Source organism: Streptomyces sp. NBC_00872, from assembly GCF_045161915.1.
GTDB lineage: Bacteria > Actinomycetota > Actinomycetes > Streptomycetales > Streptomycetaceae > Streptomyces.
In genome coordinates this window covers 6382619-6843991 of record NZ_CP108806.1, presented here as the reverse complement: position 1 = coordinate 6843991, position 461373 = coordinate 6382619, and the positions used below count along the sequence as shown (strand labels likewise).

The 461373-nt window shown below is 70.8% G+C and carries 373 protein-coding genes, 1 tRNA gene, 1 other RNA gene, 6 pseudogenes and 2 riboswitches (2 of these 383 only partly in view); of the genes and pseudogenes, 176 read left to right on the top strand and 205 right to left on the bottom strand.

Annotated features, from left to right (window positions below):
* The 4 genes from OG214_RS29205 to OG214_RS29190 all read right to left on the bottom strand — a co-directional run.
* On the bottom strand, nucleotides 1-1360 hold the 5' portion of the coding sequence (locus OG214_RS29205; RefSeq protein WP_405986412.1) for a TerD family protein. Its footprint begins 704 nt before the window's first position; the window shows 1360 of its 2064 coding nt (coding positions 1-1360); it begins with the start codon at nucleotides 1358-1360; its stop codon lies beyond the left edge, outside the window.
* A gap of 245 nt (nucleotides 1361-1605) precedes the next feature.
* Entirely contained in the window at nucleotides 1606-2172 is a 567-nt protein-coding gene (locus OG214_RS29200; RefSeq protein WP_365902554.1) for a TerD family protein, read from the bottom strand.
* Nucleotides 2173-2357: 185 nt separating this feature from the next.
* Entirely contained in the window at nucleotides 2358-4493 is a 2136-nt protein-coding gene (uvrB, locus tag OG214_RS29195) for an excinuclease ABC subunit UvrB (RefSeq protein WP_405986411.1), read from the bottom strand.
* 62 nt (nucleotides 4494-4555) lie between these two features.
* Nucleotides 4556-5548 carry an MHYT domain-containing protein gene (locus tag OG214_RS29190; protein ID WP_405986410.1) on the bottom strand — a complete coding sequence of 331 codons (993 nt, stop codon included), beginning with the start codon at nucleotides 5546-5548 and terminating at the stop codon, nucleotides 4556-4558.
* A 352-nt stretch (nucleotides 5549-5900) separates the two neighbouring features.
* On the opposite strand from OG214_RS29190, the gene OG214_RS29185 reads away from it, so the two are divergent.
* The 5 genes from OG214_RS29185 to OG214_RS29165 all read left to right on the top strand — a co-directional run bounded on the left by OG214_RS29185 (nucleotide 5901) and on the right by OG214_RS29165 (nucleotide 11048).
* Nucleotides 5901-6803 (top strand): glycerophosphodiester phosphodiesterase, encoded by a 903-nt coding sequence (locus OG214_RS29185; protein WP_405987650.1) that lies wholly within the window; start codon nucleotides 5901-5903, stop codon nucleotides 6801-6803.
* A 101-nt stretch (nucleotides 6804-6904) separates the two neighbouring features.
* Complete coding sequence (locus OG214_RS29180; protein WP_363080095.1) at nucleotides 6905-7450, top strand: methylated-DNA--[protein]-cysteine S-methyltransferase; 546 nt, start codon at nucleotides 6905-6907, stop codon at nucleotides 7448-7450.
* A 300-nt stretch (nucleotides 7451-7750) separates the two neighbouring features.
* Complete coding sequence (gene fdhA / locus OG214_RS29175) at nucleotides 7751-8980, top strand: formaldehyde dehydrogenase, glutathione-independent (RefSeq protein WP_363080097.1); 1230 nt, start codon at nucleotides 7751-7753, stop codon at nucleotides 8978-8980.
* 167 nt (nucleotides 8981-9147) lie between these two features.
* Nucleotides 9148-10056 carry a pseudouridine-5'-phosphate glycosidase gene (locus tag OG214_RS29170; RefSeq protein WP_405986409.1) on the top strand — a complete coding sequence of 303 codons (909 nt, stop codon included), beginning with the start codon at nucleotides 9148-9150 and terminating at the stop codon, nucleotides 10054-10056.
* 59 nt (nucleotides 10057-10115) lie between these two features.
* Entirely contained in the window at nucleotides 10116-11048 is a 933-nt protein-coding gene (locus tag OG214_RS29165) for a carbohydrate kinase family protein (protein ID WP_405987649.1), read from the top strand.
* 111 nt (nucleotides 11049-11159) lie between these two features.
* Here OG214_RS29165 and OG214_RS29160 read toward each other — a convergent pair whose 3' ends face one another.
* The 3 genes from OG214_RS29160 to OG214_RS29150 form a co-directional block, all read right to left on the bottom strand.
* Nucleotides 11160-11798 (bottom strand): uridine kinase, encoded by a 639-nt coding sequence (locus tag OG214_RS29160; RefSeq protein ID WP_405986408.1) that lies wholly within the window; start codon nucleotides 11796-11798, stop codon nucleotides 11160-11162.
* Between the two features lie 155 nt (nucleotides 11799-11953).
* Nucleotides 11954-14440, bottom strand: a complete 2487-nt coding sequence (locus OG214_RS29155; RefSeq protein WP_405986407.1) for a SpoIIE family protein phosphatase — start codon at nucleotides 14438-14440, stop codon at nucleotides 11954-11956.
* Between the two features lie 168 nt (nucleotides 14441-14608).
* Nucleotides 14609-15265, bottom strand: coding sequence for a winged helix-turn-helix transcriptional regulator (locus OG214_RS29150; protein ID WP_405986406.1), 657 nt, complete (start codon nucleotides 15263-15265; stop codon nucleotides 14609-14611).
* An 86-nt stretch (nucleotides 15266-15351) separates the two neighbouring features.
* On the opposite strand from OG214_RS29150, the gene OG214_RS29145 reads away from it, so the two are divergent.
* The gene (locus OG214_RS29145; RefSeq protein ID WP_093594987.1) at nucleotides 15352-16563 is read left to right on the top strand and encodes a pyridoxal phosphate-dependent aminotransferase; all 1212 of its coding nucleotides are present in this window, start codon (nucleotides 15352-15354) and stop codon (nucleotides 16561-16563) included.
* A 498-nt stretch (nucleotides 16564-17061) separates the two neighbouring features.
* Here the strand turns inward: OG214_RS29145 and OG214_RS29140 are convergent, their stop codons facing one another.
* Entirely contained in the window at nucleotides 17062-17796 is a 735-nt protein-coding gene (locus OG214_RS29140) for a hypothetical protein (protein ID WP_363080104.1), read from the bottom strand.
* A 349-nt stretch (nucleotides 17797-18145) separates the two neighbouring features.
* Between OG214_RS29140 and OG214_RS29135 the strand changes: the two genes are divergently transcribed.
* Together OG214_RS29135 and OG214_RS29130 are read left to right on the top strand one after the other, a co-directional pair.
* Nucleotides 18146-19276, top strand: coding sequence for a S1 family peptidase (locus tag OG214_RS29135; protein ID WP_382859507.1), 1131 nt, complete (start codon nucleotides 18146-18148; stop codon nucleotides 19274-19276).
* 370 nt (nucleotides 19277-19646) lie between these two features.
* Nucleotides 19647-21302, top strand: coding sequence for a translation initiation factor 2 (locus OG214_RS29130; RefSeq protein WP_405986405.1), 1656 nt, complete (start codon nucleotides 19647-19649; stop codon nucleotides 21300-21302).
* 58 nt (nucleotides 21303-21360) lie between these two features.
* Here the strand turns inward: OG214_RS29130 and OG214_RS29125 are convergent, their stop codons facing one another.
* The 5 genes from OG214_RS29125 to OG214_RS29105 form a co-directional block, all read right to left on the bottom strand.
* On the bottom strand, nucleotides 21361-23493 hold the full coding sequence (locus tag OG214_RS29125; protein ID WP_405986404.1) for an NB-ARC domain-containing protein: 2133 nt from the start codon (nucleotides 23491-23493) through the stop codon (nucleotides 21361-21363).
* A 4-nt stretch (nucleotides 23494-23497) separates the two neighbouring features.
* Nucleotides 23498-23923 (bottom strand): hypothetical protein, encoded by a 426-nt coding sequence (locus tag OG214_RS29120; RefSeq protein ID WP_405986403.1) that lies wholly within the window; start codon nucleotides 23921-23923, stop codon nucleotides 23498-23500.
* A 47-nt stretch (nucleotides 23924-23970) separates the two neighbouring features.
* Entirely contained in the window at nucleotides 23971-25344 is a 1374-nt protein-coding gene (locus OG214_RS29115) for an SWIM zinc finger family protein (RefSeq protein ID WP_363080109.1), read from the bottom strand.
* Nucleotides 25341-28328, bottom strand: a complete 2988-nt coding sequence (locus tag OG214_RS29110; protein ID WP_405986402.1) for a DEAD/DEAH box helicase — start codon at nucleotides 28326-28328, stop codon at nucleotides 25341-25343. The genes OG214_RS29115 and OG214_RS29110 overlap by 4 nt, the downstream gene beginning before the upstream one ends.
* Before the next feature lie 144 nt (nucleotides 28329-28472).
* Nucleotides 28473-29528: an SPFH domain-containing protein gene (locus tag OG214_RS29105; protein ID WP_405986401.1), complete on the bottom strand. Its 1056-nt coding sequence runs from the start codon at nucleotides 29526-29528 to the stop codon at nucleotides 28473-28475.
* A 292-nt stretch (nucleotides 29529-29820) separates the two neighbouring features.
* Here OG214_RS29105 and OG214_RS29100 point away from each other — a divergent pair, with 292 nt between their 5' ends.
* Nucleotides 29821-30165 carry a hypothetical protein gene (locus tag OG214_RS29100; RefSeq protein WP_363080113.1) on the top strand — a complete coding sequence of 115 codons (345 nt, stop codon included), beginning with the start codon at nucleotides 29821-29823 and terminating at the stop codon, nucleotides 30163-30165.
* A gap of 17 nt (nucleotides 30166-30182) precedes the next feature.
* Here the strand turns inward: OG214_RS29100 and OG214_RS29095 are convergent, their stop codons facing one another.
* The gene (locus OG214_RS29095) at nucleotides 30183-30887 is read right to left on the bottom strand and encodes a class I SAM-dependent methyltransferase (RefSeq protein ID WP_405986400.1); all 705 of its coding nucleotides are present in this window, start codon (nucleotides 30885-30887) and stop codon (nucleotides 30183-30185) included.
* A 154-nt stretch (nucleotides 30888-31041) separates the two neighbouring features.
* Here OG214_RS29095 and OG214_RS29090 point away from each other — a divergent pair, with 154 nt between their 5' ends.
* Entirely contained in the window at nucleotides 31042-31416 is a 375-nt protein-coding gene (locus tag OG214_RS29090) for a DUF6343 family protein (RefSeq protein ID WP_405986399.1), read from the top strand.
* 103 nt (nucleotides 31417-31519) lie between these two features.
* Here OG214_RS29090 and OG214_RS29085 read toward each other — a convergent pair whose 3' ends face one another.
* From OG214_RS29085 to OG214_RS29070, 4 genes are all read right to left on the bottom strand, one after another.
* Nucleotides 31520-31924, bottom strand: a complete 405-nt coding sequence (locus OG214_RS29085) for a tetratricopeptide repeat protein (protein WP_363080116.1) — start codon at nucleotides 31922-31924, stop codon at nucleotides 31520-31522.
* A gap of 84 nt (nucleotides 31925-32008) precedes the next feature.
* Nucleotides 32009-32614: a dephospho-CoA kinase gene (coaE, locus tag OG214_RS29080; RefSeq protein WP_405986398.1), complete on the bottom strand. Its 606-nt coding sequence runs from the start codon at nucleotides 32612-32614 to the stop codon at nucleotides 32009-32011.
* A gap of 166 nt (nucleotides 32615-32780) precedes the next feature.
* On the bottom strand, nucleotides 32781-33728 hold the full coding sequence (locus OG214_RS29075) for a PAC2 family protein (RefSeq protein WP_363080118.1): 948 nt from the start codon (nucleotides 33726-33728) through the stop codon (nucleotides 32781-32783).
* Nucleotides 33729-33975: 247 nt separating this feature from the next.
* Complete coding sequence (locus OG214_RS29070; protein WP_405987648.1) at nucleotides 33976-35499, bottom strand: flavin monoamine oxidase family protein; 1524 nt, start codon at nucleotides 35497-35499, stop codon at nucleotides 33976-33978.
* Nucleotides 35500-35914: 415 nt separating this feature from the next.
* Here OG214_RS29070 and OG214_RS29065 point away from each other — a divergent pair, with 415 nt between their 5' ends.
* Nucleotides 35915-36898, top strand: coding sequence for a sheath polysaccharide-degrading enzyme (locus OG214_RS29065; RefSeq protein WP_405986397.1), 984 nt, complete (start codon nucleotides 35915-35917; stop codon nucleotides 36896-36898).
* A gap of 152 nt (nucleotides 36899-37050) precedes the next feature.
* Here OG214_RS29065 and rpsA read toward each other — a convergent pair whose 3' ends face one another.
* Nucleotides 37051-38556, bottom strand: a complete 1506-nt coding sequence (gene rpsA / locus OG214_RS29060) for a 30S ribosomal protein S1 (RefSeq protein WP_363080120.1) — start codon at nucleotides 38554-38556, stop codon at nucleotides 37051-37053.
* 354 nt (nucleotides 38557-38910) lie between these two features.
* On the opposite strand from rpsA, the gene OG214_RS29055 reads away from it, so the two are divergent.
* Together OG214_RS29055 and OG214_RS29050 are read left to right on the top strand one after the other, a co-directional pair.
* Nucleotides 38911-39780, top strand: coding sequence for a class I SAM-dependent methyltransferase (locus OG214_RS29055; protein ID WP_382859433.1), 870 nt, complete (start codon nucleotides 38911-38913; stop codon nucleotides 39778-39780).
* 90 nt (nucleotides 39781-39870) lie between these two features.
* A complete protein-coding gene (locus tag OG214_RS29050) occupies nucleotides 39871-42594 on the top strand; it encodes an ATP-dependent RNA helicase (protein ID WP_405986396.1) in 2724 nt (907 codons plus the stop codon).
* A gap of 111 nt (nucleotides 42595-42705) precedes the next feature.
* Here the strand turns inward: OG214_RS29050 and OG214_RS29045 are convergent, their stop codons facing one another.
* Both OG214_RS29045 and polA read right to left on the bottom strand, forming a co-directional pair.
* Complete coding sequence (locus OG214_RS29045; RefSeq protein WP_405986395.1) at nucleotides 42706-44382, bottom strand: lytic murein transglycosylase; 1677 nt, start codon at nucleotides 44380-44382, stop codon at nucleotides 42706-42708.
* Between the two features lie 370 nt (nucleotides 44383-44752).
* Nucleotides 44753-47461 (bottom strand): DNA polymerase I, encoded by a 2709-nt coding sequence (gene polA, locus OG214_RS29040; protein ID WP_363084482.1) that lies wholly within the window; start codon nucleotides 47459-47461, stop codon nucleotides 44753-44755.
* 157 nt (nucleotides 47462-47618) lie between these two features.
* On the opposite strand from polA, the gene OG214_RS29035 reads away from it, so the two are divergent.
* The 7 genes from OG214_RS29035 (at nucleotide 47619) to OG214_RS29005 (ending at nucleotide 57065) form a co-directional block, all read left to right on the top strand.
* The gene (locus OG214_RS29035; RefSeq protein WP_405986394.1) at nucleotides 47619-49913 is read left to right on the top strand and encodes an FdhF/YdeP family oxidoreductase; all 2295 of its coding nucleotides are present in this window, start codon (nucleotides 47619-47621) and stop codon (nucleotides 49911-49913) included.
* A 205-nt stretch (nucleotides 49914-50118) separates the two neighbouring features.
* A complete protein-coding gene (locus OG214_RS29030) occupies nucleotides 50119-50583 on the top strand; it encodes a hotdog fold thioesterase (protein ID WP_363084484.1) in 465 nt (154 codons plus the stop codon).
* 756 nt (nucleotides 50584-51339) lie between these two features.
* Nucleotides 51340-52569, top strand: coding sequence for a branched-chain amino acid ABC transporter substrate-binding protein (locus OG214_RS29025; protein WP_363084485.1), 1230 nt, complete (start codon nucleotides 51340-51342; stop codon nucleotides 52567-52569).
* Between the two features lie 94 nt (nucleotides 52570-52663).
* Nucleotides 52664-53593 (top strand): branched-chain amino acid ABC transporter permease, encoded by a 930-nt coding sequence (locus OG214_RS29020; protein WP_363082689.1) that lies wholly within the window; start codon nucleotides 52664-52666, stop codon nucleotides 53591-53593.
* Nucleotides 53594-53598: 5 nt separating this feature from the next.
* Nucleotides 53599-55443 (top strand): branched-chain amino acid ABC transporter permease, encoded by a 1845-nt coding sequence (locus OG214_RS29015; protein ID WP_405986393.1) that lies wholly within the window; start codon nucleotides 53599-53601, stop codon nucleotides 55441-55443.
* A gap of 3 nt (nucleotides 55444-55446) precedes the next feature.
* Nucleotides 55447-56352 (top strand): ABC transporter ATP-binding protein, encoded by a 906-nt coding sequence (locus tag OG214_RS29010; RefSeq protein ID WP_363082691.1) that lies wholly within the window; start codon nucleotides 55447-55449, stop codon nucleotides 56350-56352.
* Nucleotides 56349-57065 (top strand): ABC transporter ATP-binding protein, encoded by a 717-nt coding sequence (locus tag OG214_RS29005; RefSeq protein WP_363082692.1) that lies wholly within the window; start codon nucleotides 56349-56351, stop codon nucleotides 57063-57065. Before OG214_RS29010 ends, OG214_RS29005 begins: the two co-directional genes overlap by 4 nt.
* Nucleotides 57066-57184: 119 nt before the next feature.
* Here OG214_RS29005 and OG214_RS29000 read toward each other — a convergent pair whose 3' ends face one another.
* A complete protein-coding gene (locus tag OG214_RS29000; protein WP_066954595.1) occupies nucleotides 57185-57838 on the bottom strand; it encodes an ANTAR domain-containing response regulator in 654 nt (217 codons plus the stop codon).
* A 93-nt stretch (nucleotides 57839-57931) separates the two neighbouring features.
* On the opposite strand from OG214_RS29000, the gene OG214_RS28995 reads away from it, so the two are divergent.
* A tRNA-Leu gene (locus tag OG214_RS28995) sits at nucleotides 57932-58014 on the top strand.
* An 84-nt stretch (nucleotides 58015-58098) separates the two neighbouring features.
* Here OG214_RS28995 and pyk read toward each other — a convergent pair.
* Together pyk and OG214_RS28985 are read right to left on the bottom strand one after the other, a co-directional pair.
* Nucleotides 58099-59532, bottom strand: coding sequence for a pyruvate kinase (pyk, locus tag OG214_RS28990; protein WP_363082693.1), 1434 nt, complete (start codon nucleotides 59530-59532; stop codon nucleotides 58099-58101).
* Between the two features lie 138 nt (nucleotides 59533-59670).
* Nucleotides 59671-60387 carry an SIMPL domain-containing protein gene (locus OG214_RS28985; protein ID WP_363082694.1) on the bottom strand — a complete coding sequence of 239 codons (717 nt, stop codon included), beginning with the start codon at nucleotides 60385-60387 and terminating at the stop codon, nucleotides 59671-59673.
* 214 nt (nucleotides 60388-60601) lie between these two features.
* Between OG214_RS28985 and OG214_RS28980 the strand changes: the two genes are divergently transcribed.
* A complete protein-coding gene (locus OG214_RS28980) occupies nucleotides 60602-62395 on the top strand; it encodes a bifunctional metallophosphatase/5'-nucleotidase (RefSeq protein WP_405986392.1) in 1794 nt (597 codons plus the stop codon).
* Between the two features lie 122 nt (nucleotides 62396-62517).
* Here OG214_RS28980 and OG214_RS28975 read toward each other — a convergent pair whose 3' ends face one another.
* From OG214_RS28975 to OG214_RS28960, 4 genes are all read right to left on the bottom strand, one after another.
* A complete protein-coding gene (locus OG214_RS28975) occupies nucleotides 62518-63927 on the bottom strand; it encodes a lysine N(6)-hydroxylase/L-ornithine N(5)-oxygenase family protein (RefSeq protein WP_405986391.1) in 1410 nt (469 codons plus the stop codon).
* A gap of 316 nt (nucleotides 63928-64243) precedes the next feature.
* Nucleotides 64244-66754, bottom strand: coding sequence for an aminopeptidase N (gene pepN, locus OG214_RS28970; protein WP_363082697.1), 2511 nt, complete (start codon nucleotides 66752-66754; stop codon nucleotides 64244-64246).
* A 183-nt stretch (nucleotides 66755-66937) separates the two neighbouring features.
* Complete coding sequence (locus OG214_RS28965; protein WP_405986390.1) at nucleotides 66938-67345, bottom strand: chorismate mutase; 408 nt, start codon at nucleotides 67343-67345, stop codon at nucleotides 66938-66940.
* Nucleotides 67346-67550: 205 nt separating this feature from the next.
* Nucleotides 67551-68360: a serine protease gene (locus OG214_RS28960; protein ID WP_363082699.1), complete on the bottom strand. Its 810-nt coding sequence runs from the start codon at nucleotides 68358-68360 to the stop codon at nucleotides 67551-67553.
* A gap of 478 nt (nucleotides 68361-68838) precedes the next feature.
* On the opposite strand from OG214_RS28960, the gene OG214_RS28955 reads away from it, so the two are divergent.
* A complete protein-coding gene (locus OG214_RS28955; RefSeq protein ID WP_363082700.1) occupies nucleotides 68839-69792 on the top strand; it encodes a hypothetical protein in 954 nt (317 codons plus the stop codon).
* A 26-nt stretch (nucleotides 69793-69818) separates the two neighbouring features.
* The gene (locus OG214_RS28950) at nucleotides 69819-71318 is read left to right on the top strand and encodes an ankyrin repeat domain-containing protein (protein ID WP_405986389.1); all 1500 of its coding nucleotides are present in this window, start codon (nucleotides 69819-69821) and stop codon (nucleotides 71316-71318) included.
* Nucleotides 71319-71423: 105 nt separating this feature from the next.
* Here the strand turns inward: OG214_RS28950 and OG214_RS28945 are convergent, their stop codons facing one another.
* The 9 genes and pseudogenes from OG214_RS28945 to OG214_RS28905 form a co-directional block, all read right to left on the bottom strand.
* Nucleotides 71424-71810: a barstar family protein gene (locus OG214_RS28945; protein ID WP_382859488.1), complete on the bottom strand. Its 387-nt coding sequence runs from the start codon at nucleotides 71808-71810 to the stop codon at nucleotides 71424-71426.
* A 21-nt stretch (nucleotides 71811-71831) separates the two neighbouring features.
* Complete coding sequence (locus OG214_RS28940; RefSeq protein ID WP_365902415.1) at nucleotides 71832-72221, bottom strand: ribonuclease domain-containing protein; 390 nt, start codon at nucleotides 72219-72221, stop codon at nucleotides 71832-71834.
* A gap of 261 nt (nucleotides 72222-72482) precedes the next feature.
* On the bottom strand, nucleotides 72483-74021 hold the full coding sequence (locus OG214_RS28935; protein ID WP_363080488.1) for a DEAD/DEAH box helicase: 1539 nt from the start codon (nucleotides 74019-74021) through the stop codon (nucleotides 72483-72485).
* 91 nt (nucleotides 74022-74112) lie between these two features.
* Nucleotides 74113-74316: a cold-shock protein gene (locus tag OG214_RS28930; RefSeq protein ID WP_015607926.1), complete on the bottom strand. Its 204-nt coding sequence runs from the start codon at nucleotides 74314-74316 to the stop codon at nucleotides 74113-74115.
* Between the two features lie 195 nt (nucleotides 74317-74511).
* Nucleotides 74512-74947, bottom strand: a pseudogene (locus OG214_RS28925) (pyridoxamine 5'-phosphate oxidase family protein).
* Between the two features lie 50 nt (nucleotides 74948-74997).
* Entirely contained in the window at nucleotides 74998-75720 is a 723-nt protein-coding gene (locus tag OG214_RS28920; RefSeq protein WP_405986388.1) for a vWA domain-containing protein, read from the bottom strand.
* A 318-nt stretch (nucleotides 75721-76038) separates the two neighbouring features.
* Nucleotides 76039-77499: a glutamate synthase subunit beta gene (locus OG214_RS28915; protein WP_405986387.1), complete on the bottom strand. Its 1461-nt coding sequence runs from the start codon at nucleotides 77497-77499 to the stop codon at nucleotides 76039-76041.
* Nucleotides 77492-82051: a glutamate synthase large subunit gene (gene gltB / locus OG214_RS28910; protein ID WP_405986386.1), complete on the bottom strand. Its 4560-nt coding sequence runs from the start codon at nucleotides 82049-82051 to the stop codon at nucleotides 77492-77494. Before gltB ends, OG214_RS28915 begins: the two co-directional genes overlap by 8 nt.
* 606 nt (nucleotides 82052-82657) lie before the next feature.
* Nucleotides 82658-83386 carry a VIT1/CCC1 transporter family protein gene (locus tag OG214_RS28905; RefSeq protein WP_363080493.1) on the bottom strand — a complete coding sequence of 243 codons (729 nt, stop codon included), beginning with the start codon at nucleotides 83384-83386 and terminating at the stop codon, nucleotides 82658-82660.
* A 252-nt stretch (nucleotides 83387-83638) separates the two neighbouring features.
* On the opposite strand from OG214_RS28905, the gene OG214_RS28900 reads away from it, so the two are divergent.
* From OG214_RS28900 to OG214_RS28870, 7 genes are read left to right on the top strand one after another with little or no spacing between them, the layout of a single operon-like run.
* Nucleotides 83639-84685, top strand: a complete 1047-nt coding sequence (locus OG214_RS28900) for an ADP-ribosylglycohydrolase family protein (RefSeq protein ID WP_363080524.1) — start codon at nucleotides 83639-83641, stop codon at nucleotides 84683-84685.
* On the top strand, nucleotides 84682-86052 hold the full coding sequence (locus tag OG214_RS28895) for an ADP-ribosylglycohydrolase family protein (protein ID WP_405986385.1): 1371 nt from the start codon (nucleotides 84682-84684) through the stop codon (nucleotides 86050-86052). Before OG214_RS28900 ends, OG214_RS28895 begins: the two co-directional genes overlap by 4 nt.
* A 4-nt stretch (nucleotides 86053-86056) precedes the next feature.
* Nucleotides 86057-87316, top strand: a complete 1260-nt coding sequence (locus OG214_RS28890) for an ADP-ribosylglycohydrolase family protein (RefSeq protein WP_405987647.1) — start codon at nucleotides 86057-86059, stop codon at nucleotides 87314-87316.
* Nucleotides 87313-88743, top strand: a complete 1431-nt coding sequence (locus tag OG214_RS28885) for an ADP-ribosylglycohydrolase family protein (protein WP_405986384.1) — start codon at nucleotides 87313-87315, stop codon at nucleotides 88741-88743. Before OG214_RS28890 ends, OG214_RS28885 begins: the two co-directional genes overlap by 4 nt.
* Complete coding sequence (gene rbsK / locus OG214_RS28880; RefSeq protein WP_363080496.1) at nucleotides 88740-89621, top strand: ribokinase; 882 nt, start codon at nucleotides 88740-88742, stop codon at nucleotides 89619-89621. Before OG214_RS28885 ends, rbsK begins: the two co-directional genes overlap by 4 nt.
* A complete protein-coding gene (locus OG214_RS28875) occupies nucleotides 89622-90926 on the top strand; it encodes a CaiB/BaiF CoA transferase family protein (RefSeq protein WP_405986383.1) in 1305 nt (434 codons plus the stop codon).
* Nucleotides 90923-91732 carry an aldolase/citrate lyase family protein gene (locus tag OG214_RS28870; RefSeq protein ID WP_363080498.1) on the top strand — a complete coding sequence of 270 codons (810 nt, stop codon included), beginning with the start codon at nucleotides 90923-90925 and terminating at the stop codon, nucleotides 91730-91732. The genes OG214_RS28875 and OG214_RS28870 overlap by 4 nt, the downstream gene beginning before the upstream one ends.
* Nucleotides 91733-91829: 97 nt before the next feature.
* Here OG214_RS28870 and lgt read toward each other — a convergent pair whose 3' ends face one another.
* The 11 genes and pseudogenes from lgt to hisI form a co-directional block, all read right to left on the bottom strand.
* Nucleotides 91830-92768: a prolipoprotein diacylglyceryl transferase gene (gene lgt, locus OG214_RS28865; protein ID WP_405986382.1), complete on the bottom strand. Its 939-nt coding sequence runs from the start codon at nucleotides 92766-92768 to the stop codon at nucleotides 91830-91832.
* A gap of 237 nt (nucleotides 92769-93005) precedes the next feature.
* Nucleotides 93006-93848 (bottom strand): annotated as a pseudogene (locus tag OG214_RS28860) (DsbA family protein); the annotation flags it as partial.
* Nucleotides 93849-93924: 76 nt separating this feature from the next.
* The gene (gene trpA / locus OG214_RS28855) at nucleotides 93925-94737 is read right to left on the bottom strand and encodes a tryptophan synthase subunit alpha (protein ID WP_405986381.1); all 813 of its coding nucleotides are present in this window, start codon (nucleotides 94735-94737) and stop codon (nucleotides 93925-93927) included.
* Nucleotides 94734-95972, bottom strand: a complete 1239-nt coding sequence (gene trpB / locus OG214_RS28850) for a tryptophan synthase subunit beta (RefSeq protein ID WP_363080501.1) — start codon at nucleotides 95970-95972, stop codon at nucleotides 94734-94736. Before trpB ends, trpA begins: the two co-directional genes overlap by 4 nt.
* A gap of 213 nt (nucleotides 95973-96185) precedes the next feature.
* The gene (gene trpM, locus OG214_RS28845) at nucleotides 96186-96353 is read right to left on the bottom strand and encodes a tryptophan biosynthesis modulator TrpM (RefSeq protein WP_382865249.1); all 168 of its coding nucleotides are present in this window, start codon (nucleotides 96351-96353) and stop codon (nucleotides 96186-96188) included.
* A 7-nt stretch (nucleotides 96354-96360) separates the two neighbouring features.
* Nucleotides 96361-97170, bottom strand: a complete 810-nt coding sequence (trpC, locus tag OG214_RS28840) for an indole-3-glycerol phosphate synthase TrpC (RefSeq protein WP_363080502.1) — start codon at nucleotides 97168-97170, stop codon at nucleotides 96361-96363.
* A gap of 123 nt (nucleotides 97171-97293) precedes the next feature.
* Entirely contained in the window at nucleotides 97294-97767 is a 474-nt protein-coding gene (locus OG214_RS28835) for a DUF2752 domain-containing protein (protein ID WP_405987646.1), read from the bottom strand.
* Between the two features lie 150 nt (nucleotides 97768-97917).
* The gene (locus OG214_RS28830) at nucleotides 97918-98247 is read right to left on the bottom strand and encodes an HGxxPAAW family protein (RefSeq protein WP_363080505.1); all 330 of its coding nucleotides are present in this window, start codon (nucleotides 98245-98247) and stop codon (nucleotides 97918-97920) included.
* A gap of 123 nt (nucleotides 98248-98370) precedes the next feature.
* Nucleotides 98371-99078, bottom strand: coding sequence for a TIGR02234 family membrane protein (locus OG214_RS28825; protein WP_382865244.1), 708 nt, complete (start codon nucleotides 99076-99078; stop codon nucleotides 98371-98373).
* Between the two features lie 14 nt (nucleotides 99079-99092).
* A complete protein-coding gene (locus OG214_RS28820) occupies nucleotides 99093-100595 on the bottom strand; it encodes an anthranilate synthase component I (protein ID WP_363080508.1) in 1503 nt (500 codons plus the stop codon).
* A 37-nt stretch (nucleotides 100596-100632) separates the two neighbouring features.
* Nucleotides 100633-101064, bottom strand: a complete 432-nt coding sequence (gene hisI, locus OG214_RS28815) for a phosphoribosyl-AMP cyclohydrolase (RefSeq protein ID WP_405986380.1) — start codon at nucleotides 101062-101064, stop codon at nucleotides 100633-100635.
* An 85-nt stretch (nucleotides 101065-101149) separates the two neighbouring features.
* Between hisI and OG214_RS28810 the strand changes: the two genes are divergently transcribed.
* A complete protein-coding gene (locus tag OG214_RS28810; protein WP_363080510.1) occupies nucleotides 101150-101782 on the top strand; it encodes a TIGR03085 family metal-binding protein in 633 nt (210 codons plus the stop codon).
* A 22-nt stretch (nucleotides 101783-101804) separates the two neighbouring features.
* Here the strand turns inward: OG214_RS28810 and OG214_RS28805 are convergent, their stop codons facing one another.
* From OG214_RS28805 to hisD, 9 genes are all read right to left on the bottom strand, one after another.
* A complete protein-coding gene (locus OG214_RS28805; RefSeq protein WP_405986379.1) occupies nucleotides 101805-102773 on the bottom strand; it encodes an alpha/beta hydrolase in 969 nt (322 codons plus the stop codon).
* Between the two features lie 246 nt (nucleotides 102774-103019).
* Nucleotides 103020-103775, bottom strand: coding sequence for an imidazole glycerol phosphate synthase subunit HisF (gene hisF, locus OG214_RS28800; protein ID WP_363080512.1), 756 nt, complete (start codon nucleotides 103773-103775; stop codon nucleotides 103020-103022).
* Entirely contained in the window at nucleotides 103772-104176 is a 405-nt protein-coding gene (locus tag OG214_RS28795) for a RidA family protein (RefSeq protein WP_383039962.1), read from the bottom strand. Before OG214_RS28795 ends, hisF begins: the two co-directional genes overlap by 4 nt.
* Complete coding sequence (gene priA / locus OG214_RS28790) at nucleotides 104173-104898, bottom strand: bifunctional 1-(5-phosphoribosyl)-5-((5-phosphoribosylamino)methylideneamino)imidazole-4-carboxamide isomerase/phosphoribosylanthranilate isomerase PriA (protein WP_405987645.1); 726 nt, start codon at nucleotides 104896-104898, stop codon at nucleotides 104173-104175. The genes OG214_RS28795 and priA overlap by 4 nt, the downstream gene beginning before the upstream one ends.
* A gap of 17 nt (nucleotides 104899-104915) precedes the next feature.
* On the bottom strand, nucleotides 104916-105569 hold the full coding sequence (gene hisH, locus OG214_RS28785; RefSeq protein WP_363080514.1) for an imidazole glycerol phosphate synthase subunit HisH: 654 nt from the start codon (nucleotides 105567-105569) through the stop codon (nucleotides 104916-104918).
* Nucleotides 105566-105733, bottom strand: coding sequence for a hypothetical protein (locus OG214_RS28780; protein ID WP_169922667.1), 168 nt, complete (start codon nucleotides 105731-105733; stop codon nucleotides 105566-105568). The genes hisH and OG214_RS28780 overlap by 4 nt, the downstream gene beginning before the upstream one ends.
* A complete protein-coding gene (gene hisB, locus OG214_RS28775; RefSeq protein WP_363080515.1) occupies nucleotides 105730-106323 on the bottom strand; it encodes an imidazoleglycerol-phosphate dehydratase HisB in 594 nt (197 codons plus the stop codon). Before hisB ends, OG214_RS28780 begins: the two co-directional genes overlap by 4 nt.
* Nucleotides 106320-107438: a histidinol-phosphate transaminase gene (locus OG214_RS28770; RefSeq protein WP_363080517.1), complete on the bottom strand. Its 1119-nt coding sequence runs from the start codon at nucleotides 107436-107438 to the stop codon at nucleotides 106320-106322. The genes hisB and OG214_RS28770 overlap by 4 nt, the downstream gene beginning before the upstream one ends.
* Nucleotides 107435-108757, bottom strand: coding sequence for a histidinol dehydrogenase (gene hisD / locus OG214_RS28765; protein ID WP_365902391.1), 1323 nt, complete (start codon nucleotides 108755-108757; stop codon nucleotides 107435-107437). The genes OG214_RS28770 and hisD overlap by 4 nt, the downstream gene beginning before the upstream one ends.
* Before the next feature lie 194 nt (nucleotides 108758-108951).
* On the opposite strand from hisD, the gene OG214_RS28760 reads away from it, so the two are divergent.
* The 4 genes from OG214_RS28760 (at nucleotide 108952) to ybaK (ending at nucleotide 112975) form a co-directional block, all read left to right on the top strand.
* On the top strand, nucleotides 108952-110553 hold the full coding sequence (locus OG214_RS28760; protein WP_405986378.1) for an oxidoreductase: 1602 nt from the start codon (nucleotides 108952-108954) through the stop codon (nucleotides 110551-110553).
* A 117-nt stretch (nucleotides 110554-110670) separates the two neighbouring features.
* A complete protein-coding gene (locus tag OG214_RS28755; protein ID WP_405986377.1) occupies nucleotides 110671-111699 on the top strand; it encodes a hypothetical protein in 1029 nt (342 codons plus the stop codon).
* A 5-nt stretch (nucleotides 111700-111704) separates the two neighbouring features.
* Complete coding sequence (locus OG214_RS28750) at nucleotides 111705-112445, top strand: LON peptidase substrate-binding domain-containing protein (RefSeq protein WP_405986376.1); 741 nt, start codon at nucleotides 111705-111707, stop codon at nucleotides 112443-112445.
* Nucleotides 112446-112462: 17 nt separating this feature from the next.
* Nucleotides 112463-112975: a Cys-tRNA(Pro) deacylase gene (ybaK, locus tag OG214_RS28745; protein WP_382865207.1), complete on the top strand. Its 513-nt coding sequence runs from the start codon at nucleotides 112463-112465 to the stop codon at nucleotides 112973-112975.
* A gap of 604 nt (nucleotides 112976-113579) precedes the next feature.
* Here ybaK and OG214_RS28740 read toward each other — a convergent pair.
* The 4 genes from OG214_RS28740 to OG214_RS28725 all read right to left on the bottom strand — a co-directional run bounded on the left by OG214_RS28740 (nucleotide 113580) and on the right by OG214_RS28725 (nucleotide 117705).
* Complete coding sequence (locus OG214_RS28740; RefSeq protein ID WP_405986375.1) at nucleotides 113580-114269, bottom strand: hypothetical protein; 690 nt, start codon at nucleotides 114267-114269, stop codon at nucleotides 113580-113582.
* Nucleotides 114270-114303: 34 nt separating this feature from the next.
* Nucleotides 114304-115137: an ABC transporter permease gene (locus tag OG214_RS28735; RefSeq protein WP_405986374.1), complete on the bottom strand. Its 834-nt coding sequence runs from the start codon at nucleotides 115135-115137 to the stop codon at nucleotides 114304-114306.
* Between the two features lie 40 nt (nucleotides 115138-115177).
* Nucleotides 115178-116149: an ABC transporter ATP-binding protein gene (locus OG214_RS28730; RefSeq protein ID WP_405987644.1), complete on the bottom strand. Its 972-nt coding sequence runs from the start codon at nucleotides 116147-116149 to the stop codon at nucleotides 115178-115180.
* 290 nt (nucleotides 116150-116439) lie between these two features.
* Nucleotides 116440-117705 carry an NYN domain-containing protein gene (locus OG214_RS28725; protein ID WP_363084335.1) on the bottom strand — a complete coding sequence of 422 codons (1266 nt, stop codon included), beginning with the start codon at nucleotides 117703-117705 and terminating at the stop codon, nucleotides 116440-116442.
* Nucleotides 117706-117941: 236 nt separating this feature from the next.
* Between OG214_RS28725 and OG214_RS28720 the strand changes: the two genes are divergently transcribed.
* A complete protein-coding gene (locus OG214_RS28720) occupies nucleotides 117942-118130 on the top strand; it encodes a hypothetical protein (RefSeq protein ID WP_363084336.1) in 189 nt (62 codons plus the stop codon).
* Nucleotides 118131-118263: 133 nt separating this feature from the next.
* Here OG214_RS28720 and dnaE read toward each other — a convergent pair.
* Nucleotides 118264-121802: pseudogene (gene dnaE, locus OG214_RS28715) on the bottom strand (DNA polymerase III subunit alpha).
* A 258-nt stretch (nucleotides 121803-122060) separates the two neighbouring features.
* Here dnaE and OG214_RS28710 point away from each other — a divergent pair.
* The 4 genes from OG214_RS28710 (at nucleotide 122061) to OG214_RS28695 (ending at nucleotide 126949) form a co-directional block, all read left to right on the top strand.
* Nucleotides 122061-123401: a DUF2252 domain-containing protein gene (locus OG214_RS28710; protein WP_405986373.1), complete on the top strand. Its 1341-nt coding sequence runs from the start codon at nucleotides 122061-122063 to the stop codon at nucleotides 123399-123401.
* A gap of 137 nt (nucleotides 123402-123538) precedes the next feature.
* A complete protein-coding gene (locus OG214_RS28705; RefSeq protein ID WP_365902381.1) occupies nucleotides 123539-124222 on the top strand; it encodes a hypothetical protein in 684 nt (227 codons plus the stop codon).
* Nucleotides 124223-124296: 74 nt separating this feature from the next.
* Nucleotides 124297-125112 (top strand): DsbA family protein, encoded by an 816-nt coding sequence (locus tag OG214_RS28700; RefSeq protein WP_363084340.1) that lies wholly within the window; start codon nucleotides 124297-124299, stop codon nucleotides 125110-125112.
* Nucleotides 125113-125311: 199 nt separating this feature from the next.
* Nucleotides 125312-126949 carry an alkaline phosphatase D family protein gene (locus OG214_RS28695; RefSeq protein ID WP_405986372.1) on the top strand — a complete coding sequence of 546 codons (1638 nt, stop codon included), beginning with the start codon at nucleotides 125312-125314 and terminating at the stop codon, nucleotides 126947-126949.
* 34 nt (nucleotides 126950-126983) lie between these two features.
* On the opposite strand, the gene OG214_RS28690 is transcribed toward OG214_RS28695, so the two are convergent.
* Nucleotides 126984-127553 (bottom strand): dienelactone hydrolase family protein, encoded by a 570-nt coding sequence (locus OG214_RS28690; RefSeq protein WP_383039990.1) that lies wholly within the window; start codon nucleotides 127551-127553, stop codon nucleotides 126984-126986.
* Nucleotides 127554-127596: 43 nt separating this feature from the next.
* On the opposite strand from OG214_RS28690, the gene OG214_RS28685 reads away from it, so the two are divergent.
* Complete coding sequence (locus tag OG214_RS28685) at nucleotides 127597-128766, top strand: mechanosensitive ion channel family protein (RefSeq protein WP_405987643.1); 1170 nt, start codon at nucleotides 127597-127599, stop codon at nucleotides 128764-128766.
* Nucleotides 128767-128898: 132 nt separating this feature from the next.
* Here OG214_RS28685 and OG214_RS28680 read toward each other — a convergent pair whose 3' ends face one another.
* The 5 genes from OG214_RS28680 to OG214_RS28660 form a co-directional block, all read right to left on the bottom strand.
* Entirely contained in the window at nucleotides 128899-130485 is a 1587-nt protein-coding gene (locus tag OG214_RS28680) for a Na+/H+ antiporter (protein ID WP_363084818.1), read from the bottom strand.
* 129 nt (nucleotides 130486-130614) lie between these two features.
* The gene (locus OG214_RS28675) at nucleotides 130615-131178 is read right to left on the bottom strand and encodes a GNAT family N-acetyltransferase (RefSeq protein ID WP_405986371.1); all 564 of its coding nucleotides are present in this window, start codon (nucleotides 131176-131178) and stop codon (nucleotides 130615-130617) included.
* The gene (locus OG214_RS28670) at nucleotides 131175-132116 is read right to left on the bottom strand and encodes an RluA family pseudouridine synthase (RefSeq protein ID WP_405986370.1); all 942 of its coding nucleotides are present in this window, start codon (nucleotides 132114-132116) and stop codon (nucleotides 131175-131177) included. Before OG214_RS28670 ends, OG214_RS28675 begins: the two co-directional genes overlap by 4 nt.
* A gap of 17 nt (nucleotides 132117-132133) precedes the next feature.
* Nucleotides 132134-132703 carry a signal peptidase II gene (lspA, locus tag OG214_RS28665; RefSeq protein ID WP_363084815.1) on the bottom strand — a complete coding sequence of 190 codons (570 nt, stop codon included), beginning with the start codon at nucleotides 132701-132703 and terminating at the stop codon, nucleotides 132134-132136.
* A 59-nt stretch (nucleotides 132704-132762) separates the two neighbouring features.
* Nucleotides 132763-133344 carry a TraR/DksA family transcriptional regulator gene (locus OG214_RS28660; RefSeq protein ID WP_405986369.1) on the bottom strand — a complete coding sequence of 194 codons (582 nt, stop codon included), beginning with the start codon at nucleotides 133342-133344 and terminating at the stop codon, nucleotides 132763-132765.
* On the opposite strand from OG214_RS28660, the gene OG214_RS28655 reads away from it, so the two are divergent.
* On the top strand, nucleotides 133337-133846 hold the full coding sequence (locus OG214_RS28655; protein WP_405986368.1) for a hypothetical protein: 510 nt from the start codon (nucleotides 133337-133339) through the stop codon (nucleotides 133844-133846). The genes OG214_RS28660 and OG214_RS28655 overlap by 8 nt on opposite strands.
* A 408-nt stretch (nucleotides 133847-134254) precedes the next feature.
* Nucleotides 134255-137404 carry an isoleucine--tRNA ligase gene (gene ileS, locus OG214_RS28650; protein WP_405987642.1) on the top strand — a complete coding sequence of 1050 codons (3150 nt, stop codon included), beginning with the start codon at nucleotides 134255-134257 and terminating at the stop codon, nucleotides 137402-137404.
* Between the two features lie 195 nt (nucleotides 137405-137599).
* Here ileS and OG214_RS28645 read toward each other — a convergent pair whose 3' ends face one another.
* From OG214_RS28645 to rsmH, 16 genes are all read right to left on the bottom strand, one after another.
* Entirely contained in the window at nucleotides 137600-138832 is a 1233-nt protein-coding gene (locus tag OG214_RS28645; RefSeq protein ID WP_363084866.1) for a DivIVA domain-containing protein, read from the bottom strand.
* Nucleotides 138833-138881: 49 nt separating this feature from the next.
* Nucleotides 138882-139178, bottom strand: coding sequence for a YggT family protein (locus OG214_RS28640; protein ID WP_046507963.1), 297 nt, complete (start codon nucleotides 139176-139178; stop codon nucleotides 138882-138884).
* 91 nt (nucleotides 139179-139269) lie between these two features.
* On the bottom strand, nucleotides 139270-139905 hold the full coding sequence (locus OG214_RS28635; RefSeq protein WP_066952252.1) for a cell division protein SepF: 636 nt from the start codon (nucleotides 139903-139905) through the stop codon (nucleotides 139270-139272).
* Between the two features lie 124 nt (nucleotides 139906-140029).
* On the bottom strand, nucleotides 140030-140749 hold the full coding sequence (locus OG214_RS28630) for a YggS family pyridoxal phosphate-dependent enzyme (RefSeq protein WP_363084865.1): 720 nt from the start codon (nucleotides 140747-140749) through the stop codon (nucleotides 140030-140032).
* A gap of 6 nt (nucleotides 140750-140755) precedes the next feature.
* On the bottom strand, nucleotides 140756-141484 hold the full coding sequence (gene pgeF / locus OG214_RS28625) for a peptidoglycan editing factor PgeF (RefSeq protein WP_363084864.1): 729 nt from the start codon (nucleotides 141482-141484) through the stop codon (nucleotides 140756-140758).
* Entirely contained in the window at nucleotides 141481-142689 is a 1209-nt protein-coding gene (ftsZ, locus tag OG214_RS28620) for a cell division protein FtsZ (protein WP_363084863.1), read from the bottom strand. Before ftsZ ends, pgeF begins: the two co-directional genes overlap by 4 nt.
* Nucleotides 142690-142965: 276 nt before the next feature.
* Entirely contained in the window at nucleotides 142966-143757 is a 792-nt protein-coding gene (locus tag OG214_RS28615) for a cell division protein FtsQ/DivIB (protein WP_405986367.1), read from the bottom strand.
* Between the two features lie 14 nt (nucleotides 143758-143771).
* Nucleotides 143772-144866, bottom strand: a complete 1095-nt coding sequence (gene murG, locus OG214_RS28610; protein ID WP_363084861.1) for an undecaprenyldiphospho-muramoylpentapeptide beta-N-acetylglucosaminyltransferase — start codon at nucleotides 144864-144866, stop codon at nucleotides 143772-143774.
* 6 nt (nucleotides 144867-144872) lie between these two features.
* Nucleotides 144873-146225 (bottom strand): putative lipid II flippase FtsW, encoded by a 1353-nt coding sequence (gene ftsW / locus OG214_RS28605; RefSeq protein ID WP_405987641.1) that lies wholly within the window; start codon nucleotides 146223-146225, stop codon nucleotides 144873-144875.
* A gap of 464 nt (nucleotides 146226-146689) precedes the next feature.
* Nucleotides 146690-148099, bottom strand: a complete 1410-nt coding sequence (gene murD, locus OG214_RS28600; RefSeq protein WP_383040009.1) for a UDP-N-acetylmuramoyl-L-alanine--D-glutamate ligase — start codon at nucleotides 148097-148099, stop codon at nucleotides 146690-146692.
* Entirely contained in the window at nucleotides 148096-149166 is a 1071-nt protein-coding gene (mraY, locus tag OG214_RS28595; RefSeq protein WP_363083383.1) for a phospho-N-acetylmuramoyl-pentapeptide-transferase, read from the bottom strand. The genes murD and mraY overlap by 4 nt, the downstream gene beginning before the upstream one ends.
* Nucleotides 149163-150593 carry a UDP-N-acetylmuramoyl-tripeptide--D-alanyl-D-alanine ligase gene (gene murF / locus OG214_RS28590; RefSeq protein WP_363083384.1) on the bottom strand — a complete coding sequence of 477 codons (1431 nt, stop codon included), beginning with the start codon at nucleotides 150591-150593 and terminating at the stop codon, nucleotides 149163-149165. Before murF ends, mraY begins: the two co-directional genes overlap by 4 nt.
* Nucleotides 150594-150597: 4 nt before the next feature.
* Nucleotides 150598-152265, bottom strand: a complete 1668-nt coding sequence (locus OG214_RS28585) for a UDP-N-acetylmuramoyl-L-alanyl-D-glutamate--2,6-diaminopimelate ligase (protein ID WP_405986366.1) — start codon at nucleotides 152263-152265, stop codon at nucleotides 150598-150600.
* Nucleotides 152266-152432: 167 nt separating this feature from the next.
* Nucleotides 152433-154457, bottom strand: coding sequence for a penicillin-binding transpeptidase domain-containing protein (locus OG214_RS28580; protein ID WP_363083386.1), 2025 nt, complete (start codon nucleotides 154455-154457; stop codon nucleotides 152433-152435).
* A gap of 4 nt (nucleotides 154458-154461) precedes the next feature.
* Nucleotides 154462-155112 (bottom strand): septum formation initiator family protein, encoded by a 651-nt coding sequence (locus OG214_RS28575; protein ID WP_363083387.1) that lies wholly within the window; start codon nucleotides 155110-155112, stop codon nucleotides 154462-154464.
* Nucleotides 155109-156065 carry a 16S rRNA (cytosine(1402)-N(4))-methyltransferase RsmH gene (gene rsmH / locus OG214_RS28570; protein WP_405986365.1) on the bottom strand — a complete coding sequence of 319 codons (957 nt, stop codon included), beginning with the start codon at nucleotides 156063-156065 and terminating at the stop codon, nucleotides 155109-155111. The genes OG214_RS28575 and rsmH overlap by 4 nt, the downstream gene beginning before the upstream one ends.
* Before the next feature lie 421 nt (nucleotides 156066-156486).
* Between rsmH and OG214_RS28565 the strand changes: the two genes are divergently transcribed.
* The 4 genes from OG214_RS28565 to OG214_RS28550 all read left to right on the top strand — a co-directional run bounded on the left by OG214_RS28565 (nucleotide 156487) and on the right by OG214_RS28550 (nucleotide 162145).
* Complete coding sequence (locus OG214_RS28565; protein WP_383040025.1) at nucleotides 156487-157113, top strand: beta-class carbonic anhydrase; 627 nt, start codon at nucleotides 156487-156489, stop codon at nucleotides 157111-157113.
* Nucleotides 157114-157335: 222 nt separating this feature from the next.
* Complete coding sequence (locus OG214_RS28560; RefSeq protein ID WP_363083390.1) at nucleotides 157336-158394, top strand: MoxR family ATPase; 1059 nt, start codon at nucleotides 157336-157338, stop codon at nucleotides 158392-158394.
* The gene (locus OG214_RS28555; RefSeq protein ID WP_363083391.1) at nucleotides 158394-159749 is read left to right on the top strand and encodes a DUF58 domain-containing protein; all 1356 of its coding nucleotides are present in this window, start codon (nucleotides 158394-158396) and stop codon (nucleotides 159747-159749) included. The genes OG214_RS28560 and OG214_RS28555 overlap by 1 nt, the downstream gene beginning before the upstream one ends.
* Nucleotides 159746-162145 (top strand): DUF3488 and DUF4129 domain-containing transglutaminase family protein, encoded by a 2400-nt coding sequence (locus tag OG214_RS28550; protein ID WP_405986364.1) that lies wholly within the window; start codon nucleotides 159746-159748, stop codon nucleotides 162143-162145. The genes OG214_RS28555 and OG214_RS28550 overlap by 4 nt, the downstream gene beginning before the upstream one ends.
* Before the next feature lie 173 nt (nucleotides 162146-162318).
* Here OG214_RS28550 and OG214_RS28545 read toward each other — a convergent pair whose 3' ends face one another.
* The 3 genes from OG214_RS28545 to OG214_RS28535 form a co-directional block, all read right to left on the bottom strand.
* Entirely contained in the window at nucleotides 162319-162717 is a 399-nt protein-coding gene (locus tag OG214_RS28545; protein ID WP_365902360.1) for a DUF3040 domain-containing protein, read from the bottom strand.
* A gap of 421 nt (nucleotides 162718-163138) precedes the next feature.
* Nucleotides 163139-163924 carry a methyltransferase gene (locus tag OG214_RS28540; protein WP_383040033.1) on the bottom strand — a complete coding sequence of 262 codons (786 nt, stop codon included), beginning with the start codon at nucleotides 163922-163924 and terminating at the stop codon, nucleotides 163139-163141.
* 112 nt (nucleotides 163925-164036) lie between these two features.
* On the bottom strand, nucleotides 164037-164576 hold the full coding sequence (locus tag OG214_RS28535; RefSeq protein ID WP_363085371.1) for an SAV_6107 family HEPN domain-containing protein: 540 nt from the start codon (nucleotides 164574-164576) through the stop codon (nucleotides 164037-164039).
* 507 nt (nucleotides 164577-165083) lie between these two features.
* On the opposite strand from OG214_RS28535, the gene OG214_RS28530 reads away from it, so the two are divergent.
* Together OG214_RS28530 and OG214_RS28525 are read left to right on the top strand one after the other, a co-directional pair.
* The gene (locus OG214_RS28530) at nucleotides 165084-165701 is read left to right on the top strand and encodes a DUF4126 domain-containing protein (protein WP_405986363.1); all 618 of its coding nucleotides are present in this window, start codon (nucleotides 165084-165086) and stop codon (nucleotides 165699-165701) included.
* Nucleotides 165702-165732: 31 nt separating this feature from the next.
* Complete coding sequence (locus OG214_RS28525) at nucleotides 165733-167241, top strand: phytoene desaturase family protein (RefSeq protein WP_405986362.1); 1509 nt, start codon at nucleotides 165733-165735, stop codon at nucleotides 167239-167241.
* Nucleotides 167242-167297: 56 nt separating this feature from the next.
* Here OG214_RS28525 and OG214_RS28520 read toward each other — a convergent pair whose 3' ends face one another.
* The 5 genes from OG214_RS28520 to OG214_RS28500 all read right to left on the bottom strand — a co-directional run bounded on the left by OG214_RS28520 (nucleotide 167298) and on the right by OG214_RS28500 (nucleotide 171948).
* Entirely contained in the window at nucleotides 167298-168299 is a 1002-nt protein-coding gene (locus OG214_RS28520; protein ID WP_405986361.1) for a hypothetical protein, read from the bottom strand.
* A 51-nt stretch (nucleotides 168300-168350) separates the two neighbouring features.
* Nucleotides 168351-169268 (bottom strand): methylenetetrahydrofolate reductase [NAD(P)H], encoded by a 918-nt coding sequence (gene metF, locus OG214_RS28515; protein ID WP_363085367.1) that lies wholly within the window; start codon nucleotides 169266-169268, stop codon nucleotides 168351-168353.
* A 70-nt stretch (nucleotides 169269-169338) separates the two neighbouring features.
* A complete protein-coding gene (thiE, locus tag OG214_RS28510) occupies nucleotides 169339-169989 on the bottom strand; it encodes a thiamine phosphate synthase (protein WP_363085373.1) in 651 nt (216 codons plus the stop codon).
* A gap of 105 nt (nucleotides 169990-170094) precedes the next feature.
* Nucleotides 170095-170460, bottom strand: a complete 366-nt coding sequence (locus tag OG214_RS28505; RefSeq protein ID WP_382850085.1) for an Rv2175c family DNA-binding protein — start codon at nucleotides 170458-170460, stop codon at nucleotides 170095-170097.
* A 264-nt stretch (nucleotides 170461-170724) separates the two neighbouring features.
* Nucleotides 170725-171948, bottom strand: coding sequence for an FAD-dependent oxidoreductase (locus OG214_RS28500; RefSeq protein WP_363083757.1), 1224 nt, complete (start codon nucleotides 171946-171948; stop codon nucleotides 170725-170727).
* 131 nt (nucleotides 171949-172079) lie between these two features.
* A riboswitch (TPP riboswitch) is annotated at nucleotides 172080-172193 on the top strand.
* On the opposite strand from OG214_RS28500, the gene thiO reads away from it, so the two are divergent.
* From thiO to OG214_RS28475, 5 genes are all read left to right on the top strand, one after another.
* Nucleotides 172191-173384: a glycine oxidase ThiO gene (gene thiO, locus OG214_RS28495; RefSeq protein WP_405986360.1), complete on the top strand. Its 1194-nt coding sequence runs from the start codon at nucleotides 172191-172193 to the stop codon at nucleotides 173382-173384. (Overlaps the previous riboswitch by 3 nt.)
* A complete protein-coding gene (gene thiS, locus OG214_RS28490; protein ID WP_363083755.1) occupies nucleotides 173381-173599 on the top strand; it encodes a sulfur carrier protein ThiS in 219 nt (72 codons plus the stop codon). The genes thiO and thiS overlap by 4 nt, the downstream gene beginning before the upstream one ends.
* Before the next feature lie 6 nt (nucleotides 173600-173605).
* The gene (locus tag OG214_RS28485; protein WP_405986359.1) at nucleotides 173606-174412 is read left to right on the top strand and encodes a thiazole synthase; all 807 of its coding nucleotides are present in this window, start codon (nucleotides 173606-173608) and stop codon (nucleotides 174410-174412) included.
* Between the two features lie 499 nt (nucleotides 174413-174911).
* Complete coding sequence (gene pknB, locus OG214_RS28480) at nucleotides 174912-176792, top strand: Stk1 family PASTA domain-containing Ser/Thr kinase (RefSeq protein WP_405986358.1); 1881 nt, start codon at nucleotides 174912-174914, stop codon at nucleotides 176790-176792.
* Nucleotides 176793-176798: 6 nt separating this feature from the next.
* The gene (locus OG214_RS28475; RefSeq protein ID WP_405986357.1) at nucleotides 176799-177653 is read left to right on the top strand and encodes a deoxyribonuclease IV; all 855 of its coding nucleotides are present in this window, start codon (nucleotides 176799-176801) and stop codon (nucleotides 177651-177653) included.
* Between the two features lie 33 nt (nucleotides 177654-177686).
* Here the strand turns inward: OG214_RS28475 and OG214_RS28470 are convergent, their stop codons facing one another.
* Nucleotides 177687-178319, bottom strand: a complete 633-nt coding sequence (locus tag OG214_RS28470) for a sulfite oxidase-like oxidoreductase (protein WP_363083750.1) — start codon at nucleotides 178317-178319, stop codon at nucleotides 177687-177689.
* A gap of 154 nt (nucleotides 178320-178473) precedes the next feature.
* Here OG214_RS28470 and bfr point away from each other — a divergent pair, with 154 nt between their 5' ends.
* Nucleotides 178474-179004 (top strand): bacterioferritin, encoded by a 531-nt coding sequence (gene bfr / locus OG214_RS28465; protein WP_405986356.1) that lies wholly within the window; start codon nucleotides 178474-178476, stop codon nucleotides 179002-179004.
* Here bfr and OG214_RS28460 read toward each other — a convergent pair.
* Together OG214_RS28460 and OG214_RS28455 are read right to left on the bottom strand one after the other, a co-directional pair.
* On the bottom strand, nucleotides 179001-179306 hold the full coding sequence (locus tag OG214_RS28460) for a bacterioferritin-associated ferredoxin (RefSeq protein WP_405986355.1): 306 nt from the start codon (nucleotides 179304-179306) through the stop codon (nucleotides 179001-179003). The genes bfr and OG214_RS28460 overlap by 4 nt on opposite strands.
* A gap of 179 nt (nucleotides 179307-179485) precedes the next feature.
* Nucleotides 179486-180838 carry a class II 3-deoxy-7-phosphoheptulonate synthase gene (locus OG214_RS28455; RefSeq protein ID WP_363083747.1) on the bottom strand — a complete coding sequence of 451 codons (1353 nt, stop codon included), beginning with the start codon at nucleotides 180836-180838 and terminating at the stop codon, nucleotides 179486-179488.
* 50 nt (nucleotides 180839-180888) lie between these two features.
* Here OG214_RS28455 and OG214_RS28450 point away from each other — a divergent pair, with 50 nt between their 5' ends.
* Nucleotides 180889-181002, top strand: a complete 114-nt coding sequence (locus OG214_RS28450; RefSeq protein WP_405986354.1) for a trp operon leader peptide — start codon at nucleotides 180889-180891, stop codon at nucleotides 181000-181002.
* Nucleotides 181003-181119: 117 nt separating this feature from the next.
* Entirely contained in the window at nucleotides 181120-183081 is a 1962-nt protein-coding gene (locus OG214_RS28445) for an anthranilate synthase family protein (protein WP_405986353.1), read from the top strand.
* A gap of 389 nt (nucleotides 183082-183470) precedes the next feature.
* On the opposite strand, the gene OG214_RS28440 is transcribed toward OG214_RS28445, so the two are convergent.
* The 4 genes from OG214_RS28440 to OG214_RS28425 form a co-directional block, all read right to left on the bottom strand.
* Nucleotides 183471-184499 carry a 6-phosphofructokinase gene (locus OG214_RS28440; RefSeq protein ID WP_363080082.1) on the bottom strand — a complete coding sequence of 343 codons (1029 nt, stop codon included), beginning with the start codon at nucleotides 184497-184499 and terminating at the stop codon, nucleotides 183471-183473.
* Nucleotides 184500-184644: 145 nt separating this feature from the next.
* Entirely contained in the window at nucleotides 184645-185325 is a 681-nt protein-coding gene (locus tag OG214_RS28435; RefSeq protein ID WP_363080081.1) for a response regulator transcription factor, read from the bottom strand.
* Nucleotides 185322-186470, bottom strand: coding sequence for a MacS family sensor histidine kinase (macS, locus tag OG214_RS28430; RefSeq protein ID WP_363080080.1), 1149 nt, complete (start codon nucleotides 186468-186470; stop codon nucleotides 185322-185324). The genes OG214_RS28435 and macS overlap by 4 nt, the downstream gene beginning before the upstream one ends.
* 100 nt (nucleotides 186471-186570) lie before the next feature.
* Entirely contained in the window at nucleotides 186571-187284 is a 714-nt protein-coding gene (locus tag OG214_RS28425; RefSeq protein WP_383040076.1) for a lysophospholipid acyltransferase family protein, read from the bottom strand.
* Nucleotides 187285-187434: 150 nt separating this feature from the next.
* Between OG214_RS28425 and OG214_RS28420 the strand changes: the two genes are divergently transcribed.
* Together OG214_RS28420 and OG214_RS28415 are read left to right on the top strand one after the other, a co-directional pair.
* Complete coding sequence (locus OG214_RS28420) at nucleotides 187435-188214, top strand: alpha/beta hydrolase (RefSeq protein ID WP_382850047.1); 780 nt, start codon at nucleotides 187435-187437, stop codon at nucleotides 188212-188214.
* On the top strand, nucleotides 188207-188800 hold the full coding sequence (locus tag OG214_RS28415; RefSeq protein WP_405986352.1) for a hypothetical protein: 594 nt from the start codon (nucleotides 188207-188209) through the stop codon (nucleotides 188798-188800). The genes OG214_RS28420 and OG214_RS28415 overlap by 8 nt, the downstream gene beginning before the upstream one ends.
* Nucleotides 188801-189147: 347 nt before the next feature.
* On the opposite strand, the gene OG214_RS28410 is transcribed toward OG214_RS28415, so the two are convergent.
* The 6 genes from OG214_RS28410 to OG214_RS28385 all read right to left on the bottom strand — a co-directional run bounded on the left by OG214_RS28410 (nucleotide 189148) and on the right by OG214_RS28385 (nucleotide 194111).
* On the bottom strand, nucleotides 189148-189897 hold the full coding sequence (locus OG214_RS28410) for an endonuclease/exonuclease/phosphatase family protein (RefSeq protein ID WP_405986351.1): 750 nt from the start codon (nucleotides 189895-189897) through the stop codon (nucleotides 189148-189150).
* A gap of 116 nt (nucleotides 189898-190013) precedes the next feature.
* Nucleotides 190014-190955, bottom strand: a complete 942-nt coding sequence (locus OG214_RS28405) for an ROK family glucokinase (RefSeq protein ID WP_363080075.1) — start codon at nucleotides 190953-190955, stop codon at nucleotides 190014-190016.
* Nucleotides 190956-191020: 65 nt separating this feature from the next.
* Nucleotides 191021-191521: a DUF5304 domain-containing protein gene (locus OG214_RS28400; RefSeq protein WP_405986350.1), complete on the bottom strand. Its 501-nt coding sequence runs from the start codon at nucleotides 191519-191521 to the stop codon at nucleotides 191021-191023.
* 90 nt (nucleotides 191522-191611) lie between these two features.
* The gene (locus OG214_RS28395; protein WP_405986349.1) at nucleotides 191612-192832 is read right to left on the bottom strand and encodes an ArsA family ATPase; all 1221 of its coding nucleotides are present in this window, start codon (nucleotides 192830-192832) and stop codon (nucleotides 191612-191614) included.
* 5 nt (nucleotides 192833-192837) lie between these two features.
* A complete protein-coding gene (locus OG214_RS28390; RefSeq protein ID WP_363080070.1) occupies nucleotides 192838-193287 on the bottom strand; it encodes an SRPBCC family protein in 450 nt (149 codons plus the stop codon).
* Between the two features lie 56 nt (nucleotides 193288-193343).
* Complete coding sequence (locus tag OG214_RS28385) at nucleotides 193344-194111, bottom strand: metallophosphoesterase (protein ID WP_405987640.1); 768 nt, start codon at nucleotides 194109-194111, stop codon at nucleotides 193344-193346.
* 291 nt (nucleotides 194112-194402) lie between these two features.
* On the opposite strand from OG214_RS28385, the gene OG214_RS28380 reads away from it, so the two are divergent.
* A complete protein-coding gene (locus OG214_RS28380; protein WP_405986348.1) occupies nucleotides 194403-196199 on the top strand; it encodes an AMP-dependent synthetase/ligase in 1797 nt (598 codons plus the stop codon).
* A gap of 239 nt (nucleotides 196200-196438) precedes the next feature.
* Here the strand turns inward: OG214_RS28380 and OG214_RS28375 are convergent, their stop codons facing one another.
* A complete protein-coding gene (locus OG214_RS28375) occupies nucleotides 196439-197593 on the bottom strand; it encodes a glycosyltransferase family 4 protein (RefSeq protein ID WP_405986347.1) in 1155 nt (384 codons plus the stop codon).
* Nucleotides 197594-197719: 126 nt separating this feature from the next.
* On the opposite strand from OG214_RS28375, the gene OG214_RS28370 reads away from it, so the two are divergent.
* Nucleotides 197720-198979: a glycosyltransferase 87 family protein gene (locus OG214_RS28370; RefSeq protein ID WP_405986346.1), complete on the top strand. Its 1260-nt coding sequence runs from the start codon at nucleotides 197720-197722 to the stop codon at nucleotides 198977-198979.
* Here OG214_RS28370 and OG214_RS28365 read toward each other — a convergent pair.
* From OG214_RS28365 to OG214_RS28345, 5 genes are all read right to left on the bottom strand, one after another.
* Nucleotides 198936-200192 (bottom strand): hypothetical protein, encoded by a 1257-nt coding sequence (locus OG214_RS28365; protein WP_405986345.1) that lies wholly within the window; start codon nucleotides 200190-200192, stop codon nucleotides 198936-198938. The two genes, OG214_RS28370 and OG214_RS28365, sit on opposite strands and share 44 nt — an antisense overlap.
* Before the next feature lie 41 nt (nucleotides 200193-200233).
* Nucleotides 200234-201268 (bottom strand): NlpC/P60 family protein, encoded by a 1035-nt coding sequence (locus OG214_RS28360; RefSeq protein ID WP_405986344.1) that lies wholly within the window; start codon nucleotides 201266-201268, stop codon nucleotides 200234-200236.
* A 289-nt stretch (nucleotides 201269-201557) separates the two neighbouring features.
* A complete protein-coding gene (locus OG214_RS28355; protein WP_363080065.1) occupies nucleotides 201558-202580 on the bottom strand; it encodes an NlpC/P60 family protein in 1023 nt (340 codons plus the stop codon).
* Nucleotides 202581-202901: 321 nt separating this feature from the next.
* On the bottom strand, nucleotides 202902-204266 hold the full coding sequence (locus tag OG214_RS28350) for an NYN domain-containing protein (RefSeq protein ID WP_363080083.1): 1365 nt from the start codon (nucleotides 204264-204266) through the stop codon (nucleotides 202902-202904).
* Between the two features lie 33 nt (nucleotides 204267-204299).
* Nucleotides 204300-204542, bottom strand: a complete 243-nt coding sequence (locus OG214_RS28345; protein ID WP_093594168.1) for a hypothetical protein — start codon at nucleotides 204540-204542, stop codon at nucleotides 204300-204302.
* Between the two features lie 151 nt (nucleotides 204543-204693).
* Between OG214_RS28345 and OG214_RS28340 the strand changes: the two genes are divergently transcribed.
* Both OG214_RS28340 and OG214_RS28335 read left to right on the top strand, forming a co-directional pair.
* Nucleotides 204694-205404, top strand: coding sequence for a rhomboid family intramembrane serine protease (locus OG214_RS28340; protein WP_363080064.1), 711 nt, complete (start codon nucleotides 204694-204696; stop codon nucleotides 205402-205404).
* On the top strand, nucleotides 205401-205682 hold the full coding sequence (locus OG214_RS28335) for an Lrp/AsnC ligand binding domain-containing protein (RefSeq protein WP_363080063.1): 282 nt from the start codon (nucleotides 205401-205403) through the stop codon (nucleotides 205680-205682). Before OG214_RS28340 ends, OG214_RS28335 begins: the two co-directional genes overlap by 4 nt.
* A gap of 21 nt (nucleotides 205683-205703) precedes the next feature.
* Here OG214_RS28335 and OG214_RS28330 read toward each other — a convergent pair whose 3' ends face one another.
* From OG214_RS28330 to OG214_RS28305, 6 genes are all read right to left on the bottom strand, one after another.
* Nucleotides 205704-207113 carry an aminotransferase class V-fold PLP-dependent enzyme gene (locus OG214_RS28330; protein ID WP_405986343.1) on the bottom strand — a complete coding sequence of 470 codons (1410 nt, stop codon included), beginning with the start codon at nucleotides 207111-207113 and terminating at the stop codon, nucleotides 205704-205706.
* A 222-nt stretch (nucleotides 207114-207335) separates the two neighbouring features.
* Nucleotides 207336-207453: riboswitch (SAM riboswitch) on the bottom strand.
* Between the two features lie 142 nt (nucleotides 207454-207595).
* Complete coding sequence (gene trpD, locus OG214_RS28325) at nucleotides 207596-208666, bottom strand: anthranilate phosphoribosyltransferase (protein WP_405986342.1); 1071 nt, start codon at nucleotides 208664-208666, stop codon at nucleotides 207596-207598.
* A 186-nt stretch (nucleotides 208667-208852) separates the two neighbouring features.
* Complete coding sequence (locus OG214_RS28320; RefSeq protein WP_405986341.1) at nucleotides 208853-210520, bottom strand: cytochrome bc complex cytochrome b subunit; 1668 nt, start codon at nucleotides 210518-210520, stop codon at nucleotides 208853-208855.
* Entirely contained in the window at nucleotides 210517-211572 is a 1056-nt protein-coding gene (locus tag OG214_RS28315) for a Rieske 2Fe-2S domain-containing protein (protein WP_365903906.1), read from the bottom strand. Before OG214_RS28315 ends, OG214_RS28320 begins: the two co-directional genes overlap by 4 nt.
* The gene (locus OG214_RS28310; protein WP_363080057.1) at nucleotides 211569-212378 is read right to left on the bottom strand and encodes a c-type cytochrome; all 810 of its coding nucleotides are present in this window, start codon (nucleotides 212376-212378) and stop codon (nucleotides 211569-211571) included. The genes OG214_RS28315 and OG214_RS28310 overlap by 4 nt, the downstream gene beginning before the upstream one ends.
* A gap of 71 nt (nucleotides 212379-212449) precedes the next feature.
* Nucleotides 212450-213070, bottom strand: a complete 621-nt coding sequence (locus OG214_RS28305) for a heme-copper oxidase subunit III (protein ID WP_363080056.1) — start codon at nucleotides 213068-213070, stop codon at nucleotides 212450-212452.
* Nucleotides 213071-213265: 195 nt separating this feature from the next.
* Between OG214_RS28305 and OG214_RS28300 the strand changes: the two genes are divergently transcribed.
* Complete coding sequence (locus OG214_RS28300; protein ID WP_363080055.1) at nucleotides 213266-213667, top strand: hypothetical protein; 402 nt, start codon at nucleotides 213266-213268, stop codon at nucleotides 213665-213667.
* 109 nt (nucleotides 213668-213776) lie between these two features.
* Here OG214_RS28300 and OG214_RS28295 read toward each other — a convergent pair whose 3' ends face one another.
* The 4 genes from OG214_RS28295 to coxB all read right to left on the bottom strand — a co-directional run bounded on the left by OG214_RS28295 (nucleotide 213777) and on the right by coxB (nucleotide 218236).
* On the bottom strand, nucleotides 213777-215027 hold the full coding sequence (locus tag OG214_RS28295; RefSeq protein WP_363080054.1) for an Ig-like domain-containing protein: 1251 nt from the start codon (nucleotides 215025-215027) through the stop codon (nucleotides 213777-213779).
* Between the two features lie 112 nt (nucleotides 215028-215139).
* Complete coding sequence (locus OG214_RS28290) at nucleotides 215140-215538, bottom strand: cytochrome c oxidase subunit 4 (RefSeq protein ID WP_363080053.1); 399 nt, start codon at nucleotides 215536-215538, stop codon at nucleotides 215140-215142.
* The gene (gene ctaD / locus OG214_RS28285) at nucleotides 215535-217277 is read right to left on the bottom strand and encodes a cytochrome c oxidase subunit I (protein WP_363080052.1); all 1743 of its coding nucleotides are present in this window, start codon (nucleotides 217275-217277) and stop codon (nucleotides 215535-215537) included. The genes OG214_RS28290 and ctaD overlap by 4 nt, the downstream gene beginning before the upstream one ends.
* Complete coding sequence (gene coxB, locus OG214_RS28280; RefSeq protein ID WP_363080051.1) at nucleotides 217274-218236, bottom strand: cytochrome c oxidase subunit II; 963 nt, start codon at nucleotides 218234-218236, stop codon at nucleotides 217274-217276. The genes ctaD and coxB overlap by 4 nt, the downstream gene beginning before the upstream one ends.
* A 334-nt stretch (nucleotides 218237-218570) precedes the next feature.
* On the opposite strand from coxB, the gene OG214_RS28275 reads away from it, so the two are divergent.
* The gene (locus OG214_RS28275) at nucleotides 218571-219965 is read left to right on the top strand and encodes a cysteine desulfurase/sulfurtransferase TusA family protein (protein WP_405986340.1); all 1395 of its coding nucleotides are present in this window, start codon (nucleotides 218571-218573) and stop codon (nucleotides 219963-219965) included.
* Nucleotides 219966-220053: 88 nt separating this feature from the next.
* Here OG214_RS28275 and OG214_RS28270 read toward each other — a convergent pair whose 3' ends face one another.
* A complete protein-coding gene (locus OG214_RS28270) occupies nucleotides 220054-221058 on the bottom strand; it encodes a carbohydrate kinase family protein (protein ID WP_383040124.1) in 1005 nt (334 codons plus the stop codon).
* Nucleotides 221059-221285: 227 nt separating this feature from the next.
* On the opposite strand from OG214_RS28270, the gene OG214_RS28265 reads away from it, so the two are divergent.
* On the top strand, nucleotides 221286-222743 hold the full coding sequence (locus OG214_RS28265) for a hypothetical protein (RefSeq protein WP_405986339.1): 1458 nt from the start codon (nucleotides 221286-221288) through the stop codon (nucleotides 222741-222743).
* Nucleotides 222744-222861: 118 nt separating this feature from the next.
* Here the strand turns inward: OG214_RS28265 and OG214_RS28260 are convergent, their stop codons facing one another.
* The gene (locus OG214_RS28260; RefSeq protein ID WP_066943649.1) at nucleotides 222862-223218 is read right to left on the bottom strand and encodes an iron-sulfur cluster assembly accessory protein; all 357 of its coding nucleotides are present in this window, start codon (nucleotides 223216-223218) and stop codon (nucleotides 222862-222864) included.
* A 283-nt stretch (nucleotides 223219-223501) separates the two neighbouring features.
* Here OG214_RS28260 and nadA point away from each other — a divergent pair, with 283 nt between their 5' ends.
* Nucleotides 223502-224689: a quinolinate synthase NadA gene (nadA, locus tag OG214_RS28255; RefSeq protein ID WP_363080047.1), complete on the top strand. Its 1188-nt coding sequence runs from the start codon at nucleotides 223502-223504 to the stop codon at nucleotides 224687-224689.
* A 94-nt stretch (nucleotides 224690-224783) separates the two neighbouring features.
* Here the strand turns inward: nadA and OG214_RS28250 are convergent, their stop codons facing one another.
* From OG214_RS28250 to OG214_RS28225, 6 genes are all read right to left on the bottom strand, one after another.
* On the bottom strand, nucleotides 224784-225104 hold the full coding sequence (locus tag OG214_RS28250) for a DUF6191 domain-containing protein (protein WP_382849987.1): 321 nt from the start codon (nucleotides 225102-225104) through the stop codon (nucleotides 224784-224786).
* Between the two features lie 114 nt (nucleotides 225105-225218).
* On the bottom strand, nucleotides 225219-228368 hold the full coding sequence (locus OG214_RS28245; protein WP_405986338.1) for an efflux RND transporter permease subunit: 3150 nt from the start codon (nucleotides 228366-228368) through the stop codon (nucleotides 225219-225221).
* A gap of 250 nt (nucleotides 228369-228618) precedes the next feature.
* Entirely contained in the window at nucleotides 228619-229305 is a 687-nt protein-coding gene (locus tag OG214_RS28240; RefSeq protein ID WP_382849981.1) for a response regulator, read from the bottom strand.
* Nucleotides 229302-230558 carry a sensor histidine kinase gene (locus OG214_RS28235; protein ID WP_405986337.1) on the bottom strand — a complete coding sequence of 419 codons (1257 nt, stop codon included), beginning with the start codon at nucleotides 230556-230558 and terminating at the stop codon, nucleotides 229302-229304. Before OG214_RS28235 ends, OG214_RS28240 begins: the two co-directional genes overlap by 4 nt.
* Nucleotides 230559-230822: 264 nt before the next feature.
* Nucleotides 230823-231110: a PspA-associated protein PspAA gene (gene pspAA, locus OG214_RS28230; protein WP_363080042.1), complete on the bottom strand. Its 288-nt coding sequence runs from the start codon at nucleotides 231108-231110 to the stop codon at nucleotides 230823-230825.
* 58 nt (nucleotides 231111-231168) lie between these two features.
* Complete coding sequence (locus OG214_RS28225; RefSeq protein WP_363080041.1) at nucleotides 231169-231957, bottom strand: PspA/IM30 family protein; 789 nt, start codon at nucleotides 231955-231957, stop codon at nucleotides 231169-231171.
* Between the two features lie 292 nt (nucleotides 231958-232249).
* Here OG214_RS28225 and OG214_RS28220 point away from each other — a divergent pair, with 292 nt between their 5' ends.
* From OG214_RS28220 to OG214_RS28205, 4 genes are all read left to right on the top strand, one after another.
* Nucleotides 232250-232846 carry a DUF3043 domain-containing protein gene (locus OG214_RS28220; RefSeq protein ID WP_365903890.1) on the top strand — a complete coding sequence of 199 codons (597 nt, stop codon included), beginning with the start codon at nucleotides 232250-232252 and terminating at the stop codon, nucleotides 232844-232846.
* A 50-nt stretch (nucleotides 232847-232896) separates the two neighbouring features.
* A complete protein-coding gene (locus OG214_RS28215) occupies nucleotides 232897-233640 on the top strand; it encodes a class I SAM-dependent methyltransferase (protein ID WP_405987639.1) in 744 nt (247 codons plus the stop codon).
* 45 nt (nucleotides 233641-233685) lie between these two features.
* Nucleotides 233686-235572 (top strand): ABC transporter ATP-binding protein, encoded by a 1887-nt coding sequence (locus OG214_RS28210; protein WP_405986336.1) that lies wholly within the window; start codon nucleotides 233686-233688, stop codon nucleotides 235570-235572.
* A gap of 157 nt (nucleotides 235573-235729) precedes the next feature.
* Complete coding sequence (locus OG214_RS28205) at nucleotides 235730-236836, top strand: S1C family serine protease (RefSeq protein ID WP_405986335.1); 1107 nt, start codon at nucleotides 235730-235732, stop codon at nucleotides 236834-236836.
* Nucleotides 236837-236985: 149 nt separating this feature from the next.
* Here the strand turns inward: OG214_RS28205 and OG214_RS28200 are convergent, their stop codons facing one another.
* Complete coding sequence (locus OG214_RS28200; protein WP_363084692.1) at nucleotides 236986-237195, bottom strand: hypothetical protein; 210 nt, start codon at nucleotides 237193-237195, stop codon at nucleotides 236986-236988.
* A gap of 93 nt (nucleotides 237196-237288) precedes the next feature.
* On the opposite strand from OG214_RS28200, the gene OG214_RS28195 reads away from it, so the two are divergent.
* From OG214_RS28195 to aceE, 9 genes are all read left to right on the top strand, one after another.
* The gene (locus tag OG214_RS28195; RefSeq protein WP_405986334.1) at nucleotides 237289-238497 is read left to right on the top strand and encodes a bifunctional adenosylcobinamide kinase/adenosylcobinamide-phosphate guanylyltransferase; all 1209 of its coding nucleotides are present in this window, start codon (nucleotides 237289-237291) and stop codon (nucleotides 238495-238497) included.
* Nucleotides 238498-238734: 237 nt separating this feature from the next.
* Nucleotides 238735-239814 (top strand): nicotinate-nucleotide--dimethylbenzimidazole phosphoribosyltransferase, encoded by a 1080-nt coding sequence (gene cobT, locus OG214_RS28190; protein WP_405987638.1) that lies wholly within the window; start codon nucleotides 238735-238737, stop codon nucleotides 239812-239814.
* Between the two features lie 86 nt (nucleotides 239815-239900).
* Entirely contained in the window at nucleotides 239901-241676 is a 1776-nt protein-coding gene (locus tag OG214_RS28185) for a phosphatidylglycerol lysyltransferase domain-containing protein (protein ID WP_383040147.1), read from the top strand.
* Between the two features lie 24 nt (nucleotides 241677-241700).
* On the top strand, nucleotides 241701-242630 hold the full coding sequence (locus OG214_RS28180) for an adenosylcobinamide-GDP ribazoletransferase (protein WP_405986333.1): 930 nt from the start codon (nucleotides 241701-241703) through the stop codon (nucleotides 242628-242630).
* 161 nt (nucleotides 242631-242791) lie between these two features.
* Entirely contained in the window at nucleotides 242792-244306 is a 1515-nt protein-coding gene (locus OG214_RS28175; protein ID WP_365903884.1) for a leucyl aminopeptidase, read from the top strand.
* Nucleotides 244307-244644: 338 nt separating this feature from the next.
* Nucleotides 244645-246033: a dihydrolipoyl dehydrogenase gene (gene lpdA, locus OG214_RS28170; protein WP_363081839.1), complete on the top strand. Its 1389-nt coding sequence runs from the start codon at nucleotides 244645-244647 to the stop codon at nucleotides 246031-246033.
* A 54-nt stretch (nucleotides 246034-246087) separates the two neighbouring features.
* On the top strand, nucleotides 246088-247935 hold the full coding sequence (gene sucB, locus OG214_RS28165; protein ID WP_405986332.1) for a 2-oxoglutarate dehydrogenase, E2 component, dihydrolipoamide succinyltransferase: 1848 nt from the start codon (nucleotides 246088-246090) through the stop codon (nucleotides 247933-247935).
* Between the two features lie 199 nt (nucleotides 247936-248134).
* Nucleotides 248135-248758 (top strand): GntR family transcriptional regulator, encoded by a 624-nt coding sequence (locus OG214_RS28160; protein ID WP_363081841.1) that lies wholly within the window; start codon nucleotides 248135-248137, stop codon nucleotides 248756-248758.
* A 216-nt stretch (nucleotides 248759-248974) separates the two neighbouring features.
* The gene (aceE, locus tag OG214_RS28155; RefSeq protein WP_405986331.1) at nucleotides 248975-251644 is read left to right on the top strand and encodes a pyruvate dehydrogenase (acetyl-transferring), homodimeric type; all 2670 of its coding nucleotides are present in this window, start codon (nucleotides 248975-248977) and stop codon (nucleotides 251642-251644) included.
* 286 nt (nucleotides 251645-251930) lie between these two features.
* Here aceE and OG214_RS28150 read toward each other — a convergent pair whose 3' ends face one another.
* Nucleotides 251931-252332 (bottom strand): DUF6221 family protein, encoded by a 402-nt coding sequence (locus tag OG214_RS28150; RefSeq protein WP_363081843.1) that lies wholly within the window; start codon nucleotides 252330-252332, stop codon nucleotides 251931-251933.
* A 228-nt stretch (nucleotides 252333-252560) separates the two neighbouring features.
* Here OG214_RS28150 and OG214_RS28145 point away from each other — a divergent pair, with 228 nt between their 5' ends.
* On the top strand, nucleotides 252561-253526 hold the full coding sequence (locus tag OG214_RS28145) for a helix-turn-helix transcriptional regulator (RefSeq protein ID WP_382849949.1): 966 nt from the start codon (nucleotides 252561-252563) through the stop codon (nucleotides 253524-253526).
* A 185-nt stretch (nucleotides 253527-253711) separates the two neighbouring features.
* Nucleotides 253712-254224: pseudogene (locus OG214_RS28140) on the top strand (DUF4240 domain-containing protein); the annotation flags it as partial.
* A gap of 249 nt (nucleotides 254225-254473) precedes the next feature.
* On the opposite strand, the gene OG214_RS28135 reads toward OG214_RS28140, so the two are convergent.
* Nucleotides 254474-255007 (bottom strand): GNAT family N-acetyltransferase, encoded by a 534-nt coding sequence (locus tag OG214_RS28135; RefSeq protein WP_405986330.1) that lies wholly within the window; start codon nucleotides 255005-255007, stop codon nucleotides 254474-254476.
* 34 nt (nucleotides 255008-255041) lie between these two features.
* On the opposite strand from OG214_RS28135, the gene OG214_RS28130 reads away from it, so the two are divergent.
* Together OG214_RS28130 and OG214_RS28125 are read left to right on the top strand one after the other, a co-directional pair.
* Nucleotides 255042-255935, top strand: a complete 894-nt coding sequence (locus OG214_RS28130) for a TIGR01777 family oxidoreductase (RefSeq protein ID WP_363081846.1) — start codon at nucleotides 255042-255044, stop codon at nucleotides 255933-255935.
* A 232-nt stretch (nucleotides 255936-256167) separates the two neighbouring features.
* Nucleotides 256168-257493 carry an NAD(P)/FAD-dependent oxidoreductase gene (locus OG214_RS28125; RefSeq protein ID WP_405986329.1) on the top strand — a complete coding sequence of 442 codons (1326 nt, stop codon included), beginning with the start codon at nucleotides 256168-256170 and terminating at the stop codon, nucleotides 257491-257493.
* A 279-nt stretch (nucleotides 257494-257772) separates the two neighbouring features.
* Here OG214_RS28125 and OG214_RS28120 read toward each other — a convergent pair whose 3' ends face one another.
* A complete protein-coding gene (locus tag OG214_RS28120; protein WP_405986328.1) occupies nucleotides 257773-259401 on the bottom strand; it encodes a regulator in 1629 nt (542 codons plus the stop codon).
* Nucleotides 259402-259799: 398 nt separating this feature from the next.
* Here OG214_RS28120 and lipB point away from each other — a divergent pair, with 398 nt between their 5' ends.
* The 4 genes from lipB to OG214_RS28100 all read left to right on the top strand — a co-directional run bounded on the left by lipB (nucleotide 259800) and on the right by OG214_RS28100 (nucleotide 263224).
* Nucleotides 259800-260597 carry a lipoyl(octanoyl) transferase LipB gene (lipB, locus tag OG214_RS28115; RefSeq protein WP_405986327.1) on the top strand — a complete coding sequence of 266 codons (798 nt, stop codon included), beginning with the start codon at nucleotides 259800-259802 and terminating at the stop codon, nucleotides 260595-260597.
* A 215-nt stretch (nucleotides 260598-260812) separates the two neighbouring features.
* Complete coding sequence (locus OG214_RS28110; RefSeq protein WP_363081850.1) at nucleotides 260813-261793, top strand: lipoyl synthase; 981 nt, start codon at nucleotides 260813-260815, stop codon at nucleotides 261791-261793.
* Nucleotides 261794-262288: 495 nt separating this feature from the next.
* Nucleotides 262289-262516, top strand: a complete 228-nt coding sequence (locus OG214_RS28105) for a hypothetical protein (protein ID WP_363081854.1) — start codon at nucleotides 262289-262291, stop codon at nucleotides 262514-262516.
* Nucleotides 262517-262525: 9 nt separating this feature from the next.
* The gene (locus tag OG214_RS28100) at nucleotides 262526-263224 is read left to right on the top strand and encodes a DUF4191 domain-containing protein (RefSeq protein ID WP_363081851.1); all 699 of its coding nucleotides are present in this window, start codon (nucleotides 262526-262528) and stop codon (nucleotides 263222-263224) included.
* A gap of 196 nt (nucleotides 263225-263420) precedes the next feature.
* Here the strand turns inward: OG214_RS28100 and OG214_RS28095 are convergent, their stop codons facing one another.
* Nucleotides 263421-263888, bottom strand: coding sequence for an RDD family protein (locus OG214_RS28095; protein ID WP_405986326.1), 468 nt, complete (start codon nucleotides 263886-263888; stop codon nucleotides 263421-263423).
* Nucleotides 263889-264109: 221 nt separating this feature from the next.
* Here OG214_RS28095 and glnA (OG214_RS28090) point away from each other — a divergent pair, with 221 nt between their 5' ends.
* The 4 genes from glnA (OG214_RS28090) to OG214_RS28075 all read left to right on the top strand — a co-directional run bounded on the left by glnA (OG214_RS28090) (nucleotide 264110) and on the right by OG214_RS28075 (nucleotide 268328).
* Nucleotides 264110-265519, top strand: coding sequence for a type I glutamate--ammonia ligase (glnA, locus tag OG214_RS28090; RefSeq protein ID WP_363081088.1), 1410 nt, complete (start codon nucleotides 264110-264112; stop codon nucleotides 265517-265519).
* A gap of 417 nt (nucleotides 265520-265936) precedes the next feature.
* Nucleotides 265937-266755 carry a class I SAM-dependent methyltransferase gene (locus OG214_RS28085; protein ID WP_405986325.1) on the top strand — a complete coding sequence of 273 codons (819 nt, stop codon included), beginning with the start codon at nucleotides 265937-265939 and terminating at the stop codon, nucleotides 266753-266755.
* A 299-nt stretch (nucleotides 266756-267054) separates the two neighbouring features.
* Nucleotides 267055-267456 (top strand): hypothetical protein, encoded by a 402-nt coding sequence (locus OG214_RS28080; protein ID WP_363081085.1) that lies wholly within the window; start codon nucleotides 267055-267057, stop codon nucleotides 267454-267456.
* The gene (locus OG214_RS28075; RefSeq protein ID WP_405986324.1) at nucleotides 267456-268328 is read left to right on the top strand and encodes an MIP/aquaporin family protein; all 873 of its coding nucleotides are present in this window, start codon (nucleotides 267456-267458) and stop codon (nucleotides 268326-268328) included. The genes OG214_RS28080 and OG214_RS28075 overlap by 1 nt, the downstream gene beginning before the upstream one ends.
* Before the next feature lie 234 nt (nucleotides 268329-268562).
* On the opposite strand, the gene OG214_RS28070 is transcribed toward OG214_RS28075, so the two are convergent.
* On the bottom strand, nucleotides 268563-269486 hold the full coding sequence (locus OG214_RS28070; RefSeq protein ID WP_405986323.1) for a polysaccharide deacetylase family protein: 924 nt from the start codon (nucleotides 269484-269486) through the stop codon (nucleotides 268563-268565).
* Nucleotides 269487-269605: 119 nt separating this feature from the next.
* On the opposite strand from OG214_RS28070, the gene OG214_RS28065 reads away from it, so the two are divergent.
* The 3 genes from OG214_RS28065 to OG214_RS28055 all read left to right on the top strand — a co-directional run bounded on the left by OG214_RS28065 (nucleotide 269606) and on the right by OG214_RS28055 (nucleotide 273050).
* Complete coding sequence (locus OG214_RS28065; protein ID WP_405986322.1) at nucleotides 269606-270070, top strand: MerR family transcriptional regulator; 465 nt, start codon at nucleotides 269606-269608, stop codon at nucleotides 270068-270070.
* 181 nt (nucleotides 270071-270251) lie between these two features.
* Entirely contained in the window at nucleotides 270252-271136 is an 885-nt protein-coding gene (locus OG214_RS28060; RefSeq protein ID WP_405986321.1) for a prohibitin family protein, read from the top strand.
* 153 nt (nucleotides 271137-271289) lie between these two features.
* On the top strand, nucleotides 271290-273050 hold the full coding sequence (locus OG214_RS28055) for an SMI1/KNR4 family protein (protein WP_405986320.1): 1761 nt from the start codon (nucleotides 271290-271292) through the stop codon (nucleotides 273048-273050).
* A 173-nt stretch (nucleotides 273051-273223) separates the two neighbouring features.
* On the opposite strand, the gene OG214_RS28050 is transcribed toward OG214_RS28055, so the two are convergent.
* Nucleotides 273224-273499: a hypothetical protein gene (locus tag OG214_RS28050; RefSeq protein WP_363081079.1), complete on the bottom strand. Its 276-nt coding sequence runs from the start codon at nucleotides 273497-273499 to the stop codon at nucleotides 273224-273226.
* Between the two features lie 199 nt (nucleotides 273500-273698).
* On the opposite strand from OG214_RS28050, the gene OG214_RS28045 reads away from it, so the two are divergent.
* On the top strand, nucleotides 273699-275210 hold the full coding sequence (locus OG214_RS28045) for a hypothetical protein (protein WP_405986319.1): 1512 nt from the start codon (nucleotides 273699-273701) through the stop codon (nucleotides 275208-275210).
* Nucleotides 275211-275397: 187 nt separating this feature from the next.
* Nucleotides 275398-276147 (top strand): hypothetical protein, encoded by a 750-nt coding sequence (locus OG214_RS28040; RefSeq protein ID WP_405986318.1) that lies wholly within the window; start codon nucleotides 275398-275400, stop codon nucleotides 276145-276147.
* 72 nt (nucleotides 276148-276219) lie between these two features.
* Here the strand turns inward: OG214_RS28040 and OG214_RS28035 are convergent, their stop codons facing one another.
* Nucleotides 276220-277140 (bottom strand): Gfo/Idh/MocA family protein, encoded by a 921-nt coding sequence (locus tag OG214_RS28035; RefSeq protein WP_405986317.1) that lies wholly within the window; start codon nucleotides 277138-277140, stop codon nucleotides 276220-276222.
* A 224-nt stretch (nucleotides 277141-277364) separates the two neighbouring features.
* Between OG214_RS28035 and OG214_RS28030 the strand changes: the two genes are divergently transcribed.
* The 4 genes from OG214_RS28030 (at nucleotide 277365) to OG214_RS28015 (ending at nucleotide 282575) form a co-directional block, all read left to right on the top strand.
* Complete coding sequence (locus tag OG214_RS28030) at nucleotides 277365-279005, top strand: hypothetical protein (protein ID WP_405986316.1); 1641 nt, start codon at nucleotides 277365-277367, stop codon at nucleotides 279003-279005.
* Nucleotides 279002-280231: an ARPP-2 domain-containing protein gene (locus OG214_RS28025; RefSeq protein ID WP_405986315.1), complete on the top strand. Its 1230-nt coding sequence runs from the start codon at nucleotides 279002-279004 to the stop codon at nucleotides 280229-280231. Before OG214_RS28030 ends, OG214_RS28025 begins: the two co-directional genes overlap by 4 nt.
* 143 nt (nucleotides 280232-280374) lie before the next feature.
* Nucleotides 280375-281394, top strand: a complete 1020-nt coding sequence (glnII, locus tag OG214_RS28020; protein WP_365903854.1) for a glutamine synthetase — start codon at nucleotides 280375-280377, stop codon at nucleotides 281392-281394.
* A gap of 527 nt (nucleotides 281395-281921) precedes the next feature.
* On the top strand, nucleotides 281922-282575 hold the full coding sequence (locus OG214_RS28015; RefSeq protein WP_382849892.1) for a winged helix-turn-helix domain-containing protein: 654 nt from the start codon (nucleotides 281922-281924) through the stop codon (nucleotides 282573-282575).
* Between the two features lie 83 nt (nucleotides 282576-282658).
* On the opposite strand, the gene OG214_RS28010 is transcribed toward OG214_RS28015, so the two are convergent.
* Nucleotides 282659-284194 (bottom strand): PepSY-associated TM helix domain-containing protein, encoded by a 1536-nt coding sequence (locus tag OG214_RS28010; RefSeq protein WP_405986314.1) that lies wholly within the window; start codon nucleotides 284192-284194, stop codon nucleotides 282659-282661.
* 57 nt (nucleotides 284195-284251) lie between these two features.
* Nucleotides 284252-285082 carry a hypothetical protein gene (locus OG214_RS28005; protein WP_405986313.1) on the bottom strand — a complete coding sequence of 277 codons (831 nt, stop codon included), beginning with the start codon at nucleotides 285080-285082 and terminating at the stop codon, nucleotides 284252-284254.
* Nucleotides 285083-285197: 115 nt separating this feature from the next.
* Here OG214_RS28005 and OG214_RS28000 point away from each other — a divergent pair, with 115 nt between their 5' ends.
* Entirely contained in the window at nucleotides 285198-286187 is a 990-nt protein-coding gene (locus OG214_RS28000; RefSeq protein WP_405986312.1) for an NAD-dependent epimerase/dehydratase family protein, read from the top strand.
* A gap of 165 nt (nucleotides 286188-286352) precedes the next feature.
* Here OG214_RS28000 and OG214_RS27995 read toward each other — a convergent pair whose 3' ends face one another.
* Together OG214_RS27995 and OG214_RS27990 are read right to left on the bottom strand one after the other, a co-directional pair.
* A complete protein-coding gene (locus tag OG214_RS27995) occupies nucleotides 286353-286775 on the bottom strand; it encodes a DUF4259 domain-containing protein (protein WP_363081067.1) in 423 nt (140 codons plus the stop codon).
* Between the two features lie 165 nt (nucleotides 286776-286940).
* On the bottom strand, nucleotides 286941-289232 hold the full coding sequence (locus tag OG214_RS27990; RefSeq protein WP_405986311.1) for an MMPL family transporter: 2292 nt from the start codon (nucleotides 289230-289232) through the stop codon (nucleotides 286941-286943).
* Nucleotides 289233-289489: 257 nt separating this feature from the next.
* On the opposite strand from OG214_RS27990, the gene OG214_RS27985 reads away from it, so the two are divergent.
* The 3 genes from OG214_RS27985 (at nucleotide 289490) to OG214_RS27975 (ending at nucleotide 293132) form a co-directional block, all read left to right on the top strand.
* Complete coding sequence (locus OG214_RS27985) at nucleotides 289490-290752, top strand: sensor domain-containing protein (RefSeq protein ID WP_405986310.1); 1263 nt, start codon at nucleotides 289490-289492, stop codon at nucleotides 290750-290752.
* Nucleotides 290737-291387: a response regulator transcription factor gene (locus OG214_RS27980; RefSeq protein ID WP_363081064.1), complete on the top strand. Its 651-nt coding sequence runs from the start codon at nucleotides 290737-290739 to the stop codon at nucleotides 291385-291387. Before OG214_RS27985 ends, OG214_RS27980 begins: the two co-directional genes overlap by 16 nt.
* Before the next feature lie 170 nt (nucleotides 291388-291557).
* Nucleotides 291558-293132 (top strand): DUF1996 domain-containing protein, encoded by a 1575-nt coding sequence (locus OG214_RS27975; RefSeq protein WP_405986309.1) that lies wholly within the window; start codon nucleotides 291558-291560, stop codon nucleotides 293130-293132.
* Between the two features lie 103 nt (nucleotides 293133-293235).
* On the opposite strand, the gene OG214_RS27970 is transcribed toward OG214_RS27975, so the two are convergent.
* Entirely contained in the window at nucleotides 293236-293781 is a 546-nt protein-coding gene (locus tag OG214_RS27970; RefSeq protein WP_405986308.1) for a hypothetical protein, read from the bottom strand.
* 199 nt (nucleotides 293782-293980) lie between these two features.
* Between OG214_RS27970 and OG214_RS27965 the strand changes: the two genes are divergently transcribed.
* Nucleotides 293981-295981 carry a hypothetical protein gene (locus tag OG214_RS27965; RefSeq protein WP_405986307.1) on the top strand — a complete coding sequence of 667 codons (2001 nt, stop codon included), beginning with the start codon at nucleotides 293981-293983 and terminating at the stop codon, nucleotides 295979-295981.
* A 101-nt stretch (nucleotides 295982-296082) separates the two neighbouring features.
* On the opposite strand, the gene fabV is transcribed toward OG214_RS27965, so the two are convergent.
* The gene (fabV, locus tag OG214_RS27960) at nucleotides 296083-297288 is read right to left on the bottom strand and encodes an enoyl-[acyl-carrier-protein] reductase FabV (RefSeq protein WP_405986306.1); all 1206 of its coding nucleotides are present in this window, start codon (nucleotides 297286-297288) and stop codon (nucleotides 296083-296085) included.
* 310 nt (nucleotides 297289-297598) lie between these two features.
* Entirely contained in the window at nucleotides 297599-297910 is a 312-nt protein-coding gene (locus tag OG214_RS27955) for a hypothetical protein (RefSeq protein ID WP_363080289.1), read from the bottom strand.
* A 52-nt stretch (nucleotides 297911-297962) separates the two neighbouring features.
* On the opposite strand from OG214_RS27955, the gene OG214_RS27950 reads away from it, so the two are divergent.
* Entirely contained in the window at nucleotides 297963-298658 is a 696-nt protein-coding gene (locus tag OG214_RS27950) for a TetR/AcrR family transcriptional regulator (protein WP_405986305.1), read from the top strand.
* 109 nt (nucleotides 298659-298767) lie between these two features.
* Here OG214_RS27950 and OG214_RS27945 read toward each other — a convergent pair whose 3' ends face one another.
* From OG214_RS27945 to OG214_RS27895, 11 genes and pseudogenes are all read right to left on the bottom strand, one after another.
* Nucleotides 298768-299439, bottom strand: coding sequence for a DUF4230 domain-containing protein (locus OG214_RS27945; RefSeq protein WP_405986304.1), 672 nt, complete (start codon nucleotides 299437-299439; stop codon nucleotides 298768-298770).
* Nucleotides 299440-299531: 92 nt separating this feature from the next.
* Nucleotides 299532-301844, bottom strand: a complete 2313-nt coding sequence (locus OG214_RS27940; protein ID WP_405986303.1) for an ATP-binding protein — start codon at nucleotides 301842-301844, stop codon at nucleotides 299532-299534.
* Nucleotides 301845-302010: 166 nt separating this feature from the next.
* Nucleotides 302011-303531: pseudogene (locus tag OG214_RS27935) on the bottom strand (alpha-1,6-glucosidase domain-containing protein); the annotation flags it as partial.
* Nucleotides 303532-303636: 105 nt separating this feature from the next.
* Nucleotides 303637-305421, bottom strand: a complete 1785-nt coding sequence (gene ltrA / locus OG214_RS27930) for a group II intron reverse transcriptase/maturase (RefSeq protein ID WP_405986302.1) — start codon at nucleotides 305419-305421, stop codon at nucleotides 303637-303639.
* Nucleotides 305422-306021: 600 nt separating this feature from the next.
* Nucleotides 306022-309900 (bottom strand): annotated as a pseudogene (locus OG214_RS27925) (alpha-amylase family glycosyl hydrolase); the annotation flags it as partial.
* A gap of 268 nt (nucleotides 309901-310168) precedes the next feature.
* Nucleotides 310169-311872, bottom strand: coding sequence for a carbohydrate-binding module family 20 domain-containing protein (locus OG214_RS27920; RefSeq protein WP_405986301.1), 1704 nt, complete (start codon nucleotides 311870-311872; stop codon nucleotides 310169-310171).
* 137 nt (nucleotides 311873-312009) lie between these two features.
* Nucleotides 312010-313134: a LacI family DNA-binding transcriptional regulator gene (locus OG214_RS27915; RefSeq protein ID WP_405987637.1), complete on the bottom strand. Its 1125-nt coding sequence runs from the start codon at nucleotides 313132-313134 to the stop codon at nucleotides 312010-312012.
* Between the two features lie 269 nt (nucleotides 313135-313403).
* On the bottom strand, nucleotides 313404-315086 hold the full coding sequence (locus OG214_RS27910; RefSeq protein WP_405986300.1) for a glycoside hydrolase family 13 protein: 1683 nt from the start codon (nucleotides 315084-315086) through the stop codon (nucleotides 313404-313406).
* Nucleotides 315087-315185: 99 nt separating this feature from the next.
* The gene (locus tag OG214_RS27905) at nucleotides 315186-316088 is read right to left on the bottom strand and encodes a sugar ABC transporter permease (RefSeq protein ID WP_405986299.1); all 903 of its coding nucleotides are present in this window, start codon (nucleotides 316086-316088) and stop codon (nucleotides 315186-315188) included.
* The gene (locus OG214_RS27900; protein WP_363080279.1) at nucleotides 316082-317095 is read right to left on the bottom strand and encodes a sugar ABC transporter permease; all 1014 of its coding nucleotides are present in this window, start codon (nucleotides 317093-317095) and stop codon (nucleotides 316082-316084) included. The genes OG214_RS27905 and OG214_RS27900 overlap by 7 nt, the downstream gene beginning before the upstream one ends.
* Before the next feature lie 295 nt (nucleotides 317096-317390).
* The gene (locus tag OG214_RS27895) at nucleotides 317391-318668 is read right to left on the bottom strand and encodes an extracellular solute-binding protein (RefSeq protein WP_405986298.1); all 1278 of its coding nucleotides are present in this window, start codon (nucleotides 318666-318668) and stop codon (nucleotides 317391-317393) included.
* Between the two features lie 327 nt (nucleotides 318669-318995).
* Here OG214_RS27895 and OG214_RS27890 point away from each other — a divergent pair, with 327 nt between their 5' ends.
* Nucleotides 318996-320051: a LacI family DNA-binding transcriptional regulator gene (locus OG214_RS27890; protein WP_363080277.1), complete on the top strand. Its 1056-nt coding sequence runs from the start codon at nucleotides 318996-318998 to the stop codon at nucleotides 320049-320051.
* A gap of 132 nt (nucleotides 320052-320183) precedes the next feature.
* Nucleotides 320184-321188: a phosphatase PAP2 family protein gene (locus tag OG214_RS27885; protein WP_405986297.1), complete on the top strand. Its 1005-nt coding sequence runs from the start codon at nucleotides 320184-320186 to the stop codon at nucleotides 321186-321188.
* 89 nt (nucleotides 321189-321277) lie between these two features.
* Here OG214_RS27885 and OG214_RS27880 read toward each other — a convergent pair whose 3' ends face one another.
* On the bottom strand, nucleotides 321278-324280 hold the full coding sequence (locus tag OG214_RS27880) for a bifunctional [glutamine synthetase] adenylyltransferase/[glutamine synthetase]-adenylyl-L-tyrosine phosphorylase (RefSeq protein ID WP_405986296.1): 3003 nt from the start codon (nucleotides 324278-324280) through the stop codon (nucleotides 321278-321280).
* 197 nt (nucleotides 324281-324477) lie between these two features.
* The gene (lepB, locus tag OG214_RS27875; protein WP_405986295.1) at nucleotides 324478-325161 is read right to left on the bottom strand and encodes a signal peptidase I; all 684 of its coding nucleotides are present in this window, start codon (nucleotides 325159-325161) and stop codon (nucleotides 324478-324480) included.
* Between the two features lie 367 nt (nucleotides 325162-325528).
* Here lepB and OG214_RS27870 point away from each other — a divergent pair, with 367 nt between their 5' ends.
* The gene (locus tag OG214_RS27870) at nucleotides 325529-330592 is read left to right on the top strand and encodes a LamG-like jellyroll fold domain-containing protein (protein WP_405986294.1); all 5064 of its coding nucleotides are present in this window, start codon (nucleotides 325529-325531) and stop codon (nucleotides 330590-330592) included.
* Between the two features lie 18 nt (nucleotides 330593-330610).
* Nucleotides 330611-331270 carry a hypothetical protein gene (locus OG214_RS27865; protein WP_405986293.1) on the top strand — a complete coding sequence of 220 codons (660 nt, stop codon included), beginning with the start codon at nucleotides 330611-330613 and terminating at the stop codon, nucleotides 331268-331270.
* A 203-nt stretch (nucleotides 331271-331473) separates the two neighbouring features.
* Here the strand turns inward: OG214_RS27865 and glnA (OG214_RS27860) are convergent, their stop codons facing one another.
* On the bottom strand, nucleotides 331474-332835 hold the full coding sequence (gene glnA, locus OG214_RS27860) for a type I glutamate--ammonia ligase (protein ID WP_363080272.1): 1362 nt from the start codon (nucleotides 332833-332835) through the stop codon (nucleotides 331474-331476).
* A 300-nt stretch (nucleotides 332836-333135) separates the two neighbouring features.
* Nucleotides 333136-333735, bottom strand: a complete 600-nt coding sequence (locus OG214_RS27855; RefSeq protein WP_405986292.1) for a MarR family winged helix-turn-helix transcriptional regulator — start codon at nucleotides 333733-333735, stop codon at nucleotides 333136-333138.
* Nucleotides 333736-333900: 165 nt separating this feature from the next.
* On the opposite strand from OG214_RS27855, the gene OG214_RS27850 reads away from it, so the two are divergent.
* The 5 genes from OG214_RS27850 (at nucleotide 333901) to OG214_RS27830 (ending at nucleotide 338404) form a co-directional block, all read left to right on the top strand.
* Nucleotides 333901-334266 carry a hypothetical protein gene (locus OG214_RS27850; protein ID WP_383033153.1) on the top strand — a complete coding sequence of 122 codons (366 nt, stop codon included), beginning with the start codon at nucleotides 333901-333903 and terminating at the stop codon, nucleotides 334264-334266.
* Between the two features lie 136 nt (nucleotides 334267-334402).
* Entirely contained in the window at nucleotides 334403-335050 is a 648-nt protein-coding gene (locus tag OG214_RS27845; RefSeq protein ID WP_363080269.1) for a DUF3105 domain-containing protein, read from the top strand.
* A complete protein-coding gene (locus OG214_RS27840) occupies nucleotides 335047-335817 on the top strand; it encodes a DUF305 domain-containing protein (RefSeq protein WP_405986291.1) in 771 nt (256 codons plus the stop codon). The genes OG214_RS27845 and OG214_RS27840 overlap by 4 nt, the downstream gene beginning before the upstream one ends.
* A 254-nt stretch (nucleotides 335818-336071) precedes the next feature.
* Nucleotides 336072-336518, top strand: a complete 447-nt coding sequence (locus OG214_RS27835; RefSeq protein ID WP_363080267.1) for a CBS domain-containing protein — start codon at nucleotides 336072-336074, stop codon at nucleotides 336516-336518.
* 122 nt (nucleotides 336519-336640) lie between these two features.
* Complete coding sequence (locus OG214_RS27830; RefSeq protein ID WP_405986290.1) at nucleotides 336641-338404, top strand: NAD+ synthase; 1764 nt, start codon at nucleotides 336641-336643, stop codon at nucleotides 338402-338404.
* Between the two features lie 141 nt (nucleotides 338405-338545).
* Here OG214_RS27830 and OG214_RS27825 read toward each other — a convergent pair whose 3' ends face one another.
* From OG214_RS27825 to OG214_RS27810, 4 genes are all read right to left on the bottom strand, one after another.
* Nucleotides 338546-339769 carry an MFS transporter gene (locus OG214_RS27825; protein WP_363080265.1) on the bottom strand — a complete coding sequence of 408 codons (1224 nt, stop codon included), beginning with the start codon at nucleotides 339767-339769 and terminating at the stop codon, nucleotides 338546-338548.
* A gap of 119 nt (nucleotides 339770-339888) precedes the next feature.
* Nucleotides 339889-340914, bottom strand: coding sequence for an endonuclease/exonuclease/phosphatase family protein (locus OG214_RS27820; protein WP_363080264.1), 1026 nt, complete (start codon nucleotides 340912-340914; stop codon nucleotides 339889-339891).
* A 418-nt stretch (nucleotides 340915-341332) separates the two neighbouring features.
* Nucleotides 341333-341950 (bottom strand): TetR/AcrR family transcriptional regulator, encoded by a 618-nt coding sequence (locus OG214_RS27815; RefSeq protein WP_405986289.1) that lies wholly within the window; start codon nucleotides 341948-341950, stop codon nucleotides 341333-341335.
* Between the two features lie 229 nt (nucleotides 341951-342179).
* Complete coding sequence (locus OG214_RS27810) at nucleotides 342180-343796, bottom strand: MFS transporter (protein WP_405986288.1); 1617 nt, start codon at nucleotides 343794-343796, stop codon at nucleotides 342180-342182.
* Between the two features lie 266 nt (nucleotides 343797-344062).
* Here OG214_RS27810 and panB point away from each other — a divergent pair, with 266 nt between their 5' ends.
* From panB to OG214_RS27795, 3 genes are all read left to right on the top strand, one after another.
* Nucleotides 344063-344983 carry a 3-methyl-2-oxobutanoate hydroxymethyltransferase gene (gene panB, locus OG214_RS27805; protein WP_363083237.1) on the top strand — a complete coding sequence of 307 codons (921 nt, stop codon included), beginning with the start codon at nucleotides 344063-344065 and terminating at the stop codon, nucleotides 344981-344983.
* A 359-nt stretch (nucleotides 344984-345342) separates the two neighbouring features.
* Nucleotides 345343-346368, top strand: coding sequence for an ATP-binding cassette domain-containing protein (locus OG214_RS27800; RefSeq protein WP_363083236.1), 1026 nt, complete (start codon nucleotides 345343-345345; stop codon nucleotides 346366-346368).
* Nucleotides 346365-347219 (top strand): ABC transporter permease, encoded by an 855-nt coding sequence (locus tag OG214_RS27795; protein ID WP_363083235.1) that lies wholly within the window; start codon nucleotides 346365-346367, stop codon nucleotides 347217-347219. Before OG214_RS27800 ends, OG214_RS27795 begins: the two co-directional genes overlap by 4 nt.
* Nucleotides 347220-347315: 96 nt before the next feature.
* On the opposite strand, the gene OG214_RS27790 is transcribed toward OG214_RS27795, so the two are convergent.
* Complete coding sequence (locus OG214_RS27790; RefSeq protein WP_405986287.1) at nucleotides 347316-351065, bottom strand: BTAD domain-containing putative transcriptional regulator; 3750 nt, start codon at nucleotides 351063-351065, stop codon at nucleotides 347316-347318.
* Nucleotides 351066-351323: 258 nt separating this feature from the next.
* On the opposite strand from OG214_RS27790, the gene OG214_RS27785 reads away from it, so the two are divergent.
* A complete protein-coding gene (locus OG214_RS27785) occupies nucleotides 351324-352130 on the top strand; it encodes a site-2 protease family protein (protein ID WP_363083233.1) in 807 nt (268 codons plus the stop codon).
* Here OG214_RS27785 and OG214_RS27780 read toward each other — a convergent pair.
* On the bottom strand, nucleotides 352120-352344 hold the full coding sequence (locus OG214_RS27780) for a hypothetical protein (RefSeq protein ID WP_405986286.1): 225 nt from the start codon (nucleotides 352342-352344) through the stop codon (nucleotides 352120-352122). The two genes, OG214_RS27785 and OG214_RS27780, sit on opposite strands and share 11 nt — an antisense overlap.
* A gap of 213 nt (nucleotides 352345-352557) precedes the next feature.
* A complete protein-coding gene (gene npdG / locus OG214_RS27775; RefSeq protein WP_363080812.1) occupies nucleotides 352558-353304 on the bottom strand; it encodes an NADPH-dependent F420 reductase in 747 nt (248 codons plus the stop codon).
* Between the two features lie 93 nt (nucleotides 353305-353397).
* On the opposite strand from npdG, the gene OG214_RS27770 reads away from it, so the two are divergent.
* Nucleotides 353398-354009 carry a hypothetical protein gene (locus OG214_RS27770; RefSeq protein ID WP_405986285.1) on the top strand — a complete coding sequence of 204 codons (612 nt, stop codon included), beginning with the start codon at nucleotides 353398-353400 and terminating at the stop codon, nucleotides 354007-354009.
* Between the two features lie 65 nt (nucleotides 354010-354074).
* A complete protein-coding gene (locus OG214_RS27765) occupies nucleotides 354075-355406 on the top strand; it encodes an MFS transporter (RefSeq protein ID WP_363080814.1) in 1332 nt (443 codons plus the stop codon).
* A 268-nt stretch (nucleotides 355407-355674) separates the two neighbouring features.
* Here OG214_RS27765 and OG214_RS27760 read toward each other — a convergent pair whose 3' ends face one another.
* Nucleotides 355675-355902: a hypothetical protein gene (locus tag OG214_RS27760; RefSeq protein WP_363080815.1), complete on the bottom strand. Its 228-nt coding sequence runs from the start codon at nucleotides 355900-355902 to the stop codon at nucleotides 355675-355677.
* Between the two features lie 59 nt (nucleotides 355903-355961).
* Here OG214_RS27760 and map point away from each other — a divergent pair, with 59 nt between their 5' ends.
* The 3 genes from map (at nucleotide 355962) to OG214_RS27745 (ending at nucleotide 358235) form a co-directional block, all read left to right on the top strand.
* Nucleotides 355962-356819 (top strand): type I methionyl aminopeptidase, encoded by an 858-nt coding sequence (gene map / locus OG214_RS27755; RefSeq protein WP_363080816.1) that lies wholly within the window; start codon nucleotides 355962-355964, stop codon nucleotides 356817-356819.
* Between the two features lie 161 nt (nucleotides 356820-356980).
* Nucleotides 356981-357646, top strand: a complete 666-nt coding sequence (locus tag OG214_RS27750; RefSeq protein WP_405986284.1) for a heme oxygenase (biliverdin-producing) — start codon at nucleotides 356981-356983, stop codon at nucleotides 357644-357646.
* 457 nt (nucleotides 357647-358103) lie between these two features.
* A complete protein-coding gene (locus tag OG214_RS27745; RefSeq protein WP_405986283.1) occupies nucleotides 358104-358235 on the top strand; it encodes a hypothetical protein in 132 nt (43 codons plus the stop codon).
* 73 nt (nucleotides 358236-358308) lie between these two features.
* Here the strand turns inward: OG214_RS27745 and OG214_RS27740 are convergent, their stop codons facing one another.
* The 3 genes from OG214_RS27740 to OG214_RS27730 form a co-directional block, all read right to left on the bottom strand.
* Nucleotides 358309-358962: a PhzF family phenazine biosynthesis protein gene (locus OG214_RS27740; protein ID WP_405986282.1), complete on the bottom strand. Its 654-nt coding sequence runs from the start codon at nucleotides 358960-358962 to the stop codon at nucleotides 358309-358311.
* A gap of 152 nt (nucleotides 358963-359114) precedes the next feature.
* Nucleotides 359115-360728 carry an HtaA domain-containing protein gene (locus OG214_RS27735; protein WP_405986281.1) on the bottom strand — a complete coding sequence of 538 codons (1614 nt, stop codon included), beginning with the start codon at nucleotides 360726-360728 and terminating at the stop codon, nucleotides 359115-359117.
* A 146-nt stretch (nucleotides 360729-360874) separates the two neighbouring features.
* Complete coding sequence (locus OG214_RS27730) at nucleotides 360875-362344, bottom strand: HtaA domain-containing protein (RefSeq protein ID WP_405986280.1); 1470 nt, start codon at nucleotides 362342-362344, stop codon at nucleotides 360875-360877.
* Nucleotides 362345-362527: 183 nt separating this feature from the next.
* On the opposite strand from OG214_RS27730, the gene OG214_RS27725 reads away from it, so the two are divergent.
* From OG214_RS27725 to OG214_RS27695, 7 genes are all read left to right on the top strand, one after another.
* Nucleotides 362528-363619: a hemin ABC transporter substrate-binding protein gene (locus tag OG214_RS27725; protein ID WP_405986279.1), complete on the top strand. Its 1092-nt coding sequence runs from the start codon at nucleotides 362528-362530 to the stop codon at nucleotides 363617-363619.
* A gap of 157 nt (nucleotides 363620-363776) precedes the next feature.
* Complete coding sequence (locus tag OG214_RS27720) at nucleotides 363777-364835, top strand: FecCD family ABC transporter permease (protein ID WP_405987636.1); 1059 nt, start codon at nucleotides 363777-363779, stop codon at nucleotides 364833-364835.
* Between the two features lie 127 nt (nucleotides 364836-364962).
* Nucleotides 364963-365835, top strand: coding sequence for a heme ABC transporter ATP-binding protein (locus OG214_RS27715; RefSeq protein WP_405986278.1), 873 nt, complete (start codon nucleotides 364963-364965; stop codon nucleotides 365833-365835).
* 233 nt (nucleotides 365836-366068) lie between these two features.
* Nucleotides 366069-367211, top strand: coding sequence for an iron uptake system protein EfeO (gene efeO, locus OG214_RS27710; RefSeq protein WP_405986277.1), 1143 nt, complete (start codon nucleotides 366069-366071; stop codon nucleotides 367209-367211).
* Nucleotides 367212-367221: 10 nt separating this feature from the next.
* Nucleotides 367222-368535 carry an iron uptake transporter deferrochelatase/peroxidase subunit gene (gene efeB, locus OG214_RS27705; protein WP_405986276.1) on the top strand — a complete coding sequence of 438 codons (1314 nt, stop codon included), beginning with the start codon at nucleotides 367222-367224 and terminating at the stop codon, nucleotides 368533-368535.
* A 21-nt stretch (nucleotides 368536-368556) separates the two neighbouring features.
* Entirely contained in the window at nucleotides 368557-369531 is a 975-nt protein-coding gene (gene efeU / locus OG214_RS27700; RefSeq protein ID WP_405986275.1) for an iron uptake transporter permease EfeU, read from the top strand.
* Nucleotides 369452-370396 carry a hypothetical protein gene (locus tag OG214_RS27695; RefSeq protein WP_363080845.1) on the top strand — a complete coding sequence of 315 codons (945 nt, stop codon included), beginning with the start codon at nucleotides 369452-369454 and terminating at the stop codon, nucleotides 370394-370396. The genes efeU and OG214_RS27695 overlap by 80 nt, the downstream gene beginning before the upstream one ends.
* A gap of 131 nt (nucleotides 370397-370527) precedes the next feature.
* Here the strand turns inward: OG214_RS27695 and OG214_RS27690 are convergent, their stop codons facing one another.
* Both OG214_RS27690 and OG214_RS27685 read right to left on the bottom strand, forming a co-directional pair.
* A complete protein-coding gene (locus tag OG214_RS27690) occupies nucleotides 370528-371280 on the bottom strand; it encodes a bifunctional DNA primase/polymerase (RefSeq protein ID WP_363080827.1) in 753 nt (250 codons plus the stop codon).
* A 325-nt stretch (nucleotides 371281-371605) separates the two neighbouring features.
* Complete coding sequence (locus OG214_RS27685) at nucleotides 371606-372238, bottom strand: TetR/AcrR family transcriptional regulator (RefSeq protein WP_405986274.1); 633 nt, start codon at nucleotides 372236-372238, stop codon at nucleotides 371606-371608.
* Between the two features lie 248 nt (nucleotides 372239-372486).
* Between OG214_RS27685 and ddaH the strand changes: the two genes are divergently transcribed.
* On the top strand, nucleotides 372487-373302 hold the full coding sequence (gene ddaH, locus OG214_RS27680) for a dimethylargininase (protein ID WP_405986273.1): 816 nt from the start codon (nucleotides 372487-372489) through the stop codon (nucleotides 373300-373302).
* On the opposite strand, the gene OG214_RS27675 is transcribed toward ddaH, so the two are convergent.
* Nucleotides 373291-374505: a small ribosomal subunit Rsm22 family protein gene (locus OG214_RS27675; RefSeq protein WP_405986272.1), complete on the bottom strand. Its 1215-nt coding sequence runs from the start codon at nucleotides 374503-374505 to the stop codon at nucleotides 373291-373293. The genes ddaH and OG214_RS27675 overlap by 12 nt on opposite strands.
* 208 nt (nucleotides 374506-374713) lie before the next feature.
* Here OG214_RS27675 and OG214_RS27670 point away from each other — a divergent pair, with 208 nt between their 5' ends.
* A complete protein-coding gene (locus OG214_RS27670) occupies nucleotides 374714-376030 on the top strand; it encodes a hypothetical protein (RefSeq protein ID WP_405986271.1) in 1317 nt (438 codons plus the stop codon).
* Between the two features lie 54 nt (nucleotides 376031-376084).
* On the opposite strand, the gene OG214_RS27665 is transcribed toward OG214_RS27670, so the two are convergent.
* Nucleotides 376085-377521: a Bcr/CflA family multidrug efflux MFS transporter gene (locus OG214_RS27665; protein WP_405986270.1), complete on the bottom strand. Its 1437-nt coding sequence runs from the start codon at nucleotides 377519-377521 to the stop codon at nucleotides 376085-376087.
* A gap of 148 nt (nucleotides 377522-377669) precedes the next feature.
* Here OG214_RS27665 and OG214_RS27660 point away from each other — a divergent pair, with 148 nt between their 5' ends.
* Nucleotides 377670-378629 (top strand): Gfo/Idh/MocA family protein, encoded by a 960-nt coding sequence (locus OG214_RS27660; protein WP_405987635.1) that lies wholly within the window; start codon nucleotides 377670-377672, stop codon nucleotides 378627-378629.
* A 423-nt stretch (nucleotides 378630-379052) separates the two neighbouring features.
* Here the strand turns inward: OG214_RS27660 and OG214_RS27655 are convergent, their stop codons facing one another.
* Nucleotides 379053-380798 (bottom strand): alkaline phosphatase D family protein, encoded by a 1746-nt coding sequence (locus tag OG214_RS27655; protein WP_405986269.1) that lies wholly within the window; start codon nucleotides 380796-380798, stop codon nucleotides 379053-379055.
* Between the two features lie 144 nt (nucleotides 380799-380942).
* Between OG214_RS27655 and OG214_RS27650 the strand changes: the two genes are divergently transcribed.
* The 3 genes from OG214_RS27650 (at nucleotide 380943) to OG214_RS27640 (ending at nucleotide 382970) form a co-directional block, all read left to right on the top strand.
* Complete coding sequence (locus OG214_RS27650; RefSeq protein WP_405986268.1) at nucleotides 380943-381773, top strand: SDR family oxidoreductase; 831 nt, start codon at nucleotides 380943-380945, stop codon at nucleotides 381771-381773.
* 176 nt (nucleotides 381774-381949) lie between these two features.
* Entirely contained in the window at nucleotides 381950-382798 is an 849-nt protein-coding gene (locus tag OG214_RS27645) for a helix-turn-helix transcriptional regulator (RefSeq protein WP_363080840.1), read from the top strand.
* Nucleotides 382758-382970, top strand: a complete 213-nt coding sequence (locus OG214_RS27640) for a DUF397 domain-containing protein (RefSeq protein WP_405986267.1) — start codon at nucleotides 382758-382760, stop codon at nucleotides 382968-382970. The genes OG214_RS27645 and OG214_RS27640 overlap by 41 nt, the downstream gene beginning before the upstream one ends.
* 85 nt (nucleotides 382971-383055) lie before the next feature.
* Here the strand turns inward: OG214_RS27640 and OG214_RS27635 are convergent, their stop codons facing one another.
* The 3 genes from OG214_RS27635 to OG214_RS27625 all read right to left on the bottom strand — a co-directional run bounded on the left by OG214_RS27635 (nucleotide 383056) and on the right by OG214_RS27625 (nucleotide 385513).
* Entirely contained in the window at nucleotides 383056-384051 is a 996-nt protein-coding gene (locus OG214_RS27635) for an aldo/keto reductase (protein ID WP_405986266.1), read from the bottom strand.
* A gap of 121 nt (nucleotides 384052-384172) precedes the next feature.
* Nucleotides 384173-384619, bottom strand: a complete 447-nt coding sequence (locus OG214_RS27630; protein WP_405986265.1) for an SRPBCC family protein — start codon at nucleotides 384617-384619, stop codon at nucleotides 384173-384175.
* A gap of 135 nt (nucleotides 384620-384754) precedes the next feature.
* Nucleotides 384755-385513 (bottom strand): DeoR/GlpR family DNA-binding transcription regulator, encoded by a 759-nt coding sequence (locus OG214_RS27625; RefSeq protein ID WP_363086141.1) that lies wholly within the window; start codon nucleotides 385511-385513, stop codon nucleotides 384755-384757.
* A 121-nt stretch (nucleotides 385514-385634) separates the two neighbouring features.
* Between OG214_RS27625 and OG214_RS27620 the strand changes: the two genes are divergently transcribed.
* Nucleotides 385635-386987, top strand: a complete 1353-nt coding sequence (locus OG214_RS27620) for an MFS transporter (RefSeq protein ID WP_405986264.1) — start codon at nucleotides 385635-385637, stop codon at nucleotides 386985-386987.
* A gap of 96 nt (nucleotides 386988-387083) precedes the next feature.
* Here OG214_RS27620 and OG214_RS27615 read toward each other — a convergent pair whose 3' ends face one another.
* Together OG214_RS27615 and OG214_RS27610 are read right to left on the bottom strand one after the other, a co-directional pair.
* Nucleotides 387084-387416 carry a hypothetical protein gene (locus OG214_RS27615; RefSeq protein WP_405986263.1) on the bottom strand — a complete coding sequence of 111 codons (333 nt, stop codon included), beginning with the start codon at nucleotides 387414-387416 and terminating at the stop codon, nucleotides 387084-387086.
* Between the two features lie 8 nt (nucleotides 387417-387424).
* The gene (locus OG214_RS27610) at nucleotides 387425-391090 is read right to left on the bottom strand and encodes an ALF repeat-containing protein (RefSeq protein ID WP_405986262.1); all 3666 of its coding nucleotides are present in this window, start codon (nucleotides 391088-391090) and stop codon (nucleotides 387425-387427) included.
* Between the two features lie 348 nt (nucleotides 391091-391438).
* Here OG214_RS27610 and OG214_RS27605 point away from each other — a divergent pair, with 348 nt between their 5' ends.
* Both OG214_RS27605 and OG214_RS27600 read left to right on the top strand, forming a co-directional pair.
* Nucleotides 391439-391969, top strand: coding sequence for a hypothetical protein (locus OG214_RS27605; protein ID WP_363085085.1), 531 nt, complete (start codon nucleotides 391439-391441; stop codon nucleotides 391967-391969).
* Nucleotides 391970-392006: 37 nt separating this feature from the next.
* On the top strand, nucleotides 392007-394175 hold the full coding sequence (locus OG214_RS27600; RefSeq protein WP_405986261.1) for a S1 family peptidase: 2169 nt from the start codon (nucleotides 392007-392009) through the stop codon (nucleotides 394173-394175).
* A 157-nt stretch (nucleotides 394176-394332) separates the two neighbouring features.
* Here OG214_RS27600 and OG214_RS27595 read toward each other — a convergent pair whose 3' ends face one another.
* From OG214_RS27595 to OG214_RS27580, 4 genes are all read right to left on the bottom strand, one after another.
* Nucleotides 394333-396480: an FUSC family protein gene (locus OG214_RS27595; RefSeq protein ID WP_405986260.1), complete on the bottom strand. Its 2148-nt coding sequence runs from the start codon at nucleotides 396478-396480 to the stop codon at nucleotides 394333-394335.
* 72 nt (nucleotides 396481-396552) lie between these two features.
* Nucleotides 396553-398112 (bottom strand): hypothetical protein, encoded by a 1560-nt coding sequence (locus tag OG214_RS27590; RefSeq protein ID WP_405986259.1) that lies wholly within the window; start codon nucleotides 398110-398112, stop codon nucleotides 396553-396555.
* Nucleotides 398109-398630: a hypothetical protein gene (locus OG214_RS27585; RefSeq protein WP_405986258.1), complete on the bottom strand. Its 522-nt coding sequence runs from the start codon at nucleotides 398628-398630 to the stop codon at nucleotides 398109-398111. The genes OG214_RS27590 and OG214_RS27585 overlap by 4 nt, the downstream gene beginning before the upstream one ends.
* Before the next feature lie 43 nt (nucleotides 398631-398673).
* The gene (locus OG214_RS27580; RefSeq protein WP_405986257.1) at nucleotides 398674-398937 is read right to left on the bottom strand and encodes a tyrosine-type recombinase/integrase; all 264 of its coding nucleotides are present in this window, start codon (nucleotides 398935-398937) and stop codon (nucleotides 398674-398676) included.
* Here OG214_RS27580 and OG214_RS27575 point away from each other — a divergent pair.
* A complete protein-coding gene (locus tag OG214_RS27575) occupies nucleotides 398905-399267 on the top strand; it encodes a hypothetical protein (RefSeq protein ID WP_405986256.1) in 363 nt (120 codons plus the stop codon). The two genes, OG214_RS27580 and OG214_RS27575, sit on opposite strands and share 33 nt — an antisense overlap.
* 72 nt (nucleotides 399268-399339) lie before the next feature.
* On the opposite strand, the gene OG214_RS27570 is transcribed toward OG214_RS27575, so the two are convergent.
* Nucleotides 399340-399918 (bottom strand): HD domain-containing protein, encoded by a 579-nt coding sequence (locus OG214_RS27570; protein WP_363084713.1) that lies wholly within the window; start codon nucleotides 399916-399918, stop codon nucleotides 399340-399342.
* Between the two features lie 1366 nt (nucleotides 399919-401284).
* Here OG214_RS27570 and OG214_RS27565 point away from each other — a divergent pair.
* From OG214_RS27565 to OG214_RS27540, 6 genes are all read left to right on the top strand, one after another.
* The gene (locus OG214_RS27565) at nucleotides 401285-401734 is read left to right on the top strand and encodes an ATP-binding protein (RefSeq protein ID WP_405987634.1); all 450 of its coding nucleotides are present in this window, start codon (nucleotides 401285-401287) and stop codon (nucleotides 401732-401734) included.
* A 61-nt stretch (nucleotides 401735-401795) separates the two neighbouring features.
* The gene (locus OG214_RS27560) at nucleotides 401796-402344 is read left to right on the top strand and encodes an NUDIX hydrolase (RefSeq protein WP_405986255.1); all 549 of its coding nucleotides are present in this window, start codon (nucleotides 401796-401798) and stop codon (nucleotides 402342-402344) included.
* A 782-nt stretch (nucleotides 402345-403126) separates the two neighbouring features.
* Nucleotides 403127-403264, top strand: coding sequence for a hypothetical protein (locus OG214_RS27555; RefSeq protein WP_405986254.1), 138 nt, complete (start codon nucleotides 403127-403129; stop codon nucleotides 403262-403264).
* Between the two features lie 14 nt (nucleotides 403265-403278).
* Entirely contained in the window at nucleotides 403279-404478 is a 1200-nt protein-coding gene (locus OG214_RS27550; protein WP_405986253.1) for a cupin domain-containing protein, read from the top strand.
* Nucleotides 404475-405374 carry an aldo/keto reductase gene (locus OG214_RS27545; protein ID WP_363084708.1) on the top strand — a complete coding sequence of 300 codons (900 nt, stop codon included), beginning with the start codon at nucleotides 404475-404477 and terminating at the stop codon, nucleotides 405372-405374. The genes OG214_RS27550 and OG214_RS27545 overlap by 4 nt, the downstream gene beginning before the upstream one ends.
* Nucleotides 405358-406176 (top strand): hypothetical protein, encoded by an 819-nt coding sequence (locus OG214_RS27540; protein WP_405986252.1) that lies wholly within the window; start codon nucleotides 405358-405360, stop codon nucleotides 406174-406176. The genes OG214_RS27545 and OG214_RS27540 overlap by 17 nt, the downstream gene beginning before the upstream one ends.
* A 1074-nt stretch (nucleotides 406177-407250) precedes the next feature.
* Here OG214_RS27540 and rnpB read toward each other — a convergent pair.
* An RNA gene (gene rnpB, locus OG214_RS27535) (RNase P RNA component class A) lies at nucleotides 407251-407654 on the bottom strand.
* Nucleotides 407655-407762: 108 nt separating this feature from the next.
* On the opposite strand from rnpB, the gene OG214_RS27530 reads away from it, so the two are divergent.
* The 4 genes from OG214_RS27530 (at nucleotide 407763) to eda (ending at nucleotide 411130) form a co-directional block, all read left to right on the top strand.
* Nucleotides 407763-408557, top strand: coding sequence for a MerR family transcriptional regulator (locus OG214_RS27530; protein WP_405986251.1), 795 nt, complete (start codon nucleotides 407763-407765; stop codon nucleotides 408555-408557).
* On the top strand, nucleotides 408554-409186 hold the full coding sequence (locus tag OG214_RS27525; RefSeq protein ID WP_405986250.1) for a hypothetical protein: 633 nt from the start codon (nucleotides 408554-408556) through the stop codon (nucleotides 409184-409186). The genes OG214_RS27530 and OG214_RS27525 overlap by 4 nt, the downstream gene beginning before the upstream one ends.
* Before the next feature lie 134 nt (nucleotides 409187-409320).
* Nucleotides 409321-410127 carry a peroxide stress protein YaaA gene (gene yaaA / locus OG214_RS27520; RefSeq protein WP_405986249.1) on the top strand — a complete coding sequence of 269 codons (807 nt, stop codon included), beginning with the start codon at nucleotides 409321-409323 and terminating at the stop codon, nucleotides 410125-410127.
* A gap of 379 nt (nucleotides 410128-410506) precedes the next feature.
* The gene (gene eda, locus OG214_RS27515; RefSeq protein WP_383033194.1) at nucleotides 410507-411130 is read left to right on the top strand and encodes a bifunctional 4-hydroxy-2-oxoglutarate aldolase/2-dehydro-3-deoxy-phosphogluconate aldolase; all 624 of its coding nucleotides are present in this window, start codon (nucleotides 410507-410509) and stop codon (nucleotides 411128-411130) included.
* A gap of 112 nt (nucleotides 411131-411242) precedes the next feature.
* On the opposite strand, the gene OG214_RS27510 is transcribed toward eda, so the two are convergent.
* The 4 genes from OG214_RS27510 to OG214_RS27495 form a co-directional block, all read right to left on the bottom strand.
* Nucleotides 411243-412745, bottom strand: a complete 1503-nt coding sequence (locus OG214_RS27510; protein WP_405986248.1) for a bifunctional RNase H/acid phosphatase — start codon at nucleotides 412743-412745, stop codon at nucleotides 411243-411245.
* The gene (locus OG214_RS27505; RefSeq protein WP_363082969.1) at nucleotides 412745-413488 is read right to left on the bottom strand and encodes a C4-type zinc ribbon domain-containing protein; all 744 of its coding nucleotides are present in this window, start codon (nucleotides 413486-413488) and stop codon (nucleotides 412745-412747) included. Before OG214_RS27505 ends, OG214_RS27510 begins: the two co-directional genes overlap by 1 nt.
* Complete coding sequence (locus OG214_RS27500) at nucleotides 413485-414324, bottom strand: Nif3-like dinuclear metal center hexameric protein (protein ID WP_382850214.1); 840 nt, start codon at nucleotides 414322-414324, stop codon at nucleotides 413485-413487. Before OG214_RS27500 ends, OG214_RS27505 begins: the two co-directional genes overlap by 4 nt.
* Before the next feature lie 208 nt (nucleotides 414325-414532).
* Nucleotides 414533-415573: an ABC transporter substrate-binding protein gene (locus OG214_RS27495; protein ID WP_405986247.1), complete on the bottom strand. Its 1041-nt coding sequence runs from the start codon at nucleotides 415571-415573 to the stop codon at nucleotides 414533-414535.
* 262 nt (nucleotides 415574-415835) lie between these two features.
* Here OG214_RS27495 and OG214_RS27490 point away from each other — a divergent pair, with 262 nt between their 5' ends.
* From OG214_RS27490 to OG214_RS27475, 4 genes are all read left to right on the top strand, one after another.
* Complete coding sequence (locus OG214_RS27490; RefSeq protein WP_405986246.1) at nucleotides 415836-417179, top strand: hypothetical protein; 1344 nt, start codon at nucleotides 415836-415838, stop codon at nucleotides 417177-417179.
* A 151-nt stretch (nucleotides 417180-417330) separates the two neighbouring features.
* A complete protein-coding gene (locus OG214_RS27485; protein WP_363082964.1) occupies nucleotides 417331-417510 on the top strand; it encodes a hypothetical protein in 180 nt (59 codons plus the stop codon).
* Between the two features lie 229 nt (nucleotides 417511-417739).
* Entirely contained in the window at nucleotides 417740-418990 is a 1251-nt protein-coding gene (locus OG214_RS27480; RefSeq protein WP_405986245.1) for a sensor histidine kinase, read from the top strand.
* 128 nt (nucleotides 418991-419118) lie between these two features.
* Nucleotides 419119-419760, top strand: coding sequence for a response regulator (locus OG214_RS27475; protein ID WP_405986244.1), 642 nt, complete (start codon nucleotides 419119-419121; stop codon nucleotides 419758-419760).
* Between the two features lie 48 nt (nucleotides 419761-419808).
* On the opposite strand, the gene OG214_RS27470 is transcribed toward OG214_RS27475, so the two are convergent.
* The gene (locus OG214_RS27470) at nucleotides 419809-421278 is read right to left on the bottom strand and encodes an MFS transporter (RefSeq protein WP_405986243.1); all 1470 of its coding nucleotides are present in this window, start codon (nucleotides 421276-421278) and stop codon (nucleotides 419809-419811) included.
* A gap of 283 nt (nucleotides 421279-421561) precedes the next feature.
* Between OG214_RS27470 and OG214_RS27465 the strand changes: the two genes are divergently transcribed.
* From OG214_RS27465 to OG214_RS27450, 4 genes are all read left to right on the top strand, one after another.
* Nucleotides 421562-423400, top strand: a complete 1839-nt coding sequence (locus tag OG214_RS27465; RefSeq protein WP_405986242.1) for an MFS transporter — start codon at nucleotides 421562-421564, stop codon at nucleotides 423398-423400.
* Between the two features lie 192 nt (nucleotides 423401-423592).
* Nucleotides 423593-424243: a class I SAM-dependent methyltransferase gene (locus tag OG214_RS27460; RefSeq protein WP_405986241.1), complete on the top strand. Its 651-nt coding sequence runs from the start codon at nucleotides 423593-423595 to the stop codon at nucleotides 424241-424243.
* Nucleotides 424244-424265: 22 nt separating this feature from the next.
* Nucleotides 424266-425333 carry an N-acetylmuramoyl-L-alanine amidase gene (locus OG214_RS27455; protein WP_405986240.1) on the top strand — a complete coding sequence of 356 codons (1068 nt, stop codon included), beginning with the start codon at nucleotides 424266-424268 and terminating at the stop codon, nucleotides 425331-425333.
* Nucleotides 425334-425618: 285 nt separating this feature from the next.
* The gene (locus OG214_RS27450) at nucleotides 425619-426476 is read left to right on the top strand and encodes a DUF5336 domain-containing protein (RefSeq protein WP_405986239.1); all 858 of its coding nucleotides are present in this window, start codon (nucleotides 425619-425621) and stop codon (nucleotides 426474-426476) included.
* 134 nt (nucleotides 426477-426610) lie between these two features.
* Here OG214_RS27450 and OG214_RS27445 read toward each other — a convergent pair whose 3' ends face one another.
* Nucleotides 426611-427474: a maleylpyruvate isomerase N-terminal domain-containing protein gene (locus OG214_RS27445; protein WP_405986238.1), complete on the bottom strand. Its 864-nt coding sequence runs from the start codon at nucleotides 427472-427474 to the stop codon at nucleotides 426611-426613.
* A gap of 117 nt (nucleotides 427475-427591) precedes the next feature.
* Complete coding sequence (locus OG214_RS27440) at nucleotides 427592-428173, bottom strand: hypothetical protein (RefSeq protein ID WP_405986237.1); 582 nt, start codon at nucleotides 428171-428173, stop codon at nucleotides 427592-427594.
* Between the two features lie 109 nt (nucleotides 428174-428282).
* Here OG214_RS27440 and OG214_RS27435 point away from each other — a divergent pair, with 109 nt between their 5' ends.
* Complete coding sequence (locus tag OG214_RS27435) at nucleotides 428283-428576, top strand: hypothetical protein (RefSeq protein WP_363085053.1); 294 nt, start codon at nucleotides 428283-428285, stop codon at nucleotides 428574-428576.
* Between the two features lie 47 nt (nucleotides 428577-428623).
* On the opposite strand, the gene OG214_RS27430 is transcribed toward OG214_RS27435, so the two are convergent.
* The 3 genes from OG214_RS27430 to OG214_RS27420 all read right to left on the bottom strand — a co-directional run bounded on the left by OG214_RS27430 (nucleotide 428624) and on the right by OG214_RS27420 (nucleotide 432155).
* Nucleotides 428624-429823 (bottom strand): prenyltransferase, encoded by a 1200-nt coding sequence (locus tag OG214_RS27430; RefSeq protein ID WP_405987633.1) that lies wholly within the window; start codon nucleotides 429821-429823, stop codon nucleotides 428624-428626.
* Nucleotides 429824-429825: 2 nt separating this feature from the next.
* Entirely contained in the window at nucleotides 429826-430596 is a 771-nt protein-coding gene (locus tag OG214_RS27425) for a class I SAM-dependent methyltransferase (RefSeq protein ID WP_405986236.1), read from the bottom strand.
* 161 nt (nucleotides 430597-430757) lie between these two features.
* A complete protein-coding gene (locus OG214_RS27420; RefSeq protein WP_405986235.1) occupies nucleotides 430758-432155 on the bottom strand; it encodes a glycosyltransferase family 4 protein in 1398 nt (465 codons plus the stop codon).
* 381 nt (nucleotides 432156-432536) lie between these two features.
* Here OG214_RS27420 and OG214_RS27415 point away from each other — a divergent pair, with 381 nt between their 5' ends.
* A complete protein-coding gene (locus OG214_RS27415) occupies nucleotides 432537-433265 on the top strand; it encodes a TetR family transcriptional regulator (RefSeq protein WP_363085049.1) in 729 nt (242 codons plus the stop codon).
* A 175-nt stretch (nucleotides 433266-433440) separates the two neighbouring features.
* Complete coding sequence (locus tag OG214_RS27410) at nucleotides 433441-434340, top strand: oxidoreductase (RefSeq protein ID WP_405987632.1); 900 nt, start codon at nucleotides 433441-433443, stop codon at nucleotides 434338-434340.
* A 159-nt stretch (nucleotides 434341-434499) separates the two neighbouring features.
* Here OG214_RS27410 and OG214_RS27405 read toward each other — a convergent pair whose 3' ends face one another.
* Nucleotides 434500-436953, bottom strand: coding sequence for a lamin tail domain-containing protein (locus tag OG214_RS27405; RefSeq protein WP_405986234.1), 2454 nt, complete (start codon nucleotides 436951-436953; stop codon nucleotides 434500-434502).
* A gap of 792 nt (nucleotides 436954-437745) precedes the next feature.
* On the opposite strand from OG214_RS27405, the gene OG214_RS27400 reads away from it, so the two are divergent.
* Both OG214_RS27400 and OG214_RS27395 read left to right on the top strand, forming a co-directional pair.
* A complete protein-coding gene (locus OG214_RS27400) occupies nucleotides 437746-439149 on the top strand; it encodes a prenyltransferase/squalene oxidase repeat-containing protein (protein ID WP_405986233.1) in 1404 nt (467 codons plus the stop codon).
* The gene (locus tag OG214_RS27395; RefSeq protein WP_405986232.1) at nucleotides 439146-439853 is read left to right on the top strand and encodes an SCO2322 family protein; all 708 of its coding nucleotides are present in this window, start codon (nucleotides 439146-439148) and stop codon (nucleotides 439851-439853) included. Before OG214_RS27400 ends, OG214_RS27395 begins: the two co-directional genes overlap by 4 nt.
* Nucleotides 439854-439953: 100 nt before the next feature.
* Here OG214_RS27395 and OG214_RS27390 read toward each other — a convergent pair whose 3' ends face one another.
* Nucleotides 439954-442050 (bottom strand): bifunctional glycosyltransferase 87/phosphatase PAP2 family protein, encoded by a 2097-nt coding sequence (locus tag OG214_RS27390; protein WP_405986231.1) that lies wholly within the window; start codon nucleotides 442048-442050, stop codon nucleotides 439954-439956.
* Between the two features lie 447 nt (nucleotides 442051-442497).
* Here OG214_RS27390 and OG214_RS27385 point away from each other — a divergent pair, with 447 nt between their 5' ends.
* A complete protein-coding gene (locus tag OG214_RS27385; protein WP_363079495.1) occupies nucleotides 442498-443166 on the top strand; it encodes an O-methyltransferase in 669 nt (222 codons plus the stop codon).
* A gap of 109 nt (nucleotides 443167-443275) precedes the next feature.
* On the opposite strand, the gene OG214_RS27380 is transcribed toward OG214_RS27385, so the two are convergent.
* The 3 genes from OG214_RS27380 to OG214_RS27370 form a co-directional block, all read right to left on the bottom strand.
* Nucleotides 443276-444055, bottom strand: coding sequence for a hypothetical protein (locus OG214_RS27380; RefSeq protein ID WP_405986230.1), 780 nt, complete (start codon nucleotides 444053-444055; stop codon nucleotides 443276-443278).
* Nucleotides 444055-444696, bottom strand: a complete 642-nt coding sequence (locus OG214_RS27375) for a hypothetical protein (protein ID WP_405986229.1) — start codon at nucleotides 444694-444696, stop codon at nucleotides 444055-444057. Before OG214_RS27375 ends, OG214_RS27380 begins: the two co-directional genes overlap by 1 nt.
* 117 nt (nucleotides 444697-444813) lie before the next feature.
* Entirely contained in the window at nucleotides 444814-446862 is a 2049-nt protein-coding gene (locus tag OG214_RS27370) for a DHA2 family efflux MFS transporter permease subunit (RefSeq protein ID WP_405986228.1), read from the bottom strand.
* 619 nt (nucleotides 446863-447481) lie between these two features.
* On the opposite strand from OG214_RS27370, the gene OG214_RS27365 reads away from it, so the two are divergent.
* Together OG214_RS27365 and OG214_RS27360 are read left to right on the top strand one after the other, a co-directional pair.
* Nucleotides 447482-448345: a peptidoglycan-binding domain-containing protein gene (locus OG214_RS27365; protein WP_363079499.1), complete on the top strand. Its 864-nt coding sequence runs from the start codon at nucleotides 447482-447484 to the stop codon at nucleotides 448343-448345.
* 116 nt (nucleotides 448346-448461) lie between these two features.
* Nucleotides 448462-449151 carry an HAD-IA family hydrolase gene (locus OG214_RS27360; protein WP_363079500.1) on the top strand — a complete coding sequence of 230 codons (690 nt, stop codon included), beginning with the start codon at nucleotides 448462-448464 and terminating at the stop codon, nucleotides 449149-449151.
* A 213-nt stretch (nucleotides 449152-449364) separates the two neighbouring features.
* Here OG214_RS27360 and OG214_RS27355 read toward each other — a convergent pair whose 3' ends face one another.
* Complete coding sequence (locus tag OG214_RS27355) at nucleotides 449365-450102, bottom strand: ABC transporter permease (RefSeq protein ID WP_363079501.1); 738 nt, start codon at nucleotides 450100-450102, stop codon at nucleotides 449365-449367.
* A 502-nt stretch (nucleotides 450103-450604) separates the two neighbouring features.
* Between OG214_RS27355 and OG214_RS27350 the strand changes: the two genes are divergently transcribed.
* The 3 genes from OG214_RS27350 (at nucleotide 450605) to hemC (ending at nucleotide 454309) form a co-directional block, all read left to right on the top strand.
* The gene (locus tag OG214_RS27350; protein WP_363079502.1) at nucleotides 450605-451258 is read left to right on the top strand and encodes an HNH endonuclease family protein; all 654 of its coding nucleotides are present in this window, start codon (nucleotides 450605-450607) and stop codon (nucleotides 451256-451258) included.
* Between the two features lie 192 nt (nucleotides 451259-451450).
* Entirely contained in the window at nucleotides 451451-453214 is a 1764-nt protein-coding gene (locus tag OG214_RS27345; RefSeq protein WP_405986227.1) for an alkaline phosphatase D family protein, read from the top strand.
* A 156-nt stretch (nucleotides 453215-453370) separates the two neighbouring features.
* Nucleotides 453371-454309 carry a hydroxymethylbilane synthase gene (hemC, locus tag OG214_RS27340; RefSeq protein WP_363079504.1) on the top strand — a complete coding sequence of 313 codons (939 nt, stop codon included), beginning with the start codon at nucleotides 453371-453373 and terminating at the stop codon, nucleotides 454307-454309.
* Here the strand turns inward: hemC and OG214_RS27335 are convergent.
* Nucleotides 454302-455276, bottom strand: a complete 975-nt coding sequence (locus tag OG214_RS27335; RefSeq protein WP_363079505.1) for a hypothetical protein — start codon at nucleotides 455274-455276, stop codon at nucleotides 454302-454304. The two genes, hemC and OG214_RS27335, sit on opposite strands and share 8 nt — an antisense overlap.
* Nucleotides 455277-455653: 377 nt before the next feature.
* Between OG214_RS27335 and OG214_RS27330 the strand changes: the two genes are divergently transcribed.
* From OG214_RS27330 to OG214_RS27315, 4 genes are all read left to right on the top strand, one after another.
* Entirely contained in the window at nucleotides 455654-457009 is a 1356-nt protein-coding gene (locus tag OG214_RS27330; RefSeq protein WP_405986226.1) for a tetratricopeptide repeat protein, read from the top strand.
* A gap of 260 nt (nucleotides 457010-457269) precedes the next feature.
* A complete protein-coding gene (locus OG214_RS27325) occupies nucleotides 457270-459348 on the top strand; it encodes an FAD/NAD(P)-binding protein (RefSeq protein WP_405986225.1) in 2079 nt (692 codons plus the stop codon).
* A 66-nt stretch (nucleotides 459349-459414) separates the two neighbouring features.
* Nucleotides 459415-459870 carry a DoxX family protein gene (locus OG214_RS27320; RefSeq protein ID WP_363079509.1) on the top strand — a complete coding sequence of 152 codons (456 nt, stop codon included), beginning with the start codon at nucleotides 459415-459417 and terminating at the stop codon, nucleotides 459868-459870.
* Nucleotides 459871-460175: 305 nt separating this feature from the next.
* The gene (locus OG214_RS27315; RefSeq protein WP_363079510.1) at nucleotides 460176-460838 is read left to right on the top strand and encodes a VTT domain-containing protein; all 663 of its coding nucleotides are present in this window, start codon (nucleotides 460176-460178) and stop codon (nucleotides 460836-460838) included.
* 54 nt (nucleotides 460839-460892) lie between these two features.
* Here OG214_RS27315 and OG214_RS27310 read toward each other — a convergent pair whose 3' ends face one another.
* Both OG214_RS27310 and OG214_RS27305 read right to left on the bottom strand, forming a co-directional pair.
* Nucleotides 460893-461189, bottom strand: a complete 297-nt coding sequence (locus tag OG214_RS27310) for a DUF2277 domain-containing protein (protein WP_405986224.1) — start codon at nucleotides 461187-461189, stop codon at nucleotides 460893-460895.
* Nucleotides 461190-461276: 87 nt separating this feature from the next.
* Nucleotides 461277-461373, bottom strand: partial view of a LacI family DNA-binding transcriptional regulator gene (locus tag OG214_RS27305; protein WP_363079512.1) — the 3' portion only. It continues 920 nt past the right edge of the window; the window shows 97 of its 1017 coding nt (coding positions 921-1017); the start codon falls outside the window, past its right edge; it ends in the stop codon at nucleotides 461277-461279.

The following is a 461373-nucleotide window of genomic DNA, read 5'->3' as shown; positions in this document are numbered from 1 at the left end:
GCAGATCCGGACGCTCGGGGAGATGGACGTCGCCCAGGCGCAGCGCCATCGGGATCTCCATCGGAACGCGGTACGCGTGCCAGACGGGGTTGTCCCAGCGGGCGTACGCGGCCGGCAGGGCCGGTTCGACGACCTCGGACTCCGCGACGAGCTGGGCGAGATCGCGGTCGAGGGCCTCACGGGCCTGGGCGGCGAGCTGGTCGTGCTTGGCGCGGGCCGCCTCCCGTGCCGCCTCACCCGCCCCGCCGATGCGGTTACGGGGGTCGGACAGGACGCGGTCCAGCTCCTGGTCGAGCCGGGACTCGGCGAAGTCGATCGCGCTGCGGTACGCGGCGACCGCGCGGGCCAGATCCTCGAACATGCCCCAGACCTGGTTGTAGAGCCGCTCGTCCAGGGACCAGCCCGTGGCGTCACCGGCGACCGGGCGGGGCTGCCGGCCCGGCTCGGCGGGCGGCGCGGCCGGGGGCGGTGTGGGAGGCGCGGAGGTACGGCGCCCGGGATGCGTGTAGTTGACCGCGCCCCCGGAACCGCCCGCTCCGCCGGAAGCCGCCGCCGCGCCGGAAGGCGTCCCGCCGGAAGGCGTCGCGCCGGGTGTGCCGCCCTGCGGGGCGCCGGCGCCCGCCGACGGCGTCACCGGGTCGGACGCCGGCTGCGGCGCGGAAGCCAGCGGCTGCGGGACGGTGGAGCCGCCCTGGGCGGCCGGTCCCGACTGGGCGGCCGTACCGGATGTGGCCGAGGAGGACAGCCCCTCGTGCCTGACCCGTACGCCGTCCTGCGCACCGGGCAGCGGGATCTGCACCGTGCTCGCCAGATGGCGGGCGACCGTCTCCTGGATACCGCTGACGAAGGCACGGGCCTGCGGCAGGCCGTGGTCGCCGAGCAGTTCGGCGAGGCCTCCCGCGTATCCCTGGCCGACGGCACGGACCTTCCAGGCGCCCTGGCGGCGGTAGAGCTCCAGGGCGACGACGGCGGACTCGGAGTCCAGACCGGTGAGGGTGAAGCTGGCGACTTCCGTACCGTCCGTGGAGGTGACGGCGGCGAAGGGAGCCGCGGTGGCGCCGAACCGGTCCGGTCCGCCGACGCCCTCGGGCAGGGCGAGCAGCACATGCACGAGATGCGCCTGCTCGGGCACGGCCTCCAGATCGATATGGAAGCGCAGCCCCGAGGCGGCCTGCCGGGACACCTCTATGCCGGGGAGCGTGGGCGAGCCGGGGTGGGCGATCCACTCGGTGCCGCGCACCGTGCCCTGTGCGTCACCGAGCGTGGCGCAGGCCATGACCGGCGCGGCGGCCGTCACCCGGATCTCCAGGCGGGTGTGGGGCAAGGGGTGGTTCTGCCCCCGGACCAGCTCGGCCGTCATCGCCTCTGTCCCCTCGTCGGTTACGCGTCGTCGTTCGCTGTGGATTCAGCCGGCTGTGGATCAGCCAGGAGTCCGGCCATGGGTGGTCGGGTGGTGCGGTACGGGTCCACGGCAGCCGCGCAGCTCCCGGCGACCTGACTTCCGGGAGCTGCGCGTGCCGGCGAAACGCCGTGTCGTACAGATGCGCACAGATGTGTGCGCCGTGGTGCTGGAGCTGTCCTGGGTACGGAAAACGCGCCTGGGTACTAGAGATGCGGCAGGATCGCCGGCATCAGGTCCTGGAACGTACGGCCGTTGGCCGGGTTGCCCAGGGCCGTCATCTGCCAGCCCGCGCCCGCGCGGTGCACCTTCGCCATGATCTGCGCGGTGTACTGGCCACCGCCGTCCAGCGTGTAGCGCGCCAGCTCCTGGCCGTTGGTCTCGTCGACGATGCGGCAGAAGGCGTTCTGCACCTCCTGGAACGTCTGGCCGGTGAACGAGTTCACCGTGAAGACGATCTGGTCGATATGGACCGGGATCCGCTGGAGGTCGACCAGGATCGCCTCGTCGTCGCCGCCCTGTCCCGCGCCGCCGACCAGATTGTCACCGGTGTGCCGCACCGAGCCGTCGTCGCTGACGAGATGACGGAAGAAGACCACGTCGACCGGCTGCTTGTCGGCGAAGAGCACCGCCGACGCGTCCAGGTCGATCTCACGCGTGCGGGAGCCGAACAGACCCCGGCGCGGCGCGGCCTGCCAGCCGAGCCCCATACGCACCGCGGTCAGCGTGCCGCCGCCCTTCTTCTCCAGGCTGATGGCCTGTCCCTTGGTCAGATTGACGCCAGGGCCCCCGGGCGCACTGCCCTTGGATACGTCCACCACGCGCTGTCCCCTCTCGAATGGTTCCCCCGCAACCGTCCGTATGCGGTTGCGCAGCACCCTACGCAGTCGCGCGGGCGGTGCAGGAGGCTTGGACCGTTTTTGTGTCGGTCTTGCAACACACCAGGTGTTCCGGGGTGTCAGGCCAGCCCCGCCTCCCTCATCTGCCGCAATTCCTTCTTCAGTTCGCTCACTTCGTCGCGCAGCCGCGCCGCCACCTCGAACTGGAGCTCGGCCGCGGCGGCCCGCATACGGTCGGTCATCTCCTCGATGATTCCGGCCAGTTCGGCGGCGGGGCGGTCGGAGAGCACCGCGGTCTTCGCGCCGGCACCGCCCTTGGCCGCCTTGCCGGCCTTCGTACCGAGTGTGGGCACGGCGGTCCTGGCCGACCTGCCGTCCTTCGACTGCCGGTAGCCCGTGCCGAGCAGCGCCTCGGTGTCGACCTCCTCGCGCGCGATGGTCGCGACGATGTCGTTGATCTTCTTGCGCAGCGGCTGGGGATCGATACCGCGCTCGGTGTTGTACGCGATCTGCTTCTCCCGGCGGCGGTTGGTCTCGTCGATGGCCTTCTCCATCGCCGGGGTGATCTTGTCCGCGTACATATGGACCTGACCGGAGACATTGCGCGCGGCCCGGCCGATGGTCTGGATCAGCGAGGTGCCGGAGCGCAGGAAGCCCTCCTTGTCGGCGTCGAGGATCGCCACCAGCGAGACCTCGGGAAGGTCGAGGCCCTCACGGAGCAGGTTGATGCCGACCAGGACGTCGTACTCCCCCGAGCGCAGCTCGCGCAGCAGCTCCACCCGGCGCAGGGTGTCCACGTCGCTGTGCAGATACCGCACCTGGATGCCCAGCTCCAGGAAGTAGTCCGTGAGGTCCTCGGACATCTTCTTGGTGAGCGTGGTCACCAGGACCCGCTCGTCCTTCGCGGTCCGCTCGCGGATCTCGTGCACCAGGTCGTCGATCTGGCCCTCGGTGGGCTTGACGACGACCTCCGGGTCGATCAGCCCGGTGGGACGGATGATCTGCTCCACGAACCCGTCGGAACGGGACAGCTCGTAGGTGCCGGGCGTGGCGGAGAGATAGACGGTCTGGTCGATCCGCTTCTGGAACTCCTCCCACTTCAGCGGGCGGTTGTCGAGCGCGGACGGCAGCCGGAAACCGTGGTCGACGAGGGTCCGCTTACGGGACGCGTCGCCCTCGTACATCGCGCCGATCTGCGGGACCGTGACATGCGACTCGTCGATGACCAGCAGGAAGTCCTCGGGGAAGTAGTCGAGGAGGGTGTTGGGCGCCGTGCCGGGCGCGCGGTCGTCGAAGTGCATCGAGTAGTTCTCGATCCCGGAGCAGGAACCGATCTGCCGCATCATCTCGATGTCGTACGTCGTGCGCATCCGCAGCCGCTGGGACTCCAGGAGCTTGCCCTGCTTGTCCAGCGTGGCCAGACGCTCCTCCAGCTCCCGCTCGATGCCGTTGACCGCCTTCTCCATACGCTCGGGGCCGGCGACATAGTGGCTCGCGGGGAAGACGTACAGCTCCCGGTCGTCGGTGATGACCTCGCCGGTGAGCGGGTGCAGCGTGGAGAGCGCCTCGATCTCGTCGCCGAACATCTCGATACGGACGGCGAGCTCCTCGTAGACCGGGAAGATCTCGATGGTGTCGCCCCGGACGCGGAAGGTGCCGCGCGCGAACGCCACATCGTTGCGCGTGTACTGCATGTCCACGAAGCGGCGCAGGAGCTGGTCCCGGTCGATCTCGTCGCCGACCTTCAGCGGCACCATCCGGTCCACGTACTCCTGGGGCGTACCGAGACCGTAGATGCAGGAGACCGAGGCGACCACGATCACATCGCGGCGGGTCAGCAGTGAGTTCGTCGCGGAGTGGCGCAGCCGCTCGACCTCCTCGTTGATCGAGGAGTCCTTCTCGATGTAGGTGTCCGACTGCGGGACATACGCCTCGGGCTGGTAGTAGTCGTAGTACGAGACGAAGTACTCGACGGCGTTGTTGGGCAGCAGCTCGCGGAACTCGTTGGCGAGCTGGGCGGCGAGCGTCTTGTTCGGCGCCATCACCAGGGTGGGGCGCTGAAGCCTCTCGATCATCCAGGCGGTCGTCGCCGACTTTCCCGTGCCGGTGGCGCCGAGCAGGACGACATCCTTCTCACCGGCGCGGACACGCCGCTCGAGATCGGCGATGGCCGTCGGCTGGTCGCCGCTGGGCTGGTAGGGACTGACGACCTCGAAGGGCGCCACCGTACGTTCGATGCTGGAAACGGGCCGCATGGAACCACCGTACGACCACCCACTGACAGCCGGGCGCCGGGCGACACCGGATCACCCGCCGCTCACCAGTCGTGCAGGTCCTGCGGGCCGCTGCGCGGCGCTCTGGCGGCCGTACGGTCGGCCGCCTCACGGCTGTCCCGGTCCGTGCGCGGCCGGGTCCGCTGCGATGGCACCCCGCCCAGCCCCCGGGACCCGCACAGTCCGCGTACGGAGCCCGGGGGCCGGGCGGTCCGGGCGGTCCGGCCGGATCGGAGGCGGCCCCAGCGCCGGCCCCGGTCCGGGTCCCGGTCACGGTCCCGATGCCGGTCGCGGTCCGCGTCCCGACCGCCCGTCACCAGCAGCGGGTCGAAGAACAGCGCCACCCCCGCCAGCAGCAGGAAGACCGCGGGGCCGATCAGCATCGGCACGAGCAGCTCGGTGGCCGGGGCGCCGCCCGGGGCGGCGGTGGTCCCGTCGAGATGGACCTCGACCCCGGCCATGGCGGTGAAGTGCATTCCGGTCGACGCGACGCCCAGCACCAGACTGGCCGCCAGACTGGCCGAAAAACCATGCTGCGTGGCGGTCACCCAGAGCCCGGCCACGGACGCGGCGACGGCGATCAGGACGGAGAGCGCGACCGTCCCGGTGTCGTAGGCGACCTGTCCGTGCAGCCGTACGCCGGCCATCCCGAGGTAGTGCATGGTGGCGATGCCGAGACCGGTGACCGTACCGCCGGTGACCAGGGCCATCGGGGTCGAGCCGCGATAACCCACTATGAAGATCCCGATCCCGGTCATGACGATCCCGACGGCGAGGCTGGCGAACGTCGTGAGCCGGTCGTAGCCGACCGGCACCTCGGTGACGGCGAAGCCCATCATGCCGATGAAGTGCATCGTCCAGACGCCGGAGCCGATCGAGGCCGCCCCCAGCGCCAGCCCGCCGGGTTTCCAGGGGCGCCGGGCGCGCAGGGATCTCGCTGTGCAGCGCAGGCCGAGTGCCGCCCCGAGACAGGCCATGAGAAAGGCCGCCACGGGGGTGACGAGGCCATAGCTGAATCCTTCGACGGTGCCCTGCATACGGTGTGCCCTTCGCCCCTCGGCTCCATGTACGGAAGCGCTGGTTCGGGGCGAGAGTAGGACGGCGGGCCCGGTAATCAAACAGGCACCGGCCGATTTGTCGATATGAAGTCGATATGAAGCCGACATGCGGCGACACGGAGCGGCACGACCCCGCGGTCCGGTATGCCTGTCTCGGGGTGTGGCTTCATGTGGTGGCCAACCTTCGCCCGTCCTCCGTTGGCCGGAGGCTGCCACCCTCGGGGCCGACCGTCATCCCGCGACGCGAGGAGTCCAGGTGTACGCGCGCACATCGGCGGCAACGCGCACGTCGACGACAACGGCCAGCGCGCTGCTGGGGGTCACCGCGCTCATGCTGCCGGGCGCCGCCACGGCCTCGACCGGTCCGGGCGACGCCCCTGCCCCCGCCCCCGCAAGCACCGCTGCCGCCACCGCGACTGCCACGGGCACCGCCGTCACCAGCGCCGACGCGCCCAGGGCCGGCGGCCCGCTCGTGATCGCGCACCGCGGCGCCTCGGCGTACGCGCCGGAGAACACCCTGGCGGCCGTCGAGCGGGCCGCCGAGCTGGGCATCGACTGGGTGGAGAACGACGTACAGCGCACCAGGGACGGCGCCCTGGTCGTGATCCACGACGACACTCTCCTGCGGACCACGGACGTGGAGCGGGTCTTCCCCGACCGGGCTCCGTGGAAGGTCAAGGACTTCACCGCCGCCGAGATCGCGCGGCTGGACGCCGGAAGCTGGTTCGGCGCTCGGTGGGCGGGTGAGCGCGTACCGACGCTGAAGCAGTTCCTGAACACCGTCGACGCCAACCGCCAGAAGCTGCTCCTGGAGATCAAGGCCTCCGAGCAGTACCCGGGCATCGAGAAGGACATCCTGCGGGTGCTCCGCCAGGAGGGCTGGCTGGACCGTGCCCATGTCGAGGAGAAGCTCGTCATCCAGAGCTTCAGCGCGGACAGCGTCCGCGCGGTGCACCAGCGGCGCCCCGAGATCACCACGGGCTTCCTCGGGACACCGGCGACGGCCGAGCTGCCCGCGTACGCCGCGTTCACGGACCAGATCAATCCGTCGTACACCTCGCTGACCGCCGGCTACGTGGCGGCCGTGCACCGGCTGAAGGGCCCGCACGGCAAGCCGCTCACGGTCAGTACCTGGACGGTCAACGACGCGGCGGGCGCGGTGCGGGTCAGGGATCTCGGTGCGGACGGGATCATCACCAACAACCCGGACGTGGTGCGGGACGCGGTGGGCTGAGACCGGCCGGTACGTCCGGGCCGCACCGACCGGGGCACACCGGCCGGGGCGCACCAGCGGGCCGGGACCCGTTGTCAGTGGTGGCCCTTACGGTGGTCCGCATGAACACTTACGGACAGTCCCCGCTGGAGTGGACCGTCGTGGGCAGCGACATCGGGCCGCTGCTGCTGGCCGCGACGGGCCAGGGCCTGGTGAGCGTGGTCTTCCACGCCGACGGGCCGGTGCGGGAGAAGGCGCTGCGGCAGCTCAGGGAGCGGCTCGGGGTCGAGCCGGTCGAATCGGCGTCGGGTCTGCTGGCCGAGCCGATACGTGAGCTGGCGGCGTATTTCGCGGGCGGGCTGCGGGAGTTCGGACTGCCGCTGGACTGGTCGCTCTCCGGGGGTTTCAACCGGCAGGTGCTGCGCGAGCTGGCCACGGGTGTGCCGTACGGCGCGGTGGTGGGGTACGGCGAGCTGGCACGCCGGGTGGGCCAGCCAGGCGCCGCCCAGGCGGTCGGCGCGGCGATGGGCTCCAATCCCCTGCCGTTGGTGGTGCCGTGTCACCGGGTGGTGGAGAGCGACGGCGGGCTCGGCGGTTTCGGCGGCGGGCTGGAGACCAAGCGGCAGCTGCTGGCCCTGGAGGGTGTGCTCCCGGCGCCGCTTTTCTGAACCCTCGGCCCCCCTCGAAGTGCGCTGCCGCAAGCCCGGACGAGGGTGCGAATATTGCACGGTTTTACCGTCACTTGTCCGCTTTCCTTGCCGGGCTTAGGCTGATTTGTGGAGCACCACCGCGCGTACAGCCCGGCGGATACCGTGCGAGGCGCTAGTACGTCCGGCCCCGCCGACCGGGCGGATTTCCGTGTCCGCACCCCCCGTGGCCGGACCGCCCGAGCGGTAGCGGACTCCATGACCCGCGCACATGCCGAGTCATCCGCTGGACAGGCAGAACCGAAGGGACGGCGAGTCAGCATGAGCGGAGGAAACAGGGCGGTCGCATACATCAAGCCGGGTGAGGTGGAAGTCAGGGAGACCGAGTACCCAGGGCTGGAACTTCGCGACGGTCCGGGAGTGGCCCCGGCCAATATCGGCCGCAAGTGCCGGCACGGGGTCATCCTCAAGGTCCTCGCCACCAATATATGCGGCAGCGACCAGCACATGGTACGAGGCCGTACGACAGCCCCCGAAGGCCTGGTCCTCGGTCACGAGATCACCGGCGAGGTCATCGAGAAGGGGCCCGACGTCGAGTTCATCGACAACGGTGACATCGTCTCGGTGCCCTTCAACATCGCCTGCGGGCGCTGCCGGAACTGCAAGGAGCGCAAGACCGGAATCTGTCTGAACGTCAATCCGGCCCGCCCCGGCGCGGCATACGGCTATGTCGACATGGGCGGCTGGGTCGGTGGCCAGGCGGAGTACGTCATGGTGCCGTACGCGGACTTCAATCTGCTCAAGTTCCCCGACCGGGACGCGGCACGCGAGAAGCTCCTCGATCTGACGATGCTCTCGGACATCTTCCCGACCGGCTTCCACGGTGCCGTGACCGCCGGCACGGAGGTCGGCTCCACGGTGTACATCGCGGGCGCGGGACCCGTCGGCCTGGCGGCCGCGGCTTCGGCGCAGCTCCTCGGCGCGTCGGTCGTCATCGTCGGCGACCTCAACACCCAACGGCTGGACCAAGCCCGCAGTTTCGGCTGTGAGACCGTCGATCTGACGCTGGGTTCGCTGGAGGACCACATAGCCCAGATCCTGGGAGTGCCCGAGGTGGACGCGGCGGTCGACGCGGTCGGCTTCGAGGCGCGCGCCTACGGCAAGGACACCGACGAGGCACCGGCGACCGTCCTCAACTCCCTGATGAACGTGGTCAGGGCGGGCGGCAAGCTGGGTATCCCCGGGCTGTATGTCACCGAGGACCCGCGCGGTGTCGACAAGGACGCCAAGTCCGGCACGCTGAAGGTACGGCTGGGGCTGGGCTGGGCGAAGAGCCATGAGTTCACCACCGGTCAGTGCCCGGTGATGAAGTACCACCGGGGCCTCGCGGAGGCGATCCTGCACGACAAGGTGCATATCGCGAAGGCGGTCAACGCCACGGTGATCTCGCTGAACGACGCACCGCGCGGATACGCGGAGTTCGACCACGGAGCGAGCCGCAAGTATGTGCTGAATCCGCATGGCGCGCTGAATGGGTTGAAGGCCGCCTGAGGTCGCACGACCGGGTCTGATCCGGACACGAGATCCGGACGCGCATCACCGGCCGGCTGTCCCGCCGGCCGGTGATCGCGCGCCCGGCCCGGTGATCCGGGGGCGGTGTCCGCACGGAGCCGCTGGCCGACGTTTGCGCAGGCCCCGGACGTGCCATGGATGGGGACATGCCAGACATCACTTTGCAGCACTCCCCCGAGGTACGGGAGGCGCTCGCCGCGGGCCGTCCCGTGGTCGCCCTGGAGTCGACGATCATCGCGCACGGACTGCCGCGCCCCCGCAATCTGGCGGTCGCGGAGGAGCTGGAGGAGCTGGTGCGGGCCGGGGGCGTCGTGCCCGCGACCGTCGCCGTGCTGGACGGCCGGCCCCATGTGGGCCTGGTCAAGGACGAGTTGGACCGGATCGCCCAGGACGAGTCCGTACGGAAGCTGGGCCAGCGTGATCTGGCACCCGCGATCGCGGCGGGCGCGACCGGTGCGACGACCGTGTCCGCCACCGCGTTTCTGGCCGCCAGAGCCGGGATCCGGGTCTTCGCGACGGGCGGTCTGGGCGGGGTACACCGCGGCTGGACCGAGACCCAGGACGAGTCGGCCGATCTGGCGCTGCTGGCCAGGACCCGGATCACGGTCGTCTGCGCGGGGGTCAAATCGATCCTGGACGTCCCCGCGACGCTCCAGCGCCTGGAGACACTGGGCGTGAGCATCCTGGGATACGGGACGGAACGTTTCCCCGGTTTCTATCTGGCCTCTTCCGGCGAGCCGGTCGACTGGACGGTCCACTCGCCCGAGGAGGTCGCGGCCGTGATGCGTGCCCAGGACGCGCTGGGCGGCCCCGCGTCGGCGCTGATCGTCGCCAACCCCGTACCGGAGGCGCGGCAGCTCGATCCGGCACTGCACGACCGGGTGCTCGCGGAGGCGCTCACCGAGTGCCATGAGCGCGGGATCGGCGGCCAGGCCGTCACCCCGTTCCTGCTGGACCATCTCATGCGGCGGACCGGGGGTGCCTCGCTGGAGGCCAATCTGGCGGCGGTACGCGGCAATGTACGGCTCGCGGCCCGGATCGCCACGGCACGGTGACCCGCGGCGGCGAAGCACGTGGGGACGAGGCGCGCGGCGGCGGAACGTACGACGGCGGGGTGTACGGCGGCGGCGCGCGCGGCCGCGGCACGCTCGGCGGCGGCGCCCTGCTGGTGGTCGGGGACGTGGTGACCGATGTGGTGGCGCGGTACCGCACATCTCTCGCGCACGGTACGGACACCGCCGCCGAGATCCGTACGCTGCCCGGCGGCGCGGGGGCCAACGCGGCGTGCTGGGCCGTCCACAGCGGGTGCGCGGACGTACGGCTGCTCGCGCGGGTGGGCGCGGACGCCCATGACTGGCACGCGGAGCGGCTGCGGCGGGCGGGGGTAGGGACACGTCTCGTCATCGACGACAAGGTGCCGACCGCCACGGTGATATGCCTGGTCGACGCCTCCGCCGAGCGCACACTGCTCACCGACGGCGGCGCGACACTGCGGCTGTCCCCCGACGACTGGTCGCCGTCCCTCCTCGACGGGGTGGGGCGGCTGCATCTCTCCGGCTATCTCTTCTTCACCGAGGTGAGCCGGCGGCTCGCCGCCGTCGCACTGGGATCGGCGCTGGAGCGCGGGATTCCGGTGAGCGTGGATCCCGCCTCGGCCGGCTTCATCGAGGAGCTGGGCGCGGACCGTTTTCTGGCGGCGGTGGAGGGCGTGGAGACGCTGCTGCCCAATGTCGACGAGGCCAGGCTCCTGACCGGTCTGACGGATCCGGCGGACGCCGCGGCCGAGCTGAGCCGACGGGTGCCGCTGGCGGTGGTCACCCTGGGAGCGAACGGCGCGCTGGTGGCGGAGGCGGGCGCCGTCAGTGCCCGCGTACCGCCCGTCCCGGCCCGCGCCGTGGACTCGACGGGGGCGGGCGACGCGTTCACCGGCGCGTTCCTGGCGGCGCGGCTGACGGGCGCGGACCCTGTGCGGGCGGCCGTGGCGGGCTGCCGGGCGGGGGCACGCGCGGTGGCGGCGGTGGGCGGACGACCCCCGGACGCGCCGTAGCCACCCGACGCGGCGTAGCCACCGGACGCGCCATAGCCACCGGACGCGCCATAGCCACCGGTGCGCGGCCGACCGCCGTGGGCCGCCCGTGGGCCGCCCGTCGGCCGCCCGTCAGCCCAGCCCGCCCCAGGCCGGATGCCGGGGATCGTCGGCCCGTACGACCACATCGGCGACGGCGGCCGGGTCCACCTCGTCCTCGTACCGGGCGAAGGCGGGCAGCGTCCAGAGTTCACCCGCGTCGGTACGGCGCCGTAGCGCGGCCGGTGACAGCCGCAGATGCACCGTGAGGTCGAACGGGAACCAGTGCCCCAGCAGCAGCGGCCCGTGCAGCACCAGCACACCGCCGGACGCCAGTTCACGGTGCGGGCTGCGCGTCGCCCGGTCGGTGGCCGGGTCCCAGAGATCGGGCAGGACCCGCCCGCTGCCGCCAGGTTCCAGGGGGCCGAACACCTCGCGCCAGAGGGCGCCGGTGTCGAACCAGCCGCTGTAGTACGTGTCGGGGTCCTCGCGCCCGTACTCGTACCGCAGCGAGGCGGGGCGCAGAAAGCCGGCGGTCCCGACGACGAGCACCGACCTGCCGCGTACCCGCAGCGCCTCGGCGAGTGCCTCGGCCGGCCCGGCGGTCCCGGCGGCGGGCGCTCCGTCCAGAGCCACCCGCGACCAGGGCCCGCCGTCCGCCGGGTCCGTGTCCAGGATCCGTTCGGCCAGGGCCTCGGTCAGCCGGTCCCAGGTGATCGCTTCGAGTCGCACCCGTTCATCATCGTTCAGGCGTTCAGACGCGCGAAAGGCGGCTCGGAGACCGCCTCACAGGCGCATGCGGGGGCCCCATGAGGCGGTCTCACAGGCAGGCGGTCTCACAGGCCCCGGGAGGCAGCCCGGAGGCAGCTCACAGAGCCATGACCGGCTCACAGAGCCATGACCGGAAGGCTCTGCTCGGCCCAGATGGTCTTTCCTCCGACGCCCTGGCGGGTACCCCAGCTCTGGGTGAGCTGGGCCACCAGCAGCAGTCCGCGGCCTCCCTCGTCGAAGACGCGGGCCCGGCGCAGATGAGGCGCCGTGTTGCTGCCGTCGGAGACCTCGCAGATGAGGCTGCGGTCATGGATCAGCCGGAGCTGGATGGGCGCCTCGGCGTACCGGATGGCGTTGGTGACGAGTTCGCTGACCACCAGCTCCGTGGTGAAGACGGCCTCGTCGAGCCCCCACTCGGCGAGTTGGGCGGAGGCCTCGCTCCGTGCCCGGCTCACCACGGTGGGGTCGCATGTCAGCTCCCAGGTGACCACCTGACTGGCGTCGAGCGCGTGCGTACGGGCCAGGAGCAGCGCGACATCGTCGGCGGGATGGGGCGGGAGCAGCGCCTTGAGCACGTTGTCGCAGATCTCCTCCAGAGGCGCGGTGGGCTGGGACAGCGCCTCGCGCAGCGCGTCCAGCGTGTCGTCGATACCGCGCTCACGGCTCTCGATCAGACCGTTGGTGTAGAGGGCGAGGATGCTGCCCTCCGCCAGGTCCACCTCGACGCTCTCGAAGGGCAGATTGCCCAGCCCGAGCGGCGGTCCCGCCGGCAGGTCGAGGTATTCGACGGCTCCGTCGGGACTGACCACCGCGGGCTGGGGGTGTCCGGCACGGGCCAGCGAGCAGTGCCGGGAGACCGGGTCGTAGACCGCGTACAGACAGGTGGCACCGACGTCTCCGGAGGACTCGGCCGTGGTGGCCACGCCCTGGCCGCTCGCCGCTTCGGTGGCGAGATGGTTGACGAGGTCGTCGAGGTGGGTGAGCAGTTCGTCGGGAGGCAGATCGACATCGGCCAGCGTGCGCACCGCCGTCCGCAGTCGGCCCATCGTGGCCGACGCCTGGAGGCCGTGGCCGACGACATCGCCCACGACCAGGGCGACCCGTGAACTGGACAGCGGGATCACATCGAACCAGTCGCCTCCCACCCCGGCCCTGGTGTCGGCGGGGAGATAGCGGAAGGCGACCTCGGCCGCCGCGTTCTCGGGCAGCTTCCTGGGCAGCAGACTGCGCTGGAGGGTCAGTGCCGTTTCGCGTTCGTGGGTGAAGCGGCGGGCGTTGTCGATACAGACGGCGGCCCTGGCCGTGATCTCCTCGGCGAGGAGCAGATCCTCCTGCTCGAAGGACTCGGGGCGCCGGTGCCGGGTGAAGGTCGCCACGCCGAGGGTGGTCCCGCGGGCGCGCAGGGGTACGGACATCATCGAGTGGAAGCCGAACTCGCGCGCCTTGGCGGCCCGCTCGGGTGCCTGGATCTCCCAGGGGTTGCTGGCGGGCTCCGTCATCTCGCTCACGACCCCCCGCGCGGTGAGCAGGCTCTCGGCGGCGGGCGAGTAGTCGGAGTAGACATCCGTCTCACCGACCGGGACCACGGACTCTGGGACACCCTCGAAGATCGAACTGCACGCGGCCCGGCGCAGCGTGACCCGGCCGTTCAGCGGTCCGGCCGGCGGCTCGCCGCCGTCGCTGACCGTGGGGATCAGGTCCACGGTCACGAAATCGGCCAGGACGGGGACGGCCACATCGGCGAGCTCCCGCGCCGTGCGCCCGATGTCGAGGGTGCTGCCGATATGGACGCTGGCCTCGTTGACCAGAAGCAGGCGCTGCCGGGCCGCGTACTGCTCTGTCACGTCGTGTATCGCCACCATCACACCTCGCACATGATCCTCGCGGTCCCGCAGGGGCGAGATGGAGAGCGACCAGGCGAGTTCGTGCTCATGGCCCGCCATACGCAGGGAGAACGCGAGCTGCTGCGGCACTCCGGTCTCCAGCGCCAGCCGCATATAACGCTCGGTGTTCTCGGCCTCCAGGCTGGGCACGATCTCCGGCAGCCGCAGCCCGCGCATGTCGCTCTCCACCAGGCCCAGCAGTCGCTCCATGTCGCCGTTCGCGCACCGCAACCGCAGATGGGGGTCGTAGACCGCCATCTTGCACGGGGACTGGACGAAGAACTCCTCGATCAGCTCCTCGTCCTGGGCGCACGGCTCGGGGCGGGAGAGGGGGGAGACGAGGAGCCACTCGACGTCGTCGGTCCGGCTTTCGTCGGAGTGCGCGGACCGGAGGTGCGCCAGCACCGGGACATCGACCTGCCCGCCGTCCCGGTGCAGCAGCGTGACCGTACCGCTCCATCTGCCCAGCGTCTCCGGGCTCCGCCGCGCCTCCTCCGCCGCCCTCGCGGCCGACTCGGCGGTCTCCGCGGCGGCGAACAGGCCGGCCACGGGCCGTCCCACGACCTCCGCGGGCGCATACCCCAGCAGCCTGCGGGCTCCCTCATTCCACTGCGTCACCGTGCCCCGGGCGTCGACAGCGACCCTCGCGGTGGACGTCTCGTCCACGAAGACATTCGATCGGACGGACTCTTCCTCGCGCTCGGTGTCCGGCCGAATCATGGCCACTCATCTCACCCTCGGACCGCCAGGGGACACGGACACCCTCAAGTATGACACCGGGTGACAGATATGGTCATCGAACTCCATTTTCTCTCAATACATTGAGAAAGATGTTAATAACTCATCAAAATTGAGATATGCGATGTTTCGGGCATTCCTTACTCCCCGTCACTCCCCGCGCAACACCTTGGCCAGCGCCCCCTCCCCCGACACCTCGATACGCCCCTCCCGCACCCCGTCCCCGACCGTCAGCTCGCCTCCGCTCAACGCCCGGCAGGTGTCGGCGTCGAGGACGAGACGGGCGTCGGGGCTCTCCGCGGGGCCGTCGCCGTACACCGGGTCGCCCGCGCCGAGCCGCACATGGAACGCCCCTTCGTCCAGCCGGACTTCCACCACGCCCTCATGTCCGTACCCGTCCGCGCCGCCGGGCCCCGGCAGACCGTCCAGCACCGGCAGCAGCGGCACGGCGAACCAGTGCGCCCGGACGGCGTCGGTGGGCCTGCGCTCCTCCAGCGCCGGAGCGCCCCACTCCGCCAGGGCCGCGAGGACCGGCAGCAGCCCCCGCCCCCGCTCGGTGAGTTCATACACATACGCGGCGGCCGGCGGCGGCAGTCTGCGGCGCGTGGCCAGTTCGTCGCGCTCCATGTCCTTGAGCCGGGACGCGAGCACATCCGTGCTGACGCCGGGCAGATCGGCGTGCAGATCGGTGTAACGGCGGGGCCCCGCGAGGAGTTCACGGACGATCAGCAGGGTCCAGCGGTCGCCCACGGCGTCGAGGGCACGGGCGGCGGCGCAGTACTGGTCGTAACTTCGGCGACGTGACATGTGGCGCAGTCTAGACATGTTGTTGGACTTTCCAAGCTCGCGCTTGGTAAAACCAAGTATCGCAACAAGGTCTGGGAGGCCACCGCATGGAATTCCGGCAGTCGAGCAAACTGAGCGAGGTCTGCTACGAGATCCGCGGCCCGGTGATCGAGCACGCCGACGCACTGGAGGAGGCGGGCCACAGCGTCCTGCGCCTCAACACCGGCAATCCCGCGCTCTTCGGGTTCGAGGCGCCGGAGGAGATCCTCCAGGACATGATCCGGATGCTCCCCCAGGCACATGGGTACACGGACTCGCGCGGCATACTCTCCGCGCGCCGTGCGGTCGCCCAGCGGTATCAGACGCTGGGTCTGCCTGATGTCACCGTCGACGACATCTTCCTGGGGAACGGAGTCTCCGAGCTGGTCTCGATGGCCGTCCAGGCACTGCTGGAGGACGGCGACGAAGTCCTCATCCCCGCACCCGACTTCCCGCTCTGGACCGCCGTCACGACCCTCGCCGGCGGCCGTCCGGTGCACTATCTCTGCGACGAGTCCGCGGACTGGTATCCGGACCTCGACGATCTGGCCGCGAAAATCACCGACCGCACCAAGGCCGTCGTGATCATCAACCCCAACAATCCCACGGGGGCGGTCTATCCACGGGAGATAGTGGAGGGGATGCTGGATCTCGCCCGCCGTCATCAGCTGATGGTGTTCGCGGACGAGATCTACGATCAGATCGTCTATGACGACGCGGTCCACCACACCGCCGCGGCCCTCGCTCCCGATCTGGTCGTCCTCACCTTCAGCGGGCTCTCGAAGACCTACCGGGTGGCGGGTTTCCGTTCCGGCTGGCTCGTCGTCAGCGGACCCAAGCAGCACGCGCGCAGCTATCTGGAGGGGCTCACGATGCTCGCGTCGATGCGCCTGTGCCCCAACGCGCCCGCGCAGTACGCCATTCAGGCCGCGCTCGGCGGCCGGCAGTCGATCCGGGAGCTGACGGCTCCGGGTGGCCGGCTCCATGAGCAGCGCAACCGCGCCTGGGAGAAGCTGAACGAGATTCCAGGGGTCTCCTGCGTCAAGCCGAAGGGCGCGCTGTACGCCTTTCCCCGGCTCGACCCGAAGGTGCACAAGATCCACGACGACGAGCGATTCGTACTGGACCTGCTGCTGCGCGAGAAGATCCAGGTCGTCCAGGGGACGGGCTTCAACTGGCCGCGCACGGACCATTTCAGGATTCTGACCCTGCCGTACGCCGACGACCTCGACGCGGCGATCAGCCGTATCGGCCGCTTTCTGAGCGGGTACCGCCAGTGACGGCGGCGACCGGAAGGGCGGAGCGAAGGCCCGGAGAAGCAGAGCGAAGGCCCGGAAGAGCAGGGCGGGGACTCGGAAGAGCGGGAGGAGGAGCGGACCCGGGGGCGTAGCCGGCCCCCGAGCCCTGTGATGCCACCCATGTCGCACGCCGGCACACTTGAGGACCCAGGTCAGTCGTCATGTCGCCGCGTCCTGCCATTGGACCACCGCGCATCGAGCTGCGCGGGCCGGACTTGAACCGGCACTTCGACGTCCCAGGGCCTGGGCCCGATCGATCCGGCGATCGGCGGCCAATGCTGAGTCTGGAGCAATAGTCTGAGATTGATCGCGGTCTGCCTCTGCCAATTGGGCTACCGCGGCCCGTCATCCTTCTGCGGATGTGCCGCGGGGAGGACTCGAACCTCCACTGGAACCGCGCAGTCACGACAAGCCTCAGTTTCAGCTTGCGCTCCTCGCGCACCCCGGCCGCACAAGCGGGCAGCCGGGGAGAATATGAGGCTACCCGAACAGGTAGCCGAACACCGCGTCGCCTACCGGCTGATCGGTGACATCCGCGCCGTTCGCCTCCTCACGGGCGAACTTCACGGCCTGCTGGAGCTTCTCGACCCGGTCGAGCAGTTCGTTCACCCGTCGGGCGGGCAGCGCGCCGCTGAATTTCACCGTGGTCCAGTAACCGACCGGTATGTCCTCGTAGTACACCTCGACCTGCGCCGGGTGCTTCTCGGTCGCCTCGGCCTTCACATGGTTGCGCGGGACCTTCTTCGTACGGACGGTCCGTACCGCCTCGGTCTTCCACGCGTCCGTCGACGGGTCCTGGCTCCAGGACTCCGAGGCGTCCAGCACCGGCAGCTTGCGTACGAAGGTGTTGAGGTCGGTGAGCTGCTTCTCCAGGAAGAGCAGATACGACACCGGCGCCTGGCCCACCAGCACCCGTCCGTCGACGGTGATGTCGGCGCGCGCGGTGCAGTTCGCCCAGTCCTTGGTGGCGGTCACATCGAACAGCCGCGTCAGGGTCTTCGCGGTCTCGCGCAGCACGTCCTCGGCCTTGACCTGGACCCGGGTGGACTCGGGCGGGAGCTGCTCACCCTCCTCGTCCTTCGGCTGATACGTACGGGAGATACCGGCGAGCAGGGCCGGCTTCTGGAGGCCGTGATGAGCCGCCGTCAGGTCCTGGTGCGCCTTGGACTTGACGCCCTTCTCCACCGCGATGATCTGATTGAGTTTCGTTGCCACGTCAGGGAAGTTAGCAGGGCCGACCAGCCCCGTTCGAACGAATAAACGACACCGGGAGGCCGGGGCATCCGGGAGCGAGAGGCCGGGGAGCGAGAGGCCGGGGCATCCGGGGAGACAGGGCGGACCCACCGGACGCCGGGACCGCCGTGACGCCACCCCGAACGGACAGCCCAGAACCCCAACCGGGCAGGGGGCGGCCCGGGTTGGCCATTGGCATGGACCTGTCCATGATCCTCGGATACGCTCCCGCTGGCATGGCCTGAGAGCGCTCTCAGTCGGCCGCTGTTCCACGTTCCACCCCCACGATGCTGGAACAACCAGAAGGGCCAATCCCTTGAGACGCACGACAGTGATACGTACCGGCCTGTCCGCACTCCTCGTCATCGGAGCCTGGGCCACCGCCGGCCTCGTTCCCGCGACGGCCGCCCCCTCCCCCACCTCCGAAGCACCGGCCTCCGCGGGTCTGCTCTCCGCGATGCAGAAGGACCTGGGCCTGACGAAGGGCCAGGCCGAGGCGCGTCTCGCGGCGGAGAAGACCGCGACGGCCGTCGACGGAAAGGCGCGGCGCGCGGCGGGACCGGCGTACGGCGGTTCCTGGTTCAACGCGGACAGCGGCACGCTGACCGTCGCCGTCACCACCGCCGGGAAGGCCGACGCGGTACGGGCGACCGGCGCGACCGTCCGGCTGGTCGAGCACAGCGCACAGCAGCTCGACGCGGCGAAGGCGAAGATCGACGCGCTCTCCGCGCCGGCCGGTGTCGCGAGCTGGCACGTCGATCCCAAGGCCAACAAGGTCGTCGTGAACGTCGTCGCCGCCCAGAAGAACGACAACGATGTCCGGAGCTTCCTCGCCCGCGCCCGGCAGGCCGGTCCCGTCACGGTCGAGGAGACCGCCACGGCCCCGCAGACCTTCGCCGCGGGCACGGTCGGCGGTGACCCGTACTACACGGGCAACGTCCGCTGTTCCATCGGCTTCTCCGTCTACGGCGGCTTCGTCACGGCCGGCCACTGCGGCCAGGCCGGTGCCGGGGTGAGCGGCTGGGACGGCTCGTACATCGGCAACTTCCAGGGATCGTCCTTCCCCGACAACGACTACGCGTGGGTGAACGTCGGCAGCGGCTGGTGGACCGTCCCCGTGGTCCTCGGCTGGGGCAGCGTCTCCGACCAGCTCGTCCGCGGCTCCAACGAGGCCCCCATCGGCGCCTCGATCTGCCGCTCCGGCTCCACGACCCACTGGCGCTGCGGCAATGTCCTGGCCAAGAACGAGACGGTCAACTACAGCCAGGGCGCCGTCCACCAGATGACCAAGACGAGCGTCTGCGCCGAGGGCGGCGACTCGGGCGGCTCCTTCATCAGCGGCGACCAGGCGCAGGGCGTCACCTCGGGCGGCTGGGGCAACTGCAGCAGCGGCGGCGAGACCTGGTACCAGCCGGTCAACGAAATCCTGGGCCGCTACGGCCTGACCCTCCACACGGCCTGACCCTCCACACGGTCTTGATCTCGCTCACCCATGGAGCCGGCCCATGGAGCTGACCCATGGATGAGGCCTGTCGCGGCGAAGGGTTCCCTCCCGGGGCGATCCCCTTGCCGCGACAGGCTGGGGGACACCGCACGCCCGCCCGCGGCCACCGCCCGGCCGGACCCCGGTATCCCGGTAATCTCTCGCCGTGCCGTCACACCACCCGGAACAACCCGCGCAGATCCGGGAGAACGGCATACCCGGAAACACCACGCAATGTAGGATTAAAGATCCTGAAGCGGGCAGCGGGCAGCGGGCAGCGGGCAGCGGGCAGCGGGCAGCGGGCAGCGGGCAGCGGGCAGCGGGCAGCGGGCGACGAAGCCGACGGACCGTGCTGTACGCCGTACGGTCCGCGACCGCGCTGAATCGTCTCCTCGACACCCTTCCCGTCTTCGCCGGGGACCACCGTGTCCAGCCGCTCTTCACCCTCGTCCCCGGGTCCGACTTCAGTACGGACGCGCTTCTCGCGCTCGACGGCGCCGGCGCGCGGACCGTTCCCTGGGCGCAGGCCGTACACGGTGGGCATGATCTCGTGGTGGCTGCCAGTCCCAACGGGCCGCTCCACGAGCTGCCGGGACCGCTCGTGCTGCTGCCGCACGGCGCCGGGTTCAACAAGCGGCTTTCCCATTCGTCCACGGACGACTCCGCTTCCGGGCTGCATCCGCGTCAGCTCCTGCGCGACGGGACGCCCCTGGCCTCGCTGCACGCCCTCGCGCACCCCGGCCAGCTGGCGCGGCTCGCCCAGCAGTCCGCGGCGGTTGCCGGGCGGGCGGCCGTCGTGGGGGATCCGACGCTGGACCGGATGCTCGCGTCCCGTACCCGCCGGGAGCGGTACCGGGACGCGCTGGGCACAGGTGGGCGGAGGCTGGTGGTCGTCGTCTCCACCTGGGGACCCGAGTCACTGGCCGAGCGTCTGCCGGAGCTGCCGGGGCGGCTGACCGCCGAGCTGCCGTACGACTCGTATCAGGCGGCCCTCGTTCTGCACCCCAATGTCCACAGCCGGCTGGGCGGATTCGCCCTGCGGCAGTGGCTCGCGCCCGCGCTGGCCGCCGGGCTGCGACTGGCGCGGCCGTACGAGGAGTGGGCCACTCTCCTCACCGCCGCCGACTGCGTGCTGACCGACCACGGATCCACCGCGCTCTATCCCGCGGCCCTGGACCGGCCCCTGATCGGCTGTTACGCGGGCGGTACGGAACTGCTTCCGGCCAGCCCCATGGCCGAACTCCTCGCGCGCGTACCGCGTTTGACGGCGGACCAGCCGCTCGACGCGCAGATCGACGCCGCCGTCGCCACGCACCGTACGGGTGACACCAGCGCCCTCGCCGCCGCGGCCTTCGCCGAGCAGGGGCGCTCGCTGGAACTGCTGCGCACGCGCTGTTACCGGCTCCTCGGGCTCGAACCGCCTCCCGGACCGGTCACGGTCCGCCCTCTGCCGGTCCCCCGGACCGGCCAGGAGCGGCCGACGGCGTTCGCGGCGCGCGTGGATGTGTCCGGCAACACGGTCTCCGTGGCCCGCTATCCGCTGAACACCGGTCCGCACGGCGGTCATATCAGCGCCGAGGACAGCGTCTCGACCTCACATGAGATGGAGAGCGCCGGGCTCATCCTCCGCCGGGCACGGTCCATCACCACGCCCGTCCGGGAACCGTACGGATCCGACGCGGTGTGGACCGCGGGCGGCTGGACGGCGCGCGTTCTGGCGGAGTACCGCGGCTGCCGGACGGCCGCGGCCGTCCTCGCCCATGACCGCTGCGTACTGCGACGCGACGGCTCCGCTCTCCTGACGGTGAGCATCAGGGCCGACACGACGCAAAGCGAACCGCTGGTACGGCCCGACCCCGCGGCCGTGCTCTCCGCCGTCCACGGCTGGCTCGACACCAACCCGGATCCCGTTCTGCCCGCGACCCTTGAGTGTGTGGTGGGCGGCCGCCCGGTACGGGCTCTGGTGGCGTACGGAACGGAGGCCGACGCACACGCCGAGCTGTGACCGCCGGCCCCTCGGTCATCTCCGTCAGCCCGTCAGCCCGTCAGCCACCATCAGGCCTTCAGTCTTCGGGCTCCGCCTCCATGCCCATCCGAACACGCAGTTCGCGAGCACGGGCACGGTGCCTCTCGGTGGCCTCCGGATCGCCCGACTCCTCGGTCACCTGGGCGAGTTCGTCATGGAGCGCGATCTGGTCATGGACGGACCCCCGCGCCCGCTCATGCGCCAGAGCCTCCTCGTACGCGGCGACCGCCTGTGCCGTGCGTCCCAGTGCGCGATGGGTACGGGCCAGTTCGGCAACGGCACGACCGGTCACCCGCGACCGGTTCTGGTCCGCCGCCATCCGGCGCGCGGCCTCCAGCTCCGCTTCGGCCTCGGTCAGTCGCCCCGCGGCACGCAGCGTGCGGCCGACCAGAAAGGTCTGGAGCAGTACGCCGTAGGGGTTCCCGATCGTGAGATGGATACCGCGCGACCGCTGGAAGTGGACGACGGCCTGCTCCGGCTCTCCACGCCACGCCAGATACTTGCCCCGGAACTCCAGAGCCGAGGCGTGCGGTTTCTCCCCCGGCACGACCGACTCGGCCGAGAGCACCGCCTGCCGTGTCTCCGTATCCGCGTCCTCCGCCCGGCCGGCCTTCCAGAGCGCCTGGGCGAGCTGGCAGCGCATCCGGATCAGCGCCTCGGCCGCACCGTCGCGCTGTGCGCAGTCCCGGCCGGTCTCGAACGCGCGAATCGCGTCCTCGTGATTGCCGTGGTCCTCGTAGTGCTTCCACAGCGGCTCGCAGAGGGACCAGGCATGCGTGTCCTCGCCCAGGTCGCCCGCGATACGGACCAGTCCGTACAGCGCCTTGCGCTCCGCGTCGAGCCAGACCCCGGCCTCCGCCGCGCTCGCGAACGGCACATCGGGAGCGTACGGAAGCTCCGGGACCGGTTCGGCCGTACGCATTCTGTCCGCGCCGATAGCGCGGTCGGCCCGCTCCGCCTGTCTGCGGTACCAGACGAGCAGCCGGCGCAGCCCCTCCTCGGTCTCCGCCGGATCGCCGTGCCGGCCGGCGCAGCGGACGGCGTGGGCACGGAGCAGGCTGTGCACCCGCCTCCGGCCCGCACGGGGTGAGAGCGCCAGCAGTCCCGCGTTCGTCAGTCCGTCGAACCCGTCCTCCCCGTCGTCGAGCCCCGTTCCGAGCAGGGCCGCGGCGGCGTCGAGCGTGATGTCGTAACCGGGGTGGTGCGGCATCAGCCGGTAGAGCCGGGCCGCCGGCGGGTCGAGTGCGGCGTACGCCGCGTTCCACACCGCTTCCACCACGGGCAGCCCCTTCTCGTGGAGGTCCTTGGTGAGGTCGTCCACGATCCGCTCCATCCGTCTGGTGGGATGGGCGCGGAGCAGCTTGCCCGCGGTGTGCAGGGCGATGGGAAATCCCGCGCAGAGCCGCGCGATCGTGGCCAGGGCCCGCGAGGACTCGCCGGGGTTCACACCACCTGCGGTCTGCCCGCCGAAGGCCTGCCCTCCGACGATCTGCCGGAGCACCTCCGAGGCGTGCTCGAACGACAGCGGCTCCAGCGCGAGTCCGAGCGCACCCCGCGACTCCAGGGCGGACAGCCGCTCCTGGCTCGCGACCAGGACCACCGACTCGGCCGACACCGGCAGCAGGGTGGTGATCTCGTCGGCGGACCACACGTTGTCCAGGACGAGCGCCAGACGCGTGTCCCGGGTCCTGGCCCGGTATCTGTTCTCCAGTGCCCGGCGCTCCTCGGGCAGTTGGCTCTCCGCCGGCGTCAGCCAGCCGAGCAGATGCCTCAGTACGGCCGTGAGGTCGATCGCCCCCGCCGTGCGCCACTCGTCCAGATCGACGTAGAAGGAGAGCAGGCCGTGCTCTTCGAGCTCATGGGCGAGCCGGACGGCCAGCGCGGTCTTGCCGATACCGCTCACCCCGCTGAGCACGACCGTCAGCGGCCGTACGGGACGGGCCGACCGACCGCGCGCGGCCAGTTCCCGTCCGACCTGTTCCCGCTCCGGAGCCCGGTTCTCGAACGGCTGCTCCTCCACCGGAAGTTGACACTCCGGAGCGGGAGCCGGAGCCGGGAGCGGAGCGTCGGCGCCGACGTGGACATGCTGGGTGAAGCTGTCGATCTGCCTCGCCTGGACGACCGAGTGCGCGCTGGCGTTGCCGCCGAACGTGTTTCCCCCGCCGGTCATCCCCTCAGCCCTGTCCGCCGTTGTACACCTGGCCGTTCAGGCCGATCTGGATGACCGTGCCGTACTGGCCCCCGCTGATCGTGTTGTATACGTCCCGGGCCTGCTGGGCCGGGAGCGTAGGGGTCAACTCGGCTACGAGGGCGCGCAGTTCGGCGGCGGCCTCGGGGTCGGCGCGCAGTGTGCGGCGCAGCCGGTTGCGCCATTCCACGCGGAGGTCCTCGGCCGTCTGCTCGTCGCCGTCCCGCTCGGCCGCGGTCAGTTCGGCGCGCGCGGTGTCCAGTTCGGCTTCGATCGACTCCGGGGACGCCTGGCCCCGGCCTGCGAGGAATCCGACCACCCGGTCACGTGCCCGGGTCCAGCCGTCCGTCGTCATCTGCTGGACGAGCGCCGACGCGCCCGCCATCGCCAGTGTCACCAACTCGGCTTCCACCAGGCCCCCTTCGGCCGCCGATCGTCGTGGACAACCGAGCCTACCTGTCACCTGCCAAGCAGGGCGGTCAGCGCGCCGACCGGATCCGTGTCGGGGGTGCCGCGCGGCCACCAGTCCTCGCGGTCGCGGTCCGACTCGTATCCGTACCAGAGGCCGTCGCGGCCGAAGCGTAGTTGGAGGGACGGGGTGGAGAGCTGGTTGCGCCAGGGCCGGAAGTGCGGGAAGTCGGCGGCGGCGAGAGCGGGCCGGGCCCGGTCGAACGGACCCGCCGGCGGGTCCCAGGGCTCTTCCAGTACGGCCAGTCCCGCGAGGCCGCCCTGGTGCCAGGCGGCCACCGCGCGGGCCAGATCGGTGGGGGTACGGTCCAGTGCCCCGGCCAGATCGCGGTAGAGGGCGCGGGAGGAGGCGGTGAGCCCGGAACCGGGATGGGCGGCGGCCAGACGTACCGCGTCCTGCCAGGGGGTGAGGGCACCGACCGGGTCGAGCCCTGTGGTGAGGAACGTGTGCGCGCGGACCGCCGCCTCGGTGGCGAGGAGATCGAGCGCCAGCGGATCGGGCGCGCCGGGCACCTGCGGATAGACCGGCGGCCGGCCGGGCACCACGGGCACGGGGAACGGTGGCGGCAGCGCCGGGAGCGACCGCGGGCGAAGGGCGGCTTCGGCCGGGACCGTGGGCATGGCCGGTGCGGCCGAGGTCCGCTCGGCGGCGGAACGGGTGGCGTTGCGGCGGGTCAGATCGGCGAGGACTTCGCTCTCCCCGCGGCCGCGCATCAGAAAGAGGACGAAGGGGTCCTGGTCGAGGAGCCTCGCGGTCTGGTAGCAGAGAGCGGCGGCGTGCTTGCACGGATAACCGTCGTCCGGGCAGGAGCAGTCGGGGGTGAGATCGCCCGCCGACGGCAGGAGGTCGGCCGACGCGGCGAGAGCATGGGGCATCTCCTTGTCCAGGAGGGCCGCGATGTGGTCGGGGCGGGCCGCCGCGGCGTCGAGGAGCTCCTCCCAGTCGGCCTCGTCGAGCACCCGGAGCCGGATCTCCGTACGGTACGGCCGGGGCCTGGTCCCGTGCACATAGGCCGTGACCCGCCCGGGGGTGACGGTGATCGCGTCGACGAGGCCCCGGCCCGCGTAGGCACGGCCGCGCTGAAGACGTGCCGCGTCCAGCGCGGTGTCCTCCATGGACTCCACCCAGGCGTTCCCCCACCAGGTCGCGGCGAAGTCGCGCGCGGCCCCGGGCCTGGGCGGCAGGGCCGGGAACGTACGGCGCAGGTCGTCATGGCGCGGGGCACGCGCCGCGCGGCCTTTGCCGCCGGCCCGTCCGCCGCGTGAGGTCCTGGATGTACGCGTGCCACCGGTGGTGTCCGACGCGTCCGGGGTGTGCCGGGTGCCCGGGGCATACGGAGGGTCCGAGGCGTGGGGAGCCGTCATGGCAGCCTCCTCAGCGACACCAGATCGGCCAGTTCACGGTCGGTCAGCTCGGTCAGGGCCGACTCGCCCGAGCCGAGGACCGCGTCGGCCAGCGCCCGCTTGGACATCAGCATCTCCGCGATCCGGTCCTCGACCGTGCCCTCCGCGATCAGCCGGTGGACCTGGACGGGCTGGGTCTGGCCGATACGGTACGCGCGGTCCGTAGCCTGCTCCTCCACGGCCGGGTTCCACCAGCGGTCGAAGTGGACGACATGGCCGGCCCTGGTGAGATTGAGCCCCGTGCCCGCGGCCTTGAGCGAGAGGATGAAGACCGGGACCTCGCCGGACTGGAACCGGTCCACCATGTGCTCGCGCTCCGCCACGGGAGTACCGCCGTGGAGAAGCTGGGACGGTACGGCCCGGGAGGCGAGATGGGCGGAGAGCAGCCGTGCCATCGAGACGTACTGGGTGAAGACCAGCACCGAGCCGTCCTCCGTGAGGATCGTGTCCAGCAGCTCGTCGAGAAGAGCGAGCTTGCCGGAGCGGCCGGTCAGCCGGGCCGCGTCCTCCTTCAGATACTGCGCGGGGTGGTTGCAGATCTGTTTGAGCGCGGTGAGCAGCTTCATCACGAGACCTCTGCGTGCGATGCCCTCCGCCTCCTCGATGGCCGCCATCGTCTCGCGGACGACCGCTTCGTAGAGCGAGGCCTGTTCCCGGGTGAGGGCGACGGGGTGATCGCTCTCCGTCTTGGGCGGCAGCTCGGGCACGATGCCGGGGTCGGACTTCTTTCTGCGCAGCAGGAAGGGCCGTACGAGCCGGGACAGACGCTCCACCGCGTCCGCGTTCTCCACGTCCTTGACGCCGGCGCTCTTCGCGTTCTCCGCGTTCTCGACGATTCTGGCGTGGCGCGACCGGAACGCCTTGAGCGGGCCGAGCAGACCGGGAGTGGTCCAGTCGAGCAGCGCCCACAGCTCGGAGAGATTGTTCTCGACGGGGGTGCCGGTCAGCGCGACCCTGGCGGGCGACGGAATCGTACGGAGCGCCTTGGCGGTGGACGAGAAGGGGTTCTTGACATGCTGGGCCTCGTCGGCGACGACCATCCCCCAGGTGTGCGCGGCCAGTGCGTCGGCACTGCCGCGCATCGTGCCGTAGGTGGTGAGTACGAAGCCGCCCGCCACATCGTCCAGGGTGCGCCCCGCGCCGTGGAAGCGGTGCACCGGAACCCCGGGCGCGAAGCGGGTGATCTCGCGCTGCCAGTTGCCGAGGAGTGAGGCGGGGCAGACGACCAGCGTGGGAGCCGTACGGGCCCGGTGGAGATGCAGCGCGATGACGGTGACCGTCTTGCCGAGACCCATGTCGTCCGCCAGGCAGCCGCCGAGGCCGAGCGAGGTCATCAGGTCCAGCCAGGCGAGACCGCGTAGCTGGTAGTCGCGGAGCGTGGCGGCGAGGGCCGGTGGCTGGGGAACGGTGCCATGGTCTCCGGTGAGCCGGTCGCGCAGGGCCGCCAGCGCGCCCGTCGGCACGGCGTCCACCGTCTCGCCGTCCACCTCGGCGGTACCGGTGAGGGCGACGGCGAGCGCGTCGACCGGCTCCAGCAGGCCCAGCTCCCGTTTGCGCGCCTTGCGGACGAGCGCGGGGTCGACCACCACCCACTGGTCCCGCAGCCGCACGATCGGGCGGTGCGACTCGGCGAGCGCGTCCATCTCCGCCTCGGTGAGCGGATCGCCGTTGAGCGCCAACTGCCAGTTGAACTTGAGCAGTTCCTCACTGTCGAAGAACGGTGTGCCGTCCGTGGCCGAACCGGGCGCGGGGCGCACGACCGCGGCTGCCGTGAGCGTACGGGCCAGCTCCCTTGGCCAGTGGAGGGCGACGCCCGCCGCCGCGAGACGGGCGGCCCCGGGGCCGAGCAGGTCGTACAGCTCGTCCTCGGAGACTGCCAGCGCGTCCGGGACATCGCGCTCCAGCAGCCGGGCGAGGGGGGTCCATACGCGCGCGGCACGGCGGAGGGCGAGCATCGCGTCGATCCTGGCGCGCGGACCGAAGCTCTCGTCGCCCGCGCCCGCCCAGAGTCCGGCCGCGTCGATGACCAGGGTCGGGTCGGCCAGGCTGTGGACCTGGACGAGTGCGGTCCCCGCCCGCCGTACGACATCGTCCTGCCCGGCGCCGGCAGGGGCATCCGAATCGGAACCCGTGCGCGTGCCCATGTCCGTGCCGGAGCCCGGGTCCGTCCCGGTGTCCGCGCCGGCGCCCTCCTGATCGAACAGGTCGAACGCGGAAAGATCCAGCCGCAGCGAGACCCGCACCCCCGCGTCCATACCGGCCGCCGCCTCCGCCGCCCAGGTGCGGGCGCTCGGCAGGTGCTGGGCCGCTCGGGCCGCGAACGGCGCTCCCGCCGCGAACGCCGCGGCCGGGGTACGGGGCAGGGAGTCGGCCACGGCGTCGAGGAACGCCCGCACCAGGGCTTCCGGATCGGGCAGTCGCAGCGGACCCGGCCCCGGAAGCGGTACGGCGTGCGCCTCGGGGGGCATGGCCGCCGCGATGGCCCGCAACTGCGCGATGTCGTCGGCGTCGAGCGGGCCCGCCCGCCAGGCGTCGTGGTCGGACGCGGTGAGACCGGGCAGCAGTCTGCCGCGCGCGGCGAGCTGGAGCGCGTGGAGCGCGGCGGCGCCCCAGCAGGCGGCTGCCGGATGTGCCGCCTTGTCGCGCCGGGCGCGGACGAGCAGCGGAACGGCGTCCACGACGGGCAGCAGCACGGCGGGAACGGAGCTCGCGCGGACGGCTCCGTCCCCATGACTCCGTACGACGGTCAGCTCCTCCGCGCCGTCCACCGTCGTGCTGTCCACCGTCGTGCTGTCCGTCGGACCGTCGTGCTCCGCCGCGACGGGCAGTGCGCCCTCCGGAGCCCAGAAGGCCACCCGCCCCTCGCGCGGCAGTCCCGCGGGCAGGAAAACGGCCGCACAGCGCGTGAGCCCGGCGGTCATGGTCGTGGACAGGACGGAAGGCATGGCCGGTTCCGCCGAGGAATGAACGAATTGCGCCACAGCCGCCGACTCCTTCCCGCGCAAGATCCGATTACCTCTGCGAGTCTAGGCGGGGGGTCTGACAACGGGTCCAAGAACGGCGTTTTCGCAGCTCAGCGGGGTAGCGAATCAGACGCGCGGCTGGGTCGGCACGGGCTTCTGACGCGGCGCGGCCCGGGGCGGCGGCGCCTCATCGATCGCGTCCTCATCGATCGCCGCCTCGCCCATCGCGGCCTCACCTACGGGGGCCTCGCCTACGGGGGCCTCACCGAGCGGTGTCGCCGGGGCCAGCGCCTCGGACGCCTCGGAGCGCTCCGCGGCCTCGGACGAGGTCCGCGGTTCCGTCCGCGCTCCTCCCGAAGCGGACGGAACCGCGGACGGCACCGGGGCCCCCGAGACGGCCCTCACGGCCTGCGCCGCCTCGGCCGGCGTGGCCCGCTCAAGGAAACGCAGCAGCTCGACCGGGAAGGGCAGCACAAGTGTCGAGTTCTTCTCGGCGGCGACCGCCACCACGGTCTGGAGCAGCCGCAGCTGGAGCGCGGCGGGCTGTTCGGACATCTGCTTGGCCGCTTCCGCGAGCTTCTTCGACGCCTGTAGCTCCGCGTCCGCGTTGATCACCCGCGCGCGGCGCTCACGGTCCGCCTCCGCCTGGCGCGCCATCGACCGCTTCATCGTCTCCGGGAGGGACACATCCTTGATCTCAACCCGGTCGATCTGTACGCCCCAGCCGATCGCCGGGCTGTCGATCATCAGTTCCAGACCCTGGTTCAGCCTTTCGCGATTGGACAGCAGATCGTCCAGATCGCTCTTTCCGATGATCGACCGCAGCGATGTCTGCGCCATCTGTGAGACCGCGAACCGGTAGTCCTCGACCCGGATCACCGCGTCGGCCGCGTCCACGACCTTGAAGTAGATCACCGCGTCCACGCGGACGGTGACGTTGTCCCGTGTGATGCCGTCCTGTGCGGGCACGGGCATCGTCACGATCTGCATATTGACTTTGTGCAGCCTGTCCACAAACGGGACGATCATCGTGAATCCGGGCCCTCGCACACCCTCGCGGAGCTGGCCGAGCCGCAGGACCACGCCTCGCTCGTACTGCTTGATGACCCGCGCGGCGGATATCCCGTACAACCCGAGGGCACATATCGCCGCTATGACCGCTACAACCAGTTCCTGGACCATGACGGGTCCCCCTGACGCCGGAGCGAGGTGCTAATACCCACGGTATGCCCTGTATGACCCGGCGGTCGAGAAGCGGGTACAGGGTTCTACGGGCCAGTAGCGCAAGCCAGTAGCCAGTAGCCAGTAGCGCGGGCGGGGAGCCAAGGCGGGCAGGCGGCCAGTAGCGGGACACCACAGCGCGGCCGCTACCCCGGCCGGCCGCGCACCTCGTGCCGTGGGACGCCGGATCCGGCAGTGTGACCAGCACCGGGCTTCTCCGAGCCGACCACCGACGAGCCGACCAGGACCGCCCATGTCCGTGACAGATCACCGGCGCCGCCTCGGCACCGCCGCCGGGGCACTGTTCCTGTCCGTCTTCCTCGCGGGCTGCTCCGGCCTCGGCCAGAACGCAAGGGGCACCATCGCCTACAAGACGGAACAGCACCACGAGGTCCAGGTGTCCAACCCCCTGGTCAGGGGCTGCCACCGGCTGACATCCCCCGGAGCGGTCGAGCTCACGAACCGTACGCTCGTCGATCTCATGATGTACCGGTCGGCGAACTGCACCGGTGATCACACGACGTATATCGCCACCACACTGTCGGATGTGATCGCCCCCGGCTCCGGCCCCTGGCACAGCTACACGATCGTCCACTGACCGGGCTGGTCGAGGGGCTACCTGGGCACGGCCCGCACCCATGTCCCGTCGTCCGTCAGATAGCTGTCGACCACCAGTCCCGCCGCGTCGAGATATCCCTCGAAGGCCTCCTTCGTCAGCGGGCGCGACCGGAACGTCTGCGTCCAGCGGACGTCCGGGAAGACATACTCGGCGAGTACGGAGTTCACTCCGTCCCCGACGGGGTCGGAGGACACGATCCGTACCGTGCAACCGGCCGGATCCACCCGCTCCCTGGGGACCACGGTGTGCCAGTCGAGCCCCTCGCGCTGGATCAGTACGCAGCCGTCGTCGGCGACATGTCTGCGGCAGGTGCGCAGCAGACCGTCCCGTACGCGGTGCTCACCCACGTGCACCAGATACGACGCGAGCATCACCACATCGAATGTCTCGTCCAGCTCCAGCGACTCGATCGGGCTCTGTACCGTACGGGCGCCACGTATGCGCTCCAGCATCTCGGCGGACTCGTCCACGGCCGTGACGGCGAAGCCGCGCTCCAGCAGCGGATGGGTCACCCGGCCCGCTCCACAGCCCAGTTCCAGCACCGAGGCGCCCGCGGGCACGGCTGCCGCGATCACCTCGGGCTCGGTGCGGGCGGAGAGACGGGAGTACAGATCGACGGCGCACCCGTCCGGAGTGATGGCCCCCGGGCCGGTGCCCTGATGTCCCTGGCGATATCCCTGACGCGGTTGTCCCTGCCCCATCGATAAGCTCATGCCCCCGGAACGAGCGGCCCCCCGCGCCGGTTCCCCCGGTTTCGCCCCCTGGCGAGGACAAGACATCTTCGACATCGCCCGCCCCCGGGCCGGGTCGGAGTCCGCGTCCGCGGGTACACACGGGGTGGGAGGTGCGAGAGCCATGCGCACCGGAAGTGAACCGACCACCGCGCGCAGTCCGCTGCGTATGCGGCTCTGGCTGAGCATATGGGGCCTGATCTGGACCGCCCTCGGGACCAGCCTTCTCGCGGTCGCCGGGCGGACGGGATGGGCCGTCGCGTGCGGGGTGCTCTTCGTGATCGTCGCCACGGACCTGGTCCTGGTGGTGCGCCACATCCGGCAGGGGCCGCACTACCAGCCCGGGAGGGACATCCCTCCGTACGAGCCCGACCACGAGCGCGAGCGCCGGCCCGGGGACTACGGTCCCGACGGCGGCCGCGCCCGGCACCGGGTTCCCGACAAGGGCCGGCATGACGACGGCCCGGGACACGGCTGGTACGGGCGGCACAGACCATGACCCACCCGTGACCCACCGGTGACCGCCTGCCGCGAACGGCCAGATCGGCGCCGCGCGGGCTGATGGCTACGGCCCGGTGCGGTGCGGTGCGGCCCCGTACGAGTCAGCCGTCCGACGACGGCATGTCCCCCTCGGCGCCGCCACGGCTGTCGGAATCGAACTGCGCGGCCTTCACATACTCCGGCTTGGGATCGAGCGCCGCCGCCAGCCGGAAGTGCCGTTTCGCCGGCTCGGGCCGGCCCGAGCGCTGGAACGTCCGGGCCAGCGCGAAGTGCGCGAACGCGTTGTCCGGCTCACGCTCCAGCACCAGCTCGAATTCGAGTTCGGCAGGGCGCAGCTGCGCCGCCGCGAAGAACGCGCGGGCGCGCAGCAGCCGGGCCGCCGTGTTCTCCGGGTGGGCGGCGATCACCGAGTCGAGCAGCTTCACGGCTCCCCGTGGATCCCGTGCGGCCAGGAGTTGCTCGGCCGCGCGATAGTCGATGATGTGGGTCTCCGGGCTCTCGGGCACGGTTCGCATCCTTTCCTGGCTGCTCCTGGCTGCGCGCTTTCAACGCCAGCGCGTCGGTCGCTGTTCGGCACCCCGTCGCGTCGGTCAGCGGTCGGCCGCCGCGCGCTCGGTCAGTTCCTTCCACACCTCGCGAACCCGCGGTTCCAGCCGTTCCAGCGGTCCGTCGTTGTCGATGACGACATCCGCGACCGCGCGGCGCTCCTCACGGGTCGCCTGCGCGGCCATCCGGTCGCGCGCCTCGGACTCCGCCATCCCCCGCTGCCGTACGAGCCGGTCGAGCTGTGTCTCCGGCGAGGCGTCGACCACGACGACCAGGTCGAAGAGCCCGGCCATGCCGTTCTCGACCAGCAGAGGCACATCGTGCACCACGATCGCGTCCGGCCCGGCCTCGCTCTCCAGTTCCGCCGAGCGGGCACGGACCAGCGGATGAACGATCGCGTTCAGCGCGCGCAGACGGTCCTGGTCGGCGAAGACGATCGCGCCGAGGCCGGGGCGGTCCAGACGCCCGTCCGCGGTGAGCACCTCGGGACCGAACTCCGCGACCACCGCCGCCAGACCCGGCGTCCCCGGCTCTACGACCTCGCGTGCGATCCGGTCGGAATCGATCACCACCGCTCCGTAACCGGTCAGCAGACGGGAGACTTCGCTCTTGCCCGCGCCGATCCCACCCGTGAGTCCCAATCTCAGCATGCGCTCAGCCTAGGGCGTGTCGTCACGGTCCCGTCCGCCGGTACACCGAGCGGCCGCACGGCTCCAGCGGCTGCTGGACACCGTACGGCCGTGAACACTCACGAGCGGAAGCGCGGAAATCGCCAGGACGGGCGGGCGACCCCGCCCACGGAACTCGTCAGGACGGTCAGGCTCCGCCGCCCTCGCCCTCCCGCTCCGCGAGGAACTTCTCGAATTCCCGGCCGATCTCGTCGGCGGACGGCAGCTCCGCCGGCTCGGCGACCAGATTGCCGCGGGTCTCGGCGCCCGCGATGGCGTCGTACTGGTGCTCAAGTCCCTGGACCATCGAGACGAGTTCCTCGTCGCCCTCGCCGAGCTGCCGCTCGATCTCGGTCTGGGTGCGCTGCGCCTCCGTACGGAGGGAGTGCGCGATGCTCGGCAGCACCAGCCCGGTCGCCGCGGTGATCGCCTCCAGCGCGGTCAGCGCCGCGTCGGGGTACGAGGACCTGGCCACATAGTGCGGTACGTGCGCCGCGACACCGAGGACATCGTGGTCGGACTCCATCAGCCGGTACTCGACGAGCGACTCGGCGCTGCCGGGCACCTGGGCCTCGTCGAAGGCGTTGCGATGCCCCGGCATGAGGTCGGTGCGGTTGCCGTGCGGGGTGATACCGACGGGGCGGGTGTGCGGAACGCCCATCGGGATCCCGTGGAAGTTGACGGACAGACGCACGCCGAGGCGGTCCACGATCTGCTGTACGGCGAGCGCGAAACGCTCCCACTCCACATCGGGCTCGGGCCCGGAGAGCAGCAGGAACGGCGCACCGGTCGCGTCCTGTACGAGCCGTACGTCGAGCGTCGGCGTCTCAAAGGCCGTCCAGCGGTCGCGCCGGAAGGTCAGCAGCGGACGCCGGGCGCGGTAGTCGACCAGCCTGTCGTGGTCGAATCGGGCCACCACCTGGTGCGGCAGCGACTCCAGCAGGTTCTCGACGATCTGGTCGCCGGTCTCACCCGCGTCGATATAGCCGTCGAAGTGGTACAGCATGACCAGGCCCGCCGACTCCTGTGCCAGCGCCACATCGACGACGGCCAGGCCCTTGGGCTCCCATTCGTACAAACCCTGCGGATCAAGCACGATTACCGCTCCTCCTCGTGTTCGTAACGAAGAACACGTCATGGGGCGCAGGCATTCCCCACGCCCCATGTCACAAACCCGCGGTCATGAAGCGCGCCCCCGGATCATCCGCTCGCGCCCCGTCCTCCGACGGCGCCCCGAACGCGCCCCCGGCGCCGGGGGCCGGCTCCGGGGAGGTCCGGAGCCGGCCCCCGGACGTCAGGAGTCAGCCGTCCTGCGTCAGGCGTCCGGTGTCAGGCGTCCGGTGTCAGGCGAGAACGCGTGCGTGCAGCGCCGTGACCGTCTTGCGGGCGGAGGTGAAGGCACCGTGCTGCCAGGCGTCGGCGTACGAGAGATGGTCGCCGGCGAAGTAGACATGCCCGGTGGGCTTGTTGAGCGGGTCGAAGACGGGCGCGTCGGGCCCGCCGGACAGGGAGTGCCAGGACGCCTCCAGATAGGGGGTCTGCCGCCAGTGGTGGGAGAAGGACGAGGCGAGTTCGCTGCGGTACTTCTCGCCATGGATCTTCACGCCCTGCGCCACGGCGCGCGCCTCGCGCTCGCGCGGTGTGAGCTGGGCGTACGAGTCGGCCGACGCGCCCGTGTTGTAGTACCCGACGATCAGACCGCGCCGGCCGTGATGCCCGTAGGACGGATACCAGATATGGGCCAGATCGAGATCGGTCTCCGTGATGCCGCCGTAGATCCGGTGATCGCTCTCCCACCAGCGGCTGCGGTATTCGAGCCCGATCTTGCCGGCCGACGACGGCCGGCAGGCCTCCAGGGCCGTCTGTACGGCGGGACCGAGATTGTGCGCGGTCTTGGCGAGGATGTTGGGCGGCAGCGCGGCGACGCAGTAGTCCGCGTGGATGGTGCGGACACGCCCGTCCGCACGGTAGGTGACGGTCACGCCGTGCGCCGTGTCCGTGATCTTCTCCACGGCCGCGCCGGTTCTGATCCGGTGCCCGCCTATCGCCCGGGTCAGTGCCGCCGGTATCCGGTCCATACCGCCGACGGGCTGGAACATCAGCATCGCCTGGTCGTAGCCGAATTCGAACGAGAAGTAGCGCCCGACCCCGCTGGAGAAGACCTCGGACGCCGAGGGCACCGGGCCCAGTTCGACGCCCGGGGTTCCGGCCGCCCCCGGGTCCACGCTGTAGCCGCGGCGCTCGCTGCCGGTGTAGGTGAGCCGGGAACCGATGTCCCCGAAGCTTCTGAGGAATTCGAGCAGCCGCTCCTGGTCCTCGGCGGTGATCTCCCCGTCCAGCGCGCCCTTTCCGGCCGCCTTGGCGAGCAGTTCGGAGACATAGCCGTACATGTCCGCCTTGGCGGTGCGAAAGCGCACGGGGGCGGTCATGCCCGCCTTCTCGTTGTAGATGTACGCGTTGGCGTTGGAGTTGGTGAACACCTCGACGGGAACGCCCAGTTCACGGCAGTAGTCCATGGTGACCATCCACTGCGGGATACGGGCGGGTCCCGCGTTCAGATACTGGCCGTCGCTGAACCGCGCCGTCTGGCGGTTGCCGTACAGATCGAGGTTCGAATCCCCGCCGCGCACGGTGAAGTTGCGCCCGCCGGTGCGGTCCCGGGCCTCCAGGACCGTACAGTCGTATCCCGCTTTGCCCAGTTCATAGGCGGCGGTCAGCCCGGCTATGCCGCCGCCGACGATGACGACTCCGGCCGCGCCCCGGCCCGTGAGGGTGAAGTCGCTCTTCCGGGGCGCGCGGAAGACGGGTTCGCGGCTCGCGGCCTCGGCGGTGGGGGCGAGACCCAGGGCCCCCATGGTGGCGAGCATCGCCCCCGCTCCCCCGGAGATGCCCACCTGCCGCAGAAATCCGCGGCGGGTGGTGCCCGTGCCCGTCATGGTGTTCGGCGCGTGACTCATGTCCGTTACCCCTTCCGGCTGTTCAGATGTGCCGGGATCCTGGCAACGGCTTGTTACGGCTCGTCAGATGCGTGTGTATCCCACGCGTTGCCCTCCGCTCACCACCTCACTCAGCACCCCACCGGCGGAGCCGCGGGCACTTCCGTGCACACTTCTATTGGTCTGGACCTGGATATTGGTCTGGACCTTGACACGCCCAGAGCGCGTCCCTACCGTCACGGAACAGCAAGAGTTCAGAAACCCGGCCAGCGTTCACGTATAAGTACGCTACGGGAGTGACTGGCCTGCCTCGGCACCACTCGGACTCAACGGGAAGGCACCCCACATGCGCACCCGAACACCGTTCCCCGCCCTGGTCCCCGCCCTGCTGGCCGGACTGCTCGCCACCGGAGGGCTGTCCCTGCTCGCCTCGCCGGCCGGAGCCGCCGGAACCGCCGCGGTCATACAGGTGACCACCGCGGCCGAACTCAAGGCGGCCCTCACCGCGGCCCGCCCCGGCGACACCATCCAGCTCGCCAACGGCACGTACAAGGGCAACTTCAAGGCGACCACGCCCGGCACCTCCGGATCGCGGATCACGCTGACCGGTTCGTCCGGCGCGGTCCTCACCACCGGAGGCGGGGGCTACGCCCTCCATCTCAACGGCGCGGCGTACTGGACCGTCAAGGGCATCACCCTCACCGACGCCCAGAAGGGCATCGTCGCGGACGCGGCCAACGGCGTCGTGATCGACTCCGTGACCGTGCACAACCTGGACATGGAGGGCGTGCACTTCCGTCAGTCCAGCAGCAACGGCATCCTCAGGAACTCGCGGATCTACGACACCGGCAACGACGGCCGGGGCATGGGTGAGGGTGTGTATGTCGGCACCGCCAACTCACTCTCCGACCGCAGCGACAACGCGCAGATACTCAACAACATCATCGGCCCCGACGTCGGCGGCGAAAACGTCGACATCAAGGAAGGCACCACCGGCGCGCGTGTCATCGGCAACACCTTCGACGGCAACGGCCTCACCGGCGCCAACTACGACGACTCCTGGGTCGATGTAAAGGGCAACAACGTCCTCGTCGAGGGCAACACCGGCAAGAACACCACCAACAACGGCTACGAGACCCACACCCAGCAGAGCGGCTGGGGCTGCGGCACCGTCTTCCGCTCCAACAAGTCGGACCTCCGCGGCTCGGCCGGCGCCAACCAGCTCGCCGTCAATGTCACCAACAGCGATTCGAGCTGCCGCACGACCGTCTACAGCAGCAACACCGTGACCGGCGGCAAGGGCCTGACCAATATCTCGGTCACCCCCTGACCTCGTCCGGCTCCCGTCCGGCCCCCGTCCGGCCCCGGACACGCGTAAGGCCCGCCCCCCGAGGGGAGCGGGCCTTACCACATTCAGCTACCGGATACTCACGCTACCGACCGGAGCCGGAGGCGGGAGCAGCCGAACCGGAGACCGGAGCGTCAGCTCTGGCCGCCCGCCAGCTTCTCGCGCAGGGCCGCCAGGGCCTCGTCCGACGCCAGGGCGCCGGAGTTGTCCGCGGACTCCGAGGAGTACGAGCCACCCGAGGCGACAGGAGCACTGCCACCGCCGGCGGGAGCGGCAGCACCCTCGGCAGCGGCGGCCTCGTCGGCCTCGCGGGACTTGATGACCTGGGCCTGGTGCTGCTCGAAGCGCGTCTGCGCCTCGGCGTACTGGCCTTCCCACGCCTCGCGCTGGGTCTCGAAGCCCTCGAGCCAGTCGTTGGTCTCGGGGTCGAAGCCCTCGGGGTAGATGTAGTTGCCCTGGTCGTCGTAGGACGCGGCCATGCCGTAGAGCGTCGGGTCGAACTCGACCGAGGCCGGGTCGCTGCCGAAGGACTCGTTGGCCTGCTTCAGCGAGAGGCTGATGCGGCGGCGCTCCAGGTCGATGTCAATGACCTTGACGAAGATCTCGTCGTTGACCTGGACGACCTGCTCCGGGATCTCCACGTGGCGCTCGGCCAGCTCGGAGATGTGCACCAGACCCTCGATGCCCTCGTCGACGCGGACGAACGCACCGAACGGAACGAGCTTGGTGACCTTACCCGGGACGACCTGACCGATCTGGTGGGTCCGGGCGAACTGCTGCCACGGGTCTTCCTGCGTCGCCTTGAGCGAGAGGGAGACACGCTCGCGGTCCATGTCCACGTCGAGAACCTCGACGGTGACTTCCTGACCGACCTCGACAACCTCGGAGGGGTGGTCGATGTGCTTCCAGGACAGCTCGGAGACGTGCACCAGACCGTCGACCCCGCCGAGGTCCACGAACGCACCGAAGTTGACGATCGAGGAGACGACGCCGGAGCGGACCTGGCCCTTCTGGAGGGTCGTGAGGAAGGTCTGACGGACCTCGCTCTGGGTCTGCTCCAGCCAGGCACGGCGGGACAGGACCACATTGTTGCGGTTCTTGTCCAGCTCGATGATCTTGGCCTCGAGCTCCTTGCCCACATAGGGCTGGAGGTCGCGGACGCGGCGCATCTCGACGAGGGAGGCCGGCAGGAAGCCACGGAGGCCGATGTCGAGGATGAGACCACCCTTGACCACCTCGATGACCGTACCGGTGACGATGCCGTCCTCTTCCTTGATCTTCTCGATCGTGCCCCAGGCGCGCTCGTACTGAGCACGCTTCTTGGACAGGATGAGACGGCCTTCCTTGTCCTCCTTCTGGAGAACCAGGGCCTCGATCTCATCGCCCACGGCGACGACCTCGTTGGGGTCGACGTCGTGCTTGATCGAAAGTTCGCGGGAGGGAATGACGCCTTCGGTCTTGTAACCGATGTCGAGCAGGACCTCGTCCCGGTCGACCTTCACGATGACGCCGTCGACGATGTCGCCGTCGTTGAAGTACTTGATCGTCTCGTCGATCGCGGCGAGGAAGGCTTCCTCGTTACCGATGTCGTTGACCGCAACCTGCGGGGTGGTGGCGGTGGTCTCGGTGCTGCTCGTCATGTGGGAAAGGGCTCCGGTACGGACAGTGAGTCGTAGGTACTGCCACGCCGTGAACCCGTATCGCCCCTGTACAAGCCGGACAGCCAAGGAAGCGCCGCCCCCGGACAAAGGGTGAGCGCCTCGACAACCGAGGAGACTTTCATACAAGTGCGAGCGCGGCTGCTACGTCTGAGGCGCGCAGGCCCGCAGCGCAACCTTTAGCATACGGGGGCAGCCGGGCACGGTCAATGCGCGAAGGCGCACACCCGGGGCGGAACCTCTCATACCCGGCACAATTCGCGTTTGATGAGGCCAGAACACCCGTCCGAGGCCGCCCATCACCGCTCCTTCCAGCACACTACGACGACGGACACGATGATCCAAGAGCATGAGCCCGAAGCGGCACCGGAACCCGAGGCGACGCCGGACCAGCAGGCGACGCGGGATCCCGAGGCGACCCGCCGCGACAGCGGCCCCACGGAGAGCAGCCGGGCCAACCGCGGCTGGTGGGACCGGAACGCGGACGACTACCAGACCGAGCACGGCACCTTCCTCGGCGACGACCGTTTCGTCTGGGGCCCCGAGGGCCTGGACGAGGTGGAGGCCGGACTGCTGGGCCCGCCGGAGTCCCTGCGGGGACTGGACGTCCTGGAGATCGGCGCGGGAGCCGCCCAGTGTTCGCGCTGGCTGGCGGGGCAGGGCGCGCGCCCGGTGGCGCTGGATCTCTCGCACCGGCAGCTCCAGCACGCGCTGCGTATCGCCGACGGCCGTTCCCTGACGTTCCCGCTGGTGCAGGCCGACGCGGGGACGCTGCCCTTCCGGGACGGCTCCTTCGACCTGGCCTGCTCCGCCTATGGCGCGATGCCCTTCGTCGCCGATCCGGTGAGGGTCTTCCACGAGATACGGCGTGTCCTGCGGCCGGGCGGGCGGTGGGTCTTCTCCGTCACGCACCCGATCCGCTGGGCGTTCCCCGACGAGCCGGGGCCCGAGGGCCTGTCGGTGTCGGCCTCGTACTTCGACCGCACGCCCTATGTGGAGCAGGACGAGCGGGGGCACGCGGTCTATGTGGAGCACCACCGCACGCTCGGCGACCGGGTACGGGACGTGGTGGCGGGCGGCTTCCGGCTGGTCGATCTGGTGGAGCCGGAGTGGCCGGCCTGGAACACCCAGGAGTGGGGCGGCTGGTCCCCGCTGCGCGGGAGTCTGATCCCGGGGACGGCGATCTTCGTCTGCGAACGGGACTGAAGACATAGGACCGAGGCCTACGGGACCGGGCCGCGGTCCCGGCACGGCACCCGCCGCACCGCGGGGCCGTTTCCGTACGACACTGAGCGGGTGATCCGCGACGACCTCCTCGGCAGCCTGCCCGTACACACCGCCCTTCCCGCGCTGGAACGGGCACTCGACGGCCACGGCTGCGCGGTGCTGTGCGCGCCCCCGGGCACCGGTAAGACGACGCTCGTGCCGCTGGCGCTGGCCGGGCTGCTCGGCGACGGTCCCGTACGACGGGTGGTCGTCGCCGAGCCACGGCGGATCGCGGCGCGCGCGGCGGCCCGCCGGATGGCCTGGCTGCTCGGGGAACGGGCCGGGGAGCGCGTGGGCTTCACCGTGCGCGGGGAGCGTGCGGTAGGGCGCGCGACGGTGGTGGAAGTGGTGACCACCGGGGTCCTCCTCCAGCGGCTCCAGCGGGACCCGGAGCTGGCGGGGGTCGACGCGGTGATCCTCGACGAGTGCCATGAACGGCATCTCGACGCGGACACGGTGGCGGCGTTCCTGCTGGACGTACGGGCCGCCCTCCGGCCCGGACTGCGGCTGGTGGCGGCCTCGGCGACGACGGACGCGGCCGGGTGGGCGCGGCTGCTGGGGGACGCGCCGGTGGTCACCGCGCGGGACGTGTCGTATCCGGTGGAGGTGGTGTGGGCGCCGCCGGGGTCGCCGGTGAGACCGCCGCACGGGATGCGGGTCGATCCGGCGCTGCTGACGCATGTGGCCTCGGTGGTACGGCGGGCCCTGGCCGAGCGGGACGGCGATCTGCTCTGCTTCCTGCCGGGTGTGGGGGAGATCGGCCGGGTCGCGGGGCAGTTGGGGGAGCTGGGCGCGGAGGTACTTCAGGTGCACGGGCGGGCACCGGCGGCGGTGCAGGACGCGGTCCTGGCCGGTTCCCCGGATTCCCCGGGCTCCCCGGCCCGCCGCCGGATCGTGCTGGCCACCGCCGTCGCCGAGTCGAGTCTGACCGTTCCCGGGGTACGGATCGTCGTGGACGCGGGGCTGGCGCGGGAGCCCCGTACCGACCACGCGCGGGGGCTGAGCGCGCTCACGACCGTACGGGTGTCCCAGGCGGGCGCCGCGCAGCGGGCCGGACGTGCCGGACGCGAGGCGCCCGGCACGGTCTACCGCTGCTGGAGCGAGGCCGAGGACACACGGCTCACCCGCTTCCCCTCCCCCGAGATCAAGGTGGCGGATCTGACGGCCTTCGCGCTCCAGGCGGCGTGCTGGGGCGACCCCTCGGCGGCGGGTCTCGCACTGCTGGACCCGCCGCCGGCCGGGGCGCTGGCCGCCGCGCGTTCCGTGCTGAGCGCGATCGGCGCGGTGGACGGGGCCGGGCGGCCGACCGGCCGGGGCGTACGGATGTCGCGCCTCGGTCTGCACCCCCGGCTGGCCCGCGCCCTGCTGGACGGGGCCGCCGAGGTGGGCGCGCGGCGGGCGGCGGAGGTGGTGGCACTGCTGAGCGAGGAACCGCCCCGGGAGTACGGGGACGATCTGGCGGCGGCGTGGCGCACGGCGCGCAGGGGCGGTGACGGATACGCGGCACGCTGGCGCCAGGAGGTACGCCGTCTGACATCGGCGGCGGGCGGCGAAGGACCGGGCCCGGCTCCGGCGCCGGGTACTCGGCGGGACTCGGGCGCGGCCACGGAGCCGGCCCACGGGTCCGTCGCGGGAACGGCGTCCAGGTCCGGCTCGGGGCCGCTGTCCAGGTCCGGCGCGGGGCCAGGCTCGGGCCCCGGGTCAGGGACGGGCCCGGGTGCCGGCTCGGGCCCGGGTGCTGGCGCGGGGCCGGTGTCCGGTGCCGGCTCGGGCCCCGGTGCGGGGAGCGACGATGTCGCCGCCGGGCTCGTCACCGCGCTCGCCTTTCCCGAGCGGGTGGCCCGGGGGCGCGGTGAGGGGGCCTTCCTGATGGCCTCCGGCACCGGCGCCGAGCTGGGTCAGGGGTCCGGACTGCGGAGCGCGGAGTGGCTGGCGGTGGCCGTCGCGGACCGCCCCGCGCACTCCGCGTCCGCGCGGGTACGACTCGCCGCCGTCATCGACGAGGACATCGCGGGGACGGCCGCCGGGCATCTGCGGGTGGCGGGCGAGGAGGTGCGCTGGGAGGACGGTGATGTGGTCGCCCGGCGGGTGGAGCGGCTCGGCGCCGTGGAGCTGGCCGTACGGCCCCTGAAGAGGCCCGACCCCGGTCTCGTACGGACCGCCCTGCTGGACGGTCTGGCCCGGCACGGGCTCGGACTGCTGCGCTGGACGCGGGACGCTCACGGGCTGCGCGAGCGACTGGCCTTTCTGCACCGGGAGTTGGGCGAGCCCTGGCCGGATGTCTCGGACACCGCCCTGCTGTCCCGTACGGAGGAGTGGCTGGAGCCCGAGTTGTCGCGCGCCCGCCGCCGCTCCGATCTGGAACGGATCGACGCGGGCCAGGCGCTGCGGCGGGTGCTGCCCTGGGCTACCGGCGACGCGGCACGGCTGGACGAACTGGCTCCGGAACGTATCGAGGTGCCCAGCGGCTCACGGGTACGGGTCGAGTACGGCGGTCCGCAGCCCGTACTGGCGGTCAAGCTCCAGGAGTTGTTCGGCCTGGGCGAGACCCCGGCGGTCGCGGGCGTGCCCGTTCTGGTCCATCTGCTCTCCCCGGCGGGCCGGCCCGCGGCGGTCACGGCGGACCTGGCGTCCTTCTGGCGGGACGGCTACCGCGCGGTACGTGCCGAGCTCCGTGGCCGCTACCCCCGCCATCCCTGGCCCGAGGACCCCTCGGCGGCGGTGGCCACGCGCCGTACGAACAACCGGCGCTGAGAACGGCGTCGACGCCCGCCGTCCCCGTCCGGGCGGACAGGGGGCGGCGGGCGTCGACGGGTGGCACGCGAACGGGCGGGCGGGAGCCCTCGGGGCCGTGGGCCCCAGCCGTCAGACGGGCGGCGCGGCGACCGTCAGGGTGATGTCGAGCGTCACGCCGTTCTCGGTCACGAGACGGAGCACGAAGGTGCCCGTGGTGTCGTCCGTGTAGATCTTCGGGAGCTGGAGAACACCATTGGCGTCCGTGACGCCGTTCAGACTCCGCAGCGGGTTGTCCGCCTCGTCCTTGAAGTACGGACCGGCGGCCGGCGTCGTGGCATCGTCCGCGGAGGTGATCACCGTGGCGGTCACCCCGACACCCGCCACGGCGACACCGCCGGACGTGGCCTTGACCTCGACCGTCTCGGCGAAGTCCGCGCCGGGCGCGGCCGTCAGCGCCTTCTGCTCGCTGGCGAGCGTGTCCGTCTGCCGGGCCGTGACGCTCGCGGCGTACTCGACGGCCGCGACATCCTTGCCGACGACCGTGGCCCGGACCCTGAACTCGCCGGTCTGCTCGCCCGCCTGGAGCACCGGCGCGCCGGCCAGGCCGTCCTTGCCCGTGGTGACGCTCACCACGGAGGCGCCGCCGCTGAAGCGGGCGTCCGTGGTGCCGGTGATCTCGAACCGTACGGGCACCCCGGCGACGGGCTTGCCCGTCGCGTCCTCCGCCCGTACCCCGGCACGCTCCGTGAACGCTCCGCCGGCCACGGCGGTCAGCGTCCCCGTGACCGTCTTCTCCAGGCGCTCGACGACGGGCTTCGGGGCGGGCGGTGTGGTCGGGTCCGCGTCGCCCGGCTTGGGCGGCTTCGGGGTGCTCGGGCCGCCGGACGGCGGGGTCGGCGAACCGGTCTCCTTCGGCGGTTTGGGGCTGGTGGCCGGCGGGGTGGGGTTCGGGCTGGGCGAAGTGCCGGGGTCGGCCGGACCGGAGCCTTCGGGCAGTACGCCGGTGCCGTCCGGGACCTCGTGCGTACCGTTCTTGTAGTACGCGAACCAGGTCAGGACCGTGTTCAGATACTCCTGCGAGTGGTTGTAGCCGAGGATCGCCTTGTGCAGATCCGCCTCGACCGAGAGGTCGCGGTTCCCGGCGCACAGGTACTGCCCCGCGGCCAGCGCGGCGTCGTAGATGTTGTTGGGGTCCTTCTGTCCGTCGCCGTTGCCGTCCTGGCCCCAGGTGGCCCAGGTGGACGGGATGAACTGCATCGGGCCGACCGCGCGGTCATGTGTCGTGTCGCCGTCGTACTGGCCGTTGTCGGTGTCGCTGATATTGGCGAATCCCACACCGTTGAGCACCGGGCCGAGGATCGGGGAGAGCGTGGTGCCCTGGTCGTCGACCCGGCCACCGCGTGCCTGGCCCGACTCCACCTTGCCTATGGCGGCGAGCAGTTGCCAGGGCAGATTGCAGCCGGGCCTGCTCTCCGCGAGAGCCTGCTCCGCCTGCCGGTACGCGGCCAGGACCGTGGCCGGAATGCCCGCTTCCGCCGGACCCGTGGCCGGCAGATCTATCGAGGCGATCGGTTTGTCCGGTGTCGTGAGCGGCGGAAGCTCGGTGTAGTACGGGGAGTTACCGGTGACCGGTGTACCGGGGGGCGGTGTCGCGTCGGCCGCCTGGGCGTTGCCGCCGGTGTCCGAGTCCATGTCCGTGGGGATCGCGCCGGGTGCCTGAGAAGCGGAGAGGGCGGCGATCGCCGCCGCGGCCACCGCCGTCGTCATGGCTCCTTTACGCAGTCGGCGGCCGAATAGCGCTGCCATACGTCTGGTCCCTCCCGGTGCACGTCTGTTCGCGCTCCCCGCGCGTGGACTCAGGCGACACTACGTCAACTCCAGGCCCCAGCACACCGGTGCGTGACCGGTATTCACCAGTTCGCCACCTCCGGGACCCCCAAGTGCCCTCCGGGCCGGTACGAAGGATCCTGCCCGGCTGCCCCGGTGGCCAGGCCCCCGGCACCCGGGCACTTCAGGCGCCCCGGGGAAAGGGCCGGTGCGGCCCCGAGGCACCCGCAAGGGACTCAGGACCGCACCGATCAAAGCGCCGGTCACCGCACGCGCTCTCTGTTCTCCACCGGTCGGCCGGTCGTCGTCCTCCACCGGACATCCGGTCATCACGCCGGTGCTCCGCCGGTCAGTGCGCGGCCGACTCCCAGTCCGTGCCGACGCCCACCGAGACATCCAGGGGCGCGCGCAGCTCGACCGCGCTCGACATTTCGCGGCGCAGCAGCTCCTCCACCCGCTCGCGCTCGCCCGCGGCGATCTCCAGCACGATTTCGTCGTGCACCTGGAGGAGCATCCGCGACTCCAGGGCGGCTTCGGTCAGCGCCCGGTCGACCTTGAGCATGGCGACCTTGACGATGTCCGCCGCGGTGCCCTGGATCGGGGCGTTGAGCGCCATCCGCTCGGCCATCTCCCGGCGCTGGCGGTTGTCGCTGTTGAGGTCCGGGAGATAGCGGCGGCGGCCGAGCATCGTCTCCGTGTATCCCGTGGCCCTGGCCTCCACGACCGCGCGGTGCAGATAGTCCCGCACGCCCCCGAAGCGCTCGAAGAACGTGTCCATCAGCCCGCGCGCCTCGGCCGCCTCGATACCGAGCTGCTGGGAGAGACCGAACGCCGAGAGCCCGTAGGCCAGTCCGTACGACATCGCCTTGATCTTGCGGCGCATCTCGGGGTCGACGGCGGACTTCTCCACGCCGAACACCTGGGAGGCGACGGTGGTGTGCAGATCCTCGCCGGAGGTGAACGCCTCGATGAGCCCGGCGTCCTCGGAGAGATGCGCCATGACGCGCAGCTCGATCTGGCTGTAGTCGGCCGTCATCAGCGACTCGTATCCCTCGCCGACGACGAAGCCGCGCCGGATGGCCCGGCCCTCGTCCGTGCGGACCGGGATGTTCTGGAGGTTGGGGTCGGTGGAGGAGAGCCGGCCCGTCGCCGCCACCGTCTGGTTGAAGGTGGTGTGGATACGGCCGTCCGCCGCGATCGACTTGATCAGGCCCTCGACCGTGACCCGCAGCTTCGCCTGCTCCCGGTGGCGCAGCATGATCACCGGCAGCTCGTGCTCTGTCTGGGCGGCGAGCCAGGCCAGTGCGTCGGCGTCCGTCGTATAACCGGTCTTGGTCTTCTTCGTCCTGGGCAGGCCCAGCTCGCCGAAGAGGACTTCCTGGAGCTGCTTGGGCGAGCCGAGATTGAACTCATGGCCGACCGCGGCGTGCGCCTCCTTCACGGCCTGCTGCACCGCGCCCGCGAACTGCTGCTCCATGGCCTCCAGATGCGCCCGGTCGGCGGCGATGCCATACCGCTCCATCCGGGCCAGCAACTCGGAGGTGGGCAGCTCCACCTCGTCGAGCAGCTCGGTCGCGCCGACCTCACCGAGCCGCTCCGCGAACGCGTCGCCCAGATCGAGGACGGCGCGCGCCTGGGTCATCAGCGCGTCGGCCTCGGCCTGCTCGTCGGTGCCGAAGGCGAGCTGCCCGTCCTCGGCGGCCGGGGCCAGCTCACGGCCCAGATACTCGATGGCGAGGGCGTCCAGCGCGAACGAACGGCGGCCCGGCTTGACCAGATAGGCGGCCAGGGCGGTGTCCATCGTGACGCCGTCGACCCGCCAGCCGTGCTCGGGCGCCACCCGCATCCCGCCCTTCGCGTTGTGCATGACCTTCGGCCGGGCCGCGTCACCGAGCCACCCCGCGAAGGCCCGCTCGTCGGCCTCGTCCAGCTCGGCCGGGTCGAACCACGCCGCCGCGCCGCCGGCCGCGGCGAGCGCGATCTCGCCGACACTCCCCGCGCCCAGCGCCCATGTGTCGACCGTGGCGACCCCGAGCGGCTCTCCGCCGTGCTCGGCCAGCCAGGGCGCCAGCTCGCCCGGTCCCAGCACCGTGCCGTCCAGCTCCACACCTGCGGCGGGGGCCGGGGCCTCGTGCTCGGCGGCGCCGGGGTCCACCGCGAACAGCCGCTCGCGCAGACTCGGGTTACGGATCTCCAGCACGTCCAGCACCCGCTTCACGGCCGCGAGGTCGTACGGCGCGCGCTTCAGCTCCTCGGGGCCCTTCGGCAGCTCGACATCGCGCACCATCTCCGTGAGCCGGCGGTTGAGCTTGACCGACTCCAGATGGTCGCGGAAGTTCTGTCCGGCCTTGCCCTTGATCTCGTCGGCGCGCGTGGCCAGTTCGTCGAAGGAGCCGAACTGGTTGATCCACTTCGCCGCGGTCTTCTCACCGACGCCCGGGATACCGGGCAGATTGTCCGACGGGTCGCCGCGCAGGGCCGCGAAGTCCGGATACTGGGCGGGGGTGAGTCCGTACTTCTCCTGGACCTTCTCCGGGGTGAAGCGGGTCAGCTCGGAGACGCCCTTGGTCGGATACAGCACCGTCGTGTGCTCGCTGATCAGCTGGAACGAGTCCCGGTCGCCGGTGACGATCAGCACCTCGAAGCCCGCGGCCTCGGCCTGGGTGGCGAGCGTGGCGATCACGTCGTCCGCCTCGAAGCCGTCGACCGCGAACCGGTCCGCGCCCATCGCGTCCAGCAACTCGCCGATCAGCTCGACCTGCCCCTTGAACTCGTCGGGTGTCTTCGAGCGGTTCGCCTTGTACTCCGGGAACTCCTCGGAGCGCCATGTCTTGCGGGAGACGTCGAAGGCGACCGCGAAATGCGTGGGCGATTCATCACGCAAGGTGTTGGCCAGCATGGACGCGAAGCCGTAGATGGCATTGGTCGGCTGACCGGTCGCGGTCGTGAAATTCTCCGCGGGCAGCGCGAAGAAGGCTCGGTACGCCAGGGAGTGCCCGTCCATGAGGAGCAGGCGTGGACGGTTGTCTGCGGTCTTCTTCGATGCTGTCTCAGCCACAGACCCGATCCTGCCACGTCGCACTGACAACCCGCCCCGCCGTACGGACAACCCCGCCCCGCAACGATCCCGACACCGGCCGGACGTAACGTTGCCACAGAGGCGTGGGAGAATTGAATACTGTAGACAGTCGACACTTAGGCTCAAGGAGAGCGTGATGGCCAGCAAGCCGCCAGCAGGTGATCCAGCACAGGACTCACCGCGGGTAACGGCCCCCAAACACGCCGCGGCGGGAATCCCCGCCGTAGCGCATTCACTCCTCATCTCCCACCAGCAGATGGGTGTGCGAAGGACCGCACGGACGCTTCTCAAGGTCAACCAGAAGAACGGCTTCGACTGCCCCGGCTGCGCCTGGCCCGAGGGGGACCACCGGCACACCGCGGAGTTCTGCGAGAACGGCGCCAAGGCGGTCGCGGAGGAGGCCACGGTGCGCCGGGTCACCCCCGAGTTCTTCTCCGCGCACCCCCTGTCCGACCTCGCCGGCCGCAGCGGCTACTGGCTGGGACAGCAGGGCCGTATCACCCAGCCGATGCTGCTGGACACCGCCGAGGATCCCGAGCACTACAGACCGGTGAGCTGGGAACAGGCCTTCGCGGTCATCGCCGAGGAGCTGACCGCTCTCGGCTCCCCCGACGAGGCGCTCTTCTACACCTCGGGCCGCACCAGCAACGAGGCCGCGTTCCTGCTCCAGCTCTTCGCCCGCGAGTTCGGTACGAACAATCTGCCGGACTGCTCCAACATGTGCCACGAGTCCTCCGGCTCGGCGCTCGTCGAGACCATAGGCATCGGCAAGGGCAGCGTCTCCCTGGAGGATCTGCACCAGGCCGATCTGATCATCGTGGCCGGCCAGAACCCGGGCACCAACCACCCCCGGATGCTCTCCGCGCTGGAGAAGGCCAAATCGGCGGGCGCGAGGATAATCTCCGTCAATCCGCTGCCCGAGGCCGGCCTGGAGCGGTTCAAGAACCCGCAGACCCCCCTGGGCATGGTCAAGGGCGCCGCGCTCACCGATCTCTTCCTCCAGATAAGGATCGGCGGCGACCAGGCCCTCTTCCGGCTGCTGAACAAGCTGATCCTCCGGACGCCCGGCGCGGTCGACGAAGCCTTCGTCCGTGAACACACCCACGGGTACGAGGAGTTCACGGCCGCCGCCGACGCCGCCGACTGGGACGAGACGCTGACCGCCACCGGTCTGGAGCGCGCCGAGATCGAGGAGGCACTCGCCCTCGTCCTCGCCTCGCGGCGCACCATCGTCTGCTGGGCGATGGGCCTGACCCAGCACAAGCACTCCGTGCCGACCATCCGCGAGGTCGTCAACTTCCTGCTGCTGCGCGGCAACATCGGCCGCTCTGGCGCGGGCGTCTGCCCGGTGCGCGGCCACTCCAATGTGCAGGGCGACCGCACGATGGGCATCTTCGAGCGGCCGGACGACAGCTTCCTCGACGCCCTGGACCGCGAGTTCGCCATCACCTCGCCACGCCACCACGGCTACGACGTCGTACGGTCCATAGAGGCGCTGCGCGACGGAAAGGCCAAGGTGTTCTTCGCGATGGGCGGCAACTTCGTCGCCGCGACCCCCGACACCGATGTCACCGAAGCCGCGATACGGCGCGCACGGCTCACCGTCCATGTGTCGACCAAGCTCAACCGCTCGCACGCGGTCACCGGCGCCCGCGCGCTGATCCTGCCGACCCTGGGGCGTACCGACAAGGACGTCCAGGCGGGCGTCCGGCAGATCGTGACCGTCGAGGACTCCATGGGCATGGTGCACGCCTCCCGGGGCAACCTCCCGCCCGCGAGTCCCCATCTGCTCTCCGAGCCCGCCATCGTCGCGCGGATGGCGCGCGCCGCCCTCGGTCCCGGGTCCATCACTCCGTGGGAGGACTTCGAGAAGGACTACGGGAACATACGCGACCGGATAGCCCGCGTGATCCCCGGTTTCGAGGACTTCAACGAGCGGGTGGCCCGTCCCGGCGGCTTCGCGCTGCCCCACGCCCCGCGCGACGAGCGCCGCTTCCCCACCGCCACCGGCAAGGCCAACTTCACCGCGGCGCCCGTGGAGTACCCGAAGCTCCCCGAAGGCCGGCTGCTGCTCCAGACACTGCGCTCGCACGACCAGTACAACACCACCATCTACGGCCTCGACGACCGCTACCGCGGCATCAAGGGAGGCCGCAGGATCGTACTGGTCAACCCGGAGGACGCGGCGGCACTCGGTCTTGAGGACGGCTCGTTCACCGATCTGGTCAGCGAGTGGAAGGACGGCGTGGACCGGCGCGCGCCCGGCTTCCGGGTGGTGCACTACCCGACCGCGCGCGGCTGCGCCGCCGCCTACTACCCGGAGACCAATGTGCTGGTCCCGCTGGGCGCCACGGCCGATACGAGCAACACCCCGGCGAGCAAGTCCGTGGTCGTACGGTTCGAGGTGACGGACTTCGAGCGGACGGACTGAGTACGGCGGGGCGGCCGGCGCCGAGGGCCCGCGCCGGCCGCCCGTTCCGTACAGCCGCACCATCCGTCCCCGGGCCCGCGTCCGCGTCCGTCCCCGCGTGCTGCTGTGATGCCCGCCCTAAGCGTTCGCTCAGTCATCTGGTAAGCAGGACCGTGCACAGCGCACACGCCGAACGACCGCAGACGATCCGATCGGAGCCGGGCCCATGGGTGAGCAGTCCACCGCGAAGCTGCCGCAGGACATCATCGACGAGTACTCCGCGCTCGGCGTCGATCTGCCCGCGCTCTTCTCCGCCGGGCATCTCGGCAGCCGGATGGGGGTGGAGATCGTCGAGGCGTCCGCCGAACGCGTCGTCGGCACCATGCCCGTCGAGGGCAACACCCAGCCGTACGGGCTGCTGCACGGCGGCGCGTCGGCCGTGCTCGCCGAGACCCTCGGCTCCGTCGGCGCGATGCTGCACGGCCGCAGCTCCAAGATCGCCGTGGGTGTGGACCTCAACTGCACCCACCACCGCGGTGTCCGCGGCGGGACCGTCACGGGTGTCGCGACCGCCGTCCACCTCGGGCGCACCACCACGTCCTACGAGATCGTCATCACGGACGAGCAGGGCAGGCGGGTCTGCTCGGCCCGTCTGACCTGCCTGCTGCGCGACGCCACCCCGCGGTCCTGACCCCGGCGCCGGGACCCGGCGGCGAGCGACGGGGCGAGCGACCGAGCGGCGCGGGGCCGAAGCGGGCAGACCCCCTCCGGGAACCGGGCGCGGCGGCCGGAGAACCGGACGCCGCGGACCCCCGATCCGGGCATCGGGCATCCCGCACCCGCCGCGGACCCCCCGCCTCGTCACCTTCCGTAATACCTCTCCCCCAAGCTTCACAGCGGCTCCGCACCTCGGGGGCCGAGCCCCGCCGAAGCGGGCCGCGCCGTCGCCGCACCCGGCCACCCATCACCGCTAAGAGCCTGGTCCGAGCAGAAAACGATTGTTACGGCACATATCCGGGATTGCGGAAAAGTCCTGCGGAATGCCGGATTCCCTTTCCTGGACGTAACACTCGGTAATAAACACGCAATACAACAGCCGAGCCCCACACTCGGATCCGGCCACCCCGAGGATCCCGCCGCCGCCCTCCGGCGGCCCCGCCCCGGCCAGGCCCCCTCGCCGGGGCGGCTCCGCGCCGTCCTGCTGATTCTCACCATCCGGACTGCCGAACGGTATTAAAGCGCCCTTTCCACCCCGTCCATCCGATCTTCGAATCTCTCCCGTCATAACAAGAGAGTCACAGCATGGCCTGGACCTCTGCACCATTTCGACCGGCGCGCTTAGAGTCACGGCCAGTCACCGCGCCACCGGATTACCTTCAGTTCGGTTCCCGCGCTCGACTCGGTGCGTCCCAGGGGGGGCGGCCGTGCCAGGTGAAAGGACTGAATCGTGCGTCAACGTTCGCTCATGGCCATGACGGCCGCGCTCACGGTGGGGACACTCGCGCTGACCGCCTGTGGCTCGCGCGACGAGAGCAAGGGCGGTACCACCGAGGGTGGCAACACGACCGTCGTCATCGGGATCGACGCCCCGCTGACCGGCGACCTCTCCGCGCTGGGCCTCGGCATCAAGAACTCCGTCGACCTCGCCGTCCAGCAGGCCAACGCGAAGAAGTACGTCCCGGGCGTCACCTTCAAGTTCGAGGCCCTCGACGACCAGGCGCAGCCGTCCTCCGGCCAGCAGAACGCCACCAAGTTCGTCTCCGACCCCGAGGTCCTCGGCGTCGTCGGCCCGCTCAACTCGTCGGTCGCCGAGTCGATGCAGAAGGTCTTCGACGACGCCAAGCTGGTCGAGGTCTCGCCGGCCAACACCAACCCGGCCCTCACCCAGGGCCCGGAGTGGAACGGTGGCACCAAGCAGCGGACCTACAAGTCGTACTTCCGTACGGCCACCACGGACGCCATCCAGGGCCCCTTCGCCGCCCAGTACATCTACAACAAGGCCAAGAAGACCAAGGCCTTCATCATCGACGACAAGAAGACCTACGGCGCCGGTCTCGCCGGCACCTTCACCGAAGAGTTCGAGAAGCTCGGCGGCAAGGTGGTCGGCACCGACCACGTCAACCCCGACACCAAGGACTTCAGCGCCGTCGTCACCAAGGTCAAGAACTCCGGCGCCGACATCGTCTACTACGGCGGTGAGTACCCCGCCGGCGGTCCGCTGAGCAAGCAGATCAAGGACTCCGGCGCCAAGATCCCCGTCGCCGGTGGTGACGCGCTCTACAGCGCCGAGTACATCAAGCTCGCCGGCGCCGCCTCCGAAGGCGACATCGCCACCTCCGTCGGCGCGCCCATCGAGACGCTCGACTCGGCCAAGGAGTTCATCGCCAACTACGAGAAGGCCGGCTTCAAGGAGGCCTACGAGGCGTACGGCGGCTACTCCTACGACTCCGCCTGGGCGATCATCGAGGGCGTGAAGAAGGTCGTCGAGGCCAACGACGGCAAGCTCCCCGAGGACGCCCGCGCCAAGGTCGTCGACGCCGTGCAGACCGTCTCCTTCGACGGCGTCTCCGGGAAGGTCTCCTTCGACGAGTTCGGTGACACCACCAACAAGCAGCTCACGGTCTACTCCGTCGAAGGCGGAGCCCACAAGCCCGTCGAATCCGGCACCTTCGGCTGATCAGCCGCTGACTCCGTAACTCCCACTGCCGCGCGGGGCGCCACACAATGCGCCCCGCGCGGTGCCACATCCGAAGAAAATCGGAGGACCCGCGGTGCACGAACTGCCGCAACAGCTGGTCAACGGCGTGCTATTGGGCTCCATGTACGGGCTCGTCGCCATCGGCTACACGATGGTCTATGGCATCGTCCAGCTCATCAACTTCGCCCACGGCGAGATCTTCATGACCGGCGGCTTCGGCGCCCTCACGGTCTGGCTCATCCTGCCCACCGGCACCACCATGTGGCTGGCCCTGCCGCTCATGATCGTCGGAGCCGTCATCGTCGCCACCACCATCGCCATCGGCGCGGAACGTTTCGCCTACCGCCCCCTGCGCGGCGCCCCCAGACTCGCTCCGCTGATCACCGCGATCGGCCTCTCCCTGGCGCTCCAGCAGGCCGTCTGGGCCTGGTACCCCGAAGCGAAGTCCGCCCGCACCTTCCCGCAGATCCCCGGCGGCCCCTTCCACATCGGCTCCGTCACCATCCAGACCGGTGACATCTTCCTCATCGCCGCCGCCCCCATCTGCATGGCGATCCTCGCGTTCTTCGTGATGCGCACGCGCACCGGACGAGGAATGCAGGCCACCGCGCAGGACCGTGACACCGCCAAACTGATGGGTGTCAACACCGACCGCATCATCGTGGTCGCCTTCGCCCTCGGCGCGGCCTTCGCCGCCGTCGGCGCCGTCGCCTACGGCCTCAAGTACGGCGTCGTCGAATACAAGATGGGCTTCCTCCTCGGACTCAAGGCCTTCACCGCCGCGGTCCTCGGCGGCATCGGCAACATCTACGGCGCCATGCTCGGCGGACTCGTCCTCGGCATCGCGGAAACCATGGCCACCGCATACATCGCGGACATCCCCGGTATGCAGCAGCTCGGCGGCCAGTCCTGGGCCGACGTCTGGGCTTTCGTACTCCTCATCGTCGTACTCCTCGTCAGGCCACAAGGCCTCCTCGGCGAGCGCGTCGCGGACAGGGCGTGAGAACCATGACCACACAGACCCCCCTCGCGGACTCCCCGGACTCGCCGGACACCCCGCTCGCCCCGGCCGAACCGCCACGCGGCGGACTCGTCCCGCTGCCCGCCGCCACCGCTCGGGCACTCGCGGCCGGCGGTGGCGTCCTGACGGTCATCAGCGCCTTCCTGGCCTGGACCTGGACCTCCGAATTCCCCGGAGACCTCACCGTCTACGGCTACCCCGGCGGCCTCCAGTGGCAGGTCCTCATCGCCGGAGTGCTCACCGTCCTCTTCGCGCTGGCCTCCTACGGCGTCAAGGGCACCCGCTGGCTCGCCCCCGCCGGCGCCGACGCGGCCATCAAACTCGCCGCACTCGCCGCCTTCGCCACCGCCTGGTACACGCTGATCGCCATCACCGTGAAACTCGGCGGGCTCGCCAACCTCGAACCCGGCGGATACGTCACCGGCGTGGCCACCCTGCTCGCGCTCCTCGGCGCCCTCGGGCTCCCCTTCGAGCGCCCCGCGACCGACCCCGCCGACCCCGAGGACACCGGCTGGGACCAGTTCAAGCACAACGCGGGCAACCGCTGGACCGTCTTCAAGGCCGCCTTCACCACCGGGACCGTCAGCGCCTCGCGCGCCCTGCCGAGCTATGCCGAGATCCTGATCATCACGGCCATCCTCGCGCTCGGCCTCGGTGTCTTCACCTACGGCATCGGCACCGAGTACGACGAACTGTTCATCGGCTTCATGATCACCGCGGGCCTCGGATTCGCCGCGCTCACCAAGGCCGGGCTCATCAGCCGGGCCTCCGAGATCACCGGCCGCCACCAGAACATCACCATCGCCGGCGCCTTCATCGCCGCCGCGTGCTTCCCGTTCACCCAGACCAACGACCAGTTCGCGACCATCGGCGTCTACATCCTGATCTTCGCCACCGTCGCCCTCGGCCTCAACATCGTCGTCGGTCTCGCCGGACTCCTCGACCTCGGCTACGTCGCCTTCCTCGGCGTCGGCGCCTACGCCGCGGCCCTCGTCTCCGGCTCGCCCACCTCGCCGCTCGGAGTGCACTTCCCCTTCTGGGCCGCCATCCTCGTCGGCGCCGGAGCGTCCCTCGTCTTCGGCGTCCTCATCGGCGCACCCACCCTCCGCCTCCGCGGCGACTACCTCGCCATCGTCACCCTCGGCTTCGGAGAGATCTTCCGCATCACCGTCAACAACACCGACGGCACCTCCGGACCCGACATCACCAACGGCTCCAACGGCATCTCCTCGATCCCGAACCTCAACATCCTCGGGTTCGACCTCGGAGCCGAACACGCCATCGGCGGCATCACCATCGGGCGATTCGCCAACTACTTCTTCCTCATGCTGCTCATCACGGCCGTCGTCGTCCTCGTCTTCCGGCGCAGCGGCGACTCCCGTATCGGCCGCGCCTGGGTCGCCATCCGCGAGGACGAGACCGCCGCGCTCGCCATGGGCATCAACGGCTTCCGCGTCAAGCTCATCGCCTTCGCCCTCGGAGCCTCCCTCGCCGGACTCGCCGGCACCGTACAGGCACACGTCACCTACACCGTGACACCCGAGCAGTACCTCTTCGCCTGGCCCGTACCGCCCAACTCCGCGTTCCTCCTCGCGGCCGTCGTCCTCGGCGGCATGGGCACCATGAGCGGCCCCCTCGTCGGAGCCGCCCTGCTCTACCTCATCCCCAACAAACTCCAGTTCCTCGGCGACTACCAGCTCTTCGCCTTCGGACTCGCGCTCATCCTCCTCATGCGCTTCCGCCCCGAAGGGCTCATCCCCAACCGGCGCCGCCAGCTGGAATTCCACGAGACCGCGGAAGCGCCCACAGTCCTCAGCAAGACAGGGGCCTGATCCATGACCACCGACACCACCACCAGGGACACCGCCCCGGCCGCCGCGCCCGGCGAGACCGTCCTCGACGCCCGAGGCGTCACCATGCGCTTCGGCGGCCTCACCGCCGTACGCTCCGTCGACCTCACCGTCGGCAGCGGCGAGATCGTCGGACTCATCGGCCCCAACGGCGCCGGCAAGACCACCTTCTTCAACTGCCTCACCGGGCTCTACATCCCCACCGAGGGCGAAGTCCGCTACAAGGGCACCGTCCTGCCCGCCAAATCCTTCAAGGTCACAGCCGCCGGCATCGCCCGCACCTTCCAGAACATCCGCCTCTTCGGCAATATGACCGTTCTCGAAAACGTGCTCGTCGGCCGGCACACCCGCACCAAGGAAGGACTCTGGTCCGCCCTCGTCCGCGGCCCCGGCTTCCACCGCGCCGAAGCGGCCTCCCGCGCCCGCGCGATGGAACTCCTCGAATTCATCGGCCTCGCCGACAAGGCCGAGCACCTCTCGCGCAACCTCCCCTACGGCGAACAGCGCAAGCTCGAAATCGCCCGCGCCCTCGCCAGCGAACCGGGACTGCTGCTCCTCGACGAGCCCACCGCCGGAATGAACCCGCAGGAGACCCGGGCCACCGAGGAACTCGTCTTCGCCATCCGGGACATGGGCATCGCCGTACTCGTCATCGAGCACGACATGCGCTTCATCTTCAACCTCTGCGACCGGGTCGCCGTCCTCGTCCAGGGCGAGAAACTCATCGAAGGCGACAGCCAGACCGTCCAGCAGGACGAACGCGTCATCGCCGCCTACCTCGGCGAACCCTTCGAAGGCGCGCCGGGCGCCGAGGAGGCGGCCGAAGTGGAAGCCGCCGAAACCGGGTCCGCGGGACCCGCCGGGGCCGCAGGCAAGGAGAACGACCGATGACCGCACTGCTCGAGGTCGAGGACCTGCGCGTCGCCTACGGCAAGATCGAGGCCGTCAAAGGCATCTCGTTCAGCGTCGAGGCCGGCGAGATCGTCACCCTCATCGGCACCAACGGCGCCGGCAAGACCACCACCCTGCGCACACTCTCCGGACTGATCAGACCGCTCGGCGGCCAGATCAAGTTCAACGGCAAATCGCTCAAGAAGACCCAGGCACACGACATCGTCGCCCTCGGTCTCGCGCACTCCCCCGAAGGCCGGCACATCTTCCCCCGCATGACCATCGAGGACAATCTGCTCCTCGGCGCGTTCCTGCGGAAGGACGGCGACGGCATCGCCAGAGACGTCCAGCGCGCCTACGACCTCTTCCCCATCCTCGGGGAACGGAGGAAGCAGGCGGCCGGCACGCTCTCCGGCGGCGAACAGCAGATGCTCGCCATGGGCCGCGCCCTCATGTCCCAGCCCAAACTGCTCATGCTCGACGAACCCTCCATGGGGCTCTCACCGATCATGATGCAGAAGATCATGGCCACCATCAGCGAACTGAAGTCCCAGGGCACCACCATCCTGCTCGTCGAGCAGAACGCGCAGGCGGCGCTCTCACTCGCCGACCAGGGCCATGTCATGGAAGTCGGCAAGATCGTCCTCTCCGGCACCGGACAGAACCTCCTGCACGACGAATCCGTACGCAAGGCCTACCTCGGCGAGGACTGACGACCCGAGCGGTACGGCGCGCACGCGCCGCGCGCCGCACGGCCCGTACACAAGGCAGCACGGCAGGAGGCCCGCCCCGATCGACTCGGGACGGGCCTCCTGCCGTACACGCGTACGGGCTACTCCCCCTTGGACGCCTTCTTCTCCTTCGCGTCCTCGATAACCGCCTCGGCGACCTGCTGCATCGACAGCCGCCGGTCCATCGACGTCTTCTGGATCCACCGGAACGCCGCCGGCTCCGTCAGCCCGTACTGCGTCTGAAGAATCGACTTCGCCCGGTCCACCAGCTTCCGCGTCTCCAGCCGCTGCGTCAGATCCGCGACCTCACGCTCCAGCGTCCGCAGCTCCGTGAACCGCGACACCGCCATCTCGATCGCCGGCACCACATCACTCTTGCTGAACGGCTTCACCAGATACGCCATCGCCCCGGCGTCCCGGGCCCGCTCCACCAGATCCCGCTGCGAGAACGCGGTCAGCATCAGCACCGGCGCGATGGACTCCTCGGCGATCTTCTCCGCCGCCGAGATCCCGTCCAGCACCGGCATCTTCACATCCAGGATCACCAGATCCGGCCGGTGCTCCCGAGCCAGCTCCACGGCCCGCTCACCGTCCCCGGCCTCACCGACGACCGCGTAGCCCTCTTCTTCGAGCATCTCTTTGAGATCGAGACGGATCAGAGCCTCGTCCTCGGCGATGACGACACGCGTCGTCAGTGGCGGAACGTGCGACTTGTCGTCATCGTCGACGGGCTGGGGCGACTCGGGGGCGGTCACGGGGGCTCCTCGTTCAGACAGGATGCTGCTCCCTTGAGAGCCTACCTAGCAGCGCCGCGGTCCGGTGACCCGGTAGACTTCGTGCAGCGTCGCGCCGGGTTGGTGGAACGGTATACACGGAGGTCTCAAACACCTCTGCCCGTGAGGGCTTGCGGGTTCGAGTCCCGCACCCGGTACCGAACAGGAGTGGATGTTCACGTTCGCGTGAACATCCACTTTTTCGTACACAGAGCCACCTCTGATCGCTCAGGGTGCGCCGGCTACTTCGGGCTGTCGTCCTCGCCGATGTGGTGGACCCGTACCAGGTTCGTCGAGCCGGTGATTCCGGGCGGGGAGCCGGCCGTGATCACCACCGTGTCGCCCTTCGCGCAGCGGCCGATCCTGAGGAGTTCCTCGTCGACCTGGGCGACCATCGCGTCCGTGGAGTCGACCTGCGGGCCGAGGAAGGCCTCGACGCCCCAGGTGAGGTTGAGCTGCGCGCGGGTGGCGGGGTCGGGGGTGAAGGCCAGCAGGGGGATCGGTGAGCGGTAGCGGGAGAGGCGGCGGACGGTGTCGCCGGACTGGGTGAAGGCGACGAGGAACTTCGCGCCGAGGAAGTCACCCATCTCGGCCGCCGCGCGGGCGACCGCGCCGCCCTGTGTGCGGGGCTTGCTGCTTTCGGTGATCGCCGGGAGGCCCTTGGCGAGGATGTCCTCCTCGGCCGCCTCCACGATCCGGCCCATCGTCCTGACGGTCTCGACGGGGTATTTGCCGACGCTGGTCTCGCCGGAGAGCATCACGGCGTCGCTGCCGTCGATGACGGCGTTGGCGACGTCGGAGGCCTCGGCGCGGGTGGGCCGGGAGTTCTCGATCATCGAGTCGAGCATCTGGGTGGCGACGATGACGGGCTTGGCGTTGCGCTTGGCGAGCTTGATGGCGCGCTTCTGCACGATCGGGACCTGTTCGAGGGGCATTTCGACACCGAGGTCGCCGCGGGCGACCATGATGCCGTCGAAGGCGGCGACGATGCCGTCGATGTTCTCGACGGCCTGGGGCTTCTCGATCTTGGCGACGACGGGGAGCCGGCGGCCTTCCTCGTCCATGACGCGGTGGACGTCGTTGATGTCGGCGCCGGTGCGTACGAAGGAGAGCGCGATGACGTCGGCGCCGGTGCGCACGGCCCAGCGGAGGTCGTCGATGTCCTTCTCGGAGAGCGCGGGGACGGAGACGGCGACACCGGGGAGGTTGAGTCCCTTGTGGTCGGAGACCATGCCTCCCTCGACGACGAGGGTGTGGACGCGGGGTCCGTCGACGGAGGTGACTTCGAGGGTGACCTTGCCGTCGTCGACGAGGATGCGTTCGCCGGTGGTGACGTCGGTGGCGAGTCCTTCGTAGGTGGTGGCGCAGAGATGCCGGTCGCCTTCGACGGGTTCGACGGTGATGGTGAATTCGTCGCCGCGTTCAAGGAGTACGGGTCCTTCGCGAAAGCGGCCGAGCCGGATCTTCGGGCCTTGAAGGTCGGCGAGGATTCCGACGCTGCGGCCGGTTTCCTCGGCGGCTTTCCTCACCCGGTGGTAGCGCTCCTCGTGGTCGGCGTAGGTGCCGTGGCTGAGGTTGAGGCGGGCGACGTCCATTCCGGCCTCTACCAGTGCTTTGATCTGGTCGTATGAGTCGGTGGCGGGCCCCAGGGTACAGACGATTTTCGCTCGGCGCATATATCGAGCGTAGGGCTTACCGGCGGGTAGCGAATTGGCCGTGCATGACCACTCAACAACCTTTGCGTTAAGGGCTGTTGACAAGTGTTGAATTGTGCGGGGGCCCGCTCCGATGAGCATGGACGCCTATTCGGGTATTCAGGCGCCGAGGTCGGGCGGTGTCATCGTGAAGCGCGCGTTCACCTGGGCGTAGACGGTCTGGCGTTGCGGTTCGAGATCGAGCGCGGGCGCGGCTTCGGCCGAATCGGTGGCGCCGAAGGACCGGCTGCGCAGGGCGCCCGCGGGGGCCATCCCGTAGGCGACGGGGGCCTCCGCGCCGAGGTCGGCCAGTTCGACGAGGGCGGCGAGCCGGGCGCCGAGCGCCTCGGCGTATTCGCGGGCGCGCTGGACGGCTTCCCGTACGGCCTGGCGGCGGGCCTCGCCGTGGGCCGGCGAGTCGGGGCGCAGGGCCCACCAGGGGCCGCCGACCTGGGTGAGTTCGAGATCGGCGAGGCGGGTGGTGAGTTCACCGAGGGCGGTGAAGTCGGTGAGTTCGACGGTGAGATGGACCCGGCCGTGGTAGGCGCGGATGCGTTCGCCCCGGCCGTGCTTGGTGAGTTCGGGGCTGATGGAGAAGGCGCCGGTCTCCAGCTTTTCGACGGCCTCGCCGTAGGACTTGATGAGGGTGAGTGCTTCGGCGTTGCGCCGGGTGAGGTCGTCGAGCGCGGTGCGCCGGTCGGTGCCGCGGGCGCCGATGGTGACGCCGATCCTGGCGATCTCGGGGTCGACTTCGAGGCGTGCCTCGCCGCGGACGGCGACGCGCGGGGTGTCCGGGGTGCCGTAGGGCGGTGCGGGGGTCGGTGCGTCGGTGATCATCTGCGGCTCGCTCCCTCGTGCGGCGGTACGGCGGGTACGGCGGATACGGCGTGGGCTACGGCAGGAGCGGCGGGCCGCCCCGTAGCCCACTCTCGCACTCGGGTACGACAGTCGGCAGTCATCTGATCGAAACCTTGCGGGGGTGTTGCGCTCCGGTGCACGTGAGCCAGAATCTACGCGCGTTGTTGACTGCTTCGACGGAGAAGAGAACGAAATGCCGCTGAACCGAAGGACGTTCCTGGGCAGCACCGCTGCCGCCGGTGCGGGTATGGCCCTGGCGGGAGGGGCGACGGTGCCGGCCGCGGCCGACAGCCGCGACCGGGATCCGGAGCGGTACTCGTTCACCGTGATGGGGACGACGGACCTGCACGGCAACGTCTTCAACTGGGACTACTTCACGGACAAGGAGTACGACGACACCGCACACAACGACATCGGTCTCGCGAAGATCTCCACGCTGGTCAACCAGATCCGTGAGGCGAAGGGCCATCGGAACACGCTGCTGATCGACGCGGGTGACACCATTCAGGGCACCCAGCTCTCGTACTACTACGCGAAGGTCGACCCGATCACCGCCAAGCGGGGTCCGGTCCACCCGATGGCGCAGGCCATGAACGCGATGGAGTACGACGCGGCGGCGCTGGGCAACCACGAGTTCAACTACGGCATTCCGCTGCTGCGGAAGTTCGAGAAGCAGTGCGACTTCCCGCTGCTGGGCGCGAACGCGCTGGACGCGAAGACGCTCCAGCCGGCGTTCCCCCCTTATGTGATCAAGAAGCTGCGTGTGACGCACGCCGCGGATGTGCGGGTGGCGATCCTCGGTCTGACGAACCCGGGTATCGCGATCTGGGACAAGGCGAACGTCCAGGGGCAGATGACGTTCTCGGGCCTGGAGGAGCAGGCGGCGAAGTGGGTGCCGAAGCTGCGGTCCATGGGCGCGGATGTGGTCATCGTGTCGGCGCACTCGGGTACGAGCGGTACGTCCTCCTACGGCGACCAGGTGCCGTATGTGGAGAACGCGGCCACGCTGGTGGCCGAGCAGGTGCCGGGAATCGACGCGATCCTGGTGGGCCACGCGCACTCGGAGATCGCGGAGCGCCGGGTGGTCAACAAGGAGACCGGCAAGGAGGTCGTGCTGTCGGAGCCGTCCCGCTGGGGTATGCGGCTGACGACGTTCGACTTCGAGCTGGTGGAGGAGCGGGGCTCCTGGAGGGTCGAGAGCGTCTCCGCGAAGGTCCTGAACTCCAATGCCGTGGAGGAGGACCCGAAGATCGCCGACCTGCTCATCGACGAGCACCGCAAGGCCGTCGAGTACGTCAATCAGGTCATCGGTACGTCGACGGCGACGATCACCACGGTCGACGCGCCGTGGAAGGACGAGCCGATCATCGATCTGATCAACCATGTCCAGGCGGAGACGGTGAAGGCGGCTCTGGCGGGCACCGAGTGGGCGGCGCTGCCGGTGCTGTCGCAGGCGTCGTGCTTCTCGCGTACGGCGGCGATCCCGGCGGGCCAGGTGACCATCAAGGACGCGGCGGGTCTGTACCCGTTCGAGAACACGATGGAGGCGCGGCTGCTGACGGGCGCGCAGATCAAGGACTATCTGGAGTTCTCGGCGAGGTACTACGTGCAGACGCCGGCGGGCGGTCCCGTGGACACCTCGAGGCTGACGAACGCCCAGGGCACCCCGGACTACAACTATGACGCGGTGTCGGGTCTGACGTACGACATCGACATCGCGAAGCCGGTGGGCTCGCGGATCGTGGACCTGCGGTTCGAGGGCGCCGCGCTGGACCCGGCGGCGAAGTTCGTCTTCGCGGTGAACAACTACCGGGCGAGCGGTGGCGGCAACTTCCCGCATGTGGCGACGGCTCAGCAGCTCTGGTCGAACTCGGACGAGATCCGTAACACGATCATCAGCTGGGTGCAGGCGGCGGGCACGGTGGATCCGGCCCAGTTCGCCTCGGTGGACTGGAAGCTGACGCGGGACGGTACGCCGGTCTTCTGACCTGTACGAGCCGCACGGACCGGCGCGGGCCTCCCCCGTGTCGGCGGGCCCGCGTGTCGGTGCCCTCGGGCCCCGTGTCGGCGGCCCCCGTGTCCTCGGGCCCGTGTCGGCGGGCGCGCGTGTCAGCGGACTTCGGTGAGCGGGACCAGACCCCTCGGTGCGGGCACCGGGCGGGTCCGGTCCCGGCCGTCGAGTCCGAAGCTGGTGAACGCGGTGCGCCGGGGCAGCGGGTAGGGCTCGGTGCCGGTGAGGTGGTTGAGGATCGTGGCGCTGCGCCAGGCGGCGAGCCCGAGGTCGGGTGCGCCGACTCCATGGGAGTGCCGTTCGGCGTTCTGTACGTAGACGGAGCCGGTGACGGCGGGGGCGAGCGCGATGCGGTGGTGCTCGTCGACACGGAGGCGTTCCGAGCCGTCCCTGCGCAGATACGGGTCGAGTCCGGCGAGGAGCCCGTCGAGGGGGCGTTCGCGGTAGCCGGTGGCGAGGACGACGGCGTCGGTGGTGATCCGGCTTCTGGCGCCCTGCTGGGCGTGTTCCAGATGGAGTTCGACCTTGGTGGTGCCGACGCGTCCGGCGGTTCGGACGCAGACTCCGGGGGTGAGGACGGCGTCGGGCCAGCCGCCGTGGAGGGTGCGCCGGTACAGCTCGTCGTGGATGGCGGCGATGGTGTCGGCGTCGATGCCTTTGTGGAGCTGCCACTGCCGGGGGACGAGTTCGTCGCGTACGTGCTCGGGCAGGGCGTGGAAGTAGCGGGTGTAGTCGGGGGTGAAGTGTTCCAGGCCGAGCTTGGAGTACTCCATGGGCGCGAAGGCCTCCGTACGGCCCAGCCAGTGGATCCGTTCCAGCCCGGTGGGGCGGCAGCGCAGCAGGTCGAGGAAGATCTCCGCGCCGGACTGTCCTGATCCGATGACGGTGATGTGCCCGGCGGCGAGCAGCCGGTCGCGGTGGTCGAGATAGTCGGCGGAGTGGATGACGGGGACCGTGGGGGCTTCGGCGAGGGGCCTGAGCGGTTCGGGGATGTACGGCTCGCTGCCGATGCCGACGGCGATGTTGCGGGCGTGGGCGCGGCCGAGCGCTTCGGCTTCGCCCTCGCGGCCGGTCTGGGTGAAGTCGATCTCGAAGAGGGCGCGTTCGGGGTTCCAGCGGACGGCGTCGACCTGGTGGCCGAAGCGGAGTCCGGGGAGCTGGCCGCTGACCCAGCGGCAGTACGCGTCGTATTCGGCGCGCAGGATGTGGAAGCGCTCGGCGACGTAGAAGGGGAAGAGCCGGTCGCGGGCCTTGAGGTAGTTGAGGAAGGTCCAGCGGCTGGTGGGGTCGGCGAGGGTGACCAGATCGGCGAGGAAGGGCACTTGCAGGGTGGCGTCCTCGATGAGCAGTCCGGGGTGCCAACGGAAGGCGGGGCTCCGGTCGTAGAAGGCGGTGCCGAGGCCTCCGTGCACACCGTCGGCGAGTGCGGCGAGGGAGAGGTTGAACGGCCCGATGCCGATACCCACGAGGTCGTGGGGGTGGTCGAGGCGGGTGGGGTACGCGGTCATCGGCGGGGCTGCCTTCCACGGGTCGGGCACCCGGGTGTCCGGGGTCGGTGACGGTGTCCGTGAAGCACAACGAGCCGGTTCCGCGGGGGGTATCGCCGTCGGTGAAGGACGGCTGAAAACGCTCCGCCCCGGGATCCGGCCGCCCGCGTGAGAGCGGTACGGCGGATCCCGGGGCGGACAAGCGGGCGCGTGCGGCGCGTGCGGCCGGCCGGACGGCGCGTGCGACCTGGCGGCGCGGCCGACCGGCTGAGGCGGGCGACCGGCCGGTGCGGGCGACCGGACGGTGCGGACGACCGGCCGGCGCGGGCGCGGACCGTCAGGCGCCGCGGACCTTCAGTGCGCGGCGCAGGTCGTCGAGCTGGTCGGCGAGTTTGCGGCGCAGGGCCGGGATCATGTCCGTACCGTCCAGGCACTCCTGGCCGAGGCGGAGTGTCTCCTCGTCGATGGCGTGGACGGGGAAGGCGTAGCGCCCGGCGGCCTCGGCGATGGCGGGGCCGCGGCGCGCGGCGAGGGCGACGGCCTCGGGGTAGAAGCGGGGGACGTACTCCTGGACGAGTTCGGCCTGTTCGGGCTGCCAGAAGCCCTTGGCAGTGGCCGTGAACAGATAGTTGGAGAGGTCGTCGGAGCCGAAGAGCCGGGTCCAGGCCTCGGCCTTGGCGGCGGGGTCGGGCAGGGCCGCGCGGCAGCGCGCGGCGCCTTCCTGGCCGGTGGCGCTGGGGTCGCGGCCGAGTTCGGCGTCGATGGTGCCGGTGTCGATGGCGCCGAGGACGGCGAGCCGGGTGAGGATGCGCCAGCGCAGTTCGGGGTCGAGTTCGGGTCCGCCGGGGACGCTGTCGGAGCCGAGCCAGTCCTGGATGGTGTCGGGCTGGGTGGCGGCGTCGATGCGGTGGCGTACGGCGATGAGGCGCAGCCCGGGGTGGTTGCCGTCCTCGGTGCGGCGGATGAGGTCGCGGCAGATCGCGGTGAGGGTGGCGAGTGCCGCGGGGCGGTCGTCGGCGCCGAGGTAGCGGTTGGTGATCTGGTCGGCGGCGAAGGTGAGGACGCCTTGGACGAGGGCGAGGTCGGTCTCGTGCGGGAGGTGGGCGCGGGCGGCGTCGAGGTAGGCGGTGGGGGCGAGTTCGCCGTCGCGGACCATGTCACGGGCGGCGTTCCAGATGACGGCGCGGGTGAGGGGGTCGGGGATCCCGGAGAGTGCGCGCAGGGCGGTGTCCCAGGAGGCACTGTCGAGGCGGACCTTGGCGTAGGTGAGGTCGCCGTCGTTGAGGAGGACGAGGGCGGGGCGGCGTCCTGGGCGGGCGGCGGGTGCCTCGGTCAGGGGCAGGTCGAGTTCGACGAGGTCACGTGCGACGAGCCGGGCGGGGTCGGCGACATCGAGGTCGTAGGTGCCGACGGCGATGCGGTGGGGCCGGCTGCCGTCCCGTACGACATCGAGGGTCCAGCCGGTGTCGGTGCCGCCGACGACGGGGGTGAGGGTGTCGACACCGGTGGTGCCCAGCCACTGGGCGGCCCAGGCGTGTACGTCGCGGTCGGTGGCCTGGGCGAGCGAGTCGATGAAGTCGGCGAGGGTGGCGTTGGCGAACTTGTGCCGGGCGAAGTGGATGTTGATGCCGGCGAGGAAGTCCTTCTCGCCGAGCCAGGCGACGAGCTGGCGCAGTGCGGAGGCGCCCTTGGCGTAGGAGATGCCGTCGAAGTTGAGCATCGCGGACGCGGTGTCGGGGACGGCGGCCGGGTCGGGGGCGACGGGGTGGGTGGAGGGGCGCTGGTCGGCGTCGTACCCCCAGGCCTTCCGTACGATGCCGAACTCGACCCAGGTGTCGGTGAAGCGGGTGGCCTCGGTGAGGGTCTGGTAGCCCATGTACTCGGCGAAGGACTCGTTGAGCCAGATGTCGTCCCACCAGGTGAGGGTGACGAGGTCGCCGAACCACATATGGGCCATCTCGTGGGAGATGACCATGGCGCGGGTCTGCCGCTCGGTGTCGGTGACGGCGGAGCGGTAGACGAAGTCGTCGCGGAAGGTGACGAGGCCGGGGTTCTCCATGGCGCCCGCGTTGAACTCGGGGACGAAGGCCTGGTCGTAGGAGTCGAAGGGGTACGGCTCCTGGAACTTCTCGTGGTAGCGGTCGTAGCAGGCGCGGGTGATGCCGAGGATCTCGTCGGCGTCGGCGTTGAGATGGGGGGCGAGGGAGCGCCGGCAGTGGATGCCGAAGGGCAGTCCGGCGTGTTCGGTGCGTACGGAGTGCCAGGGGCCCGCGGCGACGGCGACGAGATAGGTGGAGATGAGGGGGGTGGGGGCGATGGTCCAGTGCCGGCCGCCGGTCCGCCGGGGCTCGTCGGTGGGCTCGGCGATCCCGTTGCCGAGGACGGTCCAGCCGTCGGGCGCGGTGACGCTCAGCTCGAAGACGGCCTTGAGGTCGGGCTGGTCGAAGGCGGCGAAGACGCGCTGGACGTCTTCCATGAAGAGCTGGGTGTAGACGTATGTCTCGCCGTCGGTGGGGTCGGTGAAGCGGTGCATGCCCTCACCGGTGCGGGAGTACCGCATGTCGGCCTCGACACGCAGCTCGTGCTCCCCCGCGTCGAGTCCGGTGAGCGCGAGCCGGTTGCCGCTGAGACCGGCGGGGTCGAGTGTCCGTCCGTCGAGGGTGACGGAGCGCAGCGCGGCGGGCTTGAGTTCGACGAAGGTGTCTCCGACGGCCCGTGTGGTGAACTGGATGACGGTACGGGAGTCGAAGGTGTCCTCGCCGGTGGTCAGATCGAGGGCGATCGTGTACCGGTGGACATCGATGAACTGGGCTCGGGTCTGCGCTTCGTCGCGCGTCAGTACGGACATGGGGGACATGCTGCCCGATGGGGCGCGGGCCGCACAGTAGGGATCTTTCCGCTCTCAGCGCACGCGCCGCGCGCCCTCTTGGCCATGGGCGCTCCGGAGCTGTCCGCGACCGGAGCCGGGCGTGGCCGGAGCGGTGTGTGAGCCGAGCGTGGCCGGGGCCGGGTCCTGTCCGGCGGACAGGACCTACGCGTGCTCGGCGGCCTCGGCGCCGCTGTCCCGTGTCTCGCCCGCGATCGTCTCGTGATGGCGGATCACCTCGGCGATGATGAAGGTGAGGAGCTTCTCGGCGAAGGCCGGGTCGAGCCGGGCGCTCTCCGCGAGCTGGCGGAGCCGGGTGATCTGGCGTGCCTCACGGGCCGGGTCGGCCGGCGGGAGATGGTGTTCGGCCTTGAGGAGGCCGACCTGCTGGGTGCATTTGAAGCGTTCGGCGAGCATATGGACGACGGCGGCGTCGATGTTGTCGATGCTCTCGCGCAGGCGGTTCAGTTCGGCGCGTACGGGGTTCTCGACACCGGAATCCCCGGTACCGGAATCCTCCGTGCCGGGGTCTTCGGTGCCGGGCCCGTCGGTGCCGGGGTCGCTCGTGGTCATGGTCCGGCAGCTTAGACGGGCCGGGGCGTGCGGGCCTGCCGGTGATCAGGATGCGGGATCCCGCCGCTCCGCCGCCGGGGCCGCGCGCCACGGAGGAGGGGCGGGTACGGGGTGTGTGAGCGCACCCCGTACCCGCCCCTTCTCGCCGCTCTGCCGGCTCGGTGACCCGCTCGGTTCACGTCAGAGAGCCGGCGCGTGGTTCACGTCAGAGAGTCGACGCGGCCGAGGCGATGGCGGAGGCGAAGGTCGAGACCTCGGTGTAGACACCCGGGTAGTTGGGCCGGGCGCAGCCGTTGCCCCAGCTCACGATGCCGACCTGGATGAAGGCTCCGGCGCTGTCCTTGCGGAACATCGGGCCGCCGGAGTCGCCCTGGCAGGTGTCCGTGCCGCCCTGCGCGTAGCCGGCGCAGATCTCCTCGCTGGCTATGATGTCGCCGCCGTACGACGAGTTGCAGCTCGCGTCGGAGACGAACGGGACGGACGCCTTGAGCAGGTAGCGCTGCTGGGCGCCGCCCTCGGTCGCCGCGCCCCAGCCGGCGACGGTGAAGGTGCCGGTGTTGTACTGCGTGGTGGTGGCGATCTTCAGGGTCGGCAGGTTGATGGGCTGCGCGAGCTTGATCAGCGCCCAGTCCTTGCCGGCGCCGTTGTAGCCGGGAGCGCGGAGCACCTTGGTGGAGCGGACCTTGATGGCGCTGGTGCTGTTGAGGTCCACGACACCGGCGGTGGCGGTGATGCTGGTGTTGTTGCCGGATCCGCTCACACAGTGGGCGGCGGTCAGGACGACGGTGGGCGAGTACAGCGCGCCACCACAGCCCATCGAGAGCCGGACCATGAAGGGGAATTCGCCCTGCGCGGCGCGGGTGCCGCCGACGACGGGCGGCGCGACCGGCGCGACGGCCTGGGTCTTGGCGACCGGCGCGGGCGCGGCGGACGCCGTGGACGGGTTGAGGCTGAACGCGGCGAGGACGACGGCGCCGGCGGCGGCAGATCTCTTGAGAACAGTCAGAAGCTTCATCGGGCTGCCTTTCGTGGGGGGCTGTTGTGGGCGTGGTGCTCGATGGCTCTACGTGGGGCCCGCCGTCGGGCCGGTGCCGGGTCAACGCGCGTTGCGCTGGCCTGACATGGGCCCGACAAGAAAGCGTGATCCGGATTATGGGGAGGAGTTCAGCCACGCCACAAGAACCTGTTTTCGGCCACGCCGAGGGCGCATATGCCAGTCGGTGTCCGATCATCGGACAGCGAGGGGACGTACAGGGGGCTTTGTGCCGGATTCTCCGGCCCGCCCGGCGTCCGTATGCCGTACGTCTGCCGTATGTCCGCCGCCCGTGCTCCGTCCGTGCTCCGCCCGACCTCTGCCCGTGCGCCATCCGCACGCGCCCTTCGCCGGTCCGCTTCCATGGATCGTCGCGACCGCCCCGTAGAGTGGATTCCGGTTGACCGGGTTGACGTTCCTCCCAGAGGGCTGTCGACCGTCCTCGCAGGGGGTTACGTACGTGACGAACGGCGGCGAGGTCGTGCACGGGTATCCGCATCTCGACACGGCCCGCGCGGCGATCACCGCGCTCTACCAGCGGCTCTCGCCCGAGGGCATCCGCTCGTACGCCCCCAGCGTCGCCCCGGCCGATGTCGCCTTCTCCGATCTGGACGATCTCCATCTCGGCACCCAGCGGGTCGCGCACGCCCTGGTCCAGCAGCTCCGGCTGCCCGACGCGCGCATGATCGTGAGCTTCCGCGAGATGGACCAGGCGGCGAGCGTCGAGCTGGCCGCGGGCCCGGAGTACTTCATCGAGCTCAACAACCGCTTCCGGACCCACCGCCGTGACATCGGCGCCGCCCTCGCCCATGAGATCACCCATGTCCTGCTGCACCGGCTCGGGCTGAGCTTCCCCGGCACCCGGGACAACGAGATCCTCACCGACACCGCGACGACCTATCTGGGCGCGGGCTGGCTGCTGCTCGACGCCTATCGCGAGGACCGTGACTCCAGCCAGAAGCTCGGCTATCTCACGCCCGAGGAGTTCGGCTATGTGCTCGCCAAGCGGGCGATGGTCTTCGACGAGGATCCCCGGATCTGGTTCACCAGTCCGCAGGGGTACACGTCGTATACGAAGGGCAGGGCGCAGGCGCTGCGCGACGAGCAGCAGCCACCGCTGACGACCGCCGGCTGGACGGGCCGGCACCGCTACGCCAAGGACCGCCGTTACGCGCTCGACCACCCGGGCGGCGACCAGCCCGGTGGCGGACACACGGGCGGCGGCCGTCCGGGCGGGCCGGCCGCGGACCCGCCGGGGGACCCCTCCGCGCCGTACGCCTTCGAACGGCAGCAGGACGGACTGCGCGTCTCGTTCCCCTGTCCGACCTGCCTCCAGCGCATCCGGGTACCGGTCCGCGGCCGGGTGCGGGCGCGGTGCGGACTCTGCCGTACGGTCCTGGACTGCGACACCTGACCGAGAGCGGAACGTAGAGTCGAAGCATGACGAAAGAGCCGACGTCGGGCGAAGCCGACCTGTTCGAGGCGGTGGGCGACGGGGCGGACGACACCGTCGTACGGCTGCTCAGGGCGGGTGTGTCCGCCGAGGCCACCGATGAGGACGGCGAGACCGTCCTCTACCGCGCGGCCGTCAGCGACGCGCCGGGGGTGGTGCGGCTGCTGCTCACGGCGGGCGCCGATCCGAACCGGGCGAGCGGACGGGAGGGCTGGGACCTGCCGCTGTGCGGAGCCGCGTGCGGCGGCCACACCGAGGTGGTACGGACCCTGCTCACCGCCGGCGCCCGGCCCGACAGCCGCGAGGCCTTCGATCTCACGCCGGTCGTCTGGGCGGTCCGCCAGGGGTTCGCCGACACGGTGGAAGCACTGCTGGAGTACGGCGCCGACCCCGATCTGCCGGGCCCGGGAGGCGAATCGCCGCTGCTGCTGGCCGCCCGCCACGGCTCCCCGTCGACCGTACGGGTCCTGCTGCGGTACGGCGCGAGCGCGCACGCCGAGGCGCTCGCCGAGGCCCGGCGCTGGATGGCGCTCGATGTGGAGCGGGAGCTGCGGGACGGGCTGGCGCGCGCCTACGGCGACGGATACGAGACGGTGGTGCGCCGGATCGAGGAGGACGGCTCGGTGACCGTGGTCGTCGAACTGCTGCGGGACGGCGCGCCGGTGGCCGGACAGGAGCAGCGGACCGGACACGCGGCCGTGGCGACGATCCTCGAAGCGGAGCTGGGTCTGGTCACACCGTACGAGGAACTGGCGGAGCGCGCCCTGAGCTCCGGGGATCCCGGCCGGGACGACTGGGTCGAGTCGGTCTCCGCGCTGTGGCGGCGCGGCGACGAGGAGACGTTCGAGGAGGCGGCGCTCTGGTGCGCGAGCGAGGAGCCGCTGCGGCAGGCCTTCGGCGCGGACGTACTGGCGCGGCTGGGCGCGGTGGACGGGCCGAGTCCGTTCACGGAACGCGCGGTGCCCCTGCTGCGGGAGCTGTCCCGGCGGGCCGTGGAGCCCGAGTTGGTCCGCGCGGTCGTGGTGGGTCTGGGGCAGCACGCCGATCCGGTGGCGCTGCCGGAGATCCTGCGCCACACGGGCCATCCGGACACGGGGGTCAGACGCCGGGCCGCACTGGCCCTGACCGGGCTCGTACCGGGCGGTCACCGCGACGGCGTCTGGGCGCTGATCCTGCTGAGCAGGGACGCGGACGCGTCGGTCAGGGACCGTGCGGTGCTGGCGCTGGCGGATGTGGACGCGGACAGCCATGAGATCCGTGAGGCGCTGGCGGCCCGGCTGAACGACCCGGACGCCGAGACGGCCGCGAAGGCGGCCAGGGGCCTGGCGGTACGTCAGGATCCGCGCGCGATCGACGCGCTGGCCCGGATCCTCGCCGACGAGGACCCGGACGGCTATGCCCGGGAGACGGCGGCGGACGCGGTGCGGTATGTGCACGAGGGCCCGGAGCGCCGCCGGCTGGAACGCACTCTCCCCCGCCACCGCTGAGCCTTCGCGCGGGGCGCGGACGAGCGGACCGGCCGGGCGGCGCCGCCCGGCCGGTCCTCGATGCTCCGTCGGCGTCGCGTCGGCCGGTGTCCGGCCGGGCGACGCTCAGCCGAGCCGTAGTACTCCGGGGGCCTCTTCCTCGATGAGCTGGACCAGCTCGTCGAAGACGGTGGGGCCCCGGCCGGCCAGGACGTCGTCCAACTCCGCCTGGATGGCGGCCTTGTTGTCCGGGTGCGCGCGCTCCAGCCGCCGCCGGAGCGTGCGCGCGGTCTCCTCCTGGCCGAGTGCCCGGCGCGAGATTTCGTGCCGGCGCCATTCGATGACGAAGTCGCCGTCGTCCGGCGTTCCGTACCCGCCGTGCAGACAGTCCGCGAGCGCGTCGAGATTGCTCCCGAAGTATCCGCCGGGCCCGTTCACCGCGGCCCCGATCACCTGCCAGAAGCGATCGAGGCCGGTGACCTCCGCCCCGTCGATCACATACGTCACCGTCATGGAACGGAGGTTACCTTCCGGTCAGCAGCCGTAGTTGACGAGCGAGAACGACGCGTAGTGGTTGGAGGTGTAGTAGTCCTCGTTGTTGCGCTGGCCCGTGACGATACGGCGCGCGCCACGGTCGGAGGAGCCGGGGGTCTTGACGGTGTACTCGTGGTAGTAGCCGTTCGACTGGCTCGGCAGGACGCCTTCCCGGTTCTGGAAGACGCCGCCGTCCTGCCGGTACGGGAAGGGCCCGCCGGCGTCTATGAGGCGGAGGGTGTCGTACGCCTGGGCGGGCAGCCGGGAGTAGCAGATGCTGCCGACGGCGGCGGGGGCCGCGGTGGCGGTGGCGGTGACCCCGCCGACGAGGAGTGCGGACGCGAGTGCGGCGACACCACCGAGGGTGGCCATACGTGGGGGAATTCGCATGGCCTCATGATGACGCGCGTAGACCTGTACACGTCAATCCCAACGGCCGGGAATTTCCGGGAAGTTAACCGGCCGAACCGGCCCGGTAGCACGCCGTACACCGAGCGGACGGGCCCACGGATCACGCGCGTCACCCGCCCGCGCGAGGCATCGCCACCCGCCGCGCCGGCACCGGCGGCCAGGCCGGAGGGGCTTCGACGCCGGTGCCCGGCAGCGCCGAACGCGCTGCCGGGCACCGGCGGACAAGGACGGAGAAGCGGCTCAGGCCGCCGTGCGCCGGCCGCCTTCGGCGCCGCGGCCCGGACGGCCGCGACGGCCACGGCTGCCGCGTGCGGCGCCGCCGAGACGGGCCGCGCCGCCCCCGGTGCCCGCGCCGGCACCGGCGCCGGTCCGCGCCGGCCGCGACGACCGTGTCTTCTGCTTCGCCTGGACGACGGGCTGCGGCACATCGATGGTGACGGCCACCCCGGAGGGCTCCCGCGCGCCCGTGAGCCGGGTCAGCTCCTCGTCCGTCGACTTGATCCGCGCCGACCGGGGGGCGATCCCCGCGTCGGACATCAGCCGGGTCATCTCCCGCCGCTGCTCGGGCAGGACCAGCGTCACCACACTGCCGGACTCCCCCGCCCTGGCGGTGCGCCCGCCGCGGTGGAGGTAGTCCTTGTGGTCGACGGGCGGGTCGACGTTGACGACCAGGTCGAGATCGTCCACATGGATGCCGCGCGCCGCGACATTCGTCGCGACGAGACAGGTGACCAGACCGTTCTTGAACTGTTCGAGCGTCCGGTTGCGCTGCGGCTGCGAACGGCCGCCGTGCAGCCCCGACGCCCGCACACCGCTCGCCAGCAGCCGCTTGACCAGCCGGTCCACGGACCGCTTGGTGTCCAGGAAGAGCAGCACCCGCCCGTCACGCGCGGCGATCCGCGTCGTGATCTCCTTCTTGTCCGTCTCGTCCAGGACATAGAGCACATGGTGTTCCATCGTGGTGACCGCGCCCTGGGACGGGTCGACCGAGTGGACCACGGGGTCGGTCAGATACTGCCGTACGAGCCGGTCGATATTGCGGTCGAGAGTCGCCGAGAACAGCATGCGCTGCCCGTTCGGCTCGACCTGCTTGAGCAGCGCCGTGACCTGCGGCATAAAGCCCATGTCGGCCATCTGGTCGGCCTCGTCGAGCACCGTGATGGCGACCTGGTCCAGCCGGCAGTCGCCGCGCTCGATGAGGTCCTTGAGCCGTCCGGGCGTCGCGACCAGCACCTCGGCGCCGCGCCGCAGCGCGCCCGCCTGCTTGCCGATCGAGAGCCCGCCGACGACCGTGGTCAGCTTCAGATTGACGGCGGTGGCGTACGGGGTCAGCGCGTCGGTCACCTGCTGCGCCAGTTCACGCGTGGGTACGAGCACCAGCGCGAGAGGGGCGCGCGGTTCGGCGCGCCGGCCCGCCGTACGGGCGAGGAGCGCCAGCCCGAAGGCGAGGGTCTTGCCGGAGCCGGTACGCCCCCGGCCGAGAATGTCACGTCCCGCGAGGGAGTTCGGCAGCGTCGCGCCCTGGATCGGGAACGGCTGGGTCACCCCCTGGGCGGTGAGGGTCTTGAGCAGGCCCGCGGGCATGTCCAGCTCGTCGAACGCCTCGACGGCGGGCAGCGCGGGGGTGATGGTTTCCGGCAGCGTGAATTCCTGCGGCCGGGCGGCGGCGCGCCGGGCGGGAGCCTTGGCCGTGCCTTTCGCGGGTCCCTTGGCGCGGGAGTTCACCGGGCGCTTGCCGGCAGGGCGGGCAGCACGGTCGTGCCGCTCGGATCGAGTCATTCGGAAAAGCCTTCCTGGGCCTGAGGACAGCGCGAGCCGGGGCCCGCACCTGCGTGGTGCGGGCCCCGGCTGCGAGGTACGCGTCCGGGAATTAGGCCGGGACGATGTTCTCCGCCTGCGGGCCCTTCTGGCCCTGCGTGACGTCGAACGAGACCTTCTGGCCCTCCTGGAGCTCACGGAAGCCCTGGGTGGCGATGTTCGAGTAGTGGGCGAAGACGTCGGCGCCGCCGCCGTCCTGCTCGATGAAGCCGAAGCCCTTTTCCGAGTTGAACCACTTCACGGTGCCAGTAGCCATGTCATTCTCCTAAAACAGGTGCAGAGCCGGAAATTCGCACTTTACGAATTCCTCGTCGCCGCATTGAGCCCCATCCGGAGAAGCCGGCAAAAACAATAATGCGCCTGAGGAACATTCCCGTCAGGCGCACATAAAGTTCATGGGTACCAAAACTGCAACGCGGTCAGCCTAGCACGCCTCGGCGCCCGACAGCGATCAGGCGACCTCCTCGTGCGGCGGGCCGTCGCCGTTCCCCCGCCGTACGGTGCGCGGCGGCCGTCCGGGGTGCCGGATCCGTACGACCAGCTCCTCACCCTCGACCCCGGTCCGTACGACCTCGGAGAGTTCCACCCGGAAGAGAGGGGAGGGCGGCGGCGGGCCGGCCTCCGCCGCGAACCGGGGATCGCACGGCAGATCCCGTGCCCTGAGGGAATTCGGCATCATGCCGAGCCGCAACTCCCCGAGGAGAAAGGTGACTTCGAGTCCCGACACACGCGGCGAGCCGTCCTTGCGAAGGGCCGCCGGCACATGGTGGGGGGTACTTCTCGAATCGCCGCCGCACGGTGTTGGCGAAGTCGGGCTCCGCGGATCGGAAATCCGCAATCCGCCCAGGTGAATGGCATGGCCCCAGCCGAACGCCGATACCCGACATCTTCTGTCGGGTATCGGCGCGGATTCCGGCGGCGCGCACGGCGGCCGGTGTCAGCGCACGATGCCCAGCTCACGCGCCCGGCGCAGCCAGCGCGGGAACTCGCCGACCAGCCGGTCGTACAGTTCCCCGTCCGTGACCCGTCGCGGGTCCTCGCCCGCGTGGAAGAAACCGGCGTTGTCGACGGGCCGTTTCGCCGGGACGGCGAGTTCGTCGAGCTTGCGGAGGAAGTCGAACTGTCTGCTGTCCGGGTCGCCGAACCCGATGAACTGCCAGAACAGCGGCAGTCCCGCCGCCTTGCAGAGATACATCTCCGCCGCGTGCTTGCTGACCGGACCGCCGTCCGTCTGGAAGACCACCAGCGCCGGGGCGGCGGCCCCGCTGTCCAGATAGTGGTCGATCACCGCGTCCATCGCCAGGTGGTAGCTGGTCTTGCCCATGTGCCCGAGTCCGGCGACGATCGCGTCGATACGGCCCTGGTGACCGGCGAGCGAGATGTCCGTCTCGGCGTCGATGTCCGTGGAGAAGAGGACGACGGGGACGGTGCCATCGTCGTCGAGATGGGCGGCGAGACCGAGCACCCGGTCGGCGAGGGCCTGGACGCTGCCGTCCTTGTAGTAGCCCCTCATCGAGCCGGAGTAGTCGAGGACCAGATAGACGGCCGCGCGCCGGCCGTCCAGTCCGTTCTTCACCAGCGAGACGCCCGCGCTCTTGTAGAGGCTGACGAGCGCGGGCGCCGTCTCCTCGACCTTGCGCGGGCTGATGGCCGATCCCACGGTGTTCCCCCAGGTCAGTCGGTACGCGCATGTCGCCGGTACACGGATCCGCCGAGCCTACCGGCACGTCCGCACCGGCACGTCCCGCATGCCACGGCGCCTGCCATCGGTCCGGTCGGGGACAGGGGGCAGGCGCCGCGTCTTGCGGGAGGGCCCGGGAGACGCTCCCCGGGCCGACACCGCCCGTACGCCGTTGTACGGGAGCCTTCTGGGAGGGGACGGAACGGAACCGCCAGGCGGAGGACGACCCCACGGACCGGCGGATCGGCGGACCCTGCGGACGGGACCGCCGGACCGACTGACCGGCGGACGGAGCCGTCAGGCGGTCAGCGCGCGGTCCGTCGGGCGGATCGGGGCCGGCAGATCGCTGGCACCGGTCAGATACCGGTCCACACCGCGCGCCGCCGAACGGCCCTCGGCGATCGCCCACACGATCAGCGACTGTCCGCGGCCCGCGTCACCGGCGACATACACACCGGGGACGTTGGTCGCGAAGTCCGCGTCCCGCGCGATGTTGCCGCGCTCGTCCAGCTCCAGACCGAACTGCTCGACCAGGCCGTTCGACTGGTCCGTACCGGTGAAGCCCATCGCGAGCGTGACGAGCTGCGCCGGGATGCTGCGCTCGGTGCCGGGCTTCTGTGTCAGCTTGCCGTCCTTGAACTCCACCTCGGCCAGGTGCAGCGACTGGACGTTGCCGTTCTCGTCGCCCTCGAAGTGGGTGGTGGAGACGGAGTAGACCCGCTCGCCGCCCTCCTCGTGCGCGGAGGTGACCTTGTAGAGCATCGGGAAGGTCGGCCACGGCTGGTGCGGGGCGCGCTCGTCGCCGGGCCTCGGCATGATCTCCAGCTGGGTGACGGAGGCGGCGCCCTGGCGGTGGGCCGTACCGACACAGTCCGCGCCGGTGTCGCCGCCGCCGATGACCACGACGTGCTTGCCCTCGGCGGTGATCGGGGAGACGGTCAGATCCCCCTCCTGCACCTTGTTCGAGAGCGGCAGGTACTCCATCGCGAAGTGGACGCCGTTCAGCTCGCGGCCGGGGACGGGCAGATCGCGCGAGACGGTGGCGCCCGCGGCGATGACCACGGCGTCGTACCGCTTGCGCAGCTTCGCCGCGTCGAGGTCCTGGCCGATCTCGATCTCGGTACGGAACTTGGTGCCCTCCGCGCGCATCTGCTCGATACGCCGGTTGATGTGCACCTTCTCCATCTTGAACTCGGGGATGCCGTACCGCAGGAGTCCGCCGATCCGGTCGGCGCGCTCGTACACGGCGACGGTGTGGCCCGCGCGGGTGAGCTGCTGGGCGGCGGCCAGTCCCGCCGGTCCCGAGCCGATCACGGCGACGGTCTTGCCGGAGAGGCGCTCGGGCGGCTGCGGGGTGACATCGCCGCTGTCCCACGCCTTGTCGATGATGGAGACCTCGACGTTCTTGATGGTGACGGCCGGCTGGTTGATGGCGAGCACGCACGCGGACTCACAGGGCGCGGGGCAGAGCCGCCCGGTGAACTCCGGGAAGTTGTTGGTGGCGTGCAGGCGCTCGCTCGCCGCCGTCCAGTCCTCCCGGTACGCGTAGTCGTTCCACTCGGGGATCAGATTCCCCAGCGGGCAGCCGTTGTGGCAGAACGGGATGCCGCAGTCCATGCAGCGGCCGGCCTGCTTGCTGATGATCGGGAGCAGCGAGCCCGGAACGTAGACCTCGTTCCAGTCCTTGACGCGCTCCTTCGGGGGGCGGGTTTCCGCGACCTCGCGCCCGGTGGTGAGAAAGCCCTTCGGGTCAGCCATTGGTCGCCGCCTCCATCATCTTCTCGGTGGTCTCGGTCTCCGAGAGACCGGCCAGCTCGGCGGCGTCCTTGGCGGCGAGCACTGCCTTGTACGTGGTCGGGATGATCTTGCTGAAGCGGTCCACGGCGGTGTCCCACTCGGCCAGCAGCTTCTCGGCGACGGTGGAGCCCGTCTCCTCCTGGTGACGGCGCACCACATCGTGCAGCCAGCGCTTGTCGGTGTCGTCGAGCGGTCCCACGGCCGCGAGGTTCCCGGCGTTGACATGATCCGGTTCGAGGTCGACGACATACGCGATACCGCCGGACATGCCGGCCGCGAAGTTGCGTCCCGTCTCGCCGAGGACGACGGCGTGACCGCCGGTCATGTACTCGCAGCCGTGGTCCCCCACGCCCTCGGAGACGACCGTGGCGCCGGAGTTGCGGACGCAGAAGCGCTCTCCGGTGCGCCCGCGCAGGAACAGCTCGCCGCCGGTCGCGCCGTAGGCGATGGTGTTGCCCGCGATGGTGGAGTACTCGGCGAGATGGTCGGCGCCGCGGTCGGGGCGTACCACGATCCGGCCGCCGGACAGGCCCTTGCCGACATAGTCGTTGGCGTCGCCCTCCAGCCGCAGTGTCACACCGCGCGGCAGGAACGCGCCGAAGGACTGGCCCGCGGAGCCGGTGAAGGTGATGTCGATGGTGTCGTCCGGCAGACCCGCGCCGCCGAACTTCTTGGTCACCTGGTGACCGAGCATGGTGCCGACGGTGCGGTTGATGTTCCGGATGCCGATCTGGGCGCGTACGGGCTGGGCGGCCTCGGCGGTGGCGGCGCCCAGGGCGTCGGCGGCGAGCTTGATCAGCTCGTTGTCGAGGGCCTTCTCCAGTCCGTGGTCCTGCTCGACCGTCCGGTGGCGTACGGCGTTCCCGGAGAGCGCGGGCACATGGAAGAGGGGCTTGAGGTCGAGGCCCTGGGCCTTCCAGTGGGTCACGGCGCGGTCGGTGTCGAGCAGCTCGGCGTGGCCGACGGCCTCTTCGAGGGTACGGAAGCCCAGCTCGGCCAGGATCTCCCGGACCTCCTGCGCGATGAACTCGAAGAAGTTGACGATGTACTCGGCCTTGCCGGAGAACCGCTCGCGCAGTACCGGGTTCTGGGTGGCGATGCCGACCGGGCAGGTGTCGAGGTGGCAGACGCGCATCATGACGCAGCCGGAGACGACGAGCGGCGCGGTGGCGAAGCCGAACTCCTCGGCGCCGAGGAGCGCGGCGATGACGACATCGCGGCCGGTCTTGAGCTGTCCGTCGGTCTGGACGACGATCCGGTCGCGCAGACCGTTGAGCAGCAGGGTCTGCTGGGTCTCGGCGAGGCCGAGCTCCCAGGGGCCGCCCGCGTGCTTGAGCGAGGTGAGCGGGGAGGCGCCCGTACCGCCGTCGTGGCCCGAGATCAGCACGACATCGGCGTGTGCCTTGGACACACCGGCGGCGACCGTGCCGACGCCGACCTCGGAGACCAGCTTCACATGGATACGGGCCTGCGGGTTGGCGTTCTTGAGGTCGTGGATGAGCTGGGCGAGGTCCTCGATGGAGTAGATGTCGTGGTGCGGCGGCGGGGAGATCAGCCCGACCCCGGGGGTGGAGTGCCGGGTCCTGGCGACCCAGGGGTAGACCTTGTGGCCGGGGAGCTGGCCGCCCTCGCCGGGCTTGGCACCCTGCGCCATCTTGATCTGGATGTCGTCGGCGTTGACCAGATACTCGCTGGTGACGCCGAAGCGCCCGGAGGCGACCTGCTTGATGGAGGAGCGGCGGGCCGGGTCGTAGAGCCGGTCCGCGTCCTCGCCGCCCTCGCCGGTGTTGGACTTGCCGCCGATCCGGTTCATGGCGACGGCGAGCGTCTCGTGCGCCTCGCGGGAGATGGAGCCGTACGACATGGCGCCGGTGGAGAAGCGCCTGACGATCTCGGAGACCGGCTCGACCTCGTCGACGGGGACCGGCGCGCGGTCGGAGGCGAAGCCGAACAGACCGCGCAGTGTCATCAGCCGCTCGGACTGCTCATTCACCCGGTCGGTGTACTTCTTGAAGATGTCGTAGCGGCGTGTGCGCGTGGCGTGCTGGAGGCGGAAGACCGTCTCCGGGTCGAAGAGATGCGGCTCGCCCTCGCGGCGCCACTGGTACTCGCCGCCGATCTCCAGCTTGCGGTGGCTGGCGGAGATCCCGGAGGCGGGGTAGCCCCTGGCGTGGCGGGCGGCGACCTCCTCGGCGACGACATCGAGACCGGCACCGCCGATCTTGGTGGCGGTGCCGTTGAAGTACTTCTCGACGAACGCCTCGTCGAGACCGACGGCCTCGAAGACCTGCGCGCCGCGGTAGGACGCGACGGTCGAGATGCCCATCTTGGACATGACCTTGAGGACGCCCTTGCCCAGGGCGTGGATCAGATTGCGGATGGCCCGCTCCGGCGCCAGGCCCTCGATGAACGTACCGGCGCGGACCAGGTCCTCGACGGACTCCATGGCGAGATACGGGTTGACCGCGGCGGCTCCGTATCCGATGAGCAGCGCGACATGGTGCACCTCGCGGACATCGCCGGCCTCGACCAGCAGCCCCACCTGGGTGCGCCGCTTGGTGCGGATGAGGTGGTGGTGCACGGCGGCGGTGAGCAGCAGCGAGGGGATCGGGGCGTGCTCCGCGTCGGAGTGCCGGTCGGAGAGCACGATGATCCGGGCACCGCTCTCCAGGGCGGCGTCGGTCTCGGCGCAGATCTCCTCGATCCGGGCGGCGAGGGCCTCTCCGCCGCCGCCGACCCGGTAGAGACCGGAGAGCGTCGCGGCCTTCATGCCCGGCATGTCGCCGTCGGCGTTTATGTGCACGAGCTTGGCCAGCTCGTCGTTGTCGATCACCGGAAAGGGCAGGGTGACACTGCGGCAGGACGCGGCGGTCGGCTCCAGCAGATTGCCCTGCGGGCCGAGCGTGGAGCGCAGCGAGGTGACCAGTTCCTCGCGGATGGCGTCCAGCGGCGGGTTGGTGACCTGCGCGAAGAGCTGGGTGAAGTAGTCGAAGAGCAGCCGGGGCCGGGCGGAGAGCGCGGCGATCGGCGAGTCCGTGCCCATGGAGCCGATCGGCTCGGCGCCGGTCCGTGCCATCGGCGCGAGCAGGACGCGCAGCTCCTCCTCGGTGTAGCCGAAGGTCTGCTGGCGGCGGGTGACCGAGGCGTGGGTGTGCACGATGTGCTCGCGCTCGGGGAGGTCCTCCAGCTCGATCTCGCCGGTCTCCAGCCAGTCCTGGTACGGCTTCTCGGCGGCGAGACCCGCCTTGATCTCGTCGTCCTCGATGATGCGGTGCTCGGCGGTGTCGACGAGGAACATCCGGCCGGGCTGGAGCCGGCCCTTGCGGACGACCTTGGCGGGGTCGATGTCGAGGACGCCGACCTCGGAGGAGAGGACGACGAGGCCGTCGTCGGTCACCCAGTAGCGGCCGGGGCGCAGACCGTTGCGGTCGAGGACCGCGCCGACCTGGGTGCCGTCGGTGAAGGTGACACAGGCCGGGCCGTCCCAGGGCTCCATCATCGTGGCGTGGAACTGGTAGAAGGCCCGCCGGGCGGGGTCCATGGAGTCATGGTTCTCCCATGCCTCGGGGACCATCATCAGCACCGAGTGCGGCAGCGACCGGCCGCCGAGGTGGAGCAGTTCGAGGACCTCGTCGAAGGTCGCGGAGTCGGAGGCGTCGGGCGTACAGACGGGGAAGATCCGCTCCAGCCTGCCGGGGCCGAAGAGGGCGGAGCCGAGCTGGGACTCACGGGCGCGCATCCAGTTGCGGTTGCCCTTGACCGTGTTGATCTCGCCGTTGTGCGCGACGAAGCGGTACGGGTGGGCCAGCGGCCAGCTCGGAAAGGTGTTGGTGGAGAACCGCGAGTGGACCAGCGAGATCGCGGTCGCGAAACGGCGGTCCGAGAGGTCGGGGAAGAACGGTTCGAGCTGGCCGGTGGTGAGCATCCCCTTGTAGACGATCGTCCGGGCGGAGAGCGAGGGGAAGTAGACCCCGGCCTCGCGCTCGGCGCGCTTGCGCAGCAGGAACGCCTTGCGGTCGAGGGCGAGGCCCGTGCTCGTGCCGTCCGCGACGAAGAGCTGGCGGAAGGCCGGCATCGTGGCGCGCGCGGTGGCACCGAGCAGCCCGGGGGCGACGGGGACATCGCGCCAGCCGAGGACGGTCAGGCTCTCCTCGGCCGCGATGGTCTCGATCCGCGAGACGGCCTCGGTGGAGTCGTCGGCGGGCAGGAAGGCGATGCCCACGGCGTACGAGCCGGCCTCGGGCAGCGGGAAACCGGCGACCTCGCGCAGGAACGCGTCCGGCACCTGGAGCAGGATCCCGGCGCCGTCGCCGGAGTCGGGCTCGGATCCGGTGGCGCCGCGGTGTTCGAGATTGCGCAGTACGGTCAGCGCCTGCTCCACCAGCGCGTGGCTGGCTACACCGGTGAGGGTGGCCACGAACCCGACACCGCAGGCGTCGTGCTCGTTACGGGGGTCGTACATGCCCTGAGGGGCAGGGCGACCGTCCATGGGCGACCAGGCGTCGGAACGCATCGGCTCTCCCGTCGTCGTTTGTTCGGCGTGGCAATTCGCGATTACCGAGGGACGACGCTGGCCCTCCAAGAAATTTCGTGCAGGTTACATGATGGGTAGCTTCTCGGGAAGCGGATAGCTCATTCCAGCATGTGGACACCGCTCGTGGCGGTGGATATGGGGATCGGACGGACAGATCGCCGCCCGTCCGGGGTGGCGGAGCAGGGCTTCATTGCCCGCGGCGCCTACGGCTCATGCCCGGTCGTCAACGACCCGAAACCGCTGGGTAACGACTCACTATGTGGCGCCCGGCATAGTGTCTCACCCCCGCGCGCGCGGACACCCGGGGATGTACGTCACAGGGTGGGGCTTTTGTGCCCGTACCGCAAGGCCGGACGGGGCTCCGGGGAGCCGTTCGGGGGCGTGTGCGAATTCCCGGTACTCACGGTGTTACGGAGACATGGCTTGAGGACGACAGACCGCCCGCGCGCAGGGGCCCGCACAGTCCCGCGAGCCGGGGCGCGCAGTCCGTACGCCAGGACCCGGACCGTGCCGTACGCCTGGGCCGGACCGGGCCCGCACAGTGCGTACGCCAGAGACCGGACGGTGCCGGACCGCGCCCAGGGGTCAGACCGCCGCGCCGAACAGGGCTCCGAGCCCATAGGTGAGCGCCGCGGCAGTCCCGCCCAGCACGAGCTGCCGCAGCCCGCTGTACCACCAGCTCCGCGCGGTCACCCGGGCCACCAGCGCGCCGCAGGCGAACAGCCCGCTCAGCGCCAGCGCCACCGCGGGCCAGAGCGCCGTGGCGCCCAGCAGATACGGCAGTACGGGCAGCAGCGCGCCCAGCGCGAACGAGCCGAACGACGACACCGCGGCGACCGTCGGCGAGGGCAGATCGTCGGGGTCGATCCCCAGCTCCTCGCGCGCGTGTATCTCCAGCGCCTGCTCGGGATCGGCCGAGAGCTGCCGGGCCACCTCACGGGCGAGCGCGGGCTCCACGCCCCGCGACTCGTACAGCGCGGCCAGCTCCTCCATCTCGTCCGCGGGATGCTTGCGCAGCTCCCCGCGCTCCACGTCCAGCTCCGCCTGGACCAGCTCACGCTGGGAGGCCACCGAGGTGTACTCGCCCGCGGCCATCGAGAAGGCGCCGGCCGCGAGTCCCGCGAGCCCGGTGATCACGATCGTCTGCTGGGAGACCGCCCCGCCGGCGACACCGGTCATCAGCGCCAGGTTCGAGACCAGTCCGTCCATCGCGCCGAAGACCGCGGGACGCAGCCAGCCGCCGTTCACGTCGCGGTGCGTGTGGTTGTCGCGGTGCGCCTCGTGGAGCGTGGCCTCGGTCTCGATGATGGACATGGTTCTCCCCTTCTTCCCGGAAGGTGGATCCGGGCCCTTCCACGGGCCGGTCCCAACCTCCCAACGCTCCGAAAGTACGCACGAAAAAGCGCTCCCGCCAGCAAGGAAGGCCGTACTTACCAGGCATGACAGGCCATCGGCACCGGCGACCGCCGGCCGCGCCACCCGGGTGACAGCGGCGTTTCCCGGACTCCCCGGGCGCCCGGCGTGGCACAGATCCAGGAACACCGGCTCGCGCGAAAGGGCCACATGATGGAGTCCACCGCGAGCGATCCCGCCGCCCCTCCCGCCGCCGACCGGCGCGACGGGCTCGCCGTACTCCGCGACCGGGCGCGCGGCGCGCTGCTGGGACTCGCCGTCGGTGACGCGCTCGGCGCCCCGGCGGAGAACATGCGGCCCTCCGAGATCCGCCGCCGCTGGGGCCGTATCGAAGGCTTCGTGTCCGACAACCCGGCGGGTACGGACGACACGGAATACGCCATCTTCTCCGGACTGCTGCTGGCCAGACACGGCTCCGCCCTGACCGTCGCCCATGTCGAGAAGGCCTGGCACCACTGGCTCGCGGACCTGGACGAGGGCCCGTTCCGCGGCGCGGGCTTCAGTGAGCGCGGCACGCTGGAGAATCTGCGGCGCGGGCTCGCGGCCCCGATCACGGCCCAGCACCGGCACGCCTGGAGCGACGGTCTGGCGATGCGCGCGGCTCCCTTCGGTGTGTTCGCGGCGGGCCGCCCGCGCGAGGCGGCGCGGCTGGTCGCCGTCGACGGCAGTGTCAGCCACGACGGCGAGGGCATCTACGGAGGCCGCGCGGTGGCGGCCGGTGTCGCCGCCGCGATGACCGGCGCCGGACCGGACTCGGTGATCGCGGCGGCGCTCTCCGTCGTCCCCATGGACTCCTGGACGGCCCGCACCCTGCGCCGGGGGGTCGTCGCCGCGCGGCGGGAGTACCCCGACACCCTCACGCTGGAGCGCGCCGTCCGCTCCTCGGTGGTCATCGGCGGCTACCCCTGGACCGATCTGGCCCCGGAGGCGGTGGGCCTGGCCTTCGGCGCGTTCGCCGCGGCCCGCGGCGACTTCCGCGGGTCGGTCCTGACCGCCGTCAACATGGGCCGGGACGCGGACACCACGGCGGCGGTGGCGGGCGCCCTGGCCGGAGCGGTGTCGGGAGCCTGTGCGATTCCGCCGGAATGGTCCTCGGTCATCGGACCCGCGCGGGGGAGCTGTCTGCCCTCGATGCGCGGTTACCACGTGCTGGACATCGCGGATCTGCTGACGCCCGACGAGGACGAGGTGACGCCATGACCCCGGGGGCCGGGGGCGCGCCGCCGGGGACGCCGTATCCGGGCGACGGCACCGGCACCGGCACCGGTCAGGACGGCACCGGGCGGGACCCGCTGCGGCGGATCGAGGGGCTGCTGCTCGGGCTGGCCGCCGGGGACGCCGCCGGGTGGCCCGCCGCCCGGCACCGGGCCGCCCGGATGCCCGAGTGGACCCGCCGCCTCACCCGTGAACTGGACACCTTCGCCGAACAGAACGCGACCACCACCCTCCCCGTCCCCATCGCGCTCAACCAGCCCCCCGAGCCGCTCCGGCTCGGCCCCTCCGACGACGCCGAATGGGCCGCCTTCACCGCCGAGTCCGTACTCACCGCCGCAGGGGACCACTTCCACGGTCTCGGCGCCGACCGCCGGATGCGCGCCGCCGTCGATCTCTCCTGGAACTCCCTCGCCAGCGAGATCGCCGCCGCCGCCAACCGCGCGCCCGAGGTCGAGTCCGCCGTACCGCCCCTGCGGGCCCGGATCTCCGTACGCGCGGGCCTCGGCAATCTCGCCACCGGGCTGCGCCCGCCCGCCACCGGCCATGACAACCCGCACTTCTTCGACGACGCCGCCTGCGTCCGGGCCACCGTTCTCGCCGTCGTCCACCCCGGCGACCCGTCCGCCGCCGCCGAACTCGCCGAGTTCGACGCCCGGTACACCCAGGACGGGGACGGGGTGCACGGCGCCCGCGCGATGGCCGCCGCCGTGGCGGGCGCGCTCGGCGGCGCGGACGCCGAGACCGCCGTCGACGCCGCCCTCGCCCAGTTGCCCGGCACCACGGAGATCGGCAGGAACGCCCGGCACGCCCTCAAGCTGGCCCGGGACTTCGCCGGGGAGCCGGCCGGTGCCTTCGCGCTCGTGCCCCTGCTGGAGCATCAGATCGTCGACCATGTCTACAGCTACGGCATCGCCGCCGCCGAGACCGTTCCCGTCGCCCTCGCCCTCACCCTCGCCGCGCGTGGCGAGGTCACCGGCGCGGTGCCCGCCGCCGCCTGTCTCTCCCGGGTCGCCGACTCGGCGCCCGCCCTCGCCGGCGCGCTGACCGGCGCGCTCGGCGGCGGTGACTCCGTACCCGCCACCTGGCGGGACGCCTGCCGCACCCTCGCGGGCTGCGCCCTGCCCCGGCTCGCCAGAACCGATCTCGTGGAACTCGCCGGGCTGCTGACAGCCACGGAACTGACAGCTCCGGGTGGACAATTCCGGCATGACGACGCTGAGCACTCCCCCCGCACCGGCCCCGGAGCCGACCCCGGCCGCCGGCCCGACCGGTCCGTCCGGCACCCTTACCGCACCGGGTACGACGGGCGCGCGCACGAAGGGCGCGCACACGCCGACACGTACCCTCGCTGACCGGATCACCGGCTGTCTGATCGGAGCGGCGGTCGGTGACGCGCTCGGCGGTCCGGTCGAGGGGTACTCACCCGAGCAGATCGTCGAGCGCCACGACGGCCGGGTCTCCGGCATCGTCGGCCCCTGGAACGAGAACTGGCGCACCGCCCGTCCCATCGCCCCCTACCACAAGGGCGACGGCCATGTGACCGACGACACCCTGATGACCCATGCGCTGGTCCGGGTGTACGAGACCGTACGTGACCATCTCGACGCGTACGCGGTCGCCGACCATCTCGTCCCCGATCTGATGACCACCCCCCGCTGGATCCCCGAACTGGAGACCGAGGCGCTGCTCCTCCAACGGGTCTTCCTCGCCGAGAAGTGGATGGTCGCCCGGCTGCACTACGGGCATGTCGACCCGCGCGAGGCGGGCACCGGGAACATCGTCAACTGCGGTGCGGCGATGTACATGGCGCCGGTGGGACTGGTCAACGCGGCGCATCCGGCCGCCGCGTACGCCGAGGCGATCGACATCGCGGGCGCGCACCAGTCGTCGTACGGGCGTGAGGCGGCGGGGGTGTTCGCCGCGGCGGTCGCCGCCGCGTGTCTCCCGGACGCCACGCCCGCGACCGTCGTCGAGACCTGTCTCGCGCTCGCGAAGGACGGCACGCGCGCCGCGATCCGGGCGGTACGCGACGTCGCCTCCCGGCACCGTGACACGGAGTCCGCGCTGCGCGGACTGCGTGAGGCCGTCGCCCCCTTCGACACGGTCGGCCCCCACTACCGCAGTCCTGCGCTGGGCGCCCGCCGTCCCTCCCGGGTGCACTCCATCGAGGAACTCCCCATCGCCCTGGGGATGTTGCTGATCGGCGGCGGCGACTACCACCGTACGGTGCTGGGCTCGGTCAACTACGGACGGGACTGCGACTCGATCGCCACCATGAGCGGGGCGCTCGCCGGGGCGCTGGGCGGCGAGTCCGCCGTCCCCGCGGAGTGGGCGAGGCGCGTGGCCGACGCGAGCCGGCTCGATCTGCACGCTCCCGCGCGGGCGCTGACAGAGGTGGCGTACGAGGTCTTCACCCGCGACACGGAACGGCGGCGCGCGCACGAGAGCGCGTTCGCGCGGATGACGGACGCGCGGCTGATCGACGCCCCGGGCGACGCCGCCGACGCCGCCGACGGCCGCACGGCCGACAGCCCGTACGAGACCTCGCGCGGCGTCCCGCACGACGCCCCGCACGATGCCCCGCGCACGGAGACCCGGCCGGCGGCGGCGCGATGACGGACCTCCGCGTCACCTGGGTGCAGCCCGAGGATCTGCTCGGTCACGAACTGCGCCAGGCCTCGGAGGACGGCCGCGACGCGACGGCCGTCGCCCACCGCTGGCATCTGGCGGGCGGCGCCCCGGCCCCGCCCCGCGCGGGCGCCTCCCCCGCTCCCCCGTCCCCGCGGCTGCGCGCGCTGGCCGGGGAACTGCTCGACGAACTGGCGGCGCTGCCGTCCGCACGGGAACGGTACGAGCCGACCCACCTCCCCGCGATCAGATCGGCCTGCCCGTCCTGGCCGGCCGCCCCGGACACGGCGCTTCGCGGGACCGGCGCGACCGACCGCCGTCCCCCCACGGGTCCTGCCGTCGCCCGGCTCCATGCCGCCTGGCTCGGCCGGGCCGCCGGCTGTCTGCTGGGCAAGCCCGTCGAGAAGCTGCCCCTGCGGGGTATCAGGGCCCTCGCGCACGCCACCGGCAACTGGCCGCTGCACACCTGGTTCACCGCCGAGGGGCTGCCCCCGGATCTCGCCGGCACGTATCCCTGGAACCGCCGCTCCGCGCCCACCTCGCTCGCCGAGAACATCGACGGGATGCCCGAGGACGACGACCTCAACTACCCCGTGCTCAATCTGCTGCTGCTCCAGCGCCACGGCCGGGACTTCACCACCTCGGACGTCGCGCGCCTCTGGCTGGACGAGCTGCCGGCCGCGCGTACGTTCACCGCCGAGCGCGTCGCGTACCGCAATCTGCTCTGCGGGATCGAGCCGCCGTACACCGCCCGCTACCGCAACCCGTTCCGGGAGTGGATCGGCGCGGCGATCCGGGCCGACATGCACGGCTGGACGCACCCCGGCGACCCCGGGGCCGCCGCCGCGCAGGCGCACCGGGACGCGACACTCACGCACACCGCGAACGGGGTGTACGGCGCGATGTTCGTCGCGGCCGCCATCGCCGCCGCGGCCGGGCCCCCGGACACCGGGCCCCACGCCGCCAGGGCTCACGATGTGCACGCCTGCCTCCGGGCCGGGCTGTCCGTCGTACCGCCCGGCTCCCGGCTCGCCGAGGCCGTACGCTTCGGGATCCGGTCCGCCCGCGCCCAGGCCGACTTCGCGACCGTCGTCGACCGGCTGCACACCGTCTACGGCCACTACCACTGGGTCCACGCCGTACCCAACGCCGCCCTGCTCGCCGCGGCGCTCACCCATGCCGACGGTGACTTCGGCGGCTCCATCTGCCGGGCCGTGTCCGGCGGCTGGGACACCGACTCGAACGGCGCCACGGCCGGATCGATCGCCGGGCTGCTCGCCGGACACCCGGCCGAACTGCCCGAGCGGTGGACGGCCCCGCTCAAGAACCGGCTGGCCACCTCCGTCGCCGGTCTCGACGGCATCGGCTTCGACACGCTCGCAGAACTCACCCACAGGGAGGCGCTCCGCCCATGACCGGCATCGTGGTCCTCGGCAGCACCAATATGGATCTCGTCGCGTTCGTCGCGCGCGCCCCGAAGCTCGGGGAGACCGTCACGGGGCGGGAGTTCCGTACGATCCCCGGCGGCAAGGGCGCCAACCAGGCCGTCGCCGCCGCCCGCGCGGGCGGCGCGGTGGCGATGATCGGCGCGGTCGGTGCGGACGAGTACGGCGAACTGCTGCGGCACACGCTCGCCGCGTCCGCCGTCGACACGGACCTTCTGCGCACCGTCGAGGGCCCCTCCGGCACGGCCCATATCGTCGTCGACGACGACGGCGGCAACGCGATCGTGGTGATCCCCGGCGCGAACGGCACCGTCACCCATCTCGTCCCCGGCGACGAGACCGTCATCGCCGCCGCCGACTCCCTGCTCCTCCAGCTCGAACTGCCGGTCGCCGCCGTGCTGGCCGGAGCCGAGGCGGCCCGCCGCCACGGCGTACGGACCGTACTCACCCCCGCCCCCGCGCAGCCCCTGCCGCCGGGCCTGCTCGACACCGTCGACCTGCTGGTCCCCAACGAGCACGAGGCGGCCACCCTCACCGGGGTCGCCGACGTCCACGCCTCGGCCGAGATCCTGCTCCAGCAGGTCCCCGAGGTCGTGATCACCCTCGGCGCCGGGGGCAGTCTGTACGCGGCCCGGGGCGCCAGGACCGTCACCGTGCCCGCGCCCCGGGTCGAGGCCGTGGACACCACGGGCGCCGGTGACACCTATGTGGGCGCGCTAGCCGTCGCGCTCGGCGAGGGCCGTCCGATGCCCGAGGCGATGCACTGGGCCTCCGCCGCCGCCGCGCTCTGCGTCCAGCGCCACGGGGCGTCCACCTCCATGCCGTACCGCACCGAGATCGAGGCCTGAATGACCGAGTCCGCTCCCTCCACGCCTCCCACCACCCCTGCCGCCACTCCTCCCTCCGCGCCCCCTCCCTCCGCGCCGGACGCCCGCGACGGCGCTCCCGCCCCCGACGGCGCCCCCACCCCCGCCCCGCTCTCCGGTCTGCGGGTGCTCGATCTCGCGACCCTCTTCGCGGGTCCGCTCGCCGCCACCCTGCTCGGCGACTTCGGCGCCGATGTCATCAAGGTCGAACACCCCACCCGCCCCGACCCCTCGCGCGGCCACGGCCCCGCCAAGGACGGTGTGGGCCTGTGGTGGAAGCTGCTCGGCCGTAACAAGCGCGCCATCACCCTCGACCTCTCCACGCCCGGCGGACGCGACCTGCTGCTCCGGCTCGCCGCCGGCGCGGATGTGATCATCGAGAACTTCCGGCCGGGCACCCTGGAGAAATGGGGCCTCGGCTGGACCGAACTCTCCCTGGCCAATCCCCGGCTCGTACTGACGCGGGTGACGGGCTTCGGCCAGTTCGGCCCGTACGCCCACCGCCCCGGATTCGGCACCCTCGCCGAGGCGATGAGCGGCTTCGCGGCCGTCACCGGCGAGCCCGACGGACCGCCCACCCTGCCGCCCTTCGGTCTCGCCGACTCCATCGCCGCGCTGGCCACGGCGTACGCGGTGATGACCGCGCTCGGCGGCCGGACCCTGACGGGCCGTGGCCAGGTGGTCGACATGGCGATCATCGAGCCGATCCTGACCGTGCTGGGACCGCAGCCGCTCTGGTACGACCAGCTCGGCTTCGTCCAGCCCCGTACGGGCAACCGCTCCACCAACAACGCCCCGCGCAACACGTACCGGGCCGCCGACGGCTCCTGGCTGGCGGTCTCCACCTCGGCGCAGTCGGTCGCGGAACGGGTGATGCGGCTGGTGGGCCGGCCGGAGCTGATCGCCGAGCCGTGGTTCACCACCGGCAGCGGCCGGGCCCAGCACGCGGACGTCCTCGACGAGGCGGTCGGCGGCTGGATCGCCCGGCACACCCGCGCCGAGGCGATGGCCGCGTTCGAGCGGGCCGAGGCGGCGATCGCGCCCGTCTACGACATCCGGGACGTCATGACGGATCCGCAGTACCGGGCGCTGGACAGCGTCACCGAGGTCCCCGACCCCGAGCTGGGCACCCTGCGGATGCAGAACGTCCTCTTCCGGCTCTCCGAGACCCCGGGCGCCATCCGCTGGGCGGGCCGCCCCCATGGCGCGGACACCGACACGGTCCTGGCCGAGCTGGGCCTGTCCGCGTCCGAGATCGGCGCGCTCCGGGCGGACGGAGCGCTATGACCATCCCCCTCACCTGGCTGTATGTCCCCGGGGACCGTCCGGAGGTGATGGCGAAGGCGCTGTCCTGCGGCGCGGACGTCGTGATCGTGGACCTGGAGGACGCGGTGGCGCCCGACCGCAAGGAGTACGCGCGCGACTCCATCGCCGACCTGCTGTCCTCGCCGCACCCGGTCCCGCTCCATGTCCGGATCGCCGACGAGCACGATCTGATGTCGCTGGTCGGCCTGCCGGGACTGTCCGGGCTCCGCCTCCCGAAGGTGACCCACGCCTCCGACATCCACCGGGTCGCGGCCCGCGCCCCGGACATCGCGCTGTACGCCCTGCTCGAATCGGCGCTGGCCCTGGAGAACGCCCACGCGATCGCGGGCGCGCACCGCGCGGTACGGGGGATCTCCCTCGGCGAGGCGGACCTCCGCGCCGATCTGGGGGTACGGGACGACTCCGGCCTGGACTGGGCCCGCAGCCGGGCCGTGGTGGCGGCCCGCGCGGCGGGCCTCTCCCCGCCGGTCCAGTCGGTGTTCCCCGACGTCCGTGACCTGGACGGACTCGCGGCCTCCTGCCGCCACGGCCGGGACCTGGGGCTGCTGGGCCGCGCGGCCATCCATCCCCGCCAGCTCCCGGTCATCGAGCGGTCCTACCTCCCCACGCCGCGGGAGGTCGGCGAGGCCGAGGAGATCGTCGAAGCCGCGGCGGCCGACGCGGGTGCCCACGCCCTCCCCGACGGACGCTTCGTCGACGCGGCGATCGTGGCGGCGGCGAGGAGAACGCTCGCGCTGGCCCGGCGTGACGGTGCGCGTCACGGCTGAGGCCGGCCACGACCCGCACACGAAACACGTTCCGCACACGAAAACGGGGCCCGTGGAAACGGACCCCGTCCATGGCCCCCCGAGGGGAGGGGCGCCGTCAGGTTTTGTCAGCCGGTTCGGCCGCCGGGGCGGTCTCGGTATCCGCCGTCGCGGCGTCGTCCGCGTCCGCGTCGGCACCGTCGGCCTGATCCTTGTCCTTGTCCTTCGGCGGCGTCGCCGTCTCCCGCTCCGGCTCCACGATCTCCTCGCGCCCGGGGCGTACCCGCGCCGACACCAGGAAGTAGACGACCGCGAGGATGAAGACGCCGGCCGCCGTCCAGACGTTCAGCCGGACACCGAGGACATGGTGCGCCTCGTCGACCCGCATGTACTCGATCCAGGCCCGGCCCGCGCAGTACGCCGCGACATAGAGGGCGAACACCCGTCCGTGTCCCAGCTTGAAGCGGCGGTCGGCCCATACGATCAGCAGCGCGACGCCCAGGCACCACAGCGACTCGTACAGGAACGTCGGGTGGTAGAGACCCGCCTCGCGGTTGGTGCCCGCGGAGATCTTCAGCGCCCACGGCAGATCGGTCGGCTTGCCGTACAGCTCCTGGTTGAACCAGTTGCCCCAGCGCCCGATGGCCTGTGCGACGACGATCCCGGGCGCGATGGCGTCCGCGTACGCCGGCAGCGGGATCCCACGGCGGCGGCAGCCGATCCAGGCGCCGACCGCGCCCAGCGCGATCGCGCCCCAGATGCCGAGCCCGCCCTCCCAGATCTTGAAGGCGTCGACCCAGTCCTCACCGTCGCTGAAATACAGCTGATAGTCGGTGATCACATGGTAGAGCCGCCCGCCGACCAGACCGAAGGGCACCGCCCAGACGGCGATGTCGGCCACGGTGCCGGGTTTGCCGCCCCGGGCGACCCAGCGCTTGCCGCCGTACCAGACGGCGACGAAGACACCGATGATGATGCAGAACGCATAGCCGCGCAGCGGAAGCGGTCCGAGATGGAGCACTCCGGTCGACGGGCTGGGAATGTAGGCAAGGTCCATGGCAGAACCGACCGTACAGTGCCGGGCGGGATCTGAGGCAACCCGCCCGGCAACTTCTGGATAACGAGGTCAGACGGCGGGGGAGGAAGCGGGGGCCGCGGCGGGATCCGAGCCCGAGGACACGGCGGGACCCGAGGCGGGCGCCGAAGCGGGGCCCTGGACATCGGCCCCCGGGCCCGCGCCCGGTCCGGACCCGGCACTCGCGCCCGGTTCCATGCCCGGTCCGGAGGCTCCTCCCGAGGCGGGAGCCGAGGCCGACCCGGGCGCCGAGGGGGTCCGCGTCCCCGCCTTCTTGTCCTTGTTGGCCGCCGCGACCCACTTCCTCAGATTGTCCGGGGTGATGTTCTCGCCGCCCTTCTTGGGGAACACCGACTCCCCGTTGAGCAGCACGGTCGGTGTCCCGGAGAAACCGCCCGTCCTGAACTTCGCCGCGGACTTGTTCACCCAGTCGTCGTGCTTGCCCTCGTCCACACACTGGCGGAATCCCGGCGCCGACTTCAGCCCCTCGACCTTGCCCGCCAGATCCAGCAGATGGCTGTTCTTCGCGAAGGCGTCGTTCGTCTCCGGCGGCTGATGCTGATACAGCACGTCGTGGTACGGGGAGAACTTGCCGGCGTCCTGGGCGCACGCCGCGGCGTTGGCCGCGTGCAGCGAGCCGCTGCCGCCCATGTTGCCGTCGATGATCGTGGCGAGGTGGTACTCGACCTTGAGCTGTCCCGCCCTCTCCAGGTCATGGATCGTGTCCCGGAACGCGTTCTCGAACTGGGCGCACGCCGGGCAGCGGAAGTCCTCCCACACCGTGAGCGTGGACGGCGCGTCCGGCGCCCCCACGGGGATCGCCAGATCGTCCGTGCCCCTGAGCCCGGACGGCGCGCTCACCGGTCCCGCCGCGTTGTCGGCCTTGTCCTTGCCGACCTCCGAGGCGACCACCCCGATCACCCCGACCGCGCCGAGCACCCCGACGACCGCCACGGACATGACCACGGTGCGCCTGCGCCGCTCACGCGCCCTGTCCGCTTCACGTTCCTGCTGGAGCCGCTCTCTCGCGGTCCGTCTTACCTCACGGTTCTTCTCGCTCACGCCCACAGCAACGAACCGGGAAGGCGCGTACGCACCTCCCCGGTCCCAGGTCCACCCGTACGTGTGAGACGAACCGTCAGCGCTTGCGAACGCCCTCGGCCAGCTCGGCCGCCAGCTCCCGCACCGCCACCAGCCCGGCCGCCGCGTCGGGCGCGTCCAGCATCCGCTTCACGAACGCCGAGCCCACGATGACACCGTCGGCGAAGCCGGCGACCTCGGCCGCCTGCTCCGCGTTGGACACCCCGAGCCCGACACACACCGGCATCCCGGTGGTGGCGCGGGTGCGCAGCACCAGGTCCTGGGCCTCCAGGCCCACCGACTCACGCGTACCCGTGACCCCCATCAGCGAGGCCGCGTAGACGAAGCCGCTGCCCACCGAGGTGATCCTGGCGAGGCGCTCGTCCTTGCTGCTGGGCGCCACCACGAAGACCGTCGCCAGTCCGTGCTTCTCTGCGTGCTCGCGCCACAGCGCCGACTCCTGCACCGGGAGGTCCGGCAGGATGCACCCGGCGCCGCCCGCCTCGGCCAGCTCGGTGGTGAAGCGCTCGATGCCGTACCGGTCGATGGGATTCCAGTACGTCATCACCAGGACCGGCTTGCCGGTCGCCCCGTACGCCTCACGGACCGTGCGCATCACATCGGCGATCTTCACCCCGCCCCGCAGCGCGATGTCGTCGGCGGTCTGGATGACCGGCCCGTCGAGCACGGGGTCGCTGTGGGGCAGCCCCACCTCGACCACGTCCGCGCCGCCGTCGAGGACCGCCTTCACGGCCTCGATTCCGCCGGCCACGGTCGGGAATCCGGCGGGCAGATAGGCGATGAGCGCGGCCCGGTCCTCGGACTTCGCCGTCGCGAGCGTCTCGCTCAGCAGCTCGATGTTCCCGCTCACTTGGCGCTCTCCCCGTCGTACAGCCCGAAGTAGCGGGCGGCCGTGTCCATGTCCTTGTCACCGCGGCCGGAGAGATTGACGACGATCAGCCCGTCCTTCCCCAGCTCCCGCCCCAGCTCCAGCGCGCCGGCGAGCGCGTGCGCGCTCTCGATCGCCGGGATGATGCCCTCGCTGCGGGACAGCAGGAGCAGCGCCCGCATCGCGTCGTCGTCGGTCACCGCGCGGTACTCACCGCGCCCGCTGTCCTTGAGATAGGCGTGCTCGGGTCCGATGCCCGGGTAGTCGAGACCGGCCGAGATCGAGTAGGGCTCGGTGATCTGGCCCTCCTCGTCCTGAAGGACGTACGACCGCGATCCGTGCAGGATGCCCGGCTCGCCGGCGGTCAGTGTCGCGGCGTGCTCGCCGCTCTCGATCCCGTGCCCGGCGGGCTCGCAGCCCACCAGCCGTACGCCCTCGTCGGGGATGAACGCGTGGAAGAGCCCGATCGCGTTGGACCCGCCCCCCACACACGCGACGGCGGCGTCGGGCAGCCGTCCGGCGCGCTCCAGGATCTGCCGCCTGGCCTCCACTCCGATGACCCGGTGGAAGTCGCGCACCATCGCGGGGAAGGGGTGCGGTCCGGCGACCGTGCCGAAGAGGTAGTGCGTACGGTCCACATTGGCGACCCAGTCGCGGAACGCCTCGTTGATGGCGTCCTTGAGCGTCCTGCTCCCGGAGGCGACCGGGACGACCTCGGCGCCGAGCATCCGCATCCGGGCGACGTTCAGGGCCTGGCGTCGGGTGTCGATCTCGCCCATGTAGATGGTGCATTCGAGCCCGAACAGCGCGCAGGCGGTGGCGGTCGCGACTCCGTGCTGGCCCGCCCCGGTCTCGGCGATGACCCGGGTCTTGCCCATGCGCTTGGTCAGCAGCGCCTGCCCCAGCACATTGTTGATCTTGTGGGATCCGGTGTGGTTGAGATCCTCGCGCTTGAGGAACATCCGGACACCGCCGGCGTGCTCGGCGAACCGCGGCACCTCGGTCAGGGCGCTGGGCCGGCCGGTGTAGTCGACCAGCAGTCCGTTCAGCTCGGCGGCGAAGGCGGGATCGCCCTTGGCCTTCTCGTACTCGACGGCGACCTCGTCGACGGCGGCGACGAGTGCCTCGGGGATGAACTTGCCGCCGAAGGCGCCGAAGTACCCCTCGGCGCTGGGGACATGACCGTCGGGGTCGGGAACAAAGAACTCGGAAGACACGCGAGAACTCCTCTGGAAGCAACGGACGGGACGCACCGTACGCGCCATCGGCGAGGCGGCCGGCCGGACCGCGTGTGCCGGTACCGGAAGAGCGCGCGACAAGATCGCCGCACGGTCCGGGAACCGGTCAATCGCGGAACGGAACGGTACGGAACCGCGCACAGTCGCGCGCGGACTCCGTACCTCCAGGCACACACCACGCCCGAGGCGCGGCTACGGACGCCATCGCATGCCGTTGACCTGACCGGGTTCGTCGCCGATCACATAGCGGACGCGTCGTCCGTGCACCCGTCGCGCCGGCGCACGGCACCCGCGCGGGCGGCAGCCCCGCGCCAGCGCCGCGTGCGGCGTGTGCGGTACGGGAACGGCGACGGCGTTCACGGCGGGGTCAGTCCCTCCCGTGCCGCAGCGCCGGGTGGGCGCCCGCCGCGACGAGGTCGGCGACCGCGGACTTCGGGTCACGCCCGGTCACCAGCGACTCACCGACCAGTACGGCGTCGGCCCCGGCGTTGGCGTACGCGATCAGATCGTGCGGTCCGCGCACCCCCGACTCGGCGATCTTCACGATGCCGGCCGGAATCTCGGGGGCGACCCGCTCGAAGGTGCCACGGTCGACCGCCAGGGTCTTCAGATCGCGCGCGTTGACACCGATGATCCGCGCGCCCGCGTCCACGGCCCGCTCGACCTCCTCCTCGTCGTGCACCTCGACGAGCGGGGTGAGCCCGATCGACTCGGCCCGCTCGATCAGCGAGACCAGCGCCGACTGGTCGAGCGCGGAGACGATCAGCAGCACCAGATCGGCGCCGTACGCACGCGCCTCCCAGAGCTGGTAGGAGGTGACGATGAAGTCCTTGCGCAGAACGGGGATGTCGACCTTGGCCCGTACCGCCTCCAGATCGGCCAGCGAACCGCCGAAGCGCCGCTGCTCGGTCAGTACGGAGATGACGGCGGCGCCGCCCGCCTCGTAATCGGCGGCGAGTCCCGCCGGGTCCGCGATCGCGGCCAGCGCGCCCTTGGACGGGCTGGAGCGCTTGACCTCGCAGATCACCTGGACGGAATCGCCCCGCAGCGCGGCCACTCCGTCCTTGGCCTCCGGAGCCCTGGCCGCGCGCTGCTTCAGCTCATCAAGGCCGACGCGCGCCTGCCGCTCTGCGAGGTCGGCGCGGACGCCTTCGATGATCTCGTCGAGCACACTCACGCGAGGGCCCCCTTTCCTGGACGGGTCTGGACGGGTATGGATCAGGACCAGCCATATCGATGCTATCCGGAAGTGCCCGAAGGCTCCGCATCCGGTTGGCCGAGCATGCCACTGCCTGGGCGTTCATGGTGCGAGCGACGAGCCGAAGGGCAGATTTCTGATCACCGTGAAGAGCAGGACGACCGCACCGAGCGACCACCACCAGAGGGGCCCGAGGGTGATCCGTACCGGCATCCCTCTCCCCGCCCGTACCACCCAGACCACCCAGACCGCGGCGAACACCGCGTAGCCGAGGACCGCGAGCGCGTTGGCGCCGAGGGCGGTGAACGGGTCGCCGTGCGCGACGGCGTAGGCGCTGCGCAGTCCGCCGCAGGCCGGGCAGTAAAGCCCGGTCAGCCAGTAGAGCGGACAGACCGGGTAGTGGCCGGTTTCATTCGGGTCGACCAGAGCGACATAGGTCCAGGCCGAGGCGATCCCGGCGAGGACCCCGAGCGGCGGAAGAACCCGCCGTACGAACGAGGCAGGGGCCGCCGGTGGCGCGTGTACGGGCGCCCCGTGGACCGGGGGCACGGGGACCGGCGGCACGGCGGAAGGCACCTGGGGCACGTGGGGCACCTGGGGCGGGTCGTGTGCGGGGGTTGGCATCGCGTCCACCCGGTGATTGTCGCCGCTCGTGACGGCGCTCGGGACGGGAAGGACGCGGCCCGGCGCCGCCGGACCGCGTCGGGGTGCGGAGCGCCGGCCCGGTCAGACGGTCTGCGTCTGGGGCTCGCTCGTGGCCTCGGCCTTCGCGGTCGCGCCCACCGGCTGGGCCGGCGCCTGCGCCGGTGCCTGGACCTGCCGCTCCCCCGCCTGCTGCCTGGCCCGTACCAGCGCCTCGGACTCCTTGGGCATCCCCAGACCCGCGGCCTTCATCGCCAGACCGACGACACCGCCGAGGAGGATGACACCGATACCGGCCCAGAAACCGGGCGAGTTCGCCGCCACCATGAAGACCCCCGCGACGCAGAAGCCGATGAAGGAGATGGTGACACCGGTCCAGGCCGCCGGGGTGTGTCCGTGGCTGCTGCCCGCCATGAGTTGCTCCTCGTTCCTGTTGCCCTGTCGCGCCGAGTGTGTCTGCGCTGTGTGAGCCGGACGCTCACCGAACATTGTCCAGCATCGGGAACACGTCCGGCCCCGGGGGTCGGGCGATGTGGTTCAGCTCTCGCGCGCGGGGTCCTCGCGCGTCGGGTCCTCACCGCGGTCCAGGGCCTTCCACAGGTCCTCGGGACGGTCGGGGTCCACGACGGGCGTACGCCGGCCGCCGCGCCCGGCGTACGCGCCCGCGCCGGGGCCGCCGGAACCCGCCGTGCCGGAGCGCTCGTACCGCCCGGACATCGCGGGCCACTGCCTGCCGTACACCACCGCGAGCAGCCCCGCGAGCAGGATCAGCACCCCGCCCGCCGTGGTCACGTACGGCCAGGCGGTATGGCTCAGCGCGTCCACCGTCGCGGCGGCGTCACCGGTGGTCCTGGCGGCCAGTTCGTCCAGTGCCGAGCTGTCCGAGGCGCCGAGGAACGCGGCGAGGGCCGCCCCCGCGCCGCTCAGCGCCAGCAGGGCGGCGACCAGCAGCCGTCCGGCCCTGCGGACGGCGAAGACGGCGACGAGGGCCGCGAGACCGACGACGGCGAGGGCGGCGGGCACCCCCGTCACATCACGGCCGTGGGCGTCGAGCGGTATGGAACCGCCGCCGACGGCCGCCGTGCCCTGGGCCCAGGTCTGGCCGGAGGCGATCAGCGCCACGGCGGCGCCCACGGCGCCGAGGAACAGGGCGGCCGCGAGAGCGCGGCGACCGCCGCTCGACGCGGTGGCCACCGGGACGACGGCATGGGGCTGGGGTACGGGTACGGCGCTCACGTACCCCACTATCCCCTACCGTGTCACCCGCCGTTCAGGCGGTTCGCGGTATGCACGGCGCGCAGCACGGCTGCCGCCTTGTTACGGCACTCGATGTCCTCGGAGACCGGATCGGAGTCGGCGACGACACCCGCCCCCGCCTGGACGTACGCGGTGCCGTCGCGCAGCAGCGCGGTACGGATGGCGATGGCCGTGTCGGAGTCCCCGGCGAAGTCGAGATAGCCGACGCAGCCGCCGTACAGTCCGCGACGGGTGGGCTCCAGCTCGTCGATGATCTGCATGGCGCGCGGCTTGGGCGCCCCGGAGAGGGTGCCGGCGGGGAAGCAGGCGGTCAGCACGTCGAAGGCGGTACGGCCCTCGGCGACCCGCCCGGTCACCGTGGACACGATGTGCATGACGTGCGAGTACCGCTCGACCGACATGAAGTCCACGACCTCCACCGTGCCCGGCGCGCAGACCCGGCCCAGATCGTTGCGGCCGAGGTCGACGAGCATGAGGTGCTCGGCGCGCTCCTTGGGATCGGCGAGCAGTTCCTCGGCGAGGGCCTGGTCCTCCCTCGGGGTGGCGCCCCGGTGCCGGGTCCCGGCGATCGGATGCACCATCGCGCGCCCGTCCTCGACCTTGACCAGGGCCTCGGGGCTGGAGCCCACGACGTCGAAGGTCCTGCCGTCCTCGTGCGGGAAGCGGAAGAGATACATGTACGGCGACGGATTGGTGGCGCGCAGCACCCGGTAGACGTCCAGGGCACTCGCGGTGACGGGGGTCTCGAAGCGCTGCGAGGGGACGACCTGGAAGGCCTCGCCCGCCCTGATCCGCTCCTTGATGTCCTCGACGGCGGCCTGGTAGTCGGAGCCGCCCCAGAGCGCGGTGTACTCGGGCAGTTCGGAGACGGGCAGCGCGGCCGGCGCGGAGTGGAGCGGTTCGGCGAGATCGGCGGCCATGGCGTCGAGCCGGGCGACGGCGTCCGCGTACGCCTCGTCCACACCGGTGTCCAGGTCGTTGTGGTTGATCGCGTTGGCGATCAGCAGGACCGTGCCGTCCCAGTGGTCGAGTACGGCGAGGTCCGAGGTGAGCAGCATGGTCAGCTCGGGGATGCGCAGATCGTCGCGCGCGTGCTCGCCGATCCGCTCCAGCCTGCGGACGATGTCGTATCCGAGATAGCCGACCATCCCGCCGGTGAAGGGCGGCATGCCGGAGGAGAGATCGCGGGGGGTGTGCAGGGTCTCCACGGTGGCGCGCAGGGCGGCCAGCGGATCACCGTCCACGGGGACCCCGACGGGCGGGGTGCCGAGCCAGTGCGTACGGCCGTCGCGTTCGGTGAGCGTGGCGGCGGACCGTACCCCGATGAAGGAGTAGCGGGACCAGGAGCGGCCGTTCTCCGCGGACTCCAGCAGGAAGGTCCCGGGACGCTCGGCGGCGAGCTTGCGGTACAGGCCGACCGGGGTGTCGCCGTCCGCGAGGAGGCGCCTGCTGACGGGGATGACACGGCGGTCCACCGCCAGCTTGCGGAAGGTCTCAAGGTCCATGGCGGCTGACCCTACTCGGTGGAACGGACCCGGCCGTTCACCGTCCGAGCGGCAGGACATCCGCGTCGAAGCAGGTGCGCGCGCCGGTGTGGCAGGCGGCTCCCACCTGGTCGACCTGGACCAGAACGGTGTCGGCGTCGCAGTCCAGGGCGACGGACTTGACGTGCTGGACATGGCCGGAGGTGTCGCCCTTGACCCAGTACTCGCGGCGGCTGCGGGACCAGTAGGTGCAGCGGCCGGTGGTCAGGGTGCGGTGCAGTGCCTCGTCGTCCATCCAGCCCAGCATCAGCACCTCGCCGGTGTCGTACTGCTGGGCGATGGCAGGGAGCAGTCCGTCGGCGGTCCGCTTGAGCCGGTCCGCGATGGCGGGGTCGAGTCCATGGTCCGGGCCGGGGCCGGGGGCTCCGGCGGCGCCGGGTGTACCGGCGGTGGTGGACGGCGTGCTGGGCGTGCTGGACGTACTGCTCATGGGTCCCATTGTGCCGCGCCCGCGCCGTCCGACGGGCCCGGTGTCCACTGGGCGGACGGGGCCGGGCCGCCGTAGGGTGGGGGCCATGTCGACCCATGCGAAGCGTGAACGGCTGCTGCTCGCCGACCTGTTGGAAGCCGCGGGCCCGGAGGCGCCGACGCTCTGCGACGGCTGGCTGACCCGGGATCTCACGGCCCATGTCGTGGTGCGCGAGCGCCGCCCCGACGCGGCGGGCGGGGTGCTGGTGCCCGCGCTCAGGAACCGGCTGGAGCGGGTGCAGGCGGAGTACGCCGCGAAGCCGTACGAGGAGCTGATCCACCTCATCCGTACGGGACCGCCGCGGCTGTCGCCGTACGGCATCAAGCAGATCGACGAGGCGGCGAACGCGATCGAGTTCTATGTGCACGCCGAGGATGTCCGGCGGGCGCAGCCCGACTGGACCCCGCGTGAGCTGGACCGTGTCTTCTCGGACGCGCTCTGGTCGCGGCTGGAGAAGGGCGGCCGGATGCTGGGGCGCAGGTCCCCGGTGGGTCTGGTGCTGCGCCGCCCGGACGGCCAGACGGCCGTGGCCCACCGCGGCACACCGGTGGTCACGGTCACCGGTGAGCCGGGTGAGCTGGTGCTCTTCGTGTTCGGACGGCAGGGCGTCACGGATGTGGAGCTGGAGGGCGACAAGGACGCGATCGCCCGGCTCCAGGAGGCGAAGCTCGGTATCTAGGTGCTGTCCGGCCGGACGGGGCCTAGGCCCTGTCCGGTGCCGGGACCGGGGTGTGCGGACAGGTGCCCCGGTACTCCGCGATCGCCGGGCCCGGCACCGGCGGGGGGCAGAGGAACTGGTCGTAGCGGGTGTCGTTGTCGATGAACCGCTTCAGCCAGGACACGCTGTACTTGGCGATCGTGGTGTTCGCCGTGATCGGGGTGCGGTGGTCGGCGCCCCTCAGCTCCAGATACGCCTTGTCGAGCGTGCCGGGCAGTGACTCGTAGAACGGCTCGGAGTGCCCCGCGACCGGCGCGACCGTATCGCCGTCGGCCCCGACCACCAGGGTGGGCGTACGGACCTCGGGCCAGGTCGTGTCCAGATTCCAGCCGGTCAGCGGGATGGCCGCCTTCAGTGACGTACGGCTCTTGGCGGCCTCCAGGGAGCCGCCGCCGCCCATCGAGTGGCCCATGACACCGAGGCGCCCGGGGTCGATCCGGTCCTTGACCGCCGAATCGCCCGTCAGATAGTCGAGGGCCGCGAGGAGTTGACGTCCACGCCCGGCGGGCTGGTCGAGCACGGTGATGGTGTCGATGGTGAGGACGACGAAGCCCTGGGAGGCGAGGCGCGGTCCGTACCAGGCGATGCTGGACTGGGTGCCGGTGAAGCCGGGCGAGACGGCCACCGCGCCGAAGGTGCCGTCCGCGGTGGAGGTCGGGTAGTAGACCGTGCCGCCGCCGAAGCCCCGCACGCTCGACCGCGCCACCCGGATCTGGGAGACGGCGTACGGGCCGAGGGGCGCCTCGACGCCGGCCACGGTGGGCGCGGGGCCGCGCTCGTACGGATTGTCCGCGGCTTCGGCGGCGCCGGGGATCAGCGCGGCGAAGAGCCCCGCGGTGGCCGCCGCGAGGCTCCAGGTGATCCGGGCGCTTCGGGTACTTCGTGGACTCCGGGCACTTCGGGCACTCCGTGTACGGGCGGGGGTACGCGGCTGAGCGTGCTGCTGCTGCACGGTGGGGGCCTCTCGGTCGTGACGGAGCCACACCGGAAGCCGTCGGGTGCGCCGGAGTGGAACCGCGATTGTCACTGACGGTTCCACTCTCGCGGCGCATTCGTCCGGAGAGCACCGGCGAGTTCACCGGTCTTCACCAGTCCTCGTCAGTCTTCCCCGGCCTTCACCGGATTCCACCATTTCCCACAGGCGAACAGGCGTGCCCCGGGTGCAGGCCCCGGTCCCGTTCCGGATCAACACCCGTGCTCAGCGCACCGGATGGCCCGCTTCCCGCAGCGCGTGCTTGACCTCCGAGATCCGCAGATCGCCGAAGTGGAAGACGGAGGCGGCCAGTACGGCGTCCGCGCCCGCGTCGATGGCGGGCGCGAAGTCGGCGAGCCGGCCCGCGCCCCCGGACGCGATAACGGGCACGGTCACATGGCGGCGCACGGCCGCGATCATCTCCGTGTCGTAGCCGTCCTTCGTACCGTCCGCGTCCATCGAGTTGAGCAGGATCTCCCCGGCGCCCAACTCGGCCGCCCGGTGCGCCCATTCGACGGCGTCGATACCGGTGCCCTGCCGTCCGCCGTGTGTCGTGACCTCGAACGAGCCGGACGGGGTGCGCCGCGCGTCGACCGACAGCACCAGCACCTGCCGTCCGAAGCGCTCGGCGATCTCCCGGATCAGCTCGGGCCGCGCGATGGCCGCGGTGTTGACCCCGACCTTGTCCGCGCCGGCCCGCAGCAGCTTGTCGACATCCTCGGGGGTACGGACGCCCCCGCCGACGGTGAGCGGGATGAAGACCTGCTCGGCGGTGCGGCGCACCACGTCGTAGGTCGTCTCCCGGTCGCCGGACGACGCGGTGATGTCGAGGAACGTCAGTTCGTCGGCGCCCTCCGCGTCGTACAGCTTGGCCATCTCGACGGGATCGCCGGCATCGCGCAGATTCTGGAAGTTGACGCCCTTCACGACCCGGCCGTTGTCCACGTCCAGGCAGGGAATGACCCGTACGGCGAGAGTCACCCGGCACCTCCCCGGTAGGCCTCGACCTCGACCTCGACGAAGAGACTCGGATCGATCAGCCCGGCGACGACGATCATCGAGGCGGCGGGGCGCACGGCGTCGAACAGCTCCTTGTGGGCGCGGCCGACCTCCTCGGCGTCCCGGACATGGGTGAGGTACATCCGGGTACGGACCACATGCCCGGCGCCGAGGCCCAGTTCCCCCAGCGCCTTGAGGGCGACACCGAAGGCGGTCTTCGTCTGCTCGTACGGACCGCCCTCCGCGATCCTGCCGTCGACCACCGAGGTGCAGCCGGACACCAGGACGAGACCGCTGGGCAGTTCGACCGCGCGGGAGTAGCCGAAGGACTCCTCCCAGGGCCCGCCGGAGGAGATCCTCCGTACCCCCGTGGTGCCGGTCATCCGCGCACCGCCGTCAGCGCCTCTTCCAGGGTGAACGCCTTGGCGTAGAGGGCCTTGCCGACGATCGCGCCCTCGACGCCCACGGGCACGAGCGAGGCGATGGCGCGCAGATCGTCCAGCGAGGAGACCCCGCCGGAGGCGACGACCGGCTTGTCGGTCGCGGCGCAGACATTCTTCAGCAGCTCCAGATTGGGGCCCTGGAGCGTGCCGTCCTTGGCGATGTCGGTGACGACGTAGCGGGCGCAGCCCTCGGAGTCCAGCCGGACCAGCGTCTCGTAGAGATCGCCGCCGTCCCGGGTCCAGCCCCGGCCGCGCAGCGTGGTGCCGCGTACATCGAGGCCGACCGCGATCCGGTCGCCGTGCGCGGCGATGATCCGGGCGACCCACTCGGGGCTCTCCAGCGCGGCCGTACCGAGGTTGACCCGGGTGCAGCCGGTGGCGAGGGCCGCGGCGAGCGAGGCGTCGTCGCGGATACCGCCGGAGAGTTCGACCTTGATGTCCATGGCCGCGGTGACCTCGGCGATCAGCTCGCGGTTGTCGCCGGTGCCGAACGCGGCGTCGAGGTCGACGAGATGCAGCCACTCGGCACCGGAGCGCTGCCAGGCGAGGGCGGCTTCGAGGGGCGAGCCGTAGGACGTCTCCGTACCGGACTCGCCGTGGACGAGCCGTACGGCCTGGCCGTCACGGACGTCGACGGCGGGGAGGAGTTCGAGCTTCGGCACAAGAGCCTCGGGTGACATCAGAGGGTTCCGATCCAGTTGGTCAGCAGCGTGGCACCGGCGTCGCCGGACTTCTCGGGGTGGAACTGGGTGGCCCACAGTGCCCCGTTCTCCACGGCGGCCACGAACGGCTCGCCGTGCGTGGACCAGGTGACCCTGGGGGCCCGGATCTTGGGGTTGGTGACTTCCAGGTTCCAGTCGTGCACCGCGTACGAGTGGACGAAGTAGAACCGGGCCCCGGCGTCGAGACCGGCGAACAGCTCGCTGTCCTCCGGTGCCTGGACCGTGTTCCATCCCATGTGGGGGACGATCGGCGCGGTCAGCGGCGCGACCGTGCCGGGCCACTCGTCCAGTCCCTCGGTCTCCACGCCGTGCTCGATGCCCCGCTCGAAGAGGATCTGCATACCGACGCAGATGCCCATGACGGGACGGCCGCCCGCGAGTCTGCGGCCTATGATCCAGTCGCCCCGGGCGGCGGTGAGCCCCTTCATACAGGCGGAGAAGGCCCCGACACCGGGGACGAGCAGTCCGTCGGCGTTCATGGCGCGGTCGAAGTCCCGGGTGATCTCGACCTCGGCGCCGGCGCGGGCGAGGGCCCGTTCCGCGGAGCGGACATTGCCGAATCCGTAGTCGAACACCACAACGCTCTTGGCGCTCTTACCGGTCTTGGTCATTCCCAGATCCCCTGGATACGCAGGACCCCGGCGATCAGACAGAGCGCGGAGCACAGCGCGAGCAGCACGATCACGCCCTTGGGCAGCTTCTGCTTGGCAAAGGAATAGACACCCCCGGCCAGAAAAAGCCCCACGACGATCAGAATGGTCGACAGACCGGTCATAGGGCGCCCTTGGTCGAAGGAAGGATGCCGACCGCGCGCGGGTCGCGCTCGGAGGCGTACCGCAGGGCGCGCGCGAGGGCCTTGAACTGGCACTCCACGATGTGGTGGGCGTTGCGTCCGTACGGGACATGGACATGCAGCGCGATCTGCGCCTGGGCCACGAAGGACTCCAGGATGTGCCGGGTCATGGTCGTGTCGTACTCGCCGATCATCGGCGCCATGTTCTCGGGCTCGCTGTGCACCAGATACGGACGGCCCGAGAGGTCCACCGTCACCTGGGCGAGCGCCTCGTCCAGCGGCACCGTGCAGTTGCCGAAGCGGTAGATGCCGACCTTGTCGCCGAGGGCCTGCCTGAAGGCGGCGCCGAGGGCGAGCGCGGTGTCCTCGATGGTGTGGTGCGAGTCGATGTGCAGATCGCCCTCGGTCTTCACCGTGAGATCGAACAGACCGTGCCGGCCTAGCTGGTCGAGCATGTGGTCGTAGAAGCCGACCCCCGTCGACACAGCCACCTCGCCCCTGCCGTCGAGATCGATCTCGACGACCACGGAGGTTTCCTTCGTACTGCGTTCCACACGGCCGATCCGGCTCATGCGCTCTGCTCCTTCTTCAGATCACGTACCGCGTCGAGGAACGCGTCGTTCTCGGCCGGGGTGCCCGCGGTGACCCGCAGCCGGCCCGGTACGCCGTTGTCACGGATCAGGACACCCCGGTCGAGAATCCGCTGCCACGCCGTGTGGGAGTCCTCGAAGCGGCCGAACTGGACGAAGTTCGCGTCCGACTCGGTGACCTCGTAACCGATCGCCCGCAACTCCCCGACCAGCCGGTCCCGCTCGGCCTTCAGTGTCTCGACGTACCCGAGCAGCGTATCGGTGTGCTCCAGCGCGGCGAGCGCGGTGGCCTGGGTGACGGCGGAGAGGTGGTAGGGCAGCCGTACCAGCTGGACGGCGTCGACCACCGCGGGATGCGCCGCGAGATAGCCGAGGCGCAGTCCCGCCGCGCCGAAGGCCTTGGACATCGTGCGGGACACGACCAGATACGGCCGGTCCGCCAGCAGCGGCAGCAGGGAGGGCCGGTGGCTGAACTCGACATAGGCCTCGTCCACCACGACGAGCGACTTCCGCGCCTTCTGGGCGGCCTCGTAGAGCGCGAGGACCGTCCCGGCGTCGACGGCCGTGCCCGTGGGGTTGTTGGGCGAGGTGATGAAGACGACATCGGGCCGGTGCTCGGCGAGCGCCTCGCGCGCCGCGTCCACATCGATGGTGAAGTCCTCGTTCCGCGGCCCCGAGAGCCAGCCGGTGCCGGTACCGCGCGCGATGAGTCCGTGCATCGAGTACGAGGGCTCGAAGCCGATCGCCGTACGGCCGGGACCGCCGAAGGTCTGGAGCAGTTGCTGGATGACCTCGTTGGAGCCGTTGGCGGCCCAGACGTTCGCGGTCGTCAGCGGGTACTTCCCGGTACGGGTGAGATACGCGGCCAGCCCGGTGCGCAGCTCGACCGCGTCCCGGTCCGGATAGCGGTTGAGCCCGCGCGCGGCCTCGCGCACACGCTCGGTGATCCGCTCGACCAGCGGCTCGGGCAGCGGGTAGGGGTTCTCGTTGGTGTTGAGCTGTACGGGGACATCGAGCTGGGGAGCGCCGTACGGGGACTTCCCGCGCAGCTCGTCCCGTACGGGCAGATCGTCGATGCCGAAGACGGAGCTGGTCACTGACCGGGCACCTGCCATCCGAACCTCGATTTCACGGCCGCGCCGTGCGCCGGCAGGTCCTCCGCCTCCGCGAGCGTCACCACATGGTGGGCGACCTCGGCGAGCGCGCTCTCGCTGTAGTCCACGATGTGGATACCGCGCAGGAACGACTGGACGGAGAGCCCCGAGGAGTGACAGGCGCAACCGCCGGTCGGCAGGACATGGTTGGAGCCCGCGCAGTAGTCCCCGAGCGAGACCGGGGAGTACGGACCGACGAAGATCGCGCCCGCGTTACGGACCCGCCCGGCCACCCCGGCCGCGTCGGCCGTCTGGATCTCCAGGTGCTCGGCACCGTACGCGTCGACGACCCGCAGGCCGTCCTCGACGGAGTCGACCAGCACGACCGCCGACTGCCGGCCGGAGAGCGCGGGGACGACCCGGTCCTCGATGTGCCGGGTGGCCGCGGTCTGGGGCACCAGTTCCTTGTCCACCGCGTCGGCCAGCTCCACCGAGTCGGTGACGAGGACGGCCGCGGCGAGCGGGTCGTGCTCGGCCTGGCTGATCAGATCTGCGGCGACATGCACGGGATCGGCGCTCGCGTCGGCGAGGATCGCGATCTCGGTGGGACCGGCCTCGGCGTCGATACCGATCCGGCCGGTGAAGTAGCGCTTGGCGGCGGCGACCCAGATGTTGCCGGGGCCGGTGACCATGTTCACGGGAGCGCACTCGTCGGTCCCGTACGCGAACATCGCGACGGCCGTGGCGCCGCCCGCCGCGTACACCTCGTCGATCCCGAGCAGCGCGCACGCCGCCAGGATGGTCGGGTGCGGCAGACCGCCGAACTCCCGCTGGGCGGGCGAGGCCAGCGCGATGGACTCGACACCCGCCACCTGCGCCGGCACCACGTTCATGACCACGGACGACGGATAGACGGACCGGCCGCCCGGTGCGTAGAGCCCCACACGCCCGACGGGAACCCACTTCTCGGTCACCGTGCCGCCGGGGACGACCTGGGTGGTGTGCGAGCCGCGCCGCTGGGCGCGGTGGACCAGCTCGGCCCGCCGGATCGACTCCTCCAGAGCGGCCCGTACGGCGGGGTCGAGCGCCTCCAGGGCGGCACCGAGGGCGGCCACGGGCACCCGGATCCGCTCCAGCGTCACACCGTCGAATCTCTCGGCGTACTCGATCAGCGCCGCGGTGCCCCGATGATGCACGTCCTCGCAGATGGGCCGCACCTTCTCCAGGGCGGCTTCCACGTCGAACTCGGCTCGGGGCAGCAGGTCACGCAGGGCTCCGCCCTCGGGGAGGGCGTCACCGCGCAGATCGATTCGTGAGATCACGGGGTCAATTCTCGCAGACCGGATCAGGCCGTCGGACGGCTGTATCACTGGCTGATACATGTCCCGGAGCGCGCGTCTCACTACTAGCGTTCAGCACGTCACCCAGCGGGCACAACCGTTGTACAGACCGGCCAAGAACCGTCTGTACAACGTCGGTGACCATCTGTACGCAATCAGGGGAAGCGGAGGCGGCAGTGACCGAGCCGCAGGACGACGAATCTCCCGACTGGCTCAGCGCGGCGGAACTGGGCATGTGGCAGTCGTTCCGGAACGGCAGTACCTACGACCTGAGCACCTCGGACCCGCTGCTGAACGATCCTTTCTCGCCGATCCCCTGGGACACCGAGCGCAGTGTGCGCGCCCGTGTCATGGCCCTGCTGCTGCTCAGCGGGCCCACGGCACTGCCCGGCCGGGTCGCGGCGCTCAAGCTCCGCGGGATCCAGATCACCGGGACGCTCAATCTCGCGGGCGGCACGATAGCGCCGTACGTCGAGCTGAACCACTGCCGCTTCGAGAACGAGGTGGTGCTGCCCGAGTCCCACTTCACCACCCTGCGGATGGTGGGCTGTGCGATACCGCGCCTGGAGGCGGCCCGGCTGCACACCGAGGGCGATCTGCATCTGCCGCGCTGCCGGGTCGACCGGGGGATCCGGCTGACCGACGCGCAGATCGGTACGGATCTGCTGATCAGCCAGATCGATGTACGGCCCGACCGGCTGGGCCGGGCGATCACCGCCGACGGAATGTCCGTCGCCCAGGATCTCCAGGCCGATCAGATCGAGACATACGGCGAGGTCAGTCTGCGGGGCGCGAAGATCGGTGTGTCGCTGAGCCTGCGGGGCAGCCGGCTGCGCGCGGCGGCGCAGCGGCGCGCGCTCAACGCCCCGCAGCTCACGGTGGAACGTTCCCTCTATATGACGGGCGCGTGGGTGAGCGAGGAGACCGGAGCGCCGGGGACCACTCCGCCGCACGGCATCGGACGCGTCTCCACACCCCTGCACGGCACCCGGTTGCAGCCGTTCGAATGCCGGGGCGGGGTACGGCTGGACGACGGCCGGTTCGGGGACGCGGTCGACGTGGACCAGGCGCGGTTCTTCCTGGCGGCCACCGACGAGGTCTCACTGCGCCGGATCGTCACCCCCGAACTGCGTTTCAAATGCGAACGCCCGGAGGAGGGCCGGGTCGTCCTGAGCGGCGCGAAGATCGTCACGCTCGTCGACATGTCGACGAGCTGGCCGGGGCCGGGCGGTCTGGCGATGGGCGGCTTCGTCTACGAGAACCTCGTCCCGTTCGGCCACTTCCCGCTGCCGCGGCGGCTGGAGTGGGTGGCCGCGGCGACGCCCGAGTACTCCCCCGAACCGTACGAACGACTGGCCCAGGTGCTGCGCAACAGCGGCGAGGACGCGGACGCGCGCGAGGTGCTGCTCGCCAAACAGCGCCGCCGCCGCGAGACGCTGCCGCTCGCCGCGAAGCTCTGGGGGTACCTCCAGGACTGGACGGTCGCCTACGGCTACCGCCCCGGCCGGGCGGCCCTCTGGATGGCGGTGCTCTGGGGCGCGGGCACGATCGGCTTCGCGCACCACGCCCCGCCGTCGATCAAGGCCACGGAACACCCGGAGTGGAACCCCGCGCTCTACGCGCTGGATCTGCTGATCCCGGTCATCAACCTCGGCCAGGACGGCTACTGGCTGCTGACAGGCGGCTGGCAGTGGGCGGCGGCGACCCTGGTGATACTGGGCTGGATCCTGGCGACAACGGTCGCGACAGGCGCGTCCCGCCTGCTCCGACGGGGCTAGGAATGGGGGGGCCGCTCTCGATTCTTTGCCGTCCCTTGACTTTTGACAGGACAACCTTCGGCCCCCTACCAAAGCTTCACAGCAGCCCCCTGGCGCCTCCGCCACCTGCGGTTTTCAATGGTCCGCACCATGTCATTGCTTCGCGCCCTGATCAGCACCGCGCGTATGGTCCGGCACACCCCGCAGCTCAGCGCCGGGCTGCCGCCGGACGACGCGGTGCTGCTCGACGCCCCGGACGACCGGCTCGGCCCCGCACTGGTCTCCGCCGCGCTCGGCGAGTACGAGCAGGCCGCGAAGCTGCTGGCGACCACCCGGGAATCGGCCGAGTGGGAGAACCGCGACCGCTATGTGATGCGGCTGGCGGCCTTCGCCCACGGCCGTGACGCCTGGCTGACCGCCTGGCTCCGTACCGCGCCCCGCGATCCCGACGCGCTGCTCGTCAAGGCCGAACTCGCCATCCGCAGAGCATGGGAGTCGCCCGCCCGTGCCGAACGGCTGCGTGAGACGGGCCCGCTGATCGACGCCGCGGCCGACGGCGATCCCCGCGACCCGGTGCCGTGGCGCGTCGCGCTCGACCACGCTCGTGGCACCCACGCCACGCACTCCGCCTTCGAGACGCTGTGGGAACAGGCCGTACGCCGCTCCTCGCACCACTACGGCTGCCATGTCTCGGCACTCCAGTACCTCTCGGCCCAGTGGTACGGCTCGCACCGCGAGTGCTTCGACTTCGCCGAGCAGGCGGCGTACGACGCGCTCCCGGGCTCGCTCGTACGCGCGCTGCCGCTACGGGCCGCCTTCACCCAACTGCTCGGCGGAGAGCTCACCTCCGTACAGATGGACCGTGTCGACGCCGCCGCCGACCTCGCGATCACGGTCTCCGCCGAGTACGCCGCGTGCGATCCCTGGCCGGCCGAGGTGCGCAATCTGCTGGTGTACGTACTGGCGGAGCGGGGGCGCTGGAACGAGGCGCTGGAACAGTTCCGCCTGATCGGACCGTACGCGACGTCCTTCCCGTGGACCTGTTTCACCGACGATCCGCTGGGCCAGTTCCTGGAAACGCGCGACCGCGCGCGGATCCAGGTGGCCTCGGCGACGCCTTTGCGGGGCAGAGCAGAACGGAGACCGCCCCGCGGCCATTACGCTTGACCGTTGTGACCACCGCACGCCTCCCTCTCTTCCCGCTGAACGCGGTGCTGTTCCCGGGCCTCGTCCTGCCCCTGAACGTCTTCGAGGAGCGCTATCGCGCGATGATGCGTGAGCTGCTCAAGACGGACGAGTCCGAGCCGCGCCGCTTCGCCGTGGTCGCCATCCGCGACGGGCACGAGGTCGCGCCGACCTTGCCGGGCATGCCGGACTCGACGTCCCTGCCCCAGCGCGGACCGGCCGCCGGCTTCGGCCCCGAACCCCTCGACGCCTTCCACCCGGTGGGCTGCGTCGCGGACGCGGCGACGATCCGTGAACGCCCCGACGGCAGCTTCGAGGTGGTGGCCACCGGCACCACCCGCGTCCGACTGCTCTCGGTCGACGCGAGCGGCCCGTATCTGACAGCCGAACTGGAGGATCTCCCCGAAGAGGCGGGCGACGGCGCACGCGCCCTCGCCGAAGGCGTCCTGCGGGCGTTCCGCGGCTACCAGAAGCGGTTGGCGGGCGCGCGCGAGCGCTCACTCTCCAGGAGCGACGAACTCCCGGACGAGCCCTCGGTGGTGTCCTATCTGGTCGCCGCGGCGGCCGTCCTCGACACCCCGGCGAAGCAGCGGCTGCTGGAGGCACCGGACATCGCGACCCGGCTGCGCGAGGAGCTGAAACTGCTGCGGTCCGAGACGGCTGTGATCCGCCATCTGCCCTCCCTGCCCGCGGTGACGCTGACCCACACGCCATCCAGCCCCAACTAACGCGAGGAATGGACGCCTTGGCGAAGAAGTCCAAGAAGCAGCAGTCCGGCGGCACCCCGGCGACGGTCGCCCTGACCGCGGCGGGCACGGCGTACACCCTGCACGCGTACGAACACGACCCCGCGTCCGCGTCCTACGGCGAGGAGGCGGCCGAGGCGCTGGGCGTCTCCCCGGACCGCGTCTTCAAGACCCTGGTCGCGGACGTCGACGGCGAACTGACCGTGGCCGTCGTCCCGGTCGCCGGTTCACTGGACCTCAAGGCCCTCGCGGCGGCGGTCGGCGGCAAGCGCGCGGCCATGGCGGACCCGGCGGCGGCGGAACGTACGACGGGTTACGTACGCGGCGGCATCTCCCCACTGGGCCAGCGCAAGCGGCTCCGTACGGTCCTGGACGCCTCGGCCGAGTCCCACCCCACCATCTGCGTCTCGGCGGGCCGCCGGGGCCTGGAGGTCGAACTGTCCCCCAAGGACCTGGCAACCCTCACCACGGCAACCCTGGCCCCCATCGCCCGCGGCGGCGCTACTTTTTAAGGGCTCGGTTCGCCTCCGGGGCGCTTCATGTCGATGCCGACGGTCGACCGTGCTCGGTCCGCTCGTACCTCACGGACCTGCGCGCGCTCTCCCTTTCGGCACCGACGCGCCCCTTCGGCTCACTCGCCGGCGGCGGTGCGCAACCAGAACGTCAACGCAACCCGGTCCCGTCCGGCCGGTTCGTCCTCAATCGCCGGACGGGCTCGATGTGGGCCCGGACCGGCCGTCAGTCGGAGCACCGGCGGGAGGGGGTCGGGGTCGTAGGAGGTGCGTGTCCGGACACTAAAGCGTGATTTGTGGCGCACACCGAGCCGCACCCGACAACGAGACCCGCACGCGCCGTAAATCATGCCGTCCGGACATGTACCTCCGGAGGCCCCGGCACCCGCACCACCCACACACCGGCGCCCCCGCGCCGCCTCCGCGCCGCCCCCGCGCCGCCAAGCGCGCGTCACACTCCCGACGCGGGCCGGAAAACAAGCCCGTCCGGCGATTGAGGACAGACCGTCACGCGGACAGGACCCGCACCCGAAAACCCGCCCCAGCCGAAGCAAACCCAGAACCACGCCCCCCGCCGGAAGGCGACCCGCCGCGGAGGCGGGGACTACTTCCCCGCCTCCCAGGCGGCGCGACCGTCCTCGTCCCGCGCCGGCCCGTACGCCGGCCCGTACGCCGGGCCCCAGTCCCACTCCGGTTCCGGATCGCGAGGGCCGAAGAGGGCCGTCAGCGCGAGATGGACCACCATCGCCGCGACCGGCCACGCCAGCAACGCGCCCTTCGCGTTCAGTTCGAGCGGCGCGTCGAACGTCACGCCCGTACCCGCCGCCTTCGCGTGCGCCACCACGTCCGACGTGGGGCCGAGCCAGGTGCCGAGCTGCCACGCCAGCACCGCGCCCAGCAGGCCGCCCAACGCCAGACCCACCACCAGCGGGATCCCGCCGCGCCTGCGGAACAGGAACACCAGCGCCGCGCTGAGGGCGCCGAAACCCAGCGCCAGCAGCAGGAACGTACCGTCGGCGGCGATCGCCTCCTCGCCCTCCGTGTCCTTGAGGAAGACCGCCGTGGCGTCCGAGATCAGCGGAACGCGCGGCGCCAGCCACAGCCACAGCAGTCCGAGCGCCAGCCCCGACACCGCGACCGCCACCAGTACCACGGCGGCCTGGCGCACCTCGGTCTTCATCTCGGGGGACCCCTTCTCCGCCTCGTCCCCGGGGAAGGGCGAGGCCCCGGCGGGCGCTGACTGCCAGGGATCTTCGTGCGGCGGCTGGTGAGGCGGCGTCAGAGGTGCGGTCACTGTGCCATCGTGCCAGGCCCGGCCCCGTGATGCCTCATCGGACCGCCGCGCGCCGGTACGCCCGGGTCGCCACGGCCAGCGAGACGACCCCGACGGCCGCGCACACCGCGAGATCGAGACCGACGGCCGCCCAGTCGGGCCGCGCATCGAACGTACGGGCGAGCGCCTCCACCCCATAGGTGGAAGGCAGCAGGTCACGTGCGTAGACGAACGGTCCCGGGAGCCGGTCCGCGGGGAGTACGCCCAGCAGCAGTGCCGCGGACATACCGAGCTGCCCCAGCAGAGTGGCCAGCTCCTGGCGCGGCGCGAGCAGCCCGAGGGCGGCGCCGAGCCCCGCCAGCGCCGCGCCGGAGAGCGGGATGACCGCCACCAGGACCCAGAGATGGGTGAGGGGCAGCTCGAAGAGAACGCTGCCGGTGACGGCCGTGACCGCCGTGCCGGGCACCGTGAACGAGGCGTACGCGCCCGCCGCGCCCAGCACCACCGCCGCGGGCGGCACCGGCAGTGTGGCGTAGTGGTCCAGGCCGCCGCTCGCCCGGAGCTGACCGAAGTACTGGGCGAGCAGATTCAGCGCCACGAACGCGACGACCAGCACACTCGACCCCGCGACGACCGCCCGTGCCTCGTCGCCCCCGTCGACGACACCCCGCATCAGGATCATGATCCCGACCGACTGGAACGTGGCCACGAAGAGCAGCGGGATCCGGGCGACCCGGGCCCGGGAGAGCTGGGCGCGGTAGACGGCGGCGAGCGAGGGCAGCAGCCGCGCCCTGGGCGCGAGGGGCGCGGGGCCCTCGTCCGCCGGCTTCACGGGGTCCGCCGCTGTCCCGGCTCTCCCGGACACGGCCTCCACGGGCACGATGCTCACCTGGCGCTGCTCCTGTTCGCTCCGTACGTGCGGCCGGCGCTCATGCCTTCACCAGCCCCTTCGTGCTCCCGCCGAGCGCCAGATAGACATCCTCCAGGCTGGGCGTGGCGAGTGTGAAGTCGTCCAGCGCGGCGAAGGCCGCGCCACCGGTCACCGCGGCGACGGCCGCGCGCGCCTCGTCCGGGGCGAGCCGCAGCACCCAGCGGCGCCCGGACTCCTGTGCGGAACCGCGCAGCGCGGCGACCTCGGGAACCTCCAGCGGCGCGCGCTCGCGCCACACCAGCTCCACCCGTACCTCCCCCGCGACCTGTTCCTTCAGCCCCGAGGGGGTGTCACAGGCGATGACCTTGCCACGCTCCAGCACCGCGACCCGGTCGAGCACGGTCTCGGCCTCGATCACATTGTGGGTGACGAGCAGTACGGTCGCCCCGTGCTCGGCCCGCCGCCGGTCCACCGCGGCCCACACCGCGCGCCGTGCGACGGGGTCCATCCCGGTGGTGGGCTCGTCGAGTACGAGTACGGGCCGCTCACCCACCAGCGTGGCGGCGAAGCAGGCGAGCCTGCGCTGTCCGCCGGAGAGCTTCTTCAGCGGGCGCCCCGCGATCCCGGTGAGCCCCAGTTCCTCCAGCACCAGATCCCGCTCGACCCGCGCCGCCCGCAGCGCGAGCCCGCGCAGCCGGCCGGTGGTCTCGGCGGCGAGCGCGACGGTCAGTTCGTCCAGCGCGGTGGACTCCTGGCCGAGATAGCCGATGAGCCGCGAGGCACGCTCGGGGTGACGCACCAGATCGTGCCCGAGGATCTCGACATGGCCGGAATCGGGCCGCATCAGACCGGTGAGCTGCCGTACGAGCGTGGACTTGCCCGCGCCGTTCGGCCCGAGCAGACCGAAGATCTCACCGCGCCGCACATCGAGTGAGATCCCGTCGGTGGCGCGTACCTCCGGTGTCCCGGGAGCCCCGCGCCCACCGCGCGCGGCGGGGTACGTCTTGACCAGATCGCGCACCACGCACACCGTACTCACGAGCAACGACCATACGGGGTCCCGCCGCACGCCCGGCCCCTGGGTCACAATTCCCCACCCCCGCGCGGGGTCCCCCAGGCCTTCGAAGACACGGCCTAGGGCCTCTCGTTTGGATCTTGCTGGGGCTCGCGTGCCCTGGCACCGCGCCTCGCCGCGTTGTCGTCGGTCGCCTACGCTCCGCGTGGGCTCCCTCCTCCGCCTTGCGATCCACGGCACCACGCGTACACCAGCCGCTGCCGCGGCGGGCGCTCCCCCACCCAGCCAGACCCAAACGAAAGACCCTAGCCGGGAGGCGTCTCCGCCGCCCGTACGTCGATCTCCCGCCAGAACCCCGCCCGGATCGCATACCGGTCGTGCTCGTCGATCTGGTCGTCCTTGTGGGCCAGCAGCCCGAACCGCGCCGCGTACCGCAGCAGCTCCCCGTCGATCCGGTGCGGCACGCGGGGGTACATCACCGACAGTTTCTGGACATGGCCCGCGTCCGGCAGCCGTTCCATCCAGCGGCGCGCGAAGACCTGCCCCACCTCGAACGGGTCCCCGCCCACCGTGGTGATGTCCTCCTCGCGGTCCGCCCAGCGCTGCTCCGCGCTGGTGAGCTGCGCCAGCGTCGGCAGCGACGCCGTCTCCGGCGGCTCCCCCGCCGTACCGCCCCCCGGCCGCTCCACCCACCCCTTGTCGGAGGACCAGCGGAGCGTCGCGCTCGCGGGCGGCTGCGCGGACGGCTGGGCCGCCTGCCCGCCCGGACCGCGCAGGCTCGCCAGGTCCTTGGGGGTGGGGACGCTCTTCCCGCCGACGGCCGGCGGATGCGTCCCGCCGGCGCCGTGCTCCACGGACGACGGCGCCGAGCCGTTCCGCCGGGCGGCCGTCCCCTCCTCCGCCTCGGCCGCGCGCTCGGCGGACGCGGCGAGCGCCGACTCCGGCAGCGGCGCGGAGAGGATCGCCGCGATCTCGGGCCGCGGGGCGGGCGGCGGGGCGCAGATTCCGCCCAGGTCCTTGGCGCGTACGGCCTTGGTGATCCAGGACCGGTCCAGCACCCGCCGCTCGTCGGCCTCGGCGACCAGATCCTCGGACTGGTTGTAGTCGCCGTCGGCGGCCTGCACCGCCCAGAGGTGTACGGCGACACCGTGCTCCTTGGCCGACATCAGTCCCGGTAGCAGATCTCCGTCCCCGGTCACGAGCACAACGTCGGAGCAGGCACGATTTCTGGCCAGCTCGGTGAGCTCCGCGTGCATCGCGGCGTCGACGCCCTTCTGCGCCCAGCGTCCGTCGCTGCGGGTCAGGGCGCCCAGCCGTACGGTCACCCGGGACATGACCCGTAGTCGCCGGTGCTCGGGCTGCGGGACCCGGTCGGGGGCGCCGTCGAACCAGTAGATACGCAGCAGCGGCTGTTCCGTGTCTGCCTCGGCGCGTTCACGCAGGCCCTGGATCAGTGCGGCATGGTCGACGGTGATACGGGAACGTGCCGGTTCTCCGGCGAGAAGACTCGCGGCGGCGCCCAGCAGATAGCCGGCGTCCACCAGGACGACGCAGCGGTCCACGTGTTCCACCCTCTTTCGGGAACCTCGGGATCGGGAGATCGGGAGTTACTGCGGGTTTGCTTCGAGTCTGCCCGACGGCAAGAGGCTTAACGTCCGGAACTCGATCATCGGCGTGGCGGATCACCGGTCACGCCCGTGACTAGGCACCACTACGTACGGCAATGATCCAGAATGCGGCCATTCGTGGCCTATGTGACTCTGAATGCGGCCCTGGACCCGACTCATCCCCCGCAGGAGGCAGCACCATGGCCAAGAACAAGAATCGCGACCATCGGGACCGAAGTAGTAAGCAGCCGCACCGCACGGAGCCCCAGCGTGGCAACGAGGAAACGGGGTCCTCGTCCATGGAGGACCGGTCCGGGGAGAAGCTGTCGAACATCTCGCCGACGGATGTCGCGCACAAGGGCCGGCAGAAGCGCTTCGGCCACAACTGACACTCCGCGAACCGGCGCCGGACCCGCCCGGATGACGCACGAGGGGCACGCCCACCATGGGCGTGCCCCTTCTCTGTGCGCGGCTGTCCGCGTGTGTCTCTGTCCGTGGCCTTCGCGCGCGGCGGAATCCGGCCTAGCCCGCCAGGCAGGACGGGCCGAGCAGCACCTTCAGATCGCCGAAGAGCGCCGGATCGGGCTGTACCCGGTGCCGGTCGAGCCGGAGCACCGTTGTCTTCCGGGCGCCCTGGAGCTTGATCCTGACCTCCGAATTCCCCCGGTGGTGGCTGAGGATCTCACCGAGCCTGCTGATCATCGGCGGGGTGACCTTCACCGTGGGGATGGTGATGGTGACCGGCGCGTTCGTCCCCGCGGACGACAGATCCGGGACCGACAGCTCCATCGCGACCAGCCGGGGGATGTCCTCGCGCTTGTCGAGACGGCCCTTGACGAAGACCACGGTGTCCTCGACCAGCTGGGTCGAGACCAGCTGGTAGGTGGCGGGGAAGAACATGCACTCGATGGAGCCGGCCAGATCCTCGACCGTGGCGATCGCCCAGGCGTTGCCCTGTTTGGTCATCTTGCGCTGGAGGCCGGAGATGATGCCGCCGACGGTCACGACCGCGCCGTCCGCGTGTTCGCCGCCGGTGAGCTGGGCGATCGCCGCGTCGGCCTTGTCGGACAGGACATGCTCCAGACCGAAGAGCGGATGGTCGGAGACATACAGCCCGAGCATCTCGCGCTCCTGGGCGAGCAGATACGACTTGTCCCACTCGATGTCGGAGAACTCGACGTCGAGCCCGAAGCCGGGCTCCTCGTTCTGCTCCTCGCCCATACCGCCGAAGAGGTCGAACTGCCCCTCGGCCTCCTTGCGCTTGACCTGCACCACATTGTCGATCATCGGCTCGTGGTGGGCGACCAGACCCTTGCGGGTATGGCCCATCTCGTCGAAGGCACCGGCCTTGATCAGCGATTCGACCGTGCGCTTGTTGCAGACGACCGCCTCGACCTTGTCGAGGAAGTCCGGGAAGCTGCTGTACTTCCCCTTCGCCTTGCGGCAGCGGATGATCGAGTCCACCACGTTCTGACCGACGTTCCGCACCGCGGTCAGACCGAACAGGATCACATCGTCACCCTGCGCGGCGAAGTTCGACTGCGACTCGTTCACATTGGGCGGCAGCACCTTGATACCCATACGACGGCACTCGTTCAGATAGACCGCCGACTTGTCCTTGTCGTCCTTGACCGACGTCAGCAGCGCCGCCATGTACTCCGCGGGGAAGTTCGCCTTGAGATACGCGGTCCAGTAGGTGACCAGTCCGTACGCGGAGGAGTGGGCCTTGTTGAACGCGTATCCGGCGAACGGGACCAGCACGTCCCACAGGGCCTGGATCGCCTCGTCCGAGTAGCCGTTCTTCTTGGCGCCGGCCTGGAAGAGGACGAAGTTCTTCGCCAGCTCGTCGGCCTTCTTCTTGCCCATCACCCGGCGCAGGATGTCGGCCTCGCCCAGGGAGTACCCGGCGATGATCTGGGCGGCCTTCTGCACCTGCTCCTGATACACGATCAGGCCGTGGGTCAGGCCGAGGACCTCCTTGAGGGGCTCCTCCAGCTCCGGGTGGATCGGGGTGATCTCCTGCTGGCCGTTCTTGCGCAGCGCGTAGTTCGTATGCGAGTTCATGCCCATCGGGCCCGGCCGGTACAGGGCCGAGACGGCGGAGATGTCCTCGAAGTTGTCGGGCTTCATCAGCCGCAGCAGCGAACGCATCGGGCCGCCGTCGAACTGGAAGACACCGAGCGTGTCACCGCGCCCGAGCAGTTCGAAGGTCTTCGGGTCGTCCAGCGGCAGGGCGAGCAGATCGAGCTCGGTGCCCTTGTTCGCCTTCACCATCTTGACGGCGTCGTCCATGATGGTCAGGTTCCGCAGACCCAGGAAGTCCATCTTCAGCAGGCCGAGCGACTCACAACTCGGATAGTCCCACTGTGTGATGGTCACGCCGTCGGTGTGCCGCACCCAGACCGGGACATGGTCGGTGATCGTCTCGCTGGACATGATCACACCGGCCGCGTGCACACCCATCTGCCGGACCAGGCCCTCCACACCCTTCGCGGTGTCGATGACCTTCTTCACATCGGCCTCGTTCTCGTACATCCCCCGGATCTCGCCCGCCTCGCTGTACCGCGGGTGCTTGGGATCGGTGATGCCGTTGAGATCGATGCCCTTGCCCAGCACATCGGCGGGCATGGCCTTGGTGAGCCGGTCGCCCATCGCGTACGGGTAACCCAGCACGCGCGCCGAGTCCTTGATGGCGTTCTTCGCCTTGATCTTGCCGTACGTGCCGATCATGGCGACCTTGTCGGCGCCGTACTTCTCCGTCACATACCGGATGACCTCACCGCGCCGACGCTCGTCGAAGTCGATGTCGACATCGGGCATCGAGATGCGCTCGGGGTTGAGGAACCGCTCGAAGATCAGACCGTGCTCGATCGGGTCGAGGTCGGTGATCCCCATCGCGTACGCCACGATCGAACCGGCGGCCGAACCACGCCCGGGGCCGACCGCGATGCCGTTGTTCTTGGCCCACATGATGAAGTCGGCCACCACGAGGAAGTACCCCGGGAAGCCCATCTCGATGATGATGCCCATCTCGTACTCGACCTGCTTGAGCCGGTCGTCCGGGATCCCGCCCGGATAGCGGCGGGCCATACCCCGCATGGTCTCCTCACGGAACCATGTGACCTCCGTGAAGCCCTCCGGCACATCGAACTTCGGCATCAGGTTCCGCTCCTCGAACCAGCCCTCCGTATCGATCTGCTGTGCCACCAGGAGCGTGTTGGCGCAGCCCTCCTGCCAGGCGTCGGAGGAGTCGACGGCGTACATCTCGTCGGTCGACTTGAGGTAATAACCGGTCCCGTCGAAGCGGAAACGGTCCGGGTCGGAGAGGTTCTTACCGGTCTGGATGCACAGCAGCGCGTCGTGCGCGGTGGCCTCGGCGGCGTAGGTGTAGTGCGAGTCGTTGGTGACGATCGGCGGGATACCGAGCTTCTTCCCGATCTCCAGGAGTCCGTCCCGCACCCGGTGCTCGATCTCGATGCCGTGGTCCATCAGCTCCAGGAAATACCGGTCCTTGCCGAAGATGTCCTGGTACTCGGAAGCCGCCTTCAGCGCCTCGTCGAACTGCCCCAGCCGCAGCCTCGTCTGGAGCTCGCCCGACGGGCATCCCGTGGACGCGATCAGGCCCTCCGACCACTGGGCGATGGTCTCCTTGTCCATCCGCGGCCACTTCTGGAGCCAGCCCTCGGCATACGCGTCGGACGACAGCCGGAACAGATTGTGCAGCCCTGTCCTGTTCGCCGCCCAGATCGTCTTGTGCGTGTAACCACCCGAACCGGAGACGTCGTCACGCTTCTGGTGCGGCTGGCCCCACTGGATCTTCCGCTTGTTGCGCCGCGACTCCGGCGCCACATACGCCTCGATCCCGATGATCGGCGTCACACCCGCCTTCTTCGCCTGATGGAAGAAGTCATAGGCCCCATGGAGATTGCATGGTCCGTCATCGCGATATGGGACATCCCCATCTCGTTGCACGCCTTGAACATGTCCCCCAACCGCGCGGCACCGTCCAGCAGCGAGTACTGGGTGTGGACATGCAGGTGCGTGAACGGCGGCTTGGTCACGGTGAAGGCCTCCAGCGAACGTACGGCACTGTGTGTTTTCCCGGACGCAACCCCCGGGCCCCCGGCTGCGGACAGTCTCGGGGGGACAGCGTCGAAGTCTACGTCCCGGGACTGACAGAGGACGGGTGACCGGCACGGAGGACGGGCACTCACGAGTAACGTCAGGCGTTGCCGGGAAGAGGGCTCCGACTCCGGTCGGACCCCTCCCCCACTTCTGTACCCCACCCTCGATTGTCATGCGCCAGGAGGCACACAGCGATGTCGGTCCCGCGACCTGTTGAGGCAGCTGACGAGCAGCGCGGCGAGGAGATCCTCGCCGTCTTCGACACCGCGTTCGGTGCGCTGCTCGCGGCCGATCCGGCGGCCTTCCGGGTGAAGTTCCGGAAGATGGCCGCCTCCGCCTTCGCCTTCTACCGGGGCACGGCGAGCCTGTTCTACAGCGATCTGGAGCGGGAGCGCTCCGGCGGGACCGCGGGTCCGTTCCTCGACGAACGCACCGGCCGGGTCTGGATCCACGGCGATCTGCACGCCGAGAACTTCGGCACGTACATGGACGCCAATGGCCGGCTGATCTTCAACGTCAACGACTTCGACGAGGCGTACATCGGTCCCTTCACCTGGGATCTGAAGCGCTTCGCGGCCTCCCTCGCGCTGATCGGCTACACCAAGGCGCTCAGCGACGCGCAGATCACCGAGCTGGTGGAGATCTACGCGGGCGCCTACCGCGAGCGGATCCACGCCCTGGCCACCGGCGCCAAGAACGACGAGGTGCCGCCCTTCACCCTGGACACCGCCCAGGGTCCGCTGCTCGGCGCGCTGCGCTCGGCCCGCTCGCTGACCCGCTTCGGACTGCTCGACTCGATGACCGAGATCCGGGAGTACGAGCGGCGCTTCGCACCGGGCGGCGGCTCCATCGAGCTGGACGCGGCCACCCGGTACAAGATCCTCGCCGCGTTCGACGGCTATCTGGAGACCCTCCCCGAGTCCAGCCTGACCCGGCCCGACTCGTACCGCGTGAAGGATGTCGTGGGGCGCCGGGGCGTGGGCATCGGCTCCGCGGGCCTGCCCTCGTACAACATCCTGCTGGAGGGCAACAGCGACGCCCTGGAGAACGACGTCGTGATCTATATGAAGCAGGCGCAGACCCCGGCGGTCTCGCGGCACATCACCGACCGGGCCGTCCGGGAGTACTTCCAGCACGAGGGCCACCGCACGGTGATCTCGCAGCGGGCGCTCCAGGCCCATGCCGACCCCTGGCTGGGCTGGACCGAGCTGGACGGGGCCGGCCAGCTCGTGGCCGAGATCTCCCCGTACGCGGTGGATCTCGACTGGTCGGATCTGGACGATCTGGAGGAGATCGCGGCGGTCGTCGCCGACCTGGGCAGGGCCACGGCCACGATGCACTCGGCGGCGGACGACGAGAGCGGCCACTCGCTGGTGCCGTTCTCCACGGAGCGTGCCATCGACGCGGCGATCGCGGCCGACGAGGACGGCTTCGGCCGGCTGCTGGTGGACTTCGCGCACAGCTACGGGGCACGGGCCAGGGCGGACCACCAGATCTTCGTGGATCTGTTCCGCAACGGCCGGCTGGCCCCGTAGGTCCAGGCCCGCAGGGCTCATGAAGCGTCCCGCGGGCTCATGAAGCCGGTCCCGCGGGGCCTCTGAAGACCGGCCGCGGGCCGGGTGGGCCGGGCTTTAAGGGCCGCTTACAGGGGCGCATGGCACACTCGGCGGCGATGGACATATCCGGGACGCGGCTCAGGGCCACGCGGGCGGCACTGTTCACGGCACTGGTCGTGACGCTGTCCGCGGGTTCACATGTGCTGCTGTCCCGGGCCCCGGTGCCGCTGTCCCTGGTCGCCGGGCTCAGCGCCGTGGTCTTTCTGCTCGCCTACGCGGCGGCGGGCCGCGAGCGTGGCTTCTGGCGGATAGCCGCCCTGCTCGTCCCGCTCGAACTGGCCGCGGACACCGTCTTCACCAGCGGCCAGCACGTCTGTTACGGACCGGCGGGCGGCCCCGTGGCGGGGTCGCTCCGCTCGGTCGGCTTCGACGTCCTGTGCGGCGGCGCCTTCGGCGCGCCGCTGCCCGCCGTGGTCTCCCCGGACTCCACCGCGGCCACCCTGCTGAACTCCCCGGATCCGGCGCTGCCCTGGCTGCTGCTGGCCGCCCATGTCTCGATCGGGCTGCTCGCCGCGTACTGGCTGCGGCACGGCGAGTCCTCGCTGTCGGGCCTGGTACGGGCCGTGGCCGTGTTCGCGTTCCGGCCGCTGCTGATCGCGGTCACCGTGGTCGGCACGGCCCGCGGCTCCGTACGCCGGAGGGTCCGCCCTGCGGACCGCCCGCGCCCCGCCCGTACCCGCCTCCTTGTGCACTCCGTAGGACGACGGGGGCCGCCGTCTCTCGCGCTCAGCTCTGTCTGAGCGTCCGAGCAGGCCGCACCTCCCCCCGTCCCTCCGCGTCAGCGGAAGCATGTCATCACACGGAGTCATTCATCATGAGCGCACGGAACAGCAAGACGAGCAAGGCGGCGGCCCGCGAGCGGCTGCGCGAGGAGCGCGAGCGCCAGGCGAGGAAGGACAAGGTCCGCCGTCAGTTCGTCGTCGCGGGCTCGGCCGTCGTGGTCCTCGCGATAGCCGGCGGCGTGGGCTTCGCCGTCGTCCAGTCGAACAAGCCCTCCCACTGGGAGGCGATGAAGGACGAGACGAGTGTCGTCGCCCCGAAGAACACCGAGGGTACGGACGGTACGACCGTCGTCATCGGCAAGGCCGACGCCAAGAAGACCCTCGAACTGTACGAGGACTCCCGCTGCCCGGTCTGCGCGAGCTTCGAGCAGACGGTCGGCGAGACGGTCCAGAACGATGTCGACGCCGGCAAGTTCAGGATCAAGTACATCGGCGCGACCTTCATCGACAACTCCGACAACGGCACGGGCTCGAAGAACGCCCTTTCCGCACTGGGCGCGGCGCTCAATGTGAGCCCCGAGGCGTTCATGGAGTACAAGGCGGCGCTGTACTCGGCGAAGTACCACCCCGAGGAGACCCAGGACAAGTTCGCCAAGGACAGCTATCTGATCGAGGTGGCCGACTCGGTGAACGCGCTCAAGGGCAACAAGGCGTTCCAGCAGGATGTCACGGAGGGGACGTACGACGCCTGGGCGATGAAGATGTCCGCGGTCTTCGACAAGAGCGGCGTGGGCGGCACCCCGACGCTCAAGATGGACGGCGCCAAAATCACCGCCGAGGGCAGCGAGAACGCGCCGATGACGGTGGCCGAGTTCAACACGGCGATCACCAAGGCGCTCGCCGCTTAAAGGGATTCACGCTCACGGACAGGCGGACAGGTGAGCGGCCGGGGCGGATGGACGGCCGACCTTCCGTCCGCCCCGGCGGAGGCCGCCCCGGCGGTGCAAGCCCCCGGGCGGTGACCGTCGCGCGGCCGGTGTCCGACGGGCAGGCGAACATTCCCGATTCGCCTGCCCGTCGGCCTACTGGTCAGTAATCTCCTCGTCCGTGACCAGTCTTCCGCCTTCTTCGCCGCGTCGCCGCACGGTCGTCAAGGCCGCTGCCGCCACCGCTGTCGCCGCTCCGGTCGTTCTCGGCGGCTCCGCCTCCGCCGCCGAGGCCCCCGCCTTCCACCATGGCGTCGCCTCCGGGGACCCGCTCCCGGACGGCGTGCTGCTCTGGACCAGGGTCACCCCTTCCTTCGACGCCGTACCGGGCTCCGGCAAGGGCGCCGAGACCGAGGTGGGGTGGGAGGTCGCCGAGGACGGACAGTTCGCCTCCGTCGTCGCCCGGGGCACCACCACCGCACGGGCCGCCTCGGACCATACGGTCAAGGCCGATGTAAGGGGTCTGCGCCAGGCGACCGTCTATTACTTCCGGTTCACCGCGGGCGGGACGGTCTCCCCCACCGGCCGTACACGCACCGCCCCGGCAGCCGGCACCGCCGCCCCGGGTGTGCGCTTCGGAGTCGTCTCCTGCTCCAACTGGGAGGCCGGCTACTTCTCCGCGTACCGTCATCTCGCCGCCCGCGCCGACCTGGACGCCGTCCTCCATCTCGGCGACTACATCTACGAGTACGCGACCGGCGGTTTCCCGGCGTCCGAGGATGTCGTACGGCAGCACGAGCCGGCGCACGAGATCATCAGCCTCGCCGACTACCGCACCCGCCACGGCCGTTACAAGACCGACCCGGATCTGCGGGCACTGCACGCGGCGCATCCCGTGATCGCCATCTGGGACGACCACGAGTTCGCCAACGACGCCTGGTCGGGCGGCGCGGAGAACCATACGCCCGGTACGGAAGGCGCCTGGGCCGACCGAGCCGCGGCGGCCCGGCAGGCGTACTTCGAGTGGATGCCCGTCCGCGCCTCCACCGAGGGCACGGTCTACCGCCGGCTGCGCTTCGGCTCGCTCGCCGATCTCCATCTGCTGGATCTGCGCTCCTTCCGCTCGCAGCAGACGACCGTCGGCAGCGGCGCGGTGGACGACCCGGAGCGTACGATCACCGGCCGCGCCCAGCTCGACTGGCTCAAGGCGGGCCTGGCGGGCTCGGACGCCGCCTGGAAGCTGGTCGGCACCTCGGTGATGATCTCGCCGGTCGCCTTCGGCTCCCTCCCCGCCCATCTGCTGGGCCCGATAGCCGAGTTGCTGGGGCTGCCCGGGGAAGGGCTCGCGGTCAATGTCGACCAGTGGGACGGCTATACGGACGACCGCAAGGAGCTGCTCGCGCATCTCACCCGGCAGAGGATCGAGAACACCGTCTTCCTGACCGGTGACATCCATATGGCCTGGGCCAACGATGTGCCGGTCACCGCCGCCACCTATCCGCTCTCCCGTTCCGCCGCCACGGAGTTCGTGGTCACCTCGGTCACGTCCGACAATCTCGACGACCTGCTCCAGGTACCGGCGGGCACGCTCTCCGTGGTCGCGACGGCGGCGGTGCAGCTCGCCAACCGCCATGTGAAGTGGGTGGACATGGACCACCACGGCTACGGCGTGCTCGATGTGACCGCCGAGCGGGCGCAGATGGACTACTACACGATCTCCGACCGGACCGACCCCGGGGCGACCACCTCCTGGGCCCGCTCCTACCGCACCGCGTCCGGCTCGCAGCGGGTCGAGAGGGCGGACCGCCCCGTACGCTGACCCGCGGCGACCGCGGGACGGGCCCGCCGGACGTTCAGAGCGACTCGATGAACGCCCGCCCGATCCGCCAGGTCTCCTCGGCGGCCGACTCGTCGTAGTCCGGCAGACCGGGGTCCGTGTAGAGATGCCCCGCCCCCGGGTAGCGGTAGATCTCCACATCGGCCCCGGTCCGCCGCATCCGCAGATACCAGGCCGTCAGCCAGTCGTGCGACTCGAAAGGGTCCGGATCCGCGACATGGAGCTGTACGGGCAGCTCGTCCACGGACGCGTTCTCCGCGATGTCGGACGTGCCGTGCAGAAGCAGCAGACCGCGCGCCTTGGTGTCGCCCAGTGCCAGATTCTGCGCGATGGAGCCGCCGAGCGAGAACCCCACGTACACGAGACCGCGCTCGGAGTACGGCGCCGCGGCCAGGACCGCGCGCCTCAGCAGCTCTTCCTTGCCGATCTTGTCCTTGAGGGCCATGCCCTCCTCCACGCTCTCCACGGTTTGTCCGTCGAAGAGGTCGGGCACGTGCACGTGGTGCCCGTCGGCACGCAGTCGGTCGGCCGCGTCATGGACCGCGGGGCGCGGACCGTAGACCGAGTGGAAGAGCATGATGTCCATCGGACCATCCTGCCAGCCCGTGCCATCACCCGACGAGGGAGCCATGGAGAACGTACTGCGCCCACTGACCGTGCTCGGGGGCTCGGTCCTGCTCACCCTCGCCGTCGGCTGGGCGACCGATCTCGTGCTGCGCCGCGCGGATCTGCGCCACCCCGAGATCCCGCTGTGGGGGCTGCTGCGCCGCTGCCGGCTGCCGTTGCAGCTGGTCCTGCTCACCGCCATGCTGCGCGGTTCGTTCCGTGAGACGGGCTGGCGGATCTTCGAGAGCTACGGCACCGCGATCGGGCGGGTGCTGTCGCTGGTGCTGATCGGCGCGGGCGCCTGGCTGGTCGTACGGATCGTGTCCGCCGTGGTGGAGTCCGCGTACGCGCGCTACGCCTCCTCCACCCGCGACCCGGCCCGGATCCGCCGGGTCCGTACGCAGGTGACGCTGATAGTGCGGATCATGACGGCGGTCGTCGTCGTGGTCGCCGTGGCGGCGATCCTGCTCACCTTCCCCGACATGCGGGCCGTCGGCACCTCGATGCTGGCCTCCGCGGGCATCATCGGCATCGTCGCCGGTGTCGCCGCGCAGTCCACGCTCGGCAATCTCTTCGCCGGCTTCCAGATCGCGTTCGGCGACATGGTCCGGATCGGCGACACGGTGGTGGTGGACGGCGAGTGGGGCGTGGTCGAGGAGGTCACGCTCACCTTCCTCGCGGTACGGACCTGGGACGAGCGGCGGATCACGATGCCCGTGTCGTACTTCACCAGCAAGCCGTTCGAGAACTGGTCGCGCGGCGGGATCCAGATGACCGGCACGGTCTTCTTCCAGCTCGACCACTCCGCGCCGGTGCCGCTGATGCGCGAGAAGCTGCACGCGATCCTGCTGGAGTGCCCGTCCTGGGACGGCCGTGACTGGAATCTGGCGGTCACCGACACCACACCGACCACGATGGAGGTGCGCGCGGTGGTGACGGCCAAGGACGCGAACGACATCTGGACGGCGCGGTGTGCGGTACGGGAGGAGATGCTGGCCTGGCTGGCCGAGCACCATCCGTACGCCCTGCCGAGGATCGGCATGGCGCCCGCGGCGGTCCTGCCGGGGCAGAGCCGGGGAGAACCGGAGCCGCTGCCGGAGCCGGGGCGCGCGCCCGACCCGGAGCGTTCCGACAGGCATCCGTCCGGGGCGGGCAGCCGCGAGGAGAACACCGGCCGGCCGCGCGCCGACTGAGCCGACCGGCCGGGACCCCCGCCGACCGGGCCGGCCGAGGCCGATGGGACCGGGCGGCCCGGAGCGCTCCCTCACCAGCCGGAGCGCTCCCTCACCAGGAGACGCCCGCCCGCCCAGGCCGGCAGCTCGCGGTCAGCGCATGCTGCGGACGTCGAGATGGCGCAGGACACGGTCCACCACCTCGGGATCCGTACCCGGTTCGCTGCGGGCGGCGAGGACCTCGTGCCGCGCCGCCGACATCATCTCGCGCTGGATGCGCTGCATGGTCCTGAGCCGGGTCACCCGGCCCGTGACCCATTCGCGCCGCTCGTCGTCGACGATGTCGGGGCTGATCCGTACCCCGACGTCGAAGGCCGCCCGCTGGAGCCGCTCGCTGATGTCCTCGGGCAGTTCCTCGACGTCCTCGATCTCCTTGAGCCGGCGCCTGGCCGCCCTGGCCGCGCGGACCGCGAGCGAGTGCTCCAGCTCCCGCTCGGCGTCCGTGTCGGCCCGTACCCCGAGCTTTCTCACCAGCCAGGGCAGTGTGAGCCCCTGGAAGACCAGGGTGGTCACGATGACCGCGAAGGCGATGAAGATGATCTCGTCCCGGCCGGGGAACGGCCGTCCGTCGTCGGTCTTCAGCGGGATCGCCAGCGCCAGGGCGACCGAGGCCACCCCGCGCATCCCGGCCCACCACATCACCACGGTCTCGCGCCAGCCGACCGGGATGTCCTCGTCGTAGTCGCGGAGCTTGTGCATCCGCTTGGCCAGCCAGGTCGCGGGGAGCAGCCAGAGCAGCCGTACCACCACCACGACCCCGACGACCGCCGCGCCCCAGCCGATCATCCGGCCCTCCCGGCCGCCGACCGCGCCGAAGGCGTTGTGCAGCTCCAGCCCGATGAGGCCGAAGGCGACACCGGTCACCAGGACGTCGACGACCTGCCAGAAGGAGTTCCCGGCCAGGCGTCCCATCACATCGTCGGCGTCCGCGGTGTGTTCGGCGAGGAAGAGGGCGGTGGTGAGGACGGCGAGGACGCCGGAACCGTACAGCTCCTCGGCGAGTACGTAACTGACGAACGGCACCAGGAGCGTCAGCCCGATCTGCAGCGTCGCGTCCCCGAGCAGCGACATCACCTTGTTGGAGATCCAGCCGAGCGCGAGTCCCACCAGCACGGCCACCACCGCGGAGAGCACGAACGACCCGACCGCGCCCGGCCAGGAGAAGGTTCCGCTGACGGCCGCGGCGATCGCCACGTGGTAGAGCACGATCGCGGTGACATCGTTGAAGAGCCCCTCGCCCTCCAGGATCGAGACCAGCCGCCGGGGCAGCCCGAGCGAACCGGCGACGGCGGTCGCGGCGACCGGGTCGGGCGGCGCCACGAGCGCGCCGAGCGCCACCGCGGCGGCGACCGGGAGCCCCGGTACGACGGAGTTCGCGACGGCCGCCACCGCCGCGGTCGTCACAAAGACCAGCGCGACCGCGAGCAGGAAGATGGGGCGTTTGTTGGCGGCGAACTGGCGCCAGGAGGTGCGCTGTACGGCGGCGTAGAGCAGGGGCGGCAGCAGCAGCGGCAGGATGAAGTCCGGCGGCACCTGGACGTTCGGTACGAACGGCAGCAGCGCCAGGGCGATCCCGACGAGGGTCATCAGTACCGGCGCGGGCAGCCTGAGCCGTTCGCCGAGCGGCACCGTGACCACCGCGCCGAGCAACAGCACGAGCAGCAGGGCCAGTTGGTCCACAGTGCGCCTTCCGACGGTCGCGAGCCCGATGGCGGCCATCGGTGATCAGGACCTCAAGCCTGCCACGCGCCCCGGCGCGGTCGCGGAACGGCCCCGGCGCCGGGCCCCGTCCGTCCCCTGTGCGGGCGGTCAGGCGTTCGCGGCACCGCCGCGGATCACACGCCGCATCGACCGGTGCGGAATGTTCGCGTCCAGGAACTCCGGCCCGTACGCCTCGTATCCGAGCCGCTCGTAGAAACCCAGCGCGTGCGACTGCGCGTGCAGATCCACCACCGTGAGCCCGCGCTCGCGCGCCGCGTCCTCGATGGCCCGTACCAGCGCGGCGCCGATGCCCCGGCCGCGGGCCGCCGCGGTGACCGCCAGCCGTCCCAGCGAGCCCACGGCCGGATCCCCGCCGGTCCTGTCGGCGGCGCCGGGCCCGTACAGCAGCCGTCCGGTGCCCAGCGGCACCCCGTCGTCGCGGATGGCGAGCACCTGAAGCGCCTGATCGTCACGGCCGTCGTACTCGATGTCCTCGGCGACCCGCTGCTCGACGACGAAGACCTCCTTGCGGACGGCGAAGCACGCCTCGATGTCCGCCGGGTCCGTCGCGAGGCGGATCACGAAGCCGCCGTCTCCCCCGTGCCCGCTCCCCGCCCCAGCGGGTATTCCCGCCGGGGCGTCCCCACGCGCGCCCGCCGCCGCCCCGCTCATACGTTGCTCTCCGCCCTGACCCGGTCCAGTGCCAGCTGAAGATCTTCGGGGTAGGTGCTGGAGAACTCCACCCACTGCCCGTCCGACGGGTGCTCGAAGCCCAGCCGCACCGCGTGCAGCCACTGCCGGGTCAGCCCCAGCCGCTTGGCCAGCGTCGGATCGGCGCCGTAGGTCAGATCGCCCACACAGGGATGGCGGTGGGCGGCCATATGCACCCGGATCTGGTGCGTACGGCCCGTCTCCAGCTTGATGTCCAGCAGCGACGCCGACCGGAACGCCTCGATCAGGTCGTAGTGCGTGACCGACGGCTTGCCCTCCGCGGTCACCGCCCACTTGTAGTCATGGTTCGGATGGCGCCCGATCGGGGCGTCGATGGTCCCGCTCATCGGGTCCGGATGCCCCTGCACCAGCGCGTGGTAGCGCTTGTCGACGACCCGGTCCCGGAACTGCGCCTTGAGCAGGGTGTACGCCCGCTCCGACTTCGCCACGACCATCAGCCCCGAGGTCCCGACATCGAGCCGGTGCACGATGCCCTGCCGCTCGGCGGCGCCCGAGGTCGAGATCCGGTAGCCCGCCGCCGCGAGTCCGCCGATGACCGTCGTACCGGTCCAGCCGGGGCTCGGGTGCGCGGCCACCCCGACGGGCTTGACGATCACGACGATGTCGTCGTCGTCATGCACGATCTCCATGCCCTCGACGGGCTCCGCCACGATCTCCACGGGCGCCGCGGCGGGGGGCATCTCCACTTCGAGCCAGGCGCCGCCGTTGACCCGCTCGGACTTCCCGACGACGGAGCCGTCGACCTGGACCTTCCCGGAGGCGGCCAGCTCCGCCGCCTTCGTACGGGAGAACCCGAACATACGGGCTATGGCGGCGTCGACGCGCTCGCCTTCCAGGCCATCGGGTACGGGCAGCGTTCTGATCTCGGGAAAGCTCACCCGTCGAGTATGCCTTGTCAGTCCTTGTGGACGGTCCCGTCGGGGTCGAGGCCCCGGAACGACAGCACCACGATGAGGATCCCGCCGCAGACGATCGCGGAGTCGGCGAGATTGAAGACCGCGAAGTGCGCCGGGGCGATGAAGTCCACCACGGCGCCCTGGAAGACCCCGGGCGAGCGGAAGATCCGGTCGGTGAGATTGCCGAGCGCGCCGCCGAGCAGCAGTCCGAGCGCGATCGCCCAGGGCAGGCTGTAGAGCTTGCGCGCCAGCCGCGCGATCACCACGATCACGGTCGCCGCGATGATCGTGAAGATCACCGTGAACGCCTCGCCGACGCTGAACGCGGCGCCGGGGTTCCTGATCGCCTCGAACTTCAGCAGATCGCCGATGACCTCGATCGGCTCGTGGTGCTCCAGCTTGGCCACCACGAGCATCTTGGTACCGAGGTCAAGCAGGTAGGCCACGACGGCGACGATGAAGAGCGCGGCGATCTTGCGCTCCCCCTTGGACCGCTCGGCGGGAGCCGCGGTCTCGTCGCCAACATCCGGAACATCCGGCGTACCGGTAACGCGCTCCGCCTCTGCCACGTGAGTCCCTCAACCTAGACGCCAGACTGAGGACGAGAGTACGGCACACTCGTACGCGTTCAGCCTCGACGTTCCTGCTTTTGCTTGTCCTCCACGCACAGGGTGGCCCGCGGGAACGCCTGCATCCGGGCCTTCCCGATGGGCTTGCCGCAGATCTCGCAGAGTCCGTAGGTGCCGGAGTCCAGCCGCTGGAGCGCGCGCTCGGTCTGTTCCAGCATCTCGCGGGCGTTGGCGGCGAGCGCCATCTCGTGCTCGCGCGTGATGTTCTTGGTGCCGGTGTCCGCGTCGTCGTCACCGGCCCCGCCCCCGGAGTCCCGCATCAGCCCGACGAGGGCGGTCTCGGACGAGGTGATCTCGGCGGTCAGCCGTGCGGTCTCGCCTTCCAGCTCGTCCCGGGCCGCGGTGACCTCCTCCTCGGTCCAGGGGTCCTCGCCCGGCCGTACGGGCAGCTCCCCGGGGGGCGTGGCGGCGGCGCTCGCCGTGGAGACCGCCGTCGCGGTCACCGAGGCGGGCTCGCCGGCCGCCGTGCTCCTGCCACCCGCAGTCTTCTTGGCTCCCACCGTTTTGGCTCCTGTCTGTTCCGCGGCCGTGGCCGCCCCCTTGGCCGCGGACGCGGCCTTCTTCGCAGGTGCCTTGCTCACCGGCGCCTTTTTCGCTGCCTTCTTCGAGGCCGTCTTCTCCACGGCCGTCCTCTTCGCGGCCGTTTTCTTCACGACGGCCTTCTGGGCCGGTGCCTTCCGGGCCGGTGCCTTCTTCGCTGGCGCCTGCTTCGCCGCCGGCTTCTCCGTTGCGGTCTTCCTCATGGAGGTCTTCTTCGCGGTGGTCTTCTTCACAGTGCTGTTCGCGGTGGTCTTCGCGGTGGTGGACTTCCCCGCCGGCGCCTTCTTCTTCGCCGGCGACGACTTCGCCGTGGTCCTGGTGGCGCTCCTCGCCGCGGATCCCGCCGCGGTCGACTTCTTCGCGGCGGTCTTCTTCACCACCATGGCCGCGACCCCTTCACATATTGTGATCTTGCTCGCGAATCGTGCTGGGACGATAAATCGACACCAGCCCCGCGGCAACGGGGCACGCCGCCGGTTCGGCCCTCCCCATGGCGTGACAAGACGAGCCTCCATCCGTTGTGCCCAGCTCGACGCCGGGTAATCCGCCGCCGGTCGGCCACAAAGTCCGAAAGGGCCGGAATAACCATTCGGGTCGTACGTTCGGCCGTACGGCACCCCTGGCCGAAACCGGTCGGCCGCGCTCCCCGCCGCCCCGTACACTGGGCTCCAGCGAAAGGCGTGGATGGGGACGAGTAGCGTCGTACGCGGCCATGAGCGACCCGGGGACGGTGCGAGCCCGGGGGCAGAGCGCGAGGTGAAGCATCACCCCGGAGCCGCCGGAAGAAAGCCCTGGTCGTCCGGGGTGAGTAGAACCGGCAGCGCGACCCCAATGAGGGGGCCGCGGGCGGCCGCGCCCGGGGCCAAGGAGGGTGGTACCGCGGGAGCGAAGGCTCTCGTCCCTCCGACGGAGATGTCGCAGTCCCGCCGGAGGAAGCACCCCATGACACCAGTGACCCCGCCGCAGTACCACCAGGTCCCCGCCCAGGTCGACCTGCCCGCGCTGGAGCACGCCGTGCTCGATTTCTGGCGTGAGAGCAAGGTCTTCGACAAGAGCCTCGAACGCTCCGAGGGCCGCCCCGAGTGGGTTTTCTACGAGGGCCCGCCGACCGCCAACGGTATGCCGGGCGCGCATCACATCGAGGCCCGCGTCTTCAAGGACGTCTTCCCCCGCTTCCGCACCATGCGCGGCTACCACGTCGCCCGCAAGGCCGGCTGGGACTGCCACGGCCTGCCCGTGGAGCTGGCCGTGGAGAAGGAGCTGGGCTTCAACGGCAAGAAGGACATCGAGGCGTACGGCATCGCCGAGTTCAACGCCAGGTGCCGCGAGTCCGTGACCCGGCACACCGACGCCTTCACCGAGCTGACGACCCGCATGGGGTACTGGGTCGATCTGGACGACGCGTACCGCACGATGGACCCGGAGTACATCGACTCCGTCTGGTGGTCGCTGAAGGAGATCTTCGGCAAGGGCCTGCTGGTCCAGGACTACCGGGTGGCCCCGTGGTGCCCGCGCGACCAGACCGGTCTCTCCGACCACGAGCTGGCGCAGGGGTACGAGACGATCGTCGACCCCTCGGTCTTCGTCCGCTTCCCGCTCACCTCGGGACCGCTCGCGGGCGAGGCGTCCCTGCTGGTCTGGACGACCACCCCGTGGACCCTGGTCTCGAACACCGCCGTGGCCGCGCACCCCGAGGTCACCTATGTGGTCGCGACCAACGGCGAGGAGAAGCTCGTCGTGGCCCGGCCGCTGCTGGAGAAGGCGCTGGGCGAGGGCTGGGAGCCCACCGGTGAGTCCTTCACCGGCCGCGAGATGGAGCGCTGGACGTACGACCGTCCCTTCACCCTGATCGACTTCCCGGACGGGACCGAGGCGCACTACGTCGTCAACGCCGAGTACGTCACGACGGAGGACGGCACCGGTCTGGTCCACCAGTCCCCGGCCTTCGGTGAGGACGACCTGAAGGTCTGCCGCGCGTACGGCCTCCCCGTCGTCAACCCGGTGCGCCCCGACGGCACCTTCGAGGAGGACCTGCCGCTGGTCGGCGGAGTCTTCTTCAAGAAGGCCGACGAGGCACTGACCGAGGATCTGCGCGAGCGCGGGCTGCTGTTCCGGCATGTGCCGTACGAGCACAGCTACCCGCACTGCTGGCGCTGCCACACCGCGCTCCTCTACTACGCGCAGCCGTCCTGGTACATCCGTACGACCGCGATCAAGGACCGGCTGCTCGACGAGAACGAGAAGACCAACTGGTTCCCGGACTCGGTCAAGCACGGCCGGTACGGCGACTGGCTCAACAACAACGTCGACTGGGCGCTCTCCCGCAACCGCTACTGGGGCACCCCGCTGCCCATCTGGCGCTGCCCGGAGAACCACCTCACCTGTGTGGGGTCACGCGCCGAGCTGACGGAGCTGACGGGCAGCGACCAGTCGGGGCTGGACCCGCACCGTCCCTTCATCGACGCCGTCACCTTCACCTGCCCCGCCGAGGGCTGCTCGCTGGAGGCCGTCCGCGTCCCCGAGGTCATCGACGCCTGGTACGACTCGGGCTCGATGCCGTTCGCGCAGTGGGGCTACCCGTACAAGAACAAGGATCTCTTCGAGAAGCGCTACCCGGCGCAGTTCATCTCGGAGGCGATCGACCAGACGCGGGGCTGGTTCTACACGCTGATGGCCGTCGGCACGCTGGTGTTCGACAAGTCGTCGTACGAGAACGTCGTCTGCCTCGGCCATATCCTCGCCGAGGACGGCCGGAAGATGTCCAAGCATCTGGGCAACATCCTCCAGCCGATCCCGCTGATGGACCAGCACGGCGCGGACGCGGTCCGCTGGTTCATGGCGGCCGGCGGCTCCCCGTGGGCCGCGCGCCGGGTCGGGCACGGCACGATCCAGGAGGTCGTGCGCAAGACACTGCTGACGTACTGGAACACCGTGGCCTTCCAGGCCCTGTACGCCCGTACGTCGGGGTGGGCGCCGAGCGAGGAAGACCCGGCGCCGGCCGACCGGCCCCTGCTGGACCGCTGGCTGCTGAGCGAGCTGCACGCGCTGGTCGACCAGACCACACAGGCCATGGAGACCTACGACACCCAGCGCACCGGCAAGCTGCTCTCGGCGTTCGTGGACGACCTCTCCAACTGGTACGTCCGCCGCTCGCGCCGCCGCTTCTGGCAGGGCGACAAGGCCGCGCTGCGCACACTGCACGACGTGGTGGAGACGGTCACGCGCCTGATGGCCCCGCTGACCCCGTTCATCACGGAGCGGGTCTGGCAGGACATGGTGGTGCCGGTGACACCGGACGCGGTGGAGTCGGTGCATCTCGCGGGCTGGCCGGAGCCCGATCTCGCGGCGATCGACCCCGCGCTCTCGCAGCAGATGGCGCTGGTGCGCAGGCTGGTGGAGCTGGGCCGGGCGACCCGGGCGGAGTCGGGTGTGAAGACCCGCCAGCCGCTCTCGCGCGCGCTGATCGCGGCGGCGGGCTTCGAGACGCTCTCCCCCGAACTGCGGTCCCAGATCACGGAGGAGCTGAACGTCTCCTCCCTGGCGACGCTCTCCGAGGTGGGCGGCTCACTGGTCGACACGACGGCGAAGGCCAACTTCCGCGCGCTGGGCAAGCGTTTCGGCAAGGGCGTCCAGGCGGTCGCGAAGGCGATCGCGGACACGGACGCGGCGGCGCTGTCGCTGGCCCTGCGCGAGGGCGGGGCGACGGTGGAGGTCGACGGCGCTCCGGTGGCCCTCTCCCCGGAGGAGGTCATCATCACGGAGACCCCCCGCGAGGGCTGGTCGGTCGCCTCGGACTCGGGCGCGACGGTCGCCCTCGATCTGGAGATCACCCCGGAGCTGCGGCTCGCGGGCCTGGCGCGTGACGCGATCCGGCTGATCCAGGAGGCGCGCAAGAACAGCGGCCTGGATGTCGCGGACCGCATCGCCGTCCGCTGGACGGCGACGTCCCCGTCCACGACGGAGGCCCTGACCGAGCACACCCCCTTGATCTCGGACGAGGTCCTGGCGACGTCCTTCACCCCCGGCACCCCGGACACGTCCTACGGCCCCCCGTTCACGGACGAGTCCCTGGAACTCACGTTCCACCTCCGCAAGTCCTGACCCCCTCCCGGAGGTTCCGCCTCTGGACCGGGCGGACGGTCCCGGGGTGCCGCGAAGCCGGCGCCCCGGGACCCGGGCCGGGGAAGGACCCCCGCGCGGCGGGTCCCGCACAACACAAGGGCCGGGCCCGGGGATCATCCCCGGGCCCGGCCCTTCTGCCTGCCGACGGCTACGCGTTACCCGCGCGGAGCCCCGTCAGTTGTCGTCCTCGTCGATCAGGAATCCCCGCATCGGCGAAGGCGCCTGCTGCATCGGCTGCGGCGCCTGCGGCCGTACCGGTGCCATCGGCTGCGTCATCGCCGGGGACATCTGCTGCTGGCCGCCGTACGACGGGCCCGAAGGGCCACCGTGACCCATGGAGGGTCCGCCCATACCGCCGTGTCCCATCGCACCCGCTCCGGCCGGAGCCATCGACGGCGACGGCGGCAGCGACGCGGTCGCCGGCGTACGCGGCGGGGCCAGCGAGTCGTCCGCCTGGGTCTCCAACTGACGGAGCTGGCTCTCCAGGTAGGACTTCAGACGGGTCCGGTACTCGCGCTCGAAGCCGCGCAGATCCTCGACCTTGCGCTCCAGCGTCGCGCGCGCGGACTCCAGCGAGCCCATCGCGACACGGTGCTTCTCCTGCGCGTCCCGCTCCAGCGCGTCCGCCTTGGCGCGCGCGTCGCGCTCCAGACCCTCGGCACGGCTGCGCGCCTCACCGACGATCTTGTTCGCCTCGGAGCGCGCCTCGGCGATCGCCTGGTCGGCGGTCTGCTGGGCGAGCGAGAGCACCCGCGCGGCGCTGTCGCCGCCGGGACCCTGACCGGGCTGCTGCATCTGCGGGCCGTGGCCGCCCATGGGGCCGCCCATCGGTCCACCCATGGGACCGCCCTGCATCGGGCCGCCCTGCATGGGACCGCCCTGACCCATCGGACCCTGACCCATGGGGCCGCCCTGCATGGGACCACCCTGCATGGGACCGCCCTGCATCGGGCCGCCCTGCATGGGACCGCCCTGCTGCATGGGGCCACCCTGCATCGGGCCGGGGCCGTGCTGGCCGCGCGGGTCATGACCCTGGGGACCGTGACCCTGCGGACCGTGGCCACTCGGTCCCGCGGGGAGCTGCGGAGCGCCACCGGGCAGCTGGGGCGGGCCCATCTGCGGCGGCTGCTGCTGAACCGGCGGTCCGGATATGGCGGCGGGGACAGGGGCACCGGGACGGTCCTGCTGTTCCGGAGGCTTGCGCATGCCCTGCTGCTGTTGGTTCTGCGCGGCGGCACGCGTCGCGGCGGCCAGCTTCGCGCGCAGATCCTCGTTCTCGCGGAGCAGGCGCGTCAGTTCGGCCTCGACCTCGTCGAGAAAGGCATCGACCTCGTCCTCGTCGTAGCCTTCTCGGAGGCGGACGGTCGTGAACTGCTTGTTCCGCACGTCCTCAGGGGTCAATGGCATCTCTTCTTCACCTCTACGTAGTCGTCGGCAGTCGGCAAGACCGTATCGTTCACATCCCCCTCGCAAGAGTGCTCACCAGCGAGATCAGGATGTAGACGATGATCATCAGAACGAAGAAGGACAGGTCGAGTGCCACGCCCCCGAGACGCAACGGCGGAATGAACCGCCGAAGAAGCTTGAGCGGTGGATCGGTGACAGTGTAGGTGGCCTCCAGAACGACCACCATCGCCTTGCCGGGCTGCCATGAGCGGGCGAACTGGAAGACGTAGTCCATGACCAACCGGAAAATAAGCACGATGAGGAAGCACATCAGCGCGATGTAGACCACCTGTAGTGCGACGCCCATCCCGCTGCTTCCCTCTCCCCTGGCTCACTTGGTCCGGTCCCGCGCCGGGCCGTTCCCGCCGCGCGACCGGGTCGTTCCCGGTGCTGTGTTCCTAGCTCTGGTTGAAGAACCCGCCCTCTGCGATGCGGGCCTTGTCCTCCGCCGTGACATCGACGTTAGCAGGAGACAGCAGGAACACCTTCTGCGTCACCCGCTCAATGCTGCCATGGAGACCGAAGACAAGTCCCGCGGCAAAGTCGACAAGTCGCTTCGCGTCGGTGTCGTCCATCTCCGTGAGATTCATGATCACCGGAGTGCCCTCGCGGAAGTGTTCCCCGATGGTACGGGCCTCGTTGTAGGTCCTCGGGTGCAACGTGGTGATGCGGTAGGGCTCCCGCTCGGACACAACCTTGGGCATGATCACCGGTGCGTTCTTCTCCAGACTCGGACGTTCAGGTGTGATGGATGCCACGGGGGCGATTCGCGCCGGACGCCCGATTTCCGCCCCCAGCGACACCGGTTCGCGCTCGCGTTCACGTTGCGCGGGGGGCTGGACCACCCGCATCGGCTCTTCCCGCTCCCGTTCCCGCTCACGCTCCTGCTGGTGCACGGGCTGGTGGCGCCGGTGCTCCCGCTCGGGTTCAGGCTCGGGTTCGAAATCGTCATCGGGGTCGAAACCCCGGCCGTCGTACCCATCGTCCTCCACGAGGCCGAGGTAGACCGCCATCTTGCGCATCGCGCCGGCCATGCTCTGAGTCCTCCGCTCTGTGGTGGATCGGCCTCGTCACCAAGTGCCCGCGATCCACTAGGTCTGTCCACCTTTCGGCGGAAATGACCATATTTTCTGCTGTGGTCCGACTTGCTTCGCGACGTTACCCGAGCCGGGGTCGGACTCCGAGTACCGCCGTACCGACGCGAACATGTGTCGCTCCGGCCGTCACGGCGTCCTCAAGGTCCGAGCTCATCCCTGCCGAGACCATGTTCGCAGCCGGATGGTCCGCGCGCAGGCGGGATGAGAATTCCAGCAGCCGCTCGAACGCCGCCCGTTGCCGGCCCGCGTACGGACCGGCCAGCGGCGCCACGGTCATCAGACCGCCGAGCCGCAGTCCCGGTGCCTCGGCCACCGCCGTGGCCAACTCCTCGATTCCGTCGGGCGCCACACCGCCGCGCGCCCCGCGTGCGCCGGACTCCGCGTCGAGCGCGACCTGGATCAGACAGACCGGCTCGCGCCCCGCGCGGACGGCTGCCGCCGAGAGCGCCCCGACCAGTTTGATCCGGTCGACGGACTGCACGACATCCGCGTAAGTGACGACGGAACGGACCTTGTTCGTCTGCAACTGACCGACAAAGTGCCACGTAAGTGACAAATCCACACAATCAGCAGCTTTGGGGGCGGCGTCCTGATCGCGGTTCTCGGCCACCTGCCGTACGCCGAGTTCATGGAGCAGCCGTACATCGCTCGCCGGGTAGGTCTTGGTGACCACGATCAGATTCACCTCCTCCCGCTTGCGGCCCGCTGCCGCACAGGCGGAGACGATACGTTCCTCCACCGTGGCGAGATTCGCCGCGAGTTCGGTTCTGCGGTCGTTCATGCGCTATCAGTCCAGCCAGACATATCCGGCGAGCCGCCCGGTCGTGCGGTCGCGGCGGTACGAGTAATGGTCGTCCGACTCCAGTGTGCAGGCCGCGGAGCGCTGCCGGTCCGTGACCCCCAGGGCCGCGAGCTGCGCGTGCACCCCGGCGACGACATCGACGGCCGGGGTGGACCAGCTCGTCTCGGACCAGGCCTCCGGTACCGCGGCGGCCACCTCGTCCCGCATCGCCGCCGGGACTTCGTAGCAGCGTCCGCAGACGGCGGGGCCGGTACGGGCGGTGATCCTGGAGGGTTCGGCGCCGAGCGCGATCATCGCCTCGACGGCGGCGGGGACGACCCCGGCGACCATACCGGGACGTCCCGCGTGGGCGGCGGCGACGATCCCGGCGGCCGGGTCGGCCAGCAGTACGGGAACGCAGTCCGCGGTGAGTACGGCGAGTGCCAGTCCGCGCCGCACGGTGACGAGCGCGTCGACGGCGGGGATCTCCCCGCTCGTCCACGGTCCTTCGACGACGGCCACATCGCGGCCGTGCACCTGGTTCATCCAGACGACCCGCGCGGGGTCGAGCGCCAGCGACTTCGCGGCGAGTTCGCGATTGGTCCGCACGGACCCGGGGTCGTCACCGACCGCACCGCCGAGATTGAGCCGCTCATACGGAGCGGCGCTCACCCCGCCCCACCGGTCGGTGAAGGCGAAGTGCGCGCCGCTCAGTGTCTCGTGCTGCCGTATCACTTCAAGAAGTCCGGAACGTCCAGCTCTTCGGCCTGGCTGTCCTGCTGGTACGGACGGGCCGGGGGAACGTGCGGCGGGTGCACCGGCGAGAGGGGCTTCTCGTTGGCCACCGGGGCGGGGTCGTGCTTGGCCTGGCGGTCCTCGCGCGGCGGCACGGTGCCGAGTCCGCTCGTGGACCGGCCGCTGTCCGCGCGGGACGGGGCCGGCTCGTCGCGCTTGCCCGAGGCGCCGAGCACGGTCTCGCGCCGGGCCGGGGGCTGTCCGCCGTCGAAGCCGGCCGCGATGACGGTGACCCGTACCTCGTCGCCGAGGGCGTCGTCGATGACGGCGCCGAAGATGATGTTGGCCTCGGGGTGGGCCGCCTCGCTCACCAGCTGGGCCGCCTCGTTGATCTCGAAGAGACCGAGGTCCGAGCCGCCGGAGATGGAGAGCAGGACACCGCGGGCGCCGTCGATGGACGCTTCGAGGAGCGGCGAGGAGATCGCCATCTCCGCGGCGGCCACCGCGCGGTCGTCGCCGCGGGCCGAGCCGATACCCATGAGCGCCGAGCCCGCCTCGGACATCACGGACTTGACGTCGGCGAAGTCGAGGTTGATCAGACCGGGCGTGGTGATGAGGTCGGTGATGCCCTGGACACCGGAGAGCAGGACCTGGTCGGCCGACTTGAACGCGTCGAGCACACTGACCTGGCGGTCCGAGATGGAGAGCAGCCGGTCGTTGGGGATGACGATGAGGGTGTCGACCTCTTCGCGGAGTTCGGCGATGCCGTCCTCCGCCTGGTTCGCCCGTCGCCGGCCCTCGAAGGTGAACGGGCGGGTGACCACACCGATCGTGAGAGCCCCGAGCGAGCGGGCGATGTTGGCCACGACGGGCGCGCCGCCGGTGCCGGTGCCGCCGCCCTCCCCGGCGGTGACGAAGACCATGTCGGCCCCCTTGAGGACCTCCTCGATCTCCTCACGGTGGTCCTCCGCCGCCTTGCGGCCGACGGCCGGGTTGGCTCCGGCCCCGAGACCTCGGGTGAGTTCCCTGCCGACGTCGAGCTTGACGTCGGCGTCGCTCATCAACAGGGCTTGCGCGTCGGTGTTGATCGCGATGAACTCGACACCCTTGAGGCCGACCTCGATCATTCGGTTGATGGCATTGACACCACCGCCGCCGACACCGATGACCTTGATGACTGCGAGGTAGTTCTGCGGTGCTGCCACGTCGAAGGCCTCTCGCCTCGAGTTACGTGTCGCCGCTCCGCCGATGTGGCGCCGCGACGACTGATGCCGATGGGACGGTCCGAAACGCCGACCCAAACCCTGATGTTGAAGTTCAGGGTTACCAGTGTGTCCGCTTCTTGGACTCTTCCGAACAGGACACTAAGTCGACAAGTGGCGCACGTTCAACGAACACGCCGAACCTCCCGTTTTTCTTTTCACCCTATGTGATCACCCATAGCGCTGACCAACCAGGGTGCTGGCCAGCGCATATGTCCGTCAACTCCCGGACGCGGCAGGCGCGGTGGGAGCACTTACATCGAAGTACGCGGCCTTGGGGGCCGCTTTCATCAGAGCGGTGAGCGCACGCGCCTTGGCCGCGCCGTCCTCGGCGCTTCCCCACATCACCGTACGGCCGCCGGTCAGCTCCAAGGAGATCGAGTCGTACGAACGGACCCTGATCCTCCTGGTGTCCCCGGCCACTTTCCGGGGGAGTTCACTTCTGGCGCGTACCGCTTCGAGGATCAGCCGGTCGGTTCCGAAGCGCCGGGGGGCCGCTGTCCGGTCCACCGTCAATTCAAGGCGGGGGACGCCGGCGGGCGCCTTCTCCACCTCGGCGAAACGTACGCCGCCTCCGTCCACTTCGATGAACTTTGCGCCCTTTTCGATAAGCAGGACGGGCTTTCGTTCGATCACTTTCAGACTGATTCCATGGGGCCAGGAACGAGCCACCTCGACCGAGTCGATACGCGGCAGCTTCCGCCGGAGCCTGGCCTCGATCCCGTCCGTGTCCACGGAGATCAGCGGAGCCCCGACCGGTACGGCCGCGGCGGCCTTCACCTGCGCGCGGGTCAGCACCCCGGTACCCGATGCGGTCACCCGCTCGACCCTCAGCCAGTTCGAGCCGTACAGCGCCCAGGTGCCGCCCGCGAGCAGCACGCTCGCCATGATCAGTACGATCATCAGCCGCCGGCCCGGCCGCCGGAAGCGGCGGGCCGCCGACTCCCCGGGAGGGCGGCCGGACTTCGAACGCGGTCGTGCGCCGCGCTCGGCGGTCGTCGGTCCGGCCACTCTCCCCTGCCTCCCTACGCCTGACGGCGTGCGGCGATCGCCTCGTACACCATGCCGACCAGCAGATCATCGGCGTCCCTGCGGCCGAACTCGGCGGCCGCGCGGGACATCTCGTACAACCGGTGCGGATCGGAGAGCACCGGAAGGACCTGGCTCTGCACCCACTCGGGAGTCAGTTCGGCGTCGTCGACCAGCAGGCCGCCGCCGGCCTTCACCACCGGCTGGGCGTTGAGCCGCTGTTCGCCGTTGCCGATCGGCAACGGGACATAAGCGGCGGGCAGCCCGACGGCGGAGAGTTCGGCGACGGTCATCGCGCCCGCGCGGCAGAGCATCATGTCGGCCGCGGCGTACGCGAGATCCATCCGGTCCACATACGGTACCGGGATATAGGGCGGCATTCCGGGCATGTTGTCCACGCGCGGCATTTCATTCTTGGGACCGACCGCGTGCAGGATCTGGATACCGGAGCGCTGGAGCACCGGAGCGATCTGCTGGATCACCTCGTTGAGCCGGCGTGCGCCCTGCGAGCCGCCGGAGACCAGCAGCGTCGGCAGATTGGGGTCGAGCCCGAAGGCGGCGCGCGCCTCGGGACGCACCCGCGCCCGGTCGAGGGTGGCGATCGTACGGCGCAGCGGGATACCGATGTACCGGGCGCCCCGCAGCTTGCTGTCCGGTGTGGAGACGGCCACCCCGGCCGCGTACCGCGAACCGATCTTGTTGGCCAGCCCCGGCCTGGCGTTGGCCTCATGGACGATGATCGGCACTCCGAGCCGCTTCGCCGCGAGATAGCCGGGCAGGGCGACATAGCCGCCGAAGCCCACCACGCAGTCGGCCTTGGTGCGCTCCAGGATCTGCTCGGCCGCCTTGATGGTGCCGCGCAGCCGCCCGGGGACGGTGATCAGCTCCGGTGTGGGCCTGCGCGGCAGCGGTACGGCGGGGATCAGCCCCAGCTCGTAGCCGCGTTCGGGGACGAGCCTGGTCTCCAGTCCGCGCTCCGTGCCGAGGGCCGTGATCCCCACGGTGGGGTCCTGCCTCCGCAGGGCGTCCGCGAGGGCGAGCGCGGGCTCGATGTGGCCGGCGGTCCCCCCACCGGCGAGTACGACATGCACCGAAATTCACCGCTCTCCGGACGGACGCTTCTTGACGCGCCGTCTCATCGTCTTCCATCTCACCCCGGGCCGCCGCATGGCCAGGGCCGCCTTCGCGGCGGGATCCTCCCGCGCGAACGCGATCAGCAGCCCGACGGCGAACATGGTCGGCAGCAGGGCCGACCCTCCGTAGGAGAACAGCGGGAGCGGGACTCCGGCGATCGGCAGCAGACCGAGCACCGCACCGATGTTGACCACGGCCTGCGCCGCGATCCAGGTGGTCACACCTCCCGCGGCATACCTCACGAAGGGATCCTCCGTGCGTCCGGCCACGCGGATACCCGCATAGCCTAGAGCCGCGAAGAGGGCGAGTACCGACAGCGTCCCCGCCAGCCCCAGTTCCTCCCCGGTGATGGCGAAAATGAAGTCGGTGTGCGGTTCGGGCAGTTGGCCCCACTTTTCCACACTCGCGCCGAGGCCGGATCCGAACCATCCTCCGGAGGCGAGGGCGTAGATTCCGTGGACCGCCTGCCAGCACTCGCCCTCCGGGCCGAGATCGGTCGCGCCGATGCACGCGAACCGGGAGAGCCGGTTCTCGCTGGTCTTGATCAGCACGAAGCCGACCAGGCCCGCGATGGCGAGCACCCCGGCGAAGAGCCTGGTGGGGGCGCCCGCGAGCCAGAGCAGACCGAAGAGGATGGCGGTCAGGATGATCGCCGTACCCATGTCGCCGCCGAGCATGATCAGTCCGAGCAGCATGAACGCCACGGGCACGAGCGGCACCAGCAGATGCTTCCACTGGGACAGCAGTCTCTTGTCCTGTTTGCGGGCGAGCAGATCGGCGCCCCACAGGATCAGCGCGAGCTTGGCGAACTCGCTGGGCTGGAGCTGGAACGGGCCGCCCAGATAGATCCAGTTCTGGTTGCCCTTGACGGACCGCCCTATCCCGGGGACCTGCACGAGCACCATCAGGAAGACGGCGCCGACCAGCAGCGGATAGGACAGCGCCCGGTGGAGCTTGCCCGGCATCCGGGAGGCGAGCAGGAGCAGTCCGGTGCCGAGGACCACCGCGAGGAACTGCTTGCGGAAGAAGTAGGTGGACGGCAGCGAGAGCTGGAGCGCGTAGATCATCGACGCGGAGTACACCATCACCAGACCGAGCAGGGTGATCAGCAGACCGCTGCCGAGGATCAGGTAGTACGCGGTCAGCGGCCGGTCCCAGGCGCGGCGTGCCCGCTCGTACAGCCGTCTGGGCCCGCCGCCCCGGGGCGGGCGGGGGGCGCCCGTCCTGGCGCTCGCACGGCGCGCGGAGGGCGGACGGCGGACGGCGGCTCCCACCGCCCTGCCGCGCAGCGCGAGACCCTGTCCGAGCCCGGCCAGGGGCCCTGGACGGGCCGCTGCGGGGCTCCGGGCGGTGTGGCCGACGGGCGGGCCCGCGAGCACGGGCCCGCCCGTCAGACCCCAGCGGTGGAGCGCGGGACGCGGCCCCGGGGGCCGTCCCGACGGCCGCGGCGGACCGGACCTGCCTGCTGCGGGGGTCCGGTGGCGCGCGTCATGGGACGGGACACCGTCCCCGGGGCCGCCGTATCCGCCGTCGCCGTACCTTCCGTACCCGGACGGTCCCTGGCCCGCGGCGGGATACGGTCCGCCGCCGGGGCCTGGGCCCTCCCGGCGGCGCGGGTCCGTGAAGATCCGCCGGACGGGCCTTCGGTCCGCGGTGTCGTCGGCCGGCATCGTCGCTGTCCCCTCCAGTCGTGCCTGGCGCGGCTGCCGGGGATCCGGGGCCCGCGGGGTCACCACGGGTGTCGCGGCCCCGGGACGGCCCGGCACGAGGGCCGGGCCGGTCAGGCGTGCTCGGCGGCGAGTGCGTGTACCGCGTCCGCGAACGCCTCGCCTCGCTTGTTGTAGTTGGCGAACATGTCCATCGAGGCGCAGGCCGGGGCCATCAGTACCGTGTCCCCCGGCTGTGCGAGCCGTGCCGCTTCGCGGACCGCCGCCGACATCGCCCCAGTGTCGGTCCGGTCGAGGTCCACGACCGGGACTTCGGGGGCGTGTCGCGCGAGGGCTTCCCCGATCAGCGCGCGGTCGGCGCCGATCAGGACGACCCCGCGCAGCCGCTTCGCCGACGCCGTGACGAGTTCGTCGAAGGTCGCGCCCTTGGCGAGACCTCCGGCGATCCAGACGATCGGGTCGTACGCCGCCAGGGAGGCCTCGGCGGCATGGGTGTTGGTGGCCTTGGAGTCGTCGACGTAGGTGATTCCGGCGACCTCCGCGACATGTTCGATCCGGTGCGGATCGGGGCGGAAGGAGCGCAGTCCGTCGCGTACGGCGGCCGGCCCGACACCGAAGGCGCGGGCCAGGGCCGCCGCGGCGAGCGCGTTGGCGATGTTGTGCGGCGCCGGCGGCTGGACATCGGAGACCTGGGCCAGCTCCTGGGCGCGCTCCCGGCGGTTCTCGACAAAGGCGCGGTCGACCAGGATGCCGTCCACGACGCCCAGTTGGGAGGGCCCGGGGGTGCCGAGCGTGAAGCCGATCGCCCGGCAGCCCTCCTCGACATCGGCCGCCCGCACCAGTTCCTCGGTGGCGGGGTCGGCCGCGTTGTAGACACAGGCGACGGTATTGCCCTCGTAGATACGGCCCTTGTCGGTGGCGTACGCCTCCATCGAGCCGTGCCAGTCGAGATGGTCGGGCGCGAGATTGAGCACCGCCGCGGAGTGGGCGCGCAGACTCGGCGCCCAGTGGAGCTGGTAGCTGGACAGTTCGACGGCGAGGACGTCGTACGTCTCCTCGCCGGTGACGGCGTCCAGCAGCGAGACCCCGATGTTGCCGACGGCCGCGGTGCGCAGCCCCGCCGCCGCCAGGATCGAGGCGAGCATCCTGACGGTCGTGGTCTTGCCGTTGGTGCCGGTGACCGCGAGCCAGGGGGCGGCCCCCGGACCGCGCAGCCGCCAGGCCAGCTCGACATCGCCCCAGATCTCCACACCGGCCGCGGCGGCGGCCGTGAAGAGGGGTTTGTCCGGCCGCCAGCCGGGGGCGGTGACGATCAGCTCGGTGGCCTCGGGCAGGGTCGCCCCGTCGCCGAGACGCACCGTGATCCCGAGCTTCTCCAGCTCGGCCGCCTGGGCGCGGGCGCCCTCGTCGTCCCCGTCGTTGACGACGGTGACCTCGGCGCCGAGTCCGCGCAGGACCCGGGCCGCCGGGACCCCGGAGATCCCGAGACCCGCGACGGTGACCCGCTTGCCGTGCCAGTTCACTTCTCGGCCGCCCAGCCCGCGTAGAAGAGCCCCAGACCCACGATCACACACATGCCCTGGATGATCCAGAACCGGACCACCACAAGGACTTCGGACCACCCCTTGAGTTCGAAGTGGTGCTGGAGTGGCGCCATCCGGAAGACCCGCTTGCCGGTCATCTTGAAGGAGCCGACCTGGATGACCACGGACATCGTGATCATCACGAACAGACCGCCGAGGAGGGCGATCAGGAACTCCGTACGGGAGCAGATCGCGAGACCCGCGAGCGCGCCGCCGAGCGCGAGCGAACCGGTGTCACCCATGAAGATCTTGGCGGGTGAGGTGTTCCACCACAGGAAGCCGAAGCACGAGCCCATCAGGGCGGAGGCGACGACCGCGAGATCGAGCGGATCCCGTACCTCGAAACAGGCGTTGGGATTGGTCAGGGTGATCGCGTTGGCACAGGACTCCTGGAACTGCCAGAGCCCGATGAAGGTGTACGCGCCGAAGACCATCACCGAGGCGCCGGTGGCCAGACCGTCCAGACCGTCGGTGAGATTCACACCGTTGGACATCGCGAGAATCATGAAGAGCGCCCAGACCACGAACAGCACCGGGCCGATCGACCAGCCGAAGTCCATGATGAACGACAGCCTGGTGGAGGCGGGGGTGTTGCCGCGGTAGTCGGCGAACTGGAGCGACAGCACCGCGAAGGCGATACCGACGATCAGCTGGCCCGCCATCTTCGCCTTGGCCCGCAGACCCAGCGAACGCTGTTTCACGATCTTGATGTAGTCGTCCAGGAACCCCACGAGCCCCATACCGGCCATCAGGAAGAGGACCAGCACACCGGAGAACGTCGGATCCTCGCCGGTGATCACCTTCGCCAGGGCGTAGGCGATCAGGGTGGCGATGATGAAGGAGATACCGCCCATGGTGGGCGTGCCCTTCTTGCTGCCATGCGTACGCGGGCCGTCGTCCCGGATGAACTGCCCGTATCCCTTGCGGGCCAGGAGCTTGATCAGCAGCGGTGTGCCGATCAGGGTCAGGAAGAGCCCGATGGCTCCCGCGAAGAGGATCTGCCTCATCGGCCGGCGACCTCGCCCTCGCTGGCGCTTTCGAGCAGTGCCAGGGCGACCCGTTCAAGACCGGCCGACCTGGAAGCCTTCACCAGCACGACGTCTCCCGGACGCAGCTCACTGCGCAACAGGTCGACCGCCGCCCGCGCGTCGGACACGTGCACCGACTCCTCACCCCACGAACCCTCGTTGTAAGCGCCCAATTGCAGCCAGGACGCTTCCCTGCCCCCGACTGCCACGAGCTTGCTGACGTTGAGCCGGACGGCGAGCCGTCCGACCGCGTCGTGCTCGGCGAGCGAGTCGTCCCCCAGCTCGGCCATCGGGCCGAGCACCGCCCACGTACGGCCCCCCGCGGCCCGTGAGGCACCGCCCATGGCGACCAGCGCACGGAGCGCCGCTCTCATGGATTCGGGATTCGCGTTGTAGGCGTCGTTGACGATCGTCACGCCGTCCGCGCGCTCGGTGACCTCCATACGCCAGCGGGAGAGGGTTCCCGCCTCGGAGAGCGCCACGGCGATCTCGTCGACGGACATGCCCAACTCATGGGCGACGGCGGCCGCGGCGAGCGCGTTCGACACGTGGTGCTCACCGTACAGCCGCAGTGTCACGTCCCTGCACCCGGAGGGTGTTCGAAGCAGGAAAGTGGGCTGTCCGGTCCCGGTGAGACGGACGTTCTCTGCCCGTACGTCTGCTTCGCCCGCCTCTCCGAACAGCAGGACGCGGGCCTTGGTGCGCGATGTCATGGCGCGTACGAGCGGATCGTCGGCGTTGAGCACGGCCACGCCGCCCTCGGCCGCGGACGGGAGGGACTCCACCATCTCGCCCTTGGCCTCGGCGATCCGCTCACGGCCGCCGAACTCCCCGATGTGGGCGGTGCCGACGTTCAGTACGAGGCCGATCCTGGGTGGCACGAGCCCGGTGAGATAGCGGATGTCACCGACGTATCTGGCGCCCATTTCGAGAACGAGGTAGCGGGTGTCCTCGACGGCCCGCAGAGCCGTCACCGGGAGACCGATCTCGTTGTTGAGATTGCCTTCGGGCCAGACGGTGGGCCCGAGGCGGCTCAGAAGCTGTGCGATCAGATCCTTGGTGCTGGTCTTGCCGGCCGAGCCGGTGAGGGCGACGGTGGTGGCGCCGAGGCGTTCGACGACGGCGCGGGCGAGGGCGCCGAGGGCCTGGACGACATCGTCGACGACCACGGCGGGCACACCGACGGGGCGGGTGGCCAGGACGGCCACCGCGCCCGCCGCGACGGCGCGCTCCGCGTAGTCGTGACCGTCGACGCGCTCGCCGGCGAAGGCGGCGAAGAGGCTGCCGGGCTCCACCGCGCGGGAGTCGTACACGACGGATCCGGTGACCCGGACGGACCGGTCCGGTATGTCGTGCGGCTGCCCGCCGACGATGGCGGCGATCTCGGCGAGGGAGAGGGCGATCACTGGGTCATCCCTGACTGTTGTTCTCGTGGCGGTGCTCATGGCGCTGCTCTTGGCGTGGCTCGCCGCGGTGGTCATGGCCGGGCTCCTGCCCCGGCTCGTGCCGCAGGGAGCTCTCGATGGCCTCGCGCAGGACCTGGCGGTCGTCGAAGGCGCGTACCACTCCGGCGATGTCCTGGCCCTGCTCATGGCCCTTGCCCGCGACCAGTACGGTGTCGTCGGCGCGCGCGCGGGAGACCACGGCGGTGATCGCGGAGGCACGGTCGGCGTCGACCAGCACATCGCCCCGCTCATGGACCGGTACCTCGGCGGCGCCCGCCAGCATCGCGGCGAGGATCGCGAGCGGGTCCTCCGAGCGGGGGTTGTCCGAGGTCAGTACGGCGGTGTCGGCGAGCCGGGCGGCGGCCGCTCCCATGGGCCCGCGTTTGCTCTCGTCGCGGTCGCCGCCGCAGCCGAGGACGATATGCACCTTGCCCTTGGTGACCTTGCGCAGGGAGCGCAGGACCGATTCGACGGCGTCCGTCTTGTGGGCGTAGTCGACGACGGCGAGATAGGGCTGGCCCGCGTCCACCCGCTCCAGCCGGCCCGGCACCCCGGGCACCGCGGCGATGCCGTCGGCGGCGGTGTGCGGGTCGATCCCGGCGACGGCCAGGGTGACCACCGCGGCCAGGGTGTTGGCGACGTTGAACGGTCCTGGCAGCGGCGCCTCGGCCCGGACGCGCTCGCCCCTGGGGCCGACCGCGGTGAAGGTGGAGCCGTGCGAGCCGACCACGACGTCCTCGGCGTGCCAGTCGGCGTCCGGATGGCCCTCGGCGGAGAAGGTGGTGACGGGGACGGCCGCCTCGACCGCGAGCCTGCGGCCGTAGGCGTCGTCGAAGTTCACGACACCGGCCCTGCTGCGCTCCGGGGTGAACAGCCGTGCCTTCGCCTGGAAGTAGTCCTCCATCCCGGAGTGGAACTCCATGTGCTCCGGGCTGAGGTTGTTGAAGACGGCGACGTCGAAGACACAGCCGTCGACCCGGCCGAGCACCAGGGCGTGGCTGGAGACCTCCATGGCGACGGAGTCGACACCGCGCTCGCGCATGACGGCGAAGAGCGCCTGGAGGTCGGTGGCCTCCGGGGTGGTGCGCTCCGACTTGATGCGCTCGTCGCCGATCCGCATCTCCACGGTGCCGATCAGACCCGTACGACGGCCCGCGCCGCGCAGTCCGCCCTCGACGAGATACGCCGTGGTGGTCTTGCCCGAGGTGCCGGTGATACCGATCTGGAGCAGATCGGGGCCGGGGTGTCCGTAGATCTCGGCGGCGAGTTCCCCCATGCTGCCGCGTGGGTCGGGGACGACCAGGACGGGCAGTCCGGTGGCCCTGGCGCGCTCGGCGCCGGCCGGATCGGTGAGGATGACGGAGGCCCCGAGGTCGGCGGCCTGGGCGGCGAAGTCGGCGCCGTGGAAGCGGGCGCCGGGCAGGGCGGCGTACACGTCTCCCGGGCGTACCGCGCGCGAGTCATGGGTGATGCCGGTCGCCTCCCCGCGGGCCGCGGACCTGCCGGGGCCCGCTTCCGCCGCCGGCCGCGCCACCTCCCCCGGGCCCGGTGCCTCGGCTCCCAGCCGGGCCGCCAGCTCCGCGAGGGAGGTCGGGCGGACCCGTTCCGGGCGGGGCGTCCCCGGCTGATTCACAGGGGCGTCCTCAGGGGTGGTTCGGTGGTACTGATCAGCTTGTGGCACGGCGGTGAGCGTACCGGGCTCCGCGGGCCGCGGGCCAAGTGAGGGGGGCTCCTGCGCGGCGCGTTCCGGGTGGTTCCCCGAATCGGGGGTGATCGTTGTCACTGGCGCTTTCCCTGGGGTCACTCGCCGGGTTTGAAGGTCACCGGCAGCCTGGCTGGGTTACTGCCGGTCGGTTCGACCTGCAGGGTCTTGAGAGCGAACTCCATGACCTTTTTGTAGATGGGTCCACAGATCTGGCCGCCGAAGTAGCTGCCCTTGGTCGGGTTCTGGATGGCGCAGTAGACCGTGATCTGCGGATCGTCGGCGGGCGCGAAGCCCGCGAAGGATGCGGTGTAGCCCTTGTAGCGGCCCAGGTCGGGGTCGACCCGGTTGGCCGTACCGGTCTTGCCGGCGACGCGGTAGCCGGGGATACGGGCCTTGGTGCCCGTGCCCTCCTCGTTGCCGACGACCGACTCCAGCATGGTGGCGACCGTCTTCGCGGTCTTCTCGCTGACCACGCGGGTCTTCTTGGGCGCGGGCGCGGGGGTGAAGCGTCCGTCGGGTCCTGTCGTACCGCGGATGAGCGTGGGTTCGATCCTCACACCGCCGTTGGCGATGGTCGAGTAGACCGAGGCGGCCTGCATGGCGTTGAGCGAGAGGCCCTGGCCGAAGGGGATCGTGTACTGCTGCGAGGTGGACCAGTCCTCGGGTTTGGCGAGGATGCCCTGGGTCTCGCCCGGGTAGTCCAGGCCGGTGGGCCGGCCGATGCCGAACTTGGTCAGATACGAGTGGAGGACCTTGTTGGCCTCGGGCTGCGTTTTGCCGAGCTGGCCGGTCGCCAGGATGGTGCCGATGTTGGAGGACTTGGCGAGGACGCCGTTGAGCGTCAGATACCAGGTCGGGTGGTCGATGTCGTCCTTGAAGAGCCGGTCGCCGCGGTGCAGCCGGTTGGGGACGACGACATGGGTGCTCGGGGTGGCGGCCTTCTCCTCCAGTACGGCGGCCATGGACATGACCTTGCTGGTGGAGCCGGGCTCGTACACGTCCTGGAGGGCCGCGTTGCCCATGGCGGCGGTGTCGGCCTGGGAGAGGTCGTTGGGGTCGAAGCCGGGGGCGTTGGCCATGGCGAGGACCTCACCGGTCCTGGTGTTCTGGACCATCACATAGCCGCGGTCCGCCTTGGAGGTGCGGACCTGCTCCGAGATGGCCTGCTGGGCCGCCCACTGGATGTCCCGGTCGATGGTCAGCTCGATGTCGGAGCCGGGCACCGCCGGCTTCTCCCGGGAGCTCGCGGTGGGCACACGGCGGCCGCCGGACTGGGCGTAGGTGACCTCGCCGTCCTCGCCCGCGAGCTCCTTGTCGAGCATGGACTCGACACCGCCCGCGCCATGGCCCGCGGCGTTGACATACCCCAGTATCCCGGCGGCGAGATCACCGTTGGGGTACACCCGCTTGCTGCTGGCCTCCTGGAAGACACCGGCCAGCACACTGACGCCGGTGCCACCCGCGCCGCCCGTCGTGCCGTCGTCCTCGGCCGCCGCCTGCTCGCCGGCCTCCTGCTCCTTGCTCGCCTTCTGGGCGAGGACGCTCTTGAGGTCCTTGATCTGGTTCCAGACCTGGGGGGTCTGGCGGTGGGCCAGGACGGCGTAGCGGGACTTGGGGGTCCTGAGCTTCTTCACCAGGGTGCCGGTCTCGGCGCCGAGGATCGGGGCGAGCAGCGCCGCCGCCTTCTCGGGGGCGTCGGAGATCTTGCTGAACTCGCGGGTGAACATATACGGGTCGGCGGTGATGTCGTACGCGTCGACGCTGGTGGCGAGCGCGATCCCGGAGCGGTCGGTGATCTCGCCGCGCTCCGCGTCGATCTTGTGGCTGAGATAGCGGCTCTTCTCCGCCTTGGCGGCGTAGGCGCTCGCGTCGACAGCCTGTACCTGGAGCAGCCGGACGACGAACACCAGCATGATCAGGGTCAGGGCGAGGCTGACCAGACGCAGCCGGGGGCGGGGGCTGCCCAGCCGGATCCGCTGCGGCGCGGGGGCTCCGGCGCGTGGCCGGCGGGCGGGAGGCCGCCCGGCAGGCCGGTTCCGGTCCGCGCCGCCCGGCCGCGCGGGACTGCCCGGACGCGCGGGGCCGGGCAGCCGGCGGCGCGGTGGTTCCTTGGAGGACACTGGGTCACCTGCCGGAGGTCGTCGGGGCCGGAGTTCCGGGGGCCGGCGCGGGAGCCTGCCGCACCCCCGCGGAGACGTACGGAGACACCTGGGGCACCGGTACGGGCGCCCCGGCCGTGGCAGGCGCCGTGGCCGAGGGCAGGACCGGTGCGGGCGGGGCGGGGACCGGGGGGACGGCCGGAGCCGGGGCGGAGGGGACGACGGACGTCGGCGCGGGGACCACCGGCGGTACCTGCTCCATCGCGGACGGCTGCACGGAGAGCGGTACCGGCTCCGCCGGACCCAGTACGTCGCTCCCGCCGGGGACTCCCCGGACCGTGCCGTCGGGATTGAGGAAGGCGGGGCTGCCGCCGGGCACCATGCCCAGCTCGCGGGCCCGCCGCTCCAGCGCGTACGGCGCGGAGTAGGCGTCCACGTCCTTCTGCAGGGCCTGCTGTTCGTCGGTGAGGTCGGTGGTCCGCTTCTTGAGTTCGCTCAGCCGGAACGAACCCTCGTTGAGGGCGGAGTTCAGCAGCAGCAGGGTGATCAGTCCGCCGCCGAGGAGCAGCACGACCAGCAGGACGAAGGGGGTGCGGGCCGCCGAACTGGATCCGGCGGGCATGAGCTGGGCGAGCCGGGCCGCCCGCCCCTTCAGTTGCTTGGCCGGTCCGCTCACAGAACGTCCTCCCGGATCCGCTGCGCCCCCCGCAGCCGGGCCGGAGCGGCCCGGCGGTTCTCGGCGACCTCTTCCTCCGTGGGGAGTTCGGCGCCGCGGGTGAGCAGTTTCAGTCGGGGCTGGTAGCGCTCGGGGACGACGGGCAGTCCCGGCGGCGCGGTGGTGGCGGCGCCTGCGGCGAGGACCTGCTTGACGAGGCGGTCCTCCAGCGAGTGGTAGGAGAGGACGGCGATCCGGCCGCCGACGGCGAGGCTTCCCACGGCCGCCGGGATCGCCCGCTCCAGGACGGCGAGCTCTCCGTTGACCTCGATACGCAGGGCCTGGAAGGTGCGTTTGGCGGGGTTGCCGCCGGTGCGTTTGGCCGCCTGGGGCAGGGCGTCACGGATCAGTTCGACCAGCCGGGCGCTGTGGGTGAAGGGTTCCTTCTCCCGTTCCCTGACGACCGCGGAGACGATTCGCTTGGCCTGCTTCTCCTCGCCGTAGGCGCGCAGGATCCGCACCAGTTCACCGGGCGGATAGGTGTTGAGGACCTCGGCGGCGCTGACTCCCGCCGTCTGGTCCATCCGCATGTCGAGCGGGGAGTCCTGGGCGTAGGCGAAGCCGCGGTCCGCCTCGTCGAGCTGCATCGAGGAGACACCGAGGTCGAAGAGGACACCCTGGACGCGGGGGGTGCCCAGCTCGCCGAGCACCTCGGGCAGTTCGTCGTAGACGGCGTGTACGAGCGTCGCGCGGTCCGCGTACGGGGCGAGCCGCTCACCGGAGAGCCGCAGGGCCTCCTGGTCGCGGTCGAGGGCGATCAGCCGTACGGCGGGGAAGGCGCTGAGCAGCGCCTCGCTGTGGCCGCCGAGGCCGAGGGTGCAGTCCACGACGACCGCGCCGGGTTCCGTGAGCGCGGGCGCCAGCAGATCGAGGCACCGCTGGAGCATCACCGGGACATGCCGGACCTGGTTCATACCCGCTCCTCGCGGGGGCCGCCGGTGGTCCCCGGCCGGTGTTCCGCGGGCGCGCGGCCTTCCGTGACTCGCTCGCTGCGCTCGCTCATGCGCCCTCTCAGGTCCGGCGCGACGGTACGTACCGCCGGGTCCCCGCCCGCTCAGAAGGGGAGATGGTCCGCCGGCGCCGGAAAGGGCGTCGGCCGACCGTCGAGCGGGAGGAGGCCGAGCCGCACGTACGCCGCACTCGCGGGGAATTCGGAATGTGTCCGGGACGTGCCCGGGAACTTCCGCCACTTTAGTCCACCGGCACTCGGGGTTTCCGGTCAAGCGGGCGGTCAGCGCGTCGCCGGGGTGACCCTCCACAAGACCATAAACGCCGCATTCCGCCCGTTCGGTTCCACTGCACTCACCCTTGTGGGGTAGGTCACACCACGCCGAGTTGACGTTCTTTGTCCCTTCTCACCCCGGGCCTTACCGGCGCCGGACCATTACCGTCATAGGTATGTCGACTTCCGCACATCTCCCCGCAGAGCCCGCCGCGGCTCCCGCCGGTGCGGCACGCACCGGAGGAACGGTCACCGACCGTCTCGTAGACGCGAACCACCGCTACGCCGCCGGGTTCGACGACCCGGGGATGGACGCGCGGCCCGTACTCCGGGTCGCCGTGGTCGCCTGCATGGACGCCAGGCTCGACCTGCACGGCGCCCTCGGACTCGCCCTGGGCGACTGCCACACCATCCGCAACGCGGGCGGCGTGGTCACCGACGACGTCATCCGCTCCCTCACCATCAGCCAGCGCGCGCTCGGCACCCGCAGCGTGGTGCTGATCCACCACACCGGCTGCGGTCTGGAGAGCCTGACCGAGGACTTCCGTCATGAACTGGAGATGGAGGTGGGCCAGCGGCCGTCCTGGGCCGTGGAGGCGTTCCGCGATGTCGACCAGGACGTACGGCAGTCGATGCGACGCGTCAGGACGTCACCCTTCCTGCCGTACACCGACGACATAAGGGGCTTCGTCTTCGACGTGAAGTCGGGCCTGCTGAGGGAGATCGACCCGGTCGTCTGAGCACCACCGGGACCGGCGGGTGCGCTCCACCGAAACCAGATAGACGGCAAATCTGACATATCCCTCCGACTTATCCACAGGCGAGTGACACGAAGCGGTAACGGCAACAAGAATGCGTCTGTGACAGCGTTCCGGAACTTTCCGGGGACGGTGTCCGTGTTTCGGGGTGGGCCGGGCCGTCCGATGAGCATCGGCCCGTGTAAAAGGGCCGAGGAGGGCCGGGTGACGACCTATGACGATCGAGCGAGCCTCACTGATCTGACCACCACAGCGGAGCGTGTCCGCGCATCGGTGGAGGGTGTGATCGAGGGCAAGCCTGAGGTCGTACGGCTTTCGCTGACCGTGCTCCTCGCCGAGGGACATCTTCTGATCGAGGATGTCCCCGGCGTGGGCAAGACCATGCTGGCCAAAGCGCTGGCGCGCTCCATCGACTGTTCGGTGCGGCGTATCCAGTTCACTCCCGATCTGCTGCCGTCGGACATCACCGGGGTGTCCATATACGACCAGCAGCGGCAGGACTTCGAGTTCAAGCCGGGCGCGATCTTCGCCCAGATCGTGATCGGCGACGAGATCAACCGCGCCTCGCCCAAGACCCAGTCGGCGCTGCTGGAGTCGATGGAGGAGCGTCAGGTCACCATCGACGGGCAGAGCTATGAACTGCCCAGCCCCTTCATGGTGGTGGCCACGCAGAACCCGGTGGAGATGGAGGGCACGTATCCACTGCCCGAGGCACAGCGCGACCGTTTCATGGCCCGGGTGTCGATCGGATATCCCAGCCCCGAGGCCGAGTTGCAGATGCTGGACGTGCACGGCGGGATCTCCCCGCTGGACGATCTCCAGCCGGTGGCCCACGCCCATGACATCGTGAAGCTGATCGACGCGGTGCGTACGGTCCATGTCGCCGATTCCGTACGGCGGTACGCGGTGGAGCTGGTCGGGGCGACGCGTAATCACGCGGATCTCAGACTCGGCGCCTCGCCGCGCGCCACGCTCCATCTTCTGCGCGCGGCCAAGGCCGCCGCCGCGCTGAGCGGGCGGGAGTACGCCCTGCCGGACGATGTCCAGGCGCTGGCGGTCGCGGTGCTCGCGCACCGGCTGCTGCCCACGGCCCAGGCGCAGTTGAACCGCCGTACCGCCGAGCAGGTCGTGCTGGAGATCCTCCAGCGCGTCCCCGTGCCCACAGCGGACGGCGGGCGTGTCCAGGGCCACCAGACGCCGGGCGGTCCCGGCGGACCGGCCGGGCCGCTCTACGGCCGGCAGGCCGGCGTACGGCGGCTGTGATGGCGTCCGGGGGGCCGGCCGGGGTGGAAGGCGAGGACAAGGGCGGGCTGCGGCCCGCGCTGTCCGGACTGACCACGCGTGGCCGGTCGTTCCTCGCCGCCGGGGTCGCGGCGGTTGTCTGCGCCTTCGTCCTGGGTCAGTCGAATCTGCTCCAGGTGGGTTTTCTGCTCACCGTGCTGCCACTGATCTGTGTGGCGGTCCTCTACCGCACGCGTTACCGGGTGGCGGGCAGCCGGCGGCTCTCGCCGGCCCGGGTCCCCGCCGGTTCCGAGGCCCGGGTGCATCTGCGGATGGACAATGTCACGCGGCTGCCCACCGGACTGCTGATGCTCCAGGACCATGTGCCGTATGTCCTGGGCCCGCGGCCCCGGTTCGTGCTCGACCGGGTCGAGCCGGGCGGCCGGCGTGAGGTGTCGTACCGGGTCCGTTCCGATCTGCGCGGACGGTATCCGCTCGGGCCCCTCCAGCTACGGCTGAGCGATCCCTTCGGTATGTGCGAACTGACCCGCTCGTTCAGCGCGTTCGACACCCTGACCGTCGTCCCGCGCACCGAGGCGCTGCCGCCGGTGCGGCTCGCGGGCGAGTCACCGGCGTACGGCGACGGACGGCAGCGCTCCCAGGCGCTGGCCGGCGAGGACGACGTGATTCCGCGCGGCTACCGGCACGGTGACGATCTGCGCCGGGTGCACTGGCGCTCCACCGCGCGGTACGGCGAGCTGATGGTGCGCCGCGAGGAGCAGCCGCAGCGCGCGCGATGCACCGTGCTGCTGGACACCAGACGGGGCGCCTATCACGGCGCGGGTCCCGACTCGGCCTTCGAGTGGGCGGTGTCGGGCGCGGCCTCCGCACTGGTCCATATGCTGGAACGCGGCTTCGCGGTAAGGCTGTTGACGGACACGGGCAGCTCGGTGCCGGGCGAGGGCGCCGACGGCTACGCCGGGGCGACCCAGGGGGCGGCCGACTCGGCCGGACTGCTGATGGACACCCTCGCGGTCGTCGACCACTCCGACGGTCCCGGGCTCTCCGGTGCGTATGAGGTGCTGCGCGGCGGTGAGGGGCTGCTGGTGGCCTTCCTCGGTGATCTGGACGAGGAACAGACCGCGGTGGTGGCCCGGATGCGGCAGCGCAGCGGTGTCGCCGTCGCCTTTGTGCTCGACAGCACCGGCTGGGCCCAGGGCATGGCCCCGGACCACCGTGTCGAGGAGCGGCTGCGGCAGCTCCGCGAAGCGGGGTGGACGGCCCTGCTGGTGCCGCCGGGCGCGGCGCTGCCCGAGCTGTGGCGGCAGGCCGCGCGACAGCGCTCCGAATCGGCCGTCACGGGCGGTCCGACAGGCTCCACCGGAGGATGGTCATGAGCGGTAGCACACGACTGGCGCTCTGTTCCTTCGCCGCCACGCTGATGGCGGCGGGCGCCCTGGTGCCGCTGGTCCAGCCGGCCACCTGGCTGCTGCACGCCGCGATCATGGTGGCGGTGCTGGGCGCGGTGGGCGCGCTGGCCCGGCGGGTGCCGCTGGCCCGGACGCTGACCGTGGCGCTCCAGGCCGTCGCCGCCCTGCTGATGCTCACGGTGGTCTTCGCGGCGGACCGGGCACTGCTCGGTGTCCTGCCGACACCTGGGGTCTTCCAGGAGTTCGGGCAGCTTCTGACGGCGGGCGGCGAGGACGTCGGGCGGTACGCCATACCGGCTCCGGCCACCGACGGCATCCGGCTGATGCTGGTGGGCGGCGTCCTGGTGATCGGGCTCGCGGTGGACGCCCTCGCGGTGACGTTCCGCAGCGCGGCCCCGGCCGGGCTGCCCCTGCTCGCGCTCTACTCGGTCGCCGCGGGGCTCTCCGGCGGTGAAGGGGGCTCCCTGTGGTTCCTGCTCGCCGCCGCCGGTTATCTGCTGCTGCTTCTGGCCGAGGGCCGGGACCGGCTGTCCCAGTGGGGCCGGGTGTTCGGCGGTGCGGCGCGCTCGCAGGGCCGGTTCGCGGCCGGTCTGGAGGCGGCGGGCCGCGCGCCCGCCCCGGTCCGTACCGGCCGCAGGATCGGGGCGGTGGCGCTGGGCATAGCGCTGGTGGTCCCGGCGGCCCTGCCCACGCTGGACGGCGGGCTGCTGGCGGGCGCGGGCCAGGGGAACGGCTCGGGACTGGGCGGCGGGGGCACCATCTCCGCGGTGAACCCGCTGGTCTCGCTCCAGGACAATCTGAACCAGCCCGAGGACCGCGAGGCGCTGCGCTACAAGACGAACGCGCCGAACACCCAGAACATGTATCTGCGGATCATGGCGCTGGACAGGTTCGACGGGACGTCCTGGAGGTTCTCGCAGCGCAGGGTCGAGGACGTGCCCGACCGGCTGCCCGGACCCCCGGGGCTGAACCGGGGCGTGAGCACGACCGAGATCACGACCAGTATCACGACCGCCGGGTGGTACCGGCAGAACTATCTTCCGATGCCCTATCCCGCGACCAGGGTGGACATCGACGGCCGGTGGCGCTTCGAGCCCGAGGGGCGGACGCTGGTGGGCGACCGCGGGCAGTCGACCCGCGGCGCCCGGTACGAGGTGGGCAGCCTCCAGGTGAACCCGACCCGGGAGCAGCTCGCCGGCGCGCCCGAGGCGCCGGAATCCCTGCGCCGCGAGTACACCCAGGTCCCGGCGGTCCTGCCGGACATCGTCAAGGAGACCGCCCTCGGTGTCACCGAGGGCGCTGCGAACAACTACGAGAAGGCCGTCAGGCTCCAGGACTGGTTCGCGCTGGACGGCGGCTTCACCTATGACACCCAGGTGGACTCAGGCACCGGCGCCGCGGCGATCACCCGCTTCCTGGAGAACAAGGAAGGCTTCTGCGTCCACTTCTCGTTCACGATGGCCGCCATGGCCCGCACCCTGGGCATACCGGCGCGGGTGGCGGTGGGCTTCACTCCGGGCTCCCCGCAGTCGGACGGCAGCATGTCGGTCGGGCTGCGGGACGCGCACGCCTGGCCCGAGCTGTATTTCGAAGGGGTCGGATGGACCCGTTTCGAGCCGACCCCGAGCCGGGGCAGCGCTCCTGACTACACCCGTCCGGACACCCCGGCGGGCAGCGAGAGCGACCCGGCCCGGCCCGAGGCCAGCGCCTCCGCCGCGCCGTCCGTGGCGCCGTCCGCCTCGGAGAGCTGCCAGGAGCAGGCGACGCCGGCGCCCGAGTGCGCCACGATCGCGCCCGGCGCGGCCCCGACGGCCACCGGCGGGGGGATCCCGTGGAGGCTCGGGCTGCTGATCGGTCTGGCGGTACTGCTGGTGGTGGGACTGCCTCTGCTGCCGATGCTGTGGCGCAGCGAGATACGGGCCCGGCGGCTGGGCTCCCGAGGGCGTACGGAAGCCGACGCCGTGGCACGGACACTCGCGGTGTGGCGGGAAATAACCGATACGGCCTGGGACCACGGCATCCCGCCGGACGAGTCACAAACCCCGCGGAAGACCGCGGCCCGGCTGGTGCGGCTGGGCAAGCTGGAGGGCCCGGCGGCCGAGGCGGCGCACCGCGTGGCCGATTCGGTGGAGCAGGTGCTCTACGCGCCACGGCCACGGCCCGGGACGGGGCTCGCGGAGGACGCCCGGCTGATCCATGAGGGGCTCCGGGCTCCGGTGAGCCGCTGGACCCGGCTACGGGCACTGCTGGCGCCGCGCTCGTCCGTACGAGTGGTCTGGGCCGCCTCGGAGCGCCGCAGGGCGTTCACGGCCGGTCTGCGGACACGCCGCGCGGATACCGCCGGTACGGGCCCGGTCGGCTGAGGCCCTTCCGTAGCACGGCCGACACGCTCAGCCACACCGTCTGTTTCCCCGGCCCCGTGCGGGGCCGGGGAAAGGCGCGGACCTGGACACCGGTGACCGGGCACGGCTGAGGGGCGGACGCTTTCCGCGTCCGCCCCTCAGTCGTACGGCCAAGCCTGAGAACCTTCAGGGACTCACTGGCCCTGTTCGTCACGGCGGCGCTGCCACCGCTGCTCGATCCGGTTCATCATCGAGCGACGCTGTCTGGGTTGTTGTTGTCGGGCGGCCGGGCCTGCGCCCGCCGCCGGTTGCTCACCTGGTTTGGGCGCCTTGCGCCACCCGGTGACCGCCAGGACCGCACAGCCCAGCATGACGAGGAACCCCACCACGCTGATCCAGATCTGCTGGGCGACCATTCCGGCCATGAGGAGCGCGATACCCACCAGGAAGCCGGCTACTGCCTGGTAGACCCGTCGCCGGGTGTACGTACGCAGCCCGCTTCCCTCAAGCGCTGTCGCGAACTTGGGATCTTCGGCGTACAGCGCTCGCTCCATTTGCTCGAGCATTCGCTGCTCGTGCTCCGAGAGCGGCACGGAGTCCTCCTAGTCGTCGGTCGCGGGGGGCGACCGGTATGCGGCTCCTTCAAGGATAGGCAGGGAATCGCCCCCGTGAAACCCGCCCTCAACGCCATTTCGCCATTCCGGGCCGCCATGTCGACTCGGCCGCTGAGGCGTTGATTCCCCAACCATCGATCCGTCATGCCGGAAGGTGTACCCCGATCATACGGCGCCAGACGTCCCATCGGGGGGCCTGTGGCGCACTCCATGCGCGGCTGCGCCCCTGATCAGCCGGGCGATCAGCGTCCGGAGGACGGTCCGGCCGGGCTCGGGGCAGGCCCGGGACCCTCCCAGAGGCCTCCGGAGGGCCTCCCGGAAGGCTCCGAAGAGGGTCCGGGGAGGGGGTTCCGGGGGCTTCCGGTCCGTGCTTCAGCCCGTATTCCAGGGGGACTTCGGATCAGTCCCGCTTCTCGCCCAGAACATGGAGCTGCGTGGCCACGGAGTGGAACGCGGGCAGCTCGGCGGCGGCGGCCTCCAGCTTCAGCAGGGCCTCCAGCGCCCCGGGCTGGGTGTCCACCAGACCGCCGGGGACCAGGTCCGCGAAGACCCGTACGCCATGAACGGCGCCGATCCGCAGACCGGCGGCCTCGACCAGCTCCGTGAGCTGCTCGGCGGTGAAGCGCCTGGGCACCGGGTCGCCCTCGCCCCAGCGCCCCGCCGGGTCGCCGAGCGCCCGACGGGCCTCGTTGAAATGCCCGGCGAGCGCCCTGGCCAGCACGGCGCCGCCCAGGCCCGCGGCGAGCAGACTGAGCGCGCCGGCCGGGCGGAGGGCGTCGACCGCGTTCCGTACGCCCTCGGCGGGATCGTCCACATACTCCAGAACGCCGTGACACAGCACCGCGTCGAAGCCACCGCGCCCGACCACGTCGAAGAGCCCGTGGATATCGCCCTGCACCCCGCGGACACGCTCGGCGACCCCCGCCTCGGCCGCCCGGCGCTCCAGCGCGAAGAGCGCGTTCGGGCTGGGGTCGACGACGGTCACCCGATGCCCCAGACGGGCGACGGGCACCGAGAAGCTGCCTGTGCCCCCTCCCGTGTCGAGCACGTCCAGGACGTCCGTCCCCGCCGCCTTGACCCGGTGGTCGAGCGCGTCCCTGAGGACCTCCCAGACCACGGCGGTACGGAGGGAGCCCCGGGAGCGCGATGGCGTCTCCCCACCGGCGACAGGGGAACGGTCCGACACGGCAGTTGACTCCTCGGCGCGGGGCCGCCCCGGACGGCGGGGCGTGGAACGGTGCGGGCTCCGCCCACCCTATTGCCTCGGTCGTCCCTCCTGATCCCCCAGCGGCGCCGGATCACCCAGCGGCGCCGCCCTGCCGTGGCTGCTCGGCGCGGGGCCTGGGCAGCACCGGCTCCAGCACCAGCAGCCGCTCCACCAGGCGCAGGAACATGGCCGCGTCGCGCAGCAGATCATCGGCGTCGCGGCTGCTCGCCGCACCCCGTATGCCCGCCTCCGCGCGCGCCCTGCGGTCGGCGCCCGAGGCGAAGAGGCTGCTCCATTCGGTCAGCTCGGGCGCGATCTCGGGCAGGACCTCCCAGGCGCTCCTGATCCGGCGGCGCTTCCGCGCGGTGGTCTCGGGGCGGCCCCGGGCCGCGAGGACCGCGGCTGCGGTGCGCAGGGCGGCGAGATGAGCGGTGGCATAGCGCTCGTTCGGAGTGTCCAGGGCCGCTGCCTCGTCAAGTCCCGTACGGGCCTGGGCGAGCAGATCGAGGGCCGCGGGCGGGGCCGTGGCCCGGCGCGGCACGGGATGGACATCGGTCGGCGGTCCGGTCAGTGAGGGGGCAGGGCCGTCTGTGCGGCGCCGGTGTGCGGCACCGGCGTAGGAGCTGGCCATGACGAACCTCCTGTCGTCGTGTGACGGCGCTGTGGCCGTATGTGTCCATCCTGAAGGACACCACTGACAATCGGCTCTGACCTGCGTTTTTGTCTCGTTCGCACGTTCGGAGAGGTGCCGGCCCGGCGGGCGGGTCCGCCGGCACCCGCGGTCACCGGTCACCGGTCACCGGTCACCCGCATACGACCGGTCCGGTGCGGCCCGGTCCCCCTGAGCCGCACCGGACCGGTGCGTTCCCCGTGGTGCCCTACACCCTCGTCGTGGTGTCGCACGCCCCCGTTCCGTCAGGGGAGCCGCGCCGTTCCGCCGCCCCGTGCCGGCGGTGCCGGCGCCGCGCCCCTTCCGTGGTCTCCACTCTTCCGTCCGCGCGAGTGACGTCCCATCCGCGTGCCTACTCATCTCGCCTTCTGAGTACGCGTACTCAGTGCTCCGTACTCCGGCCCATCGCGCACCGCGGTTCCGCCGACCCCCTGCGCACCCGTGCGGCGGCTGGATACGATCGCGCCCGTGTCCGTACTCCCCCTGATCTTCACCAGCGGCTGGGCCAGCGGCATCAACGCCTACGCGGTGGTCCTGTTGTTCGGCGTCTTCGGCGCGACAGGGCTGACCGACGAGGTTCCCGAGTCGTTGCAGCGCACCGATGTCCTGATCGCCGCGGCGGTGCTCTTCCTCTGCGACACGGTCGCGGACAAGATCCCGTACGTCGACACGGTCTGGGACGCCGCGCACACGGTCGTCAGACCGCTCTCCGGGGCGGTGGTCGGTGCGCTGCTGGCCGGGCAGAGCGGCTCGCTGCCGGAGATCGCGGCCGGTGCGGTAGGGGGGTCGACCGCCCTGCTGAGCCATCTCGTCAAGGCGGGGACCCGGATGGCGGTCAACACCTCCCCCGAGCCGTTCAGCAATATCGCCGTGAGCACGGCCGAGGATCTGGGCGTGGCCGGGATCATCACCTTCGCGGTCTTCCATCCGGTCGCCGCCGCCGTCGTCGCGGGCACGCTGCTGGTGCTCGGTATCGCGACGGTGGCCTTCCTCGCCGCCAGGATCCGCCGCTTTCTGCGCCGCAGGGCTCAGCGCCGGGCGGAGAAACGCCTGGCCGGAGGCGGGATGGCGGCACCGCCCGGCTGAACTGTCAGTGGGCCCCGTTAAAGTCCCTGGCATGGCACGGATCGTGGTGATCGGCGCCGGGACGGGCGCCATGGCGGCGGCTGCCCGGCTGGCCGTGGCAGGACACCGGGTGACGGTGTACGAACGCTCGGCGACGTACGGCGGTTCGCTGGGCCGGTTCGAGCGGGACGGCTTCGTCTTCGACACCGGCCCCGGTCTGCTGCATCTCCCCGCCGTCTACCGCGATCTGTTCGTCAAGACCGGCAAGGAGCCGCTGGAGCGGTGCGTCCAGCTCGGTCAGGTCGATCCGGCGAGCCGCCATGTCTTCGCCGACGGCACCGGCGTACGGCTGCCGAACGCGTCACGGGCAGGCGTGGTCTCCGCCCTGGACGCGGCACTGGGCGCGGGCGCCGGGGAGCGGTGGGGAGAGTTCCTCGGCCGGGCCCGTGACGCCTGGGACCGCTCACGCCGGCCGCTGCTCGAAGAGCCCCTGTGGACCGACCGGCAGGTGCTCGGGCGCGATCCGTATCCGGCGGTGCGGCAGCGCCGGCTGCTGCGCGGCGCGCGCCGGGCCGCCACGATCGCGGAGATCGGCGCCTGGGAGCTGGCCGATCCCCGGCTGGCGGCCCTGCTGGACGGATACGCCCTGTCGTACGGACTCGATCCGCGCCACGCGCCGGCGGGCGCCGCGCTGCTCCCGTATCTGGAGCAGACCTTCGGGAGCTGGTATGTGCGGGGCGGGATGCGGGAGTTGGCCCGCGCGGTGTACGAGCGGTGCCTGGCCCGCAAGGTGGAGTTCGTCTTCGGGGCCGAGGTGACCCGGATCGCGGAGAAGGACGGCGGGGCCACCGGGATCGAGCTGGCGGACGGCACGGTCGTGGCGGCGGACCGGGTCGTGGCGGGCATCGCGCCGGGGCGGCTCGTGGAGCGCGAGCTGTGGGATGACGGCGAGCCACGGCCACCGAAGGCGGGCGGCGCTCCGGTGCCCGGCCGGTTCACGGTGCTGCTGGCGCTGCGCGGCGCCCGGGACGGGGACGCCGTGCACCGTACGGTGGTGCACTCCCCCGACGGAAGCGCCGAGGCCGCCGATGTCTTCGCGGGCCGCACGGCCGAGCGGCCCACGGTCGCGGTGCTGCGGCCCGATGACGCGGCGACGCGGCCCGACGGTGACCATGAGGCGGTCACGGTCACCGCGACGGTCGCCCCGCAGGGCCCGGTGGACTGGACGGACGGCGCGCTGCGCGAGCGATACGCCGATGTGCTGGTGGCCGCGGCGGGGGCGGCCGTTCCGGGGATCACGGAGCGGCTGATGTGGCGCGAGATACGGACGCCCGCCGACACCGCGGCGCAGACGGGTGCGGCGGGTGGCTCGGTGCCGGCGCCCGCGCTGGCCGGGGCGGCGGGGCGGCTGCTCCGTCCGGCGAACACCACGCGGCTGTCCGGGCTGTATCTGGCGGGCGGCTGGGCGCATCCGGGCGGCGGACTCGCGCATGCCGGGATGTCGGGGGCGCTGGTGGCAGGGCTGATCGTCGAGGGGGCCGGCTTCCGGGGCTCACAGTGAGCCGTCGGCCGATGCCGCCTGACCCGACCTGACCGTCGATCGGATACGACGGGCCGTCAGTAGCGGTACTGCTGCTCGTTGTAGTCGGGGTCGTAGCCCTGCTGCTGGGGCTGCTGCGGCGGCGGTGCCTGCTCGCCCTCGCGCTGCTGCGGGACCCAGACGCCGCCGGGCGGGGTCTCGGCGCCGTACTGCTGCTGGCCGCCGTAGGAGTCGGTGTACGGCTGCTGGCCGCCGAAGCTGTCGTACGAGCCGTACTGCTGACCGCCGTTGGCCTGGTCGGCGTACGGATCGGAGTATCCGGTGTACTGCTGCTGGCCGTTCCCGTAGTCGTACTGCTGCGCGTAGACGTCCTGGCCCGGGTAGTTCTCCTGGCTCGCGTAGGTGTGCTCGCCCGAGTGGCCCGGCTGGTAGGCGTCCTGGTCCGGACCCGGGTAGGCGTCCTGGCCCGGGTAGGCGTCGTGCGCCGCGTAACCGCCCTGTCCCGTATAGCTGTCCTGGCCGCCCGGCTGCTGGTAGCCCGGGTACGCGTCGTACGCGCCGCTGCCCCATCCGTCGGCGTCGGGCTGCTGGGTCCGGCCCTGCTGGGGCGCGTCATGGGCCGGGGTGTCGTAGTCGTTGTAGACGCCGTACTGCCCGGTGTCGTCGGGCATCGGCTCCGGCTCGTAGACCGGCTCCGGGTCATAGGCCGCGGTGGCCTCCGCGGGCGCGGCGGCCGGCTGGTACTCCAGATCCGAGACCTCCAGCGACGGTTCGCGCTCGGCGGCCGGCCGGCCGGTGTCCTTCCGGCGGCGGCTGGCCCCCGGACTGCCGCCTATCGCCCAGCCGGTGGAGAAGCCCCGGCGGAAGGAGAGCGTCACATAGGTCTGACCGACGGCGAAGGCGATCGCACCCAGTGCGATGACCAGGACGGAGGGCAGCAGAACACCGAGAACCACACCCATGAAGCCGCTGAAGGCGAGCAGTCGCCAGCGCAGTCGCGCCTTGTACTGGAGCAGCACCTCGCCCAGCAGCCACAGAGCCACGATGCCGAATGCGATGTAGAGGACCGTCCAGCCCATGCCCGCCCCTCTCCTGCGGCCACCCGCCCGGGACAGGGCGGGTACGACCGGTCACGACTGCTCGTGCAGTCCGAGATTCTCGTAGATTTCGAGCGTTGCGGTGGAGTTGTTGAGGGTGATGAAGTGCAAGCCGGGAACACCCTCGGAGAGCAGCTCCGCGCAGAACTCCGTCGCGAACTCGATGCCAATGGAGCGTACAGCGGCGGCATCGTCCTTGACGGAGAGGATCCGCTCTTTCAGTTCGGCCGGGAAGACGGCCGTGCTGAGCTGCGGCAGCCGCTCCAGCATCCGGACGCTGGTGACCGGCATGATCTCGGGAATGATCGGTGTCGCGCAACCGGCAGCGCCGACCCGGTCACGCAACCGCAGATATCCGTCCGTTTCGAAAAACATCTGCGTGATCGCGTAATCGGCACCCGCGCGGCACTTGTCCACGAAATGCCTGGTATCGGTGTCCCAGTCGGACGAGCGCGGATGCATCTCCGGGAAGGCCGCCACTCCGACACAGAAGTCGCCGGACTCCTTGATGAGCCTGACCAGTTCGGCGGCGTAGCGGACGCCGTCCGGGTGCTTGACCCACTCGCCCATGGGATCGCCGGGCGGATCGCCCCGTACGGCGAGGATGTTGCGGATCCCGGCGTCGGCGTACTGCCCGACCATGTTGCGCAGTTCGGCGACGGACTGGCCGACGGCCGTGAGATGCGCGACCGGGGTGAGGGTGGTGTCGGAGGCGATCCGCTCCGTGGCCTTGACCGTGCCCGCCCGGGTGGAGCCGCCCGCGCCATAGGTCACGGAGACGAAACTCGGCCCCACGGCTTCGACCCGGCGCAGCGCGTTCCAGAGATTCCGTTCACCCTTCTCGGTCTTGGGCGCCCAGAACTCGAACGAAAACGATGTCTTGCCGGTCGCGAGCAGATCACGCACGGTCAGTGCGTGATCCGATCTGGTCGAAGCTGTGCCGAAGGCCATGGGTGCAGGTTATCGAGGGCGTGGCGGTCTCCCAACCGGACGGGGGTATTTGTCCGGCTTTACGGTCGCGTCACACGGTCCGGTCCCGTACGCGCTTGGCCAGTCCGGCCGTCGCCGCGGCCGGGTCGTCGGCCTCGGTGATCGCCCGTACGACGACGATCCGGCGGGCACCGGCGTCCAGCACCTGGTCGAGATTGCCCGCGTCGATACCGCCGATCGCGAACCACGGCCGGTCCGTGGCCAGCGCGGCGGCATGGCGCACCAGATCGAGCCCGGGGGCATGGCGGCCCGGTTTGGTCGGGGTGGGCCAGCACGGGCCCGTACAGAAGTAGTCCACGCCCGGCTCGACGACGGCCGCGTCCACCTCGGCCGCGGCATGGGTGGAACGGCCGATCAGCGGGGTGTCCCCCAGGATCGCGCGGGCCGCCGGGACGGGCAGATCGCCCTGTCCCAGATGCAGTACGTCCGCGCCGGCGGCATGGGCCACATCCGCGCGGTCGTTCACCGCGAGCAGCGCGCCGTGGCGGCGGCAGGCGTCCGCGAAGACCTGGAGGTGGTCCAGCTCCTCGGCCGCCTCCATGCCCTTGTCGCGCAGTTGCACGATGTCCACACCGGACGCGAGCACGGCGTCGAGGAACTCGGGAAGGTCCCCCTGCCGCTTGCGCGCGTCCGTGCAGAGATAGAGCCGGGCGTCGGAGAGCGGCGCACGGGCCCCGGACATGGCCTCGGGCATGGGAAGTCCCCCGTCGGGTCGGCGGTGTGCGGCGGTACCGGGACCGTCACGCGGCCATGGGGGCACCGCCGCACACCGCGGATGATGAGTGGATCAGACGGCGAGCGCCTGGGCCCGGCGCTTCACCTCCGTGCCGCGATTCTCGCTGAGCGCCTGCGCGGGCGTGCCCGGCAGGGTCGGGTCGGGGGTGAAGAGCCATTCGAGCATCTCTTCGTCGGCGAAGCCGTCGTCCCTCAGCAGCGTCAGGGTCCCGGCGAGGCCCTTGACGACCTTGCCGCTGTCGATGAAGGCGGCGGGCACCTGGAGTGTCCTGTTCTCACCGCGGCGCACGGCGATGAGCTGCCCTTCCTTCACCAACTGCCGCACGCGCGTCACCTCGACATCGAGGGCTTCCGCGATGTCGGGCAGGTGAAGCCAGGCGGGGACGAGAGCATCGATCTTTGCGTCAATCTCGGTCACACGACAAGCGTGCCATCCCGGACTGACAGACGCCACGAACCGGCTCCGGCAGGAGCGGTCACCACGCCCGGCCGGGAACGAGCGCGACGGGCCCGCCCGTACGCCGAGGAGCGCCCGCCCGTGCGCCGGGAAACGCCCGGCCGCGCGCCGGAGAAGCGCCTGCCCGTACGCCGGAGAAGCGCCCGTCCCCGCGCGGGAAAACCCGGTGGCACGCGGGAAAACCCCGTCGGAACGCGGGAAAACCCGGCGGCACGCCGAGAAACCTCAGAGAACGGCCTTGCGCAGCGGTACGGAGGGATCGGCGGCCAGCAGCGGGTCCAGCCGGGCCCCCGTCTCCATCAGCTTGCGGCCCTGCGCCAGATCACGTGGCCTGCCGACGGCGAGCAGGGCCATCAGCGCCCCGTCCCGCAGCCACACCACCGACCAGGCGGCGTCCGCGGGATCGCCGCGCCGCACCAGGGTGTCCTCCGCCGCGTGATGGCCCGCGTACTGGACGAACCGGCCGAACTGCTCCGACCAGAAGTACGGCACGGGATCGTAGAGCCGCTCGCTCTCGCCGACGGCCTGGGCGGCGACCGTACGCGGGCCCTGGAGCGCGTTGTCCCAGTGGTGCACGAGCAGCCGCTCGCCGTAACGGGCGGACGGGAAGGACGCGCAGTCGCCGACCGCGTAGACATCGGGCAGGGACGTCGCCAGCCGCTCGTCCGCGACGATCGCCCCGTCCGGGCCCAGCGCGATACCGGAGCCGGTCAGCCAGTCCGTCGAGGGCCGCGCCCCTATGCCCACGACCACCGCGTCGGCGGGCAGCCGCCTGCCGTCCGCGAGGACCACCGTGCCCGGCTCGACACCGGCCACCCGGACGCCGGTCAGCAGTTCGGCGCCGCTCTCCGCGTACCACCGCGCCATCGGTGCGGCGACCTCGGCCGGCAGGGCGCCCGGCAGCGGCCGGTCCGCCGCCTCCACGACCGTGACGGCGCACCCGGCCTCGCGGGCGGCGGTGGTGAACTCGGCGCCGATCCACCCGGCGCCGACGACCACGATCCGGTCCCGCCGGTCGAGCACGGGCCGCAGCGCCTCGGCGTCGTCGAGGGTCCGCAGGAGATGGACTCCCGGCACGGACGCGGCGCCGGGCAGCCCGACCGGCTCCGCGCCGGTGGCGAGGACCAGTACGTCGTACGGAACGGGCCCGGCCGCGGTGTCTACCTCCCGCGCGCCGGGGCGCAGTCCGGTCACCTCGACACCGAGTCTCAGCCGGACGGAGAGCGCCTCGAAGTCGATGTCGAAGGCCGAGCCGTCCGCCGTGCCCAGCAGGACCGCCTTCGAGAGCGGGGGCCGGTCGTACGGCGGATGGGGTTCCGCGCCGATCAGGGTGACCGGACCCTCGTAGCCGTTCTCCCGCAGGGCCACGGCGGTCTGCGCACCCGCCATGCCCGCACCGACGATGACCACGCCCGGCTGTTCGCGCCGGCTCTGCTTCTGCTCGCTCACCCGATCACCTTAAGCAGCCGACGGCCGTCGGGAGGACGGATGTTCCGGCGCCGGACGGAGGGATGTTCCGGCCCCCGCCCCCGGCCGGACGGCCTTACCACGCGGCGGGGCGCGCGTTACGCTGGCCGTCGACACTACCTCGCGGGAGTCCGGACGCACCGGGCTGAGAGGGAGGCTGAAGCGGCCTCCGACCGTACGAACCTGATCCGGGTCATGCCGGCGAAGGGAGGGGCTGGACGCCCATGCAGTCGTCTCAGGAGAAGACCGCTTCCGATGTCCTGGTCATCGGCGGCGGGATCATCGGTCTGGTCACGGCCTGGCGGGCCGCGCAGCGCGGACTGCGCACCGCCGTCGTCGATCCCGGTCCCGGCGGGGGCGCCGCGCGGGTGGCGGCGGGCATGCTCGCCGCCGTCACCGAACTCCACCACGGCGAACAGCTCCTGCTGGGGCTCAATCTCGCCTCGGCGGAGCGCTATCCGGAGTTCGTGGCCGAGCTGGAGGAGGCGAGCGGCCACGAGACCGGCTACCGCGCCTGCGGCACCCTCGCCGTCGCCCTAGACACCGACGACCGCGCCGAGTTGCGCGAACTGCACGCCCTTCAGCGGCGCTCGGGCCTGACGTCCGAGTGGCTCACGGGGCGCGAGTGCCGGCGCCTCGAACCGATGCTCGCGCCGGGCGTACGCGGCGGTCTGCGCGTGGACGGCGACCACCAGATCGATCCCCGCCGGCTGGCCTCGGCCCTGCTCACGGCCTGTGAACGGGCCGGGGTGGTCTTCCACCGCGCCCGGGCCGAGCGGCTGTCCGTCGTACGGGACCGGGCCACCGGCGCCGTGCTGGACGGCGGGCGCGCGCTCACCGCGGACCAGGTGGTGGTGGCGGCCGGCAGTCTGAGCGGCCGGCTGGCGGGCGTTCCGGACGACGTCCTGCCGCCGGTACGGCCCGTCAAGGGCCAGGTCCTGCGGCTGACGGTGCCCCGTCCGTACGCGCCCTTCCTGTCCAGGACGGTCCGGGCCGTGGTGCGCGGCAGCCAGGTGTATCTGGTGCCGCGCGAGAACGGCGAGCTGGTCGTCGGCGCCACCAGCGAGGAACTGGGCTGGGACACCACCGTCACCGCGGGCGGGGTGTACGAGCTGCTGCGGGACGCGCACGAACTGGTCCCCGGCATCACCGAGCTGCCGCTCACCGAGACCGGCGCGGGACTGCGCCCCTGCTCGCCGGACAACGCGCCGCTGCTGGGGCCGACCGCGCTGCCGGGGCTGCATCTCGCGACCGGGCACCACCGCAACGGGGTGCTGCTCACACCGGTCACCGGCGACGCGCTGGCCGCGGCGCTGACCACCGGCGAACTCCCGGACGTGGCGCGCCCCTTCACCGCGCGCCGCTTCACCTCCGAACCGCAGGACCTCACCTCCGTACCGCGGGAGCTGACCGTATGAGCACCTCCGTCCGTGTGACCGTCTCCGTGAACGGCGAGGCCCGCGGTCTCGCCCCCGGCACCACCCTCGACATCCTGGTCGCCTCCCTCACCCCCGCGCCCTCGGGTGTCGCCGCCGCCGTCAACGAGACGGTGGTACCGCGCGGCCACTGGCCCCGGACGGTGCTCGGCGACGGCGACCGGGTGGAAGTCCTCACCGCGGTCCAGGGAGGCTGAGCCGCCATGGCCGACGACCGGCTCACCATCGGCTCCACCGTCCTCAACTCACGGCTGATCATGGGGACCGGCGGGGCGCCCAGCCTCGATGTGCTGGAACGCTGCCTGCGCGCCTCGGGCACGGAACTCACCACGGTCGCGATGCGCCGTCTCGACCCCACGGTCCGGGGCTCGGTCCTCTCCGTACTCGGCTCCCTGGGCATCCGCGCCCTGCCCAACACGGCGGGGTGCTTCACGGCGGGCGAGGCGGTCCTGACCGCCCGGCTGGCGCGCGAGGCGCTCGGTACGGAGTGGATCAAGCTGGAGGTGGTCGCGGACGAGCGGACCCTGCTGCCCGATCCGATCGAGCTGCTGGACGCGGCCGAGACACTGGTCGACGACGGGTTCACGGTGCTGCCGTACACCAACGACGATCCCGTACTCGCCAGAAAGCTGGAGGACGTCGGCTGCGCCGCGATCATGCCGCTGGGCTCACCGATCGGCTCGGGCCTCGGCATCCGCAACCCGCACAACTTCGAGCTCATCGTGGAGCGGGCGGGCGTGCCCGTGATCCTGGACGCGGGCGCGGGCACCGCGTCGGACGCGGCGCTGGCGATGGAGCTGGGGTGCGCGGCGGTGATGCTGGCGTCGGCGGTCACCCGGGCGCGGGAGCCGGTGCTGATGGCGGAGGCGATGCGGCACGCGGTGGAGGCGGGACGGCTGGCGTACCGGGCGGGACGGATCCCCCGCCGCCACTTCGCGACGGCGTCGTCACCGAGGGACGGCCGGGGCGACCTTGACCCGGAACGCCCGGCGTTCTCGCCTCCCGGCTAGGGGTCGTGGGGGCGGTGCGCGCCTGCGGCGCGGGTGCGGTGCGTGGGTGGTGCGGGTGCCGGGGCCTCCGGAGGTACATGTCCGGACGGCATGATTTACGCCGCGTGCGGGTCTCGTTGTCGGGTGCGGCTCGGTGTGCGGCACAAATCACGCTTTAGTGTCCGGACACGCACCTCCTGCGACCCCGACCCCCTCCCGCCGGAGGCCCGACTGCCCGCCGGTGGGCGGTGCGCCCGGCCAGGCCTGGTCGGTGACGGGCGGTGAAGGGGGTCGTGCAGGGGGCGTGTCCGGGACGCTTGAGCGTGATTTGTGGCGCACGGCCGCCCGTATCCAACGCACGGCTAAAGGCGCCGTAAATCGTGCTGTCCCGGATATGCCCCCGGAGGGGGCCCCGGCGACAACCCGCACACAAAAACCGGCCCCAGCCGAAACGCGCCCCGCACCACGGCCCCCTAGCCGGGAGGCGCACCGCCGGGAGGCGTCACCGTAGACTCGGGGCGTGGACACCACCCTTCACGACCCCATCGTCGGGCAGGTGCTCGACGGTCGTTACCGCGTCGACGCGCGTATCGCCGTCGGTGGCATGGCCACGGTCTACCGGGCCCTCGACACCCGGCTGGACCGGGTCCTGGCCCTCAAGGTGATGCATCCCGCGCTCGCCACCGACGTCACCTTCGTGGAGCGGTTCATCCGTGAGGCCAAGTCCGTGGCCCGGCTGTCGCACCCCAATGTGGTCGCGGTCTTCGACCAGGGCGCGCAGGGAGCGTACGTCTATCTCGCGATGGAGTACGTCGCGGGCTGCACCCTCCGTGACGTACTGCGTGAGCGCGGCGCGCTCCAGCCGCGGGCCGCGCTGGACATCCTGGAGCCCGTGCTCGCCGCGCTCGGCGCGGCCCACCGGGCCGGGTTCGTCCACCGGGACATGAAGCCGGAGAACGTGCTGATAGGCGACGACGGCCGGGTCAAGGTCGCGGACTTCGGGCTCGTGCGGGCCGTGGGTGATGTCACCCATACGACCGGGACCGTGCTCGGCACCGTGTCGTATCTCGCACCGGAGCAGATCGAGTACGGCACGTCCGACACCCGGGTCGACGTGTACGCCTGCGGGGTCGTACTCCACGAGATGCTGACCGGTGCCAAGCCGCATGGCGGGGACACCCCCGCGCAGGTGCTCTACCGGCATCTCAACGAGGACGTCCCCGCGCCGTCGGCCAGTGTTCCCGGGCTCGCCGCCGAGCTGGACGAGCTGGTCGCGGTGGCCACCGCCCGGGATCCGGAGCTGCGGCCCGAGGACGCGGTGGCGCTGCTCGCCAGGGCCCGTGTGGCGCGCGCCGCGCTCAGTGACGCACAGCTCGACGCCGTACCGCCGGGGGCCAGGACCACCGGGGAGGCGGGCGCCGAGAACCGTACGGCGGTGATCCCGCGCCGTGTCCTGCACACCAGCCGGCTGGAGATGGTTCCGCCAGGCTCCCCGCCCCGCCGACGCGTGACCGTGCCCCGCAGGGGCATCGTGGCGGCGGTCGTCGCCGTGCTGCTGGTGCTCGGTGTCGGCGCGGGTGTCTGGTACATCAATTCCGGTCAGTTCACCCGGGTCCCCTCGCTGCTCGGCCAGAGCGAGCAGGAGGCCAGGAAGCGGCTCTCCGACGCGGGACTCGACGCCAAGGTCACCGAGGACTTCAGCGAGACCGTCAAGCGGGGCACCGTCATACGCAGCGATCCCGGGCCCCGTGCCCGGATCCGTGGTGACGGCCCGGTGACTCTCGTCGTCTCGCGCGGCCCGGAGATCGTCCAGGTACCCGAGGTAACGGGGGTGCCCCTGGCCGAGGCGAGGCGTGCGCTGAAGCGGGCCGGTCTGGCCGCCGGGATCGTCACGCGAGAGTTCGACGAGGGGACCGCCCAGGGCTCCGTGGTGAGTTCGTCGCCCGCGGCCGGGACCGAGGTGCGGCCCGATTCCGGGGTCGCGCTCGTGGTGAGCAAGGGCGTTCCGATCGATATGCCCGATGTGACCGGGGAGTCCGTGCCCGAGGCCACCAGCGAGCTGGAGGAGGCCGGGCTCAAGGTCAGGATCGCCGCCGCGCGGGTGAACTCCCCCGAGGACGCGGACACCGTCGCCCGGCAGTCGGCGGCGGAGGGCTCACAGGTCGCCCGTGGTGACACCGTCACACTGACGGTGTCCAAGGGCCCGCGGCTGGTCGCCGTACCGGATGTCGTCGGGCAGACGACCGACAGGGCCAAGGGTCTGCTGGAGGCGGCCGGGTTCGTGGTCGAGATCGACCGCGGCTTCCCGTTCCTGGGCGACACCGTGGCCGAGCAGTCCGTCGAGGGCGGCGAGCGGGCTCCCGAGGGCAGCACCATCACCATCAAGACCGAGGGAATCTAGCCGACCATGCGCAACCCCGTCGGCGGCCATGTCCCCGTGGCCGGCGGCCTCGCCACGACCGGTCTGACGTACGCGCGTGAGCTGGACGCCGAGACCGTCCAGGTCTTTGTCGCCAATCCGCGCGGCTGGGCGACGCCCACCGGGAATCCCGCGCAGGACGAGCGGTTCCGCGCGGAGTGCGCGGCCGAGGGGATCACCGCGTACGTCCACGCTCCTTACCTGATCAACTTCGGCTCGCACACCGAGGCCACCGCCGAGCAGTCGGTGGCCTCCATGCGGCACAGCCTGCGCAGGGGCCGGGAGATCGGCGCGCTGGGTGTCGTCGTGCATACGGGGTCGGCGACCGGCGGCCGTACCCGCGAGGTGGCGCTCGCGCAGGTGAGGGAGCTGATGCTGCCGCTCCTGGACGAGCTGACCCATGACGACGACCCGTTCCTCCTGCTGGAGTCGACGGCCGGACAGGGCTTCTCGCTCTGTTCGAGGACCTGGGACTTCGGCCCGTACTTCGAGGCGCTCGACTCGCATCCCAAACTGGGGATCTGTCTGGACACCTGCCATGTCTTCGCCGCCGGTCACGATCTCGCGGGCCCGCACGGTATGCGGCAGACCCTGGATCTGCTGGTCGACACGGTCGGTGAGGGCCGGCTCAAGCTGATCCACGCCAATGACTCCAAGGATGTCGCCGGCGCGAACAAGGACCGGCACATGAACATCGGGGCGGGCCGGATCGGCGGGGAGCCGTTCGGTGAGCTGTTCTCGCATCCGGCGACCGAGAACGTACCGCTGGTGATCGAGACACCGGGCGGCAAGGAGGGACAGGCGGCCGACATACGGCTGCTGAAGAAGCTGCGTGACGGCTGATCCCCCGCCGGGCCCGCGGGCCCGTCCGTCCGTCTACAGTTCCGGGCCGTCGCCCGGCAGCTCCTGGTAGGAGTAGCGCTGTTCGGCCCAGGGGTCGCCGACGTTGTGGTAGCCGCGTTCCTCCCAGAAGCCACGGCGGTCGGCGGTCATGTACTCCACGCCCCGGACCCACTTCGGTCCCTTCCAGGCGTACAGATGCGGGACGACGAGCCGGACCGGGAAACCGTGTTCGGCGGTGAGCTGCTCACCGTCCTTATGGGTGGCGAAGATCGTACGGTCGGACAGGAAGTCGGCGAGCCGCAGATTGGAGCTGAAGCCGTACTCGGCCCAGACCATCACATGGGTGGCGGTCCGCGCGGGCGGCGCCAGATCCAGGATCGTACGGGCGGGCACCCCACCCCATTCGGCTCCCACCATGCTGAACTTCGTCACACAGTGCAGATCCGCGACCACGGTGGAGAACGGCAGCGCCGAGAACTCGTCGTGGTTCCAGCAGCGCTTGTCACCGTCCGCGGTGGCACCGAAGACCCTGAATTCCCAGCGGTCCGGCTTGAACCTCGGTACGGGTCCGTAATGGGTCACCGGCCAGCCGCGCTGCAAGCGCTGCCCTGGTGGCAGCTCGGCCTGTTCCGGCTCCCGACACTCCCGGCTCTCCGGCTGACCCATGCCTTCCATGGTGACAGACGGGGAGGGGTGGTCATGACCAGGTCGGGACCGATTCTGTCAATTCCTGCTAAGCATGTACTTACTGGAAGGATTCTGGCCAAGGTGCCAGGATGCGCGCATTCCGCCCCCGTCACCCGCCAGGAAGGAGTCTGCGATGCAGGGCGATCCCGAGGTCATCGAGTTCCTCAACGAGCAGCTCACCGCCGAACTGACCGCGATCAACCAGTACTTTCTGCACGCGAAGATGCAGGAGAACTTCGGCTGGACGAAGCTCGCGCATTACACCCGGGCGGAGTCGTTCGACGAGATGAGGCATGCCGAACGGCTCACCGACCGGCTTCTCTTCCTGGAGGCCCTGCCCAACTACCAGCGGCTCTTCCATGTACGGGTGGGCCAGACCGTGACGGAGATGTTCCAGGCCGACCGCGAGGTCGAGGTGGAGGCGATCGACCGGCTCAAGCGCGGGATCGAGGTCATGCGGGCCAAGGGGGACCATACGTCGAAGAGGATCTTCGAATCGATCCTGGCGGACGAGGAACACCACATCGACTATCTCGACACCCAGCTCCATCTGGTCGAGAAGCTGGGCGAGGCGCTCTATATCGCCCAGGTCATCGAACAGCCGGACGGCGAACACGACGGCCGCGGGGACCACACGGACAGCACAGGAGCGGACAAGACCTAGGCGGCCTTGCGCAGACGGGCCGAGACCGGGACCGGGGCCGGGGCCGGGGCCGGTGCGAGGGTCGTGGGTACGGCCGTGACCTCCGGGTCCGCCGGTTCGACGAGTACGGGGGTCCGCCGGTCGAGCAGTTCACGGCGCGGGCAGCCGCCGCGCCCGAGGATCGACTGGATACGGCGCACACAGGAGCCGCAGTCGGTGCCGGCCTTGCTCGCCGAGGCGATCTGGCGCGGGGTGCACGCACCGGCGTCCGCGTGTGCCTTCACCTCTGTCTCGGTGATGCCGAAGCAGGAGCAGACGTACACGCGGTTCACCTCCCGGGCGGGCTGTCGATCGGACCACCCCGACCATTCGGTGAGGTTAACCTAACCTTAGCTGTAGCGCCCGGACGGCAAAAGCCCGAAAAGCACCGATGGGGCGCGGATCACATCGATCCACGCCCCACCGTGCCGTACACGTCACCGAAGGTGCCGCTCGGCAGGCCCTACTGGTCGCGGTACATCTCGGCGACCAGGAAGGCCAGGTCGAGGGACTGGCTGCGGTTGAGGCGCGGGTCGCAGGCCGTCTCGTACCGCTGGTGCAGATCGTCGACGAAGATCTCGTCCCCGCCGCCCACGCACTCGGTGACATCGTCACCGGTCAGCTCGACATGGATACCGCCCGGATGCGTGCCCAGACCCTTGTGGACCTCGAAGAAGCCCTTGACCTCGTCGAGCACGTCGTCGAAGCGCCGGGTCTTGTGGCCGGACGCCGCCTCGAAGGTGTTGCCGTGCATCGGATCGGTCACCCACACCACCGTGGCACCCGAGGCCGTCACCTTCTCGACCAGCTCGGGAAGCTTGTCCCTGACCTTGTCCGCGCCCATCCGCACGATGAACGTCAGCCGGCCGGGCACCCGCTCGGGATCCAGCCGGTCGATGTAGGTGAGCGCCTCGTCCACCGTGCTCGCCGGACCGAGCTTCACCCCGATCGGATTGTTGATCTTCGAGGCGAACTCGATGTGCGCGCCGTCCAGCTGGCGGGTGCGCTCACCGATCCACACCATGTGCCCGGACACGTCGTACAGCCCGCCGGTACGGGAGTCGACCCGCGTCAGCGCCGACTCGTAGTCCAGCAGCAGCGCCTCGTGCGAGGAGTAGAACTCGACCGTACGGAACTCCGCCGGATCGGTGCCCGCCGCCTTCATGAAGTTCAGCGCGTTGTCGATCTCCCGCGCGAGCTGCTCGTAACGCTGCCCCGACGGCGACGACTTCACGAAATCCTGGTTCCAGGCATGCACCTGACGCAGATCCGCGTAACCGCCGGTGGTGAAGGCACGCACCAGATTGAGCGTCGCCGCGGACGCGTGGTACATCCGCTTCAGCCGCTCCGGATCCGGGATCCGGGCCTTCTCGTTGAAGTCGAACCCGTTCACCGAGTCACCCCGGTACGTCGGCAGGGTCACCCCGTCACGTGTCTCGGTGCTCTTGGACCGCGGCTTCGAGTACTGACCGGCGATCCGCCCGACCTTCACCACCGGCACCGACGCCGCGTACGTGAGGACGGCACCCATCTGGAGAAGCGTCTTCAGCTTGTTCCGGATGTGATCCGCCGAGACCGCGTCGAAGGCCTCCGCGCAGTCACCGCCCTGGAGCAGGAACGCCTCACCCCTGGCGACGGCACCCAGCCGGGCACGCAACTGATCGCACTCACCCGCGAAGACGAGCGGCGGATAGCTCTCCAGCTCCGCCACGACCCCGCGCAGGGCGTCCTGGTCCGGATACTCCGGCTGCTGCGCAGCGGGAAGGTCTCTCCAGGACGGCTCATGGGTCGCGGGACTCTCAGCGTTGACTGTCACGCGCCCCAGATTACGTGGTCGCACGCCGTAGCACGGGTGGCTCTCACAGTATGGAACATGAACCTTGCGCTCCGTGCGCCCGCGGCCGATGCGCTAGGGTGCCGCTCATGTTCGCGCTTTCGAATCAGACCTGGTGGTGGACCGCTCGTCCGGCGGCCCACTGATTCAGCGCGCACCACGAATCGCGAAGGCCGCCCGAGGGGCGGCCTTCAGTCTTGTCCGGGCCGACGGCGGACCGGGGAGGAGACGGCCGTTCCTCCTCTCCGGAAGGAACACCTCAGATGCCCCGCAATCCGCTCGCCCATCCGCTGGACCGACTCACACACGACGACTGCCCGCCCTTCGCCCTGCTGCGCCGTCGCACCCCCGGCCGCGACCACGACACCGTGGAGCTGCTGATCGGGTCCGTACGGGAGGCCGCCCGGCTCGCCGATCTCCCCGCCGGTGACGGGATCTCGCTCGCCCTGGTGCCGTTCCGGCAGATCAGGGAGCGCGGCTTCGACGTACGGGACGACGGGACGCCCCTGTCCGTGCTGGTGGCGGACGAGACGTACGAACTGCCGCTCGCCGAGGTGCTCGACCGGCTGCCCGCCCACGGGGTACGGGTCGAGGACGGCGCGTTCGATCTCGACGACGAGCGGTACGGGGAGATCGTCCGGCGGGTGATCGAGGACGAGATCGGCCGGGGCGAGGGCGCCAACTTTGTGATCCGGCGCACCTTCGAAGGCCGGATCCCGGGCTTCTCCAGGGCCGATGCCCTCGCCCTCTTCCGGCGGCTGCTCGCCGGTGAGCGGGGCGCGTACTGGACCTTCGTCGTCCACACCGGCGAGCGCACCCTCGTCGGGGCCAGCCCCGAGGTCCATGTCCGGATGAGCGGCGGGACGGTCGTGATGAATCCGATCAGCGGGACCTTCCGCTATCCGCCCGGGGGCCCGTCGCCGGAGGCGCTGCTGGACTTCCTCGCCGACCGCAAGGAGACCGAGGAACTCTCCATGGTCGTCGACGAGGAGCTGAAGATGATGTGCACCGTCGGCGACGGGGGCGGGGTGGTGATCGGCCCCCGGCTCAAGGAGATGGCGCATCTCGCGCACACCGAGTACGAACTGCGCGGGCGGTCCTCGCTCGATGTGCGCGAGGTGCTCAAGGAGACGATGTTCGCCGCGACGGTCACCGGCTCACCGGTGCAGAACGCCTGCCGGGTGATCGAACGCCATGAGGCCGGCGGGCGCGGCTACTACGGCGGCGCGCTCGCGCTCATCGGGCGGGACGCGGGCGGCGCGCAGACCCTCGACTCCCCCATTCTGATCCGTACCGCCGACATCGGCCGTGACGGCGGACTGCGGGTGGCGGTGGGGGCGACGCTCGTACGGCACTCCCGTCCCGAGGGCGAGGTGGCCGAGACCCATGCCAAGGCGGCGGGGGTGCTGGCGGCCCTGGGGGTACGTCCCGGCCGGCCGCGCGAGGAGTCCGGACGCCCACGGCTCGCCGACGACCCGAGGGTGCGGGCGGCGCTGGACGCGCGGCGGGCGGATCTGGCGCCGTTCTGGCTGAGGATGCGGACCGAGCCGGCGACGCTCGGCGGGCACGCGCTGGTCGTCGACGGCGAGGACACCTTCACGGCGATGCTCGCGCATCTGCTGAGGTCCTCGGGTCTGGAGGTGACGGTACGGCGGTACGACGAGCCGGGGCTACGGGAGGCGGTACTCGGGCACGGGGGTCTCGGGCGCGGCGGCCTCGGGTCCGGGGGTCTCGGATCCGGGGGTCTCGGATCCGGGGGTCCGGTGGTGCTGGGGCCCGGTCCCGGCGATCCGGCGGACATGGCGGACCCGAAGATGCGGCTGCTGCGCGGGCTCGCGTCGGATCTCCTCCGGGAGCGGCGGCACGGGCTGCTGGGCGTCTGTCTCGGCCATGAGCTGATCGCGGCGGAACTCGGCCTGGAGACCGTACGCAAGCGGGTTCCGTACCAGGGCGCGCAGACACGGATCGATCTCTTCGGGCGGACGGAGACGGTCGGCTTCTACAACAGCTTCACGGCGCGCTGCGACGAGGAGACGGCGGAGGAACTGGGTGCGCACGGGGTGCGGGTGAGCCGGGACACGGACACCGGGGAGGTGCACGCGCTGAGGGGCGACGGGTTCGCGTCGGTGCAGTTCCACCCGGAGTCGGTGCTGACGGTGAACGGGCGAGGGATCGTGGGGCAGTTGCTGGCGGAGGCGATGGGGGTGGGGGTGCGGGGGGTGTAGGTGGTGCGCCTCCCGGCGGGGGGCCGTGGGGGGCGGTGCGCGCCTGCGGCGCGGGGGCCGGTGGGTGGTGGGTGCGGGTGCCGGGGCCTCCGGAGGTACATGTCCGGACGGCATGATTTACGGCGCCCTTGAGCGGTCGTTGGATACGGGCGGCCGTGCGCCACAAATCACGCTCCAGTGTCCGGACACGCACCTCCTCCGACCCCGACCCCCTCCCGCCGGTGCTCCGGCTGCGGGCCCGCATCAAGCCCGTCCGGCGAGTGAGCCGAAGGGGCGCGTCGGTGCCGAAAGGGAGAGCGCGCGCAGGTCCGTGAGGTACGAGCGGACCGAGCACGGTCGACCGTCGGCATCGACATGAAGCGCCCCGGAGGCGAACCGAGCCCCAAACATCACCCGAAGAAGACGCTCGCCTCTTCGTACAGTGCCGGCTGGACCGTTTTGAGTTGGGCCGTTGCCTCCGACATCGGTACGCGCACGATGTCCGTCCCCCGAAGCGCCACCATCCTGCCGAAGTCCCCGTCCCGCACCGCCTCTATCGCGTGCAGGCCGAAGCGGGTGGCCAGCCAGCGGTCGAAGGCGCTCGGGGTGCCGCCGCGCTGGACGTGGCCGAGGACCGTGGTCCTGGCCTCCTTGCCGGTGCGGCGTTCGATCTCCTTGGCCAGCCACTCGCCGACGCCCGAGAGCCGGACATGGCCGAAGGAGTCCAGCGTGCCGTCCTTGAGGACCAGGTCGCCGTCCTTGGGCATCGCGCCCTCCGCGACCACCACGATCGGGGCGTACGAGGCCTTGAAACGTGAGGTCACCCAGGCGCAGACCTGGTCGACGTCGAAGCGCCGCTCGGGGATGAGTATGACGTTCGCGCCGCCGGCCAGCCCGGAGTGCAGGGCGATCCAGCCCGCGTGACGGCCCATCACCTCGCAGACCAGGACGCGCATATGGGATTCGGCGGTGGTGTGCAGCCGGTCGATGGCCTCGGTGGCGATGCCGACCGCGGTGTCGAAGCCGAAGGTGTAGTCGGTGGCGGAGAGGTCGTTGTCGATGGTCTTGGGCACTCCGACGCAGGAGATGCCGAACTCGTCGGAGAGCCGTGACGCGACGCCGAGCGTGTCCTCGCCGCCGATCACGACGAGCGCGTCGACCTGGTGCTCGGCGAGGTTCTCCCTGATCCGGCGGACACCGTCCTCGGCCTTGAGCGGATTGGTGCGGGAGGAACCGAGGATGGTGCCGCCGCGCGGCAGGATGCCGCGTACCGCGGGGATGTCGAGCCGTACGGTGTCGCCGTCCAGCGGCCCCCGCCAGCCGTCCCTGAATCCGGTGAACTCATAGCCGTACTCCTGAACGCCCTTGCGCACGATGGCGCGGATGACCGCGTTCAGCCCGGGGCAGTCGCCGCCCCCGGTCAGCACTCCGACTCGCATGGAAAACACTTCCCTTCGCCGTCGGTGGGGCACCCGGGCCACAGGAAGAGTGACTCAGGTCACTCCGGCATGGTGCGCAGGAGGGGTTGGGTTCCACCAGAGGGCGGACGGAGATGGTTGTACGGATCTGTCCCCGGGGGAGCGGTCAGGCGTCGTCGAGTCCGCGCTCGATCGCGTAACGGACCAGCTCGACGCGGTTGTGCAGTTGCAGCTTGCCAAGGGTGTTCTGCACATGGTTCTGCACGGTGCGGTGCGAGATGACGAGGCGTTCGGCGATCTGTTTGTACGAGAGCCCCTTCGCGACCAGCCGCAGCACCTCGGTCTCCCGCTCGGTCAGTCGGGGCGTCCCGCGCTCGTCCGGGGCGGCGGGCGCGGGCTCCGTGGCGAGCCTGCGGTACTCCCCCAGCACCAGACCGGCTAGTCCGGGGGTGAAGACCGGATCGCCCGCGGCGGTACGGCGTACGGCGTCGATCAGCTCCTCCGTACTGGCCGACTTGAGCAGATAGCCGGTGGCGCCGGACTTCACCGCCTCCAGGACATCGGCGTGCTCGCCGCTCGCGGAGAGGACCAGTACACGGAGTCCGGGCAGGGAGCCGACCAGTTCCTTGCAGACCTGAACTCCCGGCATTCCGGGGAGATTGAGATCGAGGACGAGCACCCGCGGGGTGGTCGCCGTGGCGCGGCGCACCGCCTGCGGGCCGTCCCCGGCGGTCGCGACCACCTCGAACCCGGCGGCCTCCAGATCGCGGGCGACGGCGTCCCGCCACATCGGGTGGTCGTCGACGACCATCACCCTGACCGTCTCCTCCGCCTGCCGCTCGCTCATCGCTCCGCCTTCCCCCGTGGAACCTTCAACTCGACCTCCGTGCCCTGTCCCGGCACCGAGACCAGTTCGGCGCTGCCGCCCAGCTCCCTCAGCCGGCCGCGGATGGAGAGGGCGACACCGAGCCGTCCCTCCCCCTCGGCCTGGGCGAGTCTGCCGTCCGGGATGCCGGGTCCGTCGTCCCTGACGGTCACGATCACCTCGTCCGGCCAGTCCTCGACCAGGATCCAGGCGCGGGCGTCCTGGCCCGCGTGCTCGCGGACATTGTCCAGGGCGGCGCCGACCGCCGCCGCCAGCCCACCGGCCGTCGCGTGCTCCAGCAGTACGGGCGCGCCCGGCTCGGCGAAGGTGACCTTCGGGCCGGTGTACGGCGCGAGCAGCGAGCGCAGATCACAGGGACCCGGACCGGCGGGGGCCGCCATGGATTCCGCGGGGGCGCGCACGGTGGGCACGAGCCCGCTGGAGACCAGGGTGCGCAGGGCGATCTCCTGCTCCCCCGCCAGCCGGCCCAGCTCCGCGGCCTCGCCGCCGATCGCCGTACCGCGCCGCTGCACCATCGCCAGCACCTGGAGCACGCTGTCGTGGATGTCCCGGGCCAGCCGCTCGCGTTCACGGGTCGCGGCCTCGATCTCCAGGGCGCGGGCCAGGGTGCGTTCCGAGGCACGGGCGACCTCGACGACATATCCGATGGCGATGGAGGCGACCCAGACGAGCAGCACGTTGTGGAGGGTGTCCCGGCTGGGGTGGGCGCGTTCCACGAGATTGGCCGCGGCGACGAAGGAGGAGGCGACGGCGGCCCAGCGCCAGCCGCCCTTGATCGCGAAGGCGAGGACCGAACCCGCGGTCCATATCGACGGCAGCGTGGGGCCGTCGACGCTCCGGGCGTGCTCGTCCGCCAGCGGGGTGAGCAGGATGCCGGTGAGGGCGACGGTGAGATCGGCGACCAGGAAGCGCTTGGTGCAGTTCACGGCGTTCGCCACCCTGGGGAGTGTGACGATCGTCCAGACGGCCAGGAACGCCAGGAACGCCGCGGCCACCCAGGGGCGTTCGAACCGGTCGCGTTCGAAGACGAAGATCAGCACGGCGTAGACCATGGTGAGCGGCCGGTAGGCGGTCAGCGCCCGCCAGAGCGGCTGCTCGACCGACATACGTCTGTCCTTCTGCGGTCCGCCGCGCCTCCAGGGCACCGCGAACCCGTACCGACGGTCGATCGGCTCCTCCCCCCTCGTGGATCCCACCTCCCGCGGATCACTCCCCGCCGGTTCCCGACGCCTTCGCCTCTTCGGCGAGCCGGCGCTTGGCCGCCGTCGCGTAGATGTCGACATACTCCTGGCCGGACAGCTTCATGATCTCGTACATGACCTCGTCGGTCACCGAGCGCAGGATGAACCGGTCGCCCTCCATGCCCTGGTAGCGGCTGAAGTCCAGCGGCTTGCCGATCCTTATCCCCGGGCGCATCAGCTTGGGCACCACCTTGCCGGGCGGCTGGATCTTCTCGGTGTCGATCATGGCGACGGGGATGACCGGCGCTCCGGACGCCAGTGCCACGCGCGCCAGACCGCCCGGCTTGCCCCGGTACAGCCGGCCGTCGGGCGAGCGGGTGCCCTCCGGGTAGATACCGAAGAGTTCACCGCGCTCCAGGACCTTGATCCCGCTCTGGATGGCGGCCTCGCCCGCCCCGCGTCCGCCCGAGCGGTCCACCGGGAGCTGTCCGACTCCCTTGAAGAAGGCGGCGGTCAGCTTCCCCTTGAGACCGGGCGAGGTGAAGTACTCGGCCTTGGCGATAAAAGTCACCTTGCGGTCGAGCACGGCCGGGAGGAAGAACGAGTCGGAGAAGGAGAGATGGTTGCTGGCGAGGATCGCGGGGCCCTCTGCGGGAACGTTCTCAAGACCCTCCACCCAGGGCCTGAAGGCGAGCTTCAGGGATCCCCCGATGGAGAACTTCATCGCACCGTAGATCAACTCGAATGCCTCCTGTGTGCTGTCGGACAGACCTTAACGCCTGGGGGGTACGTGCTCTCCTTCACGGAGGCCGGACGGATCTGGTCGGTGTCGGTCCGGTCGCGTACGGTGAAGTACACCTTCCCGAGCCTCACGAACAGGAGACCCCCGGTGCCGGTCCTTCCTGGAGCCGAGCCGTACCGCCATGAGGGCGGAGAGGTCGGCGTTCTTCTCTGTCACGGATTCACCGGTTCCCCGCAGTCGTTGCGCCCCTGGGCCGGGTATCTGGCCGGGCACGGTCTCACCGTGTCCCTGCCGTTGCTCCCCGGCCACGGCACCCGCTGGCAGGACATGCAGCTCACCGGCTGGCAGGACTGGTACGCGGAGGTGGACCGGGCGCTGGGCGAGCTGCTCCAGCGGTGCCGCCAGGTCTTCGTCCTCGGACTCTCGATGGGCGGGACGCTGGCGCTGCGGCTCGCGGCCAAGCACGGCCCGGCGGTCCAGGGGATCGTCGTGGTGAACCCGGCGATCAAGCTGCATGGAGCGGCGGCCCATGTCCTGCCGGTGGTACGCCATCTCGTGCCGACGACCGGGGGACTGACGAGCGATATCGCCAAGGAGGGCGTGAAGGAGCTTGGTTACGACCGGGTGCCGCTGCACGCCGCGTACTCGCTGCGGAAGTTCTTCGGTCTGGTGGACGGGGCGCTGCCCCAGGTGACCCAGCCGTTGCTGCTGCTGCGCAGCCCGCGGGACCATGTCGTACCACCGGCCGACTCGGCCAGGATCCTCGCCCGGGTCTCGTCACGGGATGTCCGTGAGGTCCTGCTGGAACAGAGCTACCACGTGGCGACGTTGGACCATGACGCGGAGCGGATCTTCGAGGAGAGTCTCTCGTTCATCGGCCGCCTCGCTCCGATTGCCGGGCAGAAGGGGAGCACCAGCGGTGGCTGAGCATGACGCGGACCGGGAGCCGCAGCCGATCGACGAGGACGCGGCCTGGGCGGCGATCGTCGCCGGGTACGGGGACGAGCCGGCGGATCCGCCGGGCGCCAAGCCGTTCAAGTCGGTGGAGGATCTGGCCGTGCTGGAGGGGGAGAAGAACACCCTCGGGCCGAGTGCCGGACCCGATCCGGAAGCGGCGGCGCCCGCCCCGGCTCCGGAGAAGGACAGCGACGAGGCGAGACCCACGCTCGGCGGCTCGGTCGTCTTCGCGCCCGGGGTCGGCGGTTCCGGACCGCGCGACTACGAGGTGCCGGAGGCCCGGGAGGAGGACTTCGACGACGGCGACGAGGGACATTTCGTACCCCCGGAGCCGCCGCCGCTGCCCGAGGCCGATGTGACGGCCAAGTTCGCCTGGCTGGCGGTGATCGGCGGCCCGGTGCTGATGCTGGTCGCGGTCCTGCTCCAGTGGGACATGACGTGGTGGCTGACGACGCTGTGCATCGGCGGCTTCCTGGGCGGCTTCGCCACGCTGGTGGCGCGGATGAAGCACGACGACGAGGAGAACGACGACCCGGGCCGGGGCGCGGTCGTCTGAACCCGCGCCGCCCCGCCTCCCGGCGGTTCGCCTCCCGGCGGGGGGTCGTGGTGCGGGGTGCGCCTCGCGGCGCGGGTGCGGTGTGTGGGTGGTGCGGGTGCCGGGGCACTCCGGAGGTACATGTCCGGACGGCATGATTTACGCCGCGTGCGGGCCGGTTCGGTAGGTGCGGGTTTCGTGTGCGGCACAAATCACGCTTTAGTGTCCGGACACGCACCTCCTGCGACCCCGACCCCCTCCCGCCGGTGCTCCGGCTACAGGCCGCAATTCAAGCCCGTCCGGCGATTGAGGACGAACCGGGCGGACGGGACCGGGCTCCGCCGGGACGCACCCGGAGCCGCGGTCCCCTAAGCCGGGAGGCGCACCGCGGCCAGTACCGGTAGGTGGTCCGTCGCCGCCTTCAGGTCGGTCTCGGTGACGCCCGGCAGTCCCCTGGGCACCCCGCAGCCGAGGATCTCGACGCCCTCGGTGGCGAAGATCGCGTCGATGCGCTGGTGGGGGCGCTCCGGGGTGGAGGTGTACTCGTCGCCCCAGGGCTTCGCCGTCCAGCAGTCCTGGAGCTCTCCCGCCAGCAGCCGGAAACTCCGGCCTTCCGGTGGGTCGTTGAGGTCACCGGCGGCGATCGCGTGCGGTACGTCCATGGCCCCGACGCGGTCGAGCAGCGTCCGCGCCTGCGCGTACCGCTCGTCGGCGTCCAGACTGAGATGGCAGCTCAGCAGCCCGAGCCGGGCCCGGCCGAACCGTACGACCGCCGTGGCGAAGCCGCGCCGGTGCAGACCGGGGGTGAGCGGCAGCAGGATGTCCTCGGTCCGCTCGACCGTGGCGCGCAGCGAACAGAGCAGCAGTGGCCCGGACGCGGTGGCCCCTCCGCTCAGCACCACGAGATCGGTCCGCGCGGCCAGCCACGCGGCGCGCTTGCGCCAGCGGAAGAATCTCGGCGCTTCCTGGATGAAGACCAGATCGGGCGCACAGGCGCGGATCACCCGGACCAGCGCCTCACGGTCGTCGCGCATCGACCGGATGTTGTAACTGAGCACCCGGATCACGGCCGAACCGTCCGGCTCGGTACGGGAGTCGGGCAGCGGGGACATCGCCATGCCCACAAGATACGGGAGACCGTCCGACGGGTTCCGGCCGACACCGGGCCGGGGCGCGGTGCTCCGGGCAGCGCCCGCCGTACCCACGTCGGGTGCGGCGGGCGCGGGTGTCGGCGTCAGCCCTGGCGGGCCAGGTCCGCGGCGCCCACCAGGCCCGCTTCGCCGCCCAGTTGGGCCGCGAGCACCTGGGCGTGCGGACGCCACTCGCCGCCGATCAGCCAGCGCCTGAAGGACTTGCGGATCGGGTCGAGGACCAGTTCGCCCTCGTCGGAGACCCCGCCGCCGACGATGAACGCGGACGGGTCGAAGAGCGAGGCCAGATCGGCGAGACCGGCGCCAGCCCACCGGGCCAGTTCACGGAAGGAGTCGATGGCCACCGGATCACCGGCGCGGGCCGCGGAGCTGATGTGCCTGCCCTCTATGCCGTCCGCGGTGCCGTCGCCGAGACCGAGCAGGATCTCCGCGTTCTCCGGGGTCGCGTTGGCGCGCTGTCTGGCGTACCGGACGAGGGCACGCCCGGACGCGTACTGCTCCCAGCACCCCTGGCTGCCGCAGCCGCAGAGCAGACCGTCCGGCACCACCCGGATGTGCCCGAACTCCGCCGCCACACCGAAGCGGCCCCGGCGCAGCTTGTTGCCGATGATGATGCCGCCGCCGAGCCCCGTGCCGAGCGTGATGCAGATGACATCGTCGTGGCCCTGTCCGGCCCCGAACTTGTACTCGCCCCACGCGGCGGCGTTGGCGTCGTTCTCCACGACGACCGGCAGGCCGATCCGCTGCTCGACCTTGTCCTTGAGCGGTTCATGGCGCCAGTTGATGTTGGGCGCGAAGAGGACGGTGGCGCGCTTGTCGTCGACGTATCCGGCGGCCCCGATACCGACCGCCTCGATCTGGTGTCCCTCGCCGGCGCCGGAGACCGCGGCGCAGATCGCGTCCACGATGCCTTCGGCGGTCGGCGGGGTGGGCACCTTGTGCGTCTCCAGGATGGTGCCCTCTTCGTCGACCACGCCCGCCGCGATCTTCGTGCCGCCGATGTCGACGCCGATGGTGAGTCCCATGTGTCCCTCAGTTTTCGGTCGAGCCCCGCTGTGGTCAACCGTACCCGAGGGCGGGCGCGCGAAGGTCAGTCCAGGTCGATATGACCGCCCGGACCAGGTCCTTCGTCCCTGGGGTCCGTGGGGTCGTCGGCCTTCTTCGTGTCGTGAGGGACGTCTGGTCCGACGCCCGACGGGTCCCCCGTGGAGGGCGCCGAGGAGGAGTCGCGGGTCCAGCGGCCCTCCTGGTTCTCGACCGCGGAGCGGTACGCGGCGAGCAGTTCGTTGCCCGCGGCGGCGAGATGGCCGAAAACCCCGGGGTTCCGCTCGATGACCGGCTCGACGACCGCTTTGGCTTGGTTGATGAACTGCTCCACGGCGCCCTGCGCGGCCATGCCGAACAGCGGTCCCGGCAGCGACGAGACCTTGTCCGCGACGGCGTCGACGAGCTTGCGCAGCTCGTCGGAGGCGGAGACGGGCGGCGGGCCGTAGGTCGCGCGGCGGCGGGCCTTCTCCGCCTCCAGATCCTCGGCACACGCCGCGGCCCAGGCGTCCGAGTCGGTGGCGGGGCGCTCGGTGGCTTCGCTCATGGAGACTCCTGCGTCAGGGGCAGAGGCCCTCCGCCATGGGCAGCGGAAGGGGTTCTTACCTTCGACGGTACCCGAACGGCCCCGGGTCCTTCAGTGCCCGCGCGGCCACAGCGCGGGGTCGGGGGTGAATCTCACCCGCAGTACCCCGTCGGTGAGGGCCGCGCCGGTCACCGTGCAGCGGCGCAGCGCGGACGGCAGGGGCACGGTACGGCGGAAGGGGCCGACGGCGAGCAGGAGTTCGTCGTCCCTGCGGACCAGGGACAGCTCGCTCTTGACCGCTCCTGGCAGCGGCAGGCACCAGACGAGCAGATTGTCCTCGGCGAGCCGGTCCTCGACCGGCCAGGGGTCGGCCGCCGCCGGGCCCGGCGCGTCCAGTCCGTCCGCGAGCCCGGTGGCCAGGCCCGCTCCCCCGTCCTCGCCGGAGCCCTCGCCCAGAAGCGCCAGATCGTCCGGGCCGTACGGGTCCCGGCCGAGATGCCCCACCGGGTACAGGGGTGCCTCGGGCGCCCACTCCTCGTACCAGTCGTCCAGGCACTTGCGCTGCTGCGCGACGAGCGTCGCGAGCCAGGGCCCCGCCGCGTCGCCGGGCAGGATCCGGTTCGGTACGAGGGTGTCGACGCGCAGCCCGTACAGGGCCAGTCCGGTACGGGCGGTGCGCAGGGCCTCCGCCGCCGTGGGCCCCGGCTCCGCGACCAGCCGTACGGTCGTCGTGGGGTCCTGGACGACCGACTGGACGACGGCCAGCTCCGCGTCCCGCCGGTCGGCCATCTCGTACAGCCACTGCGCGGGCATCGGCACCCCGGCGAGCTGGGCCATCATCGGGCGCAGCGCGCGGGCGGCCTGCCGCTCGCGGGGCAGCAGCCGGCGCAGATAGCGGCGGAGCTGCTCGGGCAGGGCCAGTACGGCCAGTGCCTGCCGCAGCGGCGGCATGTCGACGACCAGGACGTCCCAGTCGCCCTCGGCGGCCCGGCGCACGGCGTGGAGCAGGGCGAACTGCTCGCTGCCGGGCAGTTCGGTGAGTTCCTCGCCGGCCAGTCTGCGGGCGCCGAGCAGATCGAGCGCGGTGGCGGCCCGCTCCTGGAGGGTGAGCAGTTCCGCGCGGAAGTGCTCGCCGGAGTCGACGCGCGCGGCCCACAGGCCGTCGCCCGCCCCGGTGGGCCCGGAGCCCACCGGTATGCCGAGCAGATCGTCGAGCGGGTCGGCGGAGAGGAGCAGGACGCGTCCGCCCCGCCGGGCGGCGGCCCGCGCGGTGGCCGCGGCGATGGTGGTACGGCCCGCCCCGCCGGGGCCGGTGACCAGGACCGTACGCATCGGGGTCAGGCTCCGGGGGCGGATTCGACGCGCTTCTTCAGGCCCGCGAGCGCGCGGTCGATGATGACCTTCTCCGCCTTGCGCTTGATCATGCCGAGCATCGGGATCTTGACGTCGACGGTCAGCCGGTAGGTGACCTCGGTGCGGTCGCCGCCGCCGACGGGCGTCAGCAGATACGAGCCGTCGAGGGCGCGCAGCATCTGGGACTTCACCAGGGTCCAGCTCACCTCGTCGCCGCCGGTCCAGGTGTAGGCGAGGGTGTGGTCGTCCTTGATCGCCCCGGCGTCCAGCACCAGCCTGACCTGCTGGGCGCGCCCGCGGTCGTCGGTGGCCAGCACCTCGGCCTCCTTCACCTCGCCGGTCCACTCCGGATAGCGGGCGAAGTCGGCGATCACGCCCATGACATCGGCCGGTGCCGCCTCGATCGTGATGCTCGAACTGGTGTGTTCCGCCATCGCCGTGCTCCTCCGGTACTGGGTACGCGGTGTGCAGGCTATCGCGAGTGCGCCGTTCACCATTCCAGGGCCCAGGGGCGCCCTGTCGCGGCGAAGTGACCGACATTCACACACTCCGTGGAGCCGATCCGCATCCGCCGGGCGAGCGGCTGATGGACATGGCCGAACAGGGCGTAGCGGGGCTTCGTACGGCGGATGGCCTCCAGCAGCGCGCGGCTGCCCCGCTCGAACCGGCGCGGGACGGTGTCATAGGTCAACTCGGGCACATCGGGCGGGATGTGCGAGCACAGGACGTCCACCTCGCCGAGCGCCTCGACCTTGGCGGCGTACTCCTCGTCGGAGATCTCGTACGGGGTGCGCATGGGGGTGCGCAGCCCGCCGCCGACGAAGCCGAAGACCCGGCCGCCCAGTTCCACCCGCTCCCCGTCGAGAACGGTGGTCCCGGGGCGCGCGTACTCCGGCCAGAGTGACGGGATGTCGACATTGCCGTAGGTGGCGTACGTAGGGGCGGGAAGCGCGGCGAACATCTCGGCGTACTGACGGCGCACCGCTCCCTCGATGGCCGCGGCGGGGTCGATGTCCAGCCGGGACCAGAGCTCCCGGCCCAGGTCACGGGCCTCGTCGAAGCGGCGGGCGGTGCGCAGCTCCACGATCCGGTCGGCGTTCCCGACCCCGAAGAGATCGGGAAAGATACCGCGCGAGTGGTCGGCGTAGTCAAGGAAGAGCACGAGGTCACCGAGGCAGATCAGGGCATCGGCGCCGTCGCCTGCCGTGCGGAGACCCTGGGTGTTCCCATGCACATCACTGATCACATTGACTCGCATACCTGCCATGCGGATCACCCTAGAACGGGGTTCTCCCACCCGATAGAGGGGGCCGGACCTGCGGTTCCTTCCGTCGTGTCAGAGGTGTGGACTACTGTGCGCGCAGTACCGTCCATCACGTGTGACGCAGGGAACATCTGGCCGGACCCCCCTATGCGTACGCCAGTACCGATGGGTAACGTCCGGGCAGTCCAGTCGTGCTCGCCCCGCCGAGCACCTGCCCCGGTCCTGGACCGCGACCGGCGAGTCGCACGGAGCCGTGGCGTCGGCGCCCGATGAGGAGCAGCAGTCTTGCGCGAGTTCAGCCTTCCGGCCCTGTACGAGGTCCCCGCGGACGGCAATCTGACGGATCTCGTCCGCCGCAACGCCGCACAGCATCCCGATGTCGCGGTCCTGGGCCGCAAGGTGGCGGGCGTCTGGACCGATGTGACCGCCACCCAGTTCCTGGCCGAGGTACGGGCCGCCGCCAAGGGCCTGATCGCGGCGGGCATCCGGCCCGGCGACCGTGTCGCGCTGATGTCCCGTACCCGCTTCGAGTGGGTCCAGCTCGACTTCGCGATCTGGACCGCGGGCGCGGTGACCGTGCCGGTGTACGAGACCAGCTCCGCCGAGCAGGTCCAGTGGATCCTCGGCGACTCCGGCGCGGTCGCGGTGATCGTCGAGAACGACGCGCACTACACGGCCGTCGAGTCGGTCCAGCACACACTGCCCGAGCTGCGGGCGGTCTGGCAGATCGACCGGGGCGGCGTCGAGGAGCTGACGACGGCGGGCGCGGAGATCCCGGACGCGGTGGTCGACGAGCGCGCGTCGTCCGCGAAGGCCGACGACCCTGCGACCATCGTCTACACCTCGGGCACCACCGGCCGCCCCAAGGGCTGTGTGCTCACCCACCGCAGCTTCTTCGCGGAGTGCGGGAACGCGGTGGAGCGGCTCAAGCCCCTTTTCCGCACGGGCGAATGCTCCGTACTGCTCTTCCTCCCGGCCGCGCATGTCTTCGGGCGGCTCGTCGAAGTGGCGGCCGTGATGGCGCCGATCAAACTCGGCTGCGTACCGGACATCAAGAATCTGACGGAGGAGCTGGCCGCCTTCCGGCCGACACTGATCCTGGGGGTGCCCCGGGTCTTCGAGAAGGTCTACAACTCGGCACGCGCCACCGCGCAGGCGGCGGGGAAGGGCCGGGTCTTCGACCGGGCCGCCCACACCGCGATCGCCTACAGCCGGTCCCTCTCCACCCCGCGCGGTCCGTCCCTCGGTCTGCGTATCCGTCACAAGCTCTTCGACCGGCTCGTCTACCGGAAGCTACGCGCGGTGCTCGGCGGACACGGCGAATACGCCATCTCCGGCGGCGCCCCCCTCGGTGAACGCCTCGGCCACTTCTACCGCGGCATCGGCTTCACCGTCCTGGAGGGATACGGACTCACCGAGTCCTGCGCCGCCACCTCCTTCAACCCCTGGGACCGCCAGAAGATCGGCACCGTCGGACAGCCTCTCCCCGGGTCCGTCATCCGCATCGCCGACGACGGCGAGATCCTCCTCCACGGCGAACACCTCTTCACCGGGTACTGGAACAACCCGGAGGCGACGGCGGAGGCGCTGGCCGACGGCTGGTTCCACACCGGCGACATCGGCACCCTCGACGAGGACGGCTATCTGACCATCACGGGCCGCAAGAAGGAGATCCTCGTCACCGCCGGCGGCAAGAACGTCGCCCCGGCCGTCATCGAGGACCGGATCCGCGCCCACGCGCTCATCTCCGAATGCATGGTCGTCGGCGACGGCCGTCCCTTCGTGGGCGCGTTGATCACCCTGGACGAGGAATTCCTGACCCGCTGGGCGGCAGAACACAACAAACCGTCAAACTCCACCCCCGCCACACTCCGCCTGGACCCGGAACTACTGGCCGAGGTCCAACGAGCGGTGGACGAAGGAAACAGCGCCGTCTCCAAGGCCGAATCGGTCCGCAAATTCCGCATCCTCACAACCCAGTTCACGGAAGAGGGCGGCCACATCACGCCGTCGCTCAAGCTCAAGCGGAATGTGGTGGCGAAGGACTTCGCGGACGACATCGAGGCGCTGTACCAGACCTGAGCGAACCGGCACGGGCGCACCGGGCGGGAGGGGGTCGGGGTCGGAGGAGGTGCGTGTCCGGACACTAAAGCGTGATTTGTGCCGCACACGCGCCCGCACCGGACAACGGGCCCGCACGCGGCGTAAATCATGCCGTCCGGACATGTACCCCCGGAGTGCCCCGGCCCCCGCGCCACCCACCGGCCCCCGCGCCGCAGGCGCGCACCTCGCCGTCAGGCGCACCGCCCCCACCGGGACGGCTAAAGCAACAGCCGCAGCTCGGACGCCAGGTCGTCCCAGCGCCAGCGTTCCTCCACCCACTCCCGTCCCCGCTCCCCCATCCGTCTCCGCAGCTCCGGATCGAGCAGCAGGGCGACGATCCGCTCCGCCGACTCCTCCGCCGCGACCTCCGGCGGCCCGCCCCTGACCACCCAGCCCGTCTCCCCGTCCAGCACCGCGTCGGGCGCGCCGCCGGAGTCGCCCGCGACCACCGGGAGCCCGGTGGCCGAGGCCTCCAGATAGACGATGCCGAGCCCCTCGACGTCCAGACCGCCGCGCCGCGTACGGCACGGCATCGCGAAGACGTCGCCCGCGCCGAAGTGGGCGGGCAGTTCCGCCCAGGGGACCGCGCCGGTGAAGCGTACGGAACCGGCGACCCCGGTCTCGGCCGCCAGCTTGCGCAGCTCGCCCTCGTACGGTCCGCCGCCCACGATCAGCAGCACCGCGTCCGGCACCCGCGCCAGAATCGCGGGCAGCGCGAGGATCAGCGTGTCCTGGCCCTTGCGCGGCACCAGCCGCGAGACACAGACGACGACGGGCCGGTCCATCAGCCCGAGGCGCTCCCGGACGGCCGAGCCGCCCGAGCCCGGGTGGAAGGTCTTCTCGTCGACGCCCGGCGGCAGCCGCACCATGCGCGCGGCGGCCTCGGGGGTGAGCGCGCCGGCGATACGCGAGCGGGTGTACTCACCGAGATAGGTGATCGTGTCCGTGGACTCGCCGATCCGCCGCAGAAGCCCCCGTGCGGCGGGAAGCTGCGCCCAGCCGGCCTCATGGCCGTGTGTGGTGGCCACCAGCCGTCGCGCTCCTGCCTTCCGCAGCGCCGGGGCCATCAGCCCGAGCGGCGCCGCCGCGCCGAACCAGACCGACTCGCAGCCGTGTTCACGCAGCAGCCCGACGGCCCTGCGGGTCACGCGCGGGGTCGGCAGCAGCATCGTCGTACGGTCCCGTACGACGGTGAACGGCTGCTCGGCGTCGAAGGCGGCCGTGGCCTCCGCGCCCTCCTCGCCGCGCTTCCAGGTCGAGGCGTAGACCACGAGCCGTTCGGGGTCCAGGCGCAGCGCCATGTTGTGCAGGAACGCCTGGATGCCCCCGGGCCGGGGCGGGAAGTCGTTGGTCACGATCAATGTCTTGCGCATCGCCGCCGACAGTACCCAACGGCCCTGCCTGATGGCTCGGGCGCGGTCCCGCCCGGCATCATGACTCCCGCGACCAGGAACGGAACACACGAAGCGCGCGAAGCACAGGAAGCGGACGAGGTGGGCATGGCGGGCACGCACGGCACACGGCTCCCGGTCGCGGTGTGGACCCTCACCAGGGCCGTTCTGCTGCTCTGTGTCTTCAAGGTCGTCTCCGTGCCGGGGCCCGATGTCACCGGCGATGTCTCGGTGATCTACCAGGGCTGGTACGAGGTGCTGAGGACCGGCACCTATCCGCTGGACGATGTGACCTGGCAGTATCCGCCCGCCGCGGCCCTCCCGATCCTGGCGCCCGCGGTCCTGCCGTTCCTGGGCTACGCCGCCGCCTTCTTCGTGCTGGCCTTCCTCTGTGACGCGGTGGCCTTCGCTCTGCTGCTGCGGGCGGCCCGGGGCACGGGCCGGTCGTACCGGGGCGCGTGGGTGTGGATCGCGGGGGTGCCACTGCTGGGACCGACCTCGTACGCGCGGTACGACCTGATGGTGACGGCGGTGGCCGTCGCCGCGCTGCTCACGGGGGTGCGCGGACCCCGGCTGATGGGGGCGCTCGCCGGATTCGGCGCGCTGCTGAAGATCTGGCCGTTGCTGCTGCTGGTGGGCACCCCGCGCGGCCGGGACACCCGCAGGACCTGGACGGCCGCGGCCGTCACGGCCGTCGCGCTGACCGTGGTCTGCTGTGCCGCGATGCCCGGCGCGCTGGCCTTTCTCACCTTCCAGCGCGACCGGGGCACCGAGATCGAGTCGCTGGGCGCCCTGGTCTTCCAGGTGGCGCGGCACTTCGGCTGGAGCGGCGGGGCGCTGCTCAACTACGGCTCCGTGGAGTTCGTCGGACCGTATGTCCCGCTGGTGAGCACGGCCGCGCTGGGGCTGACCGCCCTGGCCGTCGGCTGGCTGTTCGTATGGCGGCTCAAGGCGCGCGAGTTCGGCGCGAGCACCCCCTGCGACGCCGGCTTCGCCGCGGTGCTGCTGTTCACCACCACGAGCCGGGTGATCAGCCCGCAGTACATGCTCTGGCTGGTCGGTCTGGCCGCCGCCTGTCTGACGCTGCGGGGCAGCCGGATGGCGCTGCCCGGGTGGCTGGTGCTGGCCGCGACGGGGGTCACCCTGCTGGAGTTCCCGGTGCTGTTCTCGCATGTGGTGGGGGGTGATCCGCTGGGGGTGGCGCTGCTCTTCGTACGCAACGGTCTGCTGGTCGCCGCGACCCTCCTCGCGTGCCACCGGCTCTGGCGGGCGACGGTCCCGCGCTCACGCGAGCGGACGGCGGAGCGCGCGGAGCCGGCCGGGGTCAGCCCAGCCGCTGCCGGGCGTACGCGCGCCAGCGGGCGGTGAAGTCCTCCGGCGTGGTGGCCAGGACGTCGTGCAGGGCCTTCTCCACCGCGCCCTCGCGCCCGGCGTGCGCGCCCACCGCGCGGTAGAAGTCGGTCAGCCGCCGCTCGCCCCAGCGCTCGGCGATCAGCTCGCAGGCCAGCCAGCCGCTCTCGTACGCCCTGGCCAGCCGGTCGGCGCCGGCGCCGAAGGCGAAGTCCTCGTCGGCCGGGAGCGCGGCGGGGGCGTCGCCGGCGCGCACGGCGCGCTGGAGTTCGGGGGCGATCTCTCCGGCCGTACGGTCCGTGCCCCGGTACGCGACCCGGTCGGCGAAGCCCTCCGAGAGCCAGGTGGGGGTGGCGGCCGAGGTGGCCGTACGGGTCGCCACATGGGTGATCTCGTGGGCGAGGACGATCTCCCGGCCGAAGCCGGAGAGGGCGCCGTACGCCTCGGGGTTCACGACGACCCGGTCGGCCGGCGCGGTGCCGGCGGCACCGTCCCCGGCGGTGATTGCGGTGGTGACCGCCGCGATGCCCCGGTATCCGGCCGCGGAGGCCCCCAGGAGCCTCGCCATGGCCTCCAGCGAGCCGGGGACGAGCAGAACGGCCCGGCCGGCCCACGGGCGCGGCCAGGCGTCCTCGACGGCCGGGACGGCCCGGTCGGCGGTGGCGGCGATCGCGCGCAGCAGCGCGTCGTCCTGCCCGGCGCCGAGGACCAGGCTGCGGGCGCCCCGTACGGCCCGTACCGCGCCCTGCTCCCAGAGCTGCTGGGCGCCGCCGTCACCGGGCCGGTCGGCGGTCACATACCAGCGTCCCGCGCGCTCCGTCAGCTCCAGCGTGCGCGGCGCGGACACCGGAGCGCGGTCGTAGTCCGTGAGCCCGTAGCGCAGCTCGGCGTGGACGGTGGCCCGGTCACCGGAGCGCTCGACATCGGTGAGCCGGTACGTCCAGGAGTCGAGCGGCACCTCGGCGAGGTTCCGGAACTCACGGCGGCCGGTGGCGCGCAGCGCCGTCGCCGCGGGGTCGAGGACGGCGAGATACGCGCGCTCGTCACGGCCGAGGACGGCGGCGGCCCTGCGGTCCAGGGTCCGCCCGATCGCCCCGGCGGCGCTGTCGGGGGCCTTCGCCGGGGCCGTACAGCCCCAGACCGGCACCAGCAGGAGCACGGTCAACCACAGCACGGCCGCGCGCCCGCGCGTACCGTGCCGTCCCGCCGCGGTACGCGCCCGACCTGCCACGCCGCCGATCGTACGGCGTGCCCGGGAGCGGGACCGGTGGATCAGACGCGGGTGACCGAGGAGACGGGCATCATGCCCACCGGGTCGTAACGCACCGAGGCGCCCGGATACGGGGCGTGGATCACCTGGCCGTTGCCCGCGTACATCGCGATATGGCTCGCGTCGTCGCGGTATGCCACGAGATCCCCCGGCCGTGCCTCCGAGAGCGGGACCTGACCGCCCGCGTACCGCTGCGCCTGGGAGGTACGCGGCAGTCCGACGCCCGCCTGCGCGTACGCCCACTGCGTGAGTCCCGAACAGTCGAAGCCCGAGGGCCCGTTGGCGCCCCACACGTAGGGCCGGCCCACCGCGCGCTGGGCGGCGAGCATCGCGGCGGAGGCCCGCGCGGAGGCCGGTCCGCCGCCGGAGAGCGTGGCCGGTCCGCCGCGGCCGGAGCGGGAGGCCCGGTCGTAGGACTCCCGGTCGGCCGCGGGCAGGGAGTTCAGCAGCCGCCGTGCCTGCGCGAGCTTCCCCTCGACGGTGCGCTTGTGCCGGGCGACGACGGCCCTGCTGCGCTCCAGCTCGGTGAGATCGCGGGCGGCTTCCATACGTACCTGTCCCAGCCTCCGCTGGGCCTGCTTGAGTTCTCTCAGCGCACCGGACTGGCGTTCGCCGACCCGGTCCAGTACGGAGGCCTTGTCGAGATAGCTGTCGGGGTCGGAGGAGAGCAGCAGGGCGAGGGCGGGATCGATCCCGCCGGAGCGGTACTGGGCGCCGGCGACCGAACCGAGCGCTCCGCGCATCCGGTTGACGCTCTCCTGGCCGCGCGCCGCGCTGTCCTGCGCCCGGTCCACCAGCGCGCGCAGCCGGTCCACCCGCTCGGTCGCCTTGTTGTACTGCTCGGTCGCCTTCTCGGCCTGTTCGTAGAGCCGGTCGACCGTGGCCCGGGTCGCCTCGGGCGACTGCCGCGGGTCGGCGCCCGCCGGGACCGCTCCGAGGGCCGCGGCCGCCGTGGCCGCCGCGGCGGACAGGGCCACGGCCGCGCCACCGCGGTAAACCAGGGGGCCGGAGTGTGAGGGACGGCGATGGGACACCACAGGAGGCCGCACTTCCTTCCGCTGAACGCACTGACGCGGCCCCCGGCCGCCCGACGGGCGGACCACTGGCCTGAGCCGCGGGAGCAGACAGTAGCGGGGCGATCACGGAGCGGCCAACGACCGCCCCGCGCACACAAAGTGACGCCCCGCCGTAGACCACAGGTCATCGGCGGGGCGCGGTGTCAGCGGGAGGTGCGGGAATTCGCCCGAATGGGCGGGCATGGTGTCCGGGATCCGGCGGGAAGGGAGTGCGGCGGAGCCTCGGAACGGAATTCCCGGGCGCGGAACCTCAGATACGTACGCCGAACTGGAACGGCATGTTGTTGATCGACTCGTAGCGCACGCTGGCACCCGGCTTGGGGGCGTGCAGCACCTGGCCGTTGCCCGCGTAGAAGCCGACGTGGTGCAGGTCGCCGTAGAAGATGACCAGGTCGCCCTGCTGGAGCTGGCTCATGCCCAGCCGCGTACCAGCGTTGGCCTGGGCCTCGGAGGTGCGGGGTATGGAGACACCGGCCTGGGCGTACGCCCATGAGGTGAGCCCGGAGCAGTCGAAGGAGCTGGGGCCGGAGGCGCCGTAGACGTACGGCGTGCCGATCTTGCCCTGGGCGGCGGCGAACGCGGCCGACGCGCGCTGCGAGGCGGGCACCGCATTGCCGAGGTCCGCGCGGGAGCTGGCGCGGTTGGCGCGGGACTCGTCCTCGGCGATCGAAGCGCGCTCCTGGGCGGTGAGCGTGTTGAGCAGCTTCTGCGTCTCGGCGAGCTTCTTGCGGACCTGGTCCTTCTTCGCGCGCAGTTCCTTGCGGGTCTCGTCGAGGTCCTGGACCTTGGTCTGCGCTTCCTGGCGCTGCTGCGCCAGAAGGCGCTGCTTCTCCTGGATCTGCTGGAGCGACTCGGCCTGCTGGGCGCTGACCTGGTCGAGCGTGGACGCCTTCTCCAGATAGCTGTCCGGGTCGGAGGAGAGGAAGAGCTGCACGGCGGGGTCGATACCGCCGGTGCGGTACTGGGCGCTGGCCATCGAACCGAGGCTGTCGCGGAGGTCGTTCAGCTCGTCCTGACCGCGGGCGACCTTGTCCTGGAGGGCGTCGACCTCCTTCTCCAGCTTGGTCTGCTGCTCCTCCACGCCCTTGTACTTCTCGGTGGCCTTCTCGGCGTCCTCGTAAAGCTTGTCGACCTTCTCCTTGACGTCGCTCTTGCTCGGCTGCGGGGCGGCCTGAGCGGCCTGAGCGGTCAGGGCGACGGCGGCGGCAGCGGTCGCGGTGAGCACGGTCACACGGGCGCGGCTCGGCTGCTTGGGACGACGGTGGGACGCCACGGAGGCGAGCTCCTTCTTCCTCAGCCGCCTACCGGGCCATGGGGGACACAGGGCCCCGGCTCCATACGTCCCACACCCCTGCCAGCTGGGCCGAACTGTATGAAATCGGCGGTTCCTTCGCTGTCACCCCGGGTGGGTGATCAACCGCGCGAAGGTTCGACGCCTGACCATAGTGACCTTCTTGTGATCAGTTCAAATCCTGACAGGGAAAATCTCTGTCAGGACGCGCATTATTTACAGATGCCACACAGACAGCGATGGGCATTTAACGCTGCGTTCCAGCAAGAAGCCATCAATTCGGGCATTGATCCCACAAGTTGACTAGATGCGCGAAAGCCGCTTCAGCAACAAGGCGGACGCGACGGGTCTGGCGCCGGCCTGAGCCACTCCGTCCGCGACCTCACGGTCGGTGGAGACCACCACCAGCGGCCGCCCCGGCGGCTCCGCCCTGACGAGCTGACGGATCAACTCGTCCGCGGTCACACCCGGTTTGGAGAACAGCACCCGCACCCCGCGCGGCGGGGCGAGCAGCACGGGCGCCGCCAGCTCAGCGCCGTCGAAGACACAGGTCATCTCCGCGCCCGACTGCGCCGCGAGCATGGCGAGCCCGCCCAGCAGCCGCAGCCGCTGCTTCTCCAACGGCATCGTCGGATAGCCGGTCTTGGTGACGTTGTAGCCGTCCACGATGAGATGGGACTGCGGCAGCGCGAGCAACTGGTCGAGCAGAGCGGGATCGGTCTCGGAGAGCGCGCGGGCCGCCACGTCCTTGGGCGACATCCGGCCGGGCTCGACCGCGTCGACCGTATCGCCGGGCCGGACCGTGGCGGGCGGCAGCGCCAGTTCGCGCCGTAGCCCCTGGGCCGATTCCAGCACGGTGTCCAGCAGCAGCCGCAGCCGCATGTCCTCCACCGAGCGCCCCTCGCGGGCGGCCCTGCGGCTCGCCTCGACCGCCGACTCGGCCTCACCGAGCCGCGCCTTGATCCGGCGGGTCTCGCTCTCCGCGGCCGACACCGCGGCGGCGGCCTCGGCCCTGACCGCCTCGGTCTCCGCGTGCACCCGGCGCAGAGCGGCCTCGCCCCGCTTCACATCGCTCTGGGCACTGCGCAGTTTGCGATGGAGCGACTCGGCCTCCTTGCGGGCCGACTCCAGTTCCGTACGCAGCCGCTCGGTCTCGCTCTTCGTCAGCGCCCTGGCCACGGCCAGTTCCTCACGCAGCCGCTCCAGTTCGCGCCGGGCCTCCTCGTCGGCGCGCTCGGCGTCCGCACGCTGGGCCTCCTCGCCCGCGGCGGCCACCAACTTCACCCATCCGGGGGGCCTGAGCACATACGCGGCCGCGGCCACGTCGACGGGATCCGCGGCCGCCGGCGGCGACCCCGACTCCAGGGCCCCGGCCAGCTCCGGCTGGGAGTGGCTGATGCGCTCACCGATCCGCTGCCGGAACAGCGGATCGCTCTCCAGGGCGGCCGCCATCGCGTTACCGGCGAACTTGGCCCGTCTGTTGGGCGTGAACCGGGCGTACTGGCGCAGCTGCGCGGGGAGTTCGGTGACGGTCAGACCGCCGAAGGCGTCCGAGACCAGCGCGATGACCCTGCGTCGTACCCCGTCCGGGAGCGGGCGGTCCAGCGCCTCCGCGGCGTCACCGCCGGCCGCGCCGGCCGGCTCAGCACCGCTTGCGGCCTGCTCCACATCCGTCACCCCATACCCTTTCGGGCGGCTCCCTCAGGAACCGGCGCCCGGCCTGTCCACCAGCTCGATCTGATCCACCGCGTTGCACCAACGGCAGCGCACCGACTCGATGGTCTCACTGACCACCTCGCGCTCCTCGACCCTCGGTTCCCCTGCCAGGTCCAGATGGACGTACTCGACGGCCTTCGACGATCGCGTCACGTCGAAACGCGTGAGATTGCCGCACAGTGTGCAGCGCCACCGGGTGGCGGCCGTCGGCTGGGGAACCGTCGTCATCATGCGTCCTCTTTCGTCGTCCCTGCCGCCGTCGCCCGCGGCGCGCCGTCGAACAGCGGATGTACTCCTTGCAACCCTACGGCCTCCGGGCCACCCCAGGGAGCGGCGAGGCACTCTGTACCCTTCACTCCCGGTAAGCCATGCTCTGTCGGTGAATACGTCGCGGACGACGGCCGGCGGACCGGTGGTGACCCACACGCTGATCGGCCTCTGCTGTCTGGCATTCCTGTTCAGTCCGTCGTCGGGGTTCAACCCGGCGTACGGCAGAGGCGAGGCGCTCCTCGACGCGCAGAGCCTGTATTTCGAACGGTGGGGCGTCATCCCGGTCGAGCTGCTGAGCGGTTCCCCACGCGCCCTGTTCACCCCGCTGACCGCGCTCTTCGTCCATGGAAGCTGGCTGCATCTGCTGGGGAACATACTGTTTCTGTTCGTCTTCGGCGCGATGGCGGAGGAACGGCTGGGCCGGGCGCACTTCCTGTTCTTCTATCTGACCGTCGGCTGTTTCGCACTGCTCACGTACGCCATGGTGAACGCGGCCTCGGACCAGACGCTGGTGGGGGCCTCGGGCGCGATCTCGGGGGTGCTCGGCGCCTTTCTCTATCTCTTCCCGAAGGCCCGGGTCACCAGCCTCTTCCCGTTCCTGTTCTTCCTGCCGCTGCGCTTCCCCGCCTGGATCGTGCTGATCTTCTGGTTCGCGATCCAGTGGCTGGCGGCGCGCGGCGCGGGCTCGGGTCCCGGCGTGGCCTATCTCGCGCATCTCGTGGGCTTCGCCACCGGGTTTCTCTACGCCTGGGGGCGGTACTGGCGTACCGATAGAGTGGGAGACCAAACCGCGGCCACCGAGGGAGAACGTCAACCGTGATCACCGCGATCGTGCTCATCAAGACCAGCGTGGCCCGGATCCCCGAGATCGCGGAGTCGATCGCCGCGCTGGACAGCGTCAGCGAGGTCTTCTCGGTGACCGGTACGTACGACCTGATCGCCATGGTGCGGGTGGCCAAGCACGACGATCTGGCGGATGTGATCCCCGGCCGGATCAGCAAGATCGAGGGCGTCGAGGCCACGGACACGCATGTGGCGTTCCGTACGTACTCACAGCACGACCTCGAAGCGGCCTTCGCCATCGGACTCGACGCGTAAGGCCGCCTGCGGCTCCGTGCGTCAGGCCGCGGCGCCGTCCCGGTCCGGGACGCAACGGCCGTCCTCCGTACGGTAGTTCCAGCGCGCTCCCTGGCTCACCAGCTCCCGTACGGCCCGGACGAAGCGGTCCACGTGCTCGTCCGGGGTGCCGGCGCCGAAGCTGACCCGGATCGCGTTCAGCGAGCGCTCACCCGGCTCGGCCTCCGGGGCGCCGCACTCCCCCGGGTCCTGCGGGTCGGTGCCCAGCAGGGTCCGCACCAGCGGGTGCGCGCAGAAGAGACCGTCCCGTACGCCGATGCCGTACTCCGCGGAGAGCGCGGCGGCGAAGTGCGAGCTGTTCCATCCGTCAACCACGAAGGACAGGACACCGACGCGCGGGGCGTCGTCGCCGAACAGCGAGAGCACCCTGACCTCGGGCACCTCGGCGAGACCCGCGCGCACCCGGGCCACGAGCCGCCGCTCACGGTCGACGAGGGTGTCGAAGCCCGCCTCGGTGAGCGCCCGGCAGGCGGCGGCGATCGCGTACACCCCGATGACATTGGGGGAACCGGCCTCGTGCCGGGCCGCGGTGGTGTGCCACGCGACATCGACCCCGCCGTCGCTCCGCCGGGCCACCGCGCGGCTGGCGCCACCGCCCGCGAGATAGGGCTCCGCGTCCTGGAGCCAGTCGGCACGGCCCGCGAGCACCCCGGAGCCGAAGGGCGCGTACAGCTTGTGCCCGGAGAACGCGACCCAGTCGACATCCAGCCCGGCGATGTCCACGGGGTGGTGCGGGGCGAGCTGCGCGGCGTCGAGCACGATACGGGCGCCGTGCGTGTGCGCGGCGGCGGCCAGCTCCCGTACGGGCCACAGCTCGCCGGTCACATTGGAGGCCCCGGTCACACAGACCAGCGCCGGACCCCGGGGGTCACGCTCCGCGAGCGCCCGCTCCAGGGTGGCGACGGCCTCGGCGGGGGTACGGGGGGCGTTCAGATAGGTGACACGAGCCTCGCGCCAGGGCAGCAGCGAGGCATGGTGCTCGGTCTCGAAGACGAACACCTGGCAGTCGGCGGGGAGCACCGCGGCGAGCAGATTCAGCGAGTCGGTGGTCGAGCGGGTGAAGACGACCTGGTCGTCGGGGCGGCAGCCGAGGAACTCCGCGACCGTGCGGCGGCTGTTCTCGAAGAGGTCGGTGGAGAGCTGCGAGAGATAGCCGGCGCCGCGGTGGACACTGCCGTAGTACGGCGCGTACGCGGCCACGTCGTCCCACACCCGCTGGAGGGCGGGGGCGCTGGCGGCGTAGTCGAGCGCGGCGTAGCTGACCTCGCCGCCGGTGACGAGCGGCACGGTGACATCACGCCCGAGGACCGGCAGCGGGTCGGTACCGGTGGTCGCGGCGGCGGTGGTCGCGGTGTCGGTGGTCGCGGCGGCGGCGTTCAGGTATGCGGACATGGCGATATCTCCCGGCAGGACAAGTCGGAACGGCTTTCAGGAACCCGCACGGCGGCACCACGGCTCGACGGAGCCGCGGAGGCGGTGACGGGGGGTGCCTCGACGCATGGAGGCGTACTGAAGAAGGGGCCGAAAAACCCCTGGGGCCTGTCGGACAGGCCCTAGCACATTCGCTTGCTCACGAGACTGCTCCCTTGAGGACCAGGACCCCAAGGTGCAAGGGGTCCGCGCTTGCCGCGGACCTCGCTGCCCACGGCCTGGTCTTCACCCGGGGCACCCCGCCACGGACGGAGGGTTGCCGGACAGCGAGCCGGGGCCTTAATCGCTGTCACTCATGACCTGGTCCAAGATTATGGCACAGGGTGCCGCGCGCCCCAACGGGTGTCCGCGATACGGGACGTGTGTGCGGGGCGGGACGTGTGCGGGGCGCGCCGCCCCCGTACCCGGGTCGGTGCGCCCGGCACCCGGTGACCGGTACCGCGCTACGCGCCGCGGTGGCTCGCCGCCACCCAGCGTTCCAGCGTGCGCCCCGCCGCGCCCGAGTCGACCGACTCAGCCGCCCGCGCGATCCCCGCCGCGAGCTGGAGGTCCAGGGAGTCGCCCGTCGGGTCCAGGGCCACCAGCGCCGCCGCCGAGTTGAGCAGCACCGCGTCGCGTACGGGGCCGGTCTCGCCGGCCAGCAGCCGGCGGGCCACATCGGCGTTGTACGAGGCGTCCGCGCCGCGCAGCGCCTCGACCGGGACCAGTTCCAGGCCCACGTCCCGCGGGTCGAAGGCCTCCTCGGTGACCTTGCCGTCCCGTACCACCCACACCCGTGATGTCGCGGTGGTGGTCAGCTCGTCCAGGCCGTCGTCGCCGCGGAAGACCAGGGACGAGTTTCCGCGCTCGGCGAGCACACCCGCGACGATCGGCGCCATCCGTACATCCGCCACGCCCACCGCCTGGGCCCTGACCCGCGCCGGGTTGGTGAGCGGGCCGAGGATGTTGAAGGTGGTCTGGGCGCCGAGTTCCCTGCGCGCCTTGGCCGCGTACCGCAGCGCGGGATGGAACTTCACCGCGAAGCAGAAGGTGATGCCCGCTTCCTCGGCGACCTCGGCCACCCGCTGGGGGGTCAGCTCCAGATTGACGCCGAGCTTCTCCAGTACGTCCGAGGCACCGCTCGCCGACGAGGACGCGCGGTTGCCGTGCTTGACGACCTTGGCGCCGGTGCCCGCCACGACGATCGCCGCCATGGTGGAGATATTGACCGTCTTGGCGAGATCGCCGCCCGTGCCGACGATGTCGACCGTACGGCCCGGCACCTCGATGGTGTTGGCGTGCGCGTACATGGCGCGCACCAGGCCGGAGACCTCCTCGACCGTCTCGCCCTTCGCCCTCAGGGCGACCGCGAACCCGGCGATCTGCGCGTCGGTGGCCTCGCCGCTCATGATGCGGTCCATGGCCCACGCCGTGTCCTCCGTGCCCAGACTCTCGCCGCGCAGCAGCGGGTTCAGCACGCCCGGCCAGGTGCGGTCCGCCACGGTGTCGCCTCCGACGGGGGTCACAGCGCTCATGCTCGCTCCTGGTGGGTTCCGGGACGGGTGTGCGGACCGTACGAGGCCCGCGCCACCAGCCTATCGGCGTACGCCCGGCCGGCAGGACGGATGCCCGGAGTACGGACGGCCCCACGCCGAGGGCCCCGGCCGGTCCCCCTCGCGGGGAGACCGGGCCGGGGCCCTCGGTGGTGGCGAACCGGTGGATCAGTGCTTGCTGTGGCCGCTGGTGATCTCCTCGTGCCCATGGCCGTGCGCGGCGGCGATCTCGTTGTACTCCTCGGCCGTCGGCTTGGGGATCTGGTTGCCCTCGCCGTAGTAGCCCTTGCTCAGCTTCACCCGGAGCTTCTCGGCAGGGCCGACCTTGCGCCGTACGCCGTTCTCGTCGACCTCCGGGCCGATCTCGGCCGGCTTGTGCTGGTCGTGGGCGGTCAGCTTGTGCAGATCGGACTGGTCCAGCGGGGTGTGCACCTCGATGAACTCACCGTGCGGCAGCCGCTTGATGACACCGGACTCGCGTCCGTGCAGCACCTTCTCCGCGTCGCGGCGCTGGAGGCCCAGACAGATCCGCTTGGTGACGACGAAGGCGACGACCGGTCCGACGAAGAAGAAGACCCGCACGAACCAGGTGATCGCGTTGATCGACAGATGGAAGTGCGTCGCCCACAGGTCGTTGCCGCCGCCGACAAGCAGGATGAAGTACCACGTCAGCCAGGCCACACCGAACGCCGTACGGGTCGGCGCGTTGCGCGGGCGGTCCAGGATGTGGTGCTCGCGGTTGTCGCGGGTGACCCAGCCCTCGATGAACGGGTAGACCGCGATCGCGACCAGCACCAGCGGGAAGATCACCAGCGGGATGAAGACACCCAGCACCAGGGTGTGTCCCAGGAAGTTGATCTCCCAGCCGGGCATGACCCGGATGAGTCCCTCGGAGAAGCCCATGTACCAGTCGGGCTGGGCTCCGGTGGAGACCTGGTCGGGGCGGTAGGGACCCAGCGCCCAGATCGGGTTGATCGTGGCGATGGCGGAGACGATCGTGATGAGCCCGAAGACCAGGAAGAAGAAGCCTCCGGCCTTGGCCATGTAGATCGGCAGCAGCGGCATGCCCACGACGTTCTTGTTCGTACGGCCGGGGCCTGCGAACTGGGTGTGCTTGTGGTAGAAGACCAGGATCAGATGGGCCACGATCAGTCCCAGCATTATGCCGGGCAGCAGCAGGATGTGGACCGAGTAGAACCGGGCCACGAAGTCGCCGCCGGGGAACTCCCCGCCGAACAGGAACATCGAGAGATACGTGCCGACGACCGGCACCGACAGGATCGCGCCCTGCATGAAGCGGACACCGGTGCCGGACAGCAGGTCGTCCGGGAGCGAGTAGCCGGTGAACCCGGTGAACATGCCCAGGACGAACAGCAGGAAGCCGAACAGCCAGTTGATCTCACGCGGCTTGCGGAACGCGCCCGTGAAGAACACGCGCATCATGTGGACGAGCATGCCCGCGAGGAAGATCAGCGCGGCCCAGTGGTGGATCTGCCGGATCAGCAGACCGCCGCGGACGTCGAAGCTGATGTCCACCGTCGAGGCGTACGCCTCCGACATCGTCACGCCCTGGAGCGGGACGTAACTGCCGTGGTACACCACCTCGTTCATCGAGGGGTGGAAGAACAGGGTCAGATACACACCCGTGAGGATGATGATGATGAAGCTGTAGAGGCAGATCTCGCCGAGCATGAAGGACCAGTGGTCCGGGAAGATCTTCCGCATATTGGCCTTGGCCAGGGAGTAGATCCCCAGCCGGCCGTCCGCCCAGTCGGCGACCCGCTCACCCGCGGGAGCCTGGCGGTTCTTGTCGTCCGTAGCAGTGCTGGTACTCATCCGCGCTCCCAGAAGGCAGGACCGACGGGCTCGTCGAAGTCGCCGAGCGCCTCGAGGTTGCCCTCCGCGTTCACACCGATCCGCAGCTGCGGAAGGGGGTGACCGGCCGGGCCGAAGATGACGCGGGCGCCGTCGGAGAGGTCGAAGGTGGACTGGTGGCACGGGCAGAGCACATGGTGCGTCTGCTGCTCGTACAGGCTGATCGGGCAGCCGACATGGGTGCAGATCTTGGAGAACGCCACGATCCCCTGGTGGGACCAGTCGAGTTCACGCTTGTCCTTGATCTCGTCCGGCTGGATCCGGACGATCATCAGGGCCGCCTTGGCGATCTGCTTCTGGAAGTCCTCGCTGTGCTCCTCCAGGCCCTCCGGCATGGCGAAGGTGAGCGAGCCCACCACCACGTCCTCGGGACGCAGCGGCTGATTGGTGTTCATGTTGATGAGCTGCTTGCCCTTGGCCCACAGCGTCGAGCGGAGCTTCTTCTCGGGCAGCGGACCGAGGTCGCGCAGCAGCACCACACCGGCGAGCGGCACCAGCGCCATCGCACCGAACATCGTGTTGCGGATCAGCTTGCGCCGGCCGAAGCCGGACTCCGCCGCACCGGCCGCGAAGTCCGACAGGACCTTCGCCTTGACCTCGGGCGGCGCCTCGATCGGATGGCGGTCGTCCGCCACCTCCACGTCCGACATCAGTGTCCGGGCCCAGTGGACCGCGCCCGCGCCGATGCAGAACAGGGCGATGCCGAGGGTCACACCCAGCGAGAAGTGCAGGATGCTGACATGGCCCAGCGGGAAGATATAGACGATCTTGCTGACCGGGAACGCCACGAACGAGGCGATGAACGCGACGGTCGCCACCATCGACAGCAGGAACAGCAGCGCGACCGTACGCTCGGACCGCTTGGCGGCCCGCTCGTCGATGTCCTGTATACGGGGCCGGTGGGCCGGCAGTCCCGGGTCGGCGAACGGGTCGTTCGCACGCTCGACCGCGCCGTGCGCGTCGCCCTGCTCGCTCGGCAGGTTCTTCTCTGGAAACTCTTCTTGGCTACTCATGACTTCTTGGCCTTAGCGGTGTGGGCCGCGACCCAGACGGCGGCTGCGATCAGAACACCCAGACCGACGATCCAGCCGAAGAGACCTTCGCTGACGGGGCCGAGGCCACCCAGCTTCAGACCGCCGGGGCTCGCGGACTTCTCTCCGTTCACCGCCTGGATGTACGCGATGATGTCCTTCTTCTGCTGCTCCGGCATCGTCGAGTCGGGGAACGAAGGCATGTTCTGCGGGCCGGTCTGCATGGCCTCGTAGATGTGCTTCGGGCTCACACCCTCAAGATTCGGTGCGCTCTTGCCGTTCGTCAGTGCGCCACCCTCGCCGGTGAAGTTGTGGCACTGGGTGCAGTTGGTGCGGAAGAGATCGCCGCCCCTGGCGACATCCGCGCCGGCGGGGTCGTACTGGTTCCCGGTCGGGATGATCGGACCGGCGCCGAGGGACGCGATGTACGCGGCGAGCTGGTCGATCTCGGCCTGCGAGTAGATGACCTTCTTCTTCGGCACCTGCACGCCGGGCTGCTGCGCGGGCATACGGCCGGTGCCGACCTGGAAGTCCACGGCGGCGGAGCCGACGCCGACCAGGGGCGGGCCGTCGCTGCTGCCCTGACCGCCGGTTCCGTGGCAGCTTGCGCAGCCGACGGAGTAGAGCTTCTTGCCCTCCTCGATGGCGAGGGACTGGGAGGTCTCGTCAGCCTGTGCCTTGCCCGCGGGCGCGAACGCGGCGTACAGCCCCCCGGTGGCCGCCAGCGCGAGGAGTAGGACGACGACCGCCGCCAGCGGATGGCGTCGTCGTGCGGAGAGCTTTTTCACGGATTACCCCGGTGTCAGGATCTTCTGCGTCGGTGTTTCTGGATTGTGTGCGCTTCGGGCGCGGGACCCGGCTACTTGATCAAGTAGATCGTGGCGAAGAGGCCGATCCAGACGACATCGACGAAGTGCCAGTAATAGGACACGACGATGGCGGCGGTTGCCTGCTCGTGGGTGAACCTCTTGGCCGCGTAGGTCCTGCCCAGAACCAGCAGGAACGCGATCAGACCTCCCGTCACGTGCAGCCCGTGGAAGCCGGTCGTCAGATAGAACACCGAGCCGTACGGGTCGGAGGACAGCGAGAGGCCGTCCTTCTTCAGAAGCTCGGTGTACTCGAAGACCTGACCGCCGATGAAGATCGCACCCATCACGAACGTGATCGCGAACCAGGAGCGGAGCTTCTTCACATCCCCGCGCTCCGCGGCGAAGACGCCGAGCTGGCAGGTGAGGGAGGAGAGCACCAGGATCGTGGTGTTCGTCGCCGAGAACGGGATGTTCAGGTACGACGCCATCTCCTTCCAGTGCGCCGCGCCCATCACCGATCGCAGGGTGAAGTACATCGCGAAGAGGGCCGCGAAGAACATCAGCTCGGAACTCAGCCAAATAATGGTTCCGACGCTGGTGAGGTTCGGCCGGTTGACCGACGGGTGCGCGTGCCCGGTTTCTACTGTCGTTGCTGTCGCCACGACCGACATTATGTCGGTCGCTTATCCCGCCCTGACTCCGGGGGGTGCCGTTCGGTGTGTCCGTGGAGTGTGCCCAGCTCGAACGGGTCGGCGAACGACGTACGTACCCGTGCTGACTCGGTCCCCGACGGAGTAGCATCCGCGCATCGGTTCAGGGCGACGGAGCCCTGGAGCCCTCGCAGACACTGATGTCACGGAGGAACAATGCAGCCGACCGCCACGGTGCTGGTCTACAGCGACGACGCGAACACCCGCGAGCAGGTCCGGCTGGCAGCGGGACGCCGGCCGGCCGCCGACGTACCGCCCGTCGAGTTCCTGGAGTGCGCGACCCTGCCCGCCCTGCTGAAGCAGCTCGACCGGGGCGGGATCGACGTCTGCGTACTGGACGGCGAGACGGTCCCCGCGGGCGGGATGGGCGTCTGCCGGCAGATCAAGGACGAGATCTTCAACTGCCCGCCCGTGCTGCTGCTCATGGGGCGCCCGCAGGACGCCTGGCTGGCCACCTGGAGCCGCGCGGACGCGGCGGTGACCCTGCCGGTCGAACCGGTCGGCTTCGCGGACGCCCTGGCCGCCCTGCTACGCCACCGTCTCGCCATCACCGCTTAGGTTCTCAGGCCCGGAACGGACCAGGTCCTGCCGCCTGTGAGGGGCGGCAGGACCTGATGTCCGCCGAAGGCCGTCCGGCCGTCTGTCCGATCGGCCGCCGGACCGTGTTTCAGACCAGGGGGCGGAGGCGGGCCGGGTCGGCGGGGCTGGTGCCCTCCCTCGTCCCGGCCAGCAGGACGCTGCCCTCGCGCCAGTCCTCCCAGTCCACGTTCCAGTCGCCGAAACCGTTGCCGAAGTCCTCCATGTAGTCGCCGGCGCTGTTGATCACCTGGACGAGATCGCCCTCCTGCACGTTCTCGAAGAACCAGGCCGCGTTGGCGGTGGACATACCGACACAGCCGTGGCTGACGTTCGCGGATCCCTGCGAGCCCACGGACCAGGGCGCGGCGTGCACGTACTCACCGCTCCAGGTGACCCGGGTCGCCCAGTACACGGGGAGGTCGTAGCCCTCACCGCCGCCGATGCCGACGCTCGTACCGCGCATCCGTACGAAGTACTCCTTGCCCAGGATGACCTTGATGCCGTTACGGGTGGAGAAGCCGGGCTTGCCGGTGGTCACCGGGATGCTGGTGACCTCTTCCCCGTTGCGGAACAGGGTCATGTAGTGGGAGCTGGCGTCGACGATGGCCTCGACGCGGTCGCCGGTGGTCAGCTTGAGCGGTTTGACGGCGCCGCCGTACACCTTGTCGGTGATCTTCACCCCCTGGAGGGTGCTGTAGGCGGTGACCTTCCCGTTCGCGGGCCAGTACTCCTTGGGCCGGTAGTGCAGCTCCTCGTCGTCCACCCAGTGCCAGGCGCCCTCCTCCGCCGCGGGGGTGGCACGGACCTTCAGCGACCGTTCGATCACATCCCTCGCCTTCTTGTCCGTGATCGGCTGGCTGAGCGTGGCGGTGATGGGCTGGCCGACACCGTACTCACCCGCGTCGGGCCCGAATTCGACCGTGAGGGTCCGCTTGGCGGGCAGGGTCTCGAAGGTGAGCGTCCGCGAGCCCGGCTTGCCCTTCTTGTCCTCGGTGGCGACCTTGACGGTGTACTGGGAGCCGGCCGCCAGTGGTGCCGTGGAGTGCCAGCGCAGCCCGTCGGCGGTGAGTTCACCCGCCAGATAGTGGCCGGCCTTGTCGACGGCGTTGACGTCCGTGATCCGCTCACCCTTGGCGGTCACCTGGAGGGGCTTGTTGGGATCGACCTTGGTGGCGCCCGCGGGCGTACTGAAGACGATCTTCCCCGGGGCGGCTTCACGCGGCTTCCCGGAGAGCGGGTGCGGCCCGTCGTCACTGCTGCACGCGCTGGCGCTCGCCCCGAGGGACACGACCAGCAGAGTGCAGGTGAGGACGGCGCGCAGACGTGGCGTGTGGTTCATGAGCACACGGTAGGAAGATCTTTCCGCTCAGCGCGCGACGAGAGGGTACAAACGGGGGCCCGCCATACTCCGTTCGAGTACGGCGGGCCCCCGGGGAGCGCTGCGAACCGTTCTACTGGTTCTGGTTCTCGCCCCGGTAGAACTCGAAGACCCAGCCCCACAGGCCGATCAGGATCAGCGGCAGCGAGAAGTACAGCAGCCACCAGCCGATCGCGATCCCGAGGAAGGCCAGCGCGCCGCCGATGGCGAGCGAGAACGGCTGCCAGCTGTGCGGGGCGAAGAACCCCACCTCACCGGCCTCGTCCGAGACATCGGCTTCCTTGTTGTCCTGGGCCATCGCGTCCACCCGGCGGGCGGTGAAGGCCAGATAGAAGCCGATCATGACGCTCAGGCCGAAGGCCAGGAACAGCGCGGTCGTACCGGCCGGCTCCTTCGACCACACGCCGTACAGCACGGCGGCGGCGAGGATGAAGACGCTCAGCCAGAGGAACATCTTGCCTTGGATCTTCACTTCCCGGCCTCCTTGCCACCGGCGAGGACGGGCTCCGAACCGTGCCCGATGTTCTCGAGCTGTTCGAGCGCGGCGATCTCCGGGTGGTGCAGATCGAATGCCGGGGATTCCGAACGGATTCTCGGCAGAGTGAGGAAGTTATGCCGCGGCGGCGGGCAGGAAGTCGCCCATTCGAGCGAACGCCCATAGCCCCACGGGTCGTCGACCTCGACCTTCTTGCCGTACTTGGCGGTCTTCCAGACGTTGTACAGGAACGGCAGGATCGACAGACCGAGAACGAACGAGCTGATCGTGGAGATGGTGTTCAGCGCGGTGAATCCGTCGGAGGCGAGATAGTCCGCGTACCGGCGCGGCATTCCCTCGGCACCCAGCCAGTGCTGGACGAGGAAGGTGCCGTGGAATCCGATGAAGAGCGTCCAGAAGGTGATCTTCCCGAGCCGCTCGTCGAGCATCTTGCCGGTGAACTTCGGCCACCAGAAGTGGAATCCGGCGAACATCGCGAACACCACGGTGCCGAAGACGACGTAGTGGAAGTGCGCGACCACGAAGTACGAGTCGGAGACATGGAAGTCCATCGGCGGCGACGCCAGGATCACACCGGTCAGACCACCGAAGGTGAAGGTGACCAGGAAGCCGATCGTCCAGAGCATCGGTGTCTCGAAGGACAGGGAGCCCTTCCACATGGTGCCGATCCAGTTGAAGAACTTCACCCCGGTCGGTACCGCGATCAGGAAGGTCATGAACGAGAAGAACGGCAGCAGCACACCGCCGGTCACATACATGTGGTGCGCCCACACCGTCACGGAGAGACCCGCGATCGCGATGGTCGCGCCGATCAGACCGATGTAGCCGAACATCGGCTTGCGGCTGAAGACCGGGATCACTTCGGAGACGATGCCGAAGAACGGCAAGGCGATGATGTACACCTCTGGATGGCCGAAGAACCAGAAGAGGTGTTGCCAGAGCAGTGCTCCGCCGTTGGCCGAGTCGAAGATGTGCGCGCCGAACTTACGGTCCGCCTCCAGGGCGAAGAGCGCGGCGGCCAGCACGGGGAAGGCCAGCAGGACCAGCACACCGGTCAGCAGCACGTTCCAGGTGAAGATCGGCATACGGAACATCGTCATGCCGGGGGCGCGCATGCAGATGATCGTGGTGATGAAGTTGACCGAGCCGAGGATCGTGCCGAAGCCGGAGAAGGCCAGACCCATGATCCACAGATCGGCGCCGACACCCGGTGAACGGACCGCGTCCGACAGCGGGGAGTAGGCGAACCAGCCGAAGTCGGCGGCACCCTGCGGGGTGAGGAAGCCGCTGACGGCCATGATCGAGCCGAAGAGGTACAGCCAGTACGCGAACATGTTCAGGCGCGGGAACGCCACATCGGGCGCGCCGATCTGGAGCGGCATGATCCAGTTGGCGAATCCCGCGAACAGCGGCGTCGCGAACATCAGCAGCATGATCGTGCCGTGCATCGTGAACGCCTGGTTGAACTGTTCGTTCGACATGATCTGCGTGCCGGGACGGGCCAGCTCGGCGCGCATGAAGAGCGCCATCAGACCGCCGATGCAGAAGAACACGAACGACGTGACCAGGTACATCGTGCCGATCGTCTTGTGATCGGTGGTGGTCAGCCACTTCACGACGACATTGCCCGGCTGCTTGCGCCGTACCGGCAGCTCGTCCTCGTACGAGTCCTCTGCTGCTGCGGCGGCACCCTGGGGTTCGTTGAGGATGCTCACAGTTTGTTCGTCTCCGCGTTCTTGGCCGGATCCGTCTGTGCGATGCCAGACGGGATGTAGCCGTTCTGGCCCTTCTCGGCCAGCTCTTCCAGGTGCTTCTGGTAGCGCTCCGGAGAGACCACCTTGACGTTGAAGAGCATCCGCGAGTGGTCGACGCCGCACAGCTCGGCGCACTTGCCCAGGAAGGTGCCCTCCTGGTTGGGGGTCACCTCGAAGGAGTTGGTGTGCCCCGGGATGACGTCCTGCTTCATCAGGAACGGCACCACCCAGAAGGAGTGGATGACATCACGCGATGTCAGGATGAACCGGACCTTCTCCCCCTTGGGCAGCCACAGGGTCGGACCCGGGTTGCCGGTCTGGGGGTTGCGCTGACCCGGGACACCGGCGTCGTAGACGCCCTCGGCACCCTTGGGGAACTGCTCCGTGAACCGGTTGGGAATGGCGTCGAGTTCCTTGGGAACCGTGTTGCCCGTCGACGGGTTGCCGTCCACGTTCTCGATGTAGTTGAAGCCCCAGCTCCACTGGTAGCCGACCACGTTCACGGTGTGGGCCGGCTTCTCGGAGAGGGAGAGGAGCTTCGACTCGTCACGTGCGGTGAAGTAGAAGAGCACCGAGACGATGATGAGCGGGACCACGGTGTACAGCGCCTCGATGGGCATGTTGTACCGGGTCTGCGGAGGGACTTCCACCTTGGTGCGGCTGCGCCGGTGGAAGATGACGCTCCACAGGATCAGACCCCATACCAGGATGCCCGTGACGAGCGCTGCCGCCCACGAGCCCTGCCAGAGGGAGAGGATCCGGGGAGCCTCTTCCGTCACTGGGGTGGGCATTCCGAGGCGGGGGAAGTCCTTGTATGTGCAACCGGTGGCGGTCGCGAGGATCAGGCCCGCAGTCAGCACCTGCGGCAGCTTCCGCCGCATCGGGCGCCGCGACGAGCGGTCGGAGCCGTTGGGACTCACGTAGCGCCTTCCCGAGAGTCTCGCCCGCGCGGCCGGCCGCGGCCGTCTCGCTGGTCGGTCGCCGGCCCTGACGCGGGCAGGGGTTTGGATGTTTATGCGGACCAAACCCTACTGGACTCGTTTTGGGGCCGTGCGGGGAGGGTGCCCAACGCGCCGCCCCGCACCCCGAAGGGGTGGAATGCCCACCTCCGGCCCCCTTCCGGACCGCCTCCGGACCGTCTTCCGACCGCTTCCCGGCCGCTTTCGGGACATCTTCGGTCCGCCTCTGCCCCTCCGCGCGCCGCCGCTTCCGCCGGGCCGACCGGGCGCAGGGAGGAAGTATTAGCGTGGCGGTGTGCCCTACTTCGACGTCGCTTCCTCCGCTCCACTGCATCCCGTCGCCCGGCAGGCCCTCCAGGCCTCCCTCGACGAGGGGTGGGCGGACCCCGCCCGGCTCTACCGCGAGGGGCGGCGGGCCGTGATGCTGCTGAACGCGGCGCGGGAGGCCGCCGCGGAGGCGGTCGGCTGCCGTCCCGACGAGCTGGCCTTCACCCCTTCGGGAACGTACGCGGTGCATTCCGGAATGTCCGGCGCGCTCTCGGGCCGGCGGCGGACCGGGCAGCGTCTCGTGGTCTCCTCGGTGGAGCACTCCTCGGTGCTGCACGCCGCGTCGGCCCATGAGGCGGCGACGGGCGGCACGGTGACCGAGGTGCCGGTGGACCGTTACGGAGCGGTGGCACCGGAGGAGTACGCCGGGGCCCTGCGCGAGGACACCGCGCTGGCCTGTCTCCAGTCCGCCAACCACGAGGTGGGGACGGAGCAGCCGGTGGCCGCGGTCGCCGAGGCCTGCCGGAGCCGGGGCGTCCCGCTGCTGGTGGACGCGGCGCAGTCGCTGGGCTGGGGCCCGGTGGAGGGCGCCTGGTCGCTGCTGACGGCGAGCGCGCACAAGTGGGGCGGTCCGTCCGGGGTCGGGCTGCTCGCCGTACGCAAGGGCGTCCGGTTCGCCCCTCAAGGACCCACCGACGAACGGGAGTCGGGGCGCGTGCCGGGCTTCCAGAACATCCCGGCCGTGGTGGCGGCGGTGGCCTCACTGCGGGCGGTGCGCGCCGAGGCGGTGGACGAGGCGGCGCGGCTGCGGGCGCTGGTGGACCGGATCAGGGCGCGGGTGCCCGAACTGGTGCCGGATGTCGAGGTGGTGGGCGATCCGAAGCACCGGCTGCCCCATCTCGTCACCTTCTCCTGTCTCTATGTCGACGGAGAGGCGCTGCTGCACGAGCTGGACCGCGCGGACTTCTCCGTCTCCTCGGGCTCGTCCTGTACGAGCAGCACCCTGACCCCGAGCCATGTGCTGCGGGCGATGGGGGTGCTGTCGGAGGGGAACGTCCGGGTCTCGCTCCCCCTCGGTACACCGGAGGCCGAGGTGGACCGGTTCCTGGAGGTGCTGCCCGGGGCGGTGTCGGGGGTACGCGAGAAGCTCGGTGCCCCGGTCTCCGCCGCCGGGCCGGGCGGGACGCCGGCGCCGGGCCCTGGCCGGGTCGTGGACGCGCTCGGCAGACGGTGCCCGATCCCGGTGATCGAGCTGGCCAAGATCTTCGGCGAGGTGCCGGTGGGCGGGACGGTGACCGTCCTGTCGGACGACGAGGCGGCGCGGCTGGACATTCCCGCGTGGTGCGAGATGCGCGGTCAGGAGTATCTCGGGGAGCGGCCGGCGGACCACGGTGTCGCCTATGTGGTCCGCCGGATCTCGTAGCACGCCAGGGCCTTGTCCGGCCAGTCTTCGTAGGCCCTGTCCGGCCGGACGGGCCCGGGTGCAGGGTCCGTCTAGGTGCAGCGCCCGTCTAGTCGAGCGTCGCCTCGGGCGCGGCCGTCTCGGGCAGATGGGCCTGGACCTCGGCCGCCGCGTCATGGCCGTACGCCTTGGTGAAGCGCTCCATGAAGTGGTTCCTGCGCAGGGTGTACTCCTGCGTGCCCACGGTCTCGATGACGAGCGTCGCGAGCATGCAGCCGATCTGGGCCGCGCGCTCCAGCCCGACGCCCCAGGAGAGTCCGGAGAGGAAACCGGCACGGAAGGCGTCGCCGACACCCGTCGGGTCGGCCTTGGTGTCTTCCTCCGGGCAGCCGACGACGATCGGCTCCTCGCCGACACGGTCGATACGGACGCCCTGCTTGCCGAGGGTCGTGACCCGGTGGCCGACCCTGGAGAGGATCTCCGCGTCGCTCCAGCCGGTCTTGGACTCGATGAGCCCCTTCTCGTACTCGTTGGAGAAGAGATAGGTCGCGCCGTCGAGCAGCGTGCGGATCTCCTCGCCCTCCATACGGGCGATCTGCTGCGAGAAGTCGGCGGCGAACGGGATCCCGCGGGTACGGCACTCCTCGGTGTGGCGCAGCATGCCCTCGGGGTCGTCCGCGCCGATCAGCACCAGGTCGAGTCCGCCGACCCGGTCGGCGACCTTCTTCAGCTCGATCTGGCGGGCCTCGCTCATCGCGCCCGCGTAGAAGGAGCCGATCTGGTTGTGGTCGGCGTCCGTGGTGCAGACGAACCGGGCCGTGTGCAGGACCTCGGAGATCCGGACCGAGGCCGTGTCCACTCCGTGGCGGTCGAGCCAGGCGCGGTACTCGTCGAAGTCCGCGCCGGCCGCGCCGACCAGAAGAGGACGGGTGCCGAGCTGGCCCATGCCGAAGCAGATGTTCGCTCCGACGCCTCCCCTGCGCACCTCGAGGTTGTCGACGAGGAAGGAGAGGGAGACCGTGTGGAGCTGTTCGGCGACCAACTGGTCGGCGAAGCGGCCGGGGAAGGTCATCAGATGGTCGGTGGCGATGGAGCCGGTGACTGCGATTCGCACGGCGTGAACGCTCCTGATGAAGGAGAACGGTTGACGGTTCACGCTACCGGTTCGAGGGGCGCCCCACCTAAGGTCAGATTTTACCCGATAGTAGGTCTTTCCCCATGAGCCGGACCGTGCGTACGGTTCCCATGGACCGAATCGCACCGCTCCGAGCGGGGAACCGCTCGCTCCTCGCTTCCGTCCCACCGATGTCATACGGGGGAACGGCTCGAAGGAGTGCAGCGGTGACCAGTACGGAACGCCCAGGGAACAGCACAGACCGCCCGCGCCGGCGGCGTTCTCCGCTCATCGCCACGGTGGCGGCGGCGGTACTGATCGCCGGAGGCGGTGGCGCGTACTTCGCCACGAGTGCCTTCGGCGGCGGCGCGGACGACACGGGCGGCGGGAGCGGTACGCCGGGAGGCGACCGCATCTCGCCGCCGCTCGGTATCGCGCCGGGCGAGCCCGATCCGGGCGGATTCACCTACCGCGCCAAGGGCGAACTGCCCGACGGTCCTGCCACGGCCTCCGTCCACCGGGCGGGCGGAGTGGTCACGGCGGACCAGGTGGCCCGGCTGGCCGAGGCGCTCGGGGTGGCCGGCCCCCCGCGTTCCGACGGTACGTTCTGGAAGGCCGGTACGGAGAAGGACGGTTCGGGACCGCTGCTCCGGGTCATGACGCAGGCGCCGGGGACCTGGACCTTCGACCGCTTCGGGCCCGCGGCGGGCGGTGACGGCTTCGGCCCCTCGGGCGGTGACAACTGCCTCAAGGGCAAGACCTGCCCGCGCGTGGGCGATACGGGTGCGGGCGGTACGGGCGTGGACGGTACGGGCGCCACCGCGGGCGGTGCCGTGAGCGAGGCGGCGGCCAAGCAGGCGGCGGCCCCTGTGCTCAAGGCGCTGGGCCAGAGCGACGCGGACCTCGACGCCACTCAACTGATGGGCGCGGTACGGGTGGTGAACGCCGACCCGGTGATCGGCGGGCTGCCCACCTATGGCTGGTCGACCGGGATCCAGATCGGCGCGGACGGCCAAGTGGTCGGCGGCACCGGCCAGTTGAAGGCGCCGGAGCGCGGTGAGACCTATCCGGTGATCGGCGCGGACGAGGCGCTGAAGGAGCTGAACAAGGCGTCCGCCGGGCAGGGCGGCCCTGGCGCGGCCGTCGACTGCGCCACCGCGATGCCGCTGGAGGACGGGACAGCGGCGGCCCGGTGCGAGCCGTCGGGCGCGGCCGGCGCGGAGCCGGTGGAGATCGACAAGGCGGTCTTCGGTCTGGCGCTGCGGACGGTGGAGGGGCGCGGCGCGCTCGTACCGGCCTGGCTGTTCGAGGTGGTGCCCGGCGGCGGCGCTCCGTCACACACGCTCGTCCAGGTCGCGGTGGCTCCGGAGTCCCTGGCGAAGAGCGCGCCGGAATCGAAACCGGAGCCGGAACCGAAGCAGGGCGACCCGGGCCTGATGTCGTACGGCGCGGACGGCCGGACGCTGTCCCTGCGCTTCATGGGCGGCGTGTGCGGTACGTACACGGCGCACGCGGACGAGAGCGGTACGGCCGTGAAGGTGCGGATCTCCCACACGTCGTCCGGCCCGGACCAGGTCTGTGTGGCGATGGCCAAGGCGCAGACGGCGAAGGTGACGCTGGAGAGGCCGCTGGGCGAGCGCCGGGTGGTCGACGCGGTGACGGGCGAGGCGGTGCCGCGGGGCTGAGGACGGCGGCAGAGCCTGGAGACGTGCGTGCCCGGTCGGGTACGCGCAGGGAAGGCGGCGGGCCCGAGGGGGGACCGCCGCCTTTCTCTGTCCGCTGGGTCTCTCTGTCCGCGACGACCTAGCTGAAGGAGTCGCCGCAGGCGCAGGAGCCCGTCGCGTTCGGGTTGTCGATCGTGAAGCCCTGCTTCTCGATGGTGTCGACGAAGTCGATGGAGGCGCCGCCGAGGTACGGAGCACTCATCCGGTCGGTGACGACCTTGACCCCGCCGAACTCCTTGACGACGTCCCCGTCGAGCGAGCGCTCGTCGAAGAAGAGCTGGTAACGCAGGCCGGAGCAGCCGCCGGGCTGAACGGCGACCCGCAGTGCGAGGTCGTCCCGGCCTTCCTGGTCCAGCAGGGCCTTGACCTTGCCCGCGGCGGCGTCGGACAGGAGGATGCCGTCGCTCACGGTGGTGGTGTCGTCCGATACGGACATCTGCTTCTCTCCCGGGTTGTACGGACTGCTTGCCGACAGTGCAACCGGCTCGGCCGCGGATTCATTCCGGGCCCTCGCGCGTGTCTTTTTGCCTTCTTCATGCTCGCACACCGGCTCGCGAATCGTCAGCGGACGGCCGTGCCTGGAATGCGTCACATCGACGCTATCGCCATCGTCAAAGTGACGTGAAACGGGTTATGATAGATAACGTCAAATAGACGAAAAGGCTTCGCAGGCTCGTTCGCAGAGAAGACTCGTTCGCAGAGAAGAAAGGGTGCGTGACGTGACCACCGCCCAGACCCGACAGGACCTCGCCGTCCAGCCGACGCCCCTCGCCCTGCTGCTGCTCGGCCGCGAGGCCGACCCGCGCAGCGAACGGGGCGTGGAGTGTCCCGGCGATCTGCCCTCCCCGTCCGACCCGGACCTGGTGGAGCGGGCCCGCGTGGCCAAGGAGAAGCTCGGCGACAAGGTGTTCGTCCTCGGCCACCACTACCAGCGCGACGAGGTCATCCAGTTCGCGGATGTCACCGGGGACTCCTTCAAGCTCGCCAGGGACGCGGCGGCGCGGCCCGGCGCCGAGTACATCGTCTTCTGCGGTGTGCACTTCATGGCCGAGTCGGCGGACATCCTCACCTCCGACGACCAGAAGGTCGTCCTGCCGGATCTGGCCGCCGGCTGCTCCATGGCCGACATGGCCACGGCCGAGCAGGTCGCGGAGTGCTGGGACGTACTGACCGAGGCGGGTATAGCCGAGCGGGTCGTGCCCGTCTCGTACATGAACTCCTCGGCCGACATCAAGGCCTTCACCGGCAAGCACGGCGGCACGATCTGCACGTCCTCGAACGCCGAGCGCGCGCTCGACTGGGCCTTCGAACAGGGCGACAAGGTGCTCTTCCTGCCCGACCAGCATCTCGGGCGCAATACCGCGGTGCGGGAGCTCGGGCTCTCCCTGGAGGACTGCGTCCTCTACAACCCGCACAAGCCGAACGGCGGTCTCACCACCGAGGAGCTGCGGGACGCGAAAATGATCCTGTGGCGCGGACACTGCTCCGTGCACGGGCGGTTCTCGCTGGACTCGGTCCAGGAGGTACGGGAGCGGATCCCGGGGGTGAACGTCCTGGTGCACCCCGAGTGCAAGCACGAGGTCGTGTCGGCGGCGGACTACGTCGGCTCGACCGAATACATCATCAAGACGCTGGAGGCGGCGCCCGCGGGCTCGAAGTGGGCGATCGGTACCGAACTGAACCTGGTCCAGCGGCTGGCGAACCGTTTCGCCGCGGAGGACAAGGAGATCGTCTTCCTCGACAGGACCGTCTGCTTCTGCTCGACCATGAACCGTATCGATCTGCCGCATCTCGTCTGGACGCTGGAGTCGCTGGCCGAGGGCAACGAGGTCAACCGCATCCAGGTCGACAAGGAGACCGCGGACTTCGCCCAGCTGGCACTGGAGCGGATGCTGGCCCTGCCGTAACGAGCACGAGCCCGAACGCCCCGCCCCTCTCACGGACGCTCCTACCGGACCTCCTACCGGACGGCTGCTACCGGCCGGCTCCTGCGGTCGGCTGCTACTGGCCGGCCCGGGGGATCCGGACGACGGCGGTCCCTCCGTCCAGGTCCACCGTCGTGCGGTGGGGCGGCGCGCCGTCGTCCTCGTCGTCCCGCATCACCAGTGCCGACCGCCGCTCCTTCAACTCGGTCTGTTTTCCCGGCGACAGGCTCGCGTGCAACTGCTCGAACCCGGTCGCCGACACCTGTCCCTGACGCGCGCCGTTGCGCCACGGCAGTACACCGGCCCGTCCGGCCCGCAGCAGCAACTGGTCGGCGAAGGCCAGCGCGGTCAGCAGAAGGACCACTCCGGGCAGGGTCATGAAGACGACGAACTCCATGCCGCCAGTATGCGAGCCGCGCCCCGCCCGTGTACCGCGTTCGAACACAGCACCGCCCCGGAGCAGTGCCTGCTCCGGGGCGGTGAGGTCCGTACTCGCGAACCCGGTCGGACGTCAGACGCCGGCCGGCTCCGGGTCCGGGGCGGGCTCGGCGGCCGGGGTGCCCCCCGGGGTCCCGCCGCGCTTCGCCGCCTTCTTCTTCGCGCGGCGCTCCTTGCGCAGCTCCACCATCGCGTACAGCGTCGGTACGAGCAGCAGGGTCAGCAGCGTCGAGGTCACCAGACCGCCGATCACCACGACCGCGAGCGGCTGGGCGATGAAGCCGCCCTCGCCGGTGATGCCCAGCGCCATCGGCAGCAGCGCGAAGATGGTCGCCAGGGCCGTCATCAGGATCGGGCGGAGCCGGTGACGGCCGCCCTCGACGACCGCCTCGACCACGCTCAGACCCTGTCCGCGGTACTGGTTGATCAGGTCGATCAGCACGATCGCGTTGGTCACCACGATGCCGATCAGCATCAGCATGCCGATCATCGCGGGGACGCCCATCGGCGTACCGGTCAGGATCAGCAGCCCGATCGCGCCCGTGGCCGCGAACGGGATCGAGACCAGCAGGATCAGCGGCTGGATCAGCGAACGGAAGGTCGCGACCAGCAGCATGAAGACGATCGCGATGGCCGCCAGCATGGCCAGGCCGAGCTGGACGAACGCGTCGCCCTGGTCCTGCGAGACACCGCCGATGGACGCGGTCGCGCCCTCCGGCAGATCCAGCGCGTCGATCTTCGACTGGAGCGAGGCGCTGACCGCGCCGGTGTTGTCACCGGTGGGCCTGGCCGTGATCGTCGCGGCGCGCGAGCCGTCGATCCGTGTCATCGAGACCGGTCCCGGGACCAGCTTCACATCGGCGATCTGACCGAGCTTGACCGGCCCGAGCGGCAGGTTCTTCAGCTCGGCGACCGTCTTGGCCGGCTTGGCGGAGGTGATGACGATGTCGCGCTCGGTGTCGTCGAGGATCGCCTTGCCGGAGGTCGTGCCGCGTACGGCCTGGCCGACGGCGAGGCCCAGCGTGGCATCGCTGAATCCGGCGTCCGCGGCCTTGGAGTTGGCCGTGACCGAGATACGCGGGATGCTCTGCGACAGATCGCTCTGGACATCGGTGACGTCCTTGAGCCCCGCGACGGCGTCCCGTACCTCGTCCGCCGCCGTGCGCAGCGTCTCCGCGTCGGCGGCCTTGACCACGACGCTCAGATCCTGGCTGCCGAAGCCGTCGCCCCCGGAGATCGTCGTCTCGCCGATGCCGTCGAGCCCGGCCAGCTCCTTCTCGATCCGGTCCTGCGTCGCGTCGAACGACGCGTTGTCGTCCAGGGTCACCTGGTACGAGGCCTGGTTGGCGCCCGTACCGCCGCCGAAGGCCGCCATGAAGCCGGAGGAGCCGACGGTGACCTGGTAGTCCTTGATCTCGCCGATACCGGCGAGAACCGTCTCGACCTTCTTCGCGGAGGCGTCGGCCGCCTCCAGGCTGGTGCCCGGGGCCAGCTCCTGCTTGATGGAGAGGACCTCCTGCTCGCCCTGGTCGAAGAAGTTGGTCTTGAGCAGCGGAGCCATACCGAAGGTGGCGAGCAGGACCACGGCCGCGATGCCCACGCTGGTGAGCCGGCGGCGGGTCGCGAAGCGGAGCACCGGTACGTAGAGGCGCTGGAGCCGGCTGCGGGCCTCCTGCTCCTCGGCCTGGCGGCGCGCTTCCTCCGCGCCGATGCCCTGGGTCTCCTTGGGCGCGCGCAGGAACCAGTACGAGAGCACCGGCACGACGGTCAGCGAGACCAGCAGCGAGGCGAGCAGCGCCGCCGTCACCGTGAGCGAGAACGAGCCGAACAGCTCGCCGACCATGCCGCCCACCAGACCGATCGGCAGGAACACCGCGACGGTGGTGAGGGTGGACGAGGTGACGGCGCCCGCGACCTCCTTGACCGCGGTGAGGATGGCGCTCTCGCGCTCCTCGCCGTAGCCGAGGTGCCGCTTGATGTTCTCCAGGACGACGATCGAGTCGTCGACGACCCGGCCGATCGCGATGGTGAGCGCGCCGAGGGTGAGCATGTTGAGCGAGAGGTCGCGCGTCCAGAGCACGATCAGCGCCAGCACGACGGAGAGCGGGATCGAGACCGCGGTGACCAGCGTGGAGCGGATCGAGGCCAGGAAGACCAGGATCACGACGACGGCGAAGAGCAGACCGAGCGCGCCCTCGGTGGTCAGTCCGGAGATCGACTTGGAGACGGCCGGGCCCTGGTCGCTGACGACGGTGAGGGTGGCGCCGGAGCCGAGGTCCTTGCGCAGGTCGGGCAGCTTGTCCTGGACCGCGTCGGAGATGGCGACGGCGCTGCCGTCGTTGTCCATGGTGGCCATGACCGCGAGGCTGGGCTTGCCGTTCGTACGGGTCAGGGACGTCGCGGCGGACGGCGTCTGCTCCACGGTGGCGATGTCGCCGAGGCGTACGGGCTTCGCGGGGCCGGCGCCCGGCTGGCCGCCCTGCGGGACGATCCGCAGGTCCTGGATCTGCTTGAGCGAGGTGAATCCGCCGCCGACCTGCACCGTACGGCTCTTGCCGTCCTCGGAGAACGAGCCCGCGGGGATCGCGGCGCCGTTCGTCCTGAGCGCCTCGGAGAGGGCCATGGTGTTCAGACCGGCCGCGGCGAGCTTCTTGTCGTCGGGGGTGACGGAGACCTGGAGATCACGGACACCGTCGATGGTGACCTGTCCCACACCGTCGATGTCCTCCAGGGACGGTACGACCGTGCGCTCCAGCTGGTCGGCGAGCGCCTGCTGGTCCTTGTCGGAGGTGACGGCGAGGACGACGGTCGGGATGTCGTCGGTCGAGCCGGCCACGACCTGCGGGTCGACGTCGCTCGGCAACTGGGCGCGGGCGCGGTTCACGGCCTGCTGGACATCGGCGACGAGCTGCTTGGTGCCGTCGCTCCCGAAGTCGAAGCTGGCCATGATCAGCGCATTGCCCTCGCTCGCCGTGGAGGTGACGCCGCTGATGCCGTCGACGGCCTCCAGCGAGTTCTCCAGGGGCTCGACGACCTGCTTCTCGACCACATCGGGGGAAGCGCCCTGGTAGGGGGCGAGCACCGAGACGATGGGGAGTTCGATGGAGGGCAGGAGCTGCTGCTTGAGCTGCGGTATCGCGATGGCTCCGAAGACGATCGCGATGATCGACATCAGCCCTATCAGGGCCCGTTGCGCGAGGCTGAATCTGGACAGCCAGGACATTGGGGTCTCTCTTCTGTGGTGTACGCGGCAGGGTTGGCGCGGCGGCCCGTCTCCGGGTGGCCCGGTCCCCGAGCTGTCCGGCCGACGGATCGCCCGTCGACGGAGGAAGCGGGAGGGATACGGCGGAAGGGATGCGGATGGGATAACGGCCCCTCTATACGATCTGCCATCCGAGGGGGTGGATTCGTAGCCCCCAGGTCCATTTCCTTATCCGCCGCATACCGCGCCTGGAGTACGCGAGGGCGGGTACTCACTCCACCCTCGGACGTACCAGGCCCGATTCGTACGCGATTACCACCAATTGGGCCCGGTCCCGGGCGCCGAGTTTCGCCATCGCGCGGTTCACATGGGTCTTGACGGTCAGCGGGCTGACCACCAGACGCTCCGCGATCTCGTCGTTGGAGTGGCCTCCCGCGACCAGGACGAGGACCTCGCGCTCGCGTCCGGTGAGGGCCGTCAGCCGCTCGGCGTGCACGGCCGGGTCCCGGCCGTCGCCCGCCGTGCCGCTCTGGGCGAGGAAGGTGGCGATCAGTCCCTTGGTCGCGGCGGGCGACAGCAGGGCCTCGCCCGCAGCGGCGACCCGGATGGCGTTGAGCAGTTCCTCGGGCTCCGCGCCCTTGCCGAGAAAGCCGGAGGCCCCGGCGCGCAGCGACTGCACGACATACTCGTCGACCTCGAAGGTGGTCAGCATGACGACCCGTACCCCGGCGAGACCGGGATCGGCGCTGATCATGCGGGTGGCGGCGAGACCGTCCGTACCGGGCATCCGGATGTCCATCAGGACGACATCGGGCCGGGTGGAGCGGGCGAGTGCCACGGCCTGAGCGCCGTCGGCGGCCTCTCCGACGACCTCCATGTCCGACTCCGAGTCCACCAGCACACGGAACGCGCTGCGCAGCAGTGTCTGATCGTCGGCGAGCAGCACTCTGATCGTCATAGGTCTCGTATGCCTTCCCCGGAATGTGCCCTGTCCCCCGCCGGGGTCTTCATGGGCAGTATCGCCTGGGTGCGGAAGCCCCCGCCGTAGCGGGGTCCCGCGGTGAGGGTGCCGCCGAGCGCGGTGACGCGCTCACGCATACCGAGGAGACCGTGGCCGCCGCCGTCGGCGGGCTCGCCGGTGCCCTCGCCGTCGTCCAGCACCGTTATCTCCACGGTGGCGCCCACCCGTACGACGCTGACCTCGGCCTTCGCCGCGCGGCCCGCGTGCTTGCGCACATTGGTCAGGGCCTCCTGGATGATCCGGTACGCGGCGAGATCCACGGCGGCGGGGAGACGGGCCGGGTGCTCCGTCCCGTTCGCGGCGAACTCCACGGGCAGTCCCGCGTTGCGGAAGGTGTCGAGGAGCCCGCCGAGATGCTGGAGGCCGGGGGCCGGTTCCGTGGGGGCCGCCGGGTCGCCGGACTGCCGGAGCAGCCCGACCGTGGCACGCAGCTCGCTGAGCGCGGAGCGGCTGGCCTCCCGTACATGCGCGAGCGCCTCCTTGGCCTGGTCGGGGCGCTTGTCCATGACATGCGAGGCGACCCCGGCCTGCACATTGACCAGGGCGATGTGATGGGCGACGACATCGTGCAGATCACGGGCGATCCGCAGCCGCTCCTCGGCGACGCGGCGACGGGCCTCCTCCTCACGGGTGCGCTCGGCGCGCTCGGCCCGCTCGCGTATGGCGTGGATGAAGGCGCGGCGGCTGCGTACGGCGTCGCCCGCGGCGCTCGCCATCCCGGTCCAGGCGAATATCACCAGATTCTCCTGGGCGTACCAGACATCGGCGCTGAAGATCATGGCGACGGCGGTGAGCACGGCCATGGTGGCGAACCCGACCCGCCAGGTGGTGGGGCGGTCGGTGTGCGCGGCGACGGTGTAGAGCGCGAGGACGGTGCTGAGGACGACGGGCGCGGGCGGCTGGGCCACCATCAGTTCGACGGCGGTCGTACCGCCGGTGCACACCAGTACGGGCATGGGAGCGCGGCGGCGGAAGACGAGCGCGCCCGCGGCGAGCACCATCAGGACGACGCTGAGGGCGCCGGGCGTACGGGCGCCGAAGTCCGGGCCGTCGTGGCCACCGGGCGGTCCCGCGAACGATCCGACGACCATGGAGACGAGGACGGCGGCGGCGAGAGCCCCGTCGGACGCGAGCGTGTGCGCGCGCGTCCAGCACTGCGTCCGCGCGACCGCGGTTCCGAGGGATGTCACGTCGCAACGGTACGGGTCGCCGTCACGCGGGGGGACGGGACGGGGACGGGGTACCTTCGGCGCGGGACCGCCGGAGGCTACGCACGGTGCTCCCGGCGAACAGCGAGTGCGCGGAACGGCGAGTGCGCGAACGGCGAGTGCCCCGCGCCGTTCGTGGCGCGGGGCACTCGGAGTCGCTGAAGTCGCTGGAGTCTCTGCGGTCCCGGGAGTCGCTGGAGTGCGAAGGGGGGCCGGACCGGGAGACCGGGGCGGACCGGACGGGGATCAGGGCCGGACCGAGGGGATCAGACCCTCGTCGTCGAGCATCTCGCGGACCTCCTCCAAGGTCGCGCCCGGGGCGGGCAGGATCAGGTCGGACGGTGCCAGGGCATCGTCCGGCAGCGGCTCGCCGAGCTCGCGCACCTTGGCCAGGAGGGCGTGGAAAGTACGGCGGAAGCCGTCCTTGTCGCCGCCCCTGACCTCGGCGAGCAATTCGTCGTCGAGCGTTTCCAGTCCGGCGAAGTGGCTGTCCGCCAGCTTCACCTGGCCCTCCCCCATGATCCGTACGATCATGACGAGTCCCTACTGCTCGGTCCCTGCTACCGGGACTGCCGGGTCACTGCTTGTCGAATCACTGCTTGTCGAACTTGCGCGGATTCGGCGGGACGTCCTGCGCCTCGGCGGAACCGGACTCGATCGCCTGCTTCGGCGCCGAACCGCCCGCCAGCTCCGCCTTCATCCGCTGGAGCTCCAGCTCGACATCCGTACCGCCGGAGATCCGGTCCAGCTCGGCGGCGATGTCGTCCTTCGCCATCCCCGAGTGGTCGTCCAGGGCGCCGGAGGCCAGCAGCTCGTCGATCGCGCCGGCCCGCGCCTGGAGCTGCGCGGTCTTGTCCTCCGCCCGCTGGATCGCCATGCCGACGTCGCCCATCTCCTCGGAGATGCCCGAGAAGGCCTCGCCGATCCGGGTCTGCGCCTGCGCCGCGGTGTAGGTGGCCTTGATCGTCTCCTTCTTCGTACGGAAGGCGTCGACCTTGGTCTGGAGGCGCTGTGCGGCGAGGGTGAGCTTCTCCTCCTCGCCCTGCAAGGTCTGGTGCTGCGTCTCCAGGTCGGTGACCTGCTGCTGGAGCGCCGCGCGCCGGGAGAGCGCCTCGCGTGCCAGATCCTCCCGGCCGAGCGCCAGCGCCTTGCGGCCCTGGTCCTCCAGCTTGGTGGACTGGCCCTGCAACTGGTTCAGCTGCAATTCCAGCCGCTTGCGGGACGTCGCCACATCGGCGACCCCGCGGCGTACCTTCTGGAGCAGCTCAAGCTGCTTCTGGTACGAGTAGTCAAGGGTCTCGCGCGGATCCTCGGCCCGGTCAAGGGCCTTGTTGGCCTTCGCGCGGAAGATCATCCCCATACGTTTCATGACACCGCTCATGGGCTTCGCGCGCCCCCTTCTGACGGACTCCAGCTCCAGCACTCCAACAGAACCCACAGTACGGGCCCTGCCTCTATTACCGCACTGTTCGAGTGCGGATGCGCTCCTCCCCAAGGACGACTGCTCCCCGCCCCGCTCCGGCGCAGGGAGTAGATGACCATCAGGGAGAGCGGGAACCGCGTCCCCTCTGCCCCGGTACGGTCGCACTGTCCTGAGTAAGGACGCGGGCCGTTGCGGGATCGTTCCCCGGCGGGGTGGGGTCCAACCACGACACCCCGTACCCTTGGGCTTTGTGTTCCGTAGCCGTTCCAAAGAAGAGAAGGCCCCCGCCACCCAGGTGACGCCGGACTCCTCCACGCAGCCCCGCGACCCGCAGGCCCCCAAGGGCCGCCCGACTCCCAAGCGCAGTGAGGCACAGACGCAGCGGCGTCGTGCCTCCACGACGCCGACCGACCGCAAGACGGCCATGAAGCGCCAGCGCGAGGCGCGCCGGGTGGACATGGCCCGCCAGCGCGAGGCGCTGGCCAGCGGTGACGAGCGCTTCCTGCCCGCCCGTGACAAGGGGCCGGTACGGCGCTTCGTGCGCGACTATGTGGACTCCCGGTTCTGCATGGCGGAGTTCTTCCTGCCGCTCGCCGTGGTGATCCTCGTCCTGAGCATGGTCCGGGTCGGCCAGCTCCAGAACATCGCGCTGCTGCTGTGGCTGGTCGTGATCGTGCTGATCGTGGTGGACTCGGTCGGTATCTGGTTCCGGCTGCGGAAGCAGCTCGCCGAGCGCTTCCCGGACACCCCCAAGCGCGGTGCCGTGGCCTACGGCCTGATGCGTACGCTCCAGATGCGCCGACTCCGGCTGCCCAAGCCGCAGGTCAAGCGCGGAGAGCGGCCCTGAGCGCGGAGATCCCCGGTTTCGCCGGAGGCTCGGCGAGCTGGCTCGCCGGGCTGGGTGGTGTGCGCAATGTCGTACGGCAGGAGCTGGTCGCACGCCAGCTCGACGAGCAGATAGCCGGCCGCTTCCCGGTGGGGCAGCGGCTGCGGGTACTGGACGTCGGGATGGGGCAGGGCACCCAGGCCCTGCGGCTGGCGCGCGCGGGACACACGGTGACCGGACTGGAGTCCGACGCGGGCATGCTCGCCAGGGCGCGGGAGACACTCGCCGATGAACCCGCGGGCATACAGGAGCGGGTCCGGCTGATCGAGGGCGACGGTCTGGAGACCGGTGTCCACTTTCTGCCCGGCAGCTTCGACGTGGTGCTCTGCCACGGTGTGCTGATGTACGTCAACGAGCCGGACGCGATGCTCGCGGGCCTGGCCAGAATGCTGGCGCCGGGCGGTCTGCTCTCACTGCTCGTAAGGAACGGGGACGCCCTGGCCCTGCGACCGGGGCTGGCCGGGAACTGGCCGGGCGCGCTGGAGGCCTTCGAGGCCGACACGTACACCAACCGGCTGGGGCTGCGGGTGCGCGCCGACCGGCTGGACCGGCTGACCGCGACGCTGGCGGGGATCGCCGCGCCGCTGCACGCCTGGTACGGGGTACGGGTCTTCACGGACGGAGCGCCCGACGGCACGGAGCCGCCGGCCGGGGAGGAACTGGACCGGCTGCTGGCGGCGGAGGACCGGGCGGGGCGTACGGAACCGTACCGCCGGGTCGCCGCCCTGCTGCATCTGTGCGGAGTACGCGGCTGAGTCAGGCGACGGGGCCTCTGCCGCGTCCTCACGAAGGTGAGCAGCATGGAGAACGGCGGCAGAGCCGATGACGCGCGCGAGAATCCGCGAGGTCCGGGGGAAACCCATGAGGATCCGGGGGAAACCCCTCAGGGCCGGGGGGAAGCCCCGGGGGGTCCGGGGGAGACGCCCAAGCTGTCCTCCGGGGAGACCTGGCGGGCCCTGTACCGGCACTTCCGGCCGCACCGCAGGATCGTCGCCCTCGGCGGCTTCCTCGCGCTGATCGGCGCCGCGACCGGACTGGCCCAGCCGCTCGCCGCCAAGGCCCTGGTGGACCGGCTCGGCGACGACGGCTCGATCACCGGCATCCTGCTGCTGCTCACCGCTCTGGTGGTGGCGGGTACGGCGATCGAGGCGATCGCCTCGTATCTGCTGGAGCGGACCGCCGAGTCCGTCGTCCTCGCCGCCCGCCGCACCCTGATCGGACGGCTGCTGCGGCTGCGGCTGCCCGAGGTGGAGCGGACCCAGCCGGGCGATCTGATGTCCCGGGTCACCTCGGACACCACCCTGCTGCGGGCGGTGACGACCCGGTCGATCGTCTCGGCGGCCACCGGCGGTCTGACCTTCCTGGCGACGATCGCGCTGATGGGCGTGATGGACGCGGTCCTGCTCGGGGTCACACTCGGGGTGATCGTGCTGATCGGCGGTGCCGTCGCCCTGGTGATGCCGAAGATCGCACAGGCGACACGGCGCTCGCAGGAGGCGGTCGGCGAGATATCCACGGTGCTGGAGCGGGCCTTCGGCGCGTTCCGTACGCTCAAGGCCTCCGGCGCCGAGGAGCGCGAGAGCGCCGTGGTGGCGGCGGCCGCCGAGCGGGCCTGGCGGCACGGCGTACGGTCCGCCAAGTGGCAGTCGGTCGCCGGGTCCTCGGTCGGACTGGCCGTACAGGTGTCGTTCCTGGCGGTGCTGGGGATCGGCGGGGCACGGGTGGCCTCGGGGGCCATCACCGTCTCCACGCTCGTCGCCTTCCTGCTGTATCTGTTCTTCCTGATCGATCCGGTGTCGAAGCTGGTCGAGGCGGTCACCCAGTACCAGGTGGGGTCGGCGGCCGTCGCCCGGATCGAGGAGGCGGAGCGGCTGGAGACGGAGAACCTGGAGGCCGGGCCGCCGGAGGGCGGCGCGCCGCTGAAGGGGACCGGCCCGGAGCACGCGCCCGCGACGGTGGTCTTCGAGGACGTCCGGTTCCGCTACCGGGACGATCTCCCCCATGTCCACCACGGTGTCTCCTTCGAGGTGCCGGGCCCCGGGATGACGGCCTTCGTCGGCCCGTCCGGCGCGGGCAAGACGACGGTCTTCGGACTGATCGAGCGGTTCTACGAGGCGAGCGGCGGCCGGGTCCTGGTCGACGGCAGGGACGTACGGGAGTGGCCGCTGCCCGAACTGCGCGCCGCCATCGGCTATGTCGAGCAGGACGCGCCCGTACTGGCCGGGACGCTCCGCGAGAATCTGGTCTTCGCCGCCCCGGACGCCTCCGACGCGGAGATACACGAGGTGCTCGTACGGGCCAGGCTGGACGGGCTCGTGGAGCGGCTGCCGGACGGTCTGGAGACACTCGTCGGCCATCGCGGCTCCAAGCTCTCGGGCGGCGAACGGCAGCGGGTGGCGATCGCGCGGGCGCTGCTGCGCAAGCCCCGGCTGCTGCTCCTGGACGAGGCGACCTCGCAGCTCGACGCGGTCAACGAGATGGCGCTGCGGGACGCGGTGGCGGAGGCGGCCCGCAGTGTGACGGTGCTGGTGGTGGCGCACCGGCTGTCGACGGTGACGCTGGCGGACCGGATCGTGGTGATGGACGCGGGCCGGGTACGGGCGGTGGGCACGCACGACGAGCTGGTGGCGAGCGATCCGCTGTACGGGGAGCTCGCGGCGACCCAGTTCCTGGCGGCGGCGCGCTGAGCCGGCCGCGGGCCGGGCCGAAGGGGGCGCGGGGGTGCGCAGGGGTGCGCAGGGGTGCGCCGAGGGTGTGCGCCGATCAGGGAGTCCCGTTCCCCCCACCCCCTGATCGGCGGCGTATCACAGGCCGCAACAACAGGGCGAAAGGGATACTCCGGGCATGAATGCTTCCCTTCGCCCGGCCCGGACCGCCGGGATCCGCGCGGTCACGGCCGTGCTCGTGGTCGCCCTGGTCAGCGGGTGCAGGGGCACCGCTCCGGGCGCGGACGGCGCGCTGTCCGCCGCCACGCCGTCGGCGTCGCCGTCCTCGCCGGCGCCCCGGACCGCCGACGCGGAGCGCTCCGTCAACAGTCTCCAGAGCGACTACGAGACCGTGATCAAGAACGTGCTGCCGTCCGTCGTGCAGATCGACGCGGGGAACAGTCTCGGCTCGGGCATCGTCTACGACGACAAGGGCCATATCGTCACCAACGCCCATGTGGTCGGCAAGCAGCGGACGTTCAGGGTCACGGTGGCCAACAGCGAGCAACTGCTGGCGGCCCGGCTGGTCTCCAGCTTCCCGGAGCAGGATCTCGCCGTCGTCAAGCTCGACAAGATCCCGAGCGGACTGAAGGCCGCGGCGTTCGGTGACACGGCGAAGGTCGCGGTCGGTCAGATCGTGCTGGCGATGGGGTCCCCGCTGGGGCTGTCGGGCAGTGTCACCCAGGGCATCGTCTCGGCGGTCGGACGCACCGTCAGCGAGGGCGCGAGCGGCGGCGGTACGGGCGCGACCATCGCCAACATGGTGCAGACGTCGGCGGCGATCAATCCGGGCAACAGCGGTGGCGCGCTGGTCAATCTGGACAGCCAGGTGATCGGCATCCCGACGCTGGCCGCGACGGACCCGCAGCTCGGCAACTCGGCCGCGCCCGGCATCGGATTCGCGATCCCGGCGTCGATGGTGCGGACCGTGGCCGACCAGATCATCAAGAACGGCAAGGTCACGGACTCGGGCCGGGCGGCCCTCGGGATCACCGGCCGTACCGTACTCGGCGCCGACTTCCAGCCGGCGGGTGTCGCGGTGGTCTCGGCGGCGAAGGGCGGCGCGGCCGAGAAGGCGGGAATCAGGGCCGGGGACATCATCGTCAAGGTCGGCGGCACCCGGATCACGACGATCACCTCGCTCTCGGAGGCGCTCGCGGTGGCCAAGCCGGGGCAGAAGGTGAAGCTGACGTACGTCCGGGCGGGCGGGACGAAGACGGCGGAGGTCACGCTCGGGGAGGTGTAGAGGGGTACGGACCTGAGGCGCGCGGGACGCTCACGGCAGCCGACGGACACAGACAGGTCGTACGGGCATGCCCCACGGGACATGAAGGCGCCCGCGGCCGGACGGACCGGGCGCGGGCGTCCTCGCTCGCGTGTGCGGCTGGCTCTCGCTCAGGCCTCGTCGGCGCGCAGGCTCATCGGGCCGTAGATCTTGTTGCCGTCCTCGAACAGCGACACCTGCTCGGCGCCCCCGCTCAGCAACTCCTTCCACGCCTCGCCGATCCATGACTCGGCGTCCCCCTGCGTGGTGAACTCCTCCGGCTCCACCGCAGGCGGGACCTCCGTACCGTCGGCCTTCTCGAACCGCCACGTCCACGCCATATGCGCCTCCCGGGTCCCGCGGAACTGATCGATCTCCTGCCCGCAGCGTAGCCGGGCGCGCACCCTCGGCGGTGACACGGGAGGATCATCCCCGTGGAACTGACTCTGCTCGGCACCGGAGCCCCCGCCGGACTCCCCCGCCCCCACTGCCCCTGCGCCGCGTGCGCGACCGCGCGGGGCGAGCGGGCCCGTGCCGCGACCGCGCTCCTGGTGGACGGTGTGCTGCTGCTGGACCTGACCCCGGGCGCCGCGCTCGCCGCGGCCCGCGCCGGTCACTCGCTCGCGGGCGTACGGCAGGTCCTGCTCACCCATCCGCACGACGGTCCACCGGTGGAGCTGCCCGCCGGGCTGCCCACGGCGGGGCGGGTGGCGGACGGGCGGGTGCTGACACTGCTCAGCGGACACCGGGTGCGGGCGGTGGCGATGGACGCGCCGGGCACGGGGTACGAGGTGACGGGACCCGGGGGCGAGCGGCTGCTCTACCTCCCACCGGGCGGGGCGCCCGCCGGGGTACCGGACAACGGCCGCGCGGCCCCGGCCCCCTACGACCTGGTGGCCGTGGACATCACCGGGCGGCCCGACGCGGTGGCGCGGCTGCGGGCCGCCGGGGCGGTCGGTCCCGCGACCGCGCTCGTCGCCGTCCATCTCGACCATGACGTACCGCCCGGCGACGAGCTGGACCGGCAGCTCACGGCGGCGGGCGCGCGCGCCGTCCCCGACGGCACGACGCTGACGGTCGGCGCGTACCACCCCGGCCCCGAGGTGCCCCGGCGCACGCTGGTGACGGGCGGAGCGCGCTCGGGCAAGTCCTGGGAGGCGGAACGGCGGTTGGCGACGTTCCCGGGGGTGCTGTACGTGGCGACGGGCGGGGGCCGCGAGGACGACCCGGAATGGGCGGCCCGGGTCCACGCCCACCGCGAACGGCGCCCCGGCTCCTGGCGCACCGCCGAGACCTGCGACCTCGTACCGCTGCTAGAGGAGGAGGGGCCGCCGCTGCTGATCGACTGTCTGTCGCTTTGGCTGACCGACGCGATGGACCGGGTGGACGCGTGGGACGACACGGCCTGGACGACCGGCGGCGAGGCGGCACTGCGCCGGCGGACGGCCGAGCTCGTCACCGCCGTCCGCGAGACCCGCCGCACGGTGGTGGTCGTGACGAACGAGGCGGGGTCGGGGGTGGTACCGGCGACGGCGTCGGGGCGACGGTTCAGGGACGAACTGGGACGGCTGAACGCGGCGGTGGGGGACGAGTGCGAACGGGTCTTGCTGGTGGTATCAGGCCAAACGCTCAGGCTCCGCTAGGGGCCGGTTGTCGTGTGCGGGTCCGTCCGCGTGCCGGTTCGTCCTCAATTGCCGGACGGGCTTGTTTTTCGGCCCGCGTCCGCCCGGGAACCCGGCGCCGGGGCGGGCGGTTCCGTCCTCAATCGCCGGACGGGCTTGATGTGGGCCCGCACCGGCGGGAGGGGGGCGGGTCCGGAGTGCCCCGGCCCCCGCACCACGACCCCCAGCCGGAAGGCGTCCCGGTAATCTTCAGTGGTGCTGAACCTCGATGACTTCTCCGATCTGATCGAGCGTCCCGACAGCGGGACGCGGCGGGACGCCGAAGAGCGGCGGGAGCGGCTCGTCGTGCCGCCCGGGGCGCTCGGGCGTCTCGACGAGCTGGGCGAGTGGCTCTCCGCCGCGCAGGGGTCCGTACCGGTCAAGGCCGTCCGGCAGCCCCGCGTCGTGCTGTTCGCGGGCGATCACGGGGTGGCCGGCCTCGATGTCTCCGGCCGCCCGGCGGGCGGCGCGTACGAGCTGGTGCGGGCCGTGCTGGACGGCGGGAGCCCCGTCGCCGTGCTGGCCCGCCGGGCCGGGGTGCCGGTGCGGATCGTGGACGCCGGGCTCGACTGCGATCCGGAGCTGCTGCCCGACGAGGTCGTACGGCACCGGGTGCGGCGCGGCAGCGGGCGGATCGACATCGAGAACGCGCTGACCGCCGAGGAGGCCGAGCGTGCCGTACGGCTCGGGATGGCGATCGCCGACGAGGAGGCGGACTCGGGTACGGATCTGATCGTCCTGGGGGATCTGAGCGTCGGCGGTACGACCCCCGCGTCCACGCTGATCGCCGCGCTGTGCGGTACGGACGCCTCCGTCGTCACCGGGCGCGGCGGCGCGGGCATCGACGACCTGGCGTGGATGCGCAAGTGCGCGGCGATCCGTGACGCGCTGCGCCGCGCCCGCCCCGTCCTCGGCGACCAGTTGGAGCTGCTGGCGACGGTCGGCGGCGCGGATCTGGCCGCGATGACGGGCTTTCTGCTCCAGAGCGCGGTACGGCGGATGCCGGTGATCCTGGACGGCGTGGTCTCGGCGGCCTGCGCGCTGGTCGGCCAGCGGGCCGCGTTCCGCGCGCCCGACTGGTGGCTCGCGGGGCAGCTGAGCGGGGAGCCCGGCCAGGCGAAGGCGCTGGACCGGATGGCGCTCACGCCGGTGCTCGACCAGGGCGTCACCGTGGGCGAGGGCGCCGGCGCGCTGCTCGCGCTGCCGCTCGTCCAGGCCGCCGCGGCCCTCGCCGCGGAGCTCCCCGAGCGGGAGTCCGCCGAGGAGACCGTCAAGGCCGAGGAGAGCGCGGCCGGCTGAGGCACCGGCAGATGGACCGGGGCCGCCGCCACTGACGGCGGCCTCAGCCAGCCCATGAAGCACAATGCCCCCATATGATCGTTTTTATGGGAGAAGTCCGTCTGGCTGTCGATCGATCGAGCCGTGGCACCGACCGCTCGCGGCGTGCCGCGGCGTCCGCCGTCTGGTATCTGCGCGCCGTCACCTTCGTCAACTTCCTCAGCGCCGTCTGGGTCTCCCTCGGCCAGGATCTGCGGCGTCACAACACCGACAACTACTTCACCCCGTATCTGCTGACCGCGGGCTTCGCCTCGGGCGTGTTCACGCTCTTCCTGGCGGTCACCATGCGCCGCCGCAAGCGCGCGGCCTGGATCCTCAATCTCGTGCTCTCCGGGCTCTTCCTGCTGCTGTTCGCCTTTGTGATGGACTTTCCGGAGATCAGGCGCTACCCGCAGAACTGGATCTCGCTCGCCCTGTCCGCCGCCTTCGTCTGCGCCCTGCTGCTCGGCCGGCGCGAGTTCTACGCGAAGGGCGACCGGTCCAATCCGAAGCTGGCCGCGGCCGTGGCGGCCGGCGGACTGCTCGTCACCTCGCTGGCCGCGGCCCTGATCGTCACCGTCACCAATACCGCGCGCGGGGGTTCGACCTTTCCCGAGCGCTGGCGGTACGGGGCGACACGGCTGGTCTCGCTGACGGCGGACGAGGCGCGGTTCCCCGGCATCACCACCCCCGCCTGGGCCAATGCCGCCATCAACGTCCTCTCCACCCTGCTGCTGCTCGCCGTGGTGTACGCGGCCTTCCGCTCGCGGCGCGCGGTCGATCCGCTCACCCCGGTGGACGAGGCGAAGCTGCGTCTTCTGCTCGACAGATACGGGGAGCGCGACTCCCTGGGCTACTTCGCGCTGCGCCGCGAGAAGAGCGTCGTATGGTCCCCGACGGGCAAGGCGGCCATCACCTATCGCGTCGTCGGCGGGGTCTCCCTGGCCTCCGGCGATCCGATCGGCGATCCGGAGGCGTGGCCGGGCGCGATCGTGCCCTGGCTGGCCGAGGCCCGGGAGCACGGCTGGATCCCGGCCGTCATGGGGGCGGGCGAGGAGGCGGGCACGATCTACGCCCGGTACGGTCTCGACGCGCTGGAGCTGGGGGACGAGGCGATCGTCGAGACGGCCGACTTCGCTCTGGAGGGACGGGCGATGCGGACCGTACGCCAGGCGTACAACCGGGTCGCGCGGGCCGGTTACCGGGTCCGTATCCGGCGCCATGAGGACATCCCCGCCGATGAGATGACGGAGCTGCTGCGCCGCGCCGACGACTGGCGCGACGGCGCCACCGAGCGCGGCTTCTCGATGGCGCTCGGGCGGCTCGGCGACCCGGGCGACGGGCGCTGTGTGATGCTCGAATGCTGGGACGGCGAACCGGGCGGGGAGGAAGGGCGGTTGCGCGCCGTGCTGAGCTTCGTGCCCTGGGGTCCCAAGGGCCTCTCCCTCGATCTGATGCGCCGTGACCGCGACAGCGAGAACGGCCTCATGGAGTTCATGGTCATCGAACTCCTCCAGCGCGCCGGGGAGATCGGGATCGCTCAGCTCTCACTCAACTTCGCGATGTTCAGATCGGTCTTCGAGCGGGGCGGGAAGCTGGGCGCGGGACCCGTGCTGCGGCTGTGGCGCGGGCTGCTCAGCTTCTTCTCGCGCTGGTGGCAGATCGAGTCGCTCTACCGCGCCAACGCCAAGTACCGGCCGATCTGGGAGCCCCGCTTCATGCTCTTCGAGAAGAGCGCCGATCTGCCGCGTATCGGTCTCGCGGCGGGCCGGGCCGAAGGTTTTCTGGAGCTTCCGGGACTCCCGGGCTGGCTGCGCCGCGACCGGCTGGAAGCCAGGCGCTGACCGCGGCCGGGCTACGCTCGCGCGATGACCCCCCTGGACGGCGGAGCCGGCATACCGGCCGACGACGATGAGTACGCGCGCGGCGAGGACGCGAAGGACACGGACAGCCGGGACGCGGACGACCAGGACACGGACGGCCCGGACGCGGATGACCCGGACACGAACGACCCGGACGCGCGCGCCTCGGTCGCCGACGGGCTGCGGTTCGCCTTCGGCACCCTCACCGTTCTCCCGGTCCGTGTCACCCGCTGGGACCGCCCGGCCGCCCGCGCCGGAATGCTCTGCGCGCCCGCCGCCGGAGTGGTGGTGGGGCTGAGCGCGGCGGCCCTCGGCGGTCTGCTGCTGCTCGCGGGCGCCGCGCCGCCGCTCGCGGCGGTGGCCACCGTCGCCGTACCCGCCGTTCTCACCCGCGGTCTGCATCTCGACGGCCTCGCCGACACCGCGGACGGGCTCGGCAGCGGCAGACCGGCCGGGGAAGCGCTGCGGATCATGAAGCGCTCCGACATCGGCCCGTTCGGTGTGATCACCCTGCTGCTCACGCTGCTGGCGCAGATCTCGGCGGTGTCCGAGCTGTACGGCGAGAGCTGGGCCCGGGGCGCGGTGGCCGTCGCCCTGGCGGGGGTCACGGCACGGCTGGCGCTCACCCTCGCCTGCCGTACGGATGTGCCCCCGGCCCGTCCCGAGGGGCTGGGCGCGGCGGTGGCGGGCACGGTGACGGTACGGGCCGCCGCCGTCGCGGCGCTGCTCGTCACGGCGGTCTGCGTGGCGGCGGGCGGGCTCTTCGGTGTCTCCGGCGCCGTGTCGCACGGGCTGGCGGTGCTGGTCGCCCTGGGCGCCGCGTGGCTGCTGCTGCGTCACTGCGTACGGCGCTTCGGCGGGGTCACCGGCGATGTCTTCGGCGCCCTCGCGGAGACCGCGGCCACCGCGGCGCTCGTCGTACTGACACTGGGTTAAGGACGGGCCGCGGACAGGTGAACCAACGCCGCCGCGAGAGCCGTCCATCACTCCGCGTAGGCTCGTTCCTGCCCCCCTTCGGGCCGAAATACGATACGGCGGGCTCGGTCGGCCCACCCTTCGACCGTCGATGAACACAACGGAAGCGAGATTCCACCACCGTGACTGCTCTCACTCTCAGCACTGCCGGCGCGGCGACCCTGCGCGCCGACGCGATCGTCGTCGGCGTCGCGAAGGGCGCAAAGGGGCCGGTCGTGGCGCCGGGCGCCGAAGCCGTCGACAAGGCGTTCGACGGAAAGCTCGGCAGCGTTCTGGAGGCCCTGGGCGCCTCGGGCGCCGAGGGCGAGGTGACCAAACTGCCGTCGCCGTCCGGGCTGAAGGCCCCGGTCGTCCTCGCGGTCGGGCTCGGCCCCGCACCGGCCAAGAACGGGGCCCACGGCTCCGAGCCGCTGCGCCGCGCCGCCGGTGCCGCCGCCCGCGCCCTCTCGGGCCGGAAGAAGGCCGTGTTCGCGCTGCCCGTCGAGACGGGCGCCGACGTGGAGGCCGTCGCCGAGGGCGCGCTGCTGGGCGCGTACGCCTTTGTCGCGTACCAGGGCGGCGAGAAGAACGGCAAGAAGGGCGACAACGGCCCGAAGCTGCCGCTCGCCGAGGTCACGCTCGTCGGCGCCAAGCCGCGCGACAAGGCCCACAAGGCCGCCGCGGAGCGCGCGATCGCCCTGACCGAAGAGGTCAACCGCGCCCGTGATCTGGTCAACACCCCGCCGAACGATCTGACCCCCGAGGCCTTCGCCGCCGTGGCCACCACCGCGGGCAAGGAGAACGGCATCAAGGTCCAGGTCCTCGACGAGAAGGCGCTCGCCAAGGGCGGCTACGGCGGCATCCTCGGCGTCGGCCAGGGCTCGGCCAACCCGCCCCGGCTGGTGCGGCTCGCGTACACGCACCCCAAGGCGGAGAAGACCCTCGCCCTCGTCGGCAAGGGCATCACCTACGACTCGGGCGGCATCTCGCTGAAGCCGGCCGGCCACAACGAGACCATGAAGTGCGACATGAGCGGCGCCGCCGCGGTGTTCGCCACCGTCATCGCCGCCGCCCGGCTCGGTCTCGCCGTCAATGTCACCGGCTGGCTCGCGCTCGCGGAGAACATGCCGTCCGGCTCGGCCACCCGCCCCGGTGATGTCCTGCGCATGTACAGCGGCAAGACCGTCGAGGTGCTCAACACCGACGCCGAGGGCAGGCTCGTCCTGGCCGACGCGCTGACCCGGGCCTCCGAGGAGAAGCCGGACGCGATCGTCGACGTGGCGACCCTGACCGGCGCGATGGTGCTGGCGCTGGGCACCCGTACGTTCGGCATCATGGCCAACGACGACGCGTTCCGCACCACCATCCACGAGCTGGCCGAACAGGCCGGTGAGGCGTCCTGGCCGATGCCGCTCCCCGCCGATCTGCGCAAGGGCATGGACTCCCCGACCGCCGACATCGCGAACATGGGAGAGCGGATGGGCGGCGGACTGGTCGCCGGACTCTTCCTGAAGGAGTTCGTCGGCGAGGGCATCACCTGGGCCCACCTGGACATCGCGGGCCCGGCCTTCCACGAGGGCGCCCCGTACGGCTACACCCCCAAGGGCGGCACGGGCTCGGCGATCCGCACCCTCGTGAAACTGGCTGAATCCTTCTGACACAGGGCTTGGTTCGCCTCCCGGGCGTTTTCTGTCGGTGCCGGCGGCCGATCGTGCTCGGCCGTGGGGGCCGGGCGTCTTGTGGCGGCTGGAATAAGGGGTCCGGTCCCGGGTGTTTCGCGCTCGGGGCCGGATGGCCGTACGTGGCGGTAACCCCATAGTGATGCTCGTTACCCGTCTCACAGCCCGGCCCCGCGTCCCGCCTGGCCCGAACAAGTGCGAAGATGGGTTCTCGGCAGGACAGGGCCCCCACCACAGGGCCGAAGAAAAGCGGCCGGACACCAGCCGCCGCCCGGTCATGGAGACCGCGCCCGGCGCACATGCATGGAGGACGTGACGTGGCGAACGACGCCAGCACCGTTTTCGACCTAGTGATCCTCGGCGGCGGTAGCGGCGGTTACGCCGCAGCGCTGCGTGGAGCGCAGCTCGGCCTGGACGTGGCCCTGATCGAGAAGAACAAGCTCGGTGGTACCTGCCTGCACAACGGCTGCATCCCCACCAAGGCCCTGCTGCACGCCGGCGAGATCGCCGACCAGGCGCGCGAGGCCGACCAGTTCGGTGTCAGGACCACCTTCGAGGGCATCGACATCGCGGGTGTGCACAAGTACAAGGACGAGGTCGTCTCGGGCCTCTACAAGGGCCTTCAGGGTCTGGTCGCCTCCCGCAAGGTGACCTATATCGAGGGCGAGGGCAGGCTCTCCTCCCCCACCTCCGTCGATGTGAACGGCCGCCGGGTCCAGGGCCGCCATGTGCTCCTCGCGACCGGCTCCGTGCCGAAGTCGCTGCCGGGCCTGGTGATCGACGGCGAGCGGATCATCTCCTCCGACCACGCGCTGAAGCTGAACCGCGTCCCGCAGTCCGCGATCATCCTCGGCGGCGGTGTGATCGGCGTGGAGTTCGCCTCGGCGTGGAAGTCCTTCGGCACCGACGTGACCGTCGTCGAGGGTCTGAAGCATCTCGTCCCGGTCGAGGACGAGAACAGCTCGAAGCTCCTGGAGCGCGCGTTCCGCAAGCGCGGTATCAAGTTCAACCTCGGCACGTTCTTCGAGAAGGCCGAGTACACGCAGGACGGCGTCCGCGTCACGCTGGCCGACGGCAAGACCTTCGACGCGGAGGTGCTGCTCGTCGCGATCGGCCGCGGCCCGGTCTCGCAGGGCCTCGGCTACGAGGAGCAGGGCGTCGCGATGGACCGCGGCTATGTCGTCGTCGACGAGTACATGCGGACGAACGTGGAGACGATCTCGGCCGTCGGTGACCTGGTCCCGACGCTCCAGCTCGCCCATGTCGGCTTCGCCGAGGGCATCCTGGTGGCCGAGCGGCTGGCCGGTCTCAAGACCGTGCCGATCGACTACGACGGTGTGCCCCGGGTGACGTACTGCCACCCCGAGGTCGCCTCCGTCGGTATCACCGAGGCCAGGGCCAAGGAGATCTACGGCGCGGACAAGGTCGTCGCTCTCAAGTACAACCTCGCGGGCAACGGTAGGAGCAAGATCCTCAAGACCGCGGGCGAGATCAAGCTCGTCCAGGTCAAGGACGGCTCCGTGGTCGGCGTCCACATGGTCGGTGACCGTATGGGAGAGCAGGTCGGCGAAGCTCAGCTCATCTACAACTGGGAGGCTCTGCCTGCCGAGGTCGCGCAGCTCATCCACGCGCACCCGACCCAGAACGAGGCGCTCGGCGAGGCTCATCTCGCCCTGGCCGGCAAGCCCCTCCACTCCCACGACTGACCCAGTCCGGGCGCGACGACCACTACCGCACATTCGTTAGGAGCAACTGAAACCATGGCGGTTTCCGTAACCCTGCCGGCGCTCGGCGAGAGCGTCACCGAGGGCACTGTCACCCGCTGGCTGAAGGCCGAGGGCGAGCGCGTCGAGGCCGACGAGCCGCTGCTGGAGGTCTCCACCGACAAGGTGGACACCGAGATCCCGGCCCCGGCCGGCGGTGTACTGGCGTCCATCAAGGTCGCCGAGGACGAGACCGTGGAGGTCGGCGCCGAGCTGGCCATCATCGACGACGGTACGGGCGCCCCCGCCGCCGCCCCGGCTCCCGCTGCCGAGCCGGTCGCCCAGCCCGCCCCTGCCCCGGCCCCCGCCCCGGTGGCCGAGGCTCCCGCGGCCCCGGCTCCGGCCGCCGAGCCCGCTCCCGCGCCCGCCGCCGCCCCGGCCGGTGGCGCGTCCGGCACCGATGTCGTGCTTCCCGCGCTCGGTGAGAGCGTCACCGAGGGCACCGTCACCCGCTGGCTGAAGGAGGTCGGTGAGTCGGTCGAGGCCGACGAGCCGCTGCTGGAGGTCTCCACCGACAAGGTCGACACCGAGATTCCCGCCCCGGCCTCCGGTGTGCTGCTGGAGATCGTGGTCGGTGAGGACGAGACCGCCGAGGTCGGTGCCAAGCTCGCCGTGATCGGTGCTCCGGGTGCCGCTCCGGCCGCGCCCGCGGCCCCCGCCGCCCCGGCGCCCGCGCCTGCCGCCGCCGCTCCCGCACCGGCTCCGGCTCCTGCTCCGGCCCCCGCGCCGGTCGCTCCCGCCGCACCGGCGGCCCCGGCTCCGGCTCCCGCCCCGGCGTCGGTGCCGGCCCAGGCCGCACCGGTCGCCGCGCCTCCGGCTCCGGCGGCTCCCGCGCCCGTGGAGCCCGCCCCCGTCGCTCCGGCGGCGCCCTCCGTGAGCCCCGCGGCCGCCGAGGACGACGGCGCGTATGTCACGCCGCTGGTACGCAAGCTCGCCGCCGAGAACGGTGTCGACCTGGGTTCGGTCAAGGGCACCGGCGTCGGCGGCCGTATCCGCAAGCAGGATGTCGTCGCCGCCGCGGAGGCCGCCAAGGCAGCCGCGCGCGCCGCCGCCGAGGCCAAGGCGGCCCCGGCCGCCGCTCCCGCGCCCGTGTCCAGGGCACCGAAGCTGGAGGCGTCCCCGCTGCGCGGTCAGACCGTCAAGATGACCCGGATGCGCAAGGTCATCGGCGACAACATGATGAAGGCCCTGCACACGCAGGCCCAGCTCACCTCCGTGGTCGAGGTGGACATCACCAAGCTGATGCGGCTGCGGGCCCAGGCGAAGGACTCGTTCGCCGCCCGCGAGGGCGTCAAGCTCTCCCCGATGCCGTTCTTCGTCAAGGCGGCGGCCCAGGCGCTGAAGGCCCACCCGGTCATCAACGCCCGGATCAACGAGGACGAGGGCACGATCACGTACTTCGACTCGGAGAACATCGGTATCGCGGTGGACTCCGAGAAGGGTCTGATGACCCCGGTCATCAAGGGCGCGGGCGATCTGAACATCGCCGGTATCTCCAAGAAGACCGCGGAACTGGCGGCGGCGGTCCGGGCGAGCAGGATCACCCCGGACGATCTGGCCGGCGCGACCTTCACCATCAGCAACACCGGTTCGCGCGGTGCGCTGTTCGACACGATCATCGTGCCGCCGAACCAGGTCGCCATCCTGGGCATCGGTGCCACCGTCCGCCGTCCCGTGGTCATCAACCACCCGGACCTCGGCGAGACGATCGCGGTGCGCGACATGACGTATGTGGCCCTCTCCTACGACCACCGGCTGGTGGACGGCGCCGACGCCGCCCGCTATCTGACGGCGGTCAAGGCGATCCTGGAGGCCGGTGAGTTCGAGGTCGAGCTGGGTCTGTGAGACCCGCGGACACCCCGTACGGCACAACAGCGCCCCCGCCCGGATTCCCTCCGGGCGGGGGCGTCGTCGTACGGTCCGCCGGGGCCGTACCACCCGCCGCCGCGGGGGCCGTCCGGCCGTCACGGGAACCGTGCCGCCGTCGTCGGAGCCATGCCGCCGTATTGTCTACACATCGACCGCTGCCACCGAGGAGCGCTTCATGGCTCAGCCCGTCATCCACTCGCTGCGGGAACAGATCCGCGAGCACATCGTGGACGGAATCGTCAGCGGTCGCTGGAAGCCGGGCGAGCGGATCGTGGAGCGGCGGATCGCGACGGAGCTACAGGTCAGCCAGACCCCGGTGCGTGAGGCGCTGCGTGAGCTGGAGAGTCTGCGACTGATCGAATCGGCTCCCAACAAGGGCGTACGGGTAAGGAATCTGACCGCGGCCGATCTTGAGGAGAGCTACCCGGTCCGGGCGGGGCTGGAGCAGATCGCCGCGGAGCTGGCCGCCGGACGGCTCGCCGTGGACTGCTCCGCGCTGGAGCCGCATGTGACGGCGCTGTACGAGGCGGACCGCGAGGCGGACGGTACGGGGCAGGTACGGCACACGGTGGCCTTCCACCGGGAGCTGGTGCGGGCGGCCGGGAACAGCGTGCTGCTGCACACCTGGGAGGGGCTCGGCATCGAGGTGTTCACGGCCCTGTCGATCCGCTGGCTGGGGACCGTACAGCAGTCGTACGCCGAGGAGCACGAGGAACTCGTCGAGGCGTTCCGCAGACGTGATCCGCGGATCGGCACCCTGGTGAAGGACCATGTGCTCGGATGCGCGCCGCGCGCCTGATTCACCCCTTCTGCCATGAATTGCCCCCCGTCACTCGGTGCCCCCTCATACGGCACGGAATGCCAATTTCTTCCTGTCGAGAAGTTTTGCCTTTCAACCCTTTGATCGATCATCGATCAGCGACTTACAGTCAAGGACGGGCTGCACCCAGCCCGTCGCCCTGTCCTGCCAGACAAGGCACTTCTCCACCCCCCTCCTGTCCGGAAGGCGGCCACCATGACCGACCCCGTAGGCAAACTCCCGAGCGAGCTGGACCAGCTCCCGGACCGTGACGCCGAGGAGACCGCCGAGTGGGCGGCCTCGCTCGACGCCGTGACCGAGCACGCCGGCCCGCACCGTGCCGCCTATCTGATGCGGCGCACCCTCCAGCACGCGGGAACGGCCGGGGTCCCGGTGCCCGCACTGCTGGAGACCGACTATGTGAACACCATCCCCACCGCCGCCGAGCCCGCCTACGACGGCGACGAGGCGATGGAGGCCCGGATCACCGCCTGGAACCGCTGGAACGCGGCGGCGATGGTCACCCGCGGCGCCCGGTTCGGGGTCGGCGGCCATATCGCGACCTTCGCCTCGGCGGCCTGGCTCTACGAGACGGGTTTCAATCACTTCTTCCGCGGCAAGGAGGGCGACGGCTCGGGCGACCAGCTCTACATCCAGGGCCACGCCTCCCCCGGTATCTACGCCCGCGCTTTTCTCGACGGCCGGCTGACCGAGGCCGATCTGGACAACTTCCGCCAGGAGGCGGGCGGCCGGGGTCTGCCCTCGTACCCGCATCCGCGGCGGCTGCCCTGGCTCTGGGAGTTCCCCACCGTCTCCATGGGCCTCGGCCCGCTCTCGGCCATCTACCAGGCGCGCTTCAACCGCTATCTGACCAACCGCGGGATCAAGGACACCTCCGCCTCGCACGTCTGGGCCTTCCTCGGCGACGGTGAGATGGACGAGCCCGAGTCGACGGCGGCACTCGCCCTCGCCTCCCGTGAGCAGCTCGACAATCTGACCTTCGTCATCAACTGCAATCTCCAGCGTCTCGACGGTCCGGTCCGCGCCAACTTCAAGATCGTGCAGGAGCTGGAGGCCCAGTTCCGCGGCGCCGGCTGGAATGTGATCAAGTCCCTGTGGGGCTCCGCCTGGGACGAGCTGTTCGCGCTGGACACCACGGGCGCGCTGGTACGCCGGCTGCGCCAGGTGCCGGACGCGCAGTTCCAGACGTACGCGACCCGCGATGTCGCCTATATCCGTGAGCACTTCTTCGGTGTCGACCCGGCCCTGATCGAGCTGGCGCGGCTGCTGCCCGACGCCAAGATCGCCGAGTGCTTCTTCACCTCGCGCGGCGGCCACGAGGCCCGCAAGGTGTACGCCGCCTACCGCGCGGCCGTGGCGCACAAGGGCGCTCCGACCGTGATCCTGGCGCAGACGGTGAAGGGCTACACGCTCGGCTCGGGCTTCGAGTCGCGCAACGCCAACCACCAGATGAAGAAGCTCTCGGGCGAGCAGTTCCGCGCCATGCGCGAGCTGCTGGATCTGCCGATCCCGGACGCGAAGCTGAACGAGAGCCTGATGCCGTACGGCCACCCCGGCGCCGACTCCCCCGAGGTGCGCTACCTCCAGGAGCGCCGCGCGGAGCTGGGCGGTCCCGCACCGGCCCGGCGGGTGCACCCCGTCGTACTGCCCGAGCCGTCCGACAAGCCGTTCGAGACGGTCTACAAGGGTTCGGGCAAGCAGTCGGTGGCGACCACCATGGCGTTCGTCCGGCTGATGAAGGACCTGATGCGGGACAAGGAGACCGGCAAGCGCTGGGTCCCCATCGTCCCCGACGAGGCCCGTACCTTCGGTATGGAGGCGCTGTTCCCGTCGGCCGGCATCTACTCGCCGCTGGGGCAGACGTACGACCCGGTCGACCGTGACCAGATCATGTACTACAAGGAGGCCAAGGACGGCCAGATCCTCAACGAGGGGATCACCGAGGCCGGTTCGATGGCCGACTTCATCGCCGCCGCGACGTCGTACGCGACGCATGGCGAGCCGATGGTCCCGTTCTACATCTTCTACTCGATGTTCGGCTGGCAGCGTACGGGCGACCAGATGTGGCAGCTCGCCGACCAGCTCGGCAAGGGCTTCATCGTCGGCGCCACGGCGGGCCGTACGACCCTGACGGGCGAGGGGCTCCAGCACGCGGACGGGCACTCGCATCTGATCGCGTCCACCAACCCGGCCTCCCTCAACTACGACCCGGCGTTCGCCTACGAGCTGGCCGTGATCGTCAAGGACGGTCTGCGGCGGATGTACGGCCCGGACGCCGAGAACGTCTTCTACTACCTGACGGTCTACAACGAGCCGATGCCGCAGCCCGCGATGCCGGAGGGCGTCGAGGAGGGCATCGTCAAGGGTCTGTACCGCTTCAGGGAGGGCGCTCCCGCGGCGGCCGACGCGCCCCGCACCCAGCTCCTGGCGTCGGGTACGGCGATCCACTGGGCCCTGGAGGCACAGGAGTTGCTCGCCGCCGACTGGGGAGTCACCGCCGACGTCTGGTCCGCCACGTCCTGGGGCGAGCTGCGCAGGGACGCGATGGAGGCCGACGACGCGCTGCTGCGCGGCGAGGAGCGGGTGCCGTATGTGACGCGCGCGCTCTCGGGCGCGCCGGGTCCCGTGCTGGCGGTCAGCGACTGGATGCGTCAGGTGCCCGACCAGATCAGCCAGTGGGTGGAGCAGGACTGGACCTCGCTCGGCACGGACGGCTTCGGTCTCTCCGACACCCGCGAGGCGGCCCGTCGCCACTTCGGCGTCGACGCCCGGTCGATCGTGGTCGCCGCGCTGGCGCAGCTGGCCCGCAGGGGCGAGGTCAAGCCCGAGCGGGTGGTCGAGGCACGCGAGCGCTACGGCCTCTGACGACACCTGTGACACGGTGTCCCCCGGCCGGGGATCCGGCCGGCGGACACCGTGGACATCCCGGGCGGCGGAGACCGTAGATCCCGGCCTGGGGACGCCGTGGACGTCCCGGGCGGCGGGGACCGTGGACATCTCCGTCCGGCGGAGGCCCTACCCGTCCCGTCCGGCGGACACGGCGCCGCTCCCGGCTCGCGAGAGCCCGGGAGGGGCGCCGTCGCGCGTTCGCGCGCGGTGCCGCATGGGCGGGCGACCGCGTCGCGCGCGGGTCACCGGGCGGACGCGCGGGTCACCGGGCGAACCGGGGCAGCCACTTCACCTGGTAGTCCGGGTGGCCCGCGTGCTCCGCGGCCATCTGCCGTACGACAAAGCCCAGCCCGACGGCCCGGCCGGAGGCGAAGTCGTGCGCCGGACGGTCGGTGTCGAGCGCCGCGACCTCCGTGTACTCGTCCAGGAGCACTCTGCTGGTCTCGATACGGCGGAGGGTGTACGCCGGGTCCTGGCGCGCGATGTGCTGGTCGTAACCGCGCGTCCGCAGGCTGAACGCGATGCCGCCCGTGCGGTCGTGGACCTCACCGGGCAGCTCCGGCGGACACCGCCAGTCCTCCCCGCCGGCCTCTCTCGCGACGCGCTCCTCGTCGTCGAGGCGTGCCCGGACGAAGGCCACCAGGTCGGCGTTGTGGTCTGTCATCAGGTTCCGGTCCTTTGCCATCTCGCTCAACTGTCGCCGACGGCCCTTCGCGCGGACGGCTCGGGCACCGTCGGAAGCGCGCGGGCCAGGGGAGTTCACCGCCCGCGCGTGATCCATGCGTGATCTATACGCGATCTGTTCCCGTTTACGCCACTTACCGTGGAATCAGGCCACGCCAATTGGCCAACCGCTTCCACGAGTGGCCGAACTCCCCGGCATCATGGAGTCATGCGCGCTGCCCGGCTGATCAAGATGGTGCTCCTGCTCCAGTCCAGACCGTCCATGACCGCCGCCGAGCTGGCCCGGGAGCTGGATGTCTCCGAGCGCACCATCACCCGTGACGCCCAGGCGCTCTCCGAGGCGGGCGTGCCGGTCTACGCGGACCGTGGCAGAAGCGGCGGCTACCGGCTGATCGGCGGCTACCGTACCCGGCTGACCGGGCTCGCGCGCGGCGAGGCGGAGGCGCTGTTCCTCTCCGGAGTGCCGGGCGCGCTACGGGAGATGGGGCTCGACGACATCTCGTCGGCGGCCCGGCTGAAGGTGTCGGCGGCGCTGCTGCCCTCGCTGCGGGACGCCTCGGACTCGGCGGCGCAGCGCTTCCATCTCGACGCGCCCGGCTGGTACCACGAGCCCCGGACACCCGCGCTGCTGCCCGCCATCGCCGAGGCGGTGTGGGACGACCGGCTGCTCGCGGCCCGCTACCGGCGCCGGGACACGGAGGTGGAGCGGGAGCTGGCCCCGTACGGGCTCGTGCTCAAGGCCGGGATCTGGTATCTCTGCGCCGGTACGGAGGGGACGTTCAGGGTCTACAGGATCGACCGGTTCACCGCGGCGGAGCCCAAGAAGGAACGTTTCGTCAGAGATGAGTGCTTCGACCTGCCCACCTTCTGGGAGGAGCGGTCCGCGGAGTTCGCGCGCTCTCTGCTGGCGACGCGGATCGTCGTACGGCTCACGCAGGACGGCGCCCGCAGACTGCCGTACATCGTGGACCGCGCCGCCGCCCACGAGGCGATAGCGGCGGCGGAACCGGCGGACGGAGAGGGCCTGCTGACGCTCACGCTGCCGGTGGAGTCGGAGGAGGTCGCGTTCTCCCAGCTGCTGACGCTCGGCCCGGACGTGGAGGTCCTGGAACCGGCCGCCCTGCGAAGCCGCTTCGCGGAGACGGCGGAACGGATGCGCGCGCTGTACGCGTGAGGGCTGTACGCGTGAGGCCCCCGCGCCGCGCCATCCGTGGCCGCGCCGACCGCGGCCGTGCCCATCCGTAGCCGCGCCGGCCGTGGCCGTGCCCGGCCGCCGTCGAGCCGGTTTCTCAAGAAAGGCCGGTGTTTTGGGCGGCTCCGCGTGCGCGGCCCTCCGCCAAGCACGATGCTTGACCCGTGATGGACGAGACGGAGTTCTGGGAGATCATCGACAGCACCCGCGAGGCCGCCGAGGGCGACCCCGAGGACCACGCGGATCTGCTGGTCGAGCGGTTGCTGACGCTCGATCCCGACTCCGTGCTCGACTTCGCGCGCCACTTCGAGTCCCGCTACAACCGCGCCTACCACTGGGATCTGTGGGGCGCCGCCGCCGTGCTGCTGGACGGGGCGAGCGACGACGCCTTCGACTACTTCCGCTGCTGGCTGATCGGCCAGGGCCGCGAGATCTTCGAGGGCGCGCTGCACGAGCCCGACAGCCTCGCCGAGCTCCTGGACGAGTTCGACGAGGACCTCGACGGCGACGGCGAGGAGCTGGGGTACGCGGCGGACGAGGCGTACGAGCAGCTCACCGCGGTGGTGGCGCCCGATCTGGGGATCCCGCCGCAGACCGCGGAGCCGCAGGGCACACCACTGGACTTCGAGGACGACACGGCGCTGGCGGAGCGGTTCCCACGGCTCTGGGAGCGCTTCGGTGGCCCGCAGGACCAGCGGGACCGGCTGGGCCGCCAGGCGTCGGTGGAGGCGGAGGCGGAGCGGGAGGACCAGGAGCTGGAGGAAGTCGAGGACGTGGACTACGTGGCGGACGCGGCGGACGCGGCGGACGCGGACGAAGTACAGGAGGAACGGGAGCAGCAGGAGGGCCGGGCGGGCCGGGCGGGCCGGGCAGGTCGGGCGGGCCGGTAGAAAGCGCGACGGCCCGGTGGCGGTCCGCCCTCAGCTCCGTCAGGCGGAGTCCGTCAGCGAGAGCCCCATGAACACGTCGTCGATGTCCTGCCCGTCCCGGTGGAACTCCCCCGGCAGGATCCCCTCGACGGTATAGCCCTCCGACTCGTACAAGGTCCGCGCCGCCGTGTTGGGTCCCAGCACCCGCAGCGTCAGCCGCCGTGCGCCCTGGTTGCGCGCGTGCAGGGCCGCCGCGCGCAGCAGGGCGCGCGCCACACCGCGTCGGCGCGCCCACTGGTACACCACCAGCCCCTGTATCTGCCGTACATGCGCGTTGGTGGCGAGCGGCGTGGGCCGCGCCACCCGGATGTACCCGGCGATCCGGTCCTCCGCTCCCTCGATCCCGACCTCGGCGACGAGATAGTCCTCGGGCACATGTCTGGAGTCGAAGAAAGGCGGGAAGGGAGGCCGCGGCTCCGGTGCCACGGCGTGCACCGGCGACCAGGTCAGACGGTCCAGTTCGGTCAGGGCCTCACCGTCCTGGAGGGCGGCGGGACGGATCCGCGGTGCGGACATGACGCGTCGTACGGACATGACGCAACTGTGCCACGGCGTCCCACGGGGCAGGATGGAACCCATGAGGATCGCGGTCACCGGCTCCACCGGGCTCATCGGTACGGCACTCGTACGCTCCCTGCGCGCCGACGGCCATGAGGTCGTACGTCTGGTGCGGCACCCCGCGCGGGCGGACGACGAGGCCGAGTGGGACCCCTTGCGGCAGTACGTCGACGCGCGCGCTCTGCTCGGCTGCGAGGCCGTCGTCCATCTCGCGGGAGCGGGCATCGCCGACCGCCGCTGGACCGAGGCGTACCGGAAGGAGATCCGGGACAGCCGGGTCCTGGGCACGGCCGCCGTGGCGGAGGCCGTCGCCACGCTCGACGAACCGCCCCGGGTGCTCGTCTGCGGCTCCGCCATCGGGTTCTACGGCGACACCGGCGACCGCCCGGCCGACGAGGACACACGGCCGGGGGACGGCTTCCTGCCGTCGCTCTGCGTGGAGTGGGAGGAGGCCGCCCAGGCCGCCGAGGAGGCGGGCGTACGGACGGTGTTCGCCAGGACCGGACTGGTGGTCTCCCGCGCGGGCGGCGCATGGGGGCGGCTGTTCCCGATCTTCCGCGCGGGCCTGGGCGGCCGGCTCGGCGGAGGGGACCAGTACTGGAGCTTCATCGCGCTGCACGACGAGATCGCGGCGCTGCGCCACCTCATCGACACGGAGACGCTGGAGGGGCCGGTGAACCTCACCGCGCCGCAACCGGTCACCAACCGTGAGGTCACGGCCGCGATGGGACGGGTCCTGCGCCGGCCGACCCTGTTCCCGGTCCCGGCGGTGGCGCTGCGGGCGGTGCTCGGCGATCTGTCGCAGGATGTGCTGGGCAGCCAGCGGGTGCTCCCGGCGCGTCTGCTGGAGTCGGGCTTCACCTTCGCGTTCCCCACTATTGACGAAGCGATCCGCGCGGCGTAGGCCCCCGGCCCGGATGAGCAGGCCCTCCCCGCCCCCGGACGGGCGCGCACCCCCCATGCACCGATGACCCCGCACACGCGCGTCCGTCAGGGGGCCCTTCCCTTCCTATGCTCGACCGGACCCGACCGGATCCCTTCGGAACTCAGGCACACCTGGGTACCGCTCGGGCATTCCGGGGCCTGATGAGAGTCATCAGCGCCCCACCAGCCGCGCCGACCTCGGGGAGGGGCACGTGCTCAGCGCCGCACACCACTCGACCGCACAGCAGGTGGACGTCGTCATCATCGGAGCCGGTATCGCAGGTCTGTCGGCGGCCCGGCATCTGACCAGCTCAGGTGTGAAAGTCAGTGTCCTGGAGGCGGCCCCGCGCGTAGGTGGCCGTATGGCCACCGACGAGGTGGACGGCTTCCGGCTCGACCGCGGCGGACAGCTTCTCACCACCTCGTATCCGGAGCTGCTCCGCACTCCGGGCCTGGACGGTGTGGGGCTGCGGAAGTTCTCGCCGGGCGTGCTCGTGCACAGCGACGGCCGGAACTACCGGACCGGAGCCGTCGGGAGCGCGCGGAGCGCACTGACGGTGGCACGCGCCCTTGCGAGCGCCCCCCGGCCCCCGCTGGGCGGCGCGGTCGACCAGGCCCGGCTGGGCGCCGCACTGGGCCGTCTCGCGGCGACCCCGACGCGCCGTCTGCTGGCCCGTCCCGAACGCACCGCCCTGGAGGCCCTGTCGGCCCGTGGGCTGCCCGCACGTACCGTCAACGCCTTTGTACGCCCGCTGCTGTCCGCGCTGCTCTGCGATCCCGGTCTCGGGACGTCCAGCCGCTGCGCGGATCTCGCGCTGCACGCGTTCGCGCGTGGCCGGATGTTCGTCATGGCGGGCGGCGCCGCCGCGCTGCCCGAGCTGCTGGCCCGCACCCTGCCGGAGGGCACCGTCCAGACGGACGTCTGTGTCACGGACGCGTCCATCAGCGGCGTCACCACCAAGGAGCACGGCGAGATCGGCTGCCGCGCGCTCGTCCTGGCGACCGGCGCGCGGGCGGCGGCCGAGCTGCTGCCGGGGCTGCGGGTGCCGGACTTCCACCCCAGGACGGTCGTACACCACACCGCGCCCGAACCGCCGATGAACGAACCGGCGCTGCTGCTGGACGCCGACGGGGGCGGCCCGGTCGCGTACACCGCCGTGATGAGCGCCGTCGACCCCTCGCGGGCCCCGGCCGGCCGCGTGCTGATCTCCTCGACGCTGCTCGGCACCCCTCCCCCGGCCGACGGGCTCGACCGCTCGGTCCGGGCGCATCTCGCGAAGCTGTACGGGACGCCCACCGACGACTGGGAGTTGCTGGCCGTCCACCACGACCCGGAGGCGGTGCCCGCGATGCCGCCGCCGCACGATCCGCGCCGTCCGGTGCGGCTGCTGTCGGGGCTCTACGTGTGCGGCGACCACCGCGACACGAGCACGGTCCAGGGCGCGCTCTTCTCGGGCCGCCGCGCCGCCCACGCGATCCTGCGCGATCTGGGGGTGCGGCCGGAGTACGAGACGGTGTCCCTGCCCGCGGTGGCGTAACAGCGCCGCCGCGACGCCGGCTCCGGTCCCGTCCGGCGCCGATCAACCCCGGACGGGACCGGCTTCACACGTGCGCGGGCCTCGGCACCCGGACCTCGGGTGCCGAGGGCTGACTCCGGGCGCCGGGGGCCGGGGCGCGGGTGCCAGGTGCCGACCCGAGTGCCTGGGCCCGGGTCGCGGGTGCCGGGTCGCGACCCCGGGTGCCGGGGTCCGGCATCACGTCCCGGCATCACGTCCCGGCGTCACATCGGCTTTACGTCCCTGCTTCCCGTCCCGGCGTCAGCCGAGCGCCGCGATCCGGTCGCGGTAGTTCCGTACAGCCGCCGCGTCCCGGTAGGGCTCCAGGCGCCGTTCGAAGTCCCGTACGTACTCCACCGCACGCGCCGACCGCATCTCGGTCGACTGCTTGGCCGCCTCCGCCCCGAGCAGACACGCCTGGTCCAGCTCACCCAGGCCGAGCCGGGCGCAGGCCAGTACCACCCGGCAGAACAGCCTGCTGCGGGCGTACGCCGGGGCGCGTAGCTGTAGCGAGCGCTCGGCGTGCTGGACGGCGGCGCGGTACTGCTGGAGATCCCGGTAGCAGTGCCCGAACTCGTCCGCGAGCTGCGCCTCGTCGAAGAAACGGGCCCAGTGCGGCACCTCGTCGCCGGGCCGCGCCGACTCCAGCGCGCGTTCGGACCGTACGAGCGAGGCGGTGCACGCGCGGGCCTCGCCGAGCACACCGTGCCCGCGCGCCTCGGCGGCGTGCAGCAGCCCCTGGACGAGCGGTGGCGCGGAGCCCCCGACGCCCTGCTGGGCCACGCGCGCGAGCTGGACCGCCTCCCGGCCATGACCGAGATAGACGGCCTGACGGCTCATGGTGATCAGGACGTACGAACCGTAGGCCCGGTCCCCGGCCGCCTGCGAGAGCCGTAACGCCTGGACGAAGTACCGCTGGGCGAGGCCGTGGGCGGCGATGTCGTACGAGGTCCAGCCCGCCAGCCGGGTGAGATGGGCCGCCGCGGCGAACAGACGGCGGCCGGTGGTCTCCCCGTACACACCGCGCAGCATCGGCTCCGCCTCGTGCTCCAGATAGCGGACGAGGGCCTGCCGGGCATGGCCGCCGCCGTAGGTCTGGTCGAGGGCGCAGAAGAGATCGCCGACGGAGCGCAGGGCGGCCACATCGCCCAGGGTGACGCGCTGGCCCGCCGCGCGTTCGGTACGCGGCCTGGGGACGGTGGCGGGCCACCCCTGCGCGGGCACTCGGGCGGCGCTCTCCTGTCCGCGGATCTCGTGACCACGGATCTCGTGACCACGGATCTCGTGACCACGGGCCTCGTGACCACGGATCTCCTGGCCGCGGATCTCCTGACCACGGAACTCCTGGCCGCCGGGGTCGTGATTGCGGGCACCGGTCTCGTGAACCCGGCCGCCGCTCTCATGACCGCGGCCGGCACCGTGCGTTTCGAGGCCGGGGTGGCCGACCCGTTCATCCGCTCGTCCGATCAGCCAGTCGCGGCTGGGGACGACCAGTCCGGCCGGGGTGAACGCGATCTTGCGCAGCTCGGAGTGGCTGCCGGAGTCCTTGCGCCACAGTCCGCCGACGATATCGACGGCCTCCTCGGGCGAGGACGCGAATTCGAGACCCGCGTAGACCGGGGCACAGGCGTCCAGCCCCAGATCCTGCGCGGAGAGCCGACGGCCGAGACGGCGGGTGAACACCTCGGCGATCAGCGCGGGGGTGGTGCCACGGGGCTGCTGTCCACGCAGCCAGCGCGTCACCGATGTCTTGTCGTACCGCAGATCCAGGCCGTGTTCGAGACCGAGCTGATCCACCCGGCGGGCGAGACCTGCGTTGGAGAATCCGGCTTCCGCGATGAGCGCGGCGAGCTGGCGGTTGGGGATGCGCTGCGGAGGTCGTTCCGACATCAGCTCTACGGTCTCCTGCCTTCCGGGCCCGGGGAGCAGCCCATATGGAACGGCGCGAATTTAGCGGTAGTGAACGCCTCCACCACGACGTTCGCGACACATTCATCCGATCGTGTGAGGATCAAGGGCCTTGCTGACGGGAGCGCTTGCCAGGGCCCACGAAGGGGGCTCGGAAAAGGATGAAGAGAGGCACTCCCGGAGAGCCGGTGAAGTCATGCGCGAAGGCCCGCGCGGGGGTCCGTGCGAGGCTCCGTGCGAGGCTCCGTACGAGAGGCTGTCCGAGGCCCGCCCGGGGGTCCGTGAAGTCCCCGGAACACCTGCCCGGCCGCACCGCCGGGAGCCGCCGTACAGTGGCGAGGGCGCGACACGTGCACGATGAAGGTTCTGAGGAGGCTGCCGTGAGTGAGCTGCGGTACGTCCGACTGGGATTCGGCGGGCAGGCCGTCGAGTACCAGGAGGCATGGCAGGAGCAGCGCCGGGTCCACGCGGCCCGATTCGCGGACGAGATTCCCGACACCTGTCTGCTGCTGGAGCACCCGCCGGTCTATACGGCGGGACGGCGCACGGCCGACAGCGAACGCCCGCTGGACGGCACCCCCGTCATCGACGTGGACCGCGGCGGGAAGATCACCTGGCACGGCCCCGGCCAGCTCGTCGGCTACCCGATCCTCAAACTGCCGCGCCCCGTCGATGTGGTGGCGCATGTCCGCCGGCTCGAAGAGGCGCTGATCCGTACGGTCGCGGAGTTCGGCCTGGAGACCACCCGGGTCGAGGGCCGCAGCGGGGTGTGGGTGCTCGGTGATCCGGTGCACGGGCGTCCCGCGCTCGGCGGACTGTCGCTGGACTTCGATCCGCGTCTGGCGGACGAGAAGTTCGACCCCCGGCTGAACGGCCCCGAGTACGCGCCGTCCAACGCCGGCCAGCGCCGGGAGGACCGGAAACTGGCGGCGATCGGCATCCGGGTCGCCAAGGGCGTGACCATGCATGGCTTCGCACTGAACGTGAATCCGGACAACACCTGGTTCGACCGGATCGTGCCGTGCGGGATCCGGGACGCGGGGGTCACCTCGCTCTCGAACGAGCTGGGCGGGGAGATCACGATCGCGGAGGTCGTTCCCGTGGTGGAGCGGCATCTGCGGGACGTGCTGGAGAGCGCGGAGCTCAAGCCGCGCGAGATCGAGCGCGCGAGCGCGTAGCCGCCGCGCACCACAGAGCCGTAGCTGCCGCCACCGCCGTGCGGCTTGTCCTCCTCCGGCGCAACGGAGCAGGGCGGGGCGCGACAGGGGCGCGACGCATGGGAATGCGCCCCTCTGGCCATGGGTTGGCCATACGTAATGCCACGCAAATATCGGGCGTAACCTGGTGTTCGCCGAAGAATCGAATGCCGCGCCAGCAGAGAGAGGTGCCGGACGTGTCCGCTGTCGCACCCGACGGACGCAAGATGCTGCGTCTGGAGGTCCGGAACAGCCAGACCCCCATCGAGCGCAAGCCCGAGTGGATCAAGACCCGGGCGAAAATGGGACCCGAGTACCAGCGGCTCCAGAAGCTCGTGAAGAGCGAGGGGCTGCACACGGTCTGCCAGGAGGCGGGCTGTCCGAACATCTTCGAATGCTGGGAGGACCGCGAGGCGACCTTCCTCATCGGCGGCGACCAGTGCACCCGACGCTGTGACTTCTGCCAGATCGACACGGGCAAGCCGGACGCCCTGGACCGCGACGAACCGCGCCGGGTGGGCGAGTCCGTCGTCACCATGGATCTGAACTACGCCACGATCACCGGCGTCGCCCGTGACGACCTGGCGGACGGCGGTTCCTGGCTGTACGCGGAGACCGTGCGCCAGATCCACACGCAGACGGCGGAGCGGGAGGCGGGCCGTACGAAGGTCGAGCTGCTGATCCCCGACTTCAACGCGGTGCCCGAGCAGCTCGCCGAGGTCTTCTCGTCCCGGCCCGAGGTGCTCGCGCACAATGTCGAGACCGTGCCCCGCATCTTCAAGCGCATCAGGCCCGGGTTCCGTTACGAGCGTTCGCTGGAGGTGATCACGCGCGCCCGCGAGGCGGGTCTGGTCACCAAGTCCAATCTGATCCTGGGCATGGGCGAGGAGCGCGCCGAGGTCAGCGAGGCGCTGCGGCAGCTGCACGAGGCGGGGTGCGAGCTGATCACGATCACCCAGTATCTGCGGCCGTCCGTACGGCACCACCCGGTCGAGCGCTGGGTGAAGCCGCACGAGTTCGTGGAGCTGAAGGACGAGGCCGAGGAGATCGGCTTCTCCGGTGTGATGTCGGGACCGCTGGTCCGTTCCTCGTACCGCGCGGGCCGGCTGTACCAGCAGGCGGTGGAGCGCCGTGGCGGGGCGGTCGCGGGCGCGGCGGTGGCCGGCCAGGCGGTATGAGCCACGGTCGGTGAGCCGGAGCCGTCGAGCCGGTGTTGTCGAGCCGGCGTCGTCGAGCCGGAGCCGTCGTACCGTCGTGCCGAAGCCGTTGAACGGGCATCACGACGCCGTGGGCCAAGTGGCCTATGTATGACCCCGATCGGCTTTTCAGATCGGCTGTGTGAATCCGAGCACAAGCGACTCGCGAGTGACCACTGAGCAGTGGAGCAGGTCGTGTGGCGGCCCGTACGCTCCCCGCAGGTCGGGGGCCGCGTACGGGCCGCGTCGTCGTTCCGGGCCGTACGGGGGCCCCGACCGAATCCAGGGCGTATCCGGGTTTCATTCGCGTTTGACCGGTCGGTCACGCCCTGGTAACACCAGTGAGTGACTCTGGTTCTACGCACCGCGCACGCTCGTGCACGCCGCACCAGACCCGTTCGCGAGGGGATCGCCATCATGCAGGACGCGCCGGTACGACCCGTCGCCGAAGTGCCGGTACGACCCGTCACCGAGGCGTTGGCCGCCACCCCCCGGACCACGCCGGTCCTCCGGACCACTCCGGTCCTGCCCTCCGTCGCCGGCGCGCTGCGCGCCGTCGAGTCCCTGCTCCTGAGCGGCGGCCAGCGCACGGCCCGCCGTAACGCCTGGACGGCCGTCCTGGAGGACCGCCGCAGGGCCAAGGACCGGGTCGAGGCGCAGCACGTAATGGAGGCCGTGTCGAAGGCCACTTCCCGCGCCACGTAAACTCTGGGCATGGCGAGGAAGGAAAACGCAGACACTGCTGCGAACCCGGGGCGACTGAAGCAGATCGCTCTTACCTACAAGATGACCCGACGGGCCGACTCAAAGGTCGGTCTTGTCGTCGCTGGTGTGGGAATCGTCACCTTCGGTGTCTTCCTCGCGATCGGCTTCTTGATCAACCATCCGGTCTATCTGGGGATCCTGGGCTTCATCCTGGCGTTCCTCGCGATGGCGATCGTCTTCGGCCGCCGCGCCGAGAAGGCCGCCTTCGGACAGATGGAGGGCCAGCCGGGCGCTGCGGCGGCAGTCCTGGAGAACGTCGGCCGGGGCTGGACGACCACCCCGGCGGTGGCGATGAACCGCAACCAGGACGTCGTCCACCGGGCCGTCGGCAAGGCGGGCATCGTGCTGGTGGGCGAGGGCAACCCGAACCGGGTGAAGACCCTCCTGGCGGCCGAGAAGAAGCGGATGGCACGCATCGTGGTGGACGTGCCGGTGCACGACATCATCGTCGGCGACGGCGAGGGTCAGGTGCCGCTGAAGAAGGTGCGTACGACCATGCTGAAGCTGCCGCGTGTCCTGGCGGGCCCCCAGGTGACGGCGGCCAACGACCGGCTGCGGGCGCTGGGCGATCTGATGAGCAACATGCCGCTGCCGAAGGGTCCGATGCCGAAGGGCATGAGGATGCCGCGGGGCGGAAAGATGCGCTGACGTACGCACGACGGTACGCACGACGACAGGCGCGTGCGCCGGACCGGACGAGACGGACGACTGTACGAGACGGACGAGAGGGCGGCCCCGAATGACGGGGCCGCCCTCTCATATGTCCATGTCCACAGACCCGTGACCCGGACCCGTGGTCCGGACCCGTGGCCCGTGACCCGTGAACTGGACCCGGACCGGTGTTTCAGATCCGCACCTGCACGGCACGGGAGAGCCGGTCATGAAGCCCGCGCCCGTCGCGGTCCCAGACGAGGGCCGGGATCGCGAGGCAGAGCAGGACGCTGCGGATGAGTACGCGGCCGAGGCCGAGCCTGCCGCCGTCCTCGGCGACCACCCGCAGGCGGAAGATCCGCTTGCCGGGGGTGAAGCCGACCGTACCGACGGTGAGCACGCTCAGGACGAGCAGGACTCCGAGGGCCCAGTTGCCGGCCGCCTGCCAGTCACGGCCGGCGAGCAACCCGTATGCGATCAGCATGCAGAGCGCCCAGTCGACGAAGATGGCTCCGAAGCGCCGTCCGAGAGGGGCCACCGAGCCCGGCCCATGCTCCGGCAGCCCCAGTCGCTCACCCCGGTGGCCGAAGTCGACACCCATGTCCTCGGCGGCCGCACGGGGGCCGGAGAGCCACGATCCGATTGCTTGCCTGTTGTCCACCCGACCACGGTACTGCGGCGGTGCCCGCGCCCAGGGAACGGGGGTGCGGGACCGTCGTACGCCCCGGCGCGCACCCGGGCTGGTTAACTTGGGAGAAACAAATGGGTCATGCTTGAGAAATCCCGGAAACCTATGGTCGGGTCCAGCGTGTGCCACCGCACTGGCCGCACCACCGAGCGACAACCCCCGCCCCTCCCTGGGACGGGAGGAGGAGGAGCTGGATGTTCCAGAACGCCGACGAGGCCAAGAAGTTCATCGCGGACGAGGACGTCAAGTTCGTCGACGTCCGCTTCTGCGACCTGCCTGGCGTGATGCAGCACTTCACGATCCCGGCGAAGTCGTTCGACCCGACGGAGGAGCTCGCCTTCGACGGCTCCTCGATCCGTGGCTTCCAGGCGATCCACGAGTCGGACATGGCGCTGCGCGCGGACCTGTCGACGGCCCGTGTCGACTCGTTCCGCCGCGACAAGACGCTGAACATCAACTTCTTCATCCACGACCCGATCACGGGCGAGCAGTACAGCCGCGACCCGCGCAACATCGCCAAGAAGGCGGAGGCCTACCTCGCCTCCACCGGCGTCGCGGACACCGCGTACTTCGGCCCGGAGGCCGAGTTCTACGTCTTCGACAGCGTGCGTTTCAACACCACCGCGAACGAGGGCTTCTACCACATCGACTCCGAGGCCGGCGCCTGGAACACCGGAGCGATCGAGGACAACCGCGGCTACAAGGTCCGCTACAAGGGCGGCTACTTCCCGGCCCCGCCGGTCGACCACTTCGCCGACCTGCGCGCCGAGATCTCCCTGGAGCTGGAGGCGTCCGGCATCCAGGTCGAGCGCCAGCACCACGAGGTGGGCACCGCCGGCCAGGCGGAGATCAACTACAAGTTCAACACGCTGCTCGCCGCCGCCGACGACCTGATGCTCTTCAAGTACATCGTGAAGAACGTCGCCTGGCGCAACGGCAAGACCGCGACCTTCATGCCCAAGCCGATCTTCGGTGACAACGGCTCCGGTATGCATGTCCACCAGTCCCTGTGGCAGGGCGGCACCCCGCTCTTCTACGACGAGCAGGGCTACGCGGGCCTCTCGGACACCGCCCGCTACTACATCGGCGGCATCCTCAAGCACGCCCCGTCGCTGCTGGCGTTCACCAACCCGACGGTGAACTCGTACCACCGCCTGGTCCCCGGCTTCGAGGCCCCGGTCAACCTGGTCTACTCGCAGCGCAACCGCTCCGCGGCGATGCGTATCCCGATCACGGGCTCGAACCCGAAGGCCAAGCGCGTGGAATTCCGCGCCCCGGACCCCTCCTCGAACCCGTACCTGGCCTTCTCCGCCCTCCTCCTCGCGGGCCTCGACGGCATCAAGAACAAGATCGAGCCGGCCGAGCCGATCGACAAGGACCTCTACGAACTGGCCCCCGAAGAGCACGCGGGCGTCCCCCAGGTCCCCACCTCCCTCCCGGACGTCCTCGACGCCCTGGAAGCGGACAACGAATACCTCCAGGCCGGCGGCGTCTTCACCTCGGACCTGATCGAGACGTGGATCGACTACAAGCGCACCAAGGAAATCGCCCCCATCCAACTCCGCCCGCACCCACACGAGTTCGAGCTGTACTTCGACATCTAAACCGCGGGGCCGGGCGCCTGGGCCCAAGGTCCGGAGACGTGCTGTAGTGCACCGGGTGTGCACCGGCCGGTCAAGTCTCTGACTTGGCGTCAGAAGTCGGCGAGGGTCGTTCTCCCTGAAATGGGGTAACGGCCCTCGCCGACTTCTTCGTCTGCGCCGCCCGATGTCGACGTGGCCCGCGGCCATCTGCTCCCGGACGACCTGGGAGGCGCCGGGGCGGTGCTCGGCTTCGTCCTCGACTCCCCGCTGGGGCGTATGCCGCGGCCAGCATCGTGCGGCGGCTCTCACCGCGCCGGGTTGGGAGTTGAGTGGGCCGCAGTACGGTGGAGCCGCGGAGGCGGCACGCCTGCGCGAACGGCTCCAGCACACGGCCGTCCTCGCGGTCTCGCCCGCCGCCCGTCCCCCGGAGCCGCCGACGTGACCGACCTCTCCGCCGCACATGACGCCGCCGCCACCGACCGGCGCCGCCTCGCCGGGAGCGCCTACAGCAGCGACCGAGACCTGGCCGCACGCCAGCGGCTCTACCAGTGGCAGACCCCGCGCCATGACCTGCCGGGCATCGTCGCCGAGCAGCTGAGCGGCGTGCGCGGGCGCGTGGTCGATGTCGGCTGCGGCAACGGCACGTTCATCCAGCGACTCCGCCAGGACCGGCCCGATCTGACCCTGCTGGGCCTGGACATCGCCCCCGGCATCCTCGCCGGCGTCCCCGGCCCGGTCGCCGTGGCGGACGCCAACCGCCTGCCGCTGGCCACGGGGAGCGTCAACGCCGCCCTGGCGCTGCACATGCTTTACCACGTCCCCGACATCCCTCGTGTGGTCGAGGAGCTGTCCCGGGTGGTGGCCCGTGACGGGCTGGTGATCGCCTCCACCAACAGCGACGGTGACAAGGCCGAACTCGACGACCTGTGGCAACGGGCCGCAGGCGATGTCCTCGGCACCGGACGCGGACCCGCACGCATCGCGCTCGGCGCCCGCTTCACCTTGGAGAAGGCTCCCTCCCTCCTCGGGGAGGAGTTCGGCCGTGTGGAGACGATCGAACTGCCCGGCACCATCACGGTCCGCGACCCCGAACCGGTGATCGCGTACCTGGCCTCCTACCAGGCATGGGCGGACCAGCACGACGTGCCCTTCGACGCGACCATCGAGCGGGCCCGTGCCCTCCTCGACGACCACATCGCCCGGCACGGGGCGTTCGAGATCACCTGCAAGGGCGGCATTTTGATCTGCCGTCGCTGAGCAGGCGCCGCCGCCAGCGCGCGCGGTTACGGCGTCGGTCTGGTCAACGGAGAGCCATGGCCGGGGTACGCAGTTGCGTCGGCGAGTAGGGGCTCGTTCGTATCGGTCCGCGTCCCCTTCGCCTTTGCCCGACACCACGGACGAGGCCCGTAACCCGAACGGACCGGCCCGGCGCGTGGCGGTGCCTGCGTCGGGTGGCAGGTGATCGTCCGGCGTGTGCCGGGGAAGCGGCCGAGAGAGACTGCTTGTGAGTGGACGGTCGCCGTGGGTGACCGCCGATGGCCGGAAAGGGATGCGCGATGGCGAAGAAGGCGACGGTGACGTGGGCGGGTGAGCCGGCCGCGCACGATTATCCGGCGGCCGAGTCCTATCTGCGGCTGATCGTGTCCCCGGACACGGCGGAGGTGCTGACGAGCCTGCTGTCCCAGGCATCGACGGTGACCCACCCGGCGAAGGACCTGCTGCGCGCGGCGCGTCTGCCGCTGCTCGCGGTGGACGACCCGGAGGTCGCGAAGGATGTGAAGAAGAGCGCCGACGGCGTGTCGCTGTCGCCCGTCCTGCTGGTGCGGGGAGACCTGGCCACGGGCCGCTCCTTGCAGATCGCCGACGGTTATCACCGTGTGTGTGCCAGCTACCACCTGAACGAGGACACCGATGTTCCCTGCCGCATCGTCAGCCTTCCCGCCGCGGCCGTCGGGTAATGCCGGCGTCGACGGGTGACGGCGGGAGCGCCTCCGGTGGCCGGCCGTCGGGGCCGAACGTCGAAGCGCTCGTACGGGCCCGGCATCCCGCGCCCGTAGCCGACCTGCTGGAACGTGAACCGATCTGGGCGCGGGACTTCGACAACCTCAGCTTCGAATGGCGGCGTCTGTTCAGCGAGCTGTTCGGCACGTTCCTGCTCGTGCTGGCCGGCGCGGGGGCCGGCGTCCTCGACACCACCACGCGGGGCGCGATCGGCCGAGCCGCGGGCGTCACCGCGCCGGCCCTGACGGTGCTGGCGGTGATCCTCTTCATGGGCGCCGTCTCCGGCGCCCACCTCAACCCCGTCGCCACCCTCTCCTTCGCGCTGCGCCGCGACTTCGGCTGGCGGCGGGTCCCGGGATACGTGCTCGCCCAGCTCGCCGGCGCGTTGCTGGCCGCCCTCGTACTGCGCGCCCTCTTCGGCACCACCGCGCATCTGGGCACCACACTGCCCGGCACCGGATTCGGCCCAGGGCAGGCGTTCGTGATCGAGGCCGTCCTCACCTTGGGTCTCGTCAGCACCATCCTCGGCACCGCGTCCAGCGCCCAGAACATCGGAGTGCTGTCCGCGTTCGGGGTCGCGGCCTATGTCGCGCTCGCCGGACTGTGGGCCGGTCCGGTCAGCGGCGCCTCCATGAACCCCGCCCGCTCAGTGGGGCCCGCTCTCGTCAGCGGCCATCTGTCGGACCTGTGGATCTATCTGACCGCGCCCCTGCTCGGCACCCTGGCCGCGGTCGGCGTCGCACACATCCTGCGCGGCCCTGGCGGCGGCCCCAGCGGCAGCCGGGCAGCCCAGGGAACCCTGAAGCCCCCGACCACCCACACATCCTGACGACCGTCACCAGCGGTAACAGCGTTACGAGCAGCCGCGTTTGCCACCGCTCACGGCCGGGGCGACGACGAAGCCCAGCGGTCGTGGCGGTCGAGGTGTACAGGAGGCCCGCGAGCGATTCCGGAAGGGCGTGCTTGATCTGGTGTCCGCGCAGGTAGCGGCGTTCGCGGCGCGAACTGTGGGAGTGGGGGTGGGAGTGGGACCGGGTCCGGGTCCGGGGCCGGGGCCGGACGGTTATGGGGTCGGCAAGGTGTCGGTGGTGGTGCGGGTGTAGTGGTCGGCGATCTCGTCGGTGGTCGTGAGCCATACGCCGGGGTGGCCGGCGATGTGTTCCAGTGCCTGGTCCAGGTATTTGTGGCGGAAGGGCTGGTTGATGACGAACGGGTGCAGGACCAGGGACATCACACGGCCGCTGGTGGCCGCGTCGGCGTGGAGTTGGTCCAGTTGGTCCTTGACGATCTGGACGAAGTCGGGACCGCTGAGGCTTTTGCCGACGAAGAGGGTGATGTCGTTGACCTCGATGGAGTACGGCACGCTCAGCATGCCGGGGACGTTCAGGCGGTACGGCTGGTCGTCGTTGGCCCAGTCCAGTACGTAGGTCAGGCCCAGTTCGGCGAGCAGTTCCGGAGTCCGGAAGGTCTCGGTGAGGGCCGGTCCCAGCCAGCCGCGGGGGCGGCGGCCCGTGGCGCTCTCGATGGTGCCGATCACCTCGGTCAGATACGCGCGTTCCTCGTCCGGGGCCATGCCGGCCTGGAAGATCGAGTTGTTCTTGCCGTGGGCGGCCCATACCCAGTCCCGGTCCCGGCCCGCCCTGATGATCTGCGGGTAGCGCTCGGCGACATCGGAGTTGAGCATCACACTCGCGCGGATCCGGTGCCGGTCGAGGCTCTCGATCAGCCGCCAGATGCCCACTCGGGGCCCGTAGTCGCGCCAGCCGTAGTTCAGCGGGTCCGGCGCCAGCCCCGCCGTACCGGGGAAGATGCTCGTCGAGGGGCGGTCGATGCGGTAGTGCTCGACGTTCAACGCCAGGTAGAAGGCGATACGGGCCCCGCCCGGCCAGCGGATCGGCTCCCGTTCGACGATCGGCCGGTAGGCGAAGAGCCGTTGGTCGTAGAGCCGTTGGTCGTAGAGCTGGTTGTCGAAGAGCTGGTTGTCCATCGGAACTCACCTCATGCCTCATGCCCGCTGTATGCGTGCCGCGCGGTTTCGCTCGATGCGTATCCTCAAACCCTCACATTGATGAGAAGGTCAACACGACACTACGTGAGGGCGGTCACATGCGCATCGGAGAGCTGTCGGAACGCACCGGCACCCCGCGCCGGTTACTCCGTTACTACGAGGAGCAGGGGCTGATCGCCGCCCGCCGCTCCCCGAACGGCTACCGCGAGTACGACGAGCGCTTCGTGGACCGGGTCACACAGATCAGAGGTCTGCTCGACGCCGGACTGCCCACGCGGATCATCAAGCAGATCCTGCCCTGCCTCGACAAGCCCCGGACCATCTACTTCCCCGACGCGACACCCGAGATGATCGCCACGCTGAGGCACGAGCGCGACCGGATGACCGACCGCATCCGGTGTCTGACACGTAACCGCGACGCCATCGGCGAATACCTCGACGCGGTGCTCGACTACGACCGCACCGAGGCCGGCACCCGTAGCGGGACCGAGGACCGAAGCGGGACCGAGGACCGAAGCGGAAGCGACGCCGACGGCTCGGCGCCCGGCGCCCGACGCCCGTGATGCCCCCCGCCTGCGGACGGACGGCTCAGACGGTTTGTGACGCGTTTGTTGAAGGTCGTACAGCATCTCGTCGCACAATCCGTCCGACTGCCCGGCTACGATGCGCCAACCCGCGGCAGGGGGCATTTTCCGCACAGCCGCCGCGGGACCGCGCACGTCGCATCATCGGGGGGATCTCTCTATGTTCGTGCTGTCCATATTGCTCATCATCACGGCCGTCGTACTGGCCGTACTCGCCCGCAGCCGCTCGGTCGGCTGGAAGCTCGGCGCCGTGCTGGCCGGAGTGGCGGGGCTGGCCTTCGGGGTCATCAGCTGCGTGTATGTCGTGAGCGCCTACGAGGTCGGTGTCCCGGTCCTCTTCGGGAAGACCGGCACCCCGCTCAAGTCCGGGATGCATCTGAAGACGCCCTTCACCGACGTGACGACGTTCTCCACCCGTCCGGTGGATCTCAACCTCAACGACAAGGACGTGGTCGAGGTCCGTTCCTCGCAGGGCGGGGTGCTGTACGCGGACGTCACCGTCAAGTGGGCGGTCACGCCCGAGAACGCCGTGGAGCTCTACCGGCTCGCGGGCAGCCAGGACGCGATCCAGGAGCGGCTGGTGCTGCCGGACAGCCGCGAGATCATCCGCGATGTCTTCGCCAAGCACAAGAGCGAGGAGGGTTATGTCTCCGGCCGGCAGGCCATCGCCTCGGAGATCGAGACAACGATCAAGGAGCGGCTGAAGCCGCGTGGTATCGACGTCACCAATGTCAATCTGCGCAATGTGCGGCCGTCCGAGCAGCTCCAGACCCAGATAGACAAGAAGCTCCAGCAGGAGCAGGCCACCGAGCGCGCGGTCGAGGCGGCGCGTACGGCGAAGGCCGAGGCGGAGCGCCGGCGTATCGAGGCCGAGGGCGTGGCCAAGGCCAACGCGATCCTGGAACGGTCGCTCACCGAGCGGGTCCTGCGGAACCAGTGCATCGAGGCCTTCAAGGAAGCCTCGAAGGCGAATCCGGTCTACGCGGTGCCGTGCGGTTCGGGCTCGAACGGTACGCCGGTGATCGTGGACGGCACCGGGAATTGACACCCACGGCGACAGACGGACAAGTGGAGGATCGTACGGCGAACGCCATCTCGCGCCCGCGCGGACGGCGCCCCGCGTCGGTGTCCATCGAGCCTCGCGGGTTTGCGGACCGTTGGGTGTCGGTTGTCAGTGGGCGCTGGCACGATGGAGGACATGAAGATCTACAACTGGCGGCCCTTCCTTGAGCGGTGGAGTGCGGACTGGGAGGACTCGGCCGGGACGGGGGCGCGATGGCTGGGTTCCGCGGCTGTGGCGGAGGAGCGGATCGAGGAGTTGGAGGAGCGGCTGGGGGTGGCGTTGCCGTTGACCTACCGGTCGTTCCTGGCGGTCACCGACGGCTGGCGGGCGGCCGGTACGGACATCGGGGTGCTGGGGGCGGCGGAGGGGCTTCGCTGGTATGGGGAGGCGGGGACGGATTCCGACGGGGAGGCCGGGGCGCCGCTTGAGTCGGCCGCGGGGGCCGGGCTTGAGCCGGATGCGGGGGCGCGGCTTGAGCTGGCCGTCACGTCGGACGCCGAGGTCCTGCTCGACCCGCGTGAGGTGAACGCCGACGAGGAGTGGGCGGCGTATCTGTATCGAGGCCGGTCCGATGAGAAGCCTGAGCGGTACGAGTCGTTCCTGGAGCTGATGCAGGCGCTGTTCCGGGAGTTCCACCGCAACCACGCCCACTCCCCCGACTTCGTGAACGCCACGACGCGCGAACTCGACGCCGATGTCGAGGAGGCACGCGCAGGCACTCTGCGCGGGGACGACATCGACGGCCGGCTCGAAAGGCTCGTCGAGGCCGACAGGTGCGGCCGCGGCCGTGCCCATGGGCTGCGCGTCCAGATCGAGGCGATGCTGGGCGGCGGGCCGCTGTACGTGGAGGAGTTGGCGCCGCTGGCCGGGCTGGAGGAGATGGATTCCGGGGAGGTCGCGGAGCGTACGTTCCGTTACGAGCCCTCCGGGGCCTTCGGCAAGGCGGTCGCGACGGCGCGGGAGCACGCGCGGTGGGGCGACACGGACGCCGCGTGGGACACGATCGCGGACGCCGTGGCCGACTGGGAGCCGCGCGGCGGCGAGCACATAGCGCCCGTCGGGCTGCTCGCCGATCCCTTCCTCGGACCGGTGATCACACCTGAGCGCGGCCGGTACATCCTTGAAACGCCCCGAGGTGAGGGGCGGGAGGAGGGTCTGGTGGAGAGCGAGGAACCGGATGAGCCGGCCCTCGACGGACTGGCCTGGCTCGCCGACGACGGGCAGGAGCGGGGCTCCTACCGGTTCCTTCTCGTCGAGGACGTCTCGCCCGAGGATCTGGCCGTACGGATCGCGCGGAAGCCTGGCCGGCCGGTGACGCTGTCGGCGCCCGCCGACGAGCGGGAGGCGGGGGGAGCGGCCCGTGTCGGATGGTGCGGAGGCGACAGCGGGTGGAGCTTCGCCTTCGTGAGCGACGGCATCGGTCCGGGGAGCGCGGAGGGACAGGAGGGCGCGGAGGGCGCGGAACACCCGGGGAGTTCGGGAAGTCCGGGGAGTTCGGAGGGGCCGGAGTCCTTCCGGGCCGGACTGTCCGACACCGCGCTTGAGCTGGGTGAGATCGCCTCCCTGGGCACGGCGTCCGTCCTGGTGTGGGTCGAGAGGGGCAGCGGGCCGCAGGAGATGCCGGGCACATTCCACTTCTCGTACGCCGAGGACGGAGAGCGCCTGTACGGATTCACGGTGCACGGCGGGGACATCGATGAGTGGGGAACCCTCCCCGACACCCTCGACCCGGAGGATCTCTTCCCCGGATCCGAAGATCTCTCGCTGGACCCCGATGACGAGTACGAGGCACTGGACGCCATCGCGGAGGAGTATGAGGTGTCCCTGCCGCAGTTCGCGCTGACACAGGGGCGGTTGCACACCGTGGAGACCAGGCCCTGGATCTCCGGGTCGTGATTCCGCCGCTTGATCCGGAGCTTGACGCGAGGCGTGATGCGGGGCCTGATTCCGGCTCGTGACCGCGGGACACCGGCCGCGCATCGGGCTCTCCGGTCCCTTCCTTCCGGACCGGAGAGCCCGTACGTCCCGCGCTGTGCTTCAGCGGACCAGCGGACTTGCGGCCCCCCGGACTAGCGGATCAGGGCTCGCACCATGCGGCAGGTGGTGTCGGACGGCGGGTGGATCCCGATCCGGGCAGCCGTGCCGCGGATCCTGCGGTTGGTCGCGTTCGCCGGGTGGTACACGCCCGAGTCGAGCAGGGCGATGGCGAGGCGCATGGCCTTGAGCCGGCGGTTATGGGTCTCGTACCACTCCCGCGGCTGACCCGCGGGCAGTGGTTTACGGACGATGGTGGGCGCGGTGGGCTGAGTCTCGAAGAGTTTCGTCGTGATTGTGGCAACGGCCATCGGCGACCTCCCGGCGCGGTGGTTGGACCCTCACGAACTACCCCCATTTTACTGCCCCCCACTGACAATCGCCCCTGGCCAGAGGGCATTTGACGGTATCTGGAACGGGTGTCTCGCACGTGCCCGTCGGTACGGTTGGGACACGCGACACGGAGCCGGTGCGGAGACCGAGAGCAGGGAGAGGAGAGAGGGGAACGGTATGGCCGGACCGTACGGCGGGGTGCTCAAGGGCATCGCCTCCAATCCCGCCGCGCCGAGCAGCGTGCTGCTGCGTCTGCTCGCGCCCGAGGCGGAGATCTTCTGGTACTGGCTCACGGAGCGACGGGAGCTTCCCCCGCCGGTGGCCGACGCCATCGTGTGCCATCCCGACGCACGGCTCCGCGCCGACTTCGCGCGCGCCCGCCACGCCGCTCCCGCCCGACTCGCACGGCTCGCACGGCTCGTCGACGATCCGTCGACCGAGGTACGGCTCGCCTTGGCGAAAGGGCGGCGGCGTTTCCGCGAGGAGGCCGTACCGCTGCCCGACAGCACGTACGAGCGCCTGCTCGCCGACCCCGAGCCTGCCGTACGTACCGCGCTCATCGGGTCCCCACTGCCCGCGCCACTACGGGCCCGGTTCGCGAGCGACGCCGATCCGGCGGCACGGATCACGGCCTGCCAGGTCTGGGAGCGGCTGACGGAACCGGTGCGGGCGGCTCTGCTGCGAGACCCCGATCCGGACATACGGCAGGAGGCCGCGCTCAACGAGTGTGTACGGGACACCGCGCTCACCGCCCGGCTGCTGACCGGCTTGACCGACCCGGCCGGCTCGACCGACCCGGACGACCTGGACGACCTGGACGACCTGGACGATGACGGGGCGAACGATGACGGGGACCGTGACCGAGCGGCCCGACGAGGACTGCTCGATCGTGGGACGGCCGAGCTCATCGCCCTCCACAGAGACGCGACCGTACGGCGGTGGGCGGCCGAGAATCCGTCGCTGCCCGCCGATCTCGTGGCCCGGCTGGCCACCGATCCGGACCCGGGCGTACGGCTGTACGTCTCGGCGCGGCCCGAGTTGACCGAGACGGAGCGTGCGGCGATCGACTACACGGTCGATGCCTCCGCCCGTCTTCCCGTCCTGGAGTGGGTCCAGCGGGCGCACGAGAACGCGGATGTCGACATCCTGCGCCGCTGCGCCGCGTCCGCGCATCCATGGCTGCGCCGCAGTGCCGCCAGGAGTTCGCTGCTCCCCCTCGACACGGTGGAACGGCTGGCGCGCGACGAGGACTTCGCCGTACGGCTCCTCCTGTGCGAGTTCCACCCCGAGCCGCCCCCGGAGCTTCTGCTCCGCGTCTACGCCGAGTGGCACGGCCTCACCCGCTCGGACCTGCTCGACCATCCGCGTTTCCCGAGGAAGGGGCTGGCCGCGCGCTTCGCGGAGGACCCGGATCCGGCTCTGCGGTATCTGGCCCTGCGCGACCCGGACGCGCCGTCCGCGCTGGTCGACCGGTTGACCCGGGACCCCGACCGGGAGGTGGCACGAGCCGCCGCGGGGCATCCGCGACTCCCTCCGGAGCGGATCCGGGACCTGCTGGCGGACGTGCTCCTGGTCGCGTACGCCGCCGCCAATCCGGCGCTGCCCGTCGACCATATGCACCGGCTGCTGGACGAGGCGGGGATCCCCTCGGCAGCAGCAGCGGCAGTCGGCCCGCGAGCCACCCCGTAGCCGGAAGCGTCTCTGCCGGGCGGCACTCGACACACTGTGCCGGGCACCGCCGCCGGGGTGAACACCGTTCGCCGTGGCGGAAGTTACCGATGGGGCGGTTGAGCGGAACGGCCGGACCGTCCGTACGTAACGGCACACGGAACCAGCCGGCCCGCCCCCACGCGGCCGGGGACAGGAGCCCCCACACGTGTCCCGTAAGAAGACCTTCAGCCCCAGGAAGAAACTGGCCCTGCTCGCCGCGTCGGTGGCGCTGGTGGGCGGTACGGCGGTGGTGATGACCGGCACCGGCCAGGCGTCGGTGGTCTGCGACGGGCTGGCGACGGCCCTGGGCAACAACGAGAACTTCATCGCCGGGCAGCGGGCCGAGCCGGACGCGCAGTCGGAGGCACGGATCGCCAACCGCGTCGCCGTCATCGAGCAGATCAAGGTCCAGCAGGCGGCTTCCGGATGCGAGGCCGGCGAGGGAAGCGGTGGTGAGGACGCCCAGGCCGGAGGTGCCCCTGCGGGAGGTGCCCAGGCCGGAGGCGGCCAGGCGGAAGGCGGCCAGGCGGAAGGCGGTGCGCGGCCGCCGGTCCCGCCCGTCATGGAACAGCCCCCGGCGGAGGAACCGCCTGCCGCCGCCGAACCCCCCACCGGCCCCGGTGACAGTGACGGTGTCGGCGAGGGCGACGGCGAAGTCGTCTGCGCGGGCTCCACCGTCACCCTCTCCGGCGAGGCGGGCGCCCCGGCCGCGTCCAGCAATCAGTTCCCCGTCGGCACGACGCTCCGCGTGACCAATCTCGACAACGACAAGTCCACGACGGTACGGGTCGCCTCACCCTCCGGGAGCTGCGCCCTGCTGAACGACGCCGCGTTCGAGCAGGTCCGCGAACCGGGCAAGTTCCTGATCCGCAACGCCCTGATCGAACGCGTCCAAAGCGCCGGCCAGACCGGCTAGGTCCTGTCCGGCTGGTCGGCTGGCCGGTCGGCCGGCCGGACCAGCCGGACCAGCCGGGCCGGCCCGACCGGATCAGGCCTTCTGCCGCGCCTGCTGGGCCTTCGCCTCCGCCTCCGCCTCCGTCAGGATCTCGGTCAGCCGCAGCCCGAACCGTACGTCGCAGGCGTGCGGCTGACCCGTACGGACCGACTCCAGCAGTGCGTCGGTCGCCGCGCGGAACGAGTCGACCGGGTCGCCCCACTCCGTCGGCAGCACCGCCGTACCGTGCTCGCCGCGCACCTCGACACCCGAGCCCGATCCCGCCTCCGGCGCGCTCAGCGTCAGCGCCACCGTGCTGGCCGCACCGGACACATGCCGGAGCACCAGATGGGTGAGGTCGGGCTCGCTCCGTACGGCCGTCACCTCGGTGACATCGCCGAGCAGCGGGATCAGGGCCGACAGCGCGTGCGGGCCGACGTCCCACAGTCCGCCCTTCTCACGGCGCCAGGGGGACGCGGCGTACGGACTGTCCGCGCCCGTGCCGTAGAGGGCGCCGAGCCAGTACGCGTGGGCGGTGAACCAGCCGCCCTTCGCGGCCTGCTCGTCGATCCAGCCCGCGGTCCCGGGGGCGAAGCGCAGGGTGCAGAAGACGACGGACGAGACGCCCGCGGCCGCCGCCGCGTCCGCGACCTCGCGCGCCCCGGCCACGGTCGTCGCGACCGGCTTGTCCATCAGCAGATGGAGTCCGGCGGCGGCTGCCCGCGCCGCCAGCGGGGCCTGGATGTCCGGCGGCAGGGCGAAGGCGATGGCGTCGCTCTCGGCGAAGAGGGCGTCGAGGCCCTCCTCGCCGGAGTGCGCGGTGGTGTCATGGGCGGTGGCGAGGGCTGCGGCGGCCTCGGGGCGCCGCCCCCAGACACCGCTGAATTCGATTCCGGGATGGGCGGCGAGGGCGGGGGCGTGCGTACGCTCCGCCCAGGGGCCGGCGCCGAGGAGTCCGATACGTGGCTTGCTCATGCCGCTCAGTGTGCCCCGTGCCCATACGGCACAGGAGGCGCGGGGGACGGTAAATCGGTGGGCCCCCGCCCCACGACCGGTGTTACGTTGCACGGGCCGGCCGCGGGCCTCCGGTGCGACTTCCGGGACTTGCCTCGTAAAGCAGTGATTTCGCTGTTCGCGCCTCCATGCCCCGGCCGGCACCCGTCGATTCCGGCGGGCACAGGGGACGCGGGGGACACACCATGGCGGAGACATTCTCCGATCTGATCGCGGCCGAGGACGTACTGCTCTTCGTCAACGCGGCCGTCACGGCGACCGGGCAGCGCGAGTTCCACTCGGGCGCGCACGCGCAGCGGCTCTCGCTCGCCTTTCTGCATGAGTACGTACGGGTCAACTACCGCCCGGTGTACGCCGCCTCGCTCGCGCTCGACATCAACGACCACAACGCGGTCCTGATCATCGAGGCGCTGCTGCGCACACCGCGCGCAGCGGGTCCGGAGGAGAAGCGCGTGGAGGGGCGGCTGATCGCCAGGCGGCTGACCATGCTGCCGCCGCAGCGTGTCTACCGGCTCTTCCGCGGGCTGCGGGCCGCCGGGGTCGGCAACCGCCGGACCCGCGCCATCCTGCGCGAGTGGCTGGCCACCCGGCCGGATCTGGGGCACGACGCGGTGAAGTACCGCAACGGTCTCAAGTCCGCCGCGCGCCACTTCCATCTCCCCCTCTCCTCCGGAACGACCGCCTCCCGGACGGCTACCTCGGGGACGGCCGAGCTTGGTGACTTCCTCTTCGAGCCCGGCCGCCGCAAGCGGTACGAGCACGGACTGCTGGACGCCTACCGCCGCGCCCATTTCGAGCAGGGCGCGCTCTACGAGCTGCCGTTCACCGTCGCCGAGGGATTCGCCGTCAAGCACGGCATCCCGCGCGGCGCGTTCCTGGAGCGGATGGAGCCCCGGATGACCCGGCTGGAGCGGCTCCGTACGCAGCGCTCGGTCCTGGCGGGGAGCGCTGTCGGCGCCAACGGCACCGACGCCGACAGCGCCCCCGAGGCCCGGACCGATCTGACCGTCATGCCGCTGACCCGGCTCGCGCTGTACGTCCTGTCCCTGGCCATGGACGAGCGGATGCGGCGCCGGGCCGAGCTGACCCGTGCCCTCCGTACGGCCGCGCGCCGTGCGGCCGGTCCGTACACCGGGACCTGGGGACGGGTCGCCGCCGTGCTAGACGACAGCTACTCCTCGTCCGGATCGGGCGAGAAGCGCCGCCGCCCGCTCGCCACCGCCCTGTCCTGCCACTTTCTGCTGGACGCGCTGGCGGCCCCCGGCTCGTACACCCCGCTGTGGACCTCGGGGTGCGTGGACCCGCTGCTGGTGCGCCCGTACGGACCGACGCCGCTCGGCACCCGGATCATCGACGCGCTCGACCAGGCGCCCGACCGGCTCGTCATCGTCTCGGACGGCTGGGACAACGCGCCGCCCGGACTGGCGGGCGAGGTGCTGCGGGTGTGGCGTACCCGGCTCGACCGGGAGGGAAGGACGAGCGCGGTTCATCTGAACCCCGTATACGACGCGGACGGCTTCGACGTACGCAGGCTGGCACCGAGCGTACCGACGGCGGGGATACGGGACGCCGAGGATCTGCCGGCGCTGGTGGAGATCGCGCAGTTCGCGGAGGGCCGTACGGGCCTGGCCGAGCTACGGGCGTATCTGGACCGTCGGGTACAGCGCTTCGTGGACGACGACCCGTTCTGCCGTTTCCCCGGCGGGGACATCGTTCCGAGCGCGGGCGGGAGCACAAGCGGCGGGAGCGGCAGGAGCCGTAGCAGTAGCGGGGACAGCGGTAACGGTGGGAGCACTCGCGACGAGATCCTCTCGGAGGGACGATGACCCGGCTCGATCTCAGCGGTCTGATCACGCGCCCCGCCCAGGTCTGGGGCGGTATCCGTCTCGTACCGCTGGTGCGCGCGGAGCCGCTGCCCGGTCTGCGGCTGCACCGCCGGATCTACGAGGGGTACGGCGAGGTCCAGGTGGGCCCGGACACCCGCTATGTCTCGTACATCCCGCACGGTTTCGTCGCCGACTGGTCGGGCGACGGCGGCCAGGAGGCCGCGTACGGCACTCAGCTCGGCGACGGGAACCGGCCCGCCGACAACCGTCCCGACGCCGTGCCCGTACGCCGTCATCACCGGATGGTGAAGCGCGCGAAGGCCGGAAAGGGCGGCAAGGGCCTGTCCCGTACGGCCGCCGCCACGCGCTGCCGCTTCCTGCCGCTGCATCTCGCCCTGGAGGGATTTCTGTCGCTGCACTTCGGCGGACCGTCCATCGCCTGGGACGAGTGGTCCCAGCGGGCGATACGGCAGGGACTCTCCCCGCGCGCCGAGGCCGCCTATCTCGGCCTCGGTGTCCGGGGGCTCGCCGACGCTCTCCGGGTCTTCGAGATCCATCCCGGACAGTGCGGGGTGATGGTCTACACGGCGGACTCGCTCGCCGCCGCCTTCGTCGTACCGCACCCCGACGACTACCGCGCCCTGCACCCGAGCCTGGTGGAGGACCTGTACGGGGAACTGGTCCATCAGTACGCGTTCTTCGGCGCCCCGGTGGCCGAGTTCGAGGCGCGGATCCGCGACGGCCGCCATCTGGAGACGCTCGCCGATCTGCGGGCCGCGGCGCGGGCGCAGGAGCGCGCGTGGAGCGAGATGCATGAAGCGGTGCTCACCCGTCAACTTCTGTCGACGTCATACTCTTTCGAGCGCGTGTACAGAATGGGTTCGTACGCGTTGCACCGTTTCCTCCCGCCGTTCGACCGGAGCGGGCAGGAGCAGCACATCGGGGAACTCATCAACGACCACAAGGGGCGTACGGCGTATCTCAAGACGTTCCGGCTCTCCGACGCACAGATCAGACGCGGCCATCTGCTGACCCGGCTCGCCGCCCACGACTGGCATCTCGGGCGTACGGCCGAGGCGTTGGGGGCGACATACGACGAGCTGGTGCGCCGGATCCGCGCCGCGGGATTCGACTCACTGCTGAACGCGCACGCGGTCGCCCGCCGGTCGGCGGCGGGCGGGCCCGGCCTGTCCGGCACGCCAGGCGCGCCGGGTGTGTCGAAATGAGCCACCGGGGGCACTTCCCCAGGCGACACCGCCGAAACAAAAGAAACCTGAGTAACACGTGGTTCACGGACGGGCAACAGACGGGAAATCACAGATTGCGAAGCTTCGGGTCAAAACTGCTGCACCGACAAGGATGAGGCCCCGTGACCTTCAAGGCTGAGTACATCTGGATCGACGGCACCGAGCCGACCGCGAAGCTGCGCTCGAAGACCAAGATCCTGGCGGACGGCGCCGAGCTGCCCATCTGGGGCTTCGACGGGTCGAGCACCAATCAGGCCGAGGGTCACGCCTCCGACCGGGTGCTGAAGCCGGTCTTCTCGTGCCCCGACCCGATCCGCGGCGGGGACGACGTCCTCGTCATGTGCGAGGTCCTGAACATCGACATGACGCCGCACGAGTCCAACACCCGTGCGCGGCTCACCGAGGTCGCGGAGAAGTTCGCGGGCCAGGAGCCGATCTTCGGGATCGAGCAGGAGTACACCTTCTTCGAGGGCTCCCGTCCGCTGGGCTTCCCCGTGGGCGGCTTCCCGGCCGCGCAGGGCGGCTACTACTGCGGTGTCGGCTCGGACGAGATCTTCGGCCGTGACATCGTCGAGGCGCACCTGGACAACTGCCTCAAGGCGGGTCTGGGCATCTCCGGTATCAACGCCGAGGTCATGCCGGGCCAGTGGGAGTTCCAGGTCGGCCCGCTGGCGCCGCTGGAGGTGGCGGACCAGCTCTGGGTCGCCCGCTGGCTGCTCTACCGCACCGCGGAGGACTTCGACGTCTCCGCGACGCTCGACCCGAAGCCGGTGAAGGGCGACTGGAACGGCGCGGGCGCGCACACCAACTTCTCGACGCGGGCGATGCGCGAGGGGTACGACGCGATCATCACCGCGTGCGAGTCGCTGGGCGAGGGGTCCAAGCCGCTCGACCACGTCAAGCACTACGGCGCGGGCATCGACGACCGGCTGACCGGTCTCCACGAGACCGCCCCGTGGAACGAGTACAGCTACGGCGTCTCCAACCGCGGCGCGTCGGTCCGTATCCCGTGGCAGGTCGAGCAGGACGGCAAGGGCTACATCGAGGACCGCCGTCCGAACGCCAACGTCGACCCGTACGTGGTGACGCGGCTGATCGTCGACACCTGCTGCACGGCCCTGGAGAAGGCCGGCCAGATCTGACCCGAGGGTCGTTCCGACGGACCGGTCCCGGCGGGTTGTCCCGACGGGCCGTCCACCCCGCTCACAGCTCCCGGAGGGGGGCGGTCGCCGACAACGGCGCCCGCCCCCCTCTGCCGTACCGATACCGATCCGCCGTACCTGTACCGATGTGCTCGTACCAGCACCGACCGGCCGCCAGGTCCGACCGGCCGCCGCGCCGCAGTGCCGCAGTGCCGGCGCTTCGGTGGCGCTGTGCTGACCGTCACGTCACGGAAGCGCAGGGACAGCGGAAAGTGACCTGCTGCGACACGCCGGTATCTGCTTCAATGGGGGCATGGCCAGCTACCAGCACCCCGCGACAGGTCCCAGCGACCTGGAGCCGTTCTGGCCGTCCCGGCAGCACCACGACTTCGACCGCGTGTGTTGCGCCGCGAGGAACGCGTCGGCCCTCTAAAACCTCCTTCGAGGCCTTCGGCCGCCGCGCACGACGTACGTCCCGTCCGTCCTGTCGCCTCGACGACTCCCTCGCGCGAAAGAGCTGACCCCTCATGGCGAACCCCCGCTCCTTCTCCGCCGCGGCGGCCGCGGCCGCCGCACACAACCAGAAACCGGCGACGCCCGGCCGTCACCGTCTCCGTGCCGTCGACCGTGACGAGACCGCCCCGGCGGCCCCCCGTCCCGCCGCCGCTCCCACCGGACAGGTCGTGGACTTCCTGCCGCCCGGCGCGACCTGGCTGCCCGCGCCCCAGCACACGCTGCCCTCGCTGCCGGGACAGCCGCCGATGATCGGCTATCTCGTACTCGTACCGGCCGACCAGCAGGCCGCCGTGCTGGCCGCCTCCGCGCCGTACCGCCCCGCCGGGACGGACCCGGCCGGGTCCGCCGGGCCGGGGGACACCTCCGGCGCGCGGGCCACGGGCGACGGCCCTGTCCGGATCGACAACGCTCAGCGGATCGCCGTCGTGGACGGGAAGCCGCTGGACCTGACGTATCTCGAATTCGAGCTGCTGGCCCATCTCGTGGCGCACCCCCACCGGGTGCACACCCGCGACCAGTTGGTGACCACGGTGTGGGGCTACGGGCATGTGGGCGACGGGCGGACCGTCGATGTCCATGTGGCACGGCTGCGCCGCAAACTGGGGGCCGAATACCGCCGCACCATCCAGACCGTACGCCGGGTCGGGTACAAGTACACGCCCTGAGCCTGAGCTGCCGTGCCTGAGCCACCGGGCCTGACCGGTCCGCTGCCGGACCGGTCAGGCTCTGTGCGCCGGGCGCCCAGGTGTTACGTCCGGGCTCGGGAGCGTGCGCGGACGCGGGCCGACAGACCCAGCGCGCCGTCCAGGACCAGGAACACCAGCAGGCTGATGCCCAGCAGCGGCACGAACCAGCCGACCAGGGCCACCACCGCCGCGAGCGGCAGCAGAACGGTGAGCGGCACCCTGCGCCAGGCACCGCGCGGTATCGGCCTGCCCACGGTCAGCCCGCGCTCCTTGGTGGGTCTGCGCTGCCACCACATCCGGTAGCCCCACACGATGAGCAGGATCAGCGCGAGAGCGAGAGCCGCGAGCGCGAGCTGATTGACCAGCCCGAGGAAGACCCCCATATGGGCGTCGATCCCGAAGCGGGTGAGCTGGGCGAGCAGGGGATAGTCGGCGAAGCGCAGCTCGTCGATGATCATGCCGTTGGCGGGATCGACGGCGACGGAGTCGAGCCTGACCGGGACCTGGGTGTCCGTCTGGGCGATGACATAACCGCTTCCCTCCTTCGGCAGGGTCACCGAGAGCGGTCCGTCGAGACCGGCCTGACGTGCGGCGACGACCGCCAGATCGACTCCGACGTCCATGGCGCCCGCGCCGTCCATCCCTTCCATACCCGGCATGTCCTCCATGCCCTCGTGGCCCTCATGGCCGCCGCCGGCTCCGCCGGTACCCCCTTCGAGGGTCGCCGAGACGGCCGGAGTGGCGCCGCCGAGCTGGTCCTGGACCGCGCCGATGTTCTCGCCCGCGTACCGCGACCAGGTCAGCCCCGTGGCGGAGAGCAGCACCAGCCCCGTCACGGCCCACAGCCCGACCGAGCCGTGCAGCGAGAGCGTCCGGCGCCGCCCGGTGGCCCCCCGCTCGGGTATCAGCAGCGCGCGCTTCGAGGCGCGTCTGCGCCCGGTCCAGAGCAGAACCCCGCCGAGGGCGACCACCCAGAGCCAGCTCGCGGCGAGTTCGCTGTAGATACGGCCCGGCTCGCCCAGATGGAGATGGCGGTGGAGTTCGGAGATCCAGGTACGGAGCGGCAGGGCGCCGGAACTGCCGTAACTGGTCAGCTCTCCGCGTATCTCCGCGGTGTACGGATCGACGAAGACGGCGAGCGACTTGCCCTCCTCGACGCCGGGCGCGGTCATCAGGACCTGGGTGGTGGCGCCCTCCCCCGCCGGGAGGCGTACGGAGGTGACCGTGCCGTCGGGGCGTGCGGCGCGGGCGGCGTCGAGCTGCTGGGAGAGCGGGACGGTACGGTCGCCGACCGGCACCCGCAGCTCGTGCCGGTAGATCACCTTCTCCGCCTGGAAGGAGAGGGCGTAGAGGAAGCCGCTGGTGGCGGCCACCAGCAGAAGCGGGGCGATGAGCAGGCCCGCGTAGAAGTGCAGACGCAGCACAAGGGGCCGCAGGGCACTCCAGCCGGACGGAGTGCCCGCCGCGGATTCGGGCGCGGATTCGGGCGCTGACTCGGGCGCGGAATCGGGCGCGGATTCGGGTGCCGACTCGGGTGCTGACTCGGAAGTGGTCGTGCCGTGCGCGGCGGCGCCCTGTACGGGGTCGTCGATGGCCATGACTGTCCTCGGTGTTGGCGTTGGCATGGGGAATCCGGCCCCGGCCGCCGCCCGACGTCAGACAGTGGTGATGGCAGCGGCTCCAGGGGCCGTGGTACGAGCGGTACGGAACGCGGGCGGACCGCGCCGCGAGAGCGTGTGCGCCGGTACGACGCCCTGGACACGGTCCGTCGCGGTGGTCTCCGGGCGGGGCCGTATCAGCCGTGGCGCCGCGGGCAGCCGTACGGCGGTGAGCAGCAGCCGGAGCGGCGAGAAGGCCAGGGCGCCGACGGCGTGCACGAGCCGGAAGAGGGCGGCCTCGCCCCGGGCCAGCCAGAGCGCGCAGACGGCGGCGGCGAGGAGATGGGCGGCGAGCATGCCGGCGGAACCGTCGGTGAGCGCGTCCAGCACGGTCGGCGGCCCCTCGGGACCGGTGCCCGCGCCGCCCATCCGCATGACCGTACCCATGTCGGGGCCCATGCCGACGTCTATGCCGTCCATGCCGGAGCCAGGGCCGGGGCTCATACCGGAGCCCGCGCCCAGACCCGTACCGGCACCCAGCCCCGTACCGGCACCCAGCCCCGTACCGGCGACGGGATGCGTACGCGGTCCATGCGCGGACGCGGACAGCCGGGCGGACGCGGACAGTCCGTAGGGCAGCGCCCCGGCGAAGATGAGATGCAGCACGCCCTGCACCGTGACCAGGGCGGCCCCGATCGAGCCGGCCCCGCGGCGCCGGCCGCCCGCGAGCCAGGCCAGACATCCGGTCACGCCGAACGCCGTCCACAGCGCCCCGGGCGGGATCTCATGCCCGGATGTGTACGAATGCCCCACCGCTGCCAGAGTCACGCACACCGCCGCGAAGGCCGCGGCCCGCAGGGCGCGCAACGGCGACCGGGCTTCTGTCATGGTCCGCACATGCTGCCATCTCCGTGGGACCGGGCGGGAGATCCCCGAACCCCCCGATTCCCCTGACGGCGAATTCCGCTGTCCTCGACGCCCGCTCACGGGCAGAGTCGGTGCCATGAGACTCCTGATCCTCGGTGGTACGGAATTCGTCGGCCGCGCTGTCACGGAGGCGGCGCTCGGGCGTGGCTGGGAGGTGACCGTCTTCCATCGCGGCCGTCATGAGGCACCGGCGGGCGCGGTCACCCTGCTCGGCGACCGCACCACCCCCGACGGTCTGGCCGCGCTTGCCAAGGGCGAGTGGGACGCGGTCGTCGACACCTGGTCGGCGGCCCCCTCCGCGGTGCTCTCGGCGGCCCGGCTGCTGGCCGGCGCGGTCGACCGGTACGCGTATGTCTCCAGCCGCTCGGTGTACAGCCACCCGGCCCCGCCCGGTCTGAACGAGGACGGCCCGCTGGTGACGGGCGCTTCGCCGGAGGCCGGCCAGACCGCCTACCCCCAGGACAAGCGGGGCGGCGAACTGGCCGCCGAGGCGGTCTTCGGCAACCGGGCGCTGCTGGTGCGCGCCGGACTGATCCTCGGCCCCTGGGAGAACATCGGCCGGCTTCCGTGGTGGCTGGGCAGGATCGCCCAGGGTGGTCCCGTACTGGCCCCGGGTCCCCGCGACAACCCGATCCAGTACATCGACGCGCGCGATCTCGCCGAGTGGACCCTCGACGCGATACGGCAGGAGCTGGGCGGTCCTTACAACCTGGTGAGCCCGGCCGGGCACACCACCATGGGTGAACTCCTCGACACCTGCGTCCGGGTGACCGGCTCCGACGCCGAACTGCGCTGGACGGCGCCGGAGTCGATCCTCGCGGCGGGTGTCGAGCCCTGGACGGATCTGCCGGTCTGGCTGCCGCGGGGGGAACTCCACGACACCCTGCACCAGGGCGATGTCTCCAAGGCCCTGGCCACGGGTCTGCGCTGCCGTCCGGTGGCGGAGACCGTCGCGGACACCTGGGCCTGGCTGGGCTCGATCGGCGGCCGGGCACCACAGCGCCCGGACCGCCCCACGGTGGGCCTGGCCCCCGAACTGGAGGCCAAGCTGCTCAGCACGGACTGACCCCGGACCAACCCTGGTCCCTGGTCGCCTGGTCCAACCACGGACTCCCCCCGGCGCCGGTCAGTCCCCGACCGCCGGACCAGGCCGGACCGGGCAGAACAGGACCGGGCAGAACCAGACCGGACCAGGCAGAACCAGACCGGACCAGGCAGAACAGGACCGGACCTAGAGCCGCGTGGATATCGCGGCCGTCAAGGTGCTCCTGAGCCTCGCTATCCCCCGGTGCCACTCGCCGTCCTCCCCGTCCGCGTCGATCCAGAGATCGCGCAGCTCGGATTTGTCCGCCGTCACCCGGTCCAGGGCCCTGAGCGCGAGGGCTCTCAGCTCCTCGGGGAAGCGGGGCAGGGGCTCGTCCGGGCCGTACACCGTCTCCACGGGCGGTCCGCCGGGGCACTGCTCGGCGACCAGCGCGGCGGCCGCCACCGCCACCACCGCCTCGTCGCTGTCCAGATGGTCCTCGGCGGCGGTCGCGCGGAGCAGCGCCTCACGCACCAGTTCCGTACGCCTCGCCTCTGTCGCGTCGTCCAGATCCGCGGCGAAGTCCGCCGCGGTGTCGTTGTCGAAGTGGCCGGTGTCCCATGTGCCCATGGTCTGCCCCCTGGTCGTTCTTCATCCCGTTACAGAGATCGTGCCAGGCACCACTGACAATCCACCTCGCCGCTCCACGCCGCCGCTCCACCCCGCGCACGGACATGGCCCGGACGCCCCCCGTAGGGTGTCCGGACCATGGGCCGACGGGAAACCGCCGAGCCGTCAGCGGGTCGTCACCGGCGCCGCGTGCCGGGGCCCCGGAGCCTGCGGCCCCGCACCCGCGCCCCCGTCACCGGTGCCGTTGCCGTCCGCGGCGCCGTCGCCGTCGCCGTCCCCGTCCCCGTGCTCCAGCTCCGGCAGCCACCGCAGCCCCCTCGGCGTACGCCAGTTCCGCTCCCCCAGCAGCGCCATCACCGAGGGCAGCAGCACCATCCGTACGAGCGTCGCGTCCAGCAGTACCGCCACCGCCAGCCCCACGCCCATCTGCTGCATGTCCTGCATCGACAGCGTCCCGAAGACGGCGAAGACGGCGACCATGATGGCCGCGGCGCCGGTCACCGCGCCCGCCGTGCGCCGGATGCCCTCGCGGATCGCCGACGAGGTGTCCAGCCCCCGGTCGCGGGCCTCCCTGATCCGGGAGACCACGAACACGTGGTAGTCCATCGACAGTCCGAAGAGCACCACCAGTACGAACAGCGGCATCCAGCTCTCGATCGCCCCCACCTTCTCCGTACCGAGCAGCTCCGCACCCCAGCCGTGCTGGAAGACGGCGACCATCACCCCGTACGCGGCCACCACGGAGAGCAGATTGAGCACGATCGCGGTGACGGCGATGACATACGACCGGAAGCAGAACAGCATCAGCAGGAAGGTCACGGCGGTGATGAAGACGAAGACCGGGACGATGCCGCGCTTGAGCTGCGCGGTGAAGTCCACCGACCCGGCGAGATCACCGGTCACATGGACCTGCGCGCCCGTGCCCGCGAAGGCGGCGGGCAGCCGTTCGTCGCGCAGTTCGGCCAGGGCCGCCTTCGAGCGTCCGTCGCTGCCGTTGCCCGCCAGCGGGACCTCGATCTCCGCGACGTTCCGCTCCTCGTGCACGGTCACCCTCGCCCGTGACTCCCCGGATTCCCCGGACTCCCCGGCGATCCGCCCGAGCGCCTTCCGTACCCCGTCCGCCCCGATGTCGTCGGCCTTCACGACCACCAGCGCCGGTGCGGGACCGCCCGGGAACGTCTCGGTGATATGCCGGTACGCGACCGTCAGCGAGGCCTCCGAGCCGAACTGCTTCTCCATCCCCAGCGATTCGGTCTTCATACCGAGCGCCGGAACCGCCAGCGCCACCAGCACCGCCGCCGACGCCACCGCGAAGAGCTTCGGCCTGGCCAGTACGGGCTTGAGGAGCGCGCCCGCCAGTCTGCCGCTCTCGTGCGCCCCGCCGCCGCTCCCGCCGCTCCCGCCGCTCTCGTGCGCGGTCTTCTTCCTGCGGCGGTTGAGGAACGGCACGCGTCCGGCGTCGATACGGTCGCCGAGCCAGGCCAGCAGCGCGGGCAGTACGGTCACGGAGCCGAGCATCGCGATGAAGACGACCAGGATGGTGGCGAGGGCGAAGCCCTTGAAGAGCATCAGCCCGGACAGGAACATCCCGGCCATCGCGACCATCACCGTCACCCCGGAGACCAGGACGGCCCGGCCGCTGGTGGCCGCCGCGATCCGCAGCGCGGTCTCGGCGTCCCGCCCGGCGGCGCGCTCGTCACGCTCGCGCCGCAGATAGAACAGGCAGTAGTCGACACCGACGGCGAGTCCCATCAGGAACATCACGGAGTAGGTCGTCTGGAAGAGATGGAGCTGATGGCTGGCGAGCGAGAGCAGTCCGAACGCGGCCATGCACGCGGTGAGCGCGAGCCCGACGGGCAGCAGCGCGGCGACGACCGCCCCGAAGGCGACCAGCAGGATGCCCAGCGCCAGCGGTACGGCGGTGAACTCGGCCCGCCGGAAGTCGTCGGCGAGCAGATCACCGAGCCATTTGCCGGAGCTCGCCTCGCCGAACTGGTATATCCGTACGTCCTGGTGGGTCTCCCCGGTCTCCCGTACGGCGTCCAGCACGGGCTGCACCCGGTCGGCCGCCGTCGTCGAGTCGCCCTTCATCTCAAAGCTGATCAGGGCGTCCTTGCCGTCCTTCGAGGGAAGGGGCGGGTCGATCCTGCCCACCTCGCCCGTCCCGCGTACGGCCTCGGTCAGCTCGCCGGCGGCCGTCCGCCAGCCGCCGTCGGTCCGGCCGCTGACCATGACCAGTTCCCCGGCCGGATGGTCGATCCCGGCCTCGTCGAGGATGCGCTCGGCCTTGGCGGAGTCGCCCGCGCCGTTCTCGGACGCCGTCATCTCGACCATGCCCGAGGCGCCGCCGAGAGCCGCGGCCAGAACGACGAAGAGCAGCCACCCTATGATCGCCGTCTTGCGATGGTGTGCGCTCCACACACCGATACGTGCCGCGAGATTCTGTCTCGTGCTCATGGCGGTTTCGCCTCCAGAGGTAAGAGCGGGGTAAGCCGTGACAAGACGTTCACGACGTTAGAAATCCGGGACCGTCCGCCCCAGCCGCCAGGCCCCCTGATCGGGGGTGGTGCTGGCAACACCCCTGGTAGGGGGGTGACCGGCTGCCGGGTCCCGGCAAGGCCGTCCAGACTGGGTGCTACGCCCGGAACCAGGGCCGTCGGCGGGCGCCCACGAAGGCCGCCCGCCGTGAGGGACCGTGAAGGAGAGAGATCGCCATGGACGGACGGAAGATCCGGGAGTCGCTGACGGCGGCATGTCGGGGGCTGGCGCTGTCGTTCGTCACGCTCGCCGGGTCGATCACGCTCTTCGTGCTCACGGTGGTCTCGATCGCCCTCATCCCGCTGGGCGTCGGAGTCGTCACCACCCCGGCGCTGGTGACGGCGGTCAGAAAGCACGCCAATTACCGCCGGCTGCTGGCCGCCACCTGGTCGGACGTACGGATTCCGGTGCCGTACCGCCCGTTCCCGCCGGACATACGCGGCGGGATCACCGGTCAGGTCGAGCGCTGCGCCCTGCTGCTCAAGGACCCGGCGACCTGGCGTGATCTCCAGTGGCTGCTGATCGACATGACCATCGGCAGTGTCGTCGCCCTGCTGACCTTCGCCGTGAACCTCTACGCGCTGGAGGGATTCGTCCTGGCCGCGGGTCTGTGGCGGGTGTTCAGGAACGACCCGTACTGGTACGGATTCGTCCCCGTCGACAGCCAGCTGACGGGACTGGCCGCCGCCGCGCTCGGTCTGGTGCTGCTCGCCCTCGGTATGCGCTACGCCGCCGATCTGCTGCGGCTCCACTTCCTGCTGGCCAGGCCGCTGCTCGCACCCACCCATGACCAGGCGCTGGCCCTGCGGATCGAGCGGCTGACCGAGTCCCGGCATGACGCGGTGGACACCTCGGCGGCCGAGCTGCGCAGGATCGAGCGCGATCTGCATGACGGCGCGCAGGCCAGGCTGGTCGCGATGGGCATGGATCTGGGCACCGTCGAGGCACTGATCGAGCGGGACCCGGCGCGGGCCAAGGAGCTGATCGGCAAGGCACGTCAGTCCTCGGCGGAGGCGCTCACCGAGCTGCGTGACCTCGTCCGGGGGATCCATCCGCCGGTGCTGGCCGAGCGGGGGCTCGGTGACGCCGTGAAGGCGCTGGCGCTGCGGCTGCCGATGCCGACCGAGGTCAGTGTGGAGCTGCCGGGCCGTGCGGAGGCGCCGGTCGAGTCGGCCGCGTACTTCGCGGTGAGCGAGGCGCTGACCAACGCGGTCAAGCACGCGAACGCCGACCGGATGTGGGTCGATCTGTCGTACGGGGAAGGAATGCTGCGTATCGCGGTCACCGATGACGGGCTCGGGGGTGCGATGATCGGGAAGGGGTCGGGGCTGAGCGGTCTGGAACGCAGGCTCGGTACATTCGACGGCGTCCTGGCCGTCAGCAGCCCCGCGGGCGGTCCCACCATGGTGACCATGGAGATTCCTTGCGAGTTGTCCTAGCCGAAGATCTCTTCCTGTTGCGTGACGGTCTGGTCCGGATGCTGGAGGCGTACGGCTTCGAGATCCTGGCGGCGGTGGAGAGCGGGCCCGAACTGACCAAGGCCCTCGCGGAGTTGACGCCGGACATCGCGGTCGTGGATGTCCGGCTCCCGCCGTCCCACACGGACGAGGGTCTCCAGTGCGCGCTCGCCGCGCGGCGCGCCCGTCCCGGTCTGCCCGTGCTCGTACTGTCCCAGCACGTCGAGCAGTTGTACGCGCGCGAGCTGCTGGCGGACGGCAACGGCGGGGTCGGCTATCTGCTGAAGGACCGGGTCTTCGACGCGGACCAGTTCATCGACGCGGTACGGAGGGTCGCCGCGGGCGGTACGGCGATGGACCCCCAGGTCATCTCGCAGTTGCTGTCCCGGCGTGAGCGGGACAGACCGATCGGGGGTCTGACACCGCGTGAGCGCGAGGTGATGGAGCTGATGGCACAGGGCCGCTCCAATGCCGCCATCGCCGCCCAACTCGTCATCACGGAGCGGTCGGTGGCCAAGCACACCTCGAACATCTTCGGGAAGCTGGACCTGCCGGTGTCGGACGACGACAACCGCCGGGTGCTCGCGGTGCTCGCGTATCTGGACCGGGACGCGTGACGCCGGATCGGCCGCAATGAGGGGTATCCGCCCGGTTTGTTGATGGAGTTTTCTATGAATTCGCGCGGCGGCTGAACACCCCGCGAATCAGGTCCGTATGGAACGGAGCGCTTCGCTTCTCCCCCTGCCGAGATTTCCCTGTAACCGGCAAACGAAGCTTGAGGAGTTCCATGGGACGCACATCGAGAAAACGCTCCACACTGGCAAACCGGGCGATCGCCGCCTCGGCTGCCTTGCTCCTGGGCGGGGGTGGGCTGGTAGCGATGAATGTCTACGCATCCGCGGGTGAGGGCAGGTCCCACCAGCGTCCGCCGCAGAGTGAGAATGCCGGACAGGCGATGTCGACCATCGACTGTCCTGATGTGGCGAACGAACTCACGGACGTACCGCGAGGAGCACGCTGGCAGGTCGACCGTGAGCTGGCCAAGATCGACAGCCAGATCACCCAGGCCTACCAGCGGTTCGCCGATCAGAAGGAGCAGATCGAGCAGGATCCGGCCCTCGCCGAGAACGCCATTCTCAATCCGCTGAAGCAGAAGCGGCTGGCCTCGCTGGAGCGGATCACCAACGCGATCGACCGCGTCGGCAGGCGGCCGCAGGGTCTGGAGGCGCTGGCGCCCTGCACCCTGCGGGCCGACGGCAACGCCGGCGGCGACGGACAGACCGGCGACGGTCAGACCGGCGGCCAGGACGGCGGCCAGGGCCAGGACGGCGGCCAGGGCCAGGACGGCGGTCAAGGTCAGGACGGCGGTCAAGGTCAGGACGCCGGTCAGGGCCAGGATCCGGGCCAGGGCCAGGACGGCGGACAGGGCGACGGACAGGACGGCGGCGGTGAGGCCGGTGGCGGCGGACAGGCCGGCAACGGTCCCGAGGCCTCCGACTTCGTCGACATCACGACCGTCCAGCCGAATGTCAGTCAGCCCCGTCAGCGCCGCGGCTCGTCAAAGGGCGCTTTCACCACCGAATGCGGTCGCAACGAGGCCGGAAAGTTCAATTCGGACAATGTCATCGTCGCGCCAGGCGTGAGCAATGGTGCTCACCATATGCACGATTACGTCGGCAATCAGTCCAATGACGCCTTCGCGACCGACGACATTCTCGCCGCCGCGGCGACCAGTTGCCGTAATCAGGGTGACAAGTCGACTTACTACTGGCCGGTCCTGCGTCTCCAGAACGGACAGGCGGAGGCCGACGCCAATGCCGACGGCGGTGGCAAGGAGGGCAATGTCGGGGAGATCCAGACTCCGGCCCAGGTGACCCTGAAATTCGCGGGCAGCCCGGTGTCCAAGGTCACGGCGATGCCGCGGTTCCTGCGGATCATCACCGGTGACGCCAAGGCATTCGTCAATGGCAACGCCAACGCCAATGCCTCGTGGAGCTGCACCGGATTCGAGAACCGCCAGCTCAAGGACAAATACCCGATCTGCCCCGAGGGCAGCCAGGTGGTCCGTACGTTCAAGTTCCAGAGCTGCTGGGACGGCCAGAACAGCGACAGCGCCAACCACCGCACGCATGTGGCGTTCGCCGACCAGAACGGCCGCTGCCAGAACGGCTTCAAGGCGATTCCGCAGCTCCAGCAGCGGATCGTGTACGACGTGCCGCCGGGGCCCGGATTCGCTCTGGACTCCTTCCCCGAGCAGCTCCACAAGCCCGTCACCGACCACGGCGACTTCATCAATGTCTTCGACGAGAACCTGATGAACCGGGTGGTGAGCTGCATCAACAGCGGGCGCAAGTGCCGCTGACGCACGGGCACGGCTGGCGCGAGCGCCACTGACGCACCGCGGACGGCGGGCGGGTACCTCTGAGCTGAGGCACCCGCCCGCCGTCCGGTCCGGCGTTACCGCGTCAACCCCCCGCACCCGCGCTGCGCGGCGGGCTCATGTCGTGACCTGAGTGCCCCTCGTGCTCCCCACCACCGCTCCCGGTGCCTCCGGTACTCCCGGTGCTTCCGGTGTCTCCGGTGCTTCCGGTGCTCCCGGAGTGGTGTGACGAGCCGGTCTCCACGGTCCCGCCGAGCCGGCCGCGCAGCGCCGCGACCACCTTCGCGTCACCGACCGCGACCCACTTCCTGCCGACGAGATACGAACCGCCGTAGTCCTTGGCCTCGTTGATCCACTCGCGCTGGCCGCGGTCGGTGGCGAAGGTGGCCAGCACATACTTTCCGTCGCCCGTGGCGCAGTTGGCCTGCCGCAGCTCGGTCGCGTCGGTCTGGATGTTCGGCTCGCACTCCGCCTGCGAGGCGAGCTGTTCGAGGCTCCCGGTCGCCGTCTTCGGCGCATCGGGGGCCTTGTTGTCGTTCGAGTCGTGGTCCGCGCCGTCGTTCGCGCCGCAGCCGGCCGCCAGAACCAGGGCCAGGGCTGCCAGTACCACTCGGGATCGTTCCTTGCGCATGGGGCCATCGTGCCTTGTGAGCCCACCGGCGCGGGAGGGAACGGCGGGATGGGACGGACTCCCGGTACAGACCCCCGGTACAGACCCCCGGTACAGACCCCCGGTACAGACGCCGGTACAGACGCCGGTACAGACCCCCGGAACGGACCCGCGGGATGGGATGTGGTGACCATCCGACGTATCGCTCGTTCTGCTGAACGTGCCCCAGGACAAAGCCGTCACCGCCGCCGTGACCACTTCCGAACCTCCGGCCGCCGCCATCGGCGTCGAACAGGCCGAGGCGGCCCTCGTCGAGCACTACCCCCGGCTCGTCCGGATCGCCTATCTCGTACTGCCGCCGTCGCTCGGCCGCAACCGGCGTGTGCTGACCGCGCACGCCCTGGTGCAGCGCTCGCTCCCGCGCGGCCGTACGGCGGCGGACGGTTCCGGGATCCCCGCGCCGCGCCGCACGGACGGGAGCGCGCGGGACCTCGGGTACGCGTACGTACGCGGGCGGGTACTGCGCCAGGCGCTGGAGGCGGGACGTCCGCTGCGCCGGCTCGCCCGGCCGAGACGGGCCCAACTGCCGCCGCTGCTCCCGCACGTGTGGGGGCTGAGGCTGTTCCCGCACTCGGGCGGTGCGGACGAACTCGCCCTGGACCAGCGGCTGTCCGGGCTCTCCTCGGCGGCACGCGCGGCGTTCGTGCTGCGCGGTCTGGAGGGGCTGGCGGACCCGGAGGTACGGCGGGTGCTGGGCGCGGCGGGGGTCCGGGACACCGACACGGCGCTCGCGCAGGCCGCCGCGCTGCGGACGGTCGGCACGGTGGACGCCACCGAACTGCTGGACTCCCCGGAGTTCGACCCCTGTTCGCTCCAGGCACGGCCCACGGATCTGATGCGCCGCCGCCAGCACGCGCGGGCCGCGCTCGCCGCCATGGCGGCCCTGGTCGTCTGCGGCGCGCTGTTCGGGCTGCCGGGCAAGGGGTGGGGTCCGGACGGGGCGGCGGCGCCCGCGTACGCGCGCAACCCCGCGAGCGAGGCGGCCCTGGATCCGGCGAGGGTACGGCGGGTCGCGCCCGCCGCGTGGGAGACCTCCGCCCGTACGGACTTCTCCGTCTGGCCCGCGCGGGGGCCACTGGCCGGGGACCGGGACCTGCTGCGCCGGGCGCTGGCGGTCTGGACGCGGCCGGGGGCGGCGGTACGGGTCACGGCGACCCCCTCGACCCCGCCGGGCCCGCCCATGGGCCCGCCCCAACTGCTGTACGCGGGACGGGTCGACGCGGCGCGGGTGGTGCTCCTCCACGACGGTCTGCGGGTGGTGCGGTACGCGGAGCCCGTGCCGGGCGGCCACGGAGGCGGCGGCCGGGCGGGCGGCGCGGACGACGACGCGGCCGTCGCGCTCGACTTCGCACGGGCCGACGGCGCGGACGCGACGGTCTCGGGGGCGCTGGTCCTCGGCCGCTCCGACGGCAATGTGCGCTATCTGACGGCGCCATGGGTGCGGCAGACATCCGTACGCGATCTGCTCGACCCCGAGGGGTCCGCGCGTCCGCTGCGCCGTGACACGCACGGGGTGACGGAGCCGCTGGACAGCCCGGCGACGGCGCGGGACTGCGCGTCCTGGGACACGCTGGAGGTACGCGCCGACGGTACGGAGCGGCTGCTCACCGATCTCGGCGAGCTGATCCCCGCGCGGCTGACGTCCGGACCGCCGTCGTCACCGGAGGACGTGTCGGACGCGGCGGACCGGGCGGCCTGGGCGCGTACGGCCTGTCTGCTGCCGACGGTACGGTCGCACGGGGTGCGCTCCGTGAACTCCTGGGAGTACGCCCGCCAGCCCCTGCCCGAGTCCAACGGAACGGCGCGGTGGCTGTGCACCCGCGCGGAGACCTGGCGGGGGACGGGCACCCGCGTCCTGGCCCAGTTCCAGGCCCCCTCGGAACGCCCGGCCGCCCCGGCCGCGGTCGCGGCGCGGGCGGAGGACACCCCGGCCTGCGGCGCCCGTGAGCCCCAGGTGCTGGCGGGCGTGCTGTGGAAGTCACGGGACGGCCGGTGGTACGTACTGGCGGCGGGCAGCGAACAGCTCACCTCGCTGGAGGTCTCGGGCGGCATCGAGGCCCGCGCGAAGGGCCGCCTGCTGGCGGTCAGGTCGAAGGAGGGCACGGAGGCGGCGCTGTACGGCAGGGACCGGGAGGGCACGAGGGTGAACGCCCTCCGCTGACAAGAGCTCGCCTCCCGGCGGTACGCCTCCCGGCGGGGGCCTCCCGGCGGGGGCCGCCGTCCACGAGGTCGTCGTGGAGCAGGAGGTCAGGCCGCAGGAGGTCAGGAAGCGGCGCCGGGCCAGGGGACGTCGGTCTCGACCGGCTTCGCGTAGTCGATGCCGGGCACGGCGAAGCCGTACAGGCGCAGGACCTCGGAGTGGAACCAGTCGAGGTCCGCGAGGTCGGCGACGGTGGCGGTGGTCGCCGCGTTCCACCGGTCGGTGATGGCGGCCTGGACGCCGGGGGCGAGTTCCCAGGTGTCCAGGCGTACGCGGCCCTTGTCGTCCAGGTCGAGCGGGCGGACACCTGTGAGCTGGTCCCACAGCTCGGAGAGCTGGCCGACGGGCGGCACCATCGCGTCGCCGAGGACTCCGCGCAGCAGTCCCACGTACAGGGCGATGCCGGGGATGGCCGTCGAGGACTGGGTGACGGCCGCTCCGTTGACGGAGGTCACCGCCCGGCCGCCGACGAGCTTGCCCAGCCGCTCGTCCAGCGTGCGCGCCGTCTCTTCGAGGTGGGCCTTGGCGGCGCCGATGGTGCCCTGCCGGTAGATCGCGCCGGTCAGCGAGGAGCCGATGTAGGAGAGGGCGGCCGTGGTGAACCCGTCCGCGAGCAGCCCGCGGCCGGCGAGGTGGTCGATCCAGCGTTCCCAGTCCGCGCCGCCCATGACGGCGATCGTCTGGGCGATGTCGTCGCCCTCGGCCGCCGAGGACTCCACGTCGCGCACTTCGGGTGCGCCGTCGTCGAAGACGAGGGTCTTCGTCCGGTGCGCCTGGCCGACGGGCTTGAGTACGGACGCGTAGGTGACACCTGTGTCGGGGTCGGTACGGCGGGGCGCGGCGACCGAGTACACGAGATGGTCCAGCCGTCCGCCGAACCGGCGCTCGATGAGGTCGGCGACCTGCTCCTTCATGGCGTCCGAGAAGGCGTCACCGTTGAGGAAGACCATGTCCCGGCCGTGGCGGCGCGCGAGATCGGCGGTGGCGGCCGTGCGGTACCAGCCGGCCGTCCCGGTGCGCCGCTCGGGCGCTTTCTCGAAGCAGACGCCGATGCCCCGGATCCCGGCGCGCGCCAGGCCCGCGATGGTCGCGGCCAGCCCGTATCCGGCGGACGATCCGATCACAAGCGCCACCGGAGCACGATCCGGCACGACGGCGGGAGGGGGGACGGCCCGCCACATGTCGTCGACCAGCCGCGCGCAGCCCGCCGGATGGGAGTCGATGAACAGGAAGCCGCGGTTGCGGGGGACGATGACGCGTTCGCTCATGGGCCGGTGTCCTCGGAGGTCGTAGACGGCGCTGGCGCGGTGACCGGGTGGCCCGCCGCATTCCGCAAGTCTGCGACCGCGCGGATACGGGCGGTCACCTCGTCCGGGACAGTAATCCTCAGGCGTTCTTGGAGGGTTTCCACTCCCGTCGGCCTCCTGCTCGTAAGGCCCGTTCGGGTGCCGGCTCACCTCGGCCGCCCCAGGGTGCGGACATGTTCCGGCCCCGCACGGCCGACCGTCGGCAGGGCCCGCGGCCGGAGGCCGCTGATGAACACAGCAAGCGCCCCGGGGCGAACCGAGCATCAAAAAATTACGGCAGGAGCCAGTCCGCGCCCAGGGCTGCTATCAAGCCCGTGCCCAGCAGCCAGATGCCCAGACGGGTGCGGCCGTGGCGGTTCAGTTCGATCACTATGCCGCACAGGATCATCGCCAGGCCGTAGACCCCGACCACCAGTACGGACGTCCGCTGGGCGAGCCGTACGAGCAGCAGCACCGCCAGCGCCGCGAGCAGGAACGAGGCCAAAGCGATGCCGGTGCGCCTTGCCTGACGGGGTGTCAGGCCGTCGCGCTCGGGCTCCGGCGTCGGCGTGTGCACGGCCTCGTCCTGGTCAGATGCGCTCATGGACGGCGAGCGTAACGGACGTCCCAGAAGGTCCGCCCGTTAGGCTGTTCATATGACGACCGTAGCGCGCCGGAGGATGGGCGTCGAAGAGCGGAAGCAACAGCTCATCGGCGTGGCGCTGGAGCTGTTCAGCCACCGCTCCCCCGACGACGTCTCGATCGACGAGATCGCGGCGGCCGCCGGTATCTCCCGGCCGCTCGTCTACCACTACTTCCCCGGCAAGCAGAGTCTGTACGAGGCCGCCCTGCGCCGTGCCGCCGACGATCTGGCGGAGCTGTTCGCCGAGCCGCGCGAAGGGCCGCTCGGGGCGCGGCTGCTCCGGGTCATGGGGCGTTTCTTCGACTTCGTCGAGCAGCACGGCCCCGGCTTCTCCGCCCTGATGCGCGGCGGTCCCGCCGCGGGCTCGTCCACCGCGACCGCGATGGTCAGCGAGGTACGGCAGGCCGCGTACGAGCAGATCGTGGCCCATCTCGGGGTCGGCCGCCCGCCCGCGCGGCTGGAGCTGGTCGTACGGTCCTGGGTGTCGCTGGCCGAGACGACCGCGCTGATCTGGCTCGACGGACGGCGTATCCCCCGCGACGAGCTGGAGTTGCAGCTCGTGCACGACTTCGCCGCGCTGGCGGCGGTCGGCGCGGCGTACGACGAGGAGATGGCCGCGATCCTGCTCCGTATCGTCGCGGACGAGCCGGCCGACGGCGCCTTCGGCGATCTCGTCGGCCGGCTCACCCGGCTGGGCGTTCAGTCGTAGACCACCGTCGGACGTGGACCACCGTCGGACGTAGACCACCGTCAGGCGTTGCCGGCCGTCACCCGTAGACCGCCGTCACCCGTAGACCGCCGTCACGCGTAGACCACCGTCACGCGTAGACCACCGTCACCTTCGTGAAGCCGAGCGAGCGCAGCAGGCCCTGGAGCATGCTCGTGGTGTTCTTCTCGGCGCGCCCGGTCAGTTCGCTCTCCTTGGCCGCGTCCGCGATATGCCGGGCGGCGAGCTGGTTCACGGCCCGCTCGTCGGCCGGATTGTCGGAGAAGAGGTCCCCGAGCCGGTCGAGCAGTCCACGCTGTTTGGACACGGCGTACGAACGGTCCGGGTCCAGGGCCGGTTCGCCGAGGCGCGCGTGCGGCAGCCGGATCGTCGCGGAGGTGCGCGCCTCGTCGGTGGTGACGCTGCCCTCGCCGAGACCGCCGAAGTCGACATACGAACTGACGCTGCCCGCGCCCACATAGAGGGTCCGGGTGCCGCGGATCGCGTCCGGCAGATACTTGGCGTCCTTCTCCAGATCCACCACGACCTGGAAATTGCCGGAAGCGGCCTCGTAGCGGTCAAGGTCCTGAATGGATTCGAGCAGGGTCGGTCCCGTACGGTCGTGGGTCTCCTCGCCGAAGAGATTGCCGAATCCAGGCAGCAGATCGAGCCGGCTGCCGAGGAAGAGCAGCGCGGCCACGACGACCAGGGCCAGGGGGATTTTGCTCCAGCGCGGCGGCCTGGGGGCGCGCGGCTTCGCGTCTTTCACGTCGGTGGACGTCATACGTAACGGATTTCCCGCGCGGGCCGGTTCACACGGCGCTCGGGCACCGAGTTCACCCGACGCTCACGCCCCGCCCCGGGTTCGTACGGCGCTCACGCCCCGGGTTCCCGCGGCGGACAGCTCCGGAGCGCGCGGGCGAGACCGCTCCCGCCGTCTGCCGCCAGACCGCGGTGGAAGGCCTCCTCGTACGCGAGGTTCCCGGCCGCCGCGCGCGCCTGCCGTTCGCACTCGGCGCGGACCGGTCCGAGTTCGGGGGTGCCGCGCTGCGGGTGACCCACCGTGCGCCAGAAGGCCTGGCCCGTGCCGTAGGCGTACGCGGCCCGTTCGCCGTCGCCCTGCGCGGCGACGGCTGCGGCCAGCAGATCGAGGCCGACGGCGATCCCGAAGCCGTCGCCGAGCTGTTCCATGTCCTCGACCATCGAGCGGGCGTGGGCCTCCGCCTCGTCCGCGCGGCCCTGGAACAGATGCACCAGCGCGAGCTGGTAGTCCGCGTAGGCACGGGTCCAGCGTTCGCCGTGCTCCAGACAGAGCCGCCGCAGCTCGGTCGCCTGCTCGCGCGCCTCGTCGAGCCGGCCGAGCGCGGTGAGCGAGAAGACCAGGACCAGCCGGCACAGCAGCCGCGAGAGCGAGTCGAAGGGGTCTCCGGGGTGGGCGCGCAGGGCGCGGTCGGCGACCGTGTGGGCGGCCTGCGCGCGGCCCGTCATCAGACAGCTCAGACCGAGGAGATAGGCGGCGAAGAGCGCGGACTCGGGGTCCTTGTCGTGCCAGGCCGCCAGCGTGGAGCGTTCACCGAGGCGGTAGGCGCCCTCGTGGTCGCCCTGGAACACGATCGCGATCCCGAGGGCCGTGAGCGCGCGGGTGCGGTGCGGACCGGGGACGGGATACGCGTCGAGCGCGCGCTCCAGATAGCCCCGGGCCTCGTGGAGATGCCGGCAGCGGCTCCAGAAGAAACCGACGCGGCCCGCCGTCTCGACGGCCGCCGCCGGGTCGTGGACGAGCAGATGGTCGAGCGCGGCGCACAGATCGGCGTGGGCGTCGGAGATCCGCCGGTACCAGCCGGTCTGGCCGGGGCCGGTCCATCCCGCGTGGGCCCGCCGTACGAGACCGGCGAAGTGGGCGGCGTGCCGGTCGGCGAGCCGCCGCTCCTCGCCGAGTTCGGCCAGCCACATCGCGCCGTACTCCCGGAGGGTGCCGAGCATCCGGTAGCGGGTGCCGTCCCGCCGCAGGACGGACTGGGCGACCAGACCCTCCAGGGCCCGGCCGACACCGACGGGGGTGAGCGGTCCGCCCGCGCAGATCTCCCGTACGTCGGACTCCTCCATGTCCCCGCGGAAGACGGAGAGCCGCGCCCAGAGGAGGCGTTCGAGGGGCGCGCACAGCTCATGGCTCCAGCCGATGGCGGTACGCAGGGCACGATGGCGCTGGGGCCAGACGCTCTGATCGGTGAGCGTGTCGAGCCGGGCGCCGAGCCGGGCGTCCAGCAGTTCGGCGAGCCGCTCGACGGAGTGGTCGGCGAGCCGGGCACAGGCGAGTTCGACGGCGAGCGGGATGCCTTCGAGTCCTCGGCAGATCCGGACGGCTGCCGCGACGGTACCCGGGGCGTCGAGCCGCACCCGGGGCGCGGCGACGGCGGCGCGGTCCCGGAAGAGCTGGAGGGCCTCCTCGTCCTCGTCGTCCGCGGTGACGTCCGCGGCGTTGCCCACGGCCAGGGGCGGCACCTCGATGAGATGTTCCCCCCTGGCGCCGAGGGGCTGTCTGCTGGTGGTGAGGACGGTGAGCCCGGGGGCGGCGGTGAGCAGTTCGCCGACGAGATGGCCGCAGGCGGACGCCATCCGCTCGCAGGAGTCGAGGACGAGCAGCAGCCGGCGGTCCGCGAGCCATTCGCAGAGCGCCTCGACGGGCATCCGCGGGGAGTGGTCGGCGAGCCCGACGGCGTCGGAGACGGTGGTGAGCAGCAGCCGGTCGTCGGGGAGCGGGGAGAGATCGGCCCACCACACCCCGTCGGGGAAGCGGTCCCGGCCGTCCGGGAAGAGGCCCTGACCGTCCGGGAAGGCGCTCTGGTCGTCCCGGAAGGGGCTCTGGTCGTCCCGGAAGCGGTCCCGATCGTCCGGAAAGCGGCCCGGACCGTCGCGGAAGCGGTCCCGGCCGTCGAAGAAGCGACCGGGTTCGTCCGGAAAGCGACCCTCACCGCTCGGGAAGCGACCCCCTTCGGCCGCCGGTCGCCCGCCGTACCCGCCGCGCGCGCCCGCCCGTTCGGCGGCCCGCAGCGCCAGCCTGCTCTTGCCCACACCGCCCGTACCGGTCAGTGTGATCAGCCGGTCCTCTTCGAGTGCCCGTTCCAGCAGGACCAGTTCGGCCCGACGGCCCACGAAGCTGGTCTTCTCCTCGGGAATGTTCCCCACCACGGGGGACAGTCTGACCCAGTTGGACAGCGGGGCAGACACCCATGGTGGGAAACAGTCAGAAACGACCGAGAGTGATTCTTGTTCGGTCGATTCAGCGCATCAACCCGTTCGTCGGCGTCCGCCCCGGCTGCCCCGGCCGCCCCTCCGCCGTAACCGCCGTGACCGCCGTGAACACCGCGACCGTCCGCGCGGGCACGGTGAAGGTGCCCGAGCCCGCCTCGTAGGCGGCTTCCCTGACCGTACGGTCCTCTCCCGCGGCCTGCACCGGGTGCAGGGTGTACGGCCGTCCGGCGAGGGCCGCCACCCGCTGGACGCTGCTCTGCGGTGTGGCGTTGAAGACCACCACGAGATCACCGAGACGCATGGTGATGGCGCCCGGTGTCTCGTCGGGCCCGGAGAGCGGGAAGGACAGTGCGGACCGGACCGCGTCCGTGGAGGTGAGGCTGAAGACCGGCTCCGTGGTGCGGACGCGCAGCAGATCCCGGTAGGCGGCGGAGGCACCGTCGATCTCCGGACAGCCCGGTGTGAGCGCCGGATTGACCAGCAGGGGCCCGGCGTAGGACCACTTGCTCTCGTTGTCGGCCGCCGGCGGCAGCCCGCGCCCGAAACCGTTGCCGTCCCGGCAGTTCCAGTGGATCGCGTTGAACCAGTCCCCGCTGTCGTAGGAGTTGCGGTCGAGGGACTTGGAACGCAGCAGATCCGTACCCGCCTGGGAGAGGGCCGGGCCCTGCGAGAGCGCGGCGGTGGCCAGGGCCAGTACCTGCATACGGGCGCGGTCCGCCGCCGATGTGGACGGGGGCAGTTTGAAGGCCAGGGCGTCGTAGAGCGACTCGTTGTCGTGCGCGTCGGCGTAGGCGAGCGCGTCGCCGGGTGTCTCCGCGTAACCGGCCGGGGCACCGTTGTAGTCGACCTGCGCGCCCGTGACCGTACGTCCCGAGGTGTCGGTGAAGGAGTATCCGGCGAGATTGCCGGTCAGCCCCACCTTGATCAGGTCCTGGTAGTGCAGCAGCCGGGCCTTCTGCTCGGCCGGAGTGCCGTTGGCCGCCGAGGAGTTGGGGTCGGTGTAGAGACCGGAGGCGAAGCCCTGGACCCCCGGGTCCTCGTCGAAGGGGCCGCCGCCGCGCACCGCGTCCCGCGCCCGGTCGGAGAAGGTCGCGACACCGGTCCCCGCCATGTGCTTCTGGGTGGCCTGGACGAAGCGCGCGTCGTCGGCGATCTCACCGAAGTTCCAGCCCTCGCCGTAGAGGACGATCCTCCTGCCGTCGACACCGTCCTCCGCCACGGTCAGCGCGTCCAGCGCCTCGCGTACGGCGACGATATTGGCCTTCGGATGATGGCCCATCAGATCGAAGCGGAAGCCGTCGACCTTGTACTCCTTCGCCCAGGTGACGACCGAGTCGACCACGAGCTTGCCCATCATGGCGTTCTCGGGCGCGGTGTTGGCACAGCAGGTGGAGGTGGCGACGGTGCCGTCGGCCAGCAGCCGCTGGTAGTAGCCGGGCACGATCCTGTCGAGGACGGACTTGTCGGACTGGCCGCTCGCCACGGTGTGGTTGTAGACGACGTCCATGACCGTGCGCAGCCCTGCGCCGTTCAGCGACTGGACCATCCGCCGGAACTCGACCGTACGGCGCGTCCCCTCCGGGTCTGAGGCGTACGAGCCCTCGGGCACGGTGTAGTGCAGCGGGGTCGGGTAGGTCCGGTGTGTTACCACACCGGACCCCCCTCAGAACCGGACGTGCGGCTCTCACCGCATCCGGCTCAAGCGGGCCTCAAGGGCCGTACAGCAGGTTCACCTGATTGTGTGATCAGCCGCGTGTAGCTGCTGATGACACAGCGCGTGTCGCAGCTCCAGGTTGCTCGGGTCGTCGGACCCGCCATTCTTCCGGAGCACCTTGTGGTGCACGTGAAATGCGCGGGTTGCCGCAGTGAACCAGTCGACCCAACTCCGTAGGTCTTCCAGCTCGAATCCGGCTCCTTCGACCAGATCAAGGCCACATCCTGGGCATAGGCCCTTCTGACGGACTGCGAGGCGGACGATGAGTTTTCGCTCAATGTCCGGGACCCCTCGCCGCCTTTGCCTTTTCTCCCAGTACTCGGCCATCGCTGGATCGTCTTTCGATGCCGTACCCCTGACTGTCGGATGTCTCTGGATTTTCGTCCAGGAGAACTTCCACAGGTATGTTCCGTCATCACCGAAGACCCACCGATCCGCTCTTGCCGGATTGTGTTGCCCCCAGTACCTCTTGGCGATCCAGCGCCCGCCATGACGTCGGTGACTCCTCTTTGCCCACGCCCATACTTTCCGGTGAGCGTAGTCGTCAAGTGCCTGAAACGCCTTGGACGCCGACACCGGGCGATAGTAGGACGTCCACCCTTTCACAAAGGGGTTGAGGTCCATGATGATCCGCTTACCGGGGTGTCCTCGGTTACTGCGGATCACTTCTTTTACTCTTCGCCTGGCTCTCTCCACCGCCTCCTTGCTTGGCTTTACGAGGACCTTCCCGTTCTTTGCGTATCTCCGGACGTTGAACCCGAGAAAGTCGAATCCTTCGTCCAGGTACACGATCCTGGTCTTGTCCTCGTTGATGGACAACCCTCTTGGGGTCAGCCATCCTGCCAGCATCTCCTTGCACCGCTCCGCTTCCTCCTTCGAGTGGCATAGCACTACGAAGTCGTCTGCATAGCGGATGAGGATTGGGGTTTTCCGCACCGCTTGGACCGACTGCTTGTCGGCACTCAGTGAGGTTTTAGCCCCGGCGGCGGTTTCCATCCCGTGCAGGGCGATATTGAGCAGGAGAGGGCTGATGACCCCTCCTTGCGGTGTTCCCTCCTGTGTTGGAGCGAATCGACCGCGGTCCATCACCCCAGCCGTCAACCATCCCAGGACCTCTTCTCGGGCAGGAAACCACCCGATAGATTCCATAAGGTGACGATGACTGATCCGGTCGAACGCGCCAGAAAGGTCGGCATCCAGAATCCATGGCCTCTTGGTGCCGGACCTGCGCGCGAGCACGGTGTGGATGGCCCCGATTGCATCGTGGCAGCCACGACCAGGACGAAATCCATAGTTCCTGGTCTCGAAACGTGCTTCCCACTCGGGCTCCAGTGCGTTCTTGACACAGGCTTGGTGCACCCTGTCTCGAATCACTGGAATACCCAGCGGCCTGACCTTCCCGTTGGCTTTCGGGATGTACACGCGTTTGACGGGTCTAGGTATCGAGGAAGTGGTGCGCTGCTGGCAGACGGTTCTGACCAGTGCACCCCTCTCGCGAGGCTTCTGGGCAGTTTCCCCGTCCACCCCAGACGTCCTTCTACCCGTACTCAGTTGAGTCACCCTCCGCACACTATGTAGCACATTGGAACGTGACCTGAGCATGAGTTTTTGAAGGTTCCTGACCCTCTTACCGTCTCCCTGCTGTGCAGCCTTGAAGATTCTCTGACGGAGCCGCTTTACGTCACGTTCTACGGACCCCCAGTCAATGCGGTGCCAGTTGAGCGCGTCGTCCTCGGTTCCGTTCAGGGTCTCGGAGGACCCGAAACCTTGTCTAACTTGTCCCTCGGTTGGAGCGTTCAATCTTTGTCTCTCCAATGGCCTACCTGACCCGCGTGGGCCCTCTTTCGAGTCCAGAGCATTACTCTGGTATCCGCCGAGTTATACCTGGTGGCCGAGAGAGCCATGTTCCAGATTTTCCCCTGGACTTTCGCCCCAGCGGCATTCGCTTCTCGGGTCATCCTGTTCCCGCACCGGAGTTACGCCTTCGTCGCCTCCGGCCTACCCTCGCCTCAGAGGGACCTGTACGGGGTTTCCATGTTCCGCTTCTTCCAAATGCGACCGGCGAGGATGCCTTGTCTGGCCCGGGACGGTGGCGATCACACACTTGGCTACGAGACCTCGTGTCACCTCGGCTTTTCAGCCGCAGTCCTCTTACCCCGCTCAACTTCACCACAGCAGGTTTCTGGCTAACGAGCCTTTATATACAAGGTTCGCTTTTCTCATCCTTCCGGTCTTTCCCGGCCTGTTCTCGTTAGTGGCTTACGAATCTTGGGCCTTCCCCGGGCTCAGCACCTCGCCGTTACCGGCAACGCACCCCAGGGCTGGGAACTGAGTCGATCGCGCTCAGGGCAGGATTCCTCTCTTTCCCCTGCCGTTGATAGGAAGCGACCTCATGTCGCACTCGTACCCCCAGTTGTACGCGTCCTTCGCGGCGCTCGCCGTGACACAGGCCTGCTGCTCGGCCGAGTCGGGCGCGTACACCTTCAGGTCACAGGCGGGCGTGGTCTGTCCGGAGGCGCGCTCCGGGATGGTGCCGATGTCGAAGGCCGGCAGGAGATGGACGTACGACGTGCCGGACGCGGCCAGCGCGCGCAGATGTCTCATCCCGTCGGAGCCGCTGTCCGTGAAGGCCAGATAGCGGCCCGGGTGCTTCGAGGTACGGTCCGCGACCGAGAAGTCACGGATGTGCAGCTCCTGGATCCGCGCGTCGCGCGGCGGAACGGCGGCGGGCTTGCGGAGCGTGGACCATCCCGGGGGCGCCAGCTCCGGATCGGCCAGGTCCACGACCAGACTGCGGGCCGAGTCGGTGGTGAGCGCGGTGGAGTAGGGGTCGGTGACCCTGTTGGTGACGACCTTCTGGACGCTCGGCGCCCAGACCCGTACGGCATAGCGGTACGGCTTGCCCGCCCAGCTCTTCCCGCCGGTGGCCGACCAGACCCCGGAGGCGGGGTCGCGCCTCATCGGGACGGTACGGCCGTCGAGTTCGAGATCGACCCGCTGGGCGGTCGGGGCCCAGACGGAGAGGGTGGGCCGCCCGTCGGTGAACACCGGACCGAGGGCGGCCCCGGCCGCGCGGGCGCTGTACAGATCGTCGAGGACGCCCTGCGTCTGTACGCCCGTCGCCGCGAGCAGCGCGCCGTTCGCGGCCCGCTGGGTCGCGATGAGCTGTCCGGACAGCGACTCGCGGACCCTGTCCCGGTCGCGGCGGTCCACCGTGAAGGCCGGCAGGTCCTTGAGATGCGGGAAGGCGGCCTTCTGCGCGTCGGTCAGGGCGGACGGGGTCAGCCGGAGCCACCGCCCCTCGTCGGAGAGCGCGCCGTCCTCGACCGTGATCCCGCCGTCACGCGCGTACACGAGCTGCTGGCTGGTGGCGGCGGTCGCCTTCACGTTCCAGACGACGGTGTCCGCGTCGATCCACTGCGCCTCGGCCTTGGTGAGGTCGAGATCCGGACCGGAGCCGGTCTGCGGCAGGAGATACGCGGGCTGCCCGGCCAGCAGCCACACCTCGTTGCCGTAGGTCGCGAGATCGAGGGACTGGTCGGACGGGAGGTCCTTCTCGTCGCCCTTGTGGAGGATGTAGCTGAGCGAGGTGGCTCCCTCGGCGAGCGGGACCTCGAAGGTCACGCCGTACGCGTCGCTCCGCACCGGCGGGAGCGGCTTCGACCAGTCGGTGGGCGCCGCGGCCCCGGTCCAGGTGTGCAGCCCCCAGCCGTCGTACGCGCCGTCCGCGCGCCGGTAGTGCAGGATCGCCTTGGTCCTGTCCTGGGGCGGACGGGCACCGTCGGGCGGTGTGCCGGCCTGGCCGTCCTCGCCCTGGGCGATCCACACCTCACCGGTGCGGGCCAGATCGACGGAGCGCGGCGGGCCTTCGGCCGGGACGCCCGGCTTCTCCACGGTGTACGGGACGCTCGACGCGCCCTCGGGCACCTTGACCCAGGCGAACGCGCCGTACGCGTCCCGGCCGCTGAACGCGGCCGACGTGTCCCCGGAGACCAGCCGCCAGCCGTCGTAGTCCCCGGCGGGGCGTTTGTAGTGGACGATCGCGTAGTCGCGGTCGACGGCCGAGGGTGTGGCGGGCGGGGGCGTGTGCCCCGCGGTCGACGCGGCGGTCGCGCTCGCGGTACGGCCCGCGCTGTCGACGGCGACCGCCTTGTAGCGCAGGGGTGTTCCGGCCGCGGTGTCCGCGCCGATGTGCTGGGTGACCCGGTACGGGGCGTGGTCGGCGGTGCCGAGCGTCCGCCACGCGCCGTTGCCGCTCTGGGCGGCGAAGACCACGCGGTCGGGTCCGCCGCCGGTGACCCGCGCGGACAGTTCGACGGTGCCGGTGGCGCCGGGCGCCGGGGCCTCCAGGGTGATCGCGGGCCCCTCTGCGGGCGCGGCCAGGGGCTCGGCCGCCCTCAGCACCAGGGAGGACAGCGCGGGCACGGTCACGGTGAGGGTGCCGCCGGCTCCGGCGCGTACCGTACCCGAACCGCCGTACAGCGTACGGAAGTCGGTGCCTGTCGCCGCGCCGGTGGGGATCTCGACGGTCCGGTCGGCGGTGGCGTTGTTCACGGCGACGAGATACTCGGTCCGGGCCCTGGCGTCCGTGCGGGAGCCGGGGCGGTCGCCGGGCGGGGTGCCGGGCCGGGCGCCGGTGCCGGAGTCGGTACGGGAGAAGGCGTACACGGAGTCGCGCGCGTACCGCTCCGTCTGCACACCGTCGCGCAGCGCCGGATGCTCCTTGGTGAGCGCGGCGAGTGCGGCGATCGAGCGGTACAGCGGATGCGCGGGATCGTACGCGTCGGAGGCGTGCGTACGGTCCGTGCCCAGCTGGTCGTCGTCCAGATAGGCGGCGGTCCTGGAGGCGAAGAGCGTCTGACGGGCGTCCTTGTCGCCGCCCGCGCCGGTGAAGCCCTGCTCGTCGCCGTAGTAGATCACCGGATTGCCCCGGGACAGGAACATCAGCTCGTTGGCGAGCCGGGCCCGTCCCAGCAGCTCGCTCTCACCCGCCTCGGGGTTGTCCTGCCGCAGGAAGGTACCGATCCGGCCCATGTCGTGGTTGCCGAGGAAGGTCACCTGCTCATAGGCGTTGGCCTTGTCGGTGGTGTACCGGTAGTCGTCGGCGAAGACCTGGGCGAGCCGGCCGGCGGACGCGCCCTGCGAGGCGAAGGCGCGCGCCGCGTCCTGGAACGGGAAGTCGAGCGTCGCGTCGAGCCGCCCCCGGGTCACATAGGGCGAGGTGATCGCCGTGTCCGCCGAGTAGACCTCGCCGAACATGAAGAAGTCGTCCCGGCCGCGCTTCGCCGCGTACGCGTCGAGCGCCGTCGCCCACTGGGTCCAGAAGTCCAGGTCGACATGTTTGACGGTGTCGACGCGGAAGCCGTCGATGCCGAAGTCGCGGACCCACTTCTCGTAGATCCTCTCCATCCCGTCGACGACCTCGGGCCGCTCGGTCCACAGATCGTCCAGGCCGGAGAAGTCGCCGTACTCGCTGCTCTCGCCCGCGAAGGTGGAGTCACCGCGGTTGTGGTACATGGCGGGGTCGTTGAGCCAGCCGGGGACCTTCTTCTCCCCCGCGCGTACGACGGGTGTGTACGGGAAGGAGTCGGCGTCGGCCCTCACCGTCCTGCCGTCGGAGGCCCGGTCGTCGAAGGGGCGGCCGTCCTTGTCGAGATACGGATAGGCGCCCTTGGGCCGGTAGCCGTAGGCCTTCTCCGCGTAGTCGACGGTGTCGGCGGTGTGGTTGGTGATGACGTCGAAGAAGACCTTCATGCCCTTGTCATGGGCCTTGTCGATCAGCTTCGCCAGATCGGCGTTGGTGCCGAAGTGCGGGTCGACCTGGGTGAAGTCGGTGATCCAGTAGCCGTGGTAGCCGGCCGAGGCGTCCGCGCCCTCGCCCTGCACCGGCTTGTTCCTGAAAACCGGCGCGAGCCAGATCGCGGTGGTGCCGAGCCCCTTGATGTAGTCGAGCTTCCCGGTCAGGCCCTTGAGATCACCGCCCTGGTAGAAGCCCTTGTCGGTGGGGTCGTAACCGGTCTCCAGCCGTGAACCGGTCAGTCCGCCGCGGTCGTTGGCCGGGTCGCCGTTGGCGAAGCGGTCGGGCAGGACGAAGTAGAACTGCTCACGGGTCAGATCGTGGCGCGCGGGTTCGGCGGCGAGCCGGGCGTCCGACGGCGGGGCGGGCGGCCTGGCAGGCGCGGTGGCGGCGGCGCCGGCCGGGAGCGCGGGCACCAGCGCCGCGCAGAGGGCGGCGGCGAGAACGGCGGGGACCGTTCTTCGCAGGGGCGGGCGTGTCACTCGGGATCTCCTCGGATGTACGGGTGCGGGATTGGTCTCCTGTAGCCGGACGGGCAAAAACCAGCCCGTCCGGCGATTGAGGACAAAACAGCGGCGGCAAGAGCTAGGTCCTGTCCGGTCGATCTTCGTGGATCAGCCCGGGGCGTCTGGCGCGGTGCATCGCAAGGCGGAGGATCGCCCGTGTACTGGATGTACTCGGGTGACTCCGACAACGCGGCGAGGTGCCGTGCCAGGCGTTCCGGGCCCACGAAGATCGACCGGACAGGACCTAGTTGCGCCAGGTGTCGTTCAGCGTGACCCTGCCGGACGCGGGCACCGTCGCCGTGCGATTGGCGCCGCTCTCCCAGGTGACCGCGCCTGCCGCGTCCTTGCGGATGTACTTGTACTCGAAGGACGTACCGGCGGGCAGCGCCACATCGAGCTTCCACACCGGATAGGCCGCCGGGTCGAGCTTCAGCGCGCTGCCGGTGTTCCAGTTGCCCAGCGCCGCCTGGTTGCCGGTGACATAGATGTTCTGGCCGAGCTGGGTCGTCGCGCTGACACCGAAGGACGCGCCCGAGGTGCCGGGCCCCGGGTCCGTGCCCCCGCCGGAGCAGGTACGGGCGCCGCTGTGCAGGGCGAGCGCCGTGTTCGGGCCGAGCGTCGCCGTGAACTGCCCCGAGCCGCCGACCGTGACCGCCCTGCCGCTCTGCACATCGCAGTAGGTACCGCCCGGCAGCGAGGTCTGGAACGTACGGGTCAGCGAGGAGCCCTCGTGGTTGATGGCGACATAGCCGGAGGAGCCCCGGCCGAAGGCGATCTGGTCGCCCCCGTTGTCCCACCAGCCGGTGACGGCCTGGCCGCGCGTGGCGTTGCGGAAGCCGACCATGGACGAGATCTCGCGCCAGGCGTGCTGGCACTTCCATCCGTCGCTGTAACAGGCGTTGACCGCACCGCCGTTGGGCGGCCCCGCGTCATTGCCGCCGAACTCGTACCCGGAGTGCACATCGGGCGAGCCGTACGGCCAGGCCAGCATGAACACATTGGCCAGTGTGTAGTTCGCGCCGTCCTTGTAGCTGAGGGTGTCGCCGCCGCGCTCGGTGTCGTGGTTGTCCACGAAGACCGCCGCCCGGCCGGACTCCAGATATCCCCAGCCCTCGCCGTAGTTCTTCAGATAGGCGAGGTTCTCGTTGTTGAAGACCTGCTTGAGACCGCGCGCGTACCGGAACTCCTGGACGTCGCCGTTGCCGAGGTACTCGCCCGGCGAGACGGCCTCGCCCGCGCCGTAGATGACCTCCTGCTTCCAGTAGGCGCCCGGATTGCTCAGCCTGCCCTTGATGTCGGCGAGATCGGCGGCGGGCATGTGCTTGGCCGCGTCGATCCGGAAGCCGTCGACGCCGAGCGAGAGCAGATCGTTCATGTACGCCGCGATCCGGCCGCGTACGTACTCCTCGCCGGTGTCCAGATCGGCCAGGCCGACGAGTTCGCAGTTCTGTACGTTGCCCCGGTCGCCGTAGTTGCTGATCTGCGACCGGCAGTCGTCCATGTCGGCGCCCGAGTAGATGCCCGGGTAGGTGTACTTGGTGTACGAGGAGCCGCCGGTGCCGGTGCCGTCCCCGGCCGCCATGTGGTTGATGACGGTGTCGGCGACGACCTTGACGCCTGCCGCGTGACAGGTGTTCACCATGTTCGAGAAGGCGGCGCGGTCACCGAGACGACCGGCGATCTTGTAACTGACGGGCTGGTACGAGGTCCACCACTGGCCGCCCTGGATGTGCTCCTGGGGCGGTGAGACCTGCACATATCCGTAGCCGGCCGGACCGAGGGTGTCCGTGCACGCCCTGGCTATGGAGTCGAATTTCCACTCGAACAGGACGGCGGTGACGTCCTTGGTGCCCGGCGGCGCCGCCTGGGCGGTCCCGGCCGGGACCGCGAGAGCGGCTGCGGCGCCGGCCACGAGGGCGAGCGCGGCGGCCAGGGATCTGCGAGCCATGGTTCCTCCTGCACTGGTGGGGGGAGGTGCGGGTGACGGTGACGGTGGTGCGTACGGCCTCGTGCGGCGACGCGCTCTGTGCCCCTCAAGGCCCCGTGCGGGTAGTGCTGGTGGCGCGGGTGGTGCGGGTGGTGCCCCTACTGGTGGGTGTTGCGGGTGGAGCGGCCGGTACCGGTGGTGCCGCTGGGACGGTCCCGGTGGCGGTGGGCGCGCACGCCGGCCGTGGAGCCGCGTACGACCAGCTCGGGCTGGAAGACATACTCGGTGCGCTGTACGGGGCTGCCGCCGATCTCCTCCAGCAGCGCGCCGACCGCGGCGGCGGCCATGGCGCGCACGGGCTGGCGGACCGTGGTCAGCGGAGGGTCGGTGAAGGCGATCAGCGGCGAGTCGTCGTACCCCACGACCGAGAGATCGCCCGGCACGTCGAGTCCGCGCTCCCTGGCCGCCCGTACGGCCCCGAGCGCCATCAGATCGCTGCCGCAGACGATGCCCGTACAGCCGAGGCCGAGCAGCGCGCCGGCCGCGACCTGGCCGCCCTCGACGCCGTACAGCGTGGCGCACACCAGTTCCTCGGCCTCGCCCCACGCCAGCCCCAGCAGCCCGACGGCCGCGTCGAGGAAGCCCTCGCGCTTGCGCCGGGAGGGGACGTAGCGCTGCGGTCCTGTGGCCAGTCCGATCCGCCGGTGGCCCAGCTCGGCGAGATGGGCGACGGCCATCCGTACGGCGGCGTGGTCGTCGGCCGAGACGAAGGGCGCGCTGACGCGTTCGTTGTAGCCGTTGACCAGGACGTACGGCACACCGCGCGCGGCGAGCGCGGCGTAGCGGGCGGGGTCGGCCGAGGTGTCGGCGTGCAGTCCGGAGAGGAAGACGATGCCGTCGACCTCCCGCTCCACCAGCTGTTCGACCAGTTCGTCCTCGGTGGCGCCGCCCGGCAGCTGGGTGCAGAGGAGCGGGGTGTAGCCGTGTCCGGCCAGAAGCCGCTCGACGGCCTGGGCGAAGGCGGGGAAGACGGGGTTGGTGAGCTCGGGGGTCACCAGTCCGACCAGTCCGGGGGGCCGCGCGGGCGGGATACGCCCGGCGGACCCCGGCACGGCGCCGCGCGGGGGAAGGGGTTCCCAGGGCCGGCCGGAACGTTCCTGCCCGAGGAGGCCGAGCGCCGTGAGTACGCGTGCCCGCGTGCTGTCCGCGACACCGGGCCGGCCGTTCAGCACCCGGCTGACGGTGGCCTCGCTGACCCGGGCCCGGCCGGCGATGTCGGCCAGCCGGAGCCCGTCGGCACCCCGCGGCGCCGGTGGGACCCCCGTCCCGGCCGGTCCCGCGCGCCCGTCGAACGGCTCCCCGCTCCCGCGCCCGCGCCCATGTCCACGTCCGCCTCCGCGTCCCGCCGCGCCGGATCCGGTGACCGGGCCACCGCGCCCGCCCGCCGCCGAGTCCGGCACGGGGGCCGCCGCGGGGACCGGCACGGGGGCCGGGGAGCGCCGCGCGCCGGCGGTGCCCTCCCGCCCGTCCGTCCCCCGCGGCGGCGGATGGCTCACACCGCCCACCACCCCGTCGTGTTCGCGGGCAGCTCGGTCCCGGTCCCGGAACCGTCCGCCGTCATCGGGTGGCTGGACAGCAGCAGGGCGCCGCGGACCGGGATCCGTACCGCCCTGTCCGTCGTGTTGACCGTGCAGAGGAAGCCGGGGCGGGCGAAGACCAGGACGCCCTCGGGCGCGTCCAGCCACTCCACCGACGCGCCCGCGCCCAGGCCCGGGTGTTCCTTGCGCACCGCCAGCGCCGACCGGTACAGCTCCAGCGTGGAGTCCGGGTCACCGGTCTGGGCCTCGACGCTCAGCGGACCCCAGCCGTCCGGCTGCGGCAGCCAGCTTCCGCCGGTGCCGAAACCGTACGAACTCCCCTCCCTGGTCCAGGGGATGGGCACCCGGCACCCGTCGCGGAAGCCGTCCTGTCCGTCCGCGCGGAAGTACGAGGGATCCTGTCGCACCTCGTCGGGCAGATCGGTGACATCGGGCAGCCCGAGTTCCTCGCCCTGGTAGATGTAGGCGGAGCCGGGCAGCGCCAGCATCAGCAGTGTCGCCGCGCGCGCCCGCCGCAGTCCGAGCGTACGGTCGCCCGCATCCCGGGTCTGCGTACCGCCGCCGGGCGGGCCCGCGAACCTGGTGGCGTGCCGGGTCACATCGTGGTTGGAGAGCACCCAGGTGGCGGGCGCGCCGACCGGCCGCATCGCCGCCAGCGACACATCGATGACCTCGCGCAGCGCGGGTCCGTCCCACGAGGTGCTCAGATACTGGAAGTTGAACGCCTGGTGCAGTTCGTCGGGGCGTACGTAGTTCGCGGTGCGTTCGACCGTGGGCGTCCAGGCCTCGGCGACGGCGATCCGGTCCCCGGGGTACTCGTCGAGGATCCTGCGCCACTGCCGGTAGATCTCGTGCACCCCGTCCTGGTCGAAGAACGGCATGATGTCGTTGCCGAGCAGTCTGAGCTGTCCCGAGCCGCCGATGTCCGGCAGTCCCGCCGCCTTCACCAGTCCATGGGCGACATCGACACGGAAGCCGTCGACGCCCATGTCCAGCCAGAACCGCAGGATGGAGCGGAACTCGTCGGCGACCGCCGGATGGTCCCAGTTGAAGTCGGGCTGCTCCGGGGCGAAGAGATGCAGATACCAGTCGCCGGGCGTGCCGTCCGGGTCGGTCGTCCTGGTCCAGGCGGGGCCGCCGAAGATGGACTCCCAGTCGTTGGGCGGGAGTTCGCCGTCGGCGCCCTTGCCGGGACGGAAGTGGTAGCGCTCGCGCAGTGCGGAGCCCGGCCCCTCCCGCAGCGCCCGCCTGAACCAGTCGTGCTCGTGCGACGAGTGGTTGGGCACGAGGTCGACGACGACCCGCAGCTGGAGTTCGTGGGCGTCGCGGATCAGCGCGTCCGCGTCCAGCAGGGTGCCGAACATCGGGTCGATGGCCCGGTAGTCGGCGACGTCGTAGCCCGCGTCGGCCTGGGGGGACGCGTAGAAGGGGCTGAGCCAGACGGCGTCGACGCCCAGCTTCCTGAGATAAGGCAGCCGGCGGCGTACCCCGTCGAGATCGCCCATGCCGTCGCCGTTGCCGTCGGCGAAGCTGCGTGGGTAGACCTGGTAGATCACCGCGTCCTGCCACCAGCCGTGGCGGTGGGCCGGGGCGTCGTCGGACGTGCCGGTCAGAGGGGCAGCGAGGTGCTGGGTCATGTCATCCCTGGGGTGTCTGGGGGAAGGGAGCGGCACACCGGGCCTGGTCGGCCAGGCGCCGTCGTCGTCGTACGAACACGGTGGTACGGCCAAGGGGGGTCAGCCCTTGACGGCACCGGCGGACATGCCGGTGACGAGATGGCGCTGGGCGAAGAGGAAGACGAGCGCGGCGGGGATGGCGATGAGCACGGAGGCGGCGGTCATCGGGCCCCACTGGGCGCCGTACTGGTTGACGAACTTCTGGAGACCGCCGGCGAGCGTGAGATTCTCGTCGCCGACCATGAAGGCCGAGGCGTAGGCCACTTCGCCCCAGGCGGTGATGAAGGAGTAGAACGCGGTCACCGCGAGACCGGGCTTGGCCAGCGGCAGGACCAGCCGGAAGAACGTACCGAACGGCGTCAGTCCGTCGACCTGGCCGGATTCGTCGATCTCCCGGGGGATGGTGTCGAAGAAGCCCTTCATCATCCAGGCGCAGAACGGCACGGCGATGGTGAGATAGGTGATCACCAGACCCGCCGAGCGGTTGAGCAGCCCCAGTCCCGACATGATGTTGTAGATCGGCACGATGAGCACGGCGACCGGGAACATCTGGGTGATCAGCAGCGTCCACATCAGCCCGCGCTTGCCGGGGAAGCGGAAGCGGCTGACGGCGTAGCCGGTGGTCGCGGCGGTGAAGACACCGAGCACGGTGGTGAATCCGGCGACGAGCAGCGAGTTGCCGAACCAGGTGAGGAACGGGGTGTCGCGCAGCAGACCGGTGTAGTTCTCGAAGGTCGTCTCTTTGAAGAAGTCCGTGGTGGTCGCATAGCTCGCGGGCTTGAGCGAGGTCAGCAGGACCCACAGCACCGGGAAGACCGCGATCACGGACGCGACGATCAGGGTCGTGTGCAGGGCGACGGAGGCGAGCGGTGAACGCCTGCCCCGGCGCGGGGTGTTGGCACCGGCCGGGCCGGCCGGTGTGCCGGCCGGAGCGGTCCGGGGGGCGGCTGCGGTGGTCACCACGTATCTCCCTGGGTACGGAGGACCCGCCGGTAGACCGCGGCGAAGGCCATCAGGAGGACGAGGATCAGCACGCCCCAGGTGGAGGACTGCGCGAAGTCGCGCGGGCTGATCTCGAAGGAGAACTTGTACGCCTGCGTGACCAGGATCTGCGTCGCCTCGCCGGGGCCGCCGCGGGTCAGCAGGAAGATCACCGGGAACATGTTGAACGTCCAGATGGTGGAGAGCAGGATCACGGTCGTACTGACCGAGCGCAGCCCCGGCATGGTGATGTGGCGGAAGCGCTGCCAGGCGTTCGCCCCGTCCATCTCGGCCGCCTCGTACATCTCCCCGGGGATGGACTGGAGTCCGCCGAGCAGCGCGACCATCATGAAGGGCACCCCGAGCCAGATGTTCACGGCGATGACCGAGAACTTGGCCCAGGTCGGGTCGTTGAGCCAGGGCACCGCGTCGATACCGCCGCCCGCCAGCAGCTTGTTGAGGAAGCCCCGGTCCTCGTTGTAGAGGAAGCGCCAGGCGAAGACGGAGACGAAGCCCGGGACGGCCCAGGGCAGGATCAGCAGCATCCGGTAGAAGGAGCGGCCCGCGATCCGGCGGTTGAGGATGTTGGCCAGGGCCAGCCCGAGACCGAAGGTGAGGGCGACGCAGGAGACCGTCCACACCAGCGTCCAGCCGAGGGTGGACAGGAACTGATCGCCCGTCAGCGCGTCGGCGTAGTTGTCGAGTCCGACGAACTCGTAGGTGGCCGGCAGATGGTTGACGCCGATGCTGCGCTCGACATTGCGCTCGTTGGCGTCGGTCAGTGACAGATAGACGCCGCGGACCAGCGGATAGCCGATGATCACGCCGATCACGGCCACCACCGGGGCGACCATCGTCCAGGCGTACCAGTGCGTCGCGAGGCCCCGGGCGAGCCTTCCCGGGGCCGGGGACCTTCCGGGCCGCCGGAGTCCGCCGGGTGGTGTGCCGCCCGCGGCCTTCGGCACCGGCCGACTGGTGTGGAGAGCCATCCGGCCCGCCTTTCCTTTTCCTTCGGTCTGCTTCTTTCCTTCGGCCCACCGCCCGGGACCGGATCGAACCGTTCAGTACCGGACCGGCCAGTACCGGACCGGCCAGTACCGGACCGGACCGGCCGCTATCCGCCGGGAGCGGCGCGAACCGGGCCGGGTCCCGTCAGGTGACGGCCCGTCAGGACCCGCGAGGACAGTCACGGCCCGTCAGGACCGGCGCGGACCGGTCACGGCCCGTCGGACCCGCAGGGGCTGGCGTGGACCGGCCGCGGCCCGTCGGGACCGGCCGGCCGCTCTACTTCCAGCCCTTGAGCAGCTCGCGGTAGGCGTCACCGGTGGCGCCGACGCCCTTCTCCGGTGTGGTCTGTCCGGTGAGGACCTTGGTGTACTCGGTCACCAGCGGCGCGAACAGGCTGCCGGTCTCCGGGATCCAGGGGCGCTCGACAGCCTTGTCCACGACGGGCTTGAAGAACCCGACGATCTCGTTGTCCGCGACGCCCGGCAGCGCGTACGCGGAGGTACGGGTGGGAAGCAGGCTCAGCTCCTCGGCGACCTTGGCCTGGCTCTCCGCGGAGGTCATGTACTCGGTGAAGGCGTAGGAGGCGTCGAGGTTCTTGGAGCCGGCGTAGACCGCGAGGTTGTGGCCGCCCTGCGGGGAGCCCTGCGCGACGGAGCCCGCCGGTACGGGCGCGATGCCCAGGTTGGCCTTGTCCTTGAACTCCGCGCCGCCATAGGTGTCGGTGACGGCCCAGGGACCGTTGATCATCATCGCGACCTTGCCGTCCTTGAAGGACGACTGCATGTTCTCCCAGCCGTCGGTGGCGTCGGTCTTGGCCGCCCCGGAGTCGACAAGGTCCTTGACGACGGTCATGGCCTTGACACCGGCCGCGTTGTCGACGGTGACCGTCTTCGACTCGGCGTCGACCAGATTGCCGCCCTCGCCGTACAGGAACGACAGGAACCAGTAGGCGTCGTCACCGCGCAGATACAGCCCGGTCTTCCCGGTCCTGTCCTTGACGGTCTTGGACACGGTCTTCAACTCGGCGATGGTCGTGGGGACTTCGACACCCGCGTCCTTGAAGATCTTCTTGTTGTAGAAGATGCCCATGGAGTCGATGACCTGCGGTACGGCGTACGTCTTGCCGTTGTACTCGGTGGACGCGGCGGCCTGCGGCAGGAAGTCCGTGTCGTCCTTGAGCGCCGGGGTGCCGTCCAGCGGCGCGAGATAGCCGAGATCGGCGAACTCGGGGGTCCACGCGACCTCGGAGCGGATCACATCGGGGGCACCGGAGCCGGACTGCGCCGCGTTCTTGAACTTGTTCTGGGCGTCGCCGAAGGGCACGTTCACATATTTGACGTCGACCTTCGGGTGCTTCTTCTCGAAGTCCTCGGCGAGCCGCTTGAAGACCTTGTCCTCGCTGCCGACGGTGGACGTGTCCCACCAGGTGACCGTTCCCGAAAGCTCGCCGCCCGCGCTCCTGCCGCTCGCCGGCGACTCGTCGTCGCTCCCGCAGGCGGTCGCCCCGAGGGCCAGGGTCGCGGCCAGGGCGGTGGCCGTTATGCCACGTCGCATCCGAACTCCTTCAACTGCCGTACCGCTCCGTCGCGGCGCCGGGTCGGACGTGAAGGTAACAGCGATGCAAGAAGGCCGAAAGACCTTGCGGAAGATTTCTGCAAGGAGCGTTGACCGTCACCGTGGCGTGTCCCGCCGATTGCCGTCGGCCCCCTTGACGCGGGCCCCGGAAGCCTGCCAGGGAAGGATCGCGCAGGTCCACGGCGTATGCCCGAGGTGACACCCGTACCGCAGGAAGGTTTCGCAAGATCTTGCAAGAGGGAGCCGGGATGGCTGGTTTCCGTGTGCGGTGGGCAATCCGACAGACGCCCGGTACAGTCCACTCACATGACCGCACGGCTTGCCGATATCGCAACTCAGGCGGGGGTCAGCGAAGCGACGGTCAGCCGCGTACTGAACGGCAAACCCGGGGTTGCCGCGGCCACCCGTGAATCCGTACTCGCCGCGCTCGACGTCCTCGGCTACGAACGTCCGGTGCGGCTGCGCCGCCGCAGCGCGGGACTCGTCGGCCTGATCACCCCCGAGCTGGAGAACCCGATCTTCCCGGCCCTGGCGCAGGTCATCGGCCAGGCACTGACCCGGCAGGGCTACACACCGGTGCTCGCGACCCAGACCCCGGGCGGCTCCACCGAGGACGAGCTGACGGAGATGCTCGTCGAACGGGACGTCTCCGGCATCATCTTCGTCTCCGGACTGCACGCCGACACCTCCGCGGACATGCGGCGCTACGAGAAGCTGCGCGCCCAGGGTGTGCCCTTCGTCCTCGTCGACGGTTTCTCGCCGAAGGTCCAGGCACCGTTCATCTCCCCCGACGACCGGGCCGCGATGCGGCTGGCGGTGACCCATCTCGTCTCGCTGGGCCATCAGCGGATCGGGCTGGCCGTCGGCCCCCGCCGCTTCGTGCCCGTACTCCGCAAGATCGAGGGGTTCCGCGCCACGGTCCAGGAGTTGCTGGCACTGTCCTCCGACGAGACGGACGAGCTGATCCAGCAGTCGCTGTTCACCCTGGAGGGCGGTCAGGCCGCGGCCTCCGCGCTGATCGACCGCGGCTGTACGGCGGTGGTGTGCGCGAGCGACATGATGGCGCTGGGTGCGATCCGGGCGGCGCGACGGCTCGGTCTCGAGGTGCCGCGCGATCTCTCGGTGGTCGGTTTCGACGATTCGCCCCTCATAGCCTTCACCGATCCGCCACTGACGACGATCCGCAAGCCGGTGCCGTCCATGGGCCAGGCCGCGGTCCGTACGCTCCTGGAGGAGATCGGCGGCACCCCCGCGCCGCACAGCGAGTTCGTCTTCATGCCCGAGCTGGTGGTTCGCGGTTCAACCGCTTCCGGACCGGTCCCCGGGCCCCAGGGAATACCGGGGTCACGGACCCGTCCCTGATCCGGTCGGTAAACGCCTTCGCGATGAGGAGATGCCCGCGGGAGGAGTCGTCCTCCGGTAGTAGCACATGCGAGGGGAACCCGACCGGGGGATGATCGGTCGGAGGACGAGAATCTGGCAGACTCTCTCGCTATGGGTGAACCAACAGTGAAGACAGAGGAAGGCCGAGGGGTCACCCCGTCACCCATCACTCACGAGGAGGCGGACGCGAAGCACGTGGCGACCGGCGCGAGACGCGACGCGGCCGCGGCACCGGTGGACACCACGGAGCCGGCGACCGGCCGCACGCCGTCGAAGCCGGTGGACGAGCGCACGCCACCGCGGCGCGACCACATGTGGCTGCGGCGCGCGAGATCACCTCGCCGTCCTCGTCTCTGGTTCGAAATCCTCCTGATCGCGGTGAGTTACTGGACGTACTCACTGATCCGCAACGCGGTACCGGAGCGCCGGGCGAAGGCTCTGGAGAACGCGAACTGGATCTGGCACGCGGAACAGCATCTTGGCATCGCCGTGGAGCGCTCGGTCAACCACGCGGTGAATTCTGTGACGTGGCTGATCGTGGGAATGAACTACTACTACGCGACTCTCCACTTCATCGTCACGATCGGTGTACTGGTCTGGCTCTTCCGCCGCCATCCCGGCCGTTACGCGGCCGGCCGGCTGGTGCTCTTCGCGACCACGGCCGTGGCCCTTCTCGGCTACTACCTGTACCCACTGGCACCGCCGCGGCTGATGGCGGGGAACGGCTTCATCGACACGGTCGTGCACCACGAGACCTGGGGCTCGATGGCCTCGGGCAATCTCAAGAACATGTCGAACCAGTACGCGGCCATGCCCTCGATGCACATCGGCTGGTCGCTCTGGTGCGGTCTGACGATCTTCGCACTGGCCAAGGCGCCCTGGACGAAGATCCTCGGTCTGCTCTACCCCACACTGACGCTGGTGGTCATCGTCGCCACCGCAAACCACTTCTGGCTGGACGCGGTGGGCGGCATGATCTGCCTGGCGTTCGGCTTCGCCGTCTCGTACGTCTGGTACGGCTCGCTTCCCGCCCGGCTCCCGCGCGACGTGGACGCGGACGGCCCGGCCGCTTCCCCGGCCGCGTCCTCGCGCCGCGCTCACACCACGTCGTCGTAGCTCGGACCACGTCGTCGTAGCTCACGCCCGACCGGCATAGTCACGCCATGTCGTCGTAGCTCACACCGCGTCGTCCCGCGTCGCCGTACTCACACCGCGTCGTACAGGAGCCGCTCGACCACCGCGCGCGCCCTCCGGGTGGTCCGGCGGTAGTCGTCCAGCATGTCCCCCACATGGCCCGGCCCGTACCCCAGGTAGCGGCCCATCGCCGCCAGTTCGCGGCCGTCCGACGGGAAGGTGTCGCCGGGCCTGCCCCTGACCAGCATCACGCCGTTGCGCACCCGGGAGGCCAGTACCCAGGCGTCGTCCAGGATCTGCGCGTCCTCCGTCGAGAGCAGACCGGCCGCTCGGGCCGCCGCGAGTGCCTCGCGGGTACGGGTCGTACGCAGCCCCGGTTCCGCCCAGCCGTGCCGCAGCTGGAGCAACTGGACCGTCCACTCGACATCCGAGAGACCGCCCCGGCCCAGCTTGGTGTGGAGCGTCGGATCCGCGCCCCGGGGCAGCCGTTCCCGCTCCATGCGCGCCTTGAGGCGGCGGATCTCCCGTACCGCGTCCTCCCCGAGCCCCTCCGCCGGATACCGCAGGGTGTCGATCAGGTCGATGAAGCGGCCGGCCAGACCGGCGTCGCCCGCCATCGGCTCCGCCCGCAGCAGCGCCTGGCTCTCCCAGACCAGCGACCAGCGCCGGTAGTACGCCGCGTAGGAGGCGAGCGTACGGACCATCGGACCGCTCTTGCCCTCCGGGCGCAGATCCGCGTCGATCAGCAACGGCGGGTCGGCGGTGGGGATCTGGAGCAGCTTGCGCATCTCGGCGACCACCGCGTTCGCGGCACGGCCCGCCTCGTGCTCGTCGACCCCCTCGCGCGGCTCGTGCACGAAGAGCACATCGGCGTCGGAGCCGTAGCTCAGCTCGTGGCCGCCGAATCTGCCCATGCCGATGACCGCGAATCTGGTGGGCAGGGTGTCGCCCCACTCCGCGCGTACGGCGGCGCGCAGGGCGCCCGCGAGCGTCGCCGCGTTGAGGTCGGTAACGGCGTTCCCGACGCGGTCGACCAGCGCCCCCGGGTCCTCCTCGGCCGGGCTCTCCTCCGTACCGTACGAGCCGATCAGATCCGCCGCGGCCGTACGGAACAGCTCCCGTCTGCGCACCCCGCGCGCGGCGGCGACGGCTCCCTCCGCGGTGTCCGCGCGCCCGACCGCCGCCAGGATCTCCTGTTCGAGATGGTCACGGCCGCGCGGTGCCAGACCCTCCGGGTCGCCGAGGATCGCGACGGCCTCGGGTGCGCGCAGCAGCAGATCGGGGGCGAGCCGGCCGGCCGACAGCACCCGCGCCAGATTCTCCGCCGCGGCCCCCTCGTCCCGCAGCAGCCGCAGGTACCACGGTGTCTTGCCGAGCGCGTCGGACACCCTGCGGAAGCCGAGCAGCCCCGCGTCGGGGTCGGCCGAGTCCGCGAACCAGCCGAGCAGCACCGGCAGCAGCGTCCGCTGGATCGCCGCCTTGCGGCTCACCCCGGACGAGAGCGCCTCCAGATGGCGCAGCGCGGCCACCGGATCGGCGTATCCGAGCGCTTCGAGCCGCTGGCGTGCCGCCTTCGGACTGAGCCGGGTCTCGCCGGGCGTGAGCTGTGCGACCGCGTCGAGCAGCGGCCGGTAGAAGAGCTTCTCGTGCAGCCGCCGTACCACCGAGGCATGGCGTTTCCACGCCTTGTTCAGCTCGGCGACCGGGTCGCCGCGCATCCCGAGCGAGCGCCCGAGGCGGCGCAGATCGGCCTCGTCCTCCGGTACGAGATGCGTACGGCGCAGCCGGTAGAGCTGGATGTGGTGCTCCATGGCGCGCAGGAAGCGGTACGCCTCGTCGAGCTGTCGCGCGTCCGTACGGCCCACATAGCCGCCCGCCGCCAGCGCGCCGAGGGCTTCGAGGGTGGAGCTGCTGCGCAGGGAGGCGTCGCTGCGTCCGTGGACCAACTGGAGGAGCTGTACGGCGAACTCCACGTCCCGCAGCCCGCCGGGGCCGAGCTTCAGCTCACGCTCGGCCTGTCCCGCGGGCAGGTTGTCGATGACCCGGCGGCGCATCTTCTGCACGTCCGACACGAAGTGCTCGCGCTCGGCGGCCTGCCAGACCAGTGGTGAGACGCCGTCGATGTACTCCGCGCCGAGCAGCGGGTCGCCGGCCACCACCCGGGCCTTGAGCAGCGCCTGGAACTCCCAGGTCTTGGCCCAGCGCTGGTAGTACGCGAGATGGCTGCTCAGCGTCCGTACGAGCGGTCCGTTGCGGCCCTCGGGCCGCAGATTGGCGTCGACGGGCCAGATGGTCCCCTCGATGTTCGACTCGGAGCAGATCCGCATGAGATGGGAGGCCAGCCGGGTCGCGGCCCGGACCGCGGCGCCCTCGTCGGCGGGGCCGTCGGCCCCTTCCGGCAGGGCCCCGACGAAGATCACGTCCACATCGGAGACATAGTTCAGCTCATGGCCGCCGCACTTGCCCATCGCGATGACCGCGAGCCGGCACGCGGCGGCGTCCTGGGGCGCGGCGGCCCTGGCGATCGCGAGGGCCGCGCGCAGGGTCGCGGTGGCCAGATCGGCCAGTTCGGCGGCGGTCTCGGCGACATCCGTCGTACCGCAGACGTCCCTGGCGGCGATGGCCAGCAGACAGCGGCGGTAGGCGATCCGCAGCGACACCGGGTCGTCGGCACCGGCGAGACCGTGCTCGAACTCCTCGACGCCGGGGTGCAGATCGGCCAGTTCGTAGGTGACCAGCGCGTGCCAATCCCCGGGATGTCTGGCGAGATGGTCGCCGAGCGCCTCGGACGCGCCGAGCACCCCGAGCAGCCGGTCCCGCAGCGGCTTCGCCGTCACGAGCGTGTCCAGCAGCATCGCCCGCTCGTCCGGCTTCTGCGCCTCGGCCAGCCGGACGAACCCGCGCAGCGCGAGATCGGGATCGGCGGTCGCGCCGAACGCGTCGAGCAGCAGCGGATCGGACCGTACGACCGCCATCTCGGGCTCGTCGAGCAGCCGCTCGGCGGCGGAGGGATCGGTGAAGCCGTGCCGCAGCAGGCGGATGAACGTACTGCTTCTGCGACCCGGCACTGTCATACGCCGTCTCCTGTCCGCCCGACCGACTCTGTGCGACCGACTCTGTGCGGCCAACCCGAGGATTCGAGCCTAGGCCCTGCCGACCGGGAGGGCGGCGCGCGGGAGGGATGAGTCCCGGACGGCGGCGCAGATGCTGACGGGTCCCGCCGGGCTCCCGGTGGGGTCCCGGCGAGCTTGCGGTGCGGCTCCAGGTGGGCTCACCGCCAGGCGGACTCCGTCCGGCGCCCGCGCAGCATGTACCCCGCCACCAGACAACCGGCACCGCCCAGGCCGAGCACCACCCCGGTCAGGCTCCCCACACCGAGCGCCACGGGGGCGGCGGCGCTGTCGAGCACGCGGGCGCTCACCGCGCCCAGGGACACCGTGCCGGACTGCTCGGATGTGAAGTACCGGGAGTCCAGCGAGTTCGCGCGGTTGTCCCCGAGCAGAAAGACCCGCCCCGGGGGCACCTTCACGTCGTACCGCTCGCCTCCCCGGCCGGGGTCGCCGCCCTTCACATAGGACTCCCGCACCGGCGTTCCATTGACCGTCAGCTTCGTCCCGTCGAAGGCGACACGGTCCCCGCCGACACCGACCACGCGCTGAAGCCCGCTGCCCACCCAGCTTCCGCTTCCGCCCACCACCTCGCCGCCCTCGGCGTCCGGCATCCGGAAGGCCACCACGTCCCCGCGCCGCACGTCCCCGCCGTCGGCCTCCGCCAGCTTCTCCAGGAAGAGCCGGTCCCCCGGGGTGTACGTGGGCTCCATCGCCGGCCCCGCCTCCACGGCCGTCGTATAACCGTCCCGCAGAACGAGCCCGGCTCCGACAGCCGCCGCGACACCGACGACCCCCAATATCCAGCCCGCGACCCTCAACCCGCGCCCGCGCCCCGCCCGCCCCATGATGTGTCCTCTCCCTGGTCTCGCAGCCCGATGACGATAGCCGAGGAACAGAGAGGCCCAGGACGGTCGACGGACCGGGCTGCCGCGGCTTCCGCGCCCCGGATCCGCGATGAGGACAGCGATGTGATGGCACCGTAAACGCGTTGTGATTGACCTTTACAAATGTAATGATCATGCCGAGTTCCGGGGGGAGGGGGAGATTTCGTCCTGGCCGCGCTTGGATTCGCGCGGGCTTGGCGCACAGATCTGTCCACAGCTGCGTCCGCCTTCTTCCGGAGTGCTTTTCGAAGCGGACCAGGAATGGTGGATCGTGCAGATGAGAATTCCTGTAAGACCCTGTCGGCCCCGTCGGGGACCGGCCAGGCTGGTGACGGCGACGGTGCTCGTCGCGGCCCTGTCGACGGTGATGTCGACCGCCCATGCAGTGCCCACGGCGACGCGGAACGCGACCGCGGATGAGCAGCAGCCGCCCGGTCAACCCGTCAAGGGCGAGTTGGCGCACTTCGATTTCGAGTACAGCCAACCGGATTTCACCGATAGCGCCCTGGGACTGGAGGGCGGTGCGGTCGCCACTCACCACAACGGCATCTATGCCGGTGAGAGGACCGACAACGAGGTGATCTGGGGCGATCTCGCCTCCGGCGGCCGTACGTTGCGGCTGGACGGTGTGGATGACTACCTCTCCGTTCCGGTGCGGTTGCCCACGGACCAGTCGTTCACCGTGTCGACCTGGCTGCGGTCGGAGAAGGCCGGTCAGGCGGCCACAGTGATCTCCGAGCCGGGGAGCCAGGTCCCCGGCTTCGCGCTGAAGGTGAACGCGGACGGCAAGCCCTCGTTCGGGATGCCGAAGACCGATTCCGCCACGGCTGTCTGGGACACCGTCACCGGTACCGCGCCCGTGGCCAATCCCGCGAACGGGTCCGCGGCCGGAAATGACTGGACCCATCTGACCGGAGTCTTCGACGCGGGGGCGGGAGAGATCCGGCTGTACGTGAACGGCGCCAGGGTGGCCGTCGCTCCCCATGCCCCGGGCTGGAAGGCCACGGCCGACGTCGAAGTGGGCCGGGGGTTGGCGGCCGGACAGCCCGGTGGCTACTTCGCCGGCCGGATGGATGAGGTCAGGATATGGAACCGGGCACTGCCGGACCTTGAGGCGTCCAATACCGCCATCTCGGCCGACCAGGCCCGCGCCGACCGCTGCGAGAGCGGCAACTGGCTGCATGCCGGAGGGCCGAAGGTGAAGGCGGCAGCCGCCCAGGGTCTGACCGGACCGGCGGTCAACGCCCGCCTGGCGGTGTACACCTGGGGCTTCGGCGCACTGGACACCGCCCGCAGGGACGACCACAACGACCAGCTGGCAGCCCGCAACGCCCAAGTGGCCCGGGAAACGGCCTGGGCCGCGATCACCACCCCGTTCGCCGTCCACAACGACGAGTACACCACCTTCCTGCACGCACCCGAGTACGGGAAGTCGATGCGGGACTTCCTCCTCGACGACGCGGCGAAGAACTTCGACGGCCCACCACTGCCGAAACCGTCCCAGGCCGCCCTCGACCGTGCGATCGCCATCCTCAAGGAGCGACAGGAGGAGACCAAGAACGAGCCTTGGGGCGGCGTCTACGGTTTCTACATGTCCGAGGACGACCTGAGGAAGATGTCGTCCTACGAGATCGCCCGCTTCATCCGCCTGGGCGGACTTCCGTCCGCGAGCCCCGAGAAGGACTCGCTCGAGTTCCGGATGGAGGTCGAGGAACTCAAGACCCAGTGGGCCGGCTGCGCCACGTCCGACCCGTTCGACCCGCTCAAGCAGTTCGGTGACGTCGTGGAGACCGCGGACGCCGAGTGGCAGGCGGAGCAGGCGTCCCAGACCAAGCAGCGCGGCGACCTGGTGGCCGCCGAGATCCAGTCGTACAAGGATCTGCGCACCGCCTCGAACGCCATGATCGAGGCGCAAGGACAGGCGTATATCGTCAGCCGGATGCTCGTCTTCCAGAAGTACTGGCAGGGCAAGCCGAAGACCGAGCCCGGCTACCCGAAGGCAACCGTATTCACCCAGGCCACCACCGCCATCACCAATGCCAAGAAGGCGATCAGCGCTCAGCTGACGATCGCTCAACAGGCGGCGGCCTCGGCGAAGACGCAGTCCGACAGGGCCGCCGCCGCGCAGGACGAGGCCGGGAAGATCGCACTGGCCAATGGCACTCCGTACGGCCGGGGCCTCACCTACGCCCAGCAGTCGGCACAGGTGGCCAAGGCATCGGCCCTGGCCGCGCAGTCCTCGGCCAAGGCCGTGGAGGCCACACTGAGCGCGGTATCCGCCACGGCGGCCGACAGCAAGGCGCTCTACGCACTCGGCGACACCCAGTCCCACGCCACGCAGACCGCGTTCCAGCGCGCCGCCGCCGAGGAGGCCGCCGCGCAGGCGAAGGCCGCTGCCGACGCTGCCGCGCTTCAGGCCACACAGGCCGCGGAGAACGCGACGAAGGCCAAGGCCGCGCGGGCCAAGGCGGAGACCGCCGAACAGACCGCGAAGACCGCGGCTGCCGACGCGAAGGCGAAGCGGGCCGTCGCGGAGGCCGAGCGGGACAAGGCCAAGATCCAGAAGGACATCGCGGCCTCCGAGCGCACCAAGGCGGCTGACGCGGAACAGCGGGCCCGGACCCAACGGGAGGCCGCCGGACGGGCGTTGAACGCGGCCCAGGCGGCCGGCACCACCGCCTCGGCCAAGAAGGAAGAGGCACTGGCGGCCGAACGCGAAGCCGAGAAGGCCCGGGACGGCGCGCTGCGGGCCGAGAGCGACCGGGACACGGCGCTGGCGAAGCAGTGGGCCCTGGAGGCCAAGGCCGACGCGGACGAGGGGACAGCCGCGGCCGAGGCATCCCGCGCCGCGGCGGTCCAGGCACGTACCGCGGCGGACCAGGCCACCACGGCTGCGGCCAACGCCCGCGCCGCCGCGAATACGGCGACCACCGCAGCGGCCAACGCCCGTGAGGCCGCGACAAAGGCCGAGGCCGCCGCCGCGCGTTCCAAGGCGGCATCCGATGCCGCCCAGCGCGATGTGGCGATCACCAACGCCGCCGTGGCCACGGCCCATTCGGCGGCGGCCGACGCGATCGCGTCGTCCGAGGCGGCGGCGCAGAACGTCCGTGCCGCCCAGGCGTTGGCCGACACGGCCAAGGCCAAGGCGGCCGAGGCCAAGGCCCACGCCGCCATCGCCCAGATCGAGGCGAAGGCGACCGCAGCCGCGGCCGTACTCACCGCCGGCCACGCCTACGCCGCAGCTCAGTCGGCCACCGCCGCACGCGATGCCGCCACCGCCGCGGCCGCCGCGGCGGACAACGCCATCTCCCTGGGTACTCCGTTCCGCGAGATCGACTCCTCGGCAGGTCTCGCCGTTCTGGTCGGCCAGACGGCGAAGACACTGGCACAGCAGCAGGCCGCGGTCGCCCAGGCCAGGGCCGACGAGGCGGCCAAGGCCGCCGCGACCGCGAAGGCTCTCGCCGCCAAGGCATCCGCCGACAACAAGGCGGCGGCCACCGCGGCGTCCCAGGCAGCGGACTCCGCCGTCAGGGCCACCGCGTCGGTCAACAAGGCGCGGGCCTCGGCGGCCGAGGCGGCAGCCGCGGTCAAGGCCACGCTGGCGGCCGAGGCCAACACCGTCGAGTACGACCGGCAGGCGACCGGGGACGCGGCCGAGGCGGCGGAAGCCGCCTCCACGGCGAGCACGTACGCGACCGATGCCCGTAACTCGGCGGACGCCGCCGAGCAGGACGCGGCATCGGCCCGTAGCGCGGCCTCCGCCGCCGAGGGCGACGCGGCCACCGCCCGCAGTGCGGCCGACCGCGCCGAAGCCGACGCCGCCGAGGCCGAGGCGGCCGCCGCCCGTGCGCAGGAAGCGGCCAGGGATGCTCAGGAAGCCGCCACCCGCACCGAGAACACAAAGGCCCGGGAAACGGTCACCACCGGCGGTGCCACCGGCATCGGGCAGGTATTCACCAAGCAGACGATCGAGCAACTGGGCGAGCCGACGCCCGAGAACGACTGCGTGCTCGACGTCGGATTCGACGGCTGCACCGTCACGTTCAAGCTCCGTTTCAACGTGACCGTCGACTTCTATCTGTGCCAGGACGCGGACGCCGACACCGACGTGACCGCGGCCACCTGCCCGGCCGACTCCATCCTCTGGCTCGGCAGCGAGAAGCACGAGAACCAGACGGCCTCCATCGACAGGTACTTCAGCCGCCTGGAGATCACTCTGATCTTCGACAAGATGTTCCTGCAGACCTTGTGGACCATCCTCACGGACGATTTCGTCCAGTGCTCCAAGGGGAGCGTCAGCGGCTGCCTCTGGGCGGCCAGCAACTTCATCCCCGGCAAGAAGATCGCCGACGCGGTCGACGCCATCCGCGCCCTCGATGTCGCGATGGCCACCGGCACAGGGGTGGGAGACGCCTACCGGGTCCTCAAGAATCTCGACCTCGACCCCCGGGTGGTCGCCACGATCGAACGAGAGGTCAACGTCCTGGAGGACGCGCTCACCGCCTGTAACGCCAATAGCTTCCCGACCGGCACGCAAGTACTGATGGCCGACGGCTCGCACAAGGCGATCAACGAGGTACGGGAGGGCGATCTGCTGCTGGCAGGCGACCCCGCGACCGGCGAACTGCGGTCGGAGGCGGTCACCGACACCTACCAGCATCCCACCGGACGTCTGATCGACATCACCCTCGCAGGCGGCTCCACACTCACCAGCACCGCAGGGCACAAGGTCTATGCGGTGGGGCGTGGCTGGACCCTCGTCTCAGACCTGCGCGCGGGTGACCGGCTGCGCGGCCCGGACGGCTCCGCCCGCGCCGTAACCGCGCTCCGTGACCGCTCGGGCCTCACCCCCCGTACGGTCTACGACCTCACGGTCGACGATCTGCACACGTTCTACGTGAGCACGGTGGGTACGCGGCCACAGGACGTACTCGTCCACAACTGCCTCAACCTCAAACTGCACGAGGGGGACCGCGGCGCCCACACCATCGAGGACCACGTCGACACCACCCCCGAGAAAGCGATCAAGAAGGCCCAGGACGAGCTGGCCAAGAATCCCAACAGTTCCGGGGTTACCGGTGTCTGGACCGATCTGGCGACCGCCCAGCGAGCCGTGGACGACGCCTTCGCGAAGTGGCTCACGGGGATGTCTCCCAAGCAGAACAAGGCCAATCAGCGCAAACTGAAGAACTGGATGGAACGCACTTCCAATAAATCGGAGAGCCCTACAGACCTGTTGCCGTTCGAAGTCACACTGGATGACACATCTTCACTCGGCACCATCTGGAAACACGACCGTACGAGCAGGGCAGCCGGAAACACGGTGGCGATCCTGCTGAAGCGGTCCGCCCACAAGCCCGGGTACATGGTCTACACCGCGTATCCGAAGTAGGAAAGGAGGGAAGATACTGTGGCGCTTCAGCGGCACGAGATCTGGGTCGACTTCGGGCTCAGCGGTCTCACCAGGTGGTTCCATCGTCTGGGGAGCACAGGAACGGCGATGGAGATCGTCGTCGGCGCCGCGGACTGGGGAGAGGGGAGCTTCGCCCCGGCCCTTCTGGAGGATGCCCTGCGTCTGCTGGAGTCACCGCTGTCGACAAGGACGCTCGACATCCTGTGGTGTGCCGCGACGGAACGGGAATACACCCCGGATCGGTGGATCGACGGCCGGCAGTGGCTTCGGCAGATCGCGGAGGCTTGCGTCGAACGGATCCGTAAGGACGATCCGTCCTTCGTCCCGGAGCCGCTGGGGCCCGCTCCGTACGAGGGCCGGAAGGACACCGTACTCGCCGAGATCCGGGCAGTCGGTCCGGCCTTGGACCAGGCCACGGCGGAACATCCCTACCAGAGCGTCCCGGACGTGGTGGCCGCTCTGGAACAGGCCGTCACCCAGGCCGACCCGGACCTGGGATTCCGGCTCTTCCTGAGGGCGATGAAGGCCTACCGGGTCCCGATCAGCGAATCCCGGTACGACCTGTACCACGCGATCGGCGAGAGCTTCGGCTACAGCGAGTTCGTCGTCGACGACGGAGATCTTGTCGTCGCGCCTTCCCCGGACCGATCACCGTGAGGCAGCACCGTTAGGCAGCACCGAGGGCGGTATCCCGGAGATCCGGGGTACCGCCTTCGGCGTGCCGTCGGATCCTCGAACAGAACCGATGGACAGCGGTCGGGGAAACAGCGGACGGCGGTCACGGCGTGTCCGAGAGCACCACCTGGTTCACGACCCGATTGAACGTCATGGCGCCTCCCCGGACTCTCAGTTGCATACGGTCAGAGCACCGGGAGGTTTTTGCGGAGTTCGAAGGCGGTGACCTCGCTGCGGTATTCCTCCCATTCCTGCTTCTTGTTGCGGAGGAAGAAATCGAAGACGTGCTCGCCCAGGGTCTGGGCGACCAGTTCGCTGCGTTCCATCAGGGAGATCGCCTCGCCGAGGTTCTGCGGGAGGGGTTCGATGCCCATCGCGCGGCGTTCGGCGTCGGAGAGGGCCCAGACGTCGTCGTCGGCGCCCGCCGGGAGTTCGTAGCCCTCTTCGATGCCCTTGAGGCCGGCGGCGAGGAGGACCGCGTAGGTGAGGTACGGGTTGGCGCCGGAGTCGATCGAGCGGACCTCGACCCGGGCGGAGCCCGTCTTGCCCGGCTTGTACATCGGGACACGGATCAGCGCCGAGCGGTTGTTGTGGCCCCAGCAGATGTACGAGGGGGCCTCGCCGCCCGAGCCGGCGGTGCGGCTGGAGCCGCCCCAGATGCGCTTGTACGAGTTGACCCACTGGTTGGTGACCGCCGAGATCTCCGCCGCGTGCTTCAGCAGACCGGCGATGAACGAGCGGCCGACCTTGGAGAGCTGGTATTCGGCGCCCGACTCGTAGAACGCGTTCCGGTCTCCCTCGAACAGGGAGAGATGGGTGTGCATACCCGAGCCCGGGTACTCCGAGAACGGCTTCGGCATAAAGGTCGCCTGCACACCCTGCTCCAGCGCGACCTGCTTCATCACCAGGCGGAACGTCATGATGTTGTCCGCCGTCGAGAGCGCGTCCGCGTACCGCAGATCGATCTCCTGCTGACCGGGCGCGCCCTCGTGGTGGCTGAACTCCACCGAGATCCCCATCGACTCCAGCATCGTGATCGCCTGGCGCCGGAAGTCCATGCCGACATTCTGCGGGGTGTGGTCGAAATAACCGGAGCTGTCGGCCGGGGTGGGCCGGGTGCCGTCGACCGGCTTCTCCTTCAGCAGGAAGAACTCGATCTCGGGGTGGGTGTAGAAGGTGAACCCCAGATCCGAGGTCTTGGCGAGCATCCTCTTGAGCACGAAGCGCGGATCCGCGAAGGACGGCGAGCCGTCGGGCATCAAGATGTCGCAGAACATACGGGCGGTACCAGGGGCCTCGGCACGCCAGGGCAGGATCTGGAAAGTACCCGGGTCTGGCTTGGCGATCATGTCGGATTCATACACACGAGCGAAGCCCTCGATCGCGGAGCCGTCGAATCCCATGCCCTCGTCGAAGGCCTGCTCCAGCTCGGCGGGCGCGACGGCGACCGACTTCAGGAAGCCGAGCACATCGGTGAACCACAGGCGTACGAAGCGGATGTCGCGCTCCTCAAGCGTGCGGAGCACGAATTCCTGCTGCTTGTCCATATTAGTTGTCCTACCCATCCTTGCTGGTCAGGCCACCTGCTCCCATGCCGCGGGGCACGTTGGGGCACACGAGCATCCCACCACACGATTTCGGGCACGTTGCGAACCCCCGTCCAACGCCCCACATCGCGCGCGTGTACGGACACCCTGCCCATAGTGCCCGTCCGAGTGCTGCCCAGGTAATAGGTGAACGCAACCCATGGTGCTGAAGTGATCCGCGGAGTGGCGCTCAGGTGGTGGCCCGGGTACTGTCCGGGTGGTGTCCGGGTGGTGTCGAAGAGCCGCTCCCGGCCTCCGGCGTCACTTGTGTGCCGGCCGGGCGTGCGTGTCCGACCAGCCCAGGGGGTACGGCTCCGAATCCTCGCCCGGGACCGCCGGCTCCCCGCCCGCCCGCGTGAACGCGGTCAGCGCGCCGACCAGGGCCGAGCGCTGCCCGGGGGTCAGCCGCGCCACGATCGCCGAGATCTCGCGGTGCCGCGCGGCCGTGACCTCCTCGACCAGTCTGCGGCCTTCCGGGGTCAGCCGCAGCATCGTCTCGCGGCGGTTGTCCGGATTGCTCTGCCGGGTCGCCAGACCGACGGCGATGAGCCGGTCGAGCATCCGCATGGCGGTCGAGGGGTTCACCCCGAGCCGCTCGGCCACCTCCACCAGTTTCGCGTCGCCATGGGTGGCGAGGACCGCGAGCAGGCGGTACTGGGGCAGGGTGACGCGTTCGACCTGTTCCGCCACGGCGGCGAGGGAGTGGGCGGACACGGTGACCAGCAGCCGGGACGCGGCCAGCACGGCGTGGGTCACGGCGTCCACGTCTACGTCGGCGTCGGCCTCGGGCACGGCGTCCACGTCTACGTCGGCATCCACATCCGTGTGCGCGTCGGCGTCCATCTCCCGGTGGTCGGCCATGACCCCTTTGTATCGCGGTATCGCGCCCGATGACCGGTTCGTACCGTCGCGGGCCCCTCGTCCAGTCGCGGAACGGCTCCTCGCTGCTGCTGACCGGGGGTGTACGCACTACGATCTGCGCCCATGGGGGGACCGCGGCGCAGCCACATACGCAGCACGCGTCCCATGGCACTGGCGAGTGCCGTGGCGACGCTGTTCGCCGCGCTCTTCATATGCCTGGGCCCCGAATCCGGTACCGGACCTGATTCCGGCTCCGGCTCCGGGCCCGGCGACAGACACGCAGGGAACCGTTCCTTCACCGCCGTGAGCCACGCCGAGGCCCGGTTCAGTTGCCCGTACGACAACGGCGACTGCGGGCTCTTCACCCATCTCAGCCCGGCCGTGCTCACCGTACCGCCGCCGGCCGCCCCACTCGCCGCCGACGTACAGCTTCCGCACCGCGAACTGCCGTACCCCACCGGCCAGGTGCCCCGCTCCGGAGCGCTCGCCCGCGCGCCGGACCTCCACGTCCTTCAAGTACTGCGGACGTAGCCGGGCCCGCACCCCGCACCGGGATCCCGATCCTCTCCATCCGCCCGTATTCCGCGGCTGTCGCCCGCGATCCGGAGTTGTCCGGAGTTGTCCGGAGTCATCCGCGTTCCGTAGTCATCCCAGAAGGACATACACCATGGCTTCCAAGTCCCAGTCCGCCGAGCGCAAGGCCCGAATAGAGGAGATGCGCCGCGCCGAGCGTGCCCGCGAGCGGCGCAGTCGCATCATCACCATCACGGCGAGCGCCGTCGTGGTCGTCGCCCTCGTCGCTTTCGGCGGCTACATCCTCAACAAGGAGTCCGACAAGAAGGAGGAGCAGCAGGCCGCGGCCAAGGCGCCCATCAAGGACGAGAAGTCCTGGGACGCCAAGAAGCTCGGGCGCAACCATGTCACCGAGGCGGTCAAGTACCCGATGACGCCGCCGGTGGGCGGTGACCACAACCAGGTGTGGATGAACTGCCAGGGCGATGTCTACAAGGACCCGATCGCGGACGTGAACGCCGTTCACTCGCTGGAGCACGGCGCGGTCTGGGTCACCTACAACGACAAGGCCTCCGACGCCGATGTGAAGACGCTCGGCGAGAAGGTCGGGAAGACCCCGTACTCGTTCATGAGCCCGCTGAAGGAGCAGACCGGCGCGATCATGCTGAGCGCGTGGGGCAAGCAGGTCACCGTGGACAGCGCGAGCGACCCGCGGGTGGACCAGTTCTTCACCAAGTACGTACAGGGCTCGCAGACCCCCGAGCCGGGCGCCGCCTGCACGGGCGGAATGGGCGCGCAGTGAGCGCGGTGACCTCCGCCGCCCGCTCGGTCACACGCACCCAGTGGGCGGCGATCACCGCGGTCGTCCTGGCGCTGCTGTTCGCCGGTACGGCGACGGTGGCGTCCGCCGGGCGTGACGGCGGGACGGGACCGGCCCCCGCCCCGGCGGCCGACTCCGCGGACGCGGGCTTCGCCCGTGACATGGCGGTCCACCATCAGCAGGCGGTGGAGATGTCCTTCATCGTGCGGGACAGCACGGACGACGAAGAGGTGCGCCGGCTGGCGTACGACATCGCCAACACCCAGGCGAACCAGCGCGGGATGCTGCTGGGCTGGCTGGACCTGTGGGGGCTGCCGAAGGTGGAGTCGGGCCAGGAGCCGATGGCCTGGATGGAGACGTCCCAGGACACGGGCGACGGCATGGACATGGGTTCCGGTTCGGGGTCCGGGTCCGGTTCCGGTTCCGGTGATCACAGCGGGATGAGCGGAATGGATCACGGGAACACCGGACACGAGGTCCATGACGGCTCGCTGATGCCCGGCATGGCCACGAAGACGGAGCTGGACCAGCTCCGTGAGGCGCGTGGCGAGCAGGCCGAGATCCTCTATCTCCAGCTGATGACCGACCACCACAAGGGCGGCGTGTCGATGGCGGAGGGCTGCGTCGAGCTGTGCGAGGTCGGCACGGAGAAGGATCTCGCCGCGGGGATGGTCGCGGCCCAGCAGTCGGAGATGGGCCTGATGGCGGACCTGCTCAAGGCCCGCGGCGCGAAGCCCCGCACCGGCTGACGGCTACCGGCTACCGGTCGGCCGCCGACTGTCGGTCGAGCTGACGGCTGACGGGGCTGGACGGTCTACGCGCGCAGGGGGCGCCGGTTCGGGAGGAACCGGCGCCCCCTGACGTGTCGGGGCTGCCGTCCCCGGCACGATCAGCGGTAGGCCGTCAGCGGTCGCGTCACCCGAACGGCTGCATGATGATGGATTTGACTCGGGGTGGAGCGGAACCTTCCTATCCGCGTCCCCATTCAGGAGGCACGATCCCCATGACCACCGCCAAAGACATCATGCACACGGGAGCCCAGTGGATCCCCGCCCACGAGACCCTTGATCGCGCCGCACAGCTCATGCGTCAGCTCAATGTGGGCGCGCTCCCCATAGCCGACCAGAACGAACGGCTGGCGGGCATACTCACGGACCGTGACATCGTCGTCGGTTGTGTGGCCATGGGCCATGACCCGGCACAGACCACGGCCGGCGAGATGGCACACGGCACACCGCGCTGGATCGAATCGAGCGCGGATGTGGACGATGTGCTGTACGAGATGCAGGGCCACCAGATCCGCCGCCTCCCGGTGATCGAGGACAAGCGTCTGGTCGGGATGATCAGCGAGGCCGATCTGGCCCAGCACCTCAGCGACGAGCAGGTCGGCGCGTGGTGCGAGCAGGTCTACGCGACCAGCGGCTCAGGCAGCCCGACGAGCTCCCGATGAGCTGAGGCGGCGGGCCCCGTCCGACTGGCGGGCCCCGTGCGACTGGCGGGCCCCGTGCGAGTGGGGTGTCCCACATCTCCCACCCCGGGACATCGCGTCAGTCAGACGATTACACTGGGCGTGTGCCTCAACTACGTCTCGCCCTGAATCAGATCGACTCGACCGTCGGCGATCTCGCCGCGAACGCCGAGGCGATCGTGCACTGGACCCGGCACGCCGCCGAGCAGGGCGCGCATGTCGTCGCCTTCCCCGAGATGATGCTGACCGGCTACCCCGTCGAGGATCTCTCGCTGCGCTCGTCCTTCGTCGAGGCGTCCCGCGCCGCCCTGCGCGCGCTCGCGGTCCGGCTCGACGAGGAGGGCTTCGGGGAGCTGCCCGTCGTCGTCGGCTACCTCGACCGTTCCGAGAAGGCCCAGCCCCGGTACGGCCAGCCCGCGGGCGCCCCGCAGAACGCCGGGGCCGTGCTGCACCGCGGCGCGGTCGTGCTGACCTTCGCCAAGCACCATCTGCCCAACTACGGCGTCTTCGACGAGTTCCGCTACTTCGTGCCGGGCGACACCCTGCCCGTCGTCCGGGTCCATGGCATCGACATCGCCCTCGCGATCTGCGAGGACCTCTGGCAGGACGGCGGCCGCGTGCCGGCCACCCGGTCCGCCGGGGCCGGGCTGCTGCTGTCCATCAACGCCTCCCCCTACGAGCGCGAGAAGGACGACACCCGTCTTGAGCTGGTGCGCAAGCGCGCCCAGGAGGCGGGCTGCACCACCGCGTATCTCGCCATGATCGGCGGCCAGGACGAGCTGGTCTTCGACGGTGACTCGATCGTGGTCGACCAGGACGGCGAAGTCGTGGCGCGCGCGCCGCAGTTCGCCGAGGGCTGTGTGGTCCTGGACCTCGATCTGCCGGCCGCCTCGCCCGAACCGCCGACCGGCACGGTGGACGACGGGCTGCGGATCGACCGGGTCGTCCTCTCCGAGGACCCGCTCCCGGCCTACGAGCCCGAGGTGGCCGGGGGCTACGCGGACCGGCTGGAGGACGACGAGGAGGTGTACTCGGCGCTGGTCGTGGGCCTGCGCGCGTATGTCGCGAAGAACGGCTTCCGTTCCGTGCTGATCGGGCTCTCCGGCGGTATCGACTCCGCGCTCGTCGCCGCCGTCGCGTGTGACGCGGTCGGCGCGCGGAACGTGTACGGCGTGGCCATGCCGTCCAAGTACTCCTCGGACCACTCCAAGGGCGACGCGGCCGAGCTGGCCCGCCGCACCGGGCTGAACTTCCGTACGATCCCGATCGAGCCGATGTTCGACGCGTATATGGGCTCGCTCGCGCTCACCGGGCTCGCGGAGGAGAACCTCCAGTCGCGGCTGCGCGGCACGATGCTGATGGCCCTCTCCAACCAGGAGGGCCAGATCGTGCTCGCGCCAGGCAACAAGTCCGAGCTGGCGGTGGGGTATTCGACGCTGTACGGCGACTCCGTCGGCGCGTACGGCCCGATCAAGGACGTCTACAAGACCTCCGTCTTCCGGCTCGCCCGGTGGCGCAACCGCGCCGCCGAGGAGCGCGGCCAGACCCCGCCGATCCCGGAGAACTCGATCTCCAAGCCGCCGAGCGCGGAGCTGCGCCCCGGCCAGGTCGACACGGACTCGCTGCCGGACTACGACGTACTGGACCGGATCCTGGAGCTGTACGTCGACCGCGACCAGGGCAAGGACGCGATCGTCGCGGCCGGTTTCGACGCCGAACTGGTCGCGCGGACGCTGCGGATGGTGGACACGGCGGAGTACAAGCGGCGCCAGTACCCGCCGGGCACCAAGATCTCGGCGAAGGGTTTCGGCAAGGACCGGCGCCTGCCGATCACGAACCGCTGGCGGGAGTCGCCTCACCGGGGCTGAGCGCGGGCCGAAGCCGTTCCGGTCCGGAGTCAGTTCGGCGATCTGGAGTCGCTCCGGCGGTCCGGAGCCGCTCCGCCCGGGGGCGGTCACGGGGGCGCGCAGTCGACGACCGGGCGCGCGGTCGACGACCGTGCCGCGTCCTCAGTCGCCGGAGGGGCTCAGCACCGGCGCTTCGGCCGGGACACTGCCCGAGGCGACGATCCGGGTCTCGCCCCGCGTCCGGCCGCCCCGGTCCAGCAGCCCCGCCGTGACCGCGATCGCCAGGCCGACCACCGCGAGGACCGCGCCGACCAGGGCCGGGGACATCCAGCCCCAGCCCGCCGCGATCGCCGCGCCGCCGGCCCAGGCGCCGCCCGCGTTGGCGAGGTTGAAGGCCGAGTGGTTCGAGGCGGAGGCGAGCGTCGGGGCGTCCTTGGCCTTGTTCATGACGAGCATCTGGAGCGGGGTGGTCGTCAGGAAGCCGATCCCGCCCAGCAGCACGACCGTCACCAGCGCCGCCCACTGCACCTGCGCCGTGAAGCGGAAGGCGACCAGCACCAGGGCGAGGGCGGCGAGCGAGACATAGAGCGTGGGCCGCAGCGCCCGGTCGGTCAGCGGTCCCGCCGCCAGCGCGCCCAGCGTCATCCCGATGCCGAACAGCGCGAGGACGATGGTGACGGAGGACTCGCCGAAGCCCATGACCTCGGTCGTCATCGAGGCCAGATACGAGTAGACGGCGAAGACCCCGGCGAAGCCGAGGACCGCGGTGGCGAGTCCGAGCAGCACCTGACGGTTGCCGAGGGCGCGCACCTCCCGGCCCAGGCTCTGCTGCGCGTCGACGGGTACGTACGGTACGAGCCGCGCCAGTGCGACCAGCGAGAGCAGACCGATCACGGTGACCACCAGGAAGGTGGCACGCCAGCCCAGGTGCTGGCCGAGCAGTGTGGCGGCGGGGACGCCGACGATATTGGCGACGGTCAGTCCGAGGAACATGGTCGCGACGGCCCGTGCCTGCCGTCCCTCGCGCACCATCCGGGCGGCGACGACCGCGCCCACCCCGAAGAACGCGCCGTGCGGCAGTCCGGCGAGCACCCGGCCCGCGAGCAGCCAGCCGAAGCCGGGGGCGAGCGCGGAGGCGAGATTGCCGACGACGAAGAGCGCCATCAGCAGCAGGAGCATCCGCTTGCGCGGGATACGGGAGCCGACGGCGGTGAGCAGCGGAGCGCCTATGACGACGCCGAGCGCGTAGGCGGAGACAAGGTGACCGGCGGTGGGCACGGACGTTCCCAGGTCGTCCGCGACATTGGGCAGCAGGCCCATCATCACGAACTCGGTGGTACCGATGCCGAAGGCGCTCACAGCGAGGGCGAGCAGGGCCAGGGGCATGAGAAACGACCTCTCCGTAGTAAGTACCTCTACGGAACAAAGCGTCTCAGGCCGTTTGTTCCGGCGGGTGAACACCGGATTGCGCCAGGCGTCCCCGTCAGGAGAACCGCACGCCAGCGTCAGGGCAACTGCACCCGGGCCGCGATCGGCAGATGGTCGCTGTCGGTGCGGGGAAGGCTCCATGAGGAGGTCGGTTCGACGCCCTTCACCATGATCTGGTCGATCCGGGCCAGCGGGAACGAGGCCGGCCAGCTGAAACCGTAGCCGTCGCCCGCCGCGCCCTGCGTCGAGCGCATCTGGGACGTGACGGCCCTGAGGGCACGGTCGTTCATCGTGCCGTTGAGATCGCCGAGCAGAATCACCCGGCCGAGCTGTTCGTGCGCGATGGCCTCGCCCAGCGCGTCCGCGCTGTCGTCCCGCTGGTTGGCGGTGAAGCCCGCGTGCAGCTTGACGCGTACGGACGGCAGATGCGCCACATAGACGGCGACCGGGCCGAGCGGGGTGATGACCGTGGAGCGCATCGCGCGGACCCAGCCGAGCCGGATGTCGACGGGCTCGGTGCCGGTCAGCGGGTACTTGCTCCAGAGTCCGACCGTGCCCTGTACGGAGTGGTACTTGTACGTGTCGGCCAGCGCCTTCTCGTACACCGGTACGGCACTGGCCTTCAGCTCCTCCAGCGCGACGACATCCGCGCCCGACCGCGCGAGGCTGCTCGCGGTGCCCTCCGGGTCCGGGTTCCCGGCGTTGACGTTGTGGGTGGCGACGGTGAGATCGCCGCCGTCGCCCGACTTGCCGAGGAGCAGTCCGCCGAAGAGGTTGAGCCAGACCACGGCGGGGAGCAGCAGGGCGATCAGCGCGGTGGCCGAGCGGCGCACCAGGGCCAGTACGAGAAGTACCGGAACGGTCAGGCCGAGCCAGGGCAGGAAGGTCTCGGTGAGACTGCCGAGGTTGCCGATCCTGTTGGGGATGTGCGCGTGAAGGATCATCAGAAGAGCGACCAGCACGGCGAGGATCGCGAGAATGATGCCGCGCCGCCAGACGCCGGGATCCCGGCGCCAGCGGCCCAACAGGGTTCTGACGCGGGATCCGGTGCGGGGCTCGTCCCCGTCCGCCGTCACCGAGTGCGCCGTGTACTCCTGCGTCATGTCCGCTGCCCTCACTGCCTTGCCTGTGCACGCCCGCCCCTGACCCTAGGGGATGTACGGGCGCTTCTCCGCCGTCAGGGGACGGCCGTACTGTCACGGAGACGAAGGCCGCGGGGCGGCGGGTTCCGATCAAGGACGGATCACGGGCGGCTGTGACGGAAGACGCATGGTCGGGGCCGTCCGGAATCCACTGTCCGCCATCCACCGTACGGGCGATTCCGCTTCCCGTACGGTACGGGCAATCGGTCTCGCGCGCTCCTCCCTGCGGCAGGACGCGCGCCTCGGAGTCGCGCCCCGGAGTCACGCCCCGGACGTACTTTCGGACATGCTTTCGAACGCGTGACTCGGGACGGTCGCTCGGGGCGCGTGGCTTGCGGACGCGTGGCTCAGGGCGCGCCTTCGGACGCGTGGGTCCGCGTCAGGGACTCGGTGTGCGCGGGCTCAGACCCTGGAGCGCCGTACGGATGATCCGCTCGGCGAGATCCTCGTCCAGCGGCGCGCCGGGCCGGTGCAGCGTACGGAGCAGCATGGGACCGATCAGCATGTCGTGCAGCAGCTCGACATCGAGATCGTCACGCAGTTCCCCCGAGGCGACCCCGCGGGCGATCACGCCCATCGTGGCCCTGCGCCGGGGTTCCACCACGGTCCTGTGGTACTCCTCCCACAGCCGGGGCTGGCTCTTCATCTGCACGGCGACGTTGTGCAGCAGGGCCGAGGAGCGCTGGGCGAGCCCGCGCCTGCGCATCGACTCCAGCATCACGCGGAGATCGTCGAGGGCCGAGGTGCCGGGCAGGGGGGCGTCGGGCGGCTCGATCTCCCGCAGGACGTCGACGAAGAGCTCTTCCTTGCCCTGCCAGCGCCGGTAGATGGTGGCCTTGCCGACGCCGGCCGTACGGGCGATGCGTTCGATGGAGAGGGTGCCCAGGGGCACACCCTCCTCCAGCAGTTTCACGACGGCTTCCAGGATCGCCCGCTCGGCCGCCTCGCTGCGTGGCCTGCCGCGCCGGTGTTCCTTCTCGTGATCCTGGTCCAGCACGCTGTTCCGCCTCCCGCCGGCCCCGTCGGCCGTTCCGTCCGTCCGTCCGCCATTGCGCCGTAGCGCCGGCCCTGTACGGCCGTACTCGCGCCGCCCTGATTCTCGTACATGACGACGGCGGGCCCGCCGGTAACGGCCGCCCGGACGCCCGCTCGGACACTCGGTCACCCCGCCACCCGGCCGCCCCGGAACGGACGGGCGGCCGGGGCGGCCGGGACCGGACCGCCGGTCAGCCCCGGGGGGTGCCGACAGCGGCGGCGGGAGCGGGCGTCTCGTCGCTCCCCGCGAGCTTCCGCGCCGGCGGCCGTCCCGGCAGGAAGAGCGCGACCACCGCGGTGCCGATCAGCGCGACCAACGCCGAGCCGATGGCCGTGACATGCATGGCGTGGAGGAACGCGTCGTACGCCGAGCCGATCAGCGGATCGCCCGCCGAGCCCATCTTCTCCGCGACTCCGAGGGTCGCCTCGATCGACTCCCCCGCCGCGTCCCGCGCGGCGGCCGGAACGGCGTCCAGGTGTCCCTCGATCCCGCCCCGGTAGGTCGCGGAGAGCACGGAACCGAGGACGGCGACCCCGAGGGCCCCGCCGACCTGCCGGAAGGTGTTGTTGATCGCGGAGCCGGAGCCGGCCTTCTCACGGGGCAGCGCCTGCATCACCGCGACGGTCACCGGCGGCATGATGTGCGCCATTCCGGTGCCCTGGACGAAGAACACCAGGCACAGCACCCAGACCGGGGTGCTCTCGCCGAAGAACGCGAACGCCGCGAGACCGCCCGCGACCAGCAGCATGCCGCCCGTGCAGACCGCGCGGGCGCCGAACCGGTCCACGATCAGCCGGGCCCGTGGCGCGAAGATCATCTGAGCGGCGGCCAGCGGCACGATCAGCAGTCCCGACTGGAGCGCGCTGTAGCCGCGCACGCTCTGGAGATAGAAGGCGGAGAAGAACGTCACACCCATCAGCGCGAAGAAGACGAGCGCGATGGCGGCGACGGCGGCGGCGAAGGCCGGCTTCCTGAAGTACGAGATGTCGATGGCCGGGTGGCTGCTGCGCTTCTCGTGCCAGACGAAGGCGGCCAGTACGGCGACACCGCCGAGCAGCGGCAGAAGTACCGAGACGTCGGTGAAGTCGGCCAGTTCGCCGCCGCGGATGATGCCGTAGACGAGCAGGACCAGTCCGACGATGGAGAGCGCGACACCCAGGGGGTCGACCCGGCCGGGGTTGGGGTCCCTGGAGTCCGGCACCAGCAGCACCATCGCGATCAGCGCGATGACGGCCACCGGGACATTGACCAGGAAGATGGAGCCCCACCAGAAGTGTTCGAGCAGCAGTCCGCCGGTTATCGGGCCGATGGCTATGCCCAGGCCCACGCTGCCCGCCCAGATGCCGATGGCCTTGGGCTGCTCGTCGCGCTCGAAGACATTCATCAGAACGGCGAGAGTGGCAGGCATCACAAAGGCGGCGCCGAAGCCCATCAGGGCGCGGTAGCCGATCAGTTCGGCCGGCGACCCGGACAGGGCGGCGAGCGCCGAGCCCGCCCCGAAGACGAAGATGCCGAAGAGCAGTACCTTCTTGCGGCCGATACGGTCACCGAGCAGGCCCGAGGTGAAGAGCAGTCCGGCGAAGACGAGCGTGTAGGAGTTGATCGCCCACTCCAGCTCGCTCTGGGTGGCTCCGATGCCGGTGGGTTCGGGGGCGGCGATCGTCTTGACCGCCACGTTCAGGATCGAGTTGTCCAGAACGACGATGAGCAGGCTGAACATGAGCACGCACAGGATCGCCCAGCGGCGGCGGTGAACGGCTTCGGGTATGCGGGGTGCGGCGACCGGGGCGCCGGACGGTGTGGACATGACGCACAGGCTAGACCAATTTCGATACGAGACCGTCTCGTATTGGAAAATCTTTACCGGCGCCGGCAGCCGGCCGCCGACCCGCGCCCGACCGGCGCCCGACCCGGTGCGCGCGGGGTGTGCGCGGGGTGCGTGGGGCCGGTGCGTGTGAGGTGCGTGGGGCCGGTGCGAGGACCCACTTCCCGAGCATGGCCTCGGGATGCCACCATGGTTACGGTCCGGGGACACCGTCAGGGTGCCTCGAGATGACGAAAGGGCCATCGGCCATGACTCTTCAGGCTGCTCAGAAGCCCCCCGCGGGAAGCCACGCCGCCAGCAGCGGGAGCGGCGACAGCGGCGCCGGCGGCGCGAAGGCGGACAACACCAAGGCGCTGTACGGCGGCACGAGCTCCCGCCGTATCACCGTCCACGACATCGCGGCGGCCAAGGAGCGCGGCGAGAAGTGGCCGATGCTCACCGCCTATGACGCCATGACGGCCTCCGTCTTCGACGAGGCGGGTATCCCCGTACTGCTCGTCGGCGACTCCATGGGCAATGTCCACCTCGGCTACGAGACCACGGTGCCCGTCACGCTGGACGAGATGACGATGCTCTCCGCCGCCGTCGTACGGGGCACCAGGCGGGCCCTGGTCGTCGGCGACCTCCCGTTCGGCTCGTACCAGGAAGGGCCCGTCCAGGCCCTGCGCAGCGCCACCCGGCTGGTGAAGGACGCGGGCGTCGGCGCCGTCAAGCTGGAGGGCGGCGAGCGCTCGCACACCCAGATCGAGCTGCTGGTGCAGGCGGGTATCCCGGTGATGGGACACATCGGACTGACCCCGCAGTCGGTCAACACCCTGGGATACCGGGTGCAGGGCCGCGGCGAGGAGGCCGCCCAGCAGCTCCTCCGCGACGCCAAGGCGGTGCAGGACGCGGGCGCCTTCGCGGTCGTGCTCGAACTGGTCCCGGCCGAACTGGCCGCCGAGGTCACCCGGATCCTGCACATCCCGACGATCGGTATCGGCGCGGGCGCCGAGACGGACGCGCAGGTGCTGGTGTACACGGACATGGTCGGGCTGACGAGCGGCAAGGTGCCGCGCTTCACCAAGCAGTACGCGAATCTCCGCCGGACGCTCGGTGACGCGGCGAGGGAGTTCGCCGACGAGGTCATTGGCGGAACATTCCCTCAGGAAGAGCACACCTTCCACTAGCCGGGACGCGTGGAGAGCGGGCACCCGGAGCGCACAGGGCCCGACTCGCGGCACACGCGTCCGAGCCCGCCCCGCCCCGCTCCGGGCGTGAGCGCCGTCCGTACGTCCGTACCCGGCCGTACGAAGAACGCTCACGGAGCACAGCACACGCGCGAAGCACGGCACGCCCTTGAAGCCACTGCCCGCACGAGCGACAGCCCGCCGATCATCCCCCGTCGGCGGGCTGTCGCATGCGGCTCTCACGTGCGGGTCTCACGTGAGGCCGTCGCGTACGGCTGTCGGGCTCCCGTCGGTTCCCTGTCGGCGGCCTGTCGGCGGCTTGTCGGTGGGTTGTCGGTGGCGGCTGGTCCACTGGTGGCATGACACGAATCGACAAGAACCCCAACGGCGGCCGCTCGGGCAACGCCGTCGAGGTACGGGGGCTGGTCAAGCAGTACGGCGGACCGCAGGGCACCCGGGCACTCGACGGAGTCGACCTCGATGTGCGCGAGGGCACCGTCCTCGGTGTGCTCGGACCCAATGGCGCCGGCAAGACGACGCTCGTCCGTATTCTCTCCACGCTCGTCCAGCCGGACGCCGGGACCGCCGTGGTCGCCGGGTACGACGTGCTGCGCCAGCCCCGCCAGTTGCGCCGCACGATAGGTCTCACCGGCCAGTACGCCTCGGTCGACGAGAAGCTCTCCGGCTGGGAGAACCTCTATATGATCGCCCGGCTCCTCGATCTCTCCCGCAAGGACGCCCGCCGCCGCTCCGACGAACTGCTGGAGCGCTTCTCCCTCACCGACGCGGCGAAGAAGCCCGCGATGCAGTACTCGGGCGGTATGCGCCGCCGGCTCGACCTGGCCGCCTCGATGATCGGCCGGCCGTCGGTGCTCTATCTGGACGAGCCGACGACCGGGCTCGACCCCCGTACCCGTAACGAGGTCTGGGACGAGGTGCAGCGGATGGTCGCCGAGGGGGCCACCGTCCTGCTCACCACCCAGTACATGGAAGAGGCCGAGCAGCTCGCGAGCGAGCTGACGGTGATCGACCGCGGCCGGGTCATCGCGAGCGGCGGGGTGAACGAGCTGAAGGCGAAGGTCGGGGGCCGCACGCTCCAGATCCGGCCGGCGGATCCCGCGCAACTCCCCGCGATGGCGCGGGCGATCGCCGAGACCGGGCTCGACGGGGTCTCCGGCACCCAGGCCGTCCCGGACGAGGGACTGCTGTACGTACCGATCCTGAGCGACGAGCAGCTCACCGCGGTCGTCGGCCTGCTGGGCGAGCGCGGCTTCGGCATCGCCCATATCGGCACCCATCTGCCCAGTCTGGACGAGGTGTTCCTGGCGATCACCGGCCAGAAGACCTCCGTGTCCGACAACGCACCCGAGGAGATCGCGGTATGAGCACGACCACACTGCCCACCTCCGCCCCCGGGCGGACGCCCGTGCCGTCCCCGGTCCAGGCCGGCGAGGGCCGGATCGGCCTGCGCGCCAATCTCCGGCACATCGGCGCGCTGGTGCGCCGTAACGCCCTCCAGATCAAGCAGGATCCGGAGTCGATGTTCGACGTCCTGCTGATGCCGGTCATCTTCACGCTGCTGTTCGTGTATGTCTTCGGCGGCTCGGTCGGCGCGAGCCTCGGCGGCAGCCGGGACTCCTATGTGAACTATGTGATCCCCGGTCTGATGGCGATGATGGGTATGAACATCGCGATGGCCGTCGGCACGGGGATGAACGACGACTTCCGCAAGGGGGTCATGGACCGGTTCCGCACGATGCCGATAGCCCGGTCGTCCGTACTGATCGCGAAGATCGTGGTCGAGATCGGCCGGATGCTGGTCGCCACCGCGATTCTGCTCGGCATGGGCTTTCTGCTCGGCATGGAGATCAAGACATCGGTGGTGGAGCTGGCCGGGGCCGTGGGGCTCTCCCTGGCGTTCGGTGCCTCGCTGATGTGGATCTTCATCCTGCTCGGTCTGACGATGAAGACGGCGCAGGCGGTCCAGGGGGTGGCCATGCTCGTGCTGATGCCCTTGCAGTTCGGCTCGTCGATCTTCGCGCCGCCGTCCACGATGCCCGGCTGGCTCCAGACCTTCACCGACTACAACCCGCTCTCCAATCTGGCGGACGCGGCGCGGGGTCTGATCAACGGCGGTCCGGTCGCGGACTCGGTGTGGGTGACGCTGGCGTGGGCGGTGGGGATCACGGTGGTGACGGCTCCGCTGGCGGTGGCGAAGTTCCGCAAGAAGTCCTGAGGACGGGGGACGGGGGTACGGCCGTCCGGCCCCGGAAACGGGCCGCTCGGACGGACCGGCCGGTCGAAAGGACCGGCTGGCCGGACGGAGCGCCGGTCAGACGGAGCGTACGAGGGTGACGGCCTCCTCCATGGTGAGACCGTCGCCCTCGGCGTGGGCCGCCGTGAACGCGGTGTCACCGAGGGCGGCCGTCGCGGCCCTGCGCGCGTTCATCAGCAGGTCCCGCTCCGCGGAGGCTCTGACGTGCCCGGGGGGCAGGAGCCCTTCGTACGCGCCGATGAGCCGGGCCGCGAGGCGTGCCCGCTCGTACGCCCGGCGGTCGGCGCCGGGGCGGACCGGTCCCGCGAGTGCCCAGGCGGTCGTGAGCATATGGACCGCGGCCATCTCCGGCGCGACCATCCGGGAGAGCGGGGAGAGCGACTTCTCCAGGGCCTCCCGGGACGCCTCCAGCGCCCGCGTCCAGTGGCCCTCGGCGCAGTCCAGCGAGGCGAGGGCGCCCTTCACGAACCCTTCGAAGATGTCCAGGGTGCCGTGGTGGAAGCTCTCCCGCAGCGGCTCCAGTTGCTCCCGCGCCTCGGCTACCCGTCCGGTACGGCCCAGCCACATCGCGAGGAAGAGCCGGACGAACGGAATCACCTCATGGGCCGTCTCACGGCCCTGGGCGAGTACGTCGCGGAGGATGCGTTCGCCTTCCTCGCCCCGGCCCATCTCCACCATGGCCTGCGCGAAGCGGGAACGGAGCAGGGCGACCTGGCTCTGTGCGCCGAGCCCCTCGGCATGGCGGATGGCGGCCGTGTAGTCCTCGGCGGCGAGTGCGTACTCACCACGTCTCTCCCTGGCCTCGCCCCGGGCGGAGAGCGCCTCGGCGGCCCCCCAGGTGTCACCGAGCCGGTCGTAGATCTCCAGGCTGCGGTCGGCGTCACGGCCCGCGCCGCCCGCCCAGTCGCTGCGGTTGGCCAGGACGTTGGCCCGCAGATGGAGCAGGCCGGCCAGCTCCCACTCGTAACCGAACTCCTCACAGGCCCGTACGGTCTCGTCGAGGGTCGTGTGCAGCCGGTCGGCGTCACCGCTGAGCATGACGGCGAAGAAGGTCATGGTGCCGGGGAAGCGGCAGGTCTGCGGCAGGCCGGGACCGTAGGCGGTGGCCACCCGGTCCAGCCAGGCGAGCCGTTCGGGAGTGGTCCAGTCCTCGGCCACATGGTCCATGGTGATCACTTCGATCAGCCGTACCTCGCGTCTGGCCTCCTGGAGCAGTTCGGGGGTCATGGGCGGTGGCGCGTCCGTGCAGCGCCGCGGGAGGGGCGGGGACGGGGCGACGGGAGGGGCGAACGGATCGGGACCGAGGAGCGCGGCGGCCCGCGCCCACTGCCGGGCGTCGGCGCGCAGATCGAGCATCTGCCAGAACCAGCCGAGGGAGAGGACGAGACAGAGCATCTCGTGCTCGTCGCGGGCGGCGTGGGCGCGGCGGAGCGCGGTACGCAGATTCTCGTACTCCAGCCGCAGCAGGGCCATCCCCGCGCGCTGACCACGGCCGCGCAGCAGGGGGTCGGTGGTGCGGGCCAGTTCCCGGTAGTGGACGAGATGCCGCCGCTCGGCACCGGCGCGCTCACCGGCCTGGTCGAGCCGCTCCGCGGCGTACTCGGCGACGGTCTCCAGCAGCCGGTACCGCATGTCGCCGTCCGGCGAGGGCGCGGCGACGACAAGGGACTTGTCGATGAGCGAGCCGAGGATCCCGGCGATGTCGCGGGAGGAGACGGTGTGCGCGGGGCCGACGGCGGGGGCGGCGCCGGCCGGGACCGTCCCGGAGGAGGCCCGCGGCGACAGGGTGCCGTCCGTCGCCGTGGCGTGGGCCGTGTCGTCCACGAGGACGGCGCCGGGGACGCGCTTCGCGTCCGCCGGCCCGGCGGTCCCTGACGCGGTGGTCCCTGACGCGGCGGCCCCTGACGCGGTGTCATACGCGGCTGGTGCGGGACGGGGCGCATGGCCGGTATCGCCCGGCGGACGGGGCCGTGCCGCGTCGGCCGCCGAGGTGTCCGGCCGCGTGGCGGCACCCGGCGGCGTCGTGTCGTCCGCGCAGACCGACTCCGCGGCCGTCAGGGCGCAGCCGCCCGCGAAGACGGACAGACGGCGCAGTACGGCGCGTTCGGGGGCGGTGAGGAGGTCCCAGGACCAGTCGACGACGGCGCGCAGGGTCTGCTGGCGTGGCAGTACGGTCCTGCTCCCGCTCGTCAGCAGCCGGAACCGGTCGTCCAGACGGTCCGCGATCTGACGTGGCGTCAGCATACGTAGCCGCGCCGCCGCCAGCTCGATCGCCAGCGGCAGCCCGTCCAGGCGACGGCAGATCTCCGCCACCGCCACCGGGTCGCCCTCCGGGTCGAACCCCGGCAGCACCGCGCGCCCCCGCTCAGCGAACAGCCGGTGCGCCGGATCCGGCGGCAGCGGCTCCACCGGGCGCACCACCTCTCCCGGCACCCCCAACGGCTCACGGCTGGTGGCGAGTACGCGCAGTCCGGGGCAGCGGGTGAGCAGGGTCTCGGCCAGGGTCGCGGCGGCCTCCACGACGTGTTCGCAGTTGTCGAGCAGCAGCAGCATGCGCCGCCGCGCGCAATGCTCGGCCAGCCGGACCAGCGGCTCGCCGCCCTGTCTGTCCGCCGCCCGCAGTTCCTCGCCGCCGGCCCCGCGCAGCACGGTCTCCCGCGCCCCGAGTGCGGCCAGGACGGCCTCGGGAACGGTCTCGGGATCGTCCACCGGCGCCAGTTCGGCCAGCCACACGCCGTCGGGCCAGTCCTCGGCCACCCGCTCGGCGGCCTCCTGCGAGAGCCGGGTCTTCCCGGCCCCGCCCGGCCCCAGCAGCGTCACCAGCCGGGCCCGTCCGAGGTCCGCGCGGATCGCCTCGATGTCGCCTTCCCGGCCCACGAAACTGGTCAGCCGGGCCCGCAGATTGCCCTGCGCCCTGCCGCGCGGATCCGCTGCCTGGCCCGCGCCGCCCGCTCCCGTACCGCGCGCTCCCGTACCGCCCGCCTCCGTACGGTCCGATCCCGTACCGCCCGCCCCCGTACCGCCGGTCTCCCCGCCGTCCGCTCCCGCGCCGTCCGCGCCCCCGGTCCCGGTCCCGTCGTCGGAACCGTCCGCGTGAAGCAACTCCGCGTGCAGTGCGCGGAGTTCCGGGCCCGGGGTCGTGCCCAGGCGGTCGGCCAGCGCGCGGCGGACACCTTCGTACGCCGCCAGCGCCTCGGCGGGACGCGAGGCGTCACGCAGGGCCCGGATACGGAGGGACTGGAGAGGTTCGTCCAGAGGGAACTCTCCGCAGAGCGCGGCCAGTTCGGGCAGTGTCTCGTCCGCGCGGCCCAGGGCGAGCACGGCCGTGAGCCGGGCCCTGCGGGCCTCCAGACGGCGGCTCTCCCAGCGGGCCGCCTCGGACCCGCGGTCCGGGAGGTCGGCCAGCACCGGACCGCGCCAGAGTGCGAGCGCGTCGTCGAGGAGGCCCGCCGCCTTGGCCGCGTCGCCCTCCCCCAGCGCCCGCGCCCCCTCCGCCGCCAGCCGGCCGAAGCGGTGCAGGTCCACGTCGTCCTCGTCCGCGCACAGCCGGTACCCGCCGTCCGCCGACAGGACCGCCGCGGGCCCCAGCGCCCGCCGCAACCGCCCGACCAGCGCCTGGAGCGCCCCCACCGCGTCGGCGGGCGGATCGCCGTCCCAGACCTCGGCGACGAGCGTTCCGGCCGTCACCGTATGTCCCGGCCGCAGCGCGAGAACCGTGAGCAGCGCACGCAGCCGCGCGCCACCGAGGGCGACGGCCGTGCCGTCGTCGTGCAGTGCCCGAGTGGTGCCGAGAACGCGGTAGCGCATCCGCCCATTGTCCGTGACGCCGCCCGGTCGGCGGCCCCGCGCCCCGGTTCGCGTGCCCATGTGCCGATTCACACATCCCGGGCGGTACGCCCGCGCCGCCCCGGACCGTATGCCCGCGACACCGATCGGGTCCCTCCGGAACTCAGACTGGCAGGCGAGACGTTTTCGACGCGGCGGCCCCGGCGACGCGGCGGCCACGGCCGCTGTACGGTCGGGCAGGCCCGACCGCCGTCACCACCCTCCCGGGGAGCCCCGCCCATGACCACCGCCACCTCACGCCCCAGCGACCGGCGCATCTCCCCGGTGTTCCTGGGCATCGCCGCCGTCACGGCCGTCGCGGGCTGGGCCGTCTGGACGGACTTCGCGGCGGACGTCCGGATCGCCGTCTTCCTGTTCGTCACGGGCGCCTGGGTCGTCTCGCTCTGTATGCACGAGTACGCGCACGCCCGCACCGCGCTCCACGGCGGGGACATCTCCATCGGCGCGAAAGGGTATTTGACGCTCAACCCCCTCAAATACACCCACGGCATGCTGAGCATCGTCCTGCCGGTGATCTTCGTGATCATGGGCGGCATCGGTCTGCCGGGCGGCGCGGTCTTCATCGAGCGGAACCGTATCCAGGGCCGCTGGAAGCACAGTCTGATCTCCGCGGCGGGCCCGCTCACGAACGTGCTGTTCGCGATCGTCTGCACCGCCCCGTTCTGGCTCGGCGCCCTCTCCGGAGTGCCGGCCGGCTTCCGCTACGCGCTCGGCTTCCTCGCACTGCTCCAGGTCACCGCGGCGATCCTGAACTCCCTGCCGGTGCCGGGGCTGGACGGCTACGGCGTGATAGAGCCCTGGCTGTCGTACCGGATCCGCCGCCAGATCGAGCCGTACGCCCAGTTCGGGCTGCTCGCCGTCTTCGTGATCATCCTGATCCCCAGCGTGAACGCGGTCTTCTTCGACGCGATCGACGCGGTCCTGCGCGGCCTCGGGGTGACCGAGCTGGACACGTACTGCGGCCGGAACCTCTTCACCTTCTGGGAGTCCCGGAACGAGTTCGTCTGCGGCCCGGTCAGCCCGTGACACCCCGGGGGGCCTCCGCGGCCGGCGTCGGGGCCGCGGTGGCCGCCGCCCGCTCGAACCTCGCCCTGCGCAGGTAGTACCAGCCCATGTTGGACGAGAGTCCGGCGAGCAGCACCCAGACGATGCCGAGCCAGTTCCCCTGGACGAACGAGACCACCGCCGCGACGACGGCCAGGACGCAGACGGCGAGGGCGTAGAGAGCGAGGCGGGGCATGGGGGTCGGCTCCTGTCCTGGGACTTTTCCGGGGCTTCCGGGGCTTCCGGGCTTTCCCGAGGCTTGAGGGGTTTTCGCGTGGCTTCTCGGGGTGCCGCGGTACGCGCTCCCCAGTGTCCCCCATGCCCAGGAGCGCCGGACGTCCGGCCGGACATCCGGTGGCCGGCCGGTGGCCGGCCGGTGAGCGTCCGTCGGCCGACCGGTCGGCGAGCGTCAGACGTCCGTCACACGCAGCCCGGCGTGCGCCTTGTAACGGCGGTTGACCGAGATCAGATTGGCCACCAGGGACTCCACCTGGTGGGCGTTGCGCAGCCGGCCCGCGAAGACCCCGCGCATACCCGGGATACGGCCCGCCAGCGCCTGCACGATGTCCGTGTCCGCGCGCGCCTCGCCCAGCACCATCACATCGGTGTCGATCCGCTCGACGTCCGGGTCCTGGAGCAGCACGGCGGAGAGATGGTGGAACGCCGCGGTCACCCGGGAATCCGGCAGCAGGGCGGCGGCCTGCTCGGCCGCGCTGCCCTCCTCGGGGGTGAGGGCGTACGCGCCCTTCTTGTCGAAACCGAGCGGATTGACGCAGTCCACGACGAGCTTGCCCGCCAGCTCGTCCTTGAGGGCCTCCAGCGTCTTCGCGTGCCCGTCCCACGGCACGGCGACGATCACCACATCGCTGCGCCGCGCGCACTCGGCGTTGTCGGCTCCCTCGACCCCCTCGGCACCGATGGCGACGAGTCCGGCCGCCGCCGTCTCCGCGCGCTCGGCCACCCGGGATCCGATGATCACCTTCTGTCCGGCCCGCGCGAGCCGGTAGGCGAGGCCGCGCCCCTGGTCCCCGGTGCCGCCGAGCACTCCGACGACGAGCCCGGCGACGTCCGGAAGGTCCCAGGGGTCCTTGGCGGGCGCGGGCGCGGGGGCGGAGGGCTTGGGGGCGGTGGTGTTGCCGCTGTCCGTTGAAGTCATGACGCCGACCCTACTGGGCGGTAGAAGCGCACGTTCGGGTGAGCCGCCGGCTATCGGCCGCGCCGCCCGCCGGACTGCGGCAGGATGCGGTCCATGGACGCCGTACGCGTGGCACTGCTGCGTGAGGTCCTCGCGGGCACGGAGTGGCCGGCCGCGGCCCGCCGGTTCGCGGGGGCCCTGCGCTCCTCCGTCGTACCCCAGGGCGGTGGGCTGCTGCTGGTGGGGACCGAGGAGTACGAGCCGTGGCATCTCGCGGCGCATCTCGTGGACGAGGCGGCGTGGTCCGGCCAGCCGGAGCTGAATCCCACGCTGGTACGGCACCGGGTACGGCCGGAGGATCCCGCGCATCTCGCCGTCGGGCTGGGGCGGCTCGAAGCGGCGGGCCGGGGGCAGACACTGCTCGTCGTGGCACCGCGCCGCCCGGACGACGCACTGCTGGAGCGGGTGCACGACGCGCGGCGGGCCGGGGCGACGGTGCTGTCGCTGGACGGCGGGGACGCGGAGGTGCGGGGGCTGGCGCACGACGCGCTGACGGTGGGCGGACCGGACGCGGCGCAGGGTGTGGATCTCGACACGGTGCAGCATCTGGTGAGCGCGGCGGCCGGGGAGAACAGCCTGCCGACGGCGCGCGGCCGGCGCCGGTTCCGGGACCGGCTGTCCTGGCTGGCGGACCAGTTGACGGCGCCGCCGCCGGCGCGGTGGTGAGCGCTGTCACACCTTGGTGAAATCCGGTTGCAACCCCCGCCCACCAGCACGCACCATGACCGCTCGTGACCAAGAAGCCCGGTGCCATCGCGGCGATCCTGCCGGATCTCTCCCCTCTGCGCTCCTCCCGCGATTTCCGGCTGCTCTGGGTGCAGGGGCTGGTGACGACGGTCGGCAGCTTCATGGCGATGATCGCGCTGCCGCTCCAGATCAAGGATCTGACCGGATCGCCCCTCGCCGTCGGCGCCATGGGTCTGGTCGAGCTGGTCCCGCTGATCGTCTTCGGGCTGTACGGGGGCGCCCTCGCCGACGCCGTCGACCGGCGCAAGGTCATCCTGCTCACCGAGGCGGGGCTCGGACTGCTGGCCGCTGTTCTGCTGATGAACGCGCTGCTGCCGGAGCCGATGCTCTGGCCCCTGTACGTCGTCGCCGGCGGGGTGTCCGCGCTGGCCGGGCTCCAGCGTCCGGCGCTGGACTCGCTGATGGCCAGGATCGTGCCGCACGACCAGCTCACCGCCGCCGCGGCGCTCAACGCCGTGCGCTGGCAGGCCGGCTCGATCGCGGGGCCGTCGCTGGCGGGTGTGGTCGTCGCGTACGCGGGTCACGCGACGGCGTACGGACTCACGATCCTGACGTTCGCCGCCTCCGTACTGCTCTGTACGCGGCTGTCGGCGGCGCCCGCCGCACATGACGCGGAGAAGCCGTCCCTGCGGGGCATAGCGGAGGGCGCGCGGTACGCGTGGAGCAGACCGGTGCTCCTGGGGACGTACGCGATCGATCTCGCCGCGATGTTCTTCGCCTTCCCGAACACGATCTTCCCGTTCCTCGCGGACGAGCTGGACGCGGAGTGGGCGCTGGGACTGATGTACGCGGCGGGGTCGGTCGGTTCGGCGGTGCTCGCCCTGACCAGCGGCTGGACCTCACGGGTACGGCGGCACGGGCTCTTCGTGGTGTTCGGCGCGGCGGGGTGGGGGCTGGCGATCACGGCGGCGGGGTGGTTCGCGAACATCTGGCTGGTGCTGGTGTGCCTGGCGTTCGCGGGCGCGGGCGACATGCTCAGCGGGCTGGGCCGTTCGACCATCTGGAACCAGACCATCCCGGAGGAACTGCGCGGCCGGCTCGCGGGGATCGAGGTGCTCTCGTACAGCGTGGGCCCCCAACTGGGCCAGGTGCGCGCGGGCGCGATGGCGGGCTGGACGGGCACGCGTCCCGCGATCTGGGGCGGCGGTCTGGCGTGTGTGGCCTCGGTGGGTCTGCTGGCGGCCGTCCTGCCGAAGCTGGTGACGTACGACGCGGCCACGGACGAGGACGCGCGACGCCGCCGCGCGGCGAAGGAGTCCACGGGGGAAGCGCCGCGGGAAGAGCCACGGGAAGTGACACCGGCCGCGACGCCGTGACGCGCGGGCCCCGGACCCTGGGCCCCGGACCGGCGCCGGACCGACCGGCCGAACTGGCGAGACCAGGCACCTCGGACCAGGCACCCGGACCAACCGCACCGGCCGCCCGGACCAGTAAGGGCGCCGATGCCCCGACCGGGCGGCCGGGCGGTCACCCGGCGGACGGGCGCCGGGCCACCGGACTGCCGGACCACCGGGCCGCCGGACCGCCAGGCGGCCGGGGCACTGGGTGGCCGGACCGCCAGGCCGCCGGGGCGGTTCTCCGCCGTCAGTCCTCCGCCGGGCTGTCCGGCTTGTCGTGCCACTTCGGGTCGGTCTCCCACTCCAGATTCCGCTCCCGCGCGGTGTCCATCGCGTGCGCCGCCTCCTCCGGGGTCGCGTACGGGCCGAAGCGGTCCGCCGCGCGGCACTCCGGGCCCTCCTCGACCTTCTGATGGCGCAGGCAGTAGTACCACTCGCCGGGTTTGCCGACCGTACGCTTCTTGAACAGGGCCATCGTCGGCTCCTTCCTCTGAACGCCATGGTGCCCCGGACACGCTGGTTAGACTCGCTGGCATGTCTGGCCAGTCACTGCTCATCCCCGGGGAGATCTCCCCCCTCCGTTCCGTACCCGGAAAGATCCGGCGCCCCGAGTACGTGGGAAAGCCCGCGCCCGCCCCGTACACCGGGCCCGAGGCGCAGACCGACGAGACGGTCGAGCTGATGCGGATCGCGGGGCGGATCGCCGCGCAGGCGATGGAGGAAGCCGCCAAGCACATCTCGCCCGGTGTCACCACGGACGAGCTGGACCGGGTCGCACACGAGTTCATGTGCGACCACGGGGCCTATCCGTCCACGCTCGGCTACCGGGGCTTCCCCAAGTCGCTCTGCACCTCGGTCAATGAGGTGATCTGCCACGGGATCCCCGACTCCACGGTGCTCCGTGACGGGGACATCGTGAATCTGGACGTCACGGCGTACATCAACGGCGTCCACGGCGACAACAACGCCACCTATCTCTGCGGCGATGTCGACGAGGAGTCGAGGCTGCTGGTGGAGCGGACCCGTGAGTCGCTGAACCGCGCCATCAAGGCCGTACGGCCGGGACGGCAGATCAATGTGATCGGGCGGGTGATCGAGTCGTACGCCAAGCGGTTCGGCTACGGCGTCGTCAAGGACTTCACCGGCCACGGGATCAGCTCGTCCTTCCACTCCGGGCTGATCGTCCCGCACTACGACAGTCCGCACGCCACCACCGTCATGCGGCCGGGCATGACCTTCACCATCGAGCCGATGCTGACGCTCGGCACCTACGAGCACGACATGTGGGACGACGGCTGGACCGTGGTCACCAAGGACAGGAAGCGGACGGCGCAGTTCGAACACACGCTGGTGGTGACGGACACGGGAGCGGAGATCCTCACTCTTCCGTGAGGTTGCCGTACCGCTGAGGCGGGGTAGCGTTTTTACCGACAGGACGTCGGGAACCAGTTGACTTAGGTAAGCCTAAGTAAGAGTATCGCTTCTGGCGGCAGTGCGTGCCGCCACGAGCGCATTCGCCCGTTCCCGTCCCCTTTGGTCTCCGGAGGTCCGTCTTGGACGCAATCGCCAGCGCCACGCCCTTCTCCACACTCATCCGTGTCGCCTCGCACGAACAGCACACCGAGGCGGAGACCTCGACCTTCATGAGCGATCTGCTGGGCGGCCGGCTCGGTGTGGACGCCTATACGCGCTACACGGAGCAGCTCTGGTTCGTGTACCGGGCGCTGGAGGACGCCGTGGACGCGCTGAGATCGGACCCGGTCGCCGGGCCCTTCATCCGGCCGGAGCTGGCCCGTACGCCCGAGCTGGAGCGCGATCTCGCGCATCTGCGCGGCCCCCGGTGGCGCGAGGGCCTCGAACCGCTGCCCGCCACCGCCGCGTATGCCGCGCGGATCGAGGAGTGCGCGCGCGTCTGGCCCGGCGGATATGTGGCCCACCACTACACCCGCTATCTCGGCGATCTCTCCGGGGGCCAGATCATCCGCGACAAGGCGGAGAAGACCTGGGGCTTCTCCCGCAAGGGCGACGGCGTCCGGTTCTACGTCTTCGAGGAGATCCCCAACCCGGCGGCGTTCAAGCGGGGTTACCGCGAGCTGCTGGACCGGGTGGCGGCGGACGATCTGGAGAAGCAGCGGATCGTCGACGAGTGCAAGCGCGCGTTCGACTTCAACGGCGCGGTCTTCCGCGAGCTGGGGACGCACTTCCCGCTGAGCGCGTAGGACTCCCGGGCGCATAGCGCCCCGGCTCGGGCGCGGTACGCGGGACCCGGGGTCGAAGTCCTCGGACGCGTAGCCCCAGACCGCGGAGGTCTCGACCAGCCGGGCCCACAGGTCGTCGGACTCCGTGGTCCGCCCGTCCCGTCCGTCCGGTCCGTCTGGTCCAACGGCAGTCCCCTGGGCGGCGGTTGACCCGGTGTTCCGGGCGGGCTGCGCCCGGTCGACCAGGATCTGCCAGTACTTCTCGTCCGGCTCCCTCTCCCCGGCCCAGTCGCACCACAGGCGCACCAGCGCCCAGACCTTGTCCGGGTCTCGGGGAACCCGCGCCTTCGTCGGATCCTCGGGCAGCCAGAGGCTGATGCGCCCGCTGTGCCCGCACTTCCTGACGGGTGGTCAGCCATCGCTGGATTCTTCGACCAGTGCCCCGGCGCCGGGCCGCGCGGAAGACCTGGGGGTTCCCATGGCGAAGAGCAAGCGCGACACGATGAGGAAGCTCGGACGGGCTGCCATGTTCAGCGCGGTACGCGGACTGGCCTCGGCGGCCGGAGCCGCGGTCCTGGCGGGGATCATCTGGTGGATCCGGAGCCGCTGAGCGGGCGCGCCCCGGTGGACGGCCTCGGTGGGCCCCGGGTCCCGGCGGTCCCCGGCTCTCGGTGGGCCCCGGGTCAGTGGGCCGTCAGGAGCCTTACCCGGCCGCCGATCTCGATCGTGCCGTCGGGGCCCGGGGCCGTGATCAGCTGGGAGCCGCGGCCCTGGGTGATGTTCAGGGCGCGGCCCAGTTGGGCCGTGAGCAGCAGGGCCGCCGCGCCGGTCGCCTCGTCCTCCGGGATGCCGTCGTCCCGGCGGGGGAAGGCGCGGGCCCTGACACGGCCCGCCGCCTCGTCCTCCCAGGCCCAGGCGTAGAGCCAGCCCTCGCCGGGCGGCGGTGCGGGCAGGGCGTCGACCTCGGCGGCGGTGGCGTACTGGCGGAGCGTGCGCGGCGGGGCCCACTCGGGGCGGGCCGTGATCCAGGTGAACTCGCCGTCCTGACGTACCCACACCTCACCGGCGGGCGGGTTCACGGTCTCCAGATCGAGCAGCCAGGCCGCGCCGACGAGCGGATGTCCGGCGAACGGGAGGCGCAGGCCCGGGGTGTAGATGTCGACCACACCGCGCTCGGGATCGTCGACGAACACGGTCTCGCTGTAGCCGAGCCGCGCGGCGAGCGCCTGCCGCGCCGCCCGGTCGGGGTGGTGCCGCCCTTCCCGGACGACGCCGAGCGTATTGCCGTGTCGGCCGTCGGCACCGCAGAAGACGCTGAGTACGTCGATGTCAGTCACCCGCGCATTCAAGCATCACCGGCGGAGCGGGCGGACCGAGGTCCGGAGCCGTGAACCGCGGTCCGGGGCCCGTGGACCAGGATGTCCGGCGACGGAAGCAGGTCCGTGCCGCTCCCCTCCTCGGCGGTACGGACCTGATCCCGTTACGCGGTCTACGCGGTCTCCTCCTCCAGCGCCGTACCGCGGCGCCTGGCCACGAAGACCGCCGCCGCGCCCGCCGCGGCGATCGCGCCCGCCGTACCGAGCAGCGCGCCCGTCGGGATGTCCGAGCCGGTGGAGGCGAGGGAGCCGGAGCCGCCGACCGTACCGCCGCCCACCGTTCCCGAGCCGCCGACGGTGCCGGAGCCGGTGCCGGTGCCCGAGCCGCCTGTGCCACCGGAGGTGCCACCCGTACCGCCCGTGCTGCCGCCCGTACCACCCGTACCGCCCGGCAGGTTCGCGTCGTCGTCCAGTGACACGGCGAGCGTCAGCCGGTCGAGGTCCGTGCCCGCCGGGTACATCCCGCCGAAGGCCTTCGTACCGTCGGCCGTGAGGGTCGCGGGAACCGCGCTCAGGGTCACGACACCGTCCTCGGCGGCCAGTTCACCGCCCGGGAGGTCCAGCGTGGCGAAGGTCAGGTCCTCGTAGGCGGCGACCTCGTGCGTCTCGCGGTCCTTGGTGGCCACATCGGCGACGAGCGTGCCCTCGCCGTCCGCCACCTCGACGCGCAGACCGCTGAGTTCGAGGTCCAGGACATACTCCCCGGCCTCCTCGTGCCCGAGGAAACGGACCGTACCGCCGAAGGACGCGGAGAGCGTCTGCCCGTCGGCGTCGAAGGAACCGGTGCCCTCGGGGAAGCGGTAGGCCGCCCCGGACCGCGTGGCCCCGTCGCCGAGTTCGACCTTGCCCTTGGCGATCGGGCCCGTGACGTACGAGCGGAAGGACTCCTTGACGCCCCAGTCGAGATTGCCGTCGACGATCGTGCCGTCCTCGGCCGCCGGAGGTGTCTCGGAGGCCGGGCCGGTCGGGGTCGGCGTCGGGGTCGGCTCGCCGGTGGGCGGCTCGGTGGGCGGGGTGGTGCTGGGAGTGGGGGCCGGGGTGGACGGGGGCGGGCTCACGGGCGGGGTCGGGGTACCGCCCGTGGAGTACGCGACGGCGAGCGTCGCCTTGTCCAGCTCCGTGCCCTCCGCGTACATCCCGTTGAAGGCCTTCGCGCCGTCGGCGGTCAGCTTGGCCGGGATGTCCCTGAAGACCATCGAGCCGTTCGCGGTCTCCGGGCGGATGCCCGCCAGATCGATCGAGGCGAGCTCGATGTCGTCCTGTGCGGCGCCGTTGAGGGTGACGTCCGCCTCGATCGCCCCGGCCGTGCCCTCCGTGACCAGCTTGACGTCGGCGATCTTGATGTCGAAGCCGTGGGCCGTGGAGGAGAACCGGACGCCGCCGGCGAAGTCCGTGGTCACGTTGTGCGTCGCGGGGTCGTACGTACCCGTCCCGTCGGAGAACGTGAAGGGCCCGTTGCCCGCGGCCTGGGTGGCGCCGTCGGTGGCCGAGATGGTGCCGCCCGCGATACCCGTCACATATCTGCGGAACGACTCCTTCAGCCCCCATTCCAGGGTGCCGTCCTTCAGATCCAGCTTCGGGGCCGCGCCCGGGGCGGCGGGCGCGGCGTAGGGCACGGCGGCGGGGGCGCCCGCCGCGAGCGCCGGGATCGCGAAGGCGGAGGCGCCGAGTGCTGCCGCCGTCGCTATGGCGGCGGCGAGTGTTCTGGGGCGGCGTATGGCTGCCATGGTGGATGGTCTCCTCGATGGTGTGGTGCGGTGGAGTGGCGCGTGACGCGTGGTGCGTCGCGTGGTGCCTTCTGCGTTGTGCGATGTGCGCTGCGCTGCGCTGCGCTGCGTTGTGTTGTGTGGTGCGTTGCGTTGTGTGGGGGAGGTCAGCGCTCGTCGGACGTGGCGGCGCCTCCGCGCCTGCGGACCAGGACGACGCCGAGTACCGCGAGTCCCGCCACGACGAGTGCTCCCGCGCCGAGCGCCGTGTACGTCCCGGCCCCGGTGGACGACGAGGACGCGGCGGACGACGTGGCTTCGGCGGCGGGGCCGGTGGGGTCCGGGGCCGCGGTGTCCGGCGCCGTCGGCTCCGCCGCCGCCGAGGCGCCGCTGCCCAGATCCGGCAGGGCGGGCAAGCGCGCCTTCCCGTCGACGGCGACGGCCAGCGAGACGGGATCCATCGCCGTGCCCGCCTTGTAGAGGGAGCCGAAGGTCTCGGCGCCCGGTGCCGTCAGCGTGGCGGGCACCTCGGTGAGCGAGGCGAGGCCCTTCTTCGGGGTGAAGTCCTCGGCCTCGAAGGTGACCAGGGGCACCGCTTGCCGGGGCGGGCCGCCCTCGGCCGCGTCGGTGACATCGGCGAGGAGCGTGCCCTTGCCGTCCTTCACCCTGACGGCGATCCCGGTCAGGGTGAGATCGAGTCCGGTGCCGGTGAAGCGGACGGTGCCCGCGAAGTCCGCGTCGAGCGTCCCCTTCCCCGCGTCGTACGAGCCCGTGCCGCGCGGGAAGCGGAAGAGCGCGCCGCCGTCCTGGGCGCCGTCGCTCAGGGTCCATGTGCCCTTCGCGATGGGGCCGGTGACGTACTCGCGGTACGTACGGCGTACGCCCCAGTCGACGGCCGCCGTGCTGAACCGTCCCGAGGCCCGCCCCTCCTCGGGCTTCTTCTCCGGCTTCTTCTCCGTCGGCCCGGTCGTCGGCGCGGTCGTGGGCCCGCCCGTGGACGGACCGGCCGGCTTCCCGGCCGCGACATCCACGGAGAGACTGACCGGGTCGAGGGGGGTCCCCGCCGTGTAGTAGCCCGCGAAGGCGGTGGCGCCCTGTGAGGTGAGGGTCGCCGGGACGTTGTCGAGGGCGACCGGGCTGCCGCCGCCCACCATGCTGATCCCGGAGAGATCGAGCGAGGCGAGCGGGACCTGAGCCGCCCTGGTGAGCTTGCCGGACCCCTTCGCCTTGCTGGTCATATCGGCGTAGACCGTGCCTCCGCCGCCCGAGATCCGCACGGTGGGCCGGCTGATCGTGAGATCGAGTTCATATGTCCCGTCGGTCTTCTGATGGCCGGTGAACCGGACCCCGCCGGAGAAGCCGGCCCGGAACGCCCCGGTGGCCGGGTCGTACGAGCCGGTGGCCGAGTGGAAGCGGAACCGGCTGCCCACAGTGGCCGCGCCCCCGGTCAGCGCCCAGCCGCCGCGCGCGATCGGCCCGGTGACATAGCTCAGGAACGAGGACTTGATGCCCCAGTCGAGTCTGCCGCCCTGGACCGTACGGCTCGCCGCCTGTGCGCCGACGGCCGGAAGCAGGGTCACCGGCAGCGCCAGAAGAAGCGCGACGCCGAAAGCGCGCACCGGTCTGAAGGACAGCATCGAGTGACTCCCACAGGTGAACGGACGAACGAGTGAACGAACCTGGCAGGTGAACGGACCCGGATACAGATACCCCCGGGTCTGGCAAGCGAGGTAAGGCTAACCTAAGCTACACCGACACGGACGGGAACCCTTCCGCCGATGGGAACCACGGCAAAACATCACAGACCCCGAAGTCACGGCATGACAAACAGAACGAACAGGACGGTGCACTCCGTGCGCAGATCACGCCTGGCGAGTGCGCTCCTCCCCGCGCTCGCCCTCGCCCTGACCGCGACCGTCACCGGCTGCGGTGGCGGCGGTGGCGGAGGAGGTGACGGAGCAGGTGACGGGCGCCTCGGCGGTACGGGAACGTCCGGCGGCGGACAGAGCGCCGCGACGGCCACGGCCGACCGGGTCGAACCCCTCCCGGGCATACCGAAGCCGCGGCTGCCGGTCACGGTGGACTCGGCGGACGGCCATGAGGTGACGGTCGCCTCGGCCGACCGGATCGTGCCGCTGACCGGTTCGCTGAGCGAGATCGTCTTCACGCTCGGCCTCGGGGAACGGGTGGTGGCCCGCGACATCACCGCCACCTTCGAACAGGCCGCGGATCTGCCCCTGGTGACCCGGGCGCACGATGTCTCGGCCGAGGGTGTGCTGTCGCTCAAGCCGACCCTGGTCATCGCCGACACCACCACCGGCCCCGCCGAGGCCATCGGCCAGATACGGGACGCGGGCATCCCGCTCGTGGTCGTCGCACCGGCGAAGAGCCTCGCCGACGTCGACGCCCGGATCGACGCGGTGGCCGGCGCGCTGGGGGTGGAGGCGGCCGGCGCCCGGCTGAAGGAACGTACGGACGCGCGGATCGCCGCCGTACAGAAGGACATTCCGGCGCGCGAGGGCCGGCGGAAGCCGCGGGTCGCGTTCCTCTATCTGCGTGGCTCGGCCTCCGTCTATCTGCTCGGCGGCGCCGACTCGGGGGCGAGTTCCCTGCTGGAGGCGGCCGGCGCGGTCGACGCGGGCAAGGAGTCGGGACTGCGGAAGGACTTCACCGCGATCACGAGCGAGGCACTGGCGAAGGCCGCGCCCGACGCGATCCTGGTGATGACCAAGGGGCTCGAATCCGTCGGCGGGCCGGACGGGCTGGTGAAGATCCCGGGGGTCGCGGAGACGCCTGCCGGGATGGACCGCAGGGTGGTCTCGGTCGATGACGGGGTGCTGCTGAACTACGGTCCGCGCACCGACGAGGTGCTGAAGTCGATCGTCGAGCAGCTTTACGCGAACGGGAAGTGACGTGACGACGACACCCGCCGCGCGCAGACGTCCGTCGCCCCCGGACGGCGGGAGCGGACCTCCCGGCGAACGCGACGAGGACAGCGCGCGCGGCGGGGACGGCGTGCGCGGGCGGGACACCGTGCCCGACGAGGACAGCGCGCGCGGGCGGGACGGCGTGCGCGGGCGGGACGGCGGGAAGCGGCTCCCCCGCAGCACCACCACCCTGCTGAGCGCCGGGCTGCTCGCGGCGCTGGTCCTGCTCTGTCTGCTCTCCGCGGGGATCGGCGCGTACGACATCCCCCTCGGCGATGTCCTCTCCTCCGTCCAGCACCGGGCGGGGCTAGGCGGCGCCGCGCTCGACCGCGTGGGCGAGAGCGTCCTGTGGAACGTCCGGCTGCCCCGCGTCGTGCTCGCGCTGCTCGTCGGCGCCTCGCTCGGCTGCGCGGGCGCGCTGACGCAGGGTGTGTTCGGCAATCCCCTCGCCGAACCGGGGGTCATCGGGATCTCGTCGGGCGCGGCGGTCGGCGCGGTGGCCTCGATCGCGCTGGGGCTGAGCTTCTTCGGCAACTGGACGGTGACGGTCTGCGCGTTCGTCTCCGGACTGGCGACCGTACTGCTGGTGTACGCGCTGTCCCGCTCGGGCGGCCGTACGGAGGTGGTCACGCTGATCCTCACCGGTATCGCGGTCAACGCGTTCGCCGGGGCGCTGATCGGGCTCTTCATCTTCTTCGCGGACAACGCGCAGATCACCCAGATCACCTTCTGGCAGCTCGGTTCGCTGGCGCAGGCGACCTGGCCGAAGGTGCTCGCCGTACTGCCGTGCGCGCTGGCCGGTCTCGCCGTGGCGCCCTTCTACGCGCGGAAGCTGGACCTTCTCGCGCTCGGCGAGCGGCCCGCCCGCCATCTCGGGGTGGATGTCGAGCGGCTCCGTGTCGTGCTGGTGCTGGTCGTGGCGCTGCTCACGGCGGCGGCGGTCGCGGTGGCGGGGATCATCACGTTCGTGGGTCTGCTCGTACCGCATCTGCTGCGTATGGCGAACGGCCCCGGACACCGCTTCCTGGTCCCGGGCAGCGCGCTCGGCGGCGCGCTGGTCCTGGTCGCGGGCGATCTCGCGGCCCGTACGGTCGCCGCCCCGGCGGAACTCCCCCTGGGCGTCCTGACCGCGCTCTTCGGCAGCCCCTTCTTCTTCTGGCTGCTACGCAGAACACGGCGCAGGCAAGGAGGCTGGGCATGAGAGCCACCCTCGCGCGACACATCCACGCCCACCACGACGTACCCCCCTGCCGGGGGTCCGGGGGTCGCCCCCCGGGCAAACACAGTTGGCTGCTACGCAGAACACGACGCAGGCAGGGAGGCTGGGCATGAGCCGGCCCCGCAGGAAGCTCAGGCGTCTCTTCGCCGCACGCGGGCCCGCCCTGCCCTCGCCCGCCGCGGCCGGCGCGGTCCTCGCCGAGGCGCGCGGGCTCCATGTCCGGCTCGGGCGGCGCGAGGTGCTGGCCGGTGTCGGGCTCGTCGCGCGCGCCGGTGAGGTGCTCGCGCTCGTGGGGCCCAACGGGGCCGGGAAGTCCACCCTGCTCGCCGCGCTCGCCGCCGATCTGCGGCCCGGCCTGGGCGAGGTACGGATCGACGGGCGCCCCGCGCACGAGTGGTCCGCGCCCGAACTCGCCCTACGCCGCGCCGTACTGCTCCAGGCCGCCGCGCTCGCCTTCCCCTTCCCGGTCGAGGAGGTCGTACGGATGGGCCGGGCGCCCTGGGCCGGGACGCCGTCGGAGGACGAGGACGGGGCCGCCGTCGCGGAGGCGATGGCGGCCACCGAGGTCACCGCCTTCACCGGGCGCCCCTTCGCCGCGCTCTCGGGCGGGGAACGGGCCCGTGTCGCGCTCGCCCGCGTCCTCGCCCAGCGCGCCCCGCTGCTGCTGCTCGACGAGCCGACCGCCGCACTCGATCTGCGCCACCAGGAACTGGTCCTGCGGATCTGCCGGGAGCGCGCGGCGGCCGGTGACGCCGTCGTGGTCGTGCTGCACGATCTGGGGCTCGCGGCGGCCCACGCGGACCGGGCCGCCGTACTGCACGACGGAAAGGTCGCGGCCGAGGGACCGCCCGCCGAGGTGTTCGGCGACGAATTGCTGAGCCATGTCTACCGGCAGCCCGTCGAGGTGTTCCCGCACCCGCGCACGGGCGTTCCGCTGGTCGTCCCGAAGCGGGCCGGAACAGCTTTCATGACCGGGACTTGACCCTCCCATGGGGTGGCCAAAAGATCCCTGTGACCTCCCCGTTTCCCGAGGGCGACCCGTCAGGGGATTGAGACCTGGATCACTGGACGAATGGACATGACCAAGGTAAGCCTCAGTTAAGTTAGGGCGGCCTCACCCTCGTACTCAGCACCTCGTACCCCAGCACCCCGCACTCCAGCACCCCGCACTCCAGCCGTCCTCCCCCTCTCGTCCCAGCCATCGTGGAGCCCCGCATGCGACCTGTCCGTCTCTCCGTTGCCACCGCAGTCACCGCGGTGGCGGCCCTGACCGCCGTCACGGGCTGCGCCGAGAAGAGCGACGCCAAGGCCGGCGGCGACGGCGCCGTCCAGGTCATCGCGAAGGACGACGCCTGCGAGATCTCCAGGAACGAGTTCCCCGCGGGCCATGTGGAGCTGGCCGTCGAGAACAAGGGCTCCAAGGTCACCGAGGTCTATGTCCTCTTCCCGGACGACCGCATCGTCACCGAGCGCGAGAACATCGGCCCCGGCACCAAGGCGAAGGTCACCGCCGAGGTGAAGGCCGGTTCGTACGAGATCGTCTGCAAGCCCGGGATGAAGGGCGACGGCATCCGCCAGAAGGTGACCGTCACGGGCGGTACGGTCGCCAAGCGCAGCCCGGAGATGGACGCGGCGGTCGCCGGTTACCGCAAGTACGTCCAGGCGCAGGCCGATGAGACGCTGCCGAAGGTCAAGACCTTCACCGACGCCGTGCGCGCCGGTGATCTGGAGGCCGCGAAGGCCGCGTACGCCCCCTCGCGGATCGGCTGGGAGCGCACCGAGCCGGTCGCCGAGTCCTTCGGTGACATCGACCCGAAGGTCGACGTACGCGCCGACGGTCTGGAGCCCGGCCAGGAGTGGACCGGCTGGCACCGGCTGGAGAAGGCGCTCTGGGCGGACAAGAAGCTCGGCCCTGAGGCCACGGCGCTCGCCGACACGCTCGACAAGGACCTGACCGACTGGCAGAAGCGCGTCGGCAAGGCGGAGATCACCCCGACCTCCATGGCGAACGGCGCCAAGGAACTGCTCGACGAGGTCGCCTCGGGCAAGGTCACCGGCGAGGAGGAGCGCTACAGCCACACCGACCTGGTCGACTTCAAGGCCAATGTCGAGGGCGCGCAGCAGTCGTACGAACTGCTCAAGCCGGTCGCCTCGAAGAACGACCCGGCGCTGGTGACGGAGCTGGACAAGCAGTTCGCCGCGCTGAGCGCACTGCTCGACAAGTACCGGGACGCCCCGGACTCCTACGACTTCACCTCCTACGAGAAGGTCGGCAAGGCCCAGCGCAAGGAACTGTCGGACGGTGTCAACGCGCTGGCCGAGCCGCTCTCCAAGCTCGCCGCCGCCGTCGTCAAGTAGGGACTCCGGCATGTCGGACACCGAGCACAACGAAGAAGCCGGACACAACGAAGAAGACGAGACGACCGAGCGGAGCGAGCAGACCGGGAGGCCCGGGAAGCGGCCGTCCCGCCGTTCGCTGCTCGGCTGGGGCGGTGCCGGGCTCGCGCTCGGGGCCGCCGCGGCCGGTGGCACCGTGGCGGCCGTCCGCGACGGCGGTTCCACCGCTCCCGCGGCCGGCTCCGGTGCGGCGGTGCCCTTCCACGGTACGCACCAGGCCGGTATCGCCACCGCCGTCCAGGACCGGCTGCACTTCGCCGCGTTCGATGTGACGACCGAGGACCGCGCGGAGCTGGCCCGGCTGCTCAAGGACTGGACCCGGGCCGCCGAGCGGATGACGGCGGGGCACGCCGTGGGCGACGGCGCGTACGGCGGGCCGGCCGAGGCGCCGCCCGACGACACGGGTGAGGCGCTCGGTCTCAAGCCGTCCCGGCTCACCCTGACCATCGGCTTCGGCCCCTCGCTCTTCGCCGACGACCGGTTCGGTCTCGCGGAGCGGCGCCCGGCCGCGCTGGTCGAGCTGCCGAAGTTCCCCGGCGACAATCTCGATCCGGCGCGCGGCGGCGGCGATCTCTGTGTCCAGGCGTGCGCGGACGATCCCCAGGTCGCCGTGCACGCCATCCGCAATCTGGCCAGGATCGGCTTCGGGAAGGCCGCGGTGCGCTGGTCGCAGCTCGGCTTCGGCAAGACGTCGTCGACCACTCCGGGCGCCCAGACCCCGCGCAATCTCTTCGGCTTCAAGGACGGCACCAGCAATATCGACGGCACCGACCGGGCCGCGCTGGCCGAGCATGTCTGGGTGCCGGAGAAGACCGGTCCGGCGTGGATGGCGGGCGGTTCCTATCTGGTCGCCCGCCGGATCTCGATGCGCATCGAGTCCTGGGACCGTACGTCGCTCCAGGAGCAGGAGGACGTCTTCGGCCGGGACAAGGGCGAGGGCGCGGCGGTCGGCAGGGCGCGCGAGCACGACAAGCCCGATCTGCGGGCGATGCTGCCCACGTCGCATGTACGGCTGGCACACCCGGACTCCCACCACGGGGTGCGGATGCTGCGGCGCGGCTACTCCTTCACGGACGGCACGGACGGTCTGGGCCGGCTCGACGCGGGGCTGTTCTTCCTGGCCTACCAGCGTGACGTACGGGACGCGTTCATCCCCGTACAGCGCTCCCTGGCGCGCTCCGACGCGCTCAACGAGTACATCCAGCACGTGGGTTCAGCGGTCTTCGCGATCCCGCCGGGCGTCCGGGACAAGGACGACTGGTGGGGCCGGGCCCTGATCTCCTGAGCCACGGAAGGGAGTTCCGACGTGTTCGGAAACTATCTGATCGGTCTGCGCGAGGGCCTTGAGGCCAGTCTCGTCGTCTGCATCCTCGTCGCGTATCTGGTGAAGACGGAGCGGCGCGACGCGCTGCGTCCCATCTGGATCGGTATCGGCGTCGCGGTGGCCCTCGCGCTGGCCTTCGGCTTCGGGCTCGAATTCGGCTCGCAGGAGCTGACGTTCGAGGCGCAGGAGGCGCTCGGCGGCTCACTGTCGATCCTCGCCGTGGTGCTGGTGACCTGGATGGTCTTCTGGATGCGCCGTACGGCCCGGCATCTGCGGTCGGAGCTGCACGACCGGCTGGACGCGGCACTCGCGATGGGCACGGGCGCGCTGGTGGCCACGGCCTTTCTGGCGGTGGGCCGCGAGGGCCTGGAGACGGCCCTGTTCGTCTGGGCCTCGGTCCGTGCCTCCTCGGACGGCACCCACGCGCCGCTGATCGGTGTGCTGCTCGGTATCGCCAGCGCGGTGGTGCTCGGCTGGCTCTTCTACCGGGGCGCGCTCAGGATCAATCTGGCCAAGTTCTTCACCTGGACCGGCGGGATGCTGGTGATCGTCGCCGCGGGTGTGCTCGCGTACGGCGTCCACGATCTCCAGGAGGCGCGCTTCCTGGGCGGTCTGCCGGACAAGGCCTTCGACATCAGCACGACGATCCCGCCGGACAGCTGGTACGGCACCCTGCTGAAGGGCGTGTTCAACTTCCAGCCGGACCCGACGGTGCTTCAGGTCATTGTCTGGTGTCTGTATCTGATCCCGACGCTCGCCCTGTTCCTGGCCCCGGTAGGGTTCGGACGGTCAGTGAGGTCTCAGGAGCAGAAGCAGAAGGCGACCGATGAGCAGGCTGGGAAGGCCGATTCGGGCAGCGGCGGGGCTCGCGACGGTGATGGTGCTGTCGCTGACGGCGAGCGGGTGCGTGACGGTGCACGGGGAGCTGGCGGTCGTACCGTCGGCGGAGCGGAGTGAGGCCGCGCGGGCGCTCGATGACTTCACCGAGGCGTACAACAAGGCGGACGAGGCCTACGATCCGGCGCTCGACGCGGCGTATGTGACCGGTGCGCTCGGCATGATCAACCAGGCCGGTCTCAAGGCCCGGAGCATCAACAGCCCGGACGGCAACCCCGGCCATCAGCCGCTGGAGCTGACCGACGCGAAGTTCACGATCCCCAAGAAGGCCGGCTGGCCGCGCTGGTTCGTCGCGGACACCAGGAGCAACCGCGACGCGGCCGGCGGCCCGTCCTTCCGGTGGCTGGTGGTCTTTCTGCGCGGCGGCCCGGAGAAGCGCTGGGAAGCCGCCTATCTGACGATCCTCTCCCCCGACCAGGTCCCCGAGTTCAGGACGGACAAGGACGGCTGGGGCGAGGCGGTGGAGCCGGACACCACATCGGTGTCGGTGGCGCCCGCCGATCTGAGCGAGGAGTACTCCTCGTATCTGTCGAGCGGCAAGCCCGAGCACTTCGCGGCCGGCCAGCACACCGACGGATGGCGCAAGGAGCGCGCGGACAAGGCCCGGCTGCCCGGTCTCACCACGCAGTACGTGGACCAGCCGGTCACCGAGGGGGACTTCGCGCCGCTCGGGCTGCGTACGGAGGACGGCGGCGCGCTGGTGTTCTTCGCCACGCGCTTCTTCGAGCGCCAGACGGCCGCGAAGGAGGTCCGGCTCCAGGTGAACGAGGATGTGCGGGCGCTGCTGACCGGTGAGGTGAAGAACACGATCACCAAGGAGTGGCTGTCCAGCCAGACGGTGCTGGTGCCGGGGAGCGACGCCGCCGCCCCGGAGGTGGTGGTGGCGGGACGCCTCCAGGGGGTCACCGCGGCGAAGGGGTCGTAGCTCCCCGGGCCCGTGGCTCCTGCCCGCTCCCGTCCCCCGGTCAGGGCCCGTGGCGGCGGGCTCGGCGTACGGCGAGGAGTCTCAGCGGCCGAGGAGTCTCAGCGGCCCAGCGGTCTCAGCGGCCGTGGGGCTCAGCGGCCCAGCGGCCAGGCCACCGCGTGGTGGTCCAGTTCCGTGTTCTCGCCCGCGTACCGCGCGCACGCGTCGGTGAGGGTCTCCAGCAGGGTCAGCGGGTCGGGCAGCGGATGCTCCGGGCCGCGCAGCCACCGTACGTTCAGCTCGCCGGGGAGCCGGGCCGGGGGTACGAGCACATAACTGCCCCGGCAGTGCCAGCGCAGACCGGGGTGCTCGTCCATCGTCTCGGGGTGGCAGTCCAGTTCACAGGGCCACCACTCGTCCTCGTCCTCGGGGGTGCCCCGGGTGGCGGTGAAGAAGAGCATCCGGTCCTCGCCGGAGTCCGCCACGGGACCGACCTCGATGGAGAGCTCCAGCAGCCGTTCCAGTGCGCGGCTGCCTGCTTCCAGCGGTACGTCCAGCACATCGTGGACCGTGCCGGTCGCGGTGATGAAGTTGGCCTCGGGCTGATTGCGCGCCCAGCGCTCGATCTGTGCCCGGTCGGTCGTGGACTGGGTCTGCCAGGCGAAGGAGAGAGGGTGTCTGGCCGGGGTCGGACAGCCGATCCGCTCGCAGGAACATCGGAAACCGAGGGGATGGGCGGCCGGTGCGATGGGCATACCGGTCTCCGCGACGGCGAGCAGCAGCGCCTCCCGGCCGGCCGTGTCACCGGCGAGCGCGGAGTCGTCGGCGCTCTTCCTGGGACGCCTGCGCAGCCACTGGGGAATCCTGCTCTCCGTGCCGCGGTAGCGGCCGAAATCGTCGCCCATCTATCCCCTCACACCTCGTGCTCGCCCCTGCGGACATATCCATGGTCCCACCATCCTGCTCCTCGGGTGGACGTGCTTCCCCACCGGGGTATGTGTGCGGGGACCGCGGCACGGGGCTCATCGCCGTGTATGTGCGGGTATGGGACGGCGGATCGGCGGGGCGGAGCCGGTGGAATACGGACCGCCCGCCCCGTATGCCTCCACGCGCCCCCGCCGCGCCCCCTACCCGGCGGCGCCCGGCGGCGCGTGGAGGACGGGACTCAGGACTGTGGGGGCCTCAGGGCCGTGGCGCCTCAGGGCTGCGGGCCTTCAGGGCTGCGGGGCCTCAGGGCCGTGGGGCGAGACCGTACAGCGCGTACTCGACCACCGCGTCCGCGTACTCGTGCGTCAGCGGGAGCGTACGGAGCAGCCAGCGGTGCGCGAGGGGCCCGACCAGCAGTTCCAGCGCGACATCGAGGTCGATCTCGCGCCGTACGGCCCCCGCCTCCTTGGCGGCGCCCAGCCGCCGCGCGTAGAGCCGGAGCGACGGTTCGAGCAGCTTCCGGGTGAACTCCGCGCCCAGTTCCGCGTCGGCGATCCCCTCGGCGGCGAGCGCCCGGGAAGGCGCCTCGTACACGGGGTCGTTCATCTCGTCGACCGTGGCCCGCAGGACCGTCTTGAGATCGGCCTCCAGATCGCCGGTGTCGGGGATCTCGTACGCCGCCTCCCCGCCGCCCGCCGCTCGCGCGGCCCGGTCCCCGAGATCGAGGAAGGCCTCCAGGAGCACGGCACCCTTGGAGGGCCACCAGCGGTAGATCGTCTGCTTGCCGACCCCGGCGCGGGCCGCGATGCCCTCGATGGTCGTACGCCCGTAACCGACCTCGCCCACCAGCGTGAGTGCCGCGTCGTAGATCGCCCGGCGCGACCGCTCGCTGCGCCGCGCGGAGTCGGGCCCGGTGGTCCCCCTGGTCTCGGCCATGGCGTCAATCTACCAACGGTGAATCGAGACGTTTCGTCTCTGATCACCCAGCGGACCCAAGACGCCTCACGGACACGAACCACTCGAACGGATCACAGCGCGCGAGCCCTTCGAAGCGGAATATGACTTTTACACGCATACGTCGTGCGCGTACTTCGTGCGCATACGCCGTGCGCGTACACCGTGCACGGACGTCACGCACTGACGTCGTGCACACCGCCGCTCTCATCACCCGTGAGGAGCTCCCGTTGCCTCGTGACGCCTCGCCCCGCCGCTATCTCATGTGCCCGCCGCACTACTTCAGGGTGACGTACTCGATCAATCCCTGGATGGATCCGGCCAAGCCCGTCGATCTGCCGGTGGCCCTCGCCCAGTGGGAGGACCTCCGGGACCGCTATCTCGCGCTCGGACACACGGTCGCGCTGCTCGATCCGCTGCCCGGTCTGCCCGACATGGTCTTCACCGCGAACGGCGCCACGGTCATCGACGGCCGGGTGCTCGGGGCGCGCTTCGCCCATCAGGAGCGGCACCGTGAGGCCGAGGCGCATCTGGAGTGGTTCCGCGCCCACGGTTTCATCGACATCCACGAGCCCGCGCACATCAACGAGGGCGAGGGCGACTTCGCCGTCACGGCCTCCTGGCTGCTGGCCGGGCGCGGCTTCCGCTCCAGCCCGCTCTCCCACGACGAGGCACAGGAGTTCTTCGGCCGCCCGGTGATCGGTCTGGATCTGGTGGATCCGCGCTACTACCACCTGGACACGGCGCTCTGTGTGCTGGACGACGGAACCGACGAGATCATGTACTACCCCGGCGCCTTCTCCCCCGGCAGCAGAGCCGTGCTCGCCCGGCTCTTCCCCGACGCGCTCATCGCCGACGGCACGGACGCGGGGGCGTTCGGTCTGAACGCGGTGAGCGACGGCCGGCACGTACTGCTGCCGCAGGCGGCGGCCGGGCTCTTCGAGCCGCTGCGCGAGCGGGGGTTCGAGCCGATCGGACTGGACCTCGGGGAGCTGCTCAAGGGCGGCGGCAGTGTGAAGTGCTGCACCCAGGAGCTACGCCTCTGAACCGGCGGCCGGGTCGGTGGACGGGCCGCCGGACGGACCGGTGGCCGGGTCGGCGACCGGGCCGGTGGTGTGGGGCGGCGGCCAGGTGTCGCCCCACTCCGTGTCCCGCGCCGCCCGGTAGAGCGGGCCGTGCCGCTTGGTGACCGTCTCCCGTCGCAGTCCGTCGTCCTCGGTGCACAGGTCGAGCAGCACCTGTCCCTTGCGGATCTGCGGCTTGCGTACGACGCGGGCACGGCCGGCGCGGGCACGGTCGGCACGGGCCGCGTCGTCGGTGCGCCCCGGGAGCGGCGGCGTCCCGAAGCGCACCGCCGCCACATAGCTGAACTTCTCGTCCTCGTACGGCAGCGAGCCGCCCTTCACCTGCCGGTGCAGCGAGGACCGGCTGACCCGGGCCGCGAAGTGGCACCAGTCCGTGCCCCGTTCGATCGGGCAGGCGCCACCGTGCGGGCAGGGCGCGGCGATCCGCAGTCCGGCCGCGATCAGCCGGTCCCGGGCCTCGATGATCCGCAGATAGCCGTCGGGCGTCCCGGGCTCCACGATCACCACGGCCTGGGCGGCCCGCGCCGTCTCCTCGACGAGCACCGCCCGGTCCCGCTCGGTGAGTTCCTTCAGTACGTACGAGACCGTCACCAGATCGCTCTCCGGCAGCTTCAGCGCCGTACCGATCCTCGTGCGCCGCCAGTCGGCGGCGCGTACCGCGCGGGCACCGGAGGCGGCGGCCAGTTCACGGCCGAGCGCGAGGGCGGGCTCGGCCCAGTCCAGGACGGTGGTGGTACGGCCGCCCTCCCGCCCGCTTCCCGCGCCGGCCGCGCCCGTCTCTCCCGGACCGTCCGCATCTCCCGGGCCGTCCGCACGGGCCGCCTCCGTCCGGACCTCTTCCGGCCAGACCGCCTCCGCCGCCCAGACCGCCGCGCCGGTGCCGCCGCCCACATCGACATGGCTGCCGGGTACCCAGGCGGGCACGGTGTCCGCGAGCGCCTCCAGCGCCGCCCGTACGGCCTCGAACGTCGCCGGCATCCGGTACGCGGCGTACGCGGCCACATCGGACCGGTCACGCAGCACGGGCGCGTCCGTCGGCGTCGCGCCCCGGTAGTTGGCGATCAGCCGCTCGACGGCCTGAGCGGCCTGTCGGGGCGGCAGTCCGTCGAGCAGCCCGGCGAGCGCGGCACGCAGGGCCTCGGCGGTGGGAAGGGTGGCGTTCACCGCCGAATTCTAGGCATGGGACCGGGGGCGCCGGGCCGGGGCGGCGTGACGGGTGACCGTACGGGGGCCGGCCGGTGCCCGTACGCGCGGTGACCCGTGACCGCGACGGTCAGGCCCATGACCGCAATGGGGAAGCGAACTGCGAGCCGCCGTGTGTCTGTTGCTACGCTGACGCCCGTTGTCCGGCAGCCGCTCGCACGGGGGGACCATGAGACAGAGGGTCGTACGTCTGGCCCTGGTGTCCGGGGTGATCGTGCTGGCGCTGCTGCTCCTGCTCGCCACCTGCGGCGGCAAGCAGAACGCGAAGGACGACGGACGGCCCGCGAAGCCTCCGAAGAGCACCTCCTTCGCGGCGCACCGGCTCACCGTTCCCGCGGAGTACGACACCGCGCGCGGCTGGGAGATCAACGACGCCTCGCCCGATTACGCGGTCGCCGAGGCCACGAGCCGTATCGCCTATCTGGAACGGGTCGGCGACGCCCGGTTCCGGATCCGTACGCTCGATCCCTCGACCGGCAAGCGCGGCTGGGACGGTGCGCCCTGGCGGCCGCTCTTCGCGCCGGACCGCTTCCCGCGGCTGCTCTCCGTCGCCAAGGACGATGTGGAGTACTTCGTCACCTGGTCCTACGGGAAGATCGATCCGGACGCGCTGCGCCCGTCGGACTCCATCGTCTCCCTGGACGTGTACAGCGCGGACGACGGCTCCCGGGTGCGGGTCGAGGTCCCATGGGTGGACGAGCCGACCGTGAACGCCGCCGGGCCCGGCATTCTGATCAGCGACGGCAAGGCGGTGAGCGCGGTCGTCGACCCGGCGACCGGGGACGTGGTCAAGGTCCCGCCGGGGTCGCTCGGTTACCCCAAGGGCTGCCCGGAGTGCCGCAAGCTGACCGAGGTCCGTGCCGTCACCGACAGAGGGCTGCTGGTGAGCGGCGCCAAGGAATTCTGGGTGCGCGGCGGCTGGTTCAGCCGGAAGGTCGCGCCGAAGGACACCGACCCCGCCTCCGGGGTGCCGGCCTCCGTGGCGCGCGACTACATCCTCGCCAAGTGGCGCAAGAAGAAGGGCGCCAAGGACGCCGCGACGCACGATGTCTGGGCGGTGCACGAGGCGGCGACCGGCAAGGCCGTGGCCCAGGTGCGGTGCCGCAGACCGGCCATCGCGCCGGTCGAGGACCCTCAGCTCGTCTCCTCCCCGGACGGCCGCTTCCTGATCGCCGGGAGGCTCGCCTTCGATCTGGAGGAGAAGACCGCGTACTGCTTCGAGGAGCCGGACGGCACCCAGCCGCTGACCCTGACGACCGTGGGGGACGACGGCACGGCGTACGGCGCGTCGAGCGCCCGCAACACGACGGACGCCCTCGCGGGCGGCGGCACCCCCGTCCTCGTGGATCTCACCACCGCGACCCCGGAGGACCTGTCGCCCAATGTGCGGCTGCCCAGCGGGGAGACGGCCGGGGCCGGTCTCTTCCGCTGGACGGACGGCAAGGACACCCCGCATCTGATCGGGTACCCGCACCGCGACGGCTGAGCCGGCGTCCCGCCGCACCGCACCGCGCCGCGCCGTGCTTGTGCGGTCAGACGCTCAGACGCCGGCCGGACGCTCGATGGGCGGCCGGTGCTTCCAGGGCCGTACGAGACCCACGAAGCAGCCCAGCGCGCCGACCGAGCACACGAGCTGGACGAGGGCCATCGGCACCGCGGTCTCCTCGCCCGCGATACCGACGAGCGGCGAGGCGACGGCGCCGATCAGGAACGACGACGTACCGATCAGGGCCGAGGCGGAACCCGCGGCGTGCGGGGTGCGCATCAGCGCCGACGCGTTGGTGTTGGGCATCGCCAGCCCCATCGCGGACATCAGCACGAACAGCCCCGCCGCGACCGGGAAGAGACCCACGTCCCCGAACACCCCGGATGTCATCAGCAGCAGCGCCAGCGCGGCGAATGTGATGACCACCAGCCCGAAGCCCAGCACCCGGTCCATGCTGACCCGTCCGACCAGCACCTTGCCGTTGATCTGGCCGACGGCGATCAGACCGATGGAGTTGACGCCGAAGAGCAGGCTGAAGGTCTGCGGCGAGGCGCCGTAGATCTCCTGCACCACGAACGGCGAGGCCGCGACATAGGCGAACAGCGCGGCGAAGGCGAGACCGCCCGCCAGCATGTAGCCGGTGAAGACCCGGTCGGCGAGCAGTCCGCGCATCGTGTGGAGCGCCGCGCCGACACCACCGCTGTGCCGCCGCTCCGGCGGCAGCGTCTCGTGCAGCCACTTCCACACGACGAGGGTGAGGACGATGCCGACCACCGTCAGGACGACGAAGATGCCGCGCCAGTCCGTGAGCCGCAGCACCTGTCCGCCGATCACGGGCGCGATGACCGGCGCGACCCCGGAGATCAGCATCAGGGTGGAGAAGAAGCGGGCCATCTCCTCGCCGTCGTACAGATCACGGACCACCGCGCGGGCGATCACGATGCCCGCCGCGCCCGCGAGACCTTGCAGCAGACGGAAGCCGATGAGGAGTTCGGTGGTCGGTGCCAGGGCGCAGATCGCGGTGGCGAGGACATAGACGACCATGCCGAGCAGCAGGGGCCTGCGCCGCCCCCATTTGTCGCTCATGGGTCCCACGACGATCTGGCCGAGCGCCATGCCCGCCAGACAGGCGGTGAGGGTGATCTGGACGGTCGCGGCGGGTGAGCCGAGCGAGCGGGTGACCTCCGGCAGGGCCGGGAGATACATGTCCATGGAGAGCGGGGGCAGCGCGGTGAGCCCTCCGAGCACCAGGGTGACGAGCAGCCCGGCCCGGCGCGCGGCGGCGACGGGAGCGAGTTCGGCGGCGGGTGCGGGTGCGGGTACAGGCGCGGGTGTGAGTGTGGGCACGGGTGTGGGCGCGGGTGTGGGCGCGGGAACAATCACCCGTTCCTGTGACGGAACGGTCCGCTGTTCCGGAATCGGTGCCGAGCGACGCTGCTCGGGCGGTATGTGGCCGTTACGTCCTTCGGTGGTCTGACCGCCGTCCGGCATCGTCTCTCCATGTCGTTGAATCCTTACCTATGCTCTCAGCTCATCCGGAACGGTCGAGACCTTTTTTGGGGCAGCTATGACAACGGGACAGACATCACAGGCATCGCAGGCATCACAGACGTCACGGAGAAACACCGTGCGCTGGGGTGTGCTGGCGACGGGCGGGATCGCCGCGCGATTCACCGAGGAGGTACAGCGACTGGCCGGCGCCGAGGTCGTCGCGGTGGCCTCGCGCAGTGACGCGTCCGCGAAGGAGTTCGCGAGCCGGTTCGGCATCCCGCGCGCGTACGGGGAGTGGTCCGCGCTCGTCGCCGACCCGGAGGTGGACGTCGTCTATGTGGCGACTCCGCACTCCGCGCACCGCACCGCGGCGGGACTCGCCCTCGCGGCCGGAAAGCCCGTGCTGTGCGAGAAGCCGTTCACGCTCAACGTCCGGGAGGCGACGGAGCTGGTCTCCCTGGCCCGGGAGCGGGGCGTCTTCCTCATGGAGGCGATGTGGACGTACTGCAACCCCGTGATCCGGCGGATGGTGGAGCTGGTACGGGACGGGGCGATCGGTGACATCCGGACCGTCCAGGCCGACTTCGGCTTCCCCGGCCCCACCGACCCCGGCCACCGGCTGCGCGACCCGGCCCTCGGCGGCGGCGCCCTGCTCGACCTCGGGGTCTATCCGGTCTCCTTCGCACAGCTCCTGCTGGGCGAGCCCGACCGCGTCCAGGCCGACGCGCTGCTCTCGCCCGAGGGCGTCGATCTCAACACCGGGATGCTGCTGGGCTGGGAGTCGGGGGCGACGGCGCTGCTGACCTGCTCGCTGACGGCGGGCACTCCGGTGACGGCGACCGTGAGCGGCACGGCGGGCCGTATCGAGCTGCCGTCCGGCTTCTTCCACGCGGACCGGTTCGTCCTGCACAGGAACGGCGCCGAGCCCGAGGAGTTCACCGCGGACGGCGGGCTGTACGGGCTCCAGTACGAGGCGGCCGAGGTGATGCGCTGTCTGCGCGCGGGTGAGACGGAGTCCCCGCTGGTGCCGCTGGACGGAACTCTCGCGGTGATGCGGACGCTCGACGCGGTACGCGACCGCATCGGCGTCCGCTTCCCCACGGACTGACACCCCCACGGACGAGCGTCTCCCCACGGACTGACGCCTCCTCGTCCCCCGGACGACCACATTTCGTCAGGGCCACCGGCCCGCTGCGGCCACCCGAAGGCAGTTGTCTCGCCAATGGGTCAAGATCCACAGCGGCCGGATGGCAGGGCCGCGCGGGTTGCCGGAACCTGACGCCGGTGGCCGCGGCCTGGCCGGGTGGCCGCGGGCGGCCATATCGCACCGCGTTGCGGGCAGCGGCGCCCGGCACACCCGGTCCGGAGCCGCCCGTCCACCGGGCCGCCCGCCGGCGGGAGCCGGTCCGGCACGCCGCCGCCACCCGTGCCAGGCCCCGAACCTGATCCCGAGCCCAGGCCCCGGGCCAGGTCCCTAGCTCACGTCCCGAACCCAGGTCCCGGGCCTGGTCACCCCGCGCGCATCGGCCCGTCAGGCGGGCTTGAGACCCGGTTTGCCCGCCTCGGTCACGAACGACGCCGCCGTGGTGATCGGAGCGCCGGGCGTCGTCACCGCGTTCACCGTTCTGAAGTCCGCCCGCGCCCGCTTGGCGCCCAGCGTCACGGTCACATAGCCGCGCCGCCCGTTGTAGAACTTCATATGGGGGTTGGCCTCCATGAACGTGGCCCAGTTGGAGGGACGTTCCGAGCCGTCCCGGCCGCTGGAGACGGACGTCGCCACGATCTCCGTGCCCAGAGTGCGCGAATCCGGGTTGTCCCAGTCCTTCTTGATGTCGTACGCGTAGGCCGTGTGCACATCACCGGTGAGCACCATGAGGTTCTTGACCCCGGCCGCCTCCACCCCCTTCAGCAGCCGCTGCCGCGACGCCGGATAGCCGTCCCACGAATCCATCGACAGCTTGAAGTCCGGGGTCGTCAGATTGCGGCGCTGCGAGAAGGTCACCTGCTGCGGTACGACGTTCCAGGTGGCCGCCGACTTCTTCCAGCCGTCCAGCAGCCAGCGCTCCTGGGCCTCGCCGGTCAGCGTGCGCGACGGGTCCTCGGACTCGGGGCCCGGCGTCTGCCAGCCGTCGCCGTACGCCTGGTCCGAGCGGTACTGCCGGGTGTCCAGGATGTCGAACTGGGCGAGCCGCCCGAACTCCAGCCTGCGGTAGAGCCTCATGTCGGAGCCCTGGGGCCGCTGCGGGACGCGCAGCGGCTGGTTCTCCCAGTACGCGCGGTACGCGGAGGCCCTGCGCAGCAGGAACTCCTCCGGCGGGACATCGTTCTCGGGTGTGTCCCCCGCGTAGTTGTTCTCGGTCTCGTGGTCGTCCCAGGTGACGACGAACGGATGCGCGGCGTGCGCGGCCCGCAGATCCGGGTCGGACTTGTAGAGGCCGTACCGCAGCCGGTAGTCCTCCAGCGTCGTCGTCTCCCGGTTGAAGTGGGCGGGGAGCTGGATGTCGGGGTAATTGCGGGCACCGCCGACCGCGCTCACGGCGTACTCGTACAGATAGTCGCCGAGATGGAAGACCACATCGAGGTCCTCCTGCGCGAGATGCCTGTAGGCGGTGAAGTAGCCGTCGTGGTACGCCTGGCAGGAGACCGCGGCGAACTTCAGCTCGCCGATACGGGCGCCGCGCGCGGGTGCGGTACGGGTGCGGCCCACCGGGCTGACCCACTCGCCCACGCGGAAGCGGAAGTAGTACACCCGGTCCGGGCCCAGGCCCGGCACGTCGACATGCACGCTGTGGTGGAACTCGGGATGCGCGTCGGCCGATCCGCGCTTGACGATCCGCGTGAAGCGCGCGTCGTGCGCCAGCTCCCAGCGTACGGAGACCCGGTTGGGCGGCAGTCCGCTGTCCGGCTCGTACGGGCTGGGCGCGAGCCGGGTCCAGAGCAGGACGCCGTCGGGACGCGGGTCACCGGAGGCGACACCGAGGGTGAACGGGTCCTCGGTGATCTTCCTGGCGTCCAGCTGCGCGGCGCCCGCGACGCCCGCGGTCGGCAGGTTGACGGCGAAGGCGAGCGCGGCGGCGGCAGCGGTGCCGGTGAGGAACCGGCGACGGCCGAGATGCGCGGCCGCCGCTCTCAATTCGGCCGCGTGGGCGCCCGTTCCCGTTGGCGTTGGCGTTCCCGTCGGCGTTCGCGTCCCCTGCGCCGGTACGCCCTGTACGGGCAGGCCCCGCGCCGGTACGCGCGGTCCCGTTCCCAGTGTCCGGCGGTGAAAAGGTGTCATGTGCCCCTCCCCTGACGGCTGCTGTCACCTGGAATTCCATGCGGAGGCGAAGGCGCCCTGTTGTCGGGTACACAACATGCACATGGCGGAGTGATGAGATCCGCGTGCCTCCGCCAAGTTGTACCTCACGTACGCTGCGTGGCCATGGACGCCATGCGGAAGACCAACACCGCCCACACCGACCGGGGAACGGCCGTGGTGACAGGCGCCGGTTCGGGTATCGGCAGAGCGGTCGCCGTGGCCCTGCACACCGCGGGCTGGTCAGTGGCCCTGGCCGGACGGCGCGTCGAGACGCTGGAGGAGACGGCGGCGGCGATGAACAGGGCGACGGACGGCGGCGAAGCGCCGACCGAGGTACGGAGAAACACACCGAACGGTGTACTGACCGTACGTACGGACGTGTCCCAACCGGCCGACGTGGAAGCCCTGTTCGCCGCCGTGAGCGAGCGGTACGGACGGCTCGATCTGCTCTTCAACAACGCGGGCACGTTCGGGCCCGGAGGTATCGCGCTGGAGGATCTCCCCCTGTCCGCCTGGCAGAAGGTGGTGGACACGAACCTCACCGGCGCGTTCCTCTGTGCCCAGGCGGCGTTCCGGCTGATGAAGGCGCAGGACCCGCGGGGCGGCCGGATCATCAACAACGGCTCGGTCTCCGCGCACGCGCCCCGGCCCGACTCGGTGGCGTACACCGCCACGAAGCACGGCATGACCGGCCTCACCAAGTCCCTCTCCCTGGACGGCCGTCGGCACCGCATCGCCTGCGGCCAGATCGACATCGGCAACGCGGCGACCGATATGACGGAGCGGATGCGCCGGGGCGTGAAGCAGGCGAACGGCGAAGTGGCGGTGGAGCCGGTGATGGATGTGGCCGATGTGGCCAGGACGGTGCTGCACATGGCGGAACTGCCGCTGGAGGCGAACGTCCAGTTCGTGACCGTGATGGCGACGACGATGCCGCTCGTGGGCCGGGGCTGAGGGGCGACCGCGCACCGAGGGCGGGCTCAACCTACAGGCCGGAGCGGGCACTTACCGCCCTGAGACGCCAACGTCCGGTAACGTTGCACGGTTTGCCGGGATTCGAGGCCAGGAGCACAATCGAGCCACTACCGTGGGCTACCAATCGAGAACCCTTCGTGTCGTTGGAGGCTCCTTTGAAGAACACGCGCGAACTGGACCCGAGCGCTTCCCCTCTCGACTACTACGGCAGTGAGCTGCGGCGACTGCGTGAAGCGGCCGGCCTCACCCAGAGACAGCTCGGCGACATCATCTTCTGTACGGGCTCGCTGATCGGCCAGGTCGAGACCACGCACAAGCTGCCGACGAGGCAGTTCTCGGAGTCGGTCGACGCGGCGCTGGGTACGGGAGGCACCTTCACACGGCTGCTGCCACTGGTGCTGAAGAGCCAACTGCCGCCGTGGTTCCAGCCGTACGCGGACATGGAGGCGAAGGCGACGCACATCAGCACGTTCCAGACGCAGCTTGTGGACGGCCTGCTGCAGACGGAGGAGTACGCGCGGGCGGTGCTCGGCGCGGTGACCAAGGACAACTTCGAGGAGCTGGTCGCGGCGCGGATGAACCGCAAGCTGGTTCTCAACCGCCCGCGTCCGCCGCTCCTCTGGGTCGTACTGGACGAAGCGGTGCTGTCCCGGCCGATCGGCGGCCGCGAGGTCATGCGGGGCCAGCTCGCCCACCTCCTGTCCTTCAGGAACGCGAAGTGGGTCCAGATCCAGATCCTGCCCTACTCGGCCGGAGAACACTCGGGCCTGATGGGCTCCTTCGTCCTTCTCCGCTCCGAGGACGCCCCGGACATCGCCTACAGCGAGGACTACGAGACAGCGCACGCGACGGTCGATCCTCAAGCTGTCCGGAAACGTGCGCTTCGTTACCATCAGCTTCAGGCCGCCGCGCTCTCCATCAGGGACTCGGCGGCACTGATTGCCCGCGTGTTGAAGGAGCACCATGGGGGGAAAGCCGCATCTGACGGGGGCACAGTGGCGTAAGTCGAGTTACAGCGGCGACACCGGTGGACAGTGCGTGGAGGTCGCGGCCCGCACCGCCGCCGTGACCGTACGCGACTCGAAGAATCCCGAAGGTCCGGTCCTCACCGTCGCCTCGCACGCCTTCACGACCTTCACCGCCTACATCGGCACCACCCCCGCCCCGGCGAACTGACCGAGGCGCACAACGGGCCACGACCACGCTCGTGGCCCGCGCGTCACACGCGGGCCGTCCGAGCCCCCACCTTCTTCAGGTGCTCCTACCCGGCCGTCAGCGCCGTCCGGATCTCCGCCAGCTGATCCTCCCGCAACGGCCCGTAGGCACGCGCTCCCGCGTTCTCCTCCGCCTGCGCCACCGAGCGGAACCCCGGGATAGGCACCGTGTGCGGGCTGCGCGCCCACAGCCAGGCCAGCGCGCCCTGGGCGAGGGTACGGCCGTCGCTGGTGAGGACCGACCGTACGGCCTCCACCCGCGCCGCCCACTCGGGCGCCGGGACTCCGCCCTCGCCGAACCACCGCAGCCACGCGGGCGGTACGGCCCGGATGTCACCGCTCGCGCCCCGGCTTTTGGCCGCGTGCTTCCCGGTGAGCAGTCCCATCGCGAGCGGACCGCGGTTGACACTGGCGAGGTCGCGTTCCGCGCAGAGCGCGAGCATCTCCGGTGCGTCCTCCAGCACATTGCAGGCGTGCTGCACGGCCGCGCAGTGCTCCCCCTCGGCGAACAGCGCCGCCCGCTCGGGGTCGTCGGTGGACCAGGCGTACGCGCGGATCAGGCCTTCCCGTACGAACTCCTCGCAGGCGTCCCGGAGTTCGGCGGCCAGGGCGAGGGGCGCGTCGGAGAGGTGGAGCTGGTAGAGATCGATGCGGTCCGTACCGAGACGGTCCAGCGACGCGGTCAGCGCGCGCCGGGCGTACTCGGGCGTCGCGTCCGTGCCGGTCAGGGTGCGGGTCGCCGCGTCGAAGGTGTTGCCCCACTTGGTCGCGATGACGACCTCGTCCCGCCGCCCGCGCACCGCCCGGCCGAGTACGCGTTCGCTGTGGCCCGTGCCGTAGACATCGGCGGTGTCGAAGAAGGTGATGCCGAGATCGAGCGCCCGGTGGAGCGCGGCGGCGGACTCCTCGTCGTCGACCTTGCCCCAGCCGAGCGGACGGGCGTCGCGGTCCTGCCACTCACCGCCGATGGCCCAGCAGCCGAATCCGAGTGCGCCGACGGTGATACCGCTCCGTCCCAGCGTCCTGCTCTCAAGAGTGCTCATACGAGGAACGCTAGGAGTTCGAGCGCACACGAAGACAAGCGGGGGGAGGCGTACACGCGATCGTCACGCCGGGGCCCCGGGCGGTGGACACCGCCCGGGGCCCGTGGTGCGAGGACTCCGCTCAGGCCGCCTCGGCGGCCTTCTTGATCCGCTCGCCGAAGGCCGGCGCGTCCTTGCGGGAGGCGCTCAGGGCGATACCGACGAGCAGTTTGCCGATGCCGTGCCCCTCAAGGATGTTGTAGATCCGCACCCGGGTCCTGCCGTCGCCGACGCTCTCCAGGTCGTAACCGCCCTCGGCCGAGGTGACGGAATTCTTGGACGTCTCGGTCCAGCGGATCTTGTGCGGCGCTTCGAGCTCGGTGATCCGGATCTCCCGCTTGGTCGTCATGCCCGCGTCCTTGACCGTACTGCGGAAGACGGTACCGACCGCCGTGGGCCCCTCCGGGACCTTCTCGATCGCCTGCACCCTGGGGCTGAACTGCGGGTCGTTCGTACCGGCGGCGAGGAAGGCGAATACCTCCTCGACGGGCCTGTCGATCTCTGTGGTCGCCTCGAACTGTCCAGCCATGGTCGCTCCTCGATCGGTCAACCTGCGGCGGATACGTGAACACCTACCCGCCGGGTATGACGACCGCCCGGTCCGGGCCGGCCGCCACGCACCCATTGTCGTGGGTCGGCCCCTTCCCCCACCACCCGAGGAGGATCACACCTTGCGTACGGTCACACCCGCCGCGGCCATCGCGCGCGTCTCCTCCTCCGGAGCCGCCTCGTCGGTCACGACGGCGTGGAGCGCCGAGACCGGTGAGACGAAGGCGAGCGCGGTACGGGAGAACTTCGCGGCGTCCGCCACGGCGATGACCCGTCGCGCCGAGGCGATCGCGGCGCGCTTGACGGCCGCGTCGGACAGGTCGTACGCGGTCAGACCGTCCTTGGCGGTCAGTCCGCAGCAGCCGATGACGGCGGTGTCGAACCGCAGCGCGGCGAGCGAGGCCTCGGTCAGCGGGCCGGTCAGGGCGAGTTCACCCGTACGCGGTTCGCCGCCGGGCAGCAGCAGCTTCAGGCGCGGGGCGCCGGTGAGCGCGTTGGCGGCGTGGAGGGAGAGCGGCATGACGGTCAGCCGGCGGTCCTCCAGCACACGGGCCACCTCCAGACAGGTGGTGCCGCTGTCGATGACGACCGACTCGCCGTCGGTGATCAGTTCCGCGACGGCGGCGGCGATGCGCCGCTTGGCCTCCGTGCCCTCCTGGGCCCGGAGGGCGAAGGGGGGCTCCTCGCCCCGGAGCAGCAGGCTTCTGGCCCCGCCGCGGTAGCGCTCCAGAACGCCCTGGTCGCTGAGCACCTCCAGATCACGGCGGACCGTCATCTCCGAGGCGCCGGTCAGCTCCGCGAGCTCGGCCACGCTCAGCTGTCCGCTCTCGCGCACGGCGTCGGTGATCCGCCGCAGCCGGTCAGTGCTTGCCATGTCCGTCATTCAACACACTTCGCCGAACATAAGCAATGTTCGATAGACGCGCTTTCGAACATCAAGCTTGTTTGTTATGTTCGCCGACATGGAGAAACCCGGTGATACGGAGAGACCCGGTATGGAAAGATCGCTGCGCGCCGCCCGGCTGGCCACCTTCGGCTTCTTCACCCTCAACGGCTTCGTGCTGGGCGTGTGGGTCGTCCATATCCCCGTCGTGGAGCACCGGGCGGGGATCGGTCACGCCGTGCTCGGCTGGCTCCTGCTGCTGCTCGGCGGCGGTGCCTTCGCGGGGATGCAGTTCGCCGGGCCGCTCACCGACCGGTTCGGCGCGCGCAAGGTGGTCCCGGTGAGTGCCGTGCTGTGCAGCGCGGCGGTGGTGCTGCCGGGGCTGGCGGTCAACGCCTGGACCCTGGGCGCGGCTCTGCTGCTGCTCGGTTTCGGCAACGGCTGTCTGGACGTCAGCATGAACACGCACGCCGTCCAGGTCGAGCGCGGCTACCGGCGGCCGGTGATGTCCGCCTTCCATGCCTTCTTCTCGGTGGGCGGGGTGCTCGCGGCGCTGGCCGGCGCGCGGACGCTGAGCTGGGGGTGGAGCGCGGCCACGACCCTGGGGGTGGTGAGCGTGTCGGGTGTCGTCGTCACGGCACTCGCGGCACCGGCGCTGCTGCGACCGGAACCGGCGGATGCCGGGGAGGCGGTGGCCGGACGGAGGGCGGCTGACGGGCGGGACGCGGCGGGCGGCCGGGACGCGGCGGCCGGGCAGGAGGCGGTGGCCGGACCGGAGGCGGCTGCTGACACTGCGCGGGGCCGGACCACCGTACGCGGAACACCCCCGCGCATCTGGGCCCTGGCCGCACTCGCGCTGATGCTGATGCTCTGCGAAGGGGTCGCCAACGACTGGAGCGTGCTGGCGATGCGGGACGTCCTCGACGCGCCCGCCGCCACCGCCGCCTTCGCGTACGGCGCCTTCTCCACGGCCATGACCGTGGGACGTCTGCTCACGGACCGGGTGGTGGCCCGCTTCGGCCCGGTGGCCGTCGTACGGTACGGCGCCGCCCTGGGCGCGGCCGGGCTGACGGCGGTCGCGCTCTCCCCGTGGATCCCCCTGGCCCTGATCGGCTGGACGGTCTTCGGCATCGGTCTCTCCGGCTGTATCCCGCAGCTCTTCAGCGCCGCGGGCCACGCCGACCAGGACGCCGCGGGAACCAATGTCTCCCGGGTCGCGGGCCTCGGCTATCTCGGTATGCTCGCCGGCCCCGCCGTCATCGGCCCGCTCACCCGCTTCATCCCGCTGAACCTCACCTTCTTCCTCCCGGTGGCCTTCTGCGTGGTCGCGGTCGGCATGTCACGGATCCTGCGACCCGTCCGCACAGGCGAGGGCGAGCGGGGACACGGCGGCGACCGCGACCGTGACCGGCCGGAGGCCGGAGCACCCGGAGCGCTGAAGCACTCGGAACACCTGCCGAGTTGACGCCGTGAGGTGCCGCACGCGGGAGGGCGCCGCCGGAATCACCGGCGGCGCCCTCCCTTCGTCCGGTTCCGTTGCCGGCGTCTTCACCGCCCTCCGCTACGCGCTGTCCCGTTCGTCCAGGAAGCCGAGCAGCAGGGAGAAGAGGCGGTCGACGGCGAGCTGTTGCTGGTCCTTGGCCAGCGCGCCCCAGTGCCGGATCCCGGCATCCGGGAACGCCTCCTCAAGGGTGAGCGACTGCCAGCCCAGGCTCGACTCCTCGCCCTTTCTCCTGAGGAGCCACTCGGTGAACCCGTCCAGCAAGCGGCCCGAGCGGCCCATGTCGAGCCCCACGAGAAAGGTGACGGTCGGGTAGTAGGTGCCGTCGAGACCGTAGAGTCCCGGCCTGTCCCGGACCTTCCCGATGAGTTCCCTGAGATCCTTGTCGTCCATCCGCCGCCTCAGAATCCGAAGTTGATTATGTCGCCGTACAACCACTCGGACTTGTACTTGGCGATGGTCTCACCGCCCTTGGGCGTGAAGGCGTCATAGACCCGGCCGTCGCGCACCACGACGTAGTGGTGGTCCCAGGTGTTGTACTGCTCGCGGTAGTCACCGAAGAAGTTGCCGGGCTTCTCGAACCGGATGATCTCACCGCCGCCGAGGCTGTCCCGGATCTGCTCGGCGCACGCCTTGCAGTCACCCGGGCCATTGGTGATCTTGGACTTGTCCCGGGGAAAGCCGGGGACATTGTGCTCGACGCAGGGAACGTCCGCGGCCAGGGCCACCACGGACCCGCCCACCGCCGTGGACCCGGACACCGCCGTGGACCTGGCGGCCGGTCCGCCGACGGCCGACGTGCCGCTGACGGCCGACTTGCTGAGGATCTTGCAGCCTCGCTTCAGCAGCTTCAGGCTGTCGAACGCCCTGTCGAGGGCTTTGAGCTTGGCGCCGATGAGCACATCGGTGGCCAGGCCCGAGCAGGAGTCGAAGTCCTTGTTGTCGAGGCAGGCTTCGAGTTCACCGAGGCCGGTGAGTTCCTTGGTGACGCCCCACAGTTCGTCCATGGCGTCGCCGAACTCGTCGCCCATGGAGAGGATGTCGCAGTAGATCTCGTTGTGCTGGCACCAGCGGGCGAAGCCCTGCGGGTCGCAGGGGATGTAGGCCTGGCCGCAGCGGTACATCTCGCGGGCGCGTGCTCCCGGGTCGTTCTCGGCTTTCTGTTTGGCCTCGACGGCGGCCTTGCGGCGTGCTTCCTCCTCCTCCCGCTGCTTGGTGACGGCGATGGTGAACGCCTCGGTGGCCGCCGCGAGCGCCGCTTCGGCGTCCTTGCCGGCGTCGAGCGCGGACTGGCGTGCCTGGTCGGCGGAGTACCACGCGCTGGACGCCGACGCCTGGGCCATCTCCGAGGACAGCGTGGCGTCCGCCGCCGACCTCGCCGCGTCGTCGGCGGCGATGTTGGCGCTGTCTGCGGCGTCGCGGGCGGTCCTGGCGGAGGCGGCGGCGCTGGCCGCGGAGGCTTCGGCGTCCCTGGCGTGCTGGAGGGCCTGGTCGGCGTATCCCTGGGCCTGGGTCGCCGAGGCGTTCGCCTTCCTCGCCCATTCGTCGGCCTCGGCGGCCGCCTTGCGGGCGGTGGCCGCGACCTTCTGGGCGGTGGCGGCGTTCTGCTGGGCGGTGGCCGCGACCTTCGCGGCGTCCGCGATGAGTTTCTGGACCTGGGCCACGTGGGTGGCGGTGAGATGGTCCTTGCGCTGTGCCGTGTACTGGCCCGAGACGATGAAGGCGTGCAGCGTCCGCGGCGAGCCCTCCAGCGCGATCCGCGCCGCCGACCGCACCTCAGGACCGGCGGAGGAGATCAGCTGGGCGGCTCTGACACGCTCGTCCTGGGTCCGGGTGGTGAACTGCGTACCGGTCAGGAACGCGCTGTACTTCTTCGGATCACCGCTGTCCAGGGCCGCCCGGCCCGCTTCGGTCAGTTCCGGTCCGGCCGCGTCCGGTCCGGTGCCGGAGAGGACCTGGGCGATGGCCACCCGCATGCCCTGGGCACCCGCCCGGTACTGGCCGTCACCGATGAACGCGGTGACCGTGGCGGCGTCACCGTCGAGCGCGGTCTCGGCCGCGCCGCGGACCTCCGCGACCTCGCTCTCCTCGGCGAGGCGCTCGACATAGGACCGGTCGTCCTGCTGCCCGGCCGTCTCCCAGCCGTTGCGCAGATAGTCGATGACGACCTCGTCCGGGCCGCCCAGCGCGGCCTCGGCGGCGCCGCGGCCCCACGCGGTGCCGTTCTTCATCGCCAGCACCGCCAGCTCGCGGCCCTGCCCGGCGATGTCCGCGAGATCGGCCCCGGGTTCGGCGGCCTCGGCCACCAGCCGCTCCCGCTCCGTGTCCCGGTCCCGTACGGCCTGTTCCAGCCCGGTCAGCCCGGCGGTGCGGGCGTTGTCGGCCTCCTTCTGGTCCCGGGCGCGCTCCATACCCGCGTTGGTACGCCCGAGAAGTTCCTCGGCCTCCACCTCGCGGGCGAGTGTGTAGACCTTCTGCGCCGTGGCCACGGCGGTACTCGCGGCGTTGGCGGCCTCGGTGGCCGCGTTGGCGTGCGCGGTGGACCGCGCCGCGGCCTGCGCCGCGTCACCGGCGTGCTCGGCCGCGTCATCGGCGGCCTGCGCCGCGTTGTTCGCGTGCGTGGCGGCCGAGCGGGCGGCGTCCCGCGCCTCACGTGCCGCCGTGGCCGCCTTGCGCGCCAGCGCCTCCGCGGCCGACGCGGCCCGGTTCGCCTCGGCGGCATGACGCCTGGTCGCCGCCGCGGCGGCACGCGCCTCCGCGGCGGCGGCGCTGGACTGACCCGCGTAGTTGCTCGCCTCGACCGCCGCGTCGGCGGCGAGGTTCGCGTTCGCACCCGCGCCCGCGGCCGAACGCGCCGCGTCACCGGCCGCGTCGGCCGCCACCGCCGCCTGATCGGCCGCGTCGGCGGCGAGTCCCGCGCCCTTGGCGGCGGTACGGGCGTTCTCGGCCGCCGTCCGCGCCGCGGCCGCGTTACCCGCGTCCACCGCCGCGTCCGCGGCGGCACTCCGCGCACGTGACGCCGCCTGCGAGGCACCCGCCGCGGCGGCGGCCGCCTGCGAGGCCGCGTTCGCCGCCACCCGCGCCGAGTTGTTCGCCGCGCGCGACGCGTCGATCGCCTGCTGCGCCGAAGCGGCGGCCTGTGACGCCGCCTTCGCGGCCCGGCCCGCGGCGCGCGCCGCCTTGTCCGTGTCGTCCTTGGCCGCCTCGGCCTCCGAAGCGGCCCTCAGCGCCGCCTCCTTGGCGAGCCGCGCCGCCTCGACCGCCTTCGCGGACTCCGCCTTGGCCGCCGCGGTCTCCTCGGCCGCCTGCCGGCCCGCCTCCTTCGCCTGCTCGGCGAGCTGCGCGACCGTGGCGTGCTCCTGGTCCTTGGCACGGGCGACGAACTGCCCGACCTCCAGGAACTCCCGGATGTCCGCGGCACCGCCGCTCAGCGCGATACGGCCGGCGGCCCGCACATTGGTACCGCCCACACTGATGACCTGGACGAGCCGCACCCGCTCGTCCTGCTCGCGCTGGACGTACTGGCCCTCCCGCAGGAACGCCCTGACGTCGTCCGACGAGCCGTTCAGCGCGGCCCGCCCGGCGTCCTGCACGTTCGGCCCGCCCGCGTCGATGACCTGGGCCGCCCGCACCCGGTCATCCTGCTCCATCGGAGCCTCCCAGCCCCAGCTCAGGAAGATCTCCAGGTCCTCCTGGGTTCCCGTGAGGGCCGTACGGGCAGCCGTCAGCAGTTCCGTACCGCCCACCGAGGCGAGCTGGGCGGCGCTCACCCGCTCGTCCTGGAAGGACAGATCGTCCACGGCCGCCAGGAACGTCTGCACATCGGCGTCACTGCCCGTCAGCGCCGCCTCGGCGGCGGCCTTGACGCCAGGACCGCCCTCCTTCCAGAAGTCGACGACCTGACCGCGGTCGGTCGCGGTCACCTCCGCGAGAGCGGCGATCCGCGCCGTTTCCCGGGGGAGTTCACCGGCCGTGGCGGGCGCGGAGCCCAGCAGACCGACGGTGAGGGCGAAGGGCAGCAGGCCCAATGCCGCCGCGCGCAGCACGCGCGACGCTTTCCCGGGCATATCCCGCCCGTTCATTCTTCGATTCACAGGACACCTGTCTCGTCATCGGCGACACATATCACCGGTCGCCAAATATCGGAGAAGTGAGCATAACGCTCACGATCTTTCGGGTGAATCGGATATCCGGCCGACGGCACTATGAGCGGAATGCGCCACTGATCGTCCGACAGTCCATGACTTGTCGTCACATACCGTCAACTGTCATGGAGTTGACGGGAGTTGAAGGGTTAAATCACATTGACGACCAGTCAACAGGGAGGTTAAGTTTCGGTTTCGCCTTTTCACTTTCATTACTCGATGGACAACGGCCCTCATATATGCAGGCGCCATGTCAGAAAGGAGTGCGGGATGGCTTTCCGCACCCGTAGCCTTTTGATTTCCGGGGTCCTCGGCGCTCTCGCCGCGGTCATCGGAATTCCACTCGCCGCCGCCGATGACTCCGCCGCCCCGCGAACGGCGGCCGGCGTTTCACAAGCGGCGGCCGACCTACCGCCGGTCGCGGTGGAGGACTACACCTACCCCGGTGCCGCCGATGTCCTGGCGACCGAGGGCATCGAACTGAAGAGGGGCGACGGACGCGTCCTGCTCGTGGAGTGCGACACCACGCCCGATCAGATCAAGGTCTACACCGTCGGGGACGCCGCGGTCGGCCGCAAGGACAACTACTGCTTCCGGGCCACCGCCAGGACCGGATACCTCACGCTCGAACTGCCGCGCGTCTTCGCCCTGGAGACCGCCGAGCACCCCATCAGCGCCGACCTGACCGCCAACGGCACCACCACCACCGTCGACGTCGCCAGGGGCGGCTTCGAGAGCGTGGGCGAGGGCACCGTCGGCGGGGCCAGATCCGTGCTCGTCGAGATCCGCGTCACCGGCTGACCCTGCCGCGCCGCCCAGCCTCAAGGAATCGAGAAACGTGACCTCTGTACGTCCCAGAACCGCCGCGACCGCCGTCCTTCTGGCCGCCGTCGCCGCCGCGGGTGCCCTCGTGGCCGCCCCGGCCCATGCCGTCTCCGGTGACGCCGCTCCCGCCGGGGGCTACGCCTTCACCGCCCGTCTGGCCATCGGCGCCGACGAGACCGCCCGCGCCTGCACCGGCTCCCTCGTCGACGCGCAGTGGATCCTCACCGCCGCGAGCTGCTTCGCCACCGACCCCGAAACCGCCACGGCCGCCGCGGGCAAACCCGCTCTCAGGACCACCGCCACGGTCTCCGGGAAGACCGGCGAGATCGTGGAGCTGGTGCCGCGCGCCGGGCGTGATGTCGTACTGGCCCGGCTCGCCAGGCCCGCCACCGGGATCACCCCGGTCGCCCTGTCGGCCACCGCCGTCACCGCGGGCGAGCAGCTGAAGGCCGCCGGGTTCGGCCGTACCAGTACCGAGTGGGTACCGGACGCGGTGCACACCGCCGCGTTCACGGTGGACACGGCCGGGGCCGACGACATCGCCGTCACCGGGGTGAACGCCGCGCTCTGCAAGGGCGACACCGGCGGTCCGCTGCTCCGCGAGACCAATGGCACGGCCCAGCTGGTCGGTGTCAACAGCCGCTCCTGGCAGGGCGGTTGCTTCGGCGAGAAGGAGACCCGCACCGGCGCGGTCGCCGCCCGTACCGACGATCTGGCCGCCTGGGTCACCGCCACCGTCACCACCGCCCGCCCCACCGACTTCAACTGTGACGGTGTCGAGGACATCGCCGTCGGCGACCCCAAGGCGACCGTCGGCGGCGACGCGAACGCCGGGCTGGTACGGATCGTCTACGGCGGGGGCAAGGGGACCTTCGAGGTCACCCAGGACCTCGGTACCGTGCCGGGCGGCTCCGAGGCCGGTGACGGGTTCGGCAGCGATCTGGCGGTGTTCGACCACAACGAGGACGGATGCGGCGACCTGGTCGTCGGTGTTCCCGCCGACGACATCGGTACCGAGGCCGACGCCGGTATGACATCGGTGCTCTACGGTGCGCGCGGCGGCCTGACCACGGGCGCCGCCCCGCTGGAGCTCGTCCAGGGCAGCGGTACGGCCTCCATGCTCGCCTCGGCGTCCGAGGCCGGGGACCGGATGGGCGACTCGCTGGCCGCCGGGCAGACCGCCGCCGGTGAGCCGTATCTGCTGATCGGCGTGCCCAACGAGGACCTCGACGGCTTCGCCAACGCGGGCATGGCCTTCTATCTGCGCGGCACCACCAATGTCTCCATCCACCAGGACAAGCCGGGTGTCTCGGGCGGCATCGAGGCGAACGACCGGTTCGGCGCCTCCGTCGCGGGCTCGCCGAACCACATCGCGATCGGTGCCCCGGGCGAGGCCATCGGCGAGCTGGCGGGCGCGGGCATGACACATGTCTTCCAGCACAGACTGAGCGCGGACGGCATCCCGACCCCCTTCCCGCACATCAGCCAGGACACCGACGGCTTCAGCGGCTCGGCCGAGGCCGACGACCGGTTCGGCGAGTCCCTGTCGATGATCGCGTACCGTCCGTCGGGCGCCGCGGCCGCGACCGACTCGATCGTGGCCGTCGGCTCGCCAGGCGAGGCCCTCCAGGTCGGCACCTCCGCCAATGACGACGCGGGCCGTGTGGTCATCGTCCGCGTCACCGCCGCGGGCGCGATCACCCAGTTCGGCGACATCCACCAGGACATCGACGGCGTGTCCGGCGACCCCGAGCCCAACGACCACTTCGGCGCCCAGGTGGCCGCCGTCAACACCGCGCCCGGCGCGGTGGGCACCGCCGCCACCCTGCGACTGGCGGTCGGCCTGCCCGGCGAGGACCTCGGTACGGCGACGGACGCGGGCGCGGTACAGACGTTCCCGCTCCTCGGCGCTCCAGGTGACGCCGACTTCTGGATCGAGGCCGGCAACACCAGCGGCCTGCCCGGCGCCCTGGGCGCGTCCCAGCTCGTCGGCAACCATCTCAACGCCACCGGCACCCACCTGTACATCGGCATGCCCAACGGACCGTCCGCCTACGGCGCCGTCCACGCCCTGCCGTGGTCGAACACGACCAGCGGCACCGGCGGAACGGCGACGACCTACCAGCCCGGCCAGAACGGCCTCCCCGCCGCGGGCAAGGCCTTCGGCACGGCGATCCGCTGACACACCCCCCGCGCCCCTGACCACGGACGGGCCCGGAAGAAGCCAGGTGGGCCCGGAAGGAACTCCCTTCCGGGCCCACCGGCACGCCGTGGGACGCCGCCCGGTCGATGACGGACGGTACCGGCGGACGCGGTTGCCGTGCCGGCCGCGCGCCCGGTCAGGTTGGGGCGAGAGCCCGGCGCAGGACGTCCGTCAGCGTATCGGCGGCGTCCGCCAGGTTGTCCATGACGAGCGGGAGACGCGGGTCGAGGCTGGTCCGGTGACGCGGCTCGGTCCGGAGCCGGTGGAGCGAGGGAAGCGGACCGAGTGGCTCCAGGGTTCTGAGCGCTTCGGCGAGGGAGTTCATCGTGGTGCTGAAAGCGGAGGCCATGGAGTCGAGCCGGCCCACATCGGTACCGGCCGTCGCACCGCCCTTGCCGGCGGCCGGCCCGTGCGGCGGGACGACGGCGTGCAGGGCGAGTTCGCAGTGGGCCAGCCTGGTCACCGCGGCGATGAATGTCACGGCGACGGTGGGAGTCAGCGGGGGATGCGGGGGCTCGTCGGCCAGGCGCGCCGTGGAGGCCTCGGCATCGGTGCGCGCGCGGCGGGCGGCGGCTTGCAGGGCGCGCAGCTGTGCCGGTCCGTACGTTCCGGGGTGGGCCAACTGGCGCAGCAGGGCGGTGGCGTACCTGCCATTGGCCTCGGCGAGCCGGGCGAACTTCTCCTGGGCGGTGAGGCCCTCCCAGGTCGGCCACACGGAGTAGGCGACGAGCGCGATCGCCCCTCCGATCGCGGTGTCGACGAGGCGGGCCATGGCGGTGGTCTCCGCCGGGAAGCCGAGGATGTCCAGGAGGATCACGACGTAGGCGGTGAGGAAGCCGCTGTAGAGCAGGTAGTTCACTTCGAACAGGGCATAGGCGGCCGCGACGGTGAGCGCGGCGGCGGTGATCAGCCAGCCTGGAGCGGGGTGGGCCGCCCAGGCCGCCGCCGCGCCGACGCCGGCCCCGGCCAGTGTGCCGATCACGCGTTGGGTGCTGCGGTACACCGTGGAGGTGTAGTCGGGCTTGAGCACCAGGAAGATCGTCAGAACCACCCACCGGCCCTCGAACAGGCCGGTGGCCTGGACGAGCACTTCGGCGAGCCCGGCGACCACGGCCAGCCGCACCGCGTGACGTCCGGTCTCGCCGGCGGGGGTGAGGTTGGCGCGCAGGGTGAGCGCGGTCCATCCGATGTCGTCCTGCGCGGTCGGTACGACGGTTCTTCTCCTCCTGTCGCCCTCGGGGCCGCGCCCCGCCGGCGAGTCGAGGCGGGCCAGGTCTCCGGTGACGGCACGGAGTTGCCCGAAGAGCGCCTCGGCGGCCCAGTGCGACCGTGTGCCGGAGTGAACACCCAGCTCCGTCACGTACTGGCGCAGCTCGCCGACCCGCTTGACACGGTCGGCGTGTCCGGAGCTCAGTGTGTCCGCGACGAGGTCCAGCGCGCGGGCGGCGGCGGCGGAATCGGACACGGCCCCCGAGAGGTCGTCGGCGGCGCCCTCGGCCAGCGCCGCCAGCGAGGTGCGGATGCGCTCGGCCTGTTCGAGCAGGCCGAGTTGGTTCAGCCGTACGGTCACGGGCAGCAGCGGGTTGGGGTCGGCCAGCGCCGCGGCGGCCGGGAAGGGCGTCGCCGGCGGCGGCTCGAAGTGCCCGGCAGCCAACCGGGAGGCGTACGCCCCGAGGAGCCGGTAGGACTCGGCCAGCGCCGCGCGCTCCCGGTCGCCTCGCCGGAATGCCCAGGAAAGGGCGACGAGAATGCCTTGGAACAATCCCCCGGCGAGTACCAGACCGGCTCTCAGCGCGGCCTCCCTCGGCCCGAGTGGAAGGCCGACCGCGATCAGCAGCGCGACGGACCATTGGATGGCTGCCACGCTCAGCCGCGGTCCGAGACACACGGCCAGCCCGACGAGGTACCCCCAGACGATGACGACGAGTACCAGCATCCACGGCGCGGCCGCGGCGGTGGCCCCGCCGACGAAGGTGGACACGGCCATGCCGGCGCTGGCCAGCGCCACGGCCGTCACCCGGCTGCGGGTCACGCCCTGAAAGGATGTGAACCCGGCCGGCAGCGCTCCCAGCGACGCGAAAGCACCGTAGTCGAGATGCCCGCCGGCCGCCCCGGCCACGAGCGGCACCACCACACCGGCAGTCACCCGGACCGCGCGCCAGGGAGCGAGATCCCGCCAGTGGAACGGTCCGAACCGCAGCAGCTTCCGCCACCGGATCCCGCTCCAGTAGCTGCGAGCGGACCGCAGCCCCCTGCTCACCCGGCGGCATCGAGGGTTGGTCACGGCTGCCCGCCACCCCCACGCACCGGAGGGAGGCGGCCCGAACAGCCCTGAGGACCCGGCGCGCGGCGCGTGTCAGACAAGGAACTCGGCGAGCGGGAAGGAGCGATGGCGGCGTGGTGGAACCAGATAGTTCTGCCGGTGGGTCGTGTTCAGGACCGAGTTGATGCCGGCGTGGGGGCTGCGCGGTTCGACGGGGAGCGTCATATCGGGATAGTGGCCGTCCATCGAGAGCCGAACGAGATTGAAGAGCGAGATCGTCGGCTGGAACTGAACGAAGTGCAACCCGGCCGCCGGCTTCTCGCTGTAGTGGTCTGCCGTCGGATCGGACGTGTAGTGGAACGGATTGTCCAGCGTGGCGAAATCGCCGCGCACGGGGATGGTCGTCCCCGTGGGGTAGGCCTTCCCGTAGTTGCTGGTCATCGGCGATGTGGTGCTGTCCACCTGCGACATGCTCCCGGTGTGGCCGTAGGAGTGGTACCGCTTGACCCCTTCCGCCACTTCGGCCTCGCTTTGCCCCGCCGGCTGGAGGGCGAGTGTGCCCGGCGCGGGCGAGAGTCCGGGATGGAGCATCGCCTGGACGCGATCCCCGTACTGGGGGAAGTTCTGTTCGTACCAGGTCACCAGATTCTGGAACAGATGCGAGAGATGCATGGTGGTCCCCTGTTTGAAGTACCCGTCGGGCCACTGATCGGTGAGGCCGGGCAGGGTCTCCAGATTGGCGATGGTGCCGGGTCCCATATTCGAATCCAGGGTGGTGGCGAAGCCGAGGAAGCCCTGCGCCTGCCGGGGAATCGACTGTGCACCGGGGATATCGGCTGCCAGCGCCAGCTTGCTCGGCAGGCCCTGTTGCCCGTAGAAACCGCCCCCGGAGAATCCCTGGCGGATACTCGTCACCTTGAACAGGCTGCCCGCCCGGTTGTCTCCAGGCCCGAAGAGGGCGTCGGAGGCCGCCAGGATATTGGCGAGCGAGTCACTGCGGAGCAGCACGGCCACGTCGTTCTGTTCCAGGCGGACCGGTCCGAAGCCGGGCGGGGGCTCGTCGCTGGGGAACGTCCTGGCCTCCTGGAGCGCGTAGACGGTATGGCCCTCCGTCTTGGAGGTCACCACATCGACCGGCAGATACGCTGGGTAAGGCGTTCCCGCCTTGAAGAAGCCCGATGCCTTGCGCAGGGTGGGAATGTACTGGTGGAAGTAGGGAAGTCCCCAGGCCACCATGGTGGCCACTCCGGTGGGAGTGGGCGGAAATCGGCGTTCCAGATCCAGGAGGACGGACTCCAGGTGGTGCTGCGCCTCCTGCAACTCCTTGGCATTCGCCGACACATTCAGCCTTGCGGTAACGACATGATCGTGCATGGCCGGCACTCGGACCGCAATCGTTCCTTTGCTGCTCTTCACGCCCGTGCCATTGACCATGACCACCTGCTCGTTCTGCAGGATGTATTGTTCCTGGATGGGCGCACTGTCGGCGGCAGCGGGCCGGTCCGGTGGTTTTGCAATGGTGTCGATCATCTTATAGATGCCGGCGGATGCCAGAGCGGCACCGAAGGTGCCCGCTGTCCCTTGGACAAGGCGTCGCCTGCTCAATTTCCCGCGCGATCGTCCCGCACGCGCATTTTCGTTGTCATCTGTCATGAAACGTATTCCCCACTGTGGAGCAGATGTCCGCCATCACCCGGCATCGAAGGCTTGACCTGCTCGAATGACCGCGATTGGCTGTCGCGATACAACCACACGCTGCCTGGGGCATTGAAGCCAACACGCGGCCTGGGACAACGAAAGATCCCCGCCGGCGAGCAAGCACGAGTTCGGATATCCAGGGCGATCAGCAGCGCGGAAAAGAACACGAACCTTTCGGTCCGCGCGATATTTCCCTCCGACCGCGGAAGCGACTGCATGTCGGCCGAGTTCGCACCGGGATCTGATTCGAGAACGCCATGGCCGAATGATTCTTCGGCGCCCTGAAGAACGAGCGTGCGCGTGAAATGGACGGTCAAACGCCTGTCCGGAAAACGCGAGGCCCCTCGGGGGCCGGAGGCCCTATCCCAGGAAAAGCCACAGGTGGCGGCAGACGAGTCGGGCTGTACGCCGGAAAGGGTGCACATACAGGTCTTCACCTGCGGAAACGTGGTTCGGAAGAAGCCGATCGCCACGCCATCGCCACACCCCTGGCGAAGAGGGGTGGCGCCGCCACTTCTAGGTGGCGGCCTCTCCATCCTCGAACACCTCAGCGGGGATCTCAACATCCTCAGTCTCCTCGAAGAAAACTGTCTCAAGGGCCTTCCTGTCTCGCGCTGCGGCACCCTTCACCTGATGCCGGTAGACCTCGCGCAGTTCGTCCGGCGAGGCGTGGCCCATGTAGATCTGCACCGTGGACTCGGCGACGCCTTGGTCCAGGGCGTGTGAGGCGAAGCTGTGCCTCAAGTCATGGAAGCGGAAGTCCTCGGGGAGTCCAGCCACGGCAAGCGCCCGCTTGAACGTCTTGTAGAAGGCGTTGCGGCGGACATGCCGAAGGGCACGGTCGACAAGCGCGCTTCGGACACCCTGTTCGCCCACCTCGCCGACATCCGGCGAGGTTGGGCGACCACCCCTCTGTCTCTAGGCGAGCGCCAAGCTCTTGTTCTGCGTTACGGCGCCGACCTGCACGACAAAGAGGCGGGTGCTCTTCAAGGGGTGACGGACCGGACTGTGCGCTACCGCTGCGAGCGCGGTGTTGGGAAGATCGCAGCCCATCTGAATGGGCTTGTCTACGTGGACGGGTACGCCTCGGCAGAAAAACAGGCCGCATAGCAAATGCGAGCGCCCCGCCCCCATCAGCAGGAGCGGGGCGGCTTCGCGGGCCGGGGAGCGCGCAGGCGGCGGTCAGCGGAGGTAGGTCTTCTGCCATTCGACCGAGGTCATGTTCAGAGCCGCCTCAGCGAGGGCCTGCGCGGAAGCGGTCTTGAGCTTCGCGAGGCTGCTGTCAATCCAGTTCTGAACATTCGAATAGCCTTGTTCACGGTATTCCACAGCCTGGACAAGGCATTCCAGCTTGTCGGCGTCGTGGGCGACGATGACTTCGAGCGAATCGCCGTTCTCGTACTCTTCGACAACACTCTGCACACCGGCCTGTACAGCCGGGTGCGCGGCCGACACCTGGTCTGCGGTGACCTTCTCGTTCGAAGCTGCTTCCAGGTAGCGCCGACCGATGTGAGGGATGTCGCTGACGCGGGTCTCCTGAGTGTCGTGGAACAGCGCGAGAAGAGCCACCTTCGCCGGGTCCGCGCCTTCCATCATGGCGAGGACGGCGCCGATGATGCCGGTCCGGAAGCTGTGCTCGGCGATGGTCTCAGGGTCCTTGACGCCAGCGATCCACCACCCGCTTCTCTTGGCTCGCTTGAGCATCCCCATCTCCAGCAGGAATCCCGCGGTGCCCCTCGCCTGGTCGGTGTCGTCCGCCATGATGCCCTCCGGTCTGCCACTTGCGATTCTCGCGTAGAACGTAACGCACGGCACTGAGTTCCCGACGTGATCGTGAGGAGATTCGCCCTCCGTCGAGCAGTCGGGTCACCTGCTCGGCGAGCTGGCCAGCGACGGCCGGCGATGCCAGCGGGAGCCATGTGTGAGCTGTCATCAATGCCCAGAGAGAATGGACATACAGGTCAACGTACCCAGGCGCTTGGTGCAGTCCCTTCACCAGGCAACGCATCAACGTGACCGGGTCCCAGCCCGACAGGTCACGGTCGCGCATGAAGCCGTCATCAACCTGTGGCTCGGGAAGCGCTCCTAGCCAGTACGCCCAGTAGTTCAGGTTCGCCGCCTCGGCCGCATCGTCGTCAGCCATGGCGCGATCGATGAAGTCAAGCAAAGGCTGCGGATCACCGAGTCGCGCCAGCGCTGTAGCGGTTGAGCGAGCTTCCGCCCAATGGGGCGTCCAGCCTCTCGCGGCGAGGGTTCCACGGCGGGCGTGGAGAGCGGAGGCCGTCCACGACGTGGCTTCTGGACTCTTGTCATAAGAGCTGAGGTAGAGCGCTTGACGATGCAGTAGGACTCCGTCCCCGCCTGACCGCACCGCCGCCTCAGCCGCGCTTCTCAGATGGGAGAAGAACGCCTCACGGTCTTGGGCCAGGAGGAGCGGCGCAGCCGCGACAGGTCCACGACGGGGCTGGGCTGGGCGATGGGCGAGAGACGGCGGAGTGGTGCCGTTGACAGCCCACGCGATCATGTGTGCCGTGTCTCGCGTGTGCACCCACTGCGCAAGTGGGTGACCCCGGACCAGATCCGGGGCGACCGTAGCCACCCCGACGATTTGGTCTGCATCCATAGCGGCATCCAAGAGCCCGACGACAGACGCATCGGCTCCGAGCGCCAGTATCCGACGCCGCAGGTTGAGGAGCGCCCCCGCCTTCATGTTGGCCAAGGGGCGACGTCCTGTCTCCCAGCCTTGGACAGTGGCGAGATCGATTTCCAGCACCTCGGCCAGCCCTGCTTGGGTGCGAGGGATGCTCTCCCTGGCCAGGCGCAGCACAAATCCGGCGATGGTGCCTGTGGCCGCACGTCGCCGTGCGGGCGCCTTGGCGGTCATGGACTCCCCTGAGTGCACACAGCTATCTAACACGTACTCGCAGTCAGTCCTATTGCGTTGGGATCGACCGTACGGTCAAGACACGGAATCAACCAGGGCTGTCCCCCATCCCGAAGTTGACGCCGCTGCCGCCGAGTTGGCCACATCCCCCAAGGCTCCCCGCTCTGCGGCATGGAGGAGAACAACGGCTCTGCCTCGTCAGGGCCAGATGTTCGACCACTCCGGAGGGAAGACCCCGTGACCATGACTGCGACCAGACCCACCGCGATCGGCACTCCCGGCTATAGCGAGACGCTCCCCTGCGAGGTTGTGTCTGCGGGCCGCGCTCGCCTGCTGATCAGCGCGGCCCTGAACGCTTGGGGACTCGGCAACCTCGTTGACGCGGGGGTGCTCATCGTCTCCGAACTCGCCTCGAACGCCGCACGGCACAGCGGATGCCACCTGATGCGGGTGAGTATCAACCGCACCGCTGAAGGCCGCGTACGCATTGCCGTAAGCGACAACTCCCGTACTGCGCCCGTCGTCCGAGAGCCCAGCAGTGACGCAGAGGCCGGCCGGGGGATGCTCCTCATCGACGCTTGTGCCTACCGCTGGGACACGGATGTGTACCGATGGGGTAAGCGGGTCTGGGCCGAGCTCCTCGTCGAGAATTCCGACCGTCACGTGATGTCGCCTGGCAGGGAAAGAACATGACAGGCCGACAAGGAAGACACTTCACCGTACTCAACCCGGAATCTCGTCGCAAAAGCGAGGCATGGCGATGAGCGTTGGGGAGAGTTCCATCGCCAAAGAGATCAACGGCTACCTGCATCATCATCCCGACGAAACAGCAGCTTTGATGCCGCTTTTCGATGCCTTGCTCGATCACTCCCGTCTCGGCCGCTGTTCTCACCATGGAAGGTGTCCTTCGGTAAGGGCCGGAGCAGTACTCGTAGATGAGCAGCAACGAGCACTTGCCCTCTGGCACGGGAAGAGGTGGGGTTTCACCGAGGACTCCCCGAACGACTCGGATATGTCTCTCAGCGACACGGCGATTCGCGTACTGAGGGAAAACTACGGGGTCTGCGATGTGTGGACGCCTCCGGCTGCCGACGGTCCACTTCTGATCGAGGTGTTGGCGGCGGATGATCCGGAGGGCGAGCCACGGAAGCGATACGGCTTTCGATATCTCTACTACGCACACTCCGGTGCAGTCCTGCCCTCCATGGAGAAGACAGGACATGTGCGTTGGTTCCCACTTGATCACCTCGGCAGTCCCCTTCTTCACGAACGTCTAAGGATGCAACTGACGGCATTGGCGTGAGTCCCAGGAACGAGCAAATCGCCTACATCGCCACCGTATTGGCTCTCGGTTTCGTGCTCGTGATCAGCATCTGGAGAAACTGATGTACATACGCTATCCGTCGAGAGACGTTCGCCCCCAGCCTCCGCCGGATACTTATGCCGCGCTCGTCGGTCCTCATGAGGTCGCGATCGGTGATCTCCTGCTCATCCAAGAGCGGTATCACGAGATCGGCAATATGAGGTCTGTTGGACTGCATGGGCACAAGCTGCTCTTCTTCGAGACCCGTGGACCGTGGCTGATGGAAAAGTCCGTCACGGTACACCGGTTCGTAACCCGTCCTGAACCAGGCTTGAGGGTCCATTCTCGAACGACCAGATTTCGACAGAGCGCATATTCCCATCTCCCCAAGCGGTAAAGGAGCAGGACGAGTTGTCGCGGTTCAAACGCAAGGCGGGGAGCGTTGGCGGCGCTACGGACGGAATGTCAGTCCGCAGCGACAAGTCGAAGAGGTCGGTTCTTCCCAACAAGCAGGGTAATCGCGCAGAGCGGCGCGCGGCTGACGACGCGGAGAAGAAGGCCAAGAAGGCGGACAAGAAAAAGAAGTAGGGGCTCGCCAAGCTCCGCAACGAATCCCACAGATTCCATCCTCGCCGCGTCCACGCGGGGATGGGCAATTCCCGCCCCCACCACGGTCGACCGCCGGGAGATCCCCCGTCCCCGGCCACTCCCCGGTGGGGGCGGGTCCCACCGGCGCGGGGAACCGCCCCGAGCCGGAAAACATCACGAGTGAGGAGATCGAGATGGAGAACGAAACACAGGCCAACCCCGCCCCGAGCGGGGGCGGCCTTCTGGTGGCCCGCGCGAAGGTGACTGCCGCTCGCGCCAGGATGTCGACCCCGTCCGACACCACCGCCGGCAAGTCCGACGGCAACGACTGACGAGGACTCACATCATGACCGCTCGCACATCTGCGGTCGTCGCCCGCCTCGGTGAGGACTTCCTCACCGAGGCGTTCGGCCGCACCCATCGTGTCCTTCCCGGCGCGGATGACGATCTCTCCGCCCTCATGGGCTGGGACCGTCTCGGTTGGGACGACCTCAACGACTTACTCGCCCGCCACCGCCTTGAGCCTCCTCGACTTCGCCTCTCCGCCGACGGAGAAGTCATCCCTCAGGACGCCTACACCGCTCCTTTGGTCACCCGGCGCAGCACGGTGTGGCAGCGGCTTCACCCGGCCGCCCTGCATGACCAGCTCACCAACGGCGCCACCCTGGTCATCGACGCGATCGATGAGCTGCACGACGGCGTGCGCTACCTCGCGAGCGCTCTTGAGGCGGCCCTGCGCACCCAGGTGCAAGTGAATGCGTACGCGTCCTGGACGGGGCGCGAGGGCTTCGGCGTGCACTGGGACGACCACGACGTCGTGGTCGTCCAGATCTCGGGCGCCAAGCGCTGGAAGGTGTACGGTCCGACCCGCATCTCTCCGATGCACCAGGACGTCGCGGAACCGGAGGTGCCTCCGGAGAAGCCAGTCGATGAGTTCGTTCTGACGCCCGGCGACATGCTCTACCTGACGCGCGGATGGTGGCACAGCGTCGCGGCCTCCGAAGGCGAACGCTCCCTGCACCTGACGTGTGGGCTCACCACGACGACCGGAGCCGATCTGCTGATCTGGCTGTCGGAGAAACTTCGGACCGAAGAGATCGTGCGTGCCGACCTCCCCCGATTCGGCACCCAGGCGGACAAACAGGAATTCGTGGGTGCCCTCCGCGGTCTGCTGGCCAAGGAGTTGGAGAGCGGAAACCTGATCGACCGGTACGCCGAGCACCGCGACGCCACAGAGCGTGTCAGGCTGCGGCCGTCCCTTCCGTTCGTGTCCGAAGTAGCGGCTGATGCCAACGTGACGGTGGAGATGCTCACCACGCGGCACACGCTGGCGTCGGACGAGAACGGCAACGCCGTACTGACAGCGGGCGGCGAGACGTGGACCTTCGCCCCCGCCGCCCGGCCACTGCTGGACCGCCTGACCGGCCCGGGGAGATACCAGCTCCGCGATCTGGTCTACGGAACCGGCCTCTCCCTGACGCAGGCCGCAAGCATCATCACCGAGCTGGTGAAGGGGCAAGTCGTCTCGGCCGGGAGCATCTGGTGACCGCCGCCCTCGGGATGGGCACCTACCGGGCGCGTGGCGTACCGGAAGCCGCCGAAGCCGCCATTCGGAGCGGGGTGTACTGGATCGACACCGCGCCCAACTACCACCACGGAAAGGACGAGGCCCTCCTGGCCCCCGTCCTGAAGACGCATCGGGGCGTCCGGCTCTCGACCAAGGTGGGCTTCCTGTCCGAACCGCAGCAGGACGAAGCGGTACGCAGGCGAGTCCTCACCCATTCCGAAGCTGGCCAGGGCCACAGTCTCGCCCCCCAGTACGTGCGATGGCAGGTCGCCCGCAGCAAGGAGGCCCTGGGCCGCACGCCCGACGTCGTGTTCCTTCACAACCCCGAACACGGCGGCCCCTCCCCGATACGCCTGGCGGACCGCATCCTGAGGGCCTTCGGCGCACTGGAAGAATGCTGCAACCGAGGGCTGATCAAGGGGTACGGGGTGGCCACCTGGTCCGCCCTGCACGACGGATCACTGACCGTGGAAGAACTCGTTGACCTGGCCCGCTCGGCGGGCGGAGCCGCTCACAGGCTCCGAGCCATCCAGCTCCCCTTGTCCCTCGTTCAACTCGGCCCCCTCGCGGACGCGGTCGACGGATATGGAGTACTGATCGACGCCCGGTCGGCCGGCCTCGACGTCTACGCGTCCGCTCCGCTCCACGGCGGCGAACTGACCGACATCATCACGCCCCCCGTCGCGGACGAACTACTGCCCGGAGCCACCCCGCTGCGCATCATCCTCGGCACCGTGGCGTCCGCCCCCGGCGTCACCAGGGTTTTACTGTCGGCAAGTACAGCAAAGCACTGGTCCGAGGCCGCCCAAGGGGCCCTGGGACATTCACTCGACACCAACGATCTCCGGAGAATCACCGATGCCTTCCGCACCTGATGACGCCACAGCCGAGCGGATGCGCCGCGCGCACCGCACAGCCGCGAGCGCCCTCTTCGTCACAGCGGAGCCCGCCGAGACATGGGGCTGGGAAGGCAAAACCCTCAGCAAGCCCGCGAAAGACCGCCTCTGGCTCCGCCTGGCAGCCGTGCCCGCAGACAAGGTCGCCACGTCCTCGTGGGACGGCCCGGAAATGGCCGAGAAGCTGATCCCGCACGGCGTCCCACGGCCCGGACTGCGCGGCGTACATGAATGGAACGACGGCATCTACGCCTACCGGGCCGAACTCTATGACCGCCTCAAGGGCGAACCCGTAAGCAAAGGCCCCTTGCCGCCGGAAGTGCTTGATCTGCCGGACAGTTGGTGGGCATCACTGCGCCGCGCCCTGGCCGTCGTCTCATCGGTACCCACCGACCGAGTGGCCGTACGTCAGCAACGACTCCACTGGGCCATGCCGCAGTTCATCCGAGCCGACGTGCAGACACAGGTGCCCGAATGGACAACAGCACACGCTGACATCCAGTGGTCCAACCTCGTCGGCCCCGAACTGTCCATCATCGACTGGGAACGCTGGGGACTGGCCCCCACCGGATACGACGCAGCCACCCTCTACGTCTCCAGCCTCACCGTTCCCGAAGTCGCCAAAAAGGTCTGGCACTGCTTCGGGTCCGTACTCGATTCCCCCGCCGGCCGCTTCTCCCAACTCGTCGCGGCGAGCGAATACATCCAAGGCATCCAACGGGGCAACAATCTGGAGCTGGAAGCCCCCCTGCGGAAGCTGATCGCTCAACTGCTGGTCTGAACCGGCGCAGAACAGATCCACAGCAAGACCACCCGCGCCCGCATTCCCCGAAGAGGCGTCCTCCGGAGCAGTATCAGCCGGAGAAGCCTTCGGGGGAGGCGGGCGCATTCATGGGCACATTCCGCTCCCAGAATATCCGCGTCCTTCGTCATCATCCCGCGCACAACATTCGTTAACTCACGACGACGGCTTCCTGGCCCTGCGGTTGGTCCGAAACCGGCTCGCCCGTCGGTACGGGCTCGGGGAGAGGTACCGGCTCGGGGGCGGGGAACGGCTCAGGAACAGGGAACGGCTCAGGAGCAGGGAACGGCATGGGCGCCTGGGAAGGGTCGGGCTCGGGCGTGCAGGCGGGGAAATCGCCGGTAGGGTCACACGGCCCTGCCGGACCAGGCGGCAACGCTCCACCACTCGGTGGCTTCACACCATCGTTACTGCCCGGAAAGGGCGCGAAGACCGGAGGCAGTTCGGGGGCCCCAGGGATCATGTCCACCAGGTCGTCGCCAATCTTCCCGTCGTCGTCCTCGTCAAGGTGCAACAGGCTGCGCTCTCCACCACTCTGAGCCTCTTGAGTTCCGGCCTTCCCGGCGGCGCCCTCAATGACGTATGTACGGGCCTCGGTCGGCGTCATTCCCCCGCGCACGGCCGCCGCGATCAGAGCATCGATTTGGTCCTGCGACAAACTGACCCGATCATTACCGGACGTCTCCGTCCTGGCCCCATCTCTAGCTTCGGGTATCGACTCGTGCGCTGCTATGCCTACGGCGCCGCCCACGGCAATCATCGTGGCCGCCAGGCCAAGAAGTAGCGTAGCGTCCGCTTCGGATCTTGAAACTCGTACTCCAGTCGCATAAGTGCCGACACCAAGGGACGATGCGCTTGGTTGCACTCGCGCTCAGACTCCTGCCCCAGTGACGCGTCGGGCGGGCCGTTCAGCGCCACACGATCGCCACACAGCAGCCAGAAACACCCGGAATCAGTCACGAAGAGTGAGCAGTCTTGAGGATCACTCCGATGATGAAAGAGGCCCCTGACCTGGTGTTTTCCCAGATCAGGGGCAACCTTCCGTCTACGCGACAGACGAGTCGGGCTGTACGCCGGATTTTGTCGCCGGCCGACCTCGCGGTCGGCCGGGAGACGGCCATCCATCTAGGGCCGGCGTTGCCGCCGGCCTCGTGCGGTCTACCCGCGGACTCGGGCGGGCAGCCCTCGATCGTCCGCGCAGGGCCGCCTTTCGGTGGCCCCTCTTGACCTTGCTCCGGGTGGGGTTTACCTAGCTGCCCAGGTCACCCTGGGCACTGGTGGTCTCTTACACCACCGTTTCACCCTTACCGGGGACCGAGGTCCCCGGCGGTCTGTTTTCTGTGGCACTGTCCCGCGGGTCGCCCCGGGTGGGCGTTACCCACCACCCTGCCGTGTGGAGTCCGGACGTTCCTCGGGGAGGTCCACAAGAACCCCCACGCGGCCGTCCGCCCGGCTCGTCTGCCGTAAAGGTCATCTTACCCGTCCGTGCGGGCCGGACCGTATCGCGGCCGGTGGGGGGACGGGCTCCTTGACCTTGCCGCAGCGTCAGGGTCTCTACTGGGTTCATGCGGATCGGAGAGATCGCCGCCCTCGTCGGGGTGACCCCACGGGCGGTACGGCACTACCACCACCTCGGCCTGCTGCCCGAGCCCGCGCGGCGCGCCAACGGCTACCGCGACTACTCGGTGCGGGACGCCGTGCTCCTCGCCCGGATCCGGCGGCTGACCGAGGTGGGGCTCGGGCTGGACGAGGTACGGGATGTCATCGCCGACGACCAGGGGCGCGAGTTCATCGAGGTCCTCGGTGAGCTGGACGCCGATCTGGCCCGTCAGGAGGCCGGGATACGGGCCCGGCGCGAGAGACTCGCCGAGCTGATGCGGCGGCCGGCGACGGCCGAGGAGCCGGTGTCCCCCGCCCTGGCCCGGCTGCTGGGATCCCTTCCCGTCACCGACTCCCCGATGGCGGGCAAGGACCGGGAACTGCTGACCCTGTTCGACACATCGGAAGGCAGCGACCGTCTCTACGACGCGCTGCGCCCGCTGACGCGGAGCACCCATGTCCTCGGTCTCTACCGGCGGCTCGACGAACTCGCCGACACCCCGCCCGACGACCCCCGGATCGAGCCCCTCGCCGCCGAACTGGCGGGCGTCGTGCCCGATGAGCTGCTGGCCGGTATGACGGCGGCGGACGAGCGGGAGGAGCCGGCGGTCGCCACCGGGTTCCGGGACGCCCTGCTCGCCGACTTCCCGCCGGCGCAGGGCCGGGTCGTACAGCTGATGATCGAGACGCTCATGCGACGGGCGCGGGAACGAACGCGCGAACCCGCGCGGGAACCGACACAGGACGGGGAATCGGCATGAGAGGCATCGCCTGGCGCGGAATCGTCACCCAGAACATACGGTCCATGGGCAGCCTGGCCCGGTGGGCCGTACGCCGCACACACGGCGTACGGGAGGGCGATCAGCCCGTCCCGTACACCGGTCCGCAGACGGCGATGATGTACGGACTGCTCTTCGTGGCCGTGGTGGAGACGGTGATGCTGGCGCTGCTGATCCCCTGGCCGCTGGTCCACCGGATCCTGCTCGTGCTCGACGTCTACACCGTGCTGATGGTGCTGGCGCTGCACGCGGGCTGTGTGACACGGCCTCATGTGGTGGGCGCGGACGGCTCGTTGAGGATCCGTTACGGCACGCTCCTCGATCTGCGGATCGACGCGGACCGGATCGCCTCCGTACGGGTCGAACGGCGGTACCCGGACGGCAAGCTGATCCAGTACGACCCCGCCGACGACGGGATCCTGGACCTCGTGGTGGGCGGCCAGACGACGGTACGGGTGGAGCTGACCGCGCCCGTCACGTTCGTACGGCCGCTGGGCGGGGAAGGGCGGGCGCGGGTGATCCGTTTCCACGCCGACCGGCCGGAGCTGGTCACGAGGGCGCCGGCGGATGCGGCGGCGCGGGCCCAGGCGCGGGGGCGCTCGGTGTCCTGACGGGACCGACGCCCTCACCGGTGGCGGGGGCCGAACGCGTGTAAGCGGGCGTCGCCTACCCTGGCGCGGGGGCCGTACCCCGTACCCCGTTGCCCCCCGCACCCCCGCGTCCCGCATCCCCGAGGAGAAGTCACGTGCTCGTCCTGCTGCCGCCGTCGGAAGGCAAGTCCGCTTCCGGGCGCGGGGCTCCGCTGAAGCTGGAGTCCCTGTCGCTGCCTGGGCTCACCGGGGCCAGGAGCGCCGTGCTGGACGAACTCGTCGAACTGTGCGCGGCCGATGAGGAGAAGGCGCGCGAGGTGCTAGGTCTGAGCGAAGGCCTGCGGGGCGAGATCGCGAAGAACGCGGTGCTGCGGACGGCCGGTACCCGTCCGGCCGGGGAGATCTACACCGGCGTGCTGTACGACGCGCTGGACCTGGCCACGCTCGACACCGCCGCGCGCCGTAGGGCCGGGAAGTCGCTGCTGGTCTTCTCCGGGCTCTGGGGCGCGGTACGGGTGGGCGACCGTATCCCCCCGTACCGCTGCTCGATGGGGGTCAAGCTGCCGGGGCTCGGCGCGCTGGGCGCGTACTGGCGCGCGCGGATGGAGTCCGTACTGCCGGAGGCGGCCGACGGCGGGACCGTACTGGATCTCCGCTCCTCGGCGTACGCGGCGGCGTGGCAGCCGAACGGCGAACTGGCGGGCCGCACCGCGCGGGTACGGGTGCTGCACGCGCGGACCGATCCCGTGACCGGGGTGGAGAAGCGGTCGGTGGTGAGCCACTTCAACAAGGCGACCAAGGGCCGGCTCGTACGGGACCTGCTCACCGCGGGCGCCCGCCCGAAGAACCCCGCGGCCCTGGTGGAGACGCTCCGGCAGCTCGGATACGTGGTGGAAGCGACGGCCCCGTCGCGGGCCGACCGGCCATGGGCGCTGGATGTGGTGGTCACGGAAATCCACTGACGACACCGCCCCCGGCGGAAACCGCGAGGGCCCGCGCCGGACAGCGGCAGCGCGGAGCCGACGAGCGGGGAGGCGGGCCGGCGGGCGGTCGGCCTCCGGCCCCCGGGCCGCCGGATCAGCGAGCCGCCGGGCGGGCGCGGCCGTTCGGCGCCCGACGACCGGGGCACTCGGCCGCCGTAACCGGGCACGGCTCAACGGAGCCGCAGGATCCGTGGGCTGGCGGACGGCCGACGCGACCGCCCTGCGCCCGACGACCAGGTCGCTCGGGCATCGGGTCACCCGTTCCCGCAGCGCGCGTCCCGCCCGCGTCGTCGCAGGCGCGTTGCGTGGGGTGCAACGTTCATTGCGGAGGATGGCCGGCGCACGGCAGGATGGCGCCATGACCTCCGTGCTCGACCTCGCTCCCGTCATCCCTGTCGTCGTCATCGAGGACGCCGCCGACGCCGTGCCCCTCGCCCGTGCCCTGGTCGCGGGTGGGCTGCCCGCGATCGAGGTGACGCTGCGGACCCCCGCCGCGCCTGCCGCGATCCGTGCGATCGCCGCCGAGGTGCCGGACGCGGTGGTCGGTGCCGGGACGGTTCTCACGGCCGGGGCCGTGACCGACTCGGTGACGGCGGGCGCGCGCTTCCTGGTCAGCCCCGGGTGGACGGACACGCTGCTGAACGCGCTGCGGGACTCGGGGGTGCCGTTCCTGCCCGGGGTCTCGACGGTCTCGGAGGTGGTGGCGCTGCTCGAACGCGGAGTGACCGAGATGAAGTTCTTCCCCGCCGAGGCCGCGGGCGGCACCGCCTATCTCGCCTCCCTCGCCGGCCCGCTCCCCCAGGCACGCTTCTGCCCGACGGGCGGGATCACCGCCGCGAAGGCGCCTGCGTATCTCGCCCTGCGGAACGTGGGCTGCGTCGGCGGTACGTGGATGCTTCCGCCGGACGCGCTCGCGGCGAAGGACTGGGGGCGGGTCGAGTCGCTGGCCCGTGAGGCCTCGGCGCTGCGCACGGCGGTCTGAGCGCGGCGGTCCGAGCAGGGCGCACGGCGGTCTGAGCGCGGCGGTCCGGGCCCCCGCCGGAGAGCCCCCGCTACCCGCCGCCCGTCCCCGGGCCGCGGTCAGCGGTCAGCGGTCAGCGCAGATGGGACGTGTCGTTCAGCAGCCGGACCGACGCGTTGCCGTCCGCGTAGTACGCCACCGCCGACAGCGACGCCGCCGACAGCTCCATCCGGAACAGCGACTCGGGCGGTGCGCCGAGCGCCAGTCGGATCAGCGTCTTCACCGGGGTGACATGCGTGACGAGCAGGACCGTCCGCCCCTGGTACCGGTCGAGCAGCCGGTCACGGGCCGCCCTGACCCGGCGGCCGACCGTCGCGAAGCTCTCGCCGCCGCCCGTCGGCGCGACGGCGGGTGAGGCGAGCCAGGCGCTGAGGTCGTCGGGGTAGCGCTCCCGTACCTCGGCGAAGCTCAGCCCCTCCCACGCGCCGAAGTCCGTCTCGCGCAGGCCCTCTTCGACCGTGACGTCCAGCCCGAGCCGGGAGGCGACGGCCGCCGCCGTCTCACGGCAGCGCCTGAGCGGTGAGGAGACGATGTCCTGGACGGTGCCGCGCGCGGCCAGCGCCGTGGCGACGGCCTCGGCCTGACGGTGGCCAATCGCGGAGAGTTCGGGGTCGCCGCCGCCACTGCCGGAGAAGCGCTTCTCGGGCGTGAGGGCGGTCTCGCCGTGCCGCAGCAGGACGAAGGTGGCGGGAGTGCCGAGATCGGCGGAGGGGCCCCAGCCGACCGTCGGGGCCGCGGTCGTGGAAACGCCCTGCGCGCCCGACCCGCTCGCGCCCGACCCGCTCGTACCCGACCCGCCGGAGGTCCCCGAGGCCGGCTTCCGCGCCTCGGACGTCTTCAGGTTCGCCGTCGTGAGCGGCTCGTCGGCGGGCTCTTCGTACGCCGGAGCCGCCGTGCCCCCGGCTCCGGACGCGCGGCCACCCGCGAGCGCCGCCCGCGCCTTCGCCGCGCCCGCCGCCGCGTCACCCGCCGGCCCGGAAGGCGCGGACGTACGAGCCGGCGTACGAGCGGACGCGGACGTGGTGGCGGCCGCGCCGCCGGCGGTACGGCCCGGCCCCCGGCCGGACGGACCCGCACCCGCACCCGCACCCGCGCCGCCGCGTGACGCGTTGCGCGCCGCCCCCGTGTCCAGGTCCGCCGTGGACGCCGACGGCTCCCACCGCTTGCCCTTCTTGCCCGCGTCCATCGCCTCGTTGGCCAGCCGGTCCGCGTGCTTGTTCCGCTCGCGCGGGATCCACTCGTAGGTGACCTGTCCCGTGGGCAGGATCCGCCCGGCCTCCGCCGCCAGCGGCTTCATGTCCGGGTGCTTGATCTTCCAGCGCCCCGACATCTGCTCGACGACGAGCTTGGAGTCCATACGGACCCGCACCGACGCGGCCGGGTCCAGTGCCTTCGCCGCCTTCAGGCCCGCGATCAGCCCCTTGTACTCGGCGACGTTGTTCGTCGCGACCCCGATGTACTCGGCGGCCTCCGCGAGCGTCTCGCCCGTCACCGGGTCCAGGACGACCGCGCCGTAACCGGCAGGGCCCGGGTTGCCCCGGGAACCGCCGTCGGCCTCCACGACGAACTTCGCCATCACAGACCCGATTCGGACGTACGGACCAGGATCCGGCGGCAGTTCTCGCACCGCAGCACGGTGTCCGGCGCCGCCGCCCTGACCTCGTTGACCTCGGTGATGTTCAGTTCGAGCTGGCAGCCCTCGCAGCGGCGCCGGAAGAGCCGGGCGGCGCCCACCCCGCCCTGCTGGACGCGGAGCTTCTCGTACAGCTTGAGCAGATCGGCCGGCACCGACGCGGCGATGATCTCGCGCTCCTTGGTCACGGCCGCGGTCTGGCCGTCGAACTCCTCCAGCGCTCCGTCGCGGCGCGTGGCGGCGTCATCGGCCTTGGCCTGGACGGAGGAGACACGTTCCGTCAGCTCGGCGACCCGCTCCTGCGCGGACTCACGGCGCTCCATGACCTCAAGGACGACATCCTCCAGATCGCCCTGGCGCTTGGCGAGCGAGACGATCTCCCGCTGGAGGTTCTCCAGGTCCTTGGGCGAGGTGACCGCGCCGGAGTCCAGCCGCTGCTGGTCGCGTACGGCACGCTGGCGCACCTGGTCGACGTCCTGCTCCGCCTTGGTCTGCTCGCGGGCGGTGTCGCTCTCCTCGGTCGTCGCCGCGACCAGCAGGTCACGGAGCTGGGCGAGGTCCTTGGTGAGCGACTCGATCTCGGCGTGCTCGGGCAGCGAGCTGCGCTTGTGGGCGAGCTGCGACAGTCGTACGTCCAGGGCCTGGACGTCGAGAAGTCGGATCTGGTCGGCGGGCGCGGCGTTCAGTTGGGGGCTCCTGAAGAATCGTGGTGGGCGGACCAGGGGTCGGTGACCGTCTTCGAGACATGGACCCGCAGGTCCCAGCCATGGCGGTCGGAGATCTCGTCGAGCTGGGCGGCGGCCTGCTCGCACCAGGGCCACTCGGTGGCCCAGTGCGCGGCGTCGATCAGTCCCAGCGGTGAGTGCTGTGTGGCCTCGGAGGCGGGGTGGTGACGCAGATCCGCGGTGAGGAACGCGTCCACACCCACCGCTCTGACCTGGTCGAAGAGACCGTCGCCCGAGCCGCCGCTGACCGCGACCGTACGGACGAGGGCCTCCGGGTCGCCCGCCAGCCGTACGCCCTGCGCGGTGGCGGGCAGCCGGTGCGCGACGCGCGCGGCGAGGTCCCGGAGGGTGGCGGGACGGTCCAGCTCGCAGATCCGGCCGAGTCCGCGCCGTCCCGCCGGATCCGTCGGGTCCGGTACGAGGGGCCCGACGATCCGCAGGTCCAGCGCGCCCGCGAGGGCGTCGGAGACTCCGGGGTCGGCGGTGTCGGCGTTGGTGTGGGCCACATGCAGCGCGATGTCGTGCTTGATGAGGGTGTGCACGACACGGCCCTTGAAGGTGGAGGCCGCGACCGTCGACGTACCGCGCAGATAGAGCGGGTGGTGGGTGACGATCAGCTCGGCGCCCAGCTTCACGGCCTCTTCGGCGATCTCGTGGACGGGGTCGACCGCGAAGAGGACCCGGGTCACCGTCGCGTCGGGATCTCCGCAGACCGTACCGACGGCGTCCCAGCGCTCGGCCCGTTCGGGGGGCCAGAGGGCGTCGAGCGTGGCGATCACTTCGGACAGGCGGGGCACGGAGGGCACGGAGCAAAGGCTACCTGTCCCACGTGCCCCACCGGCCATGACCGGAACAGCTCATGACGGCCGGGCCCTGTCCGGCCGGTCTTCGTGGATCAGCTCGTGGATCAGCCCGGGGAGTCCGGTGGAGGAGATACCTCCGTGCCCCAGGTCCCCGAGGCAGCGGAGGGGGTGCCTCCGTACCCCAGGGTCCCGGGGCGGCGCGCTACTTGACCAGGTAGCCGCGGAGATCGTCGAGCACCAGGTCGGCCGCCGTCACGCCCAGGCCCAGGTACCAGGTCTCGTCCTTGACGTCCTTGGCCTGGCCGGCCTTGACCGCCTTGAGGTTCTTCCAGAGGGGGTTGGAGCGCGCGGTGTCCCGCTGGGTCTTCTTCGGGTCGCCGTACACCCCGGTGAAGATCCAGTCGGCGTCGGCGTCGTCGATCTTCTCCGGGCTGATCTCCACGGCGAGATCGTTGATCCGCTGGTTCTCGGGGCGCGGCAGGCCGATGTCGTCGAGGATCGTGCCGATGAAGGACGCCTTCGCGTACAGCCGCAGCTTGTCCGGCATGTAGCGCACCATCGAGACGGTCGGCTTGTCCTGGCCGAGGTCCGCGCCGAGGGCCGCCGCCTTCTTGTCGTACGCGGCGAGGGCCGCCTTCGCCTCGGCGGTACGGTCCAGCGCCTGCGCGTTGAGGAGGTAGTTCTCCTTCCAGGTGAAGCCCGGCCGGATGGAGAAGACCGTGGGAGCGATCCGCGACAGCTCCTTGTACTTGTCGGCCGCGCGCAGCTGGCTGCCGAGGATCAGATCGGGCTTGAGCCCGGCGATCGCCTCAAGGTTGAGATTGTTGATCGTGCCGACGTTCTCGGGGTCGCCCGCGCCCTGCTTCAGATAGCTCGGGATGGCCTCGTCGCCCTCGGTGGGGGCGTAGCCGACGGGCTTGACGCCGAGCGACACGACGTTGTCGAACTCGCCGACGTCCAGGACCACGACCCGCTCGGGCCGGGCCTTCAGCTCCGTCGTGCCCATGGCGTGTGTGATCGTGCGCGGGAACTGACCCGGCCCGGCGTCGGTCCCGTATGTGGCCGTCTTCGTGGCCGCGTCGGCGAAGTCCTTGCCGCCCGTGGCGACCGCGGCCTTCTTCCCTCCGTCGTCGGAGGCGGCGGAACCGCTGTCGGAGGAGTCGCCGCCGCTGCCGCAGGCCGCGAGGGAGAGCGCGGCGGCGAGTGCGACCACGGCGGCCGAGCCACGGCGTCGTATGGACATCTGGATGCTCCTGGGAAGTGCTGGGTGCACGCCGGGCGTGCGGATTCGAGGCCTGCGTACGGGTTCGGGACGCCGGTCGGGCGTCGGCCGGACGCCGACTTAGGTATGCCTTACTTTAAACACCCCCTCCTCCCGTCAGCACACCCACCCCCACACGCTCCGGCAAATCCCGCCATGGCCACCCATATGTGTGAAGTGGTCGACGTCGTGTTGTTCGGCAGGAAGTGCGAAAACTAGCTTCGTCGCCGGAGGTGACGAACCGATGACGGCCTGTGCCATCGAGACGGCTGCGGAGGACGGAGCGCTACGGCGTACGGGGTTCGCGATCACGGCGGACGGGACCTACGCGGCGCGACTGACGCTCGGAAGCGGAAGCAGGGGCGGAAGCGGGGGCGGAAGCGGGAACGGGCGGGGCGACGGGGGCGAGGGCGGGGGTGGGAACGCCGGGGACGGCGGGACCGGCGGGGACGGGCGCGGCGACGCCTGGTTCCCGGAGCGCTGGACCCTCGACGGACCCGAGCCCTACGCCGTACCCCTCCCCCTCGACCAGCCCGAGGAACCCGACTCCGATGTCCTGCCCATGGCCGACGGACGGGTGCTCATCCGCCGCCGGGTCGCGGACCGGCACGACTTCTCGCTGCTCTATCCGACCGGACCGGCCACGGGTCAACTGCCGTTGGGCGCGCTCGGCTGCGACCGGCTGACCCTGCTTCCGCCGCCTCCGGACGGCAGGAGCGCGTACGCCCTGGCGCCCGGCGAGCACTCCACCACGGTCTGGCTGGTGGCGGGCGGCGCGTTCGGACCCGAGCCGGTGGCCGAGATCGCGGGCTACTGCTCGGGCGGCGTCTGGCTCGACCGCACGGGGCGGATACTGGCCCTGGACCGGGAGAGGGACGGCGTGGTGAAGGCCGTCGCCGTCGATCTGGGGCGCGGTGGCGAGGCGACGCCACTGCTCCAGATCACCGAGGAGAGCAACGACCGGCTGCTGCTGGCGGACGCCGACAGCGGACTGCTGCTGATCCGCTCGGACGCACCGGGTCACGACCGGCTGGGCTGGGGCGTACTGGGCAGTCTGCGTCCGGTGCGCTTCCCCGAGTGTCTGCGGCTCGCGGACCACGCGGTGACACCGTTCGCCGTACAGCCGGGGCAGGTGCTGATGCCGGAGAGCTGCGCGGTGGCGCTGCGCATCGACGGCGCGGCGGGCAGCGGGCTCGGGGTGTGGCGTCCGATGGGCCGTCGGATTCATCAACTGCCCCCGCCCGCGGGGTGGCTGGCGGGAACGGGGTTCTGGACCCGGGACGGTGTGCTGCGGCTGCCGTACGCGACGAGTGAGGTGCCGTGCGGAGTGGCCCGGCTGGCGGCCCCGGCGGAACCGGCCGGATCCAGCGCGCCGTTGGAGCCGTCGGCGGAGGTGAGACCTACGGCACCACTGACGTCCGGGACGGCCGTGAACTCCGTGACGGTCCCGGGGCCACCGGTGCTCACACAACTCACACAAACGGAATCCCCGGCGGGGGAACCGTTCGCACCCCCGCGAACTCCTGTGATGTGCAGGCCGGTCCCCTTGCAGCAGGCGCCTCTCACCGGGCGTGGGGTACCTGGATAGACTTTCTTCCGGGGCTGCGCAGCCGTACCGACCGGGCATTTGTCGGGGACTGTGATGTGGAACGGTGACCGCCACTTCGTCGGGGCGGTACAGGAAAAGCCGGGGCCCCTGCGCCACAACAAGAAGCGATCACGACGGGGTGACTTCCCACATGTCCGAAGCCCGAAGCAACACGACCCAGGAGCGCCCGCAGGCGACGGCCGCCGATCGGGATGACATCAGCCACTTCGGAAAGCACCGAGGTGGCGAGGCCTCCACGGAGGACTCGATGTCCCCGGCCCACGGCCGCCACCGCCGCTCGGCGGAGGGGGAACACAGCAACGCGGCCTGAGTTCAGGGCCGGTACACACACCACGGGAGGCCGTCGCGGCACGGACGCGGCGGCCTCTTCCTGTGGGGGCGTCCGCGCTCCGTCGGGGTATCGGCGCTCTGTTGAGGCGTGCGCGCTCTGTTGAGGGGTCCGCGCTCTGTCGGGGCGTCCCCGCCGTGACATTTGTACCGGGCGACTCCGTACATCCGCGTCTGCCGGAGGGGCGGCCGTCTTCCGTAGCGTCATCGGCATGACACGGACGAACGACATGACGTGGAAGACCCGGGACAAGGACCGGAACCGGCGGCCGAGCCGGAGCAGGGACGGCGGCGAACCGGGCCGCGGGAGACCGGGGCCGCCCAGCGGTTACGCGATGCTGCCCTGGCTGCTCCTCGGTCTGGGGTCCTTCTCCAATCTCGTCCAGGGCAGGACCCCGAACCCCTGGCTGGGCGGGATCGGTCTGCTGGTCTTCAACTCCCTCTATGTCTCCGTCGTGTTCACGGCCTTCGTCCCGGGAAAGCGGCGCAGCCATGTCATCTGGTGGTCGCTCGCCGGGATGGGACTGATGACCTTCGGGCTCGGCGGTCTCTACGGCGGGAGCTGGCTGCTGTTCTTCCCGCTCTTCGGGCTGGCCTGCGGCACCGTGGTGCGCGGGCGCGCTCTCGCCTGGGTGGGTCTTCCGCTGAGCGCCGTCGCGGGGGCCGTCGGCGCGTACCACGACGGCTGGGGCGCGATCGGGGTCGCGTACGGCACGTTCATCTCGATGATGGTGACCGCGGCGATCCTCACCCTCGCCGAGACGGTGGGGGAACTGCGCGCCACCCGCCAGGAGCTGGCGCGCTCGGCGGTGGAACGCGAGCGGCTGCGGTTCTCCCGCGATCTGCACGATCTGCTCGGCCACACGCTGTCCGTGATCGTGGTCAAGGCGGAGGCCGCGCGCAGGCTGACGCCGGACGATCCGGACGCGGCCCTGACCCAGGTCTCCGACATCGAGTCCGTCGGGAGACAGGCCCTGACCGAGATCCGGGAGGCCGTCACCGGTTACCGCGAGGGCAGCCTCGCCACGGATCTGGACCGGGCGCGCTCGGCGCTGACGGCCGCCGGGATCGAACCGGTGATACGGCGGTCCGGGCCGCCGCTGGAGCCGTGGGCGGAGGTGCTGCTCGGCTGGGTGGTACGGGAAGCCGTCACCAACGCCGTACGGCACAGTGCCGCGACCCGCTGCACGATCACCGTGGACGGCACGCCCGAACAGGTCGGACTGACGGTCACGGACGACGGCGTCGGTGCCGTGGCCGGCGTCGGTGCCGGGGCGAGCGCTGGCGGCGGTACGGGGCTCAAGGGCCTCACCGAACGGCTCGCGGCGGCGGGCGGGTCCCTCGAAACGGGCCCGGCGAGCACCCCGGCGGACGGTACGGCGGAAGGCTCCGGGCCAGGGGCGCGACAGGGCTTCCGGGTGACCGCCCTCCTGCCGGTGGACGCCTCGACGGCGCACGTCTGAGCGGCGCGCGTGTGACCGACGCACGTCCGGACGGCACACGTCTGACCGGCGCGCGCTCGTGCGCGCCTCGCCAGGTCGCGGACTTCCGCGTCCGGGGCGGGCCGGTCTCGCCGCCCTACCCTGTGCAGATGACAGAGATGCCCCGGGACCACAGGCCGGCCACGTCCGTACGCGTCCTTCTCGCCGAGGACCAGGGCATGTTGCGCGGGGCCCTCGCGCTGCTGCTCGGTATGGAGCCGGACATCGAGGTGGTCGCCCAGGTGGCCACCGGCGACGCCATCGTGGACACCGCGCTGCTCTCGCGTCCCGATGTGGCGCTGCTGGACATCGAACTGCCCGGTATCAGCGGTCTCGACGCCGCCGCGCTGCTGCGGGACGAGGTGCCCGACTGCCGGGTGCTGATCCTGACCACCTTCGGCCGGCCCGGCTATCTGCGCCGGGCCATGGAGGCGGGAGCGGCGGGCTTCCTGGTCAAGGACGGACCGGTGGACGAACTCGCCGCGGCGATCCGCAAGGTGCTGACCGGCGAGACCGTCATCGATCCCGCGCTGGCGGCGGCGGCCCTGAGCGCGGGCCCGAACCCGCTCACCGCGCGCGAGCGTGAGGTGCTGAACGCCTCCGTGGACGGCGCGACCGTCGCCGACATCGCGGCCAGGCTCCATCTCTCCGAGTCGACCGTACGGAACTATCTCTCGTCGGCCATCGGCAAGACCGGCACACGCAACCGCATGGAGGCGGTACGCGCCGCCCGCCGCCAGGGCTGGCTCTGATCCACGGAGCCCCCGGAGCCCCGGACCGCCCCCTCGCCGGTCAGCCGGTCACCCGTCCGAGGAGCCGCGCGGCAGCCACAGCACCATCAGCAGAGCCCCCGCCAGCACCACCGCGCCGCCCGTCCTGAACGCCAGCGCGTATCCCTCCGTCAGCGCCTGCGGACTCGTACCGCCCGCCGTACGGGACGCGGCCACCGTGGACAGCACGGCGAGACCGAGCGCCCCGCCCATCGTCCGCGAGGTGTTGACCAGGCCCGAGACCAGACCGGCGTCACCGGGCTCCGCGCCGCCCGTGGCCAGCGCCGCCAGCGTGGTGCCCGTCAGCCCCAGACCGGTCATGATCAGCAGACCGGGGCCGAGGATCGACGAGAGATACGGTCCGTCCGGGGTCAGCAGGGACTGCCAGCCGAATCCGGCGACCGCGACCAGCGCCCCGATGACCGCGACATTCCGGGCACCGGCCAGGGGCATCAACCGGGGCGCGAGCTTCGAGCCGAGCACAATGCTCAGTGAGCTCGGGACCAGCGCGAGACCGGCCTCCAACGGCCCGTATCCCAGCACGTTCTGGGCGTAGACCGTCATGAAGAACCAGACGGCGAAGGACGCGGAACTACAGACGAACATCGCCGTGTTCGCCGCCGACACCGCCCGTACCCGGAACAGCCCCAGCGGCATCAGCGGCACCTTCGTCCGTGCCTCCACCGCCACGAACAGCCCCAGCAGCACCGCTCCCCCGGCCAGCGGCAGCAGGGTGGCCCCCGCGCCCCAGCCCCGCTCCTCGGTCTGCACGATGCCGTACGCCAGCGCCGCCAGACCGCCCGTGACCAGCACCGCGCCGGGCAGATCGAGGCGCCGCCCCGTATCCCTGCGGCTCTCGGTCAGCCACACCGCGGCCCCGGCCAGGACCAGCACCCCGACCGGCACATTGATCAGCAGCACCCATCGCCAGGAGAGCAGATCGGTGAGCACGCCGCCGATGAGTCCGCCGGCCGCCCCGCCGCCCGCGCCGACCGCCGTCCAGGTGCCTATGGCCCGGGTCCTGGCGGCTCCGGCCGGCACGGCCGAGGTCAGGATGGCGAGCGTCGCGGGCGCCAGTACGGCGGCGCCGAGGCCCTGTACGGCGCGGGCGGCCGGCAACTGCCAGCCCTCCTGCGCGAGTCCGCCCGCGACGGACGCGAGGGTGAACACCCCGAGCCCCGTCAGGAACATCAGCTTGCGCCCGAAGAGATCCGCCGCCCGTCCACCGAGCAGCATAAAACCGGCGAAAGCGATCGAATAGGCGTTGAGCACCCACTGAAGACCACCGGCGGAGAGCCCGAGGTCCGCGCGCATCGACGGCAGTGCGACATTCACCACAGACACATCGAGGACGACGAGGAACTGTCCCGCGCAGGCGGTGAGGACCACCGCCCAGGTTCGGACACGGTTACGGGCGGAGCCAGTTAGCCCCTTTTGGGCAGTTGACCCGGATATGTCTGCGTTATCGGCGGCTTCGGAATCCGCGGCGGCTCGGACCATGCGCGTCATGGTCGCAGCCGGGGAGCGAGCCGTACATCGGATTGCCGGAGCACGTTTCCGCCCGAGGGGCAGGACGCACGGGCCCTCCGCCGGGATTCCCCACCTGACGAACCGTCAGAAGAAAGCGCGCCGGTGTCGGACCGTGTTCGTACCGCGTTCGCCGGAATAACGCGGCGATGGGGAAGGTTGCACACTGCACCCACTTGGCGGACCGTGCTGTCCGCCCGTCCCCACCGCCACGCCCCTGCCCCGACTCCCTCTTTCCTGCCCGGAGGACGCACGTATGCCACAGCCGACAACCGATCAGCATCCGGAGGCTTCCCGGACCCGTGAGGGCGGTGCCATCGTCCCCGTTCTCGCCTTCGCGGGCATCACCGTGGCGGTGATGCAGACCCTGCTCGTGCCCGTCATCAAGGACCTTCCCGCACTTCTCCACACCTCACCCGCCGACGCCACCTGGGTCCTGACCGCGACCCTGCTGGCCGGCGCCATCGCCACCCCGATCATGGGCCGGCTCGGGGATCTCTTCGGCAAGCGCCGGATGCTCCTCGCCAGCCTCGCCGTCATGGTGACCGGCTCGCTGATCTGCGGATTCACCAATGATCTCGTCATCATGATCGTCGGCAGGGCGCTCCAGGGCTTCGCGATGGGCGCGATACCCCTCGGTATCGGCATCATGCGGGACGAACTGCCGCGCGAGCGCCTCGGCTCCGCGATGGCGCTGATGAGCTCCTCCATCGGCGTGGGCGGCGGGCTCGCCCTGCCCGGCGCGGCCCTGGTCGCGCAGAACGCCGACTGGCACGCGCTGTTCTTCTGCGCGGCCGGGCTCGGCGCGCTGTCGATCCTGCTCACCCTGCGCTTCGTACCCGAGTCGTCGGTACGGGCCACCGGCGACTTCGACTGGCTCGGCGCGATCGGGCTCTCCGCGGGGCTCGTCTCCCTGCTGCTGCCGATCACCAAGGGCGGCGACTGGGGCTGGGGTTCGACCACCACGGTCGGGCTGTTCGTCCTGGCGGTCGTCATCCTGCTGCTGTGGGGCGTGATGGAGCTGAGGAGTTCCGCGCCGCTGGTCGATCTCCGTACCACCGCGCGCCGTGAGGTGCTGCTCACCAATCTCGCCTCGATCATGATCGGGGTCGCCTTCTACGCGATCTCGCTCGTGCTGCCCCAGCTGCTCCAGTTGCCCAAGTCCACCGGTTACGGTCTCGGCCAGTCGATGGTGGTGGCCGGGCTGTGCGTGGCGCCGCTCGGGCTGACGATGATGTTCACGGCGCCCATCTACGCCCGGATCTCCGCGCGGCGCGGCCCCAAGGTCTCGCTGATGCTCGGCATGCTGATCATCGGTATCGGATACGGGGCGGGCCTCGGCCTGATGAGCGCGCCGTGGCAGACCATCGTCATCTCGGTGGTCGTGGGCGCGGGCATCGGTCTCGCGTACTCCTCGCTCCCGGCGCTGATCATCGCCGCCGTGGATCCCTCGGAGACGGGCGCGGCCAACGGTCTGAACACCCTGATGCGTTCCATCGGCACATCGGTGTCGAGCGCGGTGATCGGCATGGTGCTGGCCCATACGTCGGCCGTCTCGGACGGGGTGACATTGCCCACCCTGCACGGCTTCCGTATCTCGTTCCTGATCGCCACGGGCGCGGTGGTCGCCGGTCTGGCGCTGGCGGCGTTCCTGCCCTCGCAGCGGTCGGCGGCGAACGGGCCGAAGCCGGCGTCCCTGGCACCGAAGTCCCTGGCGTCGCTTGAGTCACTGGAGGCACTGGAGTCGCGGGGATCCACTCCGGACGAGAGCGAGCGAGGACCGCAGCACACACTCGTCGCCGGATCCGGCGGTTTCCGGGGACGGGTGCTGGACCCGGACGGTACGCCCGTGGCCTGGGCGAACGTCACACTCATCGACGCCGGGGGCAGGCAGGCGGGGCTCACCACCAGCGACGGGAACGGCGCCTACGCGCTGCTGCCGCAGACCGGCGGGAACTATGTACTGGCGGCCACGGCCACGGGGTACGCGCCGCACGCGCGCCCGGCGGTGTACACGGGCGACGGTCTGCCGGTCGATGTCGATCTGGTGCTGGCGCAGGCCGCGCCGGAGCGCACCGCCGCCGTCTCCTCCTGACTCCTCCTGATTCCTCCTGACTCCTTCTGAGCGGGGGTCACCCGTCCCGTCGTCGTTCGCCGGGTCGGCCCTGTTCCCCTCCGTCGCTCCTGTGCACCCCCGGCTCCCGTACGGCCGGGGGTGTACGGCACCATGGCGCCCGCGCTCCGGCAGGAACCGGTGCCTCAGCCGTCAGACCGAGAAGAGCCGCCCATGCCCGCCGGAACCGAACCCGCGTCCGACGTCCTCGCCGCCTTCCGGGCCGCCAAGGGGTTCATGCCCGTACACGAAGGGCTCGCCCTGTACGCGGCGGCGGCCGACGCCGGGGCGCTCGGTCTGCCGCTCCTGGAGATCGGTACGTACTGCGGACGCTCCACCCTGCTGCTGGCCGCCGCCGCGCGAGAGGCGGGGACGGTCGCCGTCACCGTCGACCACCACCGGGGCAGCGAGGAGCAGCAGCCCGGCTGGGAGTATCACGACCCGGCCGTGGTCGACCCGGACATCGGCATCATGGACACGCTCCCCACCTTCCGGCGCACGCTCCACCGGGCCGGTCTGGAGGACCGGGTGATCGCGGTCGTCGGCCGTTCACCGCAGGTCGCGAAGGTCTGGGGCGGGCCGCTCGGACTCGTCTTCATCGACGGCGGCCACACCGAGGAGCATGCCGGCGGGGACTACGAGGGCTGGGCACCGCATCTCACCGAGGGCGGGCTGCTCGTGATCCACGATGTCTTCCCCGACCCGGCGGACGGCGGCCGGGCGCCGTACCACATCTATCTGCGGGCACTCGCGTCCGGCGCCTTCACCGAACTGCCGGGGACGGGCTCCCTGCGCGTCCTGCGCCGTACCGGACCAGGACTCTGACTGTTCGCATTAGCATCGCGACGTGCCGTACCACAAGAACCACCAGCCCGAGCCGAGCCACCAGCCCGAGCCGAACCGGCGGGCCGACGAGAGCCGGCAGTCCGTCCGACGCCGTTCCGGCCGGAGCGATGCCGCTGTCGCGGTCGGCGCGCTGGTGTCGGCCGCGCTGGCGGGATGGCTCGTCTGGCAGGGCATGAGCGGTCCCGACGGCGGCGATCCGGCCGCCCCGGCGGCGGCCGGTGCCGCCTCCGGCGCGTCCCCCGGTGCCTCCACCGCACCGCCGCCGTCCGGCGCGGAAGGCGGTGTGAACGAGGACGACGTCCCCGGGGGCTCGGACCCGATCGGTCCGTCCGGTCCGTCCGGGCCGTCCCGGCCGGGCGCCCCCGACGCCTCCGGCGCCCCCGTCGCCGCCGGCGGACCGCTCGCGGGAAAGGTCGTCGTGATCGACCCCGGGCACAATCCACGCAATCGCGAACACACCGCCGAGATCAATGAACCGGTGAATATCGGAACGACCAGCAAGGAATGCGACACCACCGGCACCGCCACCAACGCCGGTTACGCCGAGGCCGCGTTCACCCTGGACGTCTCCCACCGACTGAGTTCCCTGCTGCGGAAACTCGGCGCGACCGTCGTCCTCACCCACGACAACGACCGTCCGTACGGCCCGTGCGTGGATGAGCGGGCCCGTATCGGCAACAAGGCGAAGGCCGACGCCGTGATCTCCGTGCACGCCGACGGTTCGGCGTCGGGAAACCGTGGATTCCATGTCATCCTCCCCGCCTCGGTGAAGAGCGGGGCGGCGGACACCACGGCGATCGTCGGTCCGTCGCGCGAACTCGGCGAGCACATCGTCGGCAATTTCGTACGGGAGACCGGCAGCGCCCCCGCCAACTATCTGGGCGGAGGCACGGGGCTGGACGTACGCAAGGACCTCGGCGGACTGAATCTGTCGAAGGTTCCCAAAGTCTTCATCGAATGCGGCAATATGCGCGATTCACACGATGCCGCCCTGCTCACCGATGCGGAATGGCGGCAGAGTGCGGCCCAGGGAATGGCGGATGGAATCAGCGGATTTCTTACGAAGTAACCTTGAATGCCCGGTCGGCCGTCCAGTCCGCCGCCCGGTGGCCCGTCGCGCGACGGCCGTTCTGATCGCATCACGCGCCGGGTAATCACACGCCGCGTAACAGCTTGCCACCGAGCCGGGTAACAGGCCCGCTACCGCGCCTGATACCGGGCAGACGACCCGATCGGGCAGGCGATACATTCATCCGTACGATAGGGAGCCGCCCCCGAGCTTCGCACCGCGCACCGCCGTATGCCGGCGGCCGCGTCGACCGCCCCGACGAGACGACAACGAAGGACTTCTCACGTGAACATCCGCTCCCTCACTCGAGGCGACGGCGTGGTGATCGGAGCAGCGGTGTTGCTGTTCATCGCCTCGTTCCTCAATCTGTACGAGTCCAGCGCGTTCGGATCGAGCAACGCCCCGAACGCCTGGGACTCGCTGGGCACCGTGATGAGCATCCACCTGGCCGGGGTCATCGCCGCGGCGCTGATCGTCACCTCCCGCGCGCTGCCGCAGCCGCAGCCGCGCAGGATCGCGGGGCTCGACCTCGGGCAGTTCGGTGTCGCGCTGGCGATCTTCGCGGCGTGGACGGCGCTCTGGTCGCTGATCGGCCTGGACGGTATCGACGCGGGCAGCGGTCTGATCCTGGGCTTCGTCGCGGCCCTGATCCTCGCCGCCGCGGCCGTCGCCACTCCGCTCGTACCCCCGCTGAAGGCCGCCCTCGTCGGCGCGCCGAGGCCGCGTACCCCGCAGCCGTACGGCGGTCAGCCCGGCGCCACCGGGCAGGGGTACGGCTACCCGGGCGGCCAGCAGCCGTACGGTGCGCAGGGCCAGGCCCAGGGTCAGCAGCCGTACGGCGCCCAGGGCGGACAGCCGGGACAGGCGTCCGGTCCGTTCGGAGGCGGGCAGCCGCAGGGGGGCGGGGCAGGCAGGCCGTCGGCGGGCGGCGCGACACCCGCCGGGGACTTCGCCCCGTTCTGGTTCGCGGTGCCGGTGGCCCGTCCGCTGTTCGGTGAGGACGGCTCGCAGACGCCGATCGCCGAACTGGCGCCCGGCACCTGGTATCTCGCGGTCGAGCAGCGCGGTCCCGGTCTGGTGGCCCAGACGCAGGACGGGCGGCGCGGTGTGCTCCAGGACACCTCGGGCATCCAGCGCGGCTGACCCCGTACCGCGTGTACACGGCTACAGCGACGGCCCCCCGCCTTGCGGCGGGGGGCCGTTGTCGTTGCCGGTGCCCGGCGGCCGTCCGCACGAAGAGCGGCCGAACGGGAACGCCGGGCCGGCGGCGGTCCGCGTCAGCCGAACGTCGCCCGCTCCAGCCAGAAGTCCAGCAGCTTCGCGTCGCCCAGCACCTCGACCAGCTCGCTGTCGGCGGGCAGCCGGCGGTAGAAGACCCGCAGCACCTCGGTGAGCGGGCCGCGGAGCGCGACCGTCGCCTTCTCGTGCCCGCGTCGCCAGGTGAAACCGTCGTCACCGAACTCGATCAGCCACTCGGCGCCCTCCGCGCCCGTCGCCGTACCCGTGGTACCCGCCGTACCGGTCGCGTCCGCCGTATCCGTCGCGTGCAGATGGATGCTGCGGCCCCCGCCGCGCAGCTCGGCCGCCTCCGGGTCACCGGCGGCCTGGGCGAAGGCGAGGCACTGGAGCCACTCGTCGATCGCGTCGGCCGCGACCTCGGGAGCGACCTCGTACGGCACCCCCGCCGCCAGCGCCGCGTCGGCCCGGTGGATCACCGTCTCATGGGTCATCCGCCGGGCCCAGAAGCCGGCGTTCCGCTCCCAGCCCCAGCTCCAGACCGCGGTTTCGGGAGCGACCGCCCGCAGGGTGGCGGCGAGCTTCTCCGCCCCCTCCGCCAGCCAGGCGTCCAGCGCGGCCGGATCGGGACCGGAACCGGAACCGGAGCCGGAACCAGAACCGGAACCGCCGGGGACATCGAAGTCCGGCACCCGGTTGTCGGGGATGTCCTCCTCGGCCCGTGTCCGTACGATCGTCTCCGCCCAGCGGTGTGCCCGGCCCACATGGAGTGCGAGCTGTCCCAGTGTCCAGTCGGGGCAGCTCGGCACGGTCACGGAGAGATCGGCACCGGCGAGGGCGGCCCTCAGCCGGTCGGTCTGTCCCACGATCTCGTCGCAGTAGCGGTCATGTCCCAGAAGCGTCATACGGCGCACAGTAGGCAGCCAAGTCCCGCGTGGCCAGCGGTTATCGCCGTGGGCCCGGAAGGGAGGGAGGGAAGGAAGGAGGAAGAGAGGGCCGGGGCGGGCGGCCCGTACCGGCGGTCAGCCGCGGCTCAACTGCGTCACCGACGGCACCTTGTCCTTCACGACGGCGCCCGCACCGCTGCCCGCGCCCTTGACGTCGTTGATGACCGTCTCGAACATCCCGACCTCGGCGCCTCCCGCCTCCCCCTTGCCGAGCTTGGCGCCGATCCCCTTGAGCGACGCGATCCCGGCGGCGAGCGGGCCCATCGCCTTGGCGAGCAGCGGGTCCCCCTTGGCGTTCTCGGCCGCCGCCTTGAGCCGGTTGTAGGCGAAGGCGCCCGCGAGACCCGCCTTGATCAGGGCGAACTTACGGCCGCTCGCGCCCTCCTTGAACGTGCCCGCGCGATACGGCTTGACGATCCACTGGTAGGTGGCGCCCGCCGCCAGTCCGGCGTTGGCGACGAAACGGGTCTTGGCGAATTTCTGCGTCCGCGCCGAACTCGTCGCCTCCACCGCCGCCGGTGTGTCCGCGCCCCTTCCTCCTTGGTCGTCGCCGCTGCCGCACGCGGCCACGGGCAGCAACAACGCGCAGGCCAGAAGCAGTGCCGGCACGACTCGGCGGATCGGACCGCTGGTGGTGGTGCGGGCCTCGACGGACACGGCGGACCTCCCTGGCGGACTGCCTGAAGCGTCACGCCGCCCCCGTACCCCCGCCACCCGGAGGGGGCCGTCCGGGTTTCACCCGCCCAGCAGAGGCAACACGCTGGACATGTCCTCACGTCATCGCAGTGGAAGCGGCTCCGCGGCGACGGTCATCGTCGTCGTCGCGGACATCATGGCCTTCATCCTGGGCCTGTGGATTCTGATGTACCTGTTGGACGCCAACCGCGCCAACGACCTGGTGGAGTTCGTCCAGGACGCGGCACGCTGGCTGGCCGGCTGGTCCTACGACCTGTTCACCTTCGACGAGGCATGGGCCCGTGTCGTCTGCGGTTACGGACTCGCCGCCGTCGTCTATCTGGCCATCGGCCACGGCATCGCGGGCCGGGTGCGCCGCCTCTGACCGACGGGCCCCGCCCGGTCCGGCCCGCATACGGCCGGTGCGCCGCCTCAGCGGCAGCAGTCGGGGTCCAGCCCGCGCGGCAGTCGCTCGCCGCCGAACACCGCGGTGGTCGCCTCGTCCCCCCCGAGCGCGGCCACCGCGAGCAGCAGCGAACCCGCCGTCCAGGTGGTGAGTTCCTCCGGCCAGACGGCACGGTTGCCCTCGAAGACATAACCCGTCCAGTACATCCCGCCCTCGGCGCGCAGATGCTGGATGGACTGGAGGACCTCCAGCGCCCGGTCGGACTCGCCCATCACCCAGAGGGCCAGGGCGAGTTCACAGCTCTCACCGCCCGTCACCCAGGGGTTGGGCACCACACAGCGCACCCCGAGGCCCGGCACCACGAAGCGGTCCCAGCCCGCCGCGATCCGTGCCGTGGCCTGCGCTCCGGTCACCGCGCCGCCGAGCACGGGGTAGTACCAGTCCATCGAGTAGCGGGACTTGTCGAGGAAGCGCTCGGGATGGCGGCGTATCGCGTGCCCGAGCGCGCCCGCCGCCAACTCCCAGTCGGGCTGCGGCTCCTCGCGTTCCTCGGCGATCGCGAGCGCGCAGCGCAGTGCCTGGTGCACGGACGAACTCCCGGTCAGCAGCGCGTCGTCGACGGGCGTGCCGTCCGCCTCCCGCTTCCAGCCGATCTGCCCGCCGGGCTGCTGGAGTACGAGGACGAACTCGATCGCCGCGTGTACGACGGGCCACATCCGGTCGAGGAACGCGTCGTCGCCGGTGGCCAGATAGTGGTGCCAGACACCGACGGCGGCGTACGCGACGAAGTTGGTCTCGCGTCCCGGATCGCCGGGCACGGCGATGGTGTGCCCCGGCTCGGCGGTGTGACCCGAGCGGGCGGTGTGACCCGGATCAGCGGTGTGCCGCGGATCGGCGCCCGTGGTCCCACCACCGTCCCCGCGCGCGCCCTCGGCTCCTGCCCAGGCGGGGTTCTCGTAGGCCGCGTACCAGGACCCGTCCTCGTTCTGGTGCCGCGCGAGCCACTCGTACGCCCGTGCCGCCGCGGTGTGTTCGCCCGCCGCGTCCAGCGCCATGGCCGCCTCGACATGGTCCCACGGGTCGAGATGGTGCCCCCGGAACCACGGGATCGCACCGTCCCGGTGCTGTACGGCGAGGATGCCGGCGACGGTCTCGGCGGCCTGTTCCGCGGTGAGCACACCGGGCAGGACGAGATGTTCCGTGGCGTCGGGCCCACGGCCGGCCAAGGTCACTTCGCGTCCGCCACGGGATTCGTGTCCGCCACGGGATTCGTGTCCGCCGCGGGAAGACGTGGCTTGGTCGCGTAGACCACGAAGCTCTTGCCGACCACCGGGTTCAGCAACTGCTCGGTGACCCGGGTGACGGCGGGCTTCTTCATGATGTCCCAGACCAGCAGCTTGTGGTACGCGCGGACGGGCAGCACCTTGTCGTTGTCCACACCGAACGCGCACTTGAGCCACCAGTACGGGGCGTGCAGCGCGTGCGCGTGGTGGGTGCCGTACGGCTTGAGCCCGGCCTCCCGGATCCTGCCCAGCAGTTCGCCGGCCTTGTAGATCCGGATATGGCCGCCCTCGACCTCGTGGTACGCGTCGGAGAGCGCCCAGCACACCTTCTCCGGGCCGTACCTCGGCACGGTGACCGCGATCCGCCCGCCGGGCCGCAGCACCCGGACCACCTCGGCGAGCACTCCCTTGTCGTCCGGTATGTGCTCCATCACCTCGGAGACGATGACGACGTCGAAGGACCCGTCGGGGAAGGGGAGATGGAGCGCGTCACCCTCCATCGCGGTGGCGGTGGCGCCCCGCGGGGCCTCCCCCGCCTCCTTCATCGCGGCGAACCACTTGGCGACCTCGCGGATCTCCTCGCCGTTCCGGTCGAGAGCCACGACCTGGGCGCCCCGCCGGTAACACTCGAAGGCGTGCCGGCCCCCGCCGCACCCCAGATCGAGCACACGGTCGCCCGCGGCGAGCGGAAAGCGGGTGAAGTCCACGGTCAGCACAGGGTCGTCCTGCTTTCGCGGTCGGGGTACGGACGTACGGGTACGGCGGCACGGGGGGTACGGCATTACGGCATTACGGCGTTACGACACGGGCGCGGGTGACACGGGCGGCACGGACACGGACCGCGCGACAGGCAGCCCGAGCGGCGGCGGGTACGGCATCAGTTCGCGCCGCTGGGAGCCGTCCCGGCGGCGGCGTCCCGCAGCGGCGACGGCGGCCGATGTGCCTGCCGGGACCGAGGTCCGGACCAGGACAGGAGCCGGGGCCGGGCGCCGGCCTGCCGGGCGATCGCCGCGCGGTACAGCTCGGCGGTGCCCCGGGCGGCCTGGGCCCAGGTGAACCGGGACAGCACCCGCTCCCGGCCCGCCGCGCCCAGCCGGGCGCGCAGCTCCGCGTCACCGAGCAGCCGCCCCAGCGCGGCGGCCAACGCGCCCGCGTCCCCCGGCGGTACGGCCAGACAGGTCTCCCCGTCCGCGCCCGCGACCTCGGGGATGGCGCCTCCCGTGGTGGCGACGAGCGGTGTACCGGTGGCCATCGTCTCGGCGGCCGGCAGCGAGAACCCTTCGTACAGGGACGGCACACAGCCGATCTGCGCCCCGCGCACCAGCTCCACCAGCTCGGCGTCGGAGATGCCCTTGACGAACTCGACGGCGCCTTCGAGCCCGTACCGTTCGACGGCCCGCGCGACCGGTCCCGACTCCGGGCGCTTGCCGACGACGACGAGATGCGCGGCGGGATGTTCGGTGCGCACCTTGGCGAGGGCCTCTATGAGATGGACAAGGCCCTTGAGAGGGACGTCCGCGCTGGAGGTGGTGACGATACGGCCGGGTATCTCGGGCACGGCCGGGTCGGGCGAGAAGAGTTCCGTGTCGGCGCCGATGTGCACGACGTCGATACGGTCCGCCCGTACCCCGAGCTGATCGGTGATCTCCTGCTTCGAGGAGCCGGAGACGGTGAGGACGGACGGCAGACGGCGCGCGACACGCCCCTGCATCCGGGTGAAGCCGTACCAGCGGCGTACGGAGGACCGTCTGCGCCAGTCCTCGGCGGCGTCGAGATCCAGCCGGCGGTCGACGGTGATGGGGTGGTGGATGGTGGTGACCAGCGGTGCGCCGAGATCGCCGAGGAGTCCGTAACCGAGCGTCTGGTTGTCGTGGACGACATCGAACTGTCCGGCGCGGGCGGCGAGATGGCGCCGGGCGCGCAGCGAGAAGGTCAGCGGCTCGGGAAAACCGCCCGTCCACATCGTGGCGACCTCAAGGGTGTCGACCCAGTCGCGGAACTCGTCACGCCGTGGGGTGCGGAAGGGGTCGGGCTGCCGGTAGAGATCGAGGCTGGGCAGCTCGGTGAGCGGTACGCCCTCGTCGAGCACGGGGTAGGGCTGGGCGCCGATCACCTCGACGCTGTGTCCGAGGCGGGCGAGTTCACGGGAGAGATGACGGACGTAGACGCCCTGTCCACCGCAGAACGGGTTGCCCTTGTAACTGAGAAGGGCGATACGCAGCGGCCGGTCGTCGCCGCCGCGCGGGCCCGCCGCCTCCGCCGGACGCTTCGCCAATTCCGCTGTGCCCTCAGCCGACTTCCGCGTACGATCCGCGGGTTCGGCGGTACGGTCCGCCGGTTCCGGCCGGACGTCATGGGATCCGCGGGGCCGCCGGGACCGCGCTCCGGTGCCCGCCCGTATGGCCTCAGCGGTCACTCTCGGCCCCCTTCTCACTGCGCTCTCCGAGTTCCGCCGGAGCGTAACCGCCGGCGTCAATCTAGAACAAGTTTCAGACTTGTTCGCCCACAGGCTCCGAATTTACCGGCAAGTAGCGTCGCTGTACCTGCCGGACCGGGTGATTCGCGCCACCACGCGCGCCCTGCCATGCTGTGCCGTCCGGAGCATGCGGTACGGCCCTGAGGGCGGCGGAACGCGATGGAGTGGGGACGGACGGGGATGACAGCGGAAGCCAGAACGGTGTCGGCCCCGCTGACCCAGCGCCAGGAGGCCCGCCGCCGCCGGATCCTGGCCGCCACCCGTCAACTGGCCTGCGGGGGCGGCTTCGACGCCGTACAGATGCGGGAGGTCGCCGAGGAGGCGGGGGTCGCCCTCGGCACGCTGTACCGCTACTTCCCGTCCAAGATCCATCTGCTGGTCGCCACGATGCAGGACCGGCTGGAGCACCTCCACACCACGCTCCGCAGACGCCCGCCCAGCACCGAGGACCCCGCCGCCCGGGTCGCCGAGACCCTGATGCGCGCCTTCCGCGCCCTCCAGCGCGACCCCCATCTCGCGGACGCCATGATCCGCGCGCTGACCTTCGCGGACCGCAGCGTCAGCCGCGAGGTGGACGAGGTCTCCCGCCGGACGACGGCGATCATCCTCGACGCGATGACCCCGCGCCCCAGCGGAACACCCCCCACCCCCGCCCAGCTCTCCGCGGTCCGCGTCATCGAACACACCTGGCACGCGGCCCTGATCACCTGGCTCTCGGGCCGCGCCTCCACCGACCAGGTCAGAACGGACATCGAAACAGCCTGCCGTCTCCTGACCCCGGCACTTCCGCCACCACCACACACGGACGCGCGCACGGACACGGACGCGGACACGGACGCGGCACAGCCGATCCGGGGATCCGGCTCCGCTCCCGGCAGGGGAGTTCACGAGCGAAGGCTTCACCGATAACAACTCCCGGCGCGTACGCGGGATTCCCGGTCACGCTGTGACATTCCACCAGCGCTCCGCACCTTTCCGCCGCGCCCGCCACCCGCGCATACTCCAGGACCGCCCTGCCTCGAACCGTTGACGGGCGACGGCCGACCGGATGGAGCTGATGGAGCTGATGGAGCTGATGGGGAAGATGACGACGCACACGGTCTCCGCGACAACCGCGGGTACATGGACGCTCGGTGACCGCACGGTCAACCGGCTCGGATTCGGTGCCATGCGCCTGACCGGCAGCGCCGCCTTCCACCAGGGCACCCCGAGCGACCGCGGCCGGGCGATCGGCGTACTCCGCCGCGCGGTCGGCCTCGGCGTGAACCACATCGACACCGCGGCCTTCTACTTCTCCCGGCTGCGCTCCGCCAACGAATTGATCAACGCGGCGCTGTCGCCGTATCCGGACGATCTCGTCATCGCCACCAAGGTCGGCCCCGCGCGGGACGCCGACGGCGAGTGGGTCACCCCGGCGCGGCCCGACCAGCTGCGCGGCCAGGTCGAGGAGAATCTGCGCCAGCTCGGCCGCGACCACCTCGACCTGGTCAATCTGCGCCTCATGGGCCAGGAATCCATCAGCGAACACTTCGGGGCCCTCGCCGAACTGCGCGCCGCGGGGCTCATCCGTCACCTCGGTATCTCCGGCGCGCGCCCGGAGCATCTGACCCAGGCTCAGGAGATCGCACCGGTGGTGTGCGTCCAGAACCGCTACGGCATCGACACGCCCGGCGGGGACGAGATGCTCCGGGCGTGCGCGGCGCACGGCATCGCGTTCGTGCCCTTCTTCTCCATCGCCGGGGAAGGGCGCGAGGCCGGTGCCGTCCGGACCGAGCACGACCAGGTCGACGCCGTGGCCCGCGCGCACGGCGTCTCACCCGCCCAGGTCCGTCTGGCCTGGACCCTGGAGCAGGGCGCCCATGTACTGGCCATCCCGGGAACGGGCGACCCGGAACACCTCGTCGACAATCTGGCGGCGGGCGCGCTCCGGCTCACGGCGGAGGAACTCCGGCTGCTCGGCCCGGCCGGCCGCCCCGCTTCCTGACACCGGTCACACCGGCCGTGCCCGGACACACGGCGGTCGGGGCCGGCGGCGGACATGGCCGTGGCGTGTACGGGTCCCGGGAGGGGAGCCGTACACGCCACGGTTCAGCGGTGGTTCAGCGGATGCCGGTCGGCGATGCCGGGCCGGTCACCCGGGGTGTTACTTGAAGCGGACCACCTGGGGGTCGTGGTCGCTCGCCTGGTCGGCGAACTCCGCGTTGATGTGGACCACGTCGTACTGCGGGTCCTTGACGCCCTTGCTGACCAGGATGTGGTCCAGCGTCTGGGAGTTGCCGTCGTAGACGTAGCTGTAGCGCTCGTTCTTCGGCAGCGTGTTGATCAGGTCCTTGAGGACCTTCTTCGTCAGCACGTCGAGCGGTGCCGAGAACTGGTAGTCGTTGATGTCGCCGAGGACGACGACCTTCGCGTCCTTGTCCTTGTCCAGCAGGTCGGCCACGAAGGTGTTGACCTCCTTGGCCTGGGCCAGGCGCTGGGTCTCCGAGCTCAGCGTCGGGGGCTGGAAGCGGCCGTGGACGGGCTGGTCGCCGCCCTTCGAGTTGAAGTGGTTGCCCACGACGAAGACCTGCTCACCACGGAACAGGAACTCCCCGACCAGCGGCTTGCGGCTGCTCGACCACGCGCCCGAGGTGGGGTTGATCCGGCCCGGGGAGACCGACAGCGAGACGTCGGCGTCCTTCTTGCCGGTGCCGACGACCTCCACCGCGGTGGTGGCGTCGCCGCCCGGACGGTCCACGAAGGTGACCCGCTGCGGGTTGTAGATGAAGGACGTACGGATGTTGCCGCCCGGCTCGCCGCCGTCCGTCTTGTCCTGCGGGTCGATCGAGCGCCACTCGTACGCCGGGCCGCCCGCCGCCTTGATGGCCTCGATGAACTTGGCGAGGGTCTGGTCGGACGCGACCGTACCGTCGTCCTTCGCGCCGTTGTTGTCCTGGATCTCCTCCAGGCTCAGGATGTCCGGCGAGCCGAGGTGCTTGACGATGCCCTGGGCCAGCCGGTCGAACTTGTCCTGCGGGTCCGTGGGGTCGAGGTTCTCCACGTTGTACGTGGCGACGGACAGCTCGTCGGCGCTGCCCTGCTCCGCGACCTCCGGCTCGATACCGCCCTTGGTGACCGCGCCGAGAGCGGTCGCCTGGATGCTGTAGCCGCCGTAGGTGCCGTAGTCGACCGGACCGGTCGCGCCCTTGAGGGTGTCGCCCACATTGGCCGCGGGCCTGTCGGAGGTCAGCGCGGTGACCAGCAGCCGGCCCGGGTTCGGGTCGTCGTAGTCGGTGTAGACCACACCGCCGCGCGGGGTCGGGTTCTTGGTGGGCTTGGTGGTGATCCAGGTCTCGCCGTACGAGTTGGAGGCACCGACCACCCGGCTGTCGCCGACCTGGATCACCATGCCCTCACGGGACTCCAGCCAGTCCAGCGCGTACACGGTGGGCTGGAGCGTGAGCGGCTCGATGTTCCCGCCCGCCACGCTCGGGGCGTAGTCCTTGGGCAGGGTCTTGGCGTCGACCAGCTCGACCGAGGGCACCGCGTTGCCGGAGGACAGCACGACGGTGGTCGGGCCGCTCAGCTCGGTGAGGGACTGCGCGCCGGACGAGGCGCCGCCCGGGTAGTACTCGGCGACCTTGGCGGTGACCAGGACCGAGTCGCCGACCTTGACCTGCGGGGTGGTCGAGCCGGTGAAGACGAAGACGCCCTCACTGGTGACCGGGTCGTTGTCCGGCTGCGCGTCCTGGATCCAGAAACCGCGCGAGGAGCCGGTGGAGCGTACGCCGGTGACCACACCGGGAACGTTGGTGACGGTCTTGCCCGTGTGCGGGGAGAGCCGGGTGTTGCCCTGGATGTCGTGGATCCGCAGCTCACCCGGGGTGGGGGGCGTGGGCGGGTCCGTGGGGCCCGTCGGCGTGGGCGTGGGTGTCGGGTCCGGGCCCGGCTCCCCGCCGCCGCCCGTGGTGTTACGGGGGCTCGGCGCGGACGCGGACAGGTCCGCCGCGTTGTTGTCCGTGTCGGTGAGGGACGCGTTCCGGGAGACCGAGGCGGTGTTGCTCGCACCCGGGACCGGCGAGGTCTCACGGACCGTGGCGGTACCGAAGCCGACCACGTCCTTGATGCTGCCGTCGGCCGCGCAGTCGGCGGCGGTGACGCAGGACAGCGGGGTGGTGGAGTGGACGAGCGCCACCGTGCCGCTGGTCCCCGACATGGCGATGGAGCCGGACGCGTCCGGGGTGGGCAGCTCGGTGGTGCCGCCGGTGCCCTTGCTCTCGGCGACGAGGTAGCTGCCGCCCGCCGGGATCGCACCGGTCAGCGCGGTGACCTGCCACTTGCTGCTGGCGGTCGGAGCGCCGGGCAGATACTGCACGGACCAGCCGGTGAGGTCGAAGGAACCGCTGCCGGCGTTGCCCAGCTCGATGAAGTCGTTGGTGAGGGTGGCGCCGGAGTTCCCGCCGCCGCCGTAGACCTCGGCGATCACGGCGTCGGCCGACGGGGCCGCCTGCGCCGTGAACGGGAGCGCGATGAGCGTTCCGACCAGGCCGACGGGGAGCGCCAGAGCGATCCGCTTGGCGCGCCGACCGCGCAGGGCCGGGGGTATGGAAGAGGGCACGTTGGGCTCTTTCTGCTACGGGTTCTCTCGGGTGCTTTCCCGCGTGCTCGCCGGTGTGCTCCCGGGGCGCGGGTGCGCGTGTGACAGTGCGGTGGCGGTGCGGTGGCGGTGCGGAGGTGACAGTACTGACATGGCATACGGGAGTGGTACGGGAAGCCTGGAAGTCGGCTCAAGATACGCGCGTAGACACAGTGCCAACAAGAGGGTGGGCACCGCAACGGACAAGTGTTTCCCGACCGTTCGTTGGACTTAACCTGGTTGTCGGACGACATGGCACATTCGTTGCGGAGATGTCGGATTCTTCCCGGGCGCCGATCGGACGGCGGCTGAACACCGACCGGCTGCCGACCGGACGCCGGTTGAACGCAGACCGGCTGCCGGCCGGACGCGAACGCGTGCGGCCCTGGACCGGCCTCGGCGGCCCGGGTGCGCGCCCCGGGGCGCGTTCCGGGACCGGCGGGAGAGATACGCCTGACGAGGGAGAGGGGTACGCGGCCGATAGAGTAGAGGGGTCGCCATCATGCCCGTACGGGGAAAGCCGGTGCGGAACCGGCGCTGACCCGCGACCGTGAGCCGCCGTCACCGGCGGCACGGCCGGAAAGCCCCGTACGCGGTCGTGACCGGCTCGCGCCGCCGGAACCGCCGGCGGCCGGCATCGTCGAGGATTACGGGGCCGGAGTCCGGTACCCAGTGCCGCGACCGGCGGGGGAGGCCCACCGCGACGGGGGCCGGTCTCGCCGGAAGGGGTGGTGGTGTGCCCGCGCCGGCTCCCGCAGGAGAGGCCCAGCCGCCATGACCACCGTTCGCCGCTGCGCAGTGGCGCTCGCCGCAACCACCCTGCTCTGCGCGGCAGTCGCTCCGGCCGCCGTGGCGGGAGGCGACGTACCGGCCTCCACCCCCGGCTCCAAGGACTCCCCCGGCTCCGCCTCGGGCTCCAAGGACTCCCCCTCCGGTTCCTCCTCGGCCTCGCCCTCCCCGGCTCCCGCCGCCTCCGCGCCGGCGCCGTCCCCCGCACCCGTCGCCATCCCGCCGGGGCTGTACGGCGAGAAGGACCCGGCCTACGACGGTGTGTGGCGCCAATCGCTGGCGATACTGGGGCAGTTCGCCGCCGGTGTCCGCCCGGCGGACCAGGCCGTCGTATGGCTGAGGGGCCAGCAGTGCGCCAACGGCGCCTTCCCCGCGTACCGCCCCGACCCCGCCGAGCCCTGCGACGCGAGGACGGCCGTGGACTCCAACTCCACCGCCGCCGCCATGCAGGCGCTCGCCACGCTCGGCGGTCAACGGCCCGCCATAACAAAGAGCATGGAGTGGCTCAGGTCCGTACAGAACAAGGACGGCGGCTGGGGATATCTTCCCGGCACGCCGAGCGACGCCAACTCCACCTCCCTGGTGATCGGCGCGCTGGCCACCTTCGGGGTACGGCCCAGCTCGATGCGCTCGTCCGAGGAGAAGAGCGCCTATGACGCGCTGGTCGCCCTCTCGATCCCGTGCGACCCGGGATCGGGCGCGGACGCGGGGGCGTTCGCGTACCAGCCGGACAAGGCGGGGAGACTGACCGCCAATGACGACGCCACCGCCGCGGCCGTACTCGGCGGGCTCGGCAAGCGGATGATGGCCTGGCCGGTGCAGGCCGGCCCCGCGCCGTCCTGTGTGTCCACGCCGGACCCGGGCCCTGAGCGGGTCGCCCGCAACGGCGCCGCCTATCTGGCCTCCGCGCTCGCGGCGACCGGCCATCTCGACCAGCCGCCGATGCCCGGCGCCGACGACAGCGCGCCGCTGCCGGACACCGGCAACACGGCGGACGCCGTCGTCGCCCTGACGGCCGCCGGATACGGGGACCAGGCGTCCGGCGCGCTGGAGTGGCTGAAGCGGAACTCCGGTGCCTGGGCCCAGGAGAACGGGCCCGCGGCCTACGCCCAGCTCATCTTCGCCGCCCACGCCACGGGCACGGACCCGCGCAACTTCGGCGGGATCGACCTCGTGGAGCGGCTGAACGCGACGGGGCCGACACCCAGGCCCATGGCGTCCGCCACCGCTCCGGCCGCCACCGCGGCGCACGGGAACAGCGGCCGTGACCAGGGGATGCTGTGGATACTCGGCTTCGGTGCGGTCGCCTGTGTCGCCATGGGCTTCCTGCTCAACGGCCGCAAGAAGACACAGGAGACCCCGCAGAGTCCGCCGAGCCCGCAGTCGTGATCCGCGCCCGGCACCGGCTCCTGGCGCTCGTCGTCCTCCTGCTTCCCGTCTGTCTCGTCGGTGCCCTGGGTACGGGGAACGCCCAGGCGGCTGGCTACCGTTACTGGTCCTTCTGGGAGAGCGACGGCGGCGACTGGAGCTATGCCACCCAGGGTCCGGCCACGGCCCGGCCCGCCGACGGCACCGTCACGGGCTTCCGTTTCTCGGTGAGCGAGGACGGCGGGGACGCCGCCCGGCCGCGCCGCGCGCCCGACTTCGCCGCGATCTGCGGTGACACTCCCGGGCGCGAGGGCCGCAAACGGATCGGCGTGGTCGTCGACCCCGGTACGGCGGCCGATGCCCCGGCCGGTGAGCGGGCGCCCGCGCTCCGGGCGGAGTGCGCCCTGCTCGGCGAGGACGCGACGGCCGCGGAGGCGCTCGCGGCGGTCGCGGAGCCGCTGCGCTACAGCGGTCAGGGGCTGCTCTGCGCGATATCCGGCTATCCGGCGACGGGATGCGGGGAGCAGGTGACGGACCGGGCCCCGGCCACTCCGTCGGCCGAGACCGGTAAGACAGCAGGCAAGACACCCGACGGGACGGCCGGAACCGCCGACACCGATGGCACGGGCGGCGGGGGTTCGGTCGTCGGTCTGATCGGTACGGCCGCCGCCGTACTCGTCCTGGTCGTCGCCGGTCGCCGGCAGGCCCGCCGCCGACGCGGCTGAACCGCACCCGATGAGCCGCACCCGATGAGCCGTTCAGCAGGTCTTCCGCGCCCGTTCCGTAAGCGGTGCTCCGTAAGCGGTGCTCCGTAAGTGGTGCCGTCTATCCGGGCTCCCGCGCCGCCCTTCCCCCTCCCCCGGCCGCGACCGCCGTGTCACCGTCCGCCGTGTCGCCGTCCGCCGCTTCGGGGCTCCGCCCCTTCGGGAACGGGTCCGCCTTCGTCACCACCCGTGGCAGCAGTCTCCTCGGCCCCGCCAGCAGATAGGTCAGCCCGAGGCCCGCGCCCACGACCGCCGCGCCGCCCGCCGCGTCCAGCACCCAGTGATTGCCCGTGGCCACGATCGCGCAGACCGTGAAGAGCGGATGGAGCAGACCGAGCGGTTTCATCCAGAGTCTCGGCGCCAGGACGGCGATCACCACACCGCACCACAGCGACCAGCCGAAGTGCAGCGAGGGCATCGCCGCGTACTGGTTGGTGAGCGCGGTCAGCGCCCCGTAGTCCGGATTGGTCAGATCCTGCGGTCCGTGCACCGTGTCGATGAAGCCCATGCCCGGCATCAGCCGGGGCGGTGCCAGCGGATAGAGCCAGAAGCCGAGCAGCGCGAGGACCGTGGCGAAGCCGAGCGAGGAACGGGCCCAGCGGTAGTCGGCGGGCCTGCGTACGTACAGGACGCCGAGGATCGTCAGCGGCACCAGGAAGTGGAAGGACGTGTAGTAGAAGTTGAAGAAGCTCTCGGCCCACTCCGTCCGCGCGACCGCGTGGTTGACCCAGTGCTCGATGTCGATGCCCAGCGCCCGCTCGACCGAGATGACCTGACGGCCGTGCTCCTCGGCGGCCTCGCGGCCTCCGGTCGCCACCAGCCGGATATGTGAGTAGACCGAGTAGCCGACGCGGATGACCAGCAGTTCGAGCAGCAGATTGGGGCGGCCGAGCAGCCGCCGCCAGAACGGCAGCAGCGGGACCGCGCTCCAGCGCGCGGGCACGGGCCGGGCGTACTCGGTCGCGACGGGCCGTTCGAAGTACGGCGAGGCACGCGCCAGGAACGGCACCGCGCAGGCCGCCGCCAGCGCCGCGATCAGCGGTACGTTCTCCCGCACGGGATGGAGCAGCGCGATGTTCGGCAGCAGCATCTTCCCGGGCAGGGTCATCACCAGTACCACCACGGCCGGCCACACCAGCCGGTCCCTGGCGCGCGTACCGACCCGGCCGACGAGCGCCAGCAGCACCCACAGGAGCTGGTGCTGCCAGGCGGTCGGCGAGACCGCGATCGCGGCGCAGCCGGTCAGCGCCACGGCGAGCAGCAACTGCCCGTCGCGCGCGTAGCGGACCGCGCGGCGCAGTCCGACGAACACGACGGCCGCCGCCAGGACGCCGAAGAGCACGATCTCCAGGGGGCCCTCCAGGCCCAGCCGGAGCAGCGCGCCGTGCAGGGACTGGTTGGCGAGGCTGTCGGGCCGTTCGCCGAGACCCGCGCCCGCCACATGGTGCACCCAGTACGCCCAGGAGTCGCCGGGCATCGCGGCCCAGGCGAGCGCGGTGGAGGCGGCGAAGGTCCCCGCCGAGGTGACGGCGGCCTTCCTACGGCCCGTCAGCCACAGCAGGGGCGCGAAGAGCAGCACGGCGGGCTGAAGGGCGGCGCCGATGCCGACCAGCGCTCCGGAGCCGCGTTCACCGCGTACGGCGAAGCAGCCGAGCAGCACCAGCAGGACGGGGATGATGCTGGTCTGGCCGAGGTAGAAGCTGTTGCGGACCGGCAGGGACAGCATGAGCAGACTGATCGTGACCGGCGCGGCCAGCAGGCCGGTACGGCGTGAGACCCGGCCCGGCAGGGCGCGGGCGACCACCAGGCCGAGGGCGACGACCAGCAGCAGCGTGCCGAAGGTCCAGGCGATGCCGAGGCTCTCCTCGGCCGAACGCGCCAGCGGTTTGAGCACGAGCCCGGCGAACGGGGTCCCGGTGAATCTACCGGTGTCGTACAGCGAGCCCGACACATGCAGGACGCCGTTGTCACCGATCCAGGTCTCCAGATCGGTGAGCCGTTCACCGGGCGGCTGTCTCAGTACCGCCGTGGCCTGTCTGACCGCCAGCACGGCGGCGACCAGCCATAGAACGGCGCGGGCCGCGCCGAACCCGTCTCTCAGCGGGCCCGCCGTGCCCGCCGCCGCACCGCCGTGCACGCTGTGCTCCGCCTTCACCACGCCGCGCCGACCCTCCGTCCGAAACCGCCGTCCTTGGGGCATGAGCCTCGCATTGCCCGGTCGGGAAGACTCAGGCAACCCCCTCTTCGCCTGTCTGTCATCCCTGTTTTGTCTCAATGCCCCTGTCTTCCGGGTTTACGGCGACGACGGGCGGGGGCGGGGAACCGGGTCCCGCGCGGGGCCGTCCGATCCGGTGTCCCACGGGACGGCGAACAAGGACGGCACAGAGGGCGTACGGGACACAGGGTGCGAGTCGGTCGGAAAGTACACCATGCGGTGGTCCGCGGAGCGGCCCCGGGGACACCGGTCGGCGCGGCGCACCGGGCGCTCCCGCCACCGCCGACAGCCGCCGACAGCCGCCGCCCGTCGGTCGCCTGCGATATGTTCCCAACGGGAACTAATTCGGTACTCCCACACCCGACACCCGCGCACGGACGAGAGGCCTCCATGTTCCAGGAGCAGTGGACCGCGGTCGACCGCTATTTCACCGATCAGCTCGCCCCCGCCGACGAAGCGCTCACGGCGGCACTCGCCGCCGCCGACGCGGCCGGCCTGCCCGCCATCAACGTCGCCCCGAACCAGGGCAAGCTGCTCCAGCTCCTCGCCCGCGTCCAGGGCGCCCGTACGATCCTGGAGATCGGCACGCTCGGCGGCTACAGCACCATCTGGCTGGGCCGCGCGCTGCCCGACGACGGCAGGCTGATCTCCCTGGAGTACGACCCCGTCCACGCGGAGGTGGCGCGGGCCAGTCTGACCCGCGCAGGGCTCGACAAGATCGCCGAGGTCCGGACGGGTCCCGCGCTGGAGACGCTGCCCGTCCTGGAGGCCGAGGGCGCGGGCCCGTTCGATTTCGTCTTCATCGACGCGGACAAGCCGAACAACCCGCACTATCTGGAGTGGTCGCTGAAGCTGACGCGCCCCGGCAGCGTCATCGTCGTGGACAACGTCGTACGGAGCGGAGCCGTCGCCGACCCGACGGGCACCGACCCCTCGGTGGTGGGCACCCGGAGGATGATCGAGCTGATGGCGGCGAACCCCCGGCTGTCCGCGACCGCCGTGCAGACGGTGGGCGTCAAGGGCTACGACGGTTTCGTACTGGCCCGCGTACTGGCCTGACGGTCGGTCGGACGGACATGGACGGGCGGAGGCGGTGGGCCGTCCCTTGCCCACCGCCTCCTGGTCCTGCCGGGCCCTGCTCGGTCGGTCTTCGCGGGCCCGTGGTGTGTCAGATACGCAACAGCCGCTCCGTGAACTCGCGGTAGCTCTGGAGCGTGAGCCTCAGCTTCTCGGTGTCCGAGCCGTCCGCCGCGCCGTCCTTCACGTTGTCCGTCGTGCGCTTGCCCGCGCCGGGTTCGCCGCCCTCCCACTGGGCGCGCAGCGACCGCGGACGTTCGGCCAGCGCGGTGGTGAGTCGCTCGGCGGCCTCGTCCAGCACTCCGGCGGCCTCCTCTACGGAGCGCCGGGGCCCGTCGACGAAGGTGCTCAGCGCGTCCTGGAGGCGCAGGGCGAGCCGCTCGCTCTCGTCCTGCGAGAGGAGGCGCGTGCCGTGGGCGTCGCCCGTCCCATGGGTCCCGTGGGTGCCGCTCGTACCGTGGCTCCCGTGGGTCGCGCTCGTGCCATGGCTCCCGTGGCTGCCGCTCGTACCGTTGCTGTCCCGGGTGCGGCTCGTACCGTTGGTGCCGCTCGTGCCGCTCGTACCGTTGGTGCTCGTCGGCCGTCCGGCGGTGTCTCCGGCACCGGCACCGGTGGATCCGCCGGGCGCTCCCGTTCCGTCCGGGGCGAGCACCGGCTTCACGGGCTCGCGCGCCGCTTCCCGTGGCTGACGGGCGTGCAGCGGCTTGACCGGTTCACGGACGCCACGCGGCTCCATGGGCCGGTCCGCCGCGACGGGCCGGTCCGTCCCGGCCGTCCGCCGGCCGTCCCTGGCCGGGGGCACGGCCGCCGTCCCCGGGTCGCTCGTATCGCTCGTACCGTTCTCGCTGTCGCTCTTGGGGTCGTACGTCATCAGACACCACTCCCTTTGGGCCGCAGAGTAAGGTTCCGGTTCCTGTTCCGGCCGACGGCGCCGCCGCGGTGCCTGTCGCTCCGGTCCGGGTGACCGAGGATCAGCCGGTCGAAGAGCTGACGCGCGCCGAGCAGCGTCTCGCGCAGTTCCTCCGTGCTCGTGCCACGGCCGTCCGTCGAGGCCACCTGGCGCATCCTGCGGTATCCGTCCATCTGGTACGCGTGGTGCACGGAGAGCGCTTCGAGCTGCTCGTCGGACCGGGCGTCGTGCTCCGTGCCGCCGGGGTAACCGCGGTCGGCCGCCAGCCGGGCCAGCAGCCGGTCCGCCTCCACGACCGCTTCCCGCGGCGCGTCGACGAAGCGCTCCTGGAGCTCCGTCCAGCGGGCCACGTACTGGTCACGCCGCTCCGCGGGGAGCGGCGCCGAGTTCAGCTCGCCGTACCGCCCCACCCGCTCGGCCAGCTCGTGCTCCGTGGCCTTGGAGTCTCCGTCGTGATGTGCGAGAACCCGCTCGTACTCCGGTCCGAACCGGCGCTTCAGTCCGCTTCGTCCGCTTGCCCTGCCGGGCCCGATGTACAGGACCGCGGCCACGACGCCCACGAACACCACGGCCAGAGCGACGACGATCAGGACTGTGGACATGATTGCCTTCCTTGTTCTCGTCTCGTCTCATCCCGTACGTGTACGTACCGGTACCGCTCGTAACGGGTCGTTCCTCAGAGCGGGTTGCCCGTAATCCGTCGGTCAAACGGTCCGGGCTCAGATGGCGTGGTCCCTCGGCGGGAACGGGGCCTGCGGGCGTTCGCTCTCGGCTCCGCACAGCTCGCTGTTGAGATCCCGTACGAGCTTCACCAGGTCCTTGGGCCTGCCGGGTCCCCACCAGTCCCCGAGCAGCTCCGTCAGGGAGTCCTCGCGCGCCTTCGCCAGTACCTCCGCCGTCTCCACGCCCCGTGGGGTGAGGGTCAGTTCAAGGCCTTCGCGCCTGGCCAGCCCCCGCTCCTCCACCTGCCGGGACGCGTCGGTGACGGATCTGACCGGTACGGGCCGGGTCTCCAGGAGCGCGCCCGGCTGCACCGAGCCATGGCGCCGGATACGCAGCAGCAGCCAACTCGCCGCCGGGAGCAGGTCGTACCCCGCCTTCGCGGTGATCTTCTCGTAGATCCGGTGACGGCCCTCACGCGTGCCGAGCACCGACAGCGCGCGTGCCACCTCGTCGTGCGAGGAGCGTACGACCGGGTTGCTCGCCAGGGTCTCGCTTATCTCCGGGGCGGTCACCGAGCCGCGCAGCTTGTCCTCCTTGAGGAACCACGCCACGGCGAAGGCGAGCAGCACGGCCGGCGCCGCGTAGAGGAAGACATCGGTGATGGAGGTCGAGAACGCGTGCAGTACGGCGGGCCGCAGATCGGCGGGCAGCTGCTCGATGGCCCGGGGGTCGGCGGACAACTGGCTCGGCCCGACACCGGGCGGCGGCGATTCGCGGGCCAGGGCGGCGGTCAGCCGGTCGGCCAGCAGATTGCTGAAGATGGTGCCGAAGATGGCGACACCGAAGGACGCCCCGATCGAGCGGAAGAAGGTCGCGCCCGAGGTGGCGACACCGAGGTCCTGATAGCTGACGGAGTTCTGCACGACCAGCACCAGGACCTGCATGACCAGTCCGAGGCCCGCGCCGAAGACGAAGAAGTAGACGCTCGCCTCCCAGATACCGCTGGTCGCCGTGAGCCGGTGGAGCAGCAGCAGACCGATGAGGGTGACGGCGGCGCCCAGGATGGGGCAGGCCTTCCAGCGGCCGGTATGGCTGACGATATGGCCGGAGACGGTCGAGGTGAGCAGCAGACCGAACACCAGGGGCAGCAGATGGACCCCGGACATGGTGGGTGTCACGCCCTGGACGACCTGGAGGAACGTCGGCAGATAGGTCATCGCGCCGAACATCGCGAAACCGACGACGAAGCTGATGACCGCGATGAGCGTGAAGGCCCTGAGCCGGAAGAGCCGCAGCGGCAGTACGGGTTCGGTCGCGCGCCGCTCGGCGTGGACGAAGAGCGCGAGCAGGACGGCGCCGAGGGCGGCGAGTCCGATGATCTCGGCGGAGCCCCAGGCCCAGGTCGTACCGCCGAGCGAGGCGACCAGGACGAGGCAGATGGCGACGGACGCGATCAGAGCGGTGCCGAGGTAGTCGATGGTGTGTCTGGTCCTGTGGACCGGTATGTGCAGGAAGGCCGCGATGACCGCGAGCGCGACCCCGCCGACGGGCAGATTGATGTAGAAGACCCAACGCCAGCTCAGTTCCTGGGTGAAGAAACCGCCGAGCAGCGGGCCGAGCACACTGGTCGCGCCGAAGACCGCGCCGAACAGCCCCTGGTACCTGCCGCGTTCACGCGGTGGGACGAGATCACCGACGATCGCCATCGACAGCACGATCAGTCCGCCGCCGCCGAGGCCCTGGACCGCGCGGAAGGCGATGAGCTGCGGCATGTTCTGGGCTGTGCCGCAGAGCGCCGAGCCGATGAGGAAGATGACTATCGCGGTCTGGAAGAGCCGCTTACGGCCGTACAGGTCACCGAGCTTTCCCCAGAGGGGAGTAGCGGCGGTCGACGCCAGCAGATACGCGGTGACGACCCAGGAGAGATGTTCCAGTCCCCCGAGATCGCTGACGATGGTCGGCAGTGCGGTGGAGACGATGGTCTGATCGAGCGAGGCGACCAGCAGTCCCATCAGCAGGGCGCATATCGCGACCAGGACGGTGCGCGGTTTCTGACTGTCGCCGGGGGCCGGACTTATGGCCGGGGTACTCACTTCCTGAATCATGGAACAACTCCTCGGATCCGCCGGATTCCATCCTGTCCGCTCTGTCCGGTTATGGCCTGCCGAGAGTCCACCGGAGCACCCGGGTACGCGCACACCCTCCACACACGGCCTGCATAATCGGCGGCAGTTCAAGGGGAGGGAACCCACGTTGACCGGACAGCTCTGTCCCGAGTGCGGTACGCCGCGCGCCGCCGACGACAGACCCGGATGCGCTTGCGCGGAGCGACCAGGACCCGTGTCACCGGCCGGGCGGCACTCCGCCCGGCCGGGGGCCGCGGAGACGGCCGCGGAGACCACGATGGTGCTGACGAAGATCACCGGAGCCGCCGCGCCGGAGCCGCCGGCCGCGTCAGGGACCGCTCAACCGGCGGACACCCGGAAAGCGGACGGGGCGCCAGAAACCGTGGCGGCGCGGACCGTGGCCGGGCAGGCAGTGGCCGGGCAGGCAGTGGCGCCCGGGGGTGCGGCCTCCGGGACCGCGGCTCCAGGGGGTGCGGCTCCAGGGGTGACTCCCGGGGGTGTGGCGCGGGCGTCCGAGCAGCCGACGGAGGCTCAGCAGGCCGCCGCGCAGGGGGCCGCGCGGGAAACCGCCGGGGGAAGCGCACAGGAAACCGCGGAGATGCCCGCCGTGGAGACCCCGGAAAAGGTCACGGAAAAGGCCACGGAAGAGATCACGGAGGAGATCGCGGAGGCGGAGGACTTCAATCCGCTGCGCGTACGCCCATACGTGACACTCGACGCGGGCGACGACCCTACGGAGCCGCCACCGGCCTTCCGCACCACGGGCCCCATGCCGCCCCTCGCCCCGGCCACCAACTCCGCCACGCCACCGCCCGCGCGCTTCTATCCGCCACCGCCGCCGCCCCGTCGTACGCCGTACCGGGCGCTGGCGATCGGCGCGGCGGCCCTGGCGGTGATCGGTACGGCGGCGTTCGCCGGCGGGCTCTTCTCGGGGAGCGAACCGGGCGCGCGGACGCTGCCGGACCAGAGCGACCTGCCGGCCGTGGGTGTCATGGAGCCGGACCCGTCGGAGTCGTCGGCGACCCCGACACGGTCGGGCGCGTCGCTCTCCACGGGCGGCGCCGCCCCCTCCCCCGGTCCCACCCTCAGCACGGTCCCTTCCGCCACCGCCTCCGCCTCCGCCTCCGCCGAACGGCAGCCGTCCGCACCGCCCTCGTCGCCCGCGCCCAAGGACCCGCCGTCGCCCACGCGAGAGGCGTCGGAGCAGCCGTCGCTCGCGCCGGAGGGCATCTCGCTCGGCCCCGGGGACTCCGGTCCCGAGGTGGTGGAACTCCAGAACCGGCTGGGGGAGGTCTGGCTGTTCCGCGGCCCGGCCGACGGCCGGTACGACCAGCGTGTCGAGGGCGCGGTACGGATCTACCAGTCGTACAAGAGCATCGAGGGCGACCCCGAGGGCGTCTACGGACCGAACACCAGACGCGCCCTGGAGGCCGAGACCAAGGGGCATGGCCGACGGCACTGAGCCGCTTTGTATAATGACGAAACAAAGTGGTTCCGCCCGTATACCCTGACCGGCGGGCGGAGCCGCTTCTGTCCGCCCGGCCCCGCTACCCCGCTCCCGCGCTCTGGAGTCCGCCGATGACGGCCACCGCTGCCACCACGACATCCACGTCCACGTCCGTCCTGACCACCCGTGCCCTCCTCCTCGACATGGACGGCACACTCGTCAACTCCGACGCCGCAGTGGAGCGCTGCTGGCGGCGCTGGGCGGTCGCGCAGGAGCTGGACCCGGAAGAGGTGCTCAAGGTCGTCCACGGCCGCCAGGGGTACGCCACGATGGCGGTGCTGCTCCCGGACCGGCCCATGGAGCTGAACCTCGCCGACAACCGCAGGATGCTGGCCGAGGAGACGGCGGACACGGAAGGCGTCGTCCCGATCCCCGGCGCCCCCGCCTTCATGGCGGCCATCGCGGCGCTGCCGCACGCCCTGGTCACCTCGGCGGACACGGCCCTGGCCGAGGCGCGTATGACGGCGGCGGCCCTTCCCATGCCGGGGACCCGGGTCACGGCCGAGAGCGTCGAGGCGAGCAAACCGCACCCGGAGGGCTTCCTGCTGGGCGCGGCCCGGCTGGGCTTCGCGCCGGAGGACTGCGTGGCGCTGGAGGACTCGGAGGCGGGCATCACGGCGGCCCGGACGGCGGGCATGCGGGTGGTGGGCGTGGGCCCCCGGGCCGCGGCGATGTCCCCGGACGTCCATGTCCAGGACCTGACCGGACTGCGCGTGGAAGCGCTGCCGACGGGCGAGATCCGGCTGCACGCGACGGCGTAGGACGAGGGCGCGGCGCGGCGGGAGGCGCGGGTCCGGGAGGCGGAGGAGACTCACCGGTCGTGGGCGACCTCGTCACGGCGGCCGGAGGTACGGCCGCCAGAGGTACGACAGTCGGAGGTACGACAGCCGGAGATACGGCGGCCGGGGTCACCGGCCCGGGGGCAACCGGCCCCGTCCGGCCGGGTCCTCGTACGGCAGGATCCGGCGCCCGGGTCAGACGTCCCGGTGGAGCCGGCCGCGCGCGACCAGTTCGAGCACCGTACTCACCGCCACGGCCTGCACCGCCAGCAGTGCCACCAGTACGAAGAGCTGCACCGCCCCCGCCTGCACCGGCGACGCGCCGCCCAGCAGCATCCCCACGAACGCGCCCGGCAGCGTGACCAGCCCCACCGTTCTCGTCTGATCGAGCCCCGGCAGCAGCGCGTCCGACGCCACGGCCCTGGCCACCTCCATCCGGGCGTCCCGGTCGGGCAGCCCGAGCGCGAGTCCCGCCTCGACCTCGCCCCGCCGCGCGTGCAGCTCGTCGAGCGCCCGCCGGCCGCTCAGCACCGTCGCGGTGAGCGCGCCACCGATGAGGATCCCGACGACGGGGACCACCGCGATGCCCCGGTGCGGTACGACTCCGGTGAGCAGCAGCAGGGCCATGACGGGCGCCACCGCCACCCCGATCGGCACGGCGGCCCACCACCAGGTCCGGTTCTGGGTGACCCGTCGGCCCGCGGTCCGTACGGCGACGGCGTACATCAGCACCACAAAGCCGAGCAGCGGCGCGACGGCCCCGACCACCCACCCGATCAGCAGTGAGACCGCGCCGAGTTGAGCGGCGGCCCGCACCCCGGCGAAGGCGATCTCACGGGCCCGCCCGAGCCGGGCCAGCGCGGCCACGGCCACGGCGACGACCAGCAGCAGCCCGAGGACGACCCAGAACGTCACGTCGACCCGCAGCAGCACAGCCCCACCCTAGGCCCTGCCTTCAAGGTGGCGCCGCCCGCCCGGAGGGCGGGGCCCGCGCACGCGGCGGAGCGTCCGGCCGGCCGACGGGTTACGGACGGGCCCGTCAGCCCGGTCGGGGCGGACCCGTCGGCGCCGGGGGCGGCACCGGGGCGGGGCCCATGAGTTCCGGACAGACCCGGTCTACTCAAGACAGACCCCGTCGGCTCCAGGCAGACCCCGGCCGGCCCCGCGCGGCGGGCCGCGCCCCCGCGCGCCGCGCCACCCCGACCGCGCCAACTTTGCCCCGATTGGGCCCACTTGCCCACCCGCCAGGAACTACCCGGCACCCTTACCCTCTTGATGTGACGTGCTCATGTCGCCACCCTGTTACCTGGCGCCCACCCCACGGAAACCAGCCACAGCCACGATGGCGGCCGGACCGACGGTCCAGCGAGGCCCGGTCCGAACGTCCCACCCCCGCACGGTCCGGTCAGATTCCCCCCACCCCAAGGGAGTTCGCATGTCAGGTATCTACGCGCGTCGAATGCCCCGTATCGCCGTTCTCGCCGCCTCCGCCGCCCTCGCCACCGCCACGACCCTGCTCACCGCCCCCTCGGCGCAGGCGGCCATGCCCACTCCGGTCAGCGCGGCCACCGCCCGCTCCTACCTCGGCCAGCTCACCGTGCGGGCGGAGGGCTCCACCAGCGGTTACAGCCGTGACCTGTTCCCGCACTGGATCACTCAGTCCGGCTCCTGCGACACCCGCGAGACCGTGCTCAAGCGCGACGGCACGAGCGTCGTGCAGAACTCCAGCTGCGCGGCCACCAGCGGAAGTTGGTACTCCCAGTACGACGGCGCCACCTGGAGCGCCGCGTCCGACGTGGACATCGACCACATGGTGCCGCTCGCCGAGGCCTGGACGTCGGGCGCGAGCGGCTGGTCCACCTCGCAGCGCCAGTCCTTCGCGAACGATCTGACCCGTCCGCAGCTCATCGCCGTGACCGACAATGTGAACCAGTCGAAGAGCGACCGCGACCCGGCCGAGTGGCTCCCGCCGCGCACCGCGTACCGCTGCACGTACGTCCGCGCCTGGGTCCAGGTGAAGTACTACTACAACCTCACCGTCGACTCGGCCGAGAAGAGCGCGCTCCAGAGCGTCCTGAACGGCTGCTGACACCGGCCCACCACCGCCCCGTCACGGCGTCAGGCCGCGCCACCACCCGGTCACAGCGACCGGTCACGCCACCACCCGGTCACGGCGTCCCGGCCCCGGCCCGCTCCCGCGGGACCCCCCACACCCGCCGGGACCGCCTCCCCGCCTTCCTCCGTCGTTCCGTACCCTACGGTGCGACGGAGGAGGGCAACCATGACCGGACTGCGCCTGGGGCCACTGCTGCGGTACGTCGACTTCGGCGGCCACGGCACGGCGAGCGTATGGGTCGAGACCGACCGGCCCGCCGCGGCGGAGGTCCGGTGCGCGGACGGCGCGTACGGCATGTCGCGCACGTTCCATGTCGCAGGGCACCACTACGCGATCGTGCCGGTGACCGGTCTGACACCTGGCACCACCACCGCGTACGACGTACTGCTCGACGGCCGCCGGGTCTGGCCCCCGGAGGACTCCGCCCTCCCGCCGAGCACGATCCGCAGCCCCGCGGTCCCCGGTGGTTCCCTCGGCACCGGCGGCGCCGGGAGCATGGGCGACGGGACCGCGCTGCATGTCTCGTTCGGGTCCTGCCGGTGGGCCGCGCCCGCGCACGGTGAGCCCGATCCGGTCGGCCCCGACGCGCTCGACACCCTCGCCAAGCGGCTGGCGGGCGACCCCGACGCCGTACGCCCCGACGTACTGCTGCTCCTCGGCGACCAGGTGTACGCGGACGAGACGTCGGACCCGACCCGGGCCCGGCTGGCGCGGCGGCGCGATCCGGCGGAGCCGCCGGGCGACCAGGTCGCGGACTACGAGGAGTACACCTATCTGTACGACGAGTCCTGGGGCGACCCGGACGTGCGGTGGCTGCTCTCCACCGTGCCGAGCTGCATGATCTTCGACGACCACGATCTCATCGACGACTGGAACACCAGCGCCGCCTGGCTGGCCGACATACGGACAGAGCCCTGGTGGCAGGAGCGGGTGCTCAGCGGGCTGATGTCGTACTGGGTCTATCAGCACCTCGGCAATCTCACCCCCGAGGAGCTGGCGGCGGACGAACTGTACGCGGCGGTACGGGCGGAACCCGACGGAACGGACCTGCTCCGGAAGTTCGCCACGGAGGCCGACCGCGATCCGGCCTGTGTGCGCTGGAGTTACCGGCGCGACTTCGGCCGTACCCGGCTGCTGATGGTCGACTCCCGTGGCGCGCGGGTACTGGAGGAGTCGAAACGCTCGATGCTCGACGAGAGCGAGGAGCGGTGGCTGCGCGAGCAGGTGATGGCGGGCCGCGACGCCCCAGGGCAGCGGGCGGGGCAGCCGACGCGGCCCGCGGAAGAGCCGGGCGAACGGCCCTCCGGCCAGGGCCCGTACGACCATCTCCTGATCGGCACCTCCCTGCCCTGGCTGCTCCCGCCCTTCATCCACGACGTGGAGTCCTGGGACTCCGCGCTCTGCCGGGGCGAACGCGGCCCGCGCTGGGCCCGGTTCGGGGAGAAGCTGCGGCGGGCGGCCGACCTGGAGCACTGGGCCGCCTTCCCCGACTCGTTCGACGCACTGGCCGCGCTGATCGCGGAGGCCGGCGGCGGGCCGGACGCCCCGGCGACGGTGTCCGTGCTCTCGGGCGATGTGCACCACGCGTATATCGCGGAGCCCACCTGGCCGGCCGGGGACGCCCCGGACGCACGGGTCCTCCAGCTCACCTGCTCCCCGGTGCACAACTCCGTACCCGGCTGGATAAAACTCGGCTTCCGCCTGGGCTGGAGCCGAGGCGCCCGCCGCCTGGGCCACGCCCTGATCCGGCACGGCCGGATCCACCCCCCGGACGTCGACTGGCGCAGAACGGGCGGCCCCTGGTTCGGCAACCAGCTCATGACCCTCACCCTCCAGGGCCGCTCCGCCCACCTACGCCTGGACCAGGCCCACACCCGCTCCGGCGAAGCCGAGCTGGTGACCGTGGAGAGACGGTCCCTGACCCCCTGACCCCCTCCCCCCCTCACCCCCTCACCCCCGACGGGTGGGCCCCGCAGGGACAGTAATGGTGATCATGGCTATGCCGACCCCGTGTCTGTATATGCACGCCGCGCCGGACCGTAATCTGGTGACAACCCGTCAGGCTCGGAGAGTTGGTCGGTCACCGTGGTTCAGTACCTCGTCGGCTCGCGCGCGAGCAATCTTGCCAAGGCTCAGGTGCGCGAATATCTGCGTCCCCTGCGCGAACGATTTCCGGACACCGTTTTCACGCACCGCGTGATCCTGGAAGGGGGCGACAAGGACCGTAAGTCGCTCCTGTCTCGCGTGTCCGCTGTCAGCGGTGGGTCGGCTTTCAGCACCGAGCAGGAAGCCGCATTGGTACGGGGTGATGTGGATGTGATTGTCCATTCGCTGAAAGACCTTCCCACGGCGAACCCTCCGGGCCTTGTACTGCTGGCCCCGCCGGGACGTGAGGACGTGCGCGACGCGCTGTGCGGCTCGACCCTCACCGGTCTGCGGAAGGGGGCGAGAGTCGGGACCGGTGCCCCCCGGCGCATTGCACAGCTCCTCGCGGTCCGCCCCGACCTCGACATTGTCCCGATCCGGGGAAATGTGCCGCCTCGCCTCAAGAAGATCGAGACGGAAGGTCTTGACGCGGTGGTCCTCGCGGTAGCAGGGCTTCGCCGACTCGGTCTGGACGATGCGATCGGGGAAGCGTTGCCGCTCGACCTTTTCCCGCCGAGTCCTGGTCAGGGAGCACTGGGTATTCAGGTCCGCGAAGACAACGCGTCCATCCGCGAAATTCTGTCCACGGTCGGAGACATGACCGTCGATGCCCAGGTACGGGCGGAACGCGCGCTACTGGCCGACCTGCACGGGGGATGCAGTGTGCCGGTGGGCGCGTATGCAGAGACTCTGCCGGACGGAAATCTCAGACTCTCCGGCCAGGTAACGTCACTCGATGGCAGAGAGCAGATTTCCAGGGCGCTGACCGGACCGCCCACCAAGCCGGAAGAACTCGGCGCGGCCCTGGCCACAGAACTCATCGACCAGGGCGCGCATTCGATCCTTGACGCGGTGCGGGGTGTTCTCGCGGCTAGGTGAGCTGTCGGGCGATATCGAGCGCGGCATAAGTGACGCTCGCGCTCGCCCCCGCTCGTTTCAACATGGTGAACAGCTCAATCAACAGGCGTACGTCCCGCAGCCCGGTCGCGGAGTCCACGCGGGTCAGCGCGGTGTATTCGCCCGACACGGAGAAGGGAAAGAGTGGAACGCGGGTGCTCGTGCGGAGCGTGGCGAGCACATCGGCCGTGAACTGTGCGGGCTCCAACAGAATCATGTCGGCCCCGGCGGCTTCCATCCGTAATGCCGTGTCGACGAACTGGTCGGCCTTCCCGGGGTTGATCTGAAACTCCCGGTTGAGTCCCGCTTTCGGGGTCGCACCCATCGTGAGCCTGAATCCGTCGTACAGGCTGGACCAGAAGATCACATGTGGCATGACGGACACTTCCGCGTGCCCTGTCTCGTCCAGGAGATCGCGAACGGCGCCGACCGTGCCGAGCACCATGGACGCGGGCCCGACGATGTCCGCTCCTGCTTCCGCGTGTGCGAGTGCCTGCGCGGCTGTCGCCTTCACGGTGGAAGGAACATCCGGCTGTCCGTGCCGATCGGTGAGGTAGCACACCCCATCGGTGGTGTACGAGCACAGGCACGTTTCCGTCATGACCGCGAGGCACGGTTCCGCGTCCTTGCACGCATGGATGGCACGGACCATGAGCGAATCGGGGGCGAGCGAGATTTCCCCGGTCGCGTCCCGCTCGGCGGACTCGGCGAACAGCTTCACAGACCGGATACCAAGGGCGACGCACTCGCGGACCACGGCGGGAATCTCGGCGACCGTGACCGTGGGCATGGGGCGGTCGGCGTGCTCCTCGGTGACAAGCAGCACCATGGACAGATCGGCCGGTGTGAGCGTCTGCGGCTCCAGCAGGCTTCGGACAGCCGGTCGGCTCCGGAGCGGGCTTGTCGCCCTGATGGTTGCGTGGTTGCTGTGTGTCGTGGTGACGGTCATGTTTCATCCCTTGGGTCGGATCGTGCGTGATGTGAACAGCTCCGAGTAGTCACCGGCCTGTCTCCCGGTCACTACTCGTGTTGTTGGTGCTCAATCGTTTCGAAACAGTCTTCGTGCACGTACGCGTCCCATCCGGGACCGGAGGGAGCGTCCCAATACACCTTGCGGTGGGGTACCTCAGGTTCGTCCGGTGCGCACGAACGGGACCGGCCGATCGATGGCCGGCGCCTGCTGCCCTTTCCCTGTACGGCTCTCACTGTTGGCGTTGCTCGCACTAGGCAACCGCGCGGTTACACAGAGCGGTACTGTTGGAAAGCGCACGAGAGTTAAGAGCGTTAAGCGATTGGCGCCTCCGTGCATGGGGAGTTGAACGAACCGTGAGCACCAGCGAACCGAACAGCGGGTTGGAACGACTGTTCCGCGAGACCGGTTGGACTCTGCGGCAGTTCGCCCAGGCCGTGAACCGCATCGGGACCGAGCAGGGCACCCCGGTGCGGTACCGCCCCCCGTCCGTACACCAGTGGCTGAACGGCGGGATGCCGCGCGAGTCGGCCCGGCCATTGATCCTGGAAGCGCTCGCCCGGAGGCTGGGCCGCGCCGTAGCCCCGGCGGATGCCTGCTTCGCCGCTCCGGAAGCGCCAAGCGCATCGGGCACTGTTGACGGGATCATCGATCTCGGAAGGCAGGACATGGACCCGTCACGCCGCAGCGTCATAGGCTCTGCTCTCTTTTCCGTCGCACTCACGGTGCCCAACTGGCCCGATGTCGTGGGTCGCATGGAGGCCGCACAAACCGGCGGCATTCAAAAAATCGGCATGGAAGACGTCCAGATGGTCATCGCCATGACCGAGCGCGTATCGGACCTGGACGACCAATTCGGAGGACGTCACGCACGCCCCATGGCTGCCGCGTTCCTGGTCAACACGGTCGCCCCCTACCTTCGAGCAGACGGGGCCGAACCGGTCCGTAAAGCCATGATGTCCGCCGCATCGGACCTCTGCTATCTGACCGGGTACATGGCAGTGGATGAAGGAGTTCACGGCCTTGCCCAGCGCTACTACCTCAAGGCGCTTGAGTTGGCGGGCGCTTCCGAGGATCATTTGACATACTGCACAACACTTCGCGGGATGAGCGTTCAGGCCGTCGACCTGGGGCATGGACGAGAAGCGATGCGCCTCGCAGATGCCGCAGCGGCGGCATCGCCCAAAGCGGGGCCGCGAATGAGAGCCTTCCTCGCAGGGCAACAGGCTCACGCCAGCGCACAGATTGGCGACAACTCCCGCGCGCTCATATATCTACGTGAAGCCGAAGTGTCCATCGAAAAGGCGGAGTCCCGATCGCCGGCATTCGGATCCTACAACCCGTCAACTTTCGCGTATCACGTTGCTCAAGTGCGCTACGAGCTCGGCGACATACCCGGAAGCGTAGATTACCTGCACACACATTTCCGCTTGCGTGACTCTACCGACAGCCGACGATCAGCCATTCGCTTCAGCTCCATGCTCGCCGAACGGCAATTGCGAATGGGACACCTTGAAGCCGCATGCGGAACATGGGAAAAGGTTCTGGACGAGTATCCCACTATTCACTCAGGCCGAGTGGACCAGCAGGTTTCCAGAATCATCCCGCTTCTGGAGCCATATCGATCCAACTCGGCAGCGGGGGAAATCTATGAGCGATCCCGTCAGTCGCGCGGCAAGACGGGCGGTCCCCGGTTCGGCACCAGCCCATAACCCTGACCCGCAGGGCCGTTCCGCCGGTCCGCGACCGGGCCGGGGTCACGCCCCGCCCGGCGAAGCCGAGTTGGTGACCGTGGAGAGACGGTCCCTGACAGGCTGACACCTGGCGACGCTCCCGAGTCCCCGACAGCCGCTTCGTGATCATTCACACAAGGCGTGATCCTTGGCCCAAGGGTTCGGCTGCCGGTGCGGCAACGGCATGATGATGCGGACCATCCGCTTCCCGTACCCCACATGCCCCGGGAGTCACAGTTTTGTCCGATGCACGGCCGCCCCAGCCCCGCTCACTCGCCGTCGTCGGCGCCGGTCCCCGCGGCACCTCGGTCCTCGAAAGACTCTGTGCGTCCGTGCCCGAACTGGCTCCGGACGTCCCCCTGACCGTCCATCTCGTCGATCCCGCGCCACCCGGCGCGGGTCTTGTCTGGCGTACCGACCAGTCGGCCGAACTCCTGATGAACACCGTGGCCTCGCAGGTGACCGTGTTCACCGACGAGAGCGTCGAGTGCGAGGGCCCGATACGGCCGGGCCCGAGTCTGTACGAGTGGGCCGCGGGCCGCCCCGACGAGCGGCTCGGTCCCGACGACTACCCGAGCCGCGCCGCCTACGGCCGCTATCTGGAGTGGGCGTTCCGTACGACGGTGGAGAACGCGCCGGAGAATGTGACGGTCGAGGTGCACCGGGCCCGCGCGATCCGGCTGGACGACGGAGCCGACAGTGCCGACGATGGCGCGATCACATCCCTCGTGGCGCCCGGCTCATCCCGTACACCTGGTTCGTCCACCCCCCAACGGCCCGCCCAGACCCTGACTCTGGACAATGGCACAACGCTTTCCGGCCTCTCCGCGGTCGTTCTCGCACAGGGTCATCTACCGGTGGTTTCCGGCCAGACCGAGGCGACCCTCGCGCAGTACGCCGCGCGCCACCGGCTCCGCTATCTGCCGCCCGCCAACCCCGCGGATGTCGATCTTTCGGGGGTCGCTCCGGGCGAACCGGTTCTGCTGCGCGGCCTCGGCCTCAATTTCTTCGACCACATGGCGCTGCTGACGGCGGGCCGCGGGGGCATTTTCGCCCGGGGGGCCGACGGCGTTCTCGTATACCACCCGTCGGGGCGCGAACCGCAGTTGTACGCGGGCTCGCGGCGCGGAGTCCCGTACCAGGCGCGCGGTGACAACGCGAAGGGACCGTCCGGACGGCATCTGCCGCTCGTGCTGACGCCGGATGTGATCGCGGTCTTCCGCAAACGCGCCGACGAGGGCGATCCGCCGGACTTCCGCGCCGAGATATGGCCGCTGGTCGCCAAGGAGGTGGAGGCGGTCTTCTACGCCACCACCCTCTTCGGAGCCCCGCCCGCGTCCAGGACCTCCGCCCGGCCCCCGTCAATGTCAACGTCAACGTCAATGTCAATGTCAGCGGCGCGCAGCCGTCCGCCGCTCACCCGCGAGGACTTCCTCGACCGCTTCCTCGCGATGCCCCACGGCAGCCCGCAGGAGTCCGCCGTCCTGGACACGGCCGGGATCGCCCCGGCCGACCGCTGGTCCTGGGACCGGATCTCACGCCCGTACGACGGGGAGCCCTTCCGCGATCCGGCGGATCACCGCGCCTGGCTGCTGGCCCATCTGCGGCGGGACGCGGCCGAGGCGGCGCTCGGCAATCTCGCCGGCCCGGCCAAGGCGGCCCTGGACGTGCTGCGCGATCTGCGCAACGAGATACGTCAGATCGTCGACCACACCGGGCTCACCGGCAGCTCCCGGCGCGACCATCTCGACCGCTGGTACACGCCGTTGAACGCGTTCCTCTCCATCGGTCCGCCGCGCCGCCGTATCGAGGAGATGGCGGCGCTGGTCGAGGCAGGGGTGCTCGATGTGATCGGGCCCCGGACGACCGTCAGAACCATGGACGGCGCGTTCGTCGCCGAGTCGCCCGAGGTGCCGGGATCGGCCGTCCTGGCCACGACCCTCGTGGAGGCCCGGCTGCCGGAACCGGACCTCCGGCGCAGCTGCGACCCCCTGCTCTCACGGCTTCTGAAGACGGGCCAGTGCCGGCCGCACCGCGTCGGTGGTTACGAAACCGGCGGCCTGGATGTAACACGCCGTCCGTACCACCTCATAGACCGTCAGGGGGAATTCCACCCCAGGAGGTTCGCCCTCGGGGTGCCCACGGAAGGGGTGCACTGGGTGACCGCCGCGGGAGCGCGGCCGGGCGTCGACTCGGTGATGCTCTCGGACACCGACGCGGTGGCACGTGCCACCTTGCGCACGCCGCCGACCGGGGGCGCGGAGGGCGCGGCGCGAAATGATCCACGGCGGAATGTTGAACTTGCAAGCATTGATTAGGTCTGCCTAACGTGAGGGGAGCTTCTCATCGGTCCAGACCAATCGATCGAAGGAGTACAACCCCCCATGTACACACGCCTGAACCATGCTCAGCCCTACGCCATCGGGCTGTTCCGTATAGTCGTCGGGCTTCTTTTCGCCTGTCACGGAGCCGCCTCGCTCTTCGGCCTCTTCGGCAAGGAGACCATCGAGGCGGGCGCCTGGCCCGGCTGGTTCGCCGCCGTCATCCAACTCGCCGGCGGAGTACTGGTGCTGCTGGGCCTCGGCACCCGGGTAGCGGCCCTGGTGTCCTCGGGCTCCATGGCGTACGCGTACTTCAACGTGCACCAGCCCGAGGGACTCTTCCCGATGCAGAACAACGGGGAGCCCGCCGCCATGTTCTGCTGGGCGTTCCTTCTGATCGTCTTCACCGGTCCCGGAGCGCTCTCGCTGGACCGGCTGTTCCCCTCCCGCGGCTCCCGCGGTTCCCAGGGCGACAGTGAGGGGGCGGGGCGGGAACGACGTACGGCGGTGGCCGCCTGATCCACACGCTCCGCCGCTCGCCGCACCCGCCCGGCCCGGCCGACCTGCCCGGCCTGCTTGCTCCGCCTGCTCTGCCTGCTCCGCCTGCTTCGCCCGACCCGTTCGACCCGTTCGTCCCGTTCGACCGATGTGGTGGCACCCCGATACCGGCGCCCGGACCCCTGACCAAGGTCCGGCCGTCGTCGTCGCACGCCCCGGGCGATCTCGTCGTACCGCACAGGCGTACGCTGTACGGCGGCAGCCGCCCCTGCCGCTTCCCTGCGACCGCGGCACTGTCACAGGACCGGGCGGGGAGAGTCGAGAAGGTGCTGGAGAGTCTGGGGTCGCTGACCGGCAGCCCATGGATCTACGCGGTGGTGGGTGTCTCCGTACTGTTCGACGTGTTCCTGCCGGTGCTGCCCAGCGGTGTGCTGGTGATCACGGCCGCGACGGCCGCCGCCGCGGGCGCCGGTTCGACCGCCGTCGCCGACGCGGCCGACAAGGTGGCCCATGTACCGCGCGAGGTGCCCTCGCTGCTCCTCCTGATGGTGTGCGCGGCCGGCGCCTCCGTACTGGGCGATCTCTTCGCCTTCCGGCTGGCCAGACGCGGCGGCCGGCTCGGCCGGGCCATCGCGCGCTCACGCCGGCTGACCTCCGCGCAGGAACGCCTGGGCGGCGCGCTCAGCCGTGGCGGCGGGATCCTCGTCGTCATCGCGCGGTTCGCCCCGGCCGGACGCTCGATCGTCTCCCTCGGCGCGGGCGCGGCCCACCGCAAGGTGATGGAGTTCCTGCCCTGGTCGGCGCTGGCGGGCGTGGCGTGGACCGGTTACAGCACGGGCCTCGGCTACTTCGGCGGCCAGTGGCTGGGCGCCAGTTGGGTCGGCACGGCCGTGTCCGTCCTGGCGCTGTTCGCGGCGGGCTCACTGGCGGCGTTTGTCATCCGGCGCCCCGAGCAGGCCCCTGCCCCGGCCGCGGCCCCGACCGGCTGACCTCGGACCGTAGGCCTCGGGCGTACGGACCGGTGTCAGACGTACGGTCCGGCCTCAGGCGGTACGAGCCGGCGCGGCCGGTACGGGCGCGTTCGCGCCGGGGTTCGCACCCGCGCTCGCGTCCGCACCCGCCCTCACGCCCGCGCCCCGTACCTCGATGTCCCCGAGCAGTCTCGCGGTCGCCTCGGCGATCTCCTCCACGGCCCGGTCGAACACCTCACGGTTGTGCGCCGCGGGCGCGCGGAAGCCGGAGACCTTGCGTACGTACTGGAGGGCGGCGGCCCGGATGTCCTCCTCGGTGGCCTCTTCGGGGAGCACGGGCGGACGGAGAGTCTTGATGCTGCGGCACATGCCCCCAGTGTGCCCCCTACGGCGACGCGCCCTCCACGGCATGCCCACCACGGCCTCCGCGGCCTCCACGGCCAAGCCCCGGCGGCCTCACTCCCCCAGCCGCGCCGTGCTGTCCCGTACCACCAGCTTGGTGCCGAACTCGATCCGGGCGTCGGCCTGGTCGGACTTCCGCAGCCGCAGCAGC

Excerpts from the sequence above, each read along its gene's own strand:
- OG214_RS27715 (WP_405986278.1), top strand. The coding sequence starts at position 364,963 with ATGAGCCGGCCCCGCAGGAAGCTCAGGCGTCTCTTCGCCGCACGCGGG.
- OG214_RS27495 (WP_405986247.1), bottom strand. The coding sequence starts at position 415,573 with ATGTCCATACGACGCCGTGGCTCGGCCGCCGTGGTCGCACTCGCCGCC.
- mraY (WP_363083383.1), bottom strand. The coding sequence starts at position 149,166 with ATGAGGCAGATCCTCTTCGCGGGAGCCATCGGGCTCTTCCTGACCCTG.
- OG214_RS29030 (WP_363084484.1), top strand. The coding sequence starts at position 50,119 with ATGGGTGAGCAGTCCACCGCGAAGCTGCCGCAGGACATCATCGACGAG.
- OG214_RS28945 (WP_382859488.1), bottom strand. The coding sequence starts at position 71,810 with ATGACGGTGACGTATGTGATCGACGGGGCGGAGGTCACCGGCCTCGAT.
- OG214_RS28315 (WP_365903906.1), bottom strand. The coding sequence starts at position 211,572 with ATGAGTAGCCAAGAAGAGTTTCCAGAGAAGAACCTGCCGAGCGAGCAG.
- OG214_RS28400 (WP_405986350.1), bottom strand. The coding sequence starts at position 191,521 with ATGAGCGAAGCCACCGAGCGCCCCGCCACCGACTCGGACGCCTGGGCC.
- OG214_RS28060 (WP_405986321.1), top strand. The coding sequence starts at position 270,252 with ATGTTCGTGCTGTCCATATTGCTCATCATCACGGCCGTCGTACTGGCC.
- OG214_RS28875 (WP_405986383.1), top strand. The coding sequence starts at position 89,622 with ATGACCGAGTCCGCTCCCTCCACGCCTCCCACCACCCCTGCCGCCACT.
- OG214_RS28330 (WP_405986343.1), bottom strand. The coding sequence starts at position 207,113 with ATGTCCGCATACCTGAACGCCGCCGCCGCGACCACCGACACCGCGACC.
- OG214_RS27385 (WP_363079495.1), top strand. The coding sequence starts at position 442,498 with ATGTTCCAGGAGCAGTGGACCGCGGTCGACCGCTATTTCACCGATCAG.
- OG214_RS28010 (WP_405986314.1), bottom strand. The coding sequence starts at position 284,194 with ATGGCCATCGACGACCCCGTACAGGGCGCCGCCGCGCACGGCACGACC.
- OG214_RS28720 (WP_363084336.1), top strand. The coding sequence starts at position 117,942 with ATGGCCAAGAACAAGAATCGCGACCATCGGGACCGAAGTAGTAAGCAG.
- OG214_RS29045 (WP_405986395.1), bottom strand. The coding sequence starts at position 44,382 with ATGGCAGCGCTATTCGGCCGCCGACTGCGTAAAGGAGCCATGACGACG.
- OG214_RS28445 (WP_405986353.1), top strand. The coding sequence starts at position 181,120 with ATGCCCCGCAATCCGCTCGCCCATCCGCTGGACCGACTCACACACGAC.
- OG214_RS28180 (WP_405986333.1), top strand. The coding sequence starts at position 241,701 with ATGACCCCCCTGGACGGCGGAGCCGGCATACCGGCCGACGACGATGAG.
- OG214_RS28250 (WP_382849987.1), bottom strand. The coding sequence starts at position 225,104 with ATGGAGTTCGTCGTCTTCATGACCCTGCCCGGAGTGGTCCTTCTGCTG.
- OG214_RS27895 (WP_405986298.1), bottom strand. The coding sequence starts at position 318,668 with ATGCGACGTGGCATAACGGCCACCGCCCTGGCCGCGACCCTGGCCCTC.
- OG214_RS27730 (WP_405986280.1), bottom strand. The coding sequence starts at position 362,344 with ATGCTGTCCTTCAGACCGGTGCGCGCTTTCGGCGTCGCGCTTCTTCTG.
- panB (WP_363083237.1), top strand. The coding sequence starts at position 344,063 with ATGACTCTTCAGGCTGCTCAGAAGCCCCCCGCGGGAAGCCACGCCGCC.
- OG214_RS29010 (WP_363082691.1), top strand. The coding sequence starts at position 55,447 with ATGACCACCGACACCACCACCAGGGACACCGCCCCGGCCGCCGCGCCC.
- OG214_RS28320 (WP_405986341.1), bottom strand. The coding sequence starts at position 210,520 with ATGAGTACCAGCACTGCTACGGACGACAAGAACCGCCAGGCTCCCGCG.
- OG214_RS29180 (WP_363080095.1), top strand. The coding sequence starts at position 6,905 with ATGAACACTTACGGACAGTCCCCGCTGGAGTGGACCGTCGTGGGCAGC.
- OG214_RS27530 (WP_405986251.1), top strand. The coding sequence starts at position 407,763 with ATGCGGATCGGAGAGATCGCCGCCCTCGTCGGGGTGACCCCACGGGCG.
- OG214_RS27590 (WP_405986259.1), bottom strand. The coding sequence starts at position 398,112 with ATGACAGATGACAACGAAAATGCGCGTGCGGGACGATCGCGCGGGAAA.
- OG214_RS28410 (WP_405986351.1), bottom strand. The coding sequence starts at position 189,897 with ATGGCGATGTCCCCGCTGCCCGACTCCCGTACCGAGCCGGACGGTTCG.
- OG214_RS29005 (WP_363082692.1), top strand. The coding sequence starts at position 56,349 with ATGACCGCACTGCTCGAGGTCGAGGACCTGCGCGTCGCCTACGGCAAG.
- OG214_RS28755 (WP_405986377.1), top strand. The coding sequence starts at position 110,671 with ATGGTCCGCACCATGTCATTGCTTCGCGCCCTGATCAGCACCGCGCGT.
- OG214_RS28965 (WP_405986390.1), bottom strand. The coding sequence starts at position 67,345 with ATGACCACGAGCGACCCCGGCACCGACGGGCCCGGCACCGAAGACCCC.
- OG214_RS27630 (WP_405986265.1), bottom strand. The coding sequence starts at position 384,619 with ATGGCTGGACAGTTCGAGGCGACCACAGAGATCGACAGGCCCGTCGAG.
- OG214_RS28035 (WP_405986317.1), bottom strand. The coding sequence starts at position 277,140 with ATGAGCAAGCCACGTATCGGACTCCTCGGCGCCGGCCCCTGGGCGGAG.
- OG214_RS27540 (WP_405986252.1), top strand. The coding sequence starts at position 405,358 with ATGCCTTCCGCACCTGATGACGCCACAGCCGAGCGGATGCGCCGCGCG.
- OG214_RS27360 (WP_363079500.1), top strand. The coding sequence starts at position 448,462 with ATGACGGCCACCGCTGCCACCACGACATCCACGTCCACGTCCGTCCTG.
- OG214_RS28870 (WP_363080498.1), top strand. The coding sequence starts at position 90,923 with ATGACCATCCCCCTCACCTGGCTGTATGTCCCCGGGGACCGTCCGGAG.
- OG214_RS29105 (WP_405986401.1), bottom strand. The coding sequence starts at position 29,528 with ATGGTCCAGGAACTGGTTGTAGCGGTCATAGCGGCGATATGTGCCCTC.
- efeO (WP_405986277.1), top strand. The coding sequence starts at position 366,069 with ATGCGACCTGTCCGTCTCTCCGTTGCCACCGCAGTCACCGCGGTGGCG.
- fdhA (WP_363080097.1), top strand. The coding sequence starts at position 7,751 with ATGAGCGGAGGAAACAGGGCGGTCGCATACATCAAGCCGGGTGAGGTG.
- OG214_RS27880 (WP_405986296.1), bottom strand. The coding sequence starts at position 324,280 with ATGACAGTGCCGGGTCGCAGAAGCAGTACGTTCATCCGCCTGCTGCGG.
- OG214_RS28260 (WP_066943649.1), bottom strand. The coding sequence starts at position 223,218 with ATGTCCGTATCGGACGACACCACCACCGTGAGCGACGGCATCCTCCTG.
- OG214_RS27735 (WP_405986281.1), bottom strand. The coding sequence starts at position 360,728 with ATGGCAGCCATACGCCGCCCCAGAACACTCGCCGCCGCCATAGCGACG.
- OG214_RS28450 (WP_405986354.1), top strand. The coding sequence starts at position 180,889 with ATGGAACATGAACCTTGCGCTCCGTGCGCCCGCGGCCGATGCGCTAGG.
- OG214_RS29070 (WP_405987648.1), bottom strand. The coding sequence starts at position 35,499 with ATGCTCGCCACCATGGGGGCCCTGGGTCTCGCCCCCACCGCCGAGGCC.
- OG214_RS28205 (WP_405986335.1), top strand. The coding sequence starts at position 235,730 with ATGAATGCTTCCCTTCGCCCGGCCCGGACCGCCGGGATCCGCGCGGTC.
- OG214_RS28160 (WP_363081841.1), top strand. The coding sequence starts at position 248,135 with ATGGCTCAGCCCGTCATCCACTCGCTGCGGGAACAGATCCGCGAGCAC.
- OG214_RS27835 (WP_363080267.1), top strand. The coding sequence starts at position 336,072 with ATGACCACCGCCAAAGACATCATGCACACGGGAGCCCAGTGGATCCCC.
- rsmH (WP_405986365.1), bottom strand. The coding sequence starts at position 156,065 with ATGAACCAGGTCCGGCATGTCCCGGTGATGCTCCAGCGGTGCCTCGAT.
- OG214_RS27380 (WP_405986230.1), bottom strand. The coding sequence starts at position 444,055 with ATGACGTACGACCCCAAGAGCGACAGCGAGAACGGTACGAGCGATACG.
- OG214_RS27475 (WP_405986244.1), top strand. The coding sequence starts at position 419,119 with ATGACAGAGATGCCCCGGGACCACAGGCCGGCCACGTCCGTACGCGTC.
- OG214_RS28960 (WP_363082699.1), bottom strand. The coding sequence starts at position 68,360 with ATGAAGCTTCTGACTGTTCTCAAGAGATCTGCCGCCGCCGGCGCCGTC.
- OG214_RS27790 (WP_405986287.1), bottom strand. The coding sequence starts at position 351,065 with ATGCGCTACCGCGTTCTCGGCACCACTCGGGCACTGCACGACGACGGC.
- OG214_RS27575 (WP_405986256.1), top strand. The coding sequence starts at position 398,905 with ATGGAAGCGGAAGTCCTCGGGGAGTCCAGCCACGGCAAGCGCCCGCTT.
- OG214_RS28485 (WP_405986359.1), top strand. The coding sequence starts at position 173,606 with ATGGCCGACGACCGGCTCACCATCGGCTCCACCGTCCTCAACTCACGG.
- OG214_RS28685 (WP_405987643.1), top strand. The coding sequence starts at position 127,597 with ATGGAGAACGTACTGCGCCCACTGACCGTGCTCGGGGGCTCGGTCCTG.
- OG214_RS27800 (WP_363083236.1), top strand. The coding sequence starts at position 345,343 with ATGACACGAATCGACAAGAACCCCAACGGCGGCCGCTCGGGCAACGCC.
- OG214_RS28405 (WP_363080075.1), bottom strand. The coding sequence starts at position 190,955 with ATGGGACTCACCATCGGCGTCGACATCGGCGGCACGAAGATCGCGGCG.
- OG214_RS27445 (WP_405986238.1), bottom strand. The coding sequence starts at position 427,474 with ATGACGCTTCTGGGACATGACCGCTACTGCGACGAGATCGTGGGACAG.
- OG214_RS28065 (WP_405986322.1), top strand. The coding sequence starts at position 269,606 with ATGCGCATCGGAGAGCTGTCGGAACGCACCGGCACCCCGCGCCGGTTA.
- OG214_RS28200 (WP_363084692.1), bottom strand. The coding sequence starts at position 237,195 with ATGGCGTGGACGTGGCGGTTCGAGAAGGCCGACGGTACGGAGGTCCCG.
- OG214_RS29110 (WP_405986402.1), bottom strand. The coding sequence starts at position 28,328 with ATGCCTTCCGTCCTGTCCACGACCATGACCGCCGGGCTCACGCGCTGT.
- OG214_RS27810 (WP_405986288.1), bottom strand. The coding sequence starts at position 343,796 with ATGTCCACACCGTCCGGCGCCCCGGTCGCCGCACCCCGCATACCCGAA.
- OG214_RS29095 (WP_405986400.1), bottom strand. The coding sequence starts at position 30,887 with ATGGGGCAGGGACAACCGCGTCAGGGATATCGCCAGGGACATCAGGGC.
- OG214_RS28640 (WP_046507963.1), bottom strand. The coding sequence starts at position 139,178 with ATGGGCGTCGCACTACAGGTGGTCTACATCGCGCTGATGTGCTTCCTC.
- thiS (WP_363083755.1), top strand. The coding sequence starts at position 173,381 with ATGAGCACCTCCGTCCGTGTGACCGTCTCCGTGAACGGCGAGGCCCGC.
- OG214_RS29155 (WP_405986407.1), bottom strand. The coding sequence starts at position 14,440 with ATGATTCGGCCGGACACCGAGCGCGAGGAAGAGTCCGTCCGATCGAAT.
- OG214_RS28905 (WP_363080493.1), bottom strand. The coding sequence starts at position 83,386 with ATGTCCATCATCGAGACCGAGGCCACGCTCCACGAGGCGCACCGCGAC.
- coaE (WP_405986398.1), bottom strand. The coding sequence starts at position 32,614 with ATGCTGAGATTGGGACTCACGGGTGGGATCGGCGCGGGCAAGAGCGAA.
- OG214_RS28645 (WP_363084866.1), bottom strand. The coding sequence starts at position 138,832 with ATGCCATTGACCCCTGAGGACGTGCGGAACAAGCAGTTCACGACCGTC.
- OG214_RS27745 (WP_405986283.1), top strand. The coding sequence starts at position 358,104 with ATGGCGAAGAGCAAGCGCGACACGATGAGGAAGCTCGGACGGGCTGCC.
- OG214_RS28080 (WP_363081085.1), top strand. The coding sequence starts at position 267,055 with ATGGCGAAGAAGGCGACGGTGACGTGGGCGGGTGAGCCGGCCGCGCAC.
- OG214_RS28885 (WP_405986384.1), top strand. The coding sequence starts at position 87,313 with ATGACGGACCTCCGCGTCACCTGGGTGCAGCCCGAGGATCTGCTCGGT.
- OG214_RS28940 (WP_365902415.1), bottom strand. The coding sequence starts at position 72,221 with ATGCGAATTCCCCCACGTATGGCCACCCTCGGTGGTGTCGCCGCACTC.
- OG214_RS27465 (WP_405986242.1), top strand. The coding sequence starts at position 421,562 with ATGCCACAGCCGACAACCGATCAGCATCCGGAGGCTTCCCGGACCCGT.
- OG214_RS27620 (WP_405986264.1), top strand. The coding sequence starts at position 385,635 with ATGGAAAGATCGCTGCGCGCCGCCCGGCTGGCCACCTTCGGCTTCTTC.
- OG214_RS28305 (WP_363080056.1), bottom strand. The coding sequence starts at position 213,070 with ATGTCGGTCGTGGCGACAGCAACGACAGTAGAAACCGGGCACGCGCAC.
- OG214_RS27920 (WP_405986301.1), bottom strand. The coding sequence starts at position 311,872 with ATGGCTCGCAGATCCCTGGCCGCCGCGCTCGCCCTCGTGGCCGGCGCC.
- map (WP_363080816.1), top strand. The coding sequence starts at position 355,962 with ATGTCTGGCCAGTCACTGCTCATCCCCGGGGAGATCTCCCCCCTCCGT.
- OG214_RS27640 (WP_405986267.1), top strand. The coding sequence starts at position 382,758 with ATGGGGGGAAAGCCGCATCTGACGGGGGCACAGTGGCGTAAGTCGAGT.
- OG214_RS27480 (WP_405986245.1), top strand. The coding sequence starts at position 417,740 with ATGACACGGACGAACGACATGACGTGGAAGACCCGGGACAAGGACCGG.
- glnA (WP_363081088.1), top strand. The coding sequence starts at position 264,110 with ATGTTCCAGAACGCCGACGAGGCCAAGAAGTTCATCGCGGACGAGGAC.
- metF (WP_363085367.1), bottom strand. The coding sequence starts at position 169,268 with ATGGCCTTCGGCACAGCTTCGACCAGATCGGATCACGCACTGACCGTG.
- OG214_RS27725 (WP_405986279.1), top strand. The coding sequence starts at position 362,528 with ATGACAAACAGAACGAACAGGACGGTGCACTCCGTGCGCAGATCACGC.
- OG214_RS28475 (WP_405986357.1), top strand. The coding sequence starts at position 176,799 with ATGCGCAACCCCGTCGGCGGCCATGTCCCCGTGGCCGGCGGCCTCGCC.
- OG214_RS28075 (WP_405986324.1), top strand. The coding sequence starts at position 267,456 with ATGCCGGCGTCGACGGGTGACGGCGGGAGCGCCTCCGGTGGCCGGCCG.
- OG214_RS28550 (WP_405986364.1), top strand. The coding sequence starts at position 159,746 with ATGAGCGGTAGCACACGACTGGCGCTCTGTTCCTTCGCCGCCACGCTG.
- hisI (WP_405986380.1), bottom strand. The coding sequence starts at position 101,064 with ATGAGCAGTACGTCCAGCACGCCCAGCACGCCGTCCACCACCGCCGGT.
- OG214_RS28130 (WP_363081846.1), top strand. The coding sequence starts at position 255,042 with ATGGAACCCATGAGGATCGCGGTCACCGGCTCCACCGGGCTCATCGGT.
- OG214_RS28630 (WP_363084865.1), bottom strand. The coding sequence starts at position 140,749 with ATGAACGACCGCAGAACCGAACTCGCGGCGAATCTCGCCACGGTGGAG.
- OG214_RS27625 (WP_363086141.1), bottom strand. The coding sequence starts at position 385,513 with ATGGCAAGCACTGACCGGCTGCGGCGGATCACCGACGCCGTGCGCGAG.
- macS (WP_363080080.1), bottom strand. The coding sequence starts at position 186,470 with ATGTCGGTCGAGCAGCCGCTCTGGCGGGCGCTGACCGCCTACCGGCCG.
- OG214_RS28300 (WP_363080055.1), top strand. The coding sequence starts at position 213,266 with ATGCAGCCGACCGCCACGGTGCTGGTCTACAGCGACGACGCGAACACC.
- OG214_RS28435 (WP_363080081.1), bottom strand. The coding sequence starts at position 185,325 with ATGAGCGAGCGGCAGGCGGAGGAGACGGTCAGGGTGATGGTCGTCGAC.
- hisH (WP_363080514.1), bottom strand. The coding sequence starts at position 105,569 with ATGACCAAGACCGGTAAGAGCGCCAAGAGCGTTGTGGTGTTCGACTAC.
- OG214_RS28120 (WP_405986328.1), bottom strand. The coding sequence starts at position 259,401 with ATGTCGGAACGACCTCCGCAGCGCATCCCCAACCGCCAGCTCGCCGCG.
- OG214_RS27985 (WP_405986310.1), top strand. The coding sequence starts at position 289,490 with ATGGACGGACGGAAGATCCGGGAGTCGCTGACGGCGGCATGTCGGGGG.
- OG214_RS27990 (WP_405986311.1), bottom strand. The coding sequence starts at position 289,232 with ATGAGCACGAGACAGAATCTCGCGGCACGTATCGGTGTGTGGAGCGCA.
- OG214_RS27320 (WP_363079509.1), top strand. The coding sequence starts at position 459,415 with ATGTACACACGCCTGAACCATGCTCAGCCCTACGCCATCGGGCTGTTC.
- OG214_RS28520 (WP_405986361.1), bottom strand. The coding sequence starts at position 168,299 with ATGGGCTGGACGGTCCTCTACATCGCATTCGGCATCGTGGCTCTGTGG.
- OG214_RS27345 (WP_405986227.1), top strand. The coding sequence starts at position 451,451 with ATGACCGGACTGCGCCTGGGGCCACTGCTGCGGTACGTCGACTTCGGC.
- OG214_RS27525 (WP_405986250.1), top strand. The coding sequence starts at position 408,554 with ATGAGAGGCATCGCCTGGCGCGGAATCGTCACCCAGAACATACGGTCC.
- OG214_RS28055 (WP_405986320.1), top strand. The coding sequence starts at position 271,290 with ATGAAGATCTACAACTGGCGGCCCTTCCTTGAGCGGTGGAGTGCGGAC.
- OG214_RS28780 (WP_169922667.1), bottom strand. The coding sequence starts at position 105,733 with ATGACCGGTCTGTCGACCATTCTGATCGTCGTGGGGCTTTTTCTGGCC.
- OG214_RS27825 (WP_363080265.1), bottom strand. The coding sequence starts at position 339,769 with ATGCCCCTGGCCCTGCTCGCCCTCGCTGTGAGCGCCTTCGGCATCGGT.
- OG214_RS28030 (WP_405986316.1), top strand. The coding sequence starts at position 277,365 with ATGGCGGAGACATTCTCCGATCTGATCGCGGCCGAGGACGTACTGCTC.
- OG214_RS29015 (WP_405986393.1), top strand. The coding sequence starts at position 53,599 with ATGACCACACAGACCCCCCTCGCGGACTCCCCGGACTCGCCGGACACC.
- OG214_RS29125 (WP_405986404.1), bottom strand. The coding sequence starts at position 23,493 with ATGACCGGCGGGGGAAACACGTTCGGCGGCAACGCCAGCGCGCACTCG.
- OG214_RS28935 (WP_363080488.1), bottom strand. The coding sequence starts at position 74,021 with ATGACTCGATCCGAGCGGCACGACCGTGCTGCCCGCCCTGCCGGCAAG.
- OG214_RS27460 (WP_405986241.1), top strand. The coding sequence starts at position 423,593 with ATGCCCGCCGGAACCGAACCCGCGTCCGACGTCCTCGCCGCCTTCCGG.
- OG214_RS28370 (WP_405986346.1), top strand. The coding sequence starts at position 197,720 with ATGGCGGGCACGCACGGCACACGGCTCCCGGTCGCGGTGTGGACCCTC.
- OG214_RS28930 (WP_015607926.1), bottom strand. The coding sequence starts at position 74,316 with ATGGCTACTGGCACCGTGAAGTGGTTCAACTCGGAAAAGGGCTTCGGC.
- OG214_RS29170 (WP_405986409.1), top strand. The coding sequence starts at position 9,148 with ATGCCAGACATCACTTTGCAGCACTCCCCCGAGGTACGGGAGGCGCTC.
- sucB (WP_405986332.1), top strand. The coding sequence starts at position 246,088 with ATGGCGGTTTCCGTAACCCTGCCGGCGCTCGGCGAGAGCGTCACCGAG.
- OG214_RS27780 (WP_405986286.1), bottom strand. The coding sequence starts at position 352,344 with ATGCCCCGCCTCGCTCTCTACGCCCTCGCCGTCTGCGTCCTGGCCGTC.
- pyk (WP_363082693.1), bottom strand. The coding sequence starts at position 59,532 with ATGCGCCGAGCGAAAATCGTCTGTACCCTGGGGCCCGCCACCGACTCA.
- OG214_RS27550 (WP_405986253.1), top strand. The coding sequence starts at position 403,279 with ATGACCGCTCGCACATCTGCGGTCGTCGCCCGCCTCGGTGAGGACTTC.
- bfr (WP_405986356.1), top strand. The coding sequence starts at position 178,474 with ATGCAGGGCGATCCCGAGGTCATCGAGTTCCTCAACGAGCAGCTCACC.
- OG214_RS27310 (WP_405986224.1), bottom strand. The coding sequence starts at position 461,189 with ATGTGCCGCAGCATCAAGACTCTCCGTCCGCCCGTGCTCCCCGAAGAG.
- OG214_RS28975 (WP_405986391.1), bottom strand. The coding sequence starts at position 63,927 with ATGACCGCGTACCCCACCCGCCTCGACCACCCCCACGACCTCGTGGGT.
- OG214_RS29185 (WP_405987650.1), top strand. The coding sequence starts at position 5,901 with ATGCTGCCGGGCGCCGCCACGGCCTCGACCGGTCCGGGCGACGCCCCT.
- OG214_RS27795 (WP_363083235.1), top strand. The coding sequence starts at position 346,365 with ATGAGCACGACCACACTGCCCACCTCCGCCCCCGGGCGGACGCCCGTG.
- OG214_RS27760 (WP_363080815.1), bottom strand. The coding sequence starts at position 355,902 with ATGGCCCTGTTCAAGAAGCGTACGGTCGGCAAACCCGGCGAGTGGTAC.
- OG214_RS28690 (WP_383039990.1), bottom strand. The coding sequence starts at position 127,553 with ATGGACATCATGCTCTTCCACTCGGTCTACGGTCCGCGCCCCGCGGTC.
- OG214_RS27560 (WP_405986255.1), top strand. The coding sequence starts at position 401,796 with ATGGCGATGAGCGTTGGGGAGAGTTCCATCGCCAAAGAGATCAACGGC.
- OG214_RS27685 (WP_405986274.1), bottom strand. The coding sequence starts at position 372,238 with ATGGCCGAGACCAGGGGGACCACCGGGCCCGACTCCGCGCGGCGCAGC.
- OG214_RS27605 (WP_363085085.1), top strand. The coding sequence starts at position 391,439 with ATGGCTTTCCGCACCCGTAGCCTTTTGATTTCCGGGGTCCTCGGCGCT.
- OG214_RS27995 (WP_363081067.1), bottom strand. The coding sequence starts at position 286,775 with ATGGGCACATGGGACACCGGCCACTTCGACAACGACACCGCGGCGGAC.
- OG214_RS28240 (WP_382849981.1), bottom strand. The coding sequence starts at position 229,305 with ATGACGATCAGAGTGCTGCTCGCCGACGATCAGACACTGCTGCGCAGC.
- OG214_RS27610 (WP_405986262.1), bottom strand. The coding sequence starts at position 391,090 with ATGCCCGGGAAAGCGTCGCGCGTGCTGCGCGCGGCGGCATTGGGCCTG.
- OG214_RS28895 (WP_405986385.1), top strand. The coding sequence starts at position 84,682 with ATGACCCCGGGGGCCGGGGGCGCGCCGCCGGGGACGCCGTATCCGGGC.
- OG214_RS28070 (WP_405986323.1), bottom strand. The coding sequence starts at position 269,486 with ATGGACAACCAGCTCTTCGACAACCAGCTCTACGACCAACGGCTCTAC.
- OG214_RS27970 (WP_405986308.1), bottom strand. The coding sequence starts at position 293,781 with ATGCGCAAGGAACGATCCCGAGTGGTACTGGCAGCCCTGGCCCTGGTT.
- OG214_RS28830 (WP_363080505.1), bottom strand. The coding sequence starts at position 98,247 with ATGGCGGGCAGCAGCCACGGACACACCCCGGCGGCCTGGACCGGTGTC.
- OG214_RS27470 (WP_405986243.1), bottom strand. The coding sequence starts at position 421,278 with ATGGTCCGAGCCGCCGCGGATTCCGAAGCCGCCGATAACGCAGACATA.
- OG214_RS27695 (WP_363080845.1), top strand. The coding sequence starts at position 369,452 with ATGGTGCTGTCGCTGACGGCGAGCGGGTGCGTGACGGTGCACGGGGAG.
- OG214_RS27975 (WP_405986309.1), top strand. The coding sequence starts at position 291,558 with ATGGGACGCACATCGAGAAAACGCTCCACACTGGCAAACCGGGCGATC.
- OG214_RS29190 (WP_405986410.1), bottom strand. The coding sequence starts at position 5,548 with ATGCAGGGCACCGTCGAAGGATTCAGCTATGGCCTCGTCACCCCCGTG.
- OG214_RS28705 (WP_365902381.1), top strand. The coding sequence starts at position 123,539 with ATGGACATATCCGGGACGCGGCTCAGGGCCACGCGGGCGGCACTGTTC.
- OG214_RS27655 (WP_405986269.1), bottom strand. The coding sequence starts at position 380,798 with ATGACACCTTTTCACCGCCGGACACTGGGAACGGGACCGCGCGTACCG.
- OG214_RS28375 (WP_405986347.1), bottom strand. The coding sequence starts at position 197,593 with ATGCGCAAGACATTGATCGTGACCAACGACTTCCCGCCCCGGCCCGGG.
- OG214_RS27510 (WP_405986248.1), bottom strand. The coding sequence starts at position 412,745 with ATGGCGAAGTTCGTCGTGGAGGCCGACGGCGGTTCCCGGGGCAACCCG.
- OG214_RS27845 (WP_363080269.1), top strand. The coding sequence starts at position 334,403 with ATGGCTTCCAAGTCCCAGTCCGCCGAGCGCAAGGCCCGAATAGAGGAG.
- OG214_RS27665 (WP_405986270.1), bottom strand. The coding sequence starts at position 377,521 with ATGCCGGACGGCGGTCAGACCACCGAAGGACGTAACGGCCACATACCG.
- OG214_RS27335 (WP_363079505.1), bottom strand. The coding sequence starts at position 455,276 with ATGACCGTCACCACGACACACAGCAACCACGCAACCATCAGGGCGACA.
- aceE (WP_405986331.1), top strand. The coding sequence starts at position 248,975 with ATGACCGACCCCGTAGGCAAACTCCCGAGCGAGCTGGACCAGCTCCCG.
- OG214_RS27900 (WP_363080279.1), bottom strand. The coding sequence starts at position 317,095 with ATGGCTCTCCACACCAGTCGGCCGGTGCCGAAGGCCGCGGGCGGCACA.
- OG214_RS28000 (WP_405986312.1), top strand. The coding sequence starts at position 285,198 with ATGAGACTCCTGATCCTCGGTGGTACGGAATTCGTCGGCCGCGCTGTC.
- efeB (WP_405986276.1), top strand. The coding sequence starts at position 367,222 with ATGTCGGACACCGAGCACAACGAAGAAGCCGGACACAACGAAGAAGAC.
- OG214_RS28015 (WP_382849892.1), top strand. The coding sequence starts at position 281,922 with ATGGCGAACCCCCGCTCCTTCTCCGCCGCGGCGGCCGCGGCCGCCGCA.
- trpD (WP_405986342.1), bottom strand. The coding sequence starts at position 208,666 with ATGAGCGCTGTGACCCCCGTCGGAGGCGACACCGTGGCGGACCGCACC.
- OG214_RS29150 (WP_405986406.1), bottom strand. The coding sequence starts at position 15,265 with ATGTCACGTCGCCGAAGTTACGACCAGTACTGCGCCGCCGCCCGTGCC.
- OG214_RS27570 (WP_363084713.1), bottom strand. The coding sequence starts at position 399,918 with ATGGCGGACGACACCGACCAGGCGAGGGGCACCGCGGGATTCCTGCTG.
- hisB (WP_363080515.1), bottom strand. The coding sequence starts at position 106,323 with ATGAGCCGGATCGGCCGTGTGGAACGCAGTACGAAGGAAACCTCCGTG.
- OG214_RS29035 (WP_405986394.1), top strand. The coding sequence starts at position 47,619 with ATGGCCAGCAAGCCGCCAGCAGGTGATCCAGCACAGGACTCACCGCGG.
- OG214_RS27490 (WP_405986246.1), top strand. The coding sequence starts at position 415,836 with ATGACGGCCTGTGCCATCGAGACGGCTGCGGAGGACGGAGCGCTACGG.
- OG214_RS27890 (WP_363080277.1), top strand. The coding sequence starts at position 318,996 with ATGACCGCACGGCTTGCCGATATCGCAACTCAGGCGGGGGTCAGCGAA.
- OG214_RS28050 (WP_363081079.1), bottom strand. The coding sequence starts at position 273,499 with ATGGCCGTTGCCACAATCACGACGAAACTCTTCGAGACTCAGCCCACC.
- thiO (WP_405986360.1), top strand. The coding sequence starts at position 172,191 with ATGCAGTCGTCTCAGGAGAAGACCGCTTCCGATGTCCTGGTCATCGGC.
- OG214_RS29055 (WP_382859433.1), top strand. The coding sequence starts at position 38,911 with ATGATCCAAGAGCATGAGCCCGAAGCGGCACCGGAACCCGAGGCGACG.
- OG214_RS28135 (WP_405986330.1), bottom strand. The coding sequence starts at position 255,007 with ATGTCCGTACGACGCGTCATGTCCGCACCGCGGATCCGTCCCGCCGCC.
- OG214_RS28145 (WP_382849949.1), top strand. The coding sequence starts at position 252,561 with ATGCGCGCTGCCCGGCTGATCAAGATGGTGCTCCTGCTCCAGTCCAGA.
- OG214_RS27350 (WP_363079502.1), top strand. The coding sequence starts at position 450,605 with ATGTCAGGTATCTACGCGCGTCGAATGCCCCGTATCGCCGTTCTCGCC.
- OG214_RS29065 (WP_405986397.1), top strand. The coding sequence starts at position 35,915 with ATGCGCACCCGAACACCGTTCCCCGCCCTGGTCCCCGCCCTGCTGGCC.
- OG214_RS28295 (WP_363080054.1), bottom strand. The coding sequence starts at position 215,027 with ATGAACCACACGCCACGTCTGCGCGCCGTCCTCACCTGCACTCTGCTG.
- OG214_RS27650 (WP_405986268.1), top strand. The coding sequence starts at position 380,943 with ATGGACGCCATGCGGAAGACCAACACCGCCCACACCGACCGGGGAACG.
- OG214_RS28005 (WP_405986313.1), bottom strand. The coding sequence starts at position 285,082 with ATGACAGAAGCCCGGTCGCCGTTGCGCGCCCTGCGGGCCGCGGCCTTC.
- OG214_RS27635 (WP_405986266.1), bottom strand. The coding sequence starts at position 384,051 with ATGAGCACTCTTGAGAGCAGGACGCTGGGACGGAGCGGTATCACCGTC.
- OG214_RS27670 (WP_405986271.1), top strand. The coding sequence starts at position 374,714 with ATGAGACAGAGGGTCGTACGTCTGGCCCTGGTGTCCGGGGTGATCGTG.
- pepN (WP_363082697.1), bottom strand. The coding sequence starts at position 66,754 with ATGTCCGTACTGACGCGCGACGAAGCGCAGACCCGAGCCCAGTTCATC.
- OG214_RS28150 (WP_363081843.1), bottom strand. The coding sequence starts at position 252,332 with ATGACAGACCACAACGCCGACCTGGTGGCCTTCGTCCGGGCACGCCTC.
- OG214_RS28980 (WP_405986392.1), top strand. The coding sequence starts at position 60,602 with ATGCCGCTGAACCGAAGGACGTTCCTGGGCAGCACCGCTGCCGCCGGT.
- OG214_RS27415 (WP_363085049.1), top strand. The coding sequence starts at position 432,537 with ATGACAGCGGAAGCCAGAACGGTGTCGGCCCCGCTGACCCAGCGCCAG.
- OG214_RS28395 (WP_405986349.1), bottom strand. The coding sequence starts at position 192,832 with ATGCGTACGGTCCTGGTCACCGGCCCCGGCGGGGCGGGCCGTACCACC.
- OG214_RS28100 (WP_363081851.1), top strand. The coding sequence starts at position 262,526 with ATGGCGAGGAAGGAAAACGCAGACACTGCTGCGAACCCGGGGCGACTG.
- OG214_RS28045 (WP_405986319.1), top strand. The coding sequence starts at position 273,699 with ATGGCCGGACCGTACGGCGGGGTGCTCAAGGGCATCGCCTCCAATCCC.
- rbsK (WP_363080496.1), top strand. The coding sequence starts at position 88,740 with ATGACCGGCATCGTGGTCCTCGGCAGCACCAATATGGATCTCGTCGCG.
- OG214_RS29115 (WP_363080109.1), bottom strand. The coding sequence starts at position 25,344 with ATGACGGCTCCCCACGCCTCGGACCCTCCGTATGCCCCGGGCACCCGG.
- OG214_RS28555 (WP_363083391.1), top strand. The coding sequence starts at position 158,394 with ATGGCGTCCGGGGGGCCGGCCGGGGTGGAAGGCGAGGACAAGGGCGGG.
- OG214_RS28225 (WP_363080041.1), bottom strand. The coding sequence starts at position 231,957 with ATGAGCGGTGTCATGAAACGTATGGGGATGATCTTCCGCGCGAAGGCC.
- rpsA (WP_363080120.1), bottom strand. The coding sequence starts at position 38,556 with ATGACGAGCAGCACCGAGACCACCGCCACCACCCCGCAGGTTGCGGTC.
- OG214_RS28635 (WP_066952252.1), bottom strand. The coding sequence starts at position 139,905 with ATGGCCGGCGCGATGCGCAAGATGGCGGTCTACCTCGGCCTCGTGGAG.
- OG214_RS27375 (WP_405986229.1), bottom strand. The coding sequence starts at position 444,696 with ATGTCCACAGTCCTGATCGTCGTCGCTCTGGCCGTGGTGTTCGTGGGC.
- OG214_RS27820 (WP_363080264.1), bottom strand. The coding sequence starts at position 340,914 with ATGACGCAGGAGTACACGGCGCACTCGGTGACGGCGGACGGGGACGAG.
- OG214_RS28525 (WP_405986362.1), top strand. The coding sequence starts at position 165,733 with ATGGCACGGATCGTGGTGATCGGCGCCGGGACGGGCGCCATGGCGGCG.
- OG214_RS28245 (WP_405986338.1), bottom strand. The coding sequence starts at position 228,368 with ATGTCCTGGCTGTCCAGATTCAGCCTCGCGCAACGGGCCCTGATAGGG.
- OG214_RS27770 (WP_405986285.1), top strand. The coding sequence starts at position 353,398 with ATGGACGCCGTACGCGTGGCACTGCTGCGTGAGGTCCTCGCGGGCACG.
- lepB (WP_405986295.1), bottom strand. The coding sequence starts at position 325,161 with ATGGGGCGGGCGGGGCGCGGGCGCGGGTTGAGGGTCGCGGGCTGGATA.
- thiE (WP_363085373.1), bottom strand. The coding sequence starts at position 169,989 with ATGTCCGGGGCCCGTGCGCCGCTCTCCGACGCCCGGCTCTATCTCTGC.
- OG214_RS28345 (WP_093594168.1), bottom strand. The coding sequence starts at position 204,542 with ATGACGACGGTTCCCCAGCCGACGGCCGCCACCCGGTGGCGCTGCACA.
- OG214_RS27615 (WP_405986263.1), bottom strand. The coding sequence starts at position 387,416 with ATGGACGACAAGGATCTCAGGGAACTCATCGGGAAGGTCCGGGACAGG.
- OG214_RS27485 (WP_363082964.1), top strand. The coding sequence starts at position 417,331 with ATGTCCGAAGCCCGAAGCAACACGACCCAGGAGCGCCCGCAGGCGACG.
- OG214_RS28900 (WP_363080524.1), top strand. The coding sequence starts at position 83,639 with ATGGAGTCCACCGCGAGCGATCCCGCCGCCCCTCCCGCCGCCGACCGG.
- eda (WP_383033194.1), top strand. The coding sequence starts at position 410,507 with ATGACCTCCGTGCTCGACCTCGCTCCCGTCATCCCTGTCGTCGTCATC.
- OG214_RS28820 (WP_363080508.1), bottom strand. The coding sequence starts at position 100,595 with ATGGACCTTGAGACCTTCCGCAAGCTGGCGGTGGACCGCCGTGTCATC.
- OG214_RS28210 (WP_405986336.1), top strand. The coding sequence starts at position 233,686 with ATGGAGAACGGCGGCAGAGCCGATGACGCGCGCGAGAATCCGCGAGGT.
- OG214_RS27885 (WP_405986297.1), top strand. The coding sequence starts at position 320,184 with ATGGGTGAACCAACAGTGAAGACAGAGGAAGGCCGAGGGGTCACCCCG.
- pspAA (WP_363080042.1), bottom strand. The coding sequence starts at position 231,110 with ATGATCGTACGGATCATGGGGGAGGGCCAGGTGAAGCTGGCGGACAGC.
- OG214_RS27400 (WP_405986233.1), top strand. The coding sequence starts at position 437,746 with ATGACCACCGTTCGCCGCTGCGCAGTGGCGCTCGCCGCAACCACCCTG.
- OG214_RS28700 (WP_363084340.1), top strand. The coding sequence starts at position 124,297 with ATGAGCGCACGGAACAGCAAGACGAGCAAGGCGGCGGCCCGCGAGCGG.
- OG214_RS27945 (WP_405986304.1), bottom strand. The coding sequence starts at position 299,439 with ATGACGTCCACCGACGTGAAAGACGCGAAGCCGCGCGCCCCCAGGCCG.
- OG214_RS28810 (WP_363080510.1), top strand. The coding sequence starts at position 101,150 with ATGTCGACCCATGCGAAGCGTGAACGGCTGCTGCTCGCCGACCTGTTG.
- lgt (WP_405986382.1), bottom strand. The coding sequence starts at position 92,768 with ATGGACCTTGCCTACATTCCCAGCCCGTCGACCGGAGTGCTCCATCTC.
- OG214_RS28675 (WP_405986371.1), bottom strand. The coding sequence starts at position 131,178 with ATGAGCGGGGCGGCGGCGGGCGCGCGTGGGGACGCCCCGGCGGGAATA.
- OG214_RS27690 (WP_363080827.1), bottom strand. The coding sequence starts at position 371,280 with ATGGGCGACGATTTCGGCCGCTACCGCGGCACGGAGAGCAGGATTCCC.
- OG214_RS27365 (WP_363079499.1), top strand. The coding sequence starts at position 447,482 with ATGCCCGCCGTGGAGACCCCGGAAAAGGTCACGGAAAAGGCCACGGAA.
- OG214_RS27950 (WP_405986305.1), top strand. The coding sequence starts at position 297,963 with ATGACGACCGTAGCGCGCCGGAGGATGGGCGTCGAAGAGCGGAAGCAA.
- OG214_RS28470 (WP_363083750.1), bottom strand. The coding sequence starts at position 178,319 with ATGGGTCAGCCGGAGAGCCGGGAGTGTCGGGAGCCGGAACAGGCCGAG.
- npdG (WP_363080812.1), bottom strand. The coding sequence starts at position 353,304 with ATGACTTCAACGGACAGCGGCAACACCACCGCCCCCAAGCCCTCCGCC.
- OG214_RS28985 (WP_363082694.1), bottom strand. The coding sequence starts at position 60,387 with ATGATCACCGACGCACCGACCCCCGCACCGCCCTACGGCACCCCGGAC.
- glnA (WP_363080272.1), bottom strand. The coding sequence starts at position 332,835 with ATGGACAAGCAGCAGGAATTCGTGCTCCGCACGCTTGAGGAGCGCGAC.
- OG214_RS27370 (WP_405986228.1), bottom strand. The coding sequence starts at position 446,862 with ATGATTCAGGAAGTGAGTACCCCGGCCATAAGTCCGGCCCCCGGCGAC.
- OG214_RS27785 (WP_363083233.1), top strand. The coding sequence starts at position 351,324 with ATGACCACCGCCACCTCACGCCCCAGCGACCGGCGCATCTCCCCGGTG.
- OG214_RS28795 (WP_383039962.1), bottom strand. The coding sequence starts at position 104,176 with ATGACCGGCACCACGGGGGTACGGAGGATCTCCTCCGGCGGGCCCTGG.
- OG214_RS27555 (WP_405986254.1), top strand. The coding sequence starts at position 403,127 with ATGGAGAACGAAACACAGGCCAACCCCGCCCCGAGCGGGGGCGGCCTT.
- OG214_RS27850 (WP_383033153.1), top strand. The coding sequence starts at position 333,901 with ATGGCACTGGCGAGTGCCGTGGCGACGCTGTTCGCCGCGCTCTTCATA.
- OG214_RS27565 (WP_405987634.1), top strand. The coding sequence starts at position 401,285 with ATGACTGCGACCAGACCCACCGCGATCGGCACTCCCGGCTATAGCGAG.
- OG214_RS28390 (WP_363080070.1), bottom strand. The coding sequence starts at position 193,287 with ATGGCGGAACACACCAGTTCGAGCATCACGATCGAGGCGGCACCGGCC.
- OG214_RS28185 (WP_383040147.1), top strand. The coding sequence starts at position 239,901 with ATGGGAGAAGTCCGTCTGGCTGTCGATCGATCGAGCCGTGGCACCGAC.
- OG214_RS28025 (WP_405986315.1), top strand. The coding sequence starts at position 279,002 with ATGACCCGGCTCGATCTCAGCGGTCTGATCACGCGCCCCGCCCAGGTC.
- OG214_RS28950 (WP_405986389.1), top strand. The coding sequence starts at position 69,819 with ATGACGAAAGAGCCGACGTCGGGCGAAGCCGACCTGTTCGAGGCGGTG.
- OG214_RS29090 (WP_405986399.1), top strand. The coding sequence starts at position 31,042 with ATGCGCACCGGAAGTGAACCGACCACCGCGCGCAGTCCGCTGCGTATG.
- OG214_RS27955 (WP_363080289.1), bottom strand. The coding sequence starts at position 297,910 with ATGAGCGCATCTGACCAGGACGAGGCCGTGCACACGCCGACGCCGGAG.
- OG214_RS27910 (WP_405986300.1), bottom strand. The coding sequence starts at position 315,086 with ATGACCCAGCACCTCGCTGCCCCTCTGACCGGCACGTCCGACGACGCC.
- OG214_RS27855 (WP_405986292.1), bottom strand. The coding sequence starts at position 333,735 with ATGGCCGACCACCGGGAGATGGACGCCGACGCGCACACGGATGTGGAT.
- OG214_RS28710 (WP_405986373.1), top strand. The coding sequence starts at position 122,061 with ATGTCGGTCCCGCGACCTGTTGAGGCAGCTGACGAGCAGCGCGGCGAG.
- uvrB (WP_405986411.1), bottom strand. The coding sequence starts at position 4,493 with ATGCGGCCCGTTTCCAGCATCGAACGTACGGTGGCGCCCTTCGAGGTC.
- OG214_RS28440 (WP_363080082.1), bottom strand. The coding sequence starts at position 184,499 with ATGCGAGTCGGAGTGCTGACCGGGGGCGGCGACTGCCCCGGGCTGAAC.
- gltB (WP_405986386.1), bottom strand. The coding sequence starts at position 82,051 with ATGCGTTCCGACGCCTGGTCGCCCATGGACGGTCGCCCTGCCCCTCAG.
- OG214_RS29145 (WP_093594987.1), top strand. The coding sequence starts at position 15,352 with ATGGAATTCCGGCAGTCGAGCAAACTGAGCGAGGTCTGCTACGAGATC.
- OG214_RS27435 (WP_363085053.1), top strand. The coding sequence starts at position 428,283 with ATGTCCTCACGTCATCGCAGTGGAAGCGGCTCCGCGGCGACGGTCATC.
- OG214_RS28915 (WP_405986387.1), bottom strand. The coding sequence starts at position 77,499 with ATGGCTGACCCGAAGGGCTTTCTCACCACCGGGCGCGAGGTCGCGGAA.
- OG214_RS29100 (WP_363080113.1), top strand. The coding sequence starts at position 29,821 with ATGTCCGTGACAGATCACCGGCGCCGCCTCGGCACCGCCGCCGGGGCA.
- fabV (WP_405986306.1), bottom strand. The coding sequence starts at position 297,288 with ATGAGCGAACGCGTCATCGTCCCCCGCAACCGCGGCTTCCTGTTCATC.
- OG214_RS28535 (WP_363085371.1), bottom strand. The coding sequence starts at position 164,576 with ATGGCCAGCTCCTACGCCGGTGCCGCACACCGGCGCCGCACAGACGGC.
- OG214_RS27410 (WP_405987632.1), top strand. The coding sequence starts at position 433,441 with ATGACGACGCACACGGTCTCCGCGACAACCGCGGGTACATGGACGCTC.
- OG214_RS28385 (WP_405987640.1), bottom strand. The coding sequence starts at position 194,111 with ATGCGAGTCAATGTGATCAGTGATGTGCATGGGAACACCCAGGGTCTC.